Origin of the sequence: Streptomyces sp. NPDC053427 (assembly GCF_044544985.1) — a bacterium.
Classification (GTDB): domain Bacteria; phylum Actinomycetota; class Actinomycetes; order Streptomycetales; family Streptomycetaceae; genus Streptomyces.
In genome coordinates, this window is record NZ_JBITYA010000001.1 from 399,709 (window position 1) to 861,081 (window position 461,373).

The following is a 461,373-nucleotide window of genomic DNA, read 5'->3' on the forward strand; positions in this document are numbered from 1 at the left end:
CGGCAGTGGGGCACCCCGCGCGTCCTCGGCCTGGCCGCCCTGGCCCGCGGCGTGGCCACCCCGGGCGCGGACGGCGTGGAACTGCTGGGCGAGGCGGTGCGCGAACTGTCCGCCTCACCGGCCCGCGTCGAACACGCCCGCGCCGAACTCGTCCTGGGCAAGGTCCTGTTGGCCAACGGCGACCGACCCGCCGCGCGCGAGCATCTGCGTGCCGCGGCCGGCCTCGCCCAGCGCTGCGGCGCCCTCGCACTGGGCCAGGATGCCCGCGCCGCCCTGGTGGCCGCGGGCGGCCGCATGCGGAAGATGACCGCCTCGCCCCTGGACCTGCTCACCAGCATGGAACGCAAGGTCGCCAGTCTCGCCGCCGGCGGCGCCGGCAACCGCGCCATCGCGCAGTCGCTGTACGTCACCGTACGCACCGTCGAGATGCATCTGACCAGCGTGTACCGCAAGTTGGGCATCGCCGAGCGTGCTCAGCTCGCCGAGGTCCTCCGCCACTCGGGCGTCCGCGGAGCCCGGGCGCCACGGTCGGCACCGCGGCCGGGCGGACAGGGCTGAGGGCGAGCGGACCGGGGTGGTATCTGTGGCGGGGCCGAACGACGAACAGCCATACGCTGGGTTCATCTGGGCGGCGGGGCATCGACGCACCGACCCGCCCCTGCTCGAACGCGAGCGGGAGCAGGCAGAGCTGACGGAGGTGGTGGCCGCGCTCGGCGACGGCCACCCCGCCGTCGTCTCGGTGACCGGCCGCCCCGGCTTCGGCCACAACGCCCTGCTCCGCTGGACCGCCCGGCTCGCCGAGGAGCGCTCGGTACGCGTCCTGCGGGTCAGCGGCTCCCTGACCGAACACGACCTGCGACACGGAGCCGTCATCCAACTCCTCACCCAGCTGGGCGAGGCGACCGAACGCCCGCTCCGGGTGCTGCGCGAGCACCGCGAGCCGGCCGGCCTGCCGGGCCTCCTCGAACTCCTGCACACCACCCGCCGCACCCCCACCCTCGTGACGGTGGAGGACGCGCAGTGGCTGGACCCGGCCTCCCTGCACTGGCTGCAGGCCATGGTGCGCCGCCTGTCCGCGGGCGTCCCCCTCGCCCTGCTCGTCGGCCACACCGGCGTGGACGCGCACGGCCCCTACTGGCTGGCCGACACCGCCCCCTCCGCACGGCTGACCCGCCACCTCACCGCCCGCGGACTGAGCCCCCGCGCCGTCGCCGCCCTCGCTGAAGCGCTCTTCGGCATCCCCTGCGACGAGCCGTTCGCCGTCGCGGCCACCGAGGCGTCCCACGGCAGCCCCGCCGTACTGCACGCGGCACTGCACTGCCTGGCCGACGCCGGCCACCGCCCCACCGCCGACCTCGTCCCGCAGCTGCGCACCCTGATCACCGGCATCATCGGCGACCGCGCCGGGCGCGCCCTGCGGGGCCTGACCGACGAGGCCACCGCCGTCCTGCGGGCGCTGGCCGTCGGCGGCGACCTGCTGGACTTCACCCTGATCTGCTCCCTGGCCGGGCTGCGCACCGTACGCGAATCCCGGCTGCGCGCGGCGCTGGAAACGGCAGGCTTCACCATCCCCGACGGCCCCCACGAACGCATCCGCCTGCCCGTCGCCAGGGCCCGCATCCTGGAGGACACGCCGGCCGCCGAACGCGCCGGTCTGCACGCCCGCGCCGCCCACCTCGCCTACCGGTCCGGCGCCGACGACGAGGACATCGCCCGCTTCCTCCTCCACGCACCCCCCATCGGCGAGCCCTGGGCGGTCCAGGCCCTGTACGGCAGCTTCGCCGCCGCCCTGCGCCGCAGCGAGGTTCTCCTCCACGCACCCCCCACCGGCGAGCCCTGGGCCGTCCACGCGCTGCGCGGCAGCGTCGGCGCCACCCTGCGCCGCGATGAGTTCGCCCGGGCCGCAGCCTGGCTGAACCGCGCCCTCGACGAGCCCCAGCACCCCGTTCGGCGCGCACAGATCAGCCTCGACCTGGCCGGCGCCGAGGCCGTGGCCGCGCCCGAAGCGAGCGACCGCAGGCTCGCCACCGTCGTCAACAGCCCGGGCGAGGGCGAACGCTGGGCCCAACTGCGCCTACGGGCCCTGGACATGGGCCTGGCCCGGGGCGACGCCTCCTGGGGCCGCCGCGTCGCCGCCCAGGCCCTGGCCAACGCCCGAGGCACCGAGCGCGAGGACCTGATCGCGCTGTACTGGTACGCCGCCCAGGCCCGGCCCGAGGCCGCCGACGTCCCCGCCCCCGGCTTCCCCGCCCTGCCCGACCGCCCCCTCGCCCCCGCGCAGGCCGGCATCCGCGCCTGGCAGCTCGTCGCCCACGGCCGGCACCGCGAACGGGCCGCGGAGCTGGCCCGCCGTGCCCTGGAAGCAGGCCACGACAAACCCGTAATGCCCCGTCTGCTCGCCACCAGAGCACTCTGGCTCACCGACGCCGCCACCGAAGCCGAGGACCACCTTGCGGCCATCGTCGCCGACCTGCGTCGCCGCCACAGTCGCCCCACGCTCGCCCGCGCCCTGGCCCTGCACGCCGAACTGCACCTGCGCGGCGGCCGCCTGGACGCCGCCGAACGCGCGGCGGACGGCGCCGAACGGGCACTGCCTGCCGCTGCCTGGCACCCCTTGGCCGTCCCGCAGATCATGGCCCTGCGCACCATCATCGCCGTGGAGGCCCGGCAACGCGACGAGGCCCGCGCCCTGTACGACGCCCCCACACCGCCCGAATCCGAATGCGGCGTCCACTGGGCCTTCCTCGTGTACGCCCGCGCCCGCGTGGCCATCGACGAAGAACGCTGGTCCGAGGCGCTCGAACTGCTCAAGGAGAGCGGACGCTGGCTGCTGCGCAGACAGTGGGACAACCCCGCCGTGCTGCCCTGGCGTTCGCTGGCCGCCAGAGCCTGTGTCTCCCTCGGCGACCAGGCCCAGGCCCAGCGCCTGATCCGCGAGGAACTCGCCCTCGCCCGCCGCTGGGGCGCCCCCAGCGCACTGGGCCTGGCCCAACTGAGCGCCGAATCCCTCGACCCGCGCGCGGCGGCCGCCGTGTCGTCGCGCGAATCCACCCGCGTCCCACGCGAGCCCAACCAGCTCGCCTATGCCTCGGCGCTGGCCGAACTCGCCATGGAGGAGGCCACCAACGGCGACCGCACCACCGCGGCTCGTCTGCTGACCGAACTCTCCCGCCGCACGGTCACCCACCACTCCAGCCGCTTGTCCGAACGCGTACGGTGGCTGGTCACCCGGCTGGAACAGACCGCCACGCCCGACGACGACTCCACCCTCCCCAAGGAGTGGGCCGCCCTGTCACCCGCCGAGCGGCGGACCGCCGAGCTGGCCCGCCGCGGCCTGGGCAACCGCGAGATCGCCGAACAGCTCTCGGTCAGCCGGCGCACCGTCGAGCTGCGGCTGAGCAGCACATACAAGAAACTGCGCATCACCTCACGCCAGGAACTCCGTGCGCGGAGCCGGCCGACGAAAAGGACATGACCGATGCTGTATGAGCGGGAATCCGAACTGGCCCGCATCGGCACCGCAGTGCGTCAGGCACAGGCGGGCCGTTCCTCCGCACTGCTGGTGACCGGCCCCCTGGGCATCGGCCGGTCCTCCCTCCTCGAGGAGGCCGGCACCTCGCCCCCGGGCAACTTACGGGTGTTACGCGCCAACGCCGCCCCCATGGAGCAGGACTTCGCCTTCGGCATCGTCCACCAGCTCCTCGGCCCCCTCGTGGCCGACGACCTCCCCACCCCCGGCGACCACGACGTCCCCGCCTCCGAAGCCGTCCTCCACGGCCTGCGGTCGATACTCGCCGACGCCTGCGCCACCACCCCCGTACTCCTCCTCGTCGACGACCTGCAGTGGGTCGATCTCCCCTCCCTGCGCTGGCTCGTCTACCTGGCCCGGCGCGCGGACGGGATGCGCGCCGCCCTCGTGTGCACCCTGCGTGACGGCGACCCCCGAGCCCAGCACCCGCTCGTCGACGACTTCGCGGACGCCGCCGACATCCTGCGCCCCGCCCCGCTCTCGCTCGACGGCACCCGGGCGCTGATCCGCCACCAGCTGGGCGAACCCGCCGAGGACAGCTACGCCCACGCCTGCCACGACACCTGCGCCGGCAACCCCCTCTTCCTCCAGTCCGTCCTGCGCGACCAGGCCCTCAACGGCCACCGGCCCACCGCCGAACAGGCCCACCAGGCCCGCATCTTGCGCCCCACCCCGCTCCGCGACCGGCTGGCCAGCTGCCTCCACACCCAGCCCGGCCCGGTACGCGACCTGGCCGCGGCCCTCGCCGCCTTCGGCGACCACGGTGAGCCCGACCTCGTCCGACGCCATGCACGCCTGGACACCATCAGCTACCAGCGGGCCCTGCGCGCCCTGCACCGCCTCGGCCTGCTCGCCCCCCACGACGACACCCCACGCTTCATGCACCGTGTCGTCTGCGACGCCGTCGATTCCGCCCTCACCATTGCCGAACGCGAACGCTCCCGGGACGCCGCGGCCGAACTCCTCCACCAGGCCGGCCGCCCGGCCGACCACGTCGCGGACCTGCTGATGGGTGTCACCGACTCCCACCGCCCGTGGGCCATAGGGGTACTACGGGCGGCCGCAGAAGCCGCGCTGCGCCGCGGCGCGCCGGACGCCGCCGCCCGCTACCTGCGGCGCGCCCTGCTGGAGAGCACCGCGGGCGACGGCGAACGCGCACGCCTGCTGATCGACCTGGCCAAGGCCGAACGCGGCATCGACCCCGCCGCCTGCGAACGCCACATCAGCCAGGCCGTCCGCCTGCTGTCGTCGGCCACCGACCGGGCCGCCGCCACCTTGCTCATCCCGCCCAGCGTCCTCGGCGGCGCAACCTCCTCGGCCGTGGACCTGCTGCGCAACGTCTCCGAAGACTTCGAGCCCACCGAGCCGTGCCAGGGATGTCCCTGCGAGATCGCCCTGCGCCTGGAAGCGCGCCTGTGGCACGCCGGGCACGAGAACCCGGCGGAGCTGACCGGCGCGGTGGAACGCCTGCGCTCGCTCGGCACCCCGCCTCCCCTGGACACCGGCGGCGCCCGCGAACTGGCGGCCGTCCTGAACAACGCGGGGGTCCTCTCGAGTGCCCTGCCGGCACCGGACGTCGCCGCCCTGGCCGGACAGATCCTGGAACGCGAGCCGGTGACCTCCGCACCCGCCCGCACCGCACTACCGCTGGTCGCGGTGGCCCTGTACGCCGCCGACGCGGTGGAAGGCATCAACACCCGGCTGTCCGGCGAGCAGCACACCGACCGCCCGCACGCGGGGGTGCACGCCGAGAACGCCCTGATCCAGCTCGCCTGTGGGCGCCTGACCCAGGCCCGCGAACAGGCCGACCGGGCCGCCGGACTGGCCGACGCGGACTGGCGCGAGCCGACCACCGTCGTCCGGGCCGCGGTGGCCATGGAATCCGGCGACATCGAGCTGATCGAACGCCTCCTCGAGGACCCCGGGAGGCGCCGGCCGGCCGGCCTCGCCATGACGGTCGTGCGGCGGCTTCTCAGGGCCGCGCTCGACGCCCGCCGCGGCCGCGGCGCCGACGCGCTGAAAGCCCTACTGGTCTGCGGCCGCCAACTGGAATCGGCCGGCTGGCGCAACTCCGCCCTCTTCCCCTGGCGGCCCCGCGCCATCGTCCTCCACCACCGCCTGGGCGAGACCCGGCCGGCCCTGGCCCTGGCGGAGGAGGAACTGGCCTGGGCCCGGGAGTGGGCGGCCCCCGCCGCTCTCGGCCGCGCCCTGCGTCTGAACGCCCTGCTGCCCGGCGGAGGCGGCGTCGCCGCCCTGCGCGAGTCCGCCGAGATCCTTCGCACATCCGCCAACGCGCTCGAACTGTCCCGTACATTGCTCCAGTTGGGCCGAACCCTGGAGGGCGGCAAGGAATCGAGGGCGGTGCTGCGTGAGGCCGTTGCTCTCACCACCGCCTGCGGCGCCCCCTGGCTGACCGAGCGCGCCCGCGCGGCCCTGGGAACCGCCGCCCCCAGCCAGGAGGCACCGCTCACCCAAGGCGAGCGCAAGGTCGTCTCGCTGGTGAGCCGGGGTCTGACCAATCAGGAAATCGCCGATGAGCTGGGCGTGAGCACCCGTGCGGTGGAGAAGCATCTGACGTCGTGCTACCGGAAGTTGGGCGTCTCGGGGCGGCGTGAGCTGCTGGGAGCCCGGAGCGCGCTCGGGTCGCGCTGAGCTCGCTCGGTCCCGCCGAGCGCCCCGTGGTGAGCGCCCCTTACGGTGCCGGGGGATACCGGCGGTAATCGTTCGGAGTGTTCGGTGGGCCGAAAGGTCGCGGCGGACCGTACCGTGCGGGAGTGCGCGACCGCAGGTTTAGGGATAACGGCCGGGTCGGCGTTGACGCTTGTCCCAATCGATCCTTAGTGTCAATTGTGTCGGGGAGTTCGGAATTCTTCCCGGTAGCTGCCGGGCGGCCCTCGGATCCCGTGGCCCGCTTCATTCTCCGGTGTTTCCCCTTTTCGCTCGATGTTCTCTTGGTTTCTGGTTTACAAGCGGGGGTTGGAAAGGATGTCAGTCCCTTGAGATTTCCTGCTTTAGCGGACTCTCTGCAGCTTTCGGCAGGCCACAGTGCGGTCGGCGCGCCCGGTGCGGCCGGTACGGCGGTCCGAGGGGAGGAGCGGTCGAGTGTGTGCATATCCGTACTGGACCCGGCGCTGACGATCCGTCAGGCCAATCAGGACTTCTTCCGTCACTTCGCGACCCCCGCCGCACCTTCCGCCGACGTACTCGCGCCTCTCTCCTCCGATTCCTCGACGACGGCACCCGACGTCTTCGGGCGCAATTTCCGCGAGCTGGTGCACCCCAGCGTGCGGCAGCCGCTCATGCGGCAGTTCGAGCGGCTGCTGGAGGGCCGCCGGGACCGGTTCGTCACGAACGTGGTGGCGCTGCGGCCGACCGGCGACGTGTTCACCGGCAGCCTCACGGCCGCCGCAGTGAGCGGCTACGGCCCCGACCCGGCCGCCGTCCTCGTCGTGATGCGGTCGGGCGAGAGCTCGGCGGACGACGCGTTGGTGGCACCGAGAAGGAAACTTCTCAGCGAGATCGACGCGCGAATTCTGGAGGGAATCGCGGCGGGTCTGTCCACGATTCCGCTGGCGTCCCGGTTGTATCTCAGCCAGCATGGCGTGGAATATCACGTCACCAGTCTGCTGCGGAAACTGAAGGCTCCCAACCGCGCGGCGCTGGTCTCCCGCGCGTATGCAATGGGGGTGCTGACGGTGGGGACCTGGCCGCCCCGCGTCGTGGACGACTTCATCAAGTAACACACCCCCCGCAATTTCGGTGGTTCGCCACGCCGACGCGGGCCGAGGTCTGCCTTTGCGGCCCGGACCGTTCCGAAGGCGAGCCGAGAAGGTACCGGGCGCCGGGGGTGCCGCTGAGCATCCCCGGCGCCCCGGCCTGTCTGCGCGCGGCCGGCCCCGAGGCCCGGCCGACACTACGGAATTCCATGGTCACCCCCATAGAGACTGGGGGCGTGGCGTGCGGGAAGTCGAGCTGCCTCGTGCAGGGCACGCAGATAAGTCAGTAGCTGTGGAACAGCCGTCCCCAGCGCCGGCTGTCCACATCGAAATCCTCTGCTGTCCGACGGTCTTGAGATGGGTTGGAACGTGGCGAACATGGATCAGGAACAGAAACTCCGCGACTACCTGAAGCGGGCCGGCGCAGACCTGCGGCGCTCCCGGCAGCGGGTGGGCGAGCTGGAGGCGGCGGCCCGCGAGCCGATCGCGATCGTGGGCATGAGCTGCCGCTTCCCGGGCGGCGTGAGCAGCCCCGAAGGGCTCTGGTCCCTGCTCGCCGCCGACGGGGACGGCATCACGGCCGCCCCCGACGACCGCGGCTGGGAGCTGCTGGCCGAGGACGCGGGGGAGTTCTCCGGTGGATTCCTCCACGACGCGGCCGAGTTCGACGCCTCCTTCTTCGGGATCTCCCCCCGTGAGGCACTCGCCATGGACCCGCAGCAGCGACTGCTGCTGGAGTCCTCCTGGGAAGCCTTCGAGCGGTCCGGCATCGACCCGGCGGCGGTCCGGGGCAGCAGGACGGGCATGTTCGTCGGGGCGATGCCCCAGGAGTACCGGGTGGGTCCGGACGACGACGTCCAGGGCTTCGCCCTGACGGGCACCACCACCAGCGTCCTCTCGGGCCGGCTCGCGTACTTCTTCGGAACCGTGGGCCCGGCGGTCACCGTCGACACCGCCTGCTCGTCCTCCCTCGTGGCCCTGCACCTGGCCGCCCACTCCCTGCGGCAGGGCGAGTGCTCCCTGGCGCTGGCCGCCGGCGTCACCGTGATGTCCAGCCCCACCACCTTCGTGGAGTTCAGCCGCCAGGGCGGGCTCGCCGCCGACGGGCGCTGCCGCTCCTTCGCCGACTCCGCGGACGGCACCGGCTGGGGCGAGGGCGTGGGCGTCCTGGTCCTGGAGCGCCTCTCGGTGGCCCGCCGCAACGGCCATGAGATCCTGGCCGTCATCCGCGGCTCCGCCGTCAACCAGGACGGCGCCTCCAACGGGCTGACCGCGCCCAACGGCCCGTCGCAGCAACGGGTGATCGAGCAGGCGCTGGTCAGCGCGCGGCTCTCGGCCGACGAGATCGACGTCGTCGAGGCGCACGGCACCGGCACCGCGCTGGGCGACCCGGTCGAGGCCCAGGCGCTGCTGGCCACCTACGGCCAGGGCCGCGACGCCGACCACCCGCTGCTGCTGGGATCCGTCAAGTCGAACCTCGGCCACACCCAGGCGGCGGCCGGCATGGCCGGCGTCATCAAGATGGTGCTGGCCATGCGGCACGGCCTGCTCCCGCGCACACTCCACGTGGACGCGCCGTCCTCGCACGTCGACTGGACACAGGGCGCCGTACGCCTGCTCACCGAGCAGGTCGCCTGGCCGCAGGGCGAACAGCCGCGCCGCGCCGGCATCTCCTCGTTCGGGCTCAGCGGCACCAACGCCCACACGATCCTGGAGGAGGCCCCGGCCGCCCCGTCCCCCGAGGCCGGCCAGGAGGACCAGGCGCCGTCGGCCGCCGAACCCGTGGCGGCCGGCGCCGTCCCGTGGCTCGTCTCCGGCCGCACCCGCGAGGCGCTGCGCGCCCAGGCGGCGCGGCTGCTCGAACACTTCACGTCCCACCCCGGTCTCGCGCCCGTGGACGTGGCCTACTCCCTGGCCACGGCCCGCTCCGGCCTGGAGCACCGCGCCGCGTTCACCGCGGCCGACCTGGGCACGGCCCGCGCCGCCCTCACCGCGCTCGCCGACGGCACGCCGGCCCCCGGCCTGGTGCAGGACACCGCCCGGACGCGGTCCAAGCTCGCCTTCCTCTTCGCGGGCCAGGGCTCCCAGCGGCCGGGTATGGGGCGTGAACTGGCCGCCCGCTTCCCCGTCTTCGCCACCGCCCTCGACGAGGTCCTCACCCACCTCGACCGGGGTCTCGAACGGCCCCTGAAGGACGTGCTGTTCGCCGCCGAGGGCACGCCCGAGGCCGCCCTGCTCGACCGGACCGGCTACGCCCAGCCCGCGCTGTTCGCGCTCGAGGTGGCGCTGTACCGGCTCGCCGAGTCCTTCGGCATCAAGCCGGACTTCCTCGCCGGGCACTCCATCGGAGAGATCGCCGCGGCGCACGTGGCCGGGGTCTTCTCCGTGGCCGACGCCGCGGCCCTGGTGGTCGCCCGCGGCCGCCTCATGCAGGCGCTGCCCGAAGGCGGCGCCATGGTCTCCCTCGAAGCCACCGAGGACGAGGTCCTGCCGCTGCTGGCGGACCGGGCGGACCACGTCTCGATCGCCGCGGTCAACGGGCCCGCCGCCGTCGTGGTCGCCGGCCGGTCCGACGAGGTCGGCGCCGTCGCGGAGCACTTCGCCGCGCTGGGCCGCAGGACCAAGCGGCTGCGCGTCTCGCACGCGTTCCACTCCCCGCTCATGGAGCCCATGCTGGCGGAGTTCCGCACCGCCGTCTCCCGGCTCACACCGCAGGCGCCCGTCATCCCGGTCGTCTCCGGCCTGACCGGGACCCTCGCCACGGTGGAGCAGCTGACCTCCCCCGAGTACTGGGTGAACCACGCCCGGCACGCCGTACGGTTCGCCGACACCCTCGACTGGCTCCACGGCCACGGCGCCGCCACCTTCCTGGAGCTGGGGCCGGACGGCGTCCTGTCCGCCATGGCCCAGAACTCCCTGGCCGCGACCGGCACCGTCGTCGGCGACCCCGACTCCGCCGACGCCGCCGGCCCCGCCGACGGCGTCCCCGCCACGCTCGCCGTGCTGCGGCCGGGCCGCCCCGAGGCCGAGACCCTCACCGCCGCGCTGGCGGGTCTGCACACCCGCGGCGTGGCCGTCCAGTGGGAGCCCTACTTCCAGGACACCGGCGCCCGGCGCACCGACCTGCCCACCTACGCCTTCCAGCGCCGCCGCTACTGGCCCAGGAGCACGCCCGCGACGGGCGGAGACGTACGCGCCGCCGGCCTGGGCGCGGCGCACCACCCGCTGCTGACGGCGGCCGTGTCGGTCGCCAACTCCGACGGCCTGCTGCTGACCGGAAGGCTGTCGCGGCGCACCCACCCCTGGCTCGCCGACCACGCCGTGCGCGGCACGGTGCTGCTGCCGGGTACCGCCTTCCTGGAGCTGGCCGTGCGCGCCGGGGACGAGGCCGGGTGCGGCCGGGTGGAGGAACTCACCCTGGCCGCCCCGCTGGTGCTGCCCGAGCAGGGCGGCGTCCAGGTCCAGGTGTGGGTGGGCAGCCCCGACGAGTCGGGCCGCCGCGCCGTCAGCGTCCACTCCCGCCCCGACGGGCCGGAGGAACTCCCCTGGACCCAGCACGCCTCGGGCACCCTCGTCGCCGGCGAGCACCACGCCGACTTCGACGCCACCGTCTGGCCCCCCGCCGACGCGCGCCCGCTGGACCTGGACGGCTTCTACGACCGCATGGCCGACACCGGCTTCGGATACGGCCCGCTCTTCCAGGGCCTGCGCGCCGCCTGGCGCAGCGGCGACGACGTCTACGCCGAGGTGGCCCTCCCGGAGGCCGAGGGCGCCGACGCCGCGTCCGCCGCGGCGTTCGGGATCCACCCGGCCCTGCTGGACGCCGCGCTGCACGCCGCGGCCTTCGCCGACCTGGGCGAGCACGCCCGCGGCGGTCTGCCCTTCTCGTGGCAGGACGTGACCCTGCACGCGAGCGGGGCCGGCACGGTCCGCGTGAAGCTGACCCCGGCCGAGGACGACGCGGTGGCGATCGCCGTCGCCGACACCACCGGCGCCCCCGTCGCCTCCATCGGCTCGCTCGTCCTGCGCACCCTGCCCGACGAGCGGATCGGCGCCGCCGACTCCCTCGTCCGCGACGCCCTGTTCGAGCTGCGCTGGAGCGAACCGCGCCAGGCCGCCCGGACGGCGCCCGCCTCGGTCGCCGTCCTCGGCCCGGACCTCTTCGGCCTGGAGCGGGCCCTCTCGGCGCCGGATGCCGCGCCGGACCTCGCCGTCACGGCGCTGCCCGGCCCGGACGCCGCCGGCCACGTCCCGGACGTGGTCCTCGCCCCCGTCGAGGGTGCGGCCGGGGACGCCGCTACCGCCGACGGCGCCGGTGACGACGTGGTCGCCGCCGTGCACGCCCGCACCGCCCACGTCCTGGAGCGGCTGCGGACCTGGCTGGACGACGAGCGCTGCGCCGCGTCCCGGCTGGTCTTCGTCACGCGTGGCGCCGTCGCCACCGACGCCCGGCAGGCACCGGACCCGGTGACCGCCGCCGTCTGGGGCCTGGTGCGCGCCGCACAGAGCGAACACCCCGGCCGCTTCGGGCTGGTGGACCTCGACCCGGCCGCCACCGAGCCGGCCGTCGGGCCGCTGCTGCGGGCCCTGGCCCTGGACGAGCCGCAGGCCGCCGTCCGCGGCGCCGCCGTGCTCACCGCGCGGCTCGCCCGCGCCCAGGCGCCGGGGGCCGCCGCGGAGTGGGACCCCGAGGGCACCGTCGTCCTCACCGGGGCCACCGGCGGCCTGGGCCGCGTACTGGCCCGGCACCTGGTCACCGAGCGCGGCGTCCGGCACCTGCTGCTCGCCAGCCGCCGCGGCGCCGACGCCGACGGCGCTCGGGAACTCGTCGCCGAACTGACCGAGCACGGCGCCCGGGTGGCCCTCACGGCATGCGACCTGGCCGACCGCGCCGCCGTGCAGCGGCTGCTCGCCGGCGTGCCCGCCGAGCACCCCGTCACCGCCGTCGTGCACAGCGCCGGCACCCTCGACGACGGCGTGATCGAATCGCTCACCCCCGAGCGGATCGGCGCGGTCCTGCGACCCAAGGCCGACGCCGTCTGGCACCTCCACGAGGCCACCCGGGACCTGGACCTAGCCGCCTTCGTCGTCTTCTCCTCCCTCTCCGGCACCGTGGGCGCGGCGGGTCAGGGCAACTACGCCGCCGCCAACGCCTTCCTCGACGCGCTCGCCCAACTGCGCCGCGCCCAGGGCCTGCCGGGGCTCTCCCTGGCCTGGGGCCCGTGGGCGCCCACCGCCGGAATGACCGGCGGCCTGACGGACGAGGACCTCGACCGCCTGGCCCGGATGGGCACGCCCGCGCTCACCGAGGAACAGGGCACCGCCCTCTTCGACGCGGCCACCGCCACGGACGCCGCCGTCCTGCTGCCGACCCGGCTCGACCTGTCCGTCCTGCGCCTCCAGGGCGAGATACCGCCACTGATGCGCGGCCTGATCCGCACCCCGGCCCGCCGCGCGGTGGTCTCGGGCTCGGAGGCCGCCGTCACCCTCGTACAGAAGCTGTCCCGGCTGCCGGAGACCGACCGCCACGAGGTCGTGCTCGACCTCGTGGCCGGCCAAGTGGCCGCCGTACTCGGCCACTCCACCACCGCCGACATCGACCCGCGGCGCCCGCTGCGCGAGCTGGGCTTCGACTCGCTGACCGCCGTCGAACTGCGCAACCGGCTCAACGCGGCCACCGGCCTGCGCACCGCCGCGACCGTCATCTTCGACTACCCGACCGTCGACGGCCTCGCCGCGCACGTCCTCGCCGAACTCATGGGCTCCGAAGCCGCCACCGCGGTCGGCGCCCCCCGTGCCGCCGCCGACGAGGACCCCATCGTCATCGTCGGCATGAGCTGCCGCTACCCGGGCGGCGTCGCCTCGCCCGAGGACCTGTGGCGGCTGGTCAGCGAGGGCACCGACGCCATCTCGGGCCTGCCCACCGACCGGGGCTGGGACCTGGACGCGCTCTACGACCCGGACCCGGACCGCACCGGCACCTCCTACTCCCGCTTCGGCGGATTCCTGCACACCGCCGCCGACTTCGACCCCGCCTTCTTCGGCATGAGCCCCCGCGAGGCCCTGGCCACCGACTCCCAGCAGCGGCTGCTCCTCGAAGCGTCCTGGGAGGCCGTCGAGCGCGCGGGCATCGACCCGGTGTCCCTGCGCGGCAGCCGGACCGGCGTGTTCGCGGGCGTGATGTACAACGACTACGCCACGGTCCTCTCCGGCGGGCAGTTCGAGGGCCACCAGGGCAGCGGCACCGCCCCGAGCGTCGCCTCCGGGCGCATCTCCTACACCCTCGGCCTCGAAGGCCCCGCCGTCACCGTCGACACCGCCTGCTCGTCCTCGCTGGTCGCCATGCACTGGGCGATGCAGGCACTGCGCGCGGGGGAGTGCTCGCTCGCGCTGGCCGGCGGCGTCACGGTCATGTCGACGCCGGGCGCCCTCATCGAGTTCTCCCGGCAGCGCGGCCTGTCCCCGGACGGCCGCTGCAAGGCGTTCTCCGACAGCGCCGACGGCGTCGGCTGGTCCGAGGGCGTCGGCGTCCTCGTCCTGGAACGCCTCTCCGACGCCCGCCGCAACGGGCACCAGGTCCTGGCCGTCGTCCGCGGCTCCGCCGTCAACCAGGACGGCGCCTCCAACGGACTGACCGCCCCCAACGGCCCCTCCCAGCAGCGGGTGATCCGGCAGGCGCTGGCCGCCGCCGGCCTGTCCGCCACGGACATCGACACGGTCGAGGGCCACGGCACCGGCACCACCCTCGGCGACCCCATCGAGGCCCAGGCGCTGCTTGCCACCTACGGCCAGGACCGCGACCCGCAGAACCCGCTGCTGCTGGGCTCCGTCAAGTCCAACATCGGCCACACCCAGGCCGCGGCCGGCGTCGCCGGCGTCATCAAGATGGTCATGGCCATGCGCCACGGCGTGCTGCCCCGCACCCTGCACGCCGACGAGCCGTCCTCGCACGTGGAGTGGGACACCGGGGCGGTGCGCCTGCTCACCGAGGAGACGCCCTGGCCGCAGGCCGGCCGGCCGCGCCGCGCCGCCGTCTCCTCCTTCGGCTTCAGCGGCACCAACGCCCACCTCATCGTCGAGGAGCCGTCGGCCGCCCCCGACCGGCGCGAACAGCCGGCGCTCACCCCGGCCGTCGTGCCCTGGACGCTGTCCGGCAAGAGCCGGGCCGCGCTGCGGGACCAGGCCGCCCGCCTGCGGTCCTTCCTCGACGAGCGCCCCGACCTCGACCCGGCCGACGTCGCGCTCTCCCTCGCCACCACCCGCTCGGCCTTCGACCAGCGCGCCGTCGTCACCGGCGACCGCGACGAACTGCTGGGCGCACTGGCCGACCTGGCCGCCGACCGGCCCGGCCCCGCGCTCACCGAGGGCGAGACCGGCGGCGCGGGCAAGCTGTCCGTGCTGTTCGCCGGGCAGGGCAGCCAGCGCCCCGGCGCGGGCCGTGAACTCGCCGCTCGTTTCCCCGCGTTCGCCCAGGCCCTCGACGAGGTGACCGCCGCCCTCGACCCGCACCTGGACCGCCCCCTCAAGGACGTCCTGTTCGCACCGGAGGGCAGCCCCGAGGCGGCACTCCTGGACCGCACCGAGTGGACCCAGCCCGCCCTGTTCGCCCTCGAGGTGGCGCTGTACCGGCTGCTGCGCACCTGGGGGATACGCCCCGACGTCCTGCTGGGCCACTCCGTCGGCGAGATCGCCGCCGCGCACGTCGCGGGCGTCCTCTCGCTCCCCGACGCGGCCCGCCTGGTCGCCGCGCGGGCACGGCTGATGCAGGCACTGCCCGCCGGCGGCGCGATGATCTCCCTCGAGGCCACCGAGGACGAGGTCGCCCCGCTGCTCGCCGGCCGCGAGCACGAGGTGTCCCTCGCCGCCGTCAACGGCCCCCGCGCCGTCGTCGTCGCCGGAGAGGCGGCCGCGGCCGAGGAGATCGCCGCCCAGTTCGCCGCACAGGGCCGCAAGACCAAGCGCCTGAAGGTCAGCCACGCCTTCCACTCGCCGCTCATGGAGCCCGCGCTCGACGGCCTGCGCGAGGTCGCCGCGCAGCTCACCTACGGTGCGCCGGACGTGACCGTCATCTCCGGGCTCACCGGACGGCCGGCCACCGACGACGAACTGCGCTCCCCGGACTACTGGGTCGCGCACGCGCGCGGCACCGTCCGCTTCGCCGACACCGTGCGCGCCGCGCACGCCTGCGGCGCCGCCACCTTCCTCGAACTCGGCCCCGACAGCGCGCTGTCGGCCCCCGCCCACGACACCCTGGGCGATGACACGGACGCGGAATTCGTCCCGCTGCTGCGCGCCGGGCGCGGCGAGGAACGCTGTGTGGCCACCGCGCTGGCCCGCCTGCACGTCCGCGGCACGGCCGTCGACTGGCCCGGGTACCTCGCCGGCACCGTAGCGCGCACGGTCGACCTGCCCACCTACGCCTTCCAGCACGAGCGCTACTGGCCCGAGCCGGCCCCGGTCCGCCTCGCGCAGGCCGCCGCCGACCCCGCGGACGTCGAGCTGTGGGGCGCCGTCGAACGCGGCGACGCCGCGGAGCTGGCCACCCTCCTCGGATTACGCGACGAACAGCACGCCTCCCTGTACGCGCTGCTGCCCGCGCTGTCCTCCTGGCGCCAGCACCGGCACGAGAAGGCACTGCTGGACTCCACCCGCTACCGCGTCGCCTGGCGCCCCGTGCAGACGGCCGCCGCGCCCGTACTCGACGGCACCTGGCTGCTCGTCACCGCCGACGGCATCGACAGCGACGAGATCCTGCACGGGCTGCGCGGCCACGGCGCCCAGTTCGAGACCCTCGTACTGGACGAGGCCTGCCGCGAACGCACCGAACTCGCCGCCCGCCTCGACGCCGCAGGCGCGCGGGCAGGTGCCTTCGCGGGCATCCTGTCCCTGCTGCCGCTCGCCGACCGGCCCGGGACCGAGGTCGGCGCCCAGCCGCCCAACGGGCTCGCGCTGAGCCTCGTGCTGATCCAGGCGCTCGCCGACACCGGCCTCGCCGCGCCCTTGTGGACCCTGACCCGCGGCGCCGTCACCACCGGCTCCGACGACCCGCTCACCAACCCCCTCCAGGCCGCGGTCTGGGGCCTGGGCCGGGTCGCCGCCCTGGAGCACCCGCAGCTGTGGAGCGGCCTGATCGACCTGCCGCCCGCCCTCGACGCCCCCGCCGTACAGCACCTCGTCAGCACGCTGGCCGCACGGGGCGGCGAGGACCAGATCGCCCTCCGCGGCACCGGCCCCCTCGGCCGCCGCCTGGTGCGCCACCCCCAGGCCGAACTGCCCCCCGCCGACGCGTTCACCGCGCGCGGCACCGTACTCGTCACCGGCGGCACCGGAGCGCTCGGCGCCGAGGTGGCGCGCTGGCTCGCCCGCAGCGGCGCCGAGCACCTGATGCTCACCAGCCGCCGCGGCCCCGACGCCCCCGGCGCCAGTGAACTGGCCGCCGAAATCGAGGAGTTGGGCTGCCGCGTCACCCTCGCGGCCTGCGACACCGCCGACCGCGCGGCCCTCGCCGCGCTGCTGGACTCCGTACCGGACGAGCACCCGCTGACCGGCGTCGTGCACGCGGCCGGCGTCGGCCAGGCAGCCGCCCTCGCGGACACCCCGCTGGCCGACGCCGCCCGGACGATGGCCGCCAAGATGCTCGGCGCGGCCCACCTCGACACCCTCCTGGACGGCCACGACCTGGACTTCTTCGTCCTGGTCTCCTCGATCGCCGGAGTGTGGGGCAGCGCCGGACAGAGCGCTTACGGCGCCGCCAACGCCTACCTCGACGCCCTCGCGGAGCACCGCGCGGCCCGCGGCCTGCCCGCCACCTCCGTGGCCTGGGGGCCCTGGGCCGAGGCCGGCATGGCCACCCACGAGGCCGTCACCGACGAACTGCACAAGCGCGGGCTGCGCTTCCTCGCGCCCACGACCGCCCTCGCCGAACTGCGGCGCGCCGTCGTCCACCAGGACGTCACCGTCACGGTTGCCGACATCGACTGGGAGCGCTACCACCCCGTCTTCACCTCCAGCCGCGCGAGCGCCCTCTTCGACGAACTGGCCGAGGTCCAGGCCCTCGTACGTGCCGAGGGCGACGCCGAGAGCGCCGCGCCGGAGTTCGCCGCCCGCCTGCGCGGCCTGGACCAGGACGAGCAGGAGCGGCTGCTGGCCGACCTGGTGCGGGCCGAGGCGGCCCTCGCCCTCGGCCACGACTCCGCGGACGCCATCGCGGAGCGGCGGGCCTTCCGCGACGCCGGCTTCGACTCGCTGACCGCCGTGGAACTGCGCAAGCGGCTGGCCGCCCTCACCGGCCTGGCCCTGCCCGCCACCCTCGTCTTCGACTACCCCACCCCCGCCGTCCTCGCCCGCTACTTGCGCGAGGAGCTCCTGGGCACCGGCGGTGACCCGGCCGCACCCGCGACCGTGGCCGCCGGCGGCTTCGACGAGCCCATCGCCATCGTCGGCATGAGCTGCCGCTTCCCCGGCGGAGTCCGCTCCCCGCGGCAGCTGTGGGACCTGGTCAGCGAGGGCGTCGACGCCATCACCGACTTCCCCGTCAACCGCGGCTGGAACACCGGCCTCTACCACCCCGACCCGGACAACCCCGGCACGACGTACTCCACCCAGGGCGGGTTCCTGCACGACGCGGGCGAGTTCGACGCCTCCTTCTTCGGCATCTCGCCGCGCGAAGCGCTGTCGATGGACCCCCAGCAGCGGCTGCTGCTGGAGACCACCTGGGAGGCGTTCGAGCACGCCGGCATCGACCCCACCACCGTCCACGGCACCGCGACCGGGACCTTCATCGGCTCCACCTACCAGGAGTACGGACTCGGCGTCGAGGACGGCTCCGCCGGCCACCTCGTGACCGGCACCAGCCCCAGCGTGCTCTCCGGGCGCCTGGCCTACCTCTTCGGCCTCGAAGGACCCGCGGTCACCGTCGACACCGCCTGCTCCTCGTCCCTGGTCGCCCTGCACCTGGCCTGCCAGTCGCTGCGCAACGGCGAGAGCTCCCTGGCCCTGGCCGGCGGCGCGACCGTGATGACCAACCCCAACCCGTTCGTCGCCTTCAGCCGGCAGCGGGCCCTGGCCGGCGACGGCCGCTGCAAGGCGTTCTCCGAGGGCGCCGACGGCATGACCCTGGCCGAAGGCGTCGGCGTCCTCGTCCTGGAGCGCCTCTCGGACGCCCAGCGCAACGGACACGAGATCCTGGCCGTCGTCCGCGGCTCGGCCATCAACCAGGACGGCGCCTCCAACGGCCTGTCCGCCCCCAACGGCCCCTCCCAGCAACGCGTCATCCGCCAGGCCCTGGCCAACTCGGGGCTGGCCCCCGCGGACATCGACGCCGTCGAGGCCCACGGCACCGGCACCGCCCTCGGCGACCCCATCGAGGCCCAGGCGCTGCTCGCCACGTACGGCCGGGACCGCAACCCGCAGGGCCCGCTGCTGCTGGGCTCCGTCAAGTCCAACATCGGCCACACCCAGTCGGCGGCCGGCGTGGCCGGCGTCATCAAAATGGTCCTGGCCCTGCGCCATGGACAGCTGCCGCGCACCCTGCACGCCGACACCCCCTCCAGCCACGTCGACTGGACCCCCGGCACCGTTTCCCTGCTGCACGAACCCGCCGACTGGCCCGAGGGCGCGCGCCCGCGCCGCTGCGCGGTCTCCTCCTTCGGCATCAGCGGGACCAACGCCCACACCGTCCTCGAAGAGGCCCCCCGGCCGCGCGAGTCGACCCCCGCGGGGCCGGTTCCCCCGGCCGGCGGCGCCATCCCTTGGGTGCTGTCCGCCCGGACCCCGGGCGCGCTGCGCGCCCAGGCGGTCAACCTCGCCGCCCACCTCGACGGCGAGCAGGCACCCGGCGCCCTCGACGCCGGCCACACCCTGGTGGCCACGCGCACCCTCTTCGACCACCGCGCCGTCGTCGTCGGCACCGACGACCGGACCCGACGCGCGGCCCTCGACGCCCTCGCCACCGGCGGCTCCGCACCCGGCGTCGTCCAGGGCACGGCCGACACCGACGGCAAGACCGTCTTCGTCTTCCCCGGCCAGGGCTCCCAGTGGGTCGGCATGGGAGCGCGGCTCCTGGAGGAGTCCCCGGTCTTCGCCGAGCGCCTGACCGAATGCGCCGCCGCGCTCTCCGAGTTCGTCGACTGGTCCCTGCTCGACGTGCTGCGCCAGGCCGACGGCGCGCCGACCCTGGACCGCGTCGACGTCGTACAGCCCGCCTCCTTCGCCGTCATGGTCTCCCTGGCCGCGCTGTGGACCTCCCACGGCATCACCCCCGACGCCGTGGTCGGCCACTCGCAGGGCGAGATCGCCGCGGCGGCCGTCGCCGGGGCGCTCTCCCTGGAGGACGCGGCCCGCGTGGTCGCGCTGCGCAGCCAGGCCATCGCCCGCGGGCTGGCCGGATCCGGCGGCATGCTGTCGGTCCCGCTGCCCGTCGCCGACGTCGAACAGCGCCTCGCCGCGTACGAGGACCTGTCGATCGCCGCCGTCAACGGCCCGCGGTCCACCGTCGTCTCCGGCGCCACCGCGCCGCTGGACGCCCTCCAGGCCGAGCTGGTCGGCGAGGACGTCCGCGCCAAGCGCATCGCCGTGGACTACGCCTCGCACTCCGCGCAGGTGGAGAGGGTGCGCGACGAGCTGCACCGCGTCCTCGCGCCGGTCCGCCCGCGCCCCGCGCAGGTGCCCTTCTTCTCGACGGTGACCGGCGACTGGCTGGACACCACCGGCATGGACGCCGACTACTGGTACACCAACCTGCGCGGCACCGTCCGCTTCCAGCCCGCCATCCGCGAACTCCTCGACCAGGGCCACCACTTCTTCATCGAGGTCAGCTCCCACCCCGTCCTCGCCATGGGCATCCAGGCGACCGCAGAGGAAGCCGACGGCGCCGCCGCGGTGCTCGGCACGCTCCGGCGCGACGCGGGCGGCACCGACCGCTTCCTGACCTCCCTCGCCGAGGCCTTCGTCCGGGGCGCGGGCGCCGACTGGTCCGCCGTCTTCGCCGACACCGGCGCCCGCCGGGTGCCGCTGCCCACGTACGCCTTCCAGCGCGAGCACCTGTGGGCGATCCCCGACCGGTCCCGGGACCGGGCCGAAGCGGACCCCGCGGACGCGGAGTTCTGGACGGCGGTCGAGGAGGAGGACGTCGACGCCCTCGCCTCCAGCCTGCGCCTGGACCGCGGCTCCCTGGCCCCGGTCCTCCCGGCCCTCTCACACTGGCGCAAACGCCGCCGCGAGGAGTCCACCGTGGACTCCTGGCGCTACCGGGCCACCTGGAAGCCGCTGACCGGCCTGCCCACGGCCGCCCTGACGGGCACCTGGCTCGTCGTCGCCCCCGAAGGGGCCGACACCGGCACCCTCACCGGTGTCCTCGCCGCTCACGGCGCCGACCCGCGCACCCTCGTCCTGGACGACGCCTGCGCCGATCGCGCGACCCTGACCGCGCGCCTGACCGACCTCGGCGACGCGGCGGACCTCACGGGCGTGGTGTCCCTGCTGGCCGAGGCCGAGGGGCAGAGCACCACGCACCCGGCGCTCACCCGCGGGCTCGCCCTGACCCTCGCGCTCGTCCAGGCACTCGGCGACGCCGGAATCGACGCACCCCTGTGGTGCCTGACCCAAGGAGCCGTCGCCACCGGCCGCGCGGACCGGCTGACCCACCCCGACCAGGCCCAGATCCTCGGCCTCGGCTGGACCGCCGCCCTCGAACACCCCCAGCGCTGGGGCGGCCTGGTCGACCTGCCCGAGCGGCTCGACCAGAGGGCCGGCGAGCGCCTGGCCGCCGTCCTGACCGGCCGCACCGGAGAGGACCAGCTCGCCCTGCGCGCCTCGGGTGTCCTCACCCGCCGCGTCGTCCGCGCCTCCGGCGCCACCCCGTCCCCGGCCGACCCCTGGACGCCGAGGGGCACCACCCTCGTCACCGGCGGCACCGGCACCCTCGCCCCGCACCTCGCCCGCTGGCTCGCCCAACAGGGCGCCGAGCACATCGTGCTCACCAGCCGCCGCGGCCCGGCGGCGCCCGGCGCCGACGAACTCGTCCGGGAACTGACCGAGTCGGGCTGCGAAGCCGGTGTCGTCGCCTGTGACCTGACCGACCGCGACGCGGTGGCGCAGATGCTCGCCGCGCTGGAGGCCGAGGGCCGCACCGTACGCACCGTCGTGCACACCGCCGTCACCATCGAGCTGGCCTCGCTGGACGAGACGACGCCCGACGACTTCGCGAAGGTCATGGACGCCAAGGTCACCGGCGCCCGCCATCTGGACGAACTCCTCGGCGACGACCTCGACGCCTTCGTCCTGTACTCCTCCACCGCCGGCCTGTGGGGCAGCGGCGCGCACGCCGCCTACGTCGCCGGCAACGCCTACCTGAACGCCCTGGCCGAACACCGCCGCGCCCGCGGCGCCCACGCCACCGCCGTCTCCTGGGGCATCTGGGCCGACGACCTCAAGCTCGGCCGCGTCGACCCCGGCCAGATCCGCCGCAGCGGACTGGTCTTCATGGACCCGCAGCTGGCCCTCACCGGGCTGCGACAGGCCCTCGACGACGACGAGACGGTGCTGGCCGTCGCGGACGTGGACTGGGAGCGCTACCACCCCGTCTTCACCGCCGCACGGCCCACCACCCTCTTCGAAGACCTGCCGGAGGTGGGGGAGTTGGCGTCGGCCGGCGCCGACGTCCCGGACTCCGGGAGCGAGTTCGCCAACCGACTCGTCGGGCTGGACGCCGTCGAGCAGGACCGGCTCCTGCTGGACCTCGTCCGCGGCGAGGCGGCCACCGCACTCGGCCACGCCTCACCCGACGTCCTCTCCGAACAACGCGCCTTCCGCGACGTCGGCTTCGATTCGCTGACCGCCGTCGACCTGCGCAACCGGATCGCCGCCGTGACCGGGCTCGCCCTGCCGAGCACCATGGTCTTCGACTACCCCAACCCGCTCGCCCTCGTCGCCTTCCTGCGCGAGTCCCTCGCCGGGTCCGCCACCGGCACCACCGCCACGACCACGAACACCGCCGTCGCCGACGACGACCCCATCGCCATCATCGGCATGAGCTGCCGCTACCCCGGCGGCGTCGACTCCCCGGAGAAGCTGTGGCGCCTGGTCGCCGAAGGCGGCGACGCCACAAGTGAGTTCCCCGCCGACCGCGGCTGGGACGCCGAGGGCCTCTACGACCCCGACCCCGACCGGGCCGGCCACACCTACTCGACCCGGGGCGGCTTCCTGCACGACGCCGCCGACTTCGACGCCTCCTTCTTCGGCATCTCGCCCCGCGAGGCCCTGGCCATGGACCCCCAGCAGCGCCTGCTGCTGGAGACCTCCTGGGAGGCGATGGAGCGCGCCGGGATCGATCCCGCCACCCTGCGGGGCAGCAGCACCGGCACGTTCATCGGCGCCAGCTATCAGGACTACGGGGCCTCCGGCGCGAGCGCGGAGGGCGCCGAGGGGCACCTGATCACCGGCACCATCTCCAGCGTCCTGTCCGGCCGGCTCTCCTACACCTACGGTTTCGAGGGCCCGGCCGTCTCCCTCGACACCGCCTGCTCCTCCTCCCTGGTCGCCCTGCACCTGGCCTGCCAGTCCCTGCGCAACGGCGAGAGCTCCCTGGCCCTCGCGGGCGGTGTCAGCATCATGTCCACGCCCGGTGCGTTCGTCGGCTTCAGCCGGCAGCGCGCGATGGCGGCCGACGGCCGCTGCAAGGCCTACTCGGACCAGGCCGACGGCATGAGCCTGGCCGAGGGCGTCGGCCTCGTCCTCGTCGAGCGACTGTCCGACGCCCGCCGCAACGGGCACCAGATCCTGGCCGTCATCCGGGGCTCCGCCGTCAACCAGGACGGCGCCTCCAACGGACTGACCGCGCCCAACGGCCCGTCCCAGCAGCGCGTCATCCGCCAGGCCCTGGCCAACGCCGGCGTGCCGGCCGCCGAGGTCGACGTCATCGACGGCCACGGCACCGGTACCGCCCTCGGCGACCCCATCGAGGCCCAGGCCCTGCTCGCCACCTACGGCGAGGACCGCGACGCGCACAGCCCGCTGCTGCTGGGCTCCGTCAAGTCCAACATCGGCCACACCCAGATGGCGTCCGGCGTCGCCAGCGTCATCAAGATGGTCCTGGCCATGCGCCACGCCACCGTGCCGCAGAGCCTGCACATCGACCGGCCCTCCTCGCACGTCGACTGGAGCTCCGGCGCCATCCACCTGCTCACCGAACCGCTGCCCTGGCCGAGCACCGCACACCCGCGCCGCGCGGGCGTCTCCTCCTTCGGACTCAGCGGCACCAACGTCCACACCATCCTCGAACAGGCCCCGGAAGACCGGCCCGAGGAAACCACCGAGGCCGCACCGGCCCGCCCGGCCGACCCCGCCCCCGTCCCCGTGACCCTGTCCGGACGCACCGAAGCGAGCCTGCGCGCCCAGGCCGGGCGGCTCCTGACCCACCTCGCCGACCACCCCCACCTCCCGCTCACCGACCTCGCCTTCTCCCTCGCCACCTCCCGCGCCGCCCTGGAACACCGCGCGGCCGTCGTCACCGACGACCCCGACACCCTCCTCCGCGCCCTGACCGCGCTGCGCGACGCAGCCCCCGACGGCGGACTGCTCACCGGCCGCCCGGACCGCGGCCGGCTGGCCTTCCTCTTCACCGGCCAGGGCAGCCAACGCCCGGGAATGGGCCGCGAGCTCTACGACCGCCACCCGGTGTACGCACAGGCCCTGGACGCCGTGCTGGCCCACTTCGACCTCGCACTCGACCGCCCGCTGCGGGAGATCCTCTTCGCCGACCCGGGCACCCCCGAGGCCGCGCTGCTGGACGACACCGGCTACACCCAACCGGCCCTCTTCGCCCTCGAAGTGGCGCTGTTCCGCCTCGCCGAGTCCTGGGGCCTGCGCCCCGACTACGTCGCGGGCCACTCCATCGGAGAGTTCGCCGCCGCGCACGCCGCCGGAGTCCTCTCCCTGGAGGACGCCTGCACCCTGGTCGCGGCCCGCGGCCGTCTGATGGCGGCCCTGCCCCCGGGCGGCGCGATGGCCTCCGTCGAGGCCGCCGAGGACGAGGTGCTGCCGCTCCTCCCGGAGTACGAAGGGCGCCTGTCCGTCGCCGCCGTCAACACCCCGGCGTCCCTGGTCGTCGCGGGCGACGAGGACGCGGTACGCGCCGTGGCGGACCACTTCCGCGAGCTCGGCCGCCGCACCAAGCGGCTGCGGGTCAGCCACGCCTTCCACTCGCCGCACATGGACGCGATGCTGGACGACTTCGCCCGCGTCGCCGAAGGAGTGACCTTCCACGCGCCGTCGCTGCCGCTGGTGTCCACCCTGACCGGCGAGCCGGCCACGGCCGACGACCTGTGCGCGCCGCAGTACTGGACCCGGCAGGTCCGCGGCACCGTCCGCTTCGCCGACGCCGTACGGCACCTCACCGAGCACGGTGTGACGACCTTCTTCGAGCTCGGCCCGGACGCCGTACTCAGCGGCGCGGTACGCGAGGGCACCGACGAGCAGACCCCCGCCACCGCCATCGCGGCACTGCGCCGCGACCGGCCCGAGGCCCCGGCACTGACCACCGCACTGGCCCGGCTCCACCTCCACGGCGTACGGATCGACTGGGACGCCGTGTTCGCGGACGGCGGCGCCCGGCGGGTCGACCTGCCCACCTACCCCTTCCAGCGCGAGCGCTACTGGCCCGAGCCGACCGCCGAAGCCGCCGCACCCGCACACCCCGCCGACGCGGCGGAAGCGGAGTTCTGGTCGGCCGTCGAGCGCGCGGACCTTCAGTCCCTGGGCTCCTCGCTGGACCTGGACGACGGCACGCTCACTGCCGTCGTGCCCGCCCTCTCCTCCTGGCGGCGCAAGAGCCGGGAGCGCTCCACCGTCGACGGCTGGCGCTACCGGACCACCTGGAAGCCCCGGACCGGCCCGGCCGCCGCCGGACACCCGGCCGGCACCTGGCTGGTGCTCGCGCCGGCCGACGGCGAGCGAGCCTGGACCGACCAGGTCGTCGGCGCCCTGGGCACCGACTCCGTACGGGTCGACGTGACCGCTCCGCAGCGCCAGGAGCTGGCCGGGACGTTGAGCGAACTGGTCGCCGAACACGGCGGGTTCGCGGGCGTCCTGTCCCTGCTGGCAACGGCCGGCGAAGGCGCCGGGGACACCGAGAACGCCGGGGACGCCGACGCGGCCACGACCGCGGGCCTGCTGCTGACGGCCACCGCCCTCCAGGCCCTGGGCGACGCCGACATCGAGGCCCCGCTGTGGTGCGTGACCCGCACCGCCGTGGCCGTGGACCGCGCCGAACACCCGGCCCGCCCCGCCCAGGCCGCCGTCTGGGGTCTGGGCAGAGTGGCCGCGCTGGAGCACCCGCAGCGCTGGGGCGGCCTCGTCGACCTCCCCGACGCGCTCGACGGCACCACCCTGCGCCGCCTGGCCACCGTCCTCGCCGACAGCGACGGCGAGGACCAGCTCGCCCTGCGCACCACCGCGACCTTCGTCCGCCGGCTGGTCCACCACCGCGCCGCACCGGCCCCCGAGGCGGGCACGTACCGCCCCACCGGAACCGTGCTCGTCACCGGCGGCACCGGCGCGCTCGGCGGCCACGTCGCCCGATGGCTGGCCGGCGCGGGTGCCGCACACCTGCTACTGGTCAGCCGACGCGGCGCCGACGCTCCAGGTGCCGCCGAACTCGCCGAAGAAATCGAGGAGTTGGGCTCCCGGGTCACCCTCGCGGCGTGCGACACCGCCGACCGCGACGCGCTCGCCGCCGTACTGGCCGCGATCCCCGACGAGCACCCGCTCACCGCGGTGTTCCACACCGCCGGCACCGTCGACGACGGCACCCTGGACACGCTCACCCCCGAGCAGTTCACCGCCGTCCTGCGCGCCAAGGTCACCGCCACCCTCAACCTGCACGAGACGACCCGCGACCGGGACCTGAGCGCCTTCGTGCTCTTCTCCTCCGTCGCCGGCACCCTCGGCGCACCCGGCCAGGGCAACTACGCCGCCGCCAACGCCTTCCTCGACGCCTTCGCCGAACACCGCCGCGCCCACGGCCTGCCCGCGACCTCGCTGGCCTGGGGCCCCTGGGCCGAGACCGGAATGGCGGCCGACGGCACCGGCATCCAGGACCGCGTCCGCCGCGGCGGCTTCACCCCCATGGCACCCCAGCTCGCCCTCGGCGCCCTGCGCCAGGCGATCGAGCACGACGCCCCGACGCTGACCCTCGCGGACATCGACTGGCAGCGCTACGCGAGCGTGTTCACCGCGCTGCGCCCCAGCCCCCTCGTCGGCGACCTGCCCGAACTGCTCCGGGCCACGCCGCCCGCCGGGACACCCGAAGCCGCCCTACGGGAACCGGCCCTGCGCCAGCGGCTCGCCGGGCTCTCCCCGGCCGCGCGCCCGCGCTTCGTCCTGGACCTGGTACGCACCCAGGTGGCCGCCGTCCTCGGACACACCGGCACCTCGGACATCGGCGCCGACCGCGCCTTCAGCGACCTCGGTTTCGACTCGCTGACCACCGTCGAACTGCGGAACACCCTGACGGCCACCACCGGCCTGAAACTGCCCGCGACCCTCGTCTACGACTACCCGACCCCGACCGCCCTCGCCGACTTCCTGCTCACCGAACTCCTGGGCGCCCTGCCCGAGTCCGGAACCGGCACCCCGGCCCTCGCCGGCCGGGCGGCGGACGACGACCCCATCGCCATCGTCGGCATGAACTGCCGCTTCCCCGGCGGCGTCCGGTCCCCCGAGGACCTCTGGCAGCTGCTGAGCCGCGGCGAGGACGCGATCAGCGGATTCCCCGCGGACCGCGGCTGGGACCTGGACGCACTCGCCCAGGGAGCCTCCGCCACCCTCGAAGGCGGCTTCCTGGACGGCGTCGGCCTCTTCGACGCCCCCTTCTTCGGCATCGCGCCGCGAGAGGCCCTGGCCATGGACCCCCAGCAGCGGCTGCTGCTGGAAACCTCCTGGGAGGCGTTCGAGCGCGCCGGAATCGACGCGACCACCCTGCGCGGCAGCCGCACCGGCGTCTTCATCGGCACCAACGGCCAGGACTACGCCACGCTCCTTCGCCAGGGCACCGGCACCGCCGACATCCGCGGCCACGTCGCCACCGGCAACACCGCCAGCGTCATGTCCGGCCGCCTCTCCTACGCCTTCGGGCTGGAGGGCCCGGCCGTCACCGTCGACACCGCCTGCTCCTCCGCGCTGGTCGCCCTGCACATGGCCGCGGGCGCCCTGCGCAGCGGCGAGTGCAGCCTCGCCCTGGCCGGCGGCGTCTCGGTCATGTCCAGCCCCGACTCCTTCACCGAGTTCACGGTCCAGGGTGGACTGGCCCCCGACGGGCGGTGCAAGCCGTTCGCCGACGCGGCCGACGGCACCAGCTGGTCCGAGGGCGTGGGCGTCCTCCTCCTGGAACGCCTCTCCGACGCGCGCCGCAACGGCCACGACGTATGGGGCATTGTGCGCGGCACCGCCGTCAACCAGGACGGCGCCTCCAACGGGCTGACCGCGCCCAGCGGACGGGCCCAGCAGCGCGCCATCCGCCAGGCTCTCGCCGATGCCGACCTCACCCCCGCCGACGTCGATGTCGTCGAGGCGCACGGCACCGGCACCACCCTCGGCGACCCCATCGAGGCCCACGCCCTCATCGCCGCCTACGGACAGGACCGGCCGAAGGACCACCCGCTGCTGCTCGGCGCCGTCAAGTCGAACCTGGGTCACACCCAGGCCGCGGCCGGCGTCGCCGGCACCATCAAGGTGCTCCTGGCGATGCGCCACGGCGTCCTGCCCAAGACCCTGCACCTCAACTCCCCGTCCTCGCACGTCGACTGGACGGACGGCACGGTCTCCCTCCTCACCGAGCAGCAGGAGTGGCCCGAGACCGGGCGCGCCCGGCGGGCCGGCGTCTCCGCCTTCGGCGTCAGCGGCACCAACGCCCACGTCATCATCGAGCAGGCGCCGAACGCCGAGGAGCCCGTGGCGCCGGAGCGGCCCGCCACGGTGCCGGGCATCGTGCCCTGGCCGGTGTCGGGCAGGTCCGAGGCCGCGCTGGCGGCAGGGATCGAGCGGATCTCCGCGCTGACCGGCCCGTCACCGGTCGACGTGGGCCACTCCCTCGCCACCGGCAGGGCGGCCTTCACCCACCGAGCGGTCCTCGCGGCCGACGGAGCGGGCGTACGGGAACTGGCACGCGGCGTCGCCCAGGAGGCCGACGGGAAGCTGGCGGTGCTGTTCTCGGGCCAGGGTGCGCAACGAGTGGGCATGGGCCGGGAGTTGTACGGCCGGTTCCCGGTGTTCGCCGAGGCGTTGGACGAGGTCCTGGCGCACTTCGACGCCGGGCTGCGGGATGTGATCTTCGGCGATGCGGAGGGTCTGGACGAGACGGGGTGCACCCAGCCGGCGCTGTTCGCCCTCGAGGTGGCGTTGTTCCGGCTGGTGGAGTCGTTGGGCGTACGTCCGGACTTCGTGGCCGGGCATTCGATCGGCGAGATCGCGGCGGCGCATGTGGCCGGGGTGTTCTCGCTGGCGGATGCGTGTGAGCTGGTGGCGGCGCGGGCGCGGCTGATGCAGGCCCTGCCGGCCGGTGGCGCGATGGTGGCCGTCCAGGCGGCGGAGAGCGAGGTGGCCGCGCGGCTGGTCGACGGGGTGTCGATCGCGGCGGTCAACGGCCCGGAGTCGGTCGTCCTTGCAGGTGAGGAGGCCGAAGTGGTCCGCATCGCCGCCGAGCTGGCGGCCGAGGGCCGCAAGACGCAGCGGCTGTCGGTGAGCCACGCCTTCCACTCGCCATTGATGGAGCCGATGCTGGCGGACTTCGGCCGGGTGGCCGAGGGCCTGTCGTACGAGGCGCCGCAGATCCCGGTCGTCTCGAACGTGACCGGTGAACCGGCCGCCGAGGAGCTGCTGTGCTCGCCCGGCTACTGGGTCCGGCACGTCCGCGAGACCGTGCGGTTCGCCGACGGCGTGCGCGCTCTGGAGGCCGAAGGCGCCTCGGTCTTCCTGGAGTTGGGCCCGGACGGCGTGCTGACGGCGATGGCTCAGCACACCCTGGACGGTGCCGCGACCGCCGTTCCGGCCCTGCGCAAGGACCGGCCGGAGGAGACCTCGTTGGTCACCGCTCTCGCACACCTGCACGTCACGGGTGTGGCGGTGGACTGGGCCGCGTGGTTCGCCGGTACCGGCGCCCGCCGCGTCGACCTGCCCACCTACCCCTTCCAGCACCAGTGGTACTGGCCGGACGGCGCGCCCGCGGCGGATGCGCGGACCGGTGCGCCGGACCCGGCGGACGCCGAGTTCTGGGACGCGGTGGAGCGCGAGGACCTCTCGTCGCTCTCGGCCGACCTGGAGCTGGACGACGCCGCGCTGTCGGCGCTCGTCCCCGCCCTGTCCGCCTGGCGCCGCAAGCGCGTCGAGCGGTCAACCGTGGACGGCTGGCGCTATCACGTGACCTTCGAGCCGCTGACCGGCGCCGCGCCCGGCACCCTCGCCGGGCCGTGGCTGGCGCTCGTTCCGGCGGGCGGCGCCGACGACGAGTGGACCGAGGCCGTGCTCGCGGCACTCGGCGAGCCGGTCACCGTCGAAGCCGCCCCGACCGACCGCTGCGCGCTCGCCGGACGGCTGTCCGAACTCGCGGCCGAGGGCGTCGAGTTCACCGGAGTGGTCTCGCTCCTCGCCGCCCCGTACACCGACGCCCTCCCCTCCGGGCCGGCCTGGCCCGACGAGGCGTTGCGGGCACTGGCGGACGCCGGAATCGACGTCCCGCTGTGGTGCCTGACCCGCGGCGCGGTGTCGGTGGGCCGCTCGGAGACCGACGTCAGCCCCGCCCAGGCGGCGGTGTGGGGGCTCGGCAGGGTCGCCGCCCTGGACCACCCGGACCGCTGGGGTGGCCTGGTCGACGTACCGCAGGTACTCGACCGGCGCTCGGCCGAACGGCTTCGCGCCGTACTCTCCGGCACCGGCGACGAGGACCAGGTGGCGCTGCGGCCCTCCGGCGTCTTCGGGCGACGGCTGGTGCGCGCCACGGATGACGCCGCCGCGACTCCGTGGCAGCCGACCGGCACGGTCCTGGTCGTCGGCCCGGCGTCCGGCACCGGCGGACACTGCGTCCGCTGGCTCGCCGGACAGGGCGCCCAGCACCTCGTACTGGCCGACCCCACCGCACCGGACACGGCGCAGTTGCGCGCCGAACTCGACGCCCTCGGCGTGCCGTTGACGGTGCTCGATTGCGCACCGGCCGACGGCGAGGCGCTGCTGACCGCGCTCGCCGCGCTCCCGGCGCAGACGCCGCTGACCGCCGTGGTCCATACGGCCGGGCCGTCCGACGCCGACGCGTACGGGTCCGCCGCCGCCGAGGACCCCGGCGCCGCGCTGGCCGCGCTGGGCGCGGACGTGGAGAGCCTGGCGGCCGTGGCCGAGGCGGCGGTCGGCGACCGCCCGCTGGACGCGTTCGTCCTCTTCTCCTCGATCGCCGGGACCTGGGGCGCCGGCGGCCGGGGTACCGAGGCGGCGGCCGGAGCCCAACTCGACGCCCTGGCACGCACCATGCGCGCACGCGGACTGCCCGCCACGACCGTCGCGTGGGGCGGCTGGGCCGACACCGCCTCCGACAGCCTGGCCGCCCACCTGAGGGCCAACGGGCTGCCCGCGATGGACCCCGCGCGGGCCCTGACCGCGCTCGCCCGCTCCCTCGGCACCGACACCCCCTCGGTGACGGTCGCCGACGTGCGGTGGGACGGGTTCGCGCCCGCCTTCACCCGCAACCGGCGCAGCGCCCTGTTCGCGGAACTGCCCGAGGCCCGCGAGGCGCTCGCGGACCCGGGCGACGCCGAGCGGGGTGCGGTGGGCACCGCCGCAGGCCTGCGGGCCGAACTCGCCACCCGCCCGGACGCGGAACGCACCGAAGTCCTGCTGGCCCTGGTCCGCGACCGGGTGGCCGCGGTGCTCGGGTTCGCGGACGCCGACGCCGTACCTTCCGGCCAGGCGTTCAAGGACCTCGGCTTCGACTCGCTGACCGCGGTCGACCTGCGCAACCAGCTCGCCACCGCGACGGGTCTGGCCCTGCCCGCCACCCTCGTCTTCGACTACCCCACGGCCGCCGCGCTGGCCGACCACCTGACGGCCGAACTCCTCGGCGAGGACGGGGCGGAACGTCCCTCCGCGGCGTGGGCGAAGGACGCCGACACCGCCGAGGACCCGGTCGTCATCGTCGGTATGAGCTGCCGCTACCCGGGCGGGATCCGCTCGCCCGAGGACCTGTGGCAGCTGGTCACGGGCGAGACGGACGCCATCGGAGGCTTCCCCACGGACCGCGGCTGGGACCTGGACCGGCTGCTGCACGGCGACCGGGACGGCCACGGCCGGACCGTCACCGGCGAAGGCGGATTCCTCTACGACGTGGCCGACTTCGACCCCGGATTCTTCGGGATCTCACCGCGCGAGGCGATGGTGATGGACCCACAGCAGCGCATCCTCCTGGAAGCCACCTGGGAGGCCCTGGAGCGCACCGGCATCGACCCCGCACAGCTGCGCGGCGGCGACACCGGCGTGTTCATCGGCGGCGGATCGGGCGACTACCGGCCCGAAGCGGGCCAGCTGGGCCATGCGCAGACCGCGCAGTCGGCGAGCCTGCTCTCCGGCCGGGTGGCCTACCACTTCGGCCTGGAAGGCCCCACCGTCAGCGTCGACACGGCCTGCTCGTCGTCCCTGGTGGCACTCCACCTGGCCGCCCAGGCCCTGCGCGCGGGCGAGTGCTCCATCGCCCTGACCGGCGGTGTGACGGTGATGTCCAGTCCGGTGAACTTCGTCGAGTTCGGGGAGATGGGAGCCCTCGCGCCGGACGGCCGCTGCCGGCCCTTCGCGTCCGCCGCGGGCGGCACCGGCTGGTCCGAGGGCGTGGGCGTCCTCGTCCTGGAACGGCTCTCGGACGCCCGTCGCAACGGGCACGACGTCCTCGCGGTGCTGCGCGGCTCGGCCGTCAACCAGGACGGCGCCAGCAACGGCATCACCGCGCCCAACGGTCCCTCGCAGCGCCGGGTCATCCAGCGGGCGCTGGCCAACGCGGGCCTGGCACCGGCCGATGTGGACGCCGTGGAGGCGCACGGCACCGGCACCACCTTGGGTGACCCCATCGAGGCGCAGGCGCTGCTGGCCACGTACGGACAGGGCCGCGACCCCGAGCTGCCGCTGCTGCTCGGGTCGGTGAAGTCCAACATCGGCCACACCCAGGCCGCCGCGGGCGTCGCCGGCGTGATCAAGATGGTGCTGGCGATGCGCCACGGCGTGCTGCCGAGGTCTTTGCACATCGACGAGCCCTCGGCACACGTCGACTGGACCGCCGGCGCCGTGGAACTGCTCGCGGACGCGGCCGACTGGCCGCGCACGGGCCGCCCGCGCCGGGCCGGAATCTCGGCCTTCGGCGCCAGCGGCACCAACTCCCACGTGATCATCGAGCAGCCCGCGGAAACCGTGGCGGACGAGCCCGAGCGCCCCCAGGGAGCGGGCGGCCCGCTGCCGGTGCCCGTGTCGGGCGCCGTGCCGGAAGCGCTGCGGGCCCAGGCCCGGCAGCTGCACGCCTACGTGGCCGCCCGGCCCGACCTCACGGTCGCCGCGTTCGCGCGGTCCACGGCCACCACCCGGTCGGCCTTCACCCACCGGGCCGCCGTTCTCGCCGAAGGCCGCGAGGAGCTGCTCACGGGGCTGGCCGCGCTCGCCGACGGACTCGACACCCCCCAGGTCCTGCGAGGCGAGGCGACGGAGCGCCGCGGCAAGCTCGCGGTGCTGTTCTCCGGCCAGGGTGCGCAGCGCGTGGGCATGGGCCGGGAACTCCACGCCCGCTTCCCGGTGTTCGCCGAGGCCCTGGACGCGGTGACGGCACGCCTGGACGCGGAACTGGAACTCCCGCTGCGGGACGTCATGTTCGCGGACGCGGAGCGGCTGAACGAGACGGGCTTCACCCAGCCCGCGCTGTTCGCCCTCGAGGTGGCGCTGTTCCGCCTGGTCGAGTCCTGGGGCATCCGCCCGGACTTCGTCGCCGGGCACTCCGTCGGCGAGATCGCGGCCGCGCACGTGGCCGGTGTCTTCTCCCTGGACGACGCGTGCCGGCTGGTGGCCGCACGGGCGCGGCTGATGAACGCCCTGCCCACGGGCGGCGCCATGGTCGCCGTACAGGCCACCGAGGAGGAGATCCGGGCGCACCTGACCGACGGCGTGTCCCTCGCCGCGGTCAACGGACCGCGGTCGGTGGTCCTCTCCGGCGACGAGATTGCCGTCCTCGGCATCGCGGAGAAGTTCGCCGCCGACGGGCGCAGGACCAGGCGTCTGCGGGTGAGCCATGCATTCCACTCACTGCACATGGATGCCGTCCTGGAAGAGTTCCGACGAGTCGCCCAAGGTCTGGACTACCACGCCCCGGCGATCCCGCTGGTGTCCAACGTGACCGGCGAGGCGGCGACCGAGCAGCAGGTGTGCTCCCCGGACTACTGGGTGCGCCACGTCCGCGAGGCCGTCCGCTTCGGTGACGGCGTGCGCACCCTCGCCGAACGCGGCGTGTCCGTCTTCCTGGAGCTCGGCCCGGACGGCTCCCTCTGCGCCATGGCCCAGGACACCCTGGAGACCCTGCCCTCGCAGGCGGTCACCGTCCCGGCGCTGCGCCGGGACCGCGGTGAGCAGGAGTCCGTGGCCGGCGTTCTCGCCCGGCTGTACGTCGACGGCACCGTCCCGGACTGGGACGCCCTGCTCGACGGGGCCGCGACCGCGCCCCGCCGCGCCGATCTGCCCACCTACCCCTTCCAGCGCCAGCGGTACTGGCCGGCCGCCCGGCCGGCCGCCGACCCCGCCGCACCGGGCGGCGAGGACGACGGCTTCTGGACGGCGGTGCGCGAGGCCGACTTCACCTCGTTGGAGACGACGCTGAACGTCGACGGCGACGCACTGGCCAAGGTGCTTCCCGCGCTCGCGGACTGGCGCCGCCGACGCGACGAGGAGGGCACCGTCGACGGCTGGCGGCAGCAGATCACCTGGCAGCCGCTGACCCCGCAGCCCTCCCGCACCCCGGCCGGCACCTGGCTCGCCGTGCTCCCGGCCGGACACGCCGACGACCCCTGGGCCGTCGACACCGTCGCCGCGCTGGGCCCGGACACCGTACGCCTGACAGCGCCCGGCCCCGACCGCGCGGCACTGGCCGCACAACTGCGCCAACTGGTCGCCGACGGGCGCGAGTTCACCGGAGTGGTGTCCCTGCTCGCCCTCGCCGCCGTACCCGGACGCGGTGCGGATGCCCCCGAGGGACTGGCCCTGACCACCGCCCTGATCCAGGCGCTCGGCGACGCGGACCTCCCCGCACCCCTGTGGTGCGTCACCCGCGGTGCGGTCGCCGCCACGCCCGCCGAGCCCGTACCCGGGCTCGCCCAGGCCGCCGTATGGGGCCTGGGCCGGGTCGCCGCCCTGGAGTACCCGCAGCGCTGGGGCGGTCTGATCGATCTGCCCGACACCCTCGACGCGCGGTGCACGGCCCGCTTCGCCGAAACCCTCGCGGCCCCCGGTGGCGAGGACCAGATCGCCATCCGGCCCTCCGCCGCCCTCGGCCGCCGACTGGTACCCGTACCGGCCCGGAGCGGCACACCGGAGTGGGAGCCCACCGGCACCGTCCTGATCACCGGCGGCACCGGCGCCCTGGGCGCCCAGGTGGCGCGCCGGCTCGCCGAGGCGGGCGCCCGGCACCTGCTGCTCCTGAGCCGCCGGGGCGCCGACGCCCCCGGCGCGGACGGACTGCGGGCCGAACTCACCGCACTGGGCGCCGAGGTCACCCTCACCGCCTGCGATGCCGCCGACCGCGACGCGCTCGCCGCGGCCCTCGCCGCGATTCCCGACGAGGCACCCCTGACCGGCGTGATCCACACGGCGGGCGTCCTGGACGACGGCGTCCTCGACAGCCTCACCCCGGACCGCTACGAGGCCGTCTTCCGCGCCAAGGCCGCCTCGGCCCTGGCCCTGCACGACCTCACCCGGGACCTGGACCTGGCGGTGTTCGCCCTGTTCTCCTCGTCCTCCGGAGCGGTCGGCAACGCCGGCCAGGCCAACTACGCCGCCGCCAACGCCTACCTGGACGCCCTCGCCGAACAGCGCCGGGCCCAGGGCCTGGCCGCGACCTCGATCGCCTGGGGCGTGTGGGGCGGCAACGGAATGGCCGCGGACCAGCGGGCGGCCGACGCGGCCCGGCGCACCGGAATCCGGCCGCTGGACCCGGACCTCGCCGTCGTGGCGCTGCGCCGGGCCGTCTTGGACGGGCGGCCCACCGAGGTCGTCGCCGACATCGAACGCGACCGGTTCGTCCGCTCCTTCACCGCCGTACGGCCCAGCGCGCTCCTCGGCGCGCCGACAGTCGTCGAGCACCGGGCGGCGGAGGACACCGGCGAGGACGCCACCGGCGACGCGCTGCGCGAGAAGCTGGCCGGCCTGACGCCCGCCAAGCGCGCGCAGGCCGTACTGAGCCTGGTCCGCAGCCGGGCCGCGGCCGTACTGGGACACCCCACGGTCGACGCCGTAGGTGCCGACCGGGCGTTCCGCGACCTCGGCTTCGACTCCCTCAGCGCCGTCGAACTGCGCAACCAGCTCGGCGCCGCGACCGGACTGAGCCTGACCGCCACGCTCGTCTTCGACCACCCCAACTCCGCCGACCTGGCGGACCACCTGCTGAGCCTGCTCGTCCCCGACGAGGGACCGGGGGACGGGGCCGGCGACGGCGACCCGGACTCCTCCGGCATCCGGGCCCTGCTCGCCTCCGTCTCCATGAACCAACTGCGCGAGATCGGCGTACTCGAACCCCTGATGAAGCTCGCCGCCGAACAGGCCGCGGCATCCGACGGCGCGGCCGCCGGAACGACAGCAGACGCCTACGACGAGTCGATCGACGCGATGGACGTCACCGACTTGGTGCAGGCGGCACTCGACGGCAACTCCTCCCAAGAGCGTTGAAAGAGCTGAAAGAGCGGACCATGACCACATCCAGTGAAACCGTCGTCGCAGCCCTCCGCGCCTCGTTGAAGGAAGCCGAGCACCTGCGCCGACAGAACCACAAGCTCGTCGCCGCGGCCACCGAACCGATCGCGATCGTGGCGATGGCCTGCCGGTACCCCGGCGGCGTGCACTCACCCGAGGACCTGTGGGAACTCCTGGCCGCGGGCAAGGACGCGATCGGCCCGTTCCCCACGGACCGCGGCTGGGACCTGGACGCCCTGCGGGACGCCGGGGTCGACGAGCGCGGCAACGCCGTCAGTCAGGAAGGCGGCTTCCTCGACGGCGTGGGGGACTTCGACGCCGGGTTCTTCGGCATCTCCCCGCGTGAGGCCGTCACCATGGACCCGCAGCAGCGGCTGCTGCTGGAGACCTCCTGGGAGGCCATCGAGCGCGCCGGAATCGACCCGACGACTCTGCGTGGCAGCCGCACCGGCGTGTTCGTCGGTACCAACGGCCAGGACTACGCCTACCTGCTGGTGCGCTCGCTGGCCGACGCCACCGGCGACATCGGCACCGGCATCGCCGCCAGCGCCACGTCCGGCCGGCTGTCCTACACGCTGGGCCTGGAAGGCCCGGCGGTGACCGTCGACACGGCGTGCTCCTCCTCGCTCGTGGCCCTGCACACGGCGACCCACGCCCTTCGGGCCGGTGAGTGCTCGCTGGCCCTGGTCGGCGGGGTCAACGTCATGTCGTCCCCCGGTTCCCTGATGGAGTTCAGCCGGCAGGGCGGGCTGGCGGCGAACGGCCGGTGCAAGGCGTTCGCCGACGCGGCCGACGGCACCGGCTGGTCGGAAGGCGTCGGCATCCTCGTCGTCGAGCGCCTGAGCGACGCCCGCCGGAACGGGCACCCCGTGCTCGCGGTCGTCCGGGGCTCGGCCGTCAACCAGGACGGCGCCTCCAACGGCTTCACCGCGCCCAGCGGGCCGTCGCAACAGCGGGTGATCCGGCAGGCGCTGGCCGGCGCCGGGTTGTCGGCCTCGGACGTGGACGTGGTCGAGGCGCACGGCACGGGCACGCCGCTCGGCGACCCGATCGAGGCCCAGGCGCTGCTGGCCACCTACGGACAGGACCGCGACCCCGAGCGGCCGCTGCTCCTCGGCTCGGTGAAGTCCAACCTCGGTCATACGCAGGCGGCGGCCGGTGCGGCGGGGATCATCAAGATGGTCCTGGCGATGCGGCACGGCGTACTGCCGGGGACCCTGCACGTGGACGCGCCGTCGTCGCACGTGGACTGGTCCTCCGGTGCGGTGGAGCTGCTGACGGAGTCCCGGGAGTGGCCCGGTGCCGACCGCCCGTGGCGGGCGGGTGTGTCGTCGTTCGGGATCAGCGGTACCAACGCCCACGTCATCATCGAACAGGCGGAACCGACCGAAGTCCCGGAAACCGAATCGGGGTCGGCGCCCGCCGTCGTCCCGTGGCTGGTGTCGGGCAGGACCGAGGAGGCGCTGGCGGCGGGGATCGAGCGGATCTCCTCGCGCCGCGGTGCGGCATCACCGGTCGATGTGGCGTTCTCGCTCGCCTCGGGCCGCTCGGCCTTCGAGCACCGCGCGGTGCTGCTGGCCCGGTGCCCCGACGGCGAGCTGTCCGAGGCGGCCCGAGGTTGCGTCGAGGAGGACCGCCCGCTCGCGGTGTTGTTCTCGGGTCAGGGTGCGCAACGGGTGGGCATGGGCCGGGAGTTGTGCGGCCGGTTCCCGGTGTTTGCGGAGGCGTTGGACGAGGTGTTGGCGCACTTCGATGGTGAGCTGCGGGATCTGCGGGAGGTGATGTTCGCCGACGCGGAGCGGTTGGACGAGACCGGGTTCACGCAGCCGGCGCTGTTCGCGGTCGAGGTGGCGCTGTTCCGGTTGGTGGAGTCGTGGGGGATTCGTCCGGACTTCGTGGCAGGTCACTCCATCGGTGAGATCGCGGCGGCGCATGTGGCCGGGGTGTTGTCGCTGGCGGATGCGTGTGTGCTGGTGGCGGCGCGGGCGCGACTGATGCAGGCCCTGCCGGCCGGTGGCGCGATGGTGGCCGTCCAGGCGGCGGAGAGCGAGGTGGCGGCGCGGCTGGTCGACGGGGTGTCGCTGGCGGCGGTCAACGGCCCGGAGTCGGTCGTCCTTGCCGGTGAGGAGGCCGAAGTGGTCCGCATCGCCGCGGAGTTGGCGGCCGAGGGCCGCAAGACGCAGCGTCTGTCGGTGAGCCATGCCTTCCACTCGGCGTTGATGGAGCCGATGCTGGCGGACTTCCGGCGGGTGGCCGAGGGGCTGTCGTACGAGGCGCCGCGCATTCCGCTCGTCTCGAACGTGACGGGCGGACTGGCCTCCGAGGGCCTCGTCCGCTCGGCGGACTACTGGGTGCGACATGTGCGGGAGACGGTGCGGTTCGCGGACGGTGTGCGGGCGCTGGAGGCCGAAGACGTCGGCGTCTTCCTGGAGTTGGGGCCGGACGGTGTGCTGACGGCGATGACGCAGCACAGTGCCGACGAGGCCGCGGTGTGCGTCAGCGCTCTCCGCAAGGACCGGCCGGAGGAGACCGCGCTGCTGACCGCGCTGGCGCGGCTGCACGTCACGGGTGTGGCGGTGGACTGGGCCGCATGGTTCGCCGGTACCGGCGCCCGCCGCGCCGACCTGCCCACCTACCCCTTCCAGCACGAGCGGTACTGGCCCCGGCCCGCCGCGTCGTCCGGCGATGTGGCCGGTGCGGGTCTGCTGTCCGCGGAGCACCCGCTGCTGGGTGCGACGCTCACCGTCGCGGACTCCGGCGAGGTGGTGCTGACAGGCAGGTTGTCGCTCCAGACGCATCCGTGGCTGATCGACCACGTCATGGGCGGCAGCGTCCTCTTCCCGGGGACCGGTTTCCTGGAACTGGCGATGCGCGCCGCCGACCAGGTCGACTGCGACCGCGTCGAGGACCTCGTCCTGATGACGCCGCTGGTGCTCCAGGAGGACCGTGCCGCGCAGGTCCAGGTGCTGGTCGGGGCTGCCGACGAGACGGGCGCCCGCGCCGTCTCGGTGTATGCGCGCCCGGACGGCGACCCCGGTCAGCCGTGGGCTCAGCACGCGGGTGGCACGCTGACCGGCGGGGAGCGGATCGCCGACTTCGGCTCCCAGGTCTGGCCGCCGCAGGACGCGGTGGGCGTCGACCTGGAGGGCTTTTACGAGGGGACCGGCTACGGACCCGCGTTCCAGGGGCTGCGCGCGGTCTGGCAGGGCGAGGACGAGATCTTTGTCGAGGTCGCGCTGCCGGACCAGGTCGCCGGGGAGGCCGGGGCCTTCGGGCTCCATCCGGCGCTGCTGGACGCGGTGCTGCAGTCCCACCGGATGGCTGGGGTCGGCGGTGCGGACGACCAGTTTCTGCCGTTCGCCTGGAAGGGCGTCTCGCTGCATGCCGCGGGCGCGTCGGTCCTGCGGGTCCGGGTGGTGAAGACCGGTGACGACTCGGTGTCCCTCGCCGCCGTCGACGTCGAAGGCGCACCCGTGCTGTCCGCCGAGGCGATGGTGATGCGGGCCTACCGGGACCCCGGTACGGGCCGGTCGGCGACCCGGCGCGGTGCGGGGTACGACGGGCTGCTGTCGGTGGACTGGGTGGCGGCGCCCGAGGTGCAGCCCGCCGCAGTCCGGTGTGTGTCCCTGGGTGCGGATGAGCTGGGTGTGGGCGCGTCGGTCGCCTCCCTGGCGGATCTCGCGGGGGACGAGGATTTTGTGGTGGTCCCCGTGTCCGGTGCGGGCGACGAGGTGCCCGCCGGTGCGCACGAGCTCTCCGCACGGGTTCTCGGGGTGCTTCAGGACTGGGCGGACCGGGAGGAATCCGCCACCTCGCGTCTGGTGTTCGTCACCCGCGGCGCCGTCTCGGCGGATGCGGGGGAGTCCGTACGGGACATGGCCGCTGCCGCGGTGTGGGGATTGGTGCGCTCGGCGCAGTCGGAGCACCCCGGGCGGATCGCGCTGGTGGACCTGGAGGACGGGGCCGAGGACGGGGATCTCGCCGCGGTGCTCGCCGACCTACCGGGTCAACTGGCCACCGGAGACAGTCAGTTCGTGGTGCGAGACGGCGCGCTGCGCGTGGCACGACTGGCCCAACTCGGCAGCGAGGCCGGGCTGTTGCCTCCTGCCGGTGTGCCGTGGCGGCTGGACAGCGCGGCCAAGGGCAGCCTGGACGGTCTGGTGCTCGCGCCCTGCCCGGAGATCCTGGAGCCCCTTACGGAGGGCCAGGTCCGCATCCAGGTCGAGGCCGCCGGCGTGAACTTCCGCGACGTGCTGAATGCCTTGGGGATGTATCCGGGGGAGGCCGGGCTGCTGGGCGCGGAGGCCGCCGGTGTGGTCACCGAGACCGGTCCCGGGGTGAGCGGACTGCGCCCGGGAGATCGCGTGATGGGCATGGTCTTCGGCGGCTACGGCCCGGTGGCGGTAACGGATCAGCGGCTGTTGACCCGCATCCCGCAGGACTGGACAGCCGTTCGGGCGGCTTCGGTGCCGCTGGTCTTCCTGACCGCGCTGTATGCGTTGAAGGATCTGGCGGGTCTGGAGCCGGGCCAGTCGATTCTGGTCCATGCCGGGGCCGGTGGTGTGGGTATGGCCGCGATCCAGCTGGCGAGGCATCTGGGGGCGGAGGTGTTCGCCACGGCCAGTGAGGGCAAGTGGGACACCTTGCGGGAGCTGGGCGTTCCCGATGACCACATTGCTTCGTCCCGTACGACCGACTTCGAGGAGCGCTTCCGGGCGGTCACCGGGGGCCGGGGCGTGGATGTGGTGCTCAATGCCCTGGCGGGTGAGTTCGTTGATGCCTCCCTGCGGCTGACCGCCCCCGGCGGCCGCTTCCTGGAGATGGGCAAGACCGACATCCGTGACCCCGAGTCGGTGGGGTCGGTCGGCTACCGCGCCTTCGACCTCGCCGAGGCGGGCCCGGACCGGGTCCAGGGGATGCTCGGTGAGCTGCTGGAGCTGTTCGCCGGGGGTGCGCTGCGTGCGCTGCCGGTGGCGAGTTGGGATGTCCGGCGGGCGCCGGAGGCGTTCCGTCACATGAGCCGTGCGCAGCACATCGGGAAGATCGTGCTGACCCTGCCGCGCCGGTGGGATGCGGACGGCACCGTGCTGATCACCGGCGGCACCGGGGGACTGGCCCGAGACCTGGCCCGGCACCTGGTGACCGAGCGCGGCATGCGGCATCTGCTGCTGGTCAGCCGCAGTGGCCCGGACGCGCAGGGTGCCGCCGAACTGCGGGAAGAGCTGGCCGTTCACGGCGCCGAGGTGACCGTGCGGGCCGGTGATGTGGCCGATCGGGAGGCGGTCGCCGCGCTCGTGGCCTCCGTACCGGTCGAGCACCCGCTGACCGCCGTGATCCACACGGCCGGTGTTCTCGACGACGGTGTGGTGTCCTCGCTGACGCCCGAGCGGCTGTCGGCCGTACTGCGCCCGAAGGCGGACGCGGCCTGGCACCTCCACGAGGCCACCAAGGACCTCGACCTGGCCGCGTTCGTGCTGTATTCCTCCATCTCGGGCGTACTGGGCACTCCGGGTCAGGGCAACTACGCCGCGGGCAACGTCTTCCTCGACGCGCTCGCCCGGCACCGTACGGCACAGGGCCTGCCCGCCCAGTCCCTGGCATGGGGCGCCTGGGCCCCGAGCGGCGGGATGACCGCCGCCCTGTCGGACGCGGACCTGAAGCGGATCGCCGCCTACGGGGCCACGCCGCTGACCACCGAGCAGGGGCTGGCGCTGTTCGACGCCGCCACCGTGACCGACACGGCGCACCTCGTCCCGATCGGGCCGGTCGCCACGGGCACCCCGGACCGCGGCTCGGTGCCGCCGCTGCTGCGCGGCCTGGTCAGGGGCGCCCGCCGCACGGCCGCCGGCGCCACCGGCGGCGCCGAAGCCGCGGCGACGTTCGGCCACCGACTGCGGGAGGCACGGCCGGAGGAGCGTACGCGCCTGGCGACCGACCTCGTACGGACCGAGGCCGCCGCCGTGCTCGGGCACGCCTCCGCCGACGCGATCGCCGCCCGGCGGGAGTTCAACGACCTGGGCTTCGACTCGCTGACCGCCGTCGAACTCCGCAACCGGCTCGCCACCGCCACCGGCCTGCGGCTGACCGCCACCCTCGTCTTCGACTACCCCACCCCCACCGCACTCGCCGAACACCTCGTCGCGGAGCTCGTGGACGAGGCCGCCACCGGACCGGCCCTCCTGGCGGAGCTCGAACGGCTCGACTCCGTGCTCGCCACGAGCGAGCCCGACGCCCGCACCAGGGCCGCGGTCGCCACCCGTCTGGCGCAGATCCTGGACGGCTGGCGAGGCGCCCGAGCGGAGCAGGACGGTGCAGAGGTCGCCGAGCGGATCGGAGCCGCCAGTACCGACGAGGTCTTCGCCTTCATCGACAACGAGCTCGGCCGTCACAGCGATCGCTGAGTCCGGCTCCCCTTATTCACGCGGAAGGTTCCACGTCATGGCTAACGACAACAAGCTCGTTGACTACCTCAAGTGGGTCACGAACGACCTGCACCAGACCCGCCAACGGCTTCGCGAGGCCGAGTCCGCCAAGCAGGAGCCGATAGCCATCGTCGGCATGTCCTGCCGACTGCCGGGTGGGGTGCGATCGCCGGAAGACCTCTGGCAGTTACTGGCGGACGGCCGGGACGGCATCTCGGCATTCCCCACGGACCGCGGCTGGAACCTCGACGTCCTCACCAGCGACGGAAGCGGCAGCAGCGCGACCGCCGAAGGCGGCTTCGTCGACGCCGCCTCGTTCGACGCGGACTTCTTCGGCATCTCGCCCCGCGAAGCCGTGGCGATGGACCCCCAGCAGCGCATCCTGCTGGAGACCTCCTGGGAAGCGCTGGAGCGCGCCGGAATCGATCCCGGATCCCTTCGCGGCACCGAGACCGGTGTCTTCGTGGGCACGAGCGGTGTCGACTACATCAACGCCGTGATGAACTCCCGCGAGGACATCGAGGGACACGGCAGCACCGGCCTCGCCGGCAGCATTCTGTCCGGGCGGCTCTCGTACAACTTCGGCCTGGAGGGTCCGGCCGTCACCGTCGACACCGCGTGCTCGTCCTCGCTCGTCTCGCTGCACCTGGCGGCCCACGCGCTGCGCAACGGCGAGTGCTCGCTCGCGCTGGCCGGAGGCGTGACGGTGATGTCCTCGCCGATGAGCTTCGCCGGATTCACCCGGCAGGGCGGGCTGGCGGCGGACGGCCGCTGCAAGGCGTTCTCGGACGCCGCCGACGGCACCGGATGGTCCGAAGGCGTGGGCATCTTCGTCGTGGAGCGGCTGTCCGACGCCCGCCGCAACGGCCACGAGATCCTCGCCGTCGTCCGCGGCTCGGCCGTCAACCAGGACGGCGCCTCCAACGGCCTGATGGCGCCCAACGGCCCCGCCCAGCAGCGAGTGATCCAGCAGGCCCTGGCCAACGCCGGGCTGTCCGCGTCCGAGGTGGACGCAGTGGAGGCCCACGGCACCGGAACGACCCTGGGCGACCCGATCGAGGCCCAGGCGCTGCTGGCCACCTACGGCCAGGACCGCGACCCCGAGCGGCCGCTGCTCCTCGGCTCGGTGAAGTCCAACCTCGGCCACACGCAGGCGGCGGCCGGTGCGGCGGGGCTCTTGAAGATGGTTCTGGCGCTGCGGCACGGCGTTCTGCCCAAGACGCTGTTCGTGGACGCGCCGTCGTCGCATGTGGACTGGTCGTCCGGTGCGGTCGAGCTGCTGACGGAGTCCCAGGAGTGGCCCAAGGCCGACCGCCCGTGGCGGGCGGGTGTGTCGTCGTTCGGGATCAGCGGTACCAACGCCCACGTCATCATCGAGCAGGCACCGGATGCCGAGGAGCTCGGCGAGGAGGACGCACACGAGCCACGTACCGTGCCGTCGGCCGTGCCGTGGCCGGTCTCCGCGAGATCCGAGGAAGCACTCGCCGCACAGCTCGAGCGGATCTCCGCGCTGACCGATCCGTCGCCCCTCGACCTGGGATTCTCGCTCGCGACCACCCGGGCACATCTGGAGCACCGTGCGGTACTGCTGTCCGAGGACGGCGGGACGATCGCGGTGGCACGCGGCTTCGCCGAGGACACGGCCGGGAAGCTGGCGGTGCTGTTCTCGGGTCAGGGTGCGCAGCGGGTCGGTATGGGCCGGGAGTTGTGCGGCCGGTTCCCGGTGTTTGCGGAGGCGTTGGACGAGGTGCTGGCGCACTTCGATGGTGAGCTGCGGGAGGTGATGTTCGCCGACGCGGAGCGGTTGGACGAGACCGGGTTCACGCAGCCGGCGCTGTTCGCGGTCGAGGTGGCGCTGTTCAGGTTGGTGGAGTCGTGGGGGATCCGTCCGGACTTCGTGGCAGGTCACTCCATCGGTGAGGTCGCGGCGGCGCATGTGGCCGGGGTGTTGTCGCTGGCGGATGCGTGTGTGCTGGTGGCGGCGCGGGCGCGGCTGATGCAGGCGTTGCCGGCGGGCGGCGCGATGGTGGCCGTCCAGGCGACGGAGAGCGAGGTGGCCGCGCGGCTGGTCGACGGGGTGTCGCTGGCGGCGGTCAACGGTCCGGAGTCGGTGGTGCTCGCGGGAGAGGAGTCTCACGTCCTGCGGATCGCCGCGGAGCTGGCGGCCGAGGGCCGCAAGACGCAGCGGTTGTCGGTGAGCCATGCCTTCCACTCGGCGTTGATGGAGCCGATGCTGGCGGAGTTCCGGCGGGTGGCCGAGGGGCTGTCGTACGAGGCGCCGCGGATTCCGCTCGTCTCGAACGTGACGGGTCGACTGGCCGCCGAGGATCTGGTCTGCTCGGCGGAGTACTGGGTGCGGCATGTGCGGGAGACGGTGCGGTTCGCCGATGGCGTGCGCGCCCTGGAGGCCGAAGGGGCCTCGGTCTTCCTGGAGTTGGGCCCGGACGGCGTGCTGACCGCGATGGCCCAGCACACCCTGGACGACGCCGCGACCGCCGTTCCGGCCCTGCGCAAGGACCGGCCGGAGGAGACCGCGCTGCTGTCCGCGCTGGCGCGGCTGCACGTCACGGGTGTGGCGGTGGACTGGGCCGCATGGTTCGCCGGTACCGGCGCCCGCCGCGTCGACCTGCCCACCTACCCCTTCCAGCACGAGCGCTACTGGCCCCGGCCCGCTGCGCTGTCCGGGGACGTAACCGGCGCCGGGCTCCTCCCGGCCGAGCACCCGCTGCTGGGCGTGACCCTCACTCTTGCCGACTCCGGCGAGGTGCTGTTCACGGGCAGGCTGTCGTTGCAGACGTACCCGTGGCTGACCGACCACGTCGTGGGCGGCAGCGTTCTCTTCCCGGCCACCGGCTTCCTGGAGCTGGCCGTGCGCGCCGGTGATCAGGTCGGCTGCGACCGGGTCGACGAGTTCGTCCTGCTCGCGCCCCTGACGCTTACGGAGGACGGCGCCGCACAGGTCCAGGTGCTGGTCGGTGCCCCGGACGAGGCGGGTGCCCGGACGGTCTCGGTGCACTCGCGCGCCGACGGACCCGCCGACCAGCCATGGATCCAGCACGCCCACGGCACGCTGACCGGCGGTGAGCGGATCGCGGACTTCGGTTCCCAGGTCTGGCCGCCGCAGGACGCCGTGGTCGTGGACCTGGAGGGCTTCTACGAGGGAACCGGGTACGGCCCGGCCTTCCAGGGCCTGCGCGCCGCGTGGCGCAGCGGCGACGAGGTCTTCGTCGAGGCCGCGCTGCCGGCCCGGGCCGCCGAGGAGGCCGAATCCTTCGGGATCCACCCGGCGCTGCTGGACGCGGTGCTCCAGTCCCACCGGCTGGCCGGAGTCGGCAGCGAGCAGGAACTCCTGCTGCCGTTCGCCTGGCGGGGCGTGTCGCTGCACGCCGGGGGAGCGGCGGTGCTGCGCGCCCGGGTGGTCAAGACCGGTGACGACTCGGTGTCCATCGCGGCCGTCGACGTCGAAGGCGCCCCCGTACTGTCCGCCGAGGCGCTGGTCCTTCGCGGCCAACCGACCCACGCGGCAACCCCGTTGACGGCACGGCGTCGCGCGGAGTACGACGGGTTGCTGTCGCTGGACTGGGTGGCGGCGCCCGAGGTGCAGCCCGCCGCCGTCCGGTGCGTGTCCCTGGGCGACGAGGAGCTGGGCGCGGGCGCGTCGGTCGCGTCCCTGGCGGATCTCGCGGGGGACGAGGACCTCGTGATCGTGCCCGTGTCCGGTGGCACGGGCGATGACGTGCCCACCGTGGCGCACGCGCTCACCTCCCGGGTCCTGGGCCTGCTCCAGGAGTGGGCGGGGCGGGAGGAGTCCGCTGCCGTGCGTCTGGTGTTCGTCACGCGCGGCGCCGTCTCCGCCGTCGAGGGCGAGCCCGTACGGGATGTGGCCGCGGCCGCGGTCTGGGGCCTGGTGCGTGCGGCGCAGGCGGAGCACCCCGGGCGGATCGCGCTGCTGGACCTCGACGACGGAGACCTGGCCGGGGTGCTCGCGGACCTGCCGGGTCTGCTGGCCACCGACGACGCCCAGTTCGTGGTCCGCGACGGCGCCGTCCGGGTGGCGCGACTGGCCCCGCTCAGCAGCGGTGCGGGACTGTTGCCGCCCGCCGAGGTGCCGTGGCGGCTGGACAGCGCGGCCAAGGGCAGCCTGGACAAGCTGGTCCTCGCGCCCCACCCGGAGATCATGGAACCCCTTACCGACGGCCAGGTCCGCATCCGGGTCCAGGCCGCCGGCGTCAACTTCCGCGACGTTCTGGACGCCCTGGGCATGTACCCGGGCGAAGCCGGACCGCTGGGCGCCGAGGCCGCCGGAGTGGTGACCGAGACCGGGCCCGGCGTGCGCGGACTGCGCCCGGGGGACCGGGTGACCGGCCTGGTCCTCGGCGGCTTCGGCCCGGAGGCCGTCGCCGACGAGCGGCTGCTGACCCGCATCCCCGAGGGCTGGTCGGCCGACCGGGCCGCCTCCGTACCGCTGGTCTTCCTGACCGCGTACTACGCCCTGAAGGACCTCGCCGATCTCCGACCCGGCCAGTCGGTCCTCGTGCACGCCGGGGCCGGCGGTGTCGGTATGGCGGCGATCCAGCTGGCCCGGCACCTCGGTGCCGAGGTGTTCGCCACGGCCGGCGAGGGCAAGTGGGACGCGTTGCGGGAGCTCGGCGTCGCGGACGACCACCTCGCCTCCTCCCGTACGACCGACTTCGAGGAGCGCTTCCGTGCGGTCACCGGTGGCCGCGGCGTGGACGTGGTCCTCAACGCCCTCACGGGTGACATCGTCGACGCCTCCCTGCGGTTGACCGCCCCGGGCGGCCACTTCCTGGAGATGGGCCGGACGGACATCCGTGACCCCCGGTCCGCCGCCGGAGTGCACTACCGCGCCTTCGACCTCGCGGAAGCGGGCCCGGAGCGTACCCGGGACATGCTCGGCGCACTGCTGGAGCTGTTCGACCGGGACGCGTTGCGTCCGCTACCGGTGACGACCTGGGACATTCGGCGGGCGCCGGAGGCGTTCCGGTTCATGAGCCGTGCGCAGCACGTCGGGAAGATCGCGCTGACCCTGCCGCGGGCGTGGGACCCGGACGGTACGGTGCTGATCACCGGCGGTACCGGTGGGCTGGGCGGTGAGCTGGCCCGGCACCTGGTGGCCGAGCGCGGTATGCGGCATCTGCTGCTGGTCAGCCGCAGCGGTCCGGAGGCGGCGGGCGCGGACGAGCTGCGGGCGGAGCTGGCCGGGCACGGTGCCGAGGTGACTTTCCTCGCCTGCGACATGGCCGACCGGGAGGCGGTGGCCGCGGCAGTGGGCGCGGTGCCCGCCGCGCACCCGCTGACCGCGGTGATCCATACCGCCGGCGTCCTCGACGGCGACGAGGTGGCGTCGTTGACGCCCGAGCGGCTGTCGGCCGTACTGCGTCCGAAGGTGGACGCGGCCTGGCACCTGCACGAGGCCACCAAGGACCTCGACCTCGCCGCGTTCGTGCTGTACTCGTCCGTCTCGGGCGTCATGGGGAGCGCCGGTCACGGCGGCTACGCCGCGGGCAATGCCTTCCTCGACGCGCTGGCCCGCCACCGTACGGCGCAGGGCCTGCCCGCCCAGTCCCTCGCGTGGGGCGCGTGGGCGAAGGAGGGCGGCATCACGCGGGCGTCGTCCGCCACACAACCGGAGCGGACCGCATCCCTGGACGTGCCGCCGCTGTCGGTCGAGCGGGGACTGGCGCTGTTCGACGCCGCCACCGCGACCGACGAGGCGCACCTCGTCCCGGTCGGGCCCCTGGCCACGGAAGCCCGGGGCCGCGCCACCGTGCCTCCGATGCTGCGCGGCCTGGTCAAGGGCTCCCGCCGTACGGCCGCGGCCTCCGCCGGCGGCACCGAAGCGGCCCTGCGACTGACCCGGCGGCTGACGGAGCTGACCGCCGACGAGCGGAGCGCCTTCACGGTCGACCTCGTACGGACCGAGGCCGCCGCCGTGCTCGGGCACGCCTCCGCCAAGGCCATCGACGCCCGGCGGGAGTTCAACGACCTGGGCTTCGACTCGCTGACCGCCGTCGAACTCCGCAACCGGCTCTCCGCCGCCACCGGCCTGCGGCTGACCGCCACCCTCGTCTTCGACTACCCCACCCCCACCGCACTCGCCGAACACCTCGTCGCGGTCCTCCTCGACGTGCACGGCGAGCCCGCCGCGCCCGCCGCGACGACCACGGCGTCCGCCGAGGACCCGATCGTCATCGTCGGCATGGCCTGCCGGCTGCCCGGCGGCGTGCGGTCCCCGGAAGACCTGTGGCGGCTCGTCCTCGACGGGCGCGACGGCATCTCCGACTTCCCCACCGACCGGGGCTGGGACCTGGAAACCCTGCTGGGTGGGGCGGAGGGCGACCAGGGCCGCAGCTCGGCGTCCAAGGGCGGCTTCCTGGACGACCTCGGGGAGTTCGACGCCCCCTTCTTCGGGATCTCACCCCGCGAAGCCATGGCGATGGACCCGCAGCAGCGGCTGATGCTGGAGACCTCCTGGGAGGCGATGGAACGGGCCGGCATCGACCCGGAGTCCCTGCGGGGCACCGAGACCGGTGTGTTCGTCGGCACCAGCGGCTCCGACTACGGCAGCATCCTGATGAACTCCGGTGAGGACGTCGAGGCCCACGCCAGCACCGGACTCGCGGGCAGCGTCCTCTCCGGCCGGCTGTCCTACACCTTCGGCCTGGAGGGTCCGGCCGTCACCGTCGACACCGCGTGCTCGTCCTCGCTCGTCTCGCTGCACCTGGCGGTCCACGCGCTGCGCAACGGCGAGTGCTCGCTGGCACTGGCCGGAGGCGTGACGCTGTTGTCCACGCCGATGAGCATCGCCGGATTCAGCAGGCAGGGCGCGCTGGCGACGGACGGCCGCTGCAAGGCGTTCTCGGACGCGGCCGACGGCACGGGCTGGGCGGAAGGCGTGGGCGTGCTCGTCGTGGAGCGGCTGTCCGACGCCCGCCGCAACGGCCACGAAGTCCTCGCCGTCGTCCGCGGCTCGGCCATCAACCAGGACGGCGCCTCCAACGGCCTGACGGCGCCCAACGGCCCCGCCCAGCAGCGGGTCATCCGCCAGGCACTGGCCGGCGCCGGGCTGTCGGCGGGCGAGGTGGACGCGGTCGAGGCCCATGGCACCGGTACCTCGCTCGGCGACCCGATCGAGGCCCAGGCGCTGCTGGCCACCTACGGACAGGGCCGCGACCCCGAACGCCCGCTGCTGCTCGGCTCCCTCAAGTCGAACATCGGCCACACCATGGCGGCGGCCGGCGTGTCCAACGTCATCAAGATGGTCATGGCGCTGCGGCACGGTGTGCTGCCGCGCACCCTCCACGTCGACACGCCGTCCTCCCACGTCGACTGGACGGCCGGTGACGTCAAACTCCTCACGGAGGCCACCGACTGGCCGGACACCGGCCGCCCCCGCCGCGGCGCGGTCTCCTCGTTCGGAATGAGCGGCACCAACGCCCACGCCATCCTCGAACAGGCGCCGGAAAGCACCGAGCCGACCGGCCCGGACACCCGATCCGGCGAGCCGGCGGCCGTCCCGTGGCTCGTCTCGGGCAAGTCGGCCCAGGCACTGACCGACGGGATCGCGCTGCTGCGCGAGCGGGTCGCCGCGCAGCCGGAACTCGCCCCGGTCGACGTGGGCTTCTCGCTGGCCACCGGGCGCTCGGCATTCGCGCACCGCGCGGTGCTCCTGGACGGCGACGAGGTCGCGCGGGGCACGGCCGAGGACCGCTCACTGGCGATGCTCTTCCCGGGCCAGGGCGGGCAGCGGCTCGGCATGGGCCGCGAACTGTACGACCGGTTCCCGGCGTTCGCACGGGCCCTGGACGAGACGCTGGACCACTTCGACGACGAGCTGCGGGAGGTGATGCGCACCGACGCGGAGCGCCTGGACCAGACCAGGTTCACCCAGCCGGCCCTCTTCGCCCTGCAGGTGGCGCTGTTCCGGCTGGTCGAATCCTGGGGTGTCCGCCCCGACTTCGTCGCCGGCCACTCGTTCGGCGAGATCGCCGCCGCACACGTCGCCGGGATCCTTTCGCTCGCGGACGCCTGCACCCTGGTGGCGGCCCGCGGGCGGCTGATGAACACCCTCGAAGGACAAGGCGCCATCATGGTGGCGGTCCAGGCGAGCGAGGAGGAGGTGGCCGCGCGGCTGGTCGACGGGGTCTCGATCGCGGCGGTCAACGGGCCGGACTCGGTCGTCATCGCCGGCGACGAGGCCCCCGTGCGGCGCATCGTCGAGGCGTTCACCGCCGAGGACCGCAAGACCCGGCAGGTGGCGGTGCAGGTCGCCGGACACTGCCCGCTGATGGACCCGATCCTGGACGAGTTCCGCGAGGTCGCCGAGGGCCTCTCCTACCAGGCGCCGCGCCTCCCCGTCGTCTCGACCGTCACCGGCGAGCGGGCCTCGGAAGAGCTGATGTGCTCCGCCGACTACTGGGTCCGCAACGTCCGCGAGCCCGTCCGCTTCGCCCACGCCGTACGCACCCTGGCGGCCGAAGACGTCCAGGCCTTCTGGGAGTTGGGAACCGACGGCGCACTGACGGGAATCGTCCCGCTCAATGTGGACGGCACCGTGGTCGCCACCAGCGCCCTGCGCAAGGACCGCCCCGAGGAGACGGCCGTACTCACCGCCCTGGCGCAGCTGCACGTCGCGGGCGTCGAAGCGGACTGGCCGCGGATCTTCGACGGCACCGGCGCCCGCCGCGTCGACCTGCCCACCTACCCGTTCCAGCCCCATCGCTACTGGCCGAAGCAGAGGGTGTCGGCGGGCGACGTGGCCTCCGCGGGCCTGCTGCCGACGGAGCATCCGCTGCTGGGCGCGGCGGTGCCGCTGGCGGACGGCGACGGCATGCTGTTCACCAGCCGCCTGTCGACGGACACCCACCCCTGGCTCAAGGACCACGTGGCGGGCGGGACGGCCGTCTTCCCGGCCGCCGGCTTCGTCGAACTGGCCGTCCGGGCCGGCGACCAGTTCGGCTGCGACCGCGTCGCCGAACTCGTCCTCGACGCGCCGCTGGCGCTCACCGACGGCGCGGCCCTGGCGCTCCAGGTGTGGCTCGGCGCCCCCGACGACGAGGGCAACCGGCAGATCCGGTTCTTCGCACGGCCCCAGGCCACGCCGGACGAGCCGTGGACCCGGCACGCCACCGGCACCCTCGCCACCGGCGCGCACACCGCGGACTTCGACGCGTCCGCCTGGCCGCCCGTCGACGCCGACGACGTCGACGTGGACGGCTACTACGACGGGACGGAGTACGGCGCCGCCTTCCGCGGGCTGCAGGCGGCCTGGGTCCGCGGCGACGACACATTCGTCGAAGCCGAACTCCCGGACGGCCTCGCCTCCGACGCCCCGTCCTTCGGCCTGCACCCCGCACTCCTCGAAGCGGTCCTGCACGGCACCGCGTTCAGCGGCGCGGGCGACGAGGAGCGCCTCTCCTACGCCGCCTCCTGGAAGGACGTGTCGCTGCACGCCTCCGGCGCCTCGGCGGTACGGGCACGGATCACGAAGACCGGTGCGGACTCCGTCAGCGTCACGGCGGTCGACGCCGCCGGGGAAACCGTCCTGTCGGCGCGTCACCTCACGCTGCGCGCCCTGGCGGAAGCCCCCAAGCGGGCCGTCCGCAGCCGGCGGGACCGGCTGCTGCGCCTGGAGTGGATCCCGGCACCGCGCACAGAGGACGTACCCGATCTCCGGAGCACCGTCCTGGCGCCCCTGGGAACCGCCTCACTCGCCGAGATCACGGGCACCCCGGACCTGGTCGTGGTTCCCGTGCCCCGCGCGCAGGACGGCTTCCCCGCGGCCGTGCACGAGCTGACGACCCAGGCCCTGCTGCTGGCGCAGGAGTGGATCGCCGACGCGCGCTTCACCACCTCCCAGCTGGTGTTCCTGACGCGTGGTGCGGTGGACGGCGGCGACCTGGCCGGTTCCGCCCTCTGGGGCCTGGTGCGCTCGACGATCGCGGAACACCCCGGCCGCTTCGTCCTGGCAGACGTCGAGGAGCTGGACGAGGACGGTGGCGGTGGCGACCTGGCGGTGCTCGTGGAGGCGCTGCCCGGCCTGCTGCCCTCCGGCGAGACCCAGTTCGTCGTGCGCGACAAGGCGGTGCTCATGGGGCGGCTGGCGTGGCTGCCCACCGACGCCGAGACACGGCCGTCGCAGTGGGACCCCGAGGGGACCGTACTGATCACCGGTGGTACCGGCGGCCTCGGCATCGAATTGGCCCGGTGGCTCGCCGCGAACGGTACCCGGCACCTGCTGCTGGTCAGCCGCAGCGGCCCGAAGGCTTCCGGAGCGGACGAACTTGCCGAGGAACTACGGGAGTTGGGCGCGTCCCCCACGATCTCGGCCTGTGACACGGCGGACCCGGACGCGCTCGCCGGACTCCTGGCCGCCATCCCGGCGGAGCACCCGCTGACCGCGGTCGTCCACCTCGCCGGTGTCCTCGACGACGGCGTGGTGACCGCGCTGACTCCGGAGCGCCTGACGCCGGTGCTGCGCCCGAAGGTGGACGCCGCCTGGCATCTGCACGAGGCCACCAAGGACCTCGGCCTGGCCGGGTTCATCATGTTCTCGTCCGTCTCCGGTGTGCTGGGCGCCCCGGGCGTGGCCAACTACGCGTCCGCGAACGCCTTCCTCGACGGCCTGGTCCGGCACCGCGCCGCCCTGGGCCTGCCGGGCCAGTCAATGGTGTGGGGCCACTGGGACGGCGGCGGCATGGCCGAATCGCTGAACCAGGCCACCGTGGCGCGCATGCGGCTCAACGGCATGGCGCCGGTCTCCATCGAGGAGGGCATGGAACTGTTCGACAGCGCTCGCGATCACGTCGAGCCCGTCGTGATGGCGGTGGGCCTGATCCCCGGCGCCCGGGTGCCGCAGGGGGAGATTCCCCCGATGTTCCGCGGCCTGGTCCGCCACAGCAGGCGGACCGCCTCGAACTCCACGAGCACGTCCGGCTCCCCGGCCACCTTCGCCCAGCAGCTGCTGGAGCTGCCGGAAGGGGAGCGCGTCGGCCACCTCGTCGACCTCGTCCGCGGCGAGGCCGCCCTCATCCTCGGCTACCCGTCCCTGGCGGAGATCGAGCCCCGCCGGGACTTCTACGAGCTCGGTCTCGACTCGCTGACCTCGATCGAGCTGCGCAACCGGCTCGCCACGGCCACCGGACTGCAACTGCCGGCGACACTGGTCTTCGACACCAAGACCTCCGCCGACCTCGGCGCACGGCTGCGCAGCGAGTTCGCCGCACAGCCCGGACTCGCCGGCTCCGCGTCCGCGGGGGGCCTGCTCCTGGCCGGGCCGGAACCCGACTCGCTGGAGCGGCTGTTCCTCGACGCCATGGACAACGGCAAGTTCCCGGAGGCCAGGCTCATGCTGCGGGCCCTCACCGGCCTGCGCCCGACCTTCGAGAACACGGCCGAACTGGAGGAACTGCCGCTGCCGACCACGCTCGCCGAAGGCCCCGCCGAACCGCGGATGATCTGCATCAGCACACCCACCGCCAACGGCGGCGTCCACGAGTACGCCAGGTTCGCCGCACCCTTCCGGGGCGAACGGCACGTCAGCGCGCTGCCCCTGGTCGGCTTCGCCGCCGGGGAACGGGTACCGACCACGGTGATGACCGCGGTCAGGACCATCGCGGAGAGCGCCCTGCGGGCAAGCGACGGCAACCCGTTCATCCTGGTCGGGCACTCCTCCGGCGGTACGTACGCCTACGCCGCCGCCGGCCTGATGGAGGACATCTGGGGCATCAAGCCCGAAGCCGTGGTGCTGCTGGACACCGTCAGCATCCGGCACGACGACGAGGAGGAGATCGACTACGACAGGCTGATGCACCACAACTTCCGGGTCGACGAGGAATCGCCGGTGCGGATGACGAACTCCAGGCTGTCCGGGATGGGCCGGTGGATGAACCTGCTCAGCCAACTCGAGGTGGCGCACACGACCGCCCCCGTGCTGGTCGTCCGCGCCACTCAGGAGACCGTCGCCTTGGAGGGCATCGCGGCCGCCGCGGCCGAGGAGACGAAGAGCAAGGTGTTCCCGACGGCCGAGGTGCGCCTCGTGGAAGCCGACCACTTCTCCATGGTTCGCGACGACGCCCCGGAGACCGCGCGGATCGTCAAGGAATGGCTCGCCCTCCTCGGCGACGCGTAACCACGGCACACACCCGACCAGCGCGCAGGAACAGAACGTCACGGCGGGCGGCCATCCGGCTGCCCGCCGCGGCGTTTTCCCGCACATTTCCCACGGCAGATCCCGGCACTCATCTACGGAAACCCGCAGTCCACCCTGTGGAAGATGGTGGGCAACCGGTCGGACGTGCGTGTCGACGCTCTGTTCCCCCAAGTCCGGCATTCCACCGAACGATTGGCGTCCTGATGTCGAACGAGGAGAAGCTGCGCGAGTACCTCAAGCGCGCGATCGCAGACCTTCACGAGACTCGTCAGCAATTGGACGAGACGGAGGCGAAGCAGCGAGAGCCGATCGCGATCGTCTCGATGGCCTGCCGCTTCCCCGGCGGCGTCCGCTCGCCGGAAGAGCTCTGGGAACTGCTGCGCGACGGCGGCGACGCGATCTCCCCCTTCCCCCGCAACCGTGGCTGGGACCTGGACGCGCTCTACCACCCCGACCCGGCCCACCAGGGGACCGCCTACGCCCGCGAGGGCGGATTCCTGCACGAAGCGGGCGAGTTCGACCCCGCCTTCTTCGGGATCTCGCCGCGTGAGGCGCTCGCCATGGACCCCCAGCAGCGACTGCTGCTGGAGACCGCGTGGGAAGCCGTCGAGCGGGCCGGCATCGCCCCGGAATCCCTCGCGGGCAGCCGCACCGGCGTCTTCGTCGGCACCGGCCACGGAGGGTACGACGCCGAAGGGGGCCGCCGCGCCGACGAGGTCGGCGGACACCTGCTGACCGGCAACCACATCAGCATCGCCTCCGGCCGGATCTCCTACGTCCTGGGCCTGGAAGGCCCCGCACTGACCGTGGACACGGCCTGCTCCTCGTCGCTGGTCGCCCTGCACCTGGCCGCGCACGCGCTGCGGCGCGGCGAGTGCGCCATGGCCCTGGTGGGCGGCGCGACCGTGATGTCCACGCCGCAGATGTTCGTGGAGTTCTCCCGGCAGCGCGGCCTGGCCCCCGACGGCCGCTGCAAGCCGTTCGCGGCGGCCGCCGACGGGACGGGCTGGAGCGAGGGCGTCGGCCTGCTGCTCGTCGAGCGGCTCAGTGACGCCGTGCGCCACGGCCATCCCGTACTCGCCGTACTGAAGGGCTCGGCCGTCAACCAGGACGGCGCGTCCAACGGCCTGACCGCCCCCAACGGCCCCTCGCAACAACGCGTCATCCGCCAGGCGCTGACCGGCGCGGGCCTCGCCGCCCCGGACATCGACGCCGTGGAGGCGCACGGCACCGGCACCACCCTCGGCGACCCCGTCGAGGCGCACGCCCTGCTGGCCACGTACGGGCAGCAGCGTCCCGCGGACCGGCCCGTGCTGATCGGCGCCATGAAGTCCAACATCGGGCACACCCAGGCCGCCGCCGGTATCGCGGGCGTGATGAAAATGGTCCTGGCGATGCGGCACGGGCAACTGCCCAAGACCCTGCACCTGGACGACCCCACCGGGCACGTCGACTGGAGCGAGGGCAACGCCAGGCTCCTCACGGAGCCCGAGCCCTGGCCGAGCACCGGTCGGCCCCGCCGCGCCGCCGTCTCCTCCTTCGGCATCAGCGGCACCAACGCCCACGTCATCCTGGAACAGGCGCCCGCCCACGAGACCGAGCCGGCCCCCGAGCCGGCCCCCGAGCCGGCCCCCGAACCGGCCGCCCGGCCGGGCGCGCTGCCCTGGATCCTGTCCGCCCGCACCGAAGCGGCCCTGCGCGCCCAGGCCGAACGCCTCGGCCGCCACATACGGGACCGTGCCGACCTCGAACCGGCCGCCGTCGCGCACGCCCTCGTGGACACCCGGACCCTCATGGAACACCGCGCGGTGGTCGTCGCGGACGACCGGGAGGCGTTCCTGCGGGGCCTGGACGCGCTGGCCGCGGGCCGTAGCGCCCCCGGGCTGGTCAGCGGCGTCGCGGCCAGAACGACCAGCGCGTTCCTCTTCGCCGGTCAGGGCTCCCAGCGCGCCGGCATGGGGCGCGAACTGCACGCCGCGTACCCCGAGTTCGCCGCCGCCTTCGACGCGGTGTGCGCCGAGCTCGACCCGCACCTGGACCGGCCGCTGCGCGACGTCGTCTTCGCCGACGAAGGCAGCGCCGAGGCCGCCCTGCTCGACCGGACCGCCTACACCCAGGCCGCCCTCTTCGCCCTGGAGACCGCCCTGTTCCGGCTCGTCGAATCCTGGGGCGTGGCACCCCGGTTCGTCGCCGGCCACTCCATCGGCGAAATCACCGCCGCCCACGTCAGCGGCGTGCTGACCCTCCAGGACGCCGCGCGGCTGGTCGCCGCGCGCGGCACCCTCATGCAGGCGCTGCCCGAAGGCGGCGCCATGGTGGCGATCCAGGCCACCGAGGAGGAGATCCGCGACCGGCTCGCGGGCCACGAGGACCACGTCGCCCTCGCGGCCGCCAACGGGCCCGACTCCACCGTCATTTCGGGCGACGAACAGGCCGTGACCGAGATCGTGGCGCACTGGGAGGCGCAGGGCCGCCGCACCAAGCGGCTGCGGGTCAGCCACGCCTTCCACTCCCCGCACATGGACGGCATGCTGGAGGACTTCCGGCGCGTCGCCCGCGGGCTGACCTTCCATGCCCCCCGCATCCCCGTGGTGTCCACGGTGACCGGCGCGCTCGCCACCGATGAGGAACTGCGCTCACCCGACTACTGGGTCGGTCAGGTCCGCGAAGCGGTCCGCTTCTGCGCCGCGGTGCGCACCCTCGAAGCCGAGGGCGTCACCACCTTCGTGGAGATCGGCCCCGGCGGCGTCCTCACCCCCATGGTCCAGGACTGTCTGACCACCCTCGACGAGCCCGTTCCCCCGGTCCTGGTCTCCCTCCTGCGGACCGGCCGCCCCGAAGCACCCGCCCTCACCGAAGGCGTCGCCACCGCCTTCGCGCACGGCACCCGCGTCGACTGGACCGCCTGCCTGGACACCCGGGGCGCCCCTCGCGCGGCACTGCCCACCTACGCCTTCCAACGCCAGTGGTACTGGCTGGACCCGGCCGAACACGACGCGGGGCAGGCGGCCGCCGGCGAGGCGGGCGAGGCGGGATTCTGGGCGGCCGTCGAACGCGAGGACCTCCAGGAGTTGTCGGCCGTCCTGGCCATCGACGGCAGCGATGCGGACTCCCTCGGCAGCCTCCTGCCCACCCTCTCCTCCTGGCGCAAGCAGCGCAGAACACAGGCGGCCGCGGACCGCTTCAGCTACCGCACCCACTGGACCCCGCGCCCCGCCGCCGACGGGCCCGCCGCCCAGGGGCATTGGCTCGTCGTCCTGCCCGACGGCCGCACCGACGACCCCTGGACCGTCCGCCTCCTGGACGCCCTGCGCGAGCAGGGCCTGGGCACCGACGTACGGGAACTGCCCGGCACCGACGAACCCGGCGACACCTTCACCCGGCCCGACACCCCCGTCGACGGCGTGCTCTCCCTGCTGGCCCTCGACGAGCGACCCCACCCGGACCTGCCCTCCGTGCCACGCGGCCTGGCCGCCACCACCACGCTGATGCGCGCCCTGGAGACCGCCGGAATCCAGGCACCGCTGTGGTGCCTGACCCGCGGCGCCGTGGCCGTCGACCGGCACGAGGAACTCAGCAGCCCCGTACAGGCCCAGACATGGGGCCTGGGCCGGGTGGCCGCGCTGGAGTCCCCGCAGAGCTGGGGCGGGCTCGTCGACCTCCCCGAGAACCTGGACGGCCGGGCCGTCTCCGCGCTGCTGAGCGCCCTCGCCTCCGAGGAGGACCAGGTCGCGATCCGCCCGGCCGGGGCCTTCGCCCGCCGCCTGGAGCGGATCACACCCGGCGGCTCCGACCCCCGGTGGAGCACCCACGGCACCGTCCTGGTCACCGGCGGCACCGGCGCCCTCGGCGCGCACCTCGCCCACTGGCTGGCCGACGCCGGAGCCCAGCACCTCGTGCTCACCGGCCGCCGCGGCCCGCAGGCCCCCGGCGCACCGGAACTCGCGGCCGCACTCACCGACCGGGGCGTCGAGGTCACCCTCGCCGCCTGCGATGCCGCCGACCGCGATGCCCTGGCGGCCGTCCTCGCGGACATCCCGCCGCACCTGCCGCTGACCGGCGTCTTCCACGCCGCGGGCGTGCTGGACGACGGCGTGCTGGACGCGCTCACCCCCGAGCGCTTCGAGACCGTACTGCGCCCCAAGGCACGGGCCGCGCGGAACCTGCACGAACTCACCCAGGACCTGGACCTGGACCACTTCGTGCTGTTCTCCTCGATCGTCGGCGTCCTGGGCAACGCCGGACAGGCCAACTACGCCGCCGCCAACGCCTACCTGGACGCCCTCGCCGAACACCGTCACCGGCGGGGACTCCCGGCCACCTCCGTGTCCTGGGGCCCCTGGGCGGGCCAGGGCATGGCCACGGACAGCGACGCCGCCGACCGGATGAGCCGCGACGGACTGCTGCCCATGGCCGCCGCCCCCGCGCTCGCCGCCCTGCATCAGGCCCTCGACCAGGGCATGACGCACCTGACCGTGGCCGACATCGACTGGAGTGCCTACGCCCCCGCCCTGACCGCCGTCCGCCCCAGCCCCCTCATCGGCGACCTGCCCGAGGCGCGCCGCGCACTCGGCCCCGCAGGCGGCCCACGCCGGGAACGCTCCCCCCTGCGCGACCGGATCGGAGCACTGCCGCCCGCCGAACAGCAGCAGGCACTCCTGACCATGGTCAGGGAAGAGGCCGCGCACGTCCTCGGACACCCCTCACCGGACACCGTGGACGCCCAACGCGCCTTCCGCGAGCAGGGATTCGACTCGCTGATGGCGGTCGATCTGCGCAACCGGCTCTCCGTCGCGACGGGCCTGCAACTGCCCGCCACCCTGCTGTTCGACCACCCCACCGCCGTCGCGGTCGCCGGCTACCTGCGCTCGGAAGTCCTGGGCGCGGCCGGGCCCGCCACCGTCGTACGGGCATCGGCCGCCGCCCTCGACGAACCGGTGGCGATCGTCGGCATGGCCTGCCGCTTCCCCGGCGGCGTGAACTCACCCGAGGCCCTGTGGCGGCTGCTGGCCGAGGGCGGCGACGCCATCACCCCCATGCCCACCGACCGGGGCTGGGACCTGGACCGGATCTACCACCCCGACCCCGACCACCAGGGCACCAGCTACGCCCGCGGCGGCGGCTTCCTCGACGGCGTGGCCGGCTTCGACGCCGACTTCTTCGGCATCTCGCCGCGCGAGGCCCTCGCCATGGACCCGCAGCAGCGGCTGCTCCTGGAGACCACCTGGGAGGTGCTCGAACAGGCAGGTATCGACCCGGAGTCCCTGCGCGGCAGCGCAACCGGCGTCTTCGCGGGCACCAACACCCAGGACTACGGCACGGTCCTGGACACCGCACAGGACGAAGCAAGCGGACACCGGCTCACCGGCAACGCGATGAGCGTCGTCTCGGGCCGGGTCTCCTACACCTTCGGCTTCGAGGGCCCGGCGGTCACCGTCGACACGGCGTGCTCCTCCTCGCTGGTGGCCCTGCACATGGCGGCGCAGTCGCTGCGCCAGGGCGAGTGCTCACTGGCGGTCGCGGGCGGCGTCACGGTGATGTCCACGCCGTCCTCCTTCGTGGAGTTCGCCCGACAGCGCGGGCTGGCCCCCGACGGCCGCTGCAAGCCGTTCGCGGCGGCCGCCGACGGAACCGGCTGGAGCGAGGGCGTCGGCCTGCTGCTGGTGGAGCGGCTCAGCGACGCCCGCCGCAACGGCCACCAGGTGCTCGCCGTCGTCCGCGGCTCGGCCGTCAACCAGGACGGCGCGTCCAACGGCCTGAGCGCCCCCAGCGGCCCGTCCCAGCAGCGGGTGATCCGCCAGGCCCTGGCCAACGCCCAGCTGTCCGCCTCCGAGGTCGACGCCGTGGAAGCACACGGTACGGGCACCACGCTCGGCGACCCGATCGAGGCCCAGGCGCTGCTGGCCACCTACGGACAGGAGCGGCCGCAGGACCGCCCGTTGCTGCTGGGCGCGGTGAAGTCCAACCTCGGGCACACCCAGGCCGCCGCCGGTGTGGCGGGCGTGATGAAGGTGGTGCTGGCGATGCACCACGGCATGCTGCCGCGCACCCTGCACGTCGACGAACCCACCGGACACGTCGACTGGACCGCGGGCGCGGTCGAGCTGCTCACCGAGAACACGGACTGGCCCCGGACCGGCCACCCGCGACGCGCCGCCGTCTCCGCGTTCGGCATCAGCGGCACCAACGCACACGTGGTCCTGGAACTGCCCTCGGCCACCGAACCCGAAGCGCCCGCCACCGTCCCCGACGGAACGTCCACCGCGCCCGACGGGCCGGCACCGCTGCTGCTCTCCGCCAAGAGCGCGAGCGCCCTGCGCGCCCAGGCGGCCCGGCTGCGTTCCCGCCTCGACCACGAGCCCGCGCCCCGGCTCACGGACGTCGCCTACACGCTGACGACGCGCCGCACGGCCCTGGCCCACCGCGCGGCCGTCCGCGCCCACGACCACGACGCAGCCCTGCGGGCCCTGACCGCACTGGCCGCGGGCGAGGCCGACCCCGCCGTGGACACGGGCACGGCCCACACCGGCCGGGACGCCGTCCTCTTCTCCGGCCAGGGCGCACAACGCATCGGCATGGGACGGGAGTTGTACGGCCGCTATCCGGTCTTCGCGGAGGCGTTCGACGCGGTGTGTGCCGGTCTGGACGAGCACCTGGACCGCCCCCTGCGGGACGTGGTCTGGGGCGAGGACGCGGAGGCGCTGAACCGGACGGTCCACGCCCAGGCCGGGCTGTTCGCCGTCGAGGTGGCCCTGTTCCGGCTCGTGGAGTCCTGGGGGGTCAGGCCCCAGTACGTGGCCGGACACTCCGTCGGCGAGATCGCCGCCGCGCACGTTGCCGGGGTGTTCTCGCTGGCCGACGCCTGCACGCTGGTGGCGGCGCGCGGGCGGCTCATGCAGGCCCTGCCCGCCGGCGGCGCGATGGCCGCGATCCGGGCCACCGAGGAGGAGGTGCGCCCGCGCCTGACCGAGGACGTCGCGATCGCCGCCGTGAACGGCCCCCAGGCCACGGTGGTCTCCGGCACCGAGGCCGCCGTGCACGCGCTCGCCGCGCACTTCGAGGCCGAGGGCCGCAAGACGACCCGGCTCCGCGTCTCGCACGCCTTCCACTCGCCCCTGATGGACCCGATGCTGGCCGACTTCCGAGCCGTCGCCGAGGGCCTGTCCTACGGTGAGCCGGAGCTGACCGTCGTATCGAACGTCACCGGCGAACTCGCCACCCCGGACCAGCTGCGCACCCCCGAGTACTGGGTGACCCACGTCCGCGCGGCGGTACGGTTCGCCGACGGGATCCGCGCCCTGTGCGCGCAGGGCGTGACGCGCTTCCTGGAGCTGGGCCCCGACGGCACGCTCTCGGCCATGGCGCGCGAGTCGCTGCCGGACGGCGACGCCGCCGGCCGGAGCGCTCCCGAGGAGACCGTCCTCGTCCCCGCCCTGCGCCGGGACCGCCCCGAGGAGGCGACCCTCCTCGCGGCCCTGACCCACCTGCATGTGCACGGCGCCGAGATCGACTGGGCCGCGTTCCTCGCCGGCCGGGACGCCCGCGCCCTCGACCTGCCGACGTACGCCTTCCAGCACCAGCGGTTCTGGCCGACCCCCGACCGCACCCGTACCGGCGACATCGGCGCCGTCGGTCTCGAAGCGGCCGGGCACCCCCTGCTGAGCGCCGCCGTGGAACTGCCCGACGGCGACGGTGTGCTGTTCACCACGCGCCTGTCGCTCGCCACCCACCCTTGGCTGGCCGGGCACGTCGTCATGGGCTCGGTCCTGCTGCCGGGCACGGCATTCGTCGAACTCGCGGTCCGCGCCGCGGACGAGGCGGGCTGCGACCGCGTCGACGAGCTGACCCTGACCGCCCCGCTCGTCCTGCCCGAGCACGGCGGCGTGCAGCTCCAACTGCGCGTGGGCCCCGCCGACGAGGCGGGCCGCCGCACCTTCAGCGCGCGCTCCAGGACGGAGGGCGACGGCGACCGCCCGTGGGTGCAGCACGCCACCGGCGTACTCGCCACCGGCCCGCAGCCGACTGCCGCCGCCTCCGCCTTCGACTCCGACTTCGCCTCGGCGCCCTGGCCGCCTGCCGATGCCGAGCCCGTCGATCTGACCGACTTCTACCCGCGCCTGGCCGACCGTGGATTCGACTACGGCCCGCACTTCCAGGGCCTGCGCACCGCATGGCGCCGAGGCGACGAGGTCTTCGCCGAGGTCGCCCTGCCCGCCGTGGCCGAGGGCGACGCGCCTGCCTACGGCCTGCACCCGGCGCTGCTGGACGCGGCCCTGCACGTCGTCACCTTCAACGGAATCGACGAGCAGGTCGTGCCCTTCTCCTGGGAGGGCGTCGCGCTGCACGCCTCCGGCGCCGCGGCGGTCCGGGTCCGGGTCACCCGGCACAGCGGCGACACGGTGTCCGTGGACGTCGCCGACACCTCGGGCGGCCCCGTCGCCTCCATCGGCGCACTCGTCCTGCGGGCGGTCTCCGCGCACCAGTGGGAGAGCGCCCCGAACCTGGTCGGCCGCGACGCGCTGTTCCGCCTCCAGTGGAACCCCGTACGCCTGGCCCCGGCCACGGCCACGGAGACCGTCGCCGCGATCGGCTTCCCCGCGGGCTCCACGGCCGAGTGGTGCGCGGACCTGGTCGAGTACCACGCGGACCTGGACTCGCTGGCCGCATCCGGCCGTGCGACCGGCACGGTGCTGGTGCCGGTGACGGCCGATTCCGCCGGCACGGTGGAGTCCGTCCATGCTGCGGCAGCGGGGGCGCTGGAGGTGATCCAGTCCTGGTTGGCCGATGACCGGTTCGCCTCTTCGCGTCTGGTGTTCGTGACGCGCGGTGCGGTGTCCGGTGCGGATCTCGCGGGTGCAGCGGTGTGGGGTCTGGTGCGGTCGGCGCAGTCGGAGCATCCGGGCCGTTTCGGGCTGGTGGATGTCGAGGGCGACGCCGACGTGGCGTTACTGCCACGGGTGGTGGTGTCGGAGGAGCCGCAGCTGTTGCTGCGTGGCAGGGAGGTGCTTGCTGCGCGGTTGGCCCGGGTGGTTCGGCGGGACGCTCCCGGGGCCGGTGCCGGGGGCGTGTGGGATCCGTCGGGCACGGTTTTGATCACTGGTGGTACCGGTGGCCTGGGTCGTACTGTCGCCCGGCATCTGGTGGCCGAGCACGGGGTGCGGCGTCTGCTGCTGGTGAGCCGGCGTGGCCCGGCCGCGGAAGGTGTCGGGGAGTTCGTCGCCGAACTTGCACAGCATGGCGCGGACGCTGTGGTCGAGGCGTGCGATGTGACGGACGCGGCGGTCGTGGCCGATCTGGTTGCTCGTCATGCGCCGACGGCTGTGGTGCATACGGCCGGTGTGCTGGATGACGGTGTGGTGGAGTCGCTGACTCCGGAGCGGCTGGCGGCGGTGTTGCGTCCGAAGGTGGACGCGGCCTGGCATCTGCACGAGGCGACCAGGAATGCCGGTCTGGATGCTTTCGTGGTGTTCTCGTCCGTGGCGGGCACGATCGGCAGTTCCGGTCAGGCCAATTACGCGGCGGGCAATGCTTTCCTGGACGCGTTGGCGCAGCACCGTCATGCGGCGGGTCTGCCGGCGGTCTCGCTGGCGTGGGGTCCGTGGTCGCAGGACAGCGGCATGACCGGCACCCTCACCGAGGCCGACCTCCAGCGCATCGCCCGCCAGGGCATGCCACCGCTGTCCGCCGAGGAAGGCCTGGCCCTCTTCGACGCCGCACTGGCGACCGGCGACCCGCAACTGCTGCCCGTGCGCTTCGACCTGGCGGCGTTACGCGAGCAGGAGGAGGTTCTTCCCCTGTTGCGTGGCCTGATCAGGTCCCGCGCCCGGCGTTCGGTGGCCTCAGGCTCGGCCGTGGTCGCCGGCCTGGTGGGACGCCTGAGCGGACTGGGCACGGTGGAACGCCGCGAGGTGCTCCTGGACCTGGTGCGCGCCCAGATCGCGGTAGTCCTGGGTCACGCGAGCCCGGAGACGGTCGACCCGGACCGGTCCTTCCATGACCTCGGCTTCGACTCCCTGACCGCGGTCGAGCTGCGTAATCGGCTCAACAAGGCGACGGACATGCGTCTTTCGCCCACCGCGGTCTTCGACTACCCCACGGCGGGCACGCTGGTCGACTTCCTGCTGGACGAGCTGCTCGGCGCGGAGGAGGCGGCCGAGCTGCCGGCGCGGGTGCCGTCACCGGCGGGGGCGGCCGACGACCCGGTGGTGATCGTCGGCATGAGCTGCCGCTTCCCGGGCGGCGTCGCCTCGCCCGACGACCTGTGGCGGCTGGTGTCCGAGGGCGTGGACGCGGTGTCCGACTTCCCCACCGATCGCGGCTGGGACGTGGAGACCCTCTACAACCCGGACCCCGAGGCCATCGGTACCTCGTACGCCCGCTCCGGTGGATTCCTCCACGAGGCGCCGGAGTTCGACCCCGAGTTCTTCGGGATGAGCCCCCGGGAAGCGCTGGCGACGGACTCGCAGCAGCGGCTGCTGCTGGAGACGACCTGGGAGGCCATCGAGCGGACGGGTATCGATCCGGCGTCGCTGCGCGGCAGCCGGACCGGTGTCTTCGCGGGCGTGATGTACACCGATTACGAAGACCTCCTCGTCGGCGACCAGTTCGAGGGCTACCGCAGCAACGGCAGCGCGGCCAGCATCGCCTCGGGTCGGGTGTCGTACACCTTCGGTTTCGAGGGTCCGGCGGTGACAGTGGACACGGCGTGTTCGTCGTCGCTGGTGGCGTTGCATCTGGCGGCCCAGGCGCTGCGCCTGGGCGAGTGCTCGCTGGCGGTCGCGGGCGGTGTGACGGTGATGTCCACACCGACGACGTTCGTGGAGTTCTCCCGCCAGCGCGGATTGGCGGCGGACGGGCGCTGCAAGGCGTTCGCGGATGCGGCCGACGGTGTCGGCTGGGGCGAGGGCGTCGGCATGCTCGTGCTGGAGCGCCTGTCGGACGCGCGCCGCAACGGGCACCGGGTCCTGGCGACCGTGCGGGGCAGTGCGGTGAATCAGGACGGTGCGTCGAATGGGTTGACGGCGCCGAACGGTCCCTCGCAGCAGCGGGTGATCCGGCAGGCGTTGGCGAGTGCGGGGTTGTCGGCGGCGGATGTGGACGCGGTGGAGGCGCACGGTACCGGCACGGCGCTGGGTGACCCCATCGAGGCGCAGGCGCTGCTGGCCACCTACGGGCAGGAGCGGCCGCAGGACCGTCCGCTGCTGTTGGGATCGGTGAAGTCCAACATCGGTCATGCGCAGGCGGCGTCGGGTGTCGCGGGTGTCATCAAGATGGTGCTGGCGATGCGGCACGGTGTGCTTCCGCGGACGCTGCATGTCGATGCGCCGTCGGCGCACGTGGACTGGAGTGCCGGTGCCGTCGAGCTGCTGAGCACTGCGGCCGAGTGGCCTCAGGGGAGCGGGCCGCGGCGTGCGGGTGTCTCCTCCTTCGGCATCAGCGGTACGAACGCGCACGTGATCCTGGAACAGCCCGAACCGGACGCCGCAGACACCGCACCGGACACCCCGGTGACCGAGCCCGGCGCGCTGGCGTGGGTGCTCTCCGGCAGGAACGAGGCCGCGCTGCGCGGCCAGGCGGCACGCCTGCTGCCCCTCGTCGCCGGCCGCGACGCCCGTTCCGCGCGGGACATCGGCCACTCACTGGTGACTGGACGGTCGAGCTTCCCCCACCGTGCGGTGGTGTGGGGTCAGGACCGCGACGCACTCGTGCTGGCCCTGTCCGCGCTCGCGGTGGGCGAGGCCGACGCCGGTCTGGTGGACGGCCCGTCCGGTGCGGGAAAGACGGCCTTCTTGTTCTCGGGTCAGGGGTCTCAACGACTCGGCATGGGACGGGAGTTGTACGGCCGCTATCCGGTCTTCGCGGAGGCGTTCGACGCGGTGTGTGCCGGCTTGGAAGAGCACCTGGACCGCCCCCTGCGGGACGTGGTCTGGGGCGAGGACGCGGAGGCGCTGAACCGGACCGCGTATGCCCAGGCCGGGTTGTTCGCGATCGAGGTGGCGCTGTACCGGTTGGCGGAGTCGTGGGGCGTGCGCGCCGACTTCGTGACGGGGCATTCGATCGGTGAAATCGCCGCGGCGCATGTGGCGGGTGTCTTCTCCCTTCCGGATGCCTGCGCGCTGGTCGCGACCCGTGGCCGGCTGATGCAGCAACTTCCCGTCGGCGGTGCGATGGTGGCGATCCGGGCAACGGAGGAGGAGGTCCTTCCGCAGCTGACGCCGGAGGTGTCGATCGCGGCGGTCAACGGTCCGTCGTCGGTGGTGGTCTCCGGTGTCGAGGACGCGGTGCTCGCCGTCGCGGCGCACTTCGAGGCCGAGGGCCGCAAGACGACCCGGCTACGCGTCTCGCACGCCTTCCACTCGCCCCTCATGGAACCGATGCTGGCCGACTTCCGCGCGGTGGTGGCTCGGCTGTCCTTCGGCACCCCGACGATCCCCGTCGTGTCGAACCTGACGGGCCGGCTCGCCGAGCCCGAACAGCTGGGCCAGGCCGACTACTGGGTCCGGCACGTCCGCGAGGCCGTGCGCTTCGCGGACGGGATACGGACCCTGCACGCAGAGGGGGTGACGCGCTTCCTCGAACTCGGCCCGGACGGTGTGCTGTCGGCGCTGGCACAGGAGTCGCTACCGGACGACGCCGTACTCGCCCCCGTATTGCGCAAGGACCGGCCCGAGGAGATGGCCCTGCTGGGCGCCCTGGCGCAGCTGTACGTCCGGGGCGCGAGCGTGGACTGGGCGGCGTTGTACGCCGGTACGGGTGCGCGGCGGGTGGATCTGCCGACGTACGCGTTCCAGCGCGAGCGGTTCTGGCCGTCGGGCGGGGCGGTGCGCTTGGGCGATGTGCGGTCCGCGGGCCTGGACTCGGCCGGGCATCCGATGCTGGGTGCCGCGGTCCAACTGGCGGGCTCGGGCGGCCTGTTGTTCGCGGGGCGGTTGTCGGTGTCCTCGCATCCGTGGCTGGCGGATCATGTCGTGCAGGGGTCCGTGCTGGTGCCCGGCACGGCGCTGGTGGAACTGGTGCTGCGGGCGGCCGACGAGGTCGGCTGTGACCTGCTGGAGGAACTGACGTTGGCCGCGCCGCTGGTCCTGCCCACGTCGGGCAGCGGTGTGCAGGTGCAGGTGTGGCTGGGGGAGCCGGATGGTGCGGGTCGCCGCTCGGCGTCGGTACATGCGCGTGCGGCCGAGGGCCCCTGGACGCTGCACGCCAGCGGTGCGGTGACCACGGGGGCCGAAGCGGCCTCCTTCGATGTCGCCGTATGGCCTCCGAAGCACGCGGAGCCGTGGGAAGTGGCGGACTGCTACGAGGAACTCGCCGACGCCGGACTCACCTACGGCCCGGTGTTCCAGGGCCTGCGAGCGGCCTGGAAGCTCGGCGACGACATCTACGCCGAGGTGCGGCTCCCGGAGGGCACGGACGGCGACGGCTACGGTCTGCACCCCGCGCTCTTCGACGCCGCTCTGCACGCGGCGGCACTGGGCGGCGTGGAAGCGGGCGGCGTCCCCTTCGCGTGGTCCGGAGTGTCCCTGCACGCCTCCGGAGCCTCCCACCTCCGCGTCCGCATCCGCGCCGAGGGCAACGGCATGTCGGTCGCGATCGCGGACACCTCCGGTGCGCCGGTCGCCTCCGTGGAGTCGCTGGTGGTGCGTCCGCTCTCGGCCGGGCAGTTGCAGGCCGCCGACCGTGACGCCCTCTTCACGGTCGACTGGGTCCCGATCCCGCTCACGGACGAGCGCGTCGAGCTCGGCACCGGTCCGGAGGGCGAGCCGTTGCGGACCTTCGCGGATCTGGCGTCCCTGACGGGGGCGGCCATGCCCGGGACGGTCCTGGTGTCGCCGCCCGCCGGCGCCGCCGACACGGTGGAGTCCGTACACGTCGCGACCGCCTGGGCGCTGGAGATGGTGCAGTCCTGGTTGGCCGATGAGCGGTTCGCCTCTTCGCGTCTGGTGTTCGTGACGCGGGGGGCGGTGTCCGGTGCGGATCTGGCTGCCGCTGCTGTCCGGGGTCTGGTGCGGTCGGCGCAGTCGGAGAATCCGGGTCGTTTCGGCCTGGTGGACCTGGATGGTGACGTCGAGGTGGCCGTGCTGGCGCAGGGGCTCGCGACGGACGAGCCGGAGTTGTTGGTGCGCGGGGGCGAGGTGTTGGCTGCCCGGCTGGCCCGGACCCGGTCCCAGCATGCGATGAGTTGGGATCCGTCGGGCACGGTTTTGATCACTGGTGGTACCGGTGGCCTGGGCCGTACTGTCGCCCGGCATCTGGTGGCCGAGCACGGGGTGCGGCGTCTGCTGCTGGTGAGCCGGCGCGGCCCGGCCGCGGAGGGCGTCGGGGAGTTCGTCGCCGAACTTGCACAGCATGGCGCGGAAGCTGTGGTCGAGGCGTGCGATGTGACGGACGCGGTGGCCGTGGCCGATCTGATTGCTCGTCATGCGCCGACGGCTGTGGTGCATACGGCCGGTGTGCTGGATGACGGTGTGGTGGAGTCGCTGACTCCGGAGCGGCTGGCGGCGGTGTTGCGTCCGAAGGTGGATGCGGCCTGGCATCTGCACGAGGCGACCAAGAACGCGGCCCTGGACGCCTTCGTGGTGTTCTCGTCCGTGGCGGGCACGATCGGCAGTGCCGGTCAGGCCAATTACGCGGCGGGCAATGCTTTCCTGGACGGGTTGGCGCAGCACCGTCATGCGGCGGGTCTGCCGGCGGTATCGCTGGCGTGGGGCCCGTGGTCGCAGGACAGCGGCATGACCGGCACCCTCACCGAAGCCGACCTCCAGCGCATCGCCCGCCAGGGCATGCCACCGCTGTCCACCGAAGAGGGCCTGGCCCTCTTCGACGCCGCGCTCGGAACCACCGAGCCCACGGCCCTCCCCGTCCGCCTGGACCTCGCGGCGCTACGGCAGCAGGGTGACCCCCAGCCGCTGCTGCGCGGCCTGATCCGTACGCGGACCCGCCGCTCCGGCGCCGTCGCGGCATCCGGCATCGTGCAGCGCCTGACCGGGCTGTCCACGGCGGAGCGGCGCGAGGCGCTGCTCGATGTCGTCCGCGCCCAGATCGCGGCGGTCCTGGGCCATGCGAGCCCGGAGACGGTCGACCCGAACCGGGCCTTCCAGGACCTCGGCTTCGACTCCCTGACCGCGATCGAATTCCGCAACCTGCTGGGCAGGGCCACCGGACTGCGGCTCCCGGCGACGACCGTGTTCGACTACCCGACGGCCGACGCCCTGGCGGGCCACCTCCTGGACGAGCTGTTCGACGCGGAGATGCTCGGCACGGAGACCCGGACGCCGGTCCCGGTGTCCGCCCTCCCGTCCCTGACGGACGACCCGGTCGTGATCGTCGGCATGAGCTGCCGTCTACCCGGCGGCGTCGCCTCGCCCGAGGACCTGTGGCGGCTGGTGTCCGACGGCGTGGACGCCGTCTCGGACTTCCCCACCGACCGAGGCTGGGAGATCGAGGACACGGATGACCCCGAGCGGGCGGGCGCCATCGCCACACGCTCCGGTGGCTTCCTCCATGACGCGGCGGAGTTCGACCCCGAGTTCTTCGGGATGAGCCCCCGAGAGGCCCTGACCACCGACGCCCAGCAGCGGCTGCTGCTGGAGACGACCTGGGAGGCGCTGGAGCGCGCCGGTATGGACCCGGCCACCCTGCGCGGCAGCCGTACGGGCGTCTTCGCCGGCGTGATGTACCACGACTACTCGACGCTGCTCTCCGGGCGCGAGTTCGAGGGCTACCAGGGCAGCGGCAGCGCGGGCAGTGTCGCCTCGGGCCGGGTCTCCTACACCTTCGGCTTCGAGGGACCGGCCGTCACGGTCGACACGGCGTGCTCGTCGTCGCTGGTCGCCCTGCACCTGGCTGCGCAGTCGTTGCGCCAGGGCGAATGCTCCCTTGCGCTCGCGGGCGGTGTGACCGTGATGTCCACACCGCTGACCTTCGTGGAGTTCTCCCGCCAGGGCGGGCTCTCCCCGGACGGGCGCTGCAAGGCGTTCGCCGACACCGCCGACGGCGTCGGCTGGGCCGAAGGCGCCGGAATCCTGGTGCTGGAGCGCCTGTCCGACGCCCGCCGCAACGGGCACCGGATCCTGGCGACCGTGCGAGGCAGTGCGGTGAATCAGGACGGTGCGTCGAATGGGTTGACGGCGCCGAACGGCCCCTCGCAGCAGCGGGTGATCCGGCAGGCGTTGGCGAGTGCGGGGTTGTCGGCGGCGGATGTCGACGCGGTGGAGGCGCACGGTACCGGCACGAAGCTGGGCGACCCCATCGAGGCCCAGGCGCTGCTCGCCACCTACGGACAGGAGCGGCCGCAGGACCGCCCGCTGCTGCTGGGTTCGGTGAAGTCCAACATCGGTCATGCGCAGGCGGCCGCCGGTGTCGCGGGTGTCATCAAAATGGTGCTGGCGATGCGGCACGGTGTGCTTCCGCGGACGCTGCATGTCGATGCGCCGTCGGCGCACGTGGACTGGGATGCCGGTGCCGTCGAGCTGCTGGCCTCCGCGGCAGAGTGGCCGCAGGGGAACGGGCCGCGGCGCGCGGGTGTCTCCTCCTTCGGCATCAGCGGTACGAACGCGCACGTGATCCTGGAACAGCCCGAACCGGACGCCGACGCCGCCGAACCGGACACCGCCGAGGACGGCACGACCGGGGCGCCGGTACCGGTGCCGCTCTCGGGCCGGACCGAGTCGGCGCTGCGGGCCCAGGCAGCGCGGCTGCTCTCCCGACTGGACGGTGAGCCGGGTCCGCGGGTCACGGATATCGCCTACTCGCTGGCGACGGGCCGCTCGACGTTCGAGCACCGCGCGGTGCTCCTGGCCGCGGACCGGGAGGACCTGCTGCGCTCGCTGTCCGCCCTGGCCGAGGGCCGCAGCGAGGCGGCCGTCGTGGCGCAGGACCGGGCCCGTTCGGGCAAGCTTGCACTCTTGTTCTCGGGACAGGGGTCTCAACGACTCGGCATGGGACGGGAGTTGTACGACCGCTATCCGGCCTTCGCGGAGGCGTTCGACGCGGTGTGTGCCGGCCTGGACGAGCACCTGGACCGCCCCCTGCGGGACGTGGTCTGGGGCGAGGACCCGGAGCCGCTGAACCGGACCGCGTACACCCAGGCGTCCCTGTTCGCGGTCGAGGTGGCGCTGTTCCGCCTGCTGGAGTCGTGGGGAGTGCGCCCGGACCAGCTGCTGGGACACTCCGTCGGCGAAATCGCCGCGGCGCATGTGGCGGGTGTCTTCTCCCTTCCGGATGCCTGTGCGCTGGTGGCGGCCCGTGGCCGGCTGATGCAGCAACTTCCCGTCGGCGGTGCGATGGTGGCGATCCGGGCGACGGAGGAGGAGGTCCTTCCGCAGCTGACGCCGGAGGTGTCGATCGCGGCGGTGAACGGTCCGTCGTCGGTGGTGGTCTCCGGTGTCGAGGACGCGGTGCTCGCCGTCGCGGCGCACTTCGAGGCCGAGGGCCGTAAGACGACCCGGCTACGCGTCTCGCACGCCTTCCACTCGCCCCTCATGGAACCGATGCTCGCCGACTTCCGCGCCGTCGCCGACGGCATGACGTACGGCGCGCCACGCATCCCCGTGGTCTCGAACGTCACCGGCGAGCCTGCCACCGCGGCACAGCTGTGCTCCGCGGAGTACTGGGTCCGGCACGTCCGCGAGGCCGTACGATTCGCCGACGGGATCGGCGCGCTGGAAGCGCAGGGCGTCTCGGCGTACCTGGAGCTCGGCCCCGACGGCGCCCTCTCCGCGCTCGCCGCGGAGTCCGCCGCGGACGAGTCGGTACTGACCCCCGTCCTGCGCAAGGACCGGCCCGAGGTGTCGGCACTGCTCACGGCGGTGGCACGACTGCACGCCCATGGCGTGCCCGTCGACTGGTCCGCCGTCTTCGCCGGTACGGGTGCGCGGCGGGTGGATCTGCCGACGTACGCGTTCCAGCGCGAGCGGTTCTGGCCGTCGGGCGGGGCGGTGCGCTCGGGCGATGTGCGGTCCGCGGGCCTGGACTCGGCCGGGCATCCGATGCTGGGTGCCGCGGTCCAACTGGCGGGCTCGGGCGGCCTGTTGTTCACCGGACGGCTCTCGGTGTCCTCGCATCCGTGGCTGGCGGACCATGTCGTCCTGGGGTCCGTGCTGGTGCCCGGCACGGCGCTGCTGGAACTGGTGCTGCGGGCGGCCGACGAGGTGGACTGCGGTGTGGTGGAGGAGCTGACGCTTGCTGCGCCGCTGGTGCTGCCTGCCTCGGGCGGCGCGGTCCAGGTGCAGGTGTGGGTGGGCGAGCCCGATGACGAGGGCCGCCGGCCGGTGTCGGTGCACGCGCGTGACGGAGAGGCGCCGTGGACGCTGCATGCCAGTGGCGCCCTGGCCCCGGCCGCCGAGGCGGCGCCGTCGTTCGATGCCGCGGTGTGGCCCCCGCAGGGCGGCGAGCCGCTCGACACGGCGGACTGCTACGAGCGGTTCGCGGATGCGGGGTTCGCTTACGGTCCGGTGTTCCAGGGCCTGCGGGCGGCCTGGAAGGCGGGCGATGACGTCTATGCGGAGGTCGGTCTTCCCGAGGGCACGGACGGCGACGCCTACGGACTGCACCCGGCGCTCTTCGACGCGGCGCTGCACGCGGCGTTACTGGGTGGCGGGGGAGCGGACGAGGGGGGCGTCCCCTTCTCGTGGAGCGGGGTGTCCCTGCACGCGTCCGGTGCCTCCCGAGTGAGGGTCCGCATCCGTCCCACCGAAGACGGCACGTCGATCGCCCTCGCGGACACCACCGGCGCGCCGGTGGCCTCGGTGCGAACCCTGACCGTGCGTCCGATCACCGCCGGGCAGCTGTCGACCGGCGACCGCGATTCCCTGTTCAAGGTCGACTGGACCGGCATCCACCTCACAGGCGAGTCCGCGGACTCCCTCGCCATGCTCGGCAAGGACGCCGGGGGCATCCTCGACGGACTCTCGCTCCGGCCCCACGCGGATCTCGACGACCTCGCGGAGGCAGACGCTCACGACATCGTGCTCGTCCCGCCCGCCACCGGGGCCGCCGGCACGGTGGAGTCCGTCCACACTGCGGCGGTGGGGGCGCTGGAGGTGATCCAGTCCTGGTTGGCCGATGAGCGGTTCGCCTCTTCGCGCCTGGTGTTCGTGACGCGGGGGGCGGTGTCCGGTGCGGATCTGGCTGCCGCTGCTGTCCGGGGTCTGGTGCGGTCGGCGCTGTCGGAGAATCCGGGTCGTTTCGGTCTGGTGGATCTGGATGGTGACGTTGAGGTGGCCGTGCTGGCGCAGGGGCTCGCGATGGACGAGCCGGAGTTGTTGGTGCGCGGGGGCGAGGTGTTGGCTGCCCGGCTGGCCCGGACCCGGTCCCAGCACGCGATGAGTTGGGATCCGTCGGGCACGGTTTTGATCACTGGTGGTACCGGTGGCCTGGGCCGTACTGTCGCCCGGCATCTGGTGACCGAGCACGGGGTGCGGCGTCTGCTGCTGGTGAGCCGGCGCGGCCCGGCCGCGGAAGGTGTCGGGGAGTTCGTCGCCGAACTTGCACAGCATGGCGCGGAAGCTGTGGTCGAGGCGTGCGATGTGACGGACGCGGTGGCCGTGGCCGATCTGATTGCTCGTCATGCGCCGACGGCTGTGGTGCATACGGCCGGTGTGCTGGATGACGGTGTGGTGGAGTCGCTGACTCCGGAGCGGCTGGCGGCGGTGTTGCGCCCGAAGGTGGATGCGGCCTGGCATCTGCACGAGGCGACCAAGAATGCGGGCCTGGACGCCTTTGTGGTGTTCTCGTCCGTGGCAGGTATCTTCGGCAGCGCGGGTCAGGCCAATTATGCGGCGGGCAATGCTTTCCTGGACGCGTTGGCGCAGCACCGTCATGCGGCGGGTCTGCCGGCGGTATCGCTGGCGTGGGGTCCGTGGTCGCAGGACAGCGGCATGACCGGCACCCTCACCGAAGCCGACCTCCAGCGCATGACCCGCTCAGGCATGCCACCGCTGTCCACCGAGGAAGGCCTGGCCCTCTTCGACGCCGCGCTCGGAACCACCGAGCCCACGGCCCTCCCCGTCCGCCTGGACCTCGCGGCGCTGCGGAAGCAGGGCGAGCCCCAGCCGCTGCTGCGCGGCCTGATCCGTACCCCGGGTCGGCGCGCGGCGGCGGTCACGAAGGTCGGCGACGCCGCGGCCGGCTTCGCTCAGCGCCTGGCCGGCCTGTCGGCGGCAGAGGGACGCGAGGTCGTACTGGACGCCGTAGGCGGCCAGGTCGCTGCGGTCCTCGGGCACGCCGGAGGTACGGAGATCGACCAGGACCGCGCCTTCCTGGACCTCGGTTTCGACTCCCTGACCGCGGTCGAACTCCGCAACCGCCTGAGTGACCTCACGGGAGTCCGCCTGCCGGCGACTCTGCTCTTCGACTTCCCGACGCCGGGGGAACTCGTCGACCACCTTCATGCCCGGATCGCACCCGAGCCGTCCTCCGGTCCGGAGGCACTCCTCGGCGAACTCGAAAGGATGGAAAAGACCTTCGGCGGACTCGAGATCACGGAGGAGATCCACGAGCAGATAGCCGGCCGCCTGGAAGTCCTCAGGGCAAAGTGGGACGCCCTGCGGGACACTTCCGCGGCGGCCGGGCACGACGAGTCCCGGTCCGACCAGGACTTCGACTTCGAGTCCGCCTCCGACGAAGAGGTCTTCGACCTCCTCGACAACGAAATCGGCCTCTCCTGACCCGAAGAACCGGCCCGCACCGGTAGCTCCCGTACACCGTCGGGCGACTCGAGCACCGCAACTGGGCGCCGCCGAACAACTCGGCGGCGCCCAGTGCTGCGACGCGGCGGAAGCCCGGCAGGGGAAGACCTCGTAGCACTCGGTCTCGCCCGGACAGCCGGACAGCCTGGACAGTCGGCCGGCCGACGGTAGGCCGTCAGTCGACGAGCAGTGCCGCCCGCAGTCGCTCCAGGTCCTGTTTGCTCAGGCCCAGCCCGTCCCGCAGATAGGCGTCGAAGGTGCCGAAGCGGGCCTTGACCTCGTCGAAGGACGCGTTCAGATACTCGGCCCTGGCCTCCAGGGTCGGCTTGAGACGGGCGGCCGTCCCGGGGGTCTGCTCGGCGAGGGTGGCGGCGTTGCTCGCGGCGAGGTGGTCGTTGGTGGCCAAGTAGTCCCGCATGACCGTGTCGCGGTCCACGCCCAGGGCCGTGAGCAGGGCGGCGGTGGCCCAGCCGGTACGGTCCGTGCCGCCCTGGCAGTGGTAGGCCAGCGCATGGCAGCCGGGGTCGTTGGCGTGACCGAACAGCGAACGGTAGGCGGCGTTCGCGGAGGGTTGGGAGACGAGCCGCCGGTAGGACTCGACCATCGTCCGTTCGGACGCCTCGGCCGTGGCGGGCAGCTCGTTCTCGATGGCCCCGCCGAGGACACCGGCGGCGACGTAGCGCGCGCCCGCGGGCACGCGGTCCGGGGTCTCGGCGCGCTCGCGCGGCGTGCGCAGGTCGAAGTCCGTACGGATGTCCAGGCGCTGGAGCTTGGCCAGGTCGGCGTCGGCGAGCGCGTGCAGGTCGTTGGTGCGGTACAGCACGCCCATCTTCACCCACCGGCCGTCGCCGGTGCGATGGCCGCCGGCGTCGCGGAAGTTGGCGGCGCCCTCAAGATGCAGCGAGCGGTCGGCGAGGGTGAGCGGGTCGCCCTGGTCGGGGACGAGGCGGAACCACTGCCGGTCGGCGGCGGGCAGGCCGCGCACAGTGACGTCGGCTGCGGCGCCACCGTAGGCCACGGCCTTGCCGCCGGCGTAGACGGTGACCGAACGGACACCGGGTGCCTTCCAGGACACGGCGAACGAGCCGTCCTCCTGCCGGGTCACCCTGGCGTCGGTGAACGGAATGCCGTGCGCGGCGCGCGAGGCCTGTGGCGTGCGCCGGATCGCTCCGGCGGGCTCGGTGAGGGGCTCGGCCGAGGCGTGGGGCACGGTGACCGCCACTGCCGATACGGCGGCCACGAACGATATGGCGGAACGGCGGGCGGCCAGGACCGCCGCCGCGGAATGGGAGTCCATGGCGGGACCGTACGCCCGAAATGGCATGGAATTGCCTAGAGTTGACGAGGAGGACCGGGCCCGCTCGGATGGGGGGCGGGCGCGCCGGGAATCCCGCCGTCAGCCGACGGGCGGGTGCGGATGCTCCGGAGAACACCCGCACCCGCCCGCCGACTCCCTGCCTGTCAGCTCTCCCTGCCCGTCAGCTCTCCGTGTCCATCAGCTGGAACAGCTCCTCGTCGCTGGCCGACGCCAGGTCAAGAGCCCCGGACGCCAGGTCCAGCTCCTCACCGGGGCCGGCGCCCGTACCGGCGCCCCGCCCTGCCGTCACCGCCCTCAACCGTGCCACCGTCTCCTGCGAGACCTCCGCACCGGCCGTGAGCAGGGACTCCAACTCGGCCACGACGGAGTCCACATCGCGCGCCGCGGCGGTCGGCCGCGCGAGCCGTTCGCGTACGAGACGGACGACGGCGTTCGGCGTGGGGTAGTCGTACACGAGCGTGGCGGGAAGCCGCAGGTCGGTGGCCGCGATCAGGCGGTTGCGCAGTTCGACGGCGTTCACCGAGTTGATGCCCAACTCCTTGAACGTGTGGCTGCCCTCCTCGCCGAGCGGCTCCTGGCCGCCGAGCACGGCCGAGGTCTCGGCGAGGACCAGGGCCAGGACGTGCGCGTCCTGTTCGGCATCGTCGAGTCCGGACAGGCGGGCGGCCAGGCCCGGCGGCTCCTCATCGGCCGGCGTTCCGCCCATGACGGCATCCAGCGCACCCACGACGCCTCCGACGGCAGCCGAGCCCACCGGAGCCGCCGCAGGCCAGAACCGCCGCCGCTGGAACGCGTACGTCGGCAGGGGAACGGGCCGGGCCCCGGGGAGCACCGCGTCCCAGTCGACGGGAGCGCCATGAGCGTGCAGCCGGGCGACCGCGGTGAGCAGGGCGTGCCGCTCCGGCACTCCGGCGCGCAGACTCGGCACCATGGTGGCCCCGGGCTGCGGGCCGGCCGACTCCAGACACTCGTCGATCATCGGTGTGAGCGCCGGCTCGGCCCCCAGCTCCAGGAACCCCGTGACGCGCTCGTCCCGGAGCCGGCCGATCGCGTCCTTGAAGCGTACGGACTGCCGTATGTGCCGCACCCAGTAGTCCGGGTCGCGCGCCTCTTCGTCGGTCAACAGGCGGCCGGAGACGGTGGAGATGAGGGGAATGGCGGGCGCGGCGTAGGACAGGGTGCGGACGACCGCGCGGAAGTCCTCCAGTACGGGGTCCATCAGCGGCGAGTGGGAGGCCAGGCGCACCGCGACCCTCCGGGTCTTGTGGCCGGCGGCGGCGAGCCGCTCCGTGAGCGCGATGAGCGGGGCCTCGGCGCCCGAGAGTACGAGGGAGTGCGGACTGTTGACGGCCGCGATCGACACCGCTTCCGTCAACTCCGCCAGCCACGGCGTCACTTCGTCCTCCGTGATGCGCACCGCCACCATCGCGCCGCCGGACGGCAGCGTGCCCATCAGCCGGCCCCGGGCCGCCACCAGGGTGCACGCGTCCTGGAGAGAGAGCACGCCCGCCACATGAGCGGCGGCGATCTCGCCGGCCGAGTGGCCCACCAGGTGGTGGGGGACCACGCCCCAGGACTCGAACAGCCGGTACAGGGCGACCTGGACGGCGAACAGCGCGGGCTGTGTGTAGGTGGTGTCGTCGAGGAGGGCCGCCTCCTCGGAGTCGGGAGCCGCCCACATCACCGAGGTCAGCGGCAGCGCCAGCAGCGGATCCACCAGGGCGCACACCTCGCGCAGTGCCTGCCCGAAGACGGGGAACGCCTCGGCCGCCTCGCGCCCCATGCCGTTGAGCTGGCTACCCTGCCCCGGGAAGACGAAGGCCGGCCCGCCGCCCGGCGCGGAGTCGTGCGGCATGACGCCGGCCGTTCGCTCACCGCGCCCGAACTCGGCTGCAGCGGCGAGTAGTTGGGCCAGGTCCGCACCGGTGACGACGGCCCGGTGCCGGTGCAGGGCGCGCGTGGTGGCCAGGGCATGGGCGACATCCCGGGCGCGCAGCCCGGGGTCGGCGGCCACGTGCTCGGCCAGGCGTCGCGCCTGCGCGCGCAGCGCGGTCCGGCTCCGGGCGGACAGCACCCAGGGCACGGCCGCGTCATCGGCCGGCTCCAGGACCCGAGCCGCCCCGGACCCGCTCCGTGCGGCCGCTGTCTCTTCTTCCCCTTCCCCTTCCCCGCCCGGCGCCTCTTCCAGGATCACGTGCGCGTTGGTCCCGGTGAGCCCGAACGAGGACACCCCCGCCCGGCGGGTGAGTCCGCTCTCCCGTGGCCAGGGCCGGGCCTCGGTCAGCAGCCGTACCGAACCGGCCGACCAGTCCACCTTGGTCGAGGGAGCGTCCACGTGCAGCGTCCGCGGCAGGACGCCGTGGCGCAGCGCGAGCACCGTCTTGATGACCCCGACGACACCCGCGGCGGCCTGCGTGTGCCCGATGTTCGACTTCACCGACCCCAGCCACAACGGGCGTGCAGCGGGACGCTGTTGACCGTACGTGGCCAGCAGGGCCTGGGTCTCGATGGGGTCGCCGAGAGGAGTGCCGGTGCCGTGCCCTTCCACGGCGTCCACGTCCTGCGGCGTCAGCCCGGCGTCGGCCAGGGCCTGGCGGATGACGCGCTGCTGTGCGGGCCCACTCGGCGCGGTGAGCCCGTTGGAAGCGCCGTCCTGATTCACGGCGGAGCCCCGTACGAGCGCCAGGACGCGGTGTCCGTTGCGCCGGGCGTCGCTCAGCCGCTCCAGGAGCAGCAGCCCCGCGCCCTCCGACCACGCGGAGCCGTTCGCGGCGTCGGCGTACGCCATGGAGCGGGAGTCAGGGGAGAGCGCGCGCAGCCGGGAGAAGTGCGCGAAGGCCGCCGGGGTCGCCATGACGGTGACGCCGCCGGCCAGCGCCAGGTCGGTCTCGCCCGACCGCAGGGACCGGCAGGCCAGATGCAGGGCGACGAGGGAGGACGAGGAGGCGGTGTCGACCGTGATCGCCGGGCCTTCGAGCCCGTAGGTGTAGGCGACGCGCCCGGAGATCGCGCTGCCGGCGGTCCCGGTGATGAGCATGCTCTCCCACGCGCTGGGCGTGGCGGACACCGTGGCGCCGTAGCCGCGGTCCATGGCGCCCGCGAACACGCCCGTACGGGTTCCCTGCACGGACTCCGGGGCGATGCCCGCCCGCTCGAAGGCCTCCCAGGCGGTCTCCAGGAGCAGCCGCTGCTGCGGATCGGTCGCCATCGCCTCCTGATCGGACAGACCGAAGAAGCCCGCGTCGAAGTCGCCCGCGTCGTGCAGGAAGCCGCCTTCGCGCGCGTAGCAGGTACCCGGGCGGTCGGGATCCTCGTCGAAGAGCCGGTCCAGGTCCCAGCCGCGGTCCTCGGGGAAGGGGGACATGGCGTCGGTCCCGTCGGTGAGCAGCTCCCACAGGGCCTCGGGGGAGCCGGCTCCGCCCGGCAGCCGGCAGGCCATGCCGATGATCGCCACCGGGTCGGCGCCGTCCGCCGAGGCCCGACCCGGCTCTTCCCGGGACGGCTCCTCCTGCTCGGCCAGTACGCGCGCGACGGCCCGCGGGGTGGGGGAATCGAAGGCCAGCGTGGTCGGGAGCGGCAGCCCGGTCTCCTCCCGCAGCAGATTCCGCAGCCGTACCGCCTGGATGGAGTCGAGGCCGAGCTGACGGAAGCCGGCCTCGGGGGAGAAGGGGACGGCCGTGCCGTCGCTCCCGAGCACCCGGCCGACGCAGTCGCGTACGAGTTCCAGCGCCTCCTCGACCGTGTCCGGCGGGATCGCGCCGAGCCGGGCCGGAACGGACACCTCCTCAAGGTCGGCGAGCAGCCGATCGAGTGCCCGGCGGTCGAGCTTCCCGGCGGGGGAGAGGGGGAGCTCGGGCACGGAGACCAGTTCGAGGGGGATCTTGTGGTCGGCGAGCCCCAGCCGGCGCAGGAACGCGGCCACTTCGGTCAGGCCGATCGTGCGGTCCGCGTGGTCGGTCACGACCAGGCACGGGTACTCCCCGAGCCGGTCGTCCGGTGCGCCGGCCACGGCCAGCGGGCCCAGGCCCGCGAGACCCGCGAGCAGCCCCTCCACCTCGGTGGCGCTGAACTTCCGGCCGCCCGTGTTGATCAGTTCGGTCGCCCGGCCGTGCAGTACCACCACGCCGTCCGCGCCGACGGCCGCGAGATCGCCGGTCCGCAGCCAGCCGTCCTGGGTGAGGGCCGAGCGCGTCAGCTCCGGCTCGCGGAAATAGCCGCGGAACAGCCCCGGCCCCCGGTACTGGAGCTCACCGGTCTCGTCCGCCGCGCACACCTCGCCGTGTTCGTCGACGACCCGCACCTCCCCGCCGCCGACCGGTCCTCCCACACTGCCCTCGGGGTCGTCGGCCCGGGTGCGGGTGCCGGTACCGATCTCGGACATCCCCCACACCACGACCAGGTCGCAGTCGAGGAGGGCGCGTACCTGGGCGGCGAGCGCGGGCGCGACGGCGGCCCCCGCCGTACGCACCTGGCGCGGCGCGAAGCCCGCCGGCCCGTCCGTCCCGGCCAGCTTGTCGACGACATCCCGCAGCTGCGTGGGTACCGCGAAGACGACGCGGGGGTCGTGCTCCCGCGCCAGCTCCAGGAAGCGGTCCGCATCCCAGCCGGTGAGCAGCACCTGCCGGGAGGCGGCGAACAGCGCCGCGTGCATGGCCTGGAGACCGAACAGGTGGGTCATCGGGCAGGCCATGAGGACCGTGGCGGCGAAGGCATCGGCGGCCTCGGCGGTGACGGCCGCGGTGTTCGACAGCAGGCCGTCGTGGCTGTGCACACACAGCTTGGGCCGCGCCGAGGTCGTCCCGGACGAGGGGATCAGGACGAGCGGCAGGTCGGGTGTGACGTCGACGGGGCGGGGCGCGTTGCCCGCCCAGGCCGCCAGCAGCCCGTCCAGCGACCCGGCACCCGCCTCCTGACAGCCCTCCTCCGATGCCCCGGTCAGCAGCACGTCGCGCAGTGACGGCACACGGTCCAGGAGCGAACGGGCCGTCGCGGCAGTCTCGCTCCCGGAGGCCGACAGGACGAGCAGGACGGGTTCCGCCCGGGTCAGCAGCGCATGGACCTCGCAGGCCGCGGTGTCCTGGTGGACGGGCAGCAGCACCGCTCCGACGGCCGCGACGGCCAGGTGCAGGGTCTGCAGCTCCCAGCAGTTCGGCAGCTGCACCGCCACCACGTCGCCGGGCGCGACGCCCGACTCCTGCAGACCGCGGGCCAGCGCGCCGACGTCCGCGCGCCACTGTGCCCACGTCCACGAGCGGTCCCCGTCGACGACGGCCACGGCGTCGGGAGCGGATTCCACGGCGGCCTCGAACACACCGGACAGCGTGCAGCCGCCCAGTGCAGCCGCCGCGTCGGTGGGCGGCTGGATCGCGTAGTCATCTGTGTGGACGGGCACCATCACTCCCGGATCTCAAGCACTCTCGTCATGGGTGGGGACAGGCCGGGGTTCGGACACGGGCTCCCGCCCGGGTCGGGTCTCAGCCTTCGTGCACGGTGATCGCCCGCGACGGACACAGGGCGCCCGCCAGCCGGGCCGCGGACTCCTGGTCGGCGCCGGGCTCGGCGAGGAGGGTGACGAGTCCGTCGTCGTCCTGGTCGAAGAGCGCGGGCGCGTTCAGCACGCACTGGCCCGCCCCCACGCAGCGGTCGAGGGCAACGGTGATACGCATGTCGATGTCTCTCCTGCGGTGAATGTGGGCCGCCCGGCGACCGGCGGCACGCGCCACCGGGCGGGGAAGGGTGGTTACCAGCGGACCGGAAGCTCGTGCAGCCCGTAGAGCACGCCGTCGTACTTGATGCCCAACCCGTCGATGGGCACGTCGAGTTCGAGGTTGGGAATGCGCTCGAAGAGCTTCCGGTAGGCCACCTCCATCTCGACCCGCACCAGGTTCTGCCCCAGGCACTGGTGCACGCCGTAGCCGAAGGCCACGTGATGGCGGGCGGACCGGGACGGGTCGAACGTGTGGGGGCACTCGAAGACGTTCTCGTCGTGGTTGGCCGCGGCGACCAGCGGCACGATGCCCTCGCCCGCCTTGATGAGCTGCCCGGCGATCTCCACGTCCTCGACCGCCACCCGCAGGGACACCAGGTCGGCGACGGAGTGGAAGCGCAGCGTCTCCTCCACGGCCCGATCGTCACCCACCCACTGCGGGTGCGTCAGCAACGTCACCACGCCGAGCGCGATGTTGTTGGCCGTGGTCTCGTGGCCGGCGATGAGCAGCAGCATCAGCACGCCCGACAGCTCCTGGGGAGCGATGGCGCCGTTGGCCAGCAGGCGGCTGACCAGGTCGTCGCCGGGCCACTTCTCCTTGATGGCGATCAGCCGGATGACATAGCGCAGCAGGTCCTTGCCGGCGGACTTGCGCTGCTCCTCGGTAGCGGAGCGGAGGGAGACCAGCACGCGGGTCCGGGACTCGAAGAACTCACGGTCGGCGGCCGGCACTCCGAGCAGCGAGGAGATCACCAGAGAGGGAATGGGCAGCGCGAAGTCGGCAACGAGGTCGGCGGTGTTGCCCGCGGCCAGCATTTCGTCCAGGCGCTTGTCCACCGTGCGCTCGATCGCGGGCCGCATCGCGCGTACGCGCCGCACGGTGAACTCCGGGATGAGGGCCTTGCGGAACCGGTCGTGCTCGGGGGAGTCCATCCCCACGAACCAGCCCGGGATCTGATCCTGCTTGGGCACTCCCACGGTCTCCCCGACGTTGGGGAATCCCTCGTGCTCGGGGTTGGAGCTGATCTTGGAGTTGGTCAGTACGGCGCGGACGTCCTCGTGCCGGGTGGCCAGCCACACCCGCTTGCCGTCGGGCAGGTGCGAGAGGACCAGCCCCCGTCGGTCGCGGTAGTCGGCGTAATGGGGCGGCGGGAACGGCACGCCGGGCTCGCGCAGTGGAAATTCGACCACCAGCGGATCCGCCGCGGGTGCGGCCGGGTCCGTCACGTCCGTGGCCGGAACTTCCTGTGCCGAGGCCGGGCAGGTTCGCGATGCGGCCGGGCCTGTGTGCGTCATGGGTCGGTATCCCCTCTCGGACGGTCCGTCAGCCGGCGTCGTAGAACGCGCGGATCCTGTCGGTCACGAAGTCCTGGTCGGCGGCCGTGAGTTCGGTATGCGTGGGCAGATACAGCCCGTCCTCGGCAAACGCATTCGCCTTGAGCGAGGGCCAGTCGGGTCGGTGATACATGGGCTGCCGGGACATCGGCTTGAAGAACAGCCGGGTCTCGATCGACTCATGGGCGAGGAATTCCCGCAGCTCCTCGCGGCGTTCGGCCCGCAGGTCGTACATCCACAGCACGTCCCGTGGCGGCATCAGCGTGATACCGGGAATTCCGGCGAGCCCCTCGTCATAGCGCCGCTCGATCTCACGCCGGGTCTCGAGGATGTCGTCGAGCCGTTCGACCTGGCCGAGTGCGACGGCGGCCTGCATGGCCGTCATGCGGAAGTTGTAGGCCACTTTCTTGTGCAGGAAACTGTGGTCCTTGGTGAAGGCCATGGCCCGCAGATGTGCCAACTGCCCGGCCAGCTTGGGGTCGTCGGTGAGGCAGATGCCGCCCTCACCCGCGGTAATGATCTTGTTGGCGAACAGCGAATAGCACGCGATGTCCCCCACCGGACGGATGCCATGGGCCTCGGCGCTGTCCTCCACGACCCGCAGGTTGTACTGGTACGCGATATCCATCACCGCGTCCATGTCGCAGCGCCGGCCATAGATGTGGACCGGCATCACGGCCTTCGTGCGCGCCGTGATCTTCTCCTCGATTCGGGTGACATCGATATTGAGGTCGTCCGCGCAGTCCACGAACACGGGCGTCGCACCGGTATAGGTGACCGCCCACGCCGAGGCGATCATCGTGAACTCCGGAACGATGACCTCGTCACCCGGGCCGATACCCAGCGCCCGCAGCGCCAGCGTGAGCGCCGCCGTCCCCGAGGAACAGGAAACGCCGTGCGCGATCCCGTTGTAATCGGCGAAGGCACGCTCGAACCTCTGGACCATCGGGCCCTGAGAAGATATCCAGCCGTCCTCGACGGTGGTGGTCAGGTACTCCAGCTCTCTGCCGTTCAGAGCGGGCCTGGACACCGGGTACTTGAAAGACATCCGCTGCCTCTTTCTGGTCTTTCTCGTGGTCCTCGTACGTACGTGGGTGCTCGCGCGGCCTTACGCCGGGGCCGGGGCCAGGGCCGGATGCCCGAGGAGCAGCGCGGCGGCGGTCTCACGGCCGCCCGCCGCACGCTGCAGGGCACCGAGCCGCTGCGCGTTCTCATGGAAGGAGGGGGTCTCGAGCACCCGGGTGAGTTTGTCGAGCACGTCGTCGACATCGATGTCCCGCGGCCGGTCGAGGGTCAGACTGATGCCGAAGTCCCGGCCGCGCACGGCCTGGTCGTAGCAGTCCACCCACAGCGGCCGCACCACGAGCGGCTTGCCGAAATACACGCCCTCGTTGAAACCGTTGCCGCCGCCATGGGTGAAGAACACCTTCACGTTCGGATGCGCCAGAACGTCCAACTGCGACGGAACCCAGCTCTCGATACGGAGATTCGCCGGCAACGACTCCTTCGGCGGCAGCAGATGCTGCTGTTCCGACGGCAGTTTCCACAGCACCTGGTGCCGCCCCTCGAGCCGACGGGTGACCTCCACCATGGAATCGACCTGGTTCCGGGTGAGCCGGGTGATCGTCCCGAACCCCGCATAGACGACCGAGGACTGTTCATCCAGCCACTGCGAGAGAGAGTCGTCCTGCTGGGATTCCGGCAAGGGCGGCACCATCGCACCGACCAGCCGCACCTTCTCCGGAATGTCGAAGGGGTAGTCCAGCTCGGCGATCGAATTGCACAGCACCAGATCGGCGTGCTCGATCCGCGCCATCGGACTGAGCGGCCCGAGCCCGTGCGCCTTGCGCCGCCGGTTGTCCTCCGCGACCACCTTGCCCATCTCGGGCGTGCAGAACATCGCCAGCGTCCGCCATTTGAAGAGTGCATTGCTCATGCGCTGGGCGAACGTCATCGGGCGCGGCAGCCCCGTGTGCGGCACGGGGTAGTCCCGCGGGGTGTAGCCCTTGGCGAAAGGCGTGAATGCCGTCAGCACGTTGCTCGGCACGAACGGCACACTCAGCACGAAGGGAATCTTCCGAGAAATCGCCAACTCGATCCCGAAAGCACTGATGCAGTCGATGACCATCAGCGCCGGCCGCACCTCGTCGACGACGGCCGCCAGTTTACGGAATTTCTCCTCGTGCCGTCCGGGCTTGTAGGACTGCCGGATCACCGCGCGATGCGCCTTGAAACGCGAGGACTGAGTGATCTCGCGATAGACCGCGTCGTCCCACGTCACCGCCGACAACTCGGTGACCACCTCACCCAGCGAGGCGAACTCCACCTCGGACCCGACCGATATGCGCTTCACATCCTCGCGCCGGGGCTCATCGGTGGCGAACCAGATATCCGGCACATTCTGGCGGGAGAGCTCTTCGGCGAGCACGAGCAGTGGATTGGCCAGCCCGCTCTCCGGAAGACTGACGAAGAGGATCGGCCGTCGGGCGGATTCCATGGATTCCCTTTCGCGAGGACAGGCGGGGTTCGGCGAGCACCCCCTCGTGCGGATCGACTGGCCGCACCCCCCTTTGATCTCACGCCGTCCACCGGAAAATCCGTAGACCCCGGCCGGTATTTCGGAGCGGGAGCGAACGCCGGACCTCCGCCACCGCGAACGCCGCATGGCGGGTGACGAACCAACGCCGCATGGCGGGTGACGAACTCCTGCCATGCGGCGGCACATCGGCCCGCTGCGGTACCGCGCCCCGTAAAGGGCACGGGGAACCGCACGGCGGCCGCGGACGACCCGCAGCGAACGGGCCGCAATTCCGGCGGAGCGTTCAGGACGCGGTCTTGACGTCCTCCGCGATGATCCGCTCGATGTTTCGCTCGGCCAGGGCCGTGATGGTCACGAAGGGGTTGACCCCGATGGATCCCGGAACGAGCGCGCCGTCCGTGACATAGAGGTTGCGGTAGCCGGCGACCCGGCCGTACCCATCGGTGGCCTTGCCCAGCACGCAGCCGCCGAGCGGGTGGTAGCAGAAGTCGTCGGAGAAGTTCTTCAGCTGCGGCCCGAACAAGTCGTAGCGGTACATCGTCGTGTTGGCCTTGTTGATCCGGTCGAAGAGCGACCTCGCGGCGTCGACCGAGGGCGTGTTCTGGTCCCGGGTCCAGCGCAGCACGGCCCGGTCGCTGGCCTTGTCGTAGACGAAGGTGCCGCGCTCGGGGTTCTTGGTGATCGCCAGATAGAGGCTGACCCAGGTCTCCAGGCCGGCCGGCATCGGCGCGATCTCCGCGAAGACCGGGGCGGCGGGGTTGTTCCAGTCGTCGATGCCCAGGGCGGGAATCGACGACTGGTGGGCACCGGTGGTGTTCCAGACGTGGTTGGCCCGGCCGGTCATGATGTTGCCGTTGGGGCCCCAGCCCGCGCCGACCTCGGAGTTGAGCTCCGGCAGCGTACCGGTGTCCCGGGCGCGCACCAGCAGCTCGGTGGAGCCGAGACTGCCGGCGCCGAGGAACAGATGGCGACAGGCGATCTCCTTGTGGGCGACGGTCTTGCCGTCGGCGTCCATCTGGTCCACGGACAGCACATAGCTGCCGTCCGGCTGCTGACGGATCGCTTTGACCTGGTGCAGGGTCTCGATGGTGACCTTGCCGGTGCCGAGCGCGGCGGCCAAGTAGGTCTTGTCCAGGCTCTGCTTGCCGTGGTTGTTGCCGTAGATGACCTCGCCCGCCAGCGCGGACTTGGGCACCTCACCGGCCTCCTCGCGTCGCATGTGGTCGAAGTCGTAGACGTTGGGGACGAAGGTGGTGCTCAGGCCCGCCTTGCCCGCCTGTTCGCGCGAGACCCGCGCGAACTTGTACCACTCCGTCTTCTCGAACCAGCCCTGGTCGATGTGGTTGACCTTGAGCATGGAGTTGGCGCGCGGGAAGTACCGCTCGTACATCTGCGAGGCGTCCACCTGCGGCAGCACCTCCTCGAAGTACGCGCGCTTCGGTACGACGGCCATGCCGCCGTTGACCAGCGAGCCGCCGCCGACACCCCGCCCCACGTACACCGACATCTGGTCGAAGTGCACCTTGTCCAGCACTCCCGCGTACGGGGTGATGTCCCGGTTGATCACATCCAGCCACAGGAACGAGCCCAGCGGGGCCTCGGTGCGCGACTTGAACCAGCTCGACCGGCGGTCGGGCTTGAGCATTCCGCAGAAGACGTTGCCGTCGTCCGCGGGCTTGTTCCACAACTGGCCCATTTCGAGCATGAGCGTCGGAATCCCGGCCTCGCCGAGCCGCAGCGCGGATACCGCGGCGCCGTATCCCGTACCGATCACCACGGCCGGTACGAACGAGCCGCTGTCGGCCTGCGGACCCCGCTTTTCGGCGGCCGAGGCGCGCGGGGCGGCGGAAATCGTGGTCATTCCGGCGACGGCGGCGCCACTGAGCGCCGCCAGTCCGAGCAGACGGCGCCGCGACAGATGCTGGTTCTGCTGGTTCTCGAACACGCTGATAGTACCCCGACCTTCGCGAACAGGACTTTTCCCCGCAGGGCTGTTCCGCGGGGTTGTTCCGCGGGGCCGTCCCGGTGGGAATCGCGGGCTGTCATCGGCCCGAGCCGCCGCGTTCTCCCATCCTCAGCACGAAAGACTGCGGGAAATGGCAGAGGTTCAACGGCCGTTGACCGCCGCTGACCGCCTACAATGCGACGCCCTACCGCTCGACGCCCTACCGCTCGACGCCCGACGGCAGTCCGAGGAGATGTGCACGGGCGGTGCACGGGCGGTGGCCCGGGGTTCCGCTCGTCGGAACCGGCCCGCGACCCGGGCCATGGCCGGGCCGCACACGGCCCGCCAGTGGGCAGGGCCTACGCTACGGCCCGAAGCCACCGCACGATCGTCAGGAGTCCGCACAGCCTCCGATGATCACGCGATGGCCGTCCCTATGGCCGTCCCTATGGCTGTCCCTATGGTCATCCGGGCCGACCCGACCCCGCAAGATCGTCCTGATCCGGCCGTTCCCTCCACTCCCCGCTGCCGGGCGCGGGTGCGGTTCAGAGTTTGTCGGCCGCCCGGACGTGGTGGAGGTGGATGAGGATGTCGTAGGCCCGGCCGAGGGCGAGGGTGGGCAGGGGGTCGGGGGTGAAGGTCGAGCCGGCGTCGTAGACCGGCCGGGCACGGCCGAGCCAGGCGCGGGCCGCCGCGGGTGCGGTCCGCAGGTCGAGGTAGAAGTCCCGGTACCCGACCCGGTCCAGGATGTTCTCGTTCATGCCGGGGCGCGCCGCCGGGACGGTGACCGGCTTCCAGTCCCCGTCCAGGGAGGCGTCCTTGGTGAGGAAGGAGCCGCCGGCGAAGCTGAAGCCGATCGCGGCGTAGTCACGGCCCAGACGGTCGCGCAGCACGGCGCCCTGGGTCCGCGGGTACATGTCCGGATGGGTGGAGAGGTACCCGACATGGCCGTTGTGCGCCGACAGCAGCATCTTGTGGCCGGTGTGGCGCTGCCACCACAGCACGTTGTCGGCCATGGCCTGGTCGCGCAGGTGCTCGGCGGCGGTGACCGAGGCCGGGTCGGCGAGGTCGATGGTGGCGAAGGCGAAGGTCTGCGCGATGTTCCGGGCGTGCTGCACCGTCCACGCGTAGTCGTTGCCGCCGGCCTGATCGTGCTCGGCGACCAGGTCGAGTGCCTCCTGGGCACGTGCGGCGTTCTCCTTGCGCTCCGCGAGCGGCTTGCGCAGGTAGGCGAAGATGTCGTCGAAGGGGCGCAGCCCGGCGTACAGCTCGGTGAGCCGGGGCAGCGCCTGCGGCCGGGTCTTGCCGACGGACGACAGCACGCGCTCGAAGATGTGGTCGCCGAGCTTCGGCCCCGCGACGTCGTCCCCCATGAAGTGGACCCGGTGGTCGGGGTGGCGGCGGTTGTGCTCGCGCATCCAGCCGATCAGGCTGACGAACTCCTCGCGCTCCCAGGGGGATCCGGCCAGTGTCTCCTGCGCGATCCGCCGCGGGTCGCCGGGACCGCCCTGGAGGTACTCGTCGATCCTGAGCCCTGCCGACCAGCTCATCTCCAGGGCGAAGGTGGTGAAGCCGCGCTCCTCGACAAGGTGCCGGAACACGCGTTCCTTCATGGCGAAGAACTCGTGCGAACCGTGCGTGGCCTCGCCCAGCCCCACCACCTTCGCGTCCCCGACCATGGCGCCCAGCGCCCGCAGGTCTGCGGTTCGGCCGCCGGGCTCAGTGGAGCGCAGCGGGTGAGCGGCCCGTTCCAGGGACCGTACGAGGGCCGGTTCCCGGTTCGCTGCGCCGGAGTCGGCGGACGCGGTCGATGCAGCGGACCCAGCGGGTGCGGTCGAGCCTGCCGGCACGGTCGGTGCCGCGGCAGCCACGGGGGCGGCCAGCGCCGTGGCGGCGAGCACTCCCGTGAGTGCGAGCAACCCTCGCCGGCCGGTCGTTCTCCTGTACCCGTGCATTCTGATCACTCCTTGCGTGCGGCGGCTCCCCGAGCCGATGAAGTGATCTTCGTGTGCTGTGGCGCAGACCGCGCTGGGGTGCCCCACCGAATTCCTCCGGGGGACACCCTTGGTGCTGAGCCGGGGGTTAACCCCCGCACCCCACCGTTCGTGCTCCCTGGGCAGGTAGCGGCACGGAAGCCGGGCGTGATGGACGTGGGGGCCGGACCACCCGGCATCGGCAGTCCTGGGGTTCAGGCCGTCTGAGGTTCGTGGGTGCACCGAAGGGGCAATCGGGCGTTTCTGGTCGTTCCAGGATTGCCGCCTGGAGCGTCTTCCCAGGTCAGGAGAGTTCGGCGCACTCGCCGGACCTCGTCGACGGGGAGGTGGGACGGGTGCTTCTTCGCCTCCCCGACCGGCTCGTTGCGGCCTGGGGCACAGCCCGGCCATTCAGCGGCCGGCGCCAGAGTTGACGTTGCTCCGCAATCCGGTCGTGGTCGAGTCGGACGTTTGCCGAAGCGTGAGTGCGACGACGACGGTGACGCACATCGCCGCGGCGCCGAGGCAGGACGCTGTCACGTATCCACCTCGACTTGGTTCTCGTCGACGGGCGCCGTCATCCGGCGCAGCAGTTCTGCAGTCTCCGGCGGGTATGGCGCTTGCGGCGACATTTTCCGTGCGGGCACGAACTGCCCCAGTGCTTCGATTTTCAAATCGCCGGAGGGAGCATAGTGTTTCTGAAAACGAAGCACCAGCCTGCGTGGAGAGGAACCACTGAGCGATGCCCTCAACCCCCAGACCAGGTAGCCCCGTCCGCGACTCCAGCACGGGACGCCCGCTCATGGCGGCACTCGACCTCTTCGGCCGACGCTGGGCCTTGCGGATCCTGTGGGAACTGCGCGATCAGCCTGTGGGCTTCCGGGCGTTGCAGCAGCGGTGTGACGGCATGTCATCGAGCGTGCTGCGGCAGCGGCTGCTCGAACTGCTGGAAGCGCGACTGGTGGAGCGCGGCACCGATGACAGCTACTGCCTGACAGCACTCGGCAAAGAGGCGTGCGACACGCTCGCCGGCCTGCACGGTTGGGCGGAATGCTGGGCCGCCGACCTCAAGACGCCCGGCCCCATGGGGGAGACGCCGTAACCGGCCAAACCGGCAAACTCCCCCGGCAGACGAAAGCTCCGCTGTTCGGCGGGCTGGGTTCCTTCGCCCTCAGCGACCCCTGGCATCCGAGCAGAAGCGAGGAAGACAGAGGAAACAAGGGACTTCTCCGTAACAGCGGCTCGCCATGCCGTCACCCTGGCGCTTGCGGAGGACGGCTCGCACGACGACATCGCCACGCGCTGGAGCGTGGCCGCGGGGCTGCGCGCAGGCATGGCCGCCGAGGACCGCGACACACTCATCGACGTGGAGGTGGAGACCGTCGCGGAAGCCACGAGGGTGCTGCGATCGCGCGGCTGAGCGAGGGCCTCTTCGGACGGGACGGCCGGCCCCTGTTTTGGGCGCGCCCCTGTCGAGGCTTTCACCGCCCCGGATCCGCGCCTGCGGCGCGAGCCGTACTCCGGGGAGCCGACAGTGTCAGGGGGTCCGCGTCCGCCTCATGAGGGCCTCGGCATCCGCGGCGATGTCCGCCACGATGCGGCCCGCCGGGGCGATGTCGTGGACGAGCCCGGCGCTCTGGCCCGCGTAGAGGGCGAGAGCCTCCACATCGCCCGACATGCCGGGCACGGGGACCATGTCGTCGTAACGTGACCAGGCCCGTCCGTCGGCGCTCCGGGCCACCACGGCGCCTTCGCCGGGGCGGTTCGGCACGGTTGGGCGATCCGCGGCCTCCCAGGCGCGGAGCGTGGAGTTGCGCAACGCTCGATGCGGGGCGTTGGGCCAGCCGCCGTCGAAGCACCGCGTGTGCACCGCGTCCTGCGGCGCCGCCTGGATCACGGCTTGACGGTAGACCTCGTGCGTGGCCGCCTCTGATGCCGTCAGGAATCGAGTGCCCAGCCATCCGGCCTGGCCCCGAGAGCCAGTGCGGCGGCGACCCCGCGCCCATCGGCAATGCCGCCGGCCGCGATGACGGGCACCGGGTGCACAGCGTCCACGACCGCGGGCACGAGCGTCATCGTGGTGACCTCCCCGCGTACGTGGCCGCCTGCCTCACACCCCTGGGCCACGATCACGTCGACGCCGGCGGCAACGGCGCGTTCGGCCTCGGAGACGGAACCGACCGTGTGGAGGTGAAGGGCACCGGCCGAGTGTGCGCGTTCGGCGACGGCCGAGGGATCACCCCAGAACGTCGAGATGACCGGCACGCTCTCCGCCAGGCAGGCGTCAAGGAGCTCATCGACCGGGAAGTCGAGCACCAGGTTCACGGCGAAGGGTCTCGACGTCATCCGCCGGACCTCCCGGACCTGTTGCACCGCCTCCTCGGCGGTGACCCACGTCAGAGCAAGGGTGCCGAGTCCTCCCGCGTCCGCCACCGCAGCCACCAGCTCTGTGGTGACCGCGGACCCGATGGGGGCCTGCACCACAGGTACCTCGATGCCCAGTTGCCGGCACAGAGGTGTGGTCAACATCGCCATGCTGTCCTCCTCATGCGGGGCGCTTCGGTTTCCAAATCATCTGGCGGACCTTAGTGTTGCGGAAACCGAAACGCCAGGGCTGTGGATCTCCAGGAGCGCAGGAGCACCGCGACGGTCACATCGGGCCGCGGCGGGAGCGGATGGGCGGGACTCTGCGCACGAGAGGCTGCAGGCCCAGGCTGTCGTGGGTGGTGGCGGCGGAGATGCGCGGCGGAGATGCCCAACGACAGGAGTAGCCCGTTGCGGTCGGTGATCAGGTGGATTTTCGATCCGCTCCTCGACGACGGCTCCAACGGGGACGTCCTCCTCGGTTCGCCCCCCGAGGGAATCCACGTAGTCCCCAAGGGCGGCAAGCTGGTCCTCCGCGTCCTCGTGCTCTACCCGGCGCAGGACGATGCGTACAAGCGGCTCTACGGCCTCTTCGCCAAGTCGCTGTCCGAGTAGCGGCGACCGCCGCGGGGTCCGGCAGCGTCCCCTGGACGCTGCCAGGCCCTTTCGCCCGCTATATTGCGGACTTCGACCGCAGGCTGGGGCAGGGGTGTTGGTACCGCCCAGGCGGGCCCCGGCTACCGACTTTCCCGCTGCATCGCGCCGCTGGTCTCCGGCCGCCGCGCGCCCGCCTGCCGGAGCAATGCGAGAGCGGCCTCCGACGAGGACCCTGCGGCCGCCGTGCACACCACGAGGACCTGCTCCGGTGAGCGGACGAGAGCGAGCGTCTGTTGCGTCACTGTCAGCGGTCCCATCACCGGATGGTGCAGGTCGTAGGACGCCGCGTCGCAGGGCGACACGCGGTGGTCGCGCCACAGCGCGACGAACTCGGGGCTCTTCATCGTCAACTCGCCGATCAGCTCTGCCAGCAGCGGGTCCTCCGGGTGCCGGCCCACCACCGTGCGCAGGTTGCCCACCACCGCGCGCGCCTTGCGGTTCCAGTCCTGGTACAGCTCACGGCAGTGCGGGTCGAGGAACAGTATCCGGCTCATGTTCGGGCGCCGCCCCGGGCTTTGCGGAGCGAGCGGATCCAGGTGCCCGGCGAGCAGCCCATGACCCAGGCTGTTCCAAGCGAGCACATCGGTGCGGCGGCCCAGAACCAGAGCCGGAACACCGTCCAGCGCGCGCATCAGGTCCCGTGTCTCGCCTGCGACCTTCTCCGGCCGCGGACGGCGGACCCGGGGCCTGCGGCGTGAGGCGTCGGCGAGCCGGGCGAGATGAGCGCGCTCGTGGTCGCCGAGTCGCAGTGCCCTCCCGATGGCGTCGAGCACCTCGGCCGAGGCGCCGCGGGACAGCCCTTGTTCGAGCCGGGTGTAGTAGGAGGCGCTGACGCCTGCCAGTTGCGCCAGTTCCTCACGGCGCAGCCCCGCCACCCTGCGAGGCCCGAAGGCGGGCAGTCCCACGTCCTTTGGCCGGAGCCGAGCCCGGCGCGCCTGCAGGAAGTCGCCCAGGGGGCCAGGTCCGTCCATACGTGCAGTGTGCAAGGCGGCAAGGGATGCAGCCACCCCCTGAGAGGGGTAGGACACAGCGGGGCTGGCCGGGCCGGGCGACAGTGCCCAAGCTCGGGAGCATCCGGCCACGCGCCCGAAACCCGAGGAAGACCATGCAACAGATCAGCCTGGGTGACGTCACCGTCACTCGCGTCAAGGAGTACTACGGCTCAGTCGGGATGGCTCCGGCAGAGTTCTTCCCGGACAGCCCCGAGGGGGCATGGGAGCGGCATCACCCCGTCCTGGTACCGGACTTCTGGGACCCCGCCACGAACGAGTGCAACTCGGCGATCCAGTCCTGGCTGCTGCACAGCGAAGGGCGCACGATCCTCGTCGACACGGGTGTGGGCAACCACAAGGACCGGCCGTACGCGCCGGTCTGGAACCGTCTCGACACCGGCTACCTCGACGACCTCGCGGCGGCCGGCGTCCGGCCCGAAGACGTCGACATCGTGGTCAACACCCACCTGCACATCGACCACGTCGGCTGGAACACCCACCTCGACGGCCGCACGTGGGTGCCGACCTTCCCGAATGCCACCTACCTCATGCCGCGACGGGACTTCGACTTCTGGAACCCGGCCAACGGCCACGAATCGCTGCTCGGCCGCGGCAACCAGAACGTGTTCGAGGACAGCGTCGCCCCGGTGTACCGGCTCGGGTTGACCGAACTGTGGGACGGCTCCTACCGGATCGACAAGAACCTGCGGCTGGATCTCGCGCCCGGCCACACTCCGGGGTCGTCCGTGCTGACGCTGGAATCGGGCCGCGATCGTGCGCTCTTCGTCGGGGACCTGGTGCACACCGCTCTGCAGATCATGGAGCCGGACACCAATTCCTGTTTCTGCGAGGACCCGGTCCAGGCGCGGACGACGCGGCACAAGCTGCTCGGCCGCGCGGCCGAGAACAATGCCCTCGTTCTCCCGGCTCACCTGGGCGGCCACGGCGCGGCCGCGGTCGAGAGGGACGGCTCGAAGTTCGTCATCAGGGAATGGGCGGGGTTCTCCCGCATGGTGTGAAGCGCCGAGACCGAAAGGAGGAGTTTCCCGTGCCCCAGGAAGAGTTTGCCGTGTCCCAGCACTCACACCCGGTCGTCGTGACCTCCTCGGGCGCCGTGCGCGGTCTGCACGACCGGTTCGGCGATCTGTACCGGGCCATCCCGTATGCGAAGGCCCCGCGCGGCGCCCGACGCTTCGCCCCACCCGTACCGCATCCCGGCTGGTCGGGGGTCAGGGACGCCACGCAGCCCTCGCCGACGGCACCACAGCCGGTCCGCGCCTTCGGGCGTCTCGACATGACCCCCTATTTCGGGCCGGGCTGGGTGCCGGGCGACGAGTACCTGACCGTCGACATCCGCACCCCGGCCGCAGACGGCGAGAAGCGCCCGGTCATGGTCTTCGTGCACGGTGGTGGGTTCGTCACCGGCTCCCACCGCGCCGCGCTGTACGACGGCAAGGCCTTCGCCCGCGACGGTGTCGTCCTGGTGACGGTGAACTACCGGGTAGGCATTCCCGGCTTCCTCGACCTCCCCGGCGCCCCGCCGAACCGCGGTCTGCTCGACGTACTGGCTGCGCTGCGCTGGGTGCGCGACACCATCGCCTCCTTCGGCGGCGACCCCGGCAACGTCACGGTATTCGGGCAGTCGGCGGGCGCGACGATCACCGGCGTGCTGCTCGCGACACCGGAGGCCGACGGCCTGTTCCGCCGCGCGATCATCCAAAGCGGCACCGGTACCGGCGCCTTCACCCCCGAGCAGGCCCAGCGAGTCACCGAGACGGCCGCGAAAGCGCTCGGCGTCCGAGCGGCCGCCGAGCAGTTCGCCGCGGTCCCGGACGAGCGCTTCGTCGGCATCCTGCCGGAGCTGGCCGGGCTCGACCTGCGCACCGCCACGGCCAGGGACCCGCTGCTCGGGTTGAGTCCGTTCGGCCTGGTCCTGCCCGTCCAGCCCGCCGACGCGCTGGCCGAAGGGCCTGCCGCCGAGGTCTCCGTGCTCATCGGCAGCAACACCGAGGAGGGGAACCTGTACCTCGTGCCCCAGGGGCAGTTGGAATCCTCCACCGAAGCCGACGTCCTCGCCGTCGCCGCAGCGGGGTACGCCGAACCCGCCGCCGCGGTCGCGGCCTGCAGAGCAGCCCGTCCGGGCGCTCCGCCCGGAGAACTGCGCTCGGCACTGCTCGGCGATGCCTTGTTCGGCGCCGGCAGCACCCGGATGGCCAGGGCGCACTCCCGGATTTCGGGCCGCCGGACGCACGTCTACTCGTTCGCCCAGCGCTCGACGGCCCTCGACGGCCGGCTCGGCGCCACGCACGCGGTCGAGCTGCCTTACGTGTTCGACCTTGCCGACGAGCCGTGGCTGCACGGCGACAGCGGCCTGCTGGGCCCGGACGCACCGCCGGCGGGTCTTGCCCAGGCAATGCACGGTGCCTGGATCGCGTTCGCCCGCGACGGTGACCCGGGCTGGGCCGCCCATGACCCGGAACAACCGGTGGTGAAGGTCTTCGGCGGCTGACGCAGCCTGCCTGCGGCACCGCGCGGGCTCGCCACGCTGGGAGCCGTCCTCGCCATGACTCCGGAAGCCCCTGATGCCGTTGACAATCTGAGCTGACGGACGGTCAATCTCCCCTATCGCAGGGCCGATACGGCCGTCGTAGGAAAAGGTGCCTACTCGCGCAACGGGGGTATGGCGTGCGCATGGCACGTATACGATCTGATGTCCCCAAGGGAGAAGGTCACCCCCCATGAAGACAACATTCGCCCGGAAAACCACCCACCGCATCCTCCTCGTGCTCGGCAGCGTGGCGGCGATGACCGTCCCCGCGGCGACCGCCGGCGCAGCCGCCGGGAAGGCACCCCACGCCGCCGGAGACACCGGCCCGCGTGGCGGGTGTGTGGTGGCGTACTTCGACCTCGGCGAGACGTTGGTGCACACCGCCGAGGACAACAGCGTGCGGTACATGCCTCAAGCCGCGGCGCATTTGCGCGCGCTGCGTGCCCGGCACATACCCGTCGGCCTCATCACAAACGTGCCGTCCTCCTGGGGGGCCACCGATGCCGAGCGCGCGGCGAGGCTGAAGGAGGCGGTCGATCAGGACTGGAAGGGCGCAACGCCGTTCGCGTGGGCCGACTTCGGTGACCGTATCTTCACCCCCCGGGACGAGGCCGAACGGAAGCCCGCGCCCGCTCTGTGGGAGCGGGCCAAAAGGGCCGCCGGCGGCTGCCGGGTGGTGTACGAAGCGGAGACGGCTGAAGAGGTGGCTGCGGGCGGCGCGCTCGGGTACGTCGCATACCGGACGGGCCAGGACGGCTGGCCCGCCTACCTTCCCGCCCCGTTCATCGCGGCGCTCGCCCAGCTGCCCGGAAGGACCACGGAGGCGCGGCCGAGGTGAGGGCGATCCTGGCGGGGCGCGCCGGCGGAGCGTGCTGCCGCGGATCCAGTCGCCGCCGTCGAGTCGGTCGTCATGCGGCACGCTCCTGCGGTGCGGTGCCCCGGCGGCCCTCGCGGCGGCCGTTGACGGTGGGCACCTGAAGGTCCTCGCTCTCCGCCCAGCCGTACCGGCCGGAGTGCTTGGTCCGGTACATCGAGACGTCGGCGCCGCGCAGCAGGGCGGGCAGGGTCCGGGTGCCGAGGTGGCCGGAGGCGGCGGCGCCGACCGAGGCGGCAACGGGGAGCAGCCCGGCCTCGGTGGGCACCGGTTCGTGCAGCGCGCCCATCAGCAGTCGGAGGCGCTGCGACATCGCGTCGTATGCGGTGCGGGCCTCCATCCGCTTCGCGACGGCGAACTCGTCTCCGCCGAGCCGTCCGACGATTCCGTGGGGGCCGACCCAGCGGGCGAGGCGGTCCGCGGTGAGGCGCCGGTGGAGGCTGACGGCGTGCAGGGTCCAGCCCGTCAGGGATACGGCGACGCTGGTGATGAGCAGAGCGCGGTTCGCCGTAAGGGCAGGTACGTGTGCGTTGGAGCCCATACTGGTGGCTCCCTCTCGTCTCGTACGGGGTGGGTGGCCCGAGGCAGGCGCGGGTTTCCAGGCCGTGTGCGTCTGCCTCGGGCACTTCTGCGTCCGCGGTCGCCCCTGGCAGTCAGGAGCGGGCAAAGGCGCGGAGCGTGAACTCGCAGCCGCTGCCGTGATCACGGGGCTTGGCGGGTCGGTGCTGCGCCCGTCTCGGCGCGGCGGCTCTCTCGGAGCAGGGGCGGGTCAGTCCGGAGTGATGCCGGTAAGGGCGGCGAGCACGGCGAGACGGATGCGGTTGTCCCGGCCGGTCTTCGCCATCAGGCTCGCCACGTGCGTTTTCACCGTGGTGACCCCGAGATGCAGCCGGTCGGCGATCTCCTTGTTGGACAGGCCCGCGCCGAGCAGTCCGAGTACCTCCCGCTCGCGCGGGGTGATGGCTTGCACCGGGATGTCCGTAGGGGTGTCGCCGGAGGAACGGGTGTGGAGGGCCTGGGCGACGAGGCGGCCAAGGACGTCCCGGCTGAAGGGGGCCTCTCCGTTAGCCGCCCGGCGTACGGCTTCCAGGAGTTCGGTCGGTGGGGTGTCCTTGACGAGAAAACCGCAGGCTCCGGCCGCGAGCGCCGGAAACAGATGGTCGTCGTCGTCGAACGTGGTGAGGGCGACGATCCGGGTGGCAGGGCGCGCGGCCAGGATGCGGCGGGTGGCCGTGATGCCGTCCATGCCGGGCATTCTCAGGTCCATGAGGACGACGTCGGGAGCGAGGCGTTCAGCCAGTCGTGCCGCCTCCGCGCCGTTGTCCGCCTCGCCCTGGATCTCGATGTCCTGCGCCTGCTCGAAGAGCATGCGCAGTCCCATGCGGACAAGCTGCTGGTCATCGACGACGAGGATGCGGATCACAGCGAGAGCTCCATATCGGTGACGAAGGCGGGCAGTTCGGCCGTGAGCCGCCAGCCCTGAGCTGCGGGGCCCGCATCCAGCCGGCCGCCGAGCAGGTCCACGCGTTCGCGCATGCCGATCAAGCCGTGGCCGGAAGGGCCTGGGGCCGGTGGCCGGGCCCTTCCGGCCCCGTCATCGTGGATCGTCACGTGGATGGCGTTATCGGCCACCCGCACGGTCAGCTCGGCGTGTGCACCGGGCCCGCCGTGCTTGGCCGCGTTGGCCAGGCCCTCCTGGACCAGGCGGAGGACCGCGAGGCCACGTACCGCGTCGAGCCGCGCGACACGGGGATCCACGGAAGCGGTGACGGCCAGGCCGCTCTGGCGGCTGTGTTCCACCACCGACTCCAATGCCGCCGGCAGTGCCCCGGGCGTGACCAGGGAGCCGGTGTCGGGACCGGTCCGGTCCGGGGCACGCAGTACCGCCACCAGGCGCCGCAGATCGGTCAGCGCCGCGCCGGCACTGGAGTGGAGGTCGTCGAGGACATCGGCGATCCGCGGGTCGGTGGTGCTGGTGGCGGCGACGACATGCCGGGCGACACCAACGCGCAGCACCATGGAAGAGACGTGGTGGGCCACGAGGTCGTGCAACTCGCGTGCGATGGTGGTGCGTTCCACTGCACGGGCGGCCAGCAGCTGTTGTTCGGCCCGGAGTTCCTGCTGTTGCGCGTACTGACGGGCGTGCACTGCGGCGTCGCGGGTCACGCGTACGTACGAGCCCAGGAGCAGCGGCAGGCCCGCGACGATGCCCATCTTGTAGAGCACCGGAAGGAGCGCGCCGGGCAGGTCCTCAAGGCGGTTCACGGCGACGGCAAGCGCCAGTGCCGTCGTCCCGGCGGCCAGGAGGCGCCCGGAGTGCCGAACCGCCAGCTCGAAGAGAGTCACGGCGGCCAGCACCTTCAACGAAGAAACGGTGCTCGCGCCCAACGCGTGAGCGGCAACGAGCAGGACCGACTGCGCCAGGAGCGCGCCGAACGCCCACTTACCCGCGGCCAGGCACAGCACGAGCCCGGCTGCGGCAAGGCCCCAGTCTCCGGCCCCGGACGGCCGCTGCAGCAGCAGGAAATCTCCGATCAGGACGCCGGCGAGCGCCAGGACCCGTATGACGGCGAATCCCCTGTCGAACGCAAGCTCGATCCAAGGTCGGTTCACGCGGCCCACGATAGGCGGACGCCCGTGCGCCTGGGGTCCTGCCATGGGAGGAGGGCAACTCCTCCTACCGGCCGCGATGTCCGGCCCGAGGAGGGAGCCGTGTGCCCTGGACGGGCTGCGAGCGTGATCGCCATGGATACGCATGCGAACACGGACACGAGTACCCACGCGAACGCGCAATCCGGGTCCACGGGGCGGCGGGCCCTTCTCGGTGGTGCTGCCGCCCTGGGCCTGGCGAGCGCGGCCTTCGGCACCAGCGCCCAAGCGGTCGGCGCCCGGTCCAGGTCCCGCACAAAGGCCGGCCGCTTCCAGGGCAGGTCGGTACTCATCACGGGTGCCACATCGGGTATCGGCAGGGCAGCGGCAAAGGCATTCGCAGGGGAAGGGGCTCATGTCGGATTCTGTGGCAGGCGAGCCGAGTTGGGGCGCCAGGTGGAACGGGAGATTCGGGACGCGGGCGGCGAAGCCACGTACATCCAAGCTGATGTACGCGTAAACGCCCAGGTGCGCAGCTTCGTGGACCGGGTCGCGAGTCGTTACGGCGGCATCGACGTGGCCTTCAACAACGCCGGCATCGGCGGCGGCAAACTACCCCATGAGATGAGCGTCGAGGAGTGGGATGACGTCCAGGCCACCAACGCCCGGGGAGTGTTCCTCGCGATCAAGTACGAGATTCCGCACATGCTCAAGGCGCAGCGCGGCGTCATCATCTGCACCTCGTCGTCAGCGGCCGAACAGGCGCGGCCGAACGGCGCCGCATACACCGCAAGCAAGCGGGCGGTGCAGGGCATAGTGAAGTCCGCGGCGCTCGCGTACGGACCCAAGGGAATCAGGCTCAATGCCCTGCTGCCCGGCACCACCGACACCCCCTTCGTCCGCCCTCCGGGAATCCCTGACGAGGAATGGGCCACGTACAAGCAGGCGTGGGGGCCGATCAACGTCGACGGGCTCGAACGGATGGCCGACGCCGAGGAGATCGCACGCGCGGTGCTCGGGCTCGCCTCCGACGACTTCCCCTATATGACGGGTGCGTCGGTCACCGTGGACGGCGGAAGCACCGCGGGCCGGAAAATGATCCAGCCGAGTGGTACCTGAGATTGGGCCCTGGACGTTTGTATCACCCACCTGATCAACCCGCATTTTCTGCGGCTATACCTCAGAGCTGTCTACTCGCAATCGCATGACCGCCCGGCCTTGGGCGTGCTCAGCGGGCTTTACGAGTGATCCTCAAGTATCGATCCACAATGTTCAGCTGTGCTTTGTCGTCTCTTCGGCGATGAGCGCATACATGGCGGCGAGGGTTTGTGTGGTGTGCGGCGGAGTGCGTCTGCTTTGCCCCTCTGAACTGCTCCACAGTTCGAAGGTGAAAATGCATGGCTCACCCTCCCGCGCTGAAGCTCGCCGAAGTTCTTGCAGAGATCCGCATGAGCCCCTCGGCGTTCTACCGCATGCGTGCCCGCGGGGAGCCCCCCCCGAATGATCAAGTTGCCCAACGGTGAACTCCGGTGCCGACGTACGGACCTGGACGCCTGGTGGGAGGCGTGTGAGAGGGATCCCGACACTTGGCGATGAGTTACCACGTCCGCTTCCGGGACATACGCGAGCGCCCTGGCCGGCGCAACCGTTTCCAAGTGCGGTTGTCCGCGTGGAGCTTGGCAGGCCGCCGCCGGCGCGGTCCACCGTGACGCCGGGTTGTCCGGGGGTGTGCCAGGGTGCGGAGGGGCCGCTGGAGAGCCACAGCCTGCCCAGCGCGGCGACCGCCTTGGTGGCGGTTTCTTCGTCGGCGGTGATGTCCACGACGAGCAGGCCCGGTTCGCTGACATTGTTGGCGCTCGTTGAACATCCCCACCCCCTGCTCAGGGGCTCCCCAGACCTGCTTGCCTGCATTCCCCACCTACCCAGGCTCGGGGTGGAACCAGGCGAGGGTCTGTGGGGTGAACGCTCGTCGTCAGGATTTTGCCTGACGCGTTGATGGCGGTCTCGGGGACGGCGCGTGGCTTCTGCCAGTCAACCCACTATCCGTGGGTGGCCCCGACCGTATCGGCGCGGGGGGCGGCGGAGGCGCGCAGTCCAGCCGAGGCTGTGGTGATGGCCTCGTCCAGGACGTCGCGGGAGCGGATCAGGTCGGTGATCATTCGATTGATGCGATCCCGTTCCGCAGTGAGTTCGTCGACCAGTTGTGGCGTGGCGATCTCGTTCGGGGCGCCGTCCGCGTCACGCATGCAGGGGAGCAGCTGCGCGATCTTCTTGCTGTGCAACCCTGCGGCGTAGAGTGCCTGGATGCGGATGACCCGGTCGACCGCCCACTCGCCGTAGTGCCGTTGGCCACCGGGAGTGCGCTCGGCCCTCAGGAGCTCCTGCGTCTCGTAATAGCGCAGCGAACGCTCGCTGACCCCACTGCGCCGAGCCAGCTCACCGATCCGCATTCCCCACCTCGCATGCCGACTCAGGACTTGAACCTGACACTGATGTCAGGTCCTACCGTACCGGCATGACGAACACACCGGTTGACTCCCGCCTCTTCGAACCCGCCCAGCTCGGCGCCCTGCGCCTGCCCAACCGCCTGGTGATGGCGCCAATGACCCGCAACCGCGCCGGGGCCGACGGTGTCCCGCAACCGATCATGGCGACCTACTACGCACAGCGTGCCTCAGCGGGGCTGATCATCGCCGAGGCCTCTACGCCGAACGCCGTGGGGCAGACGTACCCCAACATCACCGCGATCTACAACGAGGCACATGTGGCCGGATGGCGAGACGTCACCGACGCCGTGCGCGCTGCGGGCGGCCGGATGTTCCTGCAGTTGCAGCACGGTGGCCGGGTCGGCCACCCCGACAACAGCGGGCTGACGCCGGTTGCGCCCTCTGCGGTCCCGCTCCCGGAGACGATCTTCACCCCCGACGGGCACCAGTCCGCCGTCGTGCCTCGTGAGATGACCATCGACGAGATCCGCTCCACCGTGGCCGACTTCGCCGCTGCTGCCCGCAACGCCATCGACGCGGGCTTCGCCGGAGTGGAGGTGCACTCCGCCAACGGCTACCTTCTGCACCAGTTCCTGGCGCGGGGAACCAACCATCGCACCGACGCCTACGGCGGCTCGGTGGCCGGACGCATTCGGTTCACGGTCGAGGTGGTCCAGGCCGTCGCCGACGCGATCGGCCCGGAGCGGGTAGGTGTGCGGATCGCGCCCGGACTCACCGTCAACGGCATAGACGAGGGCGACACCGAGGACATCTACCCGGCGCTCATCGCTGCCCTGGCCGATGCCGGCCTTGCCTACCTGCACGTCGTCTTCGCGGATCCGGACCAGCCCCTCTTCCAGGAGATCCGGAAGACCTGGCCGGGCACGCTGATCGCCAACCCGGTACTCGGGTGGGGGAAACCGTTGCCGGCCGACGGGGGAAAGCACGAGGGCGAGCGGCTGCTCGCCGCGGGAGCCGACCTGATCTCACTCGGCCGCCCGTTCCTTGCCAACCCCGACCTGGTCGAACGACTGCGCATCGGCGCACCGCTCAACCCGGTGCGAGACCAGGGCCTGATGTACACGGGCGGTGAGACCGGGTACACCGACTATCCGGTGCTGGCTGCCGAGCACCGAGCCGAGACGCCCGAACCCGTCGGAACGTGACCATCGCGAGCCAGGGCCGCCCTACAGCACCCGGGTCACCGTGCTGAGCCGACCGATCCCTACCCCACGGAACATCAGTGGATCGAGATCGCTGTGGGCGGCTTCTCACGATGACCGTCGCGCCCTTGGTGGCAGGAAATCGTGCCGACGTCCCTCCTCCCGATCTTCATGACATTGCAGACGCCGTGCGTGCCTGGCGGAGTTCTCCGTGCCGGCGGGCGTCACCCGGATGTGTAAGGCCGGCGCTCGGGCAAGCAGTCGCACACAGCTCTCCGGCCCTGGAGTTGGGTAGACACCAAGGGCCTGATGTCCTTTCGCCGCCTCCGGGGGTCTGATACTTCAGATTCGTCACCTTGCCGCGTTGGCCTGTCCGTTCGTGCTGCTGTCCGCGGTCGCCTGCACGCCGAAGGCACCCGACGAGGACAGTAAGCCGTCGGCCGCGCCGAGCTCGGGAGCCTCTGACGGGAAGGGCGGCGGGGTCCGGCTGACGGACGCGATCGGCCGGCTGAAGACCGTGGCGGAGGCTTGTCCGACGGGTCGCGCGCCATACGCCCTGTCCGCGACGAGATCGAACATCGCGTCCGCCGTCTGCTCGGGGACCTCGGCATCGAGGCCAGGGCGTTCAGTACCGGTGACCTTCCGTTGCGGGCGTCAACGGCTTCCGACGCGGTCGGCCTGCTGGCACGTCCCTGTCGGTCTCGGCTCGGCAACGAGGTGGTCACAACAGTCATCACGACTGGTGATCAAGGGCTCCGCCAGTCATAGTGACCACTCACCAGTGGTGAGGTAAGCCTCGCCTTACTTGATTGGAGAAGTGTGTCCACCGCCCCGCCCCGCGACCCGTCTATGTCTCTCCTCCTCGACTCGCGGCCGACGCCGGGCTGGGCGAGGAGCGCCCGGCGCACCCGCCCCGTGGGGCTGTACGACTCGTGGTGGACCGTCGCGGCGGCCGCGCTCGCCGTCTGTGCCGCGTGGGGTGCCGCAGTATGGGTCTCCGGGCATCTGCAGGCGGACGCCTCGCTGCACACCGCGGCGCTCTTCGTGCACCTGGCGACGCTGGTGCTGGGCTTCGGCGCCGTGCTCGTCGCCGACTACTACGGCCTGCTGTGGCTGACCGGCCGGATGGCACTGACCGACGCTCTCGACAGTGCGGCCCGGCTGCACACGCCGATCTGGGCCGGCCTGGCGGGCCTGGTGGGCAGCGGCATGCTGCTGCACCCGGACACCTCCTCGACACTCACCCGCATCAAGCTGGTGATGGTGTTGCTGCTGTCCCTCAACGGGCTGCAGGCCGGCCTGCTGAACCGGCGCATGGCCGCCCGGCGGCCCAGCGAACAGCCGCCGCGCCGTTTCCTGGCCTGGGGGGCCGGTTCCGCCCTGATATCCCAGGTCTGCTGGTGGGGCACAGTGATCACTGGCTTCCGCAACAGCCAGCGGTAAAGAAAGGCCGCTAGTGCTGTGACCGAATAGGTTCGCCGGGTTGGTAGTTGGAGCGGTTGGATGGGCGGTGACGTCCGTTCCGATCGCTGGAGATGTGGTGGCCGAGCCTGTGCGGGTGCGCAGACTGACCGACCAGGAAGGGCAGAAGCTGCAGCAGATCGTGCGCCGGGGCAGCACCAGCTCGGTGCGCTATCGCCGGGCGATGATGCTGCTGGCGTCCGCCGGCGGAAACCGCGTACCGGTGATCGCCCAGCTGGTCCAGGCCGACGAGGACACGGTGCGGGAGGTGATCCACCGGTTCAACGAGATCGGCCTGGCCTGCCTGGCCCCTCAAGGGGCGGGAGGGCCGTCCCCGCCTGCTCACCCCTGACGACGAAGACTTCGTCATCCAGACCGCCACCACCCGCCCGACCAAACTCGGCCAGCCCTTCACCCGCTGGTCGATCCGCAAACGCGCCGCCTACCTGCGCCGCGTCCACGGGCGCATCGGCCGCGAAGCCTTACGGTGTCTGCTCCGCCGCCGCGGCATCACCTTCCAGCGCACCAAGACCTGGAAGGAGTCCCCCGACCCCGAACGCGACGCCGAACTCGACTGGATCGAGCACGTCCTGGAGCACTTCCCGGACCGGGTCTTCGCCTTCGACGAGTTCGGGCCGCTGGGGATCCGGCCCACTGCGGGCTCCTGCTGGGCGAAGCGGGGCAAGCCCGACCGGTTGCCGGCGACCTACCACCGCACCCACGGCGTCACCTACTTCCACGGCCGCTACTCCGTGGGCGACGACCGGCCATGGGGCGTCAACCGGCGCCGCAAGGGCACCGCCAACACCCTGGCCGCGCTGAAGCCGATCCGCGCCGCCCGGCCCGACGGAGCCCCGATCTACATCATCCTGGACAACCTCTCCGCCCACACCGGCGCCGACATCCGCCGCCGGGCGAAGAAGAACAAGGCCGAGCTGTGCTTCACCACCGCAGCCACCCCGCGCAGACCCAGGCCCTGCACCGCTACCTGCGCTGGCGCAGCGCCAACGTCCGCCATCCCGAGGTCCTGGCCGCTCAACGCCGAGAACGGGCCCGCATCCGCAGCGAGAAGGGCATCCGCTGGGCGGACGCCCGCTCGCTGGCGCGGCCTGACAGCACTTCGTGTACATCGCCTCCGACCCGTCGAAGGATCCAAAGGTCACACTCGTGAGCATCCGTACGACGCATCGCGCACTCCTGAGCCGTCTGCTGCCCGACGACAAACTGGACGACCTTGCAGTACGTCAGGGGCAATTCCACATCGTGGTTGTTGGCTCAGACCGCGTCGTGTGCCTGCCTCGCACCAGGGCAGCGGCCGCCCGGTTGCCCGAGCGTGTGGCCGCACTACACGCACTCGCCGGCCTCGACCTCGGCTTCCGCACACCTGAGCCGCTGCGCCAGGGCGGCGCCCACGGCACCGACGAGGCGCCGTTCCTGGTACTCAGCCGCATTCCCGGGGAACCGTTGGAGACCGACGCACTCAACGATTCCCAAGTGGTTGACACCGTGGCGACGCAGTATGCCGCGCTGCTGTCCGGTCTGGCCCGTGCCGGCACCGACGAGACGGCACGAGCAGTTCTCCCTCAGGCACCAGAAGGCCGGTGGCGGCGGTTCGCGGAGAACGTGCGCGTGGAGCTGTTCCAGCTCATGTCCGGCAACGGGCGCCTCCGGGCCGAGCGGGAACTCGCAGCACTCGACAGCCTTCCCCACGTCACCCGAGCATTGGTGCATGGCGACCTTGGTGCCGAAAACGTCCTGTGGGAGTGGACGCACGGCCTGCCGCACCTCTCCGGAGTACTCGACTGGGACGATGTCACACTCAGCGACCCGGCCGAGGACCTCGCAGCCATCGGTGCCAGCTACGGCCGTGAGCTCCTGGAGCGGGTGCTCGCCCTGGGCAGCTGGTCAAACCACGGACTCCTTACCCGCATAGCCGCGATCCGCGGCACATTCGCCCTGCAGCAAGCCCTCTACGCAATCCGCGACGGCGACGAAGAAGAACTCGCGGACGGCCTGGCCGACTACCGCTGAGGCACACCAGCACATCCGCTTCATCGAGCACTTCAAATCAACAGCAACCCGGCGAACCTATTTGGTCACAGCACTAAGTATAAAACTGCCGCAGGTTCTCGGTGCTCACAACGATGCCCTCCTGCGTACGCAGGAGGGCATCTCCGGGAGAGTCGCTACTCCGACTTGAGGCCGTCGGCAGCGACGCCCTTAACGCCCTTGACCTTCCTGGCAATGGCGTACGCCATCTCCTTCTGCGCGTCCGTGATCGCTACGTCGCTGGAGAGGGAGACCACTCCCTTGGCCGTCTGCACCCTGATGTCCGAGCCGGGGACGCCCTTCTCGGTCGGCAGATCGGCTTTGACCTTGGTCGTGATCCAGGTGTCCGTCGTCGCTTCCTTGGCCTTGGTCACCTCACCCGCCATGCCCGCCGCTCCTCCAGCGAATCGCAGACCTGCGTCACCGTGCCGACCGCGCCGTTCAGCAGCGCGACTTCCGCGTAGCCTCCAGCGTCTGCAACCTCGCAGCCCTGGTTGCTGCCGACAGCGGCCTGCCCCGCCTGGCACGCGAGTTGTGCTGGCGGCATACGCATCTCTACTTAGAGCTCACGCGGATAGGTGGCGAAACGAGGGTGTGGAGCAACAGGCCCGTTCTCAATATGCCAAGTTTCCCGGATGAACGTGGAACGAGCCCTCGATCTCCTCGCCCAGTGCGCTTATCGCTTCTGGGACGACCACGGCACCGACGAGATCGGTGCGCTGCTCGCCGAGGCGCGCAGCTGCTACGACGCCGCCGAGCAGGCCGATCCCGCGACGGTGGCGATCGGCCGCTCTCTGATCGCGGCGTTCGAGCTGCGTCTCTGCACCGACGTCGAGAACCAGGTGAACTCCGGCTGGGACTACGACCTGGAAGGCCCGCCGCTCAACGGCGTGGAGGAAGACGACTGGGACGATGTGAGCCGCCCGGTCGCCGAACGCGCCGCTGAGGCCGCGCGGGCGGCGCTGGACGCCGACCCCGAAGATCCGCTCGTGCCGATCCACCTCGGCCACGCGCTCGCCTGGCTCGGCGATCGCGATGGCGCGGTAGCCGCCTACCGCGAGGCACTGCGCCGCGACCCGTACGACGACCAAGCGGACACCTGCCTCGAAATGCTTGAGGCCGAGACCGGTCCGCCACCCGCCCTGGGGACGAGCCCGCGCTCGTACGCATTCGCCCTGCTGCGCGAGAAGCTGCGGATCAGCAACTCTGAATGGATCGACATCGGCCACGTGTGCAGAACACTCGCCGGCGCACGGGACGCCGCCGAAGCGAAACTGCGCGAAACCGGCGACCTGACCCGCGAGGACCTCGACGGCTTCATCAAGCTGGAATTGGATGTCCACCGCCCCGGGCAGCCGGTCGCCACGTTCGAGCTGATGGACCGGATCCCATCCGAGCCGAACGAAGGTCCGTTCCGATTCGACTGGTCGGACGTCCCCCTGGACGAACCCTTGGAGCCGCCGCTGCCGCCGGGGAAGCCGCTACGGATAGAAAACCTGTTGTGCTTCTGAAACGTGTGCGACGGCCAACAGATCTACTGCAGTATCTACGGCAGTATCTACGGCAACTCGGAAGGGAAACCCCACCGTGGCACTGCACCGTGGCTGAGCCATCGGATCAACCATTCACTGCAACCAAGCCGCTTTAAGAGTCCGCGCGGGTCAGTGATCTTTATGGGCGCCGGGAAGGGCGATTGTCCCATCGGTGGGTGGTCCATGGCCGTCGGATCAGGCTGCGCACGGTGATGACCGTGTCGGCGAGGTCGAAGAATGCGTCGATGACGGTGGCCCGGCGTTCGTAGCAGCGGGCGAGGCGGTGGAAGGCGTTCTGCCAGGCGTGGGTCCGCTCCACATGCCATCGCTGGCTCGCTTGGATCGGCGCTTTCTCGCCCTTGTGTGCGATGCGGCCGTGCAGGCTGCGTTCGTCGAGCAGGGTGCGGGTGGTGTCCGAGTCGTAGCCGGCGTCCAGGTGCACGGTGATGTCGTCGGGCAGCGGCCCGAGGTCGTTCAGGCGGTCCAGGGTCGGGGCGAGCAGTGGGGAGTCGTGGCGGTTCGCTCCGGCCAGGACCCTGCCGAGCGGGATTCCATAACCATCCGTCATGCCCGAGCGCTTCAGACCCTGTTTGCCGCGATCGACCGGCGAGCGCCCGGCGACCTCACCGCCACCAGGAGCCTTGGTGATAGCGCCGTCGACGGCGATCTGGTCGAGGACGAGGCCGACGATCCGGTCGTAAAAATCCAACGCGATCCGCTTGAACATGGCAATGAAACCGAGCCGGATCCACTCGTCACGGCGGTTGCGGATTGTGGTGGCCGAGCCCGGGCCCGGGCACGTCCGGCCTCCCCACCGGTGTCGACCAGGACGAGGCCAGTGACATACATGCTCTGCAGCACCCCACGACGCGCGGCGACATCTGCGGCAAAGAGCTCCACGAGACCGACACGGGTGTGGATGAAGAGCTCCACAAGGCGCCCCTCGAACCGGAGCGTCTCCCGGCGGGTCTCGCCGCCATCCCCGATGAGCACCGCGATGTCCAGATCACTGCTGGCGGTCGCCCGTCCGGTGGCGGTGGATCCAGCCAGAACCACGGCGAGCGCATCGGGAAAACGGCCCTGCACAAGACGTCGAGCCAGGTCAATCGGATCCGGATGCATGTCCGTCAGCGTTTCACGGACCCTTTACCCGCGGCGACAGATATTCCCGCACCTCAGGCCCGGATCACTACAGCCCGTGATCCCCTGCGAGGACTACCAGCTACGGCGCGAAAGCAGCGCTCTATCGGTCGAGTTTCACCATTACTCGAAAGTGATTCGAGTCAGGCGCAACCCATGCGATCACCTGTTGCATGCGGGAAGCTTCGAGCGTTTTGCGTGGGCGGCTGTTGAGTTCGACGGCGACGACGTCGAGGTGCTCGCGGGTATCCCGTACGCGACAGGACTCCTGACCGGAGGCCCCGGCGGGGCCTGATGCAGCGGGAATCCGGCGTACGCCGGGAAAGTGGATCGGCGGCCGGAACGAGGATGGTCTCCCGGGCTGTGCCGATCGACTGGAGAAGCCGCACGTCCGTGGTGTCCACGGGATCGGGGGCGGCTCCGGTCTCACCGAGCCGAGTCAGTCCCTCACGGTTTCAAGATTTCTGTCAAGGACCGGAAATCTCGGACCAGTTCGACGAATTGCGACCCGCCCTTGGGCGTGTGCGCCCATCCCCTCCGGTCATAGGCTCCGACCACAAAAGCGCCCGGAAAATCACGGCTTTTTTCATCGAATCGTACGTAGCGCGGAGGCGGCCACTCTTGCGATCTTGAGGGGGCACAGCCGACGAGTACGGTGCCGCGTGGTCGCCCCGGTCCAGCGCCCAGCGGCCCCTTGCCGGGTCGGCCGCCGCACGACCGGACCGCCCCCTTCACCGCCGGCGATCACTCGATCGAGTCGTCGCCGCCGGCACGGGCCGGATCGGTAACGACCGGCACAGCACTTTGCCAATCGGCGGTCGTACTGCCGAAGTGCGTCACCAACTCTTGTTCATCAGGCCCTGAGGAGGGGCCTCACCCATGCACAGATCACCACGTCGGCACGTCACACCGGACGGCCGCTCAGCTGCGTTCACGCGCGGTCGGTCCCGCCGAGTTCTGACGCTCATCTTCGCGGTAGCGACCGTCGTGATGGCCGGTAGCCCGGCCTCGGCGGCCGTCGCCCACAAGACCAGATTCGGTACCGCGGTCAACCTCGACGACAACGGCCGCGGCAGCTCCGCCGTTGCGATCGGAGATCTCAACAACGACGGGATACCGGACCTCGTGACGGCGATCCGTACCGAGGGCCTCGGCGTGTTCCTCGGCTCGGGCGGCGGCAGGTTCGGCGCTGTGACGAAGTACGCGGCGCCACGCACCATGTCGAGCCACTTTATCGTCTCGGCAGTGATCCGCGATGTGAACGGCGACGGCCACATGGACGTCATCAGCCAGGATGCGCGCGGCAATGTCGCTCTGGTCTGGCTCGGCGACGGCTCCGGCGCCCTCGGCGCCGGAGCGGCGGTGGAACTCAACCCGAGGCCCGGGTGCGACACCACGGGCGACAACCCGTGTGTCGCGCGCTTCCCGACTGACGTCGCCGTGGGCGACTTCGACGGGGACGGCAAGCGGGATCTCGCGACGTCCAACGTGAACACGAACAACGTCTCGGTAGTGCTCGGCAACGGCGACGGCACATTCGGCGCGGCGACGCAGTTCGGACTGGGCGGCGGTACCGGCCCGCAGGGCATCGCGGCCGCCGATCTCAACGCCGATGGCCATCTGGATCTCATCACGTCGAACAATTCGACCGGCACGCTCTCCGTGCTGCTGGGCGACGGAAATGGGGGCTTCGGCACGGCGTCGAGCGTCTCGGCCGGTGTGACACTGCCCACCAAGCTCAAGCTCGCCGACGTCAACGAGGACGGCAAGCTGGACGCCGTCACCGTGGCGCCCGGCACGCCGGGGCGCGTCGCCGTCCTGCTCGGCGATGGCGCGGGCGGGTTCGGCACCGCGAGCGTCCTGTCGGCGGGGTCGAACCTCACCTCCGCGTCGGTGTCCGACCTGAACGGCGACGGCCACGCCGACCTTGTCGTCTCCAGCTCCGGCTCGAACGAGGTCGTGGTGCTTGAGGGCGACGGCACGGGTGCGTTCGGCAGCCCGCTTGCATTCGGGCTCAACGGCGGTAGCAATCCGCAGGCCGCAGCGGCAGCCGACCTCGACGGCGACGGGCGTCCCGATGTCGTCACGGCCAACAGCAACAGCTCGGCGACGTTCGTCAGGGACGCGTCGGTGCTGCGCAACACGACGAAGCGGCCGCGGACGGCAACACACCAACGGCGGTCCGACGTTCCCGGGCACGGATTGGATCACGGCCGGCGGCTCCTGCGAGACCATCGTTGAGGTGTCGTAGCCGACGAGCCGTCTCCGGCGGCTGCCGATGAGACGCTGACGTGCGTCGCGGGCTCGGCGATTGCGATGATGCGATCGCCGAGCCCGTCTCGCCGGCACACGCACATAGTTGAGCACTGTCCACGGCTACCGGGTGTGGTGCTGGACGCGTAGGTGAAGGCTGCGGCGGCGCCGCCGGGGTGTCATCTATCGTGGTCGTTGCTGACCGGGGGCCAATCGCTCCATGGCTTCGCACTCCTCCCTCACCGTCGTGTCCTCGGCCACGGACGTGCTGCGCCAGCGGTACGCCGACCGCCTGCCAGCTTCCCTCAAGGACCTCACCGGCCCCACCCGCGGTCTTGTCGAGCTGCCGAGCGCCTCTCGGATGGTCGGGCGGACCAGGCACGGTCAGTCGTTGGGGGCGGCAGGCCAAGAGATGAGATGCACCTCGGTGGTGGCCAGACCCAGGGGTGCGGTCACGTGCCACCCTGCGCGGGAGACGGGCTCCCGCGCAGGAAAACGCGGCGGAGCCTCGGGGTTTCGACGGTGAGTCAGGTGACGTCGAGCGGTCCCTCGGGCAGCGCGGAGACGCGCTTGACCAGTGCACCGCGCATATTGCTCGGCATGGGTCGTATGGCGAGGCCGTGTAGCGGAAGGGCGTGTGAAGAGCGGGATGGCGACGCCAGCGGTCCGGTCAGCAGTTGCCTTGCCAGCTCCACATCCGCCCTGCCGAGCAGCAATCCGGGGAGCTGGTCGCGTGGCAGGTCCACTCTTCGTTGTCGGCCGCCTTTGTCGGCTGCCCGGCGCCATTACTCGGCGCAGGTTCCTCTTGCCAGGGCTTGATGGTCCACCTCGTCTCGCCGGGCCCGGACGGTCCGGGCGCTGCCTTGGCCGGACAACGATCGGCCCGCCTGCGGCGTCCGGTGCGACTTTCGGCGGGAGGGTGCGCAGTGCTCTGGGGCCGGTGCTCGCCGATCGGCTCGATGAACTTGACGTCAATCTGGACCCGGTTGCCGGGCAGCTGCTTCTCGTAGCGGGTACAGCGTCTGTCGTGGCGCTTGTAGCGTTGCGATGCGGGCAGCCGGTTGAGACCCAACCGCTTGAGGATGCGGTAGACGGCGGAGCAGGCGATGTCGATGTCGTGGTACCGCTGCAGGTACATCCGGATCTTCATCGGGCCGAAGTGGTAGTTCTGCCGCAGGTAGACGATCTTGTTCACGATGTCGGCGTCGGTGGCATCGGGACTGTGGTGCGGTGCGCTGGAACGGTCGCGCAGGCCCTCGATGCCCTCCTCCTGGTAGCGCCGCTGCCACTTGTAGAAGCAGTTGCGACTGATCCCGTAGTACCGGCAGGGGCGGGAGGAATCGGGAGTAAGGTCGAATTTCGTCTCGTGGCCCAGGCGCATCCCGGCAAGGGCGCCTGCCGGGCATCTGCCCTGGTCAGGCGCCCATTCTCGTGTTTTTAGAAGAACCCCAGCTTCTTAGGCGAGTACGACACCAGCAGATTCTTCGTCTGCTGATAGTGATCCAGCATCATCTTGTGGTTCTCCCGGCCGATGCCGGACTGCTTGTAGCCGCCGAAGGCCGCATGGGCGGGGTAGGCGTGGTAGCAATTGGTCCATACCCGGCCGGCCTGGATGGCGCGTCCGGCGCGGTAGGCGGTGGAGCCGTCCCGGGTCCAGACGCCCGCGCCCAGGCCGTACAGCGTGTCGTTGGCGATGCCGATGGCGTCGTCGAAGTCGGCGAACGGGGCGACCGCGAGCACCGGGCCGAAGATCTCTTCCTGGAAGACCCGCATGTCGTTGTTGCCTTCGAAGATCGTCGGGCGGACGTAGTAGCCGCCCTCCAGCTCCCCGCCCAGCTCGGCCCGGGACCCGCCGGTGAGGACGCGGGCGCCTTCCTTCTGGCCGATGTCCAGGTAGGACAGGATCTTCTCCAGCTGGTCGTTGGAGGCCTGCGCGCCGATCATGGTGTCGGTGTCCAGCGGATGGCCCTGGACGATCTTCTCGGTACGGGCCACGCCCGCGGCGAGGAAGTCCGCGTAGTGGCCGCGCTGGATCAGGGCCCGGGAGGGGCAGGTGCAGACCTCGCCCTGGTTGAGGGCGAACATGGTGAAGCCCTCGAGGGCCTTGTCCTGGAAGTCGTCCACCAGGGCGGAGACATCGTCGAAGAAGATGTTGGGGCTCTTGCCGCCGAGTTCGAGGGTCACCGGGCGCAGATGCTCGGAGGCGTACTGCATGATCAGGCGGCCGGTGGTGGTCTCGCCGGTGAACGCGACCTTGGCCACCCGCGGGCTGGAGGCCAGCGGTTTGCCGGCCTCCACGCCGAAGCCGTTGACGATGTTGACCACGCCCGGCGGCAGCAGATCCGCGATGAGGGACATGAAGAAGTGCACCGAGGCGGGGGTCTGTTCGGCCGGTTTCAGGACCACGGCGTTGCCGGCGGCCAGCGCCGGGGCCAGCTTCCACGTCGCCATCAGGATCGGGAAGTTCCAGGGGATGATCTGGGCGACGACGCCGAGCGGCTCGTGGAAGTGGTAGGCGACGGTGTCCTCGTCGATCTCCGAGAGGGTGCCCTCCTGGGCGCGTACGGCGCCCGCGAAGTAGCGGAAGTGGTCGATGGCGAGCGGGATGTCGGCCGCCAGGCACTCCCGTACGGGCTTGCCGTTCTCCCAGCTCTCGGCGACCGCCAGCGCCTCCAGATTCGCCTCCATCCGGTCGGCGATCTTGTTGAGCACGGCGGCGCGTTCGGCGGCGGGGGTACGGGCCCAGCCGGGCGCGGCCGCGTGTGCGGCGTCGAGGGCGCGCTCGACGTCCTCCGCGGTGCCGCGGGCGACCTCCGTGAACGGCTGCCCGTTGACCGGGGTCGGGTTCTCGAAGTACCGGCCCAGTGCGGGCGCCACGAACTCGCCGCCGATCCAGTGGTCGTAGCGGCTCTGGTAGCCCATGACGGCATCGGCGGAACCCGGGCTGGCGTAACGGGTCATGGTGCGGCCTCCCAATCGCTCTCGACGCGGTGCCCGCCGCTCCGTGCGGCGGGCGTTGCGCGCACGGTAGGGCGGCGGAGGTTGCGGGAACGTTGCGCGCGGGTGGGCAGGCGGGCGGGTCTCCGGGGAGGGCCGACGAGGTGCGTCGGACGGCCCTCAGGGGCGTTCCACGATCAGAAGGGTTCCGTGGCTTCCCGGGCGCACCGCGTGCGGGGTTCCCGCGGGCACCAGGTAGAGCTCGCCCGCCCCGACCGGCACGAGTTCGCCGTCGACCTCGAGTTCGAGCCGGCCGTCGAGGACGAGCAGCGCCTCGGCGTCCCGGTGGCTCTCCTCCGCGACGGGCAGCCCGTTCATCCGCAGCACCTTCACGCAGGCGGAGCCGACCTGCCCGAGCGGGCGGGAGCGCCACTCCTGCTGGAGGGCGGCGGCGGTGCGGTGCAGATCGACAGGGTTCATGGCGTGCTCCTCCAGACGGCTCGGCGGGCGGCCGACGGCCGCCATCAGCGGGTCCAGGGATGTCCAGAGGCTATGTGACCTGCGGCGATTGTTGGTTGACCGAAGGGCAAAGGCTGCCCTGGCGGGCCGGCGGGCGGTCCGTGAGCCCGTACGCCGCCCGCAGCCGTCCGGCCGTGGCGAGCGGGGCGCTGCGCGCGGGGGAGCGCTCCGGCAGGGCGTCCACCAGGGCCTCCCAGATCTCCAAGTCGTGCTCGCCCCAGGCCGTCCGGGTCCACCGGCGCAGCGGGTCGGGATCCCGCGTACCGAGTACGGCGCGCCGCAGCCCGTCCTCGAGCGCCATGCGCAGCCGCCGTACGCCGGGCGCCTCCGAGAGCGGCAGCAGCGGACCGCTGTAGACGTCCAGCGCGGCCGTCGGGTCGCCCGCAGCCAACTCCGTCTCGACGGCGGTGAGATCCGTTTCGACCGGGCGGCTCAGGCGGTACGGCCGCGAGTCGAGCAGCGGGCCGACGAGCTGCCGCAGCCGGGACAGCTCGGCCCGCAGCGTGACCGGGCGCATCTCGCGGTCGCCGTAGAGGAGCACGGCGAGCTGTTCCCCCGTCAGCCCCGCCGGGTGCTGGGCGAGCAGCACCACGATCTCGCTGTGGCGGCGGCCCAGCCGAAGCCGCCTGCCGTCCACGGTCAGCAGCGCCTCGTCCCGGCCCAGCGCGGCCAGGCAGACGCCCAACTCCGGTGCGACCGCGGCGAGATGGGCCTCGGCGGCGCGGGCGGTGGCCTGCACCAGGGCCAGGCTGTGGGGGCTCGCCAGATGGTCCCCGCCGGTGATGTCCACGGCGCCCAGCAGCCGTCCGGTCCGGGGATCGTGCAGCGGTGCCGCGGCGCAGGTCCAGGGCTGCACCCGCCGGTTGTAGTGCTCCGCCGCGAAGATCTGTACGGCGTGATCGGCGGCGAGCGCGGTGCCCGGTGCGTTGGTGCCCGCGTGCCGTTCGTCCCAGCGGGACCCGACGACGAAGTTCATGCGCTCCGCCTGCCGCCGAACTCCGGGGTGCCCCTCGACCCACAGCATCCGCCCCTGCGGGTCGCAGACGGCCATCAGATGGGCGCCGTCCTGCGCGATGCTGCCCAGCAGCTCCCGGAAGACGGGCATCGCGCGGGCCAGCGGATGCCGGTCGCGGTAGGCGCGCAGCGCGGGCTCGTCCCACTCGATGGGCGCCGCGCCGTCCAATGCGGCCCGTGCCCGTGCCGAGCGGCGCCAGGAGTCCGCGACCACGCGACGCACCGGCGGCGCCACGGTCCCGCCGGCCAGGAACGCCTCATGGGCGCGCCGCACCGTACGGGTGTGCGCCGCCGGGTCGGCGCCCGACTCCAGCGCCAGCCAAGGGTTGACCACCTGTCACCTCTTCGTCACGGATCCGACCCCCGCACGCCGATGGTGCTCGTACGGGGCGGCGCCGTAAACCCCGCGTCGGATACCGGTGCCGATCCGGTTGCCGGCCCGCAGCCGCAGCCCGTCCGCGACGATCAGATCCGAGGTGACCAGTGCCTGCTCGGCCTCCACATCGGTCATGAAGACGAAGGGCGGCACGACCGGCGGAACCGGCAGGGTGTCGGGGGTGAAGGTGAGGCAGAGCACGCCCTCCAGGCAGCCGCTGAATTTGGTGAGATAGAGGGTCACCTCGCCGCTGAGGTTCAACGAGTCGGAGTCCAGGGTGAGTTGAGGCTTTTGGGTGTCGTGGGTGGTGAGGTGGTAGTCGGTGAGCGAGGCGGCCTTCATCTTCAGGACCATCGCCTTCAGAGGCCCGCCGGGCGTCGGGACCTCGGTGACCCCGGCCAGCGTGAAGCCCTGCGGCGCGAACATCGTCGTCGTCACGGTGGGCGGGACGGACGGCGCCGGGATCCCGGTCGCGTCGGCCTTCTGCGCCGGGCCTCCGACGGCCGCCAGCAGCGCGGCGGGCAGGCCGACGGCGAGGACCTTGCTGCCGGTGCCGCGGCGGGCGGGGGAGGGGGTCGCGCGGTCCGCGGGCCGGGTGCCGTCGGCCGCATCCCGTACCGGGGTACGTACCGGCGTCCACCCGAACCCCATCGCGCTGCCCGCGATGCCCAGCCCCATGCCCACCAGGAACCCGCCGAGGTTGGTCGCGGCGAAGGAGAGGACCGAGAGGATCAGCGCATTGATGCTCACGTAGTGGTGTGCGGCCGGGGCGCACCACAGGAAGATCCCCGCCACCATCAGCGCCAGCCCGATGCCGAGCGCGGCCAGTCCGCCGAGCCCCAGGCTCACCAGCACGGTCAGCGGCGACAGCGGCACCAGCAGCAGTTCGGCCCCGCCGAGGACCAGCAGCAGCCCGGCCCAGAACGGCCGGGTCCGCCGCCAGTGCCGCAGCGCCGCCCGCCGCTCGGGCCACGGCAGGATCCGCTCGAGCCGAGCGCCCCAGCGGGCGCGGCGCGCGCTCAGAAACACTTCTCGCCGTCCAGGCTCACGCTCACCCGCAGTCCCTTGAGGCGGAAATTGCCGCCGGTGGCGGACCAGGCGTGCGACCGGACTCCGGCGACCTCGATGTCCCCGGCCTGGAGTCCGAACTTGCCCTTCGGGCCCTTGACCCCCGGTACCGCGTCGAGCGAGGCCGCGTCGCGGCCGATCTGCGCCGTACCGAAGCGGGCGTCGCCCACCAGGTCCTCGCCGTCGATGACCAGGCTGTCGGCGGACACCACGCCGGCCTTGCCGCCCGCCGTCAGCTTGAACACCACCGTGCCGACCGGCGTCTTGACCTGCGCCGACTGGCAGATGTCGGCGAGCGTGGCCTTGCCGATGCCGAGCAGCGCGACGGGATGCCCCCTGTCGTCGGCGTCGCGGTCGGTGTGCACGTACGAGGAGAGGCCGCTGCTGGTCAACTTTCCCGAGGACACCTGGAAGTTGGTGCCCGATACGGCGAAGGACGCGGCCAGCGCGCCCTGGGCCATGACCGTCGCCAGCGCGCCCACGGCGAGCACGGCGGGCAGCGCCACCACGGCGGTCTTCTTCCAGGAGGTTCGCCCCTCGGGCGATGTACGGATCGTAGAGCTCACTGCGTCCTCCCCGGGGCAGTGGTCGATTGCGCGAGGGAAGTGCTCGATGCGCCGCCGAAGGACGGCGGAAGATCACGGAGAGCGTCCTGATCGCAGCTGACGTTCTGTCATACTGCGAAAACTTTTGGCAGTTGGAGACCCGGTTGGAGACTAGAGCCGATTTTGAATAATAGTCAACAGCGCGGACAGGACGGTTCCCAGGGCGCCCGCGACACCGTGCGTTCCCGGACACGTCGCGCCGAACTCATAGCCACCGGACGCAAGTTGTTCGCCGACACCTCGTACGACGCGCTGTCCATGGACGACATCGCGCGCGAGGCCGGAGTGGCCAAGGGCCTGATCTACTACTACTTCACCAACAAACGCGGCTACTACCTCGCGATCATCGAGGATGCGGTGGCCCAGCTGGTCGAGCGGGCGGGCAGCACCCATGACCTCCCGCCCGTCGAACGCGTCCAGCGCACGGTCGACGGCTATCTGCGCTACGCACAGCACCACCAGGCCGCCTATCGGGCCATCGTCACCGGCGGGGTCGGGTCCGACGCCGAGGTGCTGGCGATCCGCGACACCGTACGCGCCCGGCTGCTCGGCACCATCGCCCGCGGCGCCTGGGGCCGGGACGACATCCCGCCGCTCGCCCGTACGGCCCTGACCGGCTGGCTCTCCAGCGTCGAGGGCGTCACGCTCGACTGGATCGCGGCGCAGGAGCTGCCCCGCGAAACGGTGGCCGCCCTCCTGGTGCGGAGCCTGGGCGACACCCTCCGGCTGATCGAGGAGTACGAGCCGGCCTGCCCGGCGCCGCCCCGGCCGCCCGCCTGACCGGCCCCCGCGGACGGGGCAACGGCAAAGGGCGGGAGGCCCCACGGCCTCCCGCCCCGCTCCCGAACCGCTACGGCTACTTGATCGCCTTGATCAGCTCACCATTGGCGGTGTCTCCGCTCAGCTCCCAGAAGAACGTGCCGCCCATGCCCTGCGCGTCCTTGAAGGCCATCTTCGCGCCGATGGTCTCCGGGGTGTCGTAACTCCACCACTGGTCACCGCACTTGGCGTAGGCGGTGCCGCCCACCTTGCCGGTGGCCGGGCAGCGGTCCTTGAGCACCTTGTAATCGTCGATGCCCGCCTCGTACTTGCCCGGGGCGGCGCCGGTTGCCGCACCGCCCGGGGCGTCCTGGGTCACCCCCGACCAGCCGCGGCCGTAGAAGCCGATGCCCAGCAGCAGCTTGCTCGCCGGGACGCCGAGGCCGATGAGCTTCTTGGTGGTGTCGGTGGTGTTGAACCCGGCCTTGGGAATGCCGTCGTACGACGCGAGCGGGGAGTGCGGAGCCGTCGGGCCCTTGGCGTCCCAGGCGCCGAAGTAGTCGTACGTCATCGGGTTGTACCAGTCGACGTACTGGGCCGCGCCCGCATAGTCGGCGGCGTCCATCTTGCCGCCGTCCGAGGCGTCCGCCGTGATCGCGGCCGTCACCAGATTGCTCTGCCCGAACTTCTCCCGCAGCGCCTTCATGACGTTGGTGAAGGCGTCCTTGCCGCTGGTGTCGCAGGTCAGACCGCAGGCGTTGGGGTACTCCCAGTCGATGTCGATCCCGTCGAAGACATCCGCCCAGCGCTTGTCCTCGACCAGGTCGTAGCAGGACTGCGCGAAGGCGGCCGGGTTCTTGGCGGCCTCGCCGAAGCCGCCCGACCAGGTCCAGCCGCCGAACGACCAGATCACCTTGAGGTCCGGGTGCAGCTTCTTGAGCTTGCGCAGCTGATTGAAGTTGCCGCGCAGGGCGCCGTCGTCCCAGGTGTCGGCCTTGCCGTCCACGCTCTGGTCGGCGGTGTAGGCCTTGTCGTAGTCGGCGTAGGAGTCGCCGATCGCGCACTTGCCGCCCTGGACGTTGCCGAAGGCGTAGTTGATGTGGGTCAGCTTGGCCGCCGAGCCCGACGTCTCGATGTTCTTGACGTGGTAATTGCGGTCGTAGACACCCCAGTTGGTGAAGTATCCGACGACCTTGTTGCCCGCGGCGGCCGCGGGCTTCGCGTGGGCCACTGGGGCGGCGGCGGTGGTCTGGCCGGCCGCGGCCGACCCCGCGAGCAGTGTGGCGGCCAGCGCCGCCGTACACAGGGCGGTGGCGGCGGCGATCAGCCTGCGTGGCGATCGCTTCCGGTGCGGTCTGAGCATGTCGTCTCCTCGGAGGGGGGCGAGGTGGAGCCTGACCGGCGTTCCGATGGGCATGAACGCGCATGGACGCACAACCTGCAATGGGTGTGAACGCGTGGAACGTTGGGGGAGAAGGTAGAAGGACTAGACCAGTGGGGTCAATGGTTCGGACCAATTTCGTAGCGGCGGGCGCCGACCGACGGACCCCGGCCGGCCCGACCGCATCCGGAGATGATCAACCCGTGACGTGAGGCCGCCGATCGGGCATACTCCTAGCGCCACAGCTGCAGGTCATCGCCTTCCGAGACCCGGACGGCGATCATCGGCTGGGCATGACGAAATCCGGCGACGCCGCCGCCACCCCGCGCGTGCGTCGCCGCTGCGCCCGACAGGGAGGAGAGCGCCGCCATGACCGAGTACGGCCCCCGGCCGGTGGACCGCAAGCTGCCCACCGAAGAAGCACACGACCTGCTGATGCTCGTACGCGAACTCATCGAGCGCGAGATCAGGCCGACCGCCGCCGAGGAGGAAGCCGCCGGCCATTTCCCGCGCGAGATGTTCACCCTGCTCTCCGCATCCGGACTGCTGTCGCTGCCGTACGCCGAGGAATTCGGCGGCGGCGACCAGCCCTATGAGGTCTACCTCCAGGTCCTCGAAGAGCTCGCGGCCGCCCGGCTCACCGTCGGCCTCGGCGTCAGCGTGCACACCCTCGCCTGCCATGCGCTCGCCGGATACGGCACGAAGGAACAGCGCGCCGAACATCTGCCGGCCATGCTCGGCGGCGGACTGCTCGGCGCGTACTGCCTCTCCGAACCCGCCTCCGGCTCCGACGCCGCCTCGCTGACCACCCGCGCCACCCGCAATGACGGTGGGGGATGGATCATCAACGGCACCAAGGCCTGGATCACCCACGGCGGGGTGGCCGATTTCTACACCGTCCTCGCCCGGACGGGCGGCAGCGGCGCCCGCGGCATCACCGCCTTCCTCGTCCCCGGCGACGCCGAGGGCCTCAGTGCCGCGCCGCCCGAGCGCAAGATGGGCATGAAGGGCTCCCCGACCGCCCAGCTGCACTTCGACAACGTCCGCGTCCCCGACTCCCGCCGCCTCGGCGACGAGGGTCAGGGCTTCGCGATCGCCCTCTCGGCCCTCGACTCCGGCCGCCTCGGCATCGCGGCCTGCGCCATCGGCGTCGCCCAGGCGGCGCTGGACGAGGCGCTCGCCTACGTCGCCGAACGCCGCCAGTTCGGCCGCCCCATCGGCGACTTCCAGGGCCTGCGCTTCATGCTGGCCGACATGGCCACCCAGGTGGAGGCCGGGCGGGCGCTGTACCTGGCCGCCGCCCGGCTGCGCGACGCCGGACAGCCGTTCTCCAAGGAAGCGGCGATGGCCAAGCTCTTCTGCACGGACACCGCGATGCGGGTGACCACGGACGCCGTCCAGCTCCTCGGCGGCTACGGCTACACCCTCGACTTCCCGGCCGAGCGCTATATGCGCGAGGCCAAGGTGCTGCAGATCGTCGAGGGCACGAATCAGATCCAGCGGATGGTCATCGCCCGGCATCTGGCGGGGCCGGAAACGCGCTGAGGGCGGGGGAGGGGAGGGTGGCCGGGTGCGTCACAGGGCCCGGCCGCCCTCCTCGTCGTCACGGGAAATGAGCTCCGGGCCGCGTCGCTGCGGCCGCCGGCCGTGCCACAGTGCCGTACGGATCATGCGGGCCACCTTGCCCGGCGCGATCATCGTGCCGTGGTCGGGCCGGGTCACCATGCGTGCGCCGTCACCGTCGCCGTCCGCCCGGCCGACGACCACGGCGAGGAGGCGGGAGCGGCGGGTGGCACGGGCCATCAGCAGTCCTGCCGGGGACGGGACGCGCGTCGGCGACTCGTCGTGAGGCTGCGCAGGCGCGGGAGGCTGCGGATCTCCTCGCCGACCGTCTCCACGCGGGACCCGCTCAGATCGAGGGTTTCCAGAAGGGTGAGCCGGGCCATCTCGGGTGGGAGCTCGCGCACGTCGCAGCCGTTCAGCTCAAGATGCCGCAGTCGCCTCATCCGTCCGATGGCAGGAGGGAGTGCGGACAGGCCGCTCCCCGGCAGCCGCAGCACTTCGAGGCCGGTGAGATCCCACAGATCGGCGGGGAGTTCTGCCCGCCAGTCGTGCGCGCTGAGGTACAGGCTCGACAGATCGAGCCTCCGCAACGAACGGAGGCTGCCGATGCCCCGGGGGAGTTCCTCGGCCCAGAAATCGGTCAGCTCCAGCTTCTCCAGGCGGCTCAGCTCCCACAACTCGTTCGGGAGGGTGACGCCCTCGCCGCCCTCGTCACCCACGTCGTCGGAGCTCAGGCGCAGCTCGACCAGCGCGCGCAGTCGGCCGACCTCCGGCGGGATCGCCGTGAGTCTCGCCGCCGGTGCGTCCAGCACCTCCAAGTCGCTCAACCCGCCGATTTCGGACGGAAGTTCCTTCAGGGGGCTGCTGCAGAAGGACATCTTCCGCAGTCGGCTCAGCTCGCCGATCTCCGGCGGCAGATGAGTCAATGTGCCATTGCTGACGACCAGTTCACGAAGGTCGGCCAGCGGACCGATCTCCGGTGGCAGGGTGGCGATCGGCGCGCAGGTCAACTCCAGGGACCGAAGGTGCGTGAGCCGTCCGATGCCCGCCGGAATCTCCTCCAGGCAGTCGGAGTGGATGTCCAACTTGCGCAGCCGCTCGAACTCCCACAGCTCGTCGGGGAGTGCGCGCAGGCCCTCCGCGTGGATGCAGATCTCCTCCGCATCGGGATCGGTACGGGAGAGCTGCCGCGCCACCTTGTCGAATTCGCTGTGATTCCAGCCGGACCATTCCATGACCGTCAAGCTATCGGCGCCGCCCCGGCGGCCCAACCGAAGGGTCCGTGGGTCTGGCCGCCGCTCATTACCTGACGTACCGTCAACTCCCGCCGTTCGGCCGTGCCCCAGGAGGAGACCGTGCCCGACCGCCCGATCGCGCTCGACGAATACCCGATCCACCAGGCCCCGCTGTCCATGCGGCATGTCGCCACCGGCGACCGCAACGCCTACGACCGGTGCATCTTCCACGTCATGGACCACTCCGGCCGCGCCCTGCTCATCGCCGGCCTCGGCGTCTACCCCAACACCGGGGTCATCGACGCCTACGCCACGCTCCGCCTCGGCGACCGGCTGCACGCCGTACGGGCCTCCGACGCGCTCACCGACGACCGGCTCGCGCTCAGCGTCGGACCGCTCACCATCACCGTCGAAGAGCCCCTCTCCCGCCTCCGGCTGACCTGTGACGCCGCCCCCGGCGACCCCGACGGGCTCTCCTACGACCTCACCTGGTCCGCGGCCTTCCCCGCCACCTGGGAGCCGCACCACACCCAGTACCGCGGCGGCCGGCTGACGCTGGAGGGGCGCCGGTTCGTCCAGGCGGGGACCTGCACCGGCACCATCCGCGTCGCCGGGGAGGAGCTCGCGGTCACCGCGGGGGAGTGGACCGGCACCCGCGACCGCAGCTGGGGCGTGCGCCCGATCCCCGGTGAGGACGCCGGGCGGGCCGGGGAGGAGATGCGGCCCGAGGGCTTCCACTGGGTGTGGTGCCCGGTCCGCTTCGACGACCGCTTCGTCATGGTCATCGTCCAGGAGGACGCCGACGGCCATCGCACCCTGAACGAGGCCCTGCTGGTCCGCGAGGGCGCACGGGACGTCCAACTCGGCTGGCCGGCCACCGACATCCGCTACCGCCCCGGCACCCGCCACCCCGAACGCGCCGTCCTCCACCTCACCGACCCGGCCCGCAAACCCCTCGAACTCACCGCGGAGATCCTCACCTCCTCCCCCCTGGCCGTCGGCGCCGGCTACCCGCCCGCCGACGACTGGCAGCACGGCACCTGGCGCGGCCGCGGCTGGACCGACCGCCGCAGCTACGACCTCTCCGACCCCGCCGCGCACCCCCTCGCCGCGTACGGCGTCACCGACCACGCCGCCCGCTTCACCCTCGACGGACGGACCGGCTACGGCATCTTCGAGCACGGCAGCTTCGGCCGCCACGACCCGAGCGGCTTCACCGGCTACGACTCCGTAGCGAAGGAGCCCGGACAGTGACCACCGCCCCGCGTCCCCGCACCACCACCCGCGACCCCGAAACCCTCACCCGGCACCTCACCGCCTGGCTCGGCACCCGGCTCCCCGGCGCCCGGGTCACCGGAGCCACCGTCCCCGACTCCAACGGCATGTCCAGCGAGACCCTGCTGTTCGACATCGACCACCCCGGCGCACCGTCCCCCGAGCTCTCGGCTTCCTCGTGCGCGCTGCGCCTCGCCGGTGACCCCGCCGCGTACACGATCTTCCCGCGCTACGACATGGCCCGGCAGTACCGCACCATGCGGCTGGTCGCCGACCGCACCGACCTCCCCGTGCCCCGCGCTTTCTGGCTCGAAGAGGACCCGGCGCATCTCGGCGCGCCCTTCTTCGTCATGGAGCGCGCCGCGGGCCGCGTCCCACCCGACGTCATGCCCTATACGTACGAGGGGAATTGGCTGTACGACGCCACCGATCGCGAACGGGAACACCTGGAAGCCGCCAGCGTTTCGGTCCTCGCCCGCCTGCACGACCAAGTCCCTTTGCCGGAGGCGGAATTCTTGTCCACACCGGGAAAGGGGTCGGCATTGCACCGCCATGTCGAGGCCCAACGCGCCTATTACGCATGGGTGGTGGACGGGCGCCCGCATTCCCCGGTGATCGAGCGCGGCTTCGCCTGGCTCGCCGAACACTGGCCCTCGGACCCCGGCGAGACGGTGATGACCTGGGGTGATGCCCGGATCGGCAATATCGTCTACGACGATGCCTTTGCGCCGGCCGCCGTGCTGGACTGGGAAATGGCCGCCCTCGGGCCGCGTGAACTCGACCTGGGCTGGATGGTGTATCTCCACCGCTTCTTCCAGGACTTGACGGAGAGTAGTGGGCAGCCGGGACTGCCCGATTTCCTGCGCCGCGACCGTATCGAGGAACGCTATTCCCGGCTTACCGGGCACACGCCCCGCGCCATGGAATTCCACACCCTTTATGCCGCGCTGCGGCAGGCCATTGTGATGCTACGGGTGGCATATCGCCAGGTGTATTTCGGTGAGGTGCCGGTGCCGGACGACGCCGATGCGCTGATCCTGCACCGGGACACCCTGGAAGCGATGCTCGCCGGTCGCTATTGGTGATCGGCCGCCGTGAGCCGGCTCAGGCGCCGTGGCGCATCTGCGGCACCCGGGCCGGCCACGTGCCCTGTCCGACGACGTGCGAGAACGGCTGGCGGCGCCAGTCCAGGCTCTCCGGGAGCGTCAGGAGCACGGCCGCGTCTCGCTCCTGAGCGTCCCTCGTGTCGTCGGTCTCCGGCGCCTCGGCCACCGGCCGGCCGGAACCCTGGCACACCGTCAGGCCGAACGGGTTCCACGGCGAGGGGCACAGCGCGTGCTCCGGCAGTGTGTCCTCGTCCGCCAGCAGCGCGATCGGCTGCCCGCAGTCCGGGCAGGTCACGCGGTAGATGTCGAAGGTCTCGAAAGCTTCGTACGCACCGTCGTCGCCGGAGAAACCGAGACTGTCGCCCTCCTGAGCGCCGACGTTCGGCGCAGCGGATTCCTGCTTGAGGCGTCGCATGATGTCCATCCCCCTCGGGTGGGCCCACTCGGACCGCTGACTTCTCTGTAACGGGCGGTCCCGGCCACCACCAGCAATTCCCTTCATGCCGCGCGCATAATCACCGCCGCCCGACATACACGGGATCACGGGTGTGGCATTCCTCACATGGACCGGCGTGGGGGTGTCCACGATCCGGCGCGCGCTGCGCATCCGCGGTCGGGCACAGTAGGTTGAGCGGGTGGAGGAGTTGGACCGACAAATCGTGGATCTGCTCGTCAAGGACGGGCGGATGAGCTACACCGACCTGGGCAAGGCCACCGGCCTGTCCACCTCGGCGGTGCACCAGCGCGTGCGCCGTCTCGAGCAGCGCGGTGTCATCCGGGGCTATGCCGCCATCGTGGACCCCGAAGCCGTGGGCCTGCCGCTCACCGCCTTCATCTCGGTCAAACCCTTCGACCCCAGCGCGCCGGACGACATCGCCGACCGGCTCGCGGAGGTCCCCGAGCTGGAGGCCTGTCACAGCGTCGCGGGCGACGAGAACTACATCCTCAAGGTCCGGGTCGCCACCCCGCTGGAGCTGGAGCATCTGCTCACCCGCATCCGCAGCCTGGCGGGGGTCTCCACCCGTACGACGGTGGTGCTCTCCACCCCGTACGAGGCCCGGCCGCCGCGCATCTGACCTGGCGATATCCCACCCCCGCGCGCGGCGCACCCGCGCGAAGGGGCCAAACTGTCCGGTATGAGCGAGCGCACCCCCGATCCGGCCCGAACCCGTACCGTCCTTCTGCGCGGCGGTGAGGTGCACAGTCCCGCGGACCCCTTCGCCACCGCCATGGTGGTGGAGGGCGACCGCATCGCCTGGGTGGGGGAGGAGGGCGCGGCCGATTCGTTCGCCGATGGCGTCGACGAGGTCGTACGGCTCGACGGCGCGTTGGTCACCCCGGCCTTTACGGACGCACATGTGCACACCACGGCGACCGGTCTCGCGCTCACCGGCCTGGACCTGTCCGGCGCGGCCACGCTCCCCGACGCGCTGACCCGGATCCGCGACCACGCGGCCGCGCGCCCGACGGACAAGATCCTCCTCGGCCACGGCTGGGACGCCAGCGCCTGGCCCGAGGGGCGCCCGCCGTCCCGCACGGAACTGGATGCGGCGACCGGCGGCCGTCCCCTCTATCTCACCCGTGTCGACGTGCACTCCGCGGTCGTCACGACGGCGCTGCTGGACCTGGTCCCCGGGATCCGCGAGCGGGCCGGCTTCCGCGCCGACGGCCCGCTCACCGACGACGCCCACCACGCCGCACGGCGGGCCGCGTACGCCTCCGTCACGCCCGCCCAGCGCGCCGACGCCCAGGCGGCGGCGCTCGCCCGCGCGGCCTCCCTCGGCATCGGCAGCGTCCACGAGTGCGCGGGACCGGACATCTCCGGCGAGGACGACTTCACCGCGCTGCTCGCCCTGGCGGCGGCGGGCAACGGCCCCCGGGTGGTCGGCTACTGGGCCGAGCTGATCGCATCCGCAAAGGACGCGCAGCGGATCCGTGAGCTGGGAGCCATCGGCGCGGCCGGGGACCTCTTCGTGGACGGCTCGCTCGGATCGCACACCGCCCATCTGCACGCCCCGTACGCGGACGCCGAGCACTCCGGCGCCGCGCGCCTCGACGCCGGAGCCGTCGCCGCCCACGTCGCCACCTGCACCGAAGCCGGGCTCCAGGCCGGTTTCCACGCCATCGGTGACGCGGCGCTGACCACCGTCGTCGACGGCGTACGGGCCGCCGCCGACCGCGTCGGCCTGGACCGGATCCGCGCCGCCCGGCACCGCGTCGAGCACGCCGAAATGCTCACCGACCGCACCGTCGCCGGCTTCGCCGACCTCGCGCTCACCGCCTCCGTCCAGCCCGCCTTCGACGCGGCCTGGGGCGGCGAGCACGGCATGTACGCCGCCCGCCTCGGCGTCGACCGCGCCCGCACCCTCAACCCGTACGCCGACCTGCTCAGGGCCGGTGTCCCGCTGGCCCTCGGCTCGGACAGCCCGGTCACCCCGCTCGATCCCTGGGGCACCCTGCGCGCCGCCGTCTTCCACCGCACCCGCGCCCACGGCATCTCCGCCCGCGCCGCGTTCACCGCCCACACCCGCGGCGGCTGGCGCGCCATCGGGCGGGACGACGCGGGCGTCCTGGTGCCCGGTGCGCCCGCCGACTACGCGATCTGGCGCACTGGCGAGCTGCTCGTCCAGGCCCCCGACGAGCGGGTGGAGCGCTGGTCCACCGACCCCCGCTCCGGCACCCCCGGTCTGCCCGATCTGACCCCCGGCGGCGACCTGCCGGTGTGCCTGACCACGGTCGTCGGCGGCCGTACCGTCTTCGGGCGGCCGATCGAGTGACATCGGGCGGGCAGGTGTCGCCGGAGGGCGCGCTTGCAGCCGCTTGTCCCACCTGGGCAGGCTCGGCGGTGACCTGGGACGACGCGAAAACGACGCAGGCGGCGGACCTGTTGACAGCAGGCGGTCGACGGCCGGTAGGTTCGGCCGAGTCCACCACAGGACGTCCGAACGGGAGACCTCCGCGCAGTCGTCGAACGCAGCTGGGCCATGGGACGGGGCGCCACACCGGCGTACCGCCACTGGGAGCCAGGTCCAGCGTCCGCGGCACGGCGCAACGGAAAGTCTCAGCTGGATGGGGGTCCCTCCCTGCTCGTCAAGAGCTTGGGGGAAGGTGCGACCCGGGTGGGGCCCGGACGCTCAGTAGACAACGGCTTTCGGTCGACCCGCAGCCAGCGGGTCCCAGGTCGGCCCGAAGGGCACCGGGCCCCTATCCGCACCCTTCCGCGTCCCGTGCGCCCATGTCATCTTGCGCACCTGGCACCCGCGGCGGCGCCCACCCGAGGTACGGTCAGCTCACTCTCCCCCAAGCTCTTACGGAGCAGGGAGGGCAGCCCCCCACCCGCGCTCCAGGAGCAGGGTGGGCTCCCACCCGACCTGCAGGAAGGCCGCGACCGTGTCATCGGTCCCCGAGACCCCCGAAAAAGCCGTGCGCGGCGCCTCGCCCGACGGCGAGGTGTCGCCCGCCGAGTCGGGTGTGACCGACGCGCCACGCCGCCCCGGCCGGGCCCGCCGGCTCGCCGCGCTGGCCCGTCGCGAAGCGCTGCGCACCGTCCTCGCGGTCGTCTCCGGCATCCTGCTCGGCCTCGCCTTCCCGCCGTACGACCTGTGGCCGCTGTCCCTGGTGGGCGTGGCCGCGTTCTCGTTGATGACCCGCGGCCGGACCGTACGGCAGGGGGCCTGGACGGGCTTCGTCTTCGGGCTGCCGTTCTTCGTGATCCTGCTCAAGTGGCTGCATGTGGTCGGCTGGGACGCGGTGATCGGGCTGTCCGTCGCCGAGGCGCTGTTCCTGATGGTGCTGGGCGCGGCGCTGGCCGGCACGTCCCGGCTGCCGGGCTGGCCGCTGTGGGCCGCCTGCCTGTGGGTCGCCGAGGAATGGGCCCGCGACCGCCTGCCGTTCGGCGGCTTTCCGTGGGGGCGGCTGGCGTTCGCCAACACCGGCTCGCCGTTCACCCCGCTCGCCGCGCTCGGCGGCGCCCCGCTGGTGACCTTCGCCGTCGCCCTGACCGGCGCGCTGCTGGCCGCCTGCGCCGCCACCCTGTGGGGCCTGCGCGCCGCCGGCACGCTGCGCAAGGCGGTCCCCGCGCTCGAGGCCTTCGGGCTCGCCGCCGCCGTCACCGTGGCGGGCGCGGTCGTCCCCGTCCCGACGAAGGCCGCCGACACCGTCGACATCGCCGTCGTCCAGGGCAACGTCCAGCAGCCCGGCATGGACTTCCTGGGCCGCCCCATGAAGATCCTCGACAACCACGCCACGGCCACCGAGAAGCTCGCCGCCGACATCGAGGCCGGCAAGGCCAAGAAGCCGGATCTGGTCATCTGGCCGGAGAACTCCTCCGACCTCGACCCCTTCCAGTACCCGCAGGCCTACGACCGGATCGACGAGGCCGTGAAGGCGATCGGTGTGCCCGTGCTCGTCGGCGCCCTCGTCGACCACCCCACCAAGAAGGGCTATGTCTTCAACGAGGGCATCGTCTGGGACCCGAAGAAGGGGCCGGGCGCCTCGTACACCAAGCAGCACCCGGTGCCGTTCGGCGAGTACGTCCCGTTCCGGGAGCAGCTCAGCAAGATCATTACGCGCTTCAAGCGGGTGCCCCGCAACTTCTACCCCGGCGACCACACCGGCGTCCTCAAGGTCGGCCCCGCCAAGCTCGGCGACGTCATCTGCTTCGAGGTCGCCTACGACGAGATCGTGCACGACACCGTCGACGCCGGCGCCCGGGCCCTGGTCATCCAGACCAACAACGCCACCTACGGCCGCACCGGACAGCCCGAGCAGCAGCTGGCCATGTCCAAGCTGCGCGCGGTCGAGCACGGCCGGGCCATCGTCACCGCCGCCACCAGCGGCATCAGCGCGGTCGTCGCCCCGGACGGCACGGTCACCCACCAGATCCCCGAGTTCACGCAGGGCGTGGTCTCGGCGCGGATCCCGCTGCGCGACGAAACGACGCTCGCCGACCGCGTCGGTGCGGCACCCGAGTGGGCGCTCGCTATCGTGGGTCTTCTGTCCTGCGCCGCTGCGGTTGTCATCGGCCGGCGCGGGCGTTCGAAGACCGAGAAGGGGCAGCAGTGACAGACGGCGGTCAGCGGCAGTACGGTCCGCTCGGCACCACGTTGGTGATCATTCCGACGTACAACGAGGCGGAGAACATCAAGCCGATCGTCTCGCGGGTGCGGTCCGCCGTCCCCGAGGCGCACGTCCTCATCGCGGACGACAACTCTCCCGATGGCACCGGCAAGCTCGCCGATGAACTCGCCGCCGAGGACGAGCAGGTGCATGTCCTGCACCGCAAGGGAAAGGAAGGCCTCGGCGCCGCCTACCTCGCGGGCTTCCAGTGGGGCACGGACAACGGCTACGGCGTATTGGTCGAGATGGACGCCGACGGCTCCCACCGGCCCGAGGAGCTGCCGCGGCTGCTGACCGCCCTCAAGGGCGCCGACCTCGTACTCGGCTCGCGCTGGGTGCCCGGCGGACGCGTGGTGAACTGGCCCAAGAGCCGCGAATTCCTCTCCCGCGGCGCCAGCGCCTACTCCCGCGCCCTCCTGGACGTCCCGATCCGCGATGTGACCGGCGGCTTCCGCGCCTTCCGGGTGGAGACGCTCAAGGGACTCGGGTTGGAGGAGGTGGCCTCGGCGGGCTATTGCTTCCAGGTCGACCTCGCCCGCCGCGCGGTGCGGGCCGGGTTCCATGTCGTCGAGGTCCCGATCACCTTTGTCGACCGGGAGCACGGGGACAGCAAGATGAGCCGCGACATCATGGTCGAGGCGCTCTGGCGGATCACCGCCTGGGGCGTCGATACCAAGGTGAGCAGGTTCCGCCGACGCTGAGCCGGCGACGCCGACCGGCCGTCGCCGACCCGCCGCAGGTCCGGGCCGCGGCCCGGTGCGCCCCCTCGGCACCGACACGGACCGTCGGCGGGCACACTTGAGGCATGACGTTCGGAGCCATGCCACCGCCCAGTCCCCGCCCGCCCCGGCGCTCCCGCGCCCGCCGGTTCCTCCCGCTGGGCATCGCCGCCTGGGTGGTGCTGGAGGTCTGGCTGCTGATCGTCGTCGCGGATGCCACGAGCGGGCTGACGGTCTTCCTGCTGCTGCTCGCGGGCATCCTGGCCGGCTCGCTGGTGATCAAGCGGGCGGGCCGCCGGGCCTGGCGCAATCTCACCGAGTCCCTGCAGGCCGCCGATCCCTCGGCGGTCAAGAAGCCGGCGTCCTCGGGCAGCGGGGCAGCGGGCAACGGCAATACGCTGCCGATGCTCGGCGGGCTGCTGCTGATGGTGCCGGGGCTGGTGTCGGATGCGGTGGGGCTGCTCTGCCTCTTCCCGCCGACCGGCAAGCTGATCGCGCGGCGCGCGGAGAAGCTGCTGTCCCGGCGGACGGCCCACGCCCCGGGGTCGTTCGGTGAGGCGTTCCAGCAGGCCCGCATGCACCGGCCGGACGGCAAGGTCGTCCAGGGTGAGGTCATCCATGACGACGGTCCGCCCGCACCGCCCCGGCAGGACCCGCCGCTGACCGGTTGAGGGCCGGATCCGGGCGAGAGCGCCGGAGAGGCGAGAGCCGTAGACGAGAGAGCCGGAGACAGCACAAGGGCCGGGGCCACTGCGTAAGGCAGTGGCCCCGGCCCTTGTGCTGCGTTTTTCTCTGGCGCAGTCCGGTTGTCAGGCGGACTTGCGGTTGCTGTCGCGCGGATGCACGGCAATGTTCATGGTTCCGGAGCGCAGGACGGCCAGCCGCTCGGCCAGCACCTCCTCCAGCTCCTCGCGGGTGCGCCGCTCCATGAGCATGTCCCAATGCGTACGCGCGGGCTTACCCTTCTTTTCCTCGGGGCCATCGCCGTCCACCAGAAGAGAGGGTGCACCGCATACCTTGCACTCCCACTCCGGCGGAATTTCGGCCTCAACCGAGAACGGCATCTCAAATCGATGGCCGTTCTGGCATGCGTACTCCACCGCCTGGCGCGGGGCCAGGTCGATGCCGCGGTCGGTCTCGTAGCTGGTCACCACGAGTCGCGTGCCGCGGAGAGCTCGCTCACTCATGAATCGTGCCTCCCGGGCTTGTCGCCCACAGGACAGGTGTCGCTGTCGTCGTCATCCGGTCAACGTCCGGTCGGCGGTGAAGATTCCCGTAATCTGCGTCGCCCGTCGTGCCGCCCCTTGTTGTACCCACCAGCGCCCGGTTTGTCACATCTGGCAGCAGATGTCACCCAACGCTTTCCCGATTTGAGCGCGCAGTAACGGTCCGCCTGGTGAGCCAAAGGCGTACACTACCGGCCCGCGCCCCCCGAACCTAAATCCGGTCCGGGACAGGGTTACCCGCCGCCGCGATCGCCCGGCGCACCGGCACCCGCGCCAGCAGCACAAATCCGACCACGAAGAACGCCACCAGGGACACGATCGCATCCCGGTAGCTCCCGGTCAGCTGATAGGTCACCCCGAACACCAGTGGCCCCAGCCAGCTCACGCCCCGGTCGCTCATCTCGTACGCGGAGAAGTACTCCGCTTCCTTGCCGCGCGGAATCAGATGCGAGAACAGCGACCGGGAGAGCGCCTGGCTGCCGCCCAGGACCAGGCCGATCGCCGCCGCCAGCGCGAAGAACCAGACGGGAGCCTTCGCCGGCAGAAAGAATCCCGCCGCCAGCGTCAGGGCCCAGGCCGCCAGAGAGCCCAGGATCGTGCGCTGGGCGCCGTACCGCCGCGCCATCCGCCCCATGAGCATCGCGCCCGCCGCGGCCAGGATCTGCACCAGCAGCACCGCGATGATCAGCGTCGTCTGGTCCAGCCCCAGCTCCTCGGATCCGTAGACGGACGCTTGGCTGATCACCGTCTGCACCCCGTCGTTGTAGATGAGGTACGCCAGAAGAAAGGCCAGCGTGAGGGGATGGCGGCGCATTTCGCGCAGCGTCCCCCGCAGCTGTCGCCAGCCCTGGCCCAGCGCCGCGCCGCCCGGCCCCGCCGGAACGGCACTCCGCGCGGTCCGCCGGTCGCGCAGCCGGCGCAGCGGTATCAGGGAGAACGCGCCCCACCACAGTCCGGCCGAGGCCAGACAGATCCGTACGGCGGTGCCCTCGGAGACGCCGAAGGAGTCGTGCGCGGCGTAGAGCGCCAGGTCGGCCACCAGGACCAGGGCTCCGGCGGCGTAACCGAACGCCCAGCCCCGGGAGGACACGGCGTCCCGTTCGTCGGGCTCGGCTATCTGCGGCAGGAAGGAGTTGTAGAGCATCATCGACACGACGAAGCAGACGTTCGCGATGATCAGCAGCGCCCCGCCGAGCAGATAGCGGTCGCCGGCCAGGAAGAACATCCCGGCCGTGGCGGCCGCGCCCGTATATGCGCAGCCGCCCAGCAGCGGCTTCTTGCGGCCGGTCCGGTCGACCAGCGCTCCGGCGACCGGCATCGCCAGCAGCGACAACAGCAGGGACGCGGACACCGAGTAGGCGAAGAAGGACCCCGCGCGCACCGGAATGCCCAGGGGGTGGACGAAGCCGTCCGGGTCCGCCGCGGCCCTGGCCACCGACGTCAGATACGGCCCGAGGAACACCGTCAGGACGCTCGTCGAGTAGACGCTGTTCGCCCAGTCGTACCAGTACCAGCCGCGTTGCTCCCGCTGTCTGGCCGCCGCCTCGTCCGTGCTCGCGATCGCGGTCTGTGTGCTCACCGCGCCCACCCCCGTCTTCGTGTCCCCGTCGCCGCGGCGTACCGGCGTCGGGCCGTCAGACCCAGGAGCCCCGCTCGGTCAGCACCCTGCGCAATGTGTCGGTGTGATCGGTCATGATGCCATCCACTCCAAGATCCAACAGTGCGGTCATCCGATTCGCGTCATTGATCGTCCAGACATGGACCTGCATCCCGAGCGCATGCGCGGCGCGCAGGAACAGCGGATCGACGACGGGGATGCCGGACTGCCGCTCGGGCACCTGGACGCACACGGCGTCGCGCCGCACCGCCATCCCCAGCAGCCGGTCCAGCGGCAGCGCCCCCCTCCCGTACGAGCGCATCCGCAGCCCGGCCACGCCGCGGGTGCCCAGCGAGGTCGCCAGCCGCGGGCCCGCCAGCCGCTGCGCCCGCGCGACCCGGGCCTCGGAGAACGACCCCACGCACACCCGGTCCCAGGAGTCGGTGCGGCGCAGCAGGTCCAGCAGGGGCGCGAGGGCGGCCTCCGCCTTGAGGTCGACGTTCCAGCGGGCCCCGGGGAACTCCTCCAGCAGTTCTTCGAACAGCGGCAGCGGCTCCCGGCCACCGACCCTGGCGCGGCGGACCGCCCGCCAGGGGAGCCGCTCGATCGTCCCGCGGGTGTCGGTGACGCGGTCGAGGGTCGCGTCGTGGAAGGCGACGAGCGCTCCGTCCGAGGTGGCGTGGACGTCGGTCTCCAGGTAGCGGTAGCCGAGGTCCACCGCATGACGGAACGCGGCGGCGGTGTTCTCCAGGCCGTCCGCCGCCCCGCCCCGGTGGGCGAAGGCGAGCGGGGCGGGGTGGTCGAGATAGGCGTGGCGGATGCGTATCGCTGAGGTCACTTCTGCAGTATTGCTCGCTTCGGTGACGCCTTTCCGCGGGCCACCACCGGAGACGGCTGCTCCGGGAGTCCCTTGATCGCGAAGCGCCGGAGGAAGAACTGCGCCAGCGGGCCGATGGCCAGGGCGTAGACCACGGTGCCGGCCCCGATGGAGCCGCCGAGGGCGAAGCCCGCCGCCACGACGGCCACCTCGAGGCAGGTCCGCACCAGCCGCACCGGGCGGCCGGTCCGCCGGTGCAGCCCGGTCATCAGGCCGTCGCGGGGGCCGGGGCCGAAGCGGGCGGAGATGTACAGGCCGGTCGCGGCGCCGTTGAGGACGACGGCGAAGGCCAGCAGCGGAATGCGGGCGCCGAGCGAGTGAAGCTCGGGGACCAGTGCCAGCGTCGCGTCCATCACCACCCCGAGGATCACCACGTTCGACACCGTCCCCAGGCCCGGACGCTGGCGCAGCGGAATCCACAGCAACAGGATCAGCGCTCCGGAGACGATGGTGACGGTGCCGATCGTCAGTCCCGTATGGCGGGAAATCCCCTGGTTCAGCACGCTCCATGGCTCCAGGCCGAGCTCGGCGCGCAGCATCAGCCCCATGCTCACGCCGTACAGCACCAGCCCCCCGTAGAGCTGGACCAGCCGGCGCGGCAGCAGCGCCCTCGGCATGCCGGAGCCCTTGGTGCCGGACTCCCCGGTGCCGGATTCCGTGGTTTCGGGATCCTTTGTGCCGGAATCCCCGGTGATGGACATGACGCTTCCCCCTCCTGGCAGAATTGGACTGACGCATGACACGATGTGGCAGGTAGGAACTCGTGAAGTAGAGCCAATTCGGCGAAGGTGGACTGATTTCCATGGCTCAGTGGACTTCGGCGGTGGGGGCACCCCAACTCGCCCGGCTGCTCCGGTCGCAGGATCCGCGCGACGCCGAACTCACCGCCGCGGGCCGCAGGTTGCCCGCCTACCGCACCCTCGCCGACGGCGTGCGCCTGCTCGTCCTGGAGGGGCGGGTACCGGTCGCCGCCCGGCTCCCCGCCGAGCGGGAACTGGCCGCCGCGTTCGGGGTCAGCCGCACCACCGTCGCCGCAGCCTATGAGGCGCTGCGCGCCGAAGGCTTCCTGGAGTCCCGTCGCGGCTCGGGCAGTTGGACCGCCGTCCCGGCCGGCAACCCGCTGCCCACCCGCGGCCTGGAACCCCTGCCGCCGGAGGCCGCCGGCTCCATGATCGACCTCGGCTGCGCCGCCCTCCCGGCGCCCGAGCCCTGGCTGACCCGCGGCGTCCAGGGCGCCATGGCCGACCTCCCGCTCTACGCCCACACCCACGGCGACTACCCGGCCGGCCTGCCCGTCCTGCGCCAGGCCCTCGCCGACCGCTACACCGCCCGCGGCATCCCCACGATGCCCGAGCAGATCATGGTGACCACCGGCGCGATGGGCGCCGTCGCCGCGATCTGCCGCCTGTGTACGAGCCCCGGCGAGCGGGTGGCCGTCGACTCTCCCTCGTACGCCAACATCCTCCAGCTGATGCGGGACGCCGGCGCCCGGCTCGTCCCCGTCGCCCTGGCGGAGCGGCTGGCCGGCTGGGACATCCCCACCTGGCGGCAGGTCATGCGGGATGCGGCCCCCCGGATGGCGTATGTCGTCGCCGACTTCCACAACCCCACCGGCACCCTCGCCACCGATGACCAGCGCCGCCGCCTCGTCGACGCCGCGCGCTCGGCCGGCACGCTCCTCGTCGTCGACGAGACCATGGCGGAACTCCAGCTGGACGCGGACCCCGACCCGCCCCGCCCGGTCTGCGCCTTCGACCCCGCGGGCAGCGCCGTGATCACCGTGGGCTCGGCCAGCAAGGCGTTCTGGGCCGGCATGCGGATCGGCTGGGTGCGCGCCGCGCCCGACATCATCCGCAGCCTGGTCGCCGCCCGCGCCTACTCCGACCTCGGCTCACCCGTCCTCGAACAGCTCGCCATCGCCTCGCTCCTGGAGAGCGGCGGCTGGGAGGCCGCCGTCGAGATCCGTCGGCAGCAGGCCCGCGAGAACCGCGACGCGATCGTCGACGCGGTGCGCCGGCACCTCCCCGACTGGGACTTCACCGTCCCGCGCGGCGGCCTCACCCTCTGGGCCCGTACGGGCGGCCTGTCCGGTTCCCGTATCGCCGAGGCGGGGGAGCGGCTGGGGGTCCGCGTCCCCTCCGGCCCGCGGTTCGGGGTCGACGGCGCCTTCGAGGGCTTCGTACGGCTGCCGTTCACGGTCAGTGGCGCGGTGGCCGAGGAGGCCGCCGTACGGCTGGCGGGCGCCGCGCGGCTGGTGGCCACCGGCGCCCCCATCGAGTCCGAGGCGCGCCACGCGTTCGTCGCCTGACGGGCCGGCAGGGCGGCGGGGCCTCAGCCGTCCAGGTGCGCGGCCTCCGACCCGTTGACCGCGATGGATCCACCGCCGTTGACGGCCGTCACCCGGGGGCCCGCACCCAGCGGGCCGGTCTCGGTCACGGACGGCGCGGGCTTGGCGAACGACGTCGACGCGGCCATCGGCACGGTCCGCTCGGGCAGCAGCGCCATGACCGCCAGCCGGTCCGTCTCGCTGGTCGCCTCGTCGAACGGGTCGGGCGTGGCCGGCACCTGGAGCCGCAGCACCGGCCCGCCGCCGAGCCGGGCATAGCCGCGGCCGGGCGGCACATGGGCGGTCGGCGTGGTGTGCGGCGGCGCCCCGAGCACCGACCGCACCCCCTCCGCCGTCGCCGGACCGAGGACGACCCGAGCCCTGGTGTAGGCCCGTACGGCATCGCCCAGCAGCTCGGCGCTCTCGAACGTCTCGGCCACGACGACGGTGACATTGGCCGCCCCGCCGTGCCGCAGCGGCACCTGGAGCAGCCGCTGCGGATCGTCCCGGCCTTCGGCGGCGGCGAGATGGCCCAGCGTCGTCGGACGGTCCGCGATGACCCACAGCGGCCGACGGGTGTCCTCCGGAGCGGAATGACCCGCCTGCCGGGCGCGGTTCGCCGAGATCAGCCGCCGCTCGGTCTCGTGCGCGGCCCACTCCAGCGTCGCCAGCGCTCCCGCGAGCCCGCTCTCCACCCCCAGCACACCGCGGCGCCCGGACAGGCACGCGAACTCCCCGGTGCCGGTGCCGTCGATGACCAGCACATCGCCGTCGACCAGCGCCTGCAGCGCGATCGACCGCAACAGCGTCGTGCCGCCCGTCCCCGGCTGCCCCAGCACCAGCAGATGCGGCTCGGTGGACCGCTGACCGGTACGCCACAGCACCGGCGGCGCATCCTCCGTCTCGCCGCCCTGGACGACCGGCAGCGTCCGGTGGACGGCGTCCGGGTCGGTGAACCCGAGGACGGTCTCGCCCGGCGAGGTGACGAAGCGCTGCGCCGAGATGTCCGTGGGCAGCGCGTCGAGAACGGTCAGTACCAGCTGATTGGCCGCCTCGTCCCAGGCGAAGTGATACTCCCGGCCGCGACCGGACTTGGCGTGCAGCACCTGCTCGATACGGGCCCGGGACAGGTCCTCACCGTCGGTGAAATACGCCGGGTACTTCAGCTGCAGGTGCTCCAGCCGCCCGCTGTCGTCGAAGCTGAACTCGGTGAAGGCCTGGTCCCAGTCGCCGCCGTGGGCGTAGAGGGGGCTGGGGTCACCGTCGGCGGAAAAATACGGCACCAGCGCCTCGTACAGCGCTTGCAGCCGCTCCGCCTCGGCCTCGCTGGGGCCGGTGGCCGCGGCCGTACGGTCCCGCCCCGCCCAGGCCGCCGCTCCCATCACCGAGATGGCTGCGAGCAGCGGCCCGTACGGCACCAGCGCCACGGCCAGCACACACGCGGCAACGGAGAAGAACAGTGGACCCCGGCGATCCTTGGGTGTCGCATCCCAGCGCTCTCTGCCGGTGGCGGCCAGCCGACGCAGTCCACGGCTGATCGTGATCAGCGGATGGAACACATCGGAGGCGCTGTCGGCGGCGGTGCGCGCGAAATCTCGGCTGCGCGCAAGGGAGGCGCTGTCGGTCAGGATGCGGGGCAGGGGGCGCCGGGCCACATCTGTCTCCTGTTGTTCGTGCGGTGGTCGTGGCGGCTCGACGTGGGGCGTCGAGCCGGGGCGGTGAGGCGGGCTAAATCTTCAGCCCTCCCAGGAGGCTCGCGAGGCTGGCACCGCCGGCCTTGATGCTGGGCGCGATGGCGGAGCCCGCGAGGTAGAACCCGAAGAGCGCGCAGACCAGGGCGTGGGACAACTTGAGGCCGTCTTTGCGGAAGAAGAGGAAGACGATGACGCCGAGCAGGATGACGCCTGAAATGGACAGAATCATGGGGGTTCTCTCCTGGGTGGTGGGGACGATCACCAAGAGTTCTTCCAACCTCACAGCAAGTATCAAGCCATCAAAAGCTTCAAATGGGTGATTTATCGTTGAAACCCCCCAGACGGGCCCGTTCTGTAGGGCGCGTCGCCTGGAACTGTGCTTCGCGTGTCGCGCCCCGATCCCGCCATCCGGCGTCCCCGCGGCCTCCGGCACAATCGGGGGGTGTCGAAGAAGAAGCCGCGCCGCCCGGCCGCCGTGACCCCCACCTCGCCCTGCCCCTGCGGACGCGAGGCGACCTACCGTGACTGCTGCGGCGCCTGCCATCAAGGACGCGCCGCCGCCCCCACCGCGGAGCGGCTGATGCGCTCGCGCTACAGCGCCTTCGTCGTCGGCGACGCCGGATATCTGCTGCGCACCTGGCACCCGACGACCCGGCCCGCCGGTCTGGAATTCGTCTCGGGGCAGCGGTGGACCGGCCTGGAGATCCTCGGAACCACCGGCGGCAGCGCCTTCCACTCCGAGGGCACGGTGGAGTTCCGCGCGCACTACACGCTCCAGGGGCACGCCGAGAGTCAGTACGAGAACAGCCGCTTCGTGCGCGAGGACGGCCGGTGGGTCTACGTGGACGCCCTCCCGGCCGCCTGACCCGGGCGCGGCCCGTTCCCCGCCGCCCCGTTGCCCGTTCCCCGCCGCCCCGTTGCCCGTCGGCCGCCGACCCGGACCTACCGCCCGCGCAACATCAGCTGCTCGATCTCGCGGCGGTCCCGCTTGGTGGGACGTCCCGCGCCGCGGTCACGGACGGGGGCGACAGGGGCCTCCTCGCGCGGCGGGGGCGGCGGGCTGTTGTCGATGAAGCACTCCGCGGCGACCGGCGGGCCGACCCGCTTGCGTACCAGCTTCGAGACGACCACGATCCGCTCCCGGCCGGCGTACCGCAGCCGCACCTCGTCGCCGCTGTGCACGGCGTGCGCAGGCTTCACCCGGTCGCCGTTGACGCGTACGTGCCCCGCCCGGCAGGCCGCGGTGGCCTGCGAACGCGTCTTGATGAGCCGTACCGACCAGATCCAGCTGTCGATGCGGGTGGAGGTCCCCTCGTCTGAAGCCATGACACGACTCTAGGCCGAGTGGGGGCGGGCGTGCGGGAATTAAGCGGACGCCTTCTTGCCCGCCCGCTTCGCCGGGGCCTTCTTGGCGGCGGACTTCGCGGTGGACCCGGTGGTGGCCTTGGCGGTGCTCGTGGAGGAGCTTGCGGTGGCCTTGGCGGTGCTCCTCTTGGTCGTCGCCGTCTTCTTGGCCGTCGCCGATTTCCTGGCCGTCACCGACTTCTTGGCGGGGGCCTTCTTCGGTGCCGCCTTCTTGCCGGCCGTCCGCTGGGTGGCCGTCTTCTTCGCCGGGGCCTTCGTCGCGCCGCCGGTCTTCTCCGCCGGCGCCGAGCCCGTCTTCCGTGCCGCCTTCCGCCCCCGAAGCGAGGTGACCGACGCCGGCTGCCCGGACTCGGCCCCGCCTCCCCGGGCCGCCGCGACGCTCTTCTCCAGCGCGGCCATCAGATCGATGACCTGGCCTCCGGCGCCCGACGTGTCGGGGGCGACCGGCGCTCCGCCCGCCAGCTTCTGGGCGGCCAGCTGCTCGACGGCCTCGCGGTAGTCGTCGTGGAGTTCGTCGGGGTCCAGCTCGCCCAGGGAATCCATCAGCGTCTCGGCGAGTGTGAGCTCGTTCTCGCGGATCTTGACGTCGGCGCCGGGCCCCAGCCCGGCCGCTGGCCGGACCTGGTCGGGCCACAGCAGCGAATGCATCACCAGGGCCCCGTCGTGCGCCCGCAGCATCGCCAGCGACTCCCGCCCGCGGATCGCCACCTTGCCGATCGCGACCTTCCGCTGGTGCTCCAGCGCCTCCCGCAGCACCGCGTACGGCTTGGTGGCGGAGGACCCGTTCGGCCCCAGGTAGTAGGCCTTGTCCAGCTGGAGGGGGTCGATCTCGTCGGCGTCGACGAAGGCCAGGATCGCCAGCGTCTTGGCGGTCGGCATCGGAAGCCGGGCCAGATCCTCGTCGGTGATCTGCACGATCGCCTCGCCGTCCGGCGCCTGGTACCCCTTGCCGACCTCTTCGTTCGGCACTTCTTCCCCGTCCAGCTCACAGATCTTGCGGTACCGGATCTGCGCCCCGTCCTCGGTGTGAATGCGGGCGAATGAGACCGACGAGGTGCGGTCGGTCGCGCTGTACGTCTTCACGGGGATGGTGACCAGGCCGAAGGCAATGGACCCATTCCAGATGGAGCGCATGGTTCATCCCTTTAGTCGGGATTTATGGGATTCTCATCCTATGTCGCCGATCACAGTCGTGGAGGGGCGGCGCCTCTCGCTGACCAACCTGGACAAGGTCATCTATCCCGAGACCGGCACGACCAAGGGCGAGCTGGTGCACTACTGCACCCTCACCGCGGAACCGCTCCTCGCACACCTCCACGACCGGCCGCTCTCCTTCCTCCGCTATCCCGATGGGCCCGACGGCCAGCGCTTCTTCACGAAGAACGTGCCGCCCGGCGCGCCCGCCTGGGTGCAGACCTGCGAAGTCCCGCATACGACGTCCGGGCCCACCCGCCAGGTCCTGGTGCAGGACCTCCCCTCGCTGGTCTGGGCCGCCAACCTGGTCGTCGAGCTGCACGCACCCCAATGGGCCAGCGGGGCACCGGGCTCGGCCGACCGCCTCGTCCTCGACCTCGACCCCGGGGGCCCGGCCACCATCGTGGAATGCTGCGCCGCGGCTGCCTGGCTGCACGACCGGCTGGCCGCCGACGGCCTCACCGTCCACGCCAAGACGAGCGGTGCCAAGGGCCTGCATCTCCTCGTGCCCATCGAGCCGACGTCATCGGAACGGACCACGGCCTACGCCAAGCGCCTCGCCGTCGAGGCGCAGGCGGCCCTCCCGGACCTCGTCGTCCACAAGATGGCCAAGGCGCTGCGGCCCGGCAAGGTCTTCATCGACTTCTCCCAGAACGCCGCCGCCAAGACCACCGCGGTCGCCTACACCCTGCGCGCCCGCGCGACCCCCACCGTCTCCGCCCCGGTCACCTGGGACGAGATCGCCGCCTGCACCGAACCCGGCCAACTCGCCTTCCTCTTCGACGACATCGCGCCCCGCCTCGCTCGCCACGGCGATCTGCTCGCCCCGCTCCTCGATCCCGCCTCCGCCTGCCCGCTCCCGAGTGGCCCGATGTGACCGTGCGCCGCACCGCGTCATGAAGTCCGCTTCGCCCGCTCCCTCCTCCCGCAGATCCTCCTCCAGGGGTTCTTCTTTCTCCTCGGCCAAGTCCCTGACGCCAGGGGAAGGTTCGGCGCGGTCGGCCGGACGGTAGCCGATGCCTGCGGGGGCGTGCCCGTTGCGGCAGGCGGCAGGGGCAGGCGGCGGCCCGGCGCATTTCTGACGGCTTATTCCTATGACGTTTCGTCACAGCGCCCATACGGAACGTATTCTGACGGTACGCCATACCAACTCTCTTGGCGCCGTATCCCCACGCCGTTTCCTGGTGACGCATGGGCAATTCACCGGCTTGCCGTCTTTGGCGCACCATGGGCCCAGTTGCCTGTTCGCCACGGAGTGATCACATAACCCTCGCCCTGCGTTCACACTGTGGTGAATGCCGCGATGGAAAGCTTCCTGCGGCCGTATACCCAACGGCCGGTGCCGGCCGTGCCCCCACATTTCGCGGCTCGGTGCCACATTTCGGGGAGAGGACACCATCCGTGGACAACACCCGCTTGACGCGTCGCGGCCGCATCGCGCTGTCGGTGGCCGCCGGAACCGCACTGGCGGCGGTGGCCCTGCAGATCCCGTCCACCGCCACGGCCGGTACGGCGACCGGTGCGGCGGCGCACGGCAGATCCATATCCGTGCGCGACGTCACGCGCTACGACGACACGTACTACAAGGACGCGATAGGGAAGACCGGGCAGGAACTCAAGAATTCGCTGCACCAGATCATCAGCAGCACCCAGACCGGAAAGCTGAGTTATTCCCAGGTCTGGGACGCCCTCAAGGAAACCGACGAGGACCCGGCCAACAGCGCGAACGTCATTCTGCTGTATTCCGGCACCTCGGAGAGCAAGAACTCCAGCGGCGGCAATCCGGACGACTGGAATCGCGAGCACGTCTGGGCGAAGTCCCACGGCGATTTCGGTACGGCCACCGGCCCCGGCACCGACATTCATCACCTCCGCCCGGCGGATGTGTCCGTCAACAGCACCCGCGGCAACAAGGACTTCGACAACGGCGGCTCGGAGGTCGGTGAGGCGCCGGGCAATTACACCGACGGCGATTCCTTCGAGCCCCGGGACGCCGACAAGGGCGATGTCGCGCGGATGATCCTCTACATGGCCGTCCGCTACGACGGCGGCGACGGGTTCCCCGACCTGGAGCCCAACGACAAGGTGGACAACGGCTCCGCGCCGAACATCGGACGGATCGCCGTACTGAAGCAGTGGAGCGACCAGGACCCGCCGTCCGCCTTCGAACAGCACCGCAACCAGGTGATATTCGACAAGTACCAGCACAACCGGAACCCGTTCATCGACCACCCGGAGTGGGTCGACGAGATCTGGTAGGCCGCACTCCCGAGGCACGCCCGGGGCACCCCTGAATCACCCGCGACCCCGGCCGCCGCACCGTACGGCGTAGGCCGACCGGCGCCCGGCCGGGGTCATCGGCGGCAAGGACCTCAGCCGCCGCTCCGCGAGGTGCTACCTGGCCGGTAATCAACCGCCCCGCCGCGCCGCCCCGCTGTCCCGGGCGGACATTCCGGCCCCCATTGGGGCGGGCATTGCGGGCGTATGGGCGCCGCTCGGTGTAGCGTCCTGATCAGCTGTCGTGGTTCCGAAGTGCCGGACGCCCGTGTCGCATTCACGGGCGTTCTTGCTGTGTGCAGTGCGTCTCCGGACCAGGGCGATCACCTCCGGGTTCCGCAGGTCGCGGAAGCCGATTCGAGCCCGATTTTTGACGAAGGAGACAGGTTTTATGGCCAGCGGCACCGTGAAGTGGTTCAACTCCGAAAAGGGTTTCGGATTCATCGCGCAGGACGGCGGCGGCGCCGACGTATTCGCGCACTATTCGAACATCGACGCCCAGGGCTTTCGTGAGCTCCAGGAAGGCCAGAAGGTGACCTTCGAGGTCGCCCAGGGCAGCAAGGGCCCCCAGGCGGAGCGGATCCGCCCGCTCGCGGTCTGATCCCCGCCCATGGCCAGGCGCCCGCCCCTTACCGGGAGCGGGCGCCTGGCATGCCGGCGCGCCAACGTTGCGGGTGCGCCCGAGGGGACGCCCGCGACGGAGACGGAGCGGTGAGCCGGTCCGCAACGGCGCGGCTCGTCGTGGTCAGGACTGGGGCGGCCGGTCCTGGTCGTCCGGTCTGCCGTACTGCTCCCTGAGCTTGTCCTGGGCGGTGTCGACCTGGCCCTGGTACTTGCCCTGGGTCTTGCTGTCGACGAAGTCCCCGGCCTTGTCGATGCCCTTGCCGGTCTGCGATTCATGGCCCTTGAGCATCTGTTTGATCTTGTCCAACATGGACATGGGACATCCTCCTCACCACGATCCCCCACGTCTCCAGCATCACCCCCTGCCGCGCGATCTGCATCCGCGCGACAGAACCGCGCGAACCCGCCGCGGTCACTCGTTCGGGCCAGTCCGGTCCGGGGATTTGGTACGACAGCCCATCGGCCCGCTCGACGGGCAGGCCGCCGCGGTCCGGCCGAGAATGCAGCGGTGAGCGATGAACAGTGCACTGCCGACGACACCGCGCCGCGCCGCATGCCGTCCCGTGAGCAACGGCGGCTCGCCCGGAAGGCGCTGGCCGGCCGCGCGCGCGACGCGGACGATCTGTCCCTGCTGATGGACATGCTGGGCCTGGATCCGGCCGGCGATCCCTGCCATGACGCCGCCGAGGGCCGCACCGCGGACCACGAGCGCGGATCCGGGCGCGAGCGGCGGCATGAAACCCGCCGCGACACCTGCGCCGACGCGCGCTCGCGCTCGGCCGAACCCGGATGACGGTCAGCGCCGGTCCGCCCGGACCAACCGCAGCGTGACGATCTGGAACGGCCGCAGCGCCAAGCGGACGGTGTTTTCCTGCCACTCCACCGCCGGGCCGTTGTCCGCCGGGCGTTCCAGGAGGTCCGTGGTCAGCGCATCGGCCAGGGTGAACGCGGTGCTGAGGGTGGTTCTGGCCCGGCCGCCGTGGGCCTCGTGGAGGCGCACGATCACATCGCCGCTCGCGTCGTCGGCGAGCTTGACGGCCGTGGCGACCGTGGCGTCGTTGTCGACCGTGATCAGGGGCGGTACGGGGCCCGAGCCGGCGATGCGCCGTTCCGGCAGGTTGATGCGATGCCCTTCGCGCACGGCGTCGGCGAGGGTCGCACCGGGGGCGAGCGCGTAGCGGAAGCGGTGCAGGCCCTGGTCGGTCTCCGGGTCGGGGAAGCGCGGGGCACGCAGCAGGGAGAGCCGTACGGTCGTGGTCGTCCCCGGGGCGTCGCCGTCCCGGACGGTGCGGGTGACGTCGTGCCCGTAGAGGCAGTCGTTGACCAGCGCCACGCCCCAGCCCGGCTCCTCGGCGTGGACGAAACGGTGCGCACAGGCCTCGAACTTGGCCGCCTCCCAGCTGGTGTTGGTGTGCGTGGGCCGGTAGAGGTGTCCGAACTGGGTTTCCGCTGCGTACCGCTCGGCATGGAGGTCCAGCGGAAAGGCGGCCTTGAGGAATTTCTCCGTCTCGTGCCAGTCGACCTCGGTGGCGATGTCGAGGCGTCGCCGGCCGCGCCTCAGGGTCAGATCCTGTACGACGCGTGAGTCGCCGAAGGAGCGGGCGACGCGTACCGTCGCGGCCTCCGCCGCCACCTCGCGCAGCGTCACCTCGTCCGCCTCGGTGAGATCGGTGACGACATTGCGGTAGAAGGAGTCCACGTCCCAGGCGTCCCACATGTTCGGGAAGTCGGGGTGGATCTGGAGGAGGTTCGCGGCGCTGCCGGGCGCCAGGGTCTCGCGGTCGGCGGCCCGGTCGTGGACGGACACGACCAGCCCGCGGTCGTCGATCTCTATGCGCAACAGGCCGTTGTCGAGGACGAATCCGCCGTCGGGCCGGGCCCCGGCACGCACCTCCGGCCCCTCGGCCGCCGCGCTGCCGATGGCCCCGGCGGCGACCCCGGCGCGCGCGTGCGGTGCCGAGTTCACCGTCAGGCACGCGTCGCCCTCACCGGCCAGCGCGGCCAGCGCCGCCGCGATGATGTCCTCCAGCTCGGCGGCCACCGCGGCGTAGGTCCGCTCCGCCTCGCGATGCACCCAGGCGATGGACGATCCCGGCAGAATGTCATGGAACTGGTGCAGCAGAACGGTCTTCCAGAGGCGGTCCAGTTCCGCGTACGGATAGGGGTGCGAGGTGGCGACGGCCGCGGTCGCCGACCAGAGCTCGGCCTCGCGCAGCAGCTGCTCGCTGCGGCGGTTGCCGCGCTTGGTCCGCGCCTGGCTGGTGAGCGTCCCGCGATGCAGCTCCAGATACAACTCGCCCACCCACACCGGCGCCTGGGGATATTCCGCCTCCGCTTTGGCGAAGAAGGCGGCGGGCTTCTCCCACTCCACCACTGCCGAACCGTCCAGGCTGCGCAGCCGGCGCGCCTTGGCGATCATCTCGCGGGTGGTGCCGCCACCGCCGTCGCCCCAGCCGGTCGGCGCCAGCGAGTGCCGGGCCGCGCCCTTGTCCTTGAAGTTCCGCGCCGCATGGGCGATTTCGCCGCCCGCCATCTGGCAGTTGTAGGTGTCCACCGGCGGGAAGTGGGTGAAGATCCGGGTGCCGTCGATGCCTTCCCAGCGGAAGGTGTGATGCGGGAAGTCATTGATCTGACTCCACGAGATCTTCTGTGACAGCAGCCATTTCGAGCCCGCCGCCTTGATGATTTGAGGCAGCCCCGCGGCGAAACCGAAGGTGTCCGGCAGCCACGCCTCCTCGTTCTCGACGCCGAACTCCTCCAGGAAGAACCGCTTGCCGTGCACGAACTGCCGGGCCATCGCCTCCGACCCCGGCATATTGGTGTCCGACTCCACCCACATCCCGCCCGCCGGTACGAACCGCCCCTCCGCCACCGCCTTCTTGACCTTGGCGTACACCTCCGGCCGGTGCTCCTTGATCCAGGCGTACTGCTGCGCCTGCGACATGGCGAAGACGAACTCCGGCTCGTCCTCCAGCAGGGCCGTCATGTTCGCCGTCGTACGGGCCACCTTCCGCACGGTCTCCCGCAGCGGCCACAGCCACGCCGAGTCGATATGCGCATGCCCCACCGCGCTGATCCGGTGCGCGGACGCCGCCGCGGGCGTCGCCAGGACCTCGCGGAGCGCCGAACGGGCCCGCTCCGCCGACCCGTTGACGTCCTGAAGGTCCACGAGGTCCAGCGCCCGGCCCACCGCCCGCAGCACCTCCCAGCGCCGCGGGCTGTCCACCGCCAGCTCCGGCATCAGCTCGCCGAGCACCTCCAGATCCTGGATCAGCTCCCATACCGCCGTGTCGAACACCGCCAGATCCAGTCGCGCGAGCCGGTACAGCGGCTCGCTGCCGGCCGTCTCCGGGTCGCCCAACCGGGTGGGCCGGAAGGGCGGGACGTCGAGGATCACCGGGTTGGACGCGGCCTCCAGATGCCACTCGACGCGCTCGCCGCCCCGCACCGGCGCACCCACCCGCACCCACTGATTACGCGGATTGAGGGCCTTCACCGGGGTGCCGTCGGGCATATGGACCAGCGCCTCGCACTGGAAGCCGGGCATGCGCTCGTCGAACCCCAGGTCCAACACCGCCTCCACGGTGCGCCCCGCCCACTCCCGCGGCACCCGCCCCCGCACCGTGAACCAGGTCGTCGCCCAGGGCGCACCCCAGGCATCGCCGACGGCCACCGGGGTGCGCGCCGCCGCCAGCCCCTCCGCCACGGGAACCGTTCCCGGCGCGACCCACGCCGAGACCTCCAAGGGCACCGATTCCGGGTACAGGGCGGGCCGGATGCGCTCGTTCAGCACACGCGTGAGACGGGCTTCGACCAGGGCGCGATCGTCATGCATGGGGCTGCTCCGTAGAGAGTCGGGTCGGGGAACCGGTACGACGCGTACGGCCCCGGGACGGCGGGAACGGGGACTGGGGCATGACGGGCGCTCCTCTGGTGGGTCCTCCGATGGGGGCCCCGGGGGACCCCCACCGGGGGACCCAAGGCTGCGGGGCCTCGAGTTCTCGGGTGGGGGAGACCGCGGTCTCAACCGACCTCGTCGGGCGTGCACACCTCCGTGATCCCACGCGACGTCAGATATGCGCCGTCACCGGCGAGTTCGGCGAGCACCAAACACGGCCGGACGCCTTGCGCGGTGAGTTTCACCCAGGCCTCGAAGACGGCACCACCGGGTGCGCACACCGAGCGGCACGGCGCGTCCGCCGCCCCACCGACGTCGACCACCAGCGCGGTGCTCCGTACCGCGGGGCGGTGCGTCCGGCCGCGCCACTCCTCCACCAGCGCGGCGATCGCCTTCCCCGCGGGCTTGACCGTGCGGTCGGTGCGCAGCAGCCCGAGCCCGTACTCCAGCTCGGGGAAGTCCGCCAGCGACCGCGAGACGTCATGCGAGCACCACCAGGTGACGCCCCACAGGTCAGGGCAGTCCAGCGCATTGCGGACGGTGGCCTCGGTGAAGCGCGCCGCACGGTTCTCGGGGATGTGCGGGGCGGGGGCGCCGACCTCCTGAAGCGATACGGGTCGGTGCGGGTCGGTGGCCCAGGCCTTGGACAGCTCGATCAGATACGCGGCGTGCTGCTCGGTGGCGATGCCGGTCGGGCCGTGCCGCTGGGCGGTGCCGTTGAACACCCACGAGTGGACGGCGGTCGCGGCGCCGAGCCGGGCGGCCTGGGCGGGTGTGAAGGGATGCCCGTCGCGGTACCAGGCGGCGTCGTACGCGGCGTGCAGATGCATCCGGCCCGGCGCGCCCCGCTCGCAGGCGGCCAGCATCCGCTCGAGCCAGGCCGCGGCCTGCGCACCGGTGATGCGGTCCGGGTCCGGATGCGGGCCGTCGGAGAACTGGTTGATCTCGTTGCCGAGCGTCATGCCCAGGAAGTGCGGACGGTCGGCGAGGGCGGCCGCGAGCGTGTGCAGATACTCCTCCTGGCCGGCCAGGACCTCGGGGTCGGTGAAGAGATTGCGGCGGTGCCAGGTCCGCGTCCAGGCGGGCAGGAAGTCGAAGCTGGAGAGGTGGCCCTGGAGTCCGTCGACGCTCACGTCCAGGCCGCGTTCGGCGGCGGCGTCCGCCAGCTGTACGAGCTGGTCCACGGCGCGCGGCCGGATCAGGGTGCGGTTGGGCTGGAAGAGCGGCCAGAGCGGGAAGACCCGGACATGGTCCAGGCCGAGGCCGGCGAGGGAGTCGAGATCGGCGCGCACGGCATCCAGGTCGAAGTCCAGCCAGTGGTGGAACCACCCTTGCGCGGGCGTGTAGTTGGCGCCGAAGCGCACCTGGTGGGTATGCGGCACGGGCATGGGCGTCCTGCGCTTCCTGTGAGTACGGCAGCGGGGGAGTGCGGCGACGGGGTCAGCCCTTGACGGCTCCCTCGCCGACACCGCGGAAGAAGTAACGCTGCAGACAGGCGAACATCACGATCAGTGGGAGGACGGCGATGACGGTGCCCGCCGCGACCAGCCGCTGATTGTCCGCGAAGGTGCCGTGCAGAAAGTTCAGACCGATGGTCAGGGTGAACTTCGACTGGTCGCTGAGCACGATCAACGGCCACAGGAAGTCGTCCCAGGCCCCCATGAAGGCGAAGATCGCGACGACGGCGAGGGTCCCCTTGACCGACGGCAGGGCTATCTGTACGAACCGCTGCCAGGCATTGGCGCCGTCGACGAACGCGGCCTCCTCCGTCTCGTACGGCAGCCCGGCGAACGCATTGCGCATCAGCAGCACGTTCATCGCGCCGATGCAGCCGGGCAGCAGCACACCGATCAAGGTGTTGTTGAGCTGGAGCTCCCGCATCGTCACGAACTGGGCGATCATGATGCTCTCGACGGGCACCAGCATCGCCATGATGAAGACGACCAGCGCGGTCCCCCGGCCCCGGAAGCGCAACCGGGCCAGTGCATAGCCCGCCAGTGCGGCGCCCACGCAGTTGGTGAGGACATTCGCGGCGGCGACCTTGAGCGAGTTCAGCGCGAAGTCCCAGACCGGGATGATGTCCGCGACGCCGGCGTAGTTGCCGAGGGTGGGCCGGTGCGGAACCAGGCTCGGCGGATAGCGGTAGATGTCCTCGCCGGGCCCCTTGAGAGAGGTGGACAGCTGCCACAGGAACGGCCCGACCGTCAGCGCCAGTACGGCCAGCAGCAACAGGTAGCGCAGCGCCAGCTGCCATCCGGGGATCCGCCGCTCGCCGCCCTCCTGCCTGCGGCGTCGCCGCCGCTCCCGCTCCCGCCGCTGCCCGCGCTCCCGTCCGCGCCGGCGGATGCCTGCCCGCTCGCCCGTGGGGCTCATGCCTCGTCACCCTTCCGGTTCGCGCGCAGCACCAGCAGCATCAGGCCGAGCGTGAGGACGAAGACCACGACGGACAGCGCCGAGGCATAGCCGACCCGGCCGCTGAGCCCCGTACCGACCTGCTGCACGAGCATCACCAACGTGGTGTCCTCACCGCCGGGGCCGCCGGTGGGGCCGGCCATCAGATAGACCTCGGAGAACACCTTGAACGCGCCCACCGAGGACAGCGCCCCCACCAGCACCATCGTCGACCGCACCGCGGGCACCGTCACGGTCAGGAAGCGGCGCACCGCCCCCGCACCATCGACCGCGCACGCCTCATGCAGCTCACGGGGAACGTTGGCCAGCGCCGCCAGATAAATGATCATGTAGTAGCCGAGGCCCTTCCACACCGTGACGGCCATCGCGCTGAGCAGCAGCAGCCAGGGATCGCTGAGAAAACCGACCCGGCCGAAACCCAGGGCCTCCAGCAGCGCATTGATCAGCCCGCGATCGTCCAGCAGCCACACCCAGATCAGCCCGACCACGACGACGGAAGCCACCACCGGGGTGTAGAACGCGGCCCGGAAGAACGCGATCCCGGGAAGGTGCCGCCGTACGAGCAGAGCCAGCAGCAGCGGCAGGATCACCAGCAGCGGGACGACCCCCAGGACGTACAGCAGGCTGTTGCGCAGCCCCGTCCAGAACATCGCGTCATGGATCAGCTCCTGGTAGTTGGCGCCGCCGACGAACTGCCCGTCGGTGAGCGTGCGCGCGTCGGTGAAGGAATGTCCCACCGTGCTCAGGAACGGATACAGGCCGAACGCGGCGACGATCAGCAGCCCGGGAGCCAGGAACAGCCAGGGGGCGGCCGGCCGATGCGTACGGATTCCGCGGGGCCGTCCGGTCGTCACGGCGCGCCTCAGCCCGTCGCGAGCAGGCGGTTGCACGCGGCGACCGCCCCGTCCAGCGCCGCCTTCGGGGACTGCTTGCCCTGCACCGCCTTGGCGACCGCATTGCGCAGCACCGTCTTCATCTGATCGCTGAGCGGCACCGGCGTGTAGTTCACCGCGTTCTTCAGGGATCCGGCCGAGGCCACCCGCACCCGGGTCGCGTCGGTGCCGTCCTCCTTGGTGAAGTACGGATCGTCCAGCGACCCCTTGGTGCTCGGGAAGATCGTGACCTGCTTGGCGAAGGCCATCTGGTTCTTCTTGTCCGTGACGAAATGCGCGAACGCCACGGCCGCCGGTTTCACCTTGCTCTGCGCATTCACCATCAGGCCCTGGACGTACATATTGGCCCTGCCGGTGTTGTTGACCGCGTCCGTGATCCCGATGTGCCGGTAGAGGCTCGGTGCATCCTTTTTGAAATTCTGCAGATCCAGCGCGCTGCCCGGATTCATGGCCACCGACTGCTGCTCGAATTTCCGCCCTGCGGACCAGGCCTGCGCGGTGAGCGCCTGCGAGTCCAGCGCTCCCGCGGCATAGAGCTCCTTGTAATGCTCCAGCAGCTCGACGCCCTTGGGCTCGTTGAAGGTGAACTCGGTACCCTCGGTGTTCATCAGCCGTACGCCATAGCGACCGAAATCCTCGATGGACGGCGTACTCGCCAGCATCGCTATCTTCCGGCCGCTTTTCTTCGCCATCGACATCGCGTCCGAGAAGAGCCGGTCATAGGTTTTCGGCGGCCTGTCCGGATCGAGGCCGGCCCGTCGGAAGAGTTCCTTGTTGTAGAACATCGGCCCGGTGTTCAGATACCAGGGAAAGGCGTAGACCCCGGGCATCCCCGGCATCTTCTGGCTCTGCCACGCCCCGTCGAGATACTCCCCGCGATACTTCCCGGCGGCCTTCTCCAGGTCCAGCGCGAGACCGGCCTTGGCCAGCGGATACGCGAGATCGGGCGACACGTTGACGACATCGGGCAGCGTACCGCCCGCCGCATCGGCGCTGAGCTTGTCCGGATACCCCTCGGCCGGCTGGTCGATCCATTTCACTTCGGCGTCGGGATACTTCTTCTCGAAGTCCGCGATCACGCCCTCGAAGTATTTCTTGAAATTGGCCTTAAGATTCCAGGTCTGGAATGTGACCTGGCCCTCGACCTTGCCCGACGCGCTGTCGGATCCGTCGGATCCGCCCGACGCCCCACATGCGGTCAGTGCAAGCGCCGAGGTGATCAGAGCCGCGCTGACCACGGCGCTTCGGCGGAACATACGCATGGCTGACCGACCCTTCGCCCTGACTTTCCCTGACCGGAAATCGAATCACTGAGCAGAATCGAGAAGTAGCGCTGTGCACTAGGAGCCCGGAGGTGCCTCGAGGGGACGATGCCGCAGACCGTACTAATGCGTTTTAGTGAGTGTCAACACCCACGGGCCGAAAAGCCTCGCCGTACCGGTCCGACGCATCGTTTGACAGGCCCCTTCCGGCTGATCAGACTGGCCGGACTAATGCGGTTCAGCGCACGAGGAGGGCCCGCCATGACAGCGCCCGGTGAGGCCGCCCGCCGCAAACCGGCACGACGGCCCACGATCAAGGACATCGCCCGCCGGGCCGGGGTGTCGGAGAGCGCCGTCTCCTTCGCCCTCAACGACCGGCCGGGCGTCTCCCAGGACACCCGCGCCCGGGTACGGCGGGTGGCGGAGGAACTGGGCTGGCAGGCCAACAGCGCCGCCCGCGCCCTGTCCGGCGACCGCGCGGGCTGCGCGGGCCTGGTCCTCGCCCGCCCCGCCCAGACCCTCGGCGTGGAGTCCTTCTTCCTCCAACTCGTCTCCGGCATCCAGGAAGTGTTCTCGACACACCGGACCGCACTGCTCTTCCAGGTCGTGCCGGACCTCGACGCCGAATGCGCGCTCTACCGCCGCTGGTGGGCCGAACGCCGCGTGGACGGCGTCCTCGTCGTCGACCCGCGCAACCAGGACCCGCGGCCGCAGCTGCTCGCCTCGCTCGGCCTCCCCGCGGTCGTCGTCGGCGGCCTCGCCGACTCGGGACCCGACGCCCCGGATCCGGCCGCCGGGCACCCCCAGCTCTCCACCGTGTGGGCCGACGACGCCAAGGCCATGGCCCGGGTCCTCGACCACCTCCACGCCCTGGGGCACCGCCGTATCGCGCATGTGGCCGGCATGCCGGGCCTGGCCCACACCGAGCGCCGGATCCGCTCGCTGCGCACCGAAGCGGATCTGCGGGGCCTCGACGAAAAGCACGTCCGCTCGGTGACCACCGACTACTCCGACGCCGAAGGAGCCGAGGCCACCCGCCGCATCCTCGACGCGGCCGAGCCCCCCACGGCGATCATCTACGACAACGATGTGATGGCCGTGGCCGGTGCCTCGGTCGCCGCCGAGCGCGGGATCCCCGTACCGGGCAGGCTGTCGATCGTGGCCTGGGACGACTCCGCGCTGTGCCGGGTCACCCATCCCCGCCTGACCGCACTCGTACGCGACACACCCGGCTTCGGCAGGCTCGCCGCCCAGGAACTCCTCGCCGTCCTCGACGGCGGGACGCCGCGCACCGTGCAGGGCGAACTGCCGCACCTGGAAGCGCGGGAGAGCACCGGCGGGCCGTGACGGCGTCGCTCGCGTGTGCTTAAGATTGCCGCACGGCATCGCGCGTTGGTCACCGGCCGGGTGAAGCGTGGAGGTGCCCGTGAGATGCCCGTTGGAGGCATTCCACAGTGTCAGTCGAGTTGAACCACACCATCATTACCGCCCGGGACAACCGGGCTTCCGCCGAATTCCTGGCGCATATCCTCGATTTGCAGGTCGGTCCCGAATCGGGCTTCTTCGTTCCGGTCGAGACGAGCAATGGCGTCACGCTGGACTTCGCCACCGCCGCCCCCGAGTCGATCACGATGCAGCACTACGCCTTCCTCGTATCGGAAGAGGAATTCGATGCGTCGTTCGCCCGTATCAAGGAGGCCGGCCTCACGTACTGGGCCGACCCCCGCCAAGAGCGGGAGGGCGAGATCAACTACAACCACGGCGGGCGGGGCGTGTACTTTCTGGACCCCGCCGGACACGCCATGGAAATCATCACCCAGCCGTACGGCAATCCCGAGGCATGAGCCGTTCCCGGTAGCCGTTCGCGACAACCGCCGCTGATCATTGCGCGCGGTATCAGCACGCGGTGAAGAGAAGGGGGAGCGGGCCGCCGTGGCCCGCTCCCCCCCGGAGAACCGCACGCACTCAGTGGTGCGTCACGACTCCCGCCGCCATCCGGCCGCAGTTGGAGCCGGAGACGCTGACGCTGACGGACTCGATCGTGCCGCCCCAGTCGACGCACAGCCCCTTCGCCGCCAGATACACCGGACCGGCGTACGAGGTGTAGAGGCCGCTGTCGTAAACCGGGTCGGAACTGCCGTCGCTCGGCGCGATATAGGTGTACATGTACACGGGCTTACCGGGACTGTTCCGTACCGTCACAGCACAGTTCTTTCCGGTCTTTGCGCTGTACGTGAGATATACGGTCCCCTTGCCGGTGACCGGTACGGAATTCACTACGCTGTAGCCGCTTCCGCAGGCTCCGTTGTATGCGGCGGCAGTTGCGGCCGTAGGGGCGGCCGATGCAGTGGTGGCCGTTGCCATCGTGGCAATTCCCGCTACGGCCAGCACCGCTGATCCTGCGATGGCACGTGAACGCTTCATAGGAATACCCCCGTCGGGTCTATGCGTCGCGTGGTCATTTCGCAGGGTTGGACACCGGACGTACCGGGATGGTTGTACGCAACTCCCTGAAGTTCGAATCAAGGTGGGCACAACGGCCGGTACCCGACGCCGAACGAGGCATCGGAGACCGGCCGTTGTTGGACGGGAGCTGAGGGATCAGCCGCCGTTCGCGAGGACCTTGAGACGGGTGATCGAGCCGTTGAAACGGTTGCGGTCGCCGATCCCCGGGCCCGAGGAGGTGTGCTGCCAGATGCTGTGGAACTTCCAGCCGGCCGGCAGTGCGCCGACCGAGCCGCCGTAGCGGGGGATCCACAGCGGGTTGCTGTTCCCGAACTGCGCCGAGTTGCCGGTGCACCGCTTCCACCAGTTGGTGGAGGTGTAGATCACCGCATCGCGCCCGGTCTTCGCCCGGTAGGCCTTCACGAAGTCCGCGATCCAGCTGACCATCTCCGGATGGCTCTTGCCGTAACAGGTCGATCCGTACGGGTTGTACTCCATGTCGAGCGCTCCGGGCAGCGTCTTGCCGTCCTTGGACCAGGCGCCGCCGTGGGCCGCGAAGTAGTTCGCCTGGGCGGCACCGGTGGAGTGGTCCGGCAGGGCGAAGTGGTACGCGCCGTGGATGAGGCGGGCATCGTAAGCGCCCTTGTACTGCTGCAGAAAGAACGGATTCCGGTAGCTGGTGCCCTCCGTGGCCTTGACGTACGCGAACTTCACGCCGGCCTCGCGGAGCGCCGACCATCCGACATTGCCGTTGTGGCTGGAGACATCCACACCGGACACGTTGGGACGGGTCGCCCGTGGCTCGGAGCCGCCGGCCCGGTCGCCCCCTTCGTGGGCGGCGATGGTGGATCCCATCCAGTCCTGCTCCGGGTGCGCGGGTCTCTTTCCCGCGTCCGACGCCCCAGCGGTACCGGGCAGCGCGAGGGGCAGCACGAGCACGGAGAGGAGAGAGACAAAAGTTCCGGCCGCGATATGGCGTGTGCGGCGGGCCGGACCGGATCTGCGCAAGGGCATCGCGTGCCTCCGAAGTCCTTCGGTTGGGTCAGTGCGGCGGAATGTGAGCAGAATTCTGCCGATAAGAAGACTCATACGCTGAACTGACCGCAGCTATGGCCCGACCGGCCATCCATACACCGACCGGCCGGGGCATCTCACCCGACCGGCCGTCATATCCCAAGAGGAAGCGGGCCCCGGCAATGCCGGGGCCCGCTTCACGGTGCAGCGGCGAACGCGCCATTCCGCCGCTTCGCACTGCCTACGCCGACCGCCCGGTCGGCTTGTTCGCGATGTCTCGTGTCCTACTCATCACCGGTTGTTGCCGATGGCTCAGTAGGCGGAGTTGACGTTGTCGATGGAGCCGTAGCGGTCGGCCGCGTAATTGGCAGCGGCGGTGATGTTGGCGACCGGGTCGGTCAGCTTATTGGCGGTGCCCGAGACGTGGTACGTGTCGAAGGTGGGCTGGATCACCTGCAGCAGACCCTTCGAGGGGATGCCGTTGATGGCGTTGATGTCCCAGTCGTTGACGGCGTTCGGGTTGCCGCTGGACTCGCGCATGATGTTGCGGTGCAGACCGTCGTAGGAGCCGGGTATGCCCTTGGACTTCATGATGTCCAGCGACTGGCGGATCCAGCCGTCCAGGTTGTTCGCGTACTGCTTCTTCTCGGCCTTCGGAGCGGTCCGCTTCGCGGCGTGCGCCTGCTTCGGGGCTTCCTTGGCCTTGACCTGGGCGGCGACCGACACGATCGCGGGGTGCTCGGCCTTGGGGGCGTCACCCTTGGCGTGCACCGCGGCCGGCATGCCGTTCGCGCTGACCGGCTTCACCGCGGCCACGGTGTGCGCGGCGGTGGGCTGCGCGGTGCTGGGCTGGGCGGTGACGGCCAGGGCCGTGGTGGCGCCGGCGGCGACCAGAACGGCGGTGGCGACCTTGTGAGTGCGGGTAATGCGGGCGGTGCGGGGCAGGGTGAAGCTGAGCATGCGGAGTGACCTCTTCCAGGTACTGGGGACGGGGAGGCGGCCTTCTACGGCGCGTAGAGAGTCCGGGAGTTATTCGCTGCGTTCGCCTTAGGGGCGGAATTCGCTGACTCGTTCCCGGCGCAAATCCATAGTTAGCGACCGGCCCGGTCGCTGGCAATGATGGCTTGTACTACGCGCCTTCGTGAGAAGGGCGGCAATCCCCGAAGCCGGGTTCATTTCCCAACCGACAGCCCGGATTTCGGCCACTAGCCGAGGTCGTACGTGACGTACGCCCTGTGCCCGGCATCACCCGGCGAGGCCCTGAAATGGCTTCCCGTACCACGGCAAAGTTGCCTGGCTCACATGCGAATTGGGCTTTCCCGTACCCGTCGTCCGCCACGGATGCGGGGAAGGGAATCCGAGTTATTACTCGTCGGCCTGCCGATGCATTCTCCGGATGTGGCGCAAGGCACCTTCCCGGGGCTCCGGAAGAAGGGAAATGCATATCGCGGCGCGGTGCCGGGGCGTAAGAGGTGCGGTAGGTCACTTCCGCCGCGAGGCGCCCATCGCGCTAGGCCGTCAGGGAGTTCCGTTACGGCGAAGCGGCGGTGTCGATGGTCCGTTCGCAGCATCATTCGGACTGTCGCGTGGCCCCCGGCGCCCCCGTGCCCGATGGTGAGATCGCAAGCAGTAGTCCCCCACTCACTCATCGTAGGGAAAAGCTCATGCTTCGTCGTGTATCCACCGTTCTCGCCGGCGCCCTTGTGGCGGGCGTCATCGCCACCGGGGGCGCCGCCGCAACGACGCCCGCCCCCGAGCACGGTCAGCGCATGCACCAGAGCCAGGCTCACCACAAGCGCCTCGACGGCGACCGCCGCACCCGTGTCAACGACCGCCTCGAAAACTCCCGCCGCGACGGTCACAAGCGCAAGAGCCGCGAGAACCGCGAGGAGGAGCGAGAGGGCCTGTTCCTCGTCGGCCGTCTGCTGCACGCTCTGCTCGGCGGGCACTTCCTGTACGGGCACGGCGGGCTCTGACGTCTGATCGGCAACCCAAAACGGCAGTGGCCCTGCCCGCGCGATGCGGGCAGGGCCACTGCCGTTGCTGGTTCTGGGGTGCTGCTCCGGGACGCCGCTCAGTAGGCGGAGTTGACCTTGTCGATCGAGCCGTACTTGTCGGCCGCGTAGTTGGCGGCGGCCGTGATGTTGGCGACCGGGTCGGTCAGCTTATTGGCGGTGCCCGAGACGTGGTACGAGTCGAAGGTGGGCTGGATCACCTGGAGCAGACCCTTGGACGGGACGCCGTTGACGGCGTTGACGTCATAGCCGTTGACGGCGTTCGGGTTGCCGCTGGACTCCCGCATGATGTTGCGGTGCAGGCCCTCGTAGGAGCCGGGTATGCCCTTGGACTTCATGATGTCCAGCGACTGGTGGATCCAGCCGTCCAGGTTGTTCGCGTACTGCTTCTTCTCGGCCTTGGGAGCGGCCTGCTTCGCGGTGCTCGCCTGCTTGGCGACGGCGGTGACCTTGACGTGGTCGGCGACGGACGCGGTAACCGCGTGGTCGGCCGGCGTCGCTGCCTGGCTCGGCGAGGCGAGCGCCACGGCTGCCGCGCAGCTCGCGGTGGCCACCAGCGCAGCGGAGAACTTGTGCGTGCGGCCGATGCGGGCGGTGCGGGGCAGGGTGATGCTAGGCATGCGAAGTGACCTCTTCCAGGGGGGCGGGGGTGTGGCCTTCTTGGCGTGTGACCGAGGGTCTGTGCCGCTCGCCGCTGGGGCTGAGGTGGTCGGCTCGTTCTCGGTGCTGCCGGAAACAATGTTTAGCGAGCGCCCTGGATGGTGGCAATGATGCCAAGTACTACCTATGTTCGTGAGATGCAGTGAAATGTCCGTTGTAAAGGCCGCGCTTGGCGCCCTGTGCCGGATCTGCATCGACTAGCGAAGCTCGTACGTGACGTACGCCCTGTGCCCGGCATCACCCGACGGGCGCCCAAATCCCGCTTTCGGAGACCCGCAAAGTTGCCTGGCTCACACGGATGATGGGCGTTTCGTGGGCTTTTTTGCCGAAACGCGGCGACGCCCCCTGCGCGCCGTTGCGCAGGGGGCGTGACGGAAGCCGCTCGGCGGTCAGTCCTCCAGCAGCCGGGCCGCCAGGTGCTCGATCCGGGCGTGCCAGGCGGCCAGCGCCGTCGCGGTGTCGAAGTCGCGCGGTCCGGTCTGGGTGAGGACGAGCCGGGGGCCGTGACCGGTGCCCCGCCGCAGCTCCCAGCGGACGGTGCCCTCCGGGTGCCAGCGGTAGGCCAGCAGCTCGGGCGCCCGTACCTCGGTGACCGGCCCGCCCGGGATCTTGTCCGCGGTGAAGCCCGCCGGGGCGGGCGCGCCCGGTGCCGGCTCGTCGCCCCCGGTCAGCGCGACCCAGACCGCGTCGGCGGGCCGTACGAGCTGACGCTCGAAGCGGATCCGGGGGCCGTCCGGGGTCTCCTCGACGGCGCCCTGGCCCAGATCGAACTGCTCGAGATACGCCTCGTGCAGCGCGCCCGAGTCGGGATGCACGGCGGTCGATTCGCCGTCGAGGAGTTGCGACAGCGCGGAGATGCACAGATGCCAGCCGGAGGCGAAGCTCGCGCCGCCGAAGCGGTCGCCGAAGGTGTGCACCAAGGTCAGCAGCGATCCGTCCCCGTCGGGGGTGATCTCCCAGCTCAGATGGTCCTCACCCCAGGTGAACGCGAAGTGGCGGGGCTCGTCGGCGGCGGTGACCGTACCGGTCATGGGGGCGCCGCTCACGCCGGGCATCGAGAAGGTCATCGCCCCGCCGGGCCTGAGCTCGACCGTGACCTCGGACGGGAACCACTGCTCGATCCGGGCCGGATCCGTGATCGCGGCCCAGACCTTCTGGGGCGGATGGGCCAGCCGGCGCTCCATCCGCAGCGCGGTGCGGCCGTCGGCGGTGGTGAGGGTGTCGGAGTGGGGGTTCATCGGGGGTCGTCCTCCATGGCGTCGAGATGCCGTTCGAGAGCGTCGAGGCGCCCGGTCCACAGATGCCGGTAGTGCGCGAGCCAGGCGTCGAGTTCCGCGAGCGGCTCGGGTCGCAGCTCGTACCAGCGGCGCTGCGCGTCCTGCCGGACCTGTACGAGCCCGGCCTCGCGCAGCACCCGCAGATGCTTGGAGGTGCCGGGCTGGCTCAGTCCGGTCCGCTCCGTGAGCTCACCGACCAGATGCGGCCGCTCCAGGAGCAGATCGAGGATCTTGCGCCGGCTCGGCTCCGCGAGTACGTCGAACGGTATGGGCATGCCTCCAGTATCGCCAGCCGGTTATATAACTGCAAGGGAATGTGAATCCCCGCAGGTCGGAGCGCCCATCGAGCAATGAGGGCCCCGCAAGCCCTGCAAGCCCCGAGCTCCGCAGCCCCCTCACCGCTACGCGTACGCCGGATCCCCCACCGTCATGTCCTCCCGCTCCGCCGGAACCAGACACGGCGCCGAATGCAGCGGCGCATCGGTGAAGAAGCGGGCGGCCAGGTCCGCGACGTCCTGCGGGCGCTCGAGCACCACCCAGTGGTCGGCGTCGGGAATCGTCAGGAAGCGGCTGCCGAGGATGCCGGCCGCGAAGTCGCGCTGCCGGGACGGAGGGGTCACCGTGTCGTGCTCGCCGCTGAAGACGAGCGTCGGCACGCCGGTCAGGCCGGAGGAGAAGTCCGGGCGGTCCACCAGTGCGCGGCGCAGCGAATCGACCGCATGCGGTGAGTGCCGGGCCGCGTGCAGCATCGAACGCCGGACGTAGCGATAGGCCAGCCGCCGCTTGGTCACATGCCGGCGCTCGTCAAGGCACATCAGGCCCTGGGTGACCAGCGTGGCGAAGGACTCCGTATCGCCGCGCTCGAGATGGTCGGCGGCCCGCCGCCAGTGGTCGAGCTGCGCGGTGGTGATGTGTGCCGGTACGCCGCCGAGCGCCAGCCGCGCGATGCGGCGGGGGAAGCGCTGGGCGCACGCGTAGGCGAGGCCGGCGCCGTAGGAGAAGCCGAAGAGATTGATCTGCGGGGCGTCCAGATCGTCGATGACGCGCTCGATCGCCGCGCACACGATGTTGGTGCTCGGCCCTGGGGGCAGCGAGTCGGCGCTGCCCATCCCGGGCAGGTCGGCGGTCACGACGTCCGCCACCGGTCCCACCTGGTCCTCCATCTGCGGCCAGCCGAACATTCCCTGCAGCGCGCCGCCCAGGACCACGACAGGCTCGGTGACCCGGGCCGGCTGTCGGAGCAACCGGTATGAATAGGACACCCCGCTCACCGACAAAGCGCGGATCGTTTCCTCGGCCATGACTGATTCCTTCTCGGGAAGACCGACGGGAACGGGCCGCGCCGATGCGGCGCGCCCGCTCCCGTCGGTCACTGTCGGTGGGGTGCGGATGGCTGACAACCGCGCTATCCGCGCGTCAGCACGAGCGCGGCGTTGTGCCCGCCGAAGCCGAGCGACGTCTTGACCGCGCAGTCGAACGTCGCGGGCCGGGCCTCCTTGCGCACGATCTCGATCGGGATCCGCGGATCCGGGACGTCGAGATTGGCGGTCGGCGGCACCAGCTGGTGCTCCAGCGCGAGCACGGTGAGCGCGGTCTCGATGCCGCCGGCGGCGCCCAGGGTGTGCCCGGTCATCGCCTTGGTGGACGTGACGAGGGGATGATCGCCGAGCACCCGCCCCAGCATGGTCGCCTCGATGAGGTCGTTGACGACCGTCGAGGTGCCGTGCGCATTGACATGCCCGACGTCGCCCGCCGCCACGTCCGCGTCGGCCAGCGCCGTGCGCAGCGCCCGTTCGATTCCCGCGCCGTCGGGATCCGGAGCGACCGCCGCGTAGGCATCGCTGGATGCGCCGTACCCGGAGACATGCGCGCGGACGGTGGCCCCACGGGCGCGGGCGTGCTCGGGTCGCTCCAGTACGAGCAGGCCGGCGCCCTCGCCGACCACGAAGCCGTCCCGCTCCGCGTCGAACGGCCGGCACGCCGCGGCCGGGTTCTCCCGCCGGATGGAGACCGCCTTCATCTGGCAGGCGCTGGCGATCAGCAACCGGGAGACGGTCGACTCGGCGCCGCCCGCGATGGCGATGTCGCAGACCCCGGCGCGCAGCAGCTGGTGCGCGGTGCCCAGGGCGACCGTCCCGGAGGAGCAGGCGGTCGCGACTCCGAAGCTGGGGCCGTGCACACCGAGGTCCGTGCAGACGCTGCTGGCCGCGCTGTTGATGACGGTCAGTGGGGCGAGTTTGGGGGAGACCCGCCGGGCGCCGCGCTCCGACATCGCGACATGCTGCTGGTCGTAGAACGGCAGCCCGCCGTGGGCGGAGCCGATGACCACCGCGATCCGGCTGCTGTCCCAGGTCTCCGGGTCCAGCCCGGCGTCCGCGATCGCTTCCCGCGCGGCGATCACGGCGAGCTGCGAGAAGCGGTCCATCAGCCGCTGGGTGGCCACGCCCAGTACCGCGGCGGCGTCCAGATCCGCGATCGTGTACATGAAGTCGCAGGGAAGATCGACCAGTTCCTCCTGCCGGGAGACTCCGCTCGGCACGGAGTCCTGGGTGACGGAGTGCCAGGTTGCCTTCGCCCCCACACCCGCGGCGGTCACCAGTCCGAGTCCCGTCACCGCCGCGGAGAACGGCTGCTGCGGGGCGGTCACGCGGCGACTTTGCCGTCGACGGCCGACACCAGCGCACCCACGGTGTCCCGCGAGGACAGCGCCACCTCGTCGAGGTCGATGCCCAGCTGGTCCTCGATGAGCACGCGGAGCTCTTCCAGTGCCAGTGAGTCCATCTTCAGATCGCGCAGCGAGATCTCGTGGCTGATGTCGGCCCTGATGACCCCGAATCGTTGGACCAGCAGGTCGTTGACAACTTCTGCCGCATTCACGTGGCGCTCCTCCGCTGTTCGTAGGCGTGCTGCCAACCGCGTCCTGGCGGGTGCTCGCCGGCGGCTCCGGCTGGTTTGGCCATCTTTATACGCCTTGGTCCCAAAGTCCCCCCAACCTCGGTAGCTCAATGGAGTGATGGGCGTTTCGGGCTGTGTGGGGAAGGGCGCGCGCGCCGTGGTCGGCACCTTCCTGTCCTAACGGCGCGGGCCGACGGAGGGTACGGGGAGAAGCGCGCCGGACTCGGCCGCGGCTGCCGCCGGAACGGTCCCCGAGCGACCCCTCAGGCCTCGTCGAGCGCCTCCGTGACCCTTGCCAACAGGCCCCGCAGCGTACGGAGTTCCGCCACGGTCAGGCCCGTGGCGGAAAGCATCCGGCGGGGGACCGGCAGGGCCCGGGTGCGCAGGTCCTCGCCCGCCGTCGTCAGGTGGATGGTGACCGACCGCTCGTCCTCGGCGCTGCGCTCGCGGCGTACCAGGCTGGCGGTCTCCAGGCGCTTGAGGAGGGGGGAGAGGGTGCCGGAGTCCAGCCGGAGCCGCTCGCCGATGGACTTGACGGGCTGCGGCCCGTGCTCCCACAGGACCAGCATCGCCAGGTATTGGGGATAGGTCAGGCCCAGGTCCTTGAGGGCGTCCCGGTAGACGCCGCCGAACGCGCGCGAGGCGGCATGCAGCTGGAAGCAGACCTGGTGGTCGAGGCGGAGCAGGTCGGAGTCGGGTACCGGGAGCGTGGTCATGGGTTCAGGTTAGCTCGCCCCTCATTTGATTGTGCACAACTTAGTTGCGTCCAATTTGAATGTGTGCAATCGTTGCGGTCATCGGGCGGCCGGGAAACGGCCGCCGGACCCACGAAACGCAGGGAGAATCCGATGGACGCGCTGTACACCGCTGTCGCCACCGCCAATGGGCGCGAGGGCCGGGCCGTCAGCTCCGACGGGCAGATCGACCTCGCCCTGGCGATGCCGCCGGCGCTCGGGGGCAGTGGCGCGGGCACCAACCCCGAGCAGCTCTTCGCCGCCGGGTACGCGGCCTGCTTCGCCAGCGCCATGGCCAATGTCGGCCGCCAGATGAAGATCGACACCAAGGACGTCTCGGTGACCGCCGAGGTCTCCATCGGCAAGGACGACACCGGCTTCGGCCTCGCAGTCGTCATGCGGGTGGAGCTGCCGGACACCCTCGCCGGCGAAACCGGACGTCAGCTGGTCGAGGCCACCCACCAGTACTGCCCGTACTCCAAGGCCACCCGCGGCAACATCGACGTCGAGCTCGTCATCGAGTAGGGCGGGCGTACGGCGGCGGGCCGTCCGGGTCGGCGGTGACCACGGACGGGAAGGAGTGGTTCAGGCCGAGCCGGTCCAGCGGCTGCGCGATGACCGCCTGGCCGCCGTCGCGCTCGGGCAGGCCGACGCCGTACACCTCGCGCATGCCCGCCGGGAAGCCGCGGCCGCACACGGGATCGAGCCACCGGCGGTGGGTGTGCCCGTCCCTCCGGTGCGCGGCCGCGGCGTCGGCGTGACGTCCGCGACGCCCGGCGTGGTGTGGCCCTCCGGGTGGCCGATCCAGGCGGAGCGCAGCGGTTCGTGGGGAACCGGTGGCACCGCCTGGACGGCGGGCGCGCCCGGAGGGGCGGCGGATGGACGTGCGCCGAGCCCCTCAGGCATCACCGGCCGCATAGACCCGCTCCCCGCCCACGAATGTCTGCAGCACCCGGGTCTCGGCGATGGCCTCGCTCGGGCCGTCGAACGGATCGCGGTCCAGGACCACCAGATCCGCCAGCTTGCCGGGCTGGATGCTGCCGGTGTCGTCGAGGTGGTTGGCGTAGGCGCTGCCCGCCGTGTACGCGGCGAGAGCCGAGCCCAGGTCGATCCGCTGCTCGGGCAGGAAGACCGGCGTCGACGGCGGGGCCTCCGGCGCCCGGCGGTTGACCGCGACATGCAGGGCGGCGATCGGATCGGGGGAGCTGACCGGCCAGTCGCTGCCCGCCGCGAGGGTGGCCCCGGACCGGAGCAGATCGCCGAACGGGTACTGCCAGGAGGCCCGTTCGGCACCCAGGAAGGGAATGGTCAGCTCGTCCATCTGTGGCTCGTGGGCCGCCCACAGCGCCTGGATGTTCGCCGTCGCGCCGAGCCTGCGGAAGCGCGGGACGTCATCGGGGTGGACGACCTGGAGGTGGGCGAGGTGGGGCCGGGTGTCCCGCCGCCCGTTGGCCGCCCGTGCGGCCTCGACGGCGTCCAGCGCCTCCCGGACGGCGCGGTCACCGAGCGCGTGGAAGTGCACCTGGAACCCTTCGGCGTCCAGCTCGGTGACGTACGCCCGCAGCGCCTCGGGGTCGATGAACGAGATCCCGCTGTTGTCGGACGCGCAGCCGCACGCGGTCAGATACGGGCCGAGCAGGGCCGCCGTGTGGTTCTCCGCGATCCCGTCCTGCATGATCTTCACGCTGGTCGCGCGCAGCCGCCCACCGCTCAACTCCGCCCGGCGCGCCATCAGTTCGGGAATCTGCTCGGCCCCGCGGGACCGGTCCCACCACAGGGCGCCGGTGACCCGAGCGGTCAGCTTCCCCTCGTCCCGGGCCGCCAGATACGCGGGGGCGGCGTCGGCCACACCGGGGCCGCGACCCAGCATCGCGTCCTGCCAGGCGGTCACCCCGTACCCGTGGAGGAGACGCTGCGCCCGGAGCAGCCCTTCGGTCCGCTCGGCGAGGGTCGGCTCGGGGACGAGGTCGCCGACCAGCCGCATGGCGCCCTCCTGCAGCATGCCGGTCGGCTCGCCGGCGGCGTCGCGCTCGATGCGCCCGTCCGCCGGGTCGGGCGTACGGGCGGTGAGCCCGGCCCGTTCCAGGGCGCGGGAGTTGGCCCAGCCGCCGTGGTGGTCGCGGTTGACCAGGAACACCGGGCGGTCCGGAACGATGGCGTCCAGGAAATCCCGGGTCGGCATGCCGCCGGGGAACGCCTCGAGCGACCAGCCGCCGCCGGTGATCCACGGCGCGTCCGGGTGCGCGGTGGCGTAGGCGTGGATCAGCTCCCGGTACGCCTCGGCGGTCTCCGCCAAGCTGAGATCGCACTGGCCCAACTCCACCCCGCCGCCCACCGGATGGACATGGGCATCCTGGAACCCCGGGATGAGCAGCTTGCCCCGCAGGTCGACGACCTCCGTACCGGGCCCGATCAGGCCATGTATCGCCTCCTTCTCCCCGTCGTGCCCGACGGCGACGATGCGGTCCCCGCGCACGGCCACCGCGCTCGCCCGGCTTCGTGCGGGGTCGACGGTGTGCACGGGGCCGGAGAGGAAGACGAGGTCGGCGGGGGTGGTGGTGTCCATCTGGGGGCTGCTCCTGGGACGTTGGCTGCGGATTGCGGATTGCGGATTGCGGATTGCGGATTGCGGAGTGGCGGTTGCGGGGTGAGGAGTGCCGGCGGGGCGCCTGGCGGTTCGTGACGGAACGGAGGGATGGGACGAGGTGATCATCCCCCGGAGGGGCCGGGTACCTGCCCGCCCTGCCCGTCCATCGGCAGTGTGAGCGTGTCGGCGTCCGTCCCGCGGCCGGTACGGAAGTACGGGGCGTGGCGTTTCCACTTGGCCCAGGCGGCGACCGCGAGCCCCGACATCACGAAGAGTGCGGGCAGCAGCAGCATGAACCAGCCGTTGTCCGGGCTCGCCTCGAAGTGATCGCTCATCGTCGCGTAGTCCCAGACGAGGTAGCCGCCGAGCCCGAACAGCGCCAGCGCGCTGGCCGCCGGGACGACCACATCCCGCAGCGCGCGGGCCGGCCCCGCCCGCCAGCTCGAGCGGAAGCGCACCGCACAGGCGAGCGCGGTGAGCCCGTAATAGAGGGCCACCGTCAGGCCGATCGAGTTGACCGCGGTGAGGATCATGTCGCTGAGCTTGGGGATGCCGACCGCGAGTACGGCGAGCAGCGCGGCCATGCCCATGATCAGGAGCGTGCCCACGGCGGGGGAGCCGTACCGCGGATGCACCCGCTGCCACACCGCACCGAGCGTGCGGTCCCGTGCCATGGCCAGCGCACCTCGGGCGGTGGGGATGACGCTGGACTGGAGCGAGGCGAACGCGGAGCACATCAGGGCGGCCAGCGGCAGGGACGCCCAGGGCTCCGGCGCCAGCCGGGTGCCGAGGAAGGTGAGCGCCTGCGGTCCGTTGTGGATCAGTTCGCCGGTGCTCATCACCCGCTGGAAGGCGAACGCTCCGAGCAGGAACAGGCCGAGCATCGCCACCAGCGCGATCAGACCGCCACGAGCGGCATCGGACGCGCTGCGCGTCTCCTCGTTCACGCTGAACGCGGCGTCCCACCCCCAGTAGATGAACACCGCGATCACCATCCCCTGCGCCAGGGCCTGCGGCGAACCGATCTCGAAGGGATTGAGCCAGGAGAGCGAGAACGGCTGGTCGCCGACGACGAGTGCGTAGCCGCAGAAGCCCAGCAGCACCACGTACTCGAAGATCAGCAGTCCGAGCTGCATCCGGGTCGCGGACCGGAGACCCGTGATGGCGGTGATCGTCACGGCGACCAGCGCCACCAGGCCGACCGCGGTGCTGATGCCGGTGGAGGACGGGTCCATCCGCAGCCCGAGCACGCTGTGTACGCCGAGCTTGTTCAGGAACTGCAGCATGACCGAGCCGGTGACCGCGCCCGTGTACGCCATGAAGATCACGTTGCCGACCAGCACCACCCACCCGGTCAGGAAGCCCGGCCAGGGGCCTATGGACCGGCCCACCCAGGTGTAGCCGCTGCCGCAGTTCGGTTCGGTGCGGTTGAGGCGGGCGTACGACAGCGCGATGCCGAGGATCGGGAGGAAGGCGAGCAGGAGCAGGGCGGGGGTCTGGCGGCCCGCGTACGCGGCCAGGCTGCCCATCCCGATGCCGATGCTCGTGGTCGCGGCGGTACTCGACGCGGCGATCGCCACGCCGTCCTTCACCCCCAGCGAGCGGCGCATCGTCGCCGGTCCGGGTTCTTGTGGCACCTGCTGCACCTGCTGCACTTCGGAGGGGGGCATGGCACGCGCTCCTTGGACGGGTGGGCCGGGCCGCTTCCGGCGGGGCCGTGTGACCGCCGATGAAACAGCCCGTTCTCCCTTGTGTCAACGGTGTTGACGTAACCTGGTGATTAACTGGACCGGCGAGGGCCGGGCGGCTGGGGGCGGAGCGGAGGGGGCGGAGTGACGGAGAGCGAGCGCGTTCCGGTCGAGCGCAAACGGCGCCGGCCGACGAGCACGGGTGTGGTGCTGTCCGCCGACCTCATCGTCGACACGGCGTGCCAACTGATCGATGCGCAGGGCGCGGGGGCCTTCACGGTACGGAAACTGGGCGCGGCCCTCGGCGCCGACCCCTCCGCCGTCTACCGCTACTTCCGCAACACCGAGGACCTGCTGCTGGCGCTCGCCGACCGGCTGATCGGCGAGTCCATGGCCGGGTTCGCGCCCAGCGGCGACTGGGGCGCCGACCTGCGCGACTTCGGTCTGCGCGCCTACCGCTCGGCGCTGCGCCACCCGCAGATCGCGGTGTTCAGCACCGTCCGCGTCACGGGCCGCCCGCATGAGCAGCGCGCCGTCGACACCGGCATCGGGCTGCTCCTGCAGGCGGGCTTCGACGAGGCCGCCGCCGTGCGCCACTACCACGCCCTCGTCGACACCGTCCTCGGGCATGCGGCCCTCGACGCCGCATTCCTGCGGCTGGCGCCCGCGCAGCGCGCCGCGGACGAGGAGGCCTGGCAGGCGGCGTACGGCAGCCTCTCCGAGGAGGCGTATCCGAGCATCCACCGCGTACGGGACTGCCTTCCTCTCATGTCGGGCACGGCGGTCGAGGCGGCGCTGGATCTGCTGATCGCGGCGCTGCGGGCGACGCGCTGAGGGCTGTCCGTCATGTGGCGTGTGGGGGCGCTGCCTGAGAGCTCACCGATGAAGAAGCCAATCGGCCCATACGCCCTCTACCGGTGAATGCGCTATCCAATCGGGCATTTATGCCGCACCGGTGCAAATATGGTGCATGTCCCTTCGACGGCTGGTGCATATGCCTGGACAACTGCCAGGACGGCGAGACCTGAGCCCGGTCCTGACCCTGGTCCCGATCGGCCTCATCATCGCGGTCGTCCTGATCGACGTACTGTCGCCGCCCAACGTCCACCTCGGGCCGCTGCTCGTCGCCGCCCCCGCCATCACCGCGGCATTCGCGGGCCCCCGCCTCACCGCATTGATCGGCGCGCTGGCGGTCGCCGCCCAGGTGTTCATCGGCATCGCACGGGGCGTCCTGCTGACCGAGAACCTCCAGGCCCAGATCGCCGCGCTGGTGGTCGTCTCCGCACTCGTCGTCCTCTTCACCGTCGTCCGGGACCGCAACGAGCGGCGGCTCATCCAGAGCCGTTCGGTGGCCGGTGTCGCCCAGCAGGTGCTGCTACGGCCGCTGCCCCCGCGCAGCGGCGCCCTGGAGATCGCCTCGCTCTACCTGCCGGCCGAGGAAGAGGCGGAGATGGGGGGCGACCTGTTCGCGGCGGTGCGCACCGCGCGCAGCACCCGGCTGATCATCGGCGATGTGCGCGGCAAGGGACTGCCGGCGTACAGCCACGCCGCCCTCATTCTGGGGGCCTTCCGCGCCGCCGCTCACCGTCAGGCCACGCTGCCGAACCTGGCCATCCACCTCGACGGCGCCGTCAGCTGGGACAGCGGTCAGTGGCGCGCCGACCCCGGTCCCGGGAGCGCGGCGAGGGCGCGGGACGGGGGCGCGGGCAACGCCGCCGACACCCCCGACACCGACGAGACCTTCGCGACCGCCTCGCTCTTCGACATCCCCGACCAGTCGCCGGTACTCCGCACCATCACCTGCGGTCACCCGCCCCCGCTCCTGCTGCGCGATGGCGAGCCCGTCATCCTGCACGCCAAGCGGACCGCCCTGCCCATCGGGCTCGGAGTGCTGGCCGGCGATCCCGATTACGAGGTGGAGACCTTTCCCTTCGAGCCCGGTGACGTGCTGTTGCTGTACACGGACGGGGTGACCGAGGCTCGTGACAGCAGAGGCGCGTTCTATCCGCTCGTCGAGCGCGCCGCCTCCTGGAGCACGAGAAGCCCGCAGCAGCTGCTGAGGTGCCTGCGCGAGGAGCTGCTGACGCATACGGACGGCCGACTGGGCGACGACGCCGCCGCGGTTGCCGTACGGCGCCTGCCCAGCCACCCGCCACGTGCCAGGGCCTACTGACGCGGAGCGGCCAGGCAACCACCGCAGTTGTAGTACGTCACGTCCCAGTGATTGCCCTCCTTGTAGTAGACGTTCCCGCTGCCGGACTTCCACTTGGAGCCGCCGATGGAGGCGAAGGTTCCGGTGATGTAGTTGCTCAGGCAGGAGGAGAGGCCGAAGTCGACCTTGTAGCCGTTCCAGTGGCTGTAGGTGCCGTCGGCGTGGCCGGTCTCGGTGCCGCCGGTGAGGTTGATCGCGCAGCCGCTGGCGCCCCTGAGCGTGATCACGCCGTCCACGGTGGCGGAGTTGATCTGGTCGAACGAGGTGCAGGTGGCGTTGTTGCGGTCCGCGCAGCCGCCGCTGGAGGACCAGCTGATACCGGCCGCGCGGAACTTTCCGGTGGCCTGCGCATGGCTGAGCTTGGCGAGCGGGGCGGAAGTGGCGGCGTACGTGGTGGCGGCGCCGCCCACCAGGGCTCCCGCCGCGAGCATGACAACACCGATGCCGGTCGCGGCCGTACGTCGGAGCATGGATACCTCCTGAAGGAAGGGCGAGGATCCGAGCGTGGCCCGACGGGCCGAGGGCGTCAACTGGGCTTCACCGGGCGGGTGTTACGGATACCGGGTGCCGTCCGGCCGTCGTCGCGCGGTGGCGCTCGCGCCGGAAGCGATGAGATGCGTCACGCTCACTCCGCCCCCGAATATCGGACATAAGCGCACAGAAGGCAATTTTGAAATGTCCGATATGTAAAGCGGTGAGGTATTCGACCATGCCTTGTTGTGGGGGTGCGCCGTCCCGCGAACCGCACCACCGCCACCTGACGCTTCCTCAACCTCGTCCCTCTTGGTAAACACGTCCGAATCATCCCCAAGTGGCATGGGACGCGCACCATGATCGACCGCAACACCTCGGACCACCACATATTCGCGTTCGACCTTGCCGAGCACGAAACGCGGCGCCGGGCCGAAGTCCTCGCGGCGCTGGGTGACACCTGGAACCCCCTCGAGGTGATGGAGGCCGAGGCGGAGGCCGAGCGGCTCCTCTACTCGGGCCTGGACGCCGAGCAGCAGGCCACCTACGACATGCTGGTCGCCGCGAACGTCCTCCCGGCGTCCGGGCAGGCGTGAGCATGTTGCCGCTCGACCCCACCGCCGACATCGGCCGCCGGGCCTGGGTGCCGTGCCCCCGATGCCAGGACGACCGGGACTGCGCCACCTGTCTCGACGGCCGGACCTGCGCCGACCACTGGCGCTACCTCCTGTCGAACCAGGGCAGCCTGCTCCACCTCCAGTGCCCCAGCTGCACCCACCTGTGGGCCTGGCAATCGGGCTTCGGAGCGGGCGGCCGGGGTCGTACCACCCCCTGAATCTGCCGCAGCGGCCCGAATGTGCGCGCGTTGGTGGACAAATCGGGCGAGTGCGGAGCGGTAGCGTGCGGCGCATGGAGCTGCGCGCACGATCACTTTGGCTGCTGACCGAACCGCTGCATGCCGTCATGTACTTCGACGAGGAGTGCCGCGGCCTCGGTAAAGCCCTTGGCCTCAAGGGCTTTTGGATGGGCTACTTCGCCTCCCGCACCGCGCCGCTGGGCGCCGTGGAACCCGCGCTCGCCACCGCCGTACTCGGGGTGTTCGCGCCCGGCATGATCGCCCGCGCGCTGCCCGCGGCCTGGGGGACCGTGAGCCCGGCGCATGTCCTCGACGAGCGCGCCCACCGCGCCGCCGACGCCCTGCGCAGGATCCATCCCGGCCTCGACGAGACGGCAACCGAGCTGTCGGGCCCGCTCCTGACGCTCGTCGAGGACGCCCCCACCCTCGCGCGACCGCTCTTCGCCGCGAACCGTGCGCTGTGCGACCACGCCGACCCGGTCGAGCGCCTGTGGCAACTGAGCACCGCCCTGCGCGAGTTCAGGGGCGATGCACACCTCGCCGTACTTGCCGACGAAGGACTCGACGGCTGCGAGGCGCTGGTCCTGGCCGCCGCCTCCGGCCGGGTCCCCAAGGGCACCATCCGGCAGGATCGAGGCTGGACCGAGGAGGAATGGGCGGCCGCCGCCGACCGGTTGCGCTCCCGCGGTCTGCTGAACGAGCGCGGCGCGGCGACCGACCGCGGACGGCAGGAGCGGACCCGCATCGAGGAGGAGACCGACCGCCTGGCCGCACGCCTGCTGCGCCCGCTCCCCGCCCCGGAGACCGACCGGCTCCTGGAGGGGCTGGAAGGCGTCGTACGCCGCATCCTGGCCGCGGACGTACTGCCGTTCCCCAATCCGATCGGCCTGCCGCATCCCGCCGAGGGCGAGTCCTGGGGATAGGCGGTTCCGTTCGGACCGTTCGTCCCCGAGGGCGCGCCTGAGGTTTCCTCGTAACCCGTCATCTAGCTTGCTAGCATGTTAGCCTCGGGTCGTGGGTGATGAGGAAGTCAAGCAATTCAACGTGTATCTGCCGATCGCACTGATCAAGCAGGTCAAGTACCACGCCATCGACTCGGGCATGTCCTTGTCGGCATTGGTCGCAGAAGCGCTGCGCGCCTACCTCGACGATCCCGGTGAGCAAGATCAGAGTTCGACCGAAAAGGAGAAGTGAGATGGCGACCGAAGGAATCGAAGCCGTCTTCGTGGAGACGCACAACTGGGGAAGGACGGCGAGGTTCTTCCAGGGCCTGGGGTTCGACCTGGAGTTCTCGACCGACCACAACTCCGGCCGGCTTCGCAACGGCGAGGGCCCGTACGTCTTCATCGCCGAGGTGCCGGAGGACCGCAAGCCCGAGATGCAGATCGTGCTGAAGGTGCCGGACGCGGAGGCGTTCCGTCCAGGCCCGGACGTCGAGGTGGTCGCGTCGTTCGAGGACACCCACTTCGGGACCAGGCAATCGATCGTCCGTGACCCCGACGGGCGCCTGTGGAACCTCCAGGCCCCCGCCGGGAACTGACCGCAAGGCAAGGAAAGGCGAAGCCATGAAGAACGAGGTCACCGGGACACCGGACAACACCGCATTACGCTGCGCGCTGTGGCGGGCGCTGCACCTCCGGGTCGATGCACCGCCCCACGTACTGGAGGACGAGATCGGCCTCCAGCTCGTGGCCCCCGACGCTGACTGGCCACGCCGCCCGGACATGGCCCCCGAGGCCACCAGCGCAATCCGGGCGGCCATGGTGGCCCGCGCTCGTTTTGTCGACGACCTGGTCACCGAGCAGGTCGAGCACGGCGTCACCCAGTACGTCATCCTCGGGGCCGGCCTGGACACCTTCGCCCAGCGCAGGCCGGAGATCGCCTCCCGCCTGCGGCTCTTCGAGGTCGACCAGCCCACCACCCAGGCCTGGAAGCGCCGACGCCTGGTGGAACTCGGCTACGGCATTCCCGACCGGCTGCACTTGGTCCCGGTCGACTTCGAGGCGGGCGAGTCGTGGTGGGAGCGGCTGGGCGCTGCCGGATTCGACCCGCACAGTCCGGCGATCATCGTCTCCACCGGCGTCAGCATGTACCTCACCGAGGACGCAACCGCGGCCACCCTGCGCCAGGTCGCTGCCCTCGCGCCCGGATCGACGCTCGCCATGTCCTTCTTGCTGCCGGCCGACTTCGTCGACGAAGCCGACCGGCCCGGCCTCCAGGCGAGCAAGGAAGGAGCGCGAGCATCCGGAACGCCGTTCGTCAGCTTCTACGCCCCGCAGGACATGCTGGAGCTGGCTCGCGCATCCGGCCTCGGGGACGCGCGGCATGTATCGGGAGCCGTGCTTGCCGAGCGCTACTTCGCTGATCGCACCGATGGCCTCCGCCCGTCCAGTGGAGAAGATTTCTTGCTGGCCACCCTCTGACCTGCGCCGACCGGGAGTCCGTGCAGGCGGTGCGGCCGTTGCAGCGGCCCAGCAGAGGGCCGACCCTGTGGGCCGGCCCTCTCAAGGGGTCATATTCGGGCGCCCCCGCGGCCCTTGAACCACTGCGCCAGGTCCATCGTGTCGGACGCGGGCGGCGCCTTGACGGTAACCGGCTTGTTGATGTCGAAGAAGTGGATCGTGAGGTCCAGCGGTCCCCGGACGGTCCGCGCGCGCTCGCGGAACTTCACCGTACGGTCGTCGGGCCCGACCCACAGGTCGAGCTTCAGGGCGTGCACACCGAGCGCCCGGTACCGCTCGACCGCCTTCTCACGCCGCTCGGCACCCAGCGCGCCCTTGGCGTTCCGCCGCTTCAGCAGCTTTTCCACCGCGACCGTTCCGGCGTAGTGCGTCGTCTTCACGCCGTCGACGGTCTCTTCGCCGATCTTCTTGACGTCACCGGACTGCGACAGCAACGACGCCTGCGCCGCCGGGTCCTGGTCGGCCTGCTGCCGCATTCCCCCGAAGCCGCCCGCGCCGCCGGGGCCCTTCCCGTTCATCCGGAACTTCAGCCAGTGCTTGCCGTGCAAGGCGGCGGTCGCGCGCTCGCCCCCACCGATATACGCCGTGTCGCCGATGAGCCGGACCAGGAACTCGCCCCGCTTCGCACCGCCGGACGCCGTCATCCGCATGTCGATCGCGCGCGGCCGGAGACTGACCGATACCTTGCCCTCGACGGTCCCCTGACCGGCGACCTTGCCGTTGATGCGGTACGACATCGAGGTGAGCTTGGCGCCCTTTTCGACGGCCTTGCGCACCGCGGCGACCGGCGCGGCATGGAACTTCTCCGGCTCGGCCGACCGCTCGCGCGTCCCGCCGCCGGGCGACGTACATGCCGCCGTGCCGCACAGCATCACACCGGCGAGCACCGTCCCCACGGTACGGACCGAGGAACGGGAAAGTGCGAGCGAAGAACGTTGAGCCATGGCCCCCCAAGAAGCGCGGATATGAAGCGCGGCGCATGCACCACGGACCGGGAACCGCGGATCGGTGAACATTCGAATGCCTGTCTGACGGAGACAGTAACCGACGGCTCTGACACTCCGTGTGTCCACCGTCCCGACCGGGCGGACAGTGATGCAGCTCAGGGGGCACACCCCGGTCATGCGACGCTCTTCACGCACGCTCAAGGTGCTTGCAAGGATATTTTCAGTTGGTGTGTGGATGCGTGCTTTGGGGTGCTTTGCAAGACAAGATCGGATCACCTGTGGAGGTGCGGCGTTGTCAGGGTATGGAGCCTAGAGAGCTGTGGGACCGCAACGCCGTACTGGCAGAAGCGTTTTGTCTTGGGGACGAGCGAGTGCGCGAGGCGCAGGCCAGACTGGATGAGGCGCAGGCCGACCGGTCGCGGGTCCTGGCGGCATTTGCGGTGACCGTGGGCAGCACGGGTGCGGTGGCCGGCCTGTTCGGCCTCAACGAGCGGGAAGTGCGGATCGCCCGGCGCACGGTGGGCAAGGACGACGCCCGTGCGGTTGCCGAGCAGCTGCTTTCCGCGGCTCCCAACGCCCTCGCCCGGGACCCCGATACGACGGTCACCGGAGCCGATTCCTCCTCGCTTCACTCCTCCGACGCCGGCCCGTCCGCATCCGGAACCCGGCCGACCGCCACGCCGCGCGAGGGCCGGGAGAGTTCGGGCGCGCCCCCGGAGCCATCATGGTCGGCCGCCCTGGACGCCGTACTCGTCGGCAGCTGGCAGACCGGCGTGGATCTGCGGGAACTGGCCAATGAATTCGGCCTCGATTTCAGCCGGCTGCTTTCCCGGGCCCAGCAATTGGCGGCCCAAGGACGGTTCCATCATGGATCCGGGCACGCCGGTGAGACCCAGGCCGGGCGCCACCGTCGCGGCCCCGGCGACCTGCACGAGGCCGAGTGCACCATTCCCGCGCAGCAGACCGCGGCCTGGAACGCCGCCCCTTCCGGCAACGCGATGGGATCCGCCTGGCACCCGGGAACGACGCAAGTTGCCGACACCGTGGCGGACATGGCGACCCTCGCTCCCGACTGGGACAGCGCCCTCGCCCCGTGGGGCACCATCACGCAGCCGCACGAGGAACCCGAGCCGTCCCATCAGCCCTGGACCCAGTACCACCTCAGCTCCTGACGGGTCCCTGCTCGCTACGTACCCCCGCCCCGCCTCGGTGCCCGACCGGCGGGGCTTTGTCGACCCTGCGGGGGAGGAACGAGGAAGGGCGGTAGCGGCGACCGTTTTCGATCGGCCCCGGGTGACCCCACCTGGAAGGTGAGGAAACCCGGGGCCGATCGAGGTCTTGTCCGGGGCGCGGCGGAGGCGGGAGAAGCCTCAGCCCGCCGTCTCTCCCGCGTGCGGCGCCAGCACTCCGGCCCCGATCAGGGCGAACAGTGCAATGCCCAGCAGGATCCGGTAGACGACGAAGGGCATGAAGCTCTTGTTGGAAATGAATTTCATGAACCACGCGATGACGGCATATCCGACGACGAAGGCGATGACCGTCGCGAAGATGGTGGGGCCCCAGGCCGTATGGCCCTCGCCGGCGTCCTTCAGCTCGAAGACGCCCGAGGCGAGGACGGCCGGGATGGCCAGCAGAAAGGAATAGCGCGCGGCGGATTCGCGGGTGTAGCCCATCAGGAGGCCGCCGCTGATCGTCGCGCCGGAGCGGGATACGCCGGGAATCAGCGCCATCGCCTGGCAGACGCCGTACAACAGGCCGTCCTTGACGGTCAGATCGGCGAGTTGCTTGCGCTGCTTGGCGGCGCGGTGCCGGCCGCCGACCTCGTCGCGGGCGGCCAGCCGGTCGGCGATGCCGAGAACGACGCCCATCACGATCAGGGTGGTGGCGATCAGCCGCAGATCGCGGAACGGGCCCTCGATGGCGTCCTTGAGCGTGATGCCCAGCACGCCGATCGGGATCGAACCGACGATCACCAGCCAGCCCATCTGGGCATCGTGGTCGTGCCGCAGCTCCCGGTTGAAGAGCGAGCGCGCCCACGTCGAGATGATCCGCGCGATGTCCTTGCGGAAATAGATGATGACGGCCGCTTCGGTGCCTATCTGGGTGATCGCGGTGAAGGCCGCACCAGGGTCGTGCCAGCCGGCGAACGCCGCGGTCAGACGCAGATGCGCGCTGGAGGAGATGGGGAGAAACTCCGTCAACCCTTGGACGAGTCCGAGGACGAAAGATTCAAACCAAGTCATGGGGACGACATATCCAGGGGTGATCGAGCGCTTGCCTGCGCGCGGGGACAAGAGGGACGGTGGCGGCGGATACGGATCACCGGCGCCGCAGGCAGCGTAACGCCCGAACATGGCCGGGCCACCAAGAGCCTCGTCCCGGACCGCTCCTGCTCAGCGCCCGCGCAGCGCCTCGCGCTTGTGCCAGGCCACCATCAGCGCGCCGCCTCCCGTGAGCACGATGAAGCCCATGGACAGCAGAAACGCGGGGGAATCGGGCGCCCCCGCCCGCGCGCCCGCGATGACGTATGCAGCGGTGTTCGGGACGCTCCCGAGCGCGGTCGCGAGCAGATAAGGCAACCAGCGCACACGGGAGACCGCCGCGCAGTAGTTCGTCGCGCAGAACGGCAGGCCGGGAAAGAGCCGGACCGCCAGCACCGAACGGAATCCGTGCTCGCTCAACTGCCGGTCGGCGGCGGCCAGCCAACGGGCGCGCAGCAACGGGCGCAACGCCTCCTGGCCGAGCAGCCGGCCGAGCCCGAAGGTCGCCCCCGCGCCCAGCACCGTACCGGCAAGCGCGGCGACGAGACCGGCCTGACTACCGAGGGCGACGCCCGCGGCGACGTTGAGGAGCGGGCGCGGTACGAACGCGGTCGTGCACACGCCGTATGCCAGGGCGAAGACCACCAGGGCGGTCGGTCCGGACAGCTGCCCGAGCCAGCCGTCCGCCAGCAGACGCTGCGGCCGCCACACCAGCATCCCTGCCGCGGCACAGGCCAGCAGGACGAGCAGCAGGCCCAGCCGGGCCCACGGGGAGAACAGCACACGCGCGCAGCGCACGGCGAGGCCACCGGGGGGCGCACCGGGTTCGAGCATTCCGGGAGCGTAACGGAGACGGCGGGCCGAGCGGATATCCGCCCACCTCAAGGGGCGCCTGCCCCCGCCCGCTCGCTCGGCGCACCGCGGTCCGGCTCCGATCGCCGCCGCGGTCCGCGCCGCGGTCACTGCCGCATGAACCCCGGCGCGTTGTTGGCTCGTCAATTCTGGTGAAAGAGTGTCCCGTCGATCGACGACGGGGCCAGGGATGGTCCGAACCGACGAGGTGGAGCGGGCAATGAGTACGCCGGACGACCGGAACGGCGGCGGAGGGCCGGCGGGTGGCTTCCTGACGGAGGACACCCTCCCGCTGCGCCTCTCCGGCGGAAACCCCTCTCCGTCCGCTCTTCCCCCCAAGGAGGCCGGGACCCACGCCGGCGGGCAGAACGACACCGTCCCGCCCACGGCTGCCGCACCGCCGCGTGCCCGCGGCGCATCGAGCCTGCTGAAGTCCAGCGCCGTCATGGCGGCGGGCACGATCGTGTCGCGTATCACCGGATTCCTGCGCACCCTCGTGATGGCCGCCGCGATCGGCGTCGGCACGCTCAACGACTCCTACCAGGTCGCCAACGTCCTGCCCACGATGATCTATGTGCTGGTGGGCGGCGGCGCGCTGAATGCGGTGTTCGTCCCCCAGCTCGTGCGGGCCATGAAGAAGGACGACGACGGTGGCGAGGCGTACGCCAACCGGCTGCTCACCCTGGTCGTGGTAGCGCTGGCGGGCGTCACGGTGATCTGCGTGCTGGCGGCGCCGCTGCTGGTCCACATGATGTCGCCGGACATCGCCTCCGACCCGCGGCGGATGGCCGTCACGGTGGCCTTCGCCCGGTACTGCCTGCCCACCATGTTCTTCATGGGGGTTCACGTGGTGCTCGGGCAGATCCTCAACGCCCGCGGACGCTTCGGCGCGATGATGTGGACCCCGGTCCTCAACAACATCGTGATCATCGCCGCATTCGGTGGTTTCATCTGGGCGTTCGGCGGCTTCACCGATTCCGGCATCGGCCCCTCGACCATCACTCCGCAGGGAGTCCGGCTCCTCGGCCTGGGCACCTTGCTCGGTCTCGGCGTCCAGGCCCTGGCCATGCTGCCGTACCTGCGTGACGCCGGCTTCACACTCCGCGCGCGCTTCGACTTCCGAGGCCATGGCCTCGGCAAGGCCATGGGCCTGGCCAAGTGGACGCTCTTCTTCGTCCTCGCCAACCAGATCGGCATGATCGTCGTCACCCAGCTCGCGACCAAGGCGGGGGCCGTCGCCGAACGGTCCGGCTACACGGGCTCCGGCATCACGGCCTACAACTACGCGCTGCTGCTGTGGCAGATGCCGCAGGCCATCATCACCGTGTCGGTGATGACCGCCGTGCTCCCGCGGATCTCCCGCTCCGCCCAGGACGGCGACGCGACCGCCGTCCGCGACGACCTCTCCCACGGCCTGCGGACCTCGGCCGTCGCCATCGTGCCCTGCGCCTTCGCCTTCCTGGCGCTGGGGGTGCCGATGGCGATGTTGCTCTACGCCGGCTCCGGCACCGAGGGCGCCAGGGGCATCGGATACGTCCTCATGGCGTTCGGGCCGGGTCTCATCCCCTACTCGGTGCAGTACGTGGTCCTACGCGGCTTCTATGCGTTCGAGGACACGCGCACGCCGTTCTACAACACCGTCATCGTCGCCCTGGTGAACGCCACCGCCTCCGGACTGAGCTTTGTGTTCCTCCCGCCGCGCTGGGCCGTCGCCGGTATGGCCGCCTCCTACGGGCTGGCCTTCGCCGTCGGCGTCGGCGTCGCCTGGCGCCGGCTGCGCATGCGGCTGGGCGGAGATCTGGACGGCCCGCGCGTCCTGCGCACCTACGCCCGACTGACCGTCGCGGCGGCCCCGGCCGCACTCGCCGGCGGTGGGACCGCCTTTGCGCTGACCAGGGTCGTGGGCAGCAACGCCTGGGGCGCGCTGGCGACCCTGCTCGTCGGCGGGGCCGTCCTGCTCGGCGTCTTCCTCGCCCTCGCCCGCCTCATGCGGCTGCCGGAACTCAACGCCCTGTTCGGCATGGTCCGCGGACGCCTCGGCCGCTGAGCCACCGCACAAGGCCGCCGAACATCCACCCACATCGAGGGCGGCCGTGCACGCCGACCGGCTCGTCGGCGGTCTCCGTCCGCCGTACGCAGCCCCGAGCAGCCACCCCGTCCGCCAACGGCCCGCCGCAGGAAAACCGTTCGACGCCGGGCCCCTCGCCCGGCACCATATGACGCATGTTCCGGCACGCCTTCCTCTCCCTGCCGTCCGCAGTCGCGGACGCGCCGAAGGCTGCCGTCGATTTCTTCCCGGCCGCGGCCGCAGCCACTGACGGCGCACGAAGCTGACCCTCTCCGGATCGTCCGGCGGACCCCACAGGGGGAGGGTCGGAGTGGCTCAGGGGTCCCCACGGCGCCAACTCGCCGTTCTCACCGCAGTGTTGCGAGGAAGAACACCATGCCCAAGACGGCATACGTACGCACCAAGCCGCATCTGAACATCGGCACGATGGGCCATGTCGACCACGGCAAGACGACCCTGACCGCGGCCATCACCAAAGTCCTCAGCGAGCGGGGCAGCGGCACCTTCGTCCCGTTCGACCGGATCGACCGGGCCCCGGAGGAGGCCGCCCGCGGCATCACCATCAACATCTCGCACGTCGAGTACGAGACCGACACCCGTCACTACGCCCATGTCGACATGCCGGGCCACGCCGACTTCATCAAGAACATGGTCACCGGCGCGGCGCAGCTCGACGGCGCGATCCTCGTCGTCTCCGCGCTCGACGGGATCATGCCGCAGACCGCCGAGCACGTACTGCTCGCCAAACAGGTCGGCGTACGGCACATCGTCGTCGCCCTCAACAAGGCCGACGCCGGCGACCCGGAGCTCACCGACCTGGTCGAGCTGGAGGTGCGCGAACTGCTGAGCGCGCACGGCTACGACGGGGAGCACGTACCCGTCGTACGGGTCTCGGGGCTGCGCGCCCTGGAGGGCGACCCACGCTGGACGGGGGCGATCGGCGCGCTGCTGGACGCCGTGGACACCTACGTCCCGATGCCCGAGCGCTATGTCGACGCGCCGTTCCTGCTGCCGGTGGAGAACGTCCTGACCATCACCGGGCGCGGCACGGTCGTCACCGGCGCCGTCGAGCGTGGCACGGTGCGGGTCGGCGACCGGGTGGCTGTGCTGGGCGCCGACGCCGAGACGACGGTCACCGGGCTGGAGACGTTCGGCAAGCCGATGGAGTCGGCCGAGGCCGGCGACAATGTCGCGCTGCTGCTGCGCGGACTCCACCGCGACCAGGTGCGCCGCGGCCATGTGGTCGCGGCGCCGGACAGCGTCACGCCACGACGCCGCTTCACCGCCGAGGTCTATGTGCTGTCGACGGAGGAGGGCGGCCGCCGTACGCCGCTTTCCACCGGCTACCGGCCGCAGTTCTACATCCGGACGGCGGATGTGGTCGGCGACCTCGACCTCGGCGAGCGCGGCGTGGCCCGCCCCGGCGAGACGGTGACCGTCTCCGTCGAACTGGGCCGTGCGGTACCGCTGGAGCGCGGCCTCGGCTTCGCCATCCGCGAGGGCGGCCGGACCGTCGGCGCGGGCACGGTGCGCTCCGTGGCGGAGTGAGACACCCCAGGGCCTGACGCTGCGCCCCGCACCTTCTTCGGTGCGGGGCGCAGCCGCCCGCTGTCCCGGGCGCGCGCCGAATGCGAGACTGCTCGCCCGGTCGAACGGACAACGGGCGAACGGACAACGGGCGAACGGGACAGGGAGGGCGTCTGATGGCGGGTACGGCACTGGTCCTGGGCGGCGGAGGGCTCACCGGAATCGGCTGGGAGATCGGGATGCTGGCCGGTCTCGCCGACGTGGGGATCGACCTGAGCGCCGCCGAGGTCGTCATCGGCACCTCCGCCGGCTCGATCGTCGGCGCCCATGTCACCTCCGCTCGGCTCACGCCGGCGGAGATGTACGAGCGCCAGCTGGCCGCGCCCGAGGTCCGGTCGGGCGCGCGCATGGGTCCGGCGGCCATGGCGCGGTTCGCCGCCATCGCGCTGCGCTCGCGGGACGCGACGTCCTTCGGCGTGAGGATGGGACGGCTCGCGCTGGCGGCCCGTACCGTCCCGGAGGCGGAACAGCGCGCGGTGATCGCCCGGACCCTGGGCAGCACCGACTGGCCCGCGCGACGGCTGGTGATCACGGCGGTGGATGCGGCGACGGGGGAGCGGACCGCGTTCGACGACACCTGTGGTGTGTCGCTGGTCGACGCGGTGACCGCCAGCTGCGCGGTCCCCGGCGTGTTTCCGCCGGTCAGCTTCGAGGGCAAGCGGTGGATCGACGGCGGGGTGCATTCCAGCGCCAATGCCGATCTGGCCGCCGGATACAGCCGCGTCGTGGTCATCGCACCGATGGCCGTCAGCGGCGGACCGATCGCCGCCCCGCGGACCCAGGGCGAGAGGCTGGCCCGCCAGGGCGCCCAGGTCCGGGTGATCACGCCCGACCGGGCGGCCAGGACGGCGTTCGGGCGCAATGTGCTGGACCCCACCAAGCGCGCGGACGCGGCCCGTGCCGGGCGCCGGCAGTCGGCCGACCACGCCGAGGAGATCCGTCGGATCTGGCCGGACTGACCACCGCCCCGCCCGGCACAATGGGACGGTGAACGAGCACATCGGACCAACGGGCGACCGCATCGGATCGACAGGCGACCGCGGCAGGCCGACGAACGAACGCACCGGGCCGGCGAACGACGGCAGCGGGCCGGCGACCGATCCCGCCGGACCGGCGGACGCGCCCTCCGCACCGGCGGCCGAGGAGCCCGATCCGGATCCGATACCCGTCACCCGGACCGTGGACCACGGCACCGCCAAGCTGATGCCGGACGTCGACCACCCTCGCGCATGGCTGCTGACGGTCGACGGTGCGCCGCAGTCGTACGTCAACCTCGATGCGCCCACCCACCTCGAATTCGAGTACGTCCGCAGGCTGGCTCACGTCCTGGACGAGGCCGCGGCCCCGGGACAGCCCCTCGACACGCTGCACCTGGGCGGTGGCGCGCTGACCCTGCCCCGCTATCTGGCCGCCACCCGCCCGCACTCCCGGCAGGACGTGATCGACGCCGACCGCGGGCTGCTCTCCCTGGTGACGGAACACCTGCCGCTGCCCGAGGGCTCCGGCATCGAGATACACGCACAGGACGCCCGCACGGCGCTGGAGGCGGCGCCGGAACGCAGCGCCGATGTCATCGTGGCGGACGTCTTCGGCGGCTCGCGGGTGCCCGCCCAGCTCACCTCGATCGAGTACGCGCAGGCCGCGGCGAGGGTGCTGCGCCCGCACGGTCTGTACGCCGCCAACCTCGCCGACAGCGCGCCGTTCGGCTTTCTGCGCGGTCAACTCGCCAATTTCGCCGCGGTCTTCGAGCATCTGGCGCTGATCGCCGAGCCGTCGGTGCTGCGCGGCCGCCGCTTCGGCAATGCGATCCTGCTCGCCTCGCGTACGGAGCTGCCGCTCGCCGCGCTGGCCCGGCGGGTGGCCGGTGACGCCTTCCCGGCCCGGGTCGAGCACGGCGCGGCGCTGCGACGGCTGATCGCGGACGCGCTTCCCATACGGGATGCCGAGGCGGTGCCGTCACCGGAACCGCCCTCGGGAACCTTCAGCCTCGGCTGATGCGGGCCCCGGCCGATGGTCGGGCGCCGTTCCCGCTGCCCCGGGTTCTCGCGTGGCCGGCCCCCGACCCGCCCGGATCCCGCCGCCTTCCCTATTGCAGCGGGGCGGTGGTGGGCGTGGCGGGTGCGCCGGGCGGCGGAGCGGTCGACGGAGCGCTTGCCGGTGCCTCCCGCCGGACCAGTGTCCGTACGTCCCGCACGCACAGCACCGCGGCCGTCAGCAGCGCGATCAGCGCGGAGCAGCCCCACAGCGCGGCCGAGCGGCCGATGAGGTCCTGTACGGGGCCGGCCAGCGCGGTGGCCACCGGGACTCCGACCAAGGAGCCGAACCAGTCGTAGGAGGAGACCCGGGAGAACTTCTCCTCCGGAATCTCCTGGTGGAGCGCCATCATCCAGGTCACCGCGAAGATCTCGACGCTCACACCGGTACCGAACATGATCGCGGTCAGTCCGGCGGTGGGCAGGGGCACGGCCAGTGCGGCGGAGGGCAGGGCGAGGGGGAAGACGCAGAGCGCGCCGGTGAGCAGGATGCGGCGCGGCTTGATGCGGGTCATCAGCAGCGCGCCGCCGACCGTTCCCGCACCGAACGCGGCCATCGCCAGTCCCCATGGCCCCGCGCCGCCCAGATGCTCCTCGGCGACCATCGGACCGTAGACCGCCTCGGCCGCCACGATCAGCGCGTTGACGATCGAGAACTGCACCACCACCGCCCACAGCCAGCGCCGCGAGGCGACCTCGCGCCAGCCGTCCCTCAGGTCGTGCAGCATCCCTCCGCCCGGGGTGCGCGCGGCGACCTCGCTGACGTCGAGGAACGCCCGTAGCGCTCCGGCGAGGGCGAAGCAGGCGGAGTCGACGGCCAGCACCCAGCCGGGGCCGACGGCGGCGACCAGGGCTCCGCCGAGTGCCGCGCCGCCGATGTTCGCGCCGTTCATGCCCATCCGGAACACGGCGAAGGCCCGCCCCGAGTGCTCACCGGAAACGCTGGCGAGCACCATGCCCTCGGAGGCCGGAGCGAAGAACGCCTGCCCGGTGCCGCCGAGCGCGGCCAGCACCGCCATCTGCCACAGCTGCGGCTGCCCGGTCAGTACGAGAAGCGCGAAGAGGCCCTGGGAGACGCAGTTGAGGGTGTTCGCGGCGACCATCACGCGATGCCGGGGGACCCGGTCGGCGAGCGCGCCGCCGATCAGCAGGAACAGGACGAGCGGGAGCGTGCGGGCGGCGGCGACCAGGCCGACGTCGGTGGCCGAGCCGCCGGTGGTGAGCACCGCGAAGGCGGTCGCGATGTGCGCCCCGGAGTTGCCGAGGCCCGAGATCACGGTGGCGCCGGTGAGCAGCAGGAAGTTGCGCCCGGCCCACGTGGGGCGGGCCGTCACCACGATCGCGCCGGGCGGCGTCGTATCGGGATCGGCTGGTGCGCGGTGCGTCGGTGTCGTCCTGGCCACATGGGCGTCAACGATATGCGGGACCGGAGGCGCCCGGCACGCCGTTTGCCGGGGTGCGCGCGAGGGCTGCCGGACCGGGAACGGGGCGGGCTCTTCCCAACCTAAGCTACCGCTAGGTAACATGTCGCCATGTCCTCCGAGACCCTGCCGTCGATCGGCGAAATGATGTCGGCCTCCGTGCCGATGGTGCGCACCCTGAACCTCGAGTTCACCGAGACCACCGCAGAGCGCGCCGTGGTCCGCATGCCGGATCAGTCCGACTTCCACAACCACGTCGGCGGACCGCACGCCGGCGCGATGTTCACCCTCGCCGAGTCGGCGAGCGGCGCGATCGTGATGACGGCCTTCGGTGACCAGCTCGGCCGCGCGGTGCCGCTGGCCGTACGCGCGGAGATCGGCTACAAGAAGCTCGCCATGGGCCCGGTCACCGCGACCGCCGAGCTCGGCCGGGCGGTGGCCGAGGTGGTCGCCGACCTGGATGCCGGTGAGCGCCCGGAGTTCCCGGTGAAGGTCACGATCACCCGCGAGGACGGCGCGATCACCGGCGAGATGACCATTGTGTGGACGCTGCGTCCCAATAAGTGAGCGATAGGTGAGCCAGTAGGCGAAGACCGCTCCCCGGCCCGTCGTGCCCTGCACGGCGGGCCGTCGTCGATCCGCGTCCGGGCCGGGCGATCGAGTACGCTTCCCTGGCGCGCTGTCACGGCGCGCCAGGGTATCGACCGGCCCGGCGCCGCAGGCGGCCGGGCAGCGGCCCACGGGGGCCCTACACCAAGTGGAGGAAGCGGCTTTGCACATCCAGGAGTGGCTCGAGACGGTACCGGCCGTGAGCGTCTACCTCCTGGTGGGGGTGGTCATCGGGGTGGAAAGCCTGGGCATTCCGCTGCCCGGTGAGATCGTCCTCGTCAGTGCGGCGATCCTCGCCGCGACCACGGATCACATCAATCCGTTCGTACTGGGCGCCTGCGCGTCCGTCGGCGCGATCGTCGGCGACTCCATCGGGTACGTGATCGGGCGCAAGGGGGGCCAGCCGCTGCTCAACTGGGCCGGCCGGAAGTTCCCCAAGCACTTCGGCCCCGATCATGTCGCCATGGCCGAGGAGAAGTTCGAGAAGTGGGGCATGTGGGCGGTGTTCTTCGGCCGCTTCATCGCCCTGCTGCGCATCTTCGCCGGGCCGCTCGCCGGCGTGCTGAAGATGCCGTACTGGAAGTTCCTGATCGCCAACGTCCTCGGCGGCATCGTCTGGGCCGGTGGCACCACGGCCCTCATCTACAGCGTCGGCATCGTCGCCGAATCGTGGCTGCGCCGCTTCCAGTGGCTCGGTCTGGTCGCCGCCCTTCTCTTCGGCCTCGGCTCCTTCCTCGTGATGAAGCGCCGCGCGAAGAAGGCGGCGGCCGAGCGGGAGGCGAAGGTCCGCGCCCAGGTTCCGGCGTCCGTCGACTGACGATCCGTCAGGCACACGCCGTCATGTGATCACCGGCCCGGTAGCACCCGCTACCGGGCCGGTGGTGTGTCGTGTGCGGCGTGCGGGCTGTGCGGGGCCGGAGGTGAGGGGCGGCCGGGCCCGGCCGGTCAGGGGGTCGACCAGACGTCGGGGCCGCCGTCGCGCCATTCGATGAGGTGGGTGTCGTCCCAGGTGAACTCCGCGGTCGGGAATCCGGCCCGGCGCAGATACGCGGCCACGTCGCCGGGGCGCAGCGCGCGGCCCAGGTCCTGTCCGTAGAGCGTGACGCGGCGGCCGCCGGTGCAGGGCGGGTGCACGATCACGGGAGCACGCTTCATGCCCTCCAGGGTGCGGCCGACCCGCCGCATCCGCATCCCGAACGGGGCCGCCCGGTCACACAGGGTGGCCATCGCCGGGTGGCAAGGCCGGCCGCCGTACCGGGGCCGGCACCTCAGGAACCCGTCCGCAGCCGGGAGAAGAACGGGGCCGCCCGGACCCCGCCGGGGCGCCGCCACCACCGGGTACCCCCGTCGGCCTCCGGCGCGGAGACACCCTGGCGCACCTCGCGCCGCAGAGCGGCGAGCATATTGCGGGCCCCCGCGATGAACAGCGGATCCCCGACGAGCTTCTTGGCCGCCAGCGCCTTACGGCAGGCCCGCAGCGCCACCTCCGGGCGGCCATGGGTCCGTTCGGTGAGGGCGCGGGCGTACAGGACGGTGGAGTGCAGCCAGAAGTCGCCGTCGGAGTGGCGCAACTCCCAGGCGCGGCGGGCGGCGGCCGTCGCCCCCTCCGCGTCCACCGCCGACAGCGCGATCGCCAGCAGCGCCCAGCTGTGGGCGGGCCCGGGGCCGAACCACGGGTCCTTGGACCGGTGCCCGGCCGCCTCCTCCAGGCAGGCCACCGCCGCCCCGGTGTCCTCCCGGTACAGCGCCAGCACACCGTGTGCATGGGCGATCCGGGCCAGCCCGTCGGAGTCCGCGTGCATCACGGCTGCCGTCCACGCCTGGTCCAGCAGCGCCTCCGCGGTGGCCGGCGCATGCTCCTGCGCGGCGAGCCAGCCGGCCAGCCACAGCGCCCGCGCGCGCAGCGGGGTGTCGTCCCGGGAGAGCAGCAGCAGCCGGTCCAGATGCGCCCGGCCCTCGCGACGGTAGCCGCACGCGCCCCACTGGAACCACAGCGAGACCGCGATCTCCAGGGCGCTGAGCGCATCGTCCACGTCCTGCGGCGGCCGGGTCAGCGCCGCGTCGAGATGGTGCTGCTCGTCCTCCACCAGCCGGACGGCGATCTGCTGGTCGGGTCCCTGCCAGGCGATCTGGGCCTCGGCCGCGAGCGCCGCACACGCCTGCCGGAACCGGCGCAGCGCCGCGGACTCCTCGCCCGCCTCGCGCAGCTGGGTCCGCCCGAAGTCCCGGGCGCCGCGCGGGAGTCGGTAGCGCGGCGGCAGCGTGGCCCGGGTGCCGTGCGGGGCGCCGCCGCCGTCCCGTACGCGTTCCAGTACGGAGCCCAGCCGGAGCCGTTCCAGTGCGGCGTCGATCTCCGGCGCAGGAACGTCACTGCTGGCACAGACACATCCCGCCAGCCAGGGGTCGAAATCGCCGGGGAGCACCGAGAGCCGGGCCCACACCCGCCGCTCGGTGGGCGTGCAGAGGGCGTAGCCGGCGGCGTGCGCGGCGTAGAGAGAGGTGTGCCGCGCGGTCGGCGCCGGGCCCGAGTAGAACAGCGGGCCGTCCGCGTCCACCTGCGCCGCCAGCTGCGGCAGCGACATCCGGTCGAGCTGCCCGGCGGCCAGCTCGATCGCCAGCGGTGAGCCCTCCAGCGCCTCGCACACGGCGACGAGCAACTCCGGCGCGGCCGCCCCGGCCCGCGCGGCCAGCAGCTCGACGGCCGCCCCCGCGATCCCCTCGCCCAACGTCACCGGCAGCGGCCCGACCTCGACGACCCGCTCCCCGGGCAGCCCCAGCGTCCGGCGGGACGTCGCCACGATCCGCAGCGACGGCTCGGCCCGCAGCAGCCGCCGCACCAGCTGCGCGCACTCCTCGATCACCGGGTCGCAGTCGTCGAGCAGCAGGATCGCCCGGTGCCGGACGCAGTGCGCCGCCAGCGCCGCGACGGTGGGGCCGGCGACGGGGTCCGCCCGCTCGGGCCGGCCGTGCGGCCTTGCGTACGGGCACGGGGCGCCCGGGGCGACGGCCTGCGCGGCGGCGGGCAGGACGACGGCCCGGAGCAGAGCGTCCGTCAGGGCGCCCTCGGCCGGGCCGTCCCAGCAGCCGACCCGGACGACCGTGCCGCCGTGCCGTGCGAGGTGTTCGTCCAGTACGGCGCCGGCCAGCACGCTCTTGCCCACTCCCGCGGCCCCGGTGAGCGTCACCAGCGGAGAGCCGTCCAGCAGCCCGGACACCTGCTCGCGCTCAACGGCCCGTCCCACCACCTCGGGAGGTGGCCGGCGATCGGCCCACGCGCTCATCTGTCATCCCGTCCGCGGCACAGCCCCGCGCCGTCCTGTGAACGACCAACGATGCCAGAACCGACCGCTCGGCAAACAGGCAAGTCCCCTTATCTATCGGGGGAAACGCGGCGGGAACGCTTGACGGGACGGCAGACCGGCGCCGGGCCGCGGGCCGCTCAGTCTTCCGAGGCCTGGACCGATTCCCGGTGCCGCGCCACCAGTTCGAGGTACATCGCGGCATTGAGCTTGATCGTCTCGCGCTCCTCGTCGGTCAGCTCCCGCTTGACCTTCGCCGGCACGCCGGCGACCAGCGAACCGGGCGGCACCCGCATGCCCTGCGGGACCAGCGCCTGCGCGGCGACCAGCGAGCCGGCGCCGATGTGCGCGCCGTTGAGGACCGTGGCGCCCATGCCGATCAGGACATCGTCCTCGACGGTGCAGCCGTGCAGCACCGCGTTGTGTCCGACGGAGACCCGTTCGCCGACGGTCACCGGGAAGCCGGGGTCCACATGCACCGTGCAGTTGTCCTGGATGTTGCTGTCGGCGCCGAGCACGATCGGGCCGCAGTCGGCGCGCAGCACCGCGTGGTACCAGACGCTCGCACCGGACGCCATCGTGACGTCGCCGAGCACGACGGATGTGGGCGCGGTGAAGGCCGCCGGATCGATCGCCGGCTCCTCGCCGGCCACCCCTGAAATCAACGCCCGTCCCGCCATGTCCGTATCTCCTTGCCAGTACTGTGCCGCGCCAACAGCACCGTAGACGACGGCCGGACCGGCGGGCGGGGGCGGCCGCCGGTGGGGCGAAGATCACAGCGCGCGGCGCGGTCGGCCGGCCGGTGCGCTGAGTACGGTGTGCGGGTGCCGTCAAACCAGAACGTGTTCTCATCTCTTGCGGCCTGGCGGCGCCGGGCCGCATCGCGCGCCGTCCACCGGGGCGTGCGCTGGGTGAGGCGGGCCGCGGCCGTCACGGCCGAGCGGCCCGGCCCGTACCGCTTCCGCCGGATCGGCGCCGGCGCCCGGCTCGCCTTCCCGCAGGGCACGGTCTTCGGCGACCCGTGGATCGAGATCGGCGACCACTGCATCATCGCCCAGGACGTGACCCTGACGGCGGGCATGATGCCGGACCTCGATCTCGGCGCGGACCCCATCCTGACCCTGGGCAACGGCGTCGTCCTGGGCCGCGGCAGCCATGTGATCGCGGATGTCCGGCTGACGATCGGCGACGACTGCTTCTTCGGCCCCGGGGTGTATGTCACCACCACCAACCACAGCTACGACGATCCCGAGACGCCGGTCGGGAAGCAGTGGCCGCGCACCGACCCCGTCAGCATCGGCTCCGGCAGCTGGATCGGCACCGGGGCGGTCATCCTGCCCGGCGCGCGGCTGGGCAGGAACGTGGTGGTCGCGGCCGGTGCGGTGGTGCGCGGCGAGGTGCCCGACCATGCGGTGGTCGCGGGCGCGCCCGCCAAGGTCGTCCGCAGCTGGGACCCCGAGGCGGGCTGGCAGCCGCCGCTGCGTACGCCGACGCCCGTGCCGATCCCCGAAGGCGTCACGCCGGAGCAGCTGCTCGCGCTGGAGGGCTGGGAGCCGGAGGAGGACGGGGCGACGGCGGCCGACGGGGCGTACGAGGTCTCCTGAGGCGCGTACCGGACGAGGCTTCCCGAGCCGCCGTCGGCCGCGTCGGCCCGCGTCCCTCAGCCGCCCGAGGCGAGCAGGACCGTGCCGACCAGGGCGAGCGAGGCGCCCGCCGTCTGGACGGCGCGCATCCGCTCCTTGAGCAGGCCGAGCGCGGCGAGGGCGGTCACGACGGGGTAGAGCGAGGCGAGGACGGCCGCGATGGTGACCGGGCCGCTCTGGGCGGCGAGGGCGTAGGTGCCGTTGCCGGCGACATCGGCGATGCCTATGAAGGCGAGCGCGGGGAGCGAGCCGCGCAGCGCGGTGAACCCGCCCTCGGGCAGCGCGGGAGTGCCGCGCCGCGTCGTGGCGTACAGCGCGGCGCCGCCCACCGCGACATTGCACACGCGCTGGACGAACAGGGCGAGGAACAGGCCGGTCACGGTCGTGGACGCCTGCGCGATCAGGGTCATCACCGCGCCGAAGCCGAAGGCCGCAATCAGGGTGAGCGCAATGGTCTGGCGGGCCACCGATGCCCCGCTGAGCCGCGGTCCGCCGGCCAGCAGCACGCCGATCACGGCCACGATCATGCCCGCGACCTGGACGAGTCCCGGCCGTTCGCCCGCCACGATGCCGACACCCAGGGGGACCATGACGGTGCCCAGGGAGCCGAGCGGGGAGACCACGCCCATCGGGCCGAGTGCCAGGGCGCGGTAGAAGCAGAGCATCGCGGCCGGGCCCACGACGCCGGCCGCGACCGCGAACCACAGCTGCGGGCCGGCCTCCTGCCAGCCGCCGGTGGCCAGCACGACGGCGCCCAGTACGAGGGAGGCCAGGGTCTGCGAGACGACCACGACGGTCAGCGGGTTCAGGCGTCGGGTGAGCAGTCCGCCGCCGAAGTCGGCGAGCCCGAAGAGCAGGCTGGTGGCCAGGGCGAAGACCGCAGTCATGGTGAAACCTCGCAGTACAGTGACGTGAACGCTGAAGTGCAGCACAGAGTAGTTCATTAAACTGAACTGCAAAATTGAATATATTGAACCTCGATGGACTTCGACCTGGACGGACCGTGACGGACCTCGATCAGCTCACCCAGTCGCTCGCCCGCAACCTCAAGCACTGGCGCACCGAACGCGGCTACACCCTCGACGCCTTGGCGGCGCGGGCCGGGGTCAGCCGCGGCATGATCATCCAGATCGAGCAGGCCCGTACGAACCCGAGCGTGGGCACCACCGTCAAGATCGCCGACGCGCTCGGCGTCAGCATCACCACGCTCCTGGACTACGAACAGGGCCCGCAGGTACGGATCGTGGCGCGAGGCGAGGCCGTGCGGCTGTGGTCCACCGAAGCCGGCAGCTCCACCATGCTCCTGGTGGGAGCCGAGGCGCCCGGCCCCTTCGAGATGTGGGACTGGCGGCTGATGCCCGGCGACCGCAGCACCTCGGATCCGCATCCCCCGGGCACCGTCGAGCTGATGCACGTCCGGTCCGGCACGCTGACGCTCGTCGTGGACGGCGAGGAGTACGAGGTGGCCGCCGGCGCCTCGGCGACCTTCGAGGCCAAGGTGGCGCACGAATACCGCAACGACGGCTCGGATCCGGTCGAAATGACCATGTCGGTGATCATCCCGCTCGGGCGCTGACCGCCCCCTGAGACGGGCCGTCCCGGAGGGTTCGCACCTGTTAGCTTGGCGGTCATGCGCGTGCCGATGGATGCCTTCGACGATGTCCGCCCCGCCGCCGAGTGCCTGGACCTGCTGGTGGAGCCGGTGGCAGCGGCGATCCGGGACTGGAGCGGATCCGTACCCGTGCAGGAGCTCCGCTACGTGGACACCGATCCGGCCATCGCTGACACCGACCTCCTCGTCGAGCACTACGGCGCCTGGCTGCTGGAGCAGTCGGCGAACTGCGTCGTGGTGGCGGGCAAGCGCGGCGGCGAGGTCACCCTCGCCGCGTGTCTGGTCCTCTCGCACACCCGGGTCGACGTCAACGGCACGGTCCGCCGCCAACTGGGCGCCCGCAAGGCCTCGTTCGCGCCGATGGACACCGCCGTCGGCGAGAGCGGGATGGAGTACGGCGGCATCACCCCGATCGGCCTGCCCGCCGACTGGCCGGTGCTGGTGGACGCCGCCGTCGCGGATATCCCGTACGCGCTCATCGGCAGCGGCGGCCGCCGCGGCAAGCTCATCGTGCCCGGCAAGGCGCTCGCCGAACTGCCCGGCGCCACGGTCCTGGACGGGCTGGGCGTCGGATGACTCCGGCCCCGCTCCCCGGCCCCGCGACCGCTATTCGGCCCGCTCCGCCCGCCCGGTCCGTGCGCGCGACCGCAGATTCAGCGACAGCGGCGTGGAGTGCTCGGTGAAGCCCAGGCTCCGGTACAGCGGCTCGGCCTCGTCCGTGGCATGCAGATCGACGCGGGTGACGCCCCGCTCGGCGAGGCGGCCCAGCAGCGCCTCCGTGGTGGCCCGCGCATAGCCGCGTCCGCGATAGCGGGGGTCCGTACAGACACTGAAAACGAACCCGAAGCGCCCCGAAGGATGCCCCGGCGCGGGCAGCCGCTCCTCGATCCGCCCGACCGCGCAGGCCGCCAGATGCGGCGCCCCGGCCGGCTCGCCGTCCACCACGAACGCGACCAGCGGTGCCTCCGGAGCGGCCAGCTGCCGACGCGCCATCGCCTCCGCCTCCCGCTCCCAACTCCCGGGCTCATCACGCCCGTTCATGGCCAGGAACATCAGCCGACGCAGCCGGACGAGCTCGGCGGCGTCTTCGGGGACGGCGGCACGGGTCGCGATCATGCGCGGACGCTAACGCACCCGGGACGCGGCCGAAACGGGATATCTCAAGGGCCGGACAGCGGTCCGGCACCGTGTCCCGGCAGGTGCCGCCCCGGCCCGCACGGCGGTGCGGGGGATCCGCCGTGCGGTGCTCCGAAGGGCCCGACGAGGATCGACCACTCATGGACCACTCATGGACCACTCGTCGATCACCGATTGATCATTGCGCCCATTTCGGGGTCCACGTGGGGGCGTCCCGGCGGTCGGGCCCCGGCGAGCCGAGGTAGTCGCGGAGTGTGCCGAGCGCGGGGTGCGGGTTGTCCCTGCGCCAGATCAGCGAGTGCGGGTAGACCGGTGTCGGGTCGTGCACGGCAATGCGCCGCAAGTCGTCGTCGGCGGGCCAGACGAGACGGGTCTGCTCGCCGACGAAGGTCGCCAGCACCGAGGACTCGGCGATCGTGTCGAGGAGCGGCTCGGTGCCGAAGTCGGGGCCGGTCGCCTCGATGGTGAGCCCGAACGCGGCGGCGAGATCGTCGTAGTAGGCGGCCCACTCGGTACCGGCGACGAGGCCGGGCATCCAGATCCGGTGCCCGACGAGCTGGGCCGGCGTGACCGCGCGGGCGGCGGCGAACTCGTGGGCCGGTCCGGTCAGGAGCTGGAGGGGCTCGTCGCGGACCCGGGCGGCCTCGATGCCTTCGGGGAGCTGCCGCGCGGGAAAGGTGAGGGCGCGGAACGACGCGTCGATCGTGCCGGACCGGACGGCGGCGATGGCCGCGTCGGCGTCGAAGAGGGTCACGACATCGAGTGCGGTGTCGGGATGCGCACGGTGGAAGCCGCGCAGCAGACCGGCCGGCGCGAGCCGCCGGCCGATCACGTCGACGCGCAGCGCGCGCGTGCCGGGCCGCACGGAGGCGGCCGCCCGCTCTTCGGCCCGCAGGAGGTCGCGGGCGTGGGGCAGGAACGCCTGCCCGTCGATGGTCGGCCGGGCGCCGCGCGCGGTGCGGGTGAACAGCCGCACACCGAGGTCCTTCTCCAGCGCGGCGATGCGTTTGGAGACGGCCTGCTGGCTGATCGACAGGGTGAGGGCGGCCTCCCGGAACTGTCCGGCGTCCGCGACGGCCACGAAGGTGCGCACTGCGTCGAGATCCACGACCACAGTTCTACAACGTCCGGTTGTACTTTGCCGGGCGGGTCGGTTGTTTGCTCCGCCGCCTCGGCACCCGCTTTGATGGCGCCGGTCGGCATCGGGGCGTGGCAGGGAGACGGGCATGTGGGCCAGACGGCCGCTGGGGCGGCAGTTCGGGTGGCTGTGGGCGGCGTACGCGGTGAGCGTGCTCGGCACCTGGCTCGCCTTCGACGCGTTCCCGTTGATCGCGGTGATCGTCCTGCATGCCGGGGCGACGGAGGTGGCGGCCCTGGCGGCCGCAGGGCTGGCGGTGGGGGCGGTGGTGGCGGTGCCGCTCGGGCCGTGGGTGGAGTTCCGCCGCAAGCGACCGGTGATGATCGCGATGGACCTGGTCCGGTGCGCGGCGCTGCTGACGGTCCCGGCCGCCTTCGCACTGGGAGCGCTCACCTTCGTACAACTTCTGGTTGTGTCGATCGTCGTCTCGGCGGCCGACATCGGCTTCACCGCGGCGAGCGGGGCGTTTCTCAAGGCGCTCGTCCCGCGGGACGACCTGCTCGTGGCCAACGCACGGTTCGAGGCGACGTCCTGGACCGCGACCGTGCTCGGGCCGCCGCTCGGCGGGGCCGCGATCGGGGTGCTCGGCCCGGTGATGACCGTGGTGGCGAACGCGGTCAGCTTCCTGCTGTCGGCCGTCGGGATCCGCGCCATCGGCGGCAAGGAGACACCTCCTGTGCCAACGGGGCCGGCACCGGCCGGAAGCCTGCTCGAGGGCTGGCGATACATCCTGGCCCACCCGGCGCTGCGCCCGTTGTTCTTCCACACGGTCCTGTTCAACGCCCTGATCATCGCGGTGGCGCCGCTGCTCGCCGTCCTGATGGTCGGCCACCTCGGGTTCACGCCCTGGCAGTACGGCCTCGCCTTCGCCGTGCCGAGCCTCGGCGGCCTGGTCGGCTCGCGGCTGGCCCGCCGACTGGTCGCGCGGTTCGGGCAGCACAGGATCCTGCTGACCGCGGGGACGCTGCGTGCGTGCTGGCTGCTCGGGCTGGCCTTCATCCGCCCCGGGACCGCCGGCCTGGTACTCGTGATGGCCGTCGAGCTGGGCCTGATCACATGCTGTGCCGTGTTCGCCCCGGTCTCCGCCACCTACCGGCTCGAACGGACCGACGCCGACCGGGTCGCCCGCACCCTGTCCGCGTGGTCGGTCACCAGCAAGCTCGCCACCGCGGCCCTGACCGCGCTGTGGGGGCTGCTGGCCGGCCTCACCGGCCCCCGCACCGCGATCGCGATCGCCGGCCTCGTCGTTCTGACCACCCCGCTCCTGCTTCCCCGGCACCGTGACGCGCCCCCGCACAGCGAGAACGGCGCCGCAGCCACCCATGACACACCGCAACTCCCCGCGGCCCCCTGAAGGCGGAGGGGGGAGGGGTCAGCCCAGTCGCGGGATTTCGATGGCGGGGCAGCGGTCCATGACCATGGCGAGGCCGGCGGCACGGGTGCGGGCGTAGGCGGCCTCGTCGATGACGCCGAGCTGGAACCAGACGGCGTCGGCGCCGATGGCAACCGCTTCGTCGGCGACGGATCCGGCGAGGTCGCTGTTGACGAACGTGTCGACGACGTCGATCTTGAACGGGACGGCGTCGAGGGACGGATAGCCCACCTCCCCGTGCACGGTCTCCGCTTTCGGATGTACGGGGACGATCCGCTTGCCGTAGCGCCGCAGCACCTCCGCGACGCCGTACGCGGCGCGCTGCCGGTTCGAGGACAGCCCCACCACGGCCCAGGTGTCCCCGAGCTGGGTAAGGATCCTGCGCATCGTTTCCGGGTCGTCGTACACGGCCGCCTCCTGAAGTCCATGGCCCTTCTGCGCCACAACAGCTGGTCGGCCGCGCTCATTCCCGCCCCGGGGCCGCACTCGCCGGCACCGGCCGACGGGCACGGCCCGCATGCGTGCACCACGCAGTCGCCCCGCCCGAAGGGGAAGGCGGGCGGGGCGAGTTCTTGGGTGGGGTCAGCCGGCGCCGCCGATCACCCCGGCACCGACGACCGTGCTGCCGGCCGTGGTTCGGGCCGGCTTGCCGATCGCCGCGCCGCCGGCCACCGGCTCGATCCCGGCGGCCGCCGTACCCGGGCGCAGCGCACCCGCGACCGGCTCGCGCGCCTCGTCCGCCTGCTGTGTGGCCCCGGTCCCGGCCGCCGCGATCGCCGCCCGCAGCGGCTCGGTCTCCACCAGCATGCTCACCGGCCCGGTCGGGTTCAGGTACAGCGCATGCCCCGGCGGCAGCTGCTCGACGAGCTCGGCCACCGGCCGCCGGTCGTACAGCAGCCGTCCCACCGGCTCGAGATAGCCGGGGGAGGTGTAGACGGGGATCACCGGAGTGCCCTCCGGCGAGGCCGCGGCCAGCGGCGTACCGGTCGCGGTGACCAGGACCGAGACCTCCGCACGGGCCAGCGTCGCATGGACGTCCTCGGCCGGGCCGTAGCCGGTGGCGGCGAGCTGTACCGCGCCGTCGACGGCGTCGGCCGGCTCCGCCCAGTCCAGCGCCTGCGGCGACGGCCGGTACTCGGGGTTGTCCCGCCACTCCTCGATCTCGCCGGTCGGGCCGGACCGCCACTGCCCGATCAGTGCCCACAGCGGTGGCGCCCCCTCGCCCTGCCAGGTCAGATCGACCATGGCCAGCCAGTGGTCGGGGGCGCTGCGTGCCGCCTCGATGACCTCCGGCGGCGGCTCGGGCATGTCCTCGCCCGTCACGGGAACGCCCGCCGTCATCGCCGACTGTGTGCTTTCGTCCATGAAGCCCTCCGCCAACCCGCCGATCCGTTCCTGAGTGCACGAGCGGGCCCCGCAAACGCCAAGGCCTTCGCCCTGGCTCACCCTGCCCACGGGCGGCGCGGACGTCTTCGCGACGCACCGTGCGGAGGGCCCGGGTACGCCGCCTGGCCGTGCGCCCTGCGCCCGTACGGCGGACGCCGCAGCGCGGCGAGGGGCACCGGGACCGGCCGGTGTCCGCGTGTCACAGGGGCCGCATAGGCTGGTCGGATGCAGGAGCAGTACCGGACGCTCGCCCGCGAGGGTGTCCATGAGATCGAGATCAACAAGTCCCGCTTCCTCTGCGCGCTCGCACCCGTGGCGAGCGAGACCGAGGCCCAGGACTTCATCGCGCGTATCCGCAAGGAGCACCCGGGGGCACGGCACAACTGCTGGGCGTATGTCCTCGGCGCCGACGGCAACGTCCAGAAGGCGAGCGACGACGGCGAGCCGGGCGGCACGGCGGGCGTGCCGATGCTCCAGATGCTGGTGCGGCGTGAGATGCGCTATGTGGTCGCCGTCGTCACGCGGTACTTCGGCGGCGTCAAGCTCGGCGCCGGCGGCCTGATCCGCGCCTACGGGGGCGTCGTCGGCGAGGCGCTGGACACGCTGGGCACGGTCACCCGGCAGCGCTTCCGGCTGGTCACCGTCAGCGTCGACCATCAGCGGGCCGGCCGGGTGGAGAACGACCTGCGGACGACGGGGCGCGCGGTGCGGGAGGTCACGTACGGGGCCGATGTGCGCATCGAGGTCGGGCTGCCGGAGGCCGACCTGGACGGCTTTCGCGCGTGGCTGGCCGACGCGACGGCCGGGACGGCGGTGCTGGAGGTCGGCGGCGAGGCGTACGGGGAGCTGTGACGGGCACGTCGTGACGGGAATGCCGTGACGGCGGGGTGCTGCATGCAGGCGCCGGGGGCGCCATGACGGCACGGCGGAGCAGGCACCGGAAATTCCTGCCCCGACCGGTGCGCGCGGGCCCCGATCGTGCCAGCCTGTGGCGCGGCGAGCACAGCCGCGATCCGGCAGCACGGCCGGCACGAGAAGGGGCAGCCCCATGCCTGAACTCCTCAACGAGCGCGTGGGATTCGTCCGCCGCATCGGACTGTTCCAGGCCACCGCCCTCAACATGAGCCAGATGTGCGGCATCGGTCCCTTCGTGACCATCCCCTTGATGGTGGCGGCGTTCGGCGGGCCGCAGGCCGTCATCGGATTCCTCGCCGGCGCGGTCCTGGCACTCGCCGACGGGCTGATCTGGGCCGAACTGGGCGCCTCCCTGCCGGGCGCGGGCGGCAGCTATGTCTATCTGCGGCAGGCGTTCCAGTACCGCACCGGAAAGCTGATGCCGTTTCTGTTCGTCTGGACGGCCATGCTCTTCGTCCCGCTCGGTATGTCCACCGGGGTCATCGGCTTTGTGCAGTACCTGGGTTACCTCTGGCCGGACATGAGCCAGGGCCAGGGCGATGCCGTCGGCCTCGTCGTCACCGTGGGGATCGTCGTCCTGCTGTGGCGGCGGGTGGAGAGCATCGCCAAGCTCACCGTCGTGCTGTGGACGGTGATGATCGCCTCTGTCGTCCTCGTCATCACCGCGGCCTTCACCCACTTCAGCCCGGAACGCGCCTTCACCTATCCCGCGCAGGCCTTCGAGCTGACGTCGAGTCACTTCTGGATCGGCTTCGCGGCGGGCCTGACCATCGGCATCTACGACTACCTCGGCTACAACACCATCGCCTACATGGGCGCGGAGATCAAAGAGCCCGGGCGGACCATCCCGCGGGCCATCATCTGCTCCATCCTCGGCATCATGACGATCTATCTGCTCCTGCAGATCGGCACCCTCGGCGTCATCCACTGGAAGGACATGCTCGACCCGCACAACCCGGCCTCCTCGTCCGTCGCCTCCGCCGTCCTGGAAGCCGCCTGGGGCAAGGGCCCCGCCGAAGCCGTCACGGTGCTCATCCTCGTCACCGCCGTCGCCTCCGTCCTCGCCGGACTGCTCGGCGGCTCCCGTATCCCCTACGACGCCGCCCGCGACCGGGTCTTCTTCCGCCCGTACGGCACCCTCCACCCGCGCCACCGCTTCCCGGTACTGGGACTGCTGACCATGGGGCTCCTCATGGCCGCGGGCTTCCTCCTGGGCCGGCACACCGACCTGGCCACCATCATCCAGCTGCTGACCACCGTCATGGTGATCGTGCAGGCGCTGGCCCAGGTCGCCGCGGTCACCGTGCTGCGGCGCCGGCAGCCGACGCTGCGCCGCCCGTACCGCATGTGGCTCTACCCGCTGCCGAGCATCGTGGCGCTGGTCGGCTGGCTGGTGATCTACGGCTATGCGGACCGGAACGCGCCCGGTCGGCACCCCATTGCCTGGTCGCTGGCGTGGGTCGCGGCGGGCATTGTGGCCTTCGTGCTGTGGGCGCGCTACGAGAAGGAATGGCCGTTCGGCCCGAAGCGGATCAGCGAGGAGTATCTGGCGGAGCAGGCGGAGCAGGCGGCGCACGCGGAGAACGGGAAGAGCGCAGGGGATGCGGAGCGGGCTGATCCGGGCATCGAGCCGGTGCAGTAGCCGCCGGGGGACCGGCACAGGCCGACGTCCCTCGGCCGGCCCGGCGGCATTCCGACGCCGCGCCGCACCGTACGCGCCAGTACGGGGAAGCGGCCGCCCGGAGAATGTAGAAGGAGGAGGCAGAGGGAGGGAAACAGGGGGAGGAAGTCAGAAGCAGGAAGGCAGCGGCAGCTGTACGGGGACGCGGCGGACGGCACGAGCGAGCGTGCGTACCGCCTGAGCCCGGCGGAGGCGCGGAATGGCGACGAACGGCGTGGAACCGGGGGACCGGTGCCTGGTGACCGGGGCCACCGGCTACATCGGCGGGCGGCTGGTGCCGGAGCTGCTGGACGCCGGGTACCGGGTGCGGTGCCTGGCCCGCTCTCCCGAGAAGCTGCGTGACCACCCGTGGGCCGGCCGCGTGGAGGTGGTGCGCGGCGATGTCGGCGACGCCGCGTCGGTGGGTGCGGCGATGGCGGGCATCGACGTCGCGTACTACCTGGTGCATGCCCTCGGCACCGGCTCCGGCTTCGAGGAGACCGACCGCACGGCGGCCCGGATCTTCGGTGCGCAGGCCCGCGCGGCAGGCGTGCGCCGCCTCGTCTATCTGGGCGGCCTGACCCCCTCGGGCGTACCGGAGCGGGAGCTGTCGCCGCATTTGCGCTCGCGCGCGGAGGTGGGGCGCATTCTCCTCGCTTCGGGCGTGCCGACCACGGCACTGCGCGCGGCGGTGATCATCGGCTCCGGTTCGGCGTCCTTCGAGATGCTGCGCTATCTCACCGAGCGGCTGCCGGTCATGGTCACCCCGAGCTGGGTACGGACCAGGATCCAGCCGATCGCCGTCCGCGATGTGCTGCGCTACCTCGTCGGTGCCGCCCGGATGCCGGACGAGGTCAGCCGCGCCTTCGACATCGGCGGCCCCGACGTCGTCACGTATCTGGACATGATGCGGCAGTACGCGGCGCTCTCCGGACTGCCGCGACGGCTGATCCTGCCGGTGCCGGTGCTCACGCCGCGGCTGTCCAGCTACTGGGTCGGCCTGGTGACGCCCGTACCGCCGGGCATCGCCCGGCCGCTGACCGAATCGCTGCGGCATGAGGTCGTCTGCCAGGAACACGACATCGCGCGGTACGTCCCCGATGGGCCGGGGCGCCCGATCCCGTTCCCCAGCGCGCTGGCGTTGGCCCTGCAACGGGTGCGGGAGGCGAAGGTGACCACCCGCTGGTCCTCCGCGGCCGTGCCCGGCGCGCCGAGCGACCCGCTGCCCACCGACCCCGAGTGGGCCGGCGGCAGCCTCTACACCGATCGCCGCGAACTCGCCGTCGACGCCTCGCCGGATGCGCTGTGGCGGGTCATCGAAGCCATCGGCGGTGACAACGGCTGGTACTCCTTCCCGCTGGCCTGGGCGGTGCGCGGGTGGCTCGACCGGCTGGTCGGCGGCGTCGGGCTGCGCCGCGGCCGGCGCGACGCGGAACGGCTGCGGGTCGGGGACTCGCTGGACTTCTGGCGCGTCGAGGAGATCGAACCCGGCCGCCTGCTGCGGCTGCGCGCCGAGATGCGGCTGCCGGGGCCGGCCTGGCTGGAGATGCGGGTCGAGCACGGTGCGTCGGGCGGTGCCCGCTACCGGCAGCGGGCGCTGTTCCATCCGCACGGACTGCTCGGCCACCTGTACTGGTGGAGCGTTTCACCGTTCCACGCCTTCGTCTTCCGCGGCATGGCCCGCAACATCGCGCAGGCCGCCACCGCAGCCACCGCCACCCGGCCCGGCGGCCGGGCCCGCCGCCAGCGGGCCCGCGGCAAGGACGGACCGACGCCCCGATGAACCACCCCGGTCCTCCGGCGCCGCCGCACCCCGCGCGCCGGGACCCGCCTCACCCCGTCCCCGGGCGGGCCGACCGCTCCTGCCTGCCCAGGGCACGGCAGGGCATGAGCGCATGCACGGTCTTGCCGGACGGTGTGACACACACGGAGGTGGCGACCGCCAGCCGGCGGACCATCGGCCAGCCGAATCCGCCCCCGTCCCCATCGACGTCGGGTCGGCGTCCCACCGGCGGGACGGGACTGGCGTCCGACACGGACACCGCCACCGTGTCCCCGCAGACCGCCAGCCGCAGGGAACACGAGGCGTCGCCCGCATGCCGCACGGAGTTGGTGACCAGCTCGGAGACGACGAGCACCACGGTGTCGGCGGCCTCCTCGCACACCGGGGGCCGCAGACCCGCCAGAAACCGCGTGGCGACGTCGCGTGCGGTGGCCGCCGCCTGCGGGCAGCTCTCCAATGTCACCGCATGCGCCCGCGGTGACGGGTCCGGGCGAAGGGCCGCGGTGCTGCTCATCAGGTTCGCCGCCATGGTGTTCACGAAGCGTCAATCCCTTCTCACGATCACTGCCGGGCCGGCGCCCGGCCGCGGGCGCTGACCTGCCGCGCTCCGTCCGTCCCGGTCGCAGCGGCCATCTACCCCGGTCACGTTCCGTTATTCCGCGCGGATGGATGAGCGGGGCATCGGACCGCATTTCCGGCCGGACCTCCCGGATCTCCCGCACCGCCACCGGACCCGCTGACGTGGGCGGACCCCCTACGGCCACCTGCGGTTCGGTGCAGTGGTGCCCGCCCAGGTCGCCGAACGGGCCGAGCCGGTGAGGCAGGCAGATCATTGACCTTCTCGAGGCGCCGCGCCTACGCTCAATTTGATGTCTCATTGAGGTTGCAACGATCTGAGCGATCTCAGCGATCTCAGCGAAGCAGGTCGGAGTCCCGCGAAGTCGCCCCCGCCCGGTGTGCCAGGGCTCGTGCGTTCCCGGCGCACGGCGGTGAGGCCAGGAGAACTCCACATTGACACGCCGAAGTTTCGGCAACGCACCTCCCCCGAGAGGGGACGATCATGCGCACGAAAACCAGGATCCACCGCATTTCCGCGGCACTGTGCGCGGTGCCTTTCCTCGTGCTGGTCGGGGCCGGCGCCGCCAGCGCGGCTCCCACCGCCCGACCGGCAGCCGCACCTTCCCATTTCTACCCCTCGGGCTGCGACGACTGGGGTCGCGGCGGGTACTGCTACGACGGCTACGGCCCTCCCGATTTCTATGGCAACGGCTACGGAGTCGGCTACGGCCCCTCCGCATACGTCGTCGTTCTCTACTACTGATCATCCGGGCCGCTGGGCCGCGGAAATGGCGGACCCGGGCAACGGCCCTCGTCGACAAGCCTGACCTCCTCATTGAGCCTGACCTCCTCATTGAGGAGGAGGCGCCCTCTGTCTTTCCGAGGAATTCACGACCACTCGCTTCGCGCTCCTCAAGAAGGAGGGATCGTGCTCGCGAGCTAGCGCCCCGCGTCGCTGAATTTCGCTGAATAGTGGTTGGGCGGATCAGTCCGCTGCGCCGTCCAACAGGTGGCTGTGGCGCAGTCGCAGTGCCCGTTCTGTGCTGGCCGCCAAGGTGGCGACGCCGATCGCGATGTTGCCGCACTTCGGCACGTCGAGGGGCGAGGTGAAGGTCCCGGTGTGCCGGGCGATGCCCGCGGACTTGGTGAGCTGTTCGGCAAGTTGTGGGACGAGGACGGCCAGGGCCGCGACGAGCACGCACAGTGAGAGGAGATCGGCTCGCCCGGCTTCATGTCGCCCGAGCAGGCGCGGGGGCTCGAAGTCGGCCCGCAGAGCGACGTGTTCAGCCTCGGCGCCGTCCTCGCGTACGCGGCGACCGGGCGGCCCCCGTTCGGCAGCCACGCCATCGGGCTGCACGCGCAGTTGTTCCGGGTGGCCGAGGAGGAGCCGGACCTGGAGGGCGTGCCGGAGGACGTGCTCGGGCTCGTACGCCAGTGCCTGGAGAAGGCGCCCGAGGAACGGCCCACGCCTACGGAGCTTGTGGCCCGCACCGCCGCCGGGCAGGTGCGGCCGTGGCTGCCGGGAGAGGTGCTTGAGCAACTGGGACGGCATGCGGCGTGGTTGCTGGATCTGGATCCACAGGGACGTACGTCGGTTGTGCCTGTGGATACGCAGCCGGACGTGCCGGTGGAGGCTGCACCGGATGCGCGGGCGGACATGCAGCCGGACATTCCGGTGGAGGCGTATCGGGAGGTGCAGCCCGACGTGTCGGCGGTTGATTGGGTGGGCACCTCGACGTCCGGCGGCCGCCCGACGCAGCCGAGTGCCCCGCCCGCGCGGTCACGGTTCAAACGGGCCCGATTCCTCGGCGCTGTCGTCGGAGTGCTGGTTCTCGCGGTCGGCGTGTCGATCGCGGCGCATTCCTGGGACGGCAACGGCGCGGACCCCGGTGGAAGCGGCGGTACGAACGGTGGTGCGGGCGGCAGCGAGGAGCCCACCCCGGCGGCGGTTGCCGTGCCGAAGAATTTCCTCGGGGCGTGGGAGGGCGTGCCGTTGAGCGACACGCGCGTACGTGTCGAGTTCAAGAAGGACGAGCAGCACCGCACGGTCGCCAGGTCCTTCTTCCTGACCGGCACGTCGCTCTGCGTGGTGAACAAGGAACCGAAGAAGGCGTCCAAGGGCTCGGTTTCCCTGGGGGACGCCCGTAGCGAGAACGCCTTCAGCGGCGGCACGTGCACGTTCCTGCCGTCGTACACCCTGAAGACCCGTAAGGACGGCAACCTCAACTTCGCCACCGACAACGGCCAGTACAAGGCCGTCCTTTTCAAGGCCAGGGCCGGCGAGGCGCCCGTGCCCGAGAAGTACGTGGGGCAGTGGGTGCCCAAGGGCGACGGGAAGGACCCGACGGCCCAGGTCACCATCGAGCAGGCGAAGACCGGGAATTTTTTCGTCCGGGGCTGGGACAACTCCCCTCAGAAGCGCTGCGCTTGGAAAGAGGTCCTGGTGTTCGTGAACGACACCGGTCTCATCTCCAGGCCGGTCTACCGGCGCGGATCGGCGGATCGCTGCGGCATGGCTCCCACCGGCGCCCGTGGGTACACCCTCGCCGGCTCCGGCATCCTGTCCATGGGCGATGCGGCGCGGAAGTGGGAGTTCGTCCGCAAGCCCGGCGCGTAACGCATACGTACGGGGCACCGACCAACAGCTCCTTGCTCGCTGCCGGCCCCTCTACGGCGCCCAGGGCGTCCCGGCGATCCCGGCCAGCACAAGGCCCGCCGCGAGTACGGGAACCGCGTCAACGGCCTCGGCAACGGCATCTGAAGGGGAACGGGGAGTATCCCCAGGCCCGGGGCTACTCCGTTGCAGAGTTCATGCTGCGGCCCCGTCCGGCTCTGGATGCACTGTTCGCCAGCAGCCCCTGGAGGATCAGGTGACGTCCCACGCCGCCTCGATCATCCGAAAGATCTCGTCCAGCGCGGCGTCCGGGTCGGCCGCCTCGCGGGCCAGCGCATAGGCGTCGATCACGAACCTCGCGATCGTCCGGCAGGCCGTTGCGCTCTGTGACAGGTCGGGATCGGCGACGAGGGCCGTGGCCAGCGACTCCGCGTGGCGTAGCCGCATCGACTCCTCGTACTCCCGCAGGGCACGTGACGCGTCGATCATGTGGTAGATCGGGGCGGTGCCGTCCCCCGTGCAGTGCCGGACCATGGCCTGGATCTCGCGGCGCAGTGCGGGGATGAGTGGCTCGTGCGGCCCCCGGCCGGTGACCGCCTGCGTGAGGCGCTGCTCGAAGTTCTCGTCCTGCTCGAACACCAGGGCCTCTTTCGAGGCGAAGTGGGAGAAGAGCGTGGTGACGGCCACGTCGGCCTCGGCGGCCACGTCACGGATGCCCACCGCGTCGTACCCGCGCTCCAGGAAGAGCCGCAGGGCGGTGTCGGCGATCTTCTGGCGGGTCGCGGCCTTCTTGCGTTCACGGCGTCCGGTCGTCGGCACGGTCATGCCCTGACGCTATCAGGTGCATAGCTGTAACAGTTCCAAAACGCTAACCGTTAGTGTTACGGTCGGCGGCATGAAGAGAGTGAGCTTCGCCGAGTTCGGCGGTCCCGATGTTCTGCACCTCACCGATGCCGAGGAGCCCCATGCGGGCCCCGGCCAGATACGCGTCGCCGTGCGGGCGGCGGGCGTGAACCCGGTCGACTGGCGGATCCGTGAAGGCCAGTTCCAGAAGCTCCGCCCGGTCGAGTTGCCTGCCGGAGTCGGGCAGGACGCCGCCGGGGTGGTGGACCAGATCGGCGAGCACGTCGAAGGGGTCGAGGTCGGTGACCGCGTGTTCGGGCGGGGCTCGAGTACGTATGCCGAGTTCGCCGTCCTCGCGGCCTGGGCCCGTATGCCCGAGGGCCTGACCTTCGAAGAGGCGGCCGGGTATCCCTCCGTGGTGGAGACCGCGCTGCGCATCATCGGTCAGGCCGGTGTGCGGTCCGGGCAGACGCTGCTGGTCAGCGGCGCGTCCGGGGGAGTTGGATCGGCGGTCCTCCAGATCGCCCGCGAGCGCGGCATCACGGTGATCGGCACGGCCGGAGCCGCGAACCAGGAGTATCTGCGGAGCCTGGGCGCCCTCGCCACGACGTACGGCGAGGGCTGGGTCGAGCGGGTGCGGCAACTCGGACAGGTCGACGCGGCGCTCGATCTGGCCGGGTCGGGCGTGATCCGCGAGCTCGTCGAGCTGACCGGGGATCCGCGGAGGGTGGTCTCCATCGCCGATCGCGGTGCGCCGGAGCTCGGTGCCCGGTACTCCGGCGTGACCGGGAGCGTTCCGCAAGCCCTCGCCGAGGCCGTCCGCCTCATCACGCGGGGAAAGCTCCACATCCCGGTCGAGAAGTCGTACCCGCTCGCCGAGGCCCCGGCGGCACACATCGACAGCCGGGCCGGTCACACGCGCGGGCGCCGGGTCATCGTCGTCTGAGCCGTTCACCGCCCGGTCGCACGGCCCGACGACCTGCCTTCCTTCCAGTGATCCTGCCGGGCCCACCCGGCAGGTGTGCGACACGCAAGGAGCCCCATGCACACTCCTGTCACGATCATCGGCGCCGGACTCGGCGGCCTCGTCCTGGCCCGCGTCCTGCACCTCCACGGCATCCCGGTCACGGTCTACGAGGCGGAGTCCTCCCCAACGGCGCGTTCGCAGGGCGGGATGCTCGACATCCACGACTACAACGGCCAACTCGCCCTCAAGGCCGCCGGACTGATGGACGCATTCCGCAGCCTCATCCTGGAGGGTCGCCAAGCGATACGAATCCTGGACCGTAACGGAACCGTCCTGCTCGACAAGGCCGACGACGGCACGGGCGAAAGCCCCGAGGTACAGCGCGGCGAGCTGCGGCAGATCTTGCTGGACGCACTCCCCGACGGCACCGTCCGATGGGGCCACAAGGCCACTGGCGTCCGCGCCCTCACCGAGGGCCGCCACGAGGTGACCTTCGCAGGCGGCGCCGCCGTCGTCACGAACCTGCTGGTCGGCGCGGACGGCGCATGGTCACGAGTCCGACCGCTGCTCTCCGGCGCCACACCCGAATACGTCGGCCGGTCCTTCGTCGAGACCTCCCTGCACGACGCCGACACCCGGCACCCGGCCACCGCGAAAGCGGTCGGCGGCGGGACACTCGTCGCGCTCGACCCGGACCGGAACGGGAAGTGGCTCGTGGCTCACCGGGAGAAGAGCGGGGTCCTCCGCACTTACCTCACCCTGGCCAAGCCGCAGGACTGGTTCGCCACCATCGATTTCACCGATGCCGCCGCGGCCGCCGAGCGGATCGCGGAGGAGTACGACGGCTGGGCACCGCAACTCACCGCACTGATCACCGCCGGCCGGACCGCGCCGGTCCTGCGCCCCCTCCACGCCCTGCCGGTCGGGCACCGCTGGGACCGGGTGCCGGGAGTGACCCTGCTCGGCGACGCCGCCCACCTCTCAACCCCCAACGGTGAAGGCGCCAACCTGGCCATGCAGGACGGTGCCGAACTCGGAAAGGCCCTCGCCGCACACCCCGACGACATCGAGACCGCCCTCACCTCATACGAACAAGCGCTGTTCCCCCGCAGCGCCGCGGCCGCCGCCGAAGTCGCCCACCACCCCACACCCCAGGACGTGATCAACTTCTTCACCGTCCGAGACCAAGCGGGAATCTGACAGTCCCGCAGAGATGAGCGACTGTGGTGGTGTTGAGAGTCTGCGCGACCTGGGCGATGGAGAACTCCGGTGACGCGGCCGCGCCACGGGCATGACCTTCGGTTCACGGCTGCAGCGCAGCGCTGCTTCCCAGGACCTCAACGCCCGCGCTCCCAACGGCTCCCCGCTGCCGACGACATCACACCGCCACCACGAGAGTCGAGCCAAGTTGCACCAGGAAAGGGGCCGTTTCACGCCGTTTCCATGGACGAGTGAGCCACCCGCCGCGACAGGTCCGGGCAGCCACCGTCATGCCCGAGTTTCGACGGCGCCGCCCGTCCCTCTGCACCGTCCCGAACGCAGACGCATACCCAACGTCAGCCCGGCCGATACGGCTTTCCTCAGAACTTCGCAGGGCGGTTTTACCCATTCCCACTGCGGGGCTTAGGGTGCCTCAAATGTTCGCGGCCATACCCTTCGTACGTACTGTGGACCCGGCGCCCGAAGGGCAGCAGGCTCCCGTCCCCCACGCCCCCGTCCCACGCGTCGAGCCCAAATCCGGTGGGAGAGATCCGTTCTTCGACAACGCGAAGTACCTGGCGGTCGTCCTCGTCGCCATCGGGCACACGTGGGAGCCGCTCACACACGGCGGCCGGGCGGCGATGGCGCTCTACATGACCGTCTACACCTTTCATATGCCAGTTTTCATCCTCATCTCCGGCTTTTTATCCCGCGGGTTCGACCTCAGCCCGGCCAAGCTCAAGCGGCTCATCACCAGTGTCGCCGTGCCGTACGTGGTGTTCGAGGTCCTCTACACCTGCTTCCAGCGATGGGTGCAGGACGACCCGAATGAGCCGATCAGCCTCACCAACCCGTACTACCTGGATTGGTTCCTGGCAGCCCTCTTCGTCTGGCGGCTGAGCACCCCGATCTGGAAGCTGGTGCGTTGGCCCGTCCCGCTGGCTCTGGTGATCGCCGTGCTCGCGGCGACCTCACCCCAGGTCGGCAACGACTTCGCCATGATGCGCGTTTTGCAGTTCCTGCCGTTCTTCGTCCTCGGACTGCACCTGACGCCGGCCCACTTCGACCTGCTGCGGCGGCGCGCGATCCGCGTCGCGGCAGCGCCGGTCATGCTGGGCGCCGTTGTCTTCGCGTACTGGGCCGCGCCGCGCATCAACGTCGCATGGTTCCGGCACAACAACGCCGTACAGGATCTGGGCGTGCCGGCGTGGATCTCCCCGGTCATGGAACTCGCGCTGTTCGGCTGCTCCATGGTGCTCGCGGTGTGCTTCCTGGCCCTGGTGCCACGGCGGCAGGCATGGTTCACGAAGCTGGGCGCGGGCACGCTGTACGGCTATCTGCTGCACGGTTTCGTGATCAAGATGTCGCGCTGGTTCGGCTGGTACGACGACGTCCCCTGGGTGCGCACGCCGGTCGGCGAGATCGTGGTGACGGTGCTGGCTGCCACGCTGATCACGCTGCTGTGCACGAGGCCGGTGCGGCGGGTGTTCCGGTATGTGATGGAGCCGAAACTGTCCTGGGCGTTCAAGGAGGACGCGGCTGCGGTGGCGCGGGCGCGAGCGGGCACGGCCGACGCCGTGTCCTCAAGCTCCGCCGGCTACTGACTTTTTCGCATGTGCTGCACGGCGACGAAGTCGGCCTCGCCGACCAGTCCGGCCTCACCCGGGTCAGTTGTCGACGTATTTGCGCAACACGGCCTGGTAGTCGGCGAATTCGGGCTCGGTGTGGAGCACGTCGGTGTTCTTCTTGAGGTAGACCAACCCCGGGCAGTCGGGCTTCGTGGTGCCCTGCAGCCGCTCGCTGCCGACCTCCTTGCCCGTCCTGGCCTCGTACACGGTGACGTCGTACACGCCGCGGTACAGCTTGATGGTGTCCGTCGTGAACTTGCAGTCGGTCAGGAACTCGCCCTCGTCGGGGGAGTCCAGGCAGGCGATGAGCTGGACCCGGCGCGGGTCGAGCTTGATTCCGCTCCAGTGGTCCGCCGTGCCGGAGGCCGGGAAGGCCAGGCGGGGGGAGCCGGACTCGCTGAGGGTGAACATCGCAATCGGGTGCGGGTCCGCGCCCGTGTGGGCGGCCGCCTGCGGGAAGTACTTGCGGGCCATGCCGTCGCCGCAGCCGGACTCGAAGTCGGAGACGCGGCTCAGCGCCTTGTCGCTGGCCTTCGGCTCGAACATCACCCAGTAGGCGCCGTAGCCGACCGCTGCCACCATGACCACCGCGGTCGCCCGGAGAAACAGCGTCCGCCGCCTGTGCCGTTCCGGCCGCAGGTCCTGGCCGGAGACCCCGCCGGCCCTGCGCCTGTTTGCCAGGTGGTATCCGAGGTAAAGGACCGGGGCGGCCGCCGTCACGGCGAACAGGACGCCGACCGGCGGGTTTCCGCCCTTGAAGGCGATCACCGAGAAGATCACCGAGATGCCGATGAGCAGGACTATCAGCTTGGCCATGAACACATCTTTCCGTGGGGACCAACAGCGAGCCCGAAGGCCACCGACGACAGGCGAGTTCGCCCCGGCGATTCCGTACCGAGGGGCCGCGTTCGGACGTTCTCCGGAGGTTGATCAGGCAACTGGCGCGGTGAAGGATTCTTCCCGGCATTCGGCTCGGCAGCCGCAACCGCAGCCACTCCGCCCGTCGCCGTCAGTCGGGCACTGCGGGGCCTGCAGCAAGCTAGTACGTGAATTTCGCATATGCCACCTTCCTTCCGTCCACCGTGCGCGAGCCCTTCGGTGGGAAACGACCGACGCTGCGCGGTCTGCCTGCGCCGGACGGCGTCGACGCTAACCACTGCCGATGAAATGGCGATGACATGACGGCGGCCTCGCCGGTGGGTATGCCGGAGTCTGCCGGAAGAATGTGCATGATCCGGCTATGGCGATCGCGGTCAACCGGCGGCTCTCGCGTACTTCTCCGCCCGAGCGCATGGCCGACGAGCCGGTGCGCGGTCTCGTCCCGTGCGGCAGGCGTCGAGAGGGGTGCAGCCGCGGATTCCTGGAGTGGCCGCCGCGCAGCCGTCCGCGGAACCCGTCGTGTTCAGCAGGTCGGTTTCACGGGGCGCAGTCGTAGAGGGTGAAGCTTCCGTCCGAGATTCGGCCGTAGGCGCGCGGCGGGATGCGCGTGCAGTTCTTCTTCACCCAGAGCGTTGCCGGTGTGGACGGGCGGCGTGTGGTCAGCAGGGCGTAGCGGAGTTGGTGGGTGGAGACCAATGCACTCAGCCGCGGGGCGGTCGGAAACGGGGTGAGGCCGGTGAATCCGCCCATGACCAGCACCGGTTGGGAGGTGGCGCGAAGCAGCGGCTCGGCGCCGTACGCGGCTTGGGTGGCGAGGAGGTACTTCTCCCGGGAACGGTGCGCGGTGAGGTAGTTCAGCAGTGCGGTGTCCCGTACGGACGGGGTGTTCAAGGCGCCGGCCCGGATCTTGGTCCGGTGGTGGCGCATGTCGAGGTAGCCGGCTCCGACCGGTCCGGCCAGCGGCGACATCGGCGAGCCGGCGTACCGCGGATCCAAGCAGGCGGTGGCCCAGACAGCCGGGGCGAGCAGCGTGGATGCCAGGCCTGCCGCCAGGGCGCTGTGCACCGCTCGCCGCGTGCTGCGTGGCCCGCAGGACCACAGGCCCACGGTCCCGCACAGGCCGAGCATCAGCACCACCGGCAGCAGCCAGGGCGCGAAGCGGCCATGCGGACCGTCAATGACCACGGCCCATAGTGCGGTCAGTCCGACCACGGCGGGCAGCGCCGCCCGGCGCGGGCCGCCGGCGCGGTATGCGGCCCAGAAGAGGGCCGCTCCGCCACCGGTCAGCGCGGCCAGGGCCGGTGCGAGTACGGCGGTGTAGTAGCCGTGGTTGCCGTTGGAAGTGCTGAACACCGCGACGTGCACCGCCAGCCAGCCGCCCCACAGCAGGAACCCGGCGCGCGGCCCGTCGGTGCGCGGCTGCCCCGCGCGCCACAACAGGCCGAGCACCAGGGCCAGTACGGCGAGCGGCAGCAGCCAGGCTATCTGCGGACCGACGATGTGGTTGACCAGCATGGTCCAACCGGTGTTGCCGGAGGTGCGGCTTGCGGCGGTGCCGGCGACGGCGCCCAGTGCGTGGGGGTCATGGCCGAAGCGGCTCAGCCCGTTGTAGCCGAAGACGAGCGTGAAGGGGTTGTTGTTGGTGGTCCCGTCGGCGTAGGGGCGGCTCTCGGCGGGTGTCGCCCACAGCAGCAGCACCCAGGAACAGGAGACGGCGAGTGCGGTGGCTCCGGCGGCCAGCAGCCGCCGGGCCCGGTCCCACCGGGAGCCGGGGGCGGCCAGTTGGTACACCGCGGCGAAGACGGGAAGGACCAGCCAGGCCTGGAGCATCTTGGCCTGGAAGGCGAGCCCCACCCATATGCCGCAGACGAGCAGCGGCAGCAGCTTCCCGGTCCTGACCGCCTTCTGCAGCGCTCCCGCCGCGAGGACCAGCAGCAGGACGAGCAGGGTGTCCGGGATGGTGTGCCGGTTCAGTGCGACGGTGATCGGGGTGAGGGTGAGTGCCAGCGCGGCGAGCAGCCCGGCCGGCGCGCCGGCCCAGGCTCGGACGATCCGGTGCAGCGCCCAGACGGCCGCTACGCCCTCCAGCGCCTGCGGCAGCGCCGCCGCCCAGTCGTACGGCCCGAAGAGCTTCACGGAAAGGGCCTGCGGCCACAGCGCACCGGGGATCTTGTCCAGGGTGATCGAGCCGCTCGGGTCCAGGCCGCCGAAGACGAAGGTGTGCCAGTCCGCGGCCATGGACCGGACGGCCGCGCCGTAGTAGGGGTGCACCCCGGCACGGTCGATGCCCCAGGCGTAGAGCACCGCGGCCATGGCCAGGATCAGCAGGAGAGTCCACAACTCCCAGTCGCCGGGGACGCGTTGGAGCCAGGCGGCTCGCCAACCTCCTCCGGTGGGGTGGGCGCCTTCGGGGCGGCGGTCGGTGGAGTCCCGGGTGAGGGGTGTGGGGGCCATGGCGGGGCCTCTCAGGGGGCGTCGGACTGGGGCGATCAGGGAGCGGCCGGCGGGGGACGGTCAGCGGGGCGGCGGCTTCACAGACGGCGGGCCATGCGCCACCCCTGGGCGTAGAAGCCGTCGCCGTCGAGCCGCGCGCGGCCTGCGAGATCGCCCATCGTGGGTCCGTTGGCCCGCGAGCGGCTGGAGTAGAAGCGCGGATGCCCGTCGTCGTCCGTCCCCAGGTAGATGCCGCAGTGGTCGATACCGTGCGGTCTGCCGATGTCGATGGCGAAGAAGACCAGGTCGCCGGGTTGCAGCAGGCTGATGTCGGCGGGCGGTCGGCCGGTGTTCGGGATCAGCAGTACGCCGGGGGCCCGGGTGGCGATGGCGTAGGCCCGGCGGGGCAGGCCGATCCCCGCGGTGTTGGTGGCGTGCATGGGGTACCCCATGCGGTAGCCCCAGATCAGGCGCATGAAGCCGGAGCAGTCCACGTCGCCGTAGCGTGCCTTCTCCGGGTCCTTGCGGGTGCCGTCCGGGAAGGTCCAGGGGGTGCCGAGGTAGTCGTAGAAGTCCGACTTCTCGTCGCGGTAGTGGAACGAATCCAGCGACTGTCCGGGGACGCGGGGTCCGAAGTGGGCCTTGCCCGCGTAGCGCAGGCCGGCGGCGGTGCGGCGGTCGGGTGCCCCGTCGCCGTACTGGAAGGCCACGCCGAGGACGTCCGGGCTGCGGTCGGCGAGGGCCTTCGGGAACCACTCGCGGAACCACCGCGTGCGCGCGTGGCCCGGCCGCCATCCGTCGGGCAGCAGCCGCACCCAGGCGTTGCCGCGCACCACCGCGCTGGTGGTGCGCGGCTCGCTCCAGGTACGGGCCGGGCCGGTCAGCAGTGCGGTGCGCGCGCCGTCGGTGAAGGTGGCCAGCACGCGGCCGTCGGCGGCGCGGACCACCGTACGGGCGGGCGTCCGGTGGCGCTCGAAGCGGTAGCCGCCGGTCGGCGCCCGGAAGTCACCGTGCGGGTCGCCGGCATCGCCCGGTGCGAAGTGGTGCCGTGCGTAGACGCTGACCGCCGCGGCGGTGGCGGCCAGACCGGCGACACCGCTCAGGACCTGACGGCGGCTGGGGCCGCGGCGCGGGGTGGGGACGGTTCCCATGGTGACCTCCTCGACGTGCGGATGGGCGGCGGACAAGGCGGGTCCGGCTCGGTCAGGCGGTGGGCAGCGCCCCCAGCAGGAGCCCGGAGACGAGCACCACATAGGTGCCGAGGGTCACCGCGGTGGTGGAGATCGCGGTGGCCGCCATGGGCTGGCGGACCAGCTGATAGGCGATCAGGCCGGGCACGATGAAGCCCAGGGTCTGTGTGGTGTAGAGCAGCGGGAACTCGTGCTGGAGCGCGAGCATCACCGTGGCCTGCAGCACCACCGCACACAGCACCACGGCGGCGAACAGCCGCTTCCCGTACAGGATCACCTGGCGCTGCAGGACCTTGGTTGCGAAGAAGGTGAGTGCCGTGACGCCGATCATCAGTGCGGCCCGGCCCGCGTCGGTGACCAGGGTCAGCGCCAGCCAGCCGGGCGTGATCATGCCACCGGGAGAGAGGTTCGTGGTCAGATAGCACACCAGCGAGAAGACCAGTCCGAGGGCGATCCCCAGCGCGGCTGTCTCCGGAGTGACGGTGACGGGGATCATGGCTGCTTCCTTGTCGGGTCGTACGGGGCGTGGTGGCCGACGGGGGCGGGAATCGGGGGATGCGGGCCGGGCTCCGGACCGTTCAGTGGTGCCACCCAGCTGTACGGCTCCGGCTCGGGCGGGTGCGCGACCGCGAGGGGTTCGCCGGTGCCGTCCGCGGCCAGTTCACCGAGGTGCTCCAGGAACAGTTCGCCCTGGCCGTGGATGTTGCCGATGGCCACCAGCGAGGAGTCCGGGCCCAGTTCGGCGAGGAGGGTGCGGGTCAGCTCGGCCGCGTCCCGCCGGTCGCCGCCCAGGTCCACCACGCGCCCGGACGACCAGCCCGGTGGGATGCCGTCGCGGGCGCTCTTGGTGGGGTGCCCGATCAGGAAGACGGTCTCCGGGTTCAGATCGGGGACGATCGCCCCCATCTGCCCGTTGCGTTCCACCCGGTCCGGGCGGCAGTTGATGACCACGTTGAGCGGGCGGCGGATCGCGCCGAGTTCCTCCAGCTGACGGACGTTCATCAAGGTCGACTCGGGGTCGTTGGCCGCGAAGACATTGGCGAAGCGCAGCCGTTTGCCGTCGGGGGTGCGGTAGCGCTCCACGGAGAGCACGCCGGGGTCCGGCGGCGCGTCCCACATACCGCGCAGCGCGGTGTCCCGGTCCACGCCGAGCAGCTCCGCCACCGCCAGCGCGATGGCGACGTTCTCCTTGAAGGTGAACCAGCTGAACCCGCGCAGCTCCTCGTCGGTGACCGACTCGGGATCGACCGCGATCAGATGGCAACTCCGCTTGTCCGCCTCCTCCTCGAGGATGTGCAGTCGCTCCCGCTCGGCGGTGACGCAGACCCCGCCGACCGGCATCGACCGGCAGAGCGAGCGGGCCACGTCGTCCAGGGTGGGTCCCATCTCCTCGAGGTGGTCCTCGCGGACGTTGCACAGCACACCGATGGTGGAGCGGATCAGCTTCTCCTGGTTGACCTCCTGGAGTGCGGGCATCACCGCCATGCACTCGATCACCAGCGCATCCGGCCGGTACGCCGCCGCCCGCCGGACGATGCCGATCTGCTCCACGACATTGGCGATGCCGAACTTGCGGTACACCGGCTCCTCGGTGGCGTCCGGGTGGATGAAGCGGGCCGCGGTGCCGGTCGTCTTGGCCACGGTGACCAGGTCACCGCCGCGCAGCGCCCCCGCGCACAGCCGGGTGATGGAGCTCTTGCCGCGAATGCCGTTGACCAGCACACGGGTGGGGATCTGCGCCAGCGCCGCGTAGTGGCGCCGCTGTTCCAGGACGCCGGCGACCAACAGTGCCGCGCAACTCAGCAGCAGTACAACATAGAGGAAAAGCACGTCAGTTGATCCTTTACGACCCCGGGACACTTCCGCATCGGGACGACTGGGCAGGGACAGAGGCCGGGTCGGTTCCACCGCCACGGCCCCGGTCCGCGAGCGCCTGCCGGAGCAGTTCCAGGCTGCGGGTCACCGAGCCGCACTCGTCGTGGTGGACCGGGTACAGCACCGTGCGACGATCGCCACCGGCCAGCCGCTCCGCGCATCCGGCAAGGGCACGTAGCGGCCTGACGACCACGATGTGCAGCCAGCCCAGGCAGGCGATGCCCGCGGCCAGGGCGAGCAGCCCGGAGAGCGTGGTGCGCGCCTGGACTTGATAAACCGTCAGTTTGAGCGCCGCGGCGGGCTCCGCCGAGACCACCCGCCAGCCGAGTCCGGCGGCGGGCCCCGTCCGTGCCAGTGGAGCGGCGGCCGCGACGGACGGGCCGGCGCCCGGCGTGGTTTCCGCACGCAGTACGGCCGACACCGGGCTGCCCACACTCCCGGGCGCCGCCTCGGTCCGGGCCACCAGGCGGGTGAAGCCCTGGCTGGGCAGCGGCTCGAAGGCCTGGAAGCCGACGCTTGCCGCGAGCACCCTGCAGCGTTCGTCGGTGAGCCAGAGCCTGCCGAGACCCGGCCGGGACAACGGGCTGTTCAGCGCGTTCACATCGATCTCGGCGAAGAGTACGGCCGGGGCCGCGTTCTTGGCGGTCTTGGCGGTCTTGGCCGACGGGATCTGGGCGTAGGCGGCGATCGCGGGGATCCTGCCCTCGGTGTTGACCCGGGTGATTCCGCTGCCGGTCGGCGCATGGACGAGCGTGCGCAGCGGCTCCTGGCCCACCCGCGTCAGGATGGCGCCGGTGCGGTCCAGTACGTACAGCGAGCGGTACTTGGGATGGCCGGCGAGCGCACGCCGCAGCGCGTCCGTCGTCCGCTCCCGTGACTGCCCGGAGGCGGCCGACGCCACCTCCCGGAGGTCGGTGTAACTCTGGTCCAGGATCTGCCGCACCCGATCAGCGGCGGCCTCGGTGCGTGACTGCTGGTCGGCGACGACGGCGGCCGGTACGGCCTTGCCGGCCTGCACACGGTGTATCAGGAACAGCATCGGCACCCCCCATGTGGCGATCAGCAGCACGCCGGCGAGAGCCACGGACCGGACACCGGGGCGTCGGCGCACCGGCGGCGCGGGCTCCGGTCCCGTCTCACCCAGCAGTTGGCGACGTATCGACTCCAGTGCCCGGCCGGTCCTGCCCAGCTCGCCGAAGGCGGCAACTGGCACCGGCCGTGCCAACTCCTCCCGCGCCCCGGGGGTCTCCGATGCGCCCTTGGCCAACCGCGCGGCGGACAGGTGGAGCCGCAGCAGCGGACGCTGCACGGTGCCCCACAGCGCCACGGTGACCAGCGCGGTGATCACCAGCAGCGCGCCGGCGGCCACGATGGCGAACCGGGTGTAGTCGGGGCCGCCCTTCGCCGGAGGCACGTCCCTGAACGTGAGGATCGTCAGCCCCAGGCCGGAGGCCACGTCCTTCCCGTCCGCCGCGGCGACCGCTGCCCAACCCGCGACCCGGCGCAACCCGCCGTGGCCGTCACCGAGCAGGCTTCCGGCAGCGTCCGTGGTGCGTGGAACGGCGTTCGCCGCGCGCTCCACCGCGGCAAGCAAGGCACGGTCGCCGGTGCCGGACGCCCGGACCGGGCCACCGGCGGTAGCGGTGGCGAGCACTTTGCCGTTCCGGCCGACCAGTTGACCGGTGCGCCCGCCCCCGTACACGTGGGGCGCGACGAGCTTTTCGGAGACGACCAGCAGGAGTGTGCGCGCGTCACTTCCCTGGCTCCCGTCCAGGTCCCGCGCCTGGTCGGCATTCTCGTCCTGGTCGTGCCTCGGAGCGGGCACGGCAACCCGGGCGAAGAACAGGAGCCGGGGACCGGCGCTCCCCGACGTGACCAGCCGGGGCGCGACGTCTTTGGACCGTGCCAGGGCGGTCACGTCCACATCGGTCAGCGGCACCGGTTCGCCGTCGGCCGCGATCCGCTTGCCGGTGTTCGGGGCGAGCAGCACACCGCCCTGCACGGAACGTCCGGCCGAAGCCCGGGGCGCCACAAGGGACTTCATCACCTGTGCCGCAGTGCTGCCGGCGGGGGGCGTGACCGACGCTGCGGAGTGGCGCAGTGCAGTGGCCCTGGCGTTGACGGAGGTGGCAACCGAGAGGGCGGTGTCGGCGGCGATCTGGCGTTCCGTGTCGCTCAACGCCTGGGGTACGTCCCGTTCGCGAACGGTGCCGAGACCGAGCGCGGAGAACGCGGCGACCGCCAGCAGCGTGCAGAGCAGTGCGGCGATCGGTGGGCGGACGCCTCCGAGGAGGGGCATGTCGGCGCGGCGTCGGGTGCGGTGTCGACGGGGCGCGCGGGCAACCGGGTGCAGGGCAGGCGTCCTCTCGGCACAGGGGAATCCATGGAGAAACTCGCGGTACGAGCAAGTCCTCTCACGATAAAATCACAAAATCGTTCGTGTCTCGTTCCCGGGTACGGGTGCAGGTGCAACCGCTGCGCCCAACCCGCGCCGGAGCGCGGCCGCTTGGACCCCTCCCGCCTCATCCGGAGGCAGGGCATGGGGCGTGGAGCGTGGGGCCAGGACACCGCCCACATCACCGATTGCTCGCGGGCGACAACTGCCCGCATACGCAACGGGCGTTGTGGCGGCCGCGGCGAAAACCGGTACCGAACACCGCTACGATGTGCGGCTATTCGCCGGTCACATTTGCGATCGCCATCGTGGAGAGGGCTGCCCATGAAACACGCACGGAGAAAACCCCGCAGCCGGTTCCGCGACCGGGTCGCCGGCACCACAGGAGCACTGGCCGTCGTCCTGGGCGCCGGGATCGGGCAGGCCGCCGCCGCCGGGAAGCCCGCCGCGGCGCCCACTGCCAAGGAGGCGCCCCTGGACACGGCGGACGCCCCGGGTGCGCTGACCCTCCCCGCCCCTAGCGGGCACTACCGGGTCGGGACGGTCAACCTCCATCTGCTCGATACGAAGCGCACGGACCCGTGGACGCCGGACCGCCGGCCGCGCGAGCTGATGGTCTCGCTGTGGTACCCGGCCACGCACACCGCCGGTCACCCCGCCGCGCCTTACTTGGAGCCCGCCGCCGCCGCGCACTTCCTGGCCGTCCGAGGGCTGCCGCCGAACGCAGTCACCCTGCCCACCACCGCCGGCCACACCGGCGCCCAGGTGGACCCCAAGGCCGGCAAGCTGCCGGTAGTGCTGTACTCGACCGGGCGGGGATCGGACCGTGCGACGGGTACCGCGCTCGCCCAGGACCTGGCCAGCCGCGGCTACCTGGTCGTCACCCTCGATGACACCCACGATGACAGCGAAGTGCAGTTCCCCGGGGGCCGGCTGGAAGTGGCCACGATGCCGCCAGGCGTCCCTGCGTCGCGCGTGATCGCCGCGCGGGCCGCGGACACCCGCTTCGTCATCGACCAGCTGGCCGCCATCAACCGTGGCCACAACCCGGACGTGGACCACGCGCCGCTCCCTCACGGGCTGTCCCACTCGGTGGACATGAACCGCATAGGAATGTTCGGCGCTTCCCTTGGCGGAGCGGTCGTGCCGGAGGCCATGCACGTGGACCACAGGATCCACGCCGGTGCGAACCTGGACGGCCAGTTCTTCGGCCCGGCGAAGACCCGCGATCTCAACCGGCCCTTCCTGCTGTTCAGCTCCCAAAACCACAACCGCAACAGTGACGGGAGCTGGGCCACCTTCTGGAAACACCTGCACGGCGAGCGCTTCGACCTGAAGCTGCGCGGTTCCGAGCACCTCTCCTTCATGGACTACGCGGCTCTCTGGCCCCAGATGGCCGGCCCGCTCGGCCTGTCCCCCACCCAACTCGTCCAAATGTTCGGCACGATCGCCCCCGACCGCGCCATCGAGATTCAACGCACCTACCTCGCGGCCTTCTTCGACAAGGAACTGCGCCACCAGCCCAGCCCGCTTCTCGACGGTCCCTCCCGCCACTACCCGGAGATCGCCTTCGTACGCTGAACCGGCCGGCCGTAGCCGTGGTGCGGATCGGCGGCCGGGCCGCGCTGCTGCGGCGGCTCGGGCCGGGCCGGACTGTCAGTGGTCGGGGGGACACTGTGAGCTGACTGTCATGCAGAGGGGGGCCGATGGCGTTTCGCGCCGTGCATGCGACGTGGGGGACCGTCTTTTCACACCTGACGGATCTCGGATGCGAGCGGTCGTGGGAAGCGGTGTGGAAGGTGAAGCCGCCCGCGCCGCTCGCCTGCCCCGAGTGCTCGCATCCGATGTACGCGAAGGCCTCTCGCAGCGGCTTACGGTTCTTCGCCCATGCCCCGCACGCCCCCGACTGCGAGATCGCCCGGCAGGGCGAGTCCGAGGCCCACCACCTTCTCAAACTGGAGCTCGCCAGTGCGGCCCGGGACGCCGGCGCCCACGCCGAACTGGAGGTGAGGGCGCCGGACGGTTCGTGGCGGGCCGACGTGCTGGCCACCGATCCGGGCGGCGGTTGGGCGATGGCGTTGGAGGCCCAGCTTTCGCCGATCACGGCCGCGGACATCACCGCCCGCACCGACCGGATGCGCGAGCACGGCGTCACCTCGTGCTGGTTCAGCGACCGGCCCTGTCCGCCCTGGCTCGGCACGGTTCCCTCCATACGGCTGGCCGCCGACGCCGACGGAGGCGTCACGGTCGTCGAGGGCCTGGTGAAGTTCACCGGCAGTGGCTGGGTGACGCCGCCGGAGGCGACCCTCACCGACTTCTTGCGCTGGGTCTTCACCCGCCGGGCCGTCCCGCACACCCCGCGTACGAGGCTCCGGTACCCGCTGCGCCAGCTGACGCAGGTGTGGACGGCACCGCAGTACGTCACCGCCGAGGACGCCTATCTGGTCGAAGAGGAGGAACGGCAGCGCCTCCAGGACGAACGGCACGCCGCCTACCGGGAGAAACGGGAGAAGGAGCTCGCCGAGAGCCGCGCCCGCAACGCCGCGTCCCGCGCGCGGGCCATCGCCAAGGCCACGATCGTCGAAGAGAAGGTGCGGCAGCGGCACCGCCGCGCGGCATCGGAACTGCACGGCGAGCTCATGGAGCGGGCGGATGTGCAGCAGGCGGTGGCCTTCCTGGCGGGCGGCGCGTACAACATCCCCGTGACCGCGGGCTGGAGCTCGTCCGAAGGGCACTGGGCGGGCGGCGTGCCGCTGATCAGGACCGATGAGTGGGTCCCCGCCGCCGTCCTGGATCCGGATCCCGGACAGCTCAGCTTCGACGCGTTCCGGCTGCTGGCCGGACTGCTCCTGCTCTTCCCGACCAAGGCCCGCAAGGAACGGTTCGAGCGCAACACCCGGCGCCGCAGAAGAGTCCCGATGGACGGGTGGCACACGGACTTCATCGATGCCCCTCCTGCCTCGGCCCCCGCCCCGGCCCGGTCCGGGGGCAAGGGCCGCCGTCCCCGTACGACGGAGGAATGCATCTGTCCCCAGCCGCAGTTGGTGGCGAGGATCTCGCGGTCCGAGCACCCGGCGGAGCCTGCCGAGGATTGGGGCCCGGCCGCCGCGCTCTACACGGCCGTGTGCCGGAGGTGCGGCGGACCGTACACACGGCCTTGGCGCCGGGTGCCGTCCGGGAACCACCGATGAGGCGCGGGGAGGGCGCGGTCGGGAGGTGCGCTGGGCTCGCCGCGGAATGCTGATCCTCGGGAGCGGCCGTTCACCGTTGTGGAGCCGGCATGCCGCCCGGTTGAGGGAAGTCGAGCCCCTCGCGAGCAGGTGGGAGGTGGAGGTGGCGCGGGCCGGATCAGCGCCGCCGGTACGGCGGTGAATATGGCGGTGAATCAGCCCGGGGCCCCGTCCGTGCCGCCTCGACGAGGCCGGTTTCGTAGGCGACGATCACCAACTGCGCGCGATCGCGGGCGCCGAGCTTGGTGAGCAGGTGGCTCACATGCGTCTTCACGGTGGCCACGCCCAGATGGAGCCGCTCGGCGATCTCGGTGTTGGTGAGCCCTCGGGCGACGAGCAGCAGCACCTCCTGCTCCCGCTCGGTCACCCCGTTCAGCGTCCGGGCGAGCGGAGGGGAGGGTTCGGGGCGGCGGGCGAACTCCGCGATCAGGCGCCGGGTCACGGCCGGGGCCAGTAGCGCCTGGCCCGCGGCGATGATGCGGAGGCCGGCCAGCAGCTCACCCGGCGGAGTGTCCTTGAGGAGGAAGCCGCTGGCGCCGGCCCGCAGCGCCGCGTAGACGTAGTCGTCGAGGTCGAACATGGTCAGGACGAGCACCCGCACCTCCGCCGTCTCGGGCGAGCTGCAGATCTCCCGGGTCGCCTCGATGCCGTCCATGTCGGGCATCCGGATGTCCATCAGGACCACGTCCGGCGGGTCCTGGCGGGCCAGCCGCACCGCCTCCGCACCGGTCGCCGCCTCTCCGGTGACCACCAGTCCGGGTTCGGCGTCCACCAGGACACGGAGGCTGCCGCGCAGCAGCACCTGGTCGTCGGCGAGCAGGACGCGGACGGGATGGGTGGTCGGGCGGTGCGGCGTGTCCACGGTGCTCACCGGGCCTCCCCGTACGGCACGGTGGCGGTCACGGCGAAACCGCCCTCCGGGCGCGGTCCCGCGTCGAAGGTCCCGCCGTACAGCGCGACGCGTTCCCGCATGCCGATGATGCCGTGGCCGCCGGGCCCGGGAGGCGCGGGCTCTGCGCGACGGCTTCCGGTGTCCGTCATGCGGCCCCTGTCGTGTGTGACGCGGCTTCTGTCGTCCGCCACACGGCTTCCGTCGTCCGCCACTTCGATGCGTACCTCGTGCCGGGTCGCTTCGACCACGACACGGCAAGGGGTTCCCGCGGGGGCATGTCTGATCACATTGGTGAGTGCCTCCTGCACGATCCGGTAGACGGTGAGCCCCACACCGTCCGGCAGCCCTTCCACGCCCCGCACCGACAGCTCGGCTCCTGCCCGTTCCGCGAGTCCGGCCAGGTCGCCGGGGCCCGGAACGGGGCCTCGTGCGGGTGGGGGCAGGCGTTCGCCGTCCGTGTCGGAGCGCAGCACACCGAGCATCCGCCGCATGTCGGTGAGCGCGTCGCGGCTGGTGCTCTCGATGATGCGCAGCGCGTCGTGGGCCTCCTCGGGGCGGGTGCGCACCACGTGGTTGGCGACGCCCGCCTTGACCGCGATCAGGCCCATGCTGTGGGTGACCACGTCATGCAGCTCACGCGCGATCCGCAGCCGCTCCCCGGCGACGGCCTGTTGCGCAAGGTGCTCGGCCACCCGGGCCGCGTAGGCGCGCCGCTGCCGGACGGCGCCGCCCAGCTCCCATGCCCCCAGCAGCGCCGCGAAGCCGAGCAGAAGCAGGCCTGGCCCGCCCGTCCGCCAGTACGGCTGCTCGGCGCGGACCACGCCCAAGGCGCCCGCCACGCAGAGCAGGGCGAGCGTGAGGTAGGGCAGCCACCGCTCCCACCAGCGCCGCAGCGGGCTGGTGAGCGCGACCGGGTAGAGCGCGAAGGCCGCCGGGAGCAGCGGGTCCCACACCGCGTCCCGGGCCACCGCCACCGCGGTCACGACCGTCACGACGCCGAACACCGGCAGTGGCCAGATCCGTCGTACCGCGAGCGGCACGGTGGCTGTGGCCATCAGCGCCAGTTGTTCCCACTGTTCCCACTGCTCCCACGGCGACGGTCCGTCGGACGGTGGTGGTGGCGCCGGCGCGGATCCCGCGGAGCCCGCCGAGCCCGCCAGCAGCAGCACGGCCGTATAGGCGAGCACGGCCGCGCAGTCCAGCGCGATCAGCCCGCGGCGGCTCAACCGCCGGGCGAGGAAAGGATGTTGGTCCTCCGCGGCAGCCGTTCGAGGTATGTCCACGGCATGACCGTATCCGCAGCGGGCGCAGCGCCACCTCCGCCCCCGGGCCGTCCCCGCGTCTCATCCTCCGGGCGGATCCGCGGACCGTATGCGCAGGGCCGCTCCACCCGCGGGGGGACCCGGTCCGCTCCCACCCGGGCCCGATGTGCCCGGCCCCCGCCCCGCGGCACAGTCACCGGCATGATCGAAGTTCGCGAACTGACCAAACGCTACGGCCGGAAAACCGCCGTCGACACGCTGTCGTTCCAGGTGCGTCCGGGCCGCGTGACCGGCTTCCTCGGGCCGAACGGCGCGGGCAAATCCACCACGATGCGCATGATGCTGGACCTGGACCGGCCGACCAGCGGCGACGTCCGCATCCACGGACTGCCCTACCGGCGGCTGCGCGAACCGCTGAACACCGTGGGCGCCTTGCTGGACGCCAGGTCCGTGCACGGCAACCGCACGGCCCGTGCCCATCTGCGCTGGCTGGCCCGCAGCAACCGGATCCCGGAGCGCCGGGTCCGCGAGGTCATCGACCTGACCGGTCTGGGGAGCGCGGCCGACAAACGGGCGGGGACGTTCTCCCTCGGCATGAGCCAGCGGCTCGGCATCGCCGCCGCGCTGCTGGGCGACCCGCCGGTGCTGCTGCTCGACGAGCCGGTCAACGGGCTCGACCCGGAGGGAATCGTCTGGATCCGCCGCCTCATGAAGCACCTGGCGGCCGAGGGCCGGACGATCCTGTTCTCCAGCCACCTGATGAGCGAGGCGGCGCTGACCGTGGACCACCTCATCGTCATCGGCCGCGGACGGCTGCTCGCGGACTCCGGCATCACCGAGTTCGTCGACCGCCACACCCGGCCCTGCGTACGCCTCCGTACTCCCGAGCCCGCACGGCTGCGCGCCGTGCTCTCCGACGCGGGCATCAGGATCGACGCCGCTGACGACGGCAGCCTGGAGGCCACCGGTGCCGGCGTGGAGCGGATCGGCGAGCTGATCGCGGCGCACGGGGTGACGGTGTACGAGGTGACACGGCAGGCGGCCTCTCTGGAGGACGCATTCATGCGGCTCACGGGGGAGTCCGATTCCGTGGCCTACCGGAGCGCGGGGTGGCAGCGATGACGAACACGGCCCTCTCGCCGGCGGTCCTGGCGTCCGAATGGATCAAGATCCGAACCGTGCGGTCGACGGCCTGGACCCTGGCGCTGACCTTCGTCCTCAGTATCGGTCTCGGCACTCTGGTCGCACGGGGCCTCCGCGCCAACATCGACCACGCCGTGAATTTCGACCCGGTCTTCGCCGGGCTGTACAGCGTGACGATCGGACAGCTCGGCCTCGTGGTGTTCGGGACGCTGCTGGTCGGTTCCGAGTACTCCTCGGGAACGATCCGGACCTCACTGGCGGCGGTGCCGCGACGCGGTGTGTTCTTCGCCGGGAAGGTGCTGTCGGGCGCACTGGTGGCCCTCGTCGTCTCGGTGGCCACGGTGATCGTCACCTTCGTCGTCGCGCAGACGGCACTCGGGTCGTACCGCACCACGATCGGCGCGGACGGAGTGCCGACCGCGATCATCGGCGCCTGCGTCTACTTGACGCTCATCTGCGTGTTCTCCATGGGAGTGGCCACCATGCTGCGCAGCTCCGCGATCTCGCTGGGCATCCTTCTTCCGCTGCTTCTTCTGGGATCCCAGGGGCTCGGCAACGTCCCGGCGCTCAAGAGCGTCCTGCAGTACCTCCCCGACCAGGCCGGTCTGGTGCTCATGCACATCAGCGGCCCGCAGGACGACCCTCGCTTCGGCCACGACTACGGCCCCTGGGGCGCACTGATGATTCTGGGGGCATGGACGGCCGCCGCCCTCGTCGGCGGCCACTTCACGCTGCGCCGTCGTGATGCCTGAGAGGGAGGATCTTTCTCCTGCGGCCCGCAGGAGAGGGGGCTGCGGGCGCGTCGCGGTCAAGGCCGGTAGATGCACTCCGCCAGCGTTGCGTGCTTCTTCCAGCCCAGCGTCTCGTACAGCGCCCGGCCGGCATCGGTCGCGCCGAGCACGCCCAGCGCCGCCCCCTGGGCCGTGGCGTGGTTGGCGAGCGTATCCATCACGAAGTGGCCCAACCCGCGCCGCCGATGGGTCTCCGCGGTCACCACCCGGTCCACCACCGCGGCGTCCCCCAGGACCGCCAACTGCCCCGCGGCCGCCTGCCCGCCCGCCGCGTCCCACACCCGGACGTGGATGACGGCACCGATGGTCTCCACGGTCATGGTGTATCCCTCGGGTACGACCGGGTCCGTGGCCACCAGGTCAACTGCCATCAGATGCCCGGTCTCTTCCCGGGCTGCTATCCACCCGGGCGACAGCCAGGGCTCGATCTCCTCCGGCTCTCCAGGCATCTTCATCCACGTCCGCGGCACCGTCACCGAGGCGGCGGCGCTGCGGACCAACGACTCATCGGCCTCCGGCAGGACATGGCGCCCCACCTCGGCGGGGTTGTCGGCCACCTCGATGTAGAACCCCCAGGGCTTCTCGACCGGCGGGGGAGTGCGCCGTGACACCGCCCAGCCCGCCACCCAGGTCCTGACCAAGTCCGCAACCATCGAGCCCTCCCGAAGCAGTGACCGCATCAGCGGCCGAGTAATGACCAGAGATCGACTACTGATCAGAGATCGAGTACCGACCAGAGATCGAGTACCGACCAGAGATTAGGTAATAGTCAATAACTGCGAGCGTACATTACATCCTTGTGCGGTGTGCGGCATCTGTTTTTTGCGTGGGGCCCGGTGTCCGGGGGGAGGTCGCGAGCGAGCGGTGAGGTCGTGCTCCCGGCCGGTCGGAGCCGCGTCCCGGAGCGCGCTGGGGCTCATCGCACCGCTGCTGCCCGCGAGGAAGGGCGTCTGCCCGCCCCTGCGTCACGCGCTTGTGGCCTTCCCGCCGTTCGTCATGGCCCTGCCCACGCTGATCTGCGGCTACCCGAAATGTCACCGCCCTCACCACTGCGCGGCCGCGATCGTCATCGGCCGTCATCGGCGGTCGTCAGCAGTGGTCATGAGGGATTGTCAGTGGGGCGTCCTACGCTCCTGCTGTGAACTTCTTCCATAACCCCGGCAGCCACCCCGACCGCAATCCTGACAACGTGTCAGAGCGCGTCTACCTCCGGTTGATAGCCGATGACATGCTGCCGCCGGAAATCTTCGACGCCTACGACTACGTGCAGCCCGTGGCGGAGGGGCTCGCCGAGGCCCTCTCGCTCGATCTGGGTGATGCCGTCAGGATGTTCAGGGACAGCGACGTGGCGGAGTACGGCCTCGACGCGCTGCGGGCGGCCGGACGGGCCAACCTCCTGGAGGATCCGTACGACTACGACCTGGCCGAGCTCGAGGACGGCACGGTCATCCACCTCGTCGCCGGCGACTCCCATTACGTGGCGAGCCAGGTGCTGGTGCTCGAGGAAGTGCTGCGGGCCACGTGGGGACACCCGCCGCCGCCCGCGGGCGTGCTGCTCGCCATCCCCGGCCGGCACCATTTCGCGTTCCACCCGATCGTGGACCACCACGCGGGCACGGCCGCCAAGGCCCTGGCATCCTTCGGTCTCGAATCGTACGAGAACGATGCCGAGAACGGCCCCATATCCCCCTACCTGTACTGGTGGTGTGACGGCGCCATGACCGCGCTGACCACCTTCGACAACGGAGACGGCACCCTCACGATCGAGCTGCCCGAGGAGCTCATGCCGATCGTGGGACCGCCCGCCTAGTACTGCAGCCGCAGTTGGTGTGACGGGTCGCCACACGGACGGAACGCCCACACCGTCTCGGCGGTCCTGCCGGAACATGCCCCCGGCCTGGACCACTACCAAGTACGCCAATACCCGGCCTGGTACCGGCACATCACCCTGGCCATGGCGGCTTCCGCCCACCTGACAGCGGTCCGGGCCACCACTCATGAAAAGGGGGGACACAGCCGTGACCTGATCCGATTGAGCGTGAACGAGATCCGCCGCCTGCTGAGCAGGTTCGCTCACACTGCCCGGCACGAAGCCGGTCACTTCCTGTACTGGTCTCGCTGGCGTCGCCGCCATCAACACCGCGCCCGTCTCAGCCACTCCCGTCGGCGACGCCAACGACCCCCGTAGCACTGGCTGGATCCGGACTCCGGATCAGAACCGCCCGGGACAATGGTGATCGCATTGTGTACTGGGGGGCTGCGTCATCCTTTTCTTGATTCTCGCTTGCGATGTGCTCTTTTGGATCTTCCTTGTGGGCGGTTTGGCCGCGCGCTACGCCGCTGGCTGGCGGATCCTCGGCGGCGCGCTGCTGCTGTGCGTCCCGCTGATTGATGTCGTGCTGCTGGGGGCCACCGTCCTGAGCATCCAGGACGGCGCTGAGCCAACGGTCTGGCACGGCCTGTCGGCGGCCTACCTCGGAATCACCGTGGTCTACGGCCACCGCACCGTCCGCTGGGCAGACGCGAAGTTCGCCCGCCGCTTCGGCGGAGCCGCTGCCGCGCGGCGTCCTGAGCTCTATGGCCGCGCGGCCGTCGTGGACGCCTGGAAGTCCTGGCTCAGGTTCCTGCTGGCCTATGCGATCAGCGTCGGCCTGATCTTCGGCCTGGTGATGCTGGTCGGCACCCTCGACGAAGGCGCTCCGCTACTTGTCTGGCTCAACCCGCTCACCAAGGTCCTTATCTACAGCGTCATCTGGCCGATAGCGATCACCATCTGGCCGGGCAAGGCGTCGGAGACAGCGAAGGAGAACCGCTGACCGGGCCGTCCCACGCACCGGCCTTCGACTGGGCATGTGGCCGATGGCCGCGACCACCCACTCCCGCAACTGCGGCTGCAGCACTAGTCCGTCCTGAAGGTCGGGAACCTTTTGCTGAAGGACCGGCGGTTCGTGGCTCCCACCGATGCAGTTCCCTTCGGATATGCGATCGACTGGGACTCACCGGCGAATGGCAACGGCAAGCATGCAGTGATCATCCGGTATTCGGCGTCCCAGCGTTCCTCGTTTGAGTTGAGAGGTTGTCGAAGAGTTGGTCGGCGAGAAGGACGCCTGCATTCCAGACCAGCCCTGTGAGGGGTCCCGGCTCGCGTGAGCCGGGACCCCTCCGAACGTGTGTGGACTACCGGTCGATACGGCTCATGTCGGCATACCGGTCGCCGACCGGCGCCGCCACCTCGGACAGCTGCTCCAGCTGCTCGGCCGAGAGCACCAGTTCGTCCGCCACCACATTCTGCTCCAGGTTGGCGACCCGACGCGTGCCGGGAATGGGTGCGATGTCGTTGCCTTGCGCGAGCAGCCACGCGAGCGCAACCTGAGCGGGCGTCGCGCCGAGCTGCTTGGCGACGTCGTCCACCTGCTCCACGATCCGGATGTTCGCCTCCAGGTTGTCCCCCTCGAAGCGCGGGTTGGACCGGCGCCAGTCGTCGGCGTCGAGCTGGTCGAGCGAGCGGATCGTGCCGGTGAGGAAGCCGCGGCCGAGCGGCGAGTAGGGCACGAAGCCGATGCCGAGCTCGCGCACGGTGGGGAGCACTTCGGCCTCGGGGTCGCGCGTCCACAGCGAGTACTCGGTCTGGATGGCGGTCGCCGGGTGCACGGCGTGCGCACGCCGGATGGTGGCGGGCGCCGCCTCCGACAGCCCGTAGTGGCGGATCTTGCCTTCCTCGATCAGCTCGGAAAGCGTCCCGACCGTGTCCTCGATCGGCGTCCCCGGGTCTATCCGGTGCTGGTAGTAGAGGTCGATGTAGTCGGTGTTCAGGCGTCGCAGCGAGCCCTCGACCGACCGCCGCACATTCTCGGGGGTGCCGTTCAGCCCGAGGACCGGCAGCCCGTTCTCCTCAGGCACGAGGTGGTTGATCTGACCGAACTTGGTGGCGATGACCACCTCGTCTCGGTGGCCGGCGAACGCCTTGGCGAGCAGTTCCTCGTTCGTGTACGGACCGTAGATCTCGGCGGTGTCGAAATAGGTGACGCCCAGCTCCATGGCGCGATGGATCGTGGCGATCGACCCGGGCTCGTCAGTGCCGGCGCCGGTGTAGCCCCCGGACATGCCCATGCAGCCGAGGCCCAGACGCGAGACCTCGAGCCCCTCTCCTCCCAGGGTGATCTTCTTCATGCGGATACCCCTTCTTGATAGAGACCGATCTTGTAGTCGATGGCGGCGAGGCTCGCCGTCGACTCCTTGAGCTGGCGCTCGACGTTCATCCGGTGGATGAGCGGCAGTCCGAGCCGTTCCGCGGTGCAATCGCCGCCGCGGCGGGCGAGCTCGACGTATGGGCGCATCTTGGCGATGGGCATCGAGGTCGTGCGCAGCTTGGTGAGCAAGGTCATCCGGTTGGGGGCGGCCTCGGTGTATCGGCTATCAGTGGACGACGCCCGGTCGACCGGCGTGAACATGAGCCCTTCGCGCTCGTGGTAGCGCAGCGTGTGCGTCGAGAGTCCGGTGCGTTCGGCGGCATCGGAGATCGACATCGCGCCCATGCGCTCATTGCCGGCCGATTCGGTCATATCAGCCACGGTAGGACTTAAAGGGCACCCTAAGTCATTCGGGTGAGTCTGGGGGCATCGGAGCCGCTGTGGAGCCCCCACGTGGACCGCACGCCTCCAATCCAGCCACGGGGCACTCTCGGGGCTGGCAATCGAGCACGGACCACGGCCGGTCGCGAGCGGAACATGGGCCACGATCGCCGGTTAGCCAAACCGGCGAACGTGACGACCATTGAGGGTGTTCGCATTCGCCTGCACTTGGCTGTGGGGCTGTGGTGGATGCAGTTGTCGGTGCCGCAAAGACGCAAGGAGGTAATGCGCGGCTCTCGGCGACTGCCGCCCAGCTCATGTGCCGATCCGCAACTTCCCCTGCCCTATTTCGCTCAGGAATGACCTTTGATGAATTCGTCGAAAGCGTCTCAGGAGGGCGGGCGCTCCGGTCGCCGAAGCATGTGCATGTGCATGTGCATGTGCGCGGAGTTAAATCCGGCATTCCGATTGGCGTCGCCTGGGTGGAAATAAATTCAGTTTGGTTGATTGATTTTGTAGAGGTGGACGCGAGGGTGGACGAGAAGTCACTTCCCAATGGTGAGGCGGTCGGCGAGCTGGCCAGTGCCATGCGGAGCGACTGGGCCGTCTCTGTGTGGCTCGTGGCTCGTGGCGGGTTGCGGTCTGCGGATCGGGGAAGTGCTGGCTCTGTGCGACACGGACCTGGCGGATGGCGCGAGGCGGCTACGGCGTCAGTTCGTGCGAGTGAAGCGAGACTGGGAACGGATATCTACCCCATGCTCATCACTGCGGCCATGTTCTGGATTCGAATTACCGGACCGAGTTCAGGTGCGCGGTTATCAAAGCGGGATTCGCGGATGAGTCGTGGACGGCGCATACACTGCGACGCTTCGTCGCCGGCAGCGCCATCGCCGGTGGATTGTCATTGCTTGAGGTCTCTCGCCGGCTGGGGCACGCCACCGTTCAGATCACTGCTGACATCTACGGTCACTTGACTCCAGACGCGGGTGCGAGAATGAGGTCCGTGATGGACGGGGCGCTTGCCGCGGCCAACGTCAGCTGTGCTGACTCGTAGACTCGTGCTGACTTGGTGCTGACTCGACTCGAAGCCCACGGAGGGGAAGAACATGCAGGTCGGAGCGGAAAGTTGAGATTTTTGCACACCTCCGACTGGCATCTGGGACGGTCGTTTCACCGCGTGAGCCTGCTCGCCGCCCAGCGGGCGTTCCTCGATCACCTCGTCGGGACGGTCCGGGACCGGGGGATCGAGGCGGTGCTGGTCGCGGGTGATGTCTACGACCGTGCGGTGCCGCCGCTCGCCGCCGTGGAGCTCTTCGACGAGGCGCTGCACCGCCTCGCCGACCTCGGCGTCCCGACCGTCATGATCTCCGGCAACCATGACTCCGCCCGCCGACTCGGCGTCGGCTCCGGCCTGATGCAGCAGGCCGGTATCCATCTGCGTACCGACCCCGCCACATGCGCCACCCCGGTGCTGCTCGAGGACGAGCACGGCCCGGTGGCGCTCTACGGACTGCCGTATCTCGAACCGGCCATGGTCCGCGAGGCGTTCGGCGCCCGGCGGGCCGATCACGCCGAGGTGCTGGGCGCGGCGATGGACCGGGTACGCGCCGACCTGGCCGGACGCCCCGAGGGCACCCGCTCCGTGGTGCTGGCACACGCCTTCGTCACGGGCGGTGCCGTGAGCGACAGCGAGCGCGACATCACCGTCGGCGGGGTCGCCTCCGTGCCCGCGGCCGTGTTCGACGGCGTCGACTACGCCGCGCTGGGGCATCTGCACGGCTGCCAGACGCTGACCGAGCGGGTCCGCTATTCCGGTTCGCCGCTCGCCTACTCCTTCTCCGAGGCCACGCACCGCAAGTCGTCGTGGATCGTCGACCTCGACGCGGCGGGCGCGGTGACCGCCGAGCGGGTGGACTGCCCGGTGCCGCGGCCGCTGGCCCGTATCCGGGGGCCGCTGGAGCGGCTGCTCGACGATCCGCAGCTGGCGGAACACGAAGCGGCGTGGGTGGAAGCCACGCTCACCGACAGCTCCCGCCCGCACGAGCCGATGGCCCGCCTCGCCGCGCGCTTCCCGGGCATCATCAGCCTCGTCTTCGACCCCGACGAGGGCCCCGCCCGCACGCTCGCCTCCTACGCCCAGCGGTTGCGCGGGCGCAGCGACCAGGAGATCGCCGAGGACTTCGTGGAACATGTACGGGCCGGACGCGCGGCCGATGCGGACGAGCGGGCCGAACTGCGGTCGGCCATCGACGACGTACGTCTCGACGACACCGTGCACGAGGTGGCGCGGTGAGGCTGCACCGGCTGTCCCTCACCGCCTTCGGCCCGTTCGGCCGCACTCAGGTCATCGACTTCGACCGGCTGTCGCGGGACGGGCTCTTCCTGCTGCACGGCCCTACGGGGGCGGGCAAGACCTCCGTCCTGGATGCCGTGTGCTTCGCGCTGTACGGGTCGGTGCCCGGGGCGCGGGGCAGTGGCCAGGCGTTGCGCAGCGATCTGGCGGAGCCGTTGACGCTGACCGAGGTGGTCCTCGAACTGACCGTGGCCGAACGGCGGTTGGAGATCACCCGGCTGCCCGAGCAGTCGCGCCCCAAGAAGCGGGGCAGCGGGACCACCCGGGAGAAGGCGCAGAGCCGGTTGCGGGAGTTCGACGCGGCCGGCGGGCAGTGGAAGGCGCTGAGCCGGTCGCACCAGGAGATCGGTGAGGAGATCGGCCAGCTGCTCGGGATGAGCAAGGAGCAGTTCTGCCAGGTGGTGCTGCTGCCGCAGGGCGACTTCGCGCGCTTTCTGCGGGCCGATGCGGAGGCCCGTTCCCGGCTGCTCGGGCGGCTCTTCGACACCCGCCGGTTCGCCGCCCTGGAGGACCAGCTCAATGCGCGGCGCAAGGCCGCCGCCGACCGGGTCGCGGCGGGCGACGAACGGCTGCTGGCGCTGGCGCACCGGATGGCGCAGGCGGCCGGGGAGGACGCCGAACTCGACGATCCGTCGGTTCCGGTGCTGGAGCGCGAGGTCCGCGAGGCGCCGCGCCGTGGACAGGGCCGGGCGGTGGCCGCCGTGCCGAAGCAGGCCCGGGGCGCCGAGCGGCCCGCCGCCCCCGCCCCCGGTGAACCCGGATTCGCCGAGGCCGTACTGGTCCGGGCCGCCGTGGCCCGGGTCGGCGCCCGCGAGCGGCTGGAGATCGCCCGAGCCGCGGTGCGCACCGCCGAGGCAGCGGAACGGGCCGCCGCCGGGCGGCTGGAGGAGGCGCACGAGCGGGACCGCCTCCAGCGGCGGTACGCGGACGCCCGCCGGCGGGCCGCCCAGCTCGAGGCCCGCGCCGCCGAGCGGGACGCCACCCGGCGCAGGCTGGAACGGGCCCGCGCGGCCGCCGAGGTCGCCCCCGCGCTCGCGCTGCGCGACGCCGCCTGGCGCGAGCTGGACGCCGCGCAGGGCGCCGAACGCCGCGCCAGGGCCGCACTGCCGACGGACCTCACGGAGGCCGAGAGCGACCGACTCGCCGCGCTGGAACGCGAGTTGAGGGGCGACCTGGGGTCGCTGGCTGCGGCGCGGCGGGCCGAGCAACGGGCCGCCGACCTCGGCCGGGAGCGCGCCGGACTGGACCGTGAGGCGCGCGCCGACGAGCAGACGCTCCTCGACGCCGCGGAGTGGCTGGCGGGCTGGGACGCCGCCCGCGAGGCCCACCAGCGGCGCATCGGGACGGCGCAGGAGGCCGCGACCCGCGCCGAACAGCTCGCCGCGCAGCTCCGACCCGCCGCCGACCGCCTCGAGGCGGCCCGTCGGCGCGATGCCCTCGACGAGGAAGTGCGCGCCGCCGAAGGGGAGTTGCTGCATGCCCGGGAGCGCACGGCGGCGGCCCACGAGAGCTGGCTCGACCTCAAGGAACGGCGGCTGCGGGGGATCGCCGCCGAACTCGCGCAGGGGCTGCGGGACGGCGAGGCGTGCGCGGTGTGCGGCGCCCTCGCCCATCCCCACCCGGCCCGCGCGGGCGCCGGACATGTCGACCGGGCGACCGAGGAGGCCGCACTGGCCGCCCACCGCCGGGCCGAGGAGATCCGTCAGGAGGTCCAGGCCCGCTGCCAGTCGCGCAAGGAGGCGCTGGCCGGCGCGGCCGCCACGGCGGGCGACGCCCCGACCGCCGAACTCGCTTCCCAGGTCGCGGAGTTGCGCAAGGAACACACCCGCGACCATGCGGCCGGTGCCGATCTGCATGCCGCACGCGAGGCGTTCGATCGCGCCGAGCGCGAGCACGAGCGCCGCCGCGCCGAGCGGCAGCAGGCCGAACGCCGGGTCGCCGCCCGTACGTCGCACCGCGAGGCGCTGGACCGGGAACGGTCCGCGCTGGAGGAGGAGGTGAGCCGGGCACGCGGCGACTGCGCCAGCGTGGCCGACCGCGCCGAGCGGCTGGAGCGGCACGTGACGCTGCTCGCCGCCGCCGCGGAGGCATCCCGTACGGCGAACGCCTGCGCCGAGCGGTTCAAGGACGCCGATGCCGGGCTCTCCGACGCCGCCTACCGCGCCGGATTCGACACCCCGCAGGCCGCCGCCGAGGCCCTGCTGCAGGACCGCGAATGGCGTGCGCTGCAACAGCGCCTCGACGAGTGGGGGGCCGAAGCGGCCGCCGTGGCGGCGGAGCTGGCGCAGGCCGAGGCGGTCGCCGCGGCGGCGCTGCCGCCCGCCGATCCGGACGCCGCACGCACCGCGCACGAGGCGGCCGGACACCGGCTGCGCCTCGCCGCCGCGGCCCAGGCGGCGGCCCGCGACCGCTGCGGCGAACTCGACCGGCTCTCCGCCCGCGCGGAGACCGACGCCCGCGAACTGGCCCCGCTGCGCGCCGCCTACGACCGCATCGCGCGCCTGGCCGGGCTCGCCTCGGGCACCTCCAGCGAGAACGAACGGCGGATGCGCCTGGAGTCGTACGTCCTCGCCGCCCGGCTCGAACAGGTCGCGGCCGCGGCCAGCGAGCGGCTGCGCAAGATGTCGTCGGGCCGCTACACGCTCGTGCACTCCGACGAGCGGGCCGGCGGCACCCGCCGCTCCGGCCTCGGCCTGCATGTCATCGACGCCTGGACCGGCCAGGAACGGGACACCTCCAGCCTCTCCGGCGGCGAGACCTTCTTCGCCTCGCTCGCCCTCGCCCTCGGCCTCGCCGATGTCGTCACCGACGAGGCGGGCGGCACCCGCCTGGACACCCTCTTCATCGACGAGGGCTTCGGCAGCCTGGACGAACAGACCCTCGACGAGGTTTTGGACGTCCTGGACGGGCTGCGCGAACGCGACCGCAGCGTCGGCATCGTCAGCCATGTCGCCGACCTCCGCGCGCGCATCCCGGCCCAGCTGGAGGTCGTCAAGGACCGGTCGGGCTCGACGGTGCGGCACCGGGTGCCGGGCTGAGCCGTACCGGCCCTGCCGCCCGCCCGTACACCGCGGCCCGTCAGGGTGGATCCTCGCGCCGACGACGACGCATGGGCATCACGAGCGGCAGTCCCAGCAGGCGGAGCGGGGACGGTCGGGTGGTGCTGGACAAGACGGACTCCACATGTGCAGAAGAACCAGGGCGGGGGAGCCCGGCCGGGTCGCGGGGCGAGCGCCGGCGAGCGCCGCAACGGAACGGAGGCGTAGGCGCGACATCACGGGGTCCCGGCCGGACAGTTGAGGGGTGACCGGGCTACTTTTCGAGCTTCGACAGCGTCCATCAACTCGGGACGAGTGGGGACGTGGCCCGGGTCGGCAACCGCCTCCAGCCACAGGACACGGGTAACGCCGCGCCGCGAGTATTTCTTCACCTGCAAGGTCTGCTGTCCGATTCCGGGACGGCAGTCGAACGCGCAGTCAAAGGGTGGCCCCGTCCTCGACGTTGCGTCGGGGAAAGGTCCGTCTCTTGGTCTGGCGGTCCCGGGTGGGGGGACGGTGCGGCGCGATGCCGAGGCACCTCCACATCGCGGGCGTCTTCCGCTGGTCCGCCCGCGAGAGCGAGTGCCCTACGTCATAGTGGTGCTTGTGCCCGTGGGGTGGGAGAGGGCGTGCGGGGTCACCCGGAAACGGGTAGTTCACTGAAGCTCATGCGCATATGAACAAGAGCAGTTGAAGAACATCAACAGACACATAGGGGGAGCAGTGGCCGAGCAGACACGACCGGGCCGCTTGGTCGGTGGGCGCTACCGCCTGGAGGAGGCCCTGGGCGGCGGAGGGTTCGGCCGTGTTTGGAGAGCCCATGACCAGACCCTCGACGTCGACGTCGCCGTCAAAGAGGTCTGGCTCCCCCCGGCGTCATCCGAGACGGAGCATGCGCAACGACTGGTACGTGCGGAGCGGGAAGCCCGCAACGCCGCCAAGCTGCGCTCCCACCCCCATGTCGTCGCCGTTCACGACGTGGTCATCGAGGAGGGGGCGCCGTGGATCGTCATGGAACTCGTCGAAGGTGCCAACCTGGCCGACAGGCTCGCCGAGAACGGGCCGATGCCGGTGGCGGACGTCGCACGGATCGCCGGTGAACTGCTGGATGGCCTCGGAGCTGCACACAAGGCGGGAATCGTCCACAGGGATGTGAAGCCCACCAATGTGATGCTCACCCGAGACGGCCGGGCCCTGCTCGCCGACTTCGGTATCGCCGTCCACAAGGGCGATACGTCCGTCACCACGACCGGAGGGCTGATCGGCTCGCTGGAATACATGGCGCCGGAGCGGTTCGACGGCGTCGACTCCGGTGGTGCGGGAGACCTGTACTCCCTGGGGGTGACGCTGTATCAGGCGCTGGAGGGGGTGTCCCCGTTCCACCGCGACACCCCCACGGAGACCCTGACCGCCGTGGTACTCGGACAGGCGCCCGCCCCTCAACGTGCGGGCCGCTTGGAGCCGTTGATCACAGGGCTGCTGGACAAGAACCCCGCCAACCGGCCAACCGTCGCGCAGGCCCAGGCCGTGATCGACGGGGCCCCGTCGCCTGGGGAGCGCCCCGGGGTACCCGCGGAGCGGGGGGAGGCGGTGGATCCCGGGGGGTCTGAGGAGGCCCAGGAGCCCCAGGTGGCACCGAGTTCTCTGGCGGCCTCCGAAGCGCCCACTCGCCCCGTCCCCTCAGCGGCACCCACCCTCCCTCTCTCCCCGCCGCCGGCGCCGAGCCCGTCCCGCCCTCGCGCGCTCGTCCTCGCGGGCGCCGCTGTCGCCGTCGCGGCCGTCATCGGGGGCATCATCGCCATCACGGCAAGCGGCAACGGTGACGCCCCCGACACCGGCGCGAGCCGCACCCCGCCGACCTCCTCAGCCCTGGACCGGTCCGGAGGGGGTGACGAGCCGGGATCCTCATCTGGCGGCAGCGGCGGCATCACCACCGAGGCCGGTTGCGAGAACCAGTCCGAGATCATCGGGAAGTGGGACAGGATTGTCACGTCCAACCGCTACGGCAACGGCCAGGCACCGATCGAGGACCTGCTCCGGGAGATACAGGACCTGGACAAGGCAAACATCGCCAAGGCGGAAAAACCGGCGGTCAAAGCGGGGCTGCAGAAGGACCTGACCGGCGCCACCAAGGCCCTCAAGGCCTACCGCTCCGGTGACGAGGAGAGCTTCAACAAGGTGCTGCTGGAACGCGCCTCCAGTGGCATGGACATGCTCAGCACCTGCCACGGAATGGGTACCGAGTCACCGTCCTGACCCCTGCCGAAGGCCTTCGGTGAGAGCCTCGCCCTCGCCGAAGGTCAGGTCGGTCCCCAGGCGTCGGCGTCGCGCAGCGGCTGGGGACGGGGTCGCGACGAGGGCTGCCGCCGTCGCCGTCCGCACTGCCATGGCCGCAGGCACGGCCGCCGAGTCGCCGACCTCCGCGCGCGCATCCCGGCCCAGCTGGAGGTTGTGAAGGACCGGGCGGGTTCGACCGTCCGGCACCGGGTGCCGGGGTGAGCCGTACCCGCCCCGCGGCCACGGCGGCCGGGACCGGCGGGCTTCAGTGGCCGACGGGGCGGCGGGGGAGCGGCGAGGAGTAGACGACGCTGGTCGTCACCGCGCCGAGCGCCCCGATCCGGCCCGAGACCTCCTCCAGATGCCGCATCGAACGGGCGGCGACCTTGATGACGAAGCAGTCGTCGCCCGTGACGTGATGGGCCTCCAGGATCTCCGGCGTGGTCTCCAGCAGATCGTGGAACGGCTTGTAGTTGCCGTTCGGATAGCGCAGCCGGACGAAGGCGAGCACCGACAGGCCGATCCGCTCCGGGTCGATCACCGCCGCATAGCCCGAGATGACCCCGGCCTCCTCCAGGCGCCGCACGCGGTCGGTGACGGCACTTGCGGACATGTTCACGGCGCGCGCCAGCTCGGCGTAGCCCGCGCGGCCGTTGCGCTGCAGGACGTCGAGGATGCGCCAGTCGGTGGCGTCGGGGGAATAGCCGGTCATGCCCGCTGTCTAGCAGGGGAATCCCCGGCGGATCAAGGGTTTTGCCGGTGATCATCACTTCTCGGCCCGCGCAGCGAGCCATAGATTATCGGCCATGATCACAGCAGACACCGAGACGGCCCGGACGACCGCCGAGGCCCGGACGCCGGGACCCGCCCCCGCCGCCGGCCCCGTCCTCGCCGTACCGCCCGCCGCGCCCGCCGACGCCGCCGCCTACTTCGCCGCGCGCCTCGCCTTCCACACCGATGTCGCCGATGTGCACGCCGCGCTCGCGGCCGGCGCCACCGACTTCACCGTCGTCGACTCCCGCAGTACCGCGGCCTGGGACCAGGGCCATGTCCCCGGCGCCGTGCATCTGCCCACCGCGCGTATTCCCCAGGACGCGGGGAGGCTGCTGGACCCCGCCGTCCCCGTCGTCGTCTACTGCTGGGGCCCGGGCTGCGACGGCGCCACCCGCGCGGCCCTGGCGCTGGCCCGCCTCGGCTACCAGGTCAAGGAGATGCTCGGCGGCATCGAATACTGGATCCGCGAGGGGTACGAGGTGGACACCTGGCAGGGCACGGAACAGCGCCCGGCCGACCCGCTGACCGCGCCCATCGGGGCGGCGGACTGCGGCTGCTGAGCGCGGCGCGGCGCCTCAGCCCGCGCCCGCGGTGACCAGCGCCTCGAACAACGGCCGGTGGTCCGCCCCCGCGGGCAGGCCGCTGACCTGGCCGTCGCCGACCTCCACCACCCGCCAGACGCCGTCCGTGCGCAGGGCCAGGTCCGTGGTGAGGAAACGCGGCCCCAACTCCCGTACAACAGGCGCCACTTGCGTGAGGTCGGGAACGGGGCGCAGCGCGGGGGTGTCGGGGTGCGGGCCGGTCAGCACCGGCTCGCCGTCCACCCACCACACCCGTGCCTCGCCCGCCGCCCGCGCAAAGTCCTCAAAGGCGCGCAGCACCACACCGCCGGTCAGAAACTCCTCCTGGAGGGCGATGAAGCGGCCGACGACCGAGGCCAGGCGGGCGGTGTCGGCCGCGTCCGGGACGTACGCGGCCTCCGCCCATTCGTGCTTACGGGACTTCACCCAGTCCTTGACCACGAGCGGGCGGTCGCCGAAGCGCTCGGCGAGCCGGGCCAGTTCCGCCTCCCGCGGGGCCCGGCCGGGAGCACAGGGGAGCCAGGCGCTGTCCGGGGTCAGCGCCCGGAAGGCGTCGTACCAGCCGGGGAGTTCATGGGCGGTGCGGTAGGCGGCGGGGGAGGTCAGCAGCCGGCAGCCGCGGGCGGCAAGGGCCGCCGCCAGATCGGTGTAGCGGTCGGCGGGCAGCATCCAGCCGCGGTACCAGACCGGCCCGGCCGCGCGCGGCACCCGGGACACCGCCGCCTCGGCGTCCCCGGCCAGCAGCGCCTCGTGGTCGAGAACCGCGGTCGCCGCACCGGCCGCCCCCGCCGCGGCGGCCTCGGCCGCGAAGTGCGGGTCCGGGCGCCGGGGGCGCAGCGGATCGCCGGAGAGCAGGAAGAGCGGTGCGGCGGAGGCGCGGTCCATGGTCATGCCGGCGGACCCTACGGGCAGTGGCGGCCGGCCACAACGGAATTGCTCAGTGGCCGGCCGCCGTTCACCCGAGCCCGGTCACAGCGCCGACAACTCGCCCAGCAGATCGTCCAGCCCCAGCGAGCCCTGCGAGAGCGCCGCCATGTGCCAGGCCTTGAGGTCGAAGTCCGCGCCGTGCCGGGCGCGGGCCGCCTCCCGGCCCTGCAGCCAGACCCGCTCGCCGAGCTTGTAGCCGATGGCCTGGCCGGCCATGCCCTGGTAGCGGATGATCTCGCTCTCGACGAAGTCGGCCGGGCGGCTGCAGTGGCGCGCCAGGAACTCGTGGGCCAGCTGCGGCGTCCAGCGCTCACCCGGATGGAAGGGGGAGTCCGCCGGGATCTCCAGCTCCAGATGCATGCCGATGTCGATGATGACCCGGACGGCGCGCATCATCTGGGCGTCCAGATAGCCCAGCCGCCGCTCGGCGTTGGACAGGAAGCCCAGCTCGTCCATCAGACGCTCGGCGTACAGCGCCCAGCCCTCGGCGTTGGCGCTGACGATGCCCACCGTCGTCTGGTACCGGGAGAGCCGGTCGGCGACATGGGCCCACTGCGCCAGCTGGAGGTGATGGCCCGGCACACCTTCGTGGTACCAGGTGGACACCAGGTCGTAGGCAGGGAAGCGGGTCTCGCCCATCGTCGGCAGCCAGGTGCGGCCGGGGCGGGAGAAGTCCAGCGAGGGCTGGGTGTAGTACGGGGCCGCGGCGCTGCCCGCCGGGGCGATCCGCGACTCCACCCGGCGCACCCGCTCGGCCAGCTCGAAGTGGGTGCCGTCCAGCGCCTCGATGGCCTCGTCCATCAGCGACTGGAGCCACTGCCGGGTCTCCTCGACGCCCTCGACCGCCTCACCGTGCTCATCGCACCAGGCCAGCGCCTCCCACGGCGTCTTCGCGCCGGGCAGGACCTTCTCGGCCTCGGTCTCCATCTCGGCCAGCAGCCGGTGGAACTCGGACCAGCCGTAGGCGTACGCCTCGTCCGCGTCGAGGTCGGCGCCGTTGTAGTAGCGGGCGAGGCGGGCGTAACGCTCCCGGCCCACGACGTCCGGTGCGCCCGCGACGGCCGGTGCGTAGCTGTCCCGGAACCAGTCGCGCAGCTCCACCAGGGCGCCGGTGGCGACCTCGGCGGCGGCGGTCAGCTCGGCGCGCAGCGCCTCGGGACCCGGTGCGGTGAACTCGGCGAACCAGCTGCGGTCCGTCCCGATCCACTCGTCCAACTGCCCGAGGACGGTGGTGACCTGGAGCGGGCCGCCGGGCAGGTTCCGCCGGAGACCGGCGTCGAGCGCGGCGCGGTAGCCCTCCAGCGCGGCCGGAACCGCGCGCAGCCGCTGGGCGATCGCCGCCCAGTCCTCGTCCGTCTCGACGGGGGTGATGGTGAAGACCTCGCGGACGTGGTGCAGCGGCGAGCTGAGGTTGCTGACCGTGCGCAGGCCCTCGCCCGCCTCGTGCACCGCCAGCTCCGCGGTCAGCCGCTCCCGCAGCAGCCGCGCGCAGACCTGCTCGGCGGCGCTGTCCGCGCCCGGCCGGGCCTCCGCCTCGGTGAGTTTCTCCAGCGTCGTCCGGGCCAGTTGGGCCAGCGCTTCCTGGCCGGTGGGTGAGAAGTCGGGGAGCTTGCCGGAGCTCGCGGTGATACCGAGGTAGGTGCCGGTGATGGGGTCCAGGTCGACGAGCGCGTCGACATAGGCATCGGCGATCTGGCGGGGCAGTGCGCCACCGCCGGAAGAAGTGGTGTTGGCCATGCGGGCCATCCTCGTACGGATCACCCGCCGCGTCACCAACAATAGGCCGGACGTTCCTGTCACTTTGCGCTGCCATTGCCCAACGGGGCGGGCCGGTCGGCCAATGGAGCGGGCCGATGGCGCAAACGGGGCGGGCCGGTCGCCCAACGGCGAGGGGCCGGCCGGGCGTCACCACGCCCGGCCGGCCCCTGCGGGGACCCGTGTCAGCGGCGGCCGGAGCCGTCCTTGGTCCGTACGGTCTCGAGGGCGGGCGACGGGGCGGCCTTCTGGGCGGGCAGCCCCGACGGGCGCGCGGTGATCACCAGCGTGCCCTCCTCGATCTGGTAGTCCAGCGGCAGCCCCAGGCCGCGCATGGCCGCCACCATGCCGGTGTTGGAGGCCTGGGTGATGGCGTACACGCTCTCGCAGCCCGCCTCGGCCGCCATCGCCACCAGTCGGCGCAGCAGCTCCGCGCCGATGCCGCGCTGCTGCCAGGCGTCCTCGACCAGCAGCGCGACCTCGGTCTCGTCGCCGTCCCACAGCAGATGGCCGAGCGCCACCAGCCGGCCGGACGCGGTCTCCACCGTGAGGGTGCGGCCGAACCGCGGGCTGAGCAGATGCCCCAGGTAGCGGTCCGCGTCGGCGACCGGGCCGTGGTAACGCAGCGCGAGGGTCGCCGACGAGCAGCGGTCGTGCATCTCGCGGGCGGCGGCCTGGTCGCCGGTGTCGGCGCGGCGGATGGTGATCTCGTTGCCCTCGGGCAGCGTCAGCACATCGCGCCGGGGCGGCACCCGCTGACCGAGCCTGGTGTCCAGGTCGACCAGGGCGCGCACACGGGCGAACTCGGTGGGCGTGAACGGCAACTGCGGCCTTTCGATGGTGAGGGACCCCCCGGAGGGGTCGCGGAACTTCATGGTGTGCTCGGTCAGCACGCCCTCGGCGGGCACCTTCTCGGCGAGCGGGTGCCCGCGCAGCGAACGCGCGGGCACCGAGTGGATCGTGCAGCGCCCCAGCAACTTGCGCAGCGACAGCGGCAGTTCGGCGGAATCCAGGGCCGTACGGGTGGCCAGGCCCAGCATCCGCGTCGGCGCATCGACGAGATCGTGGGTGTCCGCCCGCTCCAGCCAGGTGCGCGCGCCGCCGCCCCCGGCCACCGCGCGGGTCAGCTCCTCGGGCGTGACCGCGGCCGGCGCGCGCAGCAGGAACTCGTCGACCGTGCCGTCGGACAGCGGGTGGGTCTGGAGGCTGAGGATGTCCACCTTCCCCCCGCTCCCGCCGGACGGCGCCCCCAGCCCGGCCAGCGCCGTGCACAGCGAGGCCAGGCTGCCCGGCTCGTCCCGGACCGTGGTCCGCATCCGCCACAGCGTCGTCTCCTGACCGCCGGCCTCGGAGGCCCGGCCGGCGGAGGGCGGCGCTGCGGCGCCGGTATCGGTCGGCGGAGGGGCGTTTTCGTGCCGTCGTGACCACCAGACGTGGAAGCCGGACGTGGCCACCAGGGCCACCGCCGCGGCGCCCAGCATCACCGGGCCCGAGGGGCCGTGTACGACGGTGTTGGCGACGACATCCGCCACGGCCACGGCCGTGAACAGGGCGGCGAGCTCGACGATCTCCCGGCGCCAGTGATGGCGGCGGGAGGAATGGGCGGAGGTTGCATCAGTCATGCACACAGCCTTGCCGACCGGTGTTGCCTGATCACCAACAGTTTGTGTCCGACGGGTAAAAGACGCAATCGGCGCATTGGTCCCTACTGCCCTACCCGTCCCGGTTGCAGCACCTTACTGAACAACACCTCTCCGCCTTCCTGGCGCAGCCGCACCGTCAGCTCCCCGCTGCCCCCGTCGATGTCGATCTCGCCGAAGTTCTGCGGACTCTCCGCGGGGGAGGTATTGGGACGGTCCGGCGCCTTGATGAACGGCTGCTCGGGGCCGAAGGTTCCATCCAGTTTCAGCGACTGGAATCCGCCCGCGTTCAGCGGCCCGGACACGAACTCCCAGAACGGCTCGAAGTCCTTGAACGCCGCCCGCTCCGGCGCGTAATGCTGCGCGGACGTGTAGTGGACGTCCGTCGTCAGCCATACGGTGCCGGTCACCCGCTCGTGCTTGATGTGCCGCAGCAGCTCCGCCAGCTGCAGCTCACGCCCCAGCGGAGCGCCCGGATCGCCCTGCGCCACCGCCTCGAAGTCGGTCTTGCCGTCCGGGACGACCAGCCCCAGCGGCATATCGGAGGCGATCACCTTCCACACCGCACGTGAGCGCGACAGCTCTCGCTTGAGCCAGCGCAGCTGCTCGGCGCCGAGAATGCCCTGCCGGTCGTCCGTCTGCCGACCCGGCGAGTTGGCGTTGCGGTACCGCCGCATGTCCAGGACGAACACATCCAGCAGCGGACCGTGCCGCACCACCCGGTAGACCCGGCCTCCCCGGTCGGCCCGCAGCGTACGGATCGGGAAGTATTCGCTGAACGCCCGCAGCGACCGCGCCGACAGCACATCCGCGTCCTTGACCGTGTACCGGTCGTCGTCCAGCAGCTGCCCCGGATACCAGTTGTTGTGCACCTCGTGGTCGTCCCACTGGGTGATCGTGGGCACCTGCGCGTTGAACCGCCGCAGATTGTCGTCCAGCAGGTTGTAGCGGAACGCCCCCCGGAACTCCCCGAGCGTCTCGGCGACCTTCGCCTTCTCCTCGGTCGTCACATTCCGCCAGATCCGCCCGTCCGGCAGCGTCACCCGCTCCGTGATCGGGTTGTCGGCGTAGATGTTGTCGCCGCTGCACAGAAAGAAATCCGGGTCACGGCGCCGCATGTCCTCGTAGATGCGGTAGCCGCCCCGGTCCGGATTGATGCCCCAGCCCTGCCCGGCCAGATCACCCGACCAGTGGAAGCGGATCCGCTCGGCACGCCGCTCCGGCGCCGTACGGAAGGTCCCGGTGACCGGCTCGCCGCCGCGCCGGGGATCGTCCGGATCGGCGAGCAGCACCCGGTAGTGGATCTGCTCCCCGGACGGCAGCCCGTGCAGCGAGGTGACCCCGGTGAAGTCCGTACCGGCCCCGACCACCGGCCCGTGCCACGTCCGGGCGCCCCGGAACGACTCCGTCGCGGCGGTCTGCACCACCATCCGGGCCGGCCGGTCGGACCGCACCCACACCAGACCCGAGGACGTGGTCACATCCCCGACCTGCACCCCCCACGAGGCGCTCGGCCGCCCGCTGCGGGCCTGCGCGGGCGCGGCGCAGGCGAGCGCGGGCAACGCCAGCGCCCCGGAACCGGCCGCCGCGCCCCGCAACAACGACCGCCGGTCGAAGCCGTCACCGGATCCCTGCGCCATCTGAAACCTCCATCGTCGAAACGGCCTTGGGCGATGTGCTGTTCGTACCGGGCCCCGATGCCCGGCGGCCGAACGCACGGTGACCGGGGCCCGAACGGCGGGTGCCCCGCGCGGCATCGAACGGCCGGGCCTCAGCCCACCGTGTCGAGAATGACACGCGCCACCAGCGCCGGATCGTCGTTCATCGGCACATGCCCGCAGCCCGGCAGCCGTACCAGCCGGGCGCCCGGAATCGTGTGCTTGGCGCGTACGCCCTGACGGCGCAGCAGCAGCCGGTCCCGGCTGCCCCAGCCGATGGTCACCGGGACGTCCGGCACATCGGCGGTGAACCGCACCGCGCGCCCGGTCGCCAGCGTCGGCGCGAAGCCCGGCGCCTCGCGCAACGCCCGGGTCTCCGCCACCACCGCCTCGGCCGAACGGCGCCCGGGGTGGGCGTAGATGGACCCCGTCAGCAGGGCGCGCCCGATCACGGACCGGGCCAGCGATTCCACCACCGGCTCCGGCAGCGCCTGCGCCCCCGCGTACATGCCGCGCAGCACCCCGAAGGCGTACCGTCGCTCGGCCGGCGTCCAAAAGCCCCCGGGCGAAAGCGCGGTGACCGACCGTGCGGCCTTCGCCCGGCCCAGCTCCAGGGCCAGCAGCCCGCCCAGCGAGTTCCCCACGACATGCGGCCGGTCGAGACCCAGCTCCGTGAAGGCCGCGGTGAGCAGCGGGACCACCGTCGCCAGGTCGTACGAGGAGCCGCCGGGCAGCGCCGGCGAGGCGCCGAAGCCGGGCAGATCCACGGCGATCACCTCGTGGGAGGCGGCGAGGATGTCGCACACCGGCCGCCAGGCCTGGAGATGGTGGCCGATGCCGTGCAGCAGGACGATGGGTTCGCCCGCGCCCTTGCGCTCGTAGGCGACCGTGGACGGCGGCCCGTCGTCCGGGCGGACATGGGCGAAGGAGACCTGCGCGGCCATGAGGGGAACTCCTCTGGGTGATGGGGCGTGCGGCGTTGCCGGGGCGTAGGAACCCACACTGCCAGCAGCGGGCGGTGCGCGGCCCCGCTCGGCCTGGCAGTGTGCCGCACACCACGCCCGGCACCGCCCGCGGCCTGCCGTTTCCGCTGGACAACGCGGCGGCGGCCCGCTGGGATGGCAGGGTGCCGATTGATCCCGCGACCGATGTCACCGATGTCTTCGAAGAGCACCGCCCCGTGCTGCACGGTGTGGCCTACCGCATGCTCGGCCGGGTGGCCGACGCCGAGGACGTCGTCCAGGACGCATGGCTGCGCTGGTCGTCCGCCGACCGCAGCGAGGTACGTGAACCGCGTGCCTATCTGGTGCGCATCACCACCCGGCTGGCCATCGACCGCCTCCGCCAGGTGCAGTCCCGCCGCGAGTCCTACGTCGGGCCCTGGCTCCCCGAACCCCTCGCCACGGACTTCGGCGGCACCGCACCCGACACCGCGGAGCGGGCGGTGTTCACCGAGTCCGTGACGCTCGCCGTCCTCGTCGTCATGGAGTCGCTCTCCCCTCTGGAGCGCGCCGTGTTCGTGCTGCGCGAGGCCTTCGGCTATCCGTACGCGGAGATCGCCGAGACCCTCGACCGCAGCGAGGCGGCGGTACGCCAACTGGCCGGGCGGGCCCGCCGGCACGTGGACGAGGGCAGGCCGCGCTTCCAGGTCGATCCGGACCGGCAGCGCGATCTGACGGAGCGGTTCATCGCGGCCGCGGCCGGCGACGACCTGGACGGCCTGCTGAAGCTGCTGGCGGCGGACGCGCGGCTGGTCGGGGACAGCGGCGGCAAGAGCAAGGCCCCGCTGCGGATCATCGAGTCCGCCGACAAGATCGCCCGGTTCATGCTCGGCGTCGCCAAGAACGCGGCTCCCGGTACGGAGTTCACCCTCCTCGAACTCAACGGCGGCATCGCGCTGCTCGGACGCTGCGACGGCACGCCGGACACCGTCCTCCAGCTCGATGTCGAGGACGGCCGGATCCGGACGGTCTACATCGTCCGCAACCCCGACAAGCTGGCGTCGCTCGCGGCGAGTTGAGCGGCGGCCCGCAGGCCGGGCCGCGGGCTCGACAGCACGGGCACGCCGCCGGTGAGACGGCCGGCCGCGGGCGCCATCGACGCCTGCGCCAGCACGATCGCATCGGCGGCCGGCACCTCCCGCGCCGCGGCGGCCACCGCCTCCAGATAGCCCTCCGTATCGCCCGCCTCGAACCGCTCCCAGGCGCCCGGTACGAGCACCGTGCGCACCCGCACCTCGCGTCCGGCCCGCTCCGCCTCCTCGGCGATCAGGTCCCGCGTCGGGCCGAGCGTGCTCTCCAGCGCGGCGAGCACCACGATCCGCGGGCCCGCGGCGACCGCCGCCGCGGCCATCGGCCGGTCCACCCGCAGTACGGGCAGGCCCAGCGCGGCACCGGCCGCCTCGGCCACCGAGCCGATCGTCGAGCAGGTGCACAGCGCCGCCCGCGCCCCCGCCCGCGCCGCCCCGGAGAGCGCCGCCGCGACCTCCTCCGCCACCGCGTCCGGCCCCTGCTCCCGCGCCCGCTCCAGGAGTTCGGGCCGTACGAGGTGCCGCAGCGCAAGGCCGGGGGCCTCCTCGTCGCGCAGGGCATCGAAGACCGGGACATGGACGGGAGAGGTGTGCAGCAGGGTGAGCATGACTGCAGGGTAACGAGCGGTACGGCGGGGGCGGCGGGCGCGTCCGCCGTGCGGACGCCACGCCGAAACCGGTCGCGGATTGGTCTTGACCAAGGTTTGGGCCGGCCATATCGTCGGGATACTGCAACAACCTTTAATAAAGAAACGCTCATAATCGGGCGCGCCCACGAAGACCGGCTGGATGCGGTCCCGTGGACGGATCCGGTCCATGGGGCCCCGCGGGGCAACGGCCAGTGCGGAGGACAGGGTGGGGACCACGCAGCTCGAAACGGCTCCGGAGCCGAAATACTGGCACCTCAAGACCGTGCTCAGCGAGGCGCTGGACTCGGAGTTCGCGGTCGGCGAGATTCTGCCCAACGAGCGTGAGCTGGCGGCGCGGTTCGGCGTCGCTCGCGCCACGCTCCGGCAGGCGCTCGAACAGCTCGAACTGGAAGGCAGACTGCAGCGCCGCCGCGGCGTGGGCACCACCGTCGCGCCGCCCCGCGTCGGCATCGCCGTCGACCCCGCCCGGCACACCTGGCCCGGCGCCCCCGGCGACGACTGGCAGGCGCTGGACGCCACCGAGACCACGACGGTGCCCGCCGCCGTCGCCCGCCTCCTGGAGACGGCCCCCGGCGACCGGGTGCACATCGTCCGCCGCAGCCGAGTCACCCATGGCCAGCCGGTCGCCGCCGAGCTGCTGTACGTAGCGTCGGCCGTCGTCCCCGGCTGCTCCGCGACGGGCTCCCACAGCGCCCCGGCCCGCGCCCGCGCCGTCCTGAACGCCCTGCGGGAGAGGGAGCTGGAGGGCCAGGACCGCACCGTCGAGCTGGGCTCCGCCCGCGCGGAGGACGCCAAACAGCTGGACCGACTGCCCGGCGCGCCGGTGCTCGTCGTCACCACCCGCTACGTCTCCGGGGGCCGCACCACCGCCGTGGCGGTCTCGACGTACCGCGCCGACACCTGCCGCCTGACCTTCGGCGAGAGCGACGCGGTGGCGCTCCTCGCGGGCTGATCCAACGTGCCGCCACGGGCCCGTGCCGCACTCCGGCGCGGGCCCCGTGTGCTACCGGCGGCCCGTCACCGTACCCTCCACCGCGAAAAGTTCGCCCTCCACGTGGTCGAGCGCCAGCCGCAGCGCCCCCGTGGCGACCGCGGCCTCGCCCAGCTCCGACAGGGCGACCTGCGGCGGCCGCAGGCAGTAGCGCGCCAACTCCGCACGCAACGGCTCCAGTACACCGGCCTGACCCGCCGCCCAGCCGCCGATCACCACCAACTCCGGGTCCAGCGCCAGCACCAGCGCCGCCACATCGTGCACCAGCCGCCGGATGAACCGCTCCACCGCCTCCCGCGCCCGGACATCGCCCTCCCGCGCCAGCGCGAAGACCGCGGCGACCTGCGCCTCGTCCAGCGGATGCAGCGGCTCCCCGGTCGTCGACAGCAGCGTCTCCGGCGTCGCCTCCCGCCCCAGCAGATGCAGCGCGCCGATCTCCCCGGCCGCCCCGCCGAACCCCCGGTGCAGCCGCCCCCCGATCAGCGAACCGGCCCCCGGACTCAGCCCCGCCAGCACGAACACCACATCGCCGGACGCGGCCGCCGCGCCCTTCCAGTGCTCGGCCACCGCGGCGGCGTTCGCGTCGTTCTCGACCAGCACCGGGCAGCGGAAGGAGCGCCGCAGCCGCTCGCCCAGGGGGAGGCCGGTCCAGCCGGGCAGCGCCGTCCCCAGCCGCACCGTGCCGTCCGCTTCCACGATGCCCGGGCTGCCCACACCGACCGCCCGCAGCGAACTGCGCGACACGCCCGCCCGGCGCAGCAGCTCGGCCACCACGCCACGGACCTGCTCCAGCCGCTCGTCAGCCGGCGCGGTCTCCGCCACCGGGCGCTGCGCCGAGTCCAGCAGCCGCCCGCCCAGGTCGGAGAGCTGGGCCGCGATGCGGTGCGGACCGATCTCGATACCCAGCAGATGGCCCGCCTCCGTACGGAACCGGAACCGGCGGGCCGGCCGCCCCTGCCGACGGGCCCCGCCCTCCTCGGCTGCCGCCTCGGCCACCAGCCCGGCCTCGATGAGCCCCTCGACCACGCCCTCGACCGTCGGCCGGGACAGGCCCGTCACCTGCACGAGATGGGTGAGCGTGGGGGAGTCCGCGGCGCGCAGGGCGTGCAGCACCACCGCGGAGTTGATCCGTCGCAGCAGGGAGGGATCCCCACCCGTGAGCCGCCCCACCGTCACTCTCCCTCGTGTCGCGTGTCTGGCGGATCGTAGCCGGTCAGCGGGTGTGCGGCGAGACCCGACCGACGCCGGGCGCGGGAGGGGAAGGGACGGTGAACACCAGGGGCCGGCCGCCCTGGGAGGCCGGCGGACGGCCAATTGTCAGACCCTGGCGGTTTACTGACGGTATGACGACTGGTGAGCAGCTGGCGGTGATCGACGCATTGCGCGGCCGCGCCTTCCCGGCCCGGCGGGAGCGGTCCGCGCGCGGGGAGAGCGGGCCCGGGTTCCATGTGGTGCGGCTGTGGGCGAGCGCCCCGCTGTGGGACGCGGACCCGGCGGACGCCCAGGAGATGCGCGAGGACTGCGCGGCCGCACTGACGGGCCTGACCGCGGTGCTGTCCTTACGGTGGGGGGAGCCCGGCGTCCTCGATCTCGCCGGGCCTCTGGAGCGGGTGGCGATGGGCCTGCCCGTCCGGCCGCCGCTGGACATCCTGTGCGGCCTGGTGCCCCGGCTGCACACCTGGCGGGCAGCGGGCCGCTGGGTGGCGGTCGGCGCGGGGCAGGGCGGACCGGAGCAACCGTGCCAGCTGCTGGCGGCGATAGCCCAGGAGGGCGCGGCCGGGGGCTTCCCGGACCCGACGTAGGCCGTCAGCCGTCAGCGGTCAGCCGGCGTCGAAGGCCGCGGCGCGCAGCCGCCCGTACTCCTCCGCCATGGTCGCCAGCGTCCAGTGGGCATTGAGGCCGCTGGGGTTGGGCAGCGCCCAGATGCGGGTGGTGCCGAGGGTGCGGTCCTGCGGGCCGATGGCGGCGTGCTTGTCGCCGAAGGCGACGCGATAGGCCGTGACGCCCGCGACCGCCAGCCAGCGCGGCCGCAGCAGCGCCACCTTCTCGGCCAGCAGCCGCCCGCCCTCGCGGTACTCCTCGGCGCTCAGCTCGTCCGCCTTGGCGGTCGGCCGAGCCACGACATTGGTGATGCCCAGGCCGTGCGCGAGCAGTTCCTCCTGCTCGTCCGGCCGCAACAACCGGGGGGTGAAACCGGACGCATGCAGGACGGGCCAGAAGCGGTTGCCGGGGCGGGCGAAGTGATGGCCGGTCGCGGCCGTCATCAGCCCGGGATTGATGCCGCAGAAAAGGACCCGCAGACCGCCCGCGGCCACGTCGGGGACGAGGCGATCGCGAGCGGCCTGCAGCTCTTCGGGGGTGAAAGGCACGTCAGCGGCCCAGCGTCAGAGGATCGAGCCCGGGGTGTACGCCGCGGCCTCGGGGTGCTGCTTGGCAATCGCCTCGATCCGGGCGACGACGGACGCCACCTGGTCGGCCGCGGCGCCCGTGAAGGAGAGCTTGTCCGCCATCAGGGCGTCCAACTGCGCCTTGTCCAGCGGGATCCGGGCGTCCGCGGCCAGCTTGTCGAGGAGCTCGTTGCGCTCCGCGCCCTGCTCGCGCATCGCCAGCGCCGACGCGACGGCGTTCTCCTTGATCGCCTCGTGCGCCTCCTCGCGGCCCACCCCGGCCCGTACGGCACCCATCAGCACCTTCGTCGTGGCGAGGAAGGGCAGGTAGCGGTCCAGCTCGCGGGCGACGACGGCGGGGAAGGCGCCGAACTCGTCCAGCACGGTCAGGAACGTCTCCAGCAGCCCGTCCAGCGCGAAGAAGGAATCGGGGAGGGCGACCCGGCGGACCACGGAGCAGGAGACGTCGCCCTCGTTCCACTGGTCGCCGGAGAGCTCGCCGGCCATCGAGGCGTAGCCGCGCAGGATCACCATCAGGCCGTTGACGCGCTCGCAGGAGCGGGTGTTCATCTTGTGCGGCATCGCGGACGAGCCGACCTGGCCGGGCTTGAAGCCCTCGGTCACCAGCTCGTGCCCGGCCATCAGCCGGATGGTCTTGGCGATCGACGACGGCGCGGCGGCCAGCTGCACCAGCGCGGTGACCACGTCGTAGTCCAGCGAGCGCGGGTAGACCTGGCCGACGGAGGTGAAGGCCTGCCCGAAGCCGAGGTGCCCGGCGATCCGCTGCTCCAGATCGGCGAGCTTGGCGGTGTCGCCGCCCAGCAGGTCCAGCATGTCCTGGGCGGTGCCGACGGGGCCCTTGATGCCGCGCAGCGGGTAACGCGAGAGCAGGTCCTCCAGCCGGGCGTACGCCACCAGCAGCTCGTCCGCCGCGGTCGCGAAACGCTTGCCCAGGGTCGTGGCCTGCGCGGCGACGTTGTGCGAGCGGCCCGCCATCACCAGCTCGGCGTTCTGGGCGGCCAGCGAGCCCAGGCGCGCCAGGACGGCGACCGCGCGGTCGCGCATCAGCTCCAGCGACAGCCGCACCTGCAGCTGCTCGACGTTCTCCGTCAGGTCGCGGGAGGTCATGCCCTTGTGGATCTGCTCATGACCGGCGAGGGCGTTGAACTCCTCGATCCGGGCCTTGACGTCGTGCCGGGTGACCTTCTCGCGCTCGGCGATGGAGGCCAGGTCGACGTTCTCCAGGACTCGCTCGTAATCGGCGAGCGCCTGCTCGGGGACCTCCACCCCCAGGTCCTTCTGTGCACGCAGCACGGCAAGCCACAGCTTCCGCTCCAGCTTCACCTTGTACTCGGGGGACCAGAGCACGGCCAGCTCCGTGGAGGCATAGCGGCCGGCCAGAACATTGGGGATGCGAGGCTTCGCAGACACAGCAGTCACGTGGTCAGAGTCTACTGGCGATTCGCGCAGGCCAGAGCCCCGGCCCCGGTCGTGCTTTCCTCCAAGCCGCCGGTCGGGGTGCGGGAGGCGGAGTCAGCCCTCGTACGGCAGCAGTTCGGGCCGCTTGGCCGGCCGCCCGTCGCCCGAGGACCGGCCGGTGAGCCGACGGCCTATCCACGGCACCAGATGCTCCCGCGCGAACCGCAGGTCCGCGGTCCGCCGCGCGCCCCAGCCCGGCGGCACCGCGGCCGGCAGCGGCGCGTCCCAGTCCGACGCGGCGGGCAGCCCGAGCGCCTGCCAGACGGCCTCCGCCACCCGCCGGTGCCCCTCGGCGTTCAGATGCAGCCGGTCGTCCGCCCACATCCGGGGGTCGGCCAGCGCCCGGGACGCGTACAGGTCCACGACCACCGCGCCGTGCCGCGCCGCCACCGCGTCGAGGTGCGCGAAGAGCTGCTCCATCCGCGGCCGGAACCGCTCCATCACCGGCCCCTCGCGCCCCGGGCTGCGCATCAGCACCAGCTGCCCGCCGCCCTTCGCCAGCTGCCCGGCGGCATCGGACAGCTGCGCACACACCCGGTCCACGTCGCACTTGGGCCGCAGCACGTCGTTCAGCCCGCCCACCAGCGTCACCAGATCCGCGCCCATCGCGGCCGCGGGGCCGCACTGTTCGTCGACGATCTGGCCGATGAGCTTGCCGCGCACCGCGAGATTGGCATAGCGGAAGCCGGGCGAGCGAAGCGAGGTGGGGGTACCCCCGGCCGAAGGCTGGGGGAGCAGCGAGGTGGGGGTACCCCCGGCCGGAGGCTGGGGGAGGAGCGAGGTGGGGGTACCCCCGGCCGAGGGCTGGGGGACGGCCGCGAGGCGGGCGGCGAGCAGATCGGCCCAGCCGCGGTAGGAGCCGTCGGGCAGGCCGTCGGACATTCCCTCGGTGAAGCTGTCGCCGACCGCGACGAAACTGGTGTAGTGGGCATTCATCTTCATGGCGCGGTGATCCTATCCCGCGGTGTACCGGCGGCCGCCGCGGTGTACGGTCGGATGTCGCCCGGACGGCGAGGAAAGGTACAGGTGAACGCGCATGACTCCCCGCGCAGGCGACAGCCCCGAAGCCCCCACCTTCACCGAGCGGGCCCGCCGGCAGCAGCTCATCGAGTGCACCATCGACCTGATCTCCACCCGGGGCTACCCCTCGACCTCGCTGTCGGCGATCGCCGAACGGGCCGGGCTCTCCAAGGCAGCGGTGCTCTACCACTTCGCCTCCAAGGACAACCTCACCCGCGCCGCGCTCGACCAGGTCATGGAGCAGTTCCGCGCGTACGTCACGGAGCGCCTCGCGCGCGCGGCCGGCCCCCGGGAGGCGATCATCGCCTACGTACGGGCGATGATCGGCTACCAGCAGGCCAACCGGCGGCACGTCCGCGTGATCACCGAGATGCTGCTCGACGACGACGGCGGCACCAAGCTCAAGACCCCGGGCTCGCACGACACCCAAGGCCGCTGGCAGGCCCTCGCCGCGCTCCTGACGGAAGGTCAGGAGGCGGGCGTGCTGCGGCAGTTCGACTGCCGGACGATGGCCCTGGCGATCGGCGGGGCGATCGACGGGGTGATCGCGCACTGGCTCGTCCACCCCGAACTCGACCTGGACGCCGCGACCGCCGAGCTGGAGACCTTCACCCTCAACGCGATCGAACGCCGGGACTGACCCGGGCGAACGAAGGGGTGCGCTCGGGACGGATGCCGAACCCGCCCAGCGCGCCGGAGACGGTCCGCAGCGCCGGCACCCGCCGCAGCAGCCGCATCGGCACCGGCAGCCGCTTCTCGTCGAGCGTGCCGTCCAGGGCGGCCCGGATCATCCCGTGCTCGGCCTGCTGCGCCTTCTGCGTCACGGCCATCGGCAGATGCCGCCGCTTCTGTACGCGCGCCAGGTCGGCGACGGTCACCGTGCCGCGGTGCAGCGGCCCCGCCAGGATCCGGGCCGCCGCCACCGCGTCCTGCAACGCGAGATTGACGCCCACCCCGCCGACCGGCGACATGGTGTGCGCCGCGTCCCCGATGCACAGCAGACCGTGCCGGTACCAGCGCCGCAGCCGCCCGAACGTCACCTCCAGCAGCTTCACGTCGTCCCACTCGATCCCGCCGGTGACCTTGTCGTCCCAGTCGAACAGCACGCCGAGCCGGTCGCGCAGCCGCTGGATGCCGTCGGCGCGCAGCTCCGCGTCCCGGCCCTTTTCGATCAGATACGCGGTCTGGTAGTACGTGCCCCGGTCCATGGTGACCGCCGCCTGCCCGCCGCCGAACCGCGCAAAGACCCGGCCGTCCTTGCGGGCATCGGAGGGACCGTCCACACGTATCTGCCACACGTCCATCGGCACCTCGGTCAGGTCCTGCCGCAGCCCGGCCGCGCCGCGCACCACCGAGTCCCGGCCGTCGCAGGCCACCGTCAGATCCGCGGCGAGCTCACCCGGGGCGCCGTGCTCGTCGACGTACCGCACCCCCGTCACCCGCCCCCCTTCGGTGCGCAGCCCGGTGACCTCGGTGCGCATCCGCAGGGTGAAGGACGGCTCGACGGCGGCCGCGCCCGCGAGCAGGTCGAGGAAGTCCCACTGCGGGACCATCGCGAAGTACTTGTGCCGGCCCGGGATCCGCCGCATATCGGTCATCACGACGGTCGTGCCGCCGATCTGCGCCCGCATCTCCTCCAGCTTGGGGAACGGCAGCCGCGCGAACGCCTCGCCCAGGCCCAGTTCGTCCAGCAGGCGCAGCGTCGACGGATGAACGGTGTCCCCGCGGAAGTCGCGCAGGAAGTCGCCGTGCTTCTCCAGAACGGTCACTTTCACGCCGGCCCTGGCCAGCAGCAGCCCCAGCATCATTCCGGCCGGTCCACCGCCCACGATGCAGCATGTTGTGCGGTCCATGTTCTCGCCCCCTGGACGCATACGGATATGGCGACCGGCGCACGCCCGCAAGCGCACTAACCGATCGGTCAGCAATCTAACCGATCGGTTAGGCAAGGGTGTTGCGGGGGCCGGAATCAGGCCGCGGGCGGCTGCTGCAGCACCAGCTCCCGTAGGACGTCCTCCATGGTCACCAACCCGGCCAGCGTCCCGTCGTCGCCGATCGTCGCCGCCAGATGCGTACGGGATCCACGCATCGCCGACAGCACGTCGTCCAGCGGCGTCGCCGCCTTGACCCGGGCGATCGGACGCAGCGCGCCGACCGGGAACGGCAGATCGCGCGGCGCGGCGTCCAACGCGTCCTTGACGTGCAGATAGCCGAGGATGCGGCTGTTGTCGTCGACGACCGGGAAGCGCGAGAAACCGGACCGGGCGGCCAGCCGCTCCAGGTCCTCGGGGGTGACCCCCATGCGCGCCGCGACGACCCGCTCGGCGGGCAGCACCACGTCCCGGACCGGGCGTCGGCCCAGCTCCAGCGCGTCCCGCAGCCGCTCCTGCGCCCGCGCGTCCAGCAGGCCGGCGGCCCGCGAGTCCTCCACCATCTTCGCGAGCTGATCGTCCGAGAACGTCGCGGCCACCTCGTCCCTCGTCTCCACCCGCAGCAGCCTGAGCAGCGCATTGGCGAGGGCATTGATCGAGAAGATCACCGGACGCAGTGCACGGGTCAGCGCGACCAGCGGCGGGCCCAGCATCAGCGCGCTGCGCACCGGCTCGGCCAGCGCGACGTTCTTCGGCACCATTTCGCCGAAAAGCATGTGCAGATACGTGGCCAGGGACAGCGCGATCACGAACGAGATCGGGTGGATCAGGCCGTGCGGGATGCCCACGGCATGGAACACCGGCTCCAGGAGATGGGCGATGGCGGGCTCGGCGACCGCGCCCAGCACCAGGGTGCACAGCGTGATGCCCAGCTGGGCGGCGGCCAGCATCGCCGAGACATGCTGCAGGCCCCACAGCACGCTGGCGGCGCGGCGGTCACCGCGCTCGGCGTGCGGTTCGATCTGGCTGCGGCGCACCGAGATCAGGGCGAACTCGGCGCCCACGAAGAACGCGTTGACGACCAGCGTCAGCAGGCCCACGAAGAGCTGGAGCGCGGTCATCGGCCGGCCCCCGTCTCCGGCTCGTCGGCGTCGCCCGGCAGCGGGGCGTGCAGCAGCACCCGCGCGGCGCGGTGCCCGGCCGCGTCCAGCACATCCATCGTCCAGCCGGCCACCTCCAGGGTGTCGCCGCGCACCGGGATCCGGCCCAGCTCGGTGGCGATCAGGCCGGCCAGCGTCTCGTACGGACCATCCGGCACCCGCAGACCGATCCGCTCCAGCTGGTCGGTGCGGGCGGCGCCGTCGGCCTGATGGAGGCCGCGGCCGTCCGCGTCGGAACCGGCGGGGGCGAGGTCGGGGGTCTCCAGCGGGTCGTGCTCGTCGCGGACCTCGCCGACCACCTCCTCGACGATGTCCTCCAGCGTCGCGACACCGGCCGTGCCGCCGTACTCGTCGATGACCACGGCCATGGTGCGCCTGCCGGACAGCCGGTCCAGCAGCCGGTCCACGGTGAGGGTCTCCGGAACCAGCAGCGGCTCGCGCAGCAGGTCGGAAACGGGGTGACGGGGACGGCGCTCGGCCGGAACCGTCAGTACGTCCTTGATGTGCGCGACACCGACGACGTCGTCCAGGGTGCCGCGGTAGACGGGGAAGCGGGACAGCCCCGTCGCCCGGGTCGCATTGGCGACGTCCTCGGCCGTGGACTGCACCTCCAGGGCCACCACCTGCACCCGCGGCGTCATCACGTTCTCCGCGGTCAGATCGGCGAGATTGAGGGTACGGACGAACAGCTCGGCGGTGTCCGGCTCCAGCGCGCCCTCCTTGGCGGAGTGCCGGGCCAGCGCCACCAGCTCCTGCGGGCCGCGGGCGGAGGCCAGCTCCTCGGCGGGCTCCAGACCCATCCGGCGGACCATGCGGTTGGCGGTGTTGTTGAGATGCCGGATGAACGGTTTGAAGGCGGCGCTGAAGCCGCGCTGGGCGGTGGCGACGTTCTTGGCGATGGCCAGGGGGCTGGAGATGGCCCAATTCTTCGGGACCAGCTCGCCCACGACCATCAGGACGACCGTGGAGATCGCCGTGCCGAGGACCAGGGCCACCGATTCCGTGGCGGAGGGCGGCAGGCCGATCGCGGCGAGCGGTCCGGCCAGCAAGGTGGCGATGGCCGGTTTGGACAGCATGCCGATGACCAGACCGGTCACGGTGATGCCGAGCTGCGCACCGGAGAGCTGGAAGGTGAGGCTGCGGACGGCCCTGAGGGCGCTGTCCGCACCGCGCTCGCCGCGCTCGGCGGCGCGTTCGAGATCGCTGCGCTCGACGGTCGTCAGCGAGAACTCGGCCGCGACGAAGACGCCACAGGCGAGGGTCAGGAGGAACGCCACGCCCAGCAGGAGCAGGTCGGTCATCGGGTCACCTCCGTCCCATGATCGAACAGGTTCGGGAGGTTCGCCCTCTGTCGGGAGGGCGCCCGGACGGTGGCTCGGCAACTGGGAGGCTCGTCCATGACTGGACGCTCACACACCTTTCACTGGAGAACGGGTTTCACTGAGGAACGGGTTTCACTGAGGAACGGGAAGTCCCCCATGGTAAAGGATCGGCAAAGTGGTGGGGGTGGTGAGAGCCCGCCCCTCCACAGCGACGGGTCCGTCGCCCGGTCCGGATCAGCCGACGAGGCACCCGCCCCGGCCACTCCACCGCGGCCCGGGAGCGCACCCCGGCCCACGTCCAGAAATCCCGCCCGCGCTCACAGTGACTTGACCCAGCGTCGCCACTGGTCCTCGCGGTGGTAGCCGGCCGCGGCCCAGGTGTGATGCGCGCGCTCATTGACCTCCAGGACCATCGCGTCGACCCGCCGACCACCCAGGGCGTCGAAACGTTGCTCCGCCGCCTCCATCAGGGCGGAGGCGATGCCCTGCCGACGGCAGTCCGGATGCACGGCCAGCCGGTAGGCCGAGCACCGCCACCCGTCGAAGCCCGCTATCACCGTCCCGGCGAGACGGCCGTCGCGCTCTGCGAGGAGCAAGGCTTCGGGATCCCTTGTGACGAGCCGGGCCACCCCGTCGTGGTCGTCGCTGATGCTCGTACCTTCCGCAGCTTCGCGCCAGAACCGCAACACGGTGTCGATGTCCGAGAGGGTGGCGCAGCGGATATGGAGATCGCTCATGGGACGAGCCAAGCAGAGCGCCGACCCGTTCGGCCAACGGTTTCCGAACCGGGCAACGAGCCGGTTCGGCGCGCCCACCGTCCCGCGCCCGCCGGTCGGATTCCCGGCCACGCCACCGCATCACCCCGCCATACGCCCCGGCCCGTGCGGGATACTGCCGCACACAACTGTTCGGCACGGGTGGGGGTATGAGTGCGACCGCTGGCGAAGGACGATCCGCAGCAGATCGGTCCGTTCCGGATCATCGGGCTGCTCGGCGGCGGCGGCATGGGACGGGTCTATCTCGGCCGCGCGGCGAACGGCCGGACGGTGGCCGTGAAGACCGCCCGCTCCGAACTCGCCGACGACCGGCACTTCCGCACCCGCTTCGCCCGTGAGGTGGCCGCCGCCCAACAGGTGGGCGGCCCGTTCGTGGCGCCCGTGGTCGACGCCGCGCCGCACGACGACATGCCCTGGATGGCGACCGACTATGTGCCGGGCATCTCGCTGACCGCCGCCGTGCAGGACTGCGGGCCACTGCCCGAGCACGCGGTGCGGCTGCTGACCGCCGGCCTGCTGCACGCCCTGACGGCGGTGCACGCGCACGGCCTCGTGCACCGCGACCTCAAACCGTCCAACATCCTGCTCACCGCCGGCGGCCCCCGCGTCATCGACTTCGGCATTGCGCACTCCGCCGCGGACACCGCCCTGACGATGACCGGCACCGCCCTCGGCACCCCGGGCTTCATGGCGCCCGAACAACTCGTCATGACGGGCCCCGACGTCACCGGCGCGGCGGACGTCTTCGCGCTCGGCGGGGTGATCGTGTTCGCGGCCACGGGCGGCGGCCCGTACGGGAACGCCGAACCGCAGATCCTCATGTACCGCACCGTGCACGAAGAGCCCCGCCTCGACGAACTCCCGCAACCCCTACGGGAGTTGGCGGCCGCCTGCCTGGCGAAAAACCCGGAACGGCGGCCCGCTCTGCCCGCCCTCATGGAGCGGGTCGGCGCACCGGGCCCGTACGGCAACTGGCTGCCGGGACCCGTCGCCGAAGAGCTGCGCCGCCTCTCCGCACAGCTCGGCGACCCCAGAGCGCAGGACACGTTCACGCCACGGCCCCCGGCCCAAGCGCCCGCCGCCGTCGCCTTCGACCGACTGCCGACCGGCACCATGGCCGACCTCCCGGCACCCCCGCCGCCCGCCACCCCGCCCCAGGGCCCGTACGGCACGGCTCCCGCCGCCCCGCCGCAGGGCCACCACCACCCCGCCCCGCCGGCCGGGCCGCACGACATCACCCCGCCCCAGCCACACAACCCCCCTGGGCGGCCCACGTCACCGGGCCCGAGCCGACGCCGCGTGCTCGCCGCGCTGTCCGCCGCCGGTGCCGTCGCCGGCGGCGGGGCACTGGCCTGGACACTGTGGCCCGACGGCGGGGACCGCGGCAGCGGCGCCGCGCACACCGGAGACAAGCCCGGCGGCACCAAGAAGCCCTCCGGCGGCGCCCAGCCCGGCGGAAACCCATCGGCCCCGGGAACACCGTCCGACCGGTTGCCGAAGGACATCCGCGACAAGGGCACCGTCACCGTCGGCTCCGACCTCAGCTACCCACCCATGGAGTTCGCCACGAGCGGCAGGACCACCGGCGTCGACGTCGACCTCGCGAACGCCCTGGGCCGCGCGCTGGGCGTGCGCTTCACCTTCGAGAACGCCGCCTTCGACGCCCTCCTCCCCGGCCTGAACTCGGGCCGCTTCGACCTGGTCATGTCCGCGATGATCGACAACAAGAACCGTCAGGAAGGGCGCACGTCGGACGGCACGCGCACCGGCGACGGCGTCGACCTGATCGACTACCTCAGTGCCGGACTCGCCCTCGTCGTCCGCAAGGGCAACCCGGCGGGCATCGAGAAGCCCCAGGACCTGTCCGGCAGAACCGTCGCCGTCCAGCGCGGCACCCTCGCCCACGACTTCCTCGACAAGCTCAACCGGCAGCTCCCCGCGAAGGTGAAGCTCCGGCCATTCGACTCATCGGCCCAGATCTACGACGACGTCGCCAAGAACCGCTCGGCGGCCTGCCTCGACGACTTCCCGGTCGCGGCCCACACCGCGGCCACCCACACAGGCGGCGGCGCCCTCCAACTCACCGGCGAACAACTCGACCCCCTTCCCTACGGCATCGCAGTCGCCAAGACCGACACGGCCCTGCGCGACGCCCTACGGGAAGCCCTCGACCGCCTCATCGCCAGCGGCGAGTACACAACGATCCTCAAAAAATGGCACGTCGAAGGCGGCGCGGTGAAGCGGGCAGTCATCAACGGGGGACAGTAGGCAGGCCGCGCCCGGCCACACGGCGCACCCCGCGGGCGACAGCAGCCCCGGCCCCACCCCGGCCCGAAACCCGCCTTTCGGGCAGTTTCGCAGCACACAACCCACCCCGAACGCGCCGCCCCGGCACAGCGCACCTCCACGCGCCGCTGACAAGCCCCGCTACCCCTTGCTGCAATGGAACGGACCGGCGCGACCGGTCCCTTCGAGGGGACGCACCCTCAGCACCCCACCACCTTCTGCTCACGGCGCCGACGCGCACGAGCAGGACCTGGTGGGCCCTGCGGTCGAGGGCCGGCCCCGCTCCACCACTCCCGCGTCCGGGGAGGTGCGACCTGCTGACCTCACCCGCTTCCCCCACACCCGGCAACAGCGTTCTCTGGCTGCGGGACATCCACAAGGGATACGGCCGGCGGCCCGTGCTGCGGGGCGTCGACCTCGATGTACCGGCCGGCCGCCTGATCGGCATCGTCGGGGAGAACGGCGCCGGAAAGAGCACCCTGCTGCGCATCCTCGTAGGACAACTCGCCCCCGACAGCGGCACGTTCGCCTGCCGCGCCGTGATGGGCTACTGCCCGCAGACCCCCGTACTGCACCCCGCACTGACCGTCGCGGAACACGTACGGTTCTTCCAGGCCGCCTACGGGATCGCCGACTGCCGGCACGCATGGGAACTGCTGGAACAACTGCGGTTCACCGAGAACCGCACAAGCCGCCTGCACACGCTCAGCGGGGGCACACAACAGAAACTCAACCTGGCCCTGGCGCTCATGCACCAGCCGGATGTACTGCTGCTGGACGAGCCCTACCAAGGCTTCGACTGGGAGACCTATCTGCAGTTCTGGGAGATCGCCACCGCGCTGCGCGACGCCGGCCGCACCGTGGTGCTCGTCTCCCACCTCGCATACGACCGCGAACGACTGGACGCCGAGTACCAGCTGAACGCCGGACTGCTGCGCCCGGCACCGGCCGCCGGCGCCATGGAGGGCGCCGGATGAAGCGGTGGTGGCGGAGCCTGCGCACGGCCGTGCACCACGCCGTACTCGAACAGGCACGCAACCGCCTCGCCCTGGTGCTGGTGATCTTCTTCGTACCGCTGTGGCTGACGCTGGCCTACCAGGTCCTGCCCGACGCCCCCGTCCGGTTCCACCTGCGCGCGGCCGACCGGCTGCTGAGCCTGGACGCCAACACCCTCACCCAGCTCTCCGGCGCCCTGCACTCGATCACCCTCATCGTCGGATTCATGATGTTCCTCGCCACCCGCCGCGCCGCGGAATTCGACCACCGCCTGGTCACCGCCGGATACCCGCGAACCTGCCTGCTGCTGGCCAAGAACGCCGTACTGCTGCTCACCGCGACACTCGCCGCCGGATACGCCACGGCCGGAGTATGCCTCTTCTGGCGGCCCGAGCGGCTCGACGTCATGGCCGCCGCGCTCACCGTGGGCGCGCTGACCTACGGCGGCGGAGGCATCCTCCTCGCCGCCTTGCTGCGCAGCGAACTGGCCGGGATGTTCGTCGTCATCATGGTCAGCCTCATCGACCTGACCCTCCAGAACCCGGTCGCCAACCCCTCCGCGGACAGCCCGGTACTGCGCTGGCTGCCGGCCTACGGCGCGATGCAGTCCGCCGTGGCCGCCGCGGACACGGACCTCGTTCCCTGGCGACATCTCCTTCTCGGCCTGTGCTGGGCAGCCGGCCTCGCGCTCGCCGGACTGGCCGTCTTCGCCCTCCGCACCGGCCGACGAGCCGGCGCCCGCGCAGCGACACGGCGCCCACACAACGCCGAACGGACAGCCCGCCGCACCCCGATCCGCCTACGGCACCCGGTGCGCTCCCTCGTCTACCGCCGGGCCGGGATCACCGACCCCGCGGTGGTCTCCAGCTACGAGACCTGCCGCCGCCTGGTACGGCGAGCAGGCCGCCTGGAGACCGCGATCACCCAGCTCTTCCCCGCCCGGCTCCGTCCCCTCGTCTGGGCGATCTACGGCTACGGCCGCACCCTCGACGACCTCTCCGACACCCCGCAGAGCAACAGGCAGGACCGCGCCGCACGCGTGCGCGCGTACACCGAGGCGCTGGAGGCCGAACTGCGGCTGGGCCGCAGCAACGACCCGGTGCGAACGGCCCTCGTCGACGCGGTGTGGCGGTGGGACCTGCCCACCGACGGCCTGTCCGCAGCGGCGGCCGTCTACCACCAGGACGCCACCGGCGACACCCACCTCGCCACGTGGGACGACTGGCACGCCTACTGGCACACCCTGGCCTTCCCGTTCAGCCCCACCCACATGCTGCACCTGCTCACCGACCCCGGCCCCGCCCTCACCCCGCACGACGCCGAGGCACTCATCCGGTGGACCGACGTCTTCAACCTCATCGACACCCTGCGGGACCTGCGCCAGGACGCCGCGGACGGATCCGTCAAACTCCCGCAGAGCGTGCTCGACGCGTACGGGGTGACGCTCGAAGACCTCAGGCAGCACCGGCCCGGCAGCCAGTTCACCGCCATGATCCACGCCCTCACCCGCCAAGCCCGCCAGTGGACCGTCCAGACCGCGCAACTCGGTGTCCGCCACCCGCCCACGGCAGCGGCCATGCGGACCGCCACCGACCTGCAACGGCTCGAACTGCGCCGCATCGAACGCAACCCCCACAGGCTCCTCAGCCACCGCCGTACATCCACCCCCGTCCGCTTCCACTGCACACTGCTCCTCGGCCGCCTACGCGTCGCCCGGGCCTGGCGACGCCCCACCCCCGACAAGGCCGCCGCCCTCCTCACCCTTCCCGCACCACGGCCGGCCCCCGCCGACCGCACCCCGGACCCCGAACAGGCCCTCCTGCCTCCCGCAGCACACCCCAGCGGAGCCCACCCGCCCTCGCTACCCGCCCACCAGCTTCCCCGCCACGTCGCGGTCATCATGGACGGCAACGGTCGATGGGCCACCCGCCGGGGCCAGTCACGCACCGCCGGCCACCACTCCGGCCAGCGGGCGCTACGCGACACCGTCTATGGCGCCCTGGAGATCGGCCTGCCCTGCCTGAGCGTGTACGCCCTCTCCACCGAGAACTGGACGCGCCCCGCCGCCGAGATCGACGCCATCCTCGCCATCGTCCGGGACGGCACCGACATCAACACCGAGGAGATCTGGCAACGCGACGTCCGACTGGTCTGGTCCGGATCCCCCGACGGCCTCCCCGCAGACCTGGTGGCCGGCGTCACCCGAACCGTCGACGCCACCCACGACCGCACCGGACTGACGCTGAACGTCTGCTTCAACTACGGCGGACGCAGCGAACTCACCCACGCCGCCCGCGCCCTCGCCCGACAGGTCGCACGGGGCGAGATCGACGCCGAGCACATCACCTCCCGGCACCTCGCCCGCCACCTGCACCAGCCCGACCTGCCGGACGTCGATCTCCTCATCCGCACCGGAGGCGAACAACGAACCTCCAACTTCCTTCCCTGGCAGTCCGCCTACGCCGAATTCGTCTTCCTGGACACCCTCTGGCCCGACTTCGACCGCACCCACCTGTGGCGGGCCATCGATGCCTACACACGCCGCGACCGCCGCTTCGGAGCCACCCACTCCACCCCGCACGAACCCACCGCCTGAAGACGTGGATGCGCCCGACCACCGGGTGATGCCACGGAAAGTGCCGCTTGCGGGAGACGTGCGACGTGGCCGCGCTCGTCGGCGACGAGCGCGCCGTGTCACTCGTGGACACCCGGGGCATATCGGCTCCGGCTTCCGCCGGCTTCGGCGCCGAGCCGGTGACCCACCACCCGCCGAGGCCGGTGGCGTCGAACAGTTCCCGTCTCCCGGAACGTCCCCGACACGGTCGCGGCAGACTGCCCGCCGCCGCGTCCCTCAGGTGCCCTTCAACTCCTCCATCACCGGAGCGAACGCCTCCAGGAACGGGTCCAGCACGGTGATGTACGAGAAGCCGAAGCGCTCCCGCCGCTCCCGCAGCTGCTCGGCCATCTGCGCGGACGTGCCGATCAGCAAGGTCGGCGCCTCCAGCACCTGGTCCTCGTCCAGCCCGATGCCGCGCGCGGCGATCTCCCGGGCGACGGCCCGCCGGTCGTCGGTGGGCAGCACCTGCTGTACGAGGATGTTCAGCTCGGCGGGCTCCGGGCGCTCGGCGGCGTACTCCTGGTACCGGGCCACCGAGGCCGCCAGCTCCTCGGCAGGCAGCAGCTCCAGGACGCCCTCGGGCTTGCCGGGCGACTGCCGGCCACCGGTGAACGCCGCGATCTCGGCATGCCGGGCCGTCAGCCGCAGCATCCGGGGGCCGTTGCCGCCGATCAGCAGCGGCGGACGGGGCCGCTGCGCGGGCCGCGGCACCTGCTCGGGATCGCCGAGCAGCCGCTCCAACTCCTCGATGGTGCGGCTGAGATGGGCCACCCGCTGACCGGGTGAGCCCCAGGGCAGCCCGGCCTTGTCGTGCTCGGCACGGACGTATCCCGTCCCCAGCCCGAGCTCCAGCCGGCCATCGGTGAGCACATCCGCGCTGGCCACTTCGCGCGCCAGCAGCGTCGGGTTCCAGAAACCCACGTTCAGTACGAAGGTCCCCACCCGCGGGCGCTCGGTCGCCTCCGCCGCGGCGATCAACGCAGGAAACGGCGCCGGCGCACCCAGATGGTCCGGGACCAACAGGACGTCATAGCCCAGCTCCTCGGCATGCCGGGACTTCCGGCGCCAGGAACTTCCGCCCTCGAGCGCCAACATATTGATACCGAAGCGGAACGGGCGTGGCATGAGACCCCCTTGGGAGCGTGCGGACGGCAGGGCCGCCGCGATCGGTCACGGCCAGAAAACCATGAACGTTCGAACGCCGCAGCCGCTTCGCCCATGGCGCCACGGCCGCTTCGCCCGTTCCCGTCCGGGCCCACGGCCTCCGCTGGCCGGGGACTGCGGACGACCGACCGGCAGGGGGTGACCGGTGGCAGGGGGGACCGGTGCGTGGGGGGACCGGTGCGTGGGGGAGGACCGGCTTCGGCGGGGGACGGCGAGCGCCCGGACGCCGCCCGTGGGCCGGATGCCGATGGCCCCGACTGCGGCGGCCCGGACACAGGGGCCCGGAGGCGGACGCTTGCCGGTGCTAGCACCTCCGCGCTAGCTTGAAACCGTGGCGAAGACACAATTGAACGTCCGAGTGGACGAGGCCACCGCCGACGCGGCGCGGGAGCGCGCCCTGCAGCGGGGAGTGAGCATGAACCGCTACATCGAGGAACTCGTCCTCCGGGACGTCGGAGAGGTCGGCCAGACCTTCGTCGAGGCCGCCGCCGACTTCATGAAGCAGTACGAACGGGTCTTCACCGAGGAATTCGGCCTCGAGCCCGGCGGGGGCACGGGCCGCGCGGCGCAATCCGACCGCGAAGGTCGGCCGGCCACCTGAACACTCGCCTCAACGATCCCGATGAGGTGATCGCCAACGCGATCGGTCCGAAGGCGATCGGTCCGAAGGCGATCGGTCCGAAGGCGATCGGTTCGAAGGCGATCGGTTCGACAGAATTCACGCCTGATGGCTGAGTTCAAGGACTGCGCGGGCCGCATCGGCTGCATCGCGTGCCGGGGAACGGTCGCCCCAATGGCTACTTCCGGACGACTACGACCACGGCTGGGAGTGCGGCGGGGCTCAGCCGGCCACTGCGGCTTGCTGGATGGGCGAGTGCACCGACGGGCTCCGGCCCTCCGCGCCCGACGCCGAACGGCTGCGCGTCACACCGACCCGCCCGCGACACCGGGCGGGCACACCACCCCCGCCCCGCTCACCCCGCCCTGCTCACCCCGCAGGGTTCATCCCCGCAGGTTCCGCCTCGGCGGTGGTTGGGATACTGAGCACGTGACCCACGAACCGGCCGCCTCCGCCTGACCCGCCGGAGCCGTCTGTCGTACCCGTACCACCACGAATCCCACGAGCCCCACGAGTCCCACGAGACACCACCGGGAGCCGACATCACCCTGCGCATCGACCTCGCCTGGCTGCTCCTGATCGCCGAACACCACACCCCCGGAGACCCCGAAGTCACCGACTGGGGCGCCCTGGTGGCCGCCGTCAGCCGCCACGAGGCGGAGATATTCGGCGTCCCCGTCTACACCGACCCCCAGGACCGCGCCGCCGCCCTGCTCCAACTCCTCCTCCAGGTACCGGCGCTGGAGCGCTCGAACGCGATGTTCGCGACCGCCGTCGCCTACGGCTATCTCGTCGCCAGCGGCCTGAAGATCGCCACCTCACCCGAGCAGGTCCGCGAACTCGCCCGCCTCGTCAAGGAAGGCACGGCGGACGTCCGCGCCATCGCCGACGCCCTGCGCACCTGGACGGCATGAACGGCACACGAACGGCATGAGCGCCCGGCCTCCGCCAAACGCCGGCCTCCGAAAACGCCCGGCCTCTGCCCGCGCCCGGCTACGTGATCGCCCGGCCTCTGCCCGCGCCCGGCTACGTGACGTGCCCGGCCTCTGTTGATGCCCCGTCTCCGTATACGCCCCGCCCCCAACGCAACGGCCTCAAGACGCAACGGCCTCAAGCGATCGGCCGCCGGGCCGTCCCCAGCACCACGGGGGACGACGGCAGCGCCGGTCCCCGCTCCGGCACCTTCAACCGCCGTACGCGCACCACGTCGAACCCGGCCGCCCGGATCTCCCCGAGCGGATCCCGCCAGGTGTGACAGCCGCCCATCAGCAGGGGCCACACCGTACGGTCCAACGACCACTGCACCGCCGCCAGCCCCCGCCCCTGCGCCCGACCGTGCTCGAGGAACCGCAATTCCGCTCCGGGCCGCAGCACCCGCCGCAGCTCCGCCAGTGCCCGTCGCACATCCCGTACGGAGCACAGCACCAGCGACGCCACCGCGACATCGAACGCCTCGCTCTTGACCGGCAGCGCCTCCGCCGTCCCCGGCACCAGATCCACCGGGACCTCGGCCTGCGCCGCGGCCGTCCGGGCCGCCGCCCGCAACGTGGCCTCCGGCTCGATCGCCACCACCTCCGAGACCGTCCCCGGGTAGTGCGCGAAGTTCAGCCCGCTGCCCGCCCCGACCTCGATGACCCGTCCGGCGGCCCCCGTCAGCAGCTCGTCCCGCAGCGCCGCAAAGCCCAGCCGCTGGTCGGCAGCGGGCCCGCAGCAGCGCGCGTAGAACCGGGCGAAGACGGGGTGGTGCACGGTGGTTGGCGGAAGAACGCTCCTGCGCCGCAACATGACGGCCCCCTTCGCCGCTGAACTGTGGCCGATGCTTGCACCCTGTTCGCTGTCGTCCGCTGCTGCCCGCGCGCCCCGAAAGGTGCGCGTGCCTCGACGGGGGCTTGCTCGGCCGCGGATGTCCTGCTGCTTTCACGGGCTGGCTGGGCGTCACGGGTGCGCCGTGGACGCCTTGCCTTGCCGCCTGCCTTGCCGCCTCGCCTCCTCCTCATACTCCGGCAACGATTACGGAGAGTGATATGTTCCCGTGGAGCGTGAGCGGAGGGTAATTAGTTGTTGCGGGGTAATTATTTGTTGCGGTGCCCGCTTGGGTCGCCCATGCCCCCCGTCACCCCGTCGGAAACTCCATGAGCGGACGACGGGGTGACGGGCGGCGGCACTTGTTGGGACGGCGGTACCCGTTCGGCCGCCTGTTGGCGCTCGGCGACGGTGAGGGCCGCGGTGAGAGGGGACGGGGCGAGCGACCTTCACCGCAGGCCTGGGGGCACCTTGAGGGTGCCCTTCCGTCTTGCGGTCAGGACGGGATGCGCAGCGCTCCCGAACCCCCGAGTTCGGGTGTCAGCCACTCCCGTGCCGCGGCCCGGAAGGCGCTCGGTGGCAGGGCGCCGGAGCCCTCCGGGATCAGGCCGAGCAGTGGTGCGCCCGCCGCCTCGGGGAGGTCGGCGAGGTTGCAGTGGGAGGCGAGGTCGGGCTCGGCGGGCCAGCTGCCGATGACGACGCCGAGGCAGTGGAGGCCGTACGTACGCAGGGCCAGGGCGGTCAGGGCTGTGGTGTTGAGGGTGCCGAGGCCTGACTGGGCGACCACCAGGACGGGGGCGTTGGCCAGGCGGGCCGCGTCGGCGAGGGTGTTGCCGTCGGCGTCGAAGCGGACGAGGAGACCGCCGGCGCCCTCGACCAGCACCAGGTCGTGCGAGGCGTCCAGTTTGGCGGCGGCCTCGGCGATCTCGTGCGGAGGGACGGGGGGCCTACCGGCCCGTTGCGCGGCCGTGGCGGGGGCCAACGGGTCCGGGTAGCGGGCGAGTTCGGTCGTGGTGACCGGGCCCGCCAGCCGCGCGACCTCCGCCGCATCGCCCGGCTCGTCGGCGGCGACCCCCGTCTGGGCGGGCTTGAGTACGGCCACCGAACGGCCCTCGGCGAGCGCCGCCGCGGCGATCGCGGCCGTGGTCACGGTCTTGCCGATCTCCGTGCCCGTGCCCGTCACGAACAGCACCGACATCTCTTCGCCTCTCTTCTTCCTTTGATGTGAGTTGTGGCTCGGTTGATGCGAGTTGTGGCTCGGTCGGGCCCTCTCGGCCACGGCCCGTTCCGCGGTGGGCTTTTCCACCGTGGAACGGGCCCCGCGCGCCCTTCAGCCCTCGCGCGCCGCCGCGCACACCGCGGCGCAGATGCGGGCCACATCGTCGTCGCCGGTGATGTACGGCGGCATGGTGTAGATCAGGTCGCGGAACGGCCGCAGCCAGACGCCCTCGCGGACCGCCGCCCGGGTCGCGGCCGCCATGTTCACCGCATGGTCGAGCTGGACGACGCCGATCGCGCCCAGGACGCGTACCTCCCGCACCCCGGCGATGTCCTCGGCCGCCGCCAGGCCGGCCCGTAGCCCGGCCTCGATCCGTTTGACCTCCTGACCCCAGTCCTGGGAGAGGAGGAGGTCGATGGAGGCATCGGCGACGGCGGTGGCGAGGGGATTGCCCATGAAGGTGGGGCCGTGGGCCAGGACCGGGAGTTCGCCCTGGGAGATCCCGTCGGCGACCGCGGACGTGCACAGTGTCGCCGAAAGGGTCAGATAACCCCCGGTCAGGGACTTGCCGAGGCACATGACGTCCGGTGAGACGCCGGCGTGTTCGGCCGCGAAGAGGGCTCCCGTACGGCCGAAGCCGGTGGCGATCTCGTCGAACACGAGGAGGACGCCGTGGGTGTCGCAGGCCTCGCGCAGTACCCGGAGATAGGCGGGGGAGTGGAAGGACATGCCGCCCGCGCCCTGCACCACGGGCTCCACGATCACCGCGGCCAGTTCGTCGGCGTGCCGGGCGATCAGCTCGCGCAGATGCGTCGCATACGCCTCGTCGGGCGCGGCGTCGAAACCGGTCGGCGGCGCGTCCGCGAAGATCTGGCGCGGCAGCACCCCCTGCCACAGCTCATGCATCCCGCCCTTGGGGTCGCACACGGACATCGGCTGCCAGGTGTCCCCGTGGTAGCCGCCCCGCCAGGTCAGCAGCCGCTGTTTGCGCGGCCGTCCGACCGAGCGCCAGTACTGCAGGCACATCTTGACGGCGACCTCGACCGACACCGAGCCGGAGTCGGCGAGGAAGACGTGCTGGAGCGGCTCGGGGGTGATGTCGACGAGACGTTTCGCCAGACGGACGGCGGGCTCGTGGGTGAGCCCGCCGAACATCACATGGCTCATCCGCCCCAGCTGGCCGCGCGCGGCGTCGTTGAGCACCGGGTGGTTGTAGCCGTGCACCGCCGACCACCAGGACGACATGCCGTCCACCAGCTCGTCCTGCCCCTCGACGGGCCGGGCGAGCCGCAGCCGTACGCCCGACGCCGACTCCACCAGCAGCGGCTCCTCCCGGCCGGGCATCGGCCCGTACGGATGCCAGACGTGCTGCCGGTCGAGCGCGAGGAGTTCGCCGGGGGTGAGGGCCGGCTCAGGCATTGGGCGGGAGGTCGGTGCCGGCACCGCGGCGGCGGACCGCGACCAGGTCCCGGCGGGTCTCGTCGGCGGGGGGCGCGGCAACCGTGGCGGCGGGGGCCTCGGCGGCCGGCTGCGCCGCGCCGTCCACGCCGTGCTCCGCTTCCGTACGGGGCTCCGCGTCCGTACGGTGCTCCGGGAGCGTCGTGGTGTCCGTGCCCTCGACCTCGAACCCGGCGTCCGCGATCATCGCGAGATCGTCCTTGCCGGCCTGGCCCTCGCTGGTCAGATAGTCGCCGAGGAAGATGGAGTTGACCAGGTGCAGGGCGAGCGGCTGCATGCTGCGCAGATGCACCTCGCGGCCGCCGGCCAGCCGGACCTCCACGTCCGGGCAGACGAACCGGACCATCGCCAGGATGCGCAGCGCGCGCTGCGGGGTGAGGTTCCACTCCTTGGCGAGGGGGGTGCCCTCGAAGGGGATCAGGAAGTTCACCGGTACGGAGTCCGGGTCCAGCTCGCGCAGCGCGAAGACCACGTCGACCAGGTCGGCGTCGCTCTCGCCCATGCCGGCGATCAGTCCGGAGCAGGCGGACATGCCCGCCGCCTGGGCCTGCTGGACGGTGGAGACCCGGTCGGAGAAGTCGTGCGTGGTGCAGATGTCGCCGTATGTGGCTTCCGAGGTGTTGAGGTTGTGGTTGTACGCATCGGCGCCCGCCGTGCGCAGCCGTTCGGCCTGGCCGTCGGAGAGCAGGCCGAGACAGGCGCACACCTCGACGCCCTCGTTCTGGTCCTTGATGGCGGAGATGGTCTCCGAGACGCGGTCCACGTCCTTGTCGGTGGGCCCGCGGCCGCTGGCCACCAGGCAGACCCGCTTGGCGCCGCCGGCCACTCCCGCGGCGGCCGCCTTGGAGGCGTCATCGGGCTTGAGCCAGGTGTACTTGAGGATCTCGGCCTTCGATCCCAGCCGCTGGGAGCAGTATGAGCAGTCCTCAGGGCACAGGCCCGACTTGAGGTTGACGAGATAGTTGAGCTTGACCCGCCGCCCGAACCACTGGCGGCGTACCTTTCCGGCCGCGGCCACGACATCGAGCAGTTCGTCATCGGACGTCGCCAGCACGGCGAGCGCCTCTTCGCGGGTCGGCAACTCGCGCCGCAGTCCCTTGTCCACCAGTGTGTTCAGCAGGTCCATGGCGTTGATCCTGACGTACGTCACCGCCCCCGGCCAAGGAGGATTCCCACAACACGGCGCGTTCGGGGTGTGTGTATCGCCACACTGTGGCCGTGCGGAACGACCGCTAACGTCTATCGACAGCCCACAATCGAGGCCGGTGGACGAGGCCGAGAGACGAAGGACGCCGATGCTTCAGGACTCCGCCCCGTCGCCGCTCCGCGACGCCTCGCCCGCGACCCTCGCCGAGCCTTCCCGGCGGGCGTACGGCGCGGCCTTCGACTGGATCGACGAGGCGCGCGCCGAACGCCGGCGCGCCGGACTGGTCCGTACGCTGCGCCCGCGCCCCGCCGACTCCCCGCTGCTGGACCTCGCCGGCAACGACTACCTGGGGCTGGCCCGGCACCCCGAGGTCACCGACGGCGCGGCCCGGGCCGCCCGGCAGTGGGGCGCCGGCGCGACCGGTTCCCGGCTGGTCACGGGCAGCACCGAGCTGCATGCCCGGCTGGAGGCCGAACTCGCCGCGTTCTGCGGCTTCGAGGCGGCCCTCGTGCTGTCCTCCGGATACGCCGCCAACCTCGCGGCCGTCACCGCGCTCACCGACGGCGCGACCCTCCTCGTCTCCGACTCGGGCAACCACGCTTCCCTGATCGACGGCTGCCGCCTCTCGCGGGCCCGTGCGCAAGTGGTCCCGCACGCCGACCCGCAGGCCGTACGTGCGGCGCTGAACGGTCACCACGGCCGGGCGCTCGCCGTCACCGACTCGGTGTTCTCCGTCGACGGCGATGCCGCGCCGCTGCCCGCGCTGGCCGCGGCCTGCCGGGCTCATGGCGCGGCCCTGCTCGTCGATGACGCGCACGGCCTGGGGATCCTGGGGGAGGGGGGCCGCGGTGCGATGGCGGCCGCCGGACTCGCCGGCGACGCCGATGTGGTGACCACCGTGACCCTCTCCAAGGCGCTCGGCGCCCAGGGCGGCGCGGTGCTCGGCCCGGCGCGGGTCATCGAGCATCTGGTCAACACCGCCCGGTCGTTCATCTTCGACACCGGGCTGGCCCCGGCGGCGGCCGGCGGCGCGCTCGCGGCGCTGCGGCTGCTGCGCCGCGAGCCGGAGCGTGCGACCCGGGCCCGCGAGGTGGCCCGGGAACTGCACGCCCGGCTCACCGCGGCCGGTCTGGTGGCGGTGCGGCCGGACGCCGCGGTGGTCTCGGTACGGGCGCCCTCCCCGGAGCGGGCCGTCCGCTGGGCGGCCGATTGCCGGGAGGCCGGGCTGGCGGTGGGCTGCTTCCGCCCGCCGTCCGTGCCGGACGGGATCTCCCGGCTGCGGCTCACCGCCCGCGCGGACCTGACGAGCGAGCAGGTCGATACGGCGGTGGCCGTGATCACCACCACCGCGCCGCCGTTCTGAGCCCCGCCGACCGCCCAAATACGGGCGTCCGACGCAGAGTTCACCGCATTGGGCGACATATATCCGCACATCTCGGTGGATCGGCCGCAACACCGTCAGCAAGGGTGACACCCTGGCGCGCACAGCACCGGCCCGGGGCCGTGGCGGATTTCCGCTACCGCCCCGGCGGGAAAGGGACGGCGTCACGATGGCAGACCACCAGGAATCCTCACTCACCCTGCCGAGCGCCCCGGCCTCGGTTCCCCTCGCCCGCCGACATGCGCTGGACGTGCTCGCCGGATGGGGCCTGCCCGCCGATACGGAGTACGCCGACGCGATCCGCCTGATCGTCTCCGAACTCGCCACCAACGCCGTCCAGCACACCTTCGGCCAGTCGCCGACCTTCACCGTCGCCCTCCGCCTCGACCACGACGAGCTGCTGCGGATCGGCGTCACCGACAGTCATCCGCGCCGGCCGCGCCGACTGCCCGCCGCGGTCCAGCAGGACAACGGCCGCGGCATGGTCATCATCCGCTCGCTCGCCGCGGAATCCGGCGGCCGGCTGACCGTCGTGCCCACCGCATGCGGCGGCAAGACCGTCAGCATCGCGATGCCGTGGACGGCCGGCGTCCGCTGAGCGCGCCTCCCGTCACGGCACCGGGGACTTCCGGGTGAACGCTCTGTGCAGCAGGGCCCGCAGGGTGTCCGCGGCCGGGGTGCCGCCCCCCGCGCGGTAGGCCACGGAGATGGTGCGGCGCAGCTCGGGCGGGTCCAGATGGCGGATGCCCAGCGGGGTCACCGAACCGGTCGCCATCATCTCCGGGACCACCGCCACCCCCAGGCCGGCGCTCACCAGGGCACACACCACCCCGTAGCCCGGTGACTCGCAGCGCACCGCCACACTCGCCCCCGCGGCCGCCAGCGCCGCCTCCACCGCCCGCCGGTTGGGGTTGGCCGGGGCCATGCTGACCAGCGGCTGTCCGGCCAGCTCGGCCAGCGCCAGCCGCCCGGTGCCCGCCGACAGGGCGTGGCCGGGGGCCGTGACCAGCACCAGCTCCTCGGTCAGCAGAGGCTCCAGCCGCACCCCGTCCGGCACCGGCACCGCCGCCCCCGGCACATACTCGTGCGTCAGCGCCAGGTCCACCTCGCCGAGCGCCACCGCCGTCGTCTCCTGCGGCGGTACGAACTCCGTCACGCTCAGCTCCACGTCCGGGTGCGCCCGCCGGAACGCGCTGAGCGCGGGCGGCAGCAGATGCGTGCCGGCCGTCTCGAAGGTCCCCACCCGCAGCCGGCCGCCGGACAGCCCCGCCAGCCGGGACAGCTCGTGCCGTGCCAGATCCAGCTCGTCGAGCACCCGTCGCGCCCGTACGAGCAGCAGTTCACCGGCCGCCGTCAGCCGGGCGCCCCGGTGGTGGCGCACCAGCAGCGCCGCGCCCGCCTCCCGCTCGAGCTTGGCGAGCTGCTGGGAGAGCGCGGGCGCGGTGTAGCCGAGGCGCTCGGCGGCCCGGGTGATCGAACCGGCCTCCGCCACCGCCACCAGGGCGGCCAGTCGTGTGGGGTCGTACACAGGAACCCGCCCTTCCTGGAGCATCCGGCCTCTGAGGATCCCCCCTCGAGGACCTCGGCCTCGGCGCCTCGGCCTCAGCCGTAGCCGCTCGGCCTCGGCGCTCAGCCTTAAGAACCTCTTCAGGCAGACCCAGAAGATTGCCCATACCCATTAAAGGCTGCGAGGGGCGACGCTGCTGTCATGGACGGACAGCTGATGGCTTTCACCGGCGTCGCCGCGGGCATGGTCGCCATGCCGGGCGCGGACTTCGCGGTCGTGGTGCGCAATGCGCTCGACACGCGCAAGGCGGGGGTGGCGACCGCCTTCGGGGTCGCGGGCGGACTGCTGGTGCACACCGCGCTGGCGGTGGCCGGGCTGGCGGCGGTGCTGGTCGCGGTGCCCGTGGTGTTCGAGACCGTCCAACTCCTGGGCGGCGCCTATCTGTTGTACCTCGGTGCCGGCGCGCTGATCGCGGTTGCCCGCCATCGGTCCGCCGCCACCGCGCCGTCGGCCGGTGCGCGGGGCGAGGTCCCCGGCCCTCGCCCGACGGTCCGTCTCGGCACCGCGCAGTACCTGCGCCAGGGCTTCTTCACCAACGCGCTCAACCCCAAGGCCCCCGTGCTCTTCCTCAGCCTGCTCCCGCAGTTCGTCCCGGCGGGGCAGCCCGCGCTGCCCCGGACCCTGCTGCTGGCGACGATCGTCGTCGGCATGGCGGCGGTGTGGTTCCCCGCCGTGGCGCTGCTCGTCGACCGGCTCGGCGTCTGGCTGCGCCGTCCGCGGGTGTCCCGCGCTCTGGAGGCCACCACCGGCGTGCTGCTGACGGCCCTGGGCGGCGTCCTGCTCGCCGAGCTGGTCCTCACCTGAGCCGCCGTCCCCTTCCCGGCACCGGACCGTCGGCGTACGGGAAGCTCCCGCACGCCGACGCCGTCAGTGGTTCCCTGGGCGCGCCGGTCACTCCACCGGGCCCGTGGCCAACGCACCCAAGGCCTCCCGACGATTGCCTGAAACCTCCGATCGTCGCAGGTCAGCCCACCCGCCCGTACCAGACGGCGGAGCTCCAGATCCGTTCCAGCCGTACCACCGCTCCCTTCTTCGGCGCATGCCAGATCCGGCCGCTGCCTGCGTAGATGCCGACGTGGTACACGCCGCCGCCGCCATGGAAGAAGACCAGATCGCCGCTTCTGCGCGCCGCGCGGGAGACATGGCTGGTGTCGTTGTACTGCGCGGCCGCGGTACGGGGCAGGACCTTGCCCGCGTGCTTGAACGAGTACCGCGTCAGCCCCGAACAGTCGAAGCGGTGCGGGCCCTGGGCGCCCCACTGGTAGGGGGAGCCCCGCTTGGAGGCCGCGATCCGCAGCGCCGTGGAGGAGACGGCGGCCGCCTCGGCGTCCGGGGTTGCTCCCGGCGCCACAGTGGTGCCCGTGATCGTGACCATCGTGAGGGCGGAGACGGTGCCGGCGCGTGCCAGCAGATGCGGCAGATGTCCGCGCATGCTCATGCGCAACCCTTCGTCAGCCGCCTGCGAAGGGAGACCTGTCGGGTTCGGGCAGGCGAAGATGCCCGGCCGTGCGTACGGCTTCACCCCAAGGAACCCTCGGCCACGAGTGCCGGGGCCCCGTCTTGCTCGGGTCCTCCGCTCCTGCCGATCCAGCCGCTCGACCTGACATCCGGAACGGCGGCAGGATTAGGCGTCCGTCCGGACCGCCCCGTCGCGGTGGCGGGGCCTTGTCGTGGAGGGATCTTCACGCCCCAACCGCCGGAAATCCGGTAAGAAATGCGTTGCGTGACATTGGTCACATTTACACCGAATGGTGACTTATGCCGGTTTTGGCGAGGGTGACGCGAGGGTGGGCGAAGCCGCGACCAGGGGTGACGCGGCAAGTGCCGCATGACGGCCGGGTGCGCTCTGCAAGTTGTCGCCCCTTCGTCGCGCGCGTGCCTGCTACGCCGTACGGGCTCGTCGGCCGGGCGCGTGTCGGGTCATGGCTCGGGCGGCGGCGGTATCGCGACGAGTCCGGCCCGGCGTTCGCCGTCCAGGACCCGCAGTGCCCGGGTCAGCGTCCCGGAATGCAGCTCGCTCTCGCCGCGCTGGTGCATCAGCGCCAGCGCGTCGCGCAGTTCGGCCGCCTTGCCGACCAGCGCCTGGGCCGCGCGCAGGCCGCTGTAAGTGCCGTTTCCGCGCGCCGGATTGATCCGGCCCAGTAGATCCAGCACCTCCAAGTACCGGTCGATCACGTCGCCCTCGGCCCGCGTCAGTGCGGGCAGCGGCGGCAGCTCCGGTGGCAGCACCTTCGTTCACCGCGCGCCGAGCCGGGCGGACGGCTGCTTGCGGCCGCGGGTGAGGCCGTCGATCAGGCCGTACTCCTGGGCGCCGCGGGCGTCGAAGATCTTGTCGCGCTCGATGTCCGTGGCGATCAGCTCGCGCGGCTGACCGGTGTGCAGGGCCAGCAGCTCCTCCAGTTTGTCGCGGGTGCGCAGCAGTTCCGTCGCCTGGATCTGGAGATCGGTGGCCTGGCCCTGGATCGGCTCGGACAGGGACGGCTGGTGGATGAGGACGCGGGCGCTGGGCAGCGCCAGCCGCTTGCCCGGTGTGCCGGCGGCCAGCAGTACCGCGGCCGCCGAGGCGGCCTGCCCCAGGCACACCGTCTCGATGTCGCAGGAGACGAACCGCATCGTGTCGTAGATCGCGGTCATCGCGGTGAACGAGCCGCCGGGGGAGTTGATGTAGAGCGAGATGTCCTGGTCCGGGGCGGCGTGTTCGAGGTGGATGAGCTGCGCCATGACGTCGTTGGCGGAGGTGTCGTCGACCGCGGTGCCCAGGAAGATGATGCGCTCGCTCAGCAGCTTGGAGTAAGGGTCCAGGGTGCGCACCCCGTTGGTGGTGCGCTCGGTGAACTCCGGCAGGACGTAGCGGGCCGTCGGTCGCAGCATGACTGTTCCTCTCCCTCTGTAAAAAATGTACAGGACGTACATCCCGTTAGAATGGCAGCATGGCCTACGAAATTCCGGTGACGCAAGCCCGGGCCGAGCTCGCGGATCTGATCAACCGCGTCGTCTACGGCGGTGAGCGGGTGGTCGTCACCCGCCACGGAAAGCCCCTGGTGGCGCTGGTGTCCGCCGCTGACCTGCAGCTACTCGAAGAGCTGGGGCGGCGGGAGGAGGGCGCCGAGGAGGAGCAGGTGATCAGCACGGTCTCCTCCGTGCGGCACCTGCCGTCCGCTCCGGGCGAACGACGGCGGTTCGGTATCGCGGCAGAACACCGCGACCCGGCCGCCGGGGATCGGCGACCGGGTCGGGAGAAGTGACGGTTCAGCCGACGCTGACCGTACGGGGGAACGGGCGGCTCAGGAGCTGAGCTCCCAGATGGCGTGGGCGATGGCGTCGGTGTTGTTGTCCAGCGCCTTGTCGTCGAGGTTCTTCGACGTGTCGCAGGACTGGTGGTAGCAGGCGTCGAACGCCTTGCCCGCCTCGCCGCCCCAGTTCTTCGCCTGCTCCTCGGTCTTGATGTAGTCGGCTCCCGAGAAGAGGCCGCCGACCGGGACGCCCGCGTCCTTGAAGGAGGCGTGGTCGGAGCGGCCGTCGCCCTCGGTCTCCTTCTCGGTGGCGATGTTCTTGGTCGCGAAGAAGTCCTTGAAGACCTTCTCCAGGCGCGCGTCGTCGTCGTAGACGAAGTAGCCCGGGTTCGGCGAGCCGATCATGTCGAAGTTCAGATACGCGTCGAGCTTCGATGTGCCGGCGCCAAGCTTGTCGACGTAGGCCCGCGAGCCGACCATGCCGTCCTCTTCGTCGCCGAACCAGGCGAACCGCAGGTGCTTGGTGGGCTTGAGGCCCGACTTGGCGACGGCGAGGGCGACCTCGAGGATGCCGGCCGAACCGGAGCCGTTGTCGTTGATGCCGGGGCCCGCGTCGACCGAGTCCAGATGGGCGCCCGCCATCACGGTCTTGCCCTCGTCGCCGCCCGGCCAGTCGGCGACGAGGTTGTAGCCCTTGGCGCCGTTGTTGTCGAACTCCTGGACCTGGGTGGTGAATCCGGCCTGGTCCAGCTTGCCCTTGATGTAGTCGACGGACGCCTTGTAGCCCGGCTGTCCGTGCGCGCGGTTGCCGCCGTTGGCATCGGCGATCGACTGGAGCTGGTCCAGGTCGGCCTTGACGGCCTTGACGTCGATGTCCGGGGCGCCGGCCGGCGCGGGGTCGGCGTAGGCGCCGGCCGCGGTGAAGAGCGTGGCGGCGAGGGCGGTGGCGGCGCCCGTGGCCAGCGCGGCCCGGCGTATTCGTGTGGAACGAGTCACGGTATGGCTCCTGGTGTGGGGGGTTGGTGCGGAGCGTTTTGACGCGCACATGAGGATCGCGATCACTCGTCGAACCGTCAAGAGCGGATACCGGACAGTCGTGTCCGAAGAGCGGGACGCGTGCGCTTTGCGGGAGTTGATGGCTGTTCGGGACGGCATGGCCGCCGGTCCGGTGGCGCCGGACGACGCTCTCCGGGGTGGGGAATTCGCCACTCCCGGCCGCCCTCGCCCGGGAATCGCGGGGCCCGCGGGGCTGCCGAGAATCCGGCCGCGGCGCCGTGACGGGCGGCAATTCGGGCGTGTTACGGCGGGCCCGGGAGTCGGCGCGAACGTGACGCCGCATGTAACGCCACCGAAATCCCGCCGAACTAGCCTCTGGCCGTGGGGCTCTTGATGGTCAAGTGCTGGAAGTCGGTTTGCTCCGCCTTTAAATACTGCGTGGTACATCTAAATGCACAGGTGTGCCCACGCCTGTGACCTGGGGAAATGCGCCCGGGCGGGAAGACTGTGAGGTGGAAGGTATGCAACTGACCCCGCATGAACAAGAACGCTTGATGATTCATGTGGCGGCAGACGTGGCCGAAAAACGTCGGTCCAGGGGGCTGAAGCTCAACCACCCGGAATCCCTCGCGCTGCTCACCGTGCACATCCTCGAAGGAGCCCGGGACGGCCGCACGGTCGCCGAGCTGATGTCCTCGGGGCGCAAGGTGCTCGGCCGGGACGACGTCATGGAAGGCGTCCCCGAGATGATCCACGACGTACAGGTCGAGGCCACCTTCCCCGACGGCACCAAGCTCGTCACCGTTCACGAACCCATCAACTGACCACGGGAGAACAGAAGATGATCCCGGGACAGATCCTCTACGCCGACGAGCCGGTGCGCCTCAACGAAGGCCTCCCCCTCACGCGCATGACCGTCCTCAACGCCGCCGACCGCCCCGTCCAGGTCGGCTCCCACTACCACTTCGCCGAGGCCAACCCCGGCCTCGACTTCGACCGCGCGGCCGCGCACGGCAAGCGGCTGAACGTCGCGGCCGGCTCCGCCGTGCGCTTCGAGCCCGGCATTCCCACCGAGGTCGAGCTCGTCCCCATCGGGGGCAAGCGGATCGTCGCCGGGCTGCGCGGCGAGACCGGAGGCACCCTCGATGGCTGAGCTGACCCGCCAGGCGTACGCCGATCTCTTCGGCCCGACCACCGGCGACCGGATCCGGCTCGCCGACACCGACCTGGTCATCGAGATCGCCGAGGACCGCTCGGGAGGGCCCGGCCGGGCCGGCGACGAGGCCGTCTTCGGCGGCGGCAAGGTGATCCGCGAGTCCATGGGGCAGTCCCGTGCCACCCGCGCCGAAGGCACCCCCGACACCGTCATCACCGGCGCCGTCGTGCTCGACCACTGGGGCATCGTCAAGGCCGACGTCGGCATACGGGACGGGAAGATCACCGCGCTCGGCAAGGCCGGCAACCCCGACACCATGGACGGCGTCCACCCCGACCTCGTCATCGGCCCCGAGACCGAGATCATCGCGGGCAACGGCAAGATCCTCACCGCCGGCGCCATCGACACCCACGTCCACTTCATCTGCCCCCAGCAGGTGGACGAGGCGCTCGCCTCCGGCGTCACCACCCTCGTCGGCGGCGGCACCGGACCGGCCGAGGGCAGCAAGGCCACCACCATCACCCCCGGCGCCTGGCACGTTGCCCGGATGTTCGAGTCGATGGACTCCCTGCCGGTCAACGTCGGACTGCTCGGCAAGGGCAACACCACCTCCCTCGCCTCGATGCGCGACCAGCTGCGGGCCGGCATCCTCGGCTTCAAGATCCACGAGGACTGGGGCGCCACGCCCGCCGTCCTCGACGCCTGTCTGAGCGTCTGCGAGGAGAGCGGTGCCCAGCTCGCGATCCACACCGACACCCTGAACGAGGCCGGATTCCTCGGCGACACCCTCGCCGCCATCGCCGGCCGCTCGATCCACGCCTTCCACGTCGAAGGCGCCGGCGGCGGCCACGCCCCCGACATGATCGCCATGGTCTCCGAGCCGAATGTGCTGCCCGCGTCCACCAACCCCACGCGGCCGCACACCGTCAACACCGTCGAGGAACACCTCGACATGCTGATGGTCTGCCACCACCTCAACCCCGCCGTCCCCGAGGACCTCGCCTTCGCCGAGTCCCGGATCCGGCCCTCCACCATCGCGGCCGAGGACATCCTGCACGACCTCGGCGCCATCTCGATCATGTCGTCCGACGCCCAGGCCATGGGCCGCATCGGCGAGGTCGTGATGCGTACGTGGCAGACCGCGCACGTCATGAAGCGGCGCCGCGGAAGCCTCCTCGGTGACGGCAGCGCCGACAACCACCGCGCCCGCCGCTATGTCGCGAAGTACACCATCAACGCGGCCGTCGCCCAGGGCATCGACCACATCGTCGGCTCGGTCGAGGAGGGCAAGCTCGCCGACCTCGTCCTGTGGGACCCGGCGTTCTTCGGCGTCAAGCCGCAGCTGGTCATCAAGGGCGGCCAGATCGCGTATGCGCAGATGGGCGACGCCAACGCCTCCATCCCCACCCCGCAGCCGGTCCTGCCCCGCCCGATGTTCGGCGCCACCGGCAGAGCTCCGGGCAGCAACTCCGTCAACTTCGTCTCCCAGCAGGCCCTCGAGGACGATCTCCCCGAGCGCCTCCCGCTGGCGAAGCGGTACGAGGCGATCCGCAGCACCCGCGGTGTCACCAAGGCGGACATGCGCAACAACGACGCGCTGCCCCGTGTCCAGGTCGACCCCGACACGTTCACGGTGACCATCGACGGCGAGGTGGTCGAACCCGAACCCGCCGCCGAACTCCCCATGGCCCAGCGGTACTTCCTCTTCTGATGCGGCCCGTGAACACCCTGGAGCACCACCGATGAGCCGCGCAGCGCTGCTCGTCCTCGCCGACGGCCGGTTCCCCGCCGGAGGGCACGCCCACTCGGGCGGCGCCGAACCGGCCGTCACCGCGGGACGCATCAAGGACGCCGCCACCCTGGAGAATTTCTGCCGGGGCCGGCTGCACACCGCCGGCCTGGTCGCCGCCGGGCTCGCCGCCGCGGCCGCGGCCGGCTGCGACCCGCTCCTCCTGGACGACGCCGCCGACGCCCGTACGCCCGTACCGGCGCTGCGCCAGGTCGCCCGGCGGCTCGGCCGGCAGATGATGCGGGCCGCCCGCGCCACCTGGCCCGGCCCCGCACTCGACGCGCTCGCCGCGGCCCGCCCGCGCGGCGCCCACCAGCCCGTCGTCCTCGGCCTCGCCGCCCGGTCCGCGGGCCTGGATCCCCTCGATGCCGCCTATGCCGTCGCATACGAGAACATCAGCGGCCCGGCGACCGCCGCCGTCCGCCTGCTGAGCCTGGATCCCTTCGACGCCACCGCCGTCCTCGCCCGCCTCGCCGCCGACCTCGACCGGGTCGCGCAGCAGGGCACCGAGGCCGCGGCTCGGGTCGCCACCGAAGGGACCGGCGCGCTGCCCGCCGCCTCCGCGCCGCTGCTCGACATCACCGCCCAGCAGCATGCCGCCTGGCCGGTACGCCTCTTCGCGTCCTGACCCCCCGACCCTCGAGCCGCACCCCTGCGGCCCCCGAACCACCGGAGTCCCCCGTGCACCTCGACCACAAGGACACCTTCCCCGAACGCCACACCTACAGCGCGGCCGACCCGGTACGCCCCGACGGGAAGCGGCGCGCCCTGCGCATCGGCCTCGGCGGCCCGGTCGGCACCGGCAAGACCGCCACCGTCGCCGCGCTGTGCCGCGCGCTGCGCGACGAGTTGTCCATCGCCGTCGTCACCAACGACATCTACACCCGCGAGGACGCCGAATTCCTGCTCCGCGAGGCCGTGCTGCCCGCCGAGCGCATCGCGGCCGTGGAGACCGGGGCCTGCCCGCACACCGCCATCCGCGACGACATCTCCGCCAACCTGGAGGCGGTGGAGGACCTGGAAGCCGCGTTTTCTTCCGAGGGGGCCGGCCCACTGGATCTGGTGCTGGTCGAATCCGGCGGCGACAACCTCACCGCCACCTTCTCCAAGGGCCTGGTCGACGCCCAGATCTTCGTCATCGACGTCGCGGGCGGCGACGACATCCCCCGCAAGGGCGGCCCCGGCGTCACCAAATCCGACCTCCTGGTCATCAACAAGACCGACCTCGCGCCGTACGTGGGCGTCGACCTCGAGGGCATGGCCCGGGACGCCAAGGCGCAGCGCGGTGAACTCCCGGTCGCCTTCACCGCCCTGAAGTCGGAGAACGGCGTCCGGCCGGTCGCCGACTGGGTCCGTCACCAGCTCGCGCACTGGACCGCGGGCGCCGCATGACCCTCGCCGTCCCCGCACCCGCCCGCCCGCAGGCCGTCCCCTCCGCGGCCGGCCTGCGGGCCACCGCCCGGATCACCGCCCGCGCCGACGGGGGAGGCACCACCCGCCTCCCGGTCCTCGACGGCGACGGCCCGCTCGCGCTGCGCCGTATCCGCTCACACGGCGGCCAGGCCCGGGTCTGCGTCGTCGGCGCCATGAGCGCCCCGCTGGGCGGCGACCGGCTGGGCATCGAGGCGGTGGCCGAGGAGGGCGCTGCCTTGCAGGTCACGGCCGCCGCGGCCACGGTCGCGCTGCCCGGCCGGAACGCCGGACACGCCACCTACGACGTGCGGCTGACGGTGGCCGACGGCGCCCGGCTGGAGTGGCTCCCGGAACCACTGATCTCCGCCGAGAGCAGTGATCTCCGGATGACCACCACCGTCGAACTCGCCCCCACCGCCCGCCTCGTCCTGCGCGAGGAACAGGCCCTGGGCCGCAGCGGCGAGCGGCCGGGGACGCTCCGCAGTCGCCTCACGGTCCGCCGCGCGGGCCGTACCCTGCTGGACCAGGAGACGGCCTACGGGCCGGGCGTCCCCGGCTGGGACACCGCGGCCGTCCTGGACGGCCACCGGGCCATCGGCCAACTCCTCGTGGTCCGGCCGGAGTGGGACGACAAGCCGGTCGACGTGCAGCTCCTGGGGGACGCCGACGGCGCCGGACAGGGCGTCCTCGCCCCGCTCGCCGGCCCCGCGGCCCTGGTCACGGCCGTCGCCCCGGACGCGCTGCGGCTGCGGCGCCTCCTGGACGAGGCCGCCCGGTCACACCTCCAGATCGGCCTCTAGCCGGGCGAGACGATGGCGCGCCATCGCCAGATTGGCGCGCTTGCGGTCCAGGACCAGATAGAGGAAAAGCCCGGCGCCGTTCTTTCCCGTCACCGGACGGATCAGGTGGTATTGCGCGGTCAGCGTGATGAGCATGTCCTCGATGGCGCCCTGGAGTTCCAGCATTTCCATGGTGCGCAGCTTGGCGCGCACCACATCGGTGTTGCCGGCCGCGGCGATATTGAGGTCCAGCGCATTGTTGTCGCCGAGGGTGGCGAGCGCCATTCCGCTGGTGTAGTCGACGAGGGCGACGCCGACGGCGCCCTCAATGGTCGACATCGCATCGGTGAGGGCGGCTTCCATCTGTGCCATGGGGAATACAGACCTTTCGGAGTGTGTCAGCTGTTGTTCTTCGGCGCGCGGACCGGCGCATGGGCGGAGTTGTCCATCAGGGTGCCGATGCGGGCGGCCGCCCGGCGGGCCTGCAGATGCAGCCGGCCCACATTGGTGTCCGGGCCGGCCACGGCCGTGAGAACGGCACGGCGGCCGGCCGAATAGGCCGCGATGTAGCCGCCGGTGCCCCGCGTGAGGGATTCCTCGAACGTGCCCTGCCCGGTCGCCTCGGTGAGACGTTTGGCAACCCCGATGGCCGCCGCGGTGAGCGCGGCGAGGCCATCGGGTTCGATGTCCCGCAAATCGTGGGCGATGACCATGCCGTCGGCACTGGCCACCATCCCGCCCTGCAGATGCCGTACTTGATCGCGCAGGGCGAGTAATTCGTCCCGTACATCGGGTTCGATCGTCATGAGTCTCCTGGTTCTTCGATTCCTTCGTTTCGCGGCACGCTTTCCGAGTACGTGCCTCATGGCCGGATTTCGCGTGGGCAGGGGTTCACAGGCTTTCCTCCAGCGCCGTACGCAGTCGGACAAGGAGGGCAATATCGGGATCGGCGGTCTCGAGCACGGCCGGTACCGGTAGTTGCCAGGTCGGCGAGGGGGCGTCCGCCGTGCGCGGGGGCCGGCCTTCCCCGCGGGCGCCGGGGCGCCGCCGGGGCAGCGCCGCCGACGCCGTGGGAACCCGGACGAGTCCGGCCGCGGCGAGGCGGCGGATGTCGAGCAGTGTCACAAAGGCGGACTGGCCCAGCGCGCGGGCGAGTTCGTACGGGGTGTGCCGGCCGTCGGCGCGTTCGAGCAGCCGGCGCTGCCTTCCGGTGGTGGGGGAGTGGCGGCCCCGGCGGGTCGGCGCGACGGGGACGACGGGCGCGGCATCGACCGCCGCCCAGGGGTCCAGCCGGTCGAGCAGCGCCCGGCGGCGGGCCGTCGCCTGCTGGAGGGTGGCGGCGCTGATCCGCCGTACGACGCCCAGCCAGTGCGCGCTGCCCGGCGTGAAGGAGGTGGTCTCCGGCGGCAGCGGCAGCGCGAAGAACGCGGCGTCGAGGAGCGCGCCCAGATGGCAGATCTCCAGCTCGCTCTGGGTCAACCACCCTGCGTTGACGAGGAACCGGCCTCCTTGGTGCGCCGGCCCCGCCGTTTCGAGGGCCTGTTGCCAGCGGTCCGCGGGCAGCAGGCCGGCCGCGCTGAGCCGGGCGTCGAGCCCGGGTGCGGTGGCGCCCTCGACGCAGTAAATGGCGCCCTCGCGCAGATAGATGCAGCCGTTCGGGCCGCGCAGGGCGCCGGTGACGCGTTCCGCTGCGAACCGGTCGAGCAGCCCGCCGGACGCGGCCGGGCGGGGCGTTATCGGCAAGGTCATGGGGGCGCGTCAGGCCGCGACCAGCTCCGCCGCCAGATCGCGCAGCCGTAACCGGGCGACGGCCAGATTGGCCTGCCCGCGGTCCAGCCAGAGATGGAGATAGGTCTGGCTGTCGAAGGCCGTGTGCACGAAGCGGATGAGGTGGTAGCTGCCCGCGGCCGTGATGATGAGGTCCTCCAGCCCCGGGCCGTCGCCGCCCGCGGTGTCGAAGGTGGCGTTGCGTACCACGGCCTGGACCACCTCGGCGGTGTCCGCGGCCGCCGCTTCGTGGTCGTCGTGCGGTGCCCGCCCTGCCGTACCGAGTGTCAGCCCGCTGGTCCAGTCGATCAGCCCGGCCCCCAGAACTCCGGGGATCCCCATCGCTTGGGCCAACACCTGATCGATACCGGGCACTTCTGGACTCCTCGTGGCAGCGTGTGGGGAAACCTGCACGGAAGGTTACTGAAGACGGTGTGTCCGGCACATGCCTGAAGGGCATGTGCACGGCAATTGACGTGTTATCGACCCTCGGCGGCCCGTTGTCGGCGGGCTGTTGGCTGCGACCGCGCCCCCAGCTTGGCCGGATCGGCGCTCATCGACAGCGGCATCTGCGACATTCGCGACATTCATGCCATGGGGCGTCAAGGCGGCCCGCCGCCAGGGGCCCGCGGCCGTCTCCCCAACTGTCGTGGGTGGCGGCCACCTTGAGGCAGGGGCCGGACGGGTCCGGCGCGGCGCCGCGCAGGGCGCCGATTCGCCGGCCGACAACCGCGTTAATCCTACGGATTGGTAAAGAAATCGTGGTCAAACCTGTTCAGGAGGGGACAGGAGACGACAAGATCCCTCTGTAGCAGCTCTGTGATCACCGTCGCCACAAGCGACGCACCATGCAGGGGGATCCACCACGTGAGACGAACAGCAGCGCTCGGCGCTGCCGGCACCCTGGTGACCGGCACGCTCATAGCAGGCGCGATAGCCGCCACGCCCGCCAGCGCGGGCGAGCACCACCGGTCCGGATCGGCCGAGGCGCGCGGAGTCAAGACCGCCGCCGCGCGCGCCGCCAAGGCGGGCATCGACTGGAAGGACTGCCCCGCCGACTGGGGGCTGAAGGCCCCCATCCAGTGTGGCTATGTCACCGTCCCGGTCGACTACGCCAAGCCCAACGGCCGCACCATCAAGATCGCCGTCGACCGGGCCGTCAGCACCGGCACCAAGGACGAGCGACAGGGCGCCCTCGTCTACAACCCGGGCGGCCCCGGCGGCTCGGGCATGAAGTTCCCGGCCCGCATCACCACCAAGAACCCGCTGTGGGCGAAGACGGCCAAGGCCTATGACTTCGTCGGCTTCGACCCGCGCGGCGTCGGCCACTCCGCGGCGATCTCCTGCATGGACCCGCAGGAGTTCGTCAAGGCCCCCAAGGCCGACCCGGTGCCCGACAGCGAGGCGGACAAGCGCGCCCAGCGCAAGCTCGCCAAGGAGTACGCCGATGGCTGCGCCGAGCGCAGCGGCGGCCTCCTGCCGCACATGACGACGCCGAACACCGCCCGCGACCTGGACGTGGTCCGCGCCGCGCTCGGTGAGAAGAAGCTCAACTACCTGGGCGTCTCCTACGGCACGTACCTCGGCGCCGTCTACGGGACGCTCTTCCCGGACCACGTCCGCCGGATGCTCGTCGACAGCGTCGTCAGCCCCTCGCGCGAGAAGGTCTGGTACCAGGCCAACCTCGACCAGGACGTGGCGTTCGAGACGCGCTGGGGCGACTGGAAGAAGTGGGTCGCCAAGAACGACGCGACCTACCACCTCGGCGACACTCCCGAGAAGGTCCAGGCGGCCTGGGAGAAGCTGCGCGCCACCGCCAAGAAGAACCCGATCGGCGGCGTCGTCGGCCCCGCCGAGCTCACCGGCTTCTTCCAGAACGCGCCGTACTACGACTCCATGTGGGCCACGGTCGCGCAGGTCTGGAGCGCCTACGTCGCCGGCGACGAGAAGCCGCTGGTCGAGAACGCCGGTCCCGACCTGAAGGACACCGCGGGCAACATCGCGTCCGAGAACGGCAACGCCGTCTACACGGCCGTCGAGTGCACGGACGCCAAGTGGCCCACCAGCTGGAAGAAGTGGGACCGGGACAACACCCGCATCCACCAGCAGGCGCCGTTCATGACCTGGTCCAACGCCTGGATGAACCTGCCCTGCGCCACCTGGCCGGCCAAGCAGCAGACCCCGGTCAACGTCAAGACCGGCAAGGGCCTGCCCAGCGTGCTGATCGTGCAGAGCACCCGTGACGCGGCCACGCCCTACGACGGCGCCGTCGAGCTGCACAAGCGGTTCGCCGGCTCCCGCATGATCACCGAGCGGGACGCCGGATCGCACGGTGTCACCGGCCTGGTCAACCCCTGCATCAACGACCGGGTCGACGCCTACCTCGTCGACGGCAAGATCGATGCCGAGGACGTGACGTGCGCCCCGCACGCCACGCCGCAGCCGGCCAAGCAGGCGGCCACGGCCGCCGCCAAGGGTGCCTCCGACCTGCCGGTCGCGCCCTAGTGACGGCATGAAGGGGCGGCCGGAATACGCTTCCGGCCGCCCCTTCTCGTCCCTATCTTCGGCCCGTCGCCGCTCAGGTCGCGCGCGCACCCACCGTCATCCGCGCCCCACCTGCCCGCCCTGCCCGGCGCGGAACACCTCGGTGAAGGCGGCCCTGGTGGGGGAGTCCTCCCGGCGGTCGAGCACGGCGAACACGACACGGTCGAACCGGTCGGCGAAACGGCCCGCGCCCAGCAGATGCGCCGCGAACGCCCCCGCCACCTGCGCCGGTTCATTACGGAACACCCCGCAGCCCCACGCACCGAGCACCAGCTGACGGTGCCCGCCCGCCGCCGCGACCTCCAGCACCCGCTCCGCGCGGGCCGTCAGCGCGCCCGCCACCCGGCCGGCCTCGGCGGGCCGCTGCCGCGCGATGACCCCCGCGTTCGGCGCCGCCGACGTCAAGAACCCCGCCTGGTACGGGACTTCGAGCAGCGTCCCCCGGTCGTCGCGGAACACCGGCACACCGGGGGAGAGGATCACCCGGTCGCTGTAGAACGGGCTCGGCTCGGCACGGTGCGCGGCGTAGAAGTCCGGCGCCTCGCGCACACACACGTACAGCGCCGACCCCCGGCACAGCGCCTCCTCCTGCGCCTGGGCGCCGTTGAGATAGCCGCCGCCGGGATTGCGCGCCGAGGCGAAGTTCAGCACCGCGAGCGGCCCGCCACCGGCCTCGGCCAGCCGCCGGCCCGCCGTGAGACTGCCTTCCCCCGTCACCTCGAAAGCCGTCCGCACGCCCGCCCCCGAGCCCTCGACGGCGACCGGCTCCGGCCCGTACAGCCGGGTGCCCGCCCGCGCCCGTTCCACCGCCGCCGCGATGTCCACCGGCCGTCCGCTGGGTGCGCGGTACGCACCCGCCGCCACGATCCGCTCCGTCTCCTGTGCCATGCCACGCAGCCGGGCGCTCATCGTCGGCACCCCCGTATCCGATTTCTCATGACGATCAAGGTACGGGGCGGCCGCACACCCCGCGACGGAATATCCCCTGCCGCGTTTGCGCCGCACCCGCCCCGGCCCGAAGCCTCAGCTCCCGGCGCCGTGCCCCTTCCGCCCCTGCGCCCGCGCCCTGGCCTCCGCCTGCGCCGCGGCCTTCGCCTCACCCGCGTAGGTGTCCACGTATTCCTGGCCGGACAGCGTCAGAATCGCGTACATGATCTCGTCCGTGACGGCCCGCAGCGCGATGCGCTCGTCCGCCATCCCGGCGTACCGCGAGAAGTCCAGCGGAGCCCCGAAGCGGATGGTGATCCGCATCGCCCGCGGCAGCCGCCGCCCCGTCGGCTGCGCCTCGAACGTCCCGATCATCGCGCACGGCACCACCGGAACCCCCGCCTTGATCGCCATCGCCGCGACCCCGGTACGCCCCTTGTACAGCCGGCCGTCGTGCGACCGCGTGCCCTCGGGATAGATCCCCAGCAGCCGCCCCTTGCGCAGCACCGCCAGCCCCGACGAGATCGCCGCCTGCGACGCCCGGCCCCCCGACCGGTCGATCGGAATCTGCCCCACGCCCCGGAAGAACGCCGCGGTCAGCCGCCCCTTCAGCCCCGGCGCCGTGAAGTACTCCGCCTTGGCCAGGAACGTCACCCGGCGCGGCACGATCGCGGGCATCACGAAGTGGTCGGCGAACGACAGATGATTCCCCGCGATGATCGCCGCCCCCTCCTCCGGCACGTTCTCGAGCCCTTCGATCCGCGGCCGGAACAGCAGCCGCAGCAACGGCCCGAGAACGATGTACTTCAGCAGCTGGTAGAACACCTTGCGGCCTCCCCGTAGTTACCGTGCCGGGGCAGAGTAGCCGCCGCCCGAACAGGGCGCGAGGGGGCCCGATCAGCGGGCGCCGGCCGCCGCCTCGTAGCGCAGCAGGACGACCCCGTTGCCGAAGGAGCGGGTCTCGGCGAGCCGGAGATCGGCTCGGTTGTCCGAGGCAGGGAACAGGGGCTTGCCCCGTCCGATGAGGACCGGATGGACGTAGATGCGGTACTCGTCGATCAGCCCCTGCGCCATGAAAGCCGCGGCGAGTTCGGCGCCGCCGAGCGCGAGATCCCCGCCCGGCTGCGCGGTGAGCGCCCTGATCTCCTCGGCGTCGACCTCCCGCCTGACGACCGTGTTCCACGCGGCCCGCTCCAGGGTCCGGGAGAACACGATCTTGGGCATCTCCCGCCAGATACCGGCGAACTCCGCCATGGGCCCGGTAATCGCCGGATCGGCGTCGGCGGTCGGCCAGAACCCCGCCATCAGTTCATGGGTGACCCGTCCGCTCAGGAACGCGCCCATGTCCCTGAGGTGGTCATTGAAGTGGCGGTGCAGCTCGTCGTCGACCAGATGCCAGTCGATCTGGCGCTCCGGCCCCTCGATGTATCCGTCGAGGGACACCGACATCATCAAGACGATCTTCCGCACCGTGGCCGCCTCACCGAGATCCTCGCCGCCAGCCAGGCGGGACTTTGCGGACACCGCCTAGTGATACCACTCGTCGCCGTCGGCCGCGAGCGACCGGCCCAGGTAGTCCGGCAGATCCCGCGCGACCCACCGCCGACTGTCGTCCTCGTGCTCCCAGACGAAGATGTCGGCGCGCGGCGGCGTCCGTACGAAGGCGAACCGGTCACCGCCGCCGTTGTCCCCGAAGAAGAGCAGCGCGTCGAACGGCATGTACAGGTCGGCGAAGGAGCGGTCCGACCGAACGTGCAGGTTGTGCCGGACCAGTTGCTCCAGCGGCCAGACCGTGTCCACGCCGTACGGCCCCACGATGCCGTCGGTCTCCCGCAGCAGCTCGACGAGTTCGGGCGGCAGCGCGGATCTTAGGCGCCGCTCCGCCGCGGACAGCGCGGCCGGATCGACGGGCGCGCGGAACTCGGCCTCCGGGAACGTCCGGCCGGCGATTTCTCTCCACATACGGGCAGCGTAGGCGGGCGGGGCGGCCGGTCAGGGGCCGGGATGCGCCCCACGGGCACGGCAGGAACGAGGCGCGAGGAGGACCGGATGCGCCGTCATGATCCCGTACGGGCGACCTCGCGGCGTGTCCGCTTGCCCACCGGCGTGTACCGGGGTGCGCTGGCATGCGTGCACCCTCGCTCGATCCCACCGAGCACCCTCAGGAGAACCGCATGCCGAAGGCCCGCCGCCTACCCCGTGCCGCCGCGCTCACCGCCGCCGCGCTCTGCATGCTGGCCGCCGCCCCGGGCCGCCCCGCGGGAGCGGGGGAGCCGCCGCGCGACCGTGGCCTGTTCCTGACGGTTTCCGGTGCCGGCGACACCTGGATCCGCGGGGTGCAGCTCAACTGCCCGGACACCCGCGGCACCCATCCGCACGGCGCGGCCGCCTGCGCGGCGCTGGCCGAGGCGGACGGCGATCTCGATGCGCTGCCGGGCGACCCGCGTCCGTGCACCAAGCAGTACGACCCGGTCACCGTCGCGGCGACCGGCGACTGGCACGACCGCCCGGTCGCCTGGCGGAAGTCGTTCCCCAACGCCTGCGTGATGGACTCCGACACCGGGCCGGTCTTCCGCTTCTGAGGGGCACCGGCCGGCGGTCCGCGCTCAGACCCGCCGGCCCGCCACCATCCCGGCCGTCACCAGCGCCAGCACGATCCACAGGAACCAGACCCAGCCGTTGCCCCCCAGGGCCACGGTGTAGGCGGTCGCGACCACCAGCCCGCCCACCGTGCACACGGCCATCGTCTTGGCAGATCCGGGCATACCCGCAACCTCCTCACGGCAGCCCGGGGCACTCATGCCACAGGCCGCGGCCATGGGACCATCGTCCCCGGCCGCGGCCCGTACCGCTAGCTGGTGTGCCTTACCGACTGCGTGCGTCGAGCGAGGCGAGATAGGCGTTGTAGTCGGCGAGATCCTTGTCGCCGTTGCGGTCCGCGGCCCGGTCCGAGCGCTGCGACTGGCGCTCCTCGGACTTGTACCACTGGAAGACCAGGGCGATCAGCACCACCACGGACGGGATCTCGCTGAAGGCCCAGGCGATGCCGCCCGCGGCGGTCTGGTCGGCGAGCGCCTCGATGCCCAGCGAGGCCGGCGGGTGCAGAAAGGTGTCGACCATCGGCTCCGACGCCATCATCAGCGCGATCCCGAAGAACGCATGGAAGGGCATGCCGGCGAACAGCTCCAGCATCCGCATGACATAGCCCGGCCGGTGCGGGCCCGGGTCGATGCCCATGATGGGCCAGAAGAAGACCAGGCCGACGGCGAGGAAGTGCACCATCATCCCGATGTGCCCGGCCCGGGACTCCATCAGGAAGTCGAAGAGCGGGGAGAAGTAGAGCGCGTACAGGCTCGCGATGAAGAGGGGGATGGTGAACGCGGGGTGCGTGATGATCCGCATATAGCGGCTGTGCAGCAGGGCCACCAGGAGTTCCCGCGGGCCCTTGCGGCCGCGCCCGGCGGTCGGCAGGGCGCGCAGCGCCAGCGTCACCGGCGCCCCGAGCAGCAGCAGGATCGGCGAGAGCATGCTGATGACCATGTGCTGCACCATGTGCACGCTGAACATCGCCATGCCGTAGTCGTTGAGCTCGGTGCACATCACCAAGGCCACCGTCAGCACGCCCAGGACCCAGGCGACGACCCGGCTCACCGGCCACGCGTCGCCCCGCCGCCGCAGCCGGATCACCGCCCAGCCGTACAGCAGCAGTCCCAGCAGGCAGCCAACGAGAAAGAACGGATCACCGCCGAACTCCAGCCCCCGCCCCAGCGTGAACGGCGGCAGATCCATGTTCATGCCGTCCATGCCGTGCCCGCCGTGATGCATCCGCTCGCTCCTGATTCGTACCAATGCTCCGGCGACAAGACTAGAGCCGCCCCCGGCCGTCGCATCGGCCGGGGGCGGTTCGTAGAAGGCGGAACAAGGTCGTCCACCGAGGGGCTAGAGCACGCACTCCGCCTCGTCGTAGCGGTGCGCGGGCACCGTCTTCAGGCTCTCCACGGCCTCGGCCAGCGGCACCAGCGTGATGTCCGTGCCGCGCAGCGCGGTCATCATCCCGAAGTCGCCGCGGTGCGCGGCCTCCACGGCGTGCCAGCCGAAGCGGGTTGCCAGCACCCGGTCGTACGCGGTCGGGGTACCGCCGCGCTGGACATGACCGAGGATGACGGGGCGGGCCTCCTTGCCCAGGCGGTTCTCCAGCTCGACGGACAGCTGCCGGGCGACCCCGGCGAACCGCTCGTGGCCGTAGACGTCCTTGCCGCCGACGTCGAAGGACATGCTGCCCTCGCGCGGCTTGGCGCCCTCGGCGACGACCACGATCGCGAACTTCTTGCCGGCCTCGAACCGCTCGGCGACCCGCGCCGTCAGCTCCTCGATGTCGAACGGCCGCTCCGGCACCACGATCGCGTGCGCACCGGCCGCCATGCCCGAGTGCAGCGCGATCCAGCCGGTGTGCCGCCCCATGACCTCGACGATCATCACCCGCTGGTGCGATTCGGCGGTGGTCTTGAGCCGGTCCAGCGCCTCGGTGGCGACACCCACCGCGGTGTCGAAGCCGAAGGTCAGGTCCGTGACGGCGATGTCGTTGTCGATGGTCTTGGGTACGCCGACGATCGGCAGCCCGGCGTCCGACAGCAGCCGCGCCGCCTTCAGGGTGCCCTCGCCGCCGATCGGGATGATCGCGTCCAGGCCCAGTTCGGCGACGTGGCCGCGGGCCCGCTCGACGCCGTCGCGCAGATGGGCGGGCTGCACCCGCGACGACCCGAGGATGGTGCCGCCGCGCGCCAGGATGCCGCCGACGGCATCCAGGTCGAGCTTGCGGTAATCGCACTCCAGCAGGCCCTTCCAGCCATCGCGGAAACCGATGACCTCGTCGCCGTGATCGGCGGTGGCGCGGTGGACGACGGACCGGATGACGGCGTTGAGACCGGGGCAGTCGCCGCCGGAGGTGAGGACACCAATACGCATTGCTCGAAAAACCCTCTGCAACTCAACCGGAGACCCGGACCCCGTCGTCCGGTTGGATTCCGCTCACCCTACAAGCGCGGGGCCACCGGGCACACGTACGCCCGCAGTGCGGGACTGCGGGCGTACGAAAAAGGTGGAAAGCCGGCGAAACGGCCGTGCGAGCTGCTAGGCGGGCTGAGTGGCCGCCGCGATCCGCTCCTGACGCAGCGCCTCGTACCAGCGGTCCTCCACCGGGGGCAGCGCATTGACGTCCAGCGCCAGCTTGATCAGCAGGTCGGCGATGTGCGGATTGCGGGCCATCACCGGGCCGTGCATGTAGGTGCCGAAAACGGTGTCGTTGTACGCGCCCTCGTAGCCGTCGCCGACGCCGTTGCCCTTGCCGAAGCGCACCTTGGCGAACGGCTTGGCGGTCTCGCCCAGATGCGTCACGCCCTGGTGGTTCTCGAAACCGGTCAGCGGCGGCAGGCCCAGCTTCGGGTCGATGTCGGCCAGTACGTCGCCCACGCACCGCTCGCCCTCGCCGCGGGTGCTCACCACGTCCAGCAGCCCCAGGCCCTCCTGCCGCTCACCGAGGTCGTTGATGAACTCGTGGCCCAGGATCTGGTAGCCGGCGCACACCGAGAAGACGATCGCGCCGTTGGAGACCGCGCGGTGCAGACCGCCGTCGCGGATCAGCCGCTCGGCGGCCAGCCGCTGCGGCCGGTCCTCGCCGCCGCCGATCAGATAGATGTCCCCGGAGGTGGGAATCGGCTGGTCGGAGCGTACGTCCAGGCGCTGTACGTCCAGTCGGCGCTGGCGCGCCCGCCGCTCCACCACCAGCGCATTGCCCTGGTCGCCGTACGTGCTCAGCAGGTCCGGGTAGATCCACACCAGACGCAGGCTGTTGTCACTCATGCTCGCTCGTCCTTGTCCGTAAGGTCGGTGGACCGCACTCAGTTGCCCACGCGGCGGCGCAGGTCCTGGAAGGCCGTGTAGTTGGCGATGACCTCGATCCGGCCGGGCGGCGCCATCTGCACGGCCTCGTCGATGTTGTCGCACACATGGAAGTCGAGCCCGGCGACCTCGAGACGTACCGCCAGGTCCAGCTTGCGGTCCCCGAGCACGAAGATCGGGTGCCCGGCCAGCCGGGTGTAGTCGACATCCCACAGCCAGGACGTGTCGGTGCCGTCCGCGCCGCGGGCGTTCACCGACATGATCACCGGGGTCGGCGGCGGGTCGATCAGCGAGAACGTCTCCAGCCAGCCGGCCGGGTTCTTCGCCAGCAGCAGCCGCAGCTCCCGCTCCAGGAACGTGACCACGTCGTAGCGGCCGGCCACCGCCTGCACGCCGTACATCCGCTCCAGGGCGACCTGCGGCGGCACCCCGAAGGCGGCCGCGACCGCGGCCGACGTCGTGGCGTTCGCCTTGTTGGCGCGCCCCGGCAGCTGGAGCTTGATCGGCCAGGCGCTGCCGTGCGGGTCCAGTACGTGATCGCCGGACAGCGCCCAGCTGGGTGTCGGGCGGCGGAAGCCGCACTCGCCGCAGAACCAGTCCTCACCCGGCCGCTGCATCACGCCGCCGCACGAGGGGCAGGACCAGGCGTCGTCCTTCCATTCCTGCCCTGCCGCGACCCACACCACATTCGCGGACGACGAGGCCGCCCAGACGATCAGCGGGTCGTCCGCGTTGGCCACGATCAGCGCCTTGGAACCGGCCAGGCCCTCGCGCCAGTGCTCGGCCAGCATCCGCGTCTCGGCGGCGCGGTCGAGCTGGTCGCGCGAGAGGTTCAGCAGCGCTATGGCCTTCGGAGTGACGTCCCGCGCCACCCCGGCGAGGTACTTCTCGTCGACCTCGATGACGCCGTACTTGGCGTCCGAGCCGCCGGCCAGCGCGGAGGTGATGCCCGCCGGCATATTGGCGCCGAGCGCGTTGGAGACCACCGGGCCGCTGGCCCGCAGCGCCTCGGCGATCAGCCGCGTCGTGGTCGTCTTGCCGTTCGTCGCCGACACCAGGATGACATCCAGGTGCCGGGCCAGCCGCGCCAGCAGGTCGGGGTCGAGCTTGAGCGCCACCCGGCCACCGATCACCGATCCGCTGCCGCGGCCCGCCGCGCGCGATACCGCCGCCGCGGCCTTGCCTGCCGTCACGGCCAGCTTGGCCCGCGGCGACAGCGGCTCCGTGTTGCCTGCCATCGTCCTTGATCCTCCTTGCATCCGGCGCCCGCCTGCCGCGTGGCCGCCGGGGGAACGCCTCCTCCGCAACCGATGACCGGCCGGAGGCTTCGGTCGGGGATCAGCCTATCGAGATCCGGCCGTGGGCCCGAACCCCGCCACCCGTGGCGCGACATCCGGTACGACCGGGACGGTCTCCCGTGAACCGTACGCTGGAGCCCATGCGTACCCGTACGATCCCCGGCAGCACCGGCCGCCCGCGCCCCGTGCGCCTCCTCGGAGACCCGGTCCTCCATGCACCCTGCGAGGAGGTCACGGCCTTCGACGGCGAGCTCGCCCGGCTGATCGAGGACATGTACGCGACAATGTACGCGGCCCGCGGCGTCGGTCTCGCCGCAAATCAAATCGGCGTCCCGCTGCGCGTGTTCGTCTACGACTGCCCCGACGACGAGGACCGCCGTCATCTCGGGCACCTCGTCAACCCCCGGCTCGTCGAGGCGGACGGGCCGGTCTTCCGCGGCCCCGAGGGCTGTCTGTCCCTGCCCGGCATCGAGGCCGGTACGCCGCGCCACGACCACGCCGTTGTGGAAGGGCTCGGCGCGGACGGCGAGCCGAGGACCGTCACCGGTACCGGCTTCTTCGCCCGCTGTCTCCAGCATGAGTGCGACCACCTCGAGGGCGGTCTGTACGTCGACCATCTGACCGGGCTGCGGCGCCGACGGGCGCTGCGCGCGGCCGCCCGCGCGCCGTGGGCCCGGCCCGCGGGGGAGTCCGGTCGCTGACTCTCAGAAGCCCGGGCCGCCGGCCAGGTCCTTGACGGTGGCCAGCTGTCCCCACAGCAGATCCGTCAGATGCTGCACCAACTTCTCGCGGGAGCAGGGGCGTTCGCGCAGCCACCAGTCGCCGGCCGCATGCATCATGCCGACGATGCCGTGGCCCCACACCCGCGCCCGCTCCTCGCCCTCGGGTCCCAGTTCGAGCCGGTCGGCGATCACCTTCGCCAGCTCCTCGCCGAGCCGGCGCAGCAGCGGGGCGGAGTGCCGCCCCACGTCGAAGCCGGACTCGCCCTGGCTGTGCTCGTCGGAGGGGTGCATCAGGAAGCGGTACACCTGCGGCCGGGTCTCGATCGCGACGAGATAGGCGTCGAGGGTGGCCTCGACCCGGTCGCGGCGCAGTACCGGTGCGTCCAGTGCGGTGCGCAGATTGTCCAGCAGGGCATCGGTGTGCCGTACGGCCAGCGCGCGGTAGAGCCCGCCCTTGTCGCCGAAATGCCGGTAGAGGATCGGCTTGGTGATGCCGGCCTCGGCGGCGATGGCGTTCATCGACGCCTCCGGGCCGTCGCGCAGCACGATCCGCTCCGCGGCCTCCAGTAGCTCCCGTCGTCTGCGTTCGGTCGCCGTCTGCCGACGGCCGCTGTGCTGTGTGTTTTCCATGGTCGTGCTCCCACCCTCGTGACTCCGTGGCGCTCGCGCAACGTAACACCCGAACTCCACGGTGAATTCGAAGCCCGGGGAGTTGACATTCCTTACTGACGAGTAACACACTCTGGTTACCGCAAGTAACATGTGTAAGACCGCAAGCGCAGGAGGGGTCATGGCCGAGTTCACCATGGAGCTCAACGACGAACAGAGGGAAGTCCGCGACTGGATTCACGGCTTCGCCGCGGACGTCATGCGCCCCGCCGCCGCAGAGTGGGACGAGCGCGAGGAGACTCCCTGGCCGGTCATCCAGGAGGCCGCCAAGATCGGCCTGTACTCGCTGGACTTCTACGCCCAGCAGTTCTTCGACCCCACGGGCCTGGGCATCCCGATGGCCATGGAGGAGCTGTTCTGGGGCGACGCCGGCATCGCCCTGTCGATCGTCGGCACCGGCCTCGCCGCCGTCGGCGTGCTCGCCAACGGCACCGAGGAGCAGATAGGCACCTGGGTGCCGCAGATGTACGGCGACGCCAATGACGTCAAGGTCGCCGCCTTCTGCTCCTCCGAGCCGGACGCGGGCTCGGACGTCGCCTCCATGCGGACGCGCGCCGTCTACGACGCGGCCAAGGACGAGTGGGTGCTCAACGGCACCAAGACCTGGGCCACCAACGGCGGCATCGCCAACGTCCACGTCGTCGTCGCGGTCGTCGACCCCGAGCTGGGCTCCAAGGGCCACGCCTCCTTCATCGTCCCCCCGAACACCCCCGGCCTCTCCCAGGGGCAGAAGTTCAAGAAGCACGGCATCCGCGCCTCGCACACCGCCGAGGTCGTCCTGGAGGACGTCCGGGTGCCCGGCCACTGCCTGCTCGGCGGCAAGGAGAAGCTCGACGAGCGCCTGGCCCGCGCCCGGGAGCGCGCCAGGAGCGGCGGCGAGCGTCTGAAGAACGCCGCGATGGCCACCTTCGAGGCGTCCCGCCCGGCGGTCGGCGCGATGGCCGTCGGCACCGCCCGCGCCGCGTACGAAGAGGCCCTGGAGTACGCCAAGACCCGCGAGCAGTTCGGCCGCCCGATCATCGACAACCAGGGCGTCGCCTTCCAGCTGGCCGATATGCGCACCCAGATCGACGCCGCCCGCCTCCTGGTGTGGCGCGCCTCCTGGATGGCGGTGACCGGCAAGCCCTTCACCTCCGCCGAGGGCTCCATGTCGAAGCTCTTCGCCAGCGAGGTGGCCAAGAAGGTCACCGCCCAGGCCGTACAGATCCTCGGCGGCAACGGCTTCACCCGCGAGTACCCGGTCGAGCGGATGCACCGCGACGCCGCGATCTACACCATCTTCGAGGGCACCAGCGAGATCCAGCGGCTGGTGATCGCCCGGACGCTGTCGGGGATGCCGATCCGCTAGGCATCCATGCAGGAGGACGCGCAGAGATGCGTATCGCTTTGAAGGCCCCACCGCTTGCGCGAGTGGGGCCTTCGGGGAGCTACAGAAGCACGAAAACCGGTTTGGGGAGACCCATGCGCTCCTCCGTGGCAACTCCAGGATGCCCGTCCTCGTCGAGCCACACCTTGTGAGAGTGCCTCAGGCCGTGCGGCGTCAGCCCCTCCACGCCGAGTACCGGCGGGAGGCCGATGCGGGCCTGGGCGCCACGCACGACGGTGGCGTTCCTGCGGGCGCGGTGGGCGGAGGAACGGCGGGTCGCGGTGGAAGCGTCCCACCCGGGGTGGGAGGTACCCCCGCTGGGCCGGAAGAAGGCTGCGGAGTACTGGCACTGGCACTACGAGGACACCGATGAGCCGGTGCCGTTGGACGAGGAGTCGGGGGACCTTGCCTACTCCTGCTTCGAAGGCGGCGCGGCGGAGGACGGTCGGCGGCGGGTGCGGCTGCGCAGCCTCAACTGGTACGCGAAGCGGGCCTCACGGGGTTGTCTTCGGCACCTGGTGGTCCAGGACGCGCTGGTGGACGTCGGTGCCGCAGTGCACATCGCGCGGCACGCCCCGGGCCGCGTCCTGGCGGACATCGCCGCCAAGGAGCAGATACTCCTCCAGTACGAGCGTCTGCGGCAGCGCTGGGAGCAGGGCGAGGCGGCCGACGACGCGACGGTGGGGGCAATCGACAGCCTGGAGAAGGCCCTGCGCGCCCTTGCTGCCGCCTACGCGGAACCGGTACCGCCCGCCGAGGCATATGCGGACGAGCCTCTGTTCTGAAGTCGTCAATCGCCGTGTGAGTGGTGAATTCCGGCCGGAGTTGGGGCACTCGGGATGGTCATCCTCTGATGCTGCGTCGGCAGTGGTTCGCCAGTGCCGACGTCGGGCCACGTTTGTGCTGTGGTGAGGTGACGCGCCGTACCGGGCGCCGCCGCGCCGAGGAGACCCGCCGGCTCCAGGGCCGCGGCGACGAGGTAGGCGCAGCCCTCACAGGGCTCGCGGGCGGTGCGTCGTCGAACGGGACGTATGCGCTGAGCATCGGCAATCGTGTTTCCCGAACCCGGGAGTCGGCCATGGGGGAGCTTCGGTCCTTCTCCCGTCGTCGGGAGCGGATCCCAGCGCTTCTCGCGGCTGCGCCCCGCCTCAGTCCGTTGTCTCGGTCGCCAGCTCACACGCGCGCACGTACGCCTGCACCAGCGGGCGGCGGTCATCGGCGAGCCAGGCCAAGGCGAAGCGGCTGGGCGAGATGCCCCTCACCGCACGGGTGACGACTCCGCCGAGGGTGATCAGCGGGGTGTTCCCGGCCGCCAGCAGGACCACGCCGAGACCCGCGACGAGCGCCTCGTACGTCTCCTCGGTGCTTGCCACCTCCGCGCCGATGAGTGCCGGCTTCCCGCCGCGGGCGTCGGTGGCAAGCCAGTAGTCCCGCAGCGGCCCGGCGCTGTCGGGCAGCGCGAGGAACGGCTCGTCCAGCAGGTCGGTGAAGTCGATGATCTCCCTGTCGGCGAGCGGGTGAGTATCGGCCATGGCGACCAGGCGGGGTTCCTCGGCGACCACCACCCACCGGTAGCGGTCCGGATCGGGCAGCGGTAGCCAGACGAACGCTGCGTCGCACGTTCCGTCGGCGAGCCCGGCGGTCGAGTCGTGCCAGGGGACCTGGCGAAGTCTGAGGCGGGCACCAGGGTGCGCGGCGGTGAAGCGGGAGCGGATCGCCGGCAGCACGCCCCCTCGCCCCGGGCTGGTACTCATCCCCACGACGAGGACGGCCGCCTGGTCGGCCACGACCCGGGCGACTGCCCGCTGGGCTGCCTCCCACTCGGCGAGAATGCGCTGAGCATGCGGCAGCAGCGCCGCACCGACCGCGCTCAGGCGCACTTCGCGCCGGTCGCGCTCGAACAACGCAGCCCCCACCTGTTTCTCCAGCATTCTGATCTGCTTGCTCAGCGCGGGCTGCGAGACGTACAGCCGCTCGGCTGCGCGCGTGAAGTGCAGTTCCTCGGCCACCGCGGCGAAGTACCTCAGATCCCGTCCGTGAACGTCCATAACCATCGGCTATCACAGCGGATCTTGGACGGGCAACCGGTGTGCCTTGCAAGGTAGTTCACACGCGGACGGCCGAGAACGGCGGACCGCCTGGCAGAGGGAGAAGCGCATGAACAAGGTATGGCTGGTCACCGGGGCGAGCAGCGGGTTCGGCCGGGCGATCACCGAAGCGGCGGTGACCGCGGGCGACATCGTGGTCGCCGCCGCCCGCCGCACCGCGCCGCTCGACGACCTGGTCGCCGCGTACCCGGACCAGGTCGAGGCGCTGCCGCTGGATGTCACCGACACCGCGGGCGTCCAAGCCGCGGTCGACGGCGTGGCGGCCCGGCACGGCCGGATCGACGTCCTGGTCAACAATGCCGGACGAGGCATGGTCGGTGCGGTGGAGGAGACCACCGACGCGGAGCTGCGGGAACTGATGGACCTGCACTTCTTCGGCCCGGCCGCGCTCATCCGGGCTGCGCTGCCGCATATGCGCCGCCGGGGCTCGGGGGCCATCGTGCAGCTGACCAGCATGGGTGGGCGGTTCGCCTTCGCCGGAGTCGGCGCCTACTGCGCCACCAAGTTCGCCCTGGAGGGGCTCTCCGAGGCATTGGCCGCCGAGGTCGTCCCGCACGGGATCCGGGTGCTGATCGTCGAGCCCGGTGCGTTCCGTACCGGCTTTGCGGGTGCCGGAACCCTGCAGCAGTCCGCGGCCCTGGACGCCTACCAGGACACCGTGGGCCCGGTTCGCTCCGGGCTGCCGGGCGGCAGTGGCCAGGAAGTCGGGGACCCGGCCAAGGCCGCGGCCGCCATTCTCACGGCTCTGGACGCCGACGAGCCCCCGCTGCGCCTGCCGCTCGGCAACGACGCCGCCGACGCGATCATCGACCACCTCGACCGCGCCCGCACCGAACTCCGCTCGTGGGAAAAGCTCACCCGCTCCACCGACTTCGACGACTGACACCTCCGGTCGCCTCCGCCCCTCTTCCCGCCCACCGTCGCCACGCAGGCGAGGCGCGAGCCCCGGGCGGCGGGCGCTGCGGGCGGTGTGCTGCCCGTACAGGGCGCCACGGTCGGGGACGCGCAGCGTCCGGCTGTGATCGTCGCGACCGCTCCGACCAGCGCATTCCGCCCCCGTGATGACAGCTACCCGGGGTGAAGGCAACAGGGACCTGCCCGCACAGGCAGCAGGCCGTCCGCACGCTCCGCTACGCCGGGCGGCGGGGCCCTGTCGCCCCCGGCACGGGGCTCTCCGCTGCAGGCGGGCCTGTCCGTGGTCGCCTCCTGGCTTCCGGTCTCGGTCGCACACCTTCAACAACGTCTCAGGAGTGTTCTGTTGAAATCGCTGCTCAAGTCCTCCCTGGCCGCCCGCACCGCGGGTTCGGCTCCGGAGGCGGCCCGGGGCGGATCCTCCACGGTGCTCGGCGCCGCCCTGCTGGGCTTCTTCCTCATCTCGCTGGACGCGTTGATCGTCACCGTCGCGCTGCCCGACATCGGCCGCAGTCTTGGCGGCGGCATGTCCGGCCTGCAGTGGGTGGTGGACGGATACACGCTGATCTTCGCCGCCCTGATGCTCTCCGCAGGCGCCCTGTCCGACCGCATCGGGGCCCGGCAGGCGTATGGCGGGGGCCTCGTGCTCTTCGGGCTGGCCTCGGCCGCGTGCGGACTGGCGCCCGGTCTCGGCGTGCTGGTGGCGGCGCGGCTGGTGCAGGGGGGTGCGGCAGCGGTGATGATGCCGGCCTCACTGGCGCTGGTCCGGCAGGGCTTTCCCGACCAGGCGCAGCGGGCCCGGGCGATCGCCGTCTGGACCGTGGGCGGCGCGGTCGCGGTGGCGGCCGGACCGGTGCTCGGCGGGGCGCTCACCGCATCCGTGGGCTGGCGATGGATCTTCTTCGTCAACCTCCCGGCGGGCCTGCTGGCGCTCGCCCTGCTCACCCGCGTGCCCGCCTCCCCACGGCGGCCCGCGCGACTGGACGTGGTCGGGCAGGTGACGGCGGTAGTCGCAATGGGCGCGCTGACGTACGGCGTGATCGAGGGCGGCGACAAGGGCTTCAGCCGACCGTTGGTGGTGGTATCGCTGCTGGTGGCCGCGGCCGCGGCAGCCGCCTTCCTCGCCGCGCAGGCCAAGGGGGCGCACCCGATGCTCCCGCTGCCGCTGTTCCGCTCGCGGGTGGTGGCGGTGTCCTTGGTGGTCGGCTTCATGCTCAACGCCGCCTACTACGGCGGGGTGTTCATCTTCAGCCTGTATCTGCAGCAGGAGCGCGGGCAGTCCGCCCTGCACGCGGGCCTGATGTTCATACCGATGACGGCACTGGTCGCCGTGGTGAACCTGGCCTCGGCGAAACTGGCCTCGCTGTTCGGCCCGCGCGTGCCGATGATGGCGGGACAACTGATCGGGACAGCCGGACTGCTGGCCCTGCTCACTGTCGGCCCGCACACCAGCGTGTGGGTGGTGACGGTGCTGATGGTGCCGGTCGGCCTCGGCGGGGCGCTGACGGTGCCGGCGCTGACCGCCATGCTGCTCGACGCGGTACCCGCAGATCGGGCAGGCACCGCGTCCGCCGTGCTCAACACCGGCCGCCAGGTCGGCGGAGCGATCGCGGTGGCGGTCTTCGGGGCGCTGCTGTCAGGGGCGGACACGTTCCTGGCCGGCATGCGGTGGAGCATGCTGATCGCGGCGGCCGGGCTCGTACTGACGGCTGGCGCGACACTGGGGCTGCCGCGGGACGGGCGCCGGGGTGCGGAGGCGTGAGCCGGGCGGTGTGTCACGGCAGAGCCGCGGGGCGAACTCGAGGAGGGCCTGGACGAAGGCGACGTGGCGCGGGTGCAGCGCCTGCTTGCGCCCACCCCGGATCGCCGCCCACCGCTCGACTTCTCAGGCCGCACCAGGGCGAACAGTGCCTGATGCGGCACCAGCTAGCCGCTCGCGCCGGCGGTGGCGCGGGGCGGTGCTGCCGGCCAGGCCGCTATCGCGGTGTCGGCGATGTGCTCCAGCGTCGTGCGATCGGCTCCGTCGCAGGCTTGCTGATGCATTCCCTGGATGACCGCAGCGTAGAAGGCGGCCAGCCTGTTGGCGTCCGCGTCGGCAGGGAGTCTCCCCGCATCGATGTCGGCGCGGATGCAGGAGGCAAGCGCAGCCTTGGTGTCCTCACGCAAGGCGCGCAGCTTGGCCTTGATGTCCTGGGAGTCGGGGCCGCAGTTGGTCGCCGCGCTGATGATGAGACAGCCGGGCGGATGATTCGGGTCGGTGTAGTCGGCCGCGAGGTGTCGCAGCATTGCGGCGATGGCCGTGTGGGCGTCCGGGCCGTGCGGCGGTGAGGCGCCGTAGGTGCGTGCGTAGAGCTCAACGGCCTCCTCGAACAGCTGCCGCTTGTCACCGAAGGCGGCGTAGAGGCTTGGTGGCCTGATTCCCATGGCTTCGGTCAAGGAGGCGATGGACGTCGTGTCGTATCCGTGCGTCCAAAACTGCCGCAGGGCGGCGGCCAGGGCCTCATCGCGGTCGAACGCGCGGCGGGTCGGCCTGGCCCCCTGCTGGGCGGCCTTGGACGGGGTGTTCGCACGGCTCATGGCCACAGCCTACCGGCCAGCTGTAGCGGTCGCTAAAGAAGCCCTGGTACGGTCATCGCCCACCCAGCTTTAGCGATCGCTAAAGATGCTGGGTGCGGCAAGCAACGCCCTGAAAGGAACCCCTGATGACCACGCTGACCCCCTCCGCTTTCGCTCGTACCGTCCGAGGCGAGGGCCCCGGCCTTCTCCTCGCACACGGCGCCGGAGGCGGCATCGAAGCCAACTACGGACCGATCATGGAAGGGCTCGCCGCGCGGCACACCGTCGTCGGGATCGACTACCCCGGCTCCGGCACCACGCCGGCGGTGCAGGGGCGCCTCGAGGTCGATGCGCTGGTGGATCAGCTCATCTCGGCGGCCGACGCCGAAGGGCTCGACAACTTCGCGGTCAGCGGGTACTCACTCGGCGGGCCGGTCGCGATTCGCCTCGCCGTGCGATACCCGGAGCGCGTCAGTGCACTCGTGCTGAGCGCGACGTTCGCGTACGCCGACACCCGTACCGAGTTGGCCGCCTCCATCTGGCAGCAGCTCTACGAAGCCGGCCAGCACGCCGTGCTGGCCGCCTACCTGAATTTGATGGCGCTCGGCGAACCGGCCCTGAACGCTCTCACCCGCGCTCAGGTGCACACTGCCGCCGAGCAGCTCGCGCCTGTCCTGCCCGCCGGCACCTCCGAGCAGGTGGACCTGGTGCGCAGGATCGACGTCCGCGGCGACCTCGGTCGCATCACGGCGCCGACCCTCGCCATCGTCACCACCGCAGACCCGCTCATCTCCCCGTCTTTGCAGCGTGAACTGGCCGCCGCCATCCCCGCCGCCGAGATCGCCGAAATCCCCACCGGGCACCTGCCATTCGCTGAGCAGCCTGAGCACTGGCTGAAGCTCATCAGCAATTTCCTCGAGCAGAACGCCAAGAACTGACCCGACCGACCGAATGCATCCAGACATCGCAGAGAACGACCATGAAGGATGTTCAGCTGCTTCTCGTCGGCGGCTTCGACCAGCTCGTTCACCAGCTTCGTGGATGCCGCCGGCCAGGGACGGCACCTGCACCTGTGCCGCCGACTTGGTCGCCTCGAAGCTCCGCTGGAAGCCGACCGCCGCCCCCAGAAGGATCGGCGTCGGCACCGTCGCGGCTTCCCCCGGGTGATACGGACGGACGGCTGAGTGCCGACCTCAAAGGGATTCTACGGAAATTCGGGTAACGCCGGTCATACGGTCGTCCTTGATTTTCGAAAGAGTCGAGGTGGTGACCATGCACGACCAGAGCCCGCTGCGAGCCGAGACTTGGCCGATGTCTCGGGCCTGCCCGTTCTCCCTGCCGCCGGAATACGCCGGCCTGCGCGAGCACCCCGGCCTGCCCAGGCTGACAGGACCGAGCGGACGCACCGTGTTCGTTGCCGCACGCCATGAAGACGTCCGCGCTGTGCTCGGCGACGCCCGGTTCAGCTCCGACCGCTCGCACCCGGACTTCCCGTGGATGCGCGTCGGCGAGACCGTGTTCCCCGGCTTCAAGCCCTCGCTGATCGAGATGGACCCACCCGAGCACGGCCCCGCTCGTCGTGCGGTCGCCGGCGAGTTCGCCATCCGCCGCATGCGAGAACTGCGCCCCAAGGTCCAGTGCATCGTCGACGGTCTGCTCGACGATGTGCTGGCCGGCGGCAAGCCCGCCGACCTGGTGTCCGCGCTGGCCGTGCCGATGTCCGGTCTGGTGCTGTGTGAGCTGCTCGGCATCCCGACCGGTGACCGGCAGGAGTTCACCACCAACACCACGGTGCTGACGGCCCACGACTCCGATGATGCGGAGCGCGCCGAGTCCTTCCGCTCCCTGACCGCGTATTTCGACGCGCTGTGCGCCACCAAGATGACCGAGCGGCCCGAGGACCTGCTGGGCAGGCTGGCGGGCCACCAGCTCTTCAGCGGTGACGAGAGCCGCTGGGCCATGGTCGAACTGTGCATACTCCTGGTCGTCGCGGGCCTGGAGACCACCGCCACGATGACCGCACTCGGGGTGCTGGCTCTCCTCGAACACCCCGACCAGCTCGCCCTCCTCACCGCCGACCCGGGCCTGACCCCGGCGGCGGTGGAGGAACTGCTGAGGTTCTTCTCCGTCGCCGAGCTGGCCCTGATGCGCCGTGCCACGGCGGACGTCGAGATCGGCGGCACTCTGGTACGGACGGGTGAGGGCGTCGCCGCCCTGGCCGCCGCCGCCAACCGCGACCCCGCGGCCTTCGCCGACCCGGACACGTTCGATGTCACCAGGGACAATCGCAGGCACCTGGCTTTCGGCTGGGGACCGCACCAGTGCCTCGGCAAGAATCTGGCCCGGCTGGAGCTGCGCATCGTCCTCGACACTCTGTTCCGGCGCATCCCCACTCTCCGCCTGGCCACGCCACGCGACGAACTGCGCTACGTCAACGGCTCCGCTTTCTCGGTAGCGGCACTTCCGGTCACTTGGTGATGGAAACAAAAAGCGCCGGCCGTCAGCCATGCGTTTACCGAGTTGCGGGAGAAGCCGTTCTTTTCGTGCCGGTCAAATGTGGGCAGGGGTATGGCCCGCGCCGCGTTTTCCGGACAAAGAGCTTGCGGTGATGGCAATTCATGTGGCGGCCTGCTAGTTCAGGTGCATTTCCATGACGTGGTGTGTAATTTGATTTGAGTTCCGGGTGGGGGTGAATCGTCCTGCTGCCCGGTAATTGAGTGGCGCCATTGGTTGAACTCGTGACCTGCGGTTTTGGCCGTTCTCCGCGGCTGGCCCGGCGATGGTCAAAGGGAATTCTCGCCTGGGGATGGTCGGTGCGACGGAAGGGTCGTCTCGCTTTTTGCGGGTAGCGGAATTTGGTTGGATCTGCTTCGCGTCACGATAGTGGTAGAAATTGTTGACAACGGGCTGAAATTTCTGGCGAAAGACCCGGATTTTAGTCGGTCGGATGTGTTGTGTGGAATGAGTCTGTGTGCTCATCATGGTGATGCACCTCGATTTATCGGCGTTTGGTTAGATGGTCGCGAGTTCGGTGAATAATTTTGCGTCCATGGTAGCCGACAAAGTCCAAACTTCTCTGGGAGGGCACCGGATGCCGGGCGAACCGATTGCGATTGTGGGAATGGCGTGCCGCTATCCGGGCGGAATAGTCGCCCCGGAAGGGCTCTGGCAGGTGGCCAGGGACGGGATCGACGCGATCGGCGAGTTACCGGACGACCGGGGCTGGGACCTGGCGGCCCTCTACGATCCCGACCCGGACCGGCCCGGTACCTCCTACGTCCGGCACGGCGGCTTCCTCTACGACGCCGGCCATTTCGACGCCGAGTTCTTCGGGCTCTCCGCCCGCGAGGCGTTGACCACCGATCCGCAGCAGCGCCTCCTGCTCACGACGGCGTGGGAGGCCCTGGAGAACGCGGCCATCGATCCCAGCTCGCTGCGGGGCAGCCGCACGGCCGTGTTCGCCGGCTCGATGATGCACGACTACGCGCCCCGGGTGCATACCGTCCCGGACGGGCTGGAGGGGTACCTGATCACCGGGAACACCTCCAGCGTGGTGTCCGGCCGAGTGGCCTACGTGCTCGGCCTCACCGGCCCCGCGGTCACGGTGGACACCGGCTGCTCCTCGTCGTTGGTGACCACTCATCTCGCGGTGCAGTCGCTGCGTCTCGGCGAATGTGACCTGGCCCTGTCCGGCGGGGTGACGGTGATGGCGACCCCGGAGATGTTCGTGGAGTTCTCGCGGCTGCGGGGCCTCGCCCCGGACGGCCGGTGCAAGCCGTTCTCCGTGACGGCGGACGGTACGGCCTGGTCCGAGGGCGTCGGAATGCTGGTGCTGGAACGGCTCTCCGACGCCCTGCGCCATGGGCACACCGTGCACGCGCTGGTGCGCGGCACCGCGGTCAACTCGGACGGCGCCTCCAACGGGCTCTCCGCACCCAGCGGGCCGGCTCAGGAACGGGTGCTGCGGGCGGCGCTGGCCGACGCCGGACTGTCCGAGGCGGACGTCGACGCGGTGGAGGCGCACGGCACGGGCACCACGCTCGGCGACCCGATCGAGGCACGCGCGCTGCTGGCGGTGCACGGCCCGCAGCGGGCGCGCTCGCTGCTGGTGGGGTCGGTCAAGTCGAACATCGGGCACACGCAGGCCGCTGCCGGGGTGGCCGGCGTCATGAAGATGGTGCACGCCATGCGCGACGGCGTGCTGCCGCGCATCCTGCACCTGGCCGAGCCCAGCCCGCACGTGGACTGGGAGTCCGGCAGGGTCACCCCGCTCGCGCAGGACACGCCGTGGCCGGAGACCGGACTCCCGCGCCGGGCCGGGGTGTCCTCGTTCGGCATCAGCGGCACCAATTCCCATGTGATCCTGGAACAGGCGCCGGAACCCGCGCCCGCCGCGACACCGCGACCGGCGTCCGCGGTGCCGCTGCTGCTGTCCGCACGGTCGGCGGAGGCGCTGCGGGAGCAGGCCGGCCGGCTGGCCGAGCGGCTCCGCCCGGACCAAGTCGGCCTGCTGGACGCCGGATTCACGCTGGCGACCGGCCGGGCCAGGTTCGAACACCGGGCCGCCGTCCTCGGCCGGGACCGGGACTCGTTGGTGCACGGACTGGACGCGCTCGCCGAGGGCGGTTCGGCACCGGGCACGGTCGTCGGGTCACCCTGCCGGGACACCAGTCCGGTGCTGTTGTTCCCCGGCCAGGGCACGCAGTGGACCGGGATGGCCACGGAACTGCTGGAGTCCAGCCCGGTCTTCGCCGGGCACATGGCGGCCTGTCAGGACGCGATGGCGCTGTACGTGGACTGGAATCTGGGCGACGTGCTCACCGACGCGGACGCGCTGCTCCGGGTGGACGTGGTGCAGCCCGCGCTGTGGGCGGTCATGGTGTCGCTGGCCGAACTCTGGCGGGCACACGGGGTGCGGCCGGCCGCGGTGGTGGGCCACTCCCAGGGCGAGATCGCGGCCGCGACCGTAGCCGGCGCGCTGTCCCTGGACGACGGAGCGCGGATCGTCACGCTGCGCAGCCGGGCATTGCGGGCGCTCTCCGGTACGGGCCGGATGCTGTCGGTGGGGCTGCCGAGAGCGGCGGTCGAAGAGGCGATGGCCCGCTGGGGCGAGGATCTCTCGGTGGCCGCGGTCAACGGGCCGCGCGCGACGGTGGTCTCGGGCGCCGTCCAGGCGGTCGAACAGTTCGCCGCCGCACTGGTCGCCGAGGGCAAACGGGCGAGACTGCTGCCGGTGGACTACGCCTCGCATTCGGCGCAGGTCGAACTGCTGCGTGCGGAGCTGCGCGAACTGCTGGCGCCGGTGACTCCGAGGGCGGCCGAGGTTCCCTTCCACTCGACCGTGACCGGCGGTCCGGTGGACACCACCGGGCTGGACGCCGACTACTGGTACCGCAACCTGCGCGCCACGGTCGAGTTCGAGGCGACGGTGCGCGGGCTGGTCGCCGCCGGGCACACCACGTTCCTGGAGTCGAGCCCGCATCCGGTGCTCGCCGGCGGCGTGCGGCAGATCCTCGGTAACCACCAGGAGGACCACGACGGGGGCGGCGTGGTGCTGGAGACCCTGAAACGGGACGACGGTGGTGCCGACCGCTTCCTGCTGGCGGTGGCCGAGGCAGCCGTGCACGGCGTGGACGTGCACTGGAACGGGCTGTTCGACGACGCCCGGAGTGTGGAGCTGCCGACCTACCCGTTCCGCCGGCAGCGGTACTGGATGCTGCCCACCGCCGCCTCCGGGCCCGTCGCCGGGCATCCGATGCTGGACTCGGTGGTCCAGCTCGCCGGCGGTGGCCTGGTCGCCACCTGTCGGCTCTCTCTCACCCGGCACCCCTGGCTGGCCGAGCACGAGGTGCGCGGCACCGTGCTGCTGCCCGGGGCCGCGTTCGTCGAACTGGCGCTGCACGCGGGTGAGCGGGCAGGGCTGCCGGTGCTGGACGAGTTGGTGCTGGAGAGCCCGCTGGTGCTGCCCGAGCGGGGTGAGACCGAGTTGCAGATCGCAATCGGCGAGACGGATCCGGGCACGCTGGCGATGTATGCCCGGTCCGCGCCGGACGCGCCGTGGACCCGGTGCGCGACGGGGACGCTCCGGGCCGCGGGGCCCGGCGGCGCGACCCTGACGGAGTGGCCGCCGGCCGGTGCCGAGGAGATCGACCTCGACGGCGCGTACGCACAGCTCGACGAGCGGGGTTACGAGTACGGGCCGGCCTTCCAGGGGTTGCGGCGGGCCTGGCGGCTCGGTGCGGAACGCTGGGCCGAGGTCGAACTGCCGGTCGATCCCGGGCGGTTCGGCCTGCACCCGGCCCTGCTCGACGCCGCATTGCACCCGCTGCTGCTGGATGCGGGGGACGCGCCGGTGAGGTTGCCGTTCTCCTGGAGCGGGGTCGCACTCCATGCGGTCGGGGCCACGGCATTGCGGGTGCGGCTGACTCCGCAGGGCAACGACTCGTTCGCCGTGGCGCTCGCCGACGCGGCGGGGGAAGCGGTGGCCACGATCAGCGCGCTCGCGCTCCGGCCCGTGGGGCCTGTGCGGTCGGGGGCGGCGGGCGTGGACCGGGCGCTGCACCGGCTGGACTGGGTGCCGGTTGCGCGGCGGCCCACCCCGGCGATCGTGGACGCGCCGATCGTGGACGTGGCCGGGCCGGAGGAAGCACTGGCGCGGGTCCGCGAGTTTTTGGACACCGACGACGAGAAGGCGACGGACGGGCCCCTGATCGTGCGGACCCGCGGTGCGGTCGCGATCGCCCCGGAGGACGACCAGGACCCCGACGCCGCGGCGGTCTGGGGCTTGGTCCGCACGGCACGCACCGAACATCCCGGCCGGTTCGTGCTGGTCGATCTGGACCGCCCTGGCGACCCCGAGGACGCCGACTCCGCCCTGGAGTTGGCGTTGGGCACCGGTGAGCCGGAGATCGCCGTCCGGGGCGGGCAGGCGTTCGCGCCGCGGCTGGCTCGGGTGACGCGGACGGGGGACCGGCCCGACCTCGCCGGAGGCACGGTGTTGATCACCGGCGGGACCGGCGTACTCGGCCGGGAGTTGGCCCGGCACCTGGTCACCGAGCACGGGGTGCGGCACCTGGTGTTGGCGGGGCGGCGCGGCGCGGCGGCGCTCGAGTCCGGTCTCGAGGACCTGACCGACACCGCCGAGATCACCGTCGTGGCATGCGACGTCGCCGACCGGGCCGCCCTCGCCGAGCTGCTGGCGGCGATCCCCGCGCACCGGCCGCTGACCGCGGTGATCCACGCCGCCGGGGTGCTGGACGACGGCACGGTGCGCTCCCTCACCGCCGAACGGCTCGACGCGGTGCTGCGACCGAAAGTCGAGGGTGCGCGCAACCTGCACGAACTGACCGAACACCTCGACCTGGCCGCGTTCGTGCTGTTCTCCTCCGTAGCCGGTGTCCTCGGCACGCCGGGGCAGGCGAATTACGCGGCCGCCAACGCGTGGCTGGACGGTCTGGCGCAGCACCGCCGCTCACGGGGACTGCCCGCTTCGTCGATGGCGTGGGGACTTTGGGCGCAGGACACCGGCATGACCGGGCGGCTGGGCGACACCGACCGGGCCCGGCTGCGGCGAACCGGGCTCGTGCCGATGTCCCGCGAACACGGGCTCGCACTGTTCGACGCGGCACTGGGCACCGACCTGGCGTGCACCGTGCCCGCCCGTTTCGACCTGGCCAACGTGCGTGCGGTGGGCCCGGAGCGGGCTCCGGTGTGGGCCGGGCTGCTCGGCGTCCGGCGGAGCGCGGCCCGGCCGGCCGCCGTGGCCGCGGCGCCCGTGTTCGTCTCCGGTGGCGAGCGGTCGGTGCTCGATCTCGTGCTGGCCACGGTGGGCTCCGTGCTCGGCGTGGAGCGCCGGGTGGACCCGGCGCGGGCGTTCCGCGACATCGGCTTCGACTCGCTGTCCGGGGTGGAGCTGCGTAACCGGCTCACCGCCGCGACCGGGGTGCGGCTCCCCGCGACCGCGGTGTTCGACCACCCCACCCCCACAGCCCTGGCCGGGTACCTGTCCGGGCAGCTCCCCGGCGCGGTACCCGGCGGCCGGATACCGGTCGCCGGGCCCGGCCCGCAGGACATGGACGACCCGGTGGTGCTGGTCGGCGCGAGCTGCCGCTTTCCCGGCGGGGTGTCCACCATGGACGAGCTGTGGGAGCTGCTGGCCGCCGGGCGGGACGCGATCACCGAGTTCCCGGCAGATCGCGGCTGGAACCTGGGCGAGGTCTACCACCCGGAGCCGGGCCGTGGCGGGCGCAGCTACGTGCGGCACGGCGGCTTCCTGGACGGGATCGCCGAGTTCGACAACGGCTTCTTCGGCGTCGCCCCGGCCGAGGCGGTCTCGATGGACCCGCAGCAGCGCATCCTGCTGGAACTGGCCTGGCACGCGCTGGAGGACGCCGGGATCGACCCGACCGCGTTGCGGGGCACCCGCACCGGTGTCTACCTCGGGCTGATGGGCAACGACTACGCGCGCCGCGCGCACCGGACGCCCGAGGACCTCACCGGCGACGTTTCGATCGGCAACGCGGGCAGCGTCGCGTCGGGGCGGCTGGCCTACACGTTCGGCTTCCACGGCCCGGCGATCACGGTGGACACGGCGTGTTCCTCCGCGCTGGTGGCGATGCACCAGGCCGCGCAGGCGCTGCGGGCCGGTGAGTGCACGGTCGCGCTGGCGGGTGGCATCACGGTGCTCACCACGCCGACGCTGTTCGTGGAGTTCTCCCAGGTGGGGGTGCTCGCCCCGGACGGCCGGTGCAAACCGTTCGACGCGGCCGCGGAGGGCACCGCGTGGAGCGAGGGCGCCGGCCTGCTGGTGATGGAGCGGCTTTCCACCGCGCGCGAACGGGGCCACCGGGTGCTCGCCGTGCTGCGCGGCTCGGCACTCAACTCCGACGGCGCGTCCAACGGGCTGACCGCGCCGAACGGATCGGCCCAGCAGCGGGTGATCCGGGACGCGTTGGCCGGCGCGGGCCTGGCGCCCGGCGAGGTGGACGCGGTGGAGGCGCACGGCACCGGCACCCCACTCGGCGACCCGATCGAGGCCACCGCGCTGCTGGCGACCTACGGGCAGGACCGGGCACGGCCCGTGCTGGTCGGGTCCGCGAAGTCCAACCTCGGGCACACCCAGGCCGCGGCGGGCGTGGCGGGTGTGCTCAAGATGGCGCTGGCCATGCGGCACGGCCGGTTGCCCTCGACCCTGCACCTGAATGTCCCGAGCCCGCACGTGAACTGGGACGACGGCGCGGTGCGGTTGCTGGACGAGCCGATGGACTGGCCGCGCGCGGGCCGTCCGCGCCGGGCGGCGGTGTCCTCGTTCAGCCTCAGCGGCACCAACGCGCACGTGATCCTGGAGGAACCCGAGCCCCGGCCCGAACCGGAGCCGGCGACCGCCGCGGCTCCGCCGCTGATCCCGTGGGTGCTCTCCGCGGCCACCCCGGAGGCGCTGCCCGCGCAGGCCGAGGCCCTGCTCCGCCGACTGACCGACGAGGACAAGAACGGCTCGCCGTCCGCGCTGGACGTGGCGTACTCGCTGGCCACCACGCGGGCCCGGCTGCCTGCCCGCACGGTCGTGCTCGGCACGAACACCGGCGAGCTGACCGCCGCGCTGCGAGCCGGGACCGGCAGTACCGGAGTGGCGGCCGACGGCGCGACCGCGTTCCTGTTCCCCGGCCAGGGCGTGCAGTACGCGGACATGGCCACGTCGCTCCGCGACCGGGTACCGGTGTTCGCGGCGGCCCTCCAGGAGATCGCCGCCGAGCTGGACCCGCTGCTGGACCGGCCGCTCGCCGAGATCCTCCGGGACGGACCCGGTGAACGCACCGACCATGCGCAGGCCGCGGTGTTCGCGGTTCAGGTGGCGGTGTTCCGGCTGCTCACCACGATGGGGGTGCGGCCGGACGCGGTGGCCGGGCACTCGGTCGGCGAACTCGCCGCAGCGCACGCCGCGGGCGTGTTCTCGCTGGCCGACGCCTGCACACTGGTGGCCGCGCGCGGGCGGCTGATGCGCGAACTCGGTGGCGAGGGCGCGATGGTGGCGGTCCAGGTACCGGAAGCCGATGTGCCGGAACTGCTCCGCGGCCGCGAGGACCGGGTGGCGCTGGCCGCGGTGAACGGGCCCGCCTCGGTGGTGCTCGCCGGGGACGCGGACGCGGTGCGGGAGATCTCGCAGCGGGTGGCCCACGTGCACCCCCTGGCGGTGCGGCACGCGTTCCACTCCCACCACATGGACCCGGTTCTGGACCCCTTCCGGGAGGTGCTGGCCGGACTGGACTTCCGGACACCGGTGATTCCGGTCGTGTCCTCGGTGACGGGCGCACATGTCACCGATGAGCTCTGTGATCCGGAGTACTGGGTCCGGCATGCGCGGGAACCGGTGCGCTTCCACGACTGCCTGCGCACTCTGGACGCGGCGGGCACCAGCACCTACCTGGAGCTGGGACCGGGCGCGACGCTCAGCGCGCTCGGCCAGGAGGCGCTGGGCGGGGACGGTTTCCTGCCGGTGCTACGGCAGGACGCCGACGAGGTGCACGGCCTGCTGACGGCGTTGGCGACCGCGCACACCCGGGGGGTCGACGTGGACTGGGCGGCCTGGTGCGCGGGCGGGCGGGCGGTGCCACTGCCCGGCTACGCGTTCACCCGGCAGCGGTTCTGGCTGCCCGACGACGACGGGGCCCCCGCCGACCCTCTGCTGCACGGTGTCGAGTGGCCGCTGCTGCCCGTCCCCGGCCCGGTCGCCGACGCGCCGGGGCCGTGGCTGGTGGTGGCCCCGCCGGGCGCGGACTGGGACCGGCTCACCGAGGACGTGGCGGGCGTGCTGGGCGAAGGGACCCGCACCGTGCGCGGCGACGCCGTGGACGGCGAGCACTGGGACCGGCTGCTGCCCGACCTGCCGGGCGGCGGCATCGTGTCCCTCCTGGCGATGGCCGAGGGCTCGGACACGCCGCGGGTGCCGACCGGCCTGGCCGCCACCCTGGCGCTGCTGCGGGCGCTGCTGTCCAGAGGCGCGGATACGCCCCTGTGGTCGATCACCAGCGGCGCCGTGCGGGCCGACACGGCGGACACCGTGCCGAATCCGGAGCAGGCCGCCGTGTGCGGGTTGGTCCGGGTCGCGGGCATGGAAGCGCCCCGGCTGCACGGCGGCCTGGTGGACCTGCCGCTGCGACCGACCGTGGGGGACCTGGCCGCACTGCCCGCCGCGCTGGCCGCCAGAGACGAGATCGCGATCCGGGACGGGCTGCTGTACGCCAGGCGACTGGTCCCGGTGCCCCGCACCGAACCCGCCACGACGGAGCCCATCGGCACCGTGCTGATCACCGGGGGGCTGGGCGGCATCGGCGCGCACGTCGCCCGCCGGCTGGCGGCCCGGGGCGCGGACCGCCTGCTGCTGGTCGGCCGCCGGGGCGTGGACACCCCTGGCGCGACGGAACTGCGCGCCGAACTCACCGCGCTGGGTACCGAGGTCGAAATCGCCGGCTGCGACGTGGCGGACCGCGAGGCGCTGGCCGGGCTGCTCGCCGGGCGGTCGCTCACCGGTGTGGTGCACGCCGCCGGGGTACTTGACGACGGGGTGCTGGAGGCGCTGTCCGAGGCCCGGCTGGCGCGTGTGTTCGCGGCGAAGGCGGATGGCGCGCGGTTGCTGCACGAGCTGACCGCCGGCCATCCGCTGCGCTTCTTCGTGCTGTGCTCCTCGCTGGCCGGCACCGCAGGCTCGCCGGGGCAGGGCAACTACGCCGCGGCCAACGCCGTCGTGGAAGCGCTGGCAGCCCATCGACAGGCCGGCGGCCTGCCCGCGACGAGCCTGGCCTGGGGCCCCTGGCTGGACACCGGGATGACCACGTCCTGGCCTGTCGGCCCGCAGTCGGACAGCGGCGCCACGCCGATGCCCGCCGACCGGGCGCTGGACGCGCTGGAGCGGGCACTGTCCGGCGGTGCGGCGCAGTATGTGGTCGGTGCCGTGGACTGGCCGCGGTTCGCCGCCGCACGGCCAGGACGCCTGTGCTCCCAACTGCCAGGTGTGGGCGCGGACACCGGGCCCGAACCCGCGAGCGCGTTGCGGGAACGGCTGGCGGCCACCGCGCCGCAGCGGCGGTCGTCGGTGCTGCTGGAGCTGGTCACCGCCCGGGTCGCCGTCGTTTCGGGCCGGCCGGCCGGAGACCTGGACGCGCACCGGCCGTTCCAGGAGCTGGGCCTGGACTCGCTGGCCGGGGTCCGGCTGCGCAACCTGCTCGGCGCGGACACCGGAGTGCCGCTGGCGGCCTCCGCGGTCTACGACCATCCCACCGCCGCCGCGCTGGCCCGGTACCTCGGCGATGCGCTCGGTGTCGACGAGGGCGACCCGGCCGAGCGGGTCGTGCTGGACCGCCTGAGGGAGCTGGAGGCGGCCCTGCTCCGGCGGCGTCCGTCCGTGCCCGTCCCCGAGGTGATCACTACGACACTGCGGCGACTGCTGCACAGCCAGGAAGACGGCACCGCCGATGAGCGGGCCGCGGTGCCCGACCTGAGCGGCGCCACGGACGACGAGATGTTCACGCTGATCGACGGAGTACTCGACGACGAGAAACCGGACACCGGTCGCACTGCCGGCCGTGCCACGGAGAGGAGCTAGCCCATGTCAGTGCCGAGCCGCCCACCGGCCACCGTGCTTGACAACCCGCTGCACGCCCTGCTCGACCGGGAGGTGCTCGCGAACCCCTACCCGTTGTTCGAGCGGTGGCGAGAGCAAGGTCCGATGTGGACGTCGGACGGTTCCCTGCTGCTGAGCGACCACGACAGCTGTCTGGCGGTGCTCAAGAGCCACACGACCATGGGCAGTGACACGTTCAACGCGCCGGGGATGCGGGAACTCTTCGGCGACCGCGGCGACGAGCCGGTGCTCAACTCGATCTTCTTCATGGACGATCCCGGACACGGGCGGCAGCGGAACCTGGTCAGCAAGGCGTTCACGCCACGGATCACCGCGCGCTTCGAGCCGTGGATCCGCGAGATCGTGGACGAACTGCTCCGCGACTGCCTGGCCGACGGCGAGTTCGACGGCGTGCAGGACCTGGCCTCGGTGCTCTCGCTGCGGGTCATCGCGACTCTCCTGGGCATCCCGCGCGAGGACATCCCGATGCTGCGGGAGTGGTCCAGCGACATGGCGCTGTCCACGGAGCTGCCCACGTTGGTGGCCAGCTTCCACTCCGCCGCGATGTTCGACCGCGAGGAACTCGTCCGCATCATCCGCACCACCACCGAACTGCACGGCTACTTCGCGAACCTCATCCACAAGCGCCGCCGCAACCCCGGCGAGGACCTCATCTCCAGCCTGCTCTCCACGCAGGAGGACGGGCGCGGGCTGAGCCGACGTGAGGTGACGAACGTCGTGGTGACCGTGTTCACCGCGGCCCACGAGTCCACCACGAACCTGATCACCAACGGCCTGCTCGCGATGTCGCGCCACCCGGAGCAGTTCCAACTGCTCCGGCAGGACCCGGCGCTCGTCGGCGACGTGGTCAGCGAGGCGCTGCGCTACGACTGCCCGATCATGCTGACCGGCCGTGTCGCGCTGCGGTCCGACCGGATCAACGGCCTCGACATCCCCGAGGGCTCGGTGGTCACCCTGGTCCTCGCGTCCGGCAACCGGGACGAGCGGGTGCACCCGAGGGCGGGTCAGTTCATCGCGGACCGGAAGCCGGCCGTGATGAACCTCGCCTTCGGCGCCGGCGCGCACTTCTGCCTCGGCAGCAGCCTGGCCCGGCTGGAGGCGGAGATCGTGTTCGGTGAGCTGGCTCGCCGGCTGCGCGGCTTCCACGTGCACGAGGACTCACTGAGCTATCGCAGGCACGTGGTCGTCCGCGGCCTCGACACCGAACGGATCACCTTCCAAATCTGACCGGCCATCCCTCGCAGGGAGTCATTCATGCCCGATGAAGTCAGCACGCTCCGGCACTATTTGAAAAGGGTTACCACCGATCTGTTACGCACCCGGGAGGAGTTGCGTGACGCGACCGAGCAGTCCGCCGAGCCGATCGCGGTGATCGGCATGTCGTGCCGGCTGCCCGGCGACGTGGCCTCGCCTGCCCAGCTGTGGGACCTGGTGGCCGCGGGCACGGACGCCATATCGGCTTTCCCCGGGGACCGGCACTGGCCGATCGAGGAGCTCTACGACGCCGATCCGGAGTCCCAGCAGGCGCGGCGGTCCTACGTGCGCGAGGGCGGCTTCCTCAGCGGGGCGGGCGATTTCGACCCCGCGTTCTTCGGGATCTCCCCGCGCGAGGCGCTGGTGATGGACCCGCAGCAGCGGTTGGTGCTGGAGCTGGCCTGGGAGGCATTGGAGTCCGCGGGCATCCTGCCGGACTCGCTGGTGGGCGAGCGGGCCGGGGTTTTCGTCGGCGCGTCCAGCAACGACTACGAGATGCTCTGGCAAGGCACCGACCAGTTCTCCCAGTACGGCATCACCGGCAACACCATGAGCGTGATCTCGGGCCGGATCAGCTACGCCTTGGGCTTCCACGGCCCGGCCCTCACCGTGGACACCGCCTGCTCGTCCTCCCTGGTCGCCACCCACCTCGCGATACGGGCCCTGCGCGCCGGCGAGTGCCCGATCGCGCTGGCGGGCGGTGTGACGGTGCTGAGCACTCCGGAGACGTTCGTCGAGTTCTGCGGCCAGGGCGTCACCTCCCGGGACGCTCGGATCAAGGCGTTCGCGGCCGGGGCGAACGGCTCGATCTGGGCCGAAGGGGCGGGTCTCCTGGTACTGGAGCGGCTGTCCGACGCGCGGCGGCACGGCCATCAGGTGCTCGCGGTGCTGCGCGGCTCGGCGGTCAACTCCGACGGCACCAGCAACGGGCTCTCCGCACCCAACGGCACCGCCCAGCAGGAGGTGATCCGTACCGCGCTCGCCGACGCCGGACTGTCCACCCAGGACGTCGACGTGGTCGAGGCGCACGGCACCGGCACCCCGCTCGGCGACCCGGTGGAGGGCACCGCGCTGGTAGCGACCTATGGCCAAAACCGGCCGCCCGGCCAACCGCTGCTGCTGGGCTCGCTGAAGTCCAACATCGGCCATACGCAGGCCGCGGCCGGCGTGGCCGGCATCATCAAGATGATCATGGCGATGCGGCACGGTCTCGCGCCGCAGACGCTGCACGTGGACAGCCCCACCCCGAAGGTGGACTGGGGAGTGGACGGGGTCAGCGTGCTCGCCGATGCGATGCCCTGGCCGGAGACCGGTCGAGCGCGCCGCGCCGCCGTCTCCTCCTTCGGGATCAGCGGCACCAACGCCCATGTCGTGCTGGAACAGCACGTCGAGCCGGAGGCGCCGGAGCCCGACGTGCCGTCCGCCGGTCTGGTGTGGACGGTGTCGGGCCGGACCGAGGACGCGCTGCGGGCCCAGGCGACCCGGCTGCTGGCCTTCGCCGAGTCCGACGACGCTCCCTCCGCCGAGGGGCTGGCGCACGCATTGGCCACCCGCCGCACCCACTTCCGCCACCGGCTGGCAGTGCCCGGCCGGGACCGGGCCGAACTCACCTCCGCGCTGCGCGGCCACCTCGACACCGGCCTGGTCCCCGATGTGGCGGTGGGCGCTGCGGCCGGCGGCGGGATGTGCATGCTGTTCACCGGCCAGGGCGCCCAGCGGCCCGGCATGGGGCGGCAGCTCGCCGCCTCCTTTCCGGCGTTCGCCGAGGCGTTCGACGAGGTGTGCGAGCTGTTCGACCGGGAGCTGCCGACTCCGCTGCGGACCGTGCTGGAGGGCGAACCGGACCTGCTCGACCGCACCGACTACGCCCAGGCCGCCCTGTTCGCGGTGGAGGTCGCGCTGTTCCGGCTGATGCACTCCTGGGGTGTGCGCCCGGACCTGCTGCTGGGACATTCGATCGGGGAGATCAGCGCGGCACACGTGGCCGGGGTGTGGTCGCTGCCGGACGCGGTCCGGCTGGTGGCCGCCAGAGGCCGCCTGATGGCCGCGCTGCCCGAGGGCGGCGCGATGCTGTCCGTGCAGGGCACCGAGCAGGACGTGGCCCCCTGGCTGGCGGGGCGCGCGCAGCGGGTGTCCGTCGCGGCGGTGAACGCCTCGGACACGGTGGTCGTCTCCGGTGCGGACGAAGACATCACGGAACTGGAGGCCGACTGGGCGGGCCGGGGACGGCGGACCCGGCGGCTGCGGGTCAGCCACGCGTTCCACTCGCCGCTGATGGAGCCGATGCTGGCCGAATTCGGCGCGGTTCTGGCCGGGTTGACGGCGCACGAACCGGAAATCCCGGTGATCTCCAACCTCACCGGCGAGATGGCCACGGCGGAGCAGTTGCGCTCGCCGGAGTACTGGACCGCGCACGTCCGGCAGGCGGTGCGGTTCCACGACGGGCTGCGCACCGCACGCGAGGCCGGTGCACGCGTCCTGCTCGAACTGGGACCGGGCGCGGTGCTTTCCGCGCTGGCCGGGCGGGATGCCGGGCCGGACGAGGCGAGGGTGCCCACCCTGCGCGGGGCCGATCGTGACGAGACCAAGGACGTGCTGCTCGCCCTCGGCGCGCTGCACACGCAAGGCGTGGAGGTGGACTGGCCCGCCGTGCTGCCCGCCGCGCCCGCCAGGACGGCGGACCTGCCCGCCTACGCGTTCCAGCACGAGAGGTACTGGCTGGTGCCGGACGGGAACGGGCTGAACCTGCGTTCCAGCGGGCTGCTCCCGGTGGGCCACCCGCTGCTCGGCGCCATGCTGTCCGCGGCCGACGGCGACCGCGTACTGCTCACCGGCAGGCTGTCCTTGCAGTCGCACTCCTGGCTGGGGGGCCACCGGGTGCGCGGCATCCCCCTGCTGGCCGGCACCGGCTTCGTGGAACTGGCGCTGGCCGCGGGCGAGCACGTCGGCTGCGACCTGCTCGAACAGCTGACCGTCGAGGCACCGCTGGTCCTGCCGGAGCACGGCGGGGTATCGGTGCAGGTGGTGGTGGGCGACACCGAGGAGACCGGCCGCCGCCCGGTGCGGGTGTACTCCCGGCCGGAGGGCGTGGGCCAGGCCGAGCCGGGCCCATGGCGGTCACACGCCTTCGGCTACCTGGGTATCCGCACCGCGACGCCGGACACGACCCTCGCGCACTGGCCGCCGCGGGATGCCCGGGAGATCCCGGTCGCGGACGTCTATGACGAGGTGGTGGAGGGCAGGCACTTCCGCTACGAGGGCGCGTTCCGCGGTCTGCGGACCCTGTGGCAACGCGACCACCCCGACGGGAGCTCGGAGATGTTCGCCGAGGTCGCCCTGCCCGCCGAAGCGGCGGGGGACGCGAAGCGCTACAGCCTGCATCCGGCGCTGCTGGACGCGGCACTGCACGCGGTCGGTCTCGGCCCGCAGCTGGACGGGATCGACGAGGGCAGCGGCTCGATGCCGTTCTCGTGGTCGGGGCTGTCGCTGTTCCGGGCCGGAGCCTCGATGGTGCGGGTGCACGCCACCGGCGGGAACGGTGACGTGGCGATCACGCTGGCGGACGAGACCGGTGCCACCGTGGCCACGGCGGACTCCCTGGTGTTCCGGCCGCTGCCCGCCGATGAGTCCTACCTGCGGGGACCGGCCGAGGACGGCGCGGAACTGCTTGCACAGGACTGGGTGCCCGTGCGCCGGCCCTCCGCAGTGGACGATTCCGGTGGGTGGCACGACCCCGGGATCGGTCGGCTCGACCTCGCGGCGCTGGCGGACGCGGAGGACCCGGTGCCGCCGGTGGTGGTGCTACGCCCGTCCTGTCCCGCCGGGGACGACGTCACCGGACGGGTCCGCGCCGCGCTCACCGAGCTGACCGGGCACCTGCGAGTGTGGCTCACCGACCCGCGGTTCGCCGGTTCGCTGCTGGTGGTCTGCACCGAGCGCGCGCTCGGCGTGCGTGCGGGCGACGAACCCGACCTGGCACTCTCCGCGGCCCACGGGCTGGCTCGCTCGGCACAGAACGAGTACCCGGGTCGCCTCCTGCTGGTCGACGTCGACGAGCCGACCGACACCGCGTTGCGCGACGCGGTCGCCGTCGCGTCCGCGGCCCGTGAGCCCCAGGTGGCGCTGCGCGCGGGCGAGCTGCTGGTGCCCCGGCTGCACCGCGACGACGGCCCGGCGGAGAGCGACGGCGGCTCGGCCGCCCGCACGCCCGATCCCGACGGCACCGTGCTGATCACCGGTGGACTCGGGTCGCTGGGCCGCACGCTGGCCCGGCATCTGGCAAGCCGGGGCGCCCGCAGGCTGCTGCTCCTCTCGCGCCGTGGCGCGGAGAGCCCCGGCGCCGCGGAACTGGTCGCCGAACTCGGCGAGCTCGGCGCGCACGCCGAGCTGGCGCGCGGCGACGTCGCCCGGCGGGACGACGTGGCCCGGGTGCTGGCCGAGGTGCCCGCGGCCCACCCGCTCACCGCCGTGGTCCATGCGGCCGGTGTGCTGGACGACGGCTTGGTGGAGTCGCTGACCGAGGGGCAAGTGGAGAACGTGCTGGCGCCGAAGGTCGACGGAGCCTGGCACCTGCATGAGTTGACCCGGGAGCTCGATCTCGTCGGGTTCACGTGCTTCTCCTCCGCCGCCGGCGTGTTCGGCACCGCGGGCCAGGGGGCCTACGCCGCGGCGAACGCCTTCCTGGACGCGCTCATGAACCAGCGGGCCGCCGCCGGGCTCCCGGCCCGCTCGCTGGGCTGGGGCCTGTGGGCGCCGGACAGCGGAACCAGCACGACCGACGGGATGGGCGGCGGGCTGGCCGCCGCGGACCGGGCCCGCATGGACCGCACCGGGATCCGCGCGCTGACCGTCGCGCAGGGCCTGGCCCTCTGGGACACCGCGACCGGCTCGGACAGGGTCCACCTGGTGCCCATCGGGCTGGATCTGGTCACCGTGGCCGGTCTGGGAGAGGAGGGCATTCCGCCGTTGCTGCGCGATCTGGTCCGCCCGGCCCGCCGCCGGCGCTCCGCGCGGTCCGCCGCGCCCGCCGAGTCCCCGGCGGACCTGGCCCGCAGGCTGGGCGGGCTGAGCCCCACCGAACGGGACCGGCAGCTCCTCAACCTGGTGCTCGGGCAGATCGCGGCCGTGCTCGGCTACCCGTCCGCGGACGAGGTGCCCGCTGACGGTCCGTTCGGAGACCTCGGATTCGACTCGCTGAGTTCGGTCGAGCTGCGCAACCGGCTCAACACCGCCACGGGTCTGAACCTGCCCGCCGCATTGGTGTTCGACCACCCCACTCCGGCCATCCTCGCGGCGCACCTCGGTACGGAGGTCGCGCCGGATGCCGCCGGCGCGGAGGAACCGGCGGACGGCCCTGCCGAGCACGGCCCGGATCAGCTCTCCGGACTCGCGCAGGCGGTCGAGGAGGCGCTGGCCGGCGAGCACGCGCAGCGCGACGCGCTGCGCGGACAACTGCGGGCGGCGCTGCGCGCGCTGGACGGCGAGCCGGGGCTCGGGGTGGACGAGCTGAGCTCGGCCTCCGTGGACCAGCTCTACGCCTTCGTGGACCGGGAGCTCGGCAATGCGTGAACCAGCAGCCGGGGCCGCCCGGCCGACCGGAGAGGAATCGAAAGCTGTGGGCGAGGATCCGAAGCTCGTCAAGTACTTCCAGCGGGTCACCGCGGAACTCCAGCGCACCCGGGAGCGGTTGCGGGAGCTGGAGAACCCCGTCGACGACCCGGTGGCCGTGGTCGGCATGGGCTGCCGGTTCGGCGGTGGGGTCGGCTCGCCGGAGGAGCTGTGGGAACTGCTCGCCGCGGAGCGGGACGTGATCACCGGGTTCCCGACCGACCGCGGCTGGACCGAAGACCAGATCTACCACCCGGAACCGGGCACGCCGGGCCGCTCCTACGTCCGGCACGGTGCCTTCCTCGACGACGCGGCCGACTTCGATTCCGAGTTCTTCGGCATTTCGCCGCGCGAGGCGCTCAGCATGGACCCGCAGCAGCGGATCGCGCTGGAGGTCACCTGGCAGGCGCTGGAGTCCGCCGGTATCGATCCGGCCGGGCTGCGCGGCAGCCGCACCGGCGTGTTCCTCGGACTGTCCAACGCGGACTACGCCACAGCGGTCCGCGAGATGCCCGAGGACATGCTGGGCCAGCTCTCCATCGGCAACGCGGGCAGCGTGACCTCCGGTCGGCTGGCCTATGTGTTCGGCCTGCAGGGGCCCGTGCTCACGGTGGACACCGCCTGTTCCTCGTCCCTGGTCGGGATCCACCTGGCCGTGCAGTCGCTGCGCGCGGGCGAGTGCACCCTGGCGCTCGCGGGCGGGGTGACCATCCTGTCCAGCCCGCTGCTGTTCATCGACTACGCCCGGCAACGCGCCTTGGCGCCGGACGGACGGTGCAAGCCCTTCTCCTCGGCCGCCGACGGCACCGCGTGGGGCGAGGGTGCCGGGATGCTGGTGCTGGAGAAGCTTTCCGACGCACGTCGCAACCACCACCCGGTGCTCGCGCTGCTGCGCGGATCGGCGATCAACTCCGATGGCACCTCCTCCGGGCTGACCGCCCCGAACGGAACCGCGCAGCAGCAGGTGATCGCCGACGCGCTCGCTTCGGCCGGCCTGTCGCCCGCGGACGTCGACGCGGTGGAGGCGCACGGCACGGGTACCGCGCTCGGCGACCCGATCGAGGCGCAGGCGCTGTTGGCCGGATACGGCCGCCACCGCGGCGACCGGCCGCCGCTGCTGGTCGGCGCGGTGAAGTCGAACCTCGCCCACACCCAGGCCGCCGCCGGAGTCGCTGGCGTGGTGAAGATGGTGCTGGCCATGCGGCACAGCACGCTGCCCAGGACCCTGCACATCGGCACGGCGACCCCCCGGGTCGACTGGGCGCAGGGCGGGGTCGAACTGCTCACCAGCGCGGTCCCGTGGCAGCGCGACGGGCGTCCCCGGCGGGCGGGCGTGTCCGCGTTCGGAGTCGGCGGCACCAATGCGCACGTGATCCTGGAGGACCCAGGGCCCGACCCGGACACCGAGCCCGGCGACCGGGCCGTCCCGCCACTGCTGGCCTGGACCCTGTCGGGCAGGACCGAACAGGCGCTGTCCGCGCAGGCGGCCGCGCTGCACGAGTACCTCGACCGGGCGCGCCCGGATCTGCTGGACCTGTCGTGGTCGCTGGCCACCACCCGGGCGCACCTGCCGCACCGCGCGGTGGTGTTCGGCTCCAGCCCGGCCGACCTCGCCGCGGGCCTGACCGCGCTGAGCACGGGCCGGAACGACACCCCGAGCGCCACGGCGGTGGTCACCGGCACCGCCGTGCGGAACGGCACCACCGCGTTCCTGTACCCACACGAGTGCACCCCGGCCGTGGTGCGCGCGTTGGCCACGCAGTACGCCGAGGCCGAGCCGTTCGCCGAGCACCTCTCCGCATGTGCGGCCACGCTGGCCGGGCTGGTCGGCTGGTCTCTGACGGACGTGCTTCGCGGCGACCCGGACGCGCCACCACTGGACCGGCCCGACGTGTTGGCCCCGGCCACGCTGGCCGTGCTGACCGGCGTGACACGCATGTGGTGCGCGTCCGGGGTGCGCCCGGCGGCGTTGGCGGGACACGGATCCGGCCGGCTGGCCGCGTCCTGGGCGGTCGGATGGCTGTCCCTGTCCTCGGCGCTGCGGATCGCGGCCGGGTGTCCCGCGGGCGTCGAACCCGACGTCGTGGATGTCCCGCCCCCCGCGCCCGGTGCGCCGGTGCTGTGCGGGGACACCGGCCGTTGGCTGCGGGACCGTCCGGCCGAGGACGACTACCGCACGGTGCCGGCTGCCGAATCCGACCTGGCTGCCCGCGAGCTGCGGGCCGACGGCCATCGACTGCTGCTCGTGTTCGGTGGGGACACCGCGGGCATGGCCGCCGCGCTGTCCGACGGTCCCGCCGTGCTGGCCGTGCCGGAGGAGACGGAGAGCGCGGTGACCGGTTCAGCGGCGCTCGTGCGCGCGCTGGGCCGCGCGCACGTGAGGGGCGCGGCGGTGGACTGGCGTGTCGTCCTGGCCGGCGCCGGTGCGCGGCGTATCCCGTTGCCCGGCTACGCGTTCCAGCGCAGCCGGTACTGGATCGAGCGGGAGTGGACCATGCCGCTGCTGATCTCCGACGACCCCGGGACGCGCGAGCCCGATCGGCGCTCGCCCGCGGCTCTGCTGTGGGCACTGCACGAGCAGGAGCGCACGCGCCACGTCGAGACGCTGGTTCGTGAGTGCCTGGACTGGGCGCTGGGCAACGGACCGGATGACCAGGTCGACGCCGAGGCCACGTTCCGCGATCTCGGGTTGGACTCGCTGGGCGCGGAGGATCTGCGCGATCGCGTCACCACCGGTGCCGGTGTGGAGATCGAACTCGCCGACGTGCTGAACTATCCCACGGTGGTCGATCTCACCGAGCGCGTGCTGGAAAAGCTGGCCGTCCGCGCCGAGGAGGGCACGCTCGACGAGATCGTGGGGACCGCCCGGCCCGGGAACGAGGTCCCGGAAGCCGGCACCGGGCCGGTGGACCCGGCGCCCGAGAACGCCGACGAAAGCGACGGCAGCCTGGCCTCGTTCTACATCCGGGCGATCCGCACCGGCCGGATCAACGTCGCCCTCCGCCTGGCCCGCGCGGCCTCCGAGACCCGCGACACGTTCGACCGGGACGATCCGCGCGATCTCGCCGAACTGCGCCAGGTGGGGGCGGGCGCGGGTGGCCCCACGATCGTCGGCCTCACCCCGCCGATCTTCCCCAACCTGGACCTGCCCTACTCCTACCTGCACACCGGGCTGGACCCCGCGTCCGACGTGTGGTCGCTGTGGTCGCCCGGATTCGCGGGTGAGGCTCCGCTGCCCGCCGACCGTGCCGCCCTGATGCGGATGCTGGCGAAACCGCTGCGCCGTGAGCTGGCCGGCACCCCGTTGATCATCGCGGGCTACTCCTCGGGCGGCTGGCTGGCGCACGACCTGGCCGCGCACCTGGAGCAGACCGGCGTCCCCGTCACCGCGCTGCTGTTGCTGGACTCGTACCTGCCGGAGGAGGAGATGGATCAGACCGAGACCCGCAGCGAGTTCATGCGTGAGCAGATCCGACGACGTGACCTCATGGGCATGTCGCTCGACCGTCCGGACCGGACAGTGACCACCAGCGGCCAGATCGCGGCGATGGGCGGCTACAGCCGGATCTTCAGCGGATGGCGGCCCGGCCCGCTGGAGGCGCCGATCCTGCACCTGCTCGCCAGCGAGGTCGTCGCGGGTATGCCCACCAGCTCGGAGGACCACCCGTTCCCGGCCGAACTGGCGCACCGCGTGCGCAGGCTGCCCGGCGATCACTTCACCCTCCTGTCCCAGCACGCCGACCTGATCTCAGCGAACCTGCACGACTGGCTGACGGAGGTGCAGCCCGCATGACGACCTTTCCCGATCTTCCCGATCTTCCCGACGCCGCAGAGGCACTGGAGCACTTCCCCTTCGACGACGGCCGCGGCATCGAGGTCAACGAGCGGTTCCGGGAGCTGCGGCAGCGCAAAGGGCTGCTCCGGGTGCGGCTCGCCTACGGTGAACCCACCTGGCTGGTCACCCGCTACGCGGACGTCCGGCTGGTGCTGGGCGATGCGCGGTTCAGCCGCGCGATGTCGGTCGGCCGGGACTTCCCGCGCCAGGAAGAGGCGACGGACGTGGCCGGGCTGATGACCCTGGATGCCCCCGAACACACCCGGCTGCGCAAGCTGTTGTTCAAAGCCCTCAGCAGATCCCGTATGGAAGCGCAGCGCCCGACGGTGCACGCGGCGGCGGACGATGCGCTGTCGTCGGCGATGAACGCCGGGCCGGGCATGGACATCGTGGTGGACTACGCGCGGCAGATCGGCGTGCTGTCCTTCTGCGACCTGCTCGGCGTGCCGGCCGCGGACCGGGAGGCGGTCGAGTCGACCTGCGCGGCGCTGCTCCCCGGCAGCGGCGTCGGCCCCGAGGACAGGATGCGGCGGTTCGGTGCCCTGCGCACCTGCACCGAACAGCTCATCGCCGAGCGTCGGGCCCGCCCCCGCGACGACCTGATGTCGGCGATGATCCAGGCCCGGGACGAGGAGGACCGACTCACCGACACCGAGCTGATCGACCTGGTCTTCACCCTGCTGCTGGCCGGTTTCGAGACGATCATCACCCAGATTCCGAACTGCGTCTACGTTCTCACGCGGGGCGACCGTGCGCTCTGGAACCGGCTGCGTGCGAATCCGGCCGAGCTGCCGGCGGCGGTCGAGGAGCTGCTGCGCAACAACGCCTCCGCCGGTGCCGGCATGTTCGTCCGCTATGCGCGGGAGGATGTCAACGTCGGCGGCACGCTGGTGCGCGCGGGCGAAGCCCTAACCGTCATCAACGAGTCGGCCAACCACGATCCGGCCCGATTCGAGGACCCCGACGCGATCGACTTCACCCGGCCCCCCCGGTGGACACCTCACCTTCGGTCATGGCGCGCACCACTGCCCCGGCGCCCAGCTCGGGCGCATCGACCTCCAGGAGGGACTGCGGGTGCTGCTCACCAGGACCCCGGAGCTGACCGTCCGCGACATCACGTGGAGGGAACGGCCGCACATCCGAGGGGCGGAGGCGATGCGCGCGACCTGGCAGGGCGGCCCGGAATGACCGCCGCTACCCACCGGGGGCCTGTCGGCTTCCGGTGGGTAGTGGCAGGTCGGCTGGATCCGGCGCGGCTGAGACTTTGACGCTCGGAGGGGGCTTGTCGTAGGTGTCGGTAGTGCGTAACGGCTCGGCGTGTGTTTGTGCGTGATGGGGTGCGCGTCTCGGCCGACGTCGAGCTGCACCACCCGGTCCGGCGGCGGGGGAGCGATGCCTGCTGCTGTGCTTCCCGCTGCTCGGCATTGACGATGGCCTGCCGGAGGGAGATTTTTTCCTACACCTGGCGGGCCAGCTCCCCGTTGCGGGCCACGATGCGCCCGCCGTGGACGACGATGTCCCGTTGCGGCGTGTCCACCACGATCTGGGGCAGGCACTCGCCGCGTACGAGGACGAAGTCGGCGGGGGAGCCGGGCGTGAAGTCCACTCGGGGAAGGTGCAGGACGTCTGCGCCGTCGTCGGTGCCCACGCGGTAGCAGTCGGTCAGTTCCTCGTCGAGGCGGACATCGGTGACCCAGCCCAGCAGATGGGTGCGGTGCAGCATGTCGGCGTTGCCGAAGGGGCTCCACGCGTCGCGCACTCCGTCGGTGCCGAGGCCGACGCGTACGCCGTGCTCGCGCAGTCGCGCGATCGGCAGAACGAGGGAGTCGGACGGTGCCACCGTCGTCAGGGAGATGTCCAGCTGCCCCAAGTCATGGGCGATCGCGCCGAGTTCGCGATCGGACAGGGCCGGCAGACAGAAGATGTGGCTGACGGTCACCTTTCCCTGCAGGGACAGCGCTCGGGTGCGGTCGATGATGGCGCGCAGCGCCGTGGTTCCGTCCTTGCCCTGGTCGTGCAGGTGGATGTCGACGCCCAGCCCATGGCGGTCGGCCAGGCCGAAGACCAGGTCGAGCTGTTCGTCGAGGGCATGGTCGAAGCCGATGGGGTCGATCCCGCCGATCATGTCGACCGCGCCGGTACGGGCGGCCTCCTCCAGCAGTTCGGCGGTGCCGGGAGCGCGGATGACGCCGTGCTGCGGGAACGCCACTATCTGGACGTCGAGCGCGTGCCGCAGCCGCTCGCGGGCCGTGCCCACCCCTTCGACGCAGGCGAGGTCGTAGGCCGGGGCCACATCGGCGTGGGCGCGCATCGCGCGGGTGCCCCGGGTGACGGCGTGGGCCATCAGCCCGTGGGCGCGCTCGGTGACGGAGCGGTGCTGGCTGCGGAAGAGCTCGGCGTCCTGCTCGGCGTAATCGGCGATGGACTCGGCAGGCTTGCGCGACACCCATGCGCCGCCCCACGTGGTCTTGTCGGGGTGGATGTGCGCGTTCACCAGCGCCGGGAGCGCGATGCGGCCGTCGCCGTCGAGGACGTCCGCACCGGGTGGCGCCGCGCGGTGGGTGAACCGGCCGTCGATGACGGTGAGGTCCGTGGGCGACTTCGCACCGTAAGGGCGGACATTGCGGAAGACCACGGCGTGAGCGGGCCGGTCGCCGTGTCCGCGAGAACCGGTGGCGGCCGCTGCCCGGGCCGGAGCGGCCGCGACGGTCAGGGCCGCGGCGGTACCGGCGAGGACGCTGCGCCGGGATGCCCCGCGCGGGGAGGGGGAGGACGACCTCATACAGGCTCCTTCGGCTGTGAGGAAGGGAGGGGGAAAGAGGTGGGGCGGTCGGCAGCGGTGCGCCGGTGCGGTCGCTCGCTCAGACCGGGATGCCGCTGCGCACGACGCGTACCGGCTTCTTCAGCACCGATACGTCCGCCAGCGGGTTGCCGTCCACGACGACGGCGTCTCCCGCGTACCCGCGCATGAGGCGGCCGGCCCGCTTGTCCAGGCCGAGCAGCCGTGCCGCTTGCGTCGTGGCCGTGCGGATCGCGGCCAGGGCCGGCAGGCCGGCCTCCCGCATCAGTTCCACCTCGCGGCCGATCCGGTCGACGGTCCCTCCCGAGGAGTCCGTGCCGGCCGCGAGCGGCACTCCGAGCTCGTGGGCTGCGCGTACCGCACGCTTGAGCACCGGGAGATAGGTGCGGCCGCGCTCGGCCAGCACCGGGTCGGAGGAATCGACCAGGCCCGCGATCGCCGTGAGCGTGGGGGTGAAGTACGTGTCCCTGCGCCGCATTTCGTGCAGGGTGCGCTCGCCGACGAAGACGCCGTGCTCCAGGGAGCGGATGCCCGCCATGACGGCGTCGTGGCAGCCCTTCTCGCTGTAGCTGTGGCACAGCACGCCCTTGCCGCCGCGGCGCGCGGCGGCCACGATCTCGGACAGCTGCTCGTAGGAATACACCTGGGTGAGCGGGTCCTGCTCGGGCAGCCCCGCGCGCTCATTGACGCGCGTCTTGATGACGTCGGCGCCCCGTTCCAGGTTCACCTCGACCACCCGGCGCAGGGCTTCGGGCGAGCGGACTCCGCCCCGGAGGCGGGCCAGCGGCGTGAGATCGGGATCGGCCAGCACGGTGTCGCCCAGGTCGGGTGTCACGAACACGCCCGCGGCCTTCAGGCGGGGGGCCTGCGTCGGGACCTGACGGGCCAGCTCCCGCAGGGCGATGTCCTGGTAGAAGGTGGTCGAACCGCTGCGGACCGTGGTGGCGCCGCCGCGTACCGCGTCGCGCGCCTCGGCAACGGTGCTGAGGTGGATGTGGGCGTCGATCAGGCCGGGCAGGATCCACTTCCCGTGGGCGTCGAGCGTCTCGACGTCCGCCGGGGCGGCCACCTCTCCCCGGGGGCCGACCGCGCGCACGATCCCGCCCTCCATGACGACGACGGCGTCCTCGATGACGTCCCCGCTCGCCGGGTCGAGCAGCGTGCCGCCCCGGAGGACGAGATCGCCGCCACGGGGCGCGGTGATGCGGTGCTCAGCGGCCTGCCGCGTGTCCGCCGGGGCCGGAGCGGCGAAGGCCGAGCCCGCGCCCGCGGTGCCGGCCAGCGCCGCGGCGCCGGCGAGAACGCCGCGGCGGGTCAGCCTGCGGGAGGGGGGAGGTAGGGCGTCGACACACATGGGCGCTCCTCTGAGGGGGAAGTACGTGACCAGGCAGTTTTGTATACCAACCCCGTTTCAGGTGGCAAGGGTCATGGGCGAATGGGCAGATGGATAGGAGAATCGTCCACGTGCAAAGCGTGGCGATCCGCTCTTGGTATACAAATCGGCGCTTCAGGCGTCCCCGAACAGGGAACGCATCGCCACGGCCCGGCTGTCCCGCACATGGAGCAGAGTCGCGGCCGCCGCGGCCTCCTCGTCGCCCGCCGCGATGCGCCGGAACATCTCCGCGTGCTGGGCCCGCATATGCGCCGGTTCCTCCCGCAGCCCGAAGAGAAGCTGGAGCTGCCAGCTCAGCTGCTCCATCGTGCGGGCCAGGAGCGGGTTGCCCGACAACGCCACCACGCCCTCGTGGAACGCCGTGTGCGCCGCCACTTCCAGCGCGTCCTCGTCCTTCGCCGCCGCTCGTTCGGCCTGGTCGAGCGTCATCTCCAGGGCGGCAAGGCGATCGGGATCACCGGCCGCGGCCCGCGCCGCCAGCCGGGACGCCTGCACCGCGAGCGGCTCCCACACCTCGTAGAGATGGACCACATCGGCTCTGGCCAGCGTGCGCACCCGCACCCCGCTGTGGGGCAGCAGCTCCAGCAGGCCCTCGGCGACCAACGACCGCAGCGCCTCACGTACAGGCACGCGCGACATGCCGAGTTCCTCCGCCACCTCGCGCTCGACGAGGCGGACGCCCTGCGCATACCGGCGGTCGACAATGCGCTGCCGGACGGCGTCGCGCGCCCGCGCGCTCATCGACGTGGCCCCGCGAGCGGCACCGTCCTTGCCGGCCGCACCGGCCCTCGTCCTCTCCGCCACCTCTACCGTCCTCCGCTCGGCATGCCTCCGGCGAGGATATGTCCACCGCGGCACCCACCCGGGCCGAGGACCGGCGACGAAAGGCGGCCGCTGCGGAGGCCGCGTAGCGTGGCGTAGGTACTACGCCTGCCCGCTCCAGGTGGGCGACGGGACGGAGGTGACGCGATGGCGAACGACGAGCCGGCGACGGGCCCTTCGGCGAACCGAGGCCGGCGGTCCGAGGCCTGGAAGAGTGCCCTCACCGTGATCCAGGAGGCGAAACCGCCCGTCGTGCCCGAGGGTGCACACGCCATGACCGTGGTGGTCGAGTTTCCTCCCGGAGACCCTGGCACACCGCCCCACCGGCATTTCGGGCCGGCCTTCGGCTATGTGCTGGAGGGCGAGATGCTGTTCGAGCTGGAGGGCGAGCCCGAGAGGGTGATCCGGGCCGGGGAGGCGTTCTGGGAGCCGGGCGGCGACGTGATCCACTACCAGGACGGCAACCATCGCTCGGACGTACCGGTCCGGTTTCTCGCCACGATGATGTGCCTGCCCGACAAGCCCATGCTCGTCCTCGTCGACGAGGACGAGCTGGAGCAGCGCAAGCACCTGCGCGCGCCCCGGCCTTCCTGACCGGCGTCGCCCGGCCGCCCGGACGACACGGCCGCGACCGGGCAGGAGCGGGGTCCGCTGCACCTCGCCGCCGAAGCGGCCCGCGTACGAGGCGTCGGGACGAAGCGGGCCGCGGACCCGTTTCGACCCGTTGTCAGTGCCGTCCGTCATGATCGGAGGCATGAACGAGACCGACGCGGCCGCAACATGGAGCGGGTTCGCCGCATCTGCCGCCCTGCAGGGTCTCGTCGGGGCCTCGGGCTGCTGGAACGACGACTCCTTCGCCGACATCAGGCGCATCGGCGCCTACATCGAGGGCAGTTGGGCGCCCGAGCCGGGCGAACGGGAGGTCCGCCCGCCCGCGGCGGGCAGTTGGACGGAACTCATAGGGCGCACGGGCGCACTCGCGTTGCGCGCGGCCAACCCCGCGACCCGGCCGGAGCGCCGCGAGGTGCTGCTCGACTTCCTGGAGATGTGGGCGCGGACGCCGTTCGCCGACCCGGCCTACCGGTTCCGCCTGGGCCGGCTCGCCGGAACGACCTCGTTCACCGTCCGCGACCACCAGGGCGCCTCGTTCGGCCTGCATCTGCCCGCCGCGCGGGAGACCCGCTACTTCGAGGCCGTGCTCCCCGGCGGCGGGGCCGCCCCGCGCCCCGAGGAACCGCTCTACGCCGTGGACTGCCACCGCGGTTGGGGCACCCAGGAGCAGCTGCTGTGCCTGGTGGAACTCGTCCGGGAGCGCGGCCCCGTCGCCTGGGACGTGGACGCGGCCCTCGCCCTGAGCGAGGCGACCGGCCTGAGTCGCCCCGCTGCGGCTCTCGTCCTGGCCGGTAACCCGGGTGCGGGCGGCTACTACCAGCCCTTCTTCGACGAGCACGAGCGCGCCGTGTTCGGCTTCAAGGCCGGCGAACTCGAATCGGCGCGCGCCGAGCTGTCGATGCTGCACGACGACGAGCGGCTCGCCCTGCTCGCCGACGTGCTGCCCGCGGACCCCGTGGACCTGTGGGAGCCGGACGGCCTCGCCCACGTCGCGGAGCGCACTGCCGCGGCCTGGGCGGAGCAGCACGGCGCCCGTCCGCACGCGCCGTGGAGCACCTGGCAGGCCGCGGTCGCCCTGGAGACCCGGATGCCGGCGACCCACCTGTGCCACTTGTTCCTCGACCCGGCGAACGCCACCCTGCCGCCGGGCTTCTACCTGCGGGTCTGGCCCTGCCCGCCCGAGCACCGCCACCTGCGCACCGCATGGGACGTCATGGGCGACTACGACGCCGAGACCGTCGCCGACGCCGTCTTCGCCGGCCTGCCGTGGGCGTACGCGGACCTCCCCGCCGGGGACCCCGTACGCACCGGGGCGCCGGAGGCCGTCCGCCACCTGCGCAAGGTGCTGGCCGGCCGTGACTCACCGGCCCGGGTCCTGCGGTCGGGCGTGAGCCGCGGCAACCGGGGGAGCCGGCGCCGGGACTGGCTGACGGAGGGCACCTGCGACCGCGTCATGGCCCGCATCGCCGCCGACGACCTGCCCCCCGGCCGCTACGAGTCCGACCCGCGCGCCTGCGCCCCCGACCTGGTCGCCGACGTCGCCACCACCCTCGACCTGCCCGAGGACGCCGCCACCCTCTACCTCCAGATCTTGCTGCTCCCCGTGCCGTCGGACCGCAATGTGCGGCGCTGGAACTCCTGGACACCGGTCCGCCACAAGGCCGCCGCGGCGGAGCTGGTGGCGCGCGGCCTGGTGGTGGCGGACCGCCGGGCCCGCGCGGGCCGCACGTTCTTCCTGCCCGGCCCGTGGGCACCCGCCAAGAAACCGCTGCCGCCGATGGAGTCCTGGAAAGCACCCCTGATCGGAGCGCAGCTGAGCGCCGACGGGAGCGAGGTGAGGGCCTTCGATCTGCTCCCCGGCACGCTCCCCGAGCTCTTCACCGAGGCCTGGCGACGGGTCCGCAGGGGGGGCCGGCGGCCTGACGGGCGGCGGTTCGGTAACTCGCAGGCGGAAGCGCAGAGTTGGGCTCCCGGCTGGAGGGAAGCCCCACTTCGTTCAAAGGGGGCTAGCTTGCCGCGCCCGGCGATGCCTCCGCGCCGCCCGGTGTTCCCTCCCCGGCAGCCCGCCCGCGCACCAGGAGGTTCTGCGTCCCCAGGCCGATCGCCAGATACGCGTACAGCGACGCGGTGCCCAGCACCCCGGCCGCGGCCACGTGGTCGATCCACACGCCCAGTCCGAAGTGCACGGCCGCCGAGACCAGCCACAGCCCGGTCGTGGCCGCCGTCCCCTTGCGCAGCACCTGGCCCTGGGGGCCGTGCCACACCCGTACGGTCCGCGCCCTGGCCGCGCCGAGGCCCGCCGCGACGGCCAGGCTCGCCACCAGGAGGACGACGGGCAGCGTGGTCAGCGGGTGGTACGTGAGGACCGAGGCGACGCCGAAAGCGATCCCCGCGGCGCCCAGGACGCCGAAAACGGCCGGGGCGATCAGTGAGCCGTTGCGCCGCACGGGGCGGGTGCGCAGCTGCCGTCGTACCACCAGGGCGACGACCGCCGCCGCTGCGACAAGGGTGGCCCCGTCGTTCGTGCTCTGCATGTGTCGACTCCCCGTTGTGGCACTGCGCTTGGGCGGCGGCGCCGTATCGATCATTGTCCACGGCCCACCGCGCGTCGCGTCGCCCAGGAGCCGGTGCGCTCCGTCACGGCCGGTGCCCGCGTCCGCCGCCGGGCCTTGACCTGGTCACTCGTCGACCGTTGAGCCGCGCCCCGGGCCGTCGCCCGGGGCGCGGCTCTTTTGTGCCGGCAGGACATCCGGCCCTTGACGAGTGGATCGACTCGCTCTACGTTTCTTCCATAAAGCAAAACATTGATTCCATGATGCGGAATTAAGAGCTTTTCGGTTCCTCCGGCTCCTCGCCGGAACTTGCCCCTGACAGGCCGACGCCAGGAGTACTCGATGCCTCGAATGACAGCCGCCCGCGCTGCAGTGGAGATCCTCAAGCGCGAGGGCGTGACCAACGCCTTCGGAGTGCCGGGCGCGGCGATCAACCCCTTCTACAAGGCGCTGAAGGAGGGCGGCGGCATCGACCACACCCTCGCCCGCCACGTCGAGGGCGCCTCGCACATGGCCGAGGGCTACACCCGGACCCACCCGGGCAACATCGGTGTCTGCATCGGCACGTCCGGCCCGGCCGGCACCGACATGATCACCGGTCTGTACTCCGCCATCGGTGACTCCATCCCGATCCTGTGCATCACCGGCCAGGCGCCGACCGCGGTGATCCAGAAGGAGGACTTCCAGGCCGTCGACATCGCCTCGATCGCCAAGCCGGTCGCCAAGGCCGCGACCACCGTGATGGAGGCCGCACAGGTCCCCGGCGTCTTCCAGCAGGCCTTCCACCTGATGCGTTCCGGCCGCCCGGGCCCGGTCCTGATCGACCTGCCCATCGACGTCCAGCTGACCGAGATCGAGTTCGACCCCGAGACGTACGAGCCGCTGCCCGCCTTCAAGCCGGCCGCGACCCGCGCCCAGGTCGAGAAGGCCATCGGGTTCCTGCTCGAGTCCGAGCGGCCGCTGATCGTCGCCGGTGGCGGCATCATCAACGCCGACGCCTCCGACCTGTTGGTCGAGTTCGCCGAGCTGACCGGCACCCCCGTCGTTCCCACCCTGATGGGCTGGGGCATCATCGCCGACGACCACGAGCTGAACGCCGGCATGGTCGGCCTGCAGACCTCGCACCGCTACGGCAACGCGAACTTCCTCGAGTCCGACTTCGTCCTGGGCATCGGCAACCGCTGGGCCAACCGCCACACCGGCAAGCTGGACCTCTACACCAAGGGCCGTAAGTTCGTCCACGTCGACATCGAGCCGACCCAGATCGGCAAGATCTTCGCCCCGGACTACGGCATCGCCTCGGACGCCAAGGCCGCCCTGGAGCTGTTCGTCGAGGTCGCCAAGGAGCTCAAGGCCGCGGGCAAGCTGCCGGACCGCGGCGAGTGGGCCGCCTCCACCCAGGAGCGCAAGGCCCAGCTGCAGCGCCGTACGCACTTCGACGACATCCCCATGAAGCCGCAGCGCGTCTACGAGGAGATGAACAAGGCCTTCGGCCCGGAGACCCGCTACGTCACCACCATCGGCCTCTCCCAGATCGCCGGCGCGCAGATGCTGCACGTCTACAAGCCGCGCCACTGGATCAACTGCGGTCAGGCCGGCCCGCTCGGCTGGACCATCCCGGCCGCGCTCGGCGTCGCGAAGGCCGACCCGGAGACGCCGGTCGTCGCGCTCTCCGGCGACTACGACTTCCAGTTCATGATCGAAGAGCTGGCCGTCGGCGCCCAGCACAGGATCCCCTACGTCCATGTCCTGGTGAACAACGCCTACCTGGGCCTGATCCGCCAGGCGCAGCGCAACCTCGACATCAACTTCCAGGTCAACCTGGAGTTCGAGAACATCAACTCGCCCGAGCTGGGTGTCTACGGCGTGGACCACGTCAAGGTCGCCGAGGGCCTGGGCTGCAAGGCGATCCGGGTGACCGACCCGAGCGAGCTGGGCGCCGCCTTCGAGGAGGCCAAGAAGCTGGCCGCCGAGCACCGCGTCCCGGTCGTCGTCGAGGCGATCCTCGAGCGGATCACCAACATCTCGATGAGCGGCAGCGACATCGCCAGCGTCAACGAGTGGGAGGAGCTCGCGACCGAGCCCGGTCACGCGCCCACCGCGATCAAGCCGCTCAAGAGCTGACGCCGGATCGGATCCGGACGGTGTGCCGGGCGCGCTTGACCCCCGCGCCCGGCGTCGCCACTATCCCGTACAACAGAAACACAAATCCGCTATTCGGAAGGGGCGCCGGACCTTCATGGGTTTCACGGACACGCGCTTCAACGTCAACCTGTCGATTCTGTTCACCGAGCTTCCGCTGCTGGAGCGGCCGGCGGCCGCCCGTGCGGCGGGCTTCACGGCGGTGGAGCTGTGGTGGCCGTGGGTGGATGCCCCGGTCCCCGAGCAGTCGGAGCTGGATGCGCTGCGCGATGCGCTCGTCGACGCCGGGACCCGGCTGGTGGGACTGAACTTCTACGCCGGGCAGCTGCCCGGCCCCGACCGCGGCGCCCTGTCGATCCCGGGCGAGGAGTCGGAGAAGTTCCGGGCGAACGTGCCGGTGGCCGTCGAGTTCGCCCGGTCGCTGGGCTGCACCACCTTCAACGCCCTCTACGGCAACCGCCTCGAGGGCGTCGAGGCGGCCGAGCAGGACGCGCTGGCCCTTGAGAACCTGGCCTTCGCCGCCCGCGCGGTCGCCGAGATCGAGGGCACCCTGCTCATCGAGGCGCTCAACGCGCCCGAATCACCCCAGTGCCCCCTCGTCTCCGCGCCCAAGGCCATCGAGATCGTCGACGCGGTCAACGCGGCGACCGGCCTGGACAACACGCGGTTCCTGATGGACCTCTACCACCTGTCGATGAACGGCGAGGACCTCGAGGAGGTCATCGACCGCCACACCGCCAAGACCGCGCACGTCCAGATCGCCGACAACCCCGGCCGCGGCGCCCCCGGCACCGGCTCACTGGACTTCACCGCCCTCCTCGACCGGCTCAAGAACAACGGCTACGACGGCTGGATCGGCCTGGAGTACAAGCCCGGCGACGCCCCCAGCGCCTCGTCCTTCGCATGGCTGCCCGCCCCGCTGCGCGCCGCCCCGTAACCGGTCCGCACGACCGCCCCCTTGATTTTTTGAGTGTGAAAGAGGCTTTTCGATGAGCAACCTCCCCAAGATCGCGTGGATCGGCCTGGGCATCATGGGCTCCCCCATGGCCGAGAACCTGATCAAGGCCGGCTACGCCGTCTCCGGCTTCACCCTCGAGGCCGACAAGCTCGAGCGCCTGGCCAAGGCCGGCGGCACCGCGGCCACCTCGATCGCCGAAGCCGTCAAGGACGCCGACGTCGTCATCACCATGGTCCCCGCCTCCCCCCAGGTCGAGGCCATCGCCTACGGACCCGACGGCATCCTGGACAACGCCAAGGCCGGCGCCCTGCTGATCGACATGTCCTCGATCACCCCCCAGACCTCCATCGACCTGGCCAAGGCCGCCGGCGACAAGGGCATCCGCGTCCTGGACGCCCCCGTCTCCGGCGGCGAGGCCGGCGCCATCGAAGCCGTCCTGTCGATCATGGTCGGCGGCGACCAGGCCGACTTCGACGCCGCCCGCCCGATCCTCGAAGCCCTCGGCAAGACCATCGTGCTCTGCGGCCCGCACGGCTCCGGCCAGACCGTCAAGGCCGCCAACCAGCTCATCGTCGCCATCAACATCCAGGCCTGCGCCGAAGCCGTCGTCTTCCTCGAGAAGTCCGGCGTCGACCTGCCCGCCGCCCTCGACGTCCTGGGCGGCGGCCTGGCCGGCTCCACCGTCCTGGCCCGCAAGAAGGACAACTTCAAAAACCGCGACTTCAAGCCCGGCTTCCGCATCGACCTCCACCACAAGGACATGGGCATCGTCACCGACGCCGCCCGCACCGTCGGCGCCGCCCTGCCCGTCGGCTCCGTCGTCGCCAACCTCGTCGCCTCCCTCCGCGCCCAGGGCGACGGCTCCCTCGACCACTCCGCCCTCCTCCGCGGCGTCGAACGCCTCTCCGGCCACACCATCGAAGGCTGAGCCGGGTCGCGGTCACGCGCCGCGGCCGGCCCGGAACCAGCCGGCGCCGCGACCGCCCTACGGCAGTCGCGGCGCCGGTCCCTGCGTTCAGAGGGAAGCCGAGGTGACGGGGAGGCCCGCCAGGCCGCGCATCAGCCGCGTCCGCCGCCAGACGAGCCCGTCGGTGCCCTCTTCCGTACGGCGCAGCTCCGGGAGGCGCGTCAGCAGCACCTCGAACGCGATCCGCCCCTCGAGGCGGGCCAGCGTCGCGCCGAGGCAGCGGTGCGGCCCGTGACCGAAGGAGAGATGGCCGCCGGGCCGGTCCAGGCGTACGGCGTCCGGTGCGGGGAACTGCACCGGATCGCGGTTGGCGGCGCCGGGGGAGACCAGGACGACGTCCCCCGGTCCGATCCGGGCGCCGCCCAGCTCCATCGGTTCGGTGGCGTAACGGAAGGTGGCAACGGTGACCGGCGCGTCGTAGCGCAGGAATTCCTCCACCGCCCCCGGCAGCAGCGAGGGATCGTCCCGGAGACGGGCGCGCAGCGCGTCGTCGAGGAGCAGGGCGAGCATGCCGTTGCCGATGAGGTTGGCCGTGGTCTCATGGCCCGCGACCACCAACAGCACGGCCAAGGAGACCAGTTCGGGCTCCGTCAGCCGGTCCTCCTCGTCCCGGGCGGCGATCAGACCGCTGAGCACGTCCTCGCCGGGGGCGAGGCGCCGGGCAGCGATCAGCCCCGTCATGTAGTCGCTGAGGTCGTGCGAGGCACGGTCGACGACGGCATCCGGATCCTCCTCCGGACGCGACGGCGCCCGACCGGCGGGATCCCCCTCGGCGAACAGCGTGTTGGACCACCGGCGCACCGCCGCCCGCTCCCGCTCCGGTACGCCGAGCAGTTCGCTGATCACGGCGATGGGCAGCGGTACGGCGAAGTCCTCGACGAGGTCCACCACCCCGTGCGTGGCCAGCCCGGCGGCCAGCGCATCGGCCAGCCCCTCCGCGATCTCGCGGATCCGGGGCTCCAGGCGGGCGACGGCCGCCGGAGTGAACGCCGCCATCGCCAGCCGCCGCAGCCGGCCGTGGTCGGGCGGGTCGGTGGCGAGCATGGTGCGGCTGACGGCGGGCGCCAGATTCCGGGTGGACGGCCGGTCGGCGAAATACCGGGCGGTGTCCTTCGACAGCCGTCCGTCGGCCAATGCCTCCCGCGCCGCGGCCCATCCGGTCACGACCCACGTCGTCCGGCCGTTGCCGGTCCGGATCCGCTGTACGGGGCCGCGCTCCCGGAGAGCGGCGAGCACCGGGTACGGGTCCTGGGAGAACTCGGTCGAGTTCAGGGCAGCGTTCACGGCCTGCTGCCCAGGGCCAGCGCCTTGCGCAGCAGGCGCAGCGTGGCGGCCTGGTCCCCGGCGCTCAGCGCCGCCAGCGGCGACTGCTCCACCATCGCCTCGATCAGCTCGCCGCGCACCAGCGCCCCCTTGTCCGTCAGTTCGACCGTCTTGGAACGCCGGTCCGCCGGGTCGGGCACCCGCTCCGTGAGCCCCTGCCGTTCGAGGCGGGTGACCAGGAACGTGGCGGTGGACGGATCGCAGTGCAGCAGGCTCGCCAGGACCTTCATCGACGGGGCGGGAAGTGCGGGATCGAGCGCCCACAGGGCATCCGCGAGCGGCACCGTCAGCCCCAGCCGGTCCAGGGTCTCCCGGAGCTGGGCCTGGGACGCGCCGATGACGTCGCGGACGGCGAGGAGCAGCTCCCGCGTCAGTTCTGCCGGTGTCGGTGTCACCACAGGGCCAGCCTACGGGGGAGGCGCCGACAGGATCGAAGGCAGTCGCCCCGTGAGCCGTGTGCCGGAGCCTCGACGTGCGGGGCCGCCGACCCCGGCGCACCCTGTATGCATGACCGAGCACCCGCCCGTCATCGTGCACCCGCCGACCCCCTCAGGTGGCCGGCGCGTGACCGTGCGCGGGCAGATCGTGGGCCTGGCCCACGGCCGCGGCGACGTCGCCGAATTCCTCCGCCGCGCGGGGGTGGCCGGACCGGCCGGAGAGATCGAACTCGACGACCCCCGTCTCGTCGAATGGCGCGGGGGCAACCTCAACGAATGGCCGATGCCGTCGGCGTGAGACGCGCGGGCGGCGCGGCCGCCCAGGGGCTGGACGGGCGGCGGCCGCGCCGCTCGGGGGAGGGCCGACGGCCGGAAGGCGTCGACGGCAGGAGCCGGCCCGGTCAGAGCGTGGAGCCGCCCGTGACGTCGATGCGCTGTCCGGTGATCCAGCGGGAGTCGTCGGAGGCGAGGAAGGCGGCGACGTCGGCGATGTCGGCGGGCTGGCCGACGCGGTTGAAGACCGAATAGGCCGCCAGCGCGGCACGCTCCTCGGGCGTCGCCGTCCGCGCCGCGGTCACATGGGTCTCGACCCAGCCGGGGGCGAGGGTGTTCACCGTGATGCCGCGCTCGCCGAGGTCCTTGGCGAGGGTGAGCGTGAGGGTGTCCAGGCCGCCCTTGGCAACGCTGTAGGCGATCTGCCGCGGGTACGCCGTACGCGTCACCGCCGACGAGATGTTGATGATGCGTCCGCCGTCCCGCATCCGGCGCAGACCGTGCTGGATGAGGAAGAAGGGCGCCTTGATGTTGATCGCGATGGTGCGGTCGAACTCCTCTTCCGTGACCTCGGCCATGCGCCCGCGGAACCTGGTCGCCGCGTTGTTGACGAGGATGTCGAGGCCCGGTTCGGCGCCGTACGCGGCGAGTTCGGTGTCGAAGGCGGCGAACAGGGCTTCGGCGTCACCGGATCCCCCGAGTTCCGCGCCTATGGTGAATGCCTGTCCGCCGGCGGCTCGGATGGTCTCCAGCGTTTCCTTGGCGGCGGTGTCGTTGCTGCCGTAATGGACGGCGACCAGCGCACCGTCCCGGGCGAGACGCTGGGCGATGGCCCGGCCGATACCCCGGCTGGATCCTGTTACCAGCGCTGTCTTTCCGTTCAGGTCACCCATGGGCGGATGCGGCCTTCCTGTCACCGTGGCTGTTACTGATGTGCGCGCACGATTCTCTCGTACCGGCATCGGGTGGGTTCCGCGCCGGTCAGCGGCGCGATGCCGACGCCGTGAGGGTGGAGGCGAACACCGGCTCTCCCTCTTGGGAGCCGGTGACCTGCACCGTGGTGGTGTCCGGCGCGGTCGACCGCACCTGGCGTGCCTCGATCACGCAGGGGGTGTCGTGCTCGCCGTAACGGTTGAATTCGGTGCTGAAGACGTACGGCGTGAAGGGCGCGGGCGCGGTCAGGACCCGGGCGGCCTGGAGGGCGGCGTCGAGAAGCACCATGCCCGGCACGTGGTCGTTCTCCGGGTTCACCAGCGCCGCATGGCCCGGTGCGATGCGCAGCGCCCAGCGGTCGCTCCGGTCGCTCGGGGCGAGAAGGACATCGCTGTCCCTGAGGCTGCCGGTCAGCCGGTGCGGCACGGGCGTGGGGACCGGGCAGCCGGCCCGGCGCGCCGAGAGGCGCTCGCCGCGGATCCGGCGATAGACGGCGGGTGTGATGACGGTGTATTGGGTGTAGCCCGTGGCGACGGTCCGTCCCGCTGCTCGGATGGTCATGTCGACGCGGCCGTTGACCAACTTGCCGGCCCGCATACGGGTATCGGCGGTGGCCTCGATCGTCAGCTGTGTGGGCCCGATGTCAACGAGCAAATGCTCCCGGTGCGTTGTGTACACCAGGTCGGTGAGGATGAAGTGGTGGCCGACGGGAACGCCGAGCTCCGTGTGCGAGAGCACGAGTGCCGCCTGCCGAATCGTCTCGCCGACGAGGAGGATGTTGTGGTGACCGTTGTCCGGAGTGAAGTACCGGTGATAGTGGGGCCACCGCGCGGTCAGTGAGAAGAGGCTGTCGGTCAGCCGGTTCCACGAGGTGATCAGGACGTCCTCGGTGGCGGGACGGTGCACGAACTCCCCGGGGACGCCGACATCGCGGCGGGGGTGCGGCACGGCTCGTTGGCTGGAAGCCGATCGTCCCGTGTGCAATGGCGTGGTCCGGACTGTGCCACCGACGTGCATCGTTTCGCTCATGACTGCCCCCAGGCATCTGACGGATGGTGCCGAATGCGAACGCTGTTAAGATACGTACCATCCGGTTTTCTTTTCAATGCTGGGCGCCGAAAAATGGTAAGTACCTGGTCTGAAGGCAGTGGGAGCCGTAACCAAGTGTTGCTCCCCTTGAACACTTCGATAGACAGGAGGCGTCCCGATGGTGCAACAGGATCGCGCGATCCGGACCCGGCGACTGATTTTGGAGGCAGCGGCCTCGGTTTTCGACGACCGCGGGTACGACCGGGCCACCATTGCCGAAGTTCTTGAACGCGCCGGCGTGACGAAGGGGGCGCTGTATTTCCACTTCTCTTCCAAGGAGCAGCTCGCGCTGGCCGTGCTGGAGGAGCATGTTCTGGACATTGCCGTGGAGCCGCAGCAGATCAAATTGCAGGAATTCGTCGATGTGACGCAGGTGCTGGCGTACCGGCTGCGCAGCGACCCGATCCAGCGCGGGGCGGCCCGGCTGGCCGTCGAGCAGGGTTCCAATCACCTTGACCGCAAGCGGTCCATGATCTCTTGGACCGTTTTCGTCGAAGGGATGCTGGGCGAGGCGAGAGACCGCGGTGAAGTCCTGGAAAGTATGGATGCCCGTGAGACGGCCGAGTTGTATGTGGGCGCTTTCGCCGGGATCCAGATGATGTCCCAGACGCTTGCGAACAGAGCCGATCTCAATCGCCGGCTCACCATATTCCATCAGCACGCCCTGCCCAGCATCGCGGTGCCGGCGGTCCTGGCCAAGCTCGATCTGGATCCGGAGCGCGGCGCGGTACTCGATGCCGCCCTCAAGGCCGGGGGGCCGGTCGAGGCGATGTCTCCGTGAGGCTTTTGCTGCGATAGCTGGTATTTCTCTCGAATTCCGGATTCCGGGTGATTTGGGAACTCATACAATACCGCATGGTCGGTTTTATATGGCGGGAATTTCAGGGGTGTCGCGGGATGCGTGGCACCCCTGTTCGATTGCTCGGGCTCCTGTGGGGCGCCGGGAGAGGCGGCGGGCGCGGCGGGGATTGTCAGTGCCGTGCTGTTCACTGGAGTCGGTCGAGGTGCGGCCCGGCCGGGCGGTGAGCAAGATCACCACCCATCTTGTGCGATTCCGTCCGACGCGCCGGAATACCGCCCCGAGACAAAGCGTTCGGTATGCACGTACCGGGCTGCGCACGGCCCGGCCGCGCCGCCGACCGCCCGCAGCACCGCCCGCCCGCCCGAGCAACTTCCGCCCCGCCGACGCCAGATGGCCCGCCGCCGACACACCGACTCGCACCGATCCACCCGGACGCCCCCACCGCACGCCGCTTCCCTGCCCCGCCCTTGCCTCACCGCGCACCGCGCACCCGACCGCACCCACCTCTGCCGCCCCTGGAGGCCGCACGCATGACCCGGACGACGACCGACCCGCTCCCCGGGAGGACGCAGACCCCCGACGCCGCGCCGGCGGTGCCCGACCCGGGCAAGGGCGGGCCCAGAGCCGGCCGTGGCATCGTCCCGGTCCTCGCCTTCTCCGGCATCGTCGTCGCGGTGATGCAGACGCTGCTCGTGCCGGTCATCAAGGACCTGCCGACGCTGCTCGGCACGGCGCCCAGCAACGCCACCTGGGTCATGACGGCCACCCTCCTCGCCGGTGCCGTTTCGACGCCCATCATGGGACGCCTCGGCGACCTGTACGGCAAGCGGCGGATGCTGCTCACCAGCCTTGCCGTGATGGTCGTCGGCTCGCTGATCTGCGGATTCACCAGCGATCTGATCACCATGATCGTCGGCCGGGCGCTGCAGGGCTTCGCCATGGGCGCCATCCCGCTCGGCATCGGCATCATGCGCGACGAGTTGCCGCGCGAACGGCTCGGCTCGGCGATGGCCCTGATGAGCTCGTCCATAGGTGTCGGCGGCGGCCTCGCCCTGCCGGCCGCGGCCCTGGTCGCCCAACACGCCGACTGGCACAGCCTGTTCTTCGGCGCCGCCGGGCTCGGCGTGCTGTCGATGCTGCTGACCCTCCTCGTCGTACCGGAGTCGTCCGTCCGCGCTCAGGGGCGCTTCGACGTGGCCGGCGCCATCGGGCTGACCGCCGGGCTGGTCGCTCTGCTGCTGCCCATCACCAAGGGCAGTGACTGGGGCTGGGGTTCGCCCACCATCCTCGGGCTCTTCGGGATCGCCGCGGTGATCCTCGTCCTCTGGGGCCTGATGGAACTGCGGATGACCGACCCGCTGGTCGATCTGCGCACCAGCGCCCGCCGCGAGGTGCTGCTCACCAACCTCGCCTCCATCACGGTCGGCGTGGCGTTCTATGCGATATCCCTGGTGCTGCCGCAGCTGCTGCAGCTGCCGACCTCGACGGGCTACGGCCTCGGCCAGTCGATGGTGGTGGCCGGACTGTGCGTGGCGCCGCTCGGCCTGACGATGATGTTCGTCGCCCCGCTGTACGCGCGGATCGCCGCCAGGCGCGGGCCCAAGGTCTCGCTGCTGCTCGGCATGCTCATCATCGCGATCGGCTACGGCGCGGGCATCGGCCTGATGAACGCCCCCTGGCAGACCGTCATCATCGCGGTGATCGTCGGTGCCGGCATCGGCCTGGCCTACTCCTCGCTGCCCGCGCTGATCATCGGTGCCGTGGACCCGTCCGAGACCGGCGCGGCGAACGGCCTGAACACCCTCATGCGGTCGATCGGTACGTCCGTCTCCAGCGCCGTGATCGGCATGGTGCTGGCCCATCTGTCCCAGGACCTGGGCCCGGTGACGGTGCCCACCATGACCGGCTTCCGGGTCTCGTTCCTGATCGCCACGGCCGCCGTTCTGATCGGCGTCCTGGTGGCCGCTTTCCTGCCGTCCCAGCACAAGGCATCCCGTACGGCGCCGACCCTGGTCGCGCAGAGCGCGGACGCGGCGGCGGGGACGGACGGCGCGGATGCTTCCGCCCGCGCGGCCCGCGCGGACGCTTCGACCCTCGCGGCCCGTCCGGCCGACGGCGCCGCGCAGGCCGACCCGACGCCCTCCGCGAAGACGGTGCGGCCCACCCCGCCCGCGCAGCCCACGCCCTCCCGGGCGCGGCCGGCCGTCGACGACGCGACCGGCCGTCCGGCTTTCCGCGGCCGCGTCCTGGACCCGTCCGGCGCGCCCGTCCGCCGGGCCACCGTCACCCTCATCGACCGGCAGGGCCGGCAGGCCGGCGTCACCACGGCCGGGGACGACGGCCGTTACGCCCTCGCCGCCCCCGTCGCCGGTACCTACGTCCTCACCGGCGCCGCACCCGGCCGCACCCCGCACGCGGCCTCGGCCACGTACCACGGTGAGGACGCGCCGACCCCGCTGGACCTCGTCCTCGCCGGCACCGGCCGGCTGGGCGGGAGCCTGCTCGGGGGCCCGGACGGCGCCCCGCTGGCCGGGGCGAGCGTGGTCGTCACCGATGTCCGTGGCGAGGTGGTCTCCCGTACGTCCTCCGGCTCCGACGGCAGCTGGGAGGTCGCGCATCTGCCGTCCGGCGGCTACACCCTGGTCCTGAGCGCCTCCGGCCACCGGCCCGAAGCCCGCACCGTCGAGCTCCCCGGCGCCGGGGCGGAGCGCCAGGACGTCCGGCTGCGGCCGACCGCGAGCGTCCGCGGCACGGTACGGGGCCCCGGCGGCAAGCCGCTCGCCGATGCGGCGGTGACCCTCCTGGAGGACGGCACGGTCACCGGGCACACCGTCACCGGACCCGACGGCGTTTTCGCGTTCGCCGGGCTGACGGGCAGTTGCTACACCCTCGCGGCGGCCGGCTACCCGCCGCACGCCGCCCCGATATCCCTCTCCGGCGGCGCCGACGAGATCCTCGACCTGGAGCTCGCCCAGCCGTCGGGGACGGCCGGCTGACGGGCCTTCGCCGCTCCGGCCGCCCGGTGTTCCGCAGCTCCCGGCTGCGGGAGGCCGGGCGGCGGCCGTCTCCGGCGGCGCAGCGTCCCGGACGGCGGACCCGTCGTCCCCTCGGCGCACCCCCGGCCTGACGCGCCCCGCAGCCGGAGGGTCTCAGCGCGCCGACAACTCCCGCAGGGTCTCCTCCAGTTCGGCCTGCAGGACGCGGCTCGCCGCCTCCCCGTCGCCGCCGATCACGGCCTCCACCAGCTCCGCGTGCCCGGCGTCGCCGTGCGCCACTTCGTGCTCGCGCACATCGAGCAGTGCGACGAGGTCGGCCAGGCCCTTGCGCAGCGCGGGGACGAACTCCGCGAACAGATCGGTCAGGACGGGGTTGTGCGCGGCGTCGACGACCGTGGCGTGCAGGGCGATGTCCGCGTCCAGAAACGCGGCGTTGTCGCCGCCGGACCAGGCGGTGCGCCGGTTTTCGAGGGCGGCGCGGAGGGAGGCGACATCGGCGTCCGTGCGGCGGTCGGCGGCCAGGCGGGCGGCCTGGACCTCGACCATCATGCGCACCTCGTAGACATCGGCGACGGCCGCGCTGCGCAGGCGGGTGGGCCAGTCCTCGGTCGGCTCGGTGGCGATCACGAAGACGCCGGAGCCCTGCCGCGGCTGCACCAACCCCGCGCCCGCCAGCGCCCGTACGGCCTCGCGGACAGTGGAGCGGCCGACGCCGAGGGTCTTGGCCAGGGTGGTTTCGCCGGGGAGCTTGGTGCCCACCGGCCAGTCGCCGCCGGTGATCTGGTCGCGCAGCCGCTGGGCGGCCTGTTCGACCAGGGGGCTGGGGCGAAGCGCTTCGAGGGACATCCGGTGCTTCCTGCCGCCTCTCTCGGTGTCTGCCTGCCCCTCAACTTGTCTGAGGAGTAGGTTGTCTGAGGAGTTGATTCATGGTTAGTGTACCCGGCATGAAGCTGCGTGGTCTCCTTCTCGGCCGCCGCGGCGGGGCCTGACGCGACCGGCACCCCGCCGCGGGGTTCGGTGCTGCCGGTCTCCCTCCGGCCTGTGAGAAGGACAGCGATGACCCGCACCCGCTCCACCCCGCCCGCCGCCCCGGCTTTCCCCACGCTCCGTACGCCCGACGGCCCCGTCCCCGCCGCCGCACCCGCCTGGAACCCGCAGCGCGGCAGCGCGATGCCCGCCCACCGCTACCTGCCCGCCCACGAGCGCGTCGAGGTACCGCTCACCGAACGCGTCTGGCCCGCCGCCCGGATCGAGCGGGCCCCGCTGTGGGTGCCGGTCGATCTGCGGGACGGAAACCAGGCGCTGGTGGAGCCGATGGACACGCCCCGCAAGCGCCGGATGTTCGACCTGCTGGTCGCGATGGGCTTCAAGGAGATCGAGGTCGCCTATCCGTCCGCGAGCCGCACGGACTTCGACTTCGTACGGCACCTGGCCGAGAGCGACGCCGTACCCGATGACGTCACCGTCGTCGTCTTCACCCCGGCCCGGCGCGAGCTGATCGAGCGGACCTTCGCCGCCATCGAGGGACTGCCGCGCACCGTGGTGCACCTCTACACCGCCACCGCTCCCACCTGGCGCGAGGTCGTCCTCGGCCGCAGCCGCGACGAGGTGCACGCCCTGGTGCGCGACGCCGCCGGCTATATGGCCCAACTGGCCGCCGCCCGGCCCCGGTCGGACATCCGCTTCCAGTTCTCACCGGAGGTCTTCAATCTCACCGAGCCCGACCTCGTCCTGGAGATCTGCAACGGGCTGACACGGCTGTGGGACGCCTCGCCGGACCGTCCGGTGACCCACAACCTGCCGGCCACCGTCGAGGTCGCCACGCCCAATGTGTACGCCGACCAGATCGAGTACATGCACCGCCACCTGGAGCGCCGCGACGGGGTCATCCTCTCCGTGCACCCGCACAACGACCGGGGAACCGGTGTGGCCTGCGCGGAACTCGCCGTCCTGGCCGGGGCCCAGCGCGTGGAGGGCTGCCTGTTCGGCAACGGGGAGCGCACCGGCAATGTCGACCTGGTGACCCTCGCCCTCAATCTGCACACCCAGGGCGTCGACCCGATGATCGACTTCTCGGACATCGCCACCGTCCGCCGCACGGTCGAGGACTGCATCCGCATCCCGGTCCACCCCCGCCACCCCTACGCCGGAGAACTCGTCCACACCGCCTTCTCCGGCACCCACCAGGACGCCATCAGCAAGGGCCTGACCCACCACGCCGAGCGCGCCGCCGAGTTGGGCGTACCGGAGCCCGAGGCGCCCTGGAGCGTGCCGTACCTGCCGGTCGACCCCGCCGATCTCGGGTGCAGCTACGAGGCCGTCATCAGGGTCAACAGCCAGTCGGGCAAGGGCGGGATCGCGCATCTCCTGAGGCGCGACCACGGGCTGGACCTGCCGCGGGAGATGCGGCCGGACTTCTCCCGTACGGTGCAGAGCGCCACGGACGCCAGCGGCCGGGAAGCCACGCCCAAGGCCCTGTGGGAGCTGTTTTGGAGCACCTATCTCGCCCCGGGGACGGAGGGCCCGCTGACGCTCGGATCGTGGAGCGCCGCCGAGCCCGCACCGGGGGAGCACCGGGTCACCTGTGAACTGGGTGGCGCCGTTCACGAAGGCACCGGCAACGGGCCGCTCGCCGCGTTCTGCGCCGCGCTGGCCGCCGCCGGGTACCCCGTCGACATCGTCAGCTACGCCGAACACGCCACCGCCAGCGGGCCGGACAGCGCCGCCGTCGCCTACGTCCAGTGCCGGATCGACGGTGCCACCTACTGGGGAGCGGGCCAGGACACCTCCGTCCTGATGGCCTCGGTACGGGCCGTGCTCTCGGCCGTCAACCGGGCGCAAGGGGCCGGGGAAGCGGCCACCGGCGCCGTCTGACGGGGCGGCGCCGGCTGACCCGGGATGCTCTCCGGCCGACCGCTGCCGGAGGGCGTCCCGCTCTCGCCGCCGCCCTTCGCGGGGAAGGCCGGGCCTTCCCCGCGCGTCCCGCCCCGCGCCCCGTGCCCGTGCGGGCCGCCCGTTTCTCGTCAATGTCATCCGCGTTCCCGCCGATGTCACCGGCACGGGATCGGTCTCCGTACGGCCATCGTTGTTCCCGCGCCGGATGCGGACGGCGGCCGCGCGATACGCAACCGTCCCGGGAGTCACACGGACACCATGCGGTGCAGTGCGACCGCTGGTCGTCGTCGGTCACCTGGGGCCGGTGGGGTGGGGTGGTACCAGCGGGGCCCGAGGGAGGCACGGCCGAACCGGTGAGGGTCGCGTTCGATACCGGGGAATTTCTGCGAGCCTGAGCGGCGCACCCGGAGTTCCGGCTGGTCGGGCGGGTCGCCGGAGCCGCCGCCAGGCCGGGCGCTCCGGCCCGTTAGTGGTGCGTTAGCGCCTCGTTAGCGGACTGGCAGTGCCCGGGGTCACGCTGGAAGTACAACGGACCGACCGTGCGCACCCCACTTGCGAGGGTACGCAACCACCAGACGAGGGGGAGACTGATGTCGCTCACCACCAAAACCCTCGGCCGCGGCCGTCGGGTCGCCGCCGGATCACTGATCGCCGTCGCGACGCTCGCACTCTCCGCCTGCCAGAACGGGACGGACTCCGGCGCCCACTCCTCGTCGGCCGCCGCGTCCGCCACGGCCGGCAGCACCCACGGTGGTCACAGCTCGCAGTCGACGGGCAACAACACGCGACCGTCCGGCGGTCAGGAGCGCTCCACCGAGGCCGCCGGCCCCTCGTCCGGCGCCGGGGCCAAGGCTCCCAGCGGCAAGCCGGAGGCCAACGCCCCGAGCGCCTCCGGATCCCACACCTCGGCCATGACGGCCTCGGACCGCTGCACCGCGGACAACATGTCGCTGCGCCTGGGCCGCACCGACATCGGCGCGGGCAACATCCACATCCCGCTGGTGTTCACCAACAAGGGCAAGACGGCCTGTTCGCTGCGGGGCTTCCCCGGAGTCTCGCTGATCCTGCGCGACGGCTCCACGGTCGGCAAGCCCGCCACCCGGTCGGGCGCCGCGGGCGGTGCCGTCCGCCTCCAGCCCGGTCAGAGCGCGCATGCCGTGCTGCACACCGTCAACGACGGCGTCTCCGACACCCCGTGCTGGAACAAGTCGCAGCTGGTCTACACCTACCCGCCCGGCTCCAAGGACTCGATGACCACCAACAGCGGCGGGCTGCGGGTGTGCGGCGGACGCTTCGATGTGACGACGGTGGAGGCCGGATCCCTGGGCTGACGGCCCCCGCGGCCGGACGGCCGTGAACGCCTGACGCTGCTCGCGCACCCGGATGGGGAGGCCGCGGGCCGGGTGGCCGGGGGAAAGCGGCCCGGGGTCCGTGCCGCTTGGTCGGTCACCCCTGCGTTGCCGCCGGCCCCGTACGAGACGGTCGCCGCGCAGCGCCACACACAGGACGGACGGGTCCGGCCCGGCACCCGAGAGCTGCCGCCGGGCCGTCGCGGATCCGGCTCGGGCCCGCGTGCCGCGCCCGCGCTGCCGGAGTACGGGCCGATGAGCTGATCGAGGGATTGCTGCCGGACCGGGTGGCGGGGGAGGCCGCCCGCGGCGGGTGGTCCGAACGGCGAGGGCCGTGCTCTCGGTGCGCCCTGGGCGCCCCGCCGTACGGCGGACGAGGCGGCCCGCCAGATGGGTGCCGGCGAGCGTCGGCTGCGCAACGTCTTCGCGCCGCCGTCGGAGTGGGCCGACGCGATACGCGCGGCTGAGCGGGGCGCGTACGGACCTGGCCGGAGCGCGGACCTGGCCGGAGCGCGGGGCGCCTCCGGGGCGCCTCCTGGGCGCGGCCGGTCGGGGAGGCGGGGTACCGCGGCCGGTCGCAGATGATCGCGGAGTTCCGCCGGGTGATGCGGGAGACGCGGGTGACGCCGGTGATGCGGGTGCCCCCGGCCGCCTATGCCCCAGGGCCACCTACGCCCCAGAGCCACCTCCGCCGCAGGGCGACTGCCCGCCGTCGCCTGCCGAGCGGGCCGCGGGACGCGCGCCACGCCCCCTCACCGGAATGGACCGCGTGACTGCCCGGGGCGAGGCGATCGGTGCTACCAAAGGGACGGAAGCCGTAATCCGTGCTTTTGTCGCATACCCCTGCAATGCGCCCCTGCGAGGAGGCATCCCCATGGATGCAGCACCGCCGACCGCCGCCGACCGCGCGCAAGCGAACGGGAGCCCGTCCGGTGAGGACGAGGCCCCGATTCATGTGTTGTGGATCAACGCGGGTCTCAGCTGCGACGGCGACTCTGTGTCGCTGACCGCGGCGACCCAGCCGAGCATCGAGGAGATCGCGCTCAGCGTGCTGCCCGGCCTGCCCAAGGTCCAGGTGCACTGGCCGCTGATCGACTTCGAATGCGGTCCGACGCAGGGCGCGGACACCTTCATCGAGTGGTTCTTCAAGGGGGAACGCGGCGAGATCGACCCGTTCGTGCTGGTCGTCGAGGGTTCCATCCCGAACGAGTCGATCAAGCCGGAGGGGTACTGGTGCGGCTTCGGCGACAACCCCGAGACCGGCCAGCCGATCACCACCAGCGAGTGGATCGACCGGCTCGCCCCCAAGGCGCTGGCCGTCGTCGCGATCGGCACCTGTGCCACCTACGGCGGAATCCACGCGATGGCCGGCAACCCGACCGGCGCGATGGGTGTGCCCGACTATCTGGGCTGGGACTGGAAGTCCAAGGCCGGCATCCCGATCGTGTGCGTGCCCGGCTGCCCGATCCAGCCCGACAACTTCTCGGAGACGCTGACCTATCTGCTCTACCAGGCGGCGGGCTCGGCCCCGATGATTCCGCTGGACGACCAGCTGCGGCCGTCCTGGCTGTTCGGTGCCACCGTGCACGAGGGCTGCGACCGGGCCGGCTACTACGAGCAGGGCCAGTTCGCCACCACCTACGACTCGCCCAAGTGCCTGGTGAAGCTCGGATGCTGGGGTCCCGTGGTGAAATGCAACGTGCCCAAGCGGGGCTGGATGGATGGCATCGGCGGCTGCCCGAACGTCGGTGGTATCTGCATCGCCTGCACCATGCCCGGCTTCCCCGACAAATTCATGCCGTTCATGGACGAGCCGCCCGGCAGCAAGGTCTCCAGCACCGCGAGCGCCACCTACGGCAGTCTCGTCCGCCGACTGCGCGACATCACCGCCAGGACCGTCGACCACGAGCCCAAGTGGCGCCACCGCGGCGGCAAACTGACCACCGGCTACCGGTCGCCTTGGTGACCGTACGCCCCGAAACCGGCCGGGCCCGATCGCCGCACCACCGATCGCCCGGCCGACGCGCGCCCGGCCCCTGATCTCCCGTCAGGGGCCGGTGCCCGGACGCTCCTGCCGGACGTGGCACGGCCGGACCCGCACAGTTCAGATCCGCACAGCCAGACCCATGGCGTCAGACCACCTCTCCTCCCGCGCGCTAAAGAAGGGCACGGCACACACGATGGCACCGAAGACGAAGGCGGCCGGTGACGGCAGCGGTCTGACGGAGATGTCCTGGGATCCGATCACCCGGATCGTGGGCAGCCTCGGCATCCACACCAAGATCGACTTCAAGCAGAAGCGGGTGGCGGAGTGCTACAGCACCTCGTCCGTCTTCCGCGGCTACAGCGTCTTCATGCGCGGCAAGGACCCGCGCGACGCACACTTCATCACCAGCCGGATCTGCGGTATCTGCGGCGACAATCACGCCACCTGCTCGGTGTACACGCAGAACATGGCCTACGGCGTGAAGCCGCCGCACCTGGGGGAGTGGATCATCAACCTCGGCGAGTCCGCCGAGTACATGTTCGACCACAACATCTTCCAGGAGAACCTGGTCGGCGTCGACTACTGCGAGAAGATGGTCCGGGAGACCAACCCCGGGGTCTGGGAGCTGGCCCAGCGCACCGAGGCCCCGCACGCCGGCGACCACGGCTTCCGCACCATCGCCGACATCATGACCTCCCTCAACCCCATCGAGGGCGAGTTCTACCGCGAGGCACTCCAGGTCAGCCGCTATACGCGCGAGATGTTCTGCCTCATGGAGGGCCGCCATGTGCACCCCTCCACGCTCTACCCGGGCGGCGTCGGCACGGTCGCCAGCGTGCAGCTGTTCACCGACTACATGAGCCGGCTGATGCGCTACGTCGAGTTCATGAAGCGCGTCGTGCCCCTTCATGACGACCTGTTCGACTTCTTCTACGAGGCGCTGCCCGGCTACGAACAGGTCGGTCAGCGGCGGGTACTGCTCGGCTGCTGGGGCGCGCTCAACGACCCCGAGCACTGCGACTTCACCTACCGCAACATGACGGACTGGGGACGGAAGATGTTCGTCACCCCGGGCATCATCGTCGACGGCAAGCTGGTCACCAACGACCTCACCCAGATCAACCTGGGCATCCGGATCCTGCTCGGCAGCTCCTACTACCAGGACTGGGAAGGCCAGGAGCAGTTCGTCACCCACGACCCGCTCGGCAACCCCGTCGACCCGCGCCACCCGTGGAACCAGCACACCATCCCCGCCCCGCAGAAGCGCGACTTCAACGACAAATACAGCTGGGTGATGTCGCCCCGCTGGTTCGACGGCAAGGAGCATCTGGCGCTGGACACCGGCGGCGGCCCGATCGCCCGGCTGTGGTCCACCGCGCTCTCCGGACTCGTCGACACCCCCTACGTCAAGGCCACCGGCCAGAGCGTCGTCATCGACCTGCCGCGCAGCATGACCAAGCCCGAGACCCGCTTCGAGTGGAAGATCCCGAAGTGGAGCAACGCGCTGGAGCGCAACCGCGCCCGGACGTACTTCCAGGCCTACGCGGCGGCCATGGCACTGCACTTCGCGGAGCAGGGGCTGGAGGAGGTCCGCGCCGGACGCACCCAGACCTGGGAGAAGTTCGAGGTTCCCGACGAATCGATCGGCTGCGGATTCACCGAGGCCGTGCGCGGTGTGCTCTCGCACCACATGGTCATCAGGGACGGGAAGATCGCCAACTATCACCCGTATCCGCCGACCCCCTGGAACGCCAGCACCCGCGACACCTACGGCACGCCGGGCCCCTACGAGGACGCCGTTCAGAACACCCCGATCTTCGAGGAGAACACCCCGGAGAACTTCAAGGGCATCGACATCATGCGCGCGGTGCGCAGCTTCGACCCCTGTCTGCCCTGCGGCGTCCATATGTACGTCGGCAACGGCAAGACCGTGGAGAAGATGCATGTGCCCACCGGCCTGAGCGGACTGGCCGGATGAGCGCCACGGCCACGGCCCCGGCCACCGCGCCGGCCGTCGAGACCACCGGCCGACGGGTCGAGGAGATCCTCGACCGGCTCGCCGCCGACGGCAACACCGATGCCGGCGCGGCCGCCGAGGAACTCGTCCGCGCCCTGATGGACTTCTACGGCGCCGGACTCGCCCGGATCCTCGAGCTCCTCGGCGAGGACCGGCAACCGGCCCTGCTGGGCGATGAACTCGTGGCCTCCCTGCTCGTACTGCACGAGCTGCACCCGGAGAACGTCACGACCCGGATCGGCCGCGCCCTGGAGACCGTCCGGTCGCAGCACCCCGCCGAGACCGTGGGCTTCGACACGGACAGCGGCGTGCTGCGTCTGCGGCCCCGCACCTCGGGCGGCTGCGGCTGCCCGAGCACGGCGCAGGCGGCCCAGCAGGCCTTCGAAAGCGCCCTGTCCTGCTTCGCGCCCGAGGTGACCTCGGTGCGGCTGGAGACGGCCGGGGCCGGGCCGGAGCCGACGCTGCTGCAGATCTCGCGCCGCCCGCCGACCGCCGCCACGGCCTCGTGAGCGCCCCGCCCACCGCGCCCGCGCGCCCCGGAGCACCCACCGCCCACCGGGGCCTGCGCAGATTCCGTGCACCCCAGCCACCCACCCCCGAACGCTGCGAGCTGTGCGGCGAGCAGCTCGCCGACCACAACCACCGCCACCTGGTCGACACCGAACGCCGCGCGCTGGCATGTGCCTGCACCCCCTGTGCCCTGCTCTTCGACCGGCCCGGCGCCGGACAGTTCCGGACCGTCCCGGACCGCTGTCTCGTCGACCCGGGCCACACCCTCGACGCCGCGACCTGGGACCTCCTCCAGATCCCCGTCGGCGTCGCCTTCTTCCTGAAGAACACCGACCTGGACCGGCTGGTTGCGCTCTACCCCAGCCCGGCCGGCGCCACCGAGAGCGAACTCGACCCCGGTACCTGGGAAACCGTCCTGGGCGCCACCACCCTGGCCCGCCTCCTCGCACCCGATGTGGAGGCCCTGCTGGTGCGCCGCGCGGAGGGATCGATCGACTGCTTCCTGGTCCCCGTCGACATCTGCTACGAACTCGTCGGCCGGATGCGGCTGCTCTGGCAGGGCTTCGACGGCGGCGCCGAAGCACGTGCCGCCCTCACCGACTTCTTCGCCCGCGTCGCGAGCCGCGCCCGCCCGCTGAGGGAGGCCGACCGGCCGTGACCGACCTCTCCTTCGTCTGCACCGGCGTCCGCGCCGACCCCTACGCCGCCGGACCCACCCTCGTCTTCCGGCTGCGTATCACCGCCGCCGACCCCGCCCGGGTGCACGCCATCGCGCTGCGCTGCCAGATCCGCATCGAGCCCGCCCGCCGCGGCTATGCGTCCGACGAGGCGGAGGCGCTGACCGACCTCTTCGGCGAGCGCTCCCGCTGGGGCAGCACCCTCAACCCCCTCCGCTTCGCGCAGGTCTCCCTCGTCGTCCCCGGCTTCACCGGCACGACCGAGGTCGACCTGCCCGTCCCCTGCACCTACGACATGGACATCGCCGCGGCCCGCTACTTCCACGCGCTGCGCGACGGAGAAGTCCCCCTCCTGCTGCTGTTCTCCGGAACGGTGTTCGCCGGCCCCGGCGGCTTCAGCGTCGTTCCCGTCCCCTGGGACAAGGAGGCGCCGTACCGGATGCCGGTGGCGGTCTGGCAGGAGATGACCGAGCAGCACTTCCCGGGCTGCGGCTGGCTCCGGCTGCGGCGCGAGACCCTCGACGCGCTGCTCGCCTTCCGCTCCCGGCACGCCCTGCCCTCCTGGGAGGCGACCGTCGAGGCGCTGCTCGACGGCGCCCGAGCCGCCGAACCGTCCCCCGCCGCCGCAAGGCCGGCGCAGACACCCCTGCCGTCCCGGCGCCCCTTCACCGCCGCCCGGCCCGCCGCCGAAAGGACCGCGCCGTGACCACCAGCGTTCTGCCCGACGAGATGGCGGCCCGTTTCACCGCCGCCCGCCAGGTGGCGGACGCGGTGCTGTTCGAGGGCTATGTGCTCTACCCCTACCGCGCCTCCGCCGCCAAGAACCGACTGCGCTGGCAGTTCGGCGTCCTGGTCCCGCCCCACTGGGGCGCCGAGCGCGAAGAGCACTCCTTCCAGCGCACCGAATGCCTGATGGAGCCCCGGTCCGGCGCCCGGCTCTCCGCCGAACTGCGCTTTCTGCAGGCCCAGCGCCGCACGGTCCAACGACTCGGCCCCGACGGCGCGTTCGGGACCGTCCAGGAACTCGAACTCCCCGACCGGGTGCTGGTCCCCTGGGACGAAGGCGTGGAGGAGAGCATCACCGCCGTCGTCGACGTCGCCGCACTCCACGGCGCGGGATGCACCATCCCCTTCTCCCGCCCCGCCCGGGAGGAGACCGAGCCGGTGTACGGCGCGGACGGGGAACAGGTCGGACGGCTGGTGCGCCGCTGCGAGGAGATCGAGGGCCTGCTGCGGCTCACCGCGACGGAACTCGACGGCCCCTACGCGGCGTTGCGGCTGACCGCCACCGTCGAGAACACCAGCACCTGGACCCCCGACGGCGCCGCCGCCGACCGGGACGCGGCGCTGCCCCGCGCGCTCGTCGCGGCCCATCTCCTGCTCGGCATCGACACCGGCTCCTTCCTGTCCCTGACCGACCCGCCCGAGTGGGCCAAGGGCGCCGCCGCGGCCTGCCGCAACCAGCACACCTGGCCCGTCCTGGCCGGCGAGCCCGGCCGCGCCGATGTGGTCCTCTCCTCCCCGATCATCCTGGAGGACCACCCGGCCATCGCCCCCGAAAGCCCCGGCGCGCTCTACGACGCCCTGGAGATCGACGAGATCCTCGCCCTCCGCACGGCCGCCCTCACCGACCAGGAGAAACGCGAGGCGCGCGGCACCGACCCCCGGGCCGCCGAAGTCATCGACCTCGCCGACACGATGCCCCCCGAAGTACTGGAGCGGCTGCACGGCGCCGTCCGGGCGCTGCGCGAGGTCACCGGGCCGCCCGGACCCGCCGCACCGGACGACCTGACCCCCGACGTGCCCGGCCTGCACCCCGAAACCCCCTGGTGGGACCCCGAGAGCGACCGGAGCGTCGACCCCGTCCGCGACCGCGTCACCGTCGAGGGCCGCTCGATCGGCGCCGGCAGCCGGGTGCGGCTGTGCCCCGGCAAGCGCCGTACCGACGCCCAGGACCTCTTTCTGCACGGCCGCAGCGCGCAGATCGAGGCCGTACTCCACGACGTGGACGGCGGAGTGCACCTCGCGGTGACCGTCGAGGGCGACCCGGGCGCCGACATCCGGCGCGAGCAGGGCCGGTTCCTGTACTTCCAGCCCGACGAGGTCGCTCCCCTGGAGGATGCGTGAGCGCCGGCACCCCGCCCGCCGAGCAGCCGCCGCGCATGCTGATCGCCGGTGTCGGCAACATCTTCCTCGGCGACGACGGCTTCGGCGTCGAGGCCGTCCGCCGGCTCGGCGAACACCGGCTGCCGGACCATGTCGAGGCCGTCGACGTCGGCGTCCGCGGGGTGCATCTGGCCTACCAGATGCTGGACGGCTACCACACGGTGCTCCTCGTCGACGCCTCCGCACGCGGCGGCGCGCCCGGCACCGTCTACCTCCTCGACGCCACCGACCCCGCCCCCGCCGGCCCGCGGCCCCCCGCGGTCGACGGCCACCACATGACCCCGGACAGCGTGCTCGCCCTGCTCGGCACGCTCGCCGACGGCACCGACGGCCGCCGCCCGCAACGCGTCCTGGTCGTCGGCTGCGAACCCGCCGACGTCGAGGAGGGCATCGGGCTGAGCGAGCCGGTGGCCGCCGCGGTCGACGAGGCCGTAGCGCTGATCCTGCGGCTGGTCGGCGGCCCGGAACCGACCGCGGCCGACGACCGGCCGTCCACCAGCGCCACCCACCCGTGAGAGGAACCCGACACCATGCCCAAGTTCGTCCTCGGCGCGGCACTCGCCGTCGTCCTCGCCGCCCTCGTCTCCCAGCTGCCCGACATCAAGCGCTACCTCCGTATGCGCGCCATGTGACCCGGCGGCGCTGCACCGAACGGCGGACGCCTCCGGCCCGCCCCGGCGGGGCATCCCGGCCGCCCGGCGGCCGCGCCGTCTAATGGGCCAAGCGGCACCCGGGCGTCCCCGTACCGGAGAGAGCCCCGTACCAGAGAGAGACCGATGCACGAGATGTCCATCGCGCTGGCGGTCGTCGACCAGGTCGAAAGCGCGGCCCGGCCCGCCGGGGCCACCTCGGTCAGCAGCGTCCGGCTCCAGGTCGGCGAACTGGCCGGAGTGGTCCCGGACGCCCTCGCCTTCTCCTTCGAACTCGCCTGCACCGGAACCGTTCTCGAGGGCGCGGAACTGCTCACCGAGCTGGTGCCGGCCCGCGCCCGCTGCGCCCCCTGCGCGGACACCTGGGCGGTGGGCATGCCACCGCAGCTGAGCTGCCCGACGTGCGGCGGGGCGAGCGCCGAGCTGTTGTCCGGCCGTGAACTGGGGATCGTCAGCGTCAGCTGGCAGGACGCCCCGCTGCCCGTACCGACCCACCAGGAGCGCTGAAACCATGTGCCGTGTCGTCGACCTGCAACAGGCCGTCCTCGCCAAGAACGACGCCTGCGCCCGCACGCTGCGCGAGGAGCTGGCGGCCCGGGGCACCGCGGTCGTCAACCTGCTCTCCAGCCCCGGCAGCGGCAAGACGGCCCTGCTGGAGCGGGAACTCACCCTCGCCCGGCGGCGCGGAGTGCCGGTGGCGGCGCTCACCGCCGACCTGGCCACCGAGCACGACGCCGTGCGGCTGGCCCGGTCCGGCGTGCCCGTCAAGCAGATCCTCACCGACGGGCTGTGCCACCTGGAAGCCGGAATGCTGAGCGGGCACCTCGACGGCTGGCTCCCGCCGGACACCCGGCTGCTGTTCATCGAGAACGTCGGGAACCTGGTCTGCCCGGCCTCCTACGACCTGGGGGAGACGCTGCGCATCGTGCTGGCGTCGGTGACCGAGGGCGAGGACAAGCCGCTCAAGTACCCCACCGCTTTCGGCCTCGCCCACCTGGTGGTGGTGACCAAGGCCGATATCGCCGAGGCGGTCGGCTTCGACGAGACGGCGTTCCGCACCCATGTCGAACGGGTCAATCCCGGCGTGGAGATCGTGTTCACCTCGGCCCGGCGCGGCGAGGGCGACGGCGCCCTGCTCGACCGGGCGCTGGCGGCCCGCGACGGCGCCCCGGTCCACACCCCCGTGATGGCCCGCCGCCCGCACTCCCACGAGCGCGCCTCCGTCGTCGCCCCCGACTCCCTGGCACAGAGCGGATCATGACGGTCCGGCAGGTCGACGCCGCCCCCGCGACGGCCGCCGTACGCCGCCGGATCACCGTCCGCGGAGTCGTCCAGGGCGTGGGGTTCCGGCCGTTCGTCCACACCCTCGCCACCGAACTGGGACTGACCGGGCAGGTGACCAACACCGGCGACGGCGTCCTGGCCGAGGTGGAGGGCGAACCCGCCGCGGTCGCCCGCTTCACCGCCCGGATCCGCGGCGACGCGCCACCGCTCGCCGTGGTCGAGGCCGTCGACGGTGAGGACATCGCCGCCACCGGCGGCACCGGCTTCGTCATCCTCCCCTCCCGCACCGGCGGCCCCTCCCGCACCCAGGTCTCCCCGGACGTCGCCACCTGCGACGCCTGCCTGGCCGAACTGCGCGACCCGGCCGACCGCCGCCACCGGCACCCCTTCCTCACCTGCACGCACTGCGGCCCCCGCTTCACCATCGTCACCGCGCTGCCCTACGACCGCGCCAAGACGACCATGGCCCGCTTCCCGATGTGCCCCCGCTGCGCACGCGAGTACGCCGACCCGACCGACCGGCGCTTCCACGCCCAGCCCCTCGCCTGCCACGACTGCGGACCCCGCCTGCGCCTGGTCGGCGGGCAACCGCACGCGCGCGGCGGCGATCCGCTGGCCGGCGCCCGCCGGCTCCTCGCCGACGGCGCGATCGTCGCCGTCAAGGGCCTCGGCGGCTACCACCTCGTCTGCAACGCGGCCGACGACGCCGCCGTCTCCCTGCTGCGCCGCCGCAAGGCCCGCGGCGACAAACCCTTCGCCCTGATGGCCCGTCATCTTGCGGACATCGACACCCTGGTGCACGTCTCGGCCGAGGAACACGCCCTGCTCACCGGCCCCGTGCGGCCCATCGTCCTGCTGCGCCGCCGCACCCCGGACCCCGCGCCGGACCTCTCGCCCGCGGTCGCCCCGGGCAGCCCCGACCTCGGCGTGATGCTCCCGTACACCCCCCTGCACCACCTGCTGTTCGGCCTGCCCGGCGACCCCCCCGGCCCCCGTCTGCTCGTCATGACCAGCGGAAATGTCGCGGGCGAACCGATCGTCACGGACGACGACGAGGCCCTGCACCGCCTCGCCCACCTCGCCGACGCCTGGCTCACCCACGACCGCCCGATCCAGGTCCCCTGCGACGACTCGGTGGTGCGGATCTGCGACGGCGAGCCGCTGTTCGTACGCCGCTCCCGCGGCTATGCGCCACTCCCCGTCCCGCTGCCCCTCCCCGTACCGCCCGCGCTCGCCGTCGGCGGCGACCTCAAGAACGTGCTCTGCCTCGGCGAGGGCCGCCGCGCATGGCTGTCCGCGCACATCGGCGACATGGACGACCTCGCGACGCAGGAGGCCTTCGGCAGGGCCGGGGAACACCTCGAGACGGTCACCGGCGTACGGCCCGAACTCCTCGCCGCCGACCGCCACCCCGGCTACCGGTCCACCCGCTGGGCCGAGCGCCACACGGCCGGCCGGCCACTGGTCCACGTCCAGCACCACCACGCACACATCGCGGCCGCCATGGCCGAACACGGCCTCGACGGCGGCCGGCCCGTCATCGGCGTCGCCTTCGACGGCACCGGATACGGCGACGACGGAGCCGTCTGGGGCGGCGAGATCCTGCTCGCCGACTACGACGGATACCGCCGCTTCGGGCAGCTGCGCTACGTCCCGCTCCCCGGCGGCGACGCCGCCGTCCGGCGCCCGTACCGGATGGCGCTGGCCCAGCTGCGCGCCGCGGACATCGACTGGACCGGCGACCTGCCGCCGGTCGCGGCCTGCCCGCCGGACGAACGACGACTGCTGGAGCGGCAGCTCGAACGCGGCCTCCACTGCACCCCCACCTCCAGCATGGGCCGCCTCTTCGACGCGGTCTCCTCGCTGGCCGGGGTGTGCCACCACGCCGGATACGAGGCCCAGGCCGCGATCGAACTCGAGGCCGCCGCGCTGACCGCACAGCCCGCCCACGGCCCCGGCTACACCTTCGCGCTCGATGCCACCGATCCCGCCGCGCCCGCCCTCGCCGACCCCGCACCCGTACTCGCCGCCGTCGTCGACGACCTCCGCGCCGGCACCGCCCCGGCGCTGATCGCGGCCCGCTTCCACACCGCGGTCGCCGCCCTCGTCCGCCGCTGCTGCGCCCTGGCCCGCGAGCGCACCGGCCTGGAGACCGTCGCCCTGACCGGCGGCGTCTTCGCCAACACCCTGCTGGCCGGCACCACCGCCCGCCTGCTGCGACAGGACGGCCTCACCGTCCTGCGCCACCGCCGCGTCCCGCCCAACGACGGGGGACTGGCGCTCGGCCAGCTCGTCGTGGCGGCGCGCGCGGCCGGCGGATTCCGGTGAAGGCGCCGGACACCGTACCCACGACCGCACCCACGACGAGGAGAAACCCATGTGCCTGGCGGTACCCGGCAAGGTGATGGAGATCGAGGAACGGGACGGCACCCGGATGGCCACCGTCGACTTCGGCGGCGTGGTCAAGGAGGTCTGCCTGGAGTACGTACCGGACCTCGCGGTGGGCGAATACGCGATCGTCCACGTGGGCTTCGCGCTCCAGCGCCTGGACGAGGAATCGGCCCGGCAGACCCTCGCCCTCTTCGAGGAACTCGGGCTGCTGCAGGAGGAGTTCGGCGACCCCTGGGAAGCGGCGGCCGCCGAGGCGGGCGTCCTGCCGGGACCCGCCGTGAACGACGGAGCGCGGGAGGCGCAGCGGTGAAGTACATGGACGAGTTCCAGGACCCCGAGCTGGCCCGGCGGCTGCTCGACGACATCCGCGCCACGGTGACCCGGCCCTGGGCGCTGATGGAGGTCTGCGGCGGCCAGACCCACACCATCATCCGCCATGGCATCGACCAACTCCTCCCGGAGAACGTCGAGTTGATCCATGGGCCGGGCTGCCCCGTCTGTGTGACCCCGCTCGAGGTCATCGACAAGGCCCTGAAGATCGCCGCCCGCCCCGAGGTGATCTTCTGCTCCTTCGGCGACATGCTGCGGGTGCCGGGAACCGACCGCGATCTGTTCCGGGTACGCAGCGAGGGCGGCGACGTACGGGTCGTCTACTCGCCGCTCGACGCCCTGAAGATCGCCCGGCAGAACCCCGACCGCGAGGTGGTCTTCTTCGGCATCGGCTTCGAGACCACCGCCCCGCCCAACGCCATGACGGTGTATCAGGCCCGCAGGCACCGCATCCCCAACTTCAGCCTGCTGGTCTCGCACGTCCGGGTACCGCCCGCCATCGAGGCGATCATGACCTCGCCGAGCTGCCGGGTCCAGGCGTTCCTCGCCGCGGGACACGTCTGCAGCGTCATGGGCATGGGCGAATACCCGGCCCTGGCCGAACGGTTCCGGGTCCCCATCGTCGTCACCGGCTTCGAACCGCTGGACATCCTGGAGGGCATCCGCCGCACCGTCCGCCAACTGGAGCGCGGCGAACACACCGTCGACAACGCCTACCCGCGCGCCGTCCGCACCGAAGGCAACCCGGCCGCCCAGGCCATGCTCGCCGACGTCTTCGAGGTCACCGACCGCGCCTGGCGCGGCATCGGCACCATCCCCGCCAGCGGCTGGCGGCTGTCCGCCCGCTACCGCGACTTCGACGCCGAACACCGCTTCTCGGTCACGGACATCGCCACCCGCGAGCCCGCCGCCTGCCGCAGCGGCGAGGTCCTCCAGGGCCTGATCAAGCCCCACGAGTGCGAGGCCTTCGGCACCACCTGCACCCCCCGCACCCCACTCGGCGCCACCATGGTCTCCAGCGAGGGAGCCTGCGCCGCCTACTACCTCTACCGCCGACTCGGCGTCACACCCACCAAGCTGGAGGCGAGCCCCGTTGCCTGACACCTCCCTGCCTGCCCTGGACATCTCCGGCTGGACCTGCCCGATGCCCCTGCGGGACCAGCCGCGCATCGTCATGGGACACGGCGGAGGCGGCGCACTCTCCGCCGAACTCGTCCAGGAGATCTTCGCTCCCGCCTTCGGCGGCGACATCCTCGCCCAGCTCGGCGACTCCGCGGCCGTCACGCTCGGCGGTCTGCGCCTCGCCTTCTCCACCGACTCCTACGTCGTCCGTCCGCTGTTCTTCCCCGGCGGCAGCATCGGCGACCTCGCCGTCAACGGCACCGTCAACGACCTCGCCATGAGCGGCGCCCGGGCCGCCTACCTCTCCTGCGGATTCATCCTCGAAGAGGGCGTCGAAATGCCCGTGGTCGCCCGCGTCGCCGAGGCGATGGGCGCCGCCGCACGCACCGCCGGGGTCGAGGTCGCCACCGGCGACACCAAGGTCGTCGAGGCCGGCCACGGCGACGGGATGTACCTCAACACCGCGGGCATCGGGCTGATTCCGGCGGACGTCGACCTGCGGCCGCAGCGGGTGGTGCCCGGCGACGTGGTGATCGTCAGCGGCGACATCGGCGTCCACGGCGTGGCCATCATGAGCGTCCGCGAAGGCCTGGAATTCGGCGTCGAGATCGAGAGCGACTGCGCGGCCCTCGGCGGCCTGGTCGAGACGATGCTCGCGGTCACCCCGGACCTGCACGCGCTGCGCGACCCCACCCGCGGCGGCCTGGCCGCCGCCCTCAACGAGATCGCCGCCGCCTCCGGCACCGGCATCGCCCTCCAGGAACGCGCCGTCCCCGTCCCGCCCACCGTCGCCAACGCCTGCGCCATCCTCGGCCTCGACCCGATGTACGTCGCCAACGAGGGCAAGCTCGTGGCGTTCGTCCCGCGCGAGCATGCCGATGCCGTGCTGGACGCGATGCGCGCGCACCCCCTGGGTGCCGGCGCCACGGTCATCGGTGAGGCCGTCGCGGCACACCCGGGGATGGTGGTGGCGCACACCCCGCTCGGCGGCACCCGGGTCGTCGATCTGCCCATGGGCGAGCAGCTGCCGCGGATCTGCTGAGGCGGCGTCACGGGTACGGGCGGCGGCCGCCGGTCCTCACCGCCCGTACGGCATCGCCCGGTTGCCCGCAGTGCCGGGGGAGCGGCGGGGACGAAACGAACCGTCACGCCTGCTGACCTCTTCGCGCACTGCGGCTACCGTGTCGGGCCATGAGCGACCGCCCGACGATCGCGATGCACCATGTGCGGGCCGCGCTGAGCGGCGCCGAGCGGCACGGCATCGACACCGTGCCGCTCCTGCAGACCGCACGGATTCCGCCGTTGCTGTTGGCCGACGACCGCGCCCGGGTCACCCCGGAACAGTTCACCCGCCTGGTCAAGGCCCTGCACCGGGCCACCGACGACGAATTCCTGGGCCTGGGCCCGGTCCCCAGCCGCCGCGGCACCTTCGCGATGATGTGCCACGCCTGCCTGGGCTGCCGCGACCTCGGCTCGGCCCTGGAGCGGGCCGCGCGGTTCTACGGGCTGTTCCCCGGCGGGCCCCGGATGGCGGTGGAGACCGGCGCAGGGCCGCGGCGGGCGAGCGAAGCCGACAGCGGGGGAGGCCCCGACGAGGCCGTCTTCGCCGTCCGCAGCGACCTCCGCCCCTACGACCAGGGCAACTTCCTCGCCGAATGCGTGCTGATCATCTGGCACCGGCTCTCCAGCTGGCTGATCGGGCGGCGCATCCCGCTGCGCTGGGCGCAGTTCGCCTACCCGGCGCCGGTCCACGCCCCCGAGTACGACGTCCTGTTCGGCTGTCCGGTGCGCTTCGGCGCCCGGCGCACCGCCGCGGGCTGGGACGCGCACTGGCTCGCCGCGCCCGTCGTACGGGACGAGACCGCGCTGGCCGCGATGCTGCGGCGGGCGCCGGCCGATCTGCTGACCCGCCGCGACTACGGCACGAGCGTGTCCGAGCAGGTGCGGCGCAGCCTCGCCCAGGCGCTGCGGGCCGGGCCCCCGGCGCGGCTGCCGGAGGTCCGTCAGGTCGCGGCCCGGCTCGCGGTCAGCCCGGCCACGCTGCGGCGCCGCCTCCAGGCCGAGGGCACCTCCTTCCAGCGACTGAAGGACGCGGTGCGCCGGGACGCGGCGATCAGCTCGCTGGCCGCGGGGCAGGAGCCCCTCGCCGAACTCGCCGCGCGGATCGGCTTCTCGGAGGACACCGCCTTCCACCGGGCTTTCCGGCGGTGGACGGGAACCACCCCCGGTGCCTACCGCCTGAACGGAGGCACGCAGGGTGCCTGCCACGCGACGGGTGCATACGATCTGGACACCACCACCGGCGACCACGCACAGCCTCGTCCACCGCCTCGACCCTCCCCGCGTTCCACGCCCCGACCGTCCCCGTCCTGCCCACCCGGCGACCCCTCCCGTCCACCGCCATGAGACACCGGGTCAACGAAGCTGAGCGTCCCGGTCAGCGCGCTCCTCACCCGCGAGTCATTACGGTCGCCCCAACCACCCTGGCATCGACGTCAGTTGGGAGAGCCGTATGCACCTCCGCTCCGCCGCACTCACCGCCGTGGCCGCCCTGTCGCTCTCGCTCGGCCTCACCGGCAGCGGCGCCGCCGCCGACCGGACGGCCGCCGACAGCCCCGGCGACCTCGTCTCGTCGTCCCCCACGTCCTTCCGCCTGCTGCCCGGCCAGCCGACCAACACCCGCGCCTGGCACATCACCTACCGCTCCACCACCGCCAAGGGCACCCCCAACACCGTCTCCGGAACGGTCATCGTCCCCAAGGACGGCCGGACGGGCACCCGTCCCCTGATCACCTACGCCGTCGGCACGGTCGGCCTCGCCGACTCCTGCGCGCCCTCGGCCGGCTTCCCCCAGGGCACCACCATGGAGGCCAGTCTCATCCAGCGGCTCGTCGCCCGCGGCTGGGCGGTCGCGGTCACCGACTACGAGGGCCTGGGCACCCCCGGCGACCACACCTATACCGTCGGACGCGCCGAAGGGCAGGCCGTCCTCGACGCGGCCCGCGCCGCCCAACGGCTGCCCGAAGCGGCCGCGGCCGGAGTCGACCGGAACTCACCCGTCGGCATCATGGGCTACTCCCAGGGCGGCCAGGCCAGCGGCTGGGCCGCCGAACTGCACCGGTCCTACGCGCCCGAGCTCCGGGTCGAGGGCACCGCGAGCGGCGGCGTGCCCGCCGACCTGCTGAAGGCCGCCGACCACAACGACGGCAACATCGGCGCCGGCCTGATCCTGATGGCCGCCGTCGGCCAGGACGCCGCCTTCCCCGAACTGCGCCTGGACACCTACCTCAACGACAAGGGCCGGTACTACGTCGATTTCCTGAAGAAGAACTGCGTGGCCGTCGGGACCGTCGCCGGCCTCTTCAAGAAGATCTCCGACGTCACCGTCAAGAACCCGCTGTACGAGCCGGACTGGCAGCGGCGGATGCGCGCCTCCGACCTCGGAACCCGGGAGCCGGACGCCCCGGTGTACCTCTACCACGGGACCGCCGACGAACTGATCCCGTACGGCGTCGGCAAACAGCTCAGGGCCGACTGGTGCGGCAGGGGCGCCACCGTCCAGTGGACCCCCATCCCGCTCGGTGAGCACGTCCTCGGTGCGATCGCGGGCGCCGTCCCGGCCGCCGACTGGCTCGCCGACCGCTTCGCGGGCAGGCCGACGAGCGGCAACTGCGGCTGACCACGGACGCCCGAGCGCCGGCCGGCGCCACGCGGCCCGCACCACGCGGCACCGGCCGGCCACCTTCGCGGCACCCTTCACCCGAATGGCCCTCGCGGACCGGGCCCCCGCACGACAGTGCCCGCCGACGCTCCTAACGTCGGGCCTGTGACCTGCATAGATACTACGAACGAGCCCCCCGAGGTGCCGCTGCGCATCGACCGTGGCAAGGCCGAGCCCGAGGAACTCGCGGCCCTCACCGTCATCCTGGGCGCGCATCTCGCCGGCCTGCGCCTCATCGAGGACAACAACCGCCGCAGGCAGGACGCCCAGCAGCACATCGTCCAAGGGGCACGCTGTGCCTGCTGGTCGGGCTGCTGGTGCTGCGCCTGACGCCGCTGCTGCCGACGTGCCGGCACGGCCGCCGGTACGACGCGCCGGCGCTGCCCTGCCGGATCGTCACGGCACCTCAGGGCCCCAGGGCAGCGCCTCCAGCCCCGCCGGCAGCGCCCCCGTGTGGACCACGCCCAGCCGCTGGGTCGCCCGGGTCAGCGCGACATACAGGTCGCTCGCCCCGAGCTCCTCCGGCGCCGCCACGATCACCGTGTCGAACTCCAGGCCCTTGGCCTGCCGCGGGTCGAGCAGCACCACCGGGCTGGTCAGATCCGGTGCGGCGCCGCCGGAGGCGGCCGGCAGGGCGGCGGACAGGGCCCGGTGACGGGCGCGCGGGGCGATCACCGCGAGACGGCCCTCCGCAGGGGACTCCCGCCCGACCGCCTCGGCGACCGCGCCGGCCACGTCGTCGGTGCGCCGCGCCCACGGCCGTATACCCGTGGAACGGATCGAGCGCGGCGGCTCGAAGGACGGGTCCGCGGACCGGGGCACCTCGGCGGCGATCTCCATGATCTCGGTCGGCGTACGGTAGTTGACGCCGAGCCGGACATGCTGCCAGCGGTCGTCGACGTACGGCGCAAGGATCGTCTCCCACGCGCCGCAGCCGCCGGGCTCCGCGGTCTGCGCCGGGTCGCCCACCAGGGTCATCGAGCGGGTGGGGCAGCGCCGCATCAGCAGCCGCCAGGCCATCGCGGACAGCTCCTGCGCTTCATCGACGATGATGTGTCCAAAGGCCCAGGTGCGGTCGGCCGCGGCGCGTTCGGCGGCGCTGCGGTGGTCGGCCTCCTCGTGCCGGTCGGCGAGCCGTTCCGCGTCCAGCAGGTCGTGCACGCCCAGCACCTCCGAATCCTCGTCCTCGCGGTCCTCGAATTCCTGGGTGCGCGAGCCGTAGGAGAGGTCGAGCACACCCTGTGCGTAGGCGATGAGCTCCTGGCGCTCGGCCTCCGCGGCGACCCGGGCCGCCGTGTCGTCCTCGCCGAGGAGCTCGGCGGCCTCGTCCAGCAGTGGCACGTCCGCGGGCGTCCACTCCCCGCCCACGCGCCGGATCGCCGCCGCATCGGCCTCGGGAAGGTGGACGGGATCGGCGAGGAAGTCGGCGACCAGCCGCTGCGGGGTGAGGACCGGCCACAACTCCTCGATGGCACCGTGCACGTCGGCGCTGGCCGCGATAGCCTTCCCCAGCTGGGCGATGTCGTCGGGGCCGAGCAGGTTCGGCCCGCCGTACGGGTCATGGCCCAGCCGTTCGGCCAGCTGCGCGGTGAGCGCGTCGATGACCTGGAACGCGAAGTGCGGGCGGGCGAGGTTGTGCGGCAGCAGCGCCTCGCGCGCCAGGCGCCGGGCGCGGCCGGCCAGTTCCGCGTCCAGTACCAGTTCGCCGTCGTCGTGCGCGATCACGAGCGCGGGGTCGGGCAGGGCCTGCCGGTCGCTCACGAAGCGCGCCAGCGCCCGGGCCATCGCCGCACCGCCCTTGACCTCGGCGGCCCGGGCGGTGTCGGTGCCGGTCGCGGTCACGCCCGGGAAGAGCTCGGCGGGCGTGGCGAGCAGGACTCCCGTCTCGCCGAGCGCGGGCAGTACCTCCCCGATGTAGCCGATGAACGCCGGGTTGGGCCCGACGATCAGCACGGCCCGGCGGGCCAGCTGCTCGCGGTGCGCGTACAGCAGATACGCGGCGCGGTGCAGCGCGACCACGGTCTTGCCGGTGCCGGGCCCGCCCTCCACGACGAGGACGCCGTGGTGCGGGGCGCGGATGATCCGGTCCTGGTCTGCCTGGATGGTCTGCACGATGTCGTGCATCCGCCCGGTGCGCGCCGCATCCAGCGCGGCGAGCAGGACGGCGTCCGCGTCGGTGCCCTCGTGACCGGTGCGTACCGCGTCGGCGAGGTCCAGGATTTCGTCGTGCAGCGCGGTGACCCGGCGGCCCTGGCTCGTGATGTGCCGCCTGCGGCGCAATCCCATAGGGGTGTGCCCGGTGGCGAGATAAAAGGGGCGGGCGACCTCGGCCCGCCAGTCGATGACCAGCGGAGTGCGTTCCGGGTCGTCGCGCCGGATTCCGATCCGGCCGATGTGGTGATCGCGGCCGTCGCGAAATACGAGGCGGCCGAAGCAGAGGCCGTTCTCCCCGGCATGGAAGGCGGCCAGCAGCCCGGACTGCTCGGCCACCAGCACATCGCGCTCCAGCCGCGCCTGGAAGGTGCTTCCCTCCAGCGGCAGGGCCGCCTTCACCGCGGTCTCCGCTCCGGCACGCATTTCGGCGAGGCGCGCGTGGAGCAGATCCAGGAATTCCTGCTCGTTCTGCAATTCCTCGTTCGACACGTTTGACAATTCAGCTCCGCTCGGATACATTATCGGTGAAGGATGGGTAGTTATTTGCTTTTGCCGCAAGGCAGGCAAGCTCCCAATATGCGCGTGGAAATACCCCGACCGTCAATTCGGTGCGGGGCTTTTTTGTGCCCCGACGGCAGTGCCCGATGGCGGCCGGGCACCGGAGCGGCATGATCCACATCCGGCCTCGTCACGTAGGCTCCGACCTGCAAGGCGGGAAGCAAGGAGGCCGATTTCGTGACGGAGCGTCAGGTGTCAGACGGGGGAGACGAGGCCGGCGCGCCGGAAGTCCAGGCGCAGGAACGGCGATTGCGCCGCGATCTGGGCTTCTGGGGACTGACCGGGATCGGGTTCTCCAACATCGTGGGTTCCGGCTGGCTGTTCGCCGCCATGTACGCGGCGCAGACGGCGGGCCCGGCGTCGCTGCTCTCCTGGATCGGGGCCGGGGTGCTGTGCACCCTCGTCGCCCTGGTCATGATCGAGCTGGGCGCGTCACGGCCCGAGGGCGGCGGCACCGTCCGCTGGCCGCTCTACGCCAGCGGCCCCCTGGTCGGCACCCTCATCGGCTGGTCGGTGCTGCTCTCGGTCGGCGGCACCGCGGCCGAGATCAGCGCGATCATGCAGTACGCCGCCCACTACCTCCCGGGTCTCTACCAGGGGAGCACCCTCACCGCCTCCGGCCTGGCGGTGGCCGGCGGGCTCAGCGTGCTGCTGACCGCGCTGAACTGGTTCGCGGTGCGGTTGTTCGCCCGGCTCAACAACCTCGTCTCGGTGTTCAAGATCGTGGTCCCGGTCGTCACGGTCTTCGCGCTGATCGCCTCCGGCTGGCACTCCGGGCGCCTGACGGACCACGGGGGCTTCGCGCCGTACGGCTATGTCGCCTGCCTGACCGCGCTGGCCGGCGGCGGCATCGTCTACTCCGTCAACGGCTTCCAGGCGCCGCTGGACTTCTCGGGCGAGACCCGCAATCCCCGGCGGACCATCCCGGCCGCGGTCCTCACCGGCATCGGCCTGGCCGTCCTGATGTACCTCGCCCTGCAAGTGGCGTTCCTCTTCACCGTCCCGGAACACCTGCTCGGCGGTGGCTGGAAAGGGATCTCCTTCGAGTCGCCGTTCGGCCAGCTCGCGCTGATCCTCAATCTGCACTGGCTGTCCAGCCTGCTGTACGCGGACGCGGTGCTCTCCCCGGGCGGTTCGGCCTACGTGGGCGTGGCCATCGACGCCCGGCACACCTACGCGCTCGCCAAGAACGGCACCATCCCGCGCTACTTCATGAAGGTCAACGAGCGGTTCGGCATCCCGCGCCGGGCGTTGGTGGTCAACCTCGTGGTGATCCTGGTCTTTCTGCTGCCGTTCGGCGGCTGGCAGGACATCGTCAGCGTGATGGGCGACATGTATCTGCTGATCTACGCGGCCTCGGCGGTCGCGGTCGCGGTGTTCCGCGCCGAGCCGGGCGGCCGCACGGCCGGCTGGGTACCGGGCCTGCGCTACATCGCACCGCTCAGCTTCGTGGTGGCGACCGAGTTCGTGTACTGGTCGGGCTGGCACGATCTGCGGCTGGCGCTGCCCCTGGTGCTCGGCGGGCTGCTGATCTTCCTGGCCATGCGCCGCCCCGGAGCCCACGCCGCTCCCGTACGCCCGCTCGGCGCGGAACTGCGCACCGGCGCCTGGCTGGTGGCCTACCTCGCCGTCCTCACCGTGCTCTCCTCGCTGGGCACCTTCGAGGGCTCCGGCCGGCTGCCCGCCCCGTACGACTCCCTTGCCGTGGCGGTCCTCGCGCTGGGGGTCTTCCGCTGGGCGGTACGGTCCGGCGTCGGGCAGCTGACGGCGTCCCCCGCGGCCGCGGCGTGAGGGGGCGGCCACGGCACCGGCCGCGCGGAAGCCGACCCGCAGAAATATGATGAACCCGGGAGTTGTGGATACCGCCAGGTCAGGAGAGGGCGGCGGACAAGCCGCGCGGACCGCACCCCGCAGTGGCCCATCCACCGATGCACCTTGGAGCGGTCCATGCTTCGGCGTCGTCCCCCGCGGTCGGCGAGCGCTGACGACCTGCTGACCACGCTCGGGCGGCTGACCGCCCAGGCGCGGGAGGGGGCCGAGCTGCAGCAGGCCCGGGTGGAGCTGGCCGAGGCGCTGCAGCGCGAGATGCTGCCGACCACCCTGCCGGAGGTGCCGGGGCTGCGGGCCGCCGCGACGTACGCGCCGGCCCGGCACGGCCTGGACATCGGCGGCGACTGGTACGACGGATTCCCGCTGCCCGACGGATCCCTGGCGTTCTGCATCGGCGATGTGCAGGGCCACGACGTCGAGGCGGCCGCCTTCATGGGGCAGATCCGGATAGGCCTGCGCGCCGTCGCCCCGCACGCCGCCGACCCGGGCGAGGTGCTCAGCCGCGCCAACGACCTGCTGCTCTCGGTGGCCGTCGGCCTCTTCGCCACCTGCACCTTCCTCCGCTTCGACCCGGCCACCTGGGAACTCTCCAGCGCCCGCGCCGGCCATGTGCCCGGCGTCTGGGCCACCATCGACGGCAGCCACGGCGTCACCGAGGACCCCGGCGGGCTGCCGCTGGGCATCGTGCCGGGCGAGACCTACCCGGTCACCCGCCGCCGGCTCACCACGGCCGGCACCTACGTGCTGCTCACCGACGGCGTCGTCGAGGGGCCGTCGTTCGCGATCGAGACGGGGCTGGCGCAGGTGAGGGAGCTGGTCGGCGCCAGGGCCGGCGAGGATCCGGCCGACGTGGCCGCCGAGGTGATGAACGTGGCCGAGTGCACCGGCCATACCGACGACGCGGCGGTGATGGTGCTGAGCTTCGACGGGGCGGCGGACAGACCCGGGTGAAGCCCGCACCGGGCACGCGTGTCGCGGCCGACGCCGGGGCACCGGCGTTGTCTGATGGCTGCTGTGGTGCGCACCGAGCGGTTCCGGCGGCTCGCTCCCCCTGCCCTGACGATCGTCGTCCTCGCCGCCGTCTACTACGGGTCCGCCCAGATCGGGCTGCTGGAGCAGGTCGTGATCGCGGACACCGTGGTCACGCCCCTGTGGCCACCCACGGGCATCGCCCTGAGCGGCCTGCTCCTGCTGGGCCTGTGGACCTGGCCGGCCATCGCCCTCGGCACCCTCGTCGTCGTGTGGACGCTCAGTCCGCTCGATGTCACCGTCCTCGGCGTCATGGCGGGCAACACCCTGGCCCCGGTGTGCGCGTGTCTGATGCTCCGGCGGGTGGGCTTCCGTCCCGCACTGGACCGGCTGCGCGACGGGGTCGCCCTGGTGCTCCTCGGAGCCTTCACGGGGATGCTGATCAGTGCGACGTTCGGCAGCGGCGTCCAGGTGCTCACCGGGTCCCTGCCGCCCGGCGACTTCTGGCGGACCTGGGCGGCCTGGTGGGTGGGAGACGCGATGGGCATCCTCGTCGTCACGCCGCTGGTGCTGGCCTTCCGCACGATCCGGCGGCCCCGCGACATCCCCCTATACCGGTGGGCCGAGGTGGCGGCCCTGCTGGCCTGCTCGGTCATCGTCTCCGTCCTCGCGGTCAGGAGCCCGCTGTCCCTGCTGTTCCTGGTCTTTCCGCTGATCGTGTGGGCAGCGCTGCGCTTCCAGCTGGTGGGGGCCGCGCCGGTCGTACTGCTGGTGTCCGTGGTGGCGATCACGTCGGCAACCCGCCGCATCGGGCCGTTCAGCGGGCAGAGCCTGCTCGAGGCGATGGTCAATCTGCAGGCCCTCAACGCGTCCACGGCGCTCACCGCGCTGCTGCTGTCGGCGATCATCACCGAGCAGAACGGCATCCGGCGCAAGATCGAGCTGGCCTGCTCGGAGCTGGCCGAAGTGGTGGACCGCCTCGCGCCCGGCGAGCGCCGCCGCCGCTGGCCACCGAACGGCAGGACCCGCTGACCTCGGTCCTCAGCCGGTCAGCAGGTCCCCCAGGTCGTAGCCGACCGGCTCCTCCAGCTGTGCATAGGTGCAGCTCTCCGGCGTACGGTCCGGGCGCCAGGTGCGGAACTGCGCCGTGTGCCGGAACCGGCTGCCCTCCATGTGGTCGTACGCGACCTCACACACCCGCTCGGGGCGCAACGGCACCCAGGACAGATCCTTGCCGCCGCTCCACCGGCTGGGCCCGCCCGGCATCCGCCGGGAGGCGTGCGCCGCCTCGTCCGCCCACTCGCCCCAGGGGTGCCCCACGGCATCGTCCATCCGCAGCGGTTCGAGCTCCTCGACGAGCGCGCGCCGCTTCGCCATCGGGAACGAGGCGCACACCCCGACGTGCTGCAGCCGCCCGGCGTCGTCGTGCAGGCCCAGCAGCAGGGAGCCGACCACCGGCCCGCTCTTGTGCAGCCGGTAGCCCGCGACGACGCAGTCGGCGGTGCGGGCGTGCTTGATCTTGAACATCGCGCGGTCGCCCGGCCGGTACGGCAGCCCCAGCGGCTTGGCGACCACCCCGTCCAGGCCCGCCCCCTCGAACTGGGTGAACCAGGTGCGGGCCAGCTCCCGATCGGTGGTCGCGGGAGCGGTGTACACGGGCGCCCGGGCCGGCTCCAGCGCCGCCACCAGCGCCTCCCGCCGCGCCGACTGCGGCTCCTCCATCAGCGCATCGGAGCCGAGAGCCAGCAGGTCGAAGGCGACGAGGGAGGCGGGCGTCCGCTCGGCGAGCGTCCGGACCCGGGAGTCCGCCGGATGGATGCGCTCCAGCAGCTCCTCGAAGTGCAGCCGCCCGTCGTGGGCGATGACGATCTCGCCGTCGACGACGCAGCGCGGCGGCAGCTCGGCCCGTACGGCGGCCACCACCTCCGGGAAATAGCGGGTGAGCGGCTTCGTCGTACGGCTGGCGATCTCGACCTCGTCGCCGTCCCGGAAGACGATGACGCGGAATCCGTCCCATTTGGCCTCGTACTGCATGTCCGCGGGGATGTCGGCCACGAGCCTGGCGAGCATGGGGGACACCGGGGGCATGACGGGCAGGTCCATGCCTTCGATCGTGCCGGTCCGGCGCCTCCGGCGCGCGCCGGGGACGGACGGAACCTAGCGTTGAGTCATGGCCGCAGGAGCTGTGGAGCTGGATGTCGGGGGGCGCACCGTGCGGGTGTCGCATCCGGACAAGACGTACTACCCGGAGCGTGGCTTCACCAAGCTGGACGTCGCGCAGTACTACCTCGCGGTCGCGGACGGCGTGCTGCGCGGCCTGCGCGACCGGCCCACCACCATGCAGCGCTTCCCGGACGGCGTCGAGGGCGAGTTCTTCTACCAGAAGCGGGCGCCCAAGGGGCTGCCGGAGTGGCTGCCCACCGCCCGGATCGCCTTCCCCAGCGGCAGGTTCGCCGATGAGATCTGCCCGACCGAGCCCGCCGCGGTCGTCTGGGCGGCCAATCTGGGCTGTCTGACCTTCCACCCCTGGCCGGTGCGCCGCGCCGACACCGAACACCCCGACGAACTGCGGATCGACCTCGACCCGCAGCCCGGCACGGACTTCGCCGACGCCGTGCGGGTCGCCTACGACCTGCGGGAGCTGCTGGCGGAGCACGGGCTGCGCGGCTGGCCGAAAACGTCTGGCGGCCGGGGCGTGCACGTCTATGTGCCCATCCGCCCCGACTGGACGTTCACCGAGGTCAGACGGGCCGCCATCGCCGTGGCACGGGCCCTCGAGCGCCGCCGGCCGGACCAGGTGACGTCCGCCTGGTGGAAGGAGGAGCGCGGCGCGAAGGTGTTCGTGGACTACAACCAGATGGCCCGGGACCGGACCATCGCCTCGGCGTACTCCCTGCGCGCCCGGCCCACGGCGACGGTCTCCACCCCGCTGCGCTGGGAGGAGCTGGCCGACGCCGCGCCCGAGGACTTCGACCTGCGGACCGTACCGCCGCGCGTCGCCGAACTCGGCGACGTCCACGCGGACATGGGCGAGCACGCCTTCGGCCTGGAGTCCGTACTGGAGCTGGCGGACCGTCAGGAAGCGGACGAGGGAGTCGGCGACATGCCGTATCCGCCCGACCATCCCAAGATGCCGGGGGAGCCGGCCCGGGTGCAGCCGAGCCGGGCCCGGAAGCGCTGAGGCCGGGTGCCGCGCCGCGGGCGCGCCGAATGCGGCGCCAAGCCCTCCCCGTCGGCTCCCCGGTTGACCCGAACGGCGGCATCCGCCCCGCACGCGTCGGACCGGGCTCCTCCTGCGGTACGGGCCCCGACGGCCCGCGGGGCACCCCCGCCCGGCATGCGCGGACACCGCCGGGAAGGAAACATTTCGGCCGTGGAGTACGACGGGACACCACCGCATGCGCCGGCCGGCCGCCGCCTCCGGGGCCCGTCCGGAGCGTCCGCCGCGGGCCGGGGCGCACAGCCGTGTCCGGGCACCCGGGGGCCCCGGGCGCCGCGCCGGGACGGGTGACCGGTCGTGTCCGGCCCGATCGACTACGAGGCCGTCTTCCAGGCACTGCCGGGCGGGGCGGTGCTGCTCACCCCGGAGCTGGTGATCCTCGACGTCAACGAGGCCCATCTGCGGCTCTCGGGACGTCCGCGCGACCATCAGATCGGCCGCTACCTCTTCGACGTCTTCCCCGACAACCCCGCCGATCCCGACTCCGCCGGCGTCCGCGGCCTGGAGACGTCGCTGCGGCACGCGATGGCCACCCGCGCCCCCGACGCCATGCCGCTGCACCGCTACGACGTGGAGGTGCCCGGCCGGCCCGGTGTGTACGAGGAGCGGTACTGGAGCACCGTCAACGCGCCCGTACTCGGCCCCGAGGGGGAGGTGAAGCTGCTGGTGCACCGGGTCGAGGAGGTCACCGAACTGGTGCGGGCGCGGGGCGCGGAGCTCGGCGTGGAGCGGGAGCGGATGGCGGCCCAGCTCTACGGCCGAGCCCGGGAACTCCAGGAGGTCAACGTCCGGCTGCGCCGGTCCCACGACCGGGAGCGGGAAGTGGGGCTGGCCCTCCAGGCCGCGATGCTGCCCGCCCCGCGGCTGGTGGGGCATCACCGGGCGGCGGTGCGCTATCAGCCCGCCGTCGGGACGCTCAATGTGTGCGGCGACTGGTACGAACTGACGGATCTGCCGGGGGACCGGATGGCGGTGGCCGTCGGCGATGTCGTCGGCAACGGGCTCGAAGCGGCCTGTGTCATGGGCCAGTTGCGCAGCGCCCTGGGCGCCGCCGTCCTGGTCGCCCCCGGGCCCGCCAGGGCGTTGGAGGTGCTCGGCCTGTACGCCCGTTCGGTGGACGGGGCGGAATCCACCACCGCGGTGCAGGTCGTCATCGACTGGACCACGCACACCGTCCACTACAGCAGCGCCGGCCATCCGCCGCCCGCCCTGCTGCACCCCGACGGCACGGTGCAATTCCTCGATCAGGCCACCGACCCGCCGCTGGGAGCGCGGCCGGAGCATGTGGCCCGGCCCGAGGCGCGCACCCCCTTCACCGACGGCACCGTCCTCGTCCTGTACACCGACGGCCTGATCGAGCGCCGCCGCGAGGACATCGACGTGGGCCTGGCCCGCCTGGCCGATTCGCTCGCCCGGCACCGGGACAGCGACGTCGAACCGCTCGCCGACGCGCTCCTGGCGGAGCTGCTGCCGCCGGGCGGGACCACCGATGACACGGCGCTGGTCATCATCCGCCTCTGACCGGCTCCCGCCACGTGTCCCCCGCTCGGGCCTCGCCCGATTCCCGTCCCCGTCCCCGTCCCCGAAACGTGCGGTCCGCCGTCCCGGCCCGCACCCTGGTGCCATGGAAGCAAACCCACCACCGCAGGTGACCGTGCACCCGCCGGGCCCGGACGGGGCGCGGCGGGTGACGGCGGGCGACCGGAAGCTGGGGGTCGCCCACCGCATCGAGGACCTGGTGAAGGTCCTACGGCACATCGGCCTGGACGACATCGAGATCGAGGAGACCGATCTCATCGACTGGCAGGGCGGCGGCCCCGAGTCCTGGGACGCCCTTTAGGGCCGTCCCCGGGGTGTGCGCCTCAGTGGGTGGTGAGCACCATCCGGAAGCGGGCGGCGCCGGATTCCATCTTCCGGTACGCCTCGTCGGCCTCGTCCAGCGGCACGGGCTCCACCATCGGGCGGATCCCGTGCAGGGCGCTGAACGCCATGGTGTCCTGCACGTCCTGCGCCGTGCCGGACGGATGGCCGCGAACGACCTTGCCGGACTCGAGCAGTTGGAACGGGCTGATGCCCAGCGGCTCGGTCTCCACGCCGATGGCCACCAGCTCGCCGCGGTGCGCCAGCCCGTCCACGGTCGCCGTGATGGCGCTGGAGCTGGCGGCGGTGGCCAGGACGACCTTGGCGCCGCCGAGGGCCAGCAGCGCCTCCGCGACGGAGGTGTCCGCCGTGCTGTCGATGTAGTGGTGTGCGCCGAGCTGCTTGGCGAAGTCGGCCTTGCCGGCCCCGCGCGCGATGGCCACCGTCTCGAAGCCCATCGCGGCCGCGTACTGCACTCCCAGGTGACCGAGGCCGCCGATGCCGAGGACGGCGACCAGGTCGCCCGCCCGGGCGGGGCTGCGCCGCAGCCCGTTGTACGTGGTCACGCCCGCGCAGGCCATGGGGCCCGCATCGACCGCCGCCAACGCGTCGGGGATCCGGGCCGGCGCGTCGGCCGGCACGATCACCGCCTCGGCGAAGCCCCCGTCATAGGCCCATCCCGGGACCTTCAGGTTCGGGCACACCATGAAGTCGCCCTGCCGGCAGGGCGTGCAGTGGCCGCAGCTGCCGCCGAACCAGCCCACCGTCACCCGGTCACCGACCGACCATCCCTTGTCCCGCGCCCCCTCGCCGAGCGCGTCGATACGCCCGGCGATCTCGTGCCCGGGGACCAGCGGGAACGTGATGCCCGGCGCCGCGCCGTTCACGAAAACGGTGTCGCTGTGGCAGATCCCGCAGGCCTCCACGGCGATCCGTACGTGCCCGGGGCCCGGCAGCGGCACCTCACGCTCGACGATCTCGAACGGGCCTTGGGCGGCTGTGACCTGCGCAACTCGATACGTGCTCATCTGTATCTCTCCGGGAGCGGGTGCGACGGTCCCCTTCTCCAGCAGACCAGCTCCGGCTCGATCGCGCGCGCCGGATAGGCGCGGGAGGGGCCTATGCGTCGGCCCGGTCCGCGGTGGTGAGTTCCCGCTCGGCCAGGCGGCGCAGTTCCTTCTTGTCCGGCTTGCCGGCGTCGGTCAGCGGCAGCGCGTCGGTGAAACGGATGTGCGCCGGCTCGTACATCGCGCCGCGCCGCTCGTTCACCCTCGTGCGCAGCTGCTGCCCGTCGACGTCACTGCCGGGTACGGGCACGACCACGGCGTGCACCCGCTCCATCCGGTCCGCGTCGCGGACGCCGAAGACGGCGCTCTGCAGGACCTGCGGGTGGGAGTTGAGCAGGTCTTCGAGCTCGGTGGTGTACACATGGCCGCCGACCACGACGATCATGTCCTTGATGCGGTCGACGATGGTCACGTACCCCTCGTCGTCGAGGAATCCGATGTCCCCGGTGTGCAGCCAGCCGTCCCGGAGCACCTGGGCGGTCAGCTCGGGCTGCTTCCAGTAACCCTGCATGATCATGGTGGAGCGGACGCAGATCTCGCCGTGCTCGCCGTGGGGCAGGTCACGGCCGGACTCGTCCCGGACCGCCACCTCGACCTCCGACAGCACCTTGCCGGCGGAGCGCAGCCGCTCGGGGCGCTCGAGGTCGTGGTCCTGCGGGGAGAGTACGGCGATGCCGCCCGCCTCGTTCTGCCCGTAGCCCTGCCTCAGCACCGGGCCGAACCTGCGTATCGCGTCGGCTATCCGGGCCGGTGACGCCTGGCAGCCGCCGTACGTCAGCCGCCGCAGGCTGGAGGTGTCGGTGTGCTGCGCGTCCGGGTGGTCCATCAGCCGGTAGAGCAGCGGCGGCAGCATGAACATGTCGGTGATCCGCTCGCGTTCGATCGCGGCGAGCGCCTCCGCGGGGTCGAAGTCGTCGAGCAGCACCACGGTGCCGCCGGTGTGCAGGGTGTTGTCGGCAAGGTACCCGGCGGCGTGCGCGAGGGTGGTGACCACCAGCTGACGGCGCTCGGACTCCGGTTCCTCGGGCAGCACCCCGCCGAACCGGCGGGCCTGCTCGAAGGTGGTGCAGATGCCCTTGGGGTGGCCGGTGGTGCCGCCGGTGTGGCGGATGGTGCAGATGTCGTCGGGCCGGGCCCGGCCGGCCGGCGGCTCGGCGGACTGCGCCGCCGCGAGCTCCAGCAGGTCGGTGCCCAGCTTCGCCGGGCCGAGGACGAGGACGTTCGGAACCGGGGCCAACTCCGTTACCTCGGCGGCCCGTTCGGTGTAGCGGGGGTCGACGATCAGCGCGCGGGTCTCGACGTCGCGGACGATGGCGGCCTGGGCGTCGGCGGAGAGCTTGTTGTAGAGGTGGTTGACGCGGGCGCCGACCAGGTTGGCCGCGTAGCGAGCCGCGATGGTCTCCGGGAGGTTGCCGCTGAGCAGGGTGACGGTTTCGCCGCGGCCGACACCCTGGGCGAGCAGGGCCCGTGCCATGCGGTGGACCAGGTCACGGAATTCCCCCGCCGTGACGCGCCGGCCCTGATGGATCAGGGCTTCGTGGTCCGGGTGGTTGCCGAGAACATCGAGGTTCTCCTCCACGTAGGTACGGAATTGCTGGTCATCCATGGACATGCGGGTTCTCCTGAGGCCGGAGTGCGGTCACGGCTCCGGCAGTGCGGGTACGGGAATTTTAGTTGCCAGAGGCAACTAATGCCAGGGTAGTCGCCCTAGATCGACATCACCAAGTCGCGTGGCCCCGCACGGCTGTTATCCGCCACACCGGGAATTTCGGCAGTCCGGTCGCCCAGGTGTACTACTACGGCGCATAATGCTGGCTCCCCACAGGACACCGTTGTTGGAAGATCTCGCTCTCCCTGCGGGGCCGTCCCGTCTGGAGAGATGATGGAGGGCAGCGAACGCACGGCGCAGACGGCCGGGCGCGGAGAGCACCACGGCTGTCGGTCCTCGGCGACCGGCGGAAGGAGTGCCTTGATGGGTGCGACCGACGCGTTCCCCGAGGATGCGGCCCCGGCGGGGGCAGGCACGTCTCGGCCCGGTGGCCTGCTCGATGTTCTGGGCGTGGCCGCGGTGATGCTGGACGCGGATGGCCGGATCACGCTGTGGAGCCCGCAGGCCGAGGATCTGTTCGGCTGGACCGCCGAGGAGGCGCTGGGGCAACTCGCCGCACAGCTGCTGGTCGGCCCGGATCACTTCGATCTGGTTCTCTCCCTCTTCGCCCAGGTGATGGCGGGCGGCGAGAGCTGGGCAGGGGTCTTCCCGGTCCGGCACAAGGACGGCGGCACTCGGCTGGTCGAATTCCGCAACATGCGGCTGCTGGACGAGCGCGGCCACTCCTACGCCCTGGGCATCGCCACCGACCAGGCCGTACTGCGCCGGGTGGAGCGGGACCTGGCGCTGTCCGTACGCCTGGTGGCCCAGTCGCCGATCGGGCTGGCGGTGCTCGACACGGACCTGCGGTTCGTCATGGTCAACCCGGCCCTGGAGCGCATCAACAACCGTCCCGCCGAGGAGCACATCGGCCGCGGTGTCCACGAAGCGCTGTCGTTCCTGGACACCGGCGTCATCGCCTCCCGGATGCGCGAGGTCCTCGCCACCGGCACCCCGCTGCTCGACCAGTTCACCGTCGGCCGCACCGGCACCGGCACCGACCCCGAGACCGAAGAGGCCTGGTCGGTGTCCTACTACCGGCTGGAGGACCCCAACGGCCGCGTCCTGGGACTTGCGACCTCCGTCGTGGACGTCACCGAACAGCACCGTGCCGCCGCCGAAGCCGCCCGCGCCCGCCGCCGTCTCGCCGTCATCGCCGATGCCTCCGCCTCCGTCGGCACCACCCTCGACGTCGACCAGACCGCCCATGAACTGGCCGAAGTCATCGTGCCCGAGCTGGCCGACCTGGCCGCGGTGGACGTCCTCGACGCCGTCCTCAACAGCCGCCGCCCGACCTCCCTGCCCCCGGGCTCCGCGGCCCGCTTCCGGGCGCTCGCGGTGGCCACCGCCTACCCGACCGACGCCGCCCGCGCCGCCGATCCCACCGGACAGATCGCCTCGTACGACGCCGACCGGCTGATCACCCGGTGCGTCACCGACGCCCGCCCCGTGCTCGTCCCCCAGGTGACCGAGGAGGATCTGCCGCGCATCGCCGCCGACCCGCAGGGCGCCGAACTCCTGGGGAAGGCCGGACTGCACTCCTATCTGGCGGTGCCGCTGATCGCCCGCGGTGAGGTGCTGGGCGCCCTGTCGCTGTACCGCGTGCGCAATCCGCTGCCCTTCGACGAGGACGATGCGGTCCTTGCCGTCGAGCTGGCCGCCCGCGCGGCGGTCTGCATCGACAACGCCCGCTCCTACCAGAGCGAACGCCGCACCGCGCTCACCCTTCAGCGCCATCTGATGAACCACCGGCCCCTGCAGCCCAAGGGCATGGAGATCGCCTACCGCTACCAGCCCGCGCAGGCGGCCAGCGAGGTCGGCGGCGACTGGTTCGACGCCATCCCGGTGGCCGGCGACAAGACCGCCCTGGTGGTCGGTGACGTCATGGGCAGCGGTATCAATGCCGCCGCGACCATGGGCCAGCTGCGCACCACCACCCGCGCCCTGGCCGACCTGGACCTCGACCCCGCCGAGGTGCTGCGCCATCTCGACCACATCGCCGCCGGGCTCGATCCGGCCTTCGCCACCTGCCTCTACGCCGTCTACGACCCGCACGCCAAGCAGTGCCACATCGCCGTCGCGGGCCATCTGCCCCCGGTCCTGGTCCGCCCCGGACAGCCGCCGGAGCTGCTGGACCTGCCCACCGGCGCCCCGCTCGGCGTCGGCGGCGTCACGTTCGAGCAGACCACCGTCCCGGTGGCCGACGGCGATCAGCTCGTCCTCTACACCGACGGGCTGATCGAAACCCGCGAGGACCCCATCGACGCCCGTCTCGACACCCTCCTCGAACTGCTCGCGGAGCCCGAGCGGCCGCTGGAGGAGCTCTGCGACCGGCTGCTGGGCGAGCTGCGCCACGGCCACGACCACGACGATGTCGCGCTGCTCGTCGCCCGTGCCCGCGCGTGCGACGACCTCTGACGGTCCACGGAGTGAGCCGGATCCCCGACCCCGGCGCGCGAGCCGAGACGCCGGACGGAAGATTCCGCATCCCCGCCAAGGCCACGGAATCCGCGTGAAGATTGCTACGTGAGCGTCGATCGGCGCTCACGATCTCTGTCACGCAACGGATTTCGTTGTCGGGCGGCCTTAACAAAACCTTGACGGGAGTCGTCCACGGGGGTTGTATTCGGTCACCGAAGCGGAGCCAGCAGTTCTCCTGGTTTCCCTCGCCTTGCGGCCCTCTCCGCCGAAGAGTGCCCCCTTCCTGCCGCCAGCACCGATGGGACACGGATACAGATATGGCCAACTCGACCGTTGCCTCCGCAGCCCCCGACAGGGACGACCGCAGTACGACCGAGAGCAGCACGGCGGGCACTCCCAAGCTCACCCGCTCCATCGGCGTCGTCGGCGGCACCCTGCTCACCCTGTCCTGTCTGACCCCGGCGTCCTCGCTCTTCGTGATCGTGCCGGACTCGTTCGCGACGCTGGGTACGGGCACCGCCCTGACCATCGCCGTCGCGGCCCTGCTGTGCATCGGAGTCGCCTTCACCTACTCCGAGCTCGGCACGCTCATCCCGAGCTCCGGCGGCGAGTACGCCATGGTCGGCACCCTGATGGGGCGGCTCGCGGGATGGCTGGTTTTCATACTCTCGCTGATCGTGGTCATGATCGTCCCGCCCATCATCGCGCTGGGCACCGCCGACTATCTGGCCCCGATCATGCATCTGGATCCGCAGTGGACCGCGGCCGGCGTGATGCTGCTGGCCACCGTCATGGGCCTGCTGGACCTGCGCGCCAACGCCTGGATCACCGGCATCTTCCTGGTCCTCGAGGTCGTGGCCTGCGCGGTCGTCGCCTTCCTCGGCTTCACCCACACCCACCGTTCGGCCTCCGTGCTCGTCCACCCGGTCATGGACGCCGGGCACGGCCACAGCACGGCCGTCACCGGGGGCCTGATCATCGCGGGACTGGCCACCGCCCTCTTCATCCTCCAGGGCTTCTCCACCGCCGTGTATCTCGCGGAGGAGATGGAGAACCCGCGCCGCAACGTCTCCCGTACGGTCCTGTGGACCCTGGCCATCGGCGCCGCGGTCGTCCTGATCCCGGTCGTCGCCATCACCCTCGGCGCCCCCGACCTGGAGACCCTGGGCGCCGGTGACGTGGCCGGCATGGTGCAGTCCTGGAGCAACTCCGGCGTCGGCACCTTCGTCAGCCTCTGCATCGCCCTGGCGATCGTCAACGCCGCCATCGTGATGGTGATCCAGAACTCCCGGGTGGTGTTCTCCTCGGCGCGCGACGCCGCCTGGCCGACCCCGGCCAACCGCGTCCTCTCGCACGTCGGCAAGCGCTTCGGCTCGCCCTGGGCGGCCACCCTCGCGGTCGGTGTCCCCGGTGCGGCGCTGTGCTTCGTCAACCTCGACATGCTCAGCGAGGTCACCGGCGTGGCCGTCGCCGCCATGTACGTCTTCGTCGCGCTGGGCGCCCTGGTCTCCCGCCGCGGGGCGCACAAGCACCGGATGGCCTGGCGGATGCCGCTGTGGCCCGCGATTCCGGCGCTGCTCGTGCTCGTACTGGCCTGGGTGCTGTGGCAGCAGAGCCCCGAGAGCCTGCTCATCACGGGGTTCATCGTCGCGGCGGCCGCCGTGTACTGGGCCGTCTACCTCCGCCCGCGGCAGGAGACGCACTGGGTGATCTCCGTCCCCGAGGACGAGCAGGCGCCCGCCGCGGAGGGCGCGGAGCCCTCCGCGACCGCCTGACGGGCGCCCCGGCCCGGCCCGCTACTTTCCGGCGGGCCGGGCCAGGGCCAGCGCGTCCAGCAGCAGACACACGTGGTCGACGGCGTCCCGCCCGGCGGGGCCGTCGGCCGCTGTCGTTTCGTCGAGCAGACCGGCGGTCGCCCGCAGCAGGCCGAGCAGGCGCTCGCTCGCGCCCGGCGACGGCTCCGCGGCCGCGAGGGCGGAACGGATCTGCTCGCCCGTGAGCGGCAGGCCCCTCTCGAGGAAGCGGAACAGCGCCACGGCGGCTCGCCGGTCGGCGTCGCTGGGCTTCCACAGACCGAGCGCGTGGTGGTCGATGAGCCCAACCGCCTCGGCACGGATCTCTTCGGCAACATGCATGCCCACGAACGTCTCATACGCCCTCGCCGGCCCTCCGGAGCGCTCCCGGGCCGCCCCGCCCGCCCACAAACCGTCCCCGATCTTCCGGCAATCGGGGCTGACCAGGCACATTGCGCAATGACCCGCACTCACCCGACCGGCCGAAAACCGGAATTCCGGCGGTCAAACCTGTGGCAAGAGTTACATGCGGGAGGCACTGCGGGGGCGAGAATCCGCGCAATGGCATTCCCGTCGGACGGCAGAGCGCGTGGGGCACGAATGCCGTATGCGTTCCAATTCCGGCGCCCTGGCGGACAAAACGCCCTCTTTGCGCGGGAGCGGCCCTCGTCCATGGCCGCCCATACCGCCGGAACGCCTCCCAAAGGCCTCCCGAAGGCGGCCCGAATGCCGTCGGGGCGCCGCCGTGCAAAGGCGCCCGCGGTCACGGCAATGCGCAGTCACGGATAAAGAACTTCGCAACCGGATAGCCGTGAAACATACCCGCTGGTTTACTGGCCCTCTGGTGCCCGAGCCGGGAGCGCGGGATCATCGGATCCACTCCGGGATGCCTGTGAACTCGGCCGTCGCGGTGCGGCTCCGAGCGGCTGCGCTCCGCATCGCGCGGGTCGCCCACCGTATGCGGGAGGTGTAGAAAGAGGACATGGCCGGACGCTACGGCCGCCCGCGTTCGGTTCCGAGAATGCGAACTGTCGCAGGCCAGGTCTTTCTCCTGCAGGTGGCGATCGTGGTGCTGCTCGTCGCCGCAGCCATAGCGGCACTCGTGCTGCAGTCCAGAACCGACTCGGAGCGCGAAGCCCGCAACCGTTCGGTCGCCGTGGCCGAAGCCTTCGCACACGCCCCCGGTATCGAGCAGGCGCTGAAGAGCGCCGACCCCACCCTCGTCCTGCAACCCCGCGCCGAAGCCGCCCGCAAAGGCTCCGGCGTCGACTTCATCGTCGTCATGAACACGCAGGGCATCCGCTACACCCACCCCTTGCCCGACCGCATCGGCAAGAAATTCGTCGGCAACCTCGCGCCCGCGCTGGCCGGCGGCGTCGTCACCGAGAAGATCACCGGCACCATAGGACCCCTCATCCAGGCCGTCGTCCCGGTCACCAGCCGCAGCAGCGGCAAGGTCATCGGCCTGGTGTCCGCGGGCATCACCATCAGCAAGGTCAGCGGGGTCGTCGACGACCAGTTCCCGCTCCTCTTCGGCTCCGCCGCGGGCGTCCTGCTGCTCACCACCGGCGGTACGGCACTCGTCAGCAGACGCGTGCGCCGCCAGACCCATGGCCTGGGCCCGGCCGAGATGACCCGGATGTACGAGCATCACGACGCGGTGCTGCACGCCGTCCGCGAGGGCGTGATCATCGTCAGCGGCAGCGGCCGGGTGCTGCTCGCCAACGACGAGGCACGCCGGCTGCTCGGCCTCCCCGCCGATGTGGAAGGACGCCAGATCGACGACCTCGGCCTGGACCCGGGGACCGCGGGGCTGCTCGCCTCCGGCAGGGCCGTGACCGACGAGGTGCACCCGGTCGGGGACCGCCTGCTCGCCGTCAACCAGCGCTCCACCGATCAGGCCGGCGGCCCGCCCGGCAGCGTGACCACGCTGCGCGACACCACCGAGCTCCAGGCGCTCTCCGGCCGGGCCGATGTGGCCCGGGGCCGCCTCAAACTCCTCTACGAGGCCGGCACCGAGATCGGCACGACCCTGGACGTCGTGCGCACCTGCGAGGAACTGGCGGAATTCGCCGCCGCCCGGTACGCCGACATCGTCACCGTGGACCTTGCCGGAGCCGTGCTGCGCGGCGAGGAGCCCGTCCCGTCCGGTTCCGGCCCGGAGATGCGGCGTACGGCGGTCAGCGGCGCGGGCGCCGAGAACACCGCGCTCTACCCGGTCGGCAAGGTGATCCGCTTCAATCCCGACACCACCCTGGGCGCCGGCCTGGCCAACGGCGAGCCCGTACGCGAAGCGGATCTGACCGCTCTGTCCGGCTGGCAGCGCCAGGACCCCGAGCGGGCCCGCCGGCTCATCGATTACGGCGTCCACTCCATGATCGCCGTGCCGCTGCGCGCCCGCGGTGTCATCCTCGGCGTGGCCATGTTCTGGCGAGCCCAGGAGCCCAAGCCGTTCGACGAGGAGGACCTCTCCCTCGCCGAGGAACTGGTCGCCCGCGCCGCGGTCAGCGTGGACAACGCCCGCCGCTACACCCGTGAGCACGCCATGGCCGTCACCCTGCAGCGCAGCCTGCTGCCGCGCGGCCTGCCCGAACAGAATGCCGTCCAGGCCGCCTACCGCTACCTCCCCGCGCAGGCCGGGCTCGGCGGCGTCGGCGGGGTCGGCGGCGACTGGTTCGACATCATCCCGCTGCCCGGCGCCCGGGTCGCCCTGGTCGTCGGGGACGTCGTCGGCCATGGTCTGCACGCCGCCGCCACCATGGGCCGGCTGCGCACCGCGGTCCACAACTTCGCCAACCTCGATCTGCCGCCCGATGAGCTCCTGTGGCACCTGGACGAGCTGGTCACCCGCATCGACCAGGACGAGGCGACCGACGGCTCCGCCGGAGTCACCGGCGCCACCTGCCTGTACGCCATCTACGACCCGGCATCCGGCCGCTGCACCATCGCCCGTGCCGGCCACTGCCAGCCGCTGGTGCTGCGCCCCGACGGCTCCGCCGAGTTCGCCGAGGTGCCCGGCGGCCCGCCGCTCGGCCTGGGCGGCATGCCGTTCGAGAACTGGGAACTGCCGCTCCCCGAGAACAGCCGCTTGGTCCTCTACACCGACGGTCTCGTCGAGGACCGCGACCGCGACATCGACGCCGGCATGGCCGTGCTGGCCCGGGTCCTGACCGGCCACGCCGACCGGACCCCGGAGGAGACCTGCGAGGCCGCCCTGGGCGAGCTGCTGCCCGAGCGCCCCAGCGACGACATCGCGCTGCTCGTCGCCCGGACCCGCATCCTGGACGCCTCCCACGTCGCGGACTGGGACGTCCCCGCCGACCCCTCGGCCGTTGCCCAGGTACGCGCCGCGGCCGTCCGCAAGCTCGTCGAATGGGACCTGGCCGATGAGGCCTTCACCGCGGAGCTGATCCTCAGCGAACTGGTCACCAACGCCATCCGCTACGCCTCCGGCCCCATCCACGTACGCCTGATCCGCGACCGCGCCCTGATCTGCGAGGTCTCCGACCACAGCAGCACCTCCCCGCACCTCAAACAGGCCGCCACCACCGACGAGGGCGGCCGCGGCCTGTTCCTCATCGCCCAGCTGGCCGAACGCTGGGGCACCCGCTACACCGGAGACGGCAAGGTCATCTGGACGGAGCAGCCACTGGTGGGGGAGATGACGGGGGAGCAGGGGGCGCCCTCGCTCAGTCCGCCCGCTCCCTGAGGTGCCGCCGGCCGCGCGGGAAGAGCGCATGCAAGGCGAACGCCACGACCAGCGCGGGAGGAAGGGCCTCCGGCACCGGCGGGCGGGGGGACGGGGCGGCGCGATCTCAGGGGCACGGCGGACCTCTCGGGGCGCGGGCGGGGCCGGGTGGACGGGCCCCGGCCGTACGCGGGGCGGGGCGGGTGTCAGCCGTTCCTGGCGGCTCGCAGGCGGGCGGCCTCGCGCGGCGAGTTCTCGTTGAGCCGGCCGGCCCGCGACCCCGCCAGCTTGTCGGCGAGGTGCCGGCCGACCGTCGTCGGCGGGTAGTGCGGCTCGCTGCCGGCCGGTACGCAGCCGGGCAGCGTGCTGATCTCCGCGTCCCAGTTCCCGTCGTGGAAGTACGCGGCGGAGCGGCGCCGTACCACCCGCCCGTTCCCGTCGGTCGGCGGCAGGACCCGGTGCATCGTCGACAGCCAGCGGTCGTTGGTCCAACGGGCCAGCAGATCACCGAGGTTGACCAGCAGACAGCCCGGCTCCGGCAGGACGTCGTGCCAGGTGCCGTCGCTGTCGAGGATCTGCAGCCCGGGGACGCGGTCCGCCCACAGCACCGTCACGATGCCGTAGTCGGTGTGCGCACCCATCCCCATCTGATCGCGGTCGATCACCGTCTCCTCCTCCGGGAGCATGTAGTGGATCATCCGCAGGACGTCGAGGGAGTGGTCGGTGAACGGGCCGAAGTAGCCCTCCTCGAGCCCCAGCGCGCGGGCGAAGACGTCCGTCAGCCGCTCGGCGAGCCCGCCCGCCCGGGCGCACCACTCCTCCACCGCCGCACGGAAGCCCGGCAGGGACGGCCAGAGATTGGCCGGATAGTGGGCCTCCGGAAGATCCAGCTCCGGGTAGGCCCCGGCCTCGGCTCCCACATTGAAGGCCTCGAAGAGATCCTCGACCGCCGCCGGTACGCCCAGGCTCAGGCTGAGCTTCTCGGTACGCGGCGGGGTGTAGCCGCGGTTGATGTCGGGGGACGGCGACCGCAGGGCCTTCTTCTCCTCCAGGGGGAGCCCGAAGAAGGCGTCCAGCGCGTCCGCGAAGGCGTTCACCGTGGACTCGGGGATGCCGTGCCCGCGGATCTGCATGAATCCGACCGTACGTGCCGCCTCGTCGACCGCCGCCGCGATGGCGGCGCGGTCGGCCTCGCCGCCGTTGTCCCAGGCGGAGATGTCGATGACGGGTACCTCCAGCACGCCGTCGACTGCCGTGGCCCTGCCCATGGTGCGACTCCCTTCGGATGCCCGATGCCGTGTACCTGATGATCCCGTACCTGATGATCCCTCAGATTCGGGCGTCAACATGTTGATGAACACGAAGTTTCCTGTCATGATCAATTCAAGTCGATCGGGCCGGGCGCCCGAGCGCCCGACCGCGCGGGCCGCACCCGAAACCCGTGGCCGGGCCGCCGCGCCCGATGGCATGCTGGCCGCGTGAACGGTCCCGAAATCCATGTGACATTCCCGCCCGAGCTGCACCTCTTCCTCGCGACGGGCCGCACCCCCGCCGGCACCCGCGTCGTCACCGACGGGGCGTCGACGCTCGGCCATGTCATCGAGTCCCTGGGCGTCCCGCTCACCGAAGTCGGCCGGTTCCTCGTGGACGGCCGGGAAGTCCCCGTCTCCCATGTTCCCAAGGCGGACGAGAAGGTCGAGGTGTGCGCCGTCCGGCGCCCCCAGCCGGTCCCCGGTGCGCCCCTGCGCTTCCTGCTCGATGTGCACCTCGGCACGCTGGCGCGCCGGCTGCGGCTGCTCGGCGTCGACGCCTCGTACACCAACGAGGACCCGGGCGACGCCGCGCTCGCCGCGCTCTCGGCGAAGGAGCGGCGGGTGCTGCTCTCCCGCGACCGCGGACTGCTCCGGCGCCGGGAGATCTGGGCCGGCGCATACATCTACAGCGACCGCCCCGAAGACCAGCTCCACGACGTACTGAGCCGCTTCGCCCCCGCGCTCGCCCCCTGGACCCGCTGCACCGCCTGCAACGGCCAACTGACCGACGCCGACAAGGACTCGGTCCAGGAACGGCTGGAGCACGGCACCCAGCGCACCTATGACGTCTTCGCGCAGTGCACGTCCTGCGGCCGGGTCTACTGGCGCGGGGCGCACCATGCGCGCCTGGAGGCGATCGTGACCAAGGCGCTCCGGGAAACCGCGCGCTGAAGCGGCCCGCCGGGATGCCGGGCGGATGCGTCATCGACCGGGGAAGGAGCCTGGGATGAGCGAATCGCGGAAGGTGAGTTTTCCGGACGCGCGGATCGGACCCGAGTGGGGACGGCGGCGGATCGGGGCGTTCCGTGACGCGGCGGCGTTCGAGCGGTTCGCGGCGGTCTACGAGGAGGCGATGGGCGCACTGCCCGAGCCGGACGAGCAGCGGACCGTGCCGACCGCGTTCGGGACGGTACGGGTCCACCGGTTCGGCACCGGGGAGGGCGTGCCGCTGGTGCTGATGCCGGGCCGGGGCTCGTGCACGCCGCTGTGGCGGACGAATCTGGCGGGGCTGACGCGCGGCGGACGCACCGTGTACGCGGTCGACGGGCTCGGGGAGCCGGGGTGCAGCGCGCAGTCGGCGCCGCTGACCTCGGCCGCGGACCAGGCGGCCTGGGTCGACGAGATGCTCGCGGGACTGCGGCTGCCGTCGGCGCATCTGCTGGGGGTCTCCATCGGGGGCTGGCTGGCGCTCCAGGTGGCCATCCACCGTCCCGCACGCATCGCCTCGGTGACCGTCCTGGACCCGGCGAACTCCTTTGCACGGCTCGGCTGGAAGATGCTCGTGGTCTCGCTGGGCAGCGTGATCCCGGGCATGCCGGAGAAGCTGCGCCATCGGCTCCTGGGGTGGATCTCGGGCGGCATCGACGACGTCGGGGACCATGTCGAGGGCCGGCTCATCGCCTCCGGGATGCGGGACTTCAGGACCCGCTTCCCGGCCCCGGCCCTGCCCGGCGACGACGAACTGCGCGCCATCGGAGTGCCCGTACTGGCGCTGATCGCGGGCCGGAGCATCGCGCACGACCCCGAGAAGGCCGCGGCGCGGGCGCGTACGGTGCCGGGCGGCACGGTGGAGGTCTGGCCCGATGCCTCGCACGCGATCAACGGGGAGTTCCCGGAGCGGATCGCCGAGCGGGTGGCGGAGTTCCTCGGCACGGTCGGGTGACGAGGCGCGGCGGGGGCCCGGTGCCGCGCCCGGGCCCCCGCCCTCGCCGCGGCTCACGCCGCCGCCACGCCCAGCACCGCGGCAAGCCACTCGCCCGCCGCCTCGACGGCCAGGTCCGCCGCCGGCAGATGCCCCAGCGCCCCCAGGAACCCGTGGAAGGTGCCGCCGTGTTCGTCGACCCGGGCCTCGCCGCCCGCCGCACGCAGCGCCCCGGCGTAGGCGCGCCCCTCGTCCCGTAGCGGATCGCACTCGGGCAGCACCAGCAGGGCGGGCGGCAGACCGGTCAGGTCCGGGGCGAGGCCGGGCGAGGCGTACGGGTGGGCGGGATCGCCGTCGGGGCCCAGATACTGCTCCCAGTACCAGCGCATATGGGCCGTGGTGTGGAAGAAGCCGGTGGCGTAGTCGGTCGCCGAGGCGCCGGCCAGACGGTGGTCCAGGGCGGGATAGAGCAGGAGTTGGGCGGCCGGCGGCCGGCTTCCGCGGTCGCGGGCCATGAGGGCGACCGCAGCGGCGAGCCCGCCCCCGCTCGAGTCGCCGCCGACGGCCACCCGGCCCGGGTCGCAGCCCAGCTCCGCCGCCCGCGCAAAGGCCCACTCGGTGGCCGCGTACGCATCCTCGGCGGCGGCCGGGAAGCGGTCCTCCGGCGCTCGACGGTAGTCCACCGACATCACCGACGCACCGCTGCGCAGGGCGAGTTCGCGGCACAGGCCATCGTGGGTGTCGAGGTCGCACATCACCCATCCGCCGCCGTGGAAGAAGACGAGGAGGGGGCGGGGGCCGGGGGTGTCGGCGGTGGGGCGGTAGATGCGGACCGGGAGGGCGGGTGCTCCGGGCGGCCCGGGGATGCTGCGGTCCACTGCCGCGACGCCCGCCCGGACGGGCCGGCCGGCGCCCGCGCCCGAGGCGCGACGCAGCGAACCGGCGTCCAGCGGGCCGCGTGCGGGGTCGGGGAAGTGCGCCGCCATCGCCTCGCACATCTGGCGGGCCGCGGGCGAGAGCGGGTCGGGGGACGGTGATGCGGTAGGGGCGGTCATCAGGTGGTCAGTCCTCCGTCCACGGCGAATTCCGCGCCGGTGATGTACGCGGACGCGTCCGAGGCCAGGAAGCGCACCAGCTCCGCCACCTCGTCCGGCCGCCCGACGCGCCCCAGCGGTGCCCGCACGGGAAGCTCCGCGCCGTTCTCGGGACGCAGCACGCCCGCCACCATCGGGGTGTCGACCATGCCCGGATGGACCGAGTTGACCCGGATCCCGTCGCCGGCCAGATCGATCGCGGCGGATCTGGTCAGCCCGCGCAGCCCGAACTTGCTCGCCCCGTAGGCCGCGTGCTGCGGCAGACCCTTGAGCCCGGCCGTCGACGAGATGTTCACGATCGAGCCGCCGCCCGCCGCGCGCAGCGCCGGAACCACCGCCTTGATGCCGAGGAACGGGCCGAGCAGATTGACGCGGAGCAGCAGCGCGAAGTTCTCCTCGGTCTCGGCGTCGACGGGGGCGGTGCGCCACAGGGCCGCATTGTTGACGAGGACGTCGAGCCGGCCGAAGGACGCTACGGCGGTGTCGGCGACGGCCTCCCAGCCGGCGGCGTCCGTCACGTCGTGCCGGACGAAGACGGCCGCGTCGCCCAGCCCGGAGGCGACCGCGCGGCCCTCCTCTTCCCGTACGTCGGTGATCACCACGCGCGCGCCCGCCTCGGCGAACAGCCGCGCCTCGACCGCGCCCTGGCCCCGTCCGGCACCGGTGATCACGGCTACCTTGCCGTCCAGGCGCTGCCCGTCGGCACTCATACGTCGACCTCGTTCCGCTCGGCCCGCCGGCATGCGCACGGCACGCACCTTGTGATGATTCGCCTGCTTCGCGCGCTCATGCGCGCTCCTCGAGGGCGCGGAAGTGCGGGAGCACCGTCTCGCCCCACTGCCGGATGGTCTCCATGCACGCCTCCTGCGGCACGGTGCCCATCTGGATCAGACACATCACCTCGTCCACGCCGATCTCGCGCAGCTGCTCGACGTAGGCGAGGGCGTCCTGCGCGCTGCCGTACGCGTGCTGGGCGTTGTAGGCGCCGGTGTCGTTGGGGCGCGCCGGGATGTTCGCCTCGTGCAGCTTGGCGACCAGCCGCTCGCGGCCCTGCTCCATCGCCGCCACATGGTCCTCGCCCTCGTCGTAGCCGGTGGGCGCGGGGCCGTTGCCGTACCAGTGGGCGATGGACTCGGCGAAGAAGCGCTGGCCGCGGGTGCCGATCCGGTACGCCGCGGCCGCGTCGTCCAGCACCACGGTCGGGCACAGCGCCGAGAAGTGGTCGTTGACCTCGGAGGAGACCAGCCGGTCCGTGCCGCGGGTGGCGACCGCCTCGTCGTAGACCTTGCGCATCTCGCGGACGTCATCGGCCCCGGCGAAGCCCATCACCAGCGCGCCGATACCCAGTTCGGCGGCGAGCTTGAGGGTGTCGTGCTTGCTGCACGCCATGAACAGCGGCGGGTGCGGGTCCTGGACGGGGCGGGGCAGGATCGCGCCGGGGCCGATGTCGATCGACCCGTGCCACTCGAACCGCTCCTCGCGCCAGGCGTTGGCGAAGATCCGCAGCGCCTCCTCCATCTGCGGGTAGGTGTCCGCGGGCTCGACCCCGTACATGGACATCTCCTGCTTGGTGGCGCCGCGTCCGGCGCCGATGTCGACGCGTCCGCCGGAGAGCACGTCCAGCATGGCGGCGCGCTCGGCGACCCGTACGGGGTGCTGGTAGCCGAACGGCATGGTCACCACGCCGTGCCCGATACGGATCCGGGAGGTCCGCGCGGCGACCCAGGTGAGGAAGATCTCCGAGGCGCTCATGTGCGCGTACTGGGTCAGCGCGTGGTGCTCCACCGCCCAGATGCGGTCGAAGCCCATCTCCTCGGCGTACACGGCCTGTTCCACGCAGTCGCGGATGACCTGGCGTTCGCGTTCGGGAGTGGGGTTGGCGAGCTGAGCCTCGAAGATCATCGAGAACTTCACGGAACTGCCTCCTGGACACTTCGGTTCCCTCAAGAAGCTATTTCTAATAGAAATATGTCTAGCAGGAATACGAGAGCGAGGGAAGTGGGGTCGGTGAGAAGTGGAGTCGGCGATACCCGTCCCCGGACCGGGTCGGGGAGGTGCCCCCATGGGGCCGGCGGATGCGGACCGTAGACTGCGGCACGTGACGGAGAAGCGAGCCAGCGGTGCGAAGTCCGGTGACGGCGGGCGTCCGGCGCTGCCGGCGACGAGTTGGGCGGTGCTGGGACTGCTCTCGTTCGGCGAGGAGCTGTCCGGCTACGACCTGAAGAAGTGGTCGGACTGGTCGCTGCGCTTCTTCTACTGGAGCCCGTCCTTCAGCCAGATCTACGGCGAGCTCAAGCGGCTCGAGAAGTGCGGCTACGTCACCTCGCGGATGGTCGCGCAGGAGACCGGCAACCGCGACAAGCGGGTCTATGTGATCACCGACGAGGGCATGGAGGCGGTCCGTCACTGGGCGCGCGAGGCGCCGGTGGAACCCCCGGTCCTCAAGCACGGCGTGATGCTGCGGCTCTGGCTCGGCCATCTGCTCGAAGGCGACCAGATGCGCGAAGTGCTCGGCCGGCACCGGGAGTACGCGGAGACCATGCGGCAGCGCGCCGAGGTGGACGCGGCGGGCGCCCGGGACAGGGAGGAGTGGGCCTATCCCTCGCTCGTCCTGAAGTGGTCGGAGCGGTACTACGCCTCCGAACGGGATCTGGCCGACGCGATGCTGGCCGACCTGGACGAGATGGGTGCGGCGGACGCGTCCGGCGAGGCGGGCGGCAGGGGCCGCAGGCGCCCGTAGGTGCGGCGGAAGTAGAGCAGCGGACCGGTGTCGCGGACCCGGTCCGCGGGCGTGAGCGCGGTGACCCTGCCGAGCGCGATGGCATGGTCGCCGCCCGGCAGGGTGTCCACCAGATCGCACTCGATCGTCGCCAGCGCCGCGGTCAGCAGCGGCGCGCCGTTCCGTCCGGTCCGCCAGTCGACCCCGGTGAACTTGTCGCCGCCGGTGACCGCGAACTGACGGCACAGTTCCTGCTGGTCGGCCGCGAGGAGGTTGACCGCGAACCGTCCGGCGGCGCTGATCTTCGGCCAGGTGGTGGAGGTCTTCGCCGGGCAGAAGCACACCAGGGGCGGGTCGAGGGACACCGAGGCGAAGGACTGCACCGCCATGCCGGCCGGGCGCCCGTCGGGCCGGAGTGCCGTGATCACCGCGATGCCGGTGCAGAAGCTGCTCAGTACGTCGCGCATCGCCGCGTCATCGACCGAGGGGGCCGGTGCGGCGGGCGGCGGCGGGGTGTCAGGGGCGAAGGTGGTCACGCTGCCTCCCAAAGTTGTTTCTACTAGGTATATGTCTAACCGAAACACTGTGATTGGATACCGGCCACGTCCGCACGTCAAGTAGGCGGCACCGCGCGGGACCGCGGCCGCCACCTCCGAGCAAGGGAGCGGGAGGCCATGACCAGCGCATACGACAACCAGCAAGGGCCGCCTGGCCAGTTGGAGCCGGCCACCATCGGGCAGCTCGCCGCATACGCCGCCGAGGCGTACGGCGACCTGGAGGCGCTGGTCGACGGCGAGGTCCGCTGGACCTTCGCCCGGCTGGCGGAGGAGATAGCCGCCGCGGCACGGGCCGCGGTCGCACACGGCATACGGCACGGCGACCGGGTCGCCGTCTGGGCCCCCAACAGCCGCCAGTGGATCACCGCGGTGCTCGGCGCCGTCTCCGTCGGCGCCGTACTCGTCCCCCTCAACACCCGCTACAAAGCCGCCGAGGCCGCCGACATCGTGCGCCGCAGCGGGGCGCGGCTGCTCTTCACCGCACGCGGCTTCCTGGGCCGCGACCATGCGGCGATGCTGCTCGACTCCGGTGAGGACCTGGGGCAGTTGAGCGGCACGGTCGTACTGCGGGAGGACGGCGAGCCGTCGCCTGCCCATGGGCCCGCCCCCGCCCTCGGACCCACCCTGACCTACGACGCGTACCTGGCGGCCGGCCGCGCCGTCACCGACGCCGAACTCGCCGCCCGTACCGACGCCGTCGGCCCCGACGACCTCGCCGACATCCTCTTCACCTCCGGCACCACCGGCCGCCCCAAGGGCGTGATGACCACCCACGGCCAGACCCTCCGCGTCTTCGCCGCCTGGTCCCGCCTGGTCACCCTGCGCCAGGGCGACCGCTATCTCCTGGTCAACCCCTTCTTCCACACCTTCGGCTACAAGGCCGGCGTCCTCGCCTGCCTGCTGCGCGGCGTCACCATGCTTCCCGAACCGGTCTACGACACCGACCGCATCCTGCGGCGCATGGCCGCCGAATCGGTCAGCGTGCTGATGGGCCCGCCCACCGTCTTCCACGGCCTGATCCACCACCCCGAACGCGACCGCCACCGGCTCACCGCGCTCCGCCTGGCGGGCACCGGAGCCGCCACCGTCCCCACCGAACTCGTCCAGGAGATCCGTGACGTGCTCGGCGCCCCGGACGTCTTCACCGCCTACGGACTGACCGAATCGGCCGGCGTGGTGACCGTCTGCCCCACCGACGCCGACGCCTGGACCCTCGCGCACACCGTCGGCCTGCCGCTGCCGGGTACCGAGCTGCGCATCGTCGACCCGGCCGGCGAACCGGTGCCCACCGGCGAGCCGGGCGAGGTGGTCGTCCGCGGCTACCACGTCATGCGCGGCTACCTGGACGACCCGTCGGCCACCGCCCTGGCCATCGACGCCGACGGCTGGCTGCACACCGGCGACGTCGGCGTCCTCGACGACCGGGGCTTCCTCGCCCTCACCGACCGGCTCAAGGACATGTACGTCGTCGGCGGCTTCAACGCCTATCCGGCGGAGGTGGAACAGGTGCTGCGGCGCCACCCCGCCGTCGCCGACATCGCCGTCGTCGGCGCCCCCGACGACCGGCTCGGCGAGGTGGGCGTCGCCTTCATCGTGCCGGTGGACGATGCCGACCCCGACCCCGACGAGCTCACCGCCTGGACCCGCGAACGGCTCGCCAACTTCAAGGTGCCGCGCCGTTACCACCTGCTGCCGGAACTGCCCCGCAACGCCGGCGGCAAGATCCTCAAGGGCGAGCTGCGCCGCACGGCACGGAAAGGAGACCTCGGCGCATGAGGCTGACCGAGGAACACCAGGAACTGCGCTCCGCCGTACGGGCATCGCTCGCCCGCCATCCGGACGGATCGGCATGGCGCCCGCTGACCGAGCAGATCGGCGTGGCGGGGCTGGCGATACCCGAGGAGTACGGGGGCGCGGGCTGCGGCGCCCTCGAAGTCCACGTCGTCATGGAGGAGTTGGGGCGCGCGCTGGCACCCGTACCCTTCCTCGGCTCCGCGGTGCTGACCACGCAGGCCCTGCTCGCCTGCGGCGACACGGAACTGCTCCCGGGGCTGGCCGAGGGGAGCGCGGTGGGCGCGCTGGCCTGGGCGGAGAACGGCTCCTGGGACCCGGATGCGGTCCGGGCCGGAGCCCGTCGCTCGGCAGCCGGGACCTGGCGGCTCACCGGCGTCAAGGAGCATGTCCTGGACGGTGCGGACGCCGACGTCCTGATCGTGGCCGCCCGCACCGATGCCGGAATCTCCCTGTTCCAGGTGGCGGTGGACGCTCCCGGCCTGCGCCGCGAGCGGCTGGTACCGATGGACTCCACCCGCCCGCAGGCGCGGATCGTCCTCGACGGCGCCGAGGGACGGCCGATCGGCACGGACGGCGACGGCGCCCGCGCGCTGCGCAAGGTCCTCGACCTCGGCTGCGTGGCGCTCGCCGCCGAACAGGTGGGGGCGGCGGAGCGCTGCCTCGAACTGACCGTGGCGTACGCGGCGCAGCGGGTCCAGTTCGGCCGCCCCATCGGCTCCTTCCAGGCCGTCAAGCACCGGCTGGCGGACGCGTTCGTACGGGTGGAGGCGGCACGGTCGGCGGCACTGGGAGCCGCCTTCGCGGCCGCCGAGGACGCGGCCGAGCTGCCCCGTTACGCGGCCGTCGCCAAGTCGGCCTGCTCGGAGGCGTTCTCGGCGGTGGCGGGGGAGAACATCCAGCTGCACGGCGGGATCGGGATCACCTGGGAACACGACGCCCACCGCTACTTCAAGCGGGCGCACGGCGGTGCGCAGCTCCTCGGGTCCCCGACTCGCCATCGCGAACGTCTCGCGGGCGAGCTGGGGCTGACGGCGAGCCGGGGTTGCGGCAGGTAGACGGGGGTACGCCGGTCGGGGCGCGGGCGGCGCGGGTCAGATCCCACACCTGGAGATCCTTGTCGGGGCCGACGGTGACCGCGACCGGGGCACCGGCCATCTCGGTGACCTTCCGGAGACGGTGGCCGGTGAACGGCTCCCCGATCTGTTCGTGGCGGGCCAGGTCCCCTCCGCGGGTGGTGCCGTCGTCGCTGCCGGTCACGGCGATCGTGCGTCCGGCGACGGTTGTGGTGCCCAGCGTCCGGATGCCGTCCGTGTGGCCGGTCGGCGGCGATCCGGTCGGCTTCCGACCGGCCAGGTCCCCTACGTGCAGTGCGTTGTCGTCGTCGCCGCCGGCCACCACCACGGCGCGTCCGTTCACCTCGGTGACCGCGAGGGCTCCGACGACGGGCTCGATGCCGGTCAGCGACTCTCCCAGCGGTTCGCCGCTGAGGAGGTCCCAGGCCTGGACGAAGGAGTCGTGCCCTCCGGTGGCGGCAACCGGCCGGCCGTCGACGAGCGCGGCGCCCAGCCCTCCGTTGTAGCTGCCCTCGAGGTCCGCGACGCGCGTACCGGTGGTCAGATCCCACGCGAGCAGTACCCCCTCCTCACAGCTGCTGACGGCGAGCAGTCCGCCCTCGTACGCAACGGTGGTGAGCGAGCAGACGCCCAGACCGTGGCCGGTCAGCGTCTTGCCGACTTGCGGCCGGTGCGCAGATCCCGGACCCGCACGGCCCCACCCGTCATGTCGTCCCGAATCGGGTGAGGTCGAAGCGCCCACCGCCGGTGACGATCACGGGACGGCCCTCGAGGTGGGCCGTCGTGAAGACGGAGGCGATCCCGGCGGGTCGGTCACGAACTCCGGCCGCCAGTCCTCGCCCTCCTCGGTGTCGTCGTCCAACAGACCGATCTCGCGGTACCAGTCGACCGCTGGTGCGGCCGCCCCGAGTTCCAGGGGACGCCGAGCGCACGGGCCCCCGCGGAGACCACAGGTCCACAGGGTGCCGTCGCTGTCGATGCCGACCACAACGGGGACGCCGTCCAGCTCGATGAGGGCAAGGTGCCGTGCCGACCGCCGTGGGCATGGCCAAAGAGGCTGGCCATCAGTCGCTCATCAGTCACGCCGTGCACCCTAACTTCCGCCCCTGACAGCCCAGTTGCCCTCCAGTGCTGTCAGTGTCTTTTGCCTGCCATCACAACCAGGCACCTGCTAACGTGAGTTGGCATGTGCTGGAAGCTGCCATGAGAGACCCCACGCCGACCGGCGACGAGCTCGTCCGCATCATGGCGACGCTGTCCAACCCCCATCGGGTACGCGTCGTCGCCGCCCTCCACAACGGGCCGAACTACGTCAGCCGACTGGCCCGCGAGCTGGGCATCGCCCGTGCGCTGCTTCAGGTCCATCTCAAGAAGCTGGAGGCGGCCGGCCTGGTTTCCTCGCGGATCCAGGTGTCGGACGACGGCAAGGCCATGAAGTTCTACGAGGTGAACCCGTTCTCGGTTCATCTGACACCCGAACGGCTCGCCACTGCCGTGGAGACGCTGACCATCGAGAAGGGATCGCCGCGATGAACTACCACCAGTGGCAGGAAGTCATAGCGACCATCGGGATCTTCGTCCTGCTCACCGTCGCCCTCGTCACCATCATCCGGCAGGTTGCCATCAGCCAACGAGCCAAGGCGCAGCTGGCCAGGGAGGCCGCGTACAAGAAGCTGGTCGAGGACGGCGCGGCGGGGCAGGAGCGCATCGAGCGGCGACTGGAGGCGATCGAGCGGGTGCTCAAGGACGTCGAGTAGCCCCCAAGGGGAACACGGGTACAGGCAAGCCCCCCATATACGGCCGCAGGGCCGTCGAGCGGCAACTCGACGGCCCCGGAACGGCGGCCGCACCACCTCGCCGACAGGCGAGTTCCACAGGAGCGATCCACCAAGAACAGGAGGGTAGTTCATGCTGCCCGAAAGAAGACCGGGTGCCCGGCCGGGCATGGTCGCGGCCGTCGCCGGATGGTCCGCACGGCATCGCCTGGCGGCGATCGGCGGATGGCTGGCACTGGTCGTGCTCGCCGTCCTCGCCGGTACGGTGACCACCGGCGACGAGGCGAAGGCGATCGACCCCGGAGAGGCCGGGCGGGCCCAGCAGTGGGTGGACGCCCAGCACAGCGGCGACTCCGTCCGGGAGAACGTCCTGATACGGGGTCGCACCCCCGGCCGGTTCGCCGACGATCCACAACTGACCGCCGCCGCGCGGGACCTGGTGGCCGAGCTGCGCCGCACCCCGGCGGCCGTGAGCGCTGTCGGGTCACCGTTCGGCGCGCACGGCGCGCGCTGGAACTCCCGGGACGGCCGCTCCGGCCTCGTCACCTTCGAAGTCCGCGGCCCGGACGAGCAGTTCGAGGCCCATGACGCCACCGCCCGGAAGGCTGTAACGGCGGTACAGGCGCGTCACCCCGGCGTACGGCTCCTCCAGGCGGGGGACAGCAGCCTCTCGGGCGCGGTCGATGACGGAATCAAGGGCGACCTCCAGCACGCCGAGACCACGTCCCTCCCGCTCACCCTGCTCATTCTGCTGGCCGTCTTCGGCTCGCTGATCGCCGCCGGGATACCCCTGCTGATCGCGGCGACCACCGTGGCGGCCGCCTTCGGCCTGCTCCAACTGATCGGCCACTGGGTGCCGTTCAACAGCGCGGCATCGGCCATCGTGCTGCTGATCGGCATGGCGGTCGGCATCGACTACTCGCTCTTCTACCTGCGAAGGGTGCGCGAGGAACGCGCCGCCGGGCGCGACGTACGGCAGGCACTGCGGATCACGGCGGCCACCTCCGGACATGCCGTCGTCGCCTCCGGGCTGACCGTGATGATCTGCATGCTCGGCCTGCTGTTCACCGGCGTGGACGTCTTCAAGGGCCTGACCGCGGGCACCGTCCTGGTGGTCGGCCTGGCGGTGCTCGGCTCGGTCACGGTGCTGCCGGCGCTGCTCGCCGCCCTCGGGGACCGGGTCGACCGGCTGCCAATCCCGTGGCTCGGCCGGCGGATGACCGTACCCCGGGAGTCCCGGATGTGGCGCGGCGTGGCGCGGGCCGTCGTGCAACGGCCCCTGGTCTCCGGCGTATCGATGACCGTCCTCATGCTGCTCATGGCGACGCCCGCGCTGGGACTGCGCCTCCAGGACGCGGCCGTGACCGCCAGCCTGCCGCCCGGCGTCTCGGCCGCGGTGGACGCCGCACGCGAGATGCAGCGGGCGTTCCCCGGGGCGGCGACGGCGGCGCGGGTGGTCGTCGGGAGGAAGGACGGAAAGCCGGTCGACGGGCCCCGTCTGCGCAAGGCCCTCGACGGACTCCACCGCCAGGTGACCGCCAGTGCGGGAGCCCTCCGCGAGCCCGTCACCGCGGTGCCGGTCGGCGACGTCATGGTGATCCGGGTGCCGCTGGGCGGCGCCGTCACCGACCCGGCCGCCGACCGCGCCCTGGCCACCCTGCGCGACCGCGCCCTGCCCGCCACCTTCGGCGCAATGCCGGACGTCGGTTACGCCGTCGCGGGCAGGACCGCCATGCCGCACGACTTCGCCCAGCGGGTGAACGCCCGAACGCCGCTGGTCTTCGGCTTCGTCCTCGCCCTGGCGTTCGTCCTGCTCGCCGTGACCTTCCGGTCCTGGACCCTCCCGCTGGTCTCAATCCTGCTGAACCTGCTGTCCATCGGGGCCGCGTACGGGGTCCTGGTCTGGGTGTTCCAGGACGGCAACCTCGGCTCGGTCCTCGGGTTCACGTCCTACGGCGGTGTCGTCAGCTGGCTGCCGCTGTTCATGTTCCTCATCCTGTTCGGGCTGAGCATGGACTACCACATCTTCATCCTCAGCCGGATCAAGGAACGGTGGCTCGGCGGCGCCCCACCGCGCGAGGCCGTCGTCTCCGGCATCGCCGCCAGCGCGGGAGTGGTCAGCAGCGCCGCGCTCATCATGACCGGCGTCTTCACGGTCTTTCTGACGCTGTCGGCCATCGAGTACAAGATGCTGGGACTCGGGATGGCGCTGGCGGTGCTGCTGGATGCCACCGTGGTGCGGGGTGTGCTGCTGCCCGCCGCGATGGCCCTGCTGGGGGAGCGGGCCTGGAGCGCGGCCCGGACGGGGAGGGCGGGTACGGCACGAGGCCGGCCGGCCCGGGGCCGCGATGTCAGCGGCGTTCGGCAGGATCCCCCGTCATGACCTTCCGCTACGCGTTGTTCACCGATGCGGGCGAGGGCGCCGGGCTCACCGGCGGCATGACGATCCTCGACGAAAGTCACACCAGGCCACCGCACGGCTCCACGACGGTACGCACGCCCGGGTGCGGGCGGCGGACTTCTCCCAGGGCGAACTCCCTCCCCGTGTGCCCCGCCGGATCCCCGTGTGCCCCGCCGGCGTCGGGGCCGGCCCGCGACGACTTCTACCGGAAGGCGCCGCGGGCCAAGGGGGTCGGCCGGTCAGTCCGCCAGCACGCGGGCCCGGCACTCGGACGGCGTGCCCCAGGCGTCCCGTAGCGCGCGGGCCTTGCGGATCCAGAGGGAGAGGTCCAGTTCGTCGGTGTAGCCGAGGGCGCCGTGGAGCTGGAGGGCGGTACGGGCCGCGGCGTACGCCGCCTCGCCCGCCGCCACCTTTGCCGCGGCGGTCTCGCGGCCGGCCGACGGGGCGTTCGCCGCCACGGCCAGCGCCGCCGCGTGCACCAGCGGCTGGGCGAACTCGAGGGCGACGAGGGTGTCCGCGAGCCGGTGCTTGACCGCCTGGAAGGAGCCGATGGGCACGCCGAACTGGGTGCGGTGCCTGACGTAGGAGACGGTCCCGGCCAGCAGCGCACGCCCCAGGCCGAGGCACTGTGCCGCCGTCGCCAGCCGGGCGATGCCGAGGGCGTGCGCGGCGGCCGCGGTCACCGCCGGGCCCCGGGCGAGGACGGTGCCGTCGAGGGGACGGGACAGCCGGCGGGCCGGGTCGAGGGAGGGCTGGACGGGGCCGTGGCGTGTGGTGAGACGGACGACGTCGTCCTGGATGACGAGCACGGCGTCGGCGGCGTCCGCGTCCAGTGCGTAGGGGGTCCCGGCGCAGAGGCCGACGACCGCCTCGCCGGAGGCTGTCCGGGCAAGTCGGTCGCCGGTCGCCGCATCGTCGCCGAGGCGGTCCAGGAAGGCGGCCGCGGCGACCGTCTCGACCAGCGGGCCCGGCACCGCATGGCGACCCAACTCGACGAAGGAGACGCAGAGTTCGACGGGCAGCAGGCCCATGCCGCCGTGTGCCTCGGGTACCGCGAGGCCGAAGACCCCCGCCTCCGCGAGCCGCGCCCACAGCTCGCGCCCCGGCTTGTGGTCGCCGGCCGCCCAGGCCCGTACGGCGGCCGGGGTGCCGGACGCCGTCAGCATGCCGTCCAGCGTCCGGCCGAACTCCCGCTGTTCATCGGTCAGGAGGAACCGCATCACCGGCGTCCCTTCGGCAGGCCGAGCAGCCGCTCGGCGATGATGTCGCGCTGGATCTCATTGGTGCCGGCATAGATCGGACCGGCGAGGGAGAAGGTGTAGCCCTCCGCCCAGCCGCCGTGTGCGGGAGCGTCGTCGGCGTCATCGGCGAGGGCGCCGCAGGGGCCGAGCAGGTCGAGCGCGGTCTCGTGCAGGGCGATGTCCAGTTCGGACCAGAAGACCTTGTTCAGGCTCGACTCGGCGCCGATGGAGCTTCCGGCGGCGAGCCGGGAGGCGTTGGCGTAGGTGAAGAGCTGGTAGGCGCGGGCGCCGATCACCGCGTCGGCGACCCGGTCGCGCAGTGCGGTGTCGGACGGGGCCGCGCTCGCGTGCCACAGGGCGGTCAGGCGGTCGGCGGCCGCGGTGAAGCGGCCCGGACTGCGCAGGGTCAGCCCGCGCTCGTTGCCGGCGGTGCTCATCGCGACCCGCCAGCCCTGTCCGGGCTCGCCGATGACGTCCGCGTCGGGGACGAAGACCTCGTCGAGGAAGAGTTCGGCGAAGGCGGGCTTGCCGTCGAGGCGGCCGATGGGGCGGACGGTCACGCCCGGTGCGTCCAGCGGGAACATCAGATAGGTGAGCCCCTGGTGCGGCTTGGGTGCGTCAGGGTCGCTGCGGAAGAGGCCGAAGGCGCGGTCGGCGAAGGCGGCCCGGGACGACCAGGTCTTCTGGCCGCTGAGCAGCCAGCCGCCCTCGGTCCGTACCGCGGTGGAGCGCAACGATGCCAGGTCCGAGCCCGACTCCGGCTCGGACCATGCCTGGGCCCAGATGACCTCACCGCGCGCCATCGGACCGAGGACGCGGGCGCGCTGCTCGTCGGTGCCGTGCTCGAAGAGGGTGGGGGCGAGGAGATTGATGCCGTTCTGGCTGACCCGGCCGGGTGCGCCCGCGGCGTAGTACTCCTCCTCGAAGATCAGCCACTGGAGGATCGAGGCGCCCCGGCCGCCGTACCGCTCGGGCCAGGAGACCACCGACCAGCGGTCCTCGGCGAGTCGGTGCTCCCAGGCGCGGTGGGCGGCGAAGCCCTCGGCGGTTTCGAGGGAGGGGAGGGGGGTGGCGGGGGTGTGCTCGGCGAGCCAGGCGCGGGCCTCGTCCCGGAAGGCGTCCTCGGCGGCGGTGAAATCGAGGTCCATCAGGCACCGGCCTCCTTCATCGTGTGGATGTCCATGCCGCCGAGCGGGTCCTCGGCCGTCTCGGCGTTGTGCGCATGCGCGAGGTGGTGCAGGCCGAAGACGGAGTCCAGGCCGGTGTGCAGGCCCTGGAGGTCCTCGGCCTGGTTGACGGCGCGCTTGGTCAGGGCGAGTCCGAGGCGCGGCATCTGCGCGATCCGCAGCGCCAACTCCTGTGTCCGGTCGGCGAGTTCGGCGCGCGGCACGACGCGGTTGACCATGCCCACCTCGTACGCCCGCCGGGCGCTCATCCGGTCCCCGGTGTAGAGGAATTCCTTGGCGATCCGCGGCGGCATCACCCACGGGTGGGCGAAGTACTCGACGCCGGGGATGCCCATCCGTACGACGGGGTCGGCGAAGAAGGCGTCGTCGGCGGCGACGATCAGATCGCAGACCCAGGCGAGCATCAGCCCACCGGCCACACACGCCCCTTGTACGGAGGCGATGACCGGCTTGGGCAGCTCCCGCCAGCGGCGGCACATGCCCAGATAGACCTCGGACTCGCGGGCGAACCGGCTCTCCGCGCCCGCCTTGTCCGCGTGGTCCCACCACAGCCCCGCCTTGCGGTCGAAGGGGAGGTGGGCGTCGCGCTCCGGGGTGCCGATGTCATGGCCGGCGGAGAAGTGCCGGCCCGCGCCGGCCAGCACCACGACCTTGACCTCGCTGTCGTCCGCGGCGCGGTAGAAGGCGCGGTCCAGGGCGTAGGTCATCGCGGAATTCTGGGCGTTGCGGTAGTCCGGCCGGTTCATGGTGACGGTCGCGATCGGTCCCCGGCGTTCATAGCGCACGGGCTCGTCGTCGTGGGCCGCGGTCATCCGCGCCCCTCCTTCCCTCACAAGCAACTTCCCTAACAAGTGTTTGGTAGGTTAACGTACGGCCATGAGCAGCGTCGAGGCCCCAACTCACGTCGAGAGCTTCCGCACCGAGATCCGCCAGTGGCTGCGGGCCAACCTCACCGGCGAGTTCGCCTCCCTGCGCGGCCGCGGCGGACCCGGCCGGGAACACGAGGCCTTCGCCGAACGCCTGGCCTGGGAACGGCACATGGCGGCCGCGGGCTGGACCTGCGTCGGCTGGCCCGTGGAGTACGGCGGCCGCGGCGCCACCCTGGAACAGCAGGTCGCCTTCCACGAGGAGTACGCCCTCGCCGACGCCCCCGCCCGCGTCAACCACATCGGCGAACAGCTCCTCGGTCCCACCCTGATCGCCTTCGGCACACCCGAGCAGCAGGCCCGGTTCCTGCCGCCGATCGTCGCCGTCGAGGAACTGTGGTGCCAGGGATACAGCGAGCCGGACGCGGGCTCCGACCTGGCGAACGTACGGACCCGGGCGGTACGGGACGAGACCGGCGGCGACTGGATCATCGACGGGCAGAAGATCTGGACGTCACTGGCCTACGAGTCGCAGTGGTGCTTCGTCGTCGCACGCACCGAGCCGGGCTCCGCACGCTACCGCGGACTGTCCTACCTCCTGGTCCCGCTGGACCAGGACGGCGTCGAGGTGCGGCCCATCGTGCAACTGACCGGCACCTCCGAATTCAACGAGGTGTTCTTCGACGGCGCCCGCACCCGCGCCGAACACCTCGTGGGCGCCCCCGGCGACGGCTGGCAGGTGGCCATGGCCACCCTCGGCTTCGAGCGCGGGGTCTCCACCCTCGGCCAGCAGGTCGGCTTCCGCCGCGAACTCGAAACGCTCATCGACCTGGCCCGCCGCAACGGCGCGGCCGACGACCCCCTCATCCGCGACCGCCTCGCCCAGGCCTGGACCGGCCTGGAGATCATCCGGTTCAACGCCCTGCGGATGCTCGACGGCGTCGCGGCCGGCGCCCCCGGCCCCGAGGCATCCATCGGAAAGATCTTCTGGGCCACCTGGCACCGCGACCTGGGCGAACTCGCCATGGACATCTGCGGCGCGGGCGGCATGCTGGCCGCCGGGGAGCCCTACGACCTCGACGACCGGCAGCGGCTGTTCCTCTTCTCCCGCGCCGACACCCTCTACGCCGGCTCCAACGAGATCCAGCGGAACATCATCGCCGAGCGGGTGCTCGGCCTGCCCAAGGAGGCTCGCGCATGACCCCCGCACCCCCGCCCCCCTACGTCCCCGGACACGACCTGCTCGCCGGCCGCACCGCCGTCGTCACCGCCGCCGCCGGAGCCGGGATCGGCGGCGCCACCGCCCGCCGGTTCCTCGAAGAAGGCGCCCGCATCGTCATCGGCGATGCCCATCCGCGACGCCTGAAGGAGAGCGCGGACGCCCTCGCCGAGGAGTTCGGCCCCGACAAGGTCACCGGCCTGCCCTGCGACGTCACCGACGAGGACCAGGTCAGCGCCCTCCTCGACCTCGCCGAGGAACGCCACGGCCGCCTCGACATCTTCGTCAACAACGCCGGTCTCGGCGGCACCGCCGACCTCGTCGACATGACCGACGCGCAGTGGACCAAGGTCCTCGACGTGACCTTGAACGGCACCTTCCGCTGCACCCGGGCCGCACTGCGCCGGATGAAGGCCACCGGCAACGGCGGCGTGATCGTCAACAACGCCTCCGTCGTCGGCTGGCGCGCCCAGCGCGGCCAGGCCCACTACGCCGCCGCCAAGGCCGGAGTGATGGCCCTGACCCGCTGCGCCGCCATGGAGGCCGCCGAGTACGGGGTCCGGATCAACGCCGTCTCGCCCAGCCTCGCCATGCACCCGCACCTGGTGAAGGTCACCACGCCCGAGCTGCTGGCCGAACTCACCGAGAAGGAGGCGTTCGGCCGCTACGCCGAACCCTGGGAGGTCGCCAACGTCATCGTCTTCCTGGCCAGCGACTACGCCTCGTACATGACGGGCGAAACCGTCTCCGTCAGCTCCCAGCATGCCTGAGACGCGCCGCCGCGCACTCCTCGCCACCGCGGCCGAGGTGTTCGCCGCCCAGGGCTACAACGCCACCACCGTCCGGCAGATCGCCGACGCGGTCGGCATGCTCGCGGGCAGCCTCTACTACCACTTCGACTCCAAGGAGTCGATGCTCGACGAGATCCTCGCCACCTTCCTGGACGAGCTGTGGGCCGGCTACGACGCGGTCCTGGCCGCCCGGCTCGGCCCCCGCGAGACCATCGAAGCCCTGGTCACCGCCTCCTTCCGGGAGATCGACCGGCACCGCGCGGCCGTCGCGATCTACCAGAAGGAGGCCAAGCACCTGGCCGCCCAGCAACCGCGGTTCGGCTACCTCGCCGACGCACAGCGCAACTTCGAGCAGGCCTGGCTGGGCACCCTCGAGCGCGGCGTGGCCGCCGAGGTCTTCCGCGCCGATCTCGACATCCGGCTCACGTACCGGTTCGTCCGCGACACCGTCTGGGTCGCCGCCTCCTGGTACCGGCCCGGCGCACAGCACAGCCCCGAGGAGATCGCCCGCCAGTACCTCTCGATGGTCCTGGACGGCATCGCCTTGCGGAACTGACCGGCACATCCGCAGAATCGTCACCAAGGAGACCCTCATGGCCGAGGCCTACATCGTCGATGCACTGCGCACCCCCGTCGGCAAAAAAGGCGGCGGACTGGCCGCCGTCCACCCCGCCGACCTCGGCGCCCATGTGCTCAAGGCGCTGATGGACCGCACGGACGCCGACCCCGCCGCCGTCGAGGACGTCGTCTTCGGCTGCCTGGACACGGTCGGGCCGCAGGCCGGCGACATCGCCCGCACCTGCTGGCTGGCCGCCGGGCTGCCCGAGGAGGTCCCCGGCGTCACCGTCGACCGCCAGTGCGGCTCCTCCCAGCAGGCCGTCCACTTCGCCGCCCAGGGCGTGCTCTCCGGCACTCAGGACCTGGTCGTCGCCGGCGGCGTACAGAACATGTCGCAGATCCCGATCGCCTTCGCCAGCCGTCAGGCCGCCGAACCCCTCGGCCTGACCGACGGCCCCTACGCCGGCTCCGCGGGCTGGCGGGCACGCTACGGCGACGCCCCCGTCAACCAGTTCCACGGCGCCGAACTCATCGCCACCAAATGGGACATCAGCCGCACGGACATGGAGGAGTTCGCGCTCCGCTCGCACCGGCGCGCCCTCCGCGCCATCGACGAGGGCCGCTTCGACCGCGAGATCGTCCCGTACGGGGACGTCACCACCGACGAGGGGCCGCGCCGCACCACTTCGCTGGAGAAGATGGCCGCGCTGGCGCCCGTCGTCGAGGGCGGCCGGCTGACCGCGGCGGTCTCCTCGCAGGTCTCCGACGGTGCCGCCGCCATGCTGCTGGCCTCCGAACGGGCGGTGGCCGAGCACGGCCTGACCCCCCGCGCCCGCATCCACCACCTCTCGGTGCGCGGCGAGGACCCGATCCGGATGCTGTCCGCGCCGATCCCCGCCACCGCGTACGCGCTGAAGAAGGCCGGCATGTCGCTGGACGACATCGACCTGGTCGAGATCAACGAGGCGTTCGCACCCGTGGTCCTGGCCTGGCTCAAGGAGACCGGAGCCGACCCCGAGAAGGTCAACGTCAACGGCGGCGCCATCGCCCTGGGCCATCCGCTCGGCGCGACCGGCGTCCGGCTGATGACGACCCTGCTGCACGAACTCGAGCGCACCGGCGGCCGGTTCGGGCTGCAGACCATGTGCGAGGGCGGCGGCCAGGCCAACGTGACCGTCATCGAGCGCCTCTGATGCACGCGCCGGACAACCACTGGGACGCCGAGACCGACCTGTGCGTCGTGGGGTTCGGCGCCGCCGGAGCGTCCGCGGCCCTCGAAGCCACCGACGCGGGCGCCGACGTCCTCGCCCTGGACCGCTTCGGTGGCGGCGGCGCCACCGCCCTGAGCGGGGGAGTCGTCTACGCCGGCGGCGGCACCGCGCAGCAGCGCGCCGCCGGGGCGCGCGACACCCCCGACGCCATGTACGCCTACCTCAAGGCCGAGACCCAGGGCGTGGTGAGCGATGCGCTGCTGCGCAGATTCTGCGCGGACAGCGCCGCGAACCTGGCCTGGCTGGAGGAGAAGGGCGCGGTCTTCGAGGGCACCCTCTGCCCGTTCAAGACCTCCTACCCCACGGACGACTACCTCCTCTACCACTCCGGCAACGAGCAGTTCCCGCCCTACCGCGACGCGGCACCGCCCGCACCCCGCGGCCACCGCACCAAGGCCAAGGGGCTCGCCTCGGGCAAGGTGCTCTTCGGGCACCTCGCCGCGGCGGCCCGCGCCCGCGGCGTCACCCTCGTCCCCCGGGCCCGCGCACGGCGCCTGATCCTCGACGGGGACCGGGTCGTCGGCGTGGAATACACCCAGCTGACCGGCGCCGCGGCCCGCGCGCACCGGGCGCTGTCCGCACCCCTGGGCAAGGGCAGCAACTACTACCCGCAGGGCGTGGGCGCCCTCGTCGGCGCGGTGCGGCGGCTGGAGGCACGCGCCGCGACCTTCACCGTACGGGCCCGGCGCGGAGTGGTCCTCGCCGCCGGCGGCTTCGCCTTCAACCCCCGGATGCTGACCGAACACGCCCCGCAGTACCTGCCGGGCCGGCCGCTCGGCACCATCGGCGACGACGAATCCGGCATCCGGCTGGGCACCTCCGCGGGCGGCGCGACCGCGCATCTGGACCGGGTGTCGGCCTGGCGCTTCTTCTCCCCGCCCACCTCGCTCGGCCGCGGCCTGCTCGTCGACCGAACGGGCCGGCGCATCTGCAACGAACTGCTCTACGGCGCGGCCATCGGCGACCACATGGTCAACCGCCACGACGGACACGCCTACCTGGTCGTCGACCGGGCGATCTGGGAACGGGCCAGGAAGGAGCTGCGCACCCAGACTGTCTTCTTCCAGAAGGCACAGATGGGCTATCTGTTCGCCCTCGGCCACGACAAGGCCGCCACCCCCGCGGCCGCCGCGGCCCGCGCCGGAATCTCCCCCGACGGGCTGGTGCGGACGCTGGAGGCCTACAACGCGGCGGCGCGGGAGGGCCGCCCGGACCCTCTGGGCAAGCCCGCGGAGTACGTCCAGCCGCTGGCCGGCGGCCCGTACTACGTCCTGGACTGCTCGCTCGGCAGCTCGCTGTTCTACCCCTGCCCGATGATCACCCTCGGCGGCCTGCGGGTGCACGACGACTCCGGGCAGGTGCAGCGCCCGGACGGCTCGGTCATCGACGGGCTGTACGCCGCGGGCCGCAGCGCGGTGGGAGTCTGCTCGCACAGCTACGTCAGCGGCCTGTCGATCGCCGACGCGGTGTTCTCCGGACGCCGCGCCGGCGCCCACGCCGCCGCCCGCTGACCGGGCGGCGGCGAAACCGGCCGGGTCAGCGCAGCAGATGGGCGCGGACCCGGCCCACGGTTTTCGCGTCCAGCCCCAGGCCCTCGGTGACATAGCCCTGGATGCCGCCGTACTCCCGCCGCAGCTCGCCGAGTCCCGCGTCCAGATAGGTTCTGCGGACCTCCTGGAGCGGCCGCAGCAGATCCGTGTCCCGCATCATCCCGGCCTTCTTCAGCCCGGCGTTGACCTTGGCGTCCGCCGGGCGCCGGAGGGCGTTGGAGAGCAGATAGTCCCGCTCGGCGGCGGCGTGCGGGACGCCGAGCAGGCGCAGCAGGACGTAGCTCAGCCAGCCGGTGCGGTCCTTGCCCGAGGTGCAGTGGAAGAGCAGCGGCAGCCGGCCGTCGCGCGCGATGTCCTCGAGGGTCGCCGCGAACCGGGCGCGGTTGCGGGCGTTGCTGACGAAGCCCGGGTAGATCTCCTGCATCCGCCGCTCGGCCCGGCCGCCGCCGAGCCGTTTCCGCTGCTCGGCCGGGTCCTTGGTGGCGACGGCCGACTGCATCGCCTGGAACAGCCCGGTGTCGCCGACCGGCCGGGAGATCACCTCCAGGCCGTGCGGCAGCCGGTCCCGGCCGTCGAACCGCAGCTCCGCCGGGACGCGCAGATCCACGACCGTGCGCAGACGGAGACCGGCCAGCGTGCGCAGATCGGCCGGGGTCAGCTCGGCGAGGGAGCCGGAGCGGAACAGCCGGCCGTAGCGGACCTCGCGGCCGTCGGCGGTGCGGTAGCCGCCGAGATCGCGGACGTTGACCGCGCCCTGCAGCGCTATGCGGCGGACGCGGACCGGGGCGGCGGACGGGGTGTGCTTCGTGGCCGAAGGGGTGTCGTCGGGCCCCGACTCGCAGGCGGTGAGCCCGCCGAGGGTGAGGGCGGATCCGAAGAGGAGGGTGGTGGCGCGGCGACGGGTGGGGAACACGCGACGGCTCCTGGGCAGAGGGGATGGAGGGGTCCCGTCCCGAACCGGCGGCACGGCGGCGGTCGGCGGACCGCGGCCCCGACGCGGGTCCGGGACGAGGGGGCCGGACGTCGTCCGGCAGGCCCGGATCAGCGGGGCAGGGACGCCAGCGTCGCCCGCGCCTCGGTCATGATCCGGTCGACGAGCTCCGCGCACGACGGCAGATCGTCGATCAGCCCGGCGACCTGGCCGGAGGCCATCACACCGAGGTCGGTACGGCCGTCGACCATCGACGCCTTCATCAGCATCGGGGTGTTGGCCGCGAGCAGCACCTGACTCCAGGTCAGGTCCTTGCCGTGCTTCATCGCCAAGCCGTCGCTGATCATCTGCGCCCAGCTCAGCCCGGACAGCTTCCTGAACGACGCGGCGTGCCGTACCGCCTTGAGCAGCGCGGCGGCGCGCCCGGACTTCTCCAGCGCCGCGACCAGCTCGCTGCGCAGCATCCGGTGCGGCAGGCCGTCCACCTTGGTGGTGACGGTGATGTCCTTGACGGACGCTTCCAGATAGCGGGCCTGGACGGCCCCCGGCACGGTGCTGTCCGAGGTCAGCAGGAAGCGGGTGCCCATGGCGATGCCGGCCGCGCCGTAGGAGAGGGCCGCGACCAGCCCCCGGCCGTCGAAGAAGCCGCCCGCGGCGATCACCGGGATGTCCACGGCGTCCACGACCTGGGGGAGCAGGACCGTGGTGGCGACGTTCCCCGTGTGGCCGCCGCCCTCACCGCCCTGGACGATGACCGCGTCGGCGCCCCAGGCCGCGACCTTCTCGGCGTGCCGGCGGGCGCCGATGGACGGGACGACGATGACGCCCGCGTCCTTGAGCCGGGCGATCAGCTCGCGCGAGGGGGCCAGCGCGAACGAGGCAACCCGTACGCCCTCCTCGACGATGACGGCCACGCGTTCGGCGGCATCGCCCGCATCCGCCCGCAGATTGACGCCGAACGGCGCGTCCGTGCGGGCGGCGACCTCGCGCACGGCGGCCCGCAGCTGACCGGGCGTCATGGTGGCCGAGGCGAGGATGCCGAGCGCGCCCGCATGGGCGGCGGCCGAGACCAGCCGTGGCCCGGCCACCCATCCCATGCCGGTCTGCACGATCGGATGCCGCACCCCGACCAGCTTCGTCAGCGGCGTCACGATGCCCGCACCGCTCGCCTCGGCCGCGCCGTTCGCCTCGCCCGTGCCGCCGGCCTCCTCCGCGCCGTTCGCCTCGCTCACGAGGGCACCTCGCGGTCGCGCAGCCCCTTCGGGTCGATGACCTCGCGGATCAGCCGCAGCTCCTCGGGGGTGGGCTCGCGCGTGCAGGGCACCTCGTCGGGCCGGGTGAGCGGGAAGCCGGTTGCCTCCTGGACCTCCTCCGCCGTCACGCCGGGGTGGAGGGAGGCCAGGCGCATGGCGCGGTCCGGGGTCTCGAAGTCGAAGACGCCGAGATCGGTGACGACGCGCGGGATGCGGTGGTAGCGGGTCGCCGACGGACCGGCGGCGGCCGCGCTGTCGTAGCCGACGCCGCTGATCATGTCGACCTTCTCCACGAAGACCCGCGTGGAGTGCTTGGGAACCCAGTAACTGACCGGATTGTTGAGGGTGTTGACGGGGGCGCCGCGCACGCCCAGGAGCTGCCGGGCGGGCCGCTGCCAGTCGCCGATGCAGGAGATGTTCTGGTTGCCGAAGCGGTCGATCTGGCTCGCTCCCATCATGACGTGGCGCCTGCCGCCGGTGACCATGGCCAGATGCTGGCGGTAGGGCAGCCAGCCCTCGGGTTCCCCGTCGAGCCCGACGATCATCGCCTCGCCGTCGGTGAGGAGAAGATCGGGGGAGAAGGTCCGTTTGGCCAGGCGGGCGCCGATGGACGGGATCAGGCCCATGGGGCTGGCGAGCACCTCACCGTTGTCCCGCCAGGCGTCGGCGCAGGCGACCGCGCAGTACTCGGCGCGTGTCGACGCATCGGTCGTCGTGCTCACTTCTGCTCCTCGTGCCAGGTCTGGACCGCGGACTGGTAGGTCTTCTCGTCCCCGTGCAGGAACCGCTCGGCGAATTCGGGCCAGGGGGTGGTGGCGTACAGCTTCTGAAAGGGCTCGTCGCGGCCGTAGTCGGGGACGCAGGAGGTGAAGTGCGCGCCGTTGGGGGTCTCGACGACTCCGGTGACCGCGTGCCGCTTGACGAGCAGGGTCTGCGGGACGGCGCCGGCGAAGGAGTCCACCAGCCGCTCGCAGGAGAGGTAGGCGCGGTCGGCGGCCTCGCAGAACAGGTCGTCGAAGTACGGGTCGGGGCCCAGGTACTGGCCGTTGCCGAGCCGGTCGGCGCGGTTGACGTGCACCAGGGCCGCGTCCAGGCGCAGGGCGGGCATCGCGACGAACGTCTCGCCGTCCTCGTACGGTGAGGTCACCGTCTTCAGCTCGGGGTTGACGCGCATGACGTCGGAGCCGAGGCCGGCGCGTACGGGGAGGAAGGGCAGACGGTTCGCGGCGGCGTGCAGGCCCCACATGAACATCGCCTCGTCGACCTCCGTCAGCGCGAAGGCGCCGCGCTGGCGGGCCGCCCGGAAGTGCGGTTCGAGGGGGATGGAGTCGAGGGTCGCGAAGGGGGCGACCAGCTTGCGGATCTTCCCGGCGGCGGCGAGCAGTCCGACGTCGGGACCGCCGTACGAGACGACGGTGAGATCGGTGATCTCGGAACGGAGCAGCGCCCGCACCAGCGCCATCGGTTTACGGCGCGAACCCCAGCCGCCGATGCCGAGGGTCATTCCGCTGCGCAGGCGGGAGACGACGTCCTCGGGCGTCATGGTCTTGTCGGTCATGAGCGGTCCTCCTTGCTCTCTGCCGCGCTCCGGGTGCCGAAGGTGTCGCGGACGCGGTCGGCGACCCCGCTGAGGTTCGCCTCGAAGGTGAAGCCCTGCTCGAAGCGGTAGCTGCGGTGTACGTCGACGGGGTCGATGCCGTTGATGGCGGCCTTGGCGAGGCGGATGAGGCTGCCGTCCTTGCGGGCGATTTCGCGCGCCAACTCCCTTGCCGTGTCGGTGAGTTCCTCGCGCGGTACGACCTTCCAGACCGAGCCGTGGGCGTGCAGTTCGGCGGCGGTGGCGGTGCGCGAGGTGTAGTAGAGCGCGCGCATCAGATGCTGGGGGACCAGCCGGGCCAGGTGCGTGGCCGCGCCGAGCGCGCCGCGGTCCAGCTCCGGCAGGCCGAAGGTGGCGTCCTCGCTCGCCACGATCGCGTCCGCGTTCCCGACGAGGCCGATGCCGCCGCCCAGACAGAAGCCGTGCACCGCGGCGACCACGGGCACCTCGCACTCGTAGACCGCCGAAAACGCTTCCGCGCAGCCACGGTTGGCGCCGATCAGCGCGCCGTGGCCGCCGGACGCGGTGTCCCGCTGCATCTCCTTGATGTCGACGCCCGCGTTGAAACCGCGGCCCTGGGCGGCGAGCACGACACAGCGGATGTCGGGGTCGCGGCCGGCCGCCCGGACCGCGTCCGCGAGGTCGTACCAGCCCTGCACGGGAAGGGCGTTGACCGGCGGGAAATCGACGGTGACGACCGCGATGCCCTCGTCCGGCCTGGAGGTGGAGACACCCATGAGCAGATCAGCTACCTTTCCACCAAGCGTTTGTTAGGTAGCGAAGTTAGCAGCGGATCGCGCGCTGCGGGAGGGGTGTCACATGAGCCTGACCCTCGATCTGGACGGACAGGTGGCCGTCGTCACCGGCGGCACCAGGGGCGTCGGCGCGGGAATCGCCCGCGCATTCCTCCAGGCCGGAGCCACCGTCGTGATCTGCGCCCGCAGACCACCCGACACACCCGTCGAAGCCGGCGGCCGCACCGCGCACTTCCACCCCCTCGACCTGCGCGACCCGGCCGCCGTACGGGACTTCTTCCCCCGCGTCGCGGCCGACCACGGCCGACTGGACTGCCTGGTCAACAACGCCGGAGGCACCCCCTACCGCCTCCTCGGCGAAACCGACGCCGCACGGCACACCCGGGTCCTCGAACTCAACCTCACCGCGCCGATGACCGCCTCGCTCGCCGCCTACGAGGTGATGCGCACCCAGCCCGACGGCGGTTCGATCATCATGATCGGCAGCGTCAGCGGCACCCGCCCCTCACCCGGCACCGCCGCCTACGGCGCCGCCAAGGCCGGCCTGGACAACCTCGCCCGCTCCATGGCCGTCGAATGGGCGCCGACGGTCCGCGTCAACACCCTCGTCCTGGGCATGGTGCGCACCGAACTCTCCGCCCTGCACTACGGCGACGAGGCGGGCATCGCCGCCGTCGGCGCCACCGTGCCCCTCGGCCGGCTCGCCGAACCCGCCGAGATCGGCGACGCCTGCGTCTTCCTCGCCTCCGACCGCGCCGGCTACCTCAGCGGCGCCTCCCTGCTCGTCCACGGCGGCGGCGAACGCCCCGCCTTCCTCGACGCCGCCACCGTCAACCACCCCAAGGAGAACCAGCAATGACCGGAATCTGCGCCGGACGCGTCGCCGCCGTCACCGGAGCCGGCCGGGGCCTGGGCCGCGCACACGCCCTCGCCCTCGCCGCCGAAGGAGCCTCCGTAGTCGTCAACGACCTCGGCGTGGCCGCCGACGGAGCCGGCACCTCCGCCGGACCCGCCCAGCGCGTCGTCGACGAGATCCGCGCCCTCGGCGGCCAGGCCGCCGCCCACACCGGCGACATCACCACCACCGACGGCGCCGCCTCCCTCGTCGCCACCGCCCTCGACTCCTTCGGCCGCCTCGACACCCTCGTCAACAACGCCGGATTCCTGCGCGACCGGATGCTCGTCAACCTCGACGAGGACGACTGGGACGCGGTCATGCGGGTCCACCTCAAGGGCCACTTCCTGCCGCTCAAGCACGCCGCCGGACACTGGCGCGCCGAGGCCAAGGCCGGCCGGACACCCGACGCCCGGGTCGTCAACACCAGCTCGGGCGCCGGACTCCTCGGCAGCGTCGGCCAGGGCAACTACGCCGCCGCCAAGGCCGGGATCATCGGCCTCACCCTCGTCGCCGCCGCCGAAATGGGCCGCTACGGCGTCCAGGTCAACGCCCTCGCCCCGGCCGCCCGCACCCGGATGACCGAGCAGACCTTCGCCGAGACCATGGCCGCGCCCGCCGAGGGGGAGTTCGACGCGATGGCCCCCGAGAACGTCTCCCCGCTGGTCGTCTGGCTGGCCTCCGCCGCCAGCGACGGCGTCACCGGCCGGGTCTTCGAGGCCGAGGCCGGCCGGATCACCGTGATGGAGGGCTGGCGGCCGGGCCCCACCGCCGACAAGGGCGCCCGCTGGACCCCGGCCGAGGCCGGCGAGACCGCCCGCAAGCTCCTCGCCGCCGCCGAGCCGCCGCAGCCGGTGTACGGGGCGCGCTGAGCGGCGCCGGCCGGGCGGGGCGGGGCCGGGGCGCCGGCGGGCCGTCGGCCTCGTCCCACCCCGCCCGGCCGGGCCGACGCCAGGGGCCACGACTGATCGGCATCACCTCACGTCGCCGAAATCCCGCTCAGCGGGAACGCGCGCTCCCCGCCCGCAGGCCACCCCGCTTAGCCTCCCCGGACGAACCGACCGCCCCGCGGAGGACCACCCCATGCTCAGTGACCGCCAACGGCACCTCGCGGCAGAACTGCTGCGGGACGCCGAGCGCAGCGGCACCCCCGTCGCTCCCCTCGTCGACGCCTTCCCGGGCATCGACGCCGAGGACGCCTACGAGATCCAGCTGATCAACATCCGGCAGCGGTGCGCCGCCGGCGCCACCGTCACCGGCCACAAGGTCGGACTGTCCTCCCCGGTCATGCAGCAGATGATGGGCGTCGACGAACCCGACTACGGCCACCTCCTCGACGGCATGGCACTGCACCGGGACCGGCCCGTACCTGCCGCCCGCTACTGCGCCCCGCGCATCGAGGTCGAGGTCGGCTTCGTCCTCGGCGACGATCTGCCGGGCGAGGAATGCACGGTGGCCGATGTGCTCGCCGCCACCGAACGGGTCGTACCCGCCCTGGAGTTGATCGACAGCAGGATCCGCGACTGGCAGATCGCGCTGCCCGACACCATCGCCGACAACGCCTCCTCCGCCGGCTATGTCATCGGCGACGGCCGCGACCCGCGCGAGCTCGACCTCAAGGCCATCGACGCGGTACTGCGCGACGACCGGCAGGAGCTCGCCGCGGGCCGCAGCGACGCCGTACTCGGCGACCCGGCCCGCTCCGTCGCCTGGCTCGCCCGCACCGTCGCCCGCTTCGCAGTGCCCCTCAGGAAGGGCCACCTGGTCCTGCCCGGCTCCTGCACCCGCGCCGTCGCGGTGACGGCCGGAGCGACCTTCACCGCCGAGTTCACCGGGCTGGGCTCGGTCTCCCTCTCGTTCATCTGAGGTGATGATGACCAGCAAGACCACGCCGTCGGACAACACCACGCCGTCGGACAAGACCACGCCCTCCGACAGGACCAGGCGCAAGGCCACCGCCGCGATCGTCGGATCCGGCAACATCGGCACCGACCTGCTCCACAAGCTGCAACGCTCCCCACTCATCGAACCCCGCTGGATGATCGGCGTCGACCCGGACAGCGAGGGACTCGCCCGCGCCCGCAGCGCCGGCCTGGAAGCCAGCCACGAGGGCGTCGACTGGCTGCTCGCCCAGGACGAGACGCCCGACCTCGTCTTCGAAGCCACCTCCGCCTCCGTCCACCGGGCCAACGCCCCGCGCTACGCCGAGCGCGGCATCAAGGCCGTCGACCTCACCCCGGCCGCCGTCGGCCCCGCCGTCGTCCCGCCCGCCAACCTCCGCGAGCACCTCGACGCCCCCAACGTCAACATGATCACCTGCGGCGGCCAGGCCACCATCCCCATGGTGTACGCGGTCTCCCGGGTGGTCCCCGTCCCGTACGCGGAGATCGTCGCCTCGGTCGCCTCCGTCTCCGCCGGCCCCGGCACCCGCGCCAACATCGACGAGTTCACCCGCACCACCTCGCGCGGCATCGAAACCATCGGCGGCGCCGCCCGCGGCAAGGCGATCATCATCCTCAACCCCGCCGAACCACCCGTCATCATGCGCGACACCGTCTTCTGCGCCCTCCCCGAGGACGCCGACCGGGCCGCCATCGCCCAGTCCGTCAAGGAGATCGCCGAGCAGGTCGCCACGTACGTACCCGGCTACCGCCTGCGCACCGAGCCGCAGTTCGACGATCCTTCGCCGGTCAGCGGCGGCATGGCCCGGGTCGCGATCTTCCTGGAGGTCGAAGGCGCCGGTGACTTCCTGCCGCCGTACGCAGGCAACCTCGACATCATGACCGCCGCCGCCACCAAGGTCGGCGAGGAGTTCGCGAAGGGCATGCAGGCATGAACACCGACTCCGGCACCACCACCGACTCCGGCACGGGCACCGTCCCCGGCACCCCCACGGGCTCCGGCACCAAGACCTACTCCGACACCCTCGACATCCGCGTCACCGACTCCTCCCTGCGCGACGGTTCGCACGCCAAGCGGCACCAGTTCACCGGCGAGGACGTACGGTCGATCGTCGCGGCCCTCGACGGCGCGGGCGTCCCCGTCATCGAGGTCACCCACGGCGACGGACTCGGCGGCTCGTCCTTCACCTACGGCTTCTCCAGGACCCCCGAGCAAGAACTCATCAAGATCGCCGTGGACACCGCCCAGGAAGCGAAGATCGCCTTCCTCATGCTGCCCGGCCTCGGCGTCAAGGACGACATCCGCACCGCCCACGGCAACGGCGCGCAGATCTGCCGGATCGCCACCCACTGCACCGAGGCCGACATCTCCCTCCAGCACTTCGGACTCGCCCGCGACATGGGCCTGGAGACCGTCGGCTTCCTGATGATGGCGCACTCCACCACCCCCGAAAAGCTCGCCCGGCAGGGCCGCATCATGGCCGATGCGGGCTGCCAGTGCGTCTACGTCGTCGACTCGGCCGGCGCCATGGTCATGGACGACGTCACCGACCGCGTCGCGGCACTGGTCGCCGAGCTCGGCGACGACGCCCAGGTCGGCTTCCACGGACACGAGAACCTGGCCCTGGGAACCGGCAACTCCCTCGCGGCCATCAAGGCGGGAGCGCTCCAGATCGACGGCTCCACCCGCCGCCTCGGCGCGGGCGCCGGCAACACCGCCGTCGAGGCACTGGTCGCGGTCTGCGCCAAGATGGGTATCCGCACCGGCATCGACGTACTCAAGATCATCGACGCGGCCGAGGACGCGGTCCGCCCCGTCATGGACGACGAGTGCCGACTCGACCGGCTCGCCCTGCTGATGGGGCACGCCGGCGTCTACTCCAGCTTCCTCAAACACGCCTACCAGCAGGCCGAACGCTACGGCGTCTCCGGCGCCGACATCCTGCTGCGGGCGGGCGAACGCCGCCTCGTCGGCGGCCAGGAGGACCAGCTCATCGACATCGCCGTCGAACTCGCGGCACGGAAGTAGAGGGAGAGAGACGATGACCGCACTCAACGAAGAGGCCCGTGTCATCGAGGCGGCCGCGCCGCCCACCCGGTTCGCCCGGGGCTGGCACTGTCTCGGCCTCGCCGACACGTTCAAGGACGGGGCGCCGCACGAGATCGAGGCGTTCGGCACCCGACTCGTCGTCTTCCAGGGCGCCGACGACGGCGAACTGCACATCCTCAACGCCTACTGCCCGCACATGGGCGGCAACCTCGCCCGCGGCACCGTCAAGGGCGACACCGTCGCCTGCCCCTTCCACGACTGGCGCTGGTCCGGCAACGGCCGCTGCGCCGGCATCCCGTACGCCCGCCGCGTCCCGCCGCGCGCCCGCACCCGCGCCTGGACCTCCCTCGAACGCAACCAGCAGCTCTACGTCTGGCACGACCCCGAGGGCAACCCGCCGCCCCCCGAGGTCACCATCCCCGAAATCGAGGGCATCGGCTCCGCCGACTGGTCCGGCTGGTCCTGGAATTCCCTCCGCGTCGAGAACTCCAACTGCCGCGAAATCGTCGACAACGTCGTCGACATGGCCCACTTCTACTACATCCACTACTCCTTCCCCACGTACTTCAAAAACGTCTTCGACGGCCATGTCGCCACCCAGTACATGGAATCGACCCCTCGCGGCGACATCGACCTCGGCACCCTCTCCTCCACCGGTGAACTGCGCTCCGACGCCTCGTACTACGGCCCCTCCTACATGATCGACAAACTCTGGACCGACGCCGGCGACGCGGGCGAGATGGAGTCCGTCCTGATCAACTGCCATTACCCGATCGACGAGAACAGCTTCCTGCTGATGTACGGCGCGAGCGTCAAAAAGCTCCCCGGCATGAACGACGAACAGGCCGCCGAGGCCGCCCGGCTCGCCTCCGAAGGCCTCAGGATCGGCTTCGAGCAGGACGTCGAGATCTGGCGGAACAAGACCCGGATCGATAATCCGCTCCTCACCGAGGAAGACGGCCCGGTCTACCAACTCCGCCGTTGGTACGAGCAGTTCTATGTGGACGTCGCCGACGTCAAGGACGAAATGGTGCGCCGCTTCGAGTTCGAGATCGACACCACCCGGGCCAACGCGGCCTGGCAGGCCGAGGTCGCGGACAACCTCGCCCGCCGCGCGGCCGGGGCCTGAGATGCGGCCCGTGGCCTGCGGGACCTGCGGAAATCAGGTCCTGTGCGAGAAATTCAGCCCCGCCCACACCCAGGTGCAGTGGACCACCGACGCCGCCGGGACCTGCCCGCGGATCCGCGCCCGGGTGGCGGCGGGCGAACTGAGCGCCCGGGTGCGTTCCTGCGACGCGCTGCGCGAGAGCATCGCCCGCGCCGTCGAGAACGGGACGCTGGTGGTCGCCGACAAGGACGGGAACGTGGACGGGGATGCGCACGGGGACGGGGACGGGAATGCGGACGCGAACGTGGACAGGAAAGTGGACGGGAACGCGGCGGTGGCCGATACCTGCGAAGCGTCGGCGGTGACCGATGGCTGAGCCGCGTACGCACCGGCTGGTGATCGCCGAGGTGATCGAGGAGACCGCCGACGCCCGCTCCCTGGTCTTCGAAAGTGCACCCCAACTCCGTTACCGGCCGGGCCAGTTCCTCACATTCAATCTGCCCGGCGCGAACGGGGAAGCGGTGACGGCCCGCTGCTACTCCCTCGCCAGCTCCCCGCACACCGGCGAACCGATGAAGGTCACGGTCAAACGGGTCCCCGGCGGCCACGGCTCCAACTGGCTGTGCGACCACGCCGCACCCGGCACCGAACTGGAGGTCCTGCCACCCGCCGGTACGTTCACCCCGTCCGGCCTGGATGCGGACCTCCTGCTGATCGCCGGCGGCAGCGGCATCACCCCGGTGATATCGATCGTCAAATCCTCGCTGACCCAGGGCCGGGGCCGGCTCGCCCTCCTCTATGCCAACCGCGCCGAATCCACCGTCATCTTCCGCGACGAACTGCGGGAGCTGGCCGAGGACTACCCGGACCGGCTCCAGGTGTTCCACTGGCTGGAGAGCCTCCAGGGCCTGCCCGCCGCGGACCGGCTGGCCGCCGCGCTCGCCCCGTACGCGGGCCGAACCGCCTACCTGTGCGGCCCGCAGCCCCTGATGGACGCCGCCGAGGAAGCCCTGCGCGCCCTCGGCGCGACCCGCGACCAGCTGCACCGCGAACGGTTCTTCTCCCTCAGCGGCGCCGCATTCGGGACCTCGTCCACAGCCGGCCCGCCCGTATCGGCTGCGGCCGACACGGCCGAGGCGACCGGCACGGCTGACACCGCCGACACGACCGGCATGGCCGAGGCGACCGGCACCGCCCAGGTCGAACTCGACGGCGAGACCCACGAGATCAACTGGTCGTCGGGCACCCCCCTCCTCGACGCGCTGCTCGCCGCCGGGGTCGACGCCCCGTACTCCTGCCGGGAGGGCGCCTGCGCCGCCTGTACGTGCCGACTACTGGACGGCGAGGTGAAGATGACACGCAATGAAGTACTCGACGAGACCGACCTCGCGGACGGCTACATCCTGGCCTGCCAGAGCCTGCCCCTCACCAACCAAGCCAAAATCACCTACACATGACCCTCGCCCACCACCAACACACAGCCCTCGCCCACCAACGAGCCGTGACTACTCTCCGTATCCACCCGGGAACCAATCACTCTCCGTAATCGTTGCCGGAATATGAGGAGGCAGCGCAAGGCCAAGCGGTGGGACCAGGCGCCCCGAGTCGGACGCCCCGGCCGTCACGGCGGCCGTCACAGCCACACTCGACGTCCTGGCGGTCGGCCGCTCGACGCCCCGGCCCTCACGGCGACCGCCGCCGCCACTCGCTGTCGCCGTCGCCGCCATTCGCTGTCGCCGTCACAGCCACTCGCTGTCCCGGATCCAAGCCATCGTGCTGTCCATCGCGGCGGGCGACAGCCTCGGCCCCGCCGGGGCGGCGGGACGGGGCGGCTTCTGTGGTTTTCCCGTCCGCCGCCCCGGCCCGAACAGTGACTGCCACACCGACCGCGCACAGTCCGTCACGGCAGGCACCAGGCGCTCCAGTTCGCGATGCGCCCCGTTGCCGGACAGGGAGATCGCGGCGATCGCCCGGCCCGCCCCGCGCAGCGGTACGGCCACACATGACACGCCCCGGTACGCCTCCTCACGATCGAAGGCGACGCCGCGCCGACGTGCCGAGATGAGCTCGCCGTGCAGCGCCTGCGGGCGGCTGAGGGTGCGCGGCGTGCGGGCCCGCAGCCCGCGCCGGATCACCTGCTCCACCAGCGCATCGTCGCTGAACGCCAGGATCGCCTTGCCCGCCGCGGTGCAGTAGGCGGGCAGCCGGCCGCCGACCCGCGAGGGCACCGCGGTGTCCATCGCCCCGCCGATCCGTTCCACCACGACCACCTCCGCATCGTCCAGCACCGCCAGATGCACCAGATGCCCGGTGGACTCATGGAGTTCGTGCAGATGCGGCAGGGCCGCCCGGCGCAGCCGGTGGTGATGGGAGGCCAGCGCCCCCAGCTCCAGCATCCCCATGCCGAGGCGGTAGCCGCGGCCCTCCCGCTCCAGCCAGCGCAGCTGCATCAGCTGGTCGAGGATGCGGTGCGCGGAGGATCTGGGCACCCCCGAGCGCTCCACCACTTCGGTCAGGGTGAGGCGCGGATCCGTGCTGCTGAACGCGCTCATCACCCGCGCGGCCTTCTCCAGCAGCGACGGCGGCGGGCAGTCGCCCTCGAGGGACTGCTGCGTCATCGGTGTACCTCCACGGAATCCCACAGAACGGCCGGAACGGCGCAACACCCCGGCGTTGCACCCCTGGTACGGACCGGAGCAGGGCCGTGACCAGGTTTTTCCGGGGTTGCGGGGAGACTGCCAGCCCTCCCGCTGAGTGGGAAGAGGGTATTTCGTTTCGGAATAGTAAAGCGTAGGTTCCCCCTACCCCTGCCGCGGGACGGAGCGGCAGGGGCCCATCCCGTACGACCCGAGAGGGGATGCGCATGCGCGACGACGACGTACTCGCAGCGGTCCGCGAACTCGCCCCGGCCCTGCGTGAGCGGGCCGCGGAGGCCGAGACGCTCCGCAAGGTGCCCGAGACGTCCATCAAGGACCTGGAGGAGACCGGCTTCTTCCGGCTGCTTCAGCCGCAGGCCTACGGCGGACTGGCCGCCGACCCGCTGGTCTTCTACCGCTGCGTCAAGGACATAGCCAAGGCCTGCGGTTCGACCGGCTGGGTCGCCTCCGTCGTCGGCGTCCACCCCTGGCACGTGGCGCTCTACGACCGCCGCGCCCAGGACGAGGTGTGGGGCGAGGACCCGCACACCCGGATCTCCTCTTCGTACGCCCCCACCAGCGACGTCACCCCGGTCACGGGGGGTTTCAAGGTCTCCGGCCGCTGGCACTTCTCCTCCGGCTGCGACCACACCGACTGGGCGCTGCTCGGCGGCCTGGTCACCGACAGCGACGGCAAGCCGGTCGAGGTCTACACGTTCCTGGTGCCGCGCACCGACTACCGCATCGTCGATGTCTGGGACACCGTCGGCCTGCGCGGCACCGGCAGCAACGACATCGTCATGGAGGACGTCTTCGTCCCCGAGCACCGGGCCCTCGGCTTCGGCCCGGTCAGCGCGCTCGACTGCCCCGGCCACCGGGTCCACCCCGAACCCCTCTACCGGCTGCCGTACGCATCCGTCTTCACCACCACCATCTCGACGCCGATCGTCGGCATCGCGGAGGGGGCGTACGAGGGCTATGTCGCCGCCACGCGGGAGCGGTTCCGGGTCTCGTACGGCCAGAAGGTCGCCGAGGATCCGTTCGCCCAGGTGCGGATCGCCCGCGCCGCCAGCGACATCGACGCCGCATGGCTTCAACTGACGCGGAACATCGGCGAGTTGTACGAGCTGGCGGTGCGGGGTGAGGAGCTGCCGATGGGGCTGCGTACCCGCGCCCGCCGCGACCAGGTGCTCGCCACCGAGCGGGCGGTCGCCGCGGTGGACCTGCTGATGGAGAACGCCGGTGGCAGCGCCATGCGCGCCGGCCCGAACGCCGTCCAGCGCGCCTGGCGCGATGTCCACACCGGCCGCGGCCACGCCGCCAACGACCCCGAGCGGGCGCTGGTCCACTTCGGCCAGGGTGCGCTCGGCATCGACATCCAGGACACGATGCTGTGATCACCTACGAGAGCACCTCGAAGACCGTGAAGGTCGCCAGGGCCGGCGGCCTGAGCCTGCACTACAACGAAGCGGGGCCGCGGGACGCGCCCGTGGTGATCATGCTGCACGGCGGCGGCCCCGGAGCCTCCGGCTGGTCCAACTTCGGCCGCAACATGCCCGTCTTCGCGGAGCACTTCCGTACGCTGCTGATCGACCAGCCGTGTTACGGCGCCTCCGACAAGCCCGAGCCGGACAAGGACTTCTTCTCCTTCGCCGCCGATGCCGTGGCGGCGCTGATGGACCAACTCGGCCTGAAAGAAGCCCACTTCATCGGCAACTCGCTCGGCGGCGGCACCGCCACCCGGATGGCCCTCGACCATCCGGACAAGGTCGGCAAGCTCCTCCTGATGGGCCCCGGCGGCATCTCCCTCAACCTCTTCTCGCCCGACCCGACCGAGGGCATCAAGAAGCTCTTCGCCTTCAACGCCGCCGACGGCTCCGGCGAGCCCACCCGCGAGCAGATGCGGGACTTCCTGCTGACCATGGCCTACGACCCGGCGATCGTCACCGACGCCTTCGTCGAGGAGCGCTACGCGCAGGCCGTCGACCCCGACGCCCGCCTGGGCACCGCCCGGATGGGCGCGTCGTTCGCCAAGTGGCCCCAGGACACCATGCTGTGGCGCGAGGCGCACCGCATCACCCACCCCACGCTGATCACCTGGGGCCGCGAGGACCGCACCAACCCGCTCGACGGAGCGCTGGTCGCCCTCAAGACCATCCCCGATGCGCGCCTGCACGTCTTCCCGCACTGCGGCCACTGGGCACAGACGGAGCGGTTCGACGAGTTCAACCGCCTCGCCATCGACTTCTTCTCGCACTGAGTCACACCGGAAACGAGAACTCCGAGGACCTCATCATGGACATTCGCTCCCTGGGATATCTGCGCATCGAGACCGCCAAGCTCGCCGAGTGGCGCACCTACGTCCTCGACATCCTCGGGATGGCCGAGGCCGAGGGCACCACGGACGAGGTGCTCCACGTCCGTATCGACGACCGCATCCGCCGCTTCTCCTTCGTCGCCGGCGCACAGGACCGGCTCGTCGCCGCCGGCTTCGAGGTCGCGGGCGCCAAGGCGCTGGCCGAGGCTGCCGCCGAACTCGAAGCGGCCGGTGTCGCCGTCAAGCACGCCGACGAGGCCACCCTCGCCGAACGCCGCGTACAGGGCCTGATCCACTGCGACGACCCGGCCGGCAACCCCCTGGAGATCTACTGGGGCCAGGCCCAGGACCACACCCCGCTCGGCACCCCGTACGGCAACCGCTTCGTCACCGGCGATCACCTGGGCCTCGGCCATGTCGTCCTGCCCGCGCCCGACATGGACGCGGCCGTCGACTTCTACGAGAACCTGCTCGGCTTCCAGCTGCGCGACCGGATGAAGCTGCCGCCCGTCGCCGTCCCGACCGGCGAGCCGGGCCGCGACTTGTTCTGGATGAACTTCCTCAGCCCCAACGCCCGCCACCACAGCCTCGGCCTCTACCCGGGAGCCCTCCCGCCCGGCATCGTGCACTTCATGGTCGAGCTGGAGAGGCTCGACGACGTCGGCTTCTGCCTGGACCGGATGAACGAGGCGGGCATCCCGATCGCCTCCTCGCTGGGCCGGCACTCCAACGACCACATGGTGTCGTTCTACGCCCAGGCACCCGGCGGCTTCCAGGTCGAATACGGCTGGGACGGCCTGATCGTCGACCCGGCCACCTGGACCACGAAGGAGATCACCTCCGACAGCTTCTGGGGCCACCAGTGGAACGGCTGACCGAGCCCGCGGCCTTCCGCCCTGCGGCCGGGACAAGGAGCGGGACGACCCACGACAGCTGCGGAGGCCGACGATGGAAAGCGTGATCGATCCGGTGGCCTTCCGCGACATCGTCGGGCGCTTCGCCAGCGGTATCACCGTCGTCGCCACCCTCGGCGACGACGGCCGCCCGGCCGGTCTGGCCTGCCAGTCCTTCGCCTCGCTCTCCCTCGACCCGCCGCTGATCATGCTCTGCGTCGGGAAGTCCTCGACGAGCTGGCCGACGATCGAGGCCGCCGGACGGTTCGCCGTCTCCGTCCTCGCCGAGGAGCAGCGGGACGTCTGCGCCGCGCTCGGCAGATCCGGCCCGGACAAGTTCGCCGGCATCGACTGGCGCGCCTCGTCCCACGGCACCGTGCACCTCGACGGCGCCCTGGCCACCGTGGACTGCGCGCTGGAGGCCGTCCACGAGGCGGGCGACCACCTGGTCGTCACCGGCCGGGTCACCGAACTCGCCGCCCGCGACGACGGATCGCCGCTGCTGTACTTCCGCAGCGCCTACGCCGCCGGAGCGTTCTGATGCCCCTCGACGCCACGAAGCTCACGGCCGCGCCGGCCGTCCGTACCCAGGTGAGCTGGGACGACCACGATGTGCGGCTCTATCACCTCGCCCTCGGCGCGGGCGTCCCCGAGACCGACGAGCGCGAACTGGCCTATGTCTACGAGCGGCACGCCCGCGGCCTCGCCGTACTGCCCACCTTCGGCACGGTCGCGGGCGGCACCGGCGGAATCGGCTTCCAGGTCTTCGACCTGCCCGGCGCCGACATCGACCTCGCCCGGGCGCTGCACGGCGGCCAGGAGATCACCGTGCACCGCCCGCTGCCCGCCGCCGCCCGCGCCACCGCCGTCACCCGCGTCCCCGCCGTGTACGACAAGGGCAAGGCCGCCGTCATCGTCCAGGAATCCACCCTGTACGACGAGGAGGACCGCCCCCTGCTGACCCAGCGCAACCAGATCTTCGTGCACGGCGCCGGCGGCTTCGGCGGCGACCGCGGTCCCACGCACCGCGCCCCCGCCCCCAGCCGGGCCCCCGACCATGTCCTCGACGTGCCCACGCTGCGCCAACAGGCCTTGCTCTACCGCCTGACCGGCGACTGGAACCCGCTGCACGCCGACCCGGCCACCGCCCGCGCGGCCGGCTACGACCGCCCCGTCCTGCACGGCCTGTGCACCTTCGGCATCGCCGTCAAGGCCCTCACCGACCGCCTGCTGCACTGCGACCCCACCCGGATCACCGCCTGCCGCACCCGCTTCGCCGGGGTCTTCTACCCCGGCGAGACCCTGCGGCTGCACATCTGGCGGGACGCCGACGGCCTGGTGTTCCGGGCGACCTCGGCCGACCGCGACGAGGCGCCGGTACTGACCGAAGCGAGCGTCGCCCTCCGCCGCCCGCCGCACCGAACGGAGCCCCGATGAGCAAGAGCTGGGACCACACCTACGACGTGGTGGTCGTCGGATCCGGCGCGGCCGGTCTCGCCGCCGCCCTCACCGCCCGGCTACGCGGCCTGAGCGTCCTGGTGGTCGAGAAGACCGGCTTCTACGGCGGGTCCACCGCCCTGTCCGGCGGCGCCCTCTGGGTGCCGACCAACTTCCATCTGGATGCGGCGGGCCTGGGCGACACCCGGGAGAAGGCCCGCGCCTACCTCGACGCCACCGTCGGGGACCGCGTACCGGACGCCCTCAAGGACGCCTACCTCGACAACGGGCCGCGCATGGTCCGCGAGTTCCACGACCGTACGCACGTGACATTCGTCTACACCCCCGGCTACTGCGACTACTTCCCCGAGCGGCTGGGCGGCTGCCCCCAGGGCCGGTCCATCGAGCCGGCCATCTTCGACTTCAACCGGCTCGGGCCCGAAGCGCGCCGCACCATGCGCCGGGCCGGCCTGCCCACGTACGGGCTGACCATCACCAGCCACGACTTCCGCTCTCTCAACATGGTCGCCCGCACCTGGGCCGGCCGCCGCACCTCCGTCAAGGTCGGGCTGCGCGCCGCCAAGGCGCTGGCCACCCGCAGCAAACCGCTGTCGCTGGGCGAGGCGCTGATCGCCCGGATGCGGCACTCCCTCGACGGCCTCGGCGGCGACCTGTGGCTGTCCGCGCCGCTGACCGCCCTGGTCGAGGAGAACGGCCGGATCACCGGCGTACGCGTCCGCTCCGACGGCAAGGAGGTCACCGTCGGCGCCACCGGCGGCGTGGTCCTCGCCTCGGGCGGCTTCTCCCACAACCAGCGGCTGCGCGAGAAGCACCTCCCGGCCCCCACCTCGACGGTCTGGTCCTCGGCGTCGGAGGGGCAGACCGGCGACGCACTGGAACTGGGCATCGAGGCCGGTGCCGCCACCGACCTGCTCGACAAGGTCTGGGGCGCCCCCTCCGTCGTACCCCCCGGCGAACGCCCCTTCTTCCTCGTCGCCGACCGCGGTATCCCCGGCATGGTCATCGTCGACCAGGCGGGCGACCGCTACGCCAACGAGGCCGCGCCGTACAGCGATTTCGTCGACGCGATGTACGCGCACCACACCCCCGAGGCGTCCACCGTCCCCTCCTGGCTGATCCTCGACGCCCGCGCCAAGTCCCGCTATCTCTTCATGGGCCTCTTCCCCGGCCAGCCGTTCCCCAAGAAGTGGCTGGCCGACGGCTTCATCAAGAAGGCGGACTCGCTCACCGAACTGGCCGGCCGCACGGGCATCGCTCCCCAGCGGCTGACCGCCACCGTCGACCGCTTCAACGCCTTCGCCCACGCGGGCCGCGACGCCGACTTCCACCGCGGCGAAAGCGTCTACGACCGCTACTACGGCGACCCGACCCTGCCCAACCCCAACCTCGCCCCCTTGTCCAAGCCGCCCTACTACGCCGTCCCCGTACACCCCGGGGACATCGGCACCAAGGGCGGTCTGGTCACCGACGCCGCGGCCCGGGTGCTCCGGGAGGACGGCAGCCCGATCGAGGGGCTGTACGCGTCCGGCAATGTCTCCGCGGCGCCGATGGGGGAGACCTATCCGGGACCGGGGGCGACGATCGGGCCGGCCATGACGTTCAGCTGGTCGGCGGTCAACCACCTCGCCGAGACGATCCGTTCGCGCTGATGCCGAGCGCCCCACGCCGGTTCCGGCCCGGCGTGGGGCGCCCGTCCTACGGGCGGGGGCCGATGGCCTCGCCCTCGTCGTCGTACACGCTGATGGCCATGGCCGGACAGAGGTCGGCCGCGTCCAGCGCCCGCTCGTCCGCCTCGAACTCCTCCTTCACCGGGCGGGAGTGGCTCTCACCGAGGACGAACAGGTCCGGCGCGATATTCGCGCACATCCCCGACGCCATGCACTGCCGGGAATCGACCGCCGCTTTCCACGTCATCCGCGCTCACCACCCCACCGGCATGACCCGGGGGCCACGCACCAGCATCTGGCTCTTCCACACCACATCGCCGGCCAGGTGGAGGCCCGGGAACCGGGCGATGAGAGCACCGATCGCTTCCTGGAGCTCCAGTCTTGCGAGCGGCGCACCCAGGCAGTGATGCACCCCGTGCCCGAAACCCAGGTGCTGATTGCCGCCGCGGGCGATGTCCAGCGTCCCCGGCGAACCGAAGCGCAGCGCGTCCCGGTTGGCGGCTCCCACCGCGACCAGTACGGGCGATCCGGCCCGCACGAGCGTGCCGCCGACATCGATGTCTTCCTTGGCATAGCGCGGCTGGCTCGCCCCGCTGCCCAGCGGCACGAACCGCAGCAACTCCTCGACGGCGCCGCCGATCAGCTCCGGCCGGTCGCGGAGCAGGGCGAGCTGCTCGGGATGGTCCAGCAGCGCGAGAACGAAGTTGGGGATCTGGGTGGCGGTCGTCTCATGGCCCGCGACGAGGATCCCGACGCACAGATCGACGAGTTCCAGCTCGGACAGCCGGTCGTCGACATCGCGGGCGTCGATCAGCGCCGTCATCAGGTCGTCGCGGGGCGCCCGTCGGTGCTCCTCGATCAACTGGCCCATGTAGGCGCGCAGTTCCTCGAGGTTGGCGTCGAATTCCTCCGCGGTGAGCGAGCTGGTGGACAGCGCGGCATCGCTCCACACCCGGAACCGGGGCCGGTCCTCGGTCGGTACGCCGAGCAGCCGGCAGATCACCGCCACCGGGATCGGCAGCGCGTACCGGTCCACCAGATCGGCCGGCGGTCCGGCCGCTTCCAGCTCGTCCAGCAGCTCGTTCGTCAGCTCCTTGACGCCCGGCCGCAGCTTTTCGACCTGGCGGACCGTGAAGGCCTTGGCGACCAGGGAACGCAGCCGGGTGTGGTCGGGCGGGTCCATGCCCAGGATGCCGCTGGTGCGCTGGGCCTCGGACTGCCGGGGCTCGTCGTGCAGCGCCCCCTCGGCCCGGCTGAACCGCTGATCGCCCAGGACCAGCCGGGCCTCGGCGTACCGCGTGACGAGCCACGCCGGCTCCCCGTAGGCCATCCGTACTCTGAGCAGCCCGGGACGGTTGCGCGCCCGCTCGTACTCTTCGGCGAGGTCAAGGCTCTCGGGCGTATTGAAGGGGTAGGAAAGTGGTGCTGTGTCGGCCGTGGTCATCAGGACCTCCCTCATGTAAGCACCTGCTTACACAAGGTAGGCCGCTCCCTCGGGAGCGGTCAACGACGCATTACGGCCGTCATGGTGACGTGCCGTCGGAAAGGAGCGTGGCAATGGGGGAGACCCCGCACGACAACGCCCGGGACATCGTCGACGGCACCGCCGACGCCCCCGTCGGCCCGGCGAGGGAGCACCGCCGGGACGCCCAGGGCACCCGGCTGCGGCTGCTCGACGCCGCGTCGCAGCTGTTCGCCGAACGCGGCTACGAACGCGCGACCGTACGGGACATCGCCGCCCGCGCCGGCGCCAACCAGGCCCTGCTCTTCCGCTACTTCGGCTCGAAGAAAGCCCTGTTCGGAGAGGTGATGGCGCGCGGCGGCCAGGAGCAGCTGCGGACCACCCCGCCGGAGCGGCTCTTCGAGGTCGCCCTCCGCGGCATGCTCGCCGGCGAGGCGGGCGACGGCACGGTGGGCGACGGCGCGGCGAAGGACCGCTCGCTGGAGGTCTGCCTGCGCTCCATCGGCGGCAGCGACGAGATCGCGGAGGCGCTACGGGGGCTGGGAGAGGAGTACGCGGACGTGCTGGCGACCCTCTCGAACGCCGACAACGGCGATCTGCGGGCCGATCTGGCGCTCTCCTGGCTGCTCGGAATTGGCTTGATGCGTGTGGTTGTCGGAAAGGAACCCCTGGCGAGCGCCGATCCGGACACGATATGCGCGCTGGCCGGTGACGCCCTGAGCGCACTGCTGGAGGGTCTGCCGGAGCGGCCCGCGGAGGGGCCTGCGCAGGGTCGTCCTCCGCAGGGGCCGGGTCAGCCGCAGAATTCCGCCTCGATCACCTTCCCGTAGAGCTCGCCGTCCACCAGCCAGTCGCCGTTGATGTCGAACGTCAGCTGATGCCTGCCGTCCCGCGTCCCGGCCACCGCGGACACCGATCCGTTGGTGCGGCCGGTGTGCCCCCACACCGTCACCCCGCACGACAGCTCGACCGAGTCGATCCCGAGCCCGAACGCATAGCCCTCGTCCGCGGGCACCGCGCCGTCGAACATCTCCTTCATCTGGGCGGCGGGCAGCAACGCGCCGGTCACCAGCGCGCGTTGAAAGCGATTGAGGTCATCGCCGGTGGATGTCATCTCGCCCGCCGCGCCCAGCCACGTCATGTTCTGTTCCGTCGCCTCATGGACGGGGGCGTCCGGCGCCGTGTCATGAAGCCGGGAGTAGGCGACCGGATGCGGCGCCGGCAGCCGCGGATCGGTCCCCGGGAACGAGGTCCGGTGCAGCTTGAGCGGCCTGATGATGCGCCGCGTGACCTCCTCGGCGTACGGATGGCCGGTGACCTCGCCGATCACCATCCCGGCCAGGACGTAATTGGTGTTCGCATACGAGGGGGCCTTGCCCGGACCGGACACCGGCGGATGCTGCATCGCCACCGCCACCAGGTCCTGCGGCCGGTAGCTGTCGTACCGGTGCTCGGGGAATCCCTTGCCGGAGGACTTCCGCCCGAATTCGGCGTCGTTGGCGTAGTCGAACAGGCCGCTGGTGTGGTTGAGCAGCTGCCGCAGCGTGATCCGGCGGCCGTCGTTCCCGTTGCCCCGCACGACGCCGGGCAGCCACTTCTCGACGGTGTCGGTCAGGCTCAGCCGCCCCTCGGCCTCCAGCTGGAGCAGCACGGTCGCGACGAACATCTTGGTGTTGCTGGCTGCCCGGAAGTGGTCACCGGCCGCCCACTTGCGCCCCGTAGCGGTATCGGCCGACCCCGCTGTTCCGAACCAACTGCCTTTGCCGTCATGGACAGTTGCCGCGACACCGGGCAGCCCGCCCCGCTCCACCACTGCCCGCAGCGCGGTCCTCGTGGCGTCGTGGCCGCGTCCGGCGGCCTGGGCGGGGACGGTCAGGGTGCTCGCCCCGACCGCGACGGCGGTCGTCAGGGCGAGTAAGACGGCGCGGGCGGCTCGCTGCTCCATGGCATTCCTCCGGTCGGGTCCGTGTGGCGGGAAAGACGCCGGACCCGGCAGGGAGGTTGATCAGTGGGCCCGCGGTGCCCGACGGCCGAGCTCCTCATGGATCCGCCGCAGGTGGGCGGTGAGCGTGTCCAGCCAGACGACGGCGTCGACGAGCAGCGCCGTGGAGGCGGCGTGCGCGGCGTCCCGGTCCGTGCCGTCGTCGGGCGGGGCAGCGGCCAACAGACCGCGGATGTCGAGCGGTTGGGTCTCCTGAAGCGGACGGGTGTCCTGGAAGGGGCCGGTGCCCCGGCGCGCATCGCCGGTGTCGCCCGTACACAGGTGCTCGGCGAGGGCGCGATAGCCCTCCGCCGTCCGCCCGGCCGCGTGCCGCAGCCAGTCGCCGACCGCCCGGTCGGTGATCCGTCCGGGGCGGCCGGGCAGCAGCCGCTCGCCGCGCCGGGCGTGCGCCCCGGCGGCCAGCACCGCAGGCCAGTCCGGCTGCCGGGCGGTCTCCTCCCGAGGCTCGCTCTGATACTGGGCCAGGCTCTCCTCGGCGAGGGTCAGGGCGCGATTGAGGGCGGCGATACCGGCGTCCTCGGGGCCGCCGGCGGTCCGCTCCACGACGCGTGCAGCGGTCCGCCCGACGCCCTCGGCGACGGCCGCGCACACCCCCGCCATGCTCCGGCGCAGCTCGCTGCCCGCACCCCGGGGCCAGGCCAGCAGCCCGCAGGCCAGGCCGATCAGGCTTCCGGTGAGCACATCCGCGAAGCGGGTCGGGGCCAGCTGCCACGTCACGGGGGCGACCTGCGCGAACAGCGTCGCGACGACCAGCGTGAAGCCGCCCTGCGCCCAGGCCGGGCCGCGCAACGGCCCCACGGTGAACGCCGTGAACATCACGATCGGCAGCACGACCGCGTACACCGTGTTGCGGTCCTGGACGAGCGCCAGCAGCACCCCGGCCGCCACCGCCCCGACCAGCGTGCCGACGAGCGCCCGCCGGACCACCGAGCGGGTCTCCAGACTGGTCGTGCGGGTGAGCGTCAGCGTCGCCAGCAGGACCCAGAAGCCGTGCGACAGATCGAGCACCCCGGCGATCGCCCGCGCGGCGGCCAGGCCGAGCGCGAACCGGCAGGCGTTCTGGAAGATCACCGAGCGCGGGGTGAAGTGCGTGGACAGCCGCCGCCACCACAGCTCGGGGCCGCGCGCCCGCGCGTACGTGAAGGCGTGCCCGGCGCGGTCCTCGCCGACCGTACGGTCCCCGCCCAGCAGCCGGGTCGCCAGCACCAGTACCACCGCGGAGTCCGCCGCCTGCACCGCCAGCACCCGGCGGCGCAGTGAGACCAGCCGGTCGTCGGCGCCGAGCCGCCCCAGCGCGGCCACCGCACGGCGCGCGCGCACCGGATCCAGCTCGGCCTGCAACGCCGCCGCGGAGGGCTGCGGCCGCCCGTCGCGCAGCGCGTGCGCCGCCTGCCGCGCGGCATCGCCGATCCCCCGCAGCAACGCCAGCGTCTCCGCCCGGTACGAGCCGTTCCCCCCGGCCTTGCCGTGCAGCGCCGCCAGCTGGGTCAGCAGCGTGCGGACCGCCTCGGCGGCATGCCCCATGGCCTTGTGCTTCAGGGTGGGGGAGGCGGGCAGATCGGCGGGCGGCACGCGGGACGGCCGCAGCCGGTCACCGGCCGTACGCGCCCGCGCCAGCGCGGCCTGCGGCGCGGGACCGCCATGGTGATCCGCCAGGTCCGCGGCCGCCTGCGCGGCATCGGCGAGCAGCGCGCGGAACGACGGCGTCGCCGGCTCCGGCAGGACCAGGACCTGCGCCGCGGCCAGCAGCAGCGTCCCCAGCAGGAACCCGGAGACCCGCTGGTCCAGCGTCTGGGGCGCATACGGCGGGAAGCACGGCAGGATGTACAGCAGCTGCATTCCCGGCGCCGCCCCGGCGATCCGCGGCCCCGCGATCCCGGCATAGGCGACCATGAAGCCGATGACGAGCATGCCGAGGACGGCCGCCCAGGTGTGCACCGCGAGCAGTGTGCCCAGCACGACGAGCGCCGTTCCCGCGGGGATCGCCATGAGGGTGGTGGCGGCGCGCTGCCGCCCCGACCCCGGGATCCGCGCGAGCGCGCCGAGCGAGACCACCGCGAAGGTCGAATACAGGGACGCCACCAGCGCATCGAGCCCGTAAAGGCAGAGAAAGAAGGCGGCACAGGCGGCCACCGTCACCCGCGCCGCATTGCCCACCACGGCCCGGTGTCCATGCAGACCAGGTCCGCCAGGCTCCACCCTTCCACTATTGGCCGCCCGGTGCTCCGCCGCACAGCGGGGCCCTGTCGGACTGCGCCGGGTACTGCCGGGTTTGGCGGAGCCGCCCCTGCCTACGTACAGTTCCGCCGAAGTGTGAACAGGCACTTTGCAGACAACACACAATCCCAGGAAAGCGGCGCAGCGGCGATGACGGTGACCGAAGAAGGCCGGGTCGAGGGCGCGGCCGTCGACGTGGAGCGGATGGCGATCTGCCTGAGCGTGCTCGAGGAGCTCGACGCGTTGCCGCTCGACCACCCCGACGCGATCACCATACGGCGCGCCACCGCCGGGATCTTCCGCAAGGTCAAGCAGCGCCGCCGCCAGGAGCGCCGGGCCGCCAAGACCGCCAACGACAACGCGGTCACCGCGGCCACCGCCACCGGGGCGCCCGACCGTATCGACGACGAGACCCAGGGCCTGGCCCTGGCCAGCTCCGTGACGTCCGAGATAGCCGGGATCCTCGAGCGGCCCCGGTCCTGTTACGTCTGCAAGAGCCGCTACGTCGAGGTCGACGCCTTCTACCACCAGCTGTGCCGCACCTGCGCCGCGGAGAACCGGGCGCGCCGCGATGCCCGTACGGACCTCACCGGCCGGCGCGCGCTGCTCACCGGCGGCCGCGCGAAGATCGGCATGTACATCGCGCTCCGCCTGCTGCGCGACGGCGCGCACACCACCATCACCACCCGCTTCCCCAACGACGCGATCCGGCGCTTCACGGCCATGCCGGACAGCGCGGAGTGGCTGCACCGGCTGAAGATCGTCGGAATCGATCTGCGCGACCCGGCCCAGGTCCTCGCCCTCGCCGACTCGGTGAGCGCCGAAGGCCCCCTCGACATCCTGATCAACAACGCCGCGCAGACCGTCCGCCGTTCCCCCGAGGCCTACGCGCAGCTGGTCACCGCCGAATCCGCCCCGCTGCCCGCCGGTGAGCTGCCCGCCTCCGTCGTGCTCGGCCACTTCGGCAGCGGCGCCCCCGCGGCCCTCCCCGCCGCCGCGGGCGAGAACGGCGGGCTGACCGCCGAGCGCCTCACCGCCCTCGCCCTCACCAGCGGCTCCGCCTCGCCCGCCCGGATCGAGGCGGGCACCGCCATCGACGCGGGCGGCCTCGTACCCGACCTCCACGCCAGCAACAGCTGGATCCAGAAGGTGGACGAGGTCGACCCGGTCGAGCTGCTCGAGGTCCAGCTGTGCAACATGACGGCGCCGTTCCTGCTGGTGAGCAGGCTCCGCCCGGCCATGGCGGCCTCGCCCGCACGCCGCAAGTACGTGGTCAACGTCTCCGCCATGGAGGGCCAGTTCAGCCGCGGCTACAAGGGAGCCGGCCACCCGCACACCAATATGGCCAAGGCGGCCCTGAACATGCTCACCCGCACCAGCGCCCGCGAAATGCTGGAGACCGACGGCATCCTGATGACCGCCGTCGACACCGGCTGGATCACCGACGAGCGCCCGCACCCCGACAAGATGCGCCTCGCCGACGAGGGCTTCCACGCCCCCCTCGACCTGGTCGACGGCGCGGCCCGCGTCTACGACCCGATCGTCCGCGGCGAACTCGGCGAGGACCTCCACGGCTGCTTCCTGAAGGACTACGCGCCCGCGGCGTGGTGACCCCGCGGGCCACCTGCGGTGGCGGGTCCGGCCCGCCACCGCGATCCTCGAGGGTTGAGCCGACCGGGCGGACGAGCCGAGATGTTCGTGGAGTTCGACCAGGACCCGCGCAGGCACCGCCCGTCCCCGGGCGATGAGCGGGCCACCCTCACCAGGTATCTGCACACCCAGCGCCTGACGCCGGAACGCAGGTGCGCCGGCCTCGGCCCGGCCGACCTGCTGCGCGAGCGGATCGACGGCCGGGTGAGCGCGCAGCGTTCAACTGACGCCCTGCGCACACCGTTTGACCTGCGCGCACCCCGGTCGACCGCTATCGTCCGGCGCTATGCACCGCACCGATCCGTTCATCGATGACGCCACCGACCACCGTGCCTGCTGGTACTGCCCCTCCCTGCGTCTGCCCGCGGGCGGCTTCGATGTGCTGGAGAGGCCCAGCGTCGACTATCCCTTCGACGCCGCGGACGGGTTCCGCTACCACCGGGTGACGCGGGTGCCGGCGTGCGTGCACCCCGAGCGGGTCGGTCTGGAGGCGGGCAAGTACTGCTCCGAGGGCCGGATGCCGGAGCCGCCCGAGGCCGACGCGGCGGCGCCCTCCCCGGTCGCCGCCGCCGCACCGCCCCGCGAGCCCGCTACGGCACCCGTACGGGCGCTGCCGGAGCGACGGGCGAGGCCGACGAAACGATCCACCCGCCATGAACTGGCCCCCTACGAGGGCCCGTTGCCGCCCGGCGTCCCGGACCGCATCGACGACCTCGCCTCCTGGATCCGTTCCCTCCTGGCCGACGCCCCGCCCGACCGCCTCGCCGACACCCTGGCCGGCGCCGAAGCGGCCGCCCGCGAGCGCTTCCCGGACGAGGCCGTGCTCGCCGTGCTGCGGCGGGTGCTGGCCGGGGGCTGACGGGGGCGGCAGGCTCATGTGACGGGGCCCGGTTCGGCGGCTGGGCGGTTGATGAGCGTCGGGAAGCCCGTACCCTCGCCGCTGAACGCCGGCGCGGCCGCGGCCGTATTACTCCTCATCACTCATCGTCTGAGGAGGGGCACATGTCCGAGCCCATCACCCCGCCGCTCACCGCCCTGCCCGACGGAGAAGCCGAACTCCGTGTCGTGCTCCGGCTGCGGTGGGAGGACGTCGCCGCGCTCGGCCAGGAGGCCGGGCGGCTCGCCGTGCAGATGAAGCGGCCGGTGACGCTCGATGAAGCGGCCAGTCACCGGTTGCGCGGCCGTCCGTCCGGGGCCCCCGCCCAGCCCATGCCGCAGGGGCGGGCGCCGCAGCCCGCCGTCGCTCCGGCGTCCGTGTCGTCGCTGCCCGCCCGTTCCCCGGGGGAACAGGCCCGGCAGGCCATCGAGAAGATCACCGGAGGTGCGGGCCAAGGGACGGCCTGACCCGTCGGGCTCCCCGCATCCGGTGGTGCGGGGAGTCCGACGTCGTGGTCCGGCCCGGCTCGGCTCTCAGGACTGGGGCCGCTTCCCGTGGTTGGCCGCGTGCTTGCGGCGGGACTTCTTCTTGCGGCGTCGCTTCGAGGACATGCCGGCTCCTTTCTCGATGATGACGCTTTCACCTTCTTTCTACCATTTCGCCCCACTGACGCCCCGGCCCCGACCCGGCCATGTCCCAGCGGCCGCCCTCACCCGTCCGCCGGCGGCCGGCGCAGCACGTACAGGCCGACGCACACCACCAGCACGATGACGCAGCCGGCGAACGTCAGGCCCGCGCCGCGCAGGCCCAGGACCTGGGTGAGCGCACCGACGCCGACGACCGGCAGTGAGATGCCCAGGTAGGCGACGAGGAAGAAGGACGAGATGGTGCCGCCCCGGTGCTCGGCCGGCGCCGCGCCGCCGACGGCGGTCAGACCGGCGCGGAAGGCGAGGCCCTGCCCGGTGCCGCCGCACACCGCGCCGATGACCAGTACCGGCAGCGACTGCACCGCCAACGACGCGCCGACCAGCACCAGTCCCACCACCAGCACCAGACAGCCGCCCGGCAGCGCCCGCCGCACCCCGAGCCGGCCCGCCAGCAGCTGGCCGAGGGTGGACCCGACGAACACGGTGCACACGATCGCCCCGGAGACGGCCAGGTTGTGCACGTGCAGCGTCTGGCCGACGAAGCTGGGGGCGACGGCGGTGAACAGTCCCAGCAGCGAGAACCCGGCGAACGCCGCGACCGCGGAGGGCGTGAAGACCCCCCGTACCTCCGGCGGCACCCGTAGCCCCTGCGCCCGCAGCCGCGCGGGCCGCCGCGGAGTGCGGACGGTCTCCGGCAGCAGCCAGGTGAGCAGCGCCGCCACCGCCACCAGCAGCAGATGCGCCAGGAACGGCAGCGCCAGCGGCCAGGGCGTGTACTGCGCGAGGAGGCCGGCGAGCAGCGGACCGCAGCCCAGGCCGCCCATGTTCGCGGCCGTCGCGGCGAATCCCGCCCGCCCCTCCTGACCGGGCTTCGCCAGCTCCAGCACGGTGGCGGTGGCGGCGCCGCTCAACAGCCCCGCGGCGAATCCGGAGAGCACCCGCCCGGCGAACAGCGCCGGCAGCCCGCCCTCGAAGAGGAAGCACAGCGCGCTGGCCGCGGACAGCCCCAGCGCGCACAGCAGCACCGGGCGCCGGCCGACCTCGTCGGACACGTTGCCCGCGAGCAGCAGCACGGCGATCACCCCGAGCGCGTACGCGGCGAAGACCACCGTGACCATCAGTTCGGAGAACCCGAGCTCCTGGCGGTAGAGACCGTACAGCGGGGTGGGCAGCGTGGTGCCGGCCATGCCGATGGCGAACACGCCCGCGGCCACCGCATACCCGGGGCGTCGTTTCCGCTTCCGACCTGCGTGAAGGACCATGGCGACAACGGTAGGAGCCGACCCCGCGGACCGGCCGCTCCCGCACGCCCGTCGCGCGCCGAGGCGTCATCGAGATGCCGCCGGTGCCGACGGCGGGCTCACTCCTCCCTGGCGCCCGCGCGCCCGGATGCGCGGTCCCGGCCCGTGGACGCCAGCCGGGCATAGGCGCGGACATCGGCGTCAGGGTCGTCCGCGACCGTGGCCAGGGCCCGCAGGGCGTCCGGGCTCGCGGTGTGGCGGCCCAGCGCCAGGACCGCTGCCTTGCGCACGTCCGCATGGCCGTCGCCGAGCGCCGACCGCAGTGCGGGGACGGCCGGTTCGGGGGCGGCGGCGGCCAGCGCCCGGGCCGCGCCGGAGCGGACCTGCCAGGCCTCGTCGCCCAGGGCGGCGACGGCGATCGCGTCGTACGGCGGCGGGCACCCGGTGTCCGCCAGCGCCGCGAGCGCCGCGGCCCGTACGAGGAGGTCCTCGTCGCCCAGCGGCGTCGCCAGGTGCTCCGGGGCTCCGACGGTGCCCAGTCCGTGCGCGGCGGCGACCCGGACCTCGCGGGAGGGGTCCGTGGCGGCGCGCCGGAGGTCGTCGGCGGCGTCGACGGAGACCAGGGCGCGGACGGCTTGGATGCGGACGTCCACCGCGGGGTCGGCGAGCGCGGCGGCGAACAGCGCGCGGTCGCCCAGGCCCCGTACGTACAGGACGTTCAGCGCCGCCGACCGTACGAAGGGATCGGCGCCGCGCAGGGCGGCCGTGTCCAGCGGTTCGCGCAGCCCGGGTTCCGGGGGCAGCACCTCGACCAGTTCGCGCAGCGAGGCGCCGGCGGCCGCCCGCACCGCCGGGTCGGCATCGGCGAGCAGGGCGGCCAGGGCCCGGCCGGTGCCGGACGGGACGCTTTCGGTGAGCGCCTCGACGGCGGCGCGGCGGACGGCCGGATCGGGGTCGGCGAGATAGGGGCGCAGGGTGGGGAGGTCCGGCTGGTCCTCGGCGAGGGCCAGGAGTTCGAGGATGCGCAGGGAGGGGGCGGCCAGCGGCCCCGTACCGGCCGCGCCGTCGCCCGCCGCCCCCGCGGCCGTCGCGTCCCCGGCCGTGGCACCCGCCGCCGCGTCCACCGGCGGCGCATTGCGCGGGCCCGCCGTCGCCACCTGCTCGGGATGCACCTCCCCGAGGAAACGGGACGGGCCGCCGGCCGGCGCGTACGCGTCCACCGGCACGAGGTACGGCGCCACCGGCCGGGCCGTGAACTCCATCGCCCCCGTGGCGGATTTGCGCAGGTCGAGGTGGTGCAGCCAGGCGTCGTCGTCGCGCTCCGGATGGTCCGTACGCGCGTGATAGAGCCCCCAGCGGGACTCGGTCCGGGCCAGCGACGACCGGGCCGCCATCTCGGCGCAGTCGCGGATGAAGGTGACCTCGGCGCAGCGCATCAGCTCGTGGGGCGTGCGAGCGCCCATGGCGGCGATGTCGGCGTGCATCCGCGCGAAGTGCTCGACGGCCAGCGACAACCGGGCACCGCTCTTGGGCGGGGCGACATAGTCGTTGACGAAGCGGCGGAGCTTGTATTCGACCTGGGGCTGGGGCGGGCCGTCGGGATGGCGCAGCGGCCGGTAGATCAGGTCGTGCGCGGCGCGCAGCTGGTCGTCGGGCAACTCGCCCTTGTACGAAGCGAATCGGGCGGCATCGGCGCCCGCCAGATCGCCGAAGACGAACGCGCCGATCATGTAGTTGTGCGGCACGCAGGCCAGGTCCCCGGCCGCGTACAGGCGCGGCACCGTGGTCCGCGCATGGTCGTCGACGCGCACGCCCGACGCCGAATGCCCGCCGCACAGCCCGATCTCCGAGATGTGCATCTCGATGTCATGGGTGCGGTAGTCGTGGCCGCGCCCGGCATGGAAGGTGCCGCGGGTGGGGCGCTCCGTGGTGTGCAGGATCGTCTCCAGGGCGGAGACGGACTCCTCGGGGAGGTGGCTCAGCTTCAGATAGACCGGCCCCCGTTCGGAGGCCACCTCGGCCGCGAACTCCGCCATCATCTGCCCCGACCAGTAGTCGGATTCGACGAACCGCTCGCCGTGCCGGTTGACCTGGTAGCCGCCGAAGGGGTTGGCGACGTACGCGCAGGCCGGACCGTTGTAGTCCTTGATCAGCGGATTGATCTGGAAGCACTCGATGCCGGTCAGCTCGGCGCCCGCGTGGTACGCCATCGCGTAGCCGTCACCCGCGTTGGTGGGGTTCTCGTAGGTGCCGTAGAGATAGCCGGAGGCGGGCAGGCCGAGGCGGCCGCAGGCGCCGGTGGCGAGGATCACCGCGCCCGCGCGGACCGCGACGAAGGCGCCGGTGCGGGTGTGGAGGCCGACGGCCCCGATCGCCCGGCCGTCGTCGCCGGTCAGTACCCGGACCGGCATCACACGGTTCTCGATACGGATCCGCTCGCGCATCTCGCGCCGGCGCAGCTGCCGGTAGAGGACCTTCTTGACGTCCTTGCCCTCCGGCATCGGCAGCACGTACGAGCCGGACCGGTGCACCTGACGGACCGCGTACTCGCCGTGCTCGTCCTTCTCGAACTTCACACCGTACGACTCCAGCCGCTGCACCATCGCGAAGCCGCGGGTCGCCGTCTGGCGGACGGTGGACTGGTCGACGATGCCGTCGTTGGCGCGGGTGATCTCGGCGACGTAGTCGTCGGGTTCGGCGCGGCCGGGGACGACGGCGTTGTTGACGCCGTCCATGCCCATGGCGAGCGCACCGGAGTGGCGGACGTGTGCCTTCTCCAGGAGCAGCACGTTCGCGCCGTGCTCGGCGGCGGTCAGCGCGGCCATCGTGCCGGCGGTGCCGCCGCCGATGACCAGGACGTCGCAGGAGAGTTCCTCGGGAGCGTCGGGGGCGGGGATCTCCATGGGAGGGGAGTGCCTTTCCGTGGTGGGGCGCGTCGATGGGGTACGGGGGCGGGCGACACGTCGGGTGCCGGGTGCGGCGCGGATCAGGCGTCGGGCGGCGCGTCCGGCCGGTCGTCCAGGGACGCCAGGACCTCGCGGCGCAGCGCGACCGTCGCCGGGTCGGCGTGTGCGGCGCGCACCCGCGGCCGGGGCACGGGCAGTACCCGCCCGGTGCCCAGCAGCGCGACCCGGTCGCCCAGGAAGAGGGCCTCGTCCACGTCGTGGGTGACGAAGACGACCGTGGCCCGGGTCCCGCGCAGCGCCGTCACCAGCAGCTGCTGCATCCCGGCCCGGGTCCGGGCGTCGAGCGCGCCGAACGGCTCGTCCATCAGGACCGCCCGCGGCCGGCCGGCCAGCGCCCGGGCCAGCTGGGCGCGCTGCCGCTGACCGCCCGAGACCTGGTGCGGCAGCCGTGCGGCGTGCTCGGTGAGGCCCACCCGGGCCAGCCAGTCCTCGGCCCGCGCGCGGCGCTCCCCGCGCGCCACGCCCCGGACGGCCAGCGGGAGTTCCACGTTCGCCCGCAGGCTGCGCCAGGGCAGCAGCGCATCCTCCTGGAAGACCAGCGCACGGTCGGCGGCGGGTCCCTCGACGGGCCCGCCGTCCTGGCTCAGCCGCCCGCCGAGCAGCGGCAGCAGACCGGCCAGGCTGCGCAGCAGGGTGGACTTGCCGCAGCCGGACGGACCGACGACGGCGAGGAGTTCACCCGGTGCGACATCGAGGTCCAGGCCGTGCAGGACGGGCGCGCCGGGGTGACCGAGGACGGCGCCGGAGAGGGTGAGCCGCAGGCCGTTCCCGGACGCTTCGGTGGGCGCCGCCGTGGTGGTGCCGGTGCTGCTCATGCGGTTTCTCCGATCGTTGTCGGGGCCGCCCGCCGACCGCGGCGGGCCCCGTCCTGCCCGGCGGCCTTGTGGGGACCCGGCACGCGCGCCGTACGCGGCAACCACCGGGTCACCCGCCGGCCCAGCACCTCCACAGCGGTGGAGGTCATCCAACCGAGCAGCCCGATCGTGGCCATCCCGACGAACACGCCCGGATAGTCGACGATCGTGTAGTCCTGCCAGGTCCGGTAGCCCACGCCGTACTCGCCGGAGATCATCTCGGCCGAGATCACACAGATCCACGAGACCCCCAGCCCCACCGACAGCCCGCCGAAGATCCCCGGCAGCGCCCCCGGCAGCACCACCGACCCCAGCACCCGCCACCGGCCGCCGCCCATGGTCCGCACCGCCTCCTCCCAGACGGGGGGCACCGCCCGTACGGCGTGCCGGGTGGCGACCAGGACCGGGAAGAAGGCCGCGGCGAAGGTGATGAAGACGATGCCCTGTTCGTTGCGGGGGAAGAGCAGGATCGCCACCGGCACCAGCGCGATCGCCGGGATGGGGCGCACGACTTCCAGCAACGGGCCCAGCAGGTCCCAGGCGACGGGGGAGCGGGCGACGGCGGTTCCGACGGCGACGCCGAGCGCGGCCGCGAGGGTGAACCCGCCCACGATCCGGCTCAGGCTCTCACCGAGGTCCTGCCAGTACGTGGCCCCGCCCAGCCGCCGGCCGAACTCGCGGGCCGTCTCCGCGACCGTGGGGAACTGCGAGAACCGCAGCCAGGCATTCACCCGGAACTGCGCGAGCAGCTGCCAGGCGCCCAGCGCCACGAGCACCGCCCCGGTACGCCGGGCAACGCGGGCCGCGCTCACCGGGCCCGCTCCAGCGCGGCGGCGTAGCCGAGGGTGCGGGCCCCCGCGTGGTGCCGCAGCCAGGCGTCGGCGGTGGCCCGGGTCGCGAACGGCAGCAGCCGCGCGCCGTCGCGCACCCAGACCGCCTTGTCCGCGAACCACCGCGTCCCGGTCGTCGCGTCCGCCACATATGCCGCGCGTACCGTCCTGCGGTGCACCGCGACGAACCGCAGCAGCGCCGCCGGGTCACGGAAGGAGTGCGTACGGTCCTCGCCCCGCAGCCAGACCTCATCGGCCGTCGGATGGGAGGTCGACCGCAGGGCCTTGCCGTACCCGGCCCCGTAACTCTCCTTGAGGTAGCGGTCGTCGACGAACGAGTCCACGTCCACCGGCCCGGTCAGCCTGGCCGCCCGCAGCACCGCGACGTCCTTCTTCAGCGCGGCGATCAGCCGCGGCTTGAGGGTGGGGTCGAAGGTGGCGAGGCCGCCCGCGCCGTTGTAGAGGTAGACCACCTCGGGCGGCAGCCCGGTGGCCTTCGCGACCTGCTGGGCGGCGTCGACCGGATGCGTCTGCAGAGAGCGGGTCGCGTCCCGCTGCGCGGCGAGGAACGCCCGGACCACGGCCGGACGCCGATCGGCGAAGGCGTCCCGTACGGTCACGCCGTGGAAGGTGGGCAGCCCGAGCGCGCCCCCGTCGTACAGCGCCCGCGCCTTCCCCTGGAAGGCGAGCAGCCCCGGCCAGGCGACGAACTGCGACAGCGCGTCCACGCTGCCCGACTGCAGCGCCGAGGCGCCCACGGCCGGCTGCTGGTTGAGCTTGTGGATGTTCCGCTCCGGGTCGATCCCGGCCCGCCGCAGGGCCCGCACGAGAGTGCCGTCGGAGGCCGATCCGACGCTGCTGGAGACGTTCTTGCCGCGCAGGTCGGTTAGCGTGCGCAGCGGTGAACCAGGCCTGGTGACAATGGTGTTGAGGGCGCCGCGCAGGTTGTAGCCGGTGACCGAGACCAGCCGCGTCGGGGCGCGCAGCTGCTTGCCGCGGGCGGCGTTGATCAGCAGCGGGAAGTCGCCCATCGAGCCGATGTCGACCTTCCCGGCGACCATCTGCGCGGTGATCGGCGCCCCGGTTGCGTAGTCCTGCCACACCACCTTGTACGTCTTGCCGTCCCGCTCGCCCTGAGCGCGCAGCTCGCGTTCGAAGGAGCCGAGCGAGCGCAGGAGGGTACCGGCGGTGACGGTGTTGATGGTCTTGGACTGGTAGCCGACGGTCACGGTGACGGTCCTGCCGTCGTCCGCCGCCGCGTCGCTGCCGCAGCCGGTGAGCGCGAAGGGGACGAGCAGGGCGGCGGCCGCGAGGGGGGCCGCGCCCTTCATGGAGATGTGCTGCATGGGGACGTGCCTCTCATCGCAACAAGTAGGGCATGTTGACCGTGACCGCGCCGGTGGGACAGCGGGCGGCGCACGGGCCGCAGTACCAGCACTCGTCGACGTGCATATACGCCTTGTTGCTGGCCGGATCGATGGCGAGGGAGTCGAGCGGGCACATGTCGACGCACAGCGTGCAGCCGTCGATGCACTTGGACTCGTCGATGGTCACGGGCACATCGGCCCGTTGGGGCGCAAGAGGCATGGCGGTCTCCCGGGAGGGACGCGGGGCGGGGCGAGCGGGGGCGGGGCGGGGGCTGAGATGCCCGCTGCACCGCGGCGGCCGGCCGCTACGGGACGGGTGTGCCGACGGGTGCGTTCGGCGGGCATGTGCCGGACCATACCGACGTGTTCCGGCCAGTGGTGTTGCCGCAGTATTGCGCCACTCCGCGCCCTCCGGAAACCGGCTGTGACCTGCCCTTTCCGGTCCGCGACGGGAAGATCTGCCACCATTGGTCACACCGGGGCCGTCGGCGCCTGACGCCCGACGCCGCTCGGCCTCGGCGGGAGCCGGTCCGAGGCCGAGGCGGTGCGCGGACCGTCGCCGGCTCCGAATTCGCGACAACTTCGTCGCACCGTTGGCCAAAACCCGACCGGTGCGCAACGCCCTCGGCCCCTGCGGACTCCTCTCGCATGCACCTGTACGCACTTCTTCTCCTGGAGGTACATCTTGCGACGGTTGGGAACAGCGGCCACGGCGCTCGTGCTGGCGGCGGCCGGCCTGATGACGGCGGCCGGGTCGGCCGGCGCGGCGTCCGCACCGGTGGGCACGGCCACGTCGGCCAAGGCCTGCTCGACGGCCTGGGGCAGCGGCGCCAAGTCGGCCACGGACGCGAACGCCAAGCCGCTGAAGAACATCACGACCAGCCGGAGCGCGTGCTACGACCGCATGGTCTTCGACATCAGCGGTGCCGACGGCAAGATCGGCTACCACGTCGGGTACGTCGATGCGTTCCATCAGGACGGCTCCGGTGACCTGATCCCGGTCAAGGGCGGCGCCATCCTGCAGATCTTCGTGTCCGCGCCCAGCTTCGACCCGGCGACGGGCAAGCAGAGCTACGCCGGGAAGGCGGGCAAGTCGCTGCCGGGCGTGGACATCACGGGCTACAAGACGTTCAAGGACACCAAGTTCGGGGCGAGCTTCGAGGGACAGACCCAGGTCGGCCTGGGAACCCGGGCCAAGCTGCCGTTCCGCGTGTCCCAGTCCGGCCATGAGCTGATAGTGGACGTCGCGCACTCCTGGTGATTCCGCCGCACCGCAAAGGGCCGCCCGGCCGTACCCGAGAGGTGGCCGGGCGGCCCGTCTCTTGCCGCCCGCAGGCCCGCGTCGGCGCCTCGACGGCCCCCGGGCACGGCGGCAGCGCCGCGGCCGACGCCCGGCCGCGTGGCCGAAGCATGACGTAGCAAATATTCCGGGTGCGCCCGCCTGCAACCGGCGGGTGGGGCAATTGGTCCTACCCGGTATGAAACGACTACTGAACCTCCGCATGCGGCGGTCCGGCACCGGCCGCACCGGCCGCAGAGCGGGCGCGGCGCTCGCCCTCACGGCGTTGACCGTGCCACTGACGGTGGCCCTCGGCTCCACCGCCTCGGCCGCCTCCGCGTCCCCGTGCCACGGGCTCCGCGGCCCGTATCAGAAGCAGGCCGAGAAGTTCCTCGGGCTTCGGGTGGACGGCCGGCAATCGGCGTCCGACTGCCGGGCGATCCGCGCCTTCCAGACGAGCCACGGCATCACACCGAACTACGGCTACGCGGGCCCCGTCACCTGGGGCGTGATGCGCGTGGTCGCACAGCAGAAGGCGGCCGGGCACCACCCGAACAGCGCCCACAAGTGCCCCACCGGCAAAGGGCGAATAGCCTGCGTCGACCTGACCCGCCAGATCAGCTGGATCCAGGACGGCTCAAAGCTGGTGTTCGGCCCCGTACCGATCCGCACCGGCCGGAACGGTTACGAGACCCGCACCGGCGCCAAGAGGATCTACTGGCGCCACCTTCACCATGTGTCGACGCTGTATCACGTCGCCATGCCGTACAGCCAGTTCTTCGACGGCGGCCAGGCGTTCCACTCCATCAGCGGCAGCGTCTGGTCGGCGCCGGGCTCGCACGGCTGCGTCAACATGCGCAGCAAGGACGCCAAGAAGTACTGGTCCCTGCTCAGGAACGGTGATGACGTCCACGTCTACGGCCGCAAGCCCGGCACCTGAGCGGGACTGACGGGGGACGGGGGAGGCGAGGCGACGGGGGGCGTGCGGCGCCCGGTGGCAGGGCTGTCACCGGGCGCCTCCGGCCGCCGTCAGGCGCCCCGCCGTGGCGCGCGGGCGGCGGCGGGCAGCGCACAGGCCGCCGTACCTCCCGGCATCCGGTGGCGGTTGACCGCTACGAGCCGGTACACGCCGTGGGCGACCCAGCGCACGGGCGGGAGGGTGAGCAACGCCCCCACGAGCGGCCATCCGCCGCGCGCGCTCAGCAGCAGCTTGGCGACGGCCTGGGCGCCGCCGTACACCGATCCGGTCGGCGTCACCCACAGCACTTCGTGCTCGGCGCGCCGCTGGCTCACGCCGAGCTCCGTCAGATCGGCGAACTGCCAGGGTGTGGCCGTACAGCGCGGGCGGAGGCGCCGCTCGGCGAACCGCACCGCGGACGTGCAGAAAGCGCAGTCTCCGTCATAGACGAGTACCGGTTGCTTCCCCATCTGCGCGTCCCCCTTGCCCATGCCGACACCACCGCACGAAACGCTACCGCGACGGCGTCCGGGCCGGACAACGGCCCGCGCGGCGGCCGGACCGGGACGCCTGCGCGGCGGCGCGGGCCGGTCCCGCCGCGCAGGCACGTGCCGGGTCAGCGGGCGAGCAGGTTGTACAGCGCCATCGGTGTCACGTAACCGGGCCACCGGTGGTCGTCGAAGAGATGCACACCGGCGTCCTGGTAGCACTGGTCGACGAGTTGGGAGCAGATCATGTGGCGGGTGCTGGCGACATAGCGTCGCAGTCCCGGAACGGGCAGATGGAAGCGGTGCGCGGCGATCGCGAAGTAGTCGAGGAAGCTGTACGGCACCCCGACGTACGCGGTGGCCGCCTCGCAGAGGGCGGTGCGTTGCCGCTCGGTGAGCCCTGAGGGGCAGACGTAGAGGACGTTGGCGCCGCTGTAGCGGGTGAGGGCGCCGATGCGGGCCCCGCCCGGCTCGGCCTCCAGCAGCCTGTCGTCGGGCAGGACCAGGAAGGCGTGTTCGTAGTCGGCGAAGCCGTCCTTGTTGATCCACTGTCCGAAGCGGATCAACTGGCCCGTGACGCCGGATATTTGGGTGAGCCCGATGTCGCCGGGCAGGGGATGGGTGTGCTTCATGAGCAGCTCCCAGGGCGCAAAGGCGGATTACCAGGGTGATACCCGGTGTTCGCCCGAGCGCACCGCTTCCGCACCGCCGCACTGAGCCTGTTTCGCACGGCGCGCCGAGCCCCCTTTCGCGCGGGGTCCCACTGGAGTCGCAGGGGCCTCACGGGGACCGCGTCACGCCACCCGCACCACAAGCTCCACATTCCGGTCCGCCGCACCGCCCGCCATCGCCTCATGAACGCCTCCGGACATCTGGGTGGCGAGACCGGGCGCGTTGAAGGACAGCTCGCGGTAGAGGGACGCGAGGCCCACGGCCGACAGGTCGTCGAGGTCCGTGCGGTGCGGGGCGGCGGATTCGATGAGGGTGCCGAACAGGGAGAGGGTCCCGTCGTGGTTGTCGACGAGTTCGATGAGCCGTGCGTGCTGCGGATAGTCCACGTGCGAGGCGGTGTTGACCTCCCAGAAGGACCGGGCGGCCGTGGGGTGGGCGTGCGGTGTGATGCGGTTGATGTGGCTGTGGCCGTTGATCCATGCCACGACGTTCGGGAACCGGCCGAGCAGCGCGATCACCTCCTCGCCGTCGTGCCGCCGCTCCTCCGTACGTCCGGCGTCCGGACGCCGCGTCATGCTGGGGCTGTGGTGGTGGCTGAAGACCAGGATGTGCGCGTCGTCCGCCCCCGCATTGCGCACCAGCCGCCCGTCCGCGTCGTAATACCGGGCGCTGTGCGCCGCCAACGTCCGCTCCAGCCAGGCGAGTTGGTCACTGCCAAGCGAGCCTTCGAAGTGGCCGCTGCGATACGTGGTGTCGATGCTGATGCCAAGGACTCCGTCCGCCACGGGGAAGGAGTAGTACATCCGCTCGCCGTCCAGATGGTCCTCGCTGTACCCGTGCCCCACCGGCCCCGCTCCGGCGAAGGCCGGATCCAGGTGTGCGCGCAGGTACTCGTGCGGGGTGATCATGCGCCGGCGCTCGTCGGGAGTCACGGTCCGGGCCCCGGCGGCGTTACGGCGCAGGATGTCCCTGAGCACGGTGCTCTTGGGGTCGCCGCCGGTCTTCAGCACCTGGGCCAGAGCGGCCACGTCCGTATCCGGTACGGAGAACAGCTTCCGCGCCCCGGTGAGGTAATCCCGCAGCACGGGATCCTGCGGCGCCAGACAGCCGCCCGGCAGGTCGTCGTGGTTGCCGGGCGTCGAGTACCAGGGAACGCGCAGACCGGGACTGACCACCGGGCGGAGCGCGGCATCGAGAAAGCCGGGTATCTGCGGCAGCCCACGCCGCTTGTCCTGGTCGCGCAGCGCGGCGTCAGGGTGCCAGTACAGCGGGAGACCGCAGTTCTGCACGCCTTCGTACGAGCCCGGGTCGCCGGTGTTGGGCGTGATGCGGCCGCCGCTCATGAGGGTCAGGAACCACTCCAGCTCCACCGCGGAGTGGTTGTCGATGTTGTCCCCCGTGGACATCACGAACGCCGGCGGCCGACCGGTGTGGGGGCCGCCGCCGAGCGCGTTGACCTGCTCCACCAGCGAGACCGCCCCGGCCACCGACAGCGCCTCCTGCGCCCGCCACGACCCCGCCGACCGTGCCCGCAGGAACTCCGTACGCAGCGGGCTCTGGACATCGGCCACATGCAGGTCGGTGAACTGCACGAAACATGCCAGCGCGGTGCGCCGGTCCTGACGCCCGCGGCGCGCGGCTGCCAGCTCGGGCCGGACGACCAGCGGCCAGCCGGGGCCGGAGGCGAGGCGCCGGTAGCCGCTGCCACCGGCCGGGCGCGCCGTTGTCTCCAGGGTCGTGGCCCCGTACGGTGCCGCTCGCCCGCCACCTGAGCGGGCCGGGAGCGGGCCGGGGGCGGCCTGTGGGGGCGGGGCGTCCGCGGCCGCACTGCCGCTGCGCTGACCGGGCAGCGCCCACCCGGCCCCGGCTCCGGCGACTGCGGCACCGGAGGTGAAGAGGAATCGACGACGGTTGGTGGTTTCGCTGCCGGCCATGGGGCCCTCCGTGCTGTGGCCGGCATTCCGGCCACAGCGGTGTCACCAAGCGGAACATCTCCTTCCGACAGCGTGTGCGGTGAGCGTGACCGGAAACTGAACGGGGCCGGAATGCGGCACGCCCCGCACCTGTCGGTTCGGACCGTCGAGGAACCGGCGAGAGAGGACCTGGTGGGTGGCGACGCCGCCCGGACGCCGCCCGCGCGGCGACCCGGCCGGGAATCCCTGCGGCGGCCCGGCAGGGAACCGGTGCGGCGACCCGTGCGGCGGCCCGGCAGGGAAGGCGGGGCATTCCGGGGCGGCGGACCCCCGGAATCCGGCACGGCCCCCGGCCGGGACCGTTCCTGAGGCGCGAGCCGTCCGGGCTCAGACCCGGGCCGAGAAGGGGCAGGCCCAGTCGGCGGGCTTGCGCCGACCCGAGTAGCGCCGGGCCTCGGACAGCTTCTCGTACTCCACGAGATTGGGGTTGATATTGCCCTGCAGCTCGATGTCCTGCTTGCGGATCTTCTCCTGCAACCGGTCCCACAGTCCGGCGGCCTTTATCCGGTCGAACTGGGCGTGAGAGTTGAAGGCGAGCATCGGGAAGGGCGGGCGGCGGCCGATGCGGCTGTGCGTCTCGTGCAGCCCGATCACGAAGAACGGGTGCCCGGCGACGCTGTAGGCGAAGGCGCCGGACGACGGGTCGGGGTCGTAGCCGTCGGCCCACCCGTGCGTAAGGCTGTCGTGATCATGTACGGCCTGCAGCTGCTGCCACATCAGCCGCTCGAACTCGACCTCCGACACCATCAGGGGGCCCGAGAAGGTGGCCACGAAGCTCGTGAAGGGCTTGGCGTCCCAGTCCACCGCCTCTACATAGGCCTGCAGGTCGGACGCCATCAGCCGGGCCGAATCATCATCCCCGAACCAGGTGTAGTGATGGTGAGTGATCCCGCCCTGCCGCCAAGCCGAGCGGCCGGCCAGGCAAGGAAAGGAGTCGCCGAGAAGAAACTGCCCGACTTCAGTGGCGGCGGAGGCGTCAACCGTCATGTTCGCGAGACCTTTGGTAAGGGGACACTACCCGTGGAGGGGACCCCGGCAGTCAAGATCGGAGATGGCCGTTTCGTCAAGCCTGAGCGGAACGCCGCCACGACGGACCGCCCTGACGCCATCCGCGGCCGGAAGGGCCCGACGCCTCCCCGCACGCTCCCGACCAGGGTCGATCGCGCGGCCGGCCGGCGTTCCCGAGCCGCCCTCGAAGATCCCCGATCCATCCCGGTATGTCCCATTTCACGTCGCTGCGCCCACCGCCGCGCCCCGTCGCGTCATGTCCTATGACGTCCCCGGACGCCTGTCAGGGCAGCAGCCGGATGCCGGGAGACCGCGTGTCGGTGGCGAGCGGGTCGGCGCAGTGCGCACAGGCCTCGCTCACCGGGCGGACGACGTTGCTCTGGATGCTGAAGGATCCCGTCCGCTGCGACCGGGGACAGTGGTATCCCAGAGGGAGACGCACCCACGGGGCGCGCGTCAGCGCTTGTGCCGGCCGGTCCCGCTTGGCGTCGTGGAACGGTGCCCACCAGTAGTCGACGACGGTCCGGAGCATCAGCCGGTCCCGTCCAGAGGTGACATCGAAGCCGGCGATGCGGGCCGCGGCGGGGTGCTCCGCGCTCCGGTCTCCCGTGCAGACTGCATGTTCCTCGCCGTGCTCGAAGCGAGTGGTGCGCCCGGTGCGCCCGCAGATAAAACAGTCCAGGCTCAGTTGGAGCGTGCGCTGCCAGTGGAGGTTGTGGGACTGCTCGCTCCGCGGCGGGCTCGTCAGCTCGGCGGTGATCTCGACGGTTCGCAGCATCGTGCGATCTTCCCAGACGGAGGGAATCCACCCACTGAGACGGCGGCTGCCGGTCGTGGCCGATTGCGGGTTTCGCGTGGTGGGAGGCACCCTTGCGTCATGTCGCACGTAAGGCTGGAAGCCTGGATCGGTGGAGAGTGGCTCGAGGTGGACGCTGTGAGCGTCACGGTGGGGGAGTCCGCGCTCACTCTCTCCTTCGACCGGCAGCGGACCGAGTCCGGGTACCGGGCCCTCATCTGGGAGCCACTGGAGAAATTCCTTCGCGAGTACCGTGACGAGCCGCTCGTCGTCGTGCCGCTGGGCCGCAACTTGCCCGTGATGTTCGGCCCCGGCGCCGCGGGGCCCTTCCGGCTCTCGGAGATGCCGGACGACTGACCGCGGCTCCACGAGGGTGCGGCGCACGGCTGTGCCGCGGCGGCGCGGACTCTATTGCAGTCCCGTCTGCGTCTTGCTGAACAGTTCGCCCTCGGAGTAGAAGAACACCGCATTGCTGCTGCCGTCGGCGCCGTAGCAGGTCCAGGTGACGGGATAGCCATCGGTATGTCCGGCTTCGGATTCCTGCTGGCAGGTGCTGGCGTAGTGGAGCAGGGCCTTCTGGCTGCTGCCTGCCTTGATCTCGTTGAATTCGGCGAGGGTCAGGGGGTCGCTGGTAAGGGCGCTGGCTTCGTATATGCCGACGGCCAGGAGAAGGGTGAGGAGGCAGATGCCGGCTATCGCGCTCTTTTTCACGGGTGGGGCTGTCCTTCTGAGGGGTGCGGGGCCGCGGGGTGGACGGGGGCGTGGTTCTCGGATGCGGTGGTCGGCGGCGACTGCTGCGACGGCGGCGGACGGACCGGCCGGCATGCGAGAGGGCGAAGCACAGGGAAAGTTGGCGTGACGTCACGTTGCCACGTCAGTATGCCGTGACACGAGGGACCGGCCTTCCGGCCGGGGTTCCATGGGCTCCACGGCCGCCCCGGCACGCGCTGACACGGACTCAGCCCGCCGAACGCGGTCGGGCTCACCCGGGGCGCCACCGATGAAAGCTTCAGCGGACCGCATGGTGCCGCGCGGCCGCGTGTCACGGGCCCGGGCGCTGCTGTTCCGCGGTGGCTGACGTACCGTCGGTCGCCCCGGGGGTGAGTCGGGCGATGATGCGCGGCAGGCCGGCGCGGCAGTTGGCGGCGCAGGTCAGGGCCCAGGCGGCGTCGCGGGGCAGCTCGACGGCGTACGGGTAGGCGCGGGCGAGGCGTTCGCGTACGGCCGTCGCCTCGGCGAAGGTGGAATGCCGGTACACGTGCCGGGGCTGGGTCGCGGCCAGCAGCTCCTCGGCCGCCGCACGGTCCAGCCCCTCGGGAAGCTCGTCCAGCAACAGACCGGTGATGTCCACGGACGCGAACCGCGCGGCGGCCTCGGCGCTCTTGAGGTACGTGTCCACCACGGCGCCCGCCAGCATCAAGCGGCCGAGCAGCAGCGCCAGGGCTTCGAGGTCCACTCCGGCGCGCAGCCGCGCCAGCTCGTCGGCCAGCCAAGTGCGCGCGACGTCCCGCCCGAGACGGGTCGCGAAGAGCCCGGGCGGCTCCCGCCACCCCTTGTCCTCGTGCGGCTGGTACCAGTTGTTGTGGGCGAACTCGTCGGTCATGTCCAGCTCGGCGCGCAGCGTCGCGCGCAGTTCTGCGGCGAAGCGGGGCTCGGCGAGGAGGTGGCGCAGCTGCGGGCGGCGCTCGCTGTGCAGATACAGGTGATGACGTGGGGCGAAGCAGCCCAGCCGTTCCTGCGGATCGGCCAGGGGGACGCCGTGTTCCAGCAGCAGGTCGGCCAGATCGAGCGGGACGTGCGTATCGTGACGCCCCTTCCTTGCCGAGTAGGGCAGCTCCACGGGGACGCCGTCGGCGGCCAGCCGCGGCAGGAGCCGCTCGGTCAGCTCGTAGAGCACGCCGAGCCGACCGTCGCGCCGGTGGGCGGTCGGCCACAGGCAGCCGCTGAGCCAGCGCGCCGCCTCTCCGTCCGGCAGGCCCGGCTGTTCACCCGCCAGCTGGGCGAGGGCACCGGACCGCTCCAGCAACGTCAGCCACAGTTCGGGACCGTTGTGCGGGACGGGCCGCAGCGCCACGATGCGCCGGACGAAGCCTGGTTCGCGCGCCAGCAGCAGCTCCAGCGCACGGCCCTTCAGCACGTCGGTCCAGAAGGTGTGGTCGTGGAGGGTGAGATGCGAGCCGATGCGCCCGAGCAGCCCGGCCAACTCCGCCTCGGGATCGAGACCGGCCGCCTTGGCGACCCTGCGCGCATCGGCGGCCATCTGCGCATACACCTCCCCGTAGGCCGTCGCCTGCCGCGTCAGGAGGTCCAGGAACTCCCGGGCCCCCTGCGCGGTGACGCCGCCCCGGACGCCCAGCTCGCGGCCCCGCGCCCGCACCGCTGCGGCAGAGAGGGCGTCGGCGTCCGCATAGGCGGCGTACCGGTCCGCCAGCCACCGCTGATCGGTCTTCAGCCCCGCTTCCCGCTCCGTCTTGCGGGCCCGGCCGAAGTAGGCCTTGGCGTACGGCGTCTCCCCGGCCTTCAGACAGCGGTCGGCCACCTCGTCCAGGAAGGAGACAAGGAGCGCGGGCGGGGCCGAACCGTGCTGCTCGAGGACCGCGTCGATGTCCTTCTTCGGCAGTGTCTGCCATTCCCACGTGGCGCCGTCGAGATCCAGGGCAATGTCCAGGACCTCCTCCTCCCGGCCGGGATACGCGGCCATGAGGCGCTCGGGGTACGGCAGCGCGGCCTGCTCGTCCTCCGGGATCCCCGTCTCGAACGTCCCGGCCAACGCCCAGCCGTACCGGGCCATGACGAGGTCGCGCAGGGGCGCCAGCCGCTCCTCGACGACATGCGTCACCGTGCGGTGGTCGTCCGGATGCGCGTACGTACGGGCCGTCAGCCCACCCCGCACCGGCTCCGGCACCAGCGTGACCCCCGCGGCATCGAGGGCACGGCGCCACAGGGGGTCGCATGCGGCCAGCGCCTCGGGTGCCTGCCGGCCGGCCGCGGACCATCGCCGCGCCTGCGGCGGTACGTCCCCGGCCTGCCGGAGCAACAGCCGGCGCACCGCGCGCAACCGGTCCATGCCCGCGTCCGCGGCGAGCTGCCGGGGAATCTGCTTCAGCAGCCGGCCGCGGCGGTTGCGGAAGACGAAGTCCAGGTCGTCGTCCAGCTCAGCGGTGTAGCCGTCCGCCTCGATCCGGTGTCCCACGATGCCGTGCCTCCCCCTATCGACCGTCACGGTTCACCTTACGGTCCGTCACTGACAACGCCCTTCGAGCGCCCGGCGCCCCGGCTCCGTCCGCCCCGCCGA

At 72.0% G+C, this 461,373-nt stretch carries 344 protein-coding genes, 8 pseudogenes and 1 riboswitch (1 of these 353 only partly in view); of the genes and pseudogenes, 182 read left to right on the plus strand and 170 right to left on the minus strand.

Translation table 11 applies throughout. The features are described from left to right. The 8 genes from ACIGWZ_RS01615 to ACIGWZ_RS01650 form a co-directional block, all read left to right on the plus strand. Positions 1-558, plus strand: the 3' portion of a protein-coding gene (locus tag ACIGWZ_RS01615) for an AAA family ATPase (RefSeq protein ID WP_400059667.1). It extends 2,343 nt beyond the left edge of the window; only the last 558 of its 2,901 coding nucleotides appear in the window; its start codon lies beyond the left edge, outside the window; the stop codon is at positions 556-558. A 25-nt stretch (positions 559-583) separates the two neighbouring features. After that, positions 584-3,475: an AAA family ATPase gene (locus ACIGWZ_RS01620; RefSeq protein ID WP_400059669.1), complete on the plus strand. Its 2,892-nt coding sequence runs from the start codon at positions 584-586 to the stop codon at positions 3,473-3,475. Between the two features lie 3 nt (positions 3,476-3,478). Next, on the plus strand, positions 3,479-6,181 hold the full coding sequence (locus ACIGWZ_RS01625) for an AAA family ATPase (protein ID WP_400059672.1): 2,703 nt from the start codon (positions 3,479-3,481) through the stop codon (positions 6,179-6,181). 458 nt (positions 6,182-6,639) lie between these two features. Next, positions 6,640-7,269: a LuxR C-terminal-related transcriptional regulator gene (locus tag ACIGWZ_RS01630; RefSeq protein WP_400060765.1), complete on the plus strand. Its 630-nt coding sequence runs from the start codon at positions 6,640-6,642 to the stop codon at positions 7,267-7,269. Between the two features lie 354 nt (positions 7,270-7,623). Beyond that, the gene (locus ACIGWZ_RS01635) at positions 7,624-36,183 is read left to right on the plus strand and encodes a type I polyketide synthase (protein ID WP_400059674.1); all 28,560 of its coding nucleotides are present in this window, start codon (positions 7,624-7,626) and stop codon (positions 36,181-36,183) included. A gap of 65 nt (positions 36,184-36,248) precedes the next feature. Continuing rightward, a complete protein-coding gene (locus ACIGWZ_RS01640) occupies positions 36,249-42,608 on the plus strand; it encodes a type I polyketide synthase (protein WP_400060767.1) in 6,360 nt (2,119 codons plus the stop codon). 37 nt (positions 42,609-42,645) lie between these two features. Further along, positions 42,646-54,780: an SDR family NAD(P)-dependent oxidoreductase gene (locus ACIGWZ_RS01645; protein WP_400059676.1), complete on the plus strand. Its 12,135-nt coding sequence runs from the start codon at positions 42,646-42,648 to the stop codon at positions 54,778-54,780. A 224-nt stretch (positions 54,781-55,004) separates the two neighbouring features. Continuing rightward, entirely contained in the window at positions 55,005-75,467 is a 20,463-nt protein-coding gene (locus tag ACIGWZ_RS01650; protein ID WP_400059678.1) for a type I polyketide synthase, read from the plus strand. Positions 75,468-75,663: 196 nt separating this feature from the next. Here ACIGWZ_RS01650 and ACIGWZ_RS01655 read toward each other — a convergent pair whose 3' ends face one another. From ACIGWZ_RS01655 to ACIGWZ_RS01690, 8 genes are all read right to left on the minus strand, one after another. Continuing rightward, positions 75,664-76,785, minus strand: coding sequence for a tyrosine-protein phosphatase (locus tag ACIGWZ_RS01655; protein ID WP_400059680.1), 1,122 nt, complete (start codon positions 76,783-76,785; stop codon positions 75,664-75,666). Positions 76,786-76,966: 181 nt separating this feature from the next. Continuing rightward, on the minus strand, positions 76,967-82,201 hold the full coding sequence (locus tag ACIGWZ_RS01660) for a beta-ketoacyl synthase N-terminal-like domain-containing protein (RefSeq protein WP_400059682.1): 5,235 nt from the start codon (positions 82,199-82,201) through the stop codon (positions 76,967-76,969). A 79-nt stretch (positions 82,202-82,280) separates the two neighbouring features. Continuing rightward, complete coding sequence (locus ACIGWZ_RS01665; RefSeq protein ID WP_400059684.1) at positions 82,281-82,472, minus strand: ferredoxin; 192 nt, start codon at positions 82,470-82,472, stop codon at positions 82,281-82,283. A 74-nt stretch (positions 82,473-82,546) separates the two neighbouring features. Continuing rightward, complete coding sequence (locus ACIGWZ_RS01670) at positions 82,547-83,809, minus strand: cytochrome P450 (RefSeq protein WP_400059686.1); 1,263 nt, start codon at positions 83,807-83,809, stop codon at positions 82,547-82,549. A 28-nt stretch (positions 83,810-83,837) separates the two neighbouring features. Further along, positions 83,838-84,896 carry a DegT/DnrJ/EryC1/StrS family aminotransferase gene (locus tag ACIGWZ_RS01675; protein ID WP_400059688.1) on the minus strand — a complete coding sequence of 353 codons (1,059 nt, stop codon included), beginning with the start codon at positions 84,894-84,896 and terminating at the stop codon, positions 83,838-83,840. 60 nt (positions 84,897-84,956) lie between these two features. Next, positions 84,957-86,345 carry a glycosyltransferase gene (locus ACIGWZ_RS01680; protein ID WP_400059691.1) on the minus strand — a complete coding sequence of 463 codons (1,389 nt, stop codon included), beginning with the start codon at positions 86,343-86,345 and terminating at the stop codon, positions 84,957-84,959. 325 nt (positions 86,346-86,670) lie between these two features. Next, entirely contained in the window at positions 86,671-88,332 is a 1,662-nt protein-coding gene (locus tag ACIGWZ_RS01685) for a GMC oxidoreductase (protein WP_400059693.1), read from the minus strand. A gap of 545 nt (positions 88,333-88,877) precedes the next feature. Next, positions 88,878-90,287: an erythromycin esterase family protein gene (locus ACIGWZ_RS01690; protein ID WP_400059695.1), complete on the minus strand. Its 1,410-nt coding sequence runs from the start codon at positions 90,285-90,287 to the stop codon at positions 88,878-88,880. Between the two features lie 820 nt (positions 90,288-91,107). On the opposite strand from ACIGWZ_RS01690, the gene ACIGWZ_RS01695 reads away from it, so the two are divergent. Beyond that, positions 91,108-91,407, plus strand: coding sequence for a winged helix-turn-helix transcriptional regulator (locus ACIGWZ_RS01695; RefSeq protein ID WP_400059697.1), 300 nt, complete (start codon positions 91,108-91,110; stop codon positions 91,405-91,407). Positions 91,408-91,842: 435 nt separating this feature from the next. Here the strand turns inward: ACIGWZ_RS01695 and ACIGWZ_RS01700 are convergent. Together ACIGWZ_RS01700 and ACIGWZ_RS01705 are read right to left on the minus strand one after the other, a co-directional pair. After that, positions 91,843-92,840 (minus strand): annotated as a pseudogene (locus ACIGWZ_RS01700) (NAD(P)H-dependent flavin oxidoreductase). 121 nt (positions 92,841-92,961) lie between these two features. Beyond that, positions 92,962-93,118 (minus strand): annotated as a pseudogene (locus tag ACIGWZ_RS01705) (IS5/IS1182 family transposase); the annotation flags it as partial. On the opposite strand from ACIGWZ_RS01705, the gene ACIGWZ_RS01710 reads away from it, so the two are divergent. Then, the gene (locus ACIGWZ_RS01710; protein WP_400059699.1) at positions 93,090-93,284 is read left to right on the plus strand and encodes a hypothetical protein; all 195 of its coding nucleotides are present in this window, start codon (positions 93,090-93,092) and stop codon (positions 93,282-93,284) included. The pseudogene ACIGWZ_RS01705 and the gene ACIGWZ_RS01710 overlap by 29 nt on opposite strands. Positions 93,285-93,406: 122 nt before the next feature. Here the strand turns inward: ACIGWZ_RS01710 and ACIGWZ_RS01715 are convergent, their stop codons facing one another. After that, complete coding sequence (locus ACIGWZ_RS01715) at positions 93,407-94,297, minus strand: helix-turn-helix transcriptional regulator (protein WP_400059701.1); 891 nt, start codon at positions 94,295-94,297, stop codon at positions 93,407-93,409. 134 nt (positions 94,298-94,431) lie between these two features. On the opposite strand from ACIGWZ_RS01715, the gene ACIGWZ_RS01720 reads away from it, so the two are divergent. The 3 genes from ACIGWZ_RS01720 to ACIGWZ_RS01730 all read left to right on the plus strand — a co-directional run bounded on the left by ACIGWZ_RS01720 (position 94,432) and on the right by ACIGWZ_RS01730 (position 97,704). Further along, positions 94,432-95,337 carry an MBL fold metallo-hydrolase gene (locus ACIGWZ_RS01720; RefSeq protein ID WP_400059703.1) on the plus strand — a complete coding sequence of 302 codons (906 nt, stop codon included), beginning with the start codon at positions 94,432-94,434 and terminating at the stop codon, positions 95,335-95,337. Positions 95,338-95,387: 50 nt separating this feature from the next. After that, entirely contained in the window at positions 95,388-96,827 is a 1,440-nt protein-coding gene (locus ACIGWZ_RS01725; RefSeq protein WP_400059705.1) for a carboxylesterase/lipase family protein, read from the plus strand. A gap of 229 nt (positions 96,828-97,056) precedes the next feature. Beyond that, positions 97,057-97,704: a hypothetical protein gene (locus ACIGWZ_RS01730; RefSeq protein ID WP_400059707.1), complete on the plus strand. Its 648-nt coding sequence runs from the start codon at positions 97,057-97,059 to the stop codon at positions 97,702-97,704. 70 nt (positions 97,705-97,774) lie between these two features. On the opposite strand, the gene ACIGWZ_RS01735 is transcribed toward ACIGWZ_RS01730, so the two are convergent. The 3 genes from ACIGWZ_RS01735 to ACIGWZ_RS01745 form a co-directional block, all read right to left on the minus strand. Next, entirely contained in the window at positions 97,775-98,281 is a 507-nt protein-coding gene (locus tag ACIGWZ_RS01735) for a diguanylate cyclase domain-containing protein (RefSeq protein WP_400059710.1), read from the minus strand. A 228-nt stretch (positions 98,282-98,509) separates the two neighbouring features. Further along, a complete protein-coding gene (locus tag ACIGWZ_RS01740) occupies positions 98,510-99,163 on the minus strand; it encodes a response regulator (RefSeq protein ID WP_400059712.1) in 654 nt (217 codons plus the stop codon). Next, positions 99,160-100,353, minus strand: coding sequence for a sensor histidine kinase (locus ACIGWZ_RS01745; RefSeq protein ID WP_400059714.1), 1,194 nt, complete (start codon positions 100,351-100,353; stop codon positions 99,160-99,162). Before ACIGWZ_RS01745 ends, ACIGWZ_RS01740 begins: the two co-directional genes overlap by 4 nt. Positions 100,354-100,485: 132 nt before the next feature. On the opposite strand from ACIGWZ_RS01745, the gene ACIGWZ_RS01750 reads away from it, so the two are divergent. Both ACIGWZ_RS01750 and ACIGWZ_RS01755 read left to right on the plus strand, forming a co-directional pair. Then, positions 100,486-101,448 carry an SDR family NAD(P)-dependent oxidoreductase gene (locus tag ACIGWZ_RS01750; protein WP_400060769.1) on the plus strand — a complete coding sequence of 321 codons (963 nt, stop codon included), beginning with the start codon at positions 100,486-100,488 and terminating at the stop codon, positions 101,446-101,448. A gap of 278 nt (positions 101,449-101,726) precedes the next feature. Continuing rightward, a pseudogene (locus ACIGWZ_RS01755) lies at positions 101,727-101,925 on the plus strand (helix-turn-helix transcriptional regulator). A gap of 120 nt (positions 101,926-102,045) precedes the next feature. Here ACIGWZ_RS01755 and ACIGWZ_RS01760 read toward each other — a convergent pair. Together ACIGWZ_RS01760 and ACIGWZ_RS01765 are read right to left on the minus strand one after the other, a co-directional pair. Beyond that, positions 102,046-102,240 (minus strand): annotated as a pseudogene (locus tag ACIGWZ_RS01760) (DUF6207 family protein); the annotation flags it as partial. 128 nt (positions 102,241-102,368) lie between these two features. Continuing rightward, positions 102,369-102,779, minus strand: a complete 411-nt coding sequence (locus ACIGWZ_RS01765) for a MerR family transcriptional regulator (RefSeq protein ID WP_400059716.1) — start codon at positions 102,777-102,779, stop codon at positions 102,369-102,371. Between the two features lie 65 nt (positions 102,780-102,844). Here ACIGWZ_RS01765 and ACIGWZ_RS01770 point away from each other — a divergent pair, with 65 nt between their 5' ends. The 4 genes and pseudogenes from ACIGWZ_RS01770 to vph all read left to right on the plus strand — a co-directional run bounded on the left by ACIGWZ_RS01770 (position 102,845) and on the right by vph (position 107,470). Beyond that, the gene (locus tag ACIGWZ_RS01770) at positions 102,845-103,981 is read left to right on the plus strand and encodes an alkene reductase (protein ID WP_400059718.1); all 1,137 of its coding nucleotides are present in this window, start codon (positions 102,845-102,847) and stop codon (positions 103,979-103,981) included. A gap of 846 nt (positions 103,982-104,827) precedes the next feature. Beyond that, complete coding sequence (locus tag ACIGWZ_RS01775; protein ID WP_400059720.1) at positions 104,828-105,421, plus strand: hypothetical protein; 594 nt, start codon at positions 104,828-104,830, stop codon at positions 105,419-105,421. Positions 105,422-105,518: 97 nt separating this feature from the next. After that, a pseudogene (locus tag ACIGWZ_RS01780) lies at positions 105,519-106,552 on the plus strand (IS630 family transposase). Positions 106,553-106,606: 54 nt separating this feature from the next. Beyond that, positions 106,607-107,470 (plus strand): viomycin phosphotransferase, encoded by an 864-nt coding sequence (gene vph, locus ACIGWZ_RS01785; RefSeq protein WP_400059722.1) that lies wholly within the window; start codon positions 106,607-106,609, stop codon positions 107,468-107,470. Between the two features lie 155 nt (positions 107,471-107,625). Here vph and ACIGWZ_RS01790 read toward each other — a convergent pair whose 3' ends face one another. Next, the gene (locus ACIGWZ_RS01790) at positions 107,626-107,874 is read right to left on the minus strand and encodes a BON domain-containing protein (RefSeq protein WP_400059724.1); all 249 of its coding nucleotides are present in this window, start codon (positions 107,872-107,874) and stop codon (positions 107,626-107,628) included. Positions 107,875-108,123: 249 nt separating this feature from the next. On the opposite strand from ACIGWZ_RS01790, the gene ACIGWZ_RS01795 reads away from it, so the two are divergent. Further along, positions 108,124-108,999 (plus strand): tetratricopeptide repeat protein, encoded by an 876-nt coding sequence (locus ACIGWZ_RS01795; RefSeq protein WP_400059725.1) that lies wholly within the window; start codon positions 108,124-108,126, stop codon positions 108,997-108,999. Positions 109,000-109,159: 160 nt separating this feature from the next. Here ACIGWZ_RS01795 and ACIGWZ_RS01800 read toward each other — a convergent pair. After that, a pseudogene (locus tag ACIGWZ_RS01800) lies at positions 109,160-109,804 on the minus strand (IS5 family transposase); the annotation flags it as partial. Positions 109,805-109,899: 95 nt separating this feature from the next. Beyond that, a pseudogene (locus tag ACIGWZ_RS01805) lies at positions 109,900-110,142 on the minus strand (nucleotidyltransferase domain-containing protein); the annotation flags it as partial. Positions 110,143-111,039: 897 nt separating this feature from the next. On the opposite strand from ACIGWZ_RS01805, the gene ACIGWZ_RS01810 reads away from it, so the two are divergent. Continuing rightward, positions 111,040-112,401, plus strand: coding sequence for an FG-GAP repeat domain-containing protein (locus ACIGWZ_RS01810; RefSeq protein ID WP_400059727.1), 1,362 nt, complete (start codon positions 111,040-111,042; stop codon positions 112,399-112,401). 682 nt (positions 112,402-113,083) lie between these two features. Here the strand turns inward: ACIGWZ_RS01810 and ACIGWZ_RS01815 are convergent. The 6 genes from ACIGWZ_RS01815 to ACIGWZ_RS01840 all read right to left on the minus strand — a co-directional run bounded on the left by ACIGWZ_RS01815 (position 113,084) and on the right by ACIGWZ_RS01840 (position 118,788). After that, complete coding sequence (locus ACIGWZ_RS01815) at positions 113,084-113,794, minus strand: helix-turn-helix domain-containing protein (protein ID WP_400059729.1); 711 nt, start codon at positions 113,792-113,794, stop codon at positions 113,084-113,086. 56 nt (positions 113,795-113,850) lie between these two features. Continuing rightward, positions 113,851-115,374: an aldehyde dehydrogenase family protein gene (locus ACIGWZ_RS01820; protein WP_400059731.1), complete on the minus strand. Its 1,524-nt coding sequence runs from the start codon at positions 115,372-115,374 to the stop codon at positions 113,851-113,853. Between the two features lie 156 nt (positions 115,375-115,530). After that, on the minus strand, positions 115,531-115,830 hold the full coding sequence (locus ACIGWZ_RS01825; protein ID WP_400059733.1) for a cupin domain-containing protein: 300 nt from the start codon (positions 115,828-115,830) through the stop codon (positions 115,531-115,533). Between the two features lie 70 nt (positions 115,831-115,900). Then, positions 115,901-117,217, minus strand: a complete 1,317-nt coding sequence (locus ACIGWZ_RS01830) for a GAF domain-containing protein (protein WP_400059735.1) — start codon at positions 117,215-117,217, stop codon at positions 115,901-115,903. Positions 117,218-117,220: 3 nt separating this feature from the next. After that, positions 117,221-118,288 (minus strand): DUF6114 domain-containing protein, encoded by a 1,068-nt coding sequence (locus tag ACIGWZ_RS01835; protein WP_400059737.1) that lies wholly within the window; start codon positions 118,286-118,288, stop codon positions 117,221-117,223. Continuing rightward, the gene (locus tag ACIGWZ_RS01840) at positions 118,279-118,788 is read right to left on the minus strand and encodes a DUF6230 family protein (protein ID WP_400060770.1); all 510 of its coding nucleotides are present in this window, start codon (positions 118,786-118,788) and stop codon (positions 118,279-118,281) included. Before ACIGWZ_RS01840 ends, ACIGWZ_RS01835 begins: the two co-directional genes overlap by 10 nt. Before the next feature lie 267 nt (positions 118,789-119,055). Between ACIGWZ_RS01840 and ACIGWZ_RS01845 the strand changes: the two genes are divergently transcribed. Continuing rightward, the gene (locus tag ACIGWZ_RS01845) at positions 119,056-119,712 is read left to right on the plus strand and encodes a TetR/AcrR family transcriptional regulator (RefSeq protein ID WP_400059739.1); all 657 of its coding nucleotides are present in this window, start codon (positions 119,056-119,058) and stop codon (positions 119,710-119,712) included. A gap of 76 nt (positions 119,713-119,788) precedes the next feature. On the opposite strand, the gene ACIGWZ_RS01850 is transcribed toward ACIGWZ_RS01845, so the two are convergent. After that, positions 119,789-121,054: a glycoside hydrolase family 18 protein gene (locus ACIGWZ_RS01850; RefSeq protein WP_400059741.1), complete on the minus strand. Its 1,266-nt coding sequence runs from the start codon at positions 121,052-121,054 to the stop codon at positions 119,789-119,791. Positions 121,055-121,441: 387 nt separating this feature from the next. Between ACIGWZ_RS01850 and ACIGWZ_RS01855 the strand changes: the two genes are divergently transcribed. Then, positions 121,442-122,617, plus strand: a complete 1,176-nt coding sequence (locus tag ACIGWZ_RS01855) for an acyl-CoA dehydrogenase family protein (RefSeq protein ID WP_400059743.1) — start codon at positions 121,442-121,444, stop codon at positions 122,615-122,617. A gap of 30 nt (positions 122,618-122,647) precedes the next feature. Here the strand turns inward: ACIGWZ_RS01855 and ACIGWZ_RS01860 are convergent, their stop codons facing one another. Both ACIGWZ_RS01860 and ACIGWZ_RS01865 read right to left on the minus strand, forming a co-directional pair. Beyond that, a complete protein-coding gene (locus tag ACIGWZ_RS01860) occupies positions 122,648-122,875 on the minus strand; it encodes a hypothetical protein (RefSeq protein ID WP_400059744.1) in 228 nt (75 codons plus the stop codon). Next, positions 122,875-123,870 (minus strand): leucine-rich repeat domain-containing protein, encoded by a 996-nt coding sequence (locus tag ACIGWZ_RS01865; RefSeq protein ID WP_400059746.1) that lies wholly within the window; start codon positions 123,868-123,870, stop codon positions 122,875-122,877. Before ACIGWZ_RS01865 ends, ACIGWZ_RS01860 begins: the two co-directional genes overlap by 1 nt. 120 nt (positions 123,871-123,990) lie before the next feature. Here ACIGWZ_RS01865 and ACIGWZ_RS01870 point away from each other — a divergent pair, with 120 nt between their 5' ends. Next, positions 123,991-125,124: a hypothetical protein gene (locus ACIGWZ_RS01870; RefSeq protein ID WP_400059748.1), complete on the plus strand. Its 1,134-nt coding sequence runs from the start codon at positions 123,991-123,993 to the stop codon at positions 125,122-125,124. Then, a complete protein-coding gene (locus ACIGWZ_RS01875) occupies positions 125,121-126,230 on the plus strand; it encodes a phosphotransferase family protein (protein WP_400059750.1) in 1,110 nt (369 codons plus the stop codon). The genes ACIGWZ_RS01870 and ACIGWZ_RS01875 overlap by 4 nt, the downstream gene beginning before the upstream one ends. A gap of 19 nt (positions 126,231-126,249) precedes the next feature. On the opposite strand, the gene ACIGWZ_RS01880 is transcribed toward ACIGWZ_RS01875, so the two are convergent. Continuing rightward, the gene (locus ACIGWZ_RS01880; protein ID WP_400059752.1) at positions 126,250-126,675 is read right to left on the minus strand and encodes a hypothetical protein; all 426 of its coding nucleotides are present in this window, start codon (positions 126,673-126,675) and stop codon (positions 126,250-126,252) included. A gap of 211 nt (positions 126,676-126,886) precedes the next feature. Between ACIGWZ_RS01880 and ACIGWZ_RS01885 the strand changes: the two genes are divergently transcribed. The 5 genes from ACIGWZ_RS01885 (at position 126,887) to fxsA (ending at position 132,759) form a co-directional block, all read left to right on the plus strand. After that, on the plus strand, positions 126,887-127,327 hold the full coding sequence (locus ACIGWZ_RS01885) for an Lrp/AsnC family transcriptional regulator (RefSeq protein WP_026248099.1): 441 nt from the start codon (positions 126,887-126,889) through the stop codon (positions 127,325-127,327). A 60-nt stretch (positions 127,328-127,387) separates the two neighbouring features. Beyond that, positions 127,388-129,028, plus strand: coding sequence for an amidohydrolase (locus ACIGWZ_RS01890; RefSeq protein WP_400059754.1), 1,641 nt, complete (start codon positions 127,388-127,390; stop codon positions 129,026-129,028). 613 nt (positions 129,029-129,641) lie between these two features. Then, positions 129,642-131,315, plus strand: coding sequence for an apolipoprotein N-acyltransferase (lnt, locus tag ACIGWZ_RS01895; RefSeq protein WP_400059756.1), 1,674 nt, complete (start codon positions 129,642-129,644; stop codon positions 131,313-131,315). After that, complete coding sequence (locus ACIGWZ_RS01900; protein ID WP_400059758.1) at positions 131,312-132,070, plus strand: polyprenol monophosphomannose synthase; 759 nt, start codon at positions 131,312-131,314, stop codon at positions 132,068-132,070. Before lnt ends, ACIGWZ_RS01900 begins: the two co-directional genes overlap by 4 nt. Positions 132,071-132,174: 104 nt before the next feature. Then, entirely contained in the window at positions 132,175-132,759 is a 585-nt protein-coding gene (gene fxsA / locus ACIGWZ_RS01905; protein ID WP_400059760.1) for an FxsA family membrane protein, read from the plus strand. Positions 132,760-132,897: 138 nt separating this feature from the next. Here the strand turns inward: fxsA and ACIGWZ_RS01910 are convergent, their stop codons facing one another. The 4 genes from ACIGWZ_RS01910 to ACIGWZ_RS01925 form a co-directional block, all read right to left on the minus strand. Beyond that, positions 132,898-133,275, minus strand: a complete 378-nt coding sequence (locus ACIGWZ_RS01910) for an RNA polymerase-binding protein RbpA (protein WP_026170122.1) — start codon at positions 133,273-133,275, stop codon at positions 132,898-132,900. Between the two features lie 250 nt (positions 133,276-133,525). After that, on the minus strand, positions 133,526-134,893 hold the full coding sequence (locus ACIGWZ_RS01915) for an MFS transporter (RefSeq protein WP_400059763.1): 1,368 nt from the start codon (positions 134,891-134,893) through the stop codon (positions 133,526-133,528). 55 nt (positions 134,894-134,948) lie between these two features. Continuing rightward, entirely contained in the window at positions 134,949-135,749 is an 801-nt protein-coding gene (locus ACIGWZ_RS01920; protein ID WP_400059765.1) for a glycerophosphodiester phosphodiesterase family protein, read from the minus strand. Beyond that, positions 135,746-136,405 carry a YitT family protein gene (locus ACIGWZ_RS01925; RefSeq protein ID WP_400060772.1) on the minus strand — a complete coding sequence of 220 codons (660 nt, stop codon included), beginning with the start codon at positions 136,403-136,405 and terminating at the stop codon, positions 135,746-135,748. Before ACIGWZ_RS01925 ends, ACIGWZ_RS01920 begins: the two co-directional genes overlap by 4 nt. A 185-nt stretch (positions 136,406-136,590) precedes the next feature. Between ACIGWZ_RS01925 and ACIGWZ_RS01930 the strand changes: the two genes are divergently transcribed. Further along, complete coding sequence (locus ACIGWZ_RS01930; protein WP_400059767.1) at positions 136,591-138,096, plus strand: PLP-dependent aminotransferase family protein; 1,506 nt, start codon at positions 136,591-136,593, stop codon at positions 138,094-138,096. 23 nt (positions 138,097-138,119) lie between these two features. Here the strand turns inward: ACIGWZ_RS01930 and ACIGWZ_RS01935 are convergent, their stop codons facing one another. After that, positions 138,120-139,769 carry a hypothetical protein gene (locus tag ACIGWZ_RS01935; protein WP_400059769.1) on the minus strand — a complete coding sequence of 550 codons (1,650 nt, stop codon included), beginning with the start codon at positions 139,767-139,769 and terminating at the stop codon, positions 138,120-138,122. A 73-nt stretch (positions 139,770-139,842) separates the two neighbouring features. After that, the gene (locus tag ACIGWZ_RS01940) at positions 139,843-140,037 is read right to left on the minus strand and encodes a hypothetical protein (RefSeq protein ID WP_400059771.1); all 195 of its coding nucleotides are present in this window, start codon (positions 140,035-140,037) and stop codon (positions 139,843-139,845) included. A 213-nt stretch (positions 140,038-140,250) separates the two neighbouring features. On the opposite strand from ACIGWZ_RS01940, the gene ACIGWZ_RS01945 reads away from it, so the two are divergent. After that, positions 140,251-140,673, plus strand: coding sequence for a YchJ family protein (locus tag ACIGWZ_RS01945; protein ID WP_400059773.1), 423 nt, complete (start codon positions 140,251-140,253; stop codon positions 140,671-140,673). 77 nt (positions 140,674-140,750) lie between these two features. On the opposite strand, the gene ACIGWZ_RS01950 is transcribed toward ACIGWZ_RS01945, so the two are convergent. Together ACIGWZ_RS01950 and ACIGWZ_RS01955 are read right to left on the minus strand one after the other, a co-directional pair. Continuing rightward, positions 140,751-141,134: an RNA-binding S4 domain-containing protein gene (locus ACIGWZ_RS01950; protein ID WP_400059775.1), complete on the minus strand. Its 384-nt coding sequence runs from the start codon at positions 141,132-141,134 to the stop codon at positions 140,751-140,753. Between the two features lie 39 nt (positions 141,135-141,173). Beyond that, positions 141,174-142,307 carry a Ku protein gene (locus tag ACIGWZ_RS01955; protein ID WP_400059778.1) on the minus strand — a complete coding sequence of 378 codons (1,134 nt, stop codon included), beginning with the start codon at positions 142,305-142,307 and terminating at the stop codon, positions 141,174-141,176. 40 nt (positions 142,308-142,347) lie between these two features. On the opposite strand from ACIGWZ_RS01955, the gene ligD (ACIGWZ_RS01960) reads away from it, so the two are divergent. The 3 genes from ligD (ACIGWZ_RS01960) to ACIGWZ_RS01970 all read left to right on the plus strand — a co-directional run bounded on the left by ligD (ACIGWZ_RS01960) (position 142,348) and on the right by ACIGWZ_RS01970 (position 145,245). Then, positions 142,348-143,244 (plus strand): non-homologous end-joining DNA ligase, encoded by an 897-nt coding sequence (gene ligD, locus ACIGWZ_RS01960; protein ID WP_400059780.1) that lies wholly within the window; start codon positions 142,348-142,350, stop codon positions 143,242-143,244. Between the two features lie 524 nt (positions 143,245-143,768). After that, a complete protein-coding gene (locus tag ACIGWZ_RS01965) occupies positions 143,769-144,626 on the plus strand; it encodes an endonuclease I family protein (RefSeq protein WP_400059782.1) in 858 nt (285 codons plus the stop codon). Between the two features lie 409 nt (positions 144,627-145,035). After that, complete coding sequence (locus ACIGWZ_RS01970) at positions 145,036-145,245, plus strand: cold-shock protein (protein WP_400059784.1); 210 nt, start codon at positions 145,036-145,038, stop codon at positions 145,243-145,245. Positions 145,246-145,389: 144 nt separating this feature from the next. On the opposite strand, the gene ACIGWZ_RS01975 is transcribed toward ACIGWZ_RS01970, so the two are convergent. Then, entirely contained in the window at positions 145,390-145,584 is a 195-nt protein-coding gene (locus tag ACIGWZ_RS01975) for an antitoxin (protein WP_400059786.1), read from the minus strand. Between the two features lie 192 nt (positions 145,585-145,776). Between ACIGWZ_RS01975 and ACIGWZ_RS01980 the strand changes: the two genes are divergently transcribed. Then, a complete protein-coding gene (locus tag ACIGWZ_RS01980) occupies positions 145,777-146,061 on the plus strand; it encodes a hypothetical protein (protein ID WP_400059788.1) in 285 nt (94 codons plus the stop codon). A gap of 3 nt (positions 146,062-146,064) precedes the next feature. On the opposite strand, the gene ACIGWZ_RS01985 is transcribed toward ACIGWZ_RS01980, so the two are convergent. The 5 genes from ACIGWZ_RS01985 to ACIGWZ_RS02005 all read right to left on the minus strand — a co-directional run bounded on the left by ACIGWZ_RS01985 (position 146,065) and on the right by ACIGWZ_RS02005 (position 153,733). Next, positions 146,065-149,103 (minus strand): alpha-mannosidase, encoded by a 3,039-nt coding sequence (locus tag ACIGWZ_RS01985; protein ID WP_400059790.1) that lies wholly within the window; start codon positions 149,101-149,103, stop codon positions 146,065-146,067. A 188-nt stretch (positions 149,104-149,291) separates the two neighbouring features. After that, positions 149,292-150,554, minus strand: a complete 1,263-nt coding sequence (locus tag ACIGWZ_RS01990) for a glycosyl hydrolase (RefSeq protein ID WP_400059792.1) — start codon at positions 150,552-150,554, stop codon at positions 149,292-149,294. Between the two features lie 52 nt (positions 150,555-150,606). Continuing rightward, positions 150,607-151,539, minus strand: a complete 933-nt coding sequence (locus tag ACIGWZ_RS01995) for a carbohydrate ABC transporter permease (protein ID WP_400059794.1) — start codon at positions 151,537-151,539, stop codon at positions 150,607-150,609. Further along, on the minus strand, positions 151,536-152,432 hold the full coding sequence (locus tag ACIGWZ_RS02000; protein ID WP_400059796.1) for a carbohydrate ABC transporter permease: 897 nt from the start codon (positions 152,430-152,432) through the stop codon (positions 151,536-151,538). Before ACIGWZ_RS02000 ends, ACIGWZ_RS01995 begins: the two co-directional genes overlap by 4 nt. 8 nt (positions 152,433-152,440) lie before the next feature. Then, positions 152,441-153,733, minus strand: a complete 1,293-nt coding sequence (locus ACIGWZ_RS02005; protein WP_400059798.1) for an ABC transporter substrate-binding protein — start codon at positions 153,731-153,733, stop codon at positions 152,441-152,443. Positions 153,734-153,994: 261 nt separating this feature from the next. Between ACIGWZ_RS02005 and ACIGWZ_RS02010 the strand changes: the two genes are divergently transcribed. Further along, entirely contained in the window at positions 153,995-155,080 is a 1,086-nt protein-coding gene (locus tag ACIGWZ_RS02010) for a LacI family DNA-binding transcriptional regulator (protein ID WP_400059800.1), read from the plus strand. Between the two features lie 107 nt (positions 155,081-155,187). Then, positions 155,188-155,577 carry a VOC family protein gene (locus ACIGWZ_RS02015; RefSeq protein ID WP_400059802.1) on the plus strand — a complete coding sequence of 130 codons (390 nt, stop codon included), beginning with the start codon at positions 155,188-155,190 and terminating at the stop codon, positions 155,575-155,577. Between the two features lie 121 nt (positions 155,578-155,698). Here the strand turns inward: ACIGWZ_RS02015 and ACIGWZ_RS02020 are convergent, their stop codons facing one another. The 3 genes from ACIGWZ_RS02020 to ACIGWZ_RS02030 form a co-directional block, all read right to left on the minus strand. Further along, entirely contained in the window at positions 155,699-156,157 is a 459-nt protein-coding gene (locus ACIGWZ_RS02020; protein WP_400059804.1) for a spore-associated protein A, read from the minus strand. 177 nt (positions 156,158-156,334) lie between these two features. Then, positions 156,335-157,192, minus strand: coding sequence for a lysozyme (locus ACIGWZ_RS02025; RefSeq protein ID WP_400059806.1), 858 nt, complete (start codon positions 157,190-157,192; stop codon positions 156,335-156,337). 312 nt (positions 157,193-157,504) lie between these two features. Further along, on the minus strand, positions 157,505-158,152 hold the full coding sequence (locus ACIGWZ_RS02030; RefSeq protein ID WP_400059808.1) for a transglycosylase SLT domain-containing protein: 648 nt from the start codon (positions 158,150-158,152) through the stop codon (positions 157,505-157,507). A gap of 704 nt (positions 158,153-158,856) precedes the next feature. Between ACIGWZ_RS02030 and ACIGWZ_RS02035 the strand changes: the two genes are divergently transcribed. After that, positions 158,857-159,168, plus strand: a complete 312-nt coding sequence (locus tag ACIGWZ_RS02035) for a hypothetical protein (RefSeq protein WP_400059810.1) — start codon at positions 158,857-158,859, stop codon at positions 159,166-159,168. A 98-nt stretch (positions 159,169-159,266) separates the two neighbouring features. Here ACIGWZ_RS02035 and ACIGWZ_RS02040 read toward each other — a convergent pair whose 3' ends face one another. The 7 genes from ACIGWZ_RS02040 to ACIGWZ_RS02070 all read right to left on the minus strand — a co-directional run bounded on the left by ACIGWZ_RS02040 (position 159,267) and on the right by ACIGWZ_RS02070 (position 164,755). Then, on the minus strand, positions 159,267-159,827 hold the full coding sequence (locus tag ACIGWZ_RS02040; protein WP_400059812.1) for a transglycosylase SLT domain-containing protein: 561 nt from the start codon (positions 159,825-159,827) through the stop codon (positions 159,267-159,269). Between the two features lie 429 nt (positions 159,828-160,256). After that, positions 160,257-161,105, minus strand: coding sequence for an SRPBCC family protein (locus ACIGWZ_RS02045; protein ID WP_400059814.1), 849 nt, complete (start codon positions 161,103-161,105; stop codon positions 160,257-160,259). Next, positions 161,102-161,419 carry an ArsR/SmtB family transcription factor gene (locus tag ACIGWZ_RS02050; protein ID WP_400059816.1) on the minus strand — a complete coding sequence of 106 codons (318 nt, stop codon included), beginning with the start codon at positions 161,417-161,419 and terminating at the stop codon, positions 161,102-161,104. The genes ACIGWZ_RS02045 and ACIGWZ_RS02050 overlap by 4 nt, the downstream gene beginning before the upstream one ends. Before the next feature lie 126 nt (positions 161,420-161,545). Then, positions 161,546-162,445 (minus strand): alpha/beta fold hydrolase, encoded by a 900-nt coding sequence (locus tag ACIGWZ_RS02055; protein WP_400059818.1) that lies wholly within the window; start codon positions 162,443-162,445, stop codon positions 161,546-161,548. Positions 162,446-162,549: 104 nt separating this feature from the next. Beyond that, the gene (locus tag ACIGWZ_RS02060) at positions 162,550-163,791 is read right to left on the minus strand and encodes a beta-ketoacyl-[acyl-carrier-protein] synthase family protein (protein WP_400059820.1); all 1,242 of its coding nucleotides are present in this window, start codon (positions 163,789-163,791) and stop codon (positions 162,550-162,552) included. Beyond that, positions 163,788-164,021 carry an acyl carrier protein gene (locus ACIGWZ_RS02065; RefSeq protein WP_400059822.1) on the minus strand — a complete coding sequence of 78 codons (234 nt, stop codon included), beginning with the start codon at positions 164,019-164,021 and terminating at the stop codon, positions 163,788-163,790. The genes ACIGWZ_RS02060 and ACIGWZ_RS02065 overlap by 4 nt, the downstream gene beginning before the upstream one ends. A gap of 281 nt (positions 164,022-164,302) precedes the next feature. Beyond that, positions 164,303-164,755 carry a MarR family winged helix-turn-helix transcriptional regulator gene (locus tag ACIGWZ_RS02070; protein ID WP_400059823.1) on the minus strand — a complete coding sequence of 151 codons (453 nt, stop codon included), beginning with the start codon at positions 164,753-164,755 and terminating at the stop codon, positions 164,303-164,305. Between the two features lie 132 nt (positions 164,756-164,887). Between ACIGWZ_RS02070 and ACIGWZ_RS02075 the strand changes: the two genes are divergently transcribed. Next, positions 164,888-165,298 (plus strand): organic hydroperoxide resistance protein, encoded by a 411-nt coding sequence (locus ACIGWZ_RS02075; protein ID WP_400059825.1) that lies wholly within the window; start codon positions 164,888-164,890, stop codon positions 165,296-165,298. Here the strand turns inward: ACIGWZ_RS02075 and ACIGWZ_RS02080 are convergent. The 3 genes and pseudogenes from ACIGWZ_RS02080 to ACIGWZ_RS02090 form a co-directional block, all read right to left on the minus strand. Then, positions 165,291-165,536: pseudogene (locus ACIGWZ_RS02080) on the minus strand (beta-glucosidase); the annotation flags it as partial. The gene ACIGWZ_RS02075 and the pseudogene ACIGWZ_RS02080 overlap by 8 nt on opposite strands. A 135-nt stretch (positions 165,537-165,671) precedes the next feature. Then, positions 165,672-167,339, minus strand: a complete 1,668-nt coding sequence (locus ACIGWZ_RS02085) for an amidohydrolase (protein WP_400059827.1) — start codon at positions 167,337-167,339, stop codon at positions 165,672-165,674. A gap of 143 nt (positions 167,340-167,482) precedes the next feature. Then, complete coding sequence (locus ACIGWZ_RS02090) at positions 167,483-169,030, minus strand: APC family permease (protein WP_400059829.1); 1,548 nt, start codon at positions 169,028-169,030, stop codon at positions 167,483-167,485. A gap of 162 nt (positions 169,031-169,192) precedes the next feature. Between ACIGWZ_RS02090 and ACIGWZ_RS02095 the strand changes: the two genes are divergently transcribed. Both ACIGWZ_RS02095 and ACIGWZ_RS02100 read left to right on the plus strand, forming a co-directional pair. Beyond that, positions 169,193-169,882 carry a helix-turn-helix domain-containing protein gene (locus tag ACIGWZ_RS02095; RefSeq protein ID WP_400059831.1) on the plus strand — a complete coding sequence of 230 codons (690 nt, stop codon included), beginning with the start codon at positions 169,193-169,195 and terminating at the stop codon, positions 169,880-169,882. 136 nt (positions 169,883-170,018) lie between these two features. Beyond that, the gene (locus tag ACIGWZ_RS02100; RefSeq protein ID WP_400059833.1) at positions 170,019-171,221 is read left to right on the plus strand and encodes a PP2C family protein-serine/threonine phosphatase; all 1,203 of its coding nucleotides are present in this window, start codon (positions 170,019-170,021) and stop codon (positions 171,219-171,221) included. On the opposite strand, the gene ACIGWZ_RS02105 is transcribed toward ACIGWZ_RS02100, so the two are convergent. After that, positions 171,215-171,730: a hypothetical protein gene (locus ACIGWZ_RS02105; RefSeq protein WP_400059835.1), complete on the minus strand. Its 516-nt coding sequence runs from the start codon at positions 171,728-171,730 to the stop codon at positions 171,215-171,217. The two genes, ACIGWZ_RS02100 and ACIGWZ_RS02105, sit on opposite strands and share 7 nt — an antisense overlap. A gap of 360 nt (positions 171,731-172,090) precedes the next feature. Here ACIGWZ_RS02105 and ACIGWZ_RS02110 point away from each other — a divergent pair, with 360 nt between their 5' ends. The 6 genes from ACIGWZ_RS02110 (at position 172,091) to ACIGWZ_RS02135 (ending at position 175,010) form a co-directional block, all read left to right on the plus strand. Next, positions 172,091-172,327, plus strand: a complete 237-nt coding sequence (locus ACIGWZ_RS02110) for a DUF6400 family protein (protein ID WP_400059837.1) — start codon at positions 172,091-172,093, stop codon at positions 172,325-172,327. Positions 172,328-172,329: 2 nt separating this feature from the next. After that, the gene (locus tag ACIGWZ_RS02115) at positions 172,330-172,566 is read left to right on the plus strand and encodes a hypothetical protein (protein WP_400059839.1); all 237 of its coding nucleotides are present in this window, start codon (positions 172,330-172,332) and stop codon (positions 172,564-172,566) included. A gap of 74 nt (positions 172,567-172,640) precedes the next feature. After that, positions 172,641-173,510, plus strand: a complete 870-nt coding sequence (locus ACIGWZ_RS02120; RefSeq protein ID WP_400059840.1) for a hypothetical protein — start codon at positions 172,641-172,643, stop codon at positions 173,508-173,510. A gap of 91 nt (positions 173,511-173,601) precedes the next feature. After that, the gene (locus tag ACIGWZ_RS02125) at positions 173,602-173,781 is read left to right on the plus strand and encodes a CopG family transcriptional regulator (RefSeq protein WP_400059842.1); all 180 of its coding nucleotides are present in this window, start codon (positions 173,602-173,604) and stop codon (positions 173,779-173,781) included. A 1-nt stretch (position 173,782) separates the two neighbouring features. Further along, the gene (locus tag ACIGWZ_RS02130; RefSeq protein ID WP_400059844.1) at positions 173,783-174,127 is read left to right on the plus strand and encodes a VOC family protein; all 345 of its coding nucleotides are present in this window, start codon (positions 173,783-173,785) and stop codon (positions 174,125-174,127) included. Positions 174,128-174,152: 25 nt separating this feature from the next. Next, positions 174,153-175,010, plus strand: a complete 858-nt coding sequence (locus ACIGWZ_RS02135) for a class I SAM-dependent methyltransferase (RefSeq protein WP_400059846.1) — start codon at positions 174,153-174,155, stop codon at positions 175,008-175,010. An 89-nt stretch (positions 175,011-175,099) separates the two neighbouring features. Here ACIGWZ_RS02135 and ACIGWZ_RS02140 read toward each other — a convergent pair whose 3' ends face one another. Further along, entirely contained in the window at positions 175,100-175,936 is an 837-nt protein-coding gene (locus ACIGWZ_RS02140) for a hypothetical protein (protein WP_400059848.1), read from the minus strand. A 431-nt stretch (positions 175,937-176,367) separates the two neighbouring features. On the opposite strand from ACIGWZ_RS02140, the gene ACIGWZ_RS02145 reads away from it, so the two are divergent. Then, positions 176,368-177,168, plus strand: a complete 801-nt coding sequence (locus tag ACIGWZ_RS02145) for a hypothetical protein (RefSeq protein WP_400059850.1) — start codon at positions 176,368-176,370, stop codon at positions 177,166-177,168. Between the two features lie 198 nt (positions 177,169-177,366). Here the strand turns inward: ACIGWZ_RS02145 and ACIGWZ_RS02150 are convergent, their stop codons facing one another. Both ACIGWZ_RS02150 and ACIGWZ_RS02155 read right to left on the minus strand, forming a co-directional pair. Beyond that, entirely contained in the window at positions 177,367-178,239 is an 873-nt protein-coding gene (locus ACIGWZ_RS02150; protein WP_400059852.1) for an undecaprenyl-diphosphate phosphatase, read from the minus strand. A 150-nt stretch (positions 178,240-178,389) separates the two neighbouring features. Next, on the minus strand, positions 178,390-179,091 hold the full coding sequence (locus tag ACIGWZ_RS02155) for a TVP38/TMEM64 family protein (protein ID WP_400059853.1): 702 nt from the start codon (positions 179,089-179,091) through the stop codon (positions 178,390-178,392). 238 nt (positions 179,092-179,329) lie between these two features. On the opposite strand from ACIGWZ_RS02155, the gene murJ reads away from it, so the two are divergent. From murJ to ACIGWZ_RS02175, 4 genes are all read left to right on the plus strand, one after another. Next, on the plus strand, positions 179,330-181,156 hold the full coding sequence (gene murJ / locus ACIGWZ_RS02160) for a murein biosynthesis integral membrane protein MurJ (protein WP_400059856.1): 1,827 nt from the start codon (positions 179,330-179,332) through the stop codon (positions 181,154-181,156). Between the two features lie 396 nt (positions 181,157-181,552). After that, entirely contained in the window at positions 181,553-182,725 is a 1,173-nt protein-coding gene (gene tuf / locus ACIGWZ_RS02165; RefSeq protein ID WP_400059858.1) for an elongation factor Tu, read from the plus strand. Positions 182,726-182,880: 155 nt separating this feature from the next. Further along, the gene (locus ACIGWZ_RS02170) at positions 182,881-183,723 is read left to right on the plus strand and encodes a patatin-like phospholipase family protein (RefSeq protein ID WP_400059860.1); all 843 of its coding nucleotides are present in this window, start codon (positions 182,881-182,883) and stop codon (positions 183,721-183,723) included. Positions 183,724-183,967: 244 nt separating this feature from the next. Further along, a complete protein-coding gene (locus tag ACIGWZ_RS02175) occupies positions 183,968-184,759 on the plus strand; it encodes a spermidine synthase (protein WP_400060774.1) in 792 nt (263 codons plus the stop codon). A 91-nt stretch (positions 184,760-184,850) separates the two neighbouring features. Here the strand turns inward: ACIGWZ_RS02175 and ACIGWZ_RS02180 are convergent, their stop codons facing one another. Further along, the gene (locus ACIGWZ_RS02180) at positions 184,851-186,200 is read right to left on the minus strand and encodes an MFS transporter (protein ID WP_400059862.1); all 1,350 of its coding nucleotides are present in this window, start codon (positions 186,198-186,200) and stop codon (positions 184,851-184,853) included. A 129-nt stretch (positions 186,201-186,329) separates the two neighbouring features. Here ACIGWZ_RS02180 and ACIGWZ_RS02185 point away from each other — a divergent pair, with 129 nt between their 5' ends. Further along, on the plus strand, positions 186,330-186,785 hold the full coding sequence (locus ACIGWZ_RS02185) for a DUF4442 domain-containing protein (protein ID WP_400059864.1): 456 nt from the start codon (positions 186,330-186,332) through the stop codon (positions 186,783-186,785). A gap of 205 nt (positions 186,786-186,990) precedes the next feature. Then, a complete protein-coding gene (locus tag ACIGWZ_RS02190) occupies positions 186,991-187,644 on the plus strand; it encodes a DedA family protein (protein ID WP_400059866.1) in 654 nt (217 codons plus the stop codon). 128 nt (positions 187,645-187,772) lie between these two features. Here the strand turns inward: ACIGWZ_RS02190 and ACIGWZ_RS02195 are convergent, their stop codons facing one another. From ACIGWZ_RS02195 to ACIGWZ_RS02205, 3 genes are all read right to left on the minus strand, one after another. Then, complete coding sequence (locus tag ACIGWZ_RS02195) at positions 187,773-187,982, minus strand: hypothetical protein (RefSeq protein ID WP_400059868.1); 210 nt, start codon at positions 187,980-187,982, stop codon at positions 187,773-187,775. 113 nt (positions 187,983-188,095) lie between these two features. Continuing rightward, positions 188,096-190,108, minus strand: a complete 2,013-nt coding sequence (locus ACIGWZ_RS02200) for an ATP-binding protein (RefSeq protein WP_400059870.1) — start codon at positions 190,106-190,108, stop codon at positions 188,096-188,098. A gap of 158 nt (positions 190,109-190,266) precedes the next feature. Continuing rightward, complete coding sequence (locus ACIGWZ_RS02205; RefSeq protein ID WP_400059871.1) at positions 190,267-190,806, minus strand: gamma carbonic anhydrase family protein; 540 nt, start codon at positions 190,804-190,806, stop codon at positions 190,267-190,269. Positions 190,807-190,950: 144 nt separating this feature from the next. Between ACIGWZ_RS02205 and ACIGWZ_RS02210 the strand changes: the two genes are divergently transcribed. Continuing rightward, entirely contained in the window at positions 190,951-191,730 is a 780-nt protein-coding gene (locus ACIGWZ_RS02210) for an acyltransferase (RefSeq protein ID WP_400059873.1), read from the plus strand. 56 nt (positions 191,731-191,786) lie between these two features. Here the strand turns inward: ACIGWZ_RS02210 and ACIGWZ_RS02215 are convergent, their stop codons facing one another. Then, positions 191,787-192,656, minus strand: coding sequence for an EamA family transporter (locus ACIGWZ_RS02215; RefSeq protein WP_400059875.1), 870 nt, complete (start codon positions 192,654-192,656; stop codon positions 191,787-191,789). A 116-nt stretch (positions 192,657-192,772) separates the two neighbouring features. Here ACIGWZ_RS02215 and ACIGWZ_RS02220 point away from each other — a divergent pair, with 116 nt between their 5' ends. Both ACIGWZ_RS02220 and ACIGWZ_RS02225 read left to right on the plus strand, forming a co-directional pair. Next, positions 192,773-193,345 carry a helix-turn-helix domain-containing protein gene (locus ACIGWZ_RS02220; protein WP_400059877.1) on the plus strand — a complete coding sequence of 191 codons (573 nt, stop codon included), beginning with the start codon at positions 192,773-192,775 and terminating at the stop codon, positions 193,343-193,345. A gap of 54 nt (positions 193,346-193,399) precedes the next feature. Then, positions 193,400-193,957: a YbaK/EbsC family protein gene (locus ACIGWZ_RS02225; RefSeq protein WP_400059878.1), complete on the plus strand. Its 558-nt coding sequence runs from the start codon at positions 193,400-193,402 to the stop codon at positions 193,955-193,957. A 30-nt stretch (positions 193,958-193,987) separates the two neighbouring features. Here ACIGWZ_RS02225 and ACIGWZ_RS02230 read toward each other — a convergent pair whose 3' ends face one another. Both ACIGWZ_RS02230 and ACIGWZ_RS02235 read right to left on the minus strand, forming a co-directional pair. After that, positions 193,988-194,497 carry a GNAT family N-acetyltransferase gene (locus tag ACIGWZ_RS02230; protein WP_400059880.1) on the minus strand — a complete coding sequence of 170 codons (510 nt, stop codon included), beginning with the start codon at positions 194,495-194,497 and terminating at the stop codon, positions 193,988-193,990. A gap of 199 nt (positions 194,498-194,696) precedes the next feature. After that, on the minus strand, positions 194,697-195,626 hold the full coding sequence (locus ACIGWZ_RS02235) for a LysR family transcriptional regulator (protein WP_400059882.1): 930 nt from the start codon (positions 195,624-195,626) through the stop codon (positions 194,697-194,699). A gap of 118 nt (positions 195,627-195,744) precedes the next feature. Between ACIGWZ_RS02235 and ACIGWZ_RS02240 the strand changes: the two genes are divergently transcribed. Continuing rightward, complete coding sequence (locus tag ACIGWZ_RS02240) at positions 195,745-197,010, plus strand: MFS transporter (protein WP_400059884.1); 1,266 nt, start codon at positions 195,745-195,747, stop codon at positions 197,008-197,010. An 18-nt stretch (positions 197,011-197,028) separates the two neighbouring features. Here ACIGWZ_RS02240 and ACIGWZ_RS02245 read toward each other — a convergent pair whose 3' ends face one another. Further along, positions 197,029-197,436 carry a CoA-binding protein gene (locus tag ACIGWZ_RS02245; protein WP_400059885.1) on the minus strand — a complete coding sequence of 136 codons (408 nt, stop codon included), beginning with the start codon at positions 197,434-197,436 and terminating at the stop codon, positions 197,029-197,031. Positions 197,437-197,610: 174 nt separating this feature from the next. After that, positions 197,611-198,393 carry a type VII secretion system-associated protein gene (locus ACIGWZ_RS02250; protein ID WP_400059887.1) on the minus strand — a complete coding sequence of 261 codons (783 nt, stop codon included), beginning with the start codon at positions 198,391-198,393 and terminating at the stop codon, positions 197,611-197,613. Between the two features lie 246 nt (positions 198,394-198,639). Here ACIGWZ_RS02250 and ACIGWZ_RS02255 point away from each other — a divergent pair, with 246 nt between their 5' ends. The 3 genes from ACIGWZ_RS02255 (at position 198,640) to ACIGWZ_RS02265 (ending at position 202,772) form a co-directional block, all read left to right on the plus strand. Continuing rightward, positions 198,640-199,266 carry a YigZ family protein gene (locus ACIGWZ_RS02255; RefSeq protein WP_400059889.1) on the plus strand — a complete coding sequence of 209 codons (627 nt, stop codon included), beginning with the start codon at positions 198,640-198,642 and terminating at the stop codon, positions 199,264-199,266. Between the two features lie 196 nt (positions 199,267-199,462). Beyond that, positions 199,463-200,971, plus strand: a complete 1,509-nt coding sequence (locus ACIGWZ_RS02260) for an APC family permease (RefSeq protein WP_400059891.1) — start codon at positions 199,463-199,465, stop codon at positions 200,969-200,971. A gap of 238 nt (positions 200,972-201,209) precedes the next feature. Beyond that, complete coding sequence (locus tag ACIGWZ_RS02265; RefSeq protein ID WP_400059893.1) at positions 201,210-202,772, plus strand: SDR family oxidoreductase; 1,563 nt, start codon at positions 201,210-201,212, stop codon at positions 202,770-202,772. 49 nt (positions 202,773-202,821) lie between these two features. Here ACIGWZ_RS02265 and ACIGWZ_RS02270 read toward each other — a convergent pair whose 3' ends face one another. Continuing rightward, entirely contained in the window at positions 202,822-203,286 is a 465-nt protein-coding gene (locus ACIGWZ_RS02270) for an ATP-binding protein (protein WP_400059895.1), read from the minus strand. 546 nt (positions 203,287-203,832) lie between these two features. On the opposite strand from ACIGWZ_RS02270, the gene ACIGWZ_RS02275 reads away from it, so the two are divergent. Beyond that, entirely contained in the window at positions 203,833-204,093 is a 261-nt protein-coding gene (locus ACIGWZ_RS02275) for a hypothetical protein (RefSeq protein ID WP_400059896.1), read from the plus strand. A gap of 222 nt (positions 204,094-204,315) precedes the next feature. Here the strand turns inward: ACIGWZ_RS02275 and ACIGWZ_RS02280 are convergent, their stop codons facing one another. Then, a complete protein-coding gene (locus tag ACIGWZ_RS02280; protein ID WP_400059898.1) occupies positions 204,316-204,528 on the minus strand; it encodes a hypothetical protein in 213 nt (70 codons plus the stop codon). A gap of 15 nt (positions 204,529-204,543) precedes the next feature. Between ACIGWZ_RS02280 and ACIGWZ_RS02285 the strand changes: the two genes are divergently transcribed. Further along, the gene (locus ACIGWZ_RS02285) at positions 204,544-205,947 is read left to right on the plus strand and encodes a protein kinase (RefSeq protein WP_400060776.1); all 1,404 of its coding nucleotides are present in this window, start codon (positions 204,544-204,546) and stop codon (positions 205,945-205,947) included. 249 nt (positions 205,948-206,196) lie between these two features. Here ACIGWZ_RS02285 and ACIGWZ_RS02290 read toward each other — a convergent pair whose 3' ends face one another. Next, positions 206,197-206,769, minus strand: a complete 573-nt coding sequence (locus ACIGWZ_RS02290) for a TetR/AcrR family transcriptional regulator (protein ID WP_400059900.1) — start codon at positions 206,767-206,769, stop codon at positions 206,197-206,199. 70 nt (positions 206,770-206,839) lie between these two features. On the opposite strand from ACIGWZ_RS02290, the gene ACIGWZ_RS02295 reads away from it, so the two are divergent. The 3 genes from ACIGWZ_RS02295 to ACIGWZ_RS02305 all read left to right on the plus strand — a co-directional run bounded on the left by ACIGWZ_RS02295 (position 206,840) and on the right by ACIGWZ_RS02305 (position 210,558). Continuing rightward, complete coding sequence (locus ACIGWZ_RS02295) at positions 206,840-207,733, plus strand: NADP-dependent oxidoreductase (RefSeq protein WP_400059902.1); 894 nt, start codon at positions 206,840-206,842, stop codon at positions 207,731-207,733. Positions 207,734-207,829: 96 nt separating this feature from the next. Beyond that, complete coding sequence (locus tag ACIGWZ_RS02300) at positions 207,830-208,954, plus strand: FAD-dependent oxidoreductase (protein WP_400059905.1); 1,125 nt, start codon at positions 207,830-207,832, stop codon at positions 208,952-208,954. Between the two features lie 437 nt (positions 208,955-209,391). Next, positions 209,392-210,558 (plus strand): acyltransferase family protein, encoded by a 1,167-nt coding sequence (locus tag ACIGWZ_RS02305; protein ID WP_400059907.1) that lies wholly within the window; start codon positions 209,392-209,394, stop codon positions 210,556-210,558. A gap of 63 nt (positions 210,559-210,621) precedes the next feature. Here the strand turns inward: ACIGWZ_RS02305 and ACIGWZ_RS02310 are convergent, their stop codons facing one another. The 6 genes from ACIGWZ_RS02310 to ACIGWZ_RS02335 all read right to left on the minus strand — a co-directional run bounded on the left by ACIGWZ_RS02310 (position 210,622) and on the right by ACIGWZ_RS02335 (position 219,258). Beyond that, positions 210,622-211,398, minus strand: coding sequence for a hypothetical protein (locus tag ACIGWZ_RS02310; protein WP_400059909.1), 777 nt, complete (start codon positions 211,396-211,398; stop codon positions 210,622-210,624). A 600-nt stretch (positions 211,399-211,998) separates the two neighbouring features. Further along, complete coding sequence (locus ACIGWZ_RS02315; RefSeq protein ID WP_400059911.1) at positions 211,999-213,915, minus strand: ArnT family glycosyltransferase; 1,917 nt, start codon at positions 213,913-213,915, stop codon at positions 211,999-212,001. A 77-nt stretch (positions 213,916-213,992) separates the two neighbouring features. Beyond that, positions 213,993-215,045, minus strand: coding sequence for an NlpC/P60 family protein (locus tag ACIGWZ_RS02320; RefSeq protein ID WP_400059913.1), 1,053 nt, complete (start codon positions 215,043-215,045; stop codon positions 213,993-213,995). Between the two features lie 52 nt (positions 215,046-215,097). Next, positions 215,098-215,580, minus strand: coding sequence for a poly-gamma-glutamate biosynthesis protein PgsC/CapC (locus ACIGWZ_RS02325; RefSeq protein ID WP_400059915.1), 483 nt, complete (start codon positions 215,578-215,580; stop codon positions 215,098-215,100). Further along, complete coding sequence (pgsB, locus tag ACIGWZ_RS02330) at positions 215,577-216,914, minus strand: poly-gamma-glutamate synthase PgsB (protein WP_400059917.1); 1,338 nt, start codon at positions 216,912-216,914, stop codon at positions 215,577-215,579. The genes ACIGWZ_RS02325 and pgsB overlap by 4 nt, the downstream gene beginning before the upstream one ends. A gap of 13 nt (positions 216,915-216,927) precedes the next feature. Further along, positions 216,928-219,258: a HAMP domain-containing protein gene (locus ACIGWZ_RS02335; RefSeq protein WP_400059919.1), complete on the minus strand. Its 2,331-nt coding sequence runs from the start codon at positions 219,256-219,258 to the stop codon at positions 216,928-216,930. A 420-nt stretch (positions 219,259-219,678) separates the two neighbouring features. On the opposite strand from ACIGWZ_RS02335, the gene ACIGWZ_RS02340 reads away from it, so the two are divergent. Further along, positions 219,679-220,935 carry an alpha/beta hydrolase family protein gene (locus ACIGWZ_RS02340; protein ID WP_400059921.1) on the plus strand — a complete coding sequence of 419 codons (1,257 nt, stop codon included), beginning with the start codon at positions 219,679-219,681 and terminating at the stop codon, positions 220,933-220,935. 125 nt (positions 220,936-221,060) lie between these two features. Continuing rightward, positions 221,061-222,545, plus strand: coding sequence for a competence protein CoiA (locus tag ACIGWZ_RS02345; RefSeq protein ID WP_400059922.1), 1,485 nt, complete (start codon positions 221,061-221,063; stop codon positions 222,543-222,545). A 157-nt stretch (positions 222,546-222,702) separates the two neighbouring features. Here ACIGWZ_RS02345 and ACIGWZ_RS02350 read toward each other — a convergent pair whose 3' ends face one another. After that, positions 222,703-223,455, minus strand: a complete 753-nt coding sequence (locus tag ACIGWZ_RS02350; protein WP_400059924.1) for a response regulator — start codon at positions 223,453-223,455, stop codon at positions 222,703-222,705. Next, complete coding sequence (locus ACIGWZ_RS02355) at positions 223,452-224,759, minus strand: sensor histidine kinase (RefSeq protein WP_400059925.1); 1,308 nt, start codon at positions 224,757-224,759, stop codon at positions 223,452-223,454. The genes ACIGWZ_RS02350 and ACIGWZ_RS02355 overlap by 4 nt, the downstream gene beginning before the upstream one ends. 180 nt (positions 224,760-224,939) lie before the next feature. On the opposite strand from ACIGWZ_RS02355, the gene ACIGWZ_RS02360 reads away from it, so the two are divergent. Together ACIGWZ_RS02360 and ACIGWZ_RS02365 are read left to right on the plus strand one after the other, a co-directional pair. Next, entirely contained in the window at positions 224,940-225,860 is a 921-nt protein-coding gene (locus tag ACIGWZ_RS02360) for an ABC transporter ATP-binding protein (RefSeq protein WP_400059928.1), read from the plus strand. Beyond that, the gene (locus ACIGWZ_RS02365; protein ID WP_400059930.1) at positions 225,857-226,633 is read left to right on the plus strand and encodes an ABC transporter permease; all 777 of its coding nucleotides are present in this window, start codon (positions 225,857-225,859) and stop codon (positions 226,631-226,633) included. The genes ACIGWZ_RS02360 and ACIGWZ_RS02365 overlap by 4 nt, the downstream gene beginning before the upstream one ends. Positions 226,634-226,689: 56 nt before the next feature. Here ACIGWZ_RS02365 and ACIGWZ_RS02370 read toward each other — a convergent pair whose 3' ends face one another. After that, positions 226,690-227,325 (minus strand): GNAT family N-acetyltransferase, encoded by a 636-nt coding sequence (locus ACIGWZ_RS02370; protein ID WP_400059931.1) that lies wholly within the window; start codon positions 227,323-227,325, stop codon positions 226,690-226,692. Positions 227,326-227,810: 485 nt separating this feature from the next. On the opposite strand from ACIGWZ_RS02370, the gene ACIGWZ_RS02375 reads away from it, so the two are divergent. Both ACIGWZ_RS02375 and ACIGWZ_RS02380 read left to right on the plus strand, forming a co-directional pair. Further along, complete coding sequence (locus ACIGWZ_RS02375) at positions 227,811-228,482, plus strand: hypothetical protein (RefSeq protein ID WP_400059933.1); 672 nt, start codon at positions 227,811-227,813, stop codon at positions 228,480-228,482. A gap of 481 nt (positions 228,483-228,963) precedes the next feature. Next, entirely contained in the window at positions 228,964-229,488 is a 525-nt protein-coding gene (locus ACIGWZ_RS02380) for a hypothetical protein (RefSeq protein WP_400059935.1), read from the plus strand. Between the two features lie 361 nt (positions 229,489-229,849). Here ACIGWZ_RS02380 and ACIGWZ_RS02385 read toward each other — a convergent pair whose 3' ends face one another. After that, positions 229,850-230,842 (minus strand): aldo/keto reductase, encoded by a 993-nt coding sequence (locus ACIGWZ_RS02385; RefSeq protein ID WP_400059938.1) that lies wholly within the window; start codon positions 230,840-230,842, stop codon positions 229,850-229,852. Beyond that, on the minus strand, positions 230,839-231,234 hold the full coding sequence (locus ACIGWZ_RS02390; protein ID WP_400059939.1) for a MerR family transcriptional regulator: 396 nt from the start codon (positions 231,232-231,234) through the stop codon (positions 230,839-230,841). The genes ACIGWZ_RS02385 and ACIGWZ_RS02390 overlap by 4 nt, the downstream gene beginning before the upstream one ends. A gap of 787 nt (positions 231,235-232,021) precedes the next feature. Between ACIGWZ_RS02390 and ACIGWZ_RS02395 the strand changes: the two genes are divergently transcribed. The 4 genes from ACIGWZ_RS02395 to ACIGWZ_RS02410 all read left to right on the plus strand — a co-directional run bounded on the left by ACIGWZ_RS02395 (position 232,022) and on the right by ACIGWZ_RS02410 (position 238,890). Next, complete coding sequence (locus tag ACIGWZ_RS02395) at positions 232,022-232,297, plus strand: tyrosine-type recombinase/integrase (protein ID WP_400060778.1); 276 nt, start codon at positions 232,022-232,024, stop codon at positions 232,295-232,297. A 72-nt stretch (positions 232,298-232,369) separates the two neighbouring features. Then, the gene (locus ACIGWZ_RS02400) at positions 232,370-233,536 is read left to right on the plus strand and encodes an exonuclease SbcCD subunit D (RefSeq protein ID WP_400059941.1); all 1,167 of its coding nucleotides are present in this window, start codon (positions 232,370-232,372) and stop codon (positions 233,534-233,536) included. Next, positions 233,533-236,634: an AAA family ATPase gene (locus tag ACIGWZ_RS02405; RefSeq protein ID WP_400059943.1), complete on the plus strand. Its 3,102-nt coding sequence runs from the start codon at positions 233,533-233,535 to the stop codon at positions 236,632-236,634. The genes ACIGWZ_RS02400 and ACIGWZ_RS02405 overlap by 4 nt, the downstream gene beginning before the upstream one ends. Positions 236,635-237,357: 723 nt before the next feature. After that, on the plus strand, positions 237,358-238,890 hold the full coding sequence (locus tag ACIGWZ_RS02410) for a serine/threonine-protein kinase (protein WP_400059945.1): 1,533 nt from the start codon (positions 237,358-237,360) through the stop codon (positions 238,888-238,890). Positions 238,891-239,176: 286 nt separating this feature from the next. Here the strand turns inward: ACIGWZ_RS02410 and ACIGWZ_RS02415 are convergent, their stop codons facing one another. After that, on the minus strand, positions 239,177-239,623 hold the full coding sequence (locus ACIGWZ_RS02415) for an Lrp/AsnC family transcriptional regulator (RefSeq protein ID WP_400059947.1): 447 nt from the start codon (positions 239,621-239,623) through the stop codon (positions 239,177-239,179). Between the two features lie 94 nt (positions 239,624-239,717). Here ACIGWZ_RS02415 and ACIGWZ_RS02420 point away from each other — a divergent pair, with 94 nt between their 5' ends. Then, on the plus strand, positions 239,718-240,245 hold the full coding sequence (locus ACIGWZ_RS02420; protein WP_400059949.1) for a rhodanese-like domain-containing protein: 528 nt from the start codon (positions 239,718-239,720) through the stop codon (positions 240,243-240,245). Positions 240,246-240,260: 15 nt separating this feature from the next. Here ACIGWZ_RS02420 and ACIGWZ_RS02425 read toward each other — a convergent pair whose 3' ends face one another. The 5 genes from ACIGWZ_RS02425 to ACIGWZ_RS02445 form a co-directional block, all read right to left on the minus strand. After that, positions 240,261-241,157, minus strand: coding sequence for an ATP-grasp domain-containing protein (locus ACIGWZ_RS02425; protein ID WP_400059951.1), 897 nt, complete (start codon positions 241,155-241,157; stop codon positions 240,261-240,263). A 78-nt stretch (positions 241,158-241,235) separates the two neighbouring features. After that, positions 241,236-242,930 (minus strand): DUF885 domain-containing protein, encoded by a 1,695-nt coding sequence (locus ACIGWZ_RS02430; protein ID WP_400059953.1) that lies wholly within the window; start codon positions 242,928-242,930, stop codon positions 241,236-241,238. A gap of 203 nt (positions 242,931-243,133) precedes the next feature. Next, positions 243,134-244,570, minus strand: a complete 1,437-nt coding sequence (locus ACIGWZ_RS02435; protein WP_400059954.1) for a GNAT family N-acetyltransferase — start codon at positions 244,568-244,570, stop codon at positions 243,134-243,136. Positions 244,571-244,653: 83 nt separating this feature from the next. Beyond that, positions 244,654-246,228, minus strand: a complete 1,575-nt coding sequence (locus ACIGWZ_RS02440) for an alkaline phosphatase D family protein (RefSeq protein WP_400059956.1) — start codon at positions 246,226-246,228, stop codon at positions 244,654-244,656. A 131-nt stretch (positions 246,229-246,359) separates the two neighbouring features. Next, positions 246,360-247,190: an alpha/beta fold hydrolase gene (locus ACIGWZ_RS02445; protein WP_400059958.1), complete on the minus strand. Its 831-nt coding sequence runs from the start codon at positions 247,188-247,190 to the stop codon at positions 246,360-246,362. Between the two features lie 182 nt (positions 247,191-247,372). Here ACIGWZ_RS02445 and ACIGWZ_RS02450 point away from each other — a divergent pair, with 182 nt between their 5' ends. Further along, on the plus strand, positions 247,373-248,266 hold the full coding sequence (locus ACIGWZ_RS02450; RefSeq protein WP_400060780.1) for an RNA polymerase sigma-70 factor: 894 nt from the start codon (positions 247,373-247,375) through the stop codon (positions 248,264-248,266). Here ACIGWZ_RS02450 and ACIGWZ_RS02455 read toward each other — a convergent pair. Next, positions 248,218-248,883: an aspartate/glutamate racemase family protein gene (locus tag ACIGWZ_RS02455; protein WP_400059960.1), complete on the minus strand. Its 666-nt coding sequence runs from the start codon at positions 248,881-248,883 to the stop codon at positions 248,218-248,220. The two genes, ACIGWZ_RS02450 and ACIGWZ_RS02455, sit on opposite strands and share 49 nt — an antisense overlap. 247 nt (positions 248,884-249,130) lie before the next feature. Here ACIGWZ_RS02455 and ACIGWZ_RS02460 point away from each other — a divergent pair, with 247 nt between their 5' ends. Continuing rightward, positions 249,131-249,877 (plus strand): GntR family transcriptional regulator, encoded by a 747-nt coding sequence (locus tag ACIGWZ_RS02460; RefSeq protein WP_400059962.1) that lies wholly within the window; start codon positions 249,131-249,133, stop codon positions 249,875-249,877. A 51-nt stretch (positions 249,878-249,928) separates the two neighbouring features. On the opposite strand, the gene ACIGWZ_RS02465 is transcribed toward ACIGWZ_RS02460, so the two are convergent. Continuing rightward, a complete protein-coding gene (locus ACIGWZ_RS02465) occupies positions 249,929-251,086 on the minus strand; it encodes an ROK family protein (protein ID WP_400059964.1) in 1,158 nt (385 codons plus the stop codon). Between the two features lie 173 nt (positions 251,087-251,259). Between ACIGWZ_RS02465 and ACIGWZ_RS02470 the strand changes: the two genes are divergently transcribed. Further along, entirely contained in the window at positions 251,260-251,718 is a 459-nt protein-coding gene (locus ACIGWZ_RS02470; RefSeq protein ID WP_400059965.1) for a hypothetical protein, read from the plus strand. Positions 251,719-251,736: 18 nt separating this feature from the next. On the opposite strand, the gene mug is transcribed toward ACIGWZ_RS02470, so the two are convergent. The 3 genes from mug to ACIGWZ_RS02485 form a co-directional block, all read right to left on the minus strand. Continuing rightward, positions 251,737-252,285: a G/U mismatch-specific DNA glycosylase gene (mug, locus tag ACIGWZ_RS02475; RefSeq protein WP_400059967.1), complete on the minus strand. Its 549-nt coding sequence runs from the start codon at positions 252,283-252,285 to the stop codon at positions 251,737-251,739. Positions 252,286-252,300: 15 nt separating this feature from the next. Continuing rightward, entirely contained in the window at positions 252,301-253,734 is a 1,434-nt protein-coding gene (gene purB / locus ACIGWZ_RS02480) for an adenylosuccinate lyase (protein ID WP_400060782.1), read from the minus strand. 102 nt (positions 253,735-253,836) lie between these two features. Next, the gene (locus tag ACIGWZ_RS02485; RefSeq protein WP_400059969.1) at positions 253,837-254,724 is read right to left on the minus strand and encodes an SGNH/GDSL hydrolase family protein; all 888 of its coding nucleotides are present in this window, start codon (positions 254,722-254,724) and stop codon (positions 253,837-253,839) included. A gap of 94 nt (positions 254,725-254,818) precedes the next feature. Here ACIGWZ_RS02485 and ACIGWZ_RS02490 point away from each other — a divergent pair, with 94 nt between their 5' ends. Beyond that, positions 254,819-255,442 carry a TetR/AcrR family transcriptional regulator gene (locus ACIGWZ_RS02490; RefSeq protein WP_400059971.1) on the plus strand — a complete coding sequence of 208 codons (624 nt, stop codon included), beginning with the start codon at positions 254,819-254,821 and terminating at the stop codon, positions 255,440-255,442. On the opposite strand, the gene ACIGWZ_RS02495 is transcribed toward ACIGWZ_RS02490, so the two are convergent. The 4 genes from ACIGWZ_RS02495 to ACIGWZ_RS02510 form a co-directional block, all read right to left on the minus strand. Then, entirely contained in the window at positions 255,417-256,655 is a 1,239-nt protein-coding gene (locus ACIGWZ_RS02495) for an FAD-dependent oxidoreductase (protein WP_400059973.1), read from the minus strand. The genes ACIGWZ_RS02490 and ACIGWZ_RS02495 overlap by 26 nt on opposite strands. A gap of 116 nt (positions 256,656-256,771) precedes the next feature. Further along, positions 256,772-257,794 carry a hemolysin family protein gene (locus ACIGWZ_RS02500; RefSeq protein ID WP_400059975.1) on the minus strand — a complete coding sequence of 341 codons (1,023 nt, stop codon included), beginning with the start codon at positions 257,792-257,794 and terminating at the stop codon, positions 256,772-256,774. Then, a complete protein-coding gene (locus tag ACIGWZ_RS02505; protein ID WP_400059977.1) occupies positions 257,791-259,134 on the minus strand; it encodes a hemolysin family protein in 1,344 nt (447 codons plus the stop codon). Before ACIGWZ_RS02505 ends, ACIGWZ_RS02500 begins: the two co-directional genes overlap by 4 nt. 338 nt (positions 259,135-259,472) lie before the next feature. Next, positions 259,473-259,892 carry a GNAT family N-acetyltransferase gene (locus ACIGWZ_RS02510; protein ID WP_400059979.1) on the minus strand — a complete coding sequence of 140 codons (420 nt, stop codon included), beginning with the start codon at positions 259,890-259,892 and terminating at the stop codon, positions 259,473-259,475. 192 nt (positions 259,893-260,084) lie between these two features. On the opposite strand from ACIGWZ_RS02510, the gene ACIGWZ_RS02515 reads away from it, so the two are divergent. From ACIGWZ_RS02515 to uppS, 3 genes are all read left to right on the plus strand, one after another. After that, positions 260,085-262,199: a transporter substrate-binding domain-containing protein gene (locus ACIGWZ_RS02515; protein WP_400059981.1), complete on the plus strand. Its 2,115-nt coding sequence runs from the start codon at positions 260,085-260,087 to the stop codon at positions 262,197-262,199. A gap of 416 nt (positions 262,200-262,615) precedes the next feature. Next, positions 262,616-263,194 (plus strand): ABC transporter ATP-binding protein, encoded by a 579-nt coding sequence (locus ACIGWZ_RS02520; protein ID WP_400059983.1) that lies wholly within the window; start codon positions 262,616-262,618, stop codon positions 263,192-263,194. Beyond that, positions 263,191-265,809 (plus strand): polyprenyl diphosphate synthase, encoded by a 2,619-nt coding sequence (uppS, locus tag ACIGWZ_RS02525; protein WP_400059984.1) that lies wholly within the window; start codon positions 263,191-263,193, stop codon positions 265,807-265,809. Before ACIGWZ_RS02520 ends, uppS begins: the two co-directional genes overlap by 4 nt. Before the next feature lie 255 nt (positions 265,810-266,064). Here uppS and ACIGWZ_RS02530 read toward each other — a convergent pair whose 3' ends face one another. Beyond that, complete coding sequence (locus ACIGWZ_RS02530; protein WP_400059987.1) at positions 266,065-266,955, minus strand: LLM class F420-dependent oxidoreductase; 891 nt, start codon at positions 266,953-266,955, stop codon at positions 266,065-266,067. Between the two features lie 370 nt (positions 266,956-267,325). On the opposite strand from ACIGWZ_RS02530, the gene ACIGWZ_RS02535 reads away from it, so the two are divergent. Together ACIGWZ_RS02535 and ACIGWZ_RS02540 are read left to right on the plus strand one after the other, a co-directional pair. Further along, positions 267,326-267,595, plus strand: coding sequence for a hypothetical protein (locus tag ACIGWZ_RS02535; protein ID WP_400059988.1), 270 nt, complete (start codon positions 267,326-267,328; stop codon positions 267,593-267,595). 560 nt (positions 267,596-268,155) lie between these two features. Beyond that, complete coding sequence (locus ACIGWZ_RS02540; RefSeq protein ID WP_400060784.1) at positions 268,156-268,527, plus strand: fic family toxin-antitoxin system, toxin component; 372 nt, start codon at positions 268,156-268,158, stop codon at positions 268,525-268,527. Positions 268,528-268,723: 196 nt separating this feature from the next. Here the strand turns inward: ACIGWZ_RS02540 and ACIGWZ_RS02545 are convergent, their stop codons facing one another. From ACIGWZ_RS02545 to bioB, 4 genes are all read right to left on the minus strand, one after another. Then, positions 268,724-269,398 (minus strand): class I SAM-dependent methyltransferase, encoded by a 675-nt coding sequence (locus ACIGWZ_RS02545; protein WP_400059990.1) that lies wholly within the window; start codon positions 269,396-269,398, stop codon positions 268,724-268,726. Between the two features lie 514 nt (positions 269,399-269,912). Continuing rightward, positions 269,913-270,614 carry a dethiobiotin synthase gene (gene bioD, locus ACIGWZ_RS02550; RefSeq protein ID WP_400059992.1) on the minus strand — a complete coding sequence of 234 codons (702 nt, stop codon included), beginning with the start codon at positions 270,612-270,614 and terminating at the stop codon, positions 269,913-269,915. A 132-nt stretch (positions 270,615-270,746) separates the two neighbouring features. Beyond that, complete coding sequence (locus ACIGWZ_RS02555; RefSeq protein WP_400059994.1) at positions 270,747-272,054, minus strand: adenosylmethionine--8-amino-7-oxononanoate transaminase; 1,308 nt, start codon at positions 272,052-272,054, stop codon at positions 270,747-270,749. Continuing rightward, positions 272,047-273,219 carry a biotin synthase BioB gene (bioB, locus tag ACIGWZ_RS02560; protein WP_400059996.1) on the minus strand — a complete coding sequence of 391 codons (1,173 nt, stop codon included), beginning with the start codon at positions 273,217-273,219 and terminating at the stop codon, positions 272,047-272,049. Before bioB ends, ACIGWZ_RS02555 begins: the two co-directional genes overlap by 8 nt. Before the next feature lie 169 nt (positions 273,220-273,388). Between bioB and ACIGWZ_RS02565 the strand changes: the two genes are divergently transcribed. Together ACIGWZ_RS02565 and ACIGWZ_RS02570 are read left to right on the plus strand one after the other, a co-directional pair. Continuing rightward, positions 273,389-274,603, plus strand: a complete 1,215-nt coding sequence (locus tag ACIGWZ_RS02565; protein ID WP_400059998.1) for an 8-amino-7-oxononanoate synthase — start codon at positions 273,389-273,391, stop codon at positions 274,601-274,603. Between the two features lie 187 nt (positions 274,604-274,790). Beyond that, entirely contained in the window at positions 274,791-275,219 is a 429-nt protein-coding gene (locus ACIGWZ_RS02570) for an ATP-binding protein (RefSeq protein WP_400060001.1), read from the plus strand. A gap of 12 nt (positions 275,220-275,231) precedes the next feature. Here the strand turns inward: ACIGWZ_RS02570 and ACIGWZ_RS02575 are convergent, their stop codons facing one another. Then, positions 275,232-276,149 carry a LysR family transcriptional regulator gene (locus ACIGWZ_RS02575; RefSeq protein WP_400060003.1) on the minus strand — a complete coding sequence of 306 codons (918 nt, stop codon included), beginning with the start codon at positions 276,147-276,149 and terminating at the stop codon, positions 275,232-275,234. Between the two features lie 180 nt (positions 276,150-276,329). On the opposite strand from ACIGWZ_RS02575, the gene ACIGWZ_RS02580 reads away from it, so the two are divergent. Continuing rightward, positions 276,330-276,992, plus strand: coding sequence for a LysE family translocator (locus tag ACIGWZ_RS02580; RefSeq protein ID WP_400060005.1), 663 nt, complete (start codon positions 276,330-276,332; stop codon positions 276,990-276,992). Positions 276,993-277,152: 160 nt separating this feature from the next. On the opposite strand, the gene ACIGWZ_RS02585 is transcribed toward ACIGWZ_RS02580, so the two are convergent. The 3 genes from ACIGWZ_RS02585 to ACIGWZ_RS02595 form a co-directional block, all read right to left on the minus strand. After that, the gene (locus ACIGWZ_RS02585) at positions 277,153-277,626 is read right to left on the minus strand and encodes a C40 family peptidase (RefSeq protein WP_400060007.1); all 474 of its coding nucleotides are present in this window, start codon (positions 277,624-277,626) and stop codon (positions 277,153-277,155) included. 3 nt (positions 277,627-277,629) lie between these two features. After that, a riboswitch (cyclic di-AMP (ydaO/yuaA leader) is annotated at positions 277,630-277,816 on the minus strand. A 292-nt stretch (positions 277,817-278,108) separates the two neighbouring features. Then, positions 278,109-278,417 (minus strand): hypothetical protein, encoded by a 309-nt coding sequence (locus ACIGWZ_RS02590; RefSeq protein ID WP_400060009.1) that lies wholly within the window; start codon positions 278,415-278,417, stop codon positions 278,109-278,111. A 6-nt stretch (positions 278,418-278,423) separates the two neighbouring features. Continuing rightward, positions 278,424-279,059, minus strand: coding sequence for an ATP-dependent Clp protease proteolytic subunit (locus ACIGWZ_RS02595; RefSeq protein WP_400060010.1), 636 nt, complete (start codon positions 279,057-279,059; stop codon positions 278,424-278,426). Between the two features lie 59 nt (positions 279,060-279,118). Between ACIGWZ_RS02595 and ACIGWZ_RS02600 the strand changes: the two genes are divergently transcribed. Continuing rightward, the gene (locus ACIGWZ_RS02600) at positions 279,119-279,433 is read left to right on the plus strand and encodes a type II toxin-antitoxin system Phd/YefM family antitoxin (protein WP_400060012.1); all 315 of its coding nucleotides are present in this window, start codon (positions 279,119-279,121) and stop codon (positions 279,431-279,433) included. A 39-nt stretch (positions 279,434-279,472) separates the two neighbouring features. On the opposite strand, the gene ACIGWZ_RS02605 is transcribed toward ACIGWZ_RS02600, so the two are convergent. Then, a complete protein-coding gene (locus ACIGWZ_RS02605) occupies positions 279,473-280,417 on the minus strand; it encodes a M28 family metallopeptidase (RefSeq protein WP_400060014.1) in 945 nt (314 codons plus the stop codon). Between the two features lie 521 nt (positions 280,418-280,938). Between ACIGWZ_RS02605 and ACIGWZ_RS02610 the strand changes: the two genes are divergently transcribed. Genes ACIGWZ_RS02610 through ACIGWZ_RS02635 form a run of 6 tightly spaced genes read left to right on the plus strand, consistent with a single transcriptional unit; the run spans position 280,939 to position 285,575 of the window. Further along, on the plus strand, positions 280,939-281,241 hold the full coding sequence (locus ACIGWZ_RS02610) for an urease subunit gamma (RefSeq protein ID WP_030064636.1): 303 nt from the start codon (positions 280,939-280,941) through the stop codon (positions 281,239-281,241). A gap of 17 nt (positions 281,242-281,258) precedes the next feature. Beyond that, the gene (locus ACIGWZ_RS02615; protein ID WP_400060017.1) at positions 281,259-281,570 is read left to right on the plus strand and encodes an urease subunit beta; all 312 of its coding nucleotides are present in this window, start codon (positions 281,259-281,261) and stop codon (positions 281,568-281,570) included. After that, positions 281,563-283,284 (plus strand): urease subunit alpha, encoded by a 1,722-nt coding sequence (locus tag ACIGWZ_RS02620; RefSeq protein ID WP_400060019.1) that lies wholly within the window; start codon positions 281,563-281,565, stop codon positions 283,282-283,284. Before ACIGWZ_RS02615 ends, ACIGWZ_RS02620 begins: the two co-directional genes overlap by 8 nt. Before the next feature lie 31 nt (positions 283,285-283,315). Next, a complete protein-coding gene (locus ACIGWZ_RS02625) occupies positions 283,316-283,990 on the plus strand; it encodes an urease accessory protein UreF (protein ID WP_400060021.1) in 675 nt (224 codons plus the stop codon). Positions 283,991-284,043: 53 nt separating this feature from the next. Beyond that, positions 284,044-284,754 (plus strand): urease accessory protein UreG, encoded by a 711-nt coding sequence (gene ureG, locus ACIGWZ_RS02630; protein ID WP_400060023.1) that lies wholly within the window; start codon positions 284,044-284,046, stop codon positions 284,752-284,754. Next, complete coding sequence (locus ACIGWZ_RS02635) at positions 284,751-285,575, plus strand: urease accessory protein UreD (RefSeq protein WP_400060025.1); 825 nt, start codon at positions 284,751-284,753, stop codon at positions 285,573-285,575. The genes ureG and ACIGWZ_RS02635 overlap by 4 nt, the downstream gene beginning before the upstream one ends. On the opposite strand, the gene ACIGWZ_RS02640 is transcribed toward ACIGWZ_RS02635, so the two are convergent. The 4 genes from ACIGWZ_RS02640 to ACIGWZ_RS02655 all read right to left on the minus strand — a co-directional run bounded on the left by ACIGWZ_RS02640 (position 285,552) and on the right by ACIGWZ_RS02655 (position 287,696). Then, the gene (locus tag ACIGWZ_RS02640; protein WP_400060027.1) at positions 285,552-285,926 is read right to left on the minus strand and encodes a hypothetical protein; all 375 of its coding nucleotides are present in this window, start codon (positions 285,924-285,926) and stop codon (positions 285,552-285,554) included. The genes ACIGWZ_RS02635 and ACIGWZ_RS02640 overlap by 24 nt on opposite strands. A 26-nt stretch (positions 285,927-285,952) precedes the next feature. After that, positions 285,953-286,360 carry a roadblock/LC7 domain-containing protein gene (locus ACIGWZ_RS02645; RefSeq protein WP_400060028.1) on the minus strand — a complete coding sequence of 136 codons (408 nt, stop codon included), beginning with the start codon at positions 286,358-286,360 and terminating at the stop codon, positions 285,953-285,955. 85 nt (positions 286,361-286,445) lie between these two features. Next, positions 286,446-287,303 carry a hypothetical protein gene (locus ACIGWZ_RS02650; protein WP_400060030.1) on the minus strand — a complete coding sequence of 286 codons (858 nt, stop codon included), beginning with the start codon at positions 287,301-287,303 and terminating at the stop codon, positions 286,446-286,448. 9 nt (positions 287,304-287,312) lie between these two features. After that, positions 287,313-287,696, minus strand: coding sequence for a hypothetical protein (locus ACIGWZ_RS02655; RefSeq protein WP_400060032.1), 384 nt, complete (start codon positions 287,694-287,696; stop codon positions 287,313-287,315). A 492-nt stretch (positions 287,697-288,188) separates the two neighbouring features. Here ACIGWZ_RS02655 and ACIGWZ_RS02660 point away from each other — a divergent pair, with 492 nt between their 5' ends. Then, entirely contained in the window at positions 288,189-289,826 is a 1,638-nt protein-coding gene (locus ACIGWZ_RS02660; RefSeq protein WP_400060034.1) for an alpha/beta hydrolase, read from the plus strand. Between the two features lie 96 nt (positions 289,827-289,922). Here the strand turns inward: ACIGWZ_RS02660 and ACIGWZ_RS02665 are convergent, their stop codons facing one another. The 4 genes from ACIGWZ_RS02665 to ACIGWZ_RS02680 all read right to left on the minus strand — a co-directional run bounded on the left by ACIGWZ_RS02665 (position 289,923) and on the right by ACIGWZ_RS02680 (position 292,754). After that, positions 289,923-290,774, minus strand: coding sequence for a TIGR02452 family protein (locus ACIGWZ_RS02665; RefSeq protein ID WP_400060036.1), 852 nt, complete (start codon positions 290,772-290,774; stop codon positions 289,923-289,925). Between the two features lie 114 nt (positions 290,775-290,888). After that, the gene (locus tag ACIGWZ_RS02670) at positions 290,889-291,617 is read right to left on the minus strand and encodes a lysophospholipid acyltransferase family protein (RefSeq protein ID WP_400060038.1); all 729 of its coding nucleotides are present in this window, start codon (positions 291,615-291,617) and stop codon (positions 290,889-290,891) included. A 72-nt stretch (positions 291,618-291,689) separates the two neighbouring features. Then, positions 291,690-292,262 (minus strand): dihydrofolate reductase family protein, encoded by a 573-nt coding sequence (locus ACIGWZ_RS02675; RefSeq protein ID WP_400060786.1) that lies wholly within the window; start codon positions 292,260-292,262, stop codon positions 291,690-291,692. A 57-nt stretch (positions 292,263-292,319) separates the two neighbouring features. Then, positions 292,320-292,754, minus strand: a complete 435-nt coding sequence (locus ACIGWZ_RS02680; protein WP_400060040.1) for an SMI1/KNR4 family protein — start codon at positions 292,752-292,754, stop codon at positions 292,320-292,322. A 164-nt stretch (positions 292,755-292,918) separates the two neighbouring features. On the opposite strand from ACIGWZ_RS02680, the gene ACIGWZ_RS02685 reads away from it, so the two are divergent. After that, on the plus strand, positions 292,919-293,374 hold the full coding sequence (locus ACIGWZ_RS02685; protein WP_400060042.1) for an SSI family serine proteinase inhibitor: 456 nt from the start codon (positions 292,919-292,921) through the stop codon (positions 293,372-293,374). Between the two features lie 24 nt (positions 293,375-293,398). On the opposite strand, the gene ACIGWZ_RS02690 is transcribed toward ACIGWZ_RS02685, so the two are convergent. The 5 genes from ACIGWZ_RS02690 to ACIGWZ_RS02710 all read right to left on the minus strand — a co-directional run bounded on the left by ACIGWZ_RS02690 (position 293,399) and on the right by ACIGWZ_RS02710 (position 297,928). Continuing rightward, the gene (locus ACIGWZ_RS02690; RefSeq protein WP_400060044.1) at positions 293,399-293,557 is read right to left on the minus strand and encodes a hypothetical protein; all 159 of its coding nucleotides are present in this window, start codon (positions 293,555-293,557) and stop codon (positions 293,399-293,401) included. A 100-nt stretch (positions 293,558-293,657) separates the two neighbouring features. Continuing rightward, a complete protein-coding gene (locus tag ACIGWZ_RS02695; protein ID WP_400060046.1) occupies positions 293,658-294,617 on the minus strand; it encodes a cytochrome c oxidase assembly protein in 960 nt (319 codons plus the stop codon). A 114-nt stretch (positions 294,618-294,731) separates the two neighbouring features. Further along, complete coding sequence (locus ACIGWZ_RS02700) at positions 294,732-295,757, minus strand: 6-phosphofructokinase (RefSeq protein ID WP_400060047.1); 1,026 nt, start codon at positions 295,755-295,757, stop codon at positions 294,732-294,734. Positions 295,758-295,922: 165 nt separating this feature from the next. After that, on the minus strand, positions 295,923-296,651 hold the full coding sequence (locus ACIGWZ_RS02705) for a type 1 glutamine amidotransferase (protein WP_400060049.1): 729 nt from the start codon (positions 296,649-296,651) through the stop codon (positions 295,923-295,925). Between the two features lie 38 nt (positions 296,652-296,689). Further along, positions 296,690-297,928 carry a MurT ligase domain-containing protein gene (locus ACIGWZ_RS02710; protein WP_400060051.1) on the minus strand — a complete coding sequence of 413 codons (1,239 nt, stop codon included), beginning with the start codon at positions 297,926-297,928 and terminating at the stop codon, positions 296,690-296,692. Positions 297,929-298,128: 200 nt separating this feature from the next. Between ACIGWZ_RS02710 and def the strand changes: the two genes are divergently transcribed. After that, positions 298,129-298,689, plus strand: a complete 561-nt coding sequence (def, locus tag ACIGWZ_RS02715) for a peptide deformylase (protein WP_400060053.1) — start codon at positions 298,129-298,131, stop codon at positions 298,687-298,689. A 3-nt stretch (positions 298,690-298,692) separates the two neighbouring features. Here def and ACIGWZ_RS02720 read toward each other — a convergent pair whose 3' ends face one another. Continuing rightward, positions 298,693-299,340: a TetR family transcriptional regulator gene (locus ACIGWZ_RS02720; protein ID WP_400060054.1), complete on the minus strand. Its 648-nt coding sequence runs from the start codon at positions 299,338-299,340 to the stop codon at positions 298,693-298,695. Between the two features lie 160 nt (positions 299,341-299,500). Here ACIGWZ_RS02720 and ACIGWZ_RS02725 point away from each other — a divergent pair, with 160 nt between their 5' ends. Further along, on the plus strand, positions 299,501-300,727 hold the full coding sequence (locus ACIGWZ_RS02725) for an acyl-CoA dehydrogenase family protein (protein ID WP_400060056.1): 1,227 nt from the start codon (positions 299,501-299,503) through the stop codon (positions 300,725-300,727). Between the two features lie 227 nt (positions 300,728-300,954). Next, positions 300,955-301,530, plus strand: coding sequence for a DUF6221 family protein (locus ACIGWZ_RS02730; protein WP_400060058.1), 576 nt, complete (start codon positions 300,955-300,957; stop codon positions 301,528-301,530). Between the two features lie 363 nt (positions 301,531-301,893). On the opposite strand, the gene ACIGWZ_RS02735 is transcribed toward ACIGWZ_RS02730, so the two are convergent. After that, the gene (locus ACIGWZ_RS02735; RefSeq protein ID WP_400060060.1) at positions 301,894-302,799 is read right to left on the minus strand and encodes a LysR family transcriptional regulator; all 906 of its coding nucleotides are present in this window, start codon (positions 302,797-302,799) and stop codon (positions 301,894-301,896) included. Between the two features lie 103 nt (positions 302,800-302,902). On the opposite strand from ACIGWZ_RS02735, the gene ACIGWZ_RS02740 reads away from it, so the two are divergent. Both ACIGWZ_RS02740 and ACIGWZ_RS02745 read left to right on the plus strand, forming a co-directional pair. Then, positions 302,903-303,736 carry an oxidoreductase gene (locus ACIGWZ_RS02740; protein ID WP_400060062.1) on the plus strand — a complete coding sequence of 278 codons (834 nt, stop codon included), beginning with the start codon at positions 302,903-302,905 and terminating at the stop codon, positions 303,734-303,736. 375 nt (positions 303,737-304,111) lie between these two features. Further along, positions 304,112-305,527 carry an MFS transporter gene (locus ACIGWZ_RS02745; protein ID WP_400060064.1) on the plus strand — a complete coding sequence of 472 codons (1,416 nt, stop codon included), beginning with the start codon at positions 304,112-304,114 and terminating at the stop codon, positions 305,525-305,527. A 164-nt stretch (positions 305,528-305,691) separates the two neighbouring features. On the opposite strand, the gene ACIGWZ_RS02750 is transcribed toward ACIGWZ_RS02745, so the two are convergent. Then, a complete protein-coding gene (locus ACIGWZ_RS02750) occupies positions 305,692-306,342 on the minus strand; it encodes a TetR/AcrR family transcriptional regulator (protein WP_400060066.1) in 651 nt (216 codons plus the stop codon). 125 nt (positions 306,343-306,467) lie between these two features. Here ACIGWZ_RS02750 and ACIGWZ_RS02755 point away from each other — a divergent pair, with 125 nt between their 5' ends. The 7 genes from ACIGWZ_RS02755 (at position 306,468) to ACIGWZ_RS02785 (ending at position 330,922) form a co-directional block, all read left to right on the plus strand. After that, positions 306,468-307,259 carry an alpha/beta fold hydrolase gene (locus ACIGWZ_RS02755; RefSeq protein WP_400060068.1) on the plus strand — a complete coding sequence of 264 codons (792 nt, stop codon included), beginning with the start codon at positions 306,468-306,470 and terminating at the stop codon, positions 307,257-307,259. A gap of 373 nt (positions 307,260-307,632) precedes the next feature. Beyond that, on the plus strand, positions 307,633-308,799 hold the full coding sequence (locus tag ACIGWZ_RS02760; protein WP_400060070.1) for a cytochrome P450: 1,167 nt from the start codon (positions 307,633-307,635) through the stop codon (positions 308,797-308,799). Between the two features lie 643 nt (positions 308,800-309,442). Further along, complete coding sequence (locus ACIGWZ_RS02765) at positions 309,443-318,919, plus strand: SDR family NAD(P)-dependent oxidoreductase (protein WP_400060071.1); 9,477 nt, start codon at positions 309,443-309,445, stop codon at positions 318,917-318,919. 3 nt (positions 318,920-318,922) lie between these two features. Beyond that, a complete protein-coding gene (locus tag ACIGWZ_RS02770) occupies positions 318,923-320,185 on the plus strand; it encodes a cytochrome P450 (RefSeq protein WP_400060073.1) in 1,263 nt (420 codons plus the stop codon). A gap of 27 nt (positions 320,186-320,212) precedes the next feature. Beyond that, a complete protein-coding gene (locus ACIGWZ_RS02775; protein ID WP_400060075.1) occupies positions 320,213-325,780 on the plus strand; it encodes an SDR family NAD(P)-dependent oxidoreductase in 5,568 nt (1,855 codons plus the stop codon). Between the two features lie 46 nt (positions 325,781-325,826). Next, positions 325,827-329,612, plus strand: a complete 3,786-nt coding sequence (locus ACIGWZ_RS02780) for a type I polyketide synthase (protein ID WP_400060077.1) — start codon at positions 325,827-325,829, stop codon at positions 329,610-329,612. After that, entirely contained in the window at positions 329,609-330,922 is a 1,314-nt protein-coding gene (locus ACIGWZ_RS02785) for a cytochrome P450 (RefSeq protein ID WP_400060079.1), read from the plus strand. Before ACIGWZ_RS02780 ends, ACIGWZ_RS02785 begins: the two co-directional genes overlap by 4 nt. Before the next feature lie 188 nt (positions 330,923-331,110). Here the strand turns inward: ACIGWZ_RS02785 and ACIGWZ_RS02790 are convergent, their stop codons facing one another. The 3 genes from ACIGWZ_RS02790 to ACIGWZ_RS02800 form a co-directional block, all read right to left on the minus strand. Further along, positions 331,111-332,436, minus strand: coding sequence for an amidohydrolase (locus tag ACIGWZ_RS02790; RefSeq protein ID WP_400060081.1), 1,326 nt, complete (start codon positions 332,434-332,436; stop codon positions 331,111-331,113). A gap of 79 nt (positions 332,437-332,515) precedes the next feature. Then, the gene (locus ACIGWZ_RS02795; RefSeq protein ID WP_400060083.1) at positions 332,516-333,808 is read right to left on the minus strand and encodes an amidohydrolase family protein; all 1,293 of its coding nucleotides are present in this window, start codon (positions 333,806-333,808) and stop codon (positions 332,516-332,518) included. A gap of 153 nt (positions 333,809-333,961) precedes the next feature. Continuing rightward, positions 333,962-334,588 (minus strand): GntR family transcriptional regulator, encoded by a 627-nt coding sequence (locus tag ACIGWZ_RS02800; RefSeq protein WP_400060788.1) that lies wholly within the window; start codon positions 334,586-334,588, stop codon positions 333,962-333,964. 228 nt (positions 334,589-334,816) lie between these two features. Between ACIGWZ_RS02800 and ACIGWZ_RS02805 the strand changes: the two genes are divergently transcribed. From ACIGWZ_RS02805 to ACIGWZ_RS02825, 5 genes are all read left to right on the plus strand, one after another. Further along, entirely contained in the window at positions 334,817-335,263 is a 447-nt protein-coding gene (locus ACIGWZ_RS02805; protein ID WP_400060085.1) for a cupin domain-containing protein, read from the plus strand. A gap of 160 nt (positions 335,264-335,423) precedes the next feature. Beyond that, positions 335,424-337,643, plus strand: a complete 2,220-nt coding sequence (locus ACIGWZ_RS02810) for a hypothetical protein (protein ID WP_400060087.1) — start codon at positions 335,424-335,426, stop codon at positions 337,641-337,643. A 532-nt stretch (positions 337,644-338,175) separates the two neighbouring features. Next, the gene (gene gcl, locus ACIGWZ_RS02815) at positions 338,176-339,957 is read left to right on the plus strand and encodes a glyoxylate carboligase (protein WP_400060089.1); all 1,782 of its coding nucleotides are present in this window, start codon (positions 338,176-338,178) and stop codon (positions 339,955-339,957) included. 115 nt (positions 339,958-340,072) lie between these two features. Continuing rightward, positions 340,073-340,912, plus strand: a complete 840-nt coding sequence (locus ACIGWZ_RS02820) for a TIM barrel protein (protein ID WP_400060091.1) — start codon at positions 340,073-340,075, stop codon at positions 340,910-340,912. A gap of 52 nt (positions 340,913-340,964) precedes the next feature. Further along, on the plus strand, positions 340,965-341,861 hold the full coding sequence (locus ACIGWZ_RS02825) for a 2-hydroxy-3-oxopropionate reductase (RefSeq protein ID WP_400060093.1): 897 nt from the start codon (positions 340,965-340,967) through the stop codon (positions 341,859-341,861). An 87-nt stretch (positions 341,862-341,948) separates the two neighbouring features. Here ACIGWZ_RS02825 and ACIGWZ_RS02830 read toward each other — a convergent pair whose 3' ends face one another. Both ACIGWZ_RS02830 and ACIGWZ_RS02835 read right to left on the minus strand, forming a co-directional pair. Then, positions 341,949-343,184: a cytochrome P450 gene (locus ACIGWZ_RS02830; protein WP_400060095.1), complete on the minus strand. Its 1,236-nt coding sequence runs from the start codon at positions 343,182-343,184 to the stop codon at positions 341,949-341,951. Beyond that, on the minus strand, positions 343,181-343,621 hold the full coding sequence (locus ACIGWZ_RS02835) for a MarR family winged helix-turn-helix transcriptional regulator (RefSeq protein WP_400060097.1): 441 nt from the start codon (positions 343,619-343,621) through the stop codon (positions 343,181-343,183). The genes ACIGWZ_RS02830 and ACIGWZ_RS02835 overlap by 4 nt, the downstream gene beginning before the upstream one ends. Before the next feature lie 109 nt (positions 343,622-343,730). Between ACIGWZ_RS02835 and ACIGWZ_RS02840 the strand changes: the two genes are divergently transcribed. Beyond that, positions 343,731-343,958, plus strand: a complete 228-nt coding sequence (locus tag ACIGWZ_RS02840; RefSeq protein WP_400060099.1) for a hypothetical protein — start codon at positions 343,731-343,733, stop codon at positions 343,956-343,958. A 103-nt stretch (positions 343,959-344,061) separates the two neighbouring features. On the opposite strand, the gene ACIGWZ_RS02845 is transcribed toward ACIGWZ_RS02840, so the two are convergent. Together ACIGWZ_RS02845 and ACIGWZ_RS02850 are read right to left on the minus strand one after the other, a co-directional pair. Then, positions 344,062-344,826, minus strand: a complete 765-nt coding sequence (locus tag ACIGWZ_RS02845; protein WP_400060101.1) for an SDR family NAD(P)-dependent oxidoreductase — start codon at positions 344,824-344,826, stop codon at positions 344,062-344,064. An 88-nt stretch (positions 344,827-344,914) separates the two neighbouring features. Continuing rightward, the gene (locus ACIGWZ_RS02850) at positions 344,915-345,814 is read right to left on the minus strand and encodes a ScbA/BarX family gamma-butyrolactone biosynthesis protein (protein ID WP_400060103.1); all 900 of its coding nucleotides are present in this window, start codon (positions 345,812-345,814) and stop codon (positions 344,915-344,917) included. A gap of 259 nt (positions 345,815-346,073) precedes the next feature. Between ACIGWZ_RS02850 and ACIGWZ_RS02855 the strand changes: the two genes are divergently transcribed. Both ACIGWZ_RS02855 and ACIGWZ_RS02860 read left to right on the plus strand, forming a co-directional pair. After that, complete coding sequence (locus tag ACIGWZ_RS02855) at positions 346,074-346,736, plus strand: ScbR family autoregulator-binding transcription factor (protein ID WP_400060105.1); 663 nt, start codon at positions 346,074-346,076, stop codon at positions 346,734-346,736. Between the two features lie 551 nt (positions 346,737-347,287). After that, on the plus strand, positions 347,288-349,753 hold the full coding sequence (locus ACIGWZ_RS02860) for an MFS transporter (RefSeq protein WP_400060107.1): 2,466 nt from the start codon (positions 347,288-347,290) through the stop codon (positions 349,751-349,753). Positions 349,754-349,906: 153 nt separating this feature from the next. Here ACIGWZ_RS02860 and ACIGWZ_RS02865 read toward each other — a convergent pair whose 3' ends face one another. After that, complete coding sequence (locus tag ACIGWZ_RS02865; RefSeq protein ID WP_400060109.1) at positions 349,907-350,599, minus strand: FadR/GntR family transcriptional regulator; 693 nt, start codon at positions 350,597-350,599, stop codon at positions 349,907-349,909. Positions 350,600-350,809: 210 nt separating this feature from the next. Here ACIGWZ_RS02865 and ACIGWZ_RS02870 point away from each other — a divergent pair, with 210 nt between their 5' ends. The 19 genes from ACIGWZ_RS02870 (at position 350,810) to ACIGWZ_RS02960 (ending at position 371,182) form a co-directional block, all read left to right on the plus strand. Then, positions 350,810-352,627: a 2-isopropylmalate synthase gene (locus tag ACIGWZ_RS02870; protein WP_400060111.1), complete on the plus strand. Its 1,818-nt coding sequence runs from the start codon at positions 350,810-350,812 to the stop codon at positions 352,625-352,627. A gap of 611 nt (positions 352,628-353,238) precedes the next feature. Beyond that, positions 353,239-353,979 (plus strand): DUF4232 domain-containing protein, encoded by a 741-nt coding sequence (locus ACIGWZ_RS02875; protein WP_400060113.1) that lies wholly within the window; start codon positions 353,239-353,241, stop codon positions 353,977-353,979. Between the two features lie 892 nt (positions 353,980-354,871). Continuing rightward, on the plus strand, positions 354,872-355,963 hold the full coding sequence (locus ACIGWZ_RS02880; RefSeq protein ID WP_400060115.1) for a hydrogenase expression protein HypE: 1,092 nt from the start codon (positions 354,872-354,874) through the stop codon (positions 355,961-355,963). A gap of 214 nt (positions 355,964-356,177) precedes the next feature. Beyond that, positions 356,178-357,962, plus strand: a complete 1,785-nt coding sequence (locus ACIGWZ_RS02885) for a nickel-dependent hydrogenase large subunit (RefSeq protein WP_400060117.1) — start codon at positions 356,178-356,180, stop codon at positions 357,960-357,962. Then, on the plus strand, positions 357,959-358,510 hold the full coding sequence (locus tag ACIGWZ_RS02890; RefSeq protein ID WP_400060119.1) for a hypothetical protein: 552 nt from the start codon (positions 357,959-357,961) through the stop codon (positions 358,508-358,510). The genes ACIGWZ_RS02885 and ACIGWZ_RS02890 overlap by 4 nt, the downstream gene beginning before the upstream one ends. Then, positions 358,507-359,169 carry a DUF5947 family protein gene (locus ACIGWZ_RS02895; protein WP_400060121.1) on the plus strand — a complete coding sequence of 221 codons (663 nt, stop codon included), beginning with the start codon at positions 358,507-358,509 and terminating at the stop codon, positions 359,167-359,169. Before ACIGWZ_RS02890 ends, ACIGWZ_RS02895 begins: the two co-directional genes overlap by 4 nt. After that, positions 359,166-359,894, plus strand: coding sequence for a DUF6084 family protein (locus ACIGWZ_RS02900; protein WP_400060122.1), 729 nt, complete (start codon positions 359,166-359,168; stop codon positions 359,892-359,894). Before ACIGWZ_RS02895 ends, ACIGWZ_RS02900 begins: the two co-directional genes overlap by 4 nt. Before the next feature lie 23 nt (positions 359,895-359,917). Continuing rightward, entirely contained in the window at positions 359,918-361,315 is a 1,398-nt protein-coding gene (locus ACIGWZ_RS02905) for a hypothetical protein (RefSeq protein WP_400060790.1), read from the plus strand. 35 nt (positions 361,316-361,350) lie between these two features. Beyond that, positions 361,351-361,869 carry a hydrogenase maturation protease gene (locus ACIGWZ_RS02910; RefSeq protein WP_400060792.1) on the plus strand — a complete coding sequence of 173 codons (519 nt, stop codon included), beginning with the start codon at positions 361,351-361,353 and terminating at the stop codon, positions 361,867-361,869. 15 nt (positions 361,870-361,884) lie between these two features. Further along, positions 361,885-361,986 (plus strand): DUF6893 family small protein, encoded by a 102-nt coding sequence (locus ACIGWZ_RS02915; protein WP_400060124.1) that lies wholly within the window; start codon positions 361,885-361,887, stop codon positions 361,984-361,986. 144 nt (positions 361,987-362,130) lie between these two features. Further along, positions 362,131-362,511 carry a hydrogenase maturation nickel metallochaperone HypA gene (locus ACIGWZ_RS02920; protein ID WP_400060126.1) on the plus strand — a complete coding sequence of 127 codons (381 nt, stop codon included), beginning with the start codon at positions 362,131-362,133 and terminating at the stop codon, positions 362,509-362,511. Positions 362,512-362,515: 4 nt separating this feature from the next. Then, the gene (gene hypB, locus ACIGWZ_RS02925) at positions 362,516-363,265 is read left to right on the plus strand and encodes a hydrogenase nickel incorporation protein HypB (protein ID WP_400060128.1); all 750 of its coding nucleotides are present in this window, start codon (positions 362,516-362,518) and stop codon (positions 363,263-363,265) included. Beyond that, a complete protein-coding gene (gene hypF / locus ACIGWZ_RS02930; protein ID WP_400060130.1) occupies positions 363,262-365,616 on the plus strand; it encodes a carbamoyltransferase HypF in 2,355 nt (784 codons plus the stop codon). The genes hypB and hypF overlap by 4 nt, the downstream gene beginning before the upstream one ends. Positions 365,617-365,665: 49 nt before the next feature. Then, positions 365,666-365,989, plus strand: coding sequence for a HypC/HybG/HupF family hydrogenase formation chaperone (locus ACIGWZ_RS02935; RefSeq protein WP_400060131.1), 324 nt, complete (start codon positions 365,666-365,668; stop codon positions 365,987-365,989). After that, positions 365,986-367,110, plus strand: coding sequence for a hydrogenase formation protein HypD (hypD, locus tag ACIGWZ_RS02940; RefSeq protein WP_400060133.1), 1,125 nt, complete (start codon positions 365,986-365,988; stop codon positions 367,108-367,110). The genes ACIGWZ_RS02935 and hypD overlap by 4 nt, the downstream gene beginning before the upstream one ends. Before the next feature lie 43 nt (positions 367,111-367,153). Beyond that, positions 367,154-368,173 (plus strand): hydrogenase expression/formation protein HypE, encoded by a 1,020-nt coding sequence (gene hypE, locus ACIGWZ_RS02945; protein ID WP_400060794.1) that lies wholly within the window; start codon positions 367,154-367,156, stop codon positions 368,171-368,173. A 149-nt stretch (positions 368,174-368,322) separates the two neighbouring features. Continuing rightward, entirely contained in the window at positions 368,323-369,537 is a 1,215-nt protein-coding gene (locus ACIGWZ_RS02950) for an AraC family transcriptional regulator ligand-binding domain-containing protein (RefSeq protein WP_400060135.1), read from the plus strand. Positions 369,538-369,643: 106 nt separating this feature from the next. Next, on the plus strand, positions 369,644-370,810 hold the full coding sequence (locus ACIGWZ_RS02955) for a lipase family protein (protein WP_400060137.1): 1,167 nt from the start codon (positions 369,644-369,646) through the stop codon (positions 370,808-370,810). Between the two features lie 147 nt (positions 370,811-370,957). Then, positions 370,958-371,182, plus strand: a complete 225-nt coding sequence (locus ACIGWZ_RS02960) for an acyl-CoA carboxylase subunit epsilon (protein WP_400060139.1) — start codon at positions 370,958-370,960, stop codon at positions 371,180-371,182. Positions 371,183-371,248: 66 nt separating this feature from the next. Here the strand turns inward: ACIGWZ_RS02960 and ACIGWZ_RS02965 are convergent, their stop codons facing one another. Continuing rightward, complete coding sequence (locus ACIGWZ_RS02965; RefSeq protein ID WP_400060796.1) at positions 371,249-373,480, minus strand: HelD family protein; 2,232 nt, start codon at positions 373,478-373,480, stop codon at positions 371,249-371,251. A gap of 261 nt (positions 373,481-373,741) precedes the next feature. Between ACIGWZ_RS02965 and ACIGWZ_RS02970 the strand changes: the two genes are divergently transcribed. The 3 genes from ACIGWZ_RS02970 to ACIGWZ_RS02980 all read left to right on the plus strand — a co-directional run bounded on the left by ACIGWZ_RS02970 (position 373,742) and on the right by ACIGWZ_RS02980 (position 377,395). Beyond that, the gene (locus ACIGWZ_RS02970) at positions 373,742-375,355 is read left to right on the plus strand and encodes an APC family permease (RefSeq protein WP_400060141.1); all 1,614 of its coding nucleotides are present in this window, start codon (positions 373,742-373,744) and stop codon (positions 375,353-375,355) included. Positions 375,356-375,511: 156 nt separating this feature from the next. After that, on the plus strand, positions 375,512-376,345 hold the full coding sequence (locus ACIGWZ_RS02975; protein WP_400060143.1) for a PP2C family protein-serine/threonine phosphatase: 834 nt from the start codon (positions 375,512-375,514) through the stop codon (positions 376,343-376,345). A 63-nt stretch (positions 376,346-376,408) separates the two neighbouring features. After that, positions 376,409-377,395 carry an MASE1 domain-containing protein gene (locus ACIGWZ_RS02980; protein WP_400060798.1) on the plus strand — a complete coding sequence of 329 codons (987 nt, stop codon included), beginning with the start codon at positions 376,409-376,411 and terminating at the stop codon, positions 377,393-377,395. A gap of 9 nt (positions 377,396-377,404) precedes the next feature. Here the strand turns inward: ACIGWZ_RS02980 and ACIGWZ_RS02985 are convergent, their stop codons facing one another. After that, positions 377,405-378,466 carry an ATP-dependent DNA ligase gene (locus tag ACIGWZ_RS02985; RefSeq protein WP_400060145.1) on the minus strand — a complete coding sequence of 354 codons (1,062 nt, stop codon included), beginning with the start codon at positions 378,464-378,466 and terminating at the stop codon, positions 377,405-377,407. 67 nt (positions 378,467-378,533) lie between these two features. Between ACIGWZ_RS02985 and ligD (ACIGWZ_RS02990) the strand changes: the two genes are divergently transcribed. The 3 genes from ligD (ACIGWZ_RS02990) to ACIGWZ_RS03000 all read left to right on the plus strand — a co-directional run bounded on the left by ligD (ACIGWZ_RS02990) (position 378,534) and on the right by ACIGWZ_RS03000 (position 381,423). After that, a complete protein-coding gene (gene ligD, locus ACIGWZ_RS02990) occupies positions 378,534-379,544 on the plus strand; it encodes a non-homologous end-joining DNA ligase (protein ID WP_400060147.1) in 1,011 nt (336 codons plus the stop codon). Between the two features lie 336 nt (positions 379,545-379,880). Next, positions 379,881-381,104 carry a PP2C family protein-serine/threonine phosphatase gene (locus tag ACIGWZ_RS02995; RefSeq protein ID WP_400060149.1) on the plus strand — a complete coding sequence of 408 codons (1,224 nt, stop codon included), beginning with the start codon at positions 379,881-379,883 and terminating at the stop codon, positions 381,102-381,104. A 103-nt stretch (positions 381,105-381,207) separates the two neighbouring features. Then, on the plus strand, positions 381,208-381,423 hold the full coding sequence (locus tag ACIGWZ_RS03000) for a hypothetical protein (RefSeq protein WP_400060151.1): 216 nt from the start codon (positions 381,208-381,210) through the stop codon (positions 381,421-381,423). Between the two features lie 22 nt (positions 381,424-381,445). Here ACIGWZ_RS03000 and ACIGWZ_RS03005 read toward each other — a convergent pair whose 3' ends face one another. Together ACIGWZ_RS03005 and ACIGWZ_RS03010 are read right to left on the minus strand one after the other, a co-directional pair. Beyond that, positions 381,446-382,471 (minus strand): alcohol dehydrogenase, encoded by a 1,026-nt coding sequence (locus ACIGWZ_RS03005; protein WP_400060153.1) that lies wholly within the window; start codon positions 382,469-382,471, stop codon positions 381,446-381,448. A gap of 91 nt (positions 382,472-382,562) precedes the next feature. After that, positions 382,563-384,122 (minus strand): AMP-binding protein, encoded by a 1,560-nt coding sequence (locus ACIGWZ_RS03010; RefSeq protein ID WP_400060155.1) that lies wholly within the window; start codon positions 384,120-384,122, stop codon positions 382,563-382,565. A gap of 360 nt (positions 384,123-384,482) precedes the next feature. Here ACIGWZ_RS03010 and ACIGWZ_RS03015 point away from each other — a divergent pair, with 360 nt between their 5' ends. Next, positions 384,483-386,576 (plus strand): SpoIIE family protein phosphatase, encoded by a 2,094-nt coding sequence (locus ACIGWZ_RS03015; protein WP_400060157.1) that lies wholly within the window; start codon positions 384,483-384,485, stop codon positions 386,574-386,576. A gap of 320 nt (positions 386,577-386,896) precedes the next feature. Further along, entirely contained in the window at positions 386,897-388,354 is a 1,458-nt protein-coding gene (locus ACIGWZ_RS03020) for an APC family permease (protein WP_400060159.1), read from the plus strand. Between the two features lie 21 nt (positions 388,355-388,375). Here the strand turns inward: ACIGWZ_RS03020 and ACIGWZ_RS03025 are convergent, their stop codons facing one another. Beyond that, complete coding sequence (locus ACIGWZ_RS03025; protein ID WP_400060161.1) at positions 388,376-388,714, minus strand: hypothetical protein; 339 nt, start codon at positions 388,712-388,714, stop codon at positions 388,376-388,378. Positions 388,715-389,354: 640 nt separating this feature from the next. On the opposite strand from ACIGWZ_RS03025, the gene ACIGWZ_RS03030 reads away from it, so the two are divergent. After that, a complete protein-coding gene (locus ACIGWZ_RS03030) occupies positions 389,355-392,081 on the plus strand; it encodes a SpoIIE family protein phosphatase (RefSeq protein WP_400060163.1) in 2,727 nt (908 codons plus the stop codon). 185 nt (positions 392,082-392,266) lie between these two features. Here ACIGWZ_RS03030 and ACIGWZ_RS03035 read toward each other — a convergent pair whose 3' ends face one another. Next, positions 392,267-393,328: an isopenicillin N synthase family dioxygenase gene (locus tag ACIGWZ_RS03035; RefSeq protein ID WP_400060164.1), complete on the minus strand. Its 1,062-nt coding sequence runs from the start codon at positions 393,326-393,328 to the stop codon at positions 392,267-392,269. A 210-nt stretch (positions 393,329-393,538) separates the two neighbouring features. Here ACIGWZ_RS03035 and ACIGWZ_RS03040 point away from each other — a divergent pair, with 210 nt between their 5' ends. Further along, complete coding sequence (locus ACIGWZ_RS03040; RefSeq protein ID WP_400060166.1) at positions 393,539-394,264, plus strand: Mut7-C RNAse domain-containing protein; 726 nt, start codon at positions 393,539-393,541, stop codon at positions 394,262-394,264. A 55-nt stretch (positions 394,265-394,319) separates the two neighbouring features. After that, positions 394,320-395,255, plus strand: a complete 936-nt coding sequence (locus ACIGWZ_RS03045) for an alpha/beta fold hydrolase (protein ID WP_400060169.1) — start codon at positions 394,320-394,322, stop codon at positions 395,253-395,255. Between the two features lie 53 nt (positions 395,256-395,308). On the opposite strand, the gene ACIGWZ_RS03050 is transcribed toward ACIGWZ_RS03045, so the two are convergent. The 3 genes from ACIGWZ_RS03050 to ACIGWZ_RS03060 form a co-directional block, all read right to left on the minus strand. Further along, entirely contained in the window at positions 395,309-396,289 is a 981-nt protein-coding gene (locus ACIGWZ_RS03050; protein ID WP_400060171.1) for an alpha/beta hydrolase, read from the minus strand. Then, positions 396,289-397,038: a glucose 1-dehydrogenase gene (locus ACIGWZ_RS03055; protein WP_400060172.1), complete on the minus strand. Its 750-nt coding sequence runs from the start codon at positions 397,036-397,038 to the stop codon at positions 396,289-396,291. The genes ACIGWZ_RS03050 and ACIGWZ_RS03055 overlap by 1 nt, the downstream gene beginning before the upstream one ends. Before the next feature lie 76 nt (positions 397,039-397,114). Beyond that, the gene (locus tag ACIGWZ_RS03060; RefSeq protein WP_400060174.1) at positions 397,115-398,242 is read right to left on the minus strand and encodes an LLM class flavin-dependent oxidoreductase; all 1,128 of its coding nucleotides are present in this window, start codon (positions 398,240-398,242) and stop codon (positions 397,115-397,117) included. Positions 398,243-398,426: 184 nt separating this feature from the next. Here ACIGWZ_RS03060 and ACIGWZ_RS03065 point away from each other — a divergent pair, with 184 nt between their 5' ends. Next, entirely contained in the window at positions 398,427-399,068 is a 642-nt protein-coding gene (locus ACIGWZ_RS03065) for a PadR family transcriptional regulator (protein WP_400060176.1), read from the plus strand. Here ACIGWZ_RS03065 and ACIGWZ_RS03070 read toward each other — a convergent pair. After that, positions 398,960-399,583 carry a flavin reductase family protein gene (locus tag ACIGWZ_RS03070; RefSeq protein WP_400060178.1) on the minus strand — a complete coding sequence of 208 codons (624 nt, stop codon included), beginning with the start codon at positions 399,581-399,583 and terminating at the stop codon, positions 398,960-398,962. The genes ACIGWZ_RS03065 and ACIGWZ_RS03070 overlap by 109 nt on opposite strands. A gap of 138 nt (positions 399,584-399,721) precedes the next feature. Here ACIGWZ_RS03070 and ACIGWZ_RS03075 point away from each other — a divergent pair, with 138 nt between their 5' ends. Together ACIGWZ_RS03075 and ACIGWZ_RS03080 are read left to right on the plus strand one after the other, a co-directional pair. Then, positions 399,722-401,380, plus strand: coding sequence for a FadD3 family acyl-CoA ligase (locus ACIGWZ_RS03075; protein ID WP_400060180.1), 1,659 nt, complete (start codon positions 399,722-399,724; stop codon positions 401,378-401,380). Beyond that, positions 401,377-402,453 (plus strand): acyl-CoA dehydrogenase family protein, encoded by a 1,077-nt coding sequence (locus ACIGWZ_RS03080; RefSeq protein ID WP_400060182.1) that lies wholly within the window; start codon positions 401,377-401,379, stop codon positions 402,451-402,453. The genes ACIGWZ_RS03075 and ACIGWZ_RS03080 overlap by 4 nt, the downstream gene beginning before the upstream one ends. On the opposite strand, the gene ACIGWZ_RS03085 is transcribed toward ACIGWZ_RS03080, so the two are convergent. Continuing rightward, positions 402,347-403,213, minus strand: a complete 867-nt coding sequence (locus ACIGWZ_RS03085) for a WD40 repeat domain-containing protein (RefSeq protein WP_400060184.1) — start codon at positions 403,211-403,213, stop codon at positions 402,347-402,349. The genes ACIGWZ_RS03080 and ACIGWZ_RS03085 overlap by 107 nt on opposite strands. Positions 403,214-403,674: 461 nt before the next feature. Here ACIGWZ_RS03085 and ACIGWZ_RS03090 point away from each other — a divergent pair, with 461 nt between their 5' ends. From ACIGWZ_RS03090 to ACIGWZ_RS03100, 3 genes are all read left to right on the plus strand, one after another. After that, positions 403,675-404,004: an ArsR/SmtB family transcription factor gene (locus ACIGWZ_RS03090; protein WP_400060186.1), complete on the plus strand. Its 330-nt coding sequence runs from the start codon at positions 403,675-403,677 to the stop codon at positions 404,002-404,004. Next, positions 404,001-404,228, plus strand: a complete 228-nt coding sequence (locus tag ACIGWZ_RS03095; RefSeq protein WP_400060188.1) for a hypothetical protein — start codon at positions 404,001-404,003, stop codon at positions 404,226-404,228. The genes ACIGWZ_RS03090 and ACIGWZ_RS03095 overlap by 4 nt, the downstream gene beginning before the upstream one ends. Before the next feature lie 151 nt (positions 404,229-404,379). Further along, on the plus strand, positions 404,380-406,629 hold the full coding sequence (locus ACIGWZ_RS03100) for an MMPL family transporter (protein ID WP_400060190.1): 2,250 nt from the start codon (positions 404,380-404,382) through the stop codon (positions 406,627-406,629). 257 nt (positions 406,630-406,886) lie between these two features. Here ACIGWZ_RS03100 and ACIGWZ_RS03105 read toward each other — a convergent pair whose 3' ends face one another. The 3 genes from ACIGWZ_RS03105 to ACIGWZ_RS03115 are packed head-to-tail and all read right to left on the minus strand — an operon-like array spanning position 406,887 to position 409,887. Further along, on the minus strand, positions 406,887-407,867 hold the full coding sequence (locus ACIGWZ_RS03105) for an acyl-CoA dehydrogenase family protein (protein WP_400060800.1): 981 nt from the start codon (positions 407,865-407,867) through the stop codon (positions 406,887-406,889). After that, positions 407,867-409,036, minus strand: a complete 1,170-nt coding sequence (locus tag ACIGWZ_RS03110; RefSeq protein ID WP_400060192.1) for an acyl-CoA dehydrogenase family protein — start codon at positions 409,034-409,036, stop codon at positions 407,867-407,869. The genes ACIGWZ_RS03105 and ACIGWZ_RS03110 overlap by 1 nt, the downstream gene beginning before the upstream one ends. Further along, the gene (locus ACIGWZ_RS03115; RefSeq protein WP_400060194.1) at positions 409,036-409,887 is read right to left on the minus strand and encodes an enoyl-CoA hydratase; all 852 of its coding nucleotides are present in this window, start codon (positions 409,885-409,887) and stop codon (positions 409,036-409,038) included. The genes ACIGWZ_RS03110 and ACIGWZ_RS03115 overlap by 1 nt, the downstream gene beginning before the upstream one ends. Positions 409,888-409,951: 64 nt before the next feature. Here ACIGWZ_RS03115 and ACIGWZ_RS03120 point away from each other — a divergent pair, with 64 nt between their 5' ends. Genes ACIGWZ_RS03120 through ACIGWZ_RS03140 form a run of 5 tightly spaced genes read left to right on the plus strand, consistent with a single transcriptional unit; the run spans position 409,952 to position 415,291 of the window. Then, positions 409,952-411,142 carry an acyl-CoA dehydrogenase family protein gene (locus ACIGWZ_RS03120; RefSeq protein ID WP_400060195.1) on the plus strand — a complete coding sequence of 397 codons (1,191 nt, stop codon included), beginning with the start codon at positions 409,952-409,954 and terminating at the stop codon, positions 411,140-411,142. Next, positions 411,139-411,930 (plus strand): SDR family oxidoreductase, encoded by a 792-nt coding sequence (locus ACIGWZ_RS03125; RefSeq protein ID WP_400060197.1) that lies wholly within the window; start codon positions 411,139-411,141, stop codon positions 411,928-411,930. Before ACIGWZ_RS03120 ends, ACIGWZ_RS03125 begins: the two co-directional genes overlap by 4 nt. Continuing rightward, the gene (locus tag ACIGWZ_RS03130) at positions 411,923-412,507 is read left to right on the plus strand and encodes a TetR/AcrR family transcriptional regulator (protein ID WP_400060199.1); all 585 of its coding nucleotides are present in this window, start codon (positions 411,923-411,925) and stop codon (positions 412,505-412,507) included. The genes ACIGWZ_RS03125 and ACIGWZ_RS03130 overlap by 8 nt, the downstream gene beginning before the upstream one ends. A gap of 37 nt (positions 412,508-412,544) precedes the next feature. Then, complete coding sequence (locus ACIGWZ_RS03135; RefSeq protein WP_400060201.1) at positions 412,545-413,702, plus strand: acetyl-CoA C-acetyltransferase; 1,158 nt, start codon at positions 412,545-412,547, stop codon at positions 413,700-413,702. Then, positions 413,702-415,291 (plus strand): FAD-binding protein, encoded by a 1,590-nt coding sequence (locus ACIGWZ_RS03140; RefSeq protein ID WP_400060203.1) that lies wholly within the window; start codon positions 413,702-413,704, stop codon positions 415,289-415,291. Before ACIGWZ_RS03135 ends, ACIGWZ_RS03140 begins: the two co-directional genes overlap by 1 nt. 25 nt (positions 415,292-415,316) lie before the next feature. Here ACIGWZ_RS03140 and ACIGWZ_RS03145 read toward each other — a convergent pair whose 3' ends face one another. The 5 genes from ACIGWZ_RS03145 to ACIGWZ_RS03165 all read right to left on the minus strand — a co-directional run bounded on the left by ACIGWZ_RS03145 (position 415,317) and on the right by ACIGWZ_RS03165 (position 419,848). Further along, positions 415,317-416,243 carry a tyrosine-protein phosphatase gene (locus ACIGWZ_RS03145; RefSeq protein ID WP_400060205.1) on the minus strand — a complete coding sequence of 309 codons (927 nt, stop codon included), beginning with the start codon at positions 416,241-416,243 and terminating at the stop codon, positions 415,317-415,319. A 128-nt stretch (positions 416,244-416,371) separates the two neighbouring features. Next, positions 416,372-417,415 carry an NAD(P)H-dependent flavin oxidoreductase gene (locus tag ACIGWZ_RS03150; protein ID WP_400060802.1) on the minus strand — a complete coding sequence of 348 codons (1,044 nt, stop codon included), beginning with the start codon at positions 417,413-417,415 and terminating at the stop codon, positions 416,372-416,374. Positions 417,416-417,489: 74 nt separating this feature from the next. Further along, positions 417,490-418,236 (minus strand): CoA-transferase subunit beta, encoded by a 747-nt coding sequence (locus ACIGWZ_RS03155; protein WP_400060206.1) that lies wholly within the window; start codon positions 418,234-418,236, stop codon positions 417,490-417,492. Further along, positions 418,233-419,072, minus strand: coding sequence for a CoA transferase subunit A (locus ACIGWZ_RS03160; protein ID WP_400060208.1), 840 nt, complete (start codon positions 419,070-419,072; stop codon positions 418,233-418,235). Before ACIGWZ_RS03160 ends, ACIGWZ_RS03155 begins: the two co-directional genes overlap by 4 nt. Next, positions 419,069-419,848: an enoyl-CoA hydratase family protein gene (locus tag ACIGWZ_RS03165; protein WP_400060210.1), complete on the minus strand. Its 780-nt coding sequence runs from the start codon at positions 419,846-419,848 to the stop codon at positions 419,069-419,071. Before ACIGWZ_RS03165 ends, ACIGWZ_RS03160 begins: the two co-directional genes overlap by 4 nt. 82 nt (positions 419,849-419,930) lie before the next feature. Here ACIGWZ_RS03165 and ACIGWZ_RS03170 point away from each other — a divergent pair, with 82 nt between their 5' ends. The 8 genes from ACIGWZ_RS03170 (at position 419,931) to ACIGWZ_RS03205 (ending at position 427,277) form a co-directional block, all read left to right on the plus strand. Further along, positions 419,931-420,725: an SDR family oxidoreductase gene (locus tag ACIGWZ_RS03170; protein ID WP_400060212.1), complete on the plus strand. Its 795-nt coding sequence runs from the start codon at positions 419,931-419,933 to the stop codon at positions 420,723-420,725. Next, complete coding sequence (locus ACIGWZ_RS03175) at positions 420,722-421,633, plus strand: SDR family oxidoreductase (protein ID WP_400060214.1); 912 nt, start codon at positions 420,722-420,724, stop codon at positions 421,631-421,633. Before ACIGWZ_RS03170 ends, ACIGWZ_RS03175 begins: the two co-directional genes overlap by 4 nt. 211 nt (positions 421,634-421,844) lie before the next feature. Then, positions 421,845-422,627: a 2-keto-4-pentenoate hydratase gene (locus ACIGWZ_RS03180; RefSeq protein WP_400060216.1), complete on the plus strand. Its 783-nt coding sequence runs from the start codon at positions 421,845-421,847 to the stop codon at positions 422,625-422,627. Between the two features lie 7 nt (positions 422,628-422,634). Next, entirely contained in the window at positions 422,635-423,597 is a 963-nt protein-coding gene (locus ACIGWZ_RS03185; RefSeq protein WP_400060218.1) for an acetaldehyde dehydrogenase (acetylating), read from the plus strand. Next, complete coding sequence (gene dmpG / locus ACIGWZ_RS03190; protein ID WP_400060220.1) at positions 423,594-424,691, plus strand: 4-hydroxy-2-oxovalerate aldolase; 1,098 nt, start codon at positions 423,594-423,596, stop codon at positions 424,689-424,691. The genes ACIGWZ_RS03185 and dmpG overlap by 4 nt, the downstream gene beginning before the upstream one ends. A gap of 13 nt (positions 424,692-424,704) precedes the next feature. Next, positions 424,705-425,841: a Rieske 2Fe-2S domain-containing protein gene (locus tag ACIGWZ_RS03195; protein ID WP_400060222.1), complete on the plus strand. Its 1,137-nt coding sequence runs from the start codon at positions 424,705-424,707 to the stop codon at positions 425,839-425,841. A gap of 10 nt (positions 425,842-425,851) precedes the next feature. Beyond that, positions 425,852-426,196, plus strand: coding sequence for a hypothetical protein (locus ACIGWZ_RS03200; RefSeq protein ID WP_400060224.1), 345 nt, complete (start codon positions 425,852-425,854; stop codon positions 426,194-426,196). Then, positions 426,189-427,277 (plus strand): 2Fe-2S iron-sulfur cluster-binding protein, encoded by a 1,089-nt coding sequence (locus tag ACIGWZ_RS03205; protein WP_400060226.1) that lies wholly within the window; start codon positions 426,189-426,191, stop codon positions 427,275-427,277. Before ACIGWZ_RS03200 ends, ACIGWZ_RS03205 begins: the two co-directional genes overlap by 8 nt. 282 nt (positions 427,278-427,559) lie before the next feature. Here the strand turns inward: ACIGWZ_RS03205 and ACIGWZ_RS03210 are convergent, their stop codons facing one another. Continuing rightward, complete coding sequence (locus tag ACIGWZ_RS03210; protein WP_400060228.1) at positions 427,560-428,438, minus strand: IclR family transcriptional regulator; 879 nt, start codon at positions 428,436-428,438, stop codon at positions 427,560-427,562. A 239-nt stretch (positions 428,439-428,677) separates the two neighbouring features. Here ACIGWZ_RS03210 and hsaA point away from each other — a divergent pair, with 239 nt between their 5' ends. From hsaA to ACIGWZ_RS03240, 6 genes are all read left to right on the plus strand, one after another. Continuing rightward, positions 428,678-429,853 (plus strand): 3-hydroxy-9,10-secoandrosta-1,3,5(10)-triene-9,17-dione monooxygenase oxygenase subunit, encoded by a 1,176-nt coding sequence (hsaA, locus tag ACIGWZ_RS03215; RefSeq protein WP_400060229.1) that lies wholly within the window; start codon positions 428,678-428,680, stop codon positions 429,851-429,853. Beyond that, positions 429,850-430,716, plus strand: a complete 867-nt coding sequence (gene hsaD / locus ACIGWZ_RS03220) for a 4,5:9,10-diseco-3-hydroxy-5,9,17-trioxoandrosta-1(10),2-diene-4-oate hydrolase (RefSeq protein WP_400060231.1) — start codon at positions 429,850-429,852, stop codon at positions 430,714-430,716. The genes hsaA and hsaD overlap by 4 nt, the downstream gene beginning before the upstream one ends. 35 nt (positions 430,717-430,751) lie before the next feature. Then, the gene (locus ACIGWZ_RS03225) at positions 430,752-431,648 is read left to right on the plus strand and encodes a VOC family protein (protein WP_400060234.1); all 897 of its coding nucleotides are present in this window, start codon (positions 430,752-430,754) and stop codon (positions 431,646-431,648) included. Positions 431,649-431,721: 73 nt separating this feature from the next. Further along, positions 431,722-432,207 carry a flavin reductase family protein gene (locus tag ACIGWZ_RS03230; RefSeq protein ID WP_400060236.1) on the plus strand — a complete coding sequence of 162 codons (486 nt, stop codon included), beginning with the start codon at positions 431,722-431,724 and terminating at the stop codon, positions 432,205-432,207. Then, positions 432,207-433,103, plus strand: coding sequence for a MaoC/PaaZ C-terminal domain-containing protein (locus tag ACIGWZ_RS03235; RefSeq protein ID WP_400060238.1), 897 nt, complete (start codon positions 432,207-432,209; stop codon positions 433,101-433,103). Before ACIGWZ_RS03230 ends, ACIGWZ_RS03235 begins: the two co-directional genes overlap by 1 nt. Then, complete coding sequence (locus ACIGWZ_RS03240) at positions 433,100-434,773, plus strand: FAD-dependent oxidoreductase (RefSeq protein WP_400060240.1); 1,674 nt, start codon at positions 433,100-433,102, stop codon at positions 434,771-434,773. The genes ACIGWZ_RS03235 and ACIGWZ_RS03240 overlap by 4 nt, the downstream gene beginning before the upstream one ends. 46 nt (positions 434,774-434,819) lie before the next feature. Here the strand turns inward: ACIGWZ_RS03240 and ACIGWZ_RS03245 are convergent, their stop codons facing one another. Together ACIGWZ_RS03245 and ACIGWZ_RS03250 are read right to left on the minus strand one after the other, a co-directional pair. Then, entirely contained in the window at positions 434,820-435,038 is a 219-nt protein-coding gene (locus tag ACIGWZ_RS03245) for a ferredoxin (RefSeq protein ID WP_400060241.1), read from the minus strand. Positions 435,039-435,044: 6 nt separating this feature from the next. Then, a complete protein-coding gene (locus ACIGWZ_RS03250; protein WP_400060243.1) occupies positions 435,045-436,235 on the minus strand; it encodes a cytochrome P450 in 1,191 nt (396 codons plus the stop codon). Between the two features lie 113 nt (positions 436,236-436,348). Here ACIGWZ_RS03250 and ACIGWZ_RS03255 point away from each other — a divergent pair, with 113 nt between their 5' ends. Then, positions 436,349-437,083, plus strand: a complete 735-nt coding sequence (locus tag ACIGWZ_RS03255) for a TetR/AcrR family transcriptional regulator (RefSeq protein WP_400060245.1) — start codon at positions 436,349-436,351, stop codon at positions 437,081-437,083. Here the strand turns inward: ACIGWZ_RS03255 and ACIGWZ_RS03260 are convergent. Both ACIGWZ_RS03260 and ACIGWZ_RS03265 read right to left on the minus strand, forming a co-directional pair. Continuing rightward, positions 437,047-438,198: a serine hydrolase domain-containing protein gene (locus ACIGWZ_RS03260; protein ID WP_400060247.1), complete on the minus strand. Its 1,152-nt coding sequence runs from the start codon at positions 438,196-438,198 to the stop codon at positions 437,047-437,049. The genes ACIGWZ_RS03255 and ACIGWZ_RS03260 overlap by 37 nt on opposite strands. Positions 438,199-438,258: 60 nt before the next feature. After that, positions 438,259-440,415 carry an FUSC family protein gene (locus ACIGWZ_RS03265; RefSeq protein WP_400060248.1) on the minus strand — a complete coding sequence of 719 codons (2,157 nt, stop codon included), beginning with the start codon at positions 440,413-440,415 and terminating at the stop codon, positions 438,259-438,261. Between the two features lie 207 nt (positions 440,416-440,622). On the opposite strand from ACIGWZ_RS03265, the gene ACIGWZ_RS03270 reads away from it, so the two are divergent. From ACIGWZ_RS03270 to ACIGWZ_RS03285, 4 genes are all read left to right on the plus strand, one after another. Then, positions 440,623-442,083, plus strand: coding sequence for an SDR family NAD(P)-dependent oxidoreductase (locus tag ACIGWZ_RS03270; RefSeq protein WP_400060250.1), 1,461 nt, complete (start codon positions 440,623-440,625; stop codon positions 442,081-442,083). Between the two features lie 81 nt (positions 442,084-442,164). After that, entirely contained in the window at positions 442,165-442,437 is a 273-nt protein-coding gene (locus tag ACIGWZ_RS03275; protein WP_400060252.1) for a hypothetical protein, read from the plus strand. Further along, the gene (locus ACIGWZ_RS03280) at positions 442,409-442,981 is read left to right on the plus strand and encodes a hypothetical protein (protein WP_400060255.1); all 573 of its coding nucleotides are present in this window, start codon (positions 442,409-442,411) and stop codon (positions 442,979-442,981) included. Before ACIGWZ_RS03275 ends, ACIGWZ_RS03280 begins: the two co-directional genes overlap by 29 nt. A gap of 143 nt (positions 442,982-443,124) precedes the next feature. After that, positions 443,125-443,466, plus strand: a complete 342-nt coding sequence (locus tag ACIGWZ_RS03285; RefSeq protein ID WP_400060257.1) for a hypothetical protein — start codon at positions 443,125-443,127, stop codon at positions 443,464-443,466. Positions 443,467-443,532: 66 nt separating this feature from the next. On the opposite strand, the gene ACIGWZ_RS03290 is transcribed toward ACIGWZ_RS03285, so the two are convergent. From ACIGWZ_RS03290 to ACIGWZ_RS03320, 7 genes are all read right to left on the minus strand, one after another. Continuing rightward, positions 443,533-443,610 (minus strand): 50S ribosomal protein bL37, encoded by a 78-nt coding sequence (locus ACIGWZ_RS03290; RefSeq protein ID WP_373287922.1) that lies wholly within the window; start codon positions 443,608-443,610, stop codon positions 443,533-443,535. Between the two features lie 98 nt (positions 443,611-443,708). After that, positions 443,709-444,908, minus strand: a complete 1,200-nt coding sequence (locus ACIGWZ_RS03295; RefSeq protein ID WP_400060259.1) for an MFS transporter — start codon at positions 444,906-444,908, stop codon at positions 443,709-443,711. Between the two features lie 98 nt (positions 444,909-445,006). Continuing rightward, on the minus strand, positions 445,007-447,790 hold the full coding sequence (locus ACIGWZ_RS03300) for a fumarate reductase/succinate dehydrogenase flavoprotein subunit (RefSeq protein WP_400060261.1): 2,784 nt from the start codon (positions 447,788-447,790) through the stop codon (positions 445,007-445,009). Between the two features lie 83 nt (positions 447,791-447,873). Continuing rightward, positions 447,874-448,668: an ABC transporter ATP-binding protein gene (locus ACIGWZ_RS03305; RefSeq protein WP_400060263.1), complete on the minus strand. Its 795-nt coding sequence runs from the start codon at positions 448,666-448,668 to the stop codon at positions 447,874-447,876. Further along, positions 448,665-449,519 (minus strand): ABC transporter permease, encoded by an 855-nt coding sequence (locus ACIGWZ_RS03310; protein ID WP_400060265.1) that lies wholly within the window; start codon positions 449,517-449,519, stop codon positions 448,665-448,667. Before ACIGWZ_RS03310 ends, ACIGWZ_RS03305 begins: the two co-directional genes overlap by 4 nt. Further along, positions 449,516-450,883: an ABC transporter substrate-binding protein gene (locus ACIGWZ_RS03315; protein WP_400060267.1), complete on the minus strand. Its 1,368-nt coding sequence runs from the start codon at positions 450,881-450,883 to the stop codon at positions 449,516-449,518. Before ACIGWZ_RS03315 ends, ACIGWZ_RS03310 begins: the two co-directional genes overlap by 4 nt. 13 nt (positions 450,884-450,896) lie before the next feature. Beyond that, the gene (locus ACIGWZ_RS03320; RefSeq protein ID WP_362700003.1) at positions 450,897-451,124 is read right to left on the minus strand and encodes a ferredoxin family protein; all 228 of its coding nucleotides are present in this window, start codon (positions 451,122-451,124) and stop codon (positions 450,897-450,899) included. A gap of 465 nt (positions 451,125-451,589) precedes the next feature. On the opposite strand from ACIGWZ_RS03320, the gene ACIGWZ_RS03325 reads away from it, so the two are divergent. Next, positions 451,590-452,165 (plus strand): hypothetical protein, encoded by a 576-nt coding sequence (locus ACIGWZ_RS03325; protein ID WP_400060270.1) that lies wholly within the window; start codon positions 451,590-451,592, stop codon positions 452,163-452,165. A gap of 217 nt (positions 452,166-452,382) precedes the next feature. Continuing rightward, positions 452,383-453,123 (plus strand): L,D-transpeptidase family protein, encoded by a 741-nt coding sequence (locus tag ACIGWZ_RS03330; protein WP_400060272.1) that lies wholly within the window; start codon positions 452,383-452,385, stop codon positions 453,121-453,123. Between the two features lie 89 nt (positions 453,124-453,212). On the opposite strand, the gene ACIGWZ_RS03335 is transcribed toward ACIGWZ_RS03330, so the two are convergent. The 5 genes from ACIGWZ_RS03335 to ACIGWZ_RS03355 all read right to left on the minus strand — a co-directional run bounded on the left by ACIGWZ_RS03335 (position 453,213) and on the right by ACIGWZ_RS03355 (position 458,060). Continuing rightward, positions 453,213-453,611 (minus strand): thiol-disulfide oxidoreductase DCC family protein, encoded by a 399-nt coding sequence (locus tag ACIGWZ_RS03335; protein WP_400060274.1) that lies wholly within the window; start codon positions 453,609-453,611, stop codon positions 453,213-453,215. 146 nt (positions 453,612-453,757) lie between these two features. After that, on the minus strand, positions 453,758-454,261 hold the full coding sequence (locus tag ACIGWZ_RS03340) for a hypothetical protein (RefSeq protein WP_400060276.1): 504 nt from the start codon (positions 454,259-454,261) through the stop codon (positions 453,758-453,760). 162 nt (positions 454,262-454,423) lie between these two features. Next, positions 454,424-456,235 (minus strand): TIGR03767 family metallophosphoesterase, encoded by a 1,812-nt coding sequence (locus ACIGWZ_RS03345; RefSeq protein ID WP_400060278.1) that lies wholly within the window; start codon positions 456,233-456,235, stop codon positions 454,424-454,426. Positions 456,236-456,601: 366 nt separating this feature from the next. Next, positions 456,602-457,261, minus strand: coding sequence for a guanitoxin biosynthesis heme-dependent pre-guanitoxin N-hydroxylase GntA (gene gntA / locus ACIGWZ_RS03350; protein WP_400060280.1), 660 nt, complete (start codon positions 457,259-457,261; stop codon positions 456,602-456,604). A 304-nt stretch (positions 457,262-457,565) separates the two neighbouring features. Then, positions 457,566-458,060 carry a hypothetical protein gene (locus tag ACIGWZ_RS03355; RefSeq protein ID WP_400060282.1) on the minus strand — a complete coding sequence of 165 codons (495 nt, stop codon included), beginning with the start codon at positions 458,058-458,060 and terminating at the stop codon, positions 457,566-457,568. A gap of 99 nt (positions 458,061-458,159) precedes the next feature. Between ACIGWZ_RS03355 and ACIGWZ_RS03360 the strand changes: the two genes are divergently transcribed. After that, the gene (locus ACIGWZ_RS03360; RefSeq protein WP_400060284.1) at positions 458,160-458,435 is read left to right on the plus strand and encodes a hypothetical protein; all 276 of its coding nucleotides are present in this window, start codon (positions 458,160-458,162) and stop codon (positions 458,433-458,435) included. Between the two features lie 51 nt (positions 458,436-458,486). On the opposite strand, the gene ACIGWZ_RS03365 is transcribed toward ACIGWZ_RS03360, so the two are convergent. Next, entirely contained in the window at positions 458,487-458,789 is a 303-nt protein-coding gene (locus ACIGWZ_RS03365; protein WP_400060286.1) for a hypothetical protein, read from the minus strand. Between the two features lie 331 nt (positions 458,790-459,120). Further along, positions 459,121-461,301: a hypothetical protein gene (locus ACIGWZ_RS03370; protein ID WP_400060288.1), complete on the minus strand. Its 2,181-nt coding sequence runs from the start codon at positions 461,299-461,301 to the stop codon at positions 459,121-459,123. Positions 461,302-461,373: the final 72 nt, after the last annotated feature.

Bases quoted from the DNA above. Each gene is read 5' to 3' on its own strand.
- ACIGWZ_RS01695 (WP_400059697.1), top strand. From the start codon at position 91,108: ATGGCGGCACTCGACCTCTTCGGCCGACGCTGGGCCTTGCGGATCCTG.
- ACIGWZ_RS02615 (WP_400060017.1), top strand. From the start codon at position 281,259: ATGATCCCGGGACAGATCCTCTACGCCGACGAGCCGGTGCGCCTCAAC.
- ACIGWZ_RS02070 (WP_400059823.1), bottom strand. From the start codon at position 164,755: ATGACCACGCTCCCGGTACCCGACTCCGACCTGCTCCGCCTCGACCAC.
- ACIGWZ_RS01815 (WP_400059729.1), bottom strand. From the start codon at position 113,794: ATGCGCCTGGGCCACGAGACGAAATTCGACCTTACTCCCGATTCCTCC.
- ACIGWZ_RS02430 (WP_400059953.1), bottom strand. From the start codon at position 242,930: ATGGCCAACACCACTTCTTCCGGCGGTGGCGCACTGCCCCGCCAGATC.
- ACIGWZ_RS03105 (WP_400060800.1), bottom strand. From the start codon at position 407,867: ATGCGGTTCCTCCTGACCGATGAACAGCGGGAGTTCGGCCGGACGCTG.
- ACIGWZ_RS02505 (WP_400059977.1), bottom strand. From the start codon at position 259,134: ATGACCGACCTGCTCCTGCTGGGCGTGGCGTTCCTCCTGACCCTCGCC.
- ACIGWZ_RS02440 (WP_400059956.1), bottom strand. From the start codon at position 246,228: ATGGCGCAGGGATCCGGTGACGGCTTCGACCGGCGGTCGTTGTTGCGG.
- ACIGWZ_RS03235 (WP_400060238.1), top strand. From the start codon at position 432,207: ATGCCCCTCGACGCCACGAAGCTCACGGCCGCGCCGGCCGTCCGTACC.
- ACIGWZ_RS01850 (WP_400059741.1), bottom strand. From the start codon at position 121,054: ATGCTCAGACCGCACCGGAAGCGATCGCCACGCAGGCTGATCGCCGCC.
- ACIGWZ_RS03195 (WP_400060222.1), top strand. From the start codon at position 424,705: ATGACCGCACTCAACGAAGAGGCCCGTGTCATCGAGGCGGCCGCGCCG.
- ACIGWZ_RS02800 (WP_400060788.1), bottom strand. From the start codon at position 334,588: ATGAGCGCGCGGGCGCGCGACGCCGTCCGGCAGCGCATTGTCGACCGC.
- ACIGWZ_RS03035 (WP_400060164.1), bottom strand. From the start codon at position 393,328: ATGGGCAGGGCCACGGCAGTCGACGGCGTGCTGGAGGTACCCGTCATC.
- ACIGWZ_RS01930 (WP_400059767.1), top strand. From the start codon at position 136,591: ATGGCTCAGTGGACTTCGGCGGTGGGGGCACCCCAACTCGCCCGGCTG.
- ACIGWZ_RS02310 (WP_400059909.1), bottom strand. From the start codon at position 211,398: ATGGCCAAGCTGATAGTCCTGCTCATCGGCATCTCGGTGATCTTCTCG.
- ACIGWZ_RS02175 (WP_400060774.1), top strand. From the start codon at position 183,968: ATGCCGGACGTCGACCACCCTCGCGCATGGCTGCTGACGGTCGACGGT.
- ACIGWZ_RS03000 (WP_400060151.1), top strand. From the start codon at position 381,208: ATGGAAGCAAACCCACCACCGCAGGTGACCGTGCACCCGCCGGGCCCG.
- ACIGWZ_RS03010 (WP_400060155.1), bottom strand. From the start codon at position 384,122: ATGTCCATGGATGACCAGCAATTCCGTACCTACGTGGAGGAGAACCTC.
- ACIGWZ_RS02390 (WP_400059939.1), bottom strand. From the start codon at position 231,234: ATGACCGAATCGGCCGGCAATGAGCGCATGGGCGCGATGTCGATCTCC.
- ACIGWZ_RS02810 (WP_400060087.1), top strand. From the start codon at position 335,424: ATGAACGAGACCGACGCGGCCGCAACATGGAGCGGGTTCGCCGCATCT.
- ACIGWZ_RS03355 (WP_400060282.1), bottom strand. From the start codon at position 458,060: ATGCTGCGAACCGTCGAGATCACCGCCGAGCTGACGAGCCCGCCGCGG.
- ACIGWZ_RS02950 (WP_400060135.1), top strand. From the start codon at position 368,323: ATGAGCGACCGCCCGACGATCGCGATGCACCATGTGCGGGCCGCGCTG.
- ACIGWZ_RS03345 (WP_400060278.1), bottom strand. From the start codon at position 456,235: ATGGCCGGCAGCGAAACCACCAACCGTCGTCGATTCCTCTTCACCTCC.
- ACIGWZ_RS03255 (WP_400060245.1), top strand. From the start codon at position 436,349: ATGGGGGAGACCCCGCACGACAACGCCCGGGACATCGTCGACGGCACC.
- ligD (WP_400059780.1), top strand. From the start codon at position 142,348: ATGTCGCCGATCACAGTCGTGGAGGGGCGGCGCCTCTCGCTGACCAAC.
- ACIGWZ_RS02265 (WP_400059893.1), top strand. From the start codon at position 201,210: ATGGCGACGAACGGCGTGGAACCGGGGGACCGGTGCCTGGTGACCGGG.
- ACIGWZ_RS02720 (WP_400060054.1), bottom strand. From the start codon at position 299,340: ATGGAAAACACACAGCACAGCGGCCGTCGGCAGACGGCGACCGAACGC.
- ACIGWZ_RS02755 (WP_400060068.1), top strand. From the start codon at position 306,468: ATGACCACGCTGACCCCCTCCGCTTTCGCTCGTACCGTCCGAGGCGAG.
- ACIGWZ_RS02580 (WP_400060005.1), top strand. From the start codon at position 276,330: ATGGACGGACAGCTGATGGCTTTCACCGGCGTCGCCGCGGGCATGGTC.
- ACIGWZ_RS02710 (WP_400060051.1), bottom strand. From the start codon at position 297,928: ATGGCAGGCAACACGGAGCCGCTGTCGCCGCGGGCCAAGCTGGCCGTG.
- ACIGWZ_RS02105 (WP_400059835.1), bottom strand. From the start codon at position 171,730: ATGCTCCGACGTACGGCCGCGACCGGCATCGGTGTTGTCATGCTCGCG.
- ACIGWZ_RS02885 (WP_400060117.1), top strand. From the start codon at position 356,178: ATGGCACCGAAGACGAAGGCGGCCGGTGACGGCAGCGGTCTGACGGAG.
- ACIGWZ_RS02750 (WP_400060066.1), bottom strand. From the start codon at position 306,342: ATGAGCCGTGCGAACACCCCGTCCAAGGCCGCCCAGCAGGGGGCCAGG.
- ACIGWZ_RS03275 (WP_400060252.1), top strand. From the start codon at position 442,165: ATGTTCGTGGAGTTCGACCAGGACCCGCGCAGGCACCGCCCGTCCCCG.
- ACIGWZ_RS03300 (WP_400060261.1), bottom strand. From the start codon at position 447,790: ATGGAGATCCCCGCCCCCGACGCTCCCGAGGAACTCTCCTGCGACGTC.
- ACIGWZ_RS02495 (WP_400059973.1), bottom strand. From the start codon at position 256,655: ATGGACCGCACAACATGCTGCATCGTGGGCGGTGGACCGGCCGGAATG.
- ACIGWZ_RS02345 (WP_400059922.1), top strand. From the start codon at position 221,061: ATGGCGTTTCGCGCCGTGCATGCGACGTGGGGGACCGTCTTTTCACAC.
- def (WP_400060053.1), top strand. From the start codon at position 298,129: ATGCGTACCCGTACGATCCCCGGCAGCACCGGCCGCCCGCGCCCCGTG.
- ligD (WP_400060147.1), top strand. From the start codon at position 378,534: ATGGCCGCAGGAGCTGTGGAGCTGGATGTCGGGGGGCGCACCGTGCGG.
- ACIGWZ_RS02385 (WP_400059938.1), bottom strand. From the start codon at position 230,842: ATGAAGAAGATCACCCTGGGAGGAGAGGGGCTCGAGGTCTCGCGTCTG.
- ACIGWZ_RS01990 (WP_400059792.1), bottom strand. From the start codon at position 150,554: ATGCCCGTGCCGCATACCCACCAGGTGCGCTTCGGCGCCAACTACACG.
- ACIGWZ_RS02640 (WP_400060027.1), bottom strand. From the start codon at position 285,926: ATGGCACAGATGGAAGCCGCCCTCACCGATGCGATGTCGACCATTGAG.
- ACIGWZ_RS02785 (WP_400060079.1), top strand. From the start codon at position 329,609: ATGACGACCTTTCCCGATCTTCCCGATCTTCCCGACGCCGCAGAGGCA.
- ACIGWZ_RS02820 (WP_400060091.1), top strand. From the start codon at position 340,073: ATGGGTTTCACGGACACGCGCTTCAACGTCAACCTGTCGATTCTGTTC.
- ACIGWZ_RS02200 (WP_400059870.1), bottom strand. From the start codon at position 190,108: ATGAGCGCGTGGGCCGATCGCCGGCCACCTCCCGAGGTGGTGGGACGG.
- hypE (WP_400060794.1), top strand. From the start codon at position 367,154: ATGCCCCTGCGGGACCAGCCGCGCATCGTCATGGGACACGGCGGAGGC.
- ACIGWZ_RS02880 (WP_400060115.1), top strand. From the start codon at position 354,872: ATGGATGCAGCACCGCCGACCGCCGCCGACCGCGCGCAAGCGAACGGG.
- ACIGWZ_RS03180 (WP_400060216.1), top strand. From the start codon at position 421,845: ATGCTCAGTGACCGCCAACGGCACCTCGCGGCAGAACTGCTGCGGGAC.
- ACIGWZ_RS01855 (WP_400059743.1), top strand. From the start codon at position 121,442: ATGACCGAGTACGGCCCCCGGCCGGTGGACCGCAAGCTGCCCACCGAA.
- ACIGWZ_RS02150 (WP_400059852.1), bottom strand. From the start codon at position 178,239: ATGACTTGGTTTGAATCTTTCGTCCTCGGACTCGTCCAAGGGTTGACG.
- ACIGWZ_RS01635 (WP_400059674.1), top strand. From the start codon at position 7,624: ATGGATCAGGAACAGAAACTCCGCGACTACCTGAAGCGGGCCGGCGCA.
- ACIGWZ_RS03295 (WP_400060259.1), bottom strand. From the start codon at position 444,908: ATGGTCCTTCACGCAGGTCGGAAGCGGAAACGACGCCCCGGGTATGCG.
- ACIGWZ_RS01675 (WP_400059688.1), bottom strand. From the start codon at position 84,896: ATGTCTTTCAAGTACCCGGTGTCCAGGCCCGCTCTGAACGGCAGAGAG.
- ACIGWZ_RS03170 (WP_400060212.1), top strand. From the start codon at position 419,931: ATGAGCCTGACCCTCGATCTGGACGGACAGGTGGCCGTCGTCACCGGC.
- ACIGWZ_RS02415 (WP_400059947.1), bottom strand. From the start codon at position 239,623: ATGACCGGCTATTCCCCCGACGCCACCGACTGGCGCATCCTCGACGTC.
- fxsA (WP_400059760.1), top strand. From the start codon at position 132,175: ATGACGTTCGGAGCCATGCCACCGCCCAGTCCCCGCCCGCCCCGGCGC.
- ACIGWZ_RS03280 (WP_400060255.1), top strand. From the start codon at position 442,409: ATGCACCGCACCGATCCGTTCATCGATGACGCCACCGACCACCGTGCC.
- ACIGWZ_RS02100 (WP_400059833.1), top strand. From the start codon at position 170,019: ATGTCCCTTCGACGGCTGGTGCATATGCCTGGACAACTGCCAGGACGG.
- ACIGWZ_RS02545 (WP_400059990.1), bottom strand. From the start codon at position 269,398: ATGTTGCGGCGCAGGAGCGTTCTTCCGCCAACCACCGTGCACCACCCC.
- ACIGWZ_RS01665 (WP_400059684.1), bottom strand. From the start codon at position 82,472: ATGCGTATCACCGTTGCCCTCGACCGCTGCGTGGGGGCGGGCCAGTGC.
- ACIGWZ_RS02620 (WP_400060019.1), top strand. From the start codon at position 281,563: ATGGCTGAGCTGACCCGCCAGGCGTACGCCGATCTCTTCGGCCCGACC.
- ACIGWZ_RS03360 (WP_400060284.1), top strand. From the start codon at position 458,160: ATGTCGCACGTAAGGCTGGAAGCCTGGATCGGTGGAGAGTGGCTCGAG.
- ACIGWZ_RS03030 (WP_400060163.1), top strand. From the start codon at position 389,355: ATGGCCGGACGCTACGGCCGCCCGCGTTCGGTTCCGAGAATGCGAACT.
- ACIGWZ_RS02805 (WP_400060085.1), top strand. From the start codon at position 334,817: ATGGCGAACGACGAGCCGGCGACGGGCCCTTCGGCGAACCGAGGCCGG.
- ACIGWZ_RS02055 (WP_400059818.1), bottom strand. From the start codon at position 162,445: ATGGCCGAGGAAACGATCCGCGCTTTGTCGGTGAGCGGGGTGTCCTAT.
- ACIGWZ_RS01715 (WP_400059701.1), bottom strand. From the start codon at position 94,297: ATGGACGGACCTGGCCCCCTGGGCGACTTCCTGCAGGCGCGCCGGGCT.
- ACIGWZ_RS02155 (WP_400059853.1), bottom strand. From the start codon at position 179,091: ATGCTCGAACCCGGTGCGCCCCCCGGTGGCCTCGCCGTGCGCTGCGCG.
- ACIGWZ_RS02170 (WP_400059860.1), top strand. From the start codon at position 182,881: ATGGCGGGTACGGCACTGGTCCTGGGCGGCGGAGGGCTCACCGGAATC.
- ACIGWZ_RS02090 (WP_400059829.1), bottom strand. From the start codon at position 169,030: ATGCCCCCCTCCGAAGTGCAGCAGGTGCAGCAGGTGCCACAAGAACCC.
- ACIGWZ_RS02030 (WP_400059808.1), bottom strand. From the start codon at position 158,152: ATGCTCAGCTTCACCCTGCCCCGCACCGCCCGCATTACCCGCACTCAC.
- ACIGWZ_RS02250 (WP_400059887.1), bottom strand. From the start codon at position 198,393: ATGGACGAAAGCACACAGTCGGCGATGACGGCGGGCGTTCCCGTGACG.
- ACIGWZ_RS02490 (WP_400059971.1), top strand. From the start codon at position 254,819: ATGACTCCCCGCGCAGGCGACAGCCCCGAAGCCCCCACCTTCACCGAG.
- ACIGWZ_RS02740 (WP_400060062.1), top strand. From the start codon at position 302,903: ATGAACAAGGTATGGCTGGTCACCGGGGCGAGCAGCGGGTTCGGCCGG.
- ACIGWZ_RS02860 (WP_400060107.1), top strand. From the start codon at position 347,288: ATGACCCGGACGACGACCGACCCGCTCCCCGGGAGGACGCAGACCCCC.
- ACIGWZ_RS02795 (WP_400060083.1), bottom strand. From the start codon at position 333,808: ATGTGTGTCGACGCCCTACCTCCCCCCTCCCGCAGGCTGACCCGCCGC.
- ACIGWZ_RS02845 (WP_400060101.1), bottom strand. From the start codon at position 344,826: ATGGGTGACCTGAACGGAAAGACAGCGCTGGTAACAGGATCCAGCCGG.
- ACIGWZ_RS03285 (WP_400060257.1), top strand. From the start codon at position 443,125: ATGTCCGAGCCCATCACCCCGCCGCTCACCGCCCTGCCCGACGGAGAA.
- ACIGWZ_RS01790 (WP_400059724.1), bottom strand. From the start codon at position 107,874: ATGGCGGGTGAGGTGACCAAGGCCAAGGAAGCGACGACGGACACCTGG.
- ACIGWZ_RS01940 (WP_400059771.1), bottom strand. From the start codon at position 140,037: ATGATTCTGTCCATTTCAGGCGTCATCCTGCTCGGCGTCATCGTCTTC.
- ACIGWZ_RS03055 (WP_400060172.1), bottom strand. From the start codon at position 397,038: ATGAGTGCCGACGGGCAGCGCCTGGACGGCAAGGTAGCCGTGATCACC.
- ACIGWZ_RS02315 (WP_400059911.1), bottom strand. From the start codon at position 213,915: ATGGCCCCCACACCCCTCACCCGGGACTCCACCGACCGCCGCCCCGAA.
- ACIGWZ_RS03320 (WP_362700003.1), bottom strand. From the start codon at position 451,124: ATGCCTCTTGCGCCCCAACGGGCCGATGTGCCCGTGACCATCGACGAG.
- uppS (WP_400059984.1), top strand. From the start codon at position 263,191: ATGAAGCGGTGGTGGCGGAGCCTGCGCACGGCCGTGCACCACGCCGTA.
- ACIGWZ_RS02485 (WP_400059969.1), bottom strand. From the start codon at position 254,724: ATGAAGATGAATGCCCACTACACCAGTTTCGTCGCGGTCGGCGACAGC.
- ACIGWZ_RS02685 (WP_400060042.1), top strand. From the start codon at position 292,919: ATGCGTGCACCCTCGCTCGATCCCACCGAGCACCCTCAGGAGAACCGC.
- ACIGWZ_RS02035 (WP_400059810.1), top strand. From the start codon at position 158,857: ATGCTTCGTCGTGTATCCACCGTTCTCGCCGGCGCCCTTGTGGCGGGC.
- hsaA (WP_400060229.1), top strand. From the start codon at position 428,678: ATGCGCATGCGCGACGACGACGTACTCGCAGCGGTCCGCGAACTCGCC.
- ACIGWZ_RS02910 (WP_400060792.1), top strand. From the start codon at position 361,351: ATGCTGATCGCCGGTGTCGGCAACATCTTCCTCGGCGACGACGGCTTC.
- ACIGWZ_RS02360 (WP_400059928.1), top strand. From the start codon at position 224,940: ATGATCGAAGTTCGCGAACTGACCAAACGCTACGGCCGGAAAACCGCC.
- ACIGWZ_RS02625 (WP_400060021.1), top strand. From the start codon at position 283,316: ATGAGCCGCGCAGCGCTGCTCGTCCTCGCCGACGGCCGGTTCCCCGCC.
- ACIGWZ_RS02595 (WP_400060010.1), bottom strand. From the start codon at position 279,059: ATGCTGCGACCGACGGCCCGCTACGTCCTGCCGGAGTTCACCGAGCGC.
- bioB (WP_400059996.1), bottom strand. From the start codon at position 273,219: ATGGACCTGCTGAACACACTGGTGGACAAGGGACTGCGGCGCGAGTTG.
- gcl (WP_400060089.1), top strand. From the start codon at position 338,176: ATGCCTCGAATGACAGCCGCCCGCGCTGCAGTGGAGATCCTCAAGCGC.
- ACIGWZ_RS01795 (WP_400059725.1), top strand. From the start codon at position 108,124: ATGAACGTGGAACGAGCCCTCGATCTCCTCGCCCAGTGCGCTTATCGC.
- ACIGWZ_RS02840 (WP_400060099.1), top strand. From the start codon at position 343,731: ATGACCGAGCACCCGCCCGTCATCGTGCACCCGCCGACCCCCTCAGGT.
- ACIGWZ_RS03250 (WP_400060243.1), bottom strand. From the start codon at position 436,235: ATGACCACGGCCGACACAGCACCACTTTCCTACCCCTTCAATACGCCC.
- ACIGWZ_RS03340 (WP_400060276.1), bottom strand. From the start codon at position 454,261: ATGAAGCACACCCATCCCCTGCCCGGCGACATCGGGCTCACCCAAATA.
- ACIGWZ_RS02470 (WP_400059965.1), top strand. From the start codon at position 251,260: ATGACGACTGGTGAGCAGCTGGCGGTGATCGACGCATTGCGCGGCCGC.
- ACIGWZ_RS02115 (WP_400059839.1), top strand. From the start codon at position 172,330: ATGTTGCCGCTCGACCCCACCGCCGACATCGGCCGCCGGGCCTGGGTG.
- ACIGWZ_RS02825 (WP_400060093.1), top strand. From the start codon at position 340,965: ATGAGCAACCTCCCCAAGATCGCGTGGATCGGCCTGGGCATCATGGGC.
- ACIGWZ_RS01655 (WP_400059680.1), bottom strand. From the start codon at position 76,785: ATGGACTCCCATTCCGCGGCGGCGGTCCTGGCCGCCCGCCGTTCCGCC.
- ACIGWZ_RS03225 (WP_400060234.1), top strand. From the start codon at position 430,752: ATGGACATTCGCTCCCTGGGATATCTGCGCATCGAGACCGCCAAGCTC.
- ACIGWZ_RS02225 (WP_400059878.1), top strand. From the start codon at position 193,400: ATGCGCGTGCCGATGGATGCCTTCGACGATGTCCGCCCCGCCGCCGAG.
- ACIGWZ_RS01645 (WP_400059676.1), top strand. From the start codon at position 42,646: ATGGCTAACGACAACAAGCTCGTTGACTACCTCAAGTGGGTCACGAAC.
- ACIGWZ_RS02005 (WP_400059798.1), bottom strand. From the start codon at position 153,733: ATGCGTATGTTCCGCCGAAGCGCCGTGGTCAGCGCGGCTCTGATCACC.
- ACIGWZ_RS02700 (WP_400060047.1), bottom strand. From the start codon at position 295,757: ATGCGTATTGGTGTCCTCACCTCCGGCGGCGACTGCCCCGGTCTCAAC.
- bioD (WP_400059992.1), bottom strand. From the start codon at position 270,614: ATGTCGGTGCTGTTCGTGACGGGCACGGGCACGGAGATCGGCAAGACC.
- ACIGWZ_RS02435 (WP_400059954.1), bottom strand. From the start codon at position 244,570: ATGACTGATGCAACCTCCGCCCATTCCTCCCGCCGCCATCACTGGCGC.
- dmpG (WP_400060220.1), top strand. From the start codon at position 423,594: ATGAACACCGACTCCGGCACCACCACCGACTCCGGCACGGGCACCGTC.
- ACIGWZ_RS02300 (WP_400059905.1), top strand. From the start codon at position 207,830: ATGCACACTCCTGTCACGATCATCGGCGCCGGACTCGGCGGCCTCGTC.
- ACIGWZ_RS02020 (WP_400059804.1), bottom strand. From the start codon at position 156,157: ATGAAGCGTTCACGTGCCATCGCAGGATCAGCGGTGCTGGCCGTAGCG.
- ACIGWZ_RS02775 (WP_400060075.1), top strand. From the start codon at position 320,213: ATGCCCGATGAAGTCAGCACGCTCCGGCACTATTTGAAAAGGGTTACC.
- ACIGWZ_RS02240 (WP_400059884.1), top strand. From the start codon at position 195,745: ATGTGGGCCAGACGGCCGCTGGGGCGGCAGTTCGGGTGGCTGTGGGCG.
- ACIGWZ_RS03115 (WP_400060194.1), bottom strand. From the start codon at position 409,887: ATGACCGCGGCCCACGACGACGAGCCCGTGCGCTATGAACGCCGGGGA.
- ACIGWZ_RS01670 (WP_400059686.1), bottom strand. From the start codon at position 83,809: ATGACGCACACAGGCCCGGCCGCATCGCGAACCTGCCCGGCCTCGGCA.
- ACIGWZ_RS02855 (WP_400060105.1), top strand. From the start codon at position 346,074: ATGGTGCAACAGGATCGCGCGATCCGGACCCGGCGACTGATTTTGGAG.
- ACIGWZ_RS01720 (WP_400059703.1), top strand. From the start codon at position 94,432: ATGCAACAGATCAGCCTGGGTGACGTCACCGTCACTCGCGTCAAGGAG.
- ACIGWZ_RS02530 (WP_400059987.1), bottom strand. From the start codon at position 266,955: ATGCCACGCCCGTTCCGCTTCGGTATCAATATGTTGGCGCTCGAGGGC.
- ACIGWZ_RS02680 (WP_400060040.1), bottom strand. From the start codon at position 292,754: ATGTGGAGAGAAATCGCCGGCCGGACGTTCCCGGAGGCCGAGTTCCGC.
- ACIGWZ_RS02555 (WP_400059994.1), bottom strand. From the start codon at position 272,054: ATGCCTGAGCCGGCCCTCACCCCCGGCGAACTCCTCGCGCTCGACCGG.
- ACIGWZ_RS03290 (WP_373287922.1), bottom strand. From the start codon at position 443,610: ATGTCCTCGAAGCGACGCCGCAAGAAGAAGTCCCGCCGCAAGCACGCG.
- ACIGWZ_RS02290 (WP_400059900.1), bottom strand. From the start codon at position 206,769: ATGACCGTGCCGACGACCGGACGCCGTGAACGCAAGAAGGCCGCGACC.
- ACIGWZ_RS03305 (WP_400060263.1), bottom strand. From the start codon at position 448,668: ATGAGCAGCACCGGCACCACCACGGCGGCGCCCACCGAAGCGTCCGGG.
- ACIGWZ_RS02890 (WP_400060119.1), top strand. From the start codon at position 357,959: ATGAGCGCCACGGCCACGGCCCCGGCCACCGCGCCGGCCGTCGAGACC.
- ACIGWZ_RS02270 (WP_400059895.1), bottom strand. From the start codon at position 203,286: ATGAGCAGCACCGCGGCCCTTCGCCCGGACCCGTCACCGCGGGCGCAT.
- ACIGWZ_RS02635 (WP_400060025.1), top strand. From the start codon at position 284,751: ATGACCCTCGCCGTCCCCGCACCCGCCCGCCCGCAGGCCGTCCCCTCC.
- ACIGWZ_RS02760 (WP_400060070.1), top strand. From the start codon at position 307,633: ATGTCTCGGGCCTGCCCGTTCTCCCTGCCGCCGGAATACGCCGGCCTG.
- ACIGWZ_RS01680 (WP_400059691.1), bottom strand. From the start codon at position 86,345: ATGGAATCCGCCCGACGGCCGATCCTCTTCGTCAGTCTTCCGGAGAGC.
- ACIGWZ_RS03090 (WP_400060186.1), top strand. From the start codon at position 403,675: ATGAGAGACCCCACGCCGACCGGCGACGAGCTCGTCCGCATCATGGCG.
- ACIGWZ_RS02570 (WP_400060001.1), top strand. From the start codon at position 274,791: ATGGCAGACCACCAGGAATCCTCACTCACCCTGCCGAGCGCCCCGGCC.
- ACIGWZ_RS01970 (WP_400059784.1), top strand. From the start codon at position 145,036: ATGGCCAGCGGCACCGTGAAGTGGTTCAACTCCGAAAAGGGTTTCGGA.
- ACIGWZ_RS03080 (WP_400060182.1), top strand. From the start codon at position 401,377: ATGAGGCTGACCGAGGAACACCAGGAACTGCGCTCCGCCGTACGGGCA.
- ACIGWZ_RS02975 (WP_400060143.1), top strand. From the start codon at position 375,512: ATGCTTCGGCGTCGTCCCCCGCGGTCGGCGAGCGCTGACGACCTGCTG.
- ACIGWZ_RS02690 (WP_400060044.1), bottom strand. From the start codon at position 293,557: ATGCCCGGATCTGCCAAGACGATGGCCGTGTGCACGGTGGGCGGGCTG.
- ACIGWZ_RS03025 (WP_400060161.1), bottom strand. From the start codon at position 388,714: ATGCATGTTGCCGAAGAGATCCGTGCCGAGGCGGTTGGGCTCATCGAC.
- ACIGWZ_RS02045 (WP_400059814.1), bottom strand. From the start codon at position 161,105: ATGAACCCCCACTCCGACACCCTCACCACCGCCGACGGCCGCACCGCG.
- ACIGWZ_RS02325 (WP_400059915.1), bottom strand. From the start codon at position 215,580: ATGATCCCCGTCACCGTCACTCCGGAGACAGCCGCGCTGGGGATCGCC.
- ACIGWZ_RS03315 (WP_400060267.1), bottom strand. From the start codon at position 450,883: ATGCAGCACATCTCCATGAAGGGCGCGGCCCCCCTCGCGGCCGCCGCC.
- ACIGWZ_RS01770 (WP_400059718.1), top strand. From the start codon at position 102,845: ATGACGAACACACCGGTTGACTCCCGCCTCTTCGAACCCGCCCAGCTC.
- ACIGWZ_RS02730 (WP_400060058.1), top strand. From the start codon at position 300,955: ATGCGGGCCTGGGCGCCACGCACGACGGTGGCGTTCCTGCGGGCGCGG.
- ACIGWZ_RS03330 (WP_400060272.1), top strand. From the start codon at position 452,383: ATGAAACGACTACTGAACCTCCGCATGCGGCGGTCCGGCACCGGCCGC.
- ACIGWZ_RS02765 (WP_400060071.1), top strand. From the start codon at position 309,443: ATGGCGTGCCGCTATCCGGGCGGAATAGTCGCCCCGGAAGGGCTCTGG.
- ACIGWZ_RS01750 (WP_400060769.1), top strand. From the start codon at position 100,486: ATGGATACGCATGCGAACACGGACACGAGTACCCACGCGAACGCGCAA.
- ACIGWZ_RS02120 (WP_400059840.1), top strand. From the start codon at position 172,641: ATGGAGCTGCGCGCACGATCACTTTGGCTGCTGACCGAACCGCTGCAT.
- ACIGWZ_RS01735 (WP_400059710.1), bottom strand. From the start codon at position 98,281: ATGGGCTCCAACGCACACGTACCTGCCCTTACGGCGAACCGCGCTCTG.
- ACIGWZ_RS02650 (WP_400060030.1), bottom strand. From the start codon at position 287,303: ATGACCTTGCCGATAACGCCCCGCCCGGCCGCGTCCGGCGGGCTGCTC.
- ACIGWZ_RS02195 (WP_400059868.1), bottom strand. From the start codon at position 187,982: ATGAAGCGTGCTCCCGTGATCGTGCACCCGCCCTGCACCGGCGGCCGC.
- ACIGWZ_RS02230 (WP_400059880.1), bottom strand. From the start codon at position 194,497: ATGATCGCGACCCGTGCCGCCGTCCCCGAAGACGCCGCCGAGCTCGTC.
- ACIGWZ_RS03210 (WP_400060228.1), bottom strand. From the start codon at position 428,438: ATGACGCAGCAGTCCCTCGAGGGCGACTGCCCGCCGCCGTCGCTGCTG.
- ACIGWZ_RS02870 (WP_400060111.1), top strand. From the start codon at position 350,810: ATGACCCGCACCCGCTCCACCCCGCCCGCCGCCCCGGCTTTCCCCACG.
- gntA (WP_400060280.1), bottom strand. From the start codon at position 457,261: ATGACGGTTGACGCCTCCGCCGCCACTGAAGTCGGGCAGTTTCTTCTC.
- ACIGWZ_RS03185 (WP_400060218.1), top strand. From the start codon at position 422,635: ATGACCAGCAAGACCACGCCGTCGGACAACACCACGCCGTCGGACAAG.
- ACIGWZ_RS02025 (WP_400059806.1), bottom strand. From the start codon at position 157,192: ATGCCCTTGCGCAGATCCGGTCCGGCCCGCCGCACACGCCATATCGCG.
- ACIGWZ_RS01820 (WP_400059731.1), bottom strand. From the start codon at position 115,374: ATGACCCGTTACGCCAGCCCGGGTTCCGCCGATGCCGTCATGGGCTAC.
- ACIGWZ_RS01860 (WP_400059744.1), bottom strand. From the start codon at position 122,875: ATGGCCCGTGCCACCCGCCGCTCCCGCCTCCTCGCCGTGGTCGTCGGC.
- ACIGWZ_RS02665 (WP_400060036.1), bottom strand. From the start codon at position 290,774: ATGAGCGCCCGGCTGCGTGGCATGGCACAGGAGACGGAGCGGATCGTG.
- ACIGWZ_RS03230 (WP_400060236.1), top strand. From the start codon at position 431,722: ATGGAAAGCGTGATCGATCCGGTGGCCTTCCGCGACATCGTCGGGCGC.
- ACIGWZ_RS01625 (WP_400059672.1), top strand. From the start codon at position 3,479: ATGCTGTATGAGCGGGAATCCGAACTGGCCCGCATCGGCACCGCAGTG.
- ACIGWZ_RS02725 (WP_400060056.1), top strand. From the start codon at position 299,501: ATGGCCGAGTTCACCATGGAGCTCAACGACGAACAGAGGGAAGTCCGC.
- ACIGWZ_RS02875 (WP_400060113.1), top strand. From the start codon at position 353,239: ATGTCGCTCACCACCAAAACCCTCGGCCGCGGCCGTCGGGTCGCCGCC.
- ACIGWZ_RS02365 (WP_400059930.1), top strand. From the start codon at position 225,857: ATGACGAACACGGCCCTCTCGCCGGCGGTCCTGGCGTCCGAATGGATC.
- ACIGWZ_RS02335 (WP_400059919.1), bottom strand. From the start codon at position 219,258: ATGCCCCTCCTCGGAGGCGTCCGCCCACCGATCGCCGCACTGCTCTGC.
- ACIGWZ_RS01690 (WP_400059695.1), bottom strand. From the start codon at position 90,287: ATGCACGGGTACAGGAGAACGACCGGCCGGCGAGGGTTGCTCGCACTC.
- ACIGWZ_RS02790 (WP_400060081.1), bottom strand. From the start codon at position 332,436: ATGAGGTCGTCCTCCCCCTCCCCGCGCGGGGCATCCCGGCGCAGCGTC.
- ACIGWZ_RS02915 (WP_400060124.1), top strand. From the start codon at position 361,885: ATGCCCAAGTTCGTCCTCGGCGCGGCACTCGCCGTCGTCCTCGCCGCC.
- ACIGWZ_RS02215 (WP_400059875.1), bottom strand. From the start codon at position 192,656: ATGACTGCGGTCTTCGCCCTGGCCACCAGCCTGCTCTTCGGGCTCGCC.
- ACIGWZ_RS01975 (WP_400059786.1), bottom strand. From the start codon at position 145,584: ATGTCCATGTTGGACAAGATCAAACAGATGCTCAAGGGCCATGAATCG.
- ACIGWZ_RS02610 (WP_030064636.1), top strand. From the start codon at position 280,939: ATGCAACTGACCCCGCATGAACAAGAACGCTTGATGATTCATGTGGCG.
- ACIGWZ_RS02985 (WP_400060145.1), bottom strand. From the start codon at position 378,466: ATGGACCTGCCCGTCATGCCCCCGGTGTCCCCCATGCTCGCCAGGCTC.
- hypF (WP_400060130.1), top strand. From the start codon at position 363,262: ATGACGGTCCGGCAGGTCGACGCCGCCCCCGCGACGGCCGCCGTACGC.
- ACIGWZ_RS02185 (WP_400059864.1), top strand. From the start codon at position 186,330: ATGTCCTCCGAGACCCTGCCGTCGATCGGCGAAATGATGTCGGCCTCC.
- ACIGWZ_RS01865 (WP_400059746.1), bottom strand. From the start codon at position 123,870: ATGGAATGGTCCGGCTGGAATCACAGCGAATTCGACAAGGTGGCGCGG.
- ACIGWZ_RS02425 (WP_400059951.1), bottom strand. From the start codon at position 241,157: ATGACCATGGACCGCGCCTCCGCCGCACCGCTCTTCCTGCTCTCCGGC.
- ACIGWZ_RS02735 (WP_400060060.1), bottom strand. From the start codon at position 302,799: ATGGTTATGGACGTTCACGGACGGGATCTGAGGTACTTCGCCGCGGTG.
- ACIGWZ_RS02955 (WP_400060137.1), top strand. From the start codon at position 369,644: ATGCACCTCCGCTCCGCCGCACTCACCGCCGTGGCCGCCCTGTCGCTC.
- ACIGWZ_RS01660 (WP_400059682.1), bottom strand. From the start codon at position 82,201: ATGGTGCCCGTCCACACAGATGACTACGCGATCCAGCCGCCCACCGAC.
- ACIGWZ_RS02010 (WP_400059800.1), top strand. From the start codon at position 153,995: ATGACAGCGCCCGGTGAGGCCGCCCGCCGCAAACCGGCACGACGGCCC.
- ACIGWZ_RS03125 (WP_400060197.1), top strand. From the start codon at position 411,139: ATGACCCCCGCACCCCCGCCCCCCTACGTCCCCGGACACGACCTGCTC.
- ACIGWZ_RS02600 (WP_400060012.1), top strand. From the start codon at position 279,119: ATGGCCTACGAAATTCCGGTGACGCAAGCCCGGGCCGAGCTCGCGGAT.
- ACIGWZ_RS01890 (WP_400059754.1), top strand. From the start codon at position 127,388: ATGAGCGAGCGCACCCCCGATCCGGCCCGAACCCGTACCGTCCTTCTG.
- ACIGWZ_RS02050 (WP_400059816.1), bottom strand. From the start codon at position 161,419: ATGCCCATACCGTTCGACGTACTCGCGGAGCCGAGCCGGCGCAAGATC.
- ACIGWZ_RS03240 (WP_400060240.1), top strand. From the start codon at position 433,100: ATGAGCAAGAGCTGGGACCACACCTACGACGTGGTGGTCGTCGGATCC.
- ACIGWZ_RS03140 (WP_400060203.1), top strand. From the start codon at position 413,702: ATGCACGCGCCGGACAACCACTGGGACGCCGAGACCGACCTGTGCGTC.
- ACIGWZ_RS02445 (WP_400059958.1), bottom strand. From the start codon at position 247,190: ATGGCCGCGCAGGTCTCCTTCGCCCATGTCCGCCCGGACGACGGGCCG.
- ACIGWZ_RS02275 (WP_400059896.1), top strand. From the start codon at position 203,833: ATGCGCACGAAAACCAGGATCCACCGCATTTCCGCGGCACTGTGCGCG.
- ACIGWZ_RS02340 (WP_400059921.1), top strand. From the start codon at position 219,679: ATGAAACACGCACGGAGAAAACCCCGCAGCCGGTTCCGCGACCGGGTC.
- ACIGWZ_RS03050 (WP_400060171.1), bottom strand. From the start codon at position 396,289: ATGACCGCCCCTACCGCATCACCGTCCCCCGACCCGCTCTCGCCCGCG.
- ACIGWZ_RS02585 (WP_400060007.1), bottom strand. From the start codon at position 277,626: ATGAGCATGCGCGGACATCTGCCGCATCTGCTGGCACGCGCCGGCACC.
- ACIGWZ_RS03160 (WP_400060208.1), bottom strand. From the start codon at position 419,072: ATGACCGACAAGACCATGACGCCCGAGGACGTCGTCTCCCGCCTGCGC.
- ACIGWZ_RS03130 (WP_400060199.1), top strand. From the start codon at position 411,923: ATGCCTGAGACGCGCCGCCGCGCACTCCTCGCCACCGCGGCCGAGGTG.
- tuf (WP_400059858.1), top strand. From the start codon at position 181,553: ATGCCCAAGACGGCATACGTACGCACCAAGCCGCATCTGAACATCGGC.
- ACIGWZ_RS02510 (WP_400059979.1), bottom strand. From the start codon at position 259,892: ATGAGCGATCTCCATATCCGCTGCGCCACCCTCTCGGACATCGACACC.
- ACIGWZ_RS02645 (WP_400060028.1), bottom strand. From the start codon at position 286,360: ATGACGATCGAACCCGATGTACGGGACGAATTACTCGCCCTGCGCGAT.
- ACIGWZ_RS02130 (WP_400059844.1), top strand. From the start codon at position 173,783: ATGGCGACCGAAGGAATCGAAGCCGTCTTCGTGGAGACGCACAACTGG.
- ACIGWZ_RS03110 (WP_400060192.1), bottom strand. From the start codon at position 409,036: ATGGACCTCGATTTCACCGCCGCCGAGGACGCCTTCCGGGACGAGGCC.
- hypB (WP_400060128.1), top strand. From the start codon at position 362,516: ATGTGCCGTGTCGTCGACCTGCAACAGGCCGTCCTCGCCAAGAACGAC.
- ACIGWZ_RS01765 (WP_400059716.1), bottom strand. From the start codon at position 102,779: ATGCGGATCGGTGAGCTGGCTCGGCGCAGTGGGGTCAGCGAGCGTTCG.
- ACIGWZ_RS02420 (WP_400059949.1), top strand. From the start codon at position 239,718: ATGATCACAGCAGACACCGAGACGGCCCGGACGACCGCCGAGGCCCGG.
- ACIGWZ_RS01955 (WP_400059778.1), bottom strand. From the start codon at position 142,307: ATGCGCTCCATCTGGAATGGGTCCATTGCCTTCGGCCTGGTCACCATC.
- ACIGWZ_RS03015 (WP_400060157.1), top strand. From the start codon at position 384,483: ATGGGTGCGACCGACGCGTTCCCCGAGGATGCGGCCCCGGCGGGGGCA.
- ACIGWZ_RS03175 (WP_400060214.1), top strand. From the start codon at position 420,722: ATGACCGGAATCTGCGCCGGACGCGTCGCCGCCGTCACCGGAGCCGGC.
- ACIGWZ_RS03260 (WP_400060247.1), bottom strand. From the start codon at position 438,198: ATGGAGCAGCGAGCCGCCCGCGCCGTCTTACTCGCCCTGACGACCGCC.
- ACIGWZ_RS03270 (WP_400060250.1), top strand. From the start codon at position 440,623: ATGACGGTGACCGAAGAAGGCCGGGTCGAGGGCGCGGCCGTCGACGTG.
- ACIGWZ_RS01810 (WP_400059727.1), top strand. From the start codon at position 111,040: ATGCACAGATCACCACGTCGGCACGTCACACCGGACGGCCGCTCAGCT.
- ACIGWZ_RS02255 (WP_400059889.1), top strand. From the start codon at position 198,640: ATGCAGGAGCAGTACCGGACGCTCGCCCGCGAGGGTGTCCATGAGATC.
- ACIGWZ_RS03335 (WP_400060274.1), bottom strand. From the start codon at position 453,611: ATGGGGAAGCAACCGGTACTCGTCTATGACGGAGACTGCGCTTTCTGC.
- ACIGWZ_RS02565 (WP_400059998.1), top strand. From the start codon at position 273,389: ATGCTTCAGGACTCCGCCCCGTCGCCGCTCCGCGACGCCTCGCCCGCG.
- ACIGWZ_RS02085 (WP_400059827.1), bottom strand. From the start codon at position 167,339: ATGGACACCACCACCCCCGCCGACCTCGTCTTCCTCTCCGGCCCCGTG.
- ACIGWZ_RS01995 (WP_400059794.1), bottom strand. From the start codon at position 151,539: ATGAGCCCCACGGGCGAGCGGGCAGGCATCCGCCGGCGCGGACGGGAG.
- ACIGWZ_RS02905 (WP_400060790.1), top strand. From the start codon at position 359,918: ATGGCGGCCCGTTTCACCGCCGCCCGCCAGGTGGCGGACGCGGTGCTG.
- ACIGWZ_RS02135 (WP_400059846.1), top strand. From the start codon at position 174,153: ATGAAGAACGAGGTCACCGGGACACCGGACAACACCGCATTACGCTGC.
- ACIGWZ_RS03135 (WP_400060201.1), top strand. From the start codon at position 412,545: ATGGCCGAGGCCTACATCGTCGATGCACTGCGCACCCCCGTCGGCAAA.
- ACIGWZ_RS01985 (WP_400059790.1), bottom strand. From the start codon at position 149,103: ATGCATGACGATCGCGCCCTGGTCGAAGCCCGTCTCACGCGTGTGCTG.
- ACIGWZ_RS02110 (WP_400059837.1), top strand. From the start codon at position 172,091: ATGATCGACCGCAACACCTCGGACCACCACATATTCGCGTTCGACCTT.
- ACIGWZ_RS02370 (WP_400059931.1), bottom strand. From the start codon at position 227,325: ATGGTTGCGGACTTGGTCAGGACCTGGGTGGCGGGCTGGGCGGTGTCA.
- ACIGWZ_RS01910 (WP_026170122.1), bottom strand. From the start codon at position 133,275: ATGAGTGAGCGAGCTCTCCGCGGCACGCGACTCGTGGTGACCAGCTAC.
- ACIGWZ_RS02770 (WP_400060073.1), top strand. From the start codon at position 318,923: ATGTCAGTGCCGAGCCGCCCACCGGCCACCGTGCTTGACAACCCGCTG.
- ACIGWZ_RS01950 (WP_400059775.1), bottom strand. From the start codon at position 141,134: ATGGCTTCAGACGAGGGGACCTCCACCCGCATCGACAGCTGGATCTGG.
- ACIGWZ_RS02455 (WP_400059960.1), bottom strand. From the start codon at position 248,883: ATGCTCACCCTGCTGCACACCTCTCCCGTCCATGTCCCGGTCTTCGAT.
- ACIGWZ_RS02305 (WP_400059907.1), top strand. From the start codon at position 209,392: ATGTTCGCGGCCATACCCTTCGTACGTACTGTGGACCCGGCGCCCGAA.
- ACIGWZ_RS03075 (WP_400060180.1), top strand. From the start codon at position 399,722: ATGACCAGCGCATACGACAACCAGCAAGGGCCGCCTGGCCAGTTGGAG.
- ACIGWZ_RS02920 (WP_400060126.1), top strand. From the start codon at position 362,131: ATGCACGAGATGTCCATCGCGCTGGCGGTCGTCGACCAGGTCGAAAGC.
- ACIGWZ_RS02935 (WP_400060131.1), top strand. From the start codon at position 365,666: ATGTGCCTGGCGGTACCCGGCAAGGTGATGGAGATCGAGGAACGGGAC.
- ACIGWZ_RS03020 (WP_400060159.1), top strand. From the start codon at position 386,897: ATGGCCAACTCGACCGTTGCCTCCGCAGCCCCCGACAGGGACGACCGC.
- ACIGWZ_RS01730 (WP_400059707.1), top strand. From the start codon at position 97,057: ATGAAGACAACATTCGCCCGGAAAACCACCCACCGCATCCTCCTCGTG.
- ACIGWZ_RS02695 (WP_400060046.1), bottom strand. From the start codon at position 294,617: ATGCATCACGGCGGGCACGGCATGGACGGCATGAACATGGATCTGCCG.
- ACIGWZ_RS02320 (WP_400059913.1), bottom strand. From the start codon at position 215,045: ATGGGAACCGTCCCCACCCCGCGCCGCGGCCCCAGCCGCCGTCAGGTC.
- ACIGWZ_RS03120 (WP_400060195.1), top strand. From the start codon at position 409,952: ATGAGCAGCGTCGAGGCCCCAACTCACGTCGAGAGCTTCCGCACCGAG.
- ACIGWZ_RS02705 (WP_400060049.1), bottom strand. From the start codon at position 296,651: ATGAGTGACAACAGCCTGCGTCTGGTGTGGATCTACCCGGACCTGCTG.
- ACIGWZ_RS03205 (WP_400060226.1), top strand. From the start codon at position 426,189: ATGGCTGAGCCGCGTACGCACCGGCTGGTGATCGCCGAGGTGATCGAG.
- ACIGWZ_RS03100 (WP_400060190.1), top strand. From the start codon at position 404,380: ATGCTGCCCGAAAGAAGACCGGGTGCCCGGCCGGGCATGGTCGCGGCC.
- ACIGWZ_RS01840 (WP_400060770.1), bottom strand. From the start codon at position 118,788: ATGGCCCAGGGCGCGCTGGCCGCGTCCTTCGCCGTATCGGGCACCAAC.
- ACIGWZ_RS03045 (WP_400060169.1), top strand. From the start codon at position 394,320: ATGAGCGAATCGCGGAAGGTGAGTTTTCCGGACGCGCGGATCGGACCC.
- ACIGWZ_RS02500 (WP_400059975.1), bottom strand. From the start codon at position 257,794: ATGACCGCGCTCCAGCTCTTCGTGGGCCTGCTGACGCTGGTCGTCAAC.
- ACIGWZ_RS02260 (WP_400059891.1), top strand. From the start codon at position 199,463: ATGCCTGAACTCCTCAACGAGCGCGTGGGATTCGTCCGCCGCATCGGA.
- ACIGWZ_RS02205 (WP_400059871.1), bottom strand. From the start codon at position 190,806: ATGGCGGGACGGGCGTTGATTTCAGGGGTGGCCGGCGAGGAGCCGGCG.
- murJ (WP_400059856.1), top strand. From the start codon at position 179,330: ATGAGTACGCCGGACGACCGGAACGGCGGCGGAGGGCCGGCGGGTGGC.
- ACIGWZ_RS02295 (WP_400059902.1), top strand. From the start codon at position 206,840: ATGAAGAGAGTGAGCTTCGCCGAGTTCGGCGGTCCCGATGTTCTGCAC.
- ACIGWZ_RS01650 (WP_400059678.1), top strand. From the start codon at position 55,005: ATGTCGAACGAGGAGAAGCTGCGCGAGTACCTCAAGCGCGCGATCGCA.
- ACIGWZ_RS02075 (WP_400059825.1), top strand. From the start codon at position 164,888: ATGGACGCGCTGTACACCGCTGTCGCCACCGCCAATGGGCGCGAGGGC.
- ACIGWZ_RS02865 (WP_400060109.1), bottom strand. From the start codon at position 350,599: ATGTCCCTCGAAGCGCTTCGCCCCAGCCCCCTGGTCGAACAGGCCGCC.
- ACIGWZ_RS03095 (WP_400060188.1), top strand. From the start codon at position 404,001: ATGAACTACCACCAGTGGCAGGAAGTCATAGCGACCATCGGGATCTTC.
- ACIGWZ_RS01775 (WP_400059720.1), top strand. From the start codon at position 104,828: ATGTCTCTCCTCCTCGACTCGCGGCCGACGCCGGGCTGGGCGAGGAGC.
- ACIGWZ_RS02040 (WP_400059812.1), bottom strand. From the start codon at position 159,827: ATGCCTAGCATCACCCTGCCCCGCACCGCCCGCATCGGCCGCACGCAC.
- ACIGWZ_RS01825 (WP_400059733.1), bottom strand. From the start codon at position 115,830: ATGAACCCTGTCGATCTGCACCGCACCGCCGCCGCCCTCCAGCAGGAG.
- ACIGWZ_RS03165 (WP_400060210.1), bottom strand. From the start codon at position 419,848: ATGGGTGTCTCCACCTCCAGGCCGGACGAGGGCATCGCGGTCGTCACC.
- ACIGWZ_RS03245 (WP_400060241.1), bottom strand. From the start codon at position 435,038: ATGACGTGGAAAGCGGCGGTCGATTCCCGGCAGTGCATGGCGTCGGGG.
- ACIGWZ_RS03005 (WP_400060153.1), bottom strand. From the start codon at position 382,471: ATGAGCACGTATCGAGTTGCGCAGGTCACAGCCGCCCAAGGCCCGTTC.
- ACIGWZ_RS01880 (WP_400059752.1), bottom strand. From the start codon at position 126,675: ATGGACATCATGCGACGCCTCAAGCAGGAATCCGCTGCGCCGAACGTC.
- ACIGWZ_RS01925 (WP_400060772.1), bottom strand. From the start codon at position 136,405: ATGCCGAGGGCGCTGCTGCCGCGCCGGCTGGTCCAGCTCTACGGGGGG.